This window comes from Tepidiforma flava (assembly GCF_027594505.1).
Classification (GTDB): domain Bacteria; phylum Chloroflexota; class Dehalococcoidia; order Tepidiformales; family Tepidiformaceae; genus Tepidiforma; species Tepidiforma flava.
The window spans coordinates 1,494,718-1,928,672 of sequence record NZ_CP115149.1 but is presented as its reverse complement, the minus strand read 5'-3'; the positions used below and the strand labels follow the sequence as shown (position 1 = coordinate 1,928,672).

Annotated in this window: 457 protein-coding genes, 2 tRNA genes, 42 pseudogenes and 1 riboswitch (2 of these 502 only partly in view); of the genes and pseudogenes, 275 read left to right on the top strand and 226 right to left on the bottom strand. The window is 71.7% G+C overall.

Translation table 11 applies throughout. The features are described 5' to 3' along the window. From O0235_RS10800 to O0235_RS10785, 4 genes and pseudogenes are all read left to right on the top strand, one after another. Positions 1-142, top strand: the end of a protein-coding gene (locus O0235_RS10800; RefSeq protein ID WP_270055798.1) for a nucleoside-diphosphate kinase. 164 nt of this gene lie to the left of the window's left edge; 142 of the gene's 306 nt are visible here — the last part of the coding sequence; its start codon lies off the left edge, out of view; its stop codon occupies positions 140-142. Beyond that, positions 63-380, top strand: a complete 318-nt coding sequence (locus O0235_RS16315) for a hypothetical protein (RefSeq protein WP_308445645.1) — start codon at positions 63-65, stop codon at positions 378-380. The genes O0235_RS10800 and O0235_RS16315 overlap by 80 nt, the downstream gene beginning before the upstream one ends. Further along, positions 299-466 (top strand): annotated as a pseudogene (locus tag O0235_RS16080) (SLOG cluster 4 domain-containing protein); the annotation flags it as partial. The gene O0235_RS16315 and the pseudogene O0235_RS16080, both read left to right, overlap by 82 nt. 180 nt (positions 467-646) lie before the next feature. Further along, entirely contained in the window at positions 647-829 is a 183-nt protein-coding gene (locus O0235_RS10785) for an LOG family protein (RefSeq protein WP_270058064.1), read from the top strand. On the opposite strand, the gene O0235_RS16075 is transcribed toward O0235_RS10785, so the two are convergent. The 5 genes and pseudogenes from O0235_RS16075 to O0235_RS10770 form a co-directional block, all read right to left on the bottom strand. After that, positions 826-1,377: a hypothetical protein gene (locus tag O0235_RS16075; RefSeq protein ID WP_373324444.1), complete on the bottom strand. Its 552-nt coding sequence runs from the start codon at positions 1,375-1,377 to the stop codon at positions 826-828. The two genes, O0235_RS10785 and O0235_RS16075, sit on opposite strands and share 4 nt — an antisense overlap. Before the next feature lie 266 nt (positions 1,378-1,643). After that, positions 1,644-2,216: pseudogene (locus O0235_RS16070) on the bottom strand (M20/M25/M40 family metallo-hydrolase); the annotation flags it as partial. 302 nt (positions 2,217-2,518) lie between these two features. Next, complete coding sequence (locus O0235_RS10775; RefSeq protein WP_373324313.1) at positions 2,519-2,701, bottom strand: DMT family transporter; 183 nt, start codon at positions 2,699-2,701, stop codon at positions 2,519-2,521. A 16-nt stretch (positions 2,702-2,717) separates the two neighbouring features. Further along, a pseudogene (locus O0235_RS16065) lies at positions 2,718-2,987 on the bottom strand (EamA family transporter); the annotation flags it as partial. 61 nt (positions 2,988-3,048) lie between these two features. Next, positions 3,049-3,504 carry a YkgJ family cysteine cluster protein gene (locus tag O0235_RS10770; protein WP_270055795.1) on the bottom strand — a complete coding sequence of 152 codons (456 nt, stop codon included), beginning with the start codon at positions 3,502-3,504 and terminating at the stop codon, positions 3,049-3,051. 252 nt (positions 3,505-3,756) lie between these two features. Here O0235_RS10770 and O0235_RS10765 point away from each other — a divergent pair, with 252 nt between their 5' ends. From O0235_RS10765 to O0235_RS10735, 7 genes are all read left to right on the top strand, one after another. Further along, a complete protein-coding gene (locus O0235_RS10765) occupies positions 3,757-3,948 on the top strand; it encodes a hypothetical protein (RefSeq protein WP_270055794.1) in 192 nt (63 codons plus the stop codon). Between the two features lie 14 nt (positions 3,949-3,962). Beyond that, complete coding sequence (locus tag O0235_RS10760; RefSeq protein WP_270055793.1) at positions 3,963-4,223, top strand: tetratricopeptide repeat protein; 261 nt, start codon at positions 3,963-3,965, stop codon at positions 4,221-4,223. A 33-nt stretch (positions 4,224-4,256) separates the two neighbouring features. Continuing rightward, positions 4,257-4,613 carry a hypothetical protein gene (locus O0235_RS10755; RefSeq protein ID WP_270055792.1) on the top strand — a complete coding sequence of 119 codons (357 nt, stop codon included), beginning with the start codon at positions 4,257-4,259 and terminating at the stop codon, positions 4,611-4,613. Between the two features lie 90 nt (positions 4,614-4,703). Further along, positions 4,704-4,889 carry a hypothetical protein gene (locus O0235_RS10750; protein WP_270055791.1) on the top strand — a complete coding sequence of 62 codons (186 nt, stop codon included), beginning with the start codon at positions 4,704-4,706 and terminating at the stop codon, positions 4,887-4,889. Positions 4,890-4,891: 2 nt separating this feature from the next. Next, complete coding sequence (locus O0235_RS10745) at positions 4,892-5,143, top strand: hypothetical protein (protein ID WP_270055790.1); 252 nt, start codon at positions 4,892-4,894, stop codon at positions 5,141-5,143. 135 nt (positions 5,144-5,278) lie between these two features. Then, positions 5,279-6,220: an acyl-CoA dehydrogenase family protein gene (locus O0235_RS10740; RefSeq protein ID WP_270055789.1), complete on the top strand. Its 942-nt coding sequence runs from the start codon at positions 5,279-5,281 to the stop codon at positions 6,218-6,220. Further along, a complete protein-coding gene (locus O0235_RS10735; RefSeq protein WP_270055788.1) occupies positions 6,220-6,510 on the top strand; it encodes an acyl-CoA dehydrogenase family protein in 291 nt (96 codons plus the stop codon). Before O0235_RS10740 ends, O0235_RS10735 begins: the two co-directional genes overlap by 1 nt. A gap of 588 nt (positions 6,511-7,098) precedes the next feature. Here O0235_RS10735 and O0235_RS16060 read toward each other — a convergent pair. Further along, a pseudogene (locus O0235_RS16060) lies at positions 7,099-7,233 on the bottom strand (hypothetical protein); the annotation flags it as partial. Between the two features lie 455 nt (positions 7,234-7,688). Here O0235_RS16060 and O0235_RS10725 point away from each other — a divergent pair. From O0235_RS10725 to O0235_RS10705, 8 genes and pseudogenes are all read left to right on the top strand, one after another. Beyond that, positions 7,689-7,907 (top strand): QueG-associated DUF1730 domain-containing protein, encoded by a 219-nt coding sequence (locus O0235_RS10725; protein WP_270055786.1) that lies wholly within the window; start codon positions 7,689-7,691, stop codon positions 7,905-7,907. Positions 7,908-7,949: 42 nt separating this feature from the next. Beyond that, a complete protein-coding gene (locus tag O0235_RS10720) occupies positions 7,950-8,255 on the top strand; it encodes a 4Fe-4S double cluster binding domain-containing protein (RefSeq protein WP_270055785.1) in 306 nt (101 codons plus the stop codon). A 6-nt stretch (positions 8,256-8,261) separates the two neighbouring features. Beyond that, complete coding sequence (locus tag O0235_RS10715; protein ID WP_270055784.1) at positions 8,262-8,615, top strand: HEAT repeat domain-containing protein; 354 nt, start codon at positions 8,262-8,264, stop codon at positions 8,613-8,615. Between the two features lie 54 nt (positions 8,616-8,669). Next, positions 8,670-8,957 (top strand): annotated as a pseudogene (locus O0235_RS16055) (dienelactone hydrolase family protein); the annotation flags it as partial. A gap of 34 nt (positions 8,958-8,991) precedes the next feature. After that, a complete protein-coding gene (locus tag O0235_RS10710) occupies positions 8,992-9,261 on the top strand; it encodes a dienelactone hydrolase family protein (RefSeq protein WP_270055783.1) in 270 nt (89 codons plus the stop codon). 25 nt (positions 9,262-9,286) lie between these two features. After that, positions 9,287-9,343 (top strand): annotated as a pseudogene (locus O0235_RS16050) (hypothetical protein); the annotation flags it as partial. A gap of 75 nt (positions 9,344-9,418) precedes the next feature. Further along, positions 9,419-9,751, top strand: a pseudogene (locus tag O0235_RS16045) (SDR family NAD(P)-dependent oxidoreductase); the annotation flags it as partial. Between the two features lie 49 nt (positions 9,752-9,800). Beyond that, the gene (locus O0235_RS10705; RefSeq protein ID WP_270055782.1) at positions 9,801-10,349 is read left to right on the top strand and encodes an SDR family NAD(P)-dependent oxidoreductase; all 549 of its coding nucleotides are present in this window, start codon (positions 9,801-9,803) and stop codon (positions 10,347-10,349) included. A 318-nt stretch (positions 10,350-10,667) separates the two neighbouring features. Here O0235_RS10705 and O0235_RS10700 read toward each other — a convergent pair whose 3' ends face one another. Beyond that, positions 10,668-10,922 carry a hypothetical protein gene (locus tag O0235_RS10700; protein WP_270055781.1) on the bottom strand — a complete coding sequence of 85 codons (255 nt, stop codon included), beginning with the start codon at positions 10,920-10,922 and terminating at the stop codon, positions 10,668-10,670. Between the two features lie 412 nt (positions 10,923-11,334). Beyond that, complete coding sequence (locus O0235_RS10695; RefSeq protein WP_270055780.1) at positions 11,335-11,571, bottom strand: VOC family protein; 237 nt, start codon at positions 11,569-11,571, stop codon at positions 11,335-11,337. A gap of 94 nt (positions 11,572-11,665) precedes the next feature. Between O0235_RS10695 and treS the strand changes: the two are divergent. The 15 genes and pseudogenes from treS to O0235_RS16035 all read left to right on the top strand — a co-directional run. Next, positions 11,666-13,349 (top strand): annotated as a pseudogene (treS, locus tag O0235_RS10685) (maltose alpha-D-glucosyltransferase); the annotation flags it as partial. A gap of 183 nt (positions 13,350-13,532) precedes the next feature. After that, positions 13,533-13,766 carry a hypothetical protein gene (locus O0235_RS10680; protein WP_270055778.1) on the top strand — a complete coding sequence of 78 codons (234 nt, stop codon included), beginning with the start codon at positions 13,533-13,535 and terminating at the stop codon, positions 13,764-13,766. Further along, positions 13,738-14,976 carry a hypothetical protein gene (locus O0235_RS10675; RefSeq protein WP_270055777.1) on the top strand — a complete coding sequence of 413 codons (1,239 nt, stop codon included), beginning with the start codon at positions 13,738-13,740 and terminating at the stop codon, positions 14,974-14,976. Before O0235_RS10680 ends, O0235_RS10675 begins: the two co-directional genes overlap by 29 nt. A gap of 72 nt (positions 14,977-15,048) precedes the next feature. Next, a pseudogene (locus tag O0235_RS16040) lies at positions 15,049-15,297 on the top strand (1,4-alpha-glucan branching enzyme); the annotation flags it as partial. Positions 15,298-15,404: 107 nt separating this feature from the next. Continuing rightward, positions 15,405-15,641, top strand: coding sequence for a hypothetical protein (locus O0235_RS10670; RefSeq protein WP_270055776.1), 237 nt, complete (start codon positions 15,405-15,407; stop codon positions 15,639-15,641). 513 nt (positions 15,642-16,154) lie between these two features. After that, positions 16,155-16,757 carry an alpha-amylase family protein gene (locus O0235_RS10665; RefSeq protein ID WP_270055775.1) on the top strand — a complete coding sequence of 201 codons (603 nt, stop codon included), beginning with the start codon at positions 16,155-16,157 and terminating at the stop codon, positions 16,755-16,757. After that, positions 16,748-16,978, top strand: coding sequence for an alpha amylase C-terminal domain-containing protein (locus O0235_RS10660; protein WP_270055774.1), 231 nt, complete (start codon positions 16,748-16,750; stop codon positions 16,976-16,978). Before O0235_RS10665 ends, O0235_RS10660 begins: the two co-directional genes overlap by 10 nt. 66 nt (positions 16,979-17,044) lie before the next feature. After that, the gene (locus O0235_RS10655; protein ID WP_270055773.1) at positions 17,045-17,482 is read left to right on the top strand and encodes an MFS transporter; all 438 of its coding nucleotides are present in this window, start codon (positions 17,045-17,047) and stop codon (positions 17,480-17,482) included. A gap of 257 nt (positions 17,483-17,739) precedes the next feature. Further along, positions 17,740-18,312, top strand: coding sequence for an MFS transporter (locus tag O0235_RS10650; RefSeq protein WP_270055772.1), 573 nt, complete (start codon positions 17,740-17,742; stop codon positions 18,310-18,312). A gap of 160 nt (positions 18,313-18,472) precedes the next feature. Continuing rightward, positions 18,473-18,673, top strand: coding sequence for a hypothetical protein (locus tag O0235_RS10645; RefSeq protein ID WP_270055771.1), 201 nt, complete (start codon positions 18,473-18,475; stop codon positions 18,671-18,673). Between the two features lie 133 nt (positions 18,674-18,806). Next, the gene (locus tag O0235_RS10640) at positions 18,807-19,847 is read left to right on the top strand and encodes an ABC transporter permease (RefSeq protein WP_270055770.1); all 1,041 of its coding nucleotides are present in this window, start codon (positions 18,807-18,809) and stop codon (positions 19,845-19,847) included. Continuing rightward, a complete protein-coding gene (locus O0235_RS10635; RefSeq protein ID WP_270055769.1) occupies positions 19,811-20,185 on the top strand; it encodes a hypothetical protein in 375 nt (124 codons plus the stop codon). The genes O0235_RS10640 and O0235_RS10635 overlap by 37 nt, the downstream gene beginning before the upstream one ends. Beyond that, entirely contained in the window at positions 20,104-20,571 is a 468-nt protein-coding gene (locus O0235_RS10630; RefSeq protein ID WP_270055768.1) for a hypothetical protein, read from the top strand. The genes O0235_RS10635 and O0235_RS10630 overlap by 82 nt, the downstream gene beginning before the upstream one ends. Next, a pseudogene (locus tag O0235_RS10625) lies at positions 20,568-21,359 on the top strand (ABC transporter substrate-binding protein); the annotation flags it as partial. The gene O0235_RS10630 and the pseudogene O0235_RS10625, both read left to right, overlap by 4 nt. Beyond that, complete coding sequence (locus O0235_RS16035) at positions 21,343-22,146, top strand: ABC transporter substrate-binding protein (RefSeq protein WP_373324443.1); 804 nt, start codon at positions 21,343-21,345, stop codon at positions 22,144-22,146. The pseudogene O0235_RS10625 and the gene O0235_RS16035, both read left to right, overlap by 17 nt. A 47-nt stretch (positions 22,147-22,193) precedes the next feature. Here O0235_RS16035 and O0235_RS16030 read toward each other — a convergent pair whose 3' ends face one another. Then, complete coding sequence (locus O0235_RS16030; protein ID WP_373324441.1) at positions 22,194-22,508, bottom strand: MGMT family protein; 315 nt, start codon at positions 22,506-22,508, stop codon at positions 22,194-22,196. Positions 22,509-23,170: 662 nt separating this feature from the next. After that, positions 23,171-23,893 carry a transglutaminase-like domain-containing protein gene (locus O0235_RS10615; RefSeq protein ID WP_270055765.1) on the bottom strand — a complete coding sequence of 241 codons (723 nt, stop codon included), beginning with the start codon at positions 23,891-23,893 and terminating at the stop codon, positions 23,171-23,173. Between O0235_RS10615 and O0235_RS10610 the strand changes: the two genes are divergently transcribed. From O0235_RS10610 to O0235_RS10600, 3 genes are read left to right on the top strand one after another with little or no spacing between them, the layout of a single operon-like run. Then, entirely contained in the window at positions 23,868-24,278 is a 411-nt protein-coding gene (locus tag O0235_RS10610; protein ID WP_270055764.1) for a hypothetical protein, read from the top strand. The two genes, O0235_RS10615 and O0235_RS10610, sit on opposite strands and share 26 nt — an antisense overlap. Next, positions 24,272-24,748, top strand: coding sequence for a hypothetical protein (locus tag O0235_RS10605; RefSeq protein ID WP_270055763.1), 477 nt, complete (start codon positions 24,272-24,274; stop codon positions 24,746-24,748). The genes O0235_RS10610 and O0235_RS10605 overlap by 7 nt, the downstream gene beginning before the upstream one ends. Positions 24,749-24,759: 11 nt before the next feature. Continuing rightward, on the top strand, positions 24,760-24,942 hold the full coding sequence (locus tag O0235_RS10600; RefSeq protein ID WP_270055762.1) for a hypothetical protein: 183 nt from the start codon (positions 24,760-24,762) through the stop codon (positions 24,940-24,942). A 414-nt stretch (positions 24,943-25,356) separates the two neighbouring features. Here O0235_RS10600 and O0235_RS16215 read toward each other — a convergent pair whose 3' ends face one another. From O0235_RS16215 to O0235_RS16020, 3 genes and pseudogenes are all read right to left on the bottom strand, one after another. Further along, positions 25,357-25,998 carry a DUF58 domain-containing protein gene (locus O0235_RS16215; RefSeq protein WP_444546131.1) on the bottom strand — a complete coding sequence of 214 codons (642 nt, stop codon included), beginning with the start codon at positions 25,996-25,998 and terminating at the stop codon, positions 25,357-25,359. After that, entirely contained in the window at positions 25,992-26,372 is a 381-nt protein-coding gene (locus O0235_RS10590; protein WP_270055760.1) for a hypothetical protein, read from the bottom strand. Before O0235_RS10590 ends, O0235_RS16215 begins: the two co-directional genes overlap by 7 nt. Positions 26,373-26,381: 9 nt before the next feature. Next, a pseudogene (locus O0235_RS16020) lies at positions 26,382-27,346 on the bottom strand (AAA family ATPase). 623 nt (positions 27,347-27,969) lie between these two features. On the opposite strand from O0235_RS16020, the gene O0235_RS10580 reads away from it, so the two are divergent. The 7 genes and pseudogenes from O0235_RS10580 to O0235_RS10550 all read left to right on the top strand — a co-directional run bounded on the left by O0235_RS10580 (position 27,970) and on the right by O0235_RS10550 (position 31,627). Continuing rightward, positions 27,970-28,095, top strand: coding sequence for a hypothetical protein (locus tag O0235_RS10580; RefSeq protein ID WP_270055758.1), 126 nt, complete (start codon positions 27,970-27,972; stop codon positions 28,093-28,095). A 383-nt stretch (positions 28,096-28,478) separates the two neighbouring features. After that, positions 28,479-29,039 carry an MMPL family transporter gene (locus O0235_RS16015; RefSeq protein WP_506005460.1) on the top strand — a complete coding sequence of 187 codons (561 nt, stop codon included), beginning with the start codon at positions 28,479-28,481 and terminating at the stop codon, positions 29,037-29,039. Then, on the top strand, positions 29,039-29,278 hold the full coding sequence (locus O0235_RS10570) for an MMPL family transporter (RefSeq protein WP_270058061.1): 240 nt from the start codon (positions 29,039-29,041) through the stop codon (positions 29,276-29,278). The genes O0235_RS16015 and O0235_RS10570 overlap by 1 nt, the downstream gene beginning before the upstream one ends. A gap of 85 nt (positions 29,279-29,363) precedes the next feature. Beyond that, a complete protein-coding gene (locus tag O0235_RS10565; protein ID WP_270055756.1) occupies positions 29,364-29,573 on the top strand; it encodes a hypothetical protein in 210 nt (69 codons plus the stop codon). A 135-nt stretch (positions 29,574-29,708) separates the two neighbouring features. Beyond that, positions 29,709-30,278: pseudogene (locus O0235_RS10560) on the top strand (MMPL family transporter); the annotation flags it as partial. 152 nt (positions 30,279-30,430) lie between these two features. Beyond that, positions 30,431-31,090 carry an acyl-CoA dehydrogenase family protein gene (locus O0235_RS10555; protein WP_270055755.1) on the top strand — a complete coding sequence of 220 codons (660 nt, stop codon included), beginning with the start codon at positions 30,431-30,433 and terminating at the stop codon, positions 31,088-31,090. 180 nt (positions 31,091-31,270) lie between these two features. Then, positions 31,271-31,627 (top strand): hypothetical protein, encoded by a 357-nt coding sequence (locus O0235_RS10550; RefSeq protein WP_270055754.1) that lies wholly within the window; start codon positions 31,271-31,273, stop codon positions 31,625-31,627. Here O0235_RS10550 and O0235_RS16310 read toward each other — a convergent pair. The 3 genes and pseudogenes from O0235_RS16310 to O0235_RS10535 form a co-directional block, all read right to left on the bottom strand. Further along, positions 31,534-32,499 (bottom strand): LCP family protein, encoded by a 966-nt coding sequence (locus O0235_RS16310; protein ID WP_506005459.1) that lies wholly within the window; start codon positions 32,497-32,499, stop codon positions 31,534-31,536. The two genes, O0235_RS10550 and O0235_RS16310, sit on opposite strands and share 94 nt — an antisense overlap. Before the next feature lie 146 nt (positions 32,500-32,645). Beyond that, positions 32,646-32,795, bottom strand: a pseudogene (locus O0235_RS16305) (LCP family glycopolymer transferase); the annotation flags it as partial. Between the two features lie 306 nt (positions 32,796-33,101). Beyond that, complete coding sequence (locus tag O0235_RS10535; protein ID WP_270055751.1) at positions 33,102-33,536, bottom strand: metallopeptidase family protein; 435 nt, start codon at positions 33,534-33,536, stop codon at positions 33,102-33,104. Positions 33,537-34,668: 1,132 nt separating this feature from the next. Here O0235_RS10535 and O0235_RS10530 point away from each other — a divergent pair. Continuing rightward, complete coding sequence (locus O0235_RS10530; RefSeq protein WP_270055750.1) at positions 34,669-34,965, top strand: hypothetical protein; 297 nt, start codon at positions 34,669-34,671, stop codon at positions 34,963-34,965. A gap of 148 nt (positions 34,966-35,113) precedes the next feature. Here O0235_RS10530 and O0235_RS16000 read toward each other — a convergent pair. Further along, positions 35,114-35,326, bottom strand: a pseudogene (locus tag O0235_RS16000) (dihydrofolate reductase family protein); the annotation flags it as partial. Between the two features lie 180 nt (positions 35,327-35,506). Beyond that, positions 35,507-35,794 (bottom strand): GNAT family protein, encoded by a 288-nt coding sequence (locus tag O0235_RS10520; RefSeq protein ID WP_270055748.1) that lies wholly within the window; start codon positions 35,792-35,794, stop codon positions 35,507-35,509. Between the two features lie 651 nt (positions 35,795-36,445). Here O0235_RS10520 and O0235_RS10515 point away from each other — a divergent pair. The 6 genes and pseudogenes from O0235_RS10515 to O0235_RS15990 all read left to right on the top strand — a co-directional run. Further along, on the top strand, positions 36,446-36,796 hold the full coding sequence (locus O0235_RS10515) for a PilZ domain-containing protein (RefSeq protein WP_270055747.1): 351 nt from the start codon (positions 36,446-36,448) through the stop codon (positions 36,794-36,796). A 1,467-nt stretch (positions 36,797-38,263) separates the two neighbouring features. Further along, positions 38,264-38,710 (top strand): hypothetical protein, encoded by a 447-nt coding sequence (locus O0235_RS10510; RefSeq protein WP_270055746.1) that lies wholly within the window; start codon positions 38,264-38,266, stop codon positions 38,708-38,710. Positions 38,711-38,761: 51 nt separating this feature from the next. After that, positions 38,762-39,267 (top strand): annotated as a pseudogene (locus O0235_RS10500) (MerR family transcriptional regulator). A gap of 66 nt (positions 39,268-39,333) precedes the next feature. Next, positions 39,334-40,344 (top strand): annotated as a pseudogene (gene moaA, locus O0235_RS15995) (GTP 3',8-cyclase MoaA). 236 nt (positions 40,345-40,580) lie between these two features. Beyond that, positions 40,581-41,315 carry a hypothetical protein gene (locus O0235_RS10485; protein ID WP_270055743.1) on the top strand — a complete coding sequence of 245 codons (735 nt, stop codon included), beginning with the start codon at positions 40,581-40,583 and terminating at the stop codon, positions 41,313-41,315. A gap of 631 nt (positions 41,316-41,946) precedes the next feature. Further along, positions 41,947-42,435, top strand: a pseudogene (locus tag O0235_RS15990) (glycosyltransferase); the annotation flags it as partial. Positions 42,436-42,577: 142 nt separating this feature from the next. On the opposite strand, the gene O0235_RS10480 reads toward O0235_RS15990, so the two are convergent. Next, positions 42,578-43,723 (bottom strand): LLM class flavin-dependent oxidoreductase, encoded by a 1,146-nt coding sequence (locus O0235_RS10480; protein WP_506005439.1) that lies wholly within the window; start codon positions 43,721-43,723, stop codon positions 42,578-42,580. Here O0235_RS10480 and O0235_RS10475 point away from each other — a divergent pair. Continuing rightward, positions 43,674-43,940, top strand: a complete 267-nt coding sequence (locus O0235_RS10475; protein ID WP_270055741.1) for a hypothetical protein — start codon at positions 43,674-43,676, stop codon at positions 43,938-43,940. The genes O0235_RS10480 and O0235_RS10475 overlap by 50 nt on opposite strands. A 41-nt stretch (positions 43,941-43,981) precedes the next feature. Here the strand turns inward: O0235_RS10475 and O0235_RS10470 are convergent, their stop codons facing one another. From O0235_RS10470 to O0235_RS10460, 3 genes are all read right to left on the bottom strand, one after another. Continuing rightward, positions 43,982-44,149: a hypothetical protein gene (locus O0235_RS10470; RefSeq protein ID WP_270055740.1), complete on the bottom strand. Its 168-nt coding sequence runs from the start codon at positions 44,147-44,149 to the stop codon at positions 43,982-43,984. 369 nt (positions 44,150-44,518) lie between these two features. Beyond that, positions 44,519-45,592, bottom strand: a complete 1,074-nt coding sequence (locus O0235_RS10465) for a Gfo/Idh/MocA family protein (RefSeq protein WP_270055739.1) — start codon at positions 45,590-45,592, stop codon at positions 44,519-44,521. A gap of 42 nt (positions 45,593-45,634) precedes the next feature. Further along, positions 45,635-46,306: an HAD family hydrolase gene (locus O0235_RS10460; RefSeq protein WP_270055738.1), complete on the bottom strand. Its 672-nt coding sequence runs from the start codon at positions 46,304-46,306 to the stop codon at positions 45,635-45,637. Between the two features lie 135 nt (positions 46,307-46,441). Here O0235_RS10460 and O0235_RS16210 point away from each other — a divergent pair, with 135 nt between their 5' ends. After that, positions 46,442-47,692 carry a cytochrome P450 gene (locus tag O0235_RS16210; protein ID WP_270055737.1) on the top strand — a complete coding sequence of 417 codons (1,251 nt, stop codon included), beginning with the start codon at positions 46,442-46,444 and terminating at the stop codon, positions 47,690-47,692. Here the strand turns inward: O0235_RS16210 and O0235_RS10450 are convergent. From O0235_RS10450 to O0235_RS10440, 3 genes are read right to left on the bottom strand one after another with little or no spacing between them, the layout of a single operon-like run. Next, entirely contained in the window at positions 47,673-48,908 is a 1,236-nt protein-coding gene (locus O0235_RS10450) for a CaiB/BaiF CoA transferase family protein (protein WP_270055736.1), read from the bottom strand. The two genes, O0235_RS16210 and O0235_RS10450, sit on opposite strands and share 20 nt — an antisense overlap. Next, positions 48,890-49,981 carry a CaiB/BaiF CoA transferase family protein gene (locus O0235_RS10445; RefSeq protein WP_270055735.1) on the bottom strand — a complete coding sequence of 364 codons (1,092 nt, stop codon included), beginning with the start codon at positions 49,979-49,981 and terminating at the stop codon, positions 48,890-48,892. The genes O0235_RS10450 and O0235_RS10445 overlap by 19 nt, the downstream gene beginning before the upstream one ends. A 34-nt stretch (positions 49,982-50,015) precedes the next feature. Further along, positions 50,016-50,447: a globin domain-containing protein gene (locus tag O0235_RS10440; RefSeq protein WP_270055734.1), complete on the bottom strand. Its 432-nt coding sequence runs from the start codon at positions 50,445-50,447 to the stop codon at positions 50,016-50,018. A gap of 89 nt (positions 50,448-50,536) precedes the next feature. Here O0235_RS10440 and O0235_RS10435 point away from each other — a divergent pair. Both O0235_RS10435 and O0235_RS10430 read left to right on the top strand, forming a co-directional pair. Beyond that, positions 50,537-50,613, top strand: a tRNA-Arg gene (locus tag O0235_RS10435). Between the two features lie 211 nt (positions 50,614-50,824). Further along, positions 50,825-51,436 (top strand): hypothetical protein, encoded by a 612-nt coding sequence (locus O0235_RS10430; RefSeq protein WP_270055733.1) that lies wholly within the window; start codon positions 50,825-50,827, stop codon positions 51,434-51,436. 13 nt (positions 51,437-51,449) lie between these two features. On the opposite strand, the gene O0235_RS10425 is transcribed toward O0235_RS10430, so the two are convergent. Together O0235_RS10425 and O0235_RS10420 are read right to left on the bottom strand one after the other, a co-directional pair. Continuing rightward, complete coding sequence (locus O0235_RS10425; protein ID WP_270055732.1) at positions 51,450-51,869, bottom strand: pyridoxamine 5'-phosphate oxidase family protein; 420 nt, start codon at positions 51,867-51,869, stop codon at positions 51,450-51,452. A 53-nt stretch (positions 51,870-51,922) separates the two neighbouring features. Then, a complete protein-coding gene (locus O0235_RS10420; RefSeq protein WP_270055731.1) occupies positions 51,923-52,417 on the bottom strand; it encodes a nitroreductase family protein in 495 nt (164 codons plus the stop codon). Positions 52,418-52,542: 125 nt separating this feature from the next. Between O0235_RS10420 and O0235_RS10415 the strand changes: the two genes are divergently transcribed. Together O0235_RS10415 and O0235_RS10410 are read left to right on the top strand one after the other, a co-directional pair. Next, positions 52,543-53,583: a phosphotransferase family protein gene (locus O0235_RS10415; RefSeq protein WP_270055730.1), complete on the top strand. Its 1,041-nt coding sequence runs from the start codon at positions 52,543-52,545 to the stop codon at positions 53,581-53,583. Further along, positions 53,584-54,600: an LLM class F420-dependent oxidoreductase gene (locus tag O0235_RS10410; protein WP_270055729.1), complete on the top strand. Its 1,017-nt coding sequence runs from the start codon at positions 53,584-53,586 to the stop codon at positions 54,598-54,600. A 15-nt stretch (positions 54,601-54,615) separates the two neighbouring features. Here O0235_RS10410 and ychF read toward each other — a convergent pair whose 3' ends face one another. From ychF to O0235_RS10395, 3 genes are read right to left on the bottom strand one after another with little or no spacing between them, the layout of a single operon-like run. After that, positions 54,616-55,713, bottom strand: a complete 1,098-nt coding sequence (gene ychF, locus O0235_RS10405; RefSeq protein WP_270055728.1) for a redox-regulated ATPase YchF — start codon at positions 55,711-55,713, stop codon at positions 54,616-54,618. 4 nt (positions 55,714-55,717) lie between these two features. Then, the gene (locus O0235_RS10400) at positions 55,718-56,329 is read right to left on the bottom strand and encodes a mismatch-specific DNA-glycosylase (protein ID WP_270055727.1); all 612 of its coding nucleotides are present in this window, start codon (positions 56,327-56,329) and stop codon (positions 55,718-55,720) included. After that, positions 56,326-56,871 carry a hypothetical protein gene (locus O0235_RS10395; protein WP_270055726.1) on the bottom strand — a complete coding sequence of 182 codons (546 nt, stop codon included), beginning with the start codon at positions 56,869-56,871 and terminating at the stop codon, positions 56,326-56,328. The genes O0235_RS10400 and O0235_RS10395 overlap by 4 nt, the downstream gene beginning before the upstream one ends. Positions 56,872-56,951: 80 nt before the next feature. Between O0235_RS10395 and O0235_RS10390 the strand changes: the two genes are divergently transcribed. The 9 genes from O0235_RS10390 to O0235_RS10350 all read left to right on the top strand — a co-directional run bounded on the left by O0235_RS10390 (position 56,952) and on the right by O0235_RS10350 (position 65,960). Further along, complete coding sequence (locus tag O0235_RS10390) at positions 56,952-57,431, top strand: pyridoxamine 5'-phosphate oxidase family protein (protein ID WP_270055725.1); 480 nt, start codon at positions 56,952-56,954, stop codon at positions 57,429-57,431. 23 nt (positions 57,432-57,454) lie between these two features. Next, positions 57,455-58,798, top strand: coding sequence for a bifunctional folylpolyglutamate synthase/dihydrofolate synthase (locus tag O0235_RS10385; RefSeq protein ID WP_270055724.1), 1,344 nt, complete (start codon positions 57,455-57,457; stop codon positions 58,796-58,798). A 178-nt stretch (positions 58,799-58,976) separates the two neighbouring features. Further along, positions 58,977-60,698 (top strand): ABC transporter substrate-binding protein, encoded by a 1,722-nt coding sequence (locus O0235_RS10380; RefSeq protein ID WP_270055723.1) that lies wholly within the window; start codon positions 58,977-58,979, stop codon positions 60,696-60,698. Positions 60,699-60,772: 74 nt separating this feature from the next. Further along, on the top strand, positions 60,773-61,714 hold the full coding sequence (locus O0235_RS10375; RefSeq protein ID WP_270055722.1) for an ABC transporter permease: 942 nt from the start codon (positions 60,773-60,775) through the stop codon (positions 61,712-61,714). Between the two features lie 8 nt (positions 61,715-61,722). After that, positions 61,723-62,733, top strand: a complete 1,011-nt coding sequence (locus O0235_RS10370; protein WP_270055721.1) for an ABC transporter permease — start codon at positions 61,723-61,725, stop codon at positions 62,731-62,733. A gap of 41 nt (positions 62,734-62,774) precedes the next feature. Continuing rightward, on the top strand, positions 62,775-63,599 hold the full coding sequence (locus O0235_RS10365; protein ID WP_270055720.1) for a methylenetetrahydrofolate reductase: 825 nt from the start codon (positions 62,775-62,777) through the stop codon (positions 63,597-63,599). Further along, positions 63,596-64,357 carry an endonuclease/exonuclease/phosphatase family protein gene (locus O0235_RS10360; protein WP_270055719.1) on the top strand — a complete coding sequence of 254 codons (762 nt, stop codon included), beginning with the start codon at positions 63,596-63,598 and terminating at the stop codon, positions 64,355-64,357. The genes O0235_RS10365 and O0235_RS10360 overlap by 4 nt, the downstream gene beginning before the upstream one ends. Positions 64,358-64,389: 32 nt before the next feature. After that, complete coding sequence (locus O0235_RS10355) at positions 64,390-65,439, top strand: response regulator transcription factor (RefSeq protein ID WP_270055718.1); 1,050 nt, start codon at positions 64,390-64,392, stop codon at positions 65,437-65,439. A gap of 53 nt (positions 65,440-65,492) precedes the next feature. Continuing rightward, positions 65,493-65,960 carry a hypothetical protein gene (locus tag O0235_RS10350; protein WP_270055717.1) on the top strand — a complete coding sequence of 156 codons (468 nt, stop codon included), beginning with the start codon at positions 65,493-65,495 and terminating at the stop codon, positions 65,958-65,960. On the opposite strand, the gene O0235_RS10345 is transcribed toward O0235_RS10350, so the two are convergent. Next, positions 65,941-66,354 carry a MaoC family dehydratase gene (locus O0235_RS10345; protein WP_270055716.1) on the bottom strand — a complete coding sequence of 138 codons (414 nt, stop codon included), beginning with the start codon at positions 66,352-66,354 and terminating at the stop codon, positions 65,941-65,943. The genes O0235_RS10350 and O0235_RS10345 overlap by 20 nt on opposite strands. Positions 66,355-66,393: 39 nt before the next feature. Then, entirely contained in the window at positions 66,394-67,224 is an 831-nt protein-coding gene (locus O0235_RS10340) for a hypothetical protein (RefSeq protein ID WP_270055715.1), read from the bottom strand. 274 nt (positions 67,225-67,498) lie between these two features. Here O0235_RS10340 and O0235_RS10335 point away from each other — a divergent pair, with 274 nt between their 5' ends. Next, entirely contained in the window at positions 67,499-68,707 is a 1,209-nt protein-coding gene (locus O0235_RS10335; RefSeq protein ID WP_270055714.1) for a cytochrome P450, read from the top strand. 15 nt (positions 68,708-68,722) lie between these two features. On the opposite strand, the gene folK is transcribed toward O0235_RS10335, so the two are convergent. The 4 genes from folK to O0235_RS10315 all read right to left on the bottom strand — a co-directional run bounded on the left by folK (position 68,723) and on the right by O0235_RS10315 (position 71,915). Beyond that, the gene (folK, locus tag O0235_RS10330) at positions 68,723-69,202 is read right to left on the bottom strand and encodes a 2-amino-4-hydroxy-6-hydroxymethyldihydropteridine diphosphokinase (RefSeq protein WP_270055713.1); all 480 of its coding nucleotides are present in this window, start codon (positions 69,200-69,202) and stop codon (positions 68,723-68,725) included. Beyond that, positions 69,199-70,092, bottom strand: coding sequence for a dihydropteroate synthase (folP, locus tag O0235_RS10325; RefSeq protein WP_270055712.1), 894 nt, complete (start codon positions 70,090-70,092; stop codon positions 69,199-69,201). The genes folK and folP (O0235_RS10325) overlap by 4 nt, the downstream gene beginning before the upstream one ends. Before the next feature lie 7 nt (positions 70,093-70,099). Next, on the bottom strand, positions 70,100-70,519 hold the full coding sequence (locus O0235_RS10320; RefSeq protein WP_270055711.1) for a M67 family metallopeptidase: 420 nt from the start codon (positions 70,517-70,519) through the stop codon (positions 70,100-70,102). A 124-nt stretch (positions 70,520-70,643) separates the two neighbouring features. Then, on the bottom strand, positions 70,644-71,915 hold the full coding sequence (locus O0235_RS10315) for a multicopper oxidase family protein (RefSeq protein ID WP_270055710.1): 1,272 nt from the start codon (positions 71,913-71,915) through the stop codon (positions 70,644-70,646). A 215-nt stretch (positions 71,916-72,130) separates the two neighbouring features. Between O0235_RS10315 and O0235_RS10310 the strand changes: the two genes are divergently transcribed. Genes O0235_RS10310 through O0235_RS10300 form a run of 3 tightly spaced genes read left to right on the top strand, consistent with a single transcriptional unit; the run spans position 72,131 to position 74,926 of the window. After that, positions 72,131-72,967, top strand: a complete 837-nt coding sequence (locus tag O0235_RS10310; RefSeq protein WP_270055709.1) for a universal stress protein — start codon at positions 72,131-72,133, stop codon at positions 72,965-72,967. A gap of 14 nt (positions 72,968-72,981) precedes the next feature. Further along, positions 72,982-73,596, top strand: a complete 615-nt coding sequence (locus O0235_RS10305; RefSeq protein WP_270055708.1) for a MarR family winged helix-turn-helix transcriptional regulator — start codon at positions 72,982-72,984, stop codon at positions 73,594-73,596. 55 nt (positions 73,597-73,651) lie between these two features. Next, a complete protein-coding gene (locus tag O0235_RS10300; protein ID WP_270055707.1) occupies positions 73,652-74,926 on the top strand; it encodes a CaiB/BaiF CoA transferase family protein in 1,275 nt (424 codons plus the stop codon). Positions 74,927-74,954: 28 nt separating this feature from the next. Here the strand turns inward: O0235_RS10300 and O0235_RS10295 are convergent, their stop codons facing one another. From O0235_RS10295 to O0235_RS10260, 8 genes are all read right to left on the bottom strand, one after another. Further along, positions 74,955-75,872 (bottom strand): NAD-dependent epimerase/dehydratase family protein, encoded by a 918-nt coding sequence (locus O0235_RS10295; protein WP_270055706.1) that lies wholly within the window; start codon positions 75,870-75,872, stop codon positions 74,955-74,957. Positions 75,873-75,916: 44 nt separating this feature from the next. Further along, positions 75,917-76,402, bottom strand: coding sequence for a hypothetical protein (locus O0235_RS10290; RefSeq protein WP_270055705.1), 486 nt, complete (start codon positions 76,400-76,402; stop codon positions 75,917-75,919). A 4-nt stretch (positions 76,403-76,406) separates the two neighbouring features. After that, positions 76,407-76,964 carry a hypothetical protein gene (locus tag O0235_RS10285; protein WP_270055704.1) on the bottom strand — a complete coding sequence of 186 codons (558 nt, stop codon included), beginning with the start codon at positions 76,962-76,964 and terminating at the stop codon, positions 76,407-76,409. A gap of 118 nt (positions 76,965-77,082) precedes the next feature. Beyond that, positions 77,083-79,236, bottom strand: a complete 2,154-nt coding sequence (locus O0235_RS10280; protein WP_270055703.1) for an IPT/TIG domain-containing protein — start codon at positions 79,234-79,236, stop codon at positions 77,083-77,085. Between the two features lie 10 nt (positions 79,237-79,246). Continuing rightward, positions 79,247-80,029: a hypothetical protein gene (locus O0235_RS10275; protein ID WP_270055702.1), complete on the bottom strand. Its 783-nt coding sequence runs from the start codon at positions 80,027-80,029 to the stop codon at positions 79,247-79,249. A gap of 191 nt (positions 80,030-80,220) precedes the next feature. Further along, complete coding sequence (locus O0235_RS10270; protein ID WP_270055701.1) at positions 80,221-80,880, bottom strand: class F sortase; 660 nt, start codon at positions 80,878-80,880, stop codon at positions 80,221-80,223. 94 nt (positions 80,881-80,974) lie between these two features. Continuing rightward, positions 80,975-81,658 (bottom strand): class F sortase, encoded by a 684-nt coding sequence (locus O0235_RS10265; RefSeq protein WP_270055700.1) that lies wholly within the window; start codon positions 81,656-81,658, stop codon positions 80,975-80,977. A gap of 64 nt (positions 81,659-81,722) precedes the next feature. Next, positions 81,723-82,376 (bottom strand): hypothetical protein, encoded by a 654-nt coding sequence (locus O0235_RS10260; protein WP_270055699.1) that lies wholly within the window; start codon positions 82,374-82,376, stop codon positions 81,723-81,725. A 100-nt stretch (positions 82,377-82,476) separates the two neighbouring features. Here O0235_RS10260 and O0235_RS10255 point away from each other — a divergent pair, with 100 nt between their 5' ends. Both O0235_RS10255 and O0235_RS10250 read left to right on the top strand, forming a co-directional pair. Then, positions 82,477-83,727: a helix-turn-helix domain-containing protein gene (locus O0235_RS10255; RefSeq protein ID WP_270055698.1), complete on the top strand. Its 1,251-nt coding sequence runs from the start codon at positions 82,477-82,479 to the stop codon at positions 83,725-83,727. Positions 83,728-84,020: 293 nt separating this feature from the next. Continuing rightward, positions 84,021-84,959 (top strand): CAP domain-containing protein, encoded by a 939-nt coding sequence (locus O0235_RS10250; protein WP_270055697.1) that lies wholly within the window; start codon positions 84,021-84,023, stop codon positions 84,957-84,959. Between the two features lie 19 nt (positions 84,960-84,978). Here the strand turns inward: O0235_RS10250 and O0235_RS10245 are convergent, their stop codons facing one another. The 3 genes from O0235_RS10245 to O0235_RS10235 form a co-directional block, all read right to left on the bottom strand. Next, positions 84,979-85,728 (bottom strand): hypothetical protein, encoded by a 750-nt coding sequence (locus O0235_RS10245; protein ID WP_270055696.1) that lies wholly within the window; start codon positions 85,726-85,728, stop codon positions 84,979-84,981. 64 nt (positions 85,729-85,792) lie between these two features. Further along, positions 85,793-89,686 (bottom strand): lamin tail domain-containing protein, encoded by a 3,894-nt coding sequence (locus O0235_RS10240; protein ID WP_270055695.1) that lies wholly within the window; start codon positions 89,684-89,686, stop codon positions 85,793-85,795. Positions 89,687-89,915: 229 nt separating this feature from the next. Then, positions 89,916-90,890, bottom strand: a complete 975-nt coding sequence (locus tag O0235_RS10235) for a hypothetical protein (RefSeq protein ID WP_270055694.1) — start codon at positions 90,888-90,890, stop codon at positions 89,916-89,918. A 271-nt stretch (positions 90,891-91,161) separates the two neighbouring features. Between O0235_RS10235 and O0235_RS10230 the strand changes: the two genes are divergently transcribed. From O0235_RS10230 to O0235_RS10185, 10 genes are all read left to right on the top strand, one after another. Continuing rightward, positions 91,162-93,942 carry a DUF2325 domain-containing protein gene (locus O0235_RS10230; RefSeq protein WP_270055693.1) on the top strand — a complete coding sequence of 927 codons (2,781 nt, stop codon included), beginning with the start codon at positions 91,162-91,164 and terminating at the stop codon, positions 93,940-93,942. A gap of 79 nt (positions 93,943-94,021) precedes the next feature. Beyond that, positions 94,022-95,428 carry a 3-isopropylmalate dehydratase large subunit gene (gene leuC / locus O0235_RS10225; RefSeq protein ID WP_270055692.1) on the top strand — a complete coding sequence of 469 codons (1,407 nt, stop codon included), beginning with the start codon at positions 94,022-94,024 and terminating at the stop codon, positions 95,426-95,428. Between the two features lie 2 nt (positions 95,429-95,430). Then, positions 95,431-96,039, top strand: a complete 609-nt coding sequence (gene leuD / locus O0235_RS10220) for a 3-isopropylmalate dehydratase small subunit (RefSeq protein ID WP_270055691.1) — start codon at positions 95,431-95,433, stop codon at positions 96,037-96,039. Positions 96,040-96,172: 133 nt separating this feature from the next. Next, complete coding sequence (locus O0235_RS10215; protein ID WP_270055690.1) at positions 96,173-96,610, top strand: PaaI family thioesterase; 438 nt, start codon at positions 96,173-96,175, stop codon at positions 96,608-96,610. Then, positions 96,607-97,413, top strand: a complete 807-nt coding sequence (gene aat, locus O0235_RS10210) for a leucyl/phenylalanyl-tRNA--protein transferase (RefSeq protein ID WP_270055689.1) — start codon at positions 96,607-96,609, stop codon at positions 97,411-97,413. The genes O0235_RS10215 and aat overlap by 4 nt, the downstream gene beginning before the upstream one ends. A 58-nt stretch (positions 97,414-97,471) precedes the next feature. Further along, positions 97,472-97,864: a cupin domain-containing protein gene (locus O0235_RS10205; RefSeq protein WP_270055688.1), complete on the top strand. Its 393-nt coding sequence runs from the start codon at positions 97,472-97,474 to the stop codon at positions 97,862-97,864. A 53-nt stretch (positions 97,865-97,917) separates the two neighbouring features. Continuing rightward, positions 97,918-99,006, top strand: a complete 1,089-nt coding sequence (gene leuB / locus O0235_RS10200) for a 3-isopropylmalate dehydrogenase (RefSeq protein ID WP_270055687.1) — start codon at positions 97,918-97,920, stop codon at positions 99,004-99,006. Positions 99,007-99,092: 86 nt separating this feature from the next. After that, entirely contained in the window at positions 99,093-100,127 is a 1,035-nt protein-coding gene (locus O0235_RS10195; protein WP_270055686.1) for a zinc-binding dehydrogenase, read from the top strand. After that, positions 100,124-100,345, top strand: coding sequence for a hypothetical protein (locus tag O0235_RS10190; RefSeq protein WP_270055685.1), 222 nt, complete (start codon positions 100,124-100,126; stop codon positions 100,343-100,345). Before O0235_RS10195 ends, O0235_RS10190 begins: the two co-directional genes overlap by 4 nt. Before the next feature lie 30 nt (positions 100,346-100,375). Further along, the gene (locus tag O0235_RS10185; RefSeq protein WP_270055684.1) at positions 100,376-102,259 is read left to right on the top strand and encodes an acetyl/propionyl/methylcrotonyl-CoA carboxylase subunit alpha; all 1,884 of its coding nucleotides are present in this window, start codon (positions 100,376-100,378) and stop codon (positions 102,257-102,259) included. Between the two features lie 113 nt (positions 102,260-102,372). On the opposite strand, the gene O0235_RS10180 is transcribed toward O0235_RS10185, so the two are convergent. Then, positions 102,373-103,971: a hypothetical protein gene (locus O0235_RS10180; protein WP_270055683.1), complete on the bottom strand. Its 1,599-nt coding sequence runs from the start codon at positions 103,969-103,971 to the stop codon at positions 102,373-102,375. A gap of 110 nt (positions 103,972-104,081) precedes the next feature. After that, entirely contained in the window at positions 104,082-105,698 is a 1,617-nt protein-coding gene (locus tag O0235_RS10175) for a carboxyl transferase domain-containing protein (protein ID WP_270055682.1), read from the bottom strand. A gap of 143 nt (positions 105,699-105,841) precedes the next feature. Here O0235_RS10175 and O0235_RS10170 point away from each other — a divergent pair, with 143 nt between their 5' ends. From O0235_RS10170 to dcd, 3 genes are read left to right on the top strand one after another with little or no spacing between them, the layout of a single operon-like run. Next, positions 105,842-106,765 carry an MIP/aquaporin family protein gene (locus O0235_RS10170; protein ID WP_270055681.1) on the top strand — a complete coding sequence of 308 codons (924 nt, stop codon included), beginning with the start codon at positions 105,842-105,844 and terminating at the stop codon, positions 106,763-106,765. A 2-nt stretch (positions 106,766-106,767) separates the two neighbouring features. Beyond that, positions 106,768-107,760, top strand: a complete 993-nt coding sequence (locus O0235_RS10165) for a Ppx/GppA phosphatase family protein (protein WP_270055680.1) — start codon at positions 106,768-106,770, stop codon at positions 107,758-107,760. 32 nt (positions 107,761-107,792) lie between these two features. Then, on the top strand, positions 107,793-108,362 hold the full coding sequence (dcd, locus tag O0235_RS10160) for a dCTP deaminase (protein ID WP_270055679.1): 570 nt from the start codon (positions 107,793-107,795) through the stop codon (positions 108,360-108,362). Between the two features lie 4 nt (positions 108,363-108,366). On the opposite strand, the gene O0235_RS10155 is transcribed toward dcd, so the two are convergent. Then, positions 108,367-109,761 (bottom strand): MBL fold metallo-hydrolase RNA specificity domain-containing protein, encoded by a 1,395-nt coding sequence (locus O0235_RS10155; protein WP_270055678.1) that lies wholly within the window; start codon positions 109,759-109,761, stop codon positions 108,367-108,369. Between the two features lie 4 nt (positions 109,762-109,765). After that, positions 109,766-110,461 carry an MBL fold metallo-hydrolase gene (locus tag O0235_RS10150; RefSeq protein WP_270055677.1) on the bottom strand — a complete coding sequence of 232 codons (696 nt, stop codon included), beginning with the start codon at positions 110,459-110,461 and terminating at the stop codon, positions 109,766-109,768. Positions 110,462-110,530: 69 nt separating this feature from the next. Between O0235_RS10150 and O0235_RS10145 the strand changes: the two genes are divergently transcribed. Together O0235_RS10145 and O0235_RS10140 are read left to right on the top strand one after the other, a co-directional pair. Beyond that, positions 110,531-111,259, top strand: a complete 729-nt coding sequence (locus tag O0235_RS10145) for a sulfite exporter TauE/SafE family protein (protein ID WP_270055676.1) — start codon at positions 110,531-110,533, stop codon at positions 111,257-111,259. Positions 111,260-111,364: 105 nt separating this feature from the next. Further along, positions 111,365-112,564 (top strand): CaiB/BaiF CoA transferase family protein, encoded by a 1,200-nt coding sequence (locus tag O0235_RS10140; RefSeq protein ID WP_270055675.1) that lies wholly within the window; start codon positions 111,365-111,367, stop codon positions 112,562-112,564. Between the two features lie 3 nt (positions 112,565-112,567). On the opposite strand, the gene O0235_RS10135 is transcribed toward O0235_RS10140, so the two are convergent. Further along, positions 112,568-113,797 carry an MFS transporter gene (locus tag O0235_RS10135; protein WP_270055674.1) on the bottom strand — a complete coding sequence of 410 codons (1,230 nt, stop codon included), beginning with the start codon at positions 113,795-113,797 and terminating at the stop codon, positions 112,568-112,570. Positions 113,798-113,874: 77 nt separating this feature from the next. Here O0235_RS10135 and O0235_RS10130 point away from each other — a divergent pair, with 77 nt between their 5' ends. The 4 genes from O0235_RS10130 to secF are packed head-to-tail and all read left to right on the top strand — an operon-like array spanning position 113,875 to position 117,509. Continuing rightward, positions 113,875-114,756, top strand: a complete 882-nt coding sequence (locus tag O0235_RS10130) for an HD domain-containing protein (protein WP_270055673.1) — start codon at positions 113,875-113,877, stop codon at positions 114,754-114,756. A gap of 33 nt (positions 114,757-114,789) precedes the next feature. Then, complete coding sequence (yajC, locus tag O0235_RS10125) at positions 114,790-115,134, top strand: preprotein translocase subunit YajC (protein ID WP_270055672.1); 345 nt, start codon at positions 114,790-114,792, stop codon at positions 115,132-115,134. Continuing rightward, positions 115,127-116,530: a protein translocase subunit SecD gene (gene secD, locus O0235_RS10120; protein ID WP_270055671.1), complete on the top strand. Its 1,404-nt coding sequence runs from the start codon at positions 115,127-115,129 to the stop codon at positions 116,528-116,530. The genes yajC and secD overlap by 8 nt, the downstream gene beginning before the upstream one ends. 4 nt (positions 116,531-116,534) lie before the next feature. Beyond that, positions 116,535-117,509 (top strand): protein translocase subunit SecF, encoded by a 975-nt coding sequence (gene secF / locus O0235_RS10115; RefSeq protein WP_270055670.1) that lies wholly within the window; start codon positions 116,535-116,537, stop codon positions 117,507-117,509. A 7-nt stretch (positions 117,510-117,516) separates the two neighbouring features. Here the strand turns inward: secF and hemW are convergent, their stop codons facing one another. From hemW to O0235_RS10075, 8 genes are all read right to left on the bottom strand, one after another. After that, positions 117,517-118,749 carry a radical SAM family heme chaperone HemW gene (gene hemW / locus O0235_RS10110; RefSeq protein WP_270055669.1) on the bottom strand — a complete coding sequence of 411 codons (1,233 nt, stop codon included), beginning with the start codon at positions 118,747-118,749 and terminating at the stop codon, positions 117,517-117,519. A gap of 2 nt (positions 118,750-118,751) precedes the next feature. Continuing rightward, positions 118,752-119,024 (bottom strand): glycerophosphodiester phosphodiesterase, encoded by a 273-nt coding sequence (locus tag O0235_RS15975; RefSeq protein ID WP_373324439.1) that lies wholly within the window; start codon positions 119,022-119,024, stop codon positions 118,752-118,754. A gap of 417 nt (positions 119,025-119,441) precedes the next feature. Continuing rightward, entirely contained in the window at positions 119,442-120,218 is a 777-nt protein-coding gene (locus O0235_RS10100; RefSeq protein ID WP_270055667.1) for a Crp/Fnr family transcriptional regulator, read from the bottom strand. Further along, positions 120,215-121,051: a SirB1 family protein gene (locus O0235_RS10095; protein WP_270055666.1), complete on the bottom strand. Its 837-nt coding sequence runs from the start codon at positions 121,049-121,051 to the stop codon at positions 120,215-120,217. The genes O0235_RS10100 and O0235_RS10095 overlap by 4 nt, the downstream gene beginning before the upstream one ends. Before the next feature lie 50 nt (positions 121,052-121,101). Continuing rightward, complete coding sequence (locus O0235_RS10090; RefSeq protein ID WP_270055665.1) at positions 121,102-121,854, bottom strand: energy-coupling factor ABC transporter ATP-binding protein; 753 nt, start codon at positions 121,852-121,854, stop codon at positions 121,102-121,104. Beyond that, positions 121,851-122,579, bottom strand: a complete 729-nt coding sequence (gene cbiQ, locus O0235_RS10085; RefSeq protein WP_373324306.1) for a cobalt ECF transporter T component CbiQ — start codon at positions 122,577-122,579, stop codon at positions 121,851-121,853. Before cbiQ ends, O0235_RS10090 begins: the two co-directional genes overlap by 4 nt. A gap of 62 nt (positions 122,580-122,641) precedes the next feature. Next, positions 122,642-122,968 (bottom strand): PDGLE domain-containing protein, encoded by a 327-nt coding sequence (locus tag O0235_RS10080; protein WP_270055663.1) that lies wholly within the window; start codon positions 122,966-122,968, stop codon positions 122,642-122,644. Positions 122,969-122,977: 9 nt separating this feature from the next. Then, positions 122,978-123,646, bottom strand: coding sequence for an energy-coupling factor ABC transporter permease (locus tag O0235_RS10075; RefSeq protein WP_270055662.1), 669 nt, complete (start codon positions 123,644-123,646; stop codon positions 122,978-122,980). Positions 123,647-123,768: 122 nt separating this feature from the next. On the opposite strand from O0235_RS10075, the gene O0235_RS10070 reads away from it, so the two are divergent. From O0235_RS10070 to O0235_RS10060, 3 genes are read left to right on the top strand one after another with little or no spacing between them, the layout of a single operon-like run. Then, positions 123,769-124,632, top strand: a complete 864-nt coding sequence (locus O0235_RS10070; RefSeq protein ID WP_270055661.1) for an MBL fold metallo-hydrolase — start codon at positions 123,769-123,771, stop codon at positions 124,630-124,632. Next, a complete protein-coding gene (locus tag O0235_RS10065; RefSeq protein WP_270055660.1) occupies positions 124,629-125,690 on the top strand; it encodes a hypothetical protein in 1,062 nt (353 codons plus the stop codon). Before O0235_RS10070 ends, O0235_RS10065 begins: the two co-directional genes overlap by 4 nt. Beyond that, positions 125,684-126,226 (top strand): hypothetical protein, encoded by a 543-nt coding sequence (locus tag O0235_RS10060; RefSeq protein WP_270055659.1) that lies wholly within the window; start codon positions 125,684-125,686, stop codon positions 126,224-126,226. Before O0235_RS10065 ends, O0235_RS10060 begins: the two co-directional genes overlap by 7 nt. A 15-nt stretch (positions 126,227-126,241) precedes the next feature. Here O0235_RS10060 and O0235_RS10055 read toward each other — a convergent pair whose 3' ends face one another. The 4 genes from O0235_RS10055 to O0235_RS10040 all read right to left on the bottom strand — a co-directional run bounded on the left by O0235_RS10055 (position 126,242) and on the right by O0235_RS10040 (position 129,312). Beyond that, complete coding sequence (locus O0235_RS10055; protein ID WP_270055658.1) at positions 126,242-127,075, bottom strand: hypothetical protein; 834 nt, start codon at positions 127,073-127,075, stop codon at positions 126,242-126,244. Positions 127,076-127,162: 87 nt separating this feature from the next. Then, entirely contained in the window at positions 127,163-127,891 is a 729-nt protein-coding gene (locus O0235_RS10050) for an SIMPL domain-containing protein (RefSeq protein WP_270055657.1), read from the bottom strand. Beyond that, positions 127,888-128,421 carry a hypothetical protein gene (locus O0235_RS10045; RefSeq protein WP_270055656.1) on the bottom strand — a complete coding sequence of 178 codons (534 nt, stop codon included), beginning with the start codon at positions 128,419-128,421 and terminating at the stop codon, positions 127,888-127,890. Before O0235_RS10045 ends, O0235_RS10050 begins: the two co-directional genes overlap by 4 nt. 273 nt (positions 128,422-128,694) lie before the next feature. Next, the gene (locus tag O0235_RS10040; protein WP_270055655.1) at positions 128,695-129,312 is read right to left on the bottom strand and encodes an RNA polymerase sigma factor; all 618 of its coding nucleotides are present in this window, start codon (positions 129,310-129,312) and stop codon (positions 128,695-128,697) included. A gap of 3,104 nt (positions 129,313-132,416) precedes the next feature. Here O0235_RS10040 and lepB (O0235_RS10035) point away from each other — a divergent pair. Genes lepB (O0235_RS10035) through folP (O0235_RS10020) form a run of 4 tightly spaced genes read left to right on the top strand, consistent with a single transcriptional unit; the run spans position 132,417 to position 136,713 of the window. Beyond that, complete coding sequence (gene lepB / locus O0235_RS10035; protein WP_270055654.1) at positions 132,417-134,306, top strand: signal peptidase I; 1,890 nt, start codon at positions 132,417-132,419, stop codon at positions 134,304-134,306. 59 nt (positions 134,307-134,365) lie between these two features. Further along, positions 134,366-134,944, top strand: a complete 579-nt coding sequence (gene pyrE / locus O0235_RS10030; RefSeq protein WP_270055653.1) for an orotate phosphoribosyltransferase — start codon at positions 134,366-134,368, stop codon at positions 134,942-134,944. A 48-nt stretch (positions 134,945-134,992) separates the two neighbouring features. Then, complete coding sequence (locus O0235_RS10025; protein ID WP_270055652.1) at positions 134,993-135,511, top strand: DinB family protein; 519 nt, start codon at positions 134,993-134,995, stop codon at positions 135,509-135,511. Then, positions 135,508-136,713: a dihydropteroate synthase gene (gene folP / locus O0235_RS10020; protein WP_270055651.1), complete on the top strand. Its 1,206-nt coding sequence runs from the start codon at positions 135,508-135,510 to the stop codon at positions 136,711-136,713. Before O0235_RS10025 ends, folP (O0235_RS10020) begins: the two co-directional genes overlap by 4 nt. A 7-nt stretch (positions 136,714-136,720) precedes the next feature. On the opposite strand, the gene O0235_RS10015 is transcribed toward folP (O0235_RS10020), so the two are convergent. The 4 genes from O0235_RS10015 to O0235_RS10000 form a co-directional block, all read right to left on the bottom strand. Beyond that, complete coding sequence (locus O0235_RS10015; protein ID WP_270055650.1) at positions 136,721-137,413, bottom strand: TolB family protein; 693 nt, start codon at positions 137,411-137,413, stop codon at positions 136,721-136,723. Further along, on the bottom strand, positions 137,410-138,399 hold the full coding sequence (locus tag O0235_RS10010) for a DUF2157 domain-containing protein (RefSeq protein ID WP_270055649.1): 990 nt from the start codon (positions 138,397-138,399) through the stop codon (positions 137,410-137,412). The genes O0235_RS10015 and O0235_RS10010 overlap by 4 nt, the downstream gene beginning before the upstream one ends. Before the next feature lie 98 nt (positions 138,400-138,497). Further along, positions 138,498-139,673, bottom strand: coding sequence for a D-arabinono-1,4-lactone oxidase (locus tag O0235_RS10005; RefSeq protein ID WP_270055648.1), 1,176 nt, complete (start codon positions 139,671-139,673; stop codon positions 138,498-138,500). A 60-nt stretch (positions 139,674-139,733) separates the two neighbouring features. Beyond that, a complete protein-coding gene (locus O0235_RS10000) occupies positions 139,734-139,916 on the bottom strand; it encodes a hypothetical protein (protein WP_270055647.1) in 183 nt (60 codons plus the stop codon). 118 nt (positions 139,917-140,034) lie between these two features. Here O0235_RS10000 and O0235_RS09995 point away from each other — a divergent pair, with 118 nt between their 5' ends. From O0235_RS09995 to O0235_RS09975, 5 genes are all read left to right on the top strand, one after another. Beyond that, the gene (locus O0235_RS09995; RefSeq protein ID WP_270055646.1) at positions 140,035-140,541 is read left to right on the top strand and encodes a 6-pyruvoyl trahydropterin synthase family protein; all 507 of its coding nucleotides are present in this window, start codon (positions 140,035-140,037) and stop codon (positions 140,539-140,541) included. After that, the gene (locus O0235_RS09990) at positions 140,538-142,103 is read left to right on the top strand and encodes a hypothetical protein (RefSeq protein WP_270055645.1); all 1,566 of its coding nucleotides are present in this window, start codon (positions 140,538-140,540) and stop codon (positions 142,101-142,103) included. The genes O0235_RS09995 and O0235_RS09990 overlap by 4 nt, the downstream gene beginning before the upstream one ends. Continuing rightward, positions 142,100-142,708, top strand: a complete 609-nt coding sequence (locus tag O0235_RS09985) for an archaeosortase/exosortase family protein (protein ID WP_270055644.1) — start codon at positions 142,100-142,102, stop codon at positions 142,706-142,708. The genes O0235_RS09990 and O0235_RS09985 overlap by 4 nt, the downstream gene beginning before the upstream one ends. 1 nt (position 142,709) lies before the next feature. Next, positions 142,710-144,056 (top strand): TIGR03111 family XrtG-associated glycosyltransferase, encoded by a 1,347-nt coding sequence (locus tag O0235_RS09980; RefSeq protein WP_270055643.1) that lies wholly within the window; start codon positions 142,710-142,712, stop codon positions 144,054-144,056. 90 nt (positions 144,057-144,146) lie between these two features. Continuing rightward, the gene (locus O0235_RS09975) at positions 144,147-145,376 is read left to right on the top strand and encodes a CaiB/BaiF CoA transferase family protein (protein ID WP_270055642.1); all 1,230 of its coding nucleotides are present in this window, start codon (positions 144,147-144,149) and stop codon (positions 145,374-145,376) included. On the opposite strand, the gene O0235_RS09970 is transcribed toward O0235_RS09975, so the two are convergent. Then, positions 145,369-146,079: a nucleotidyl transferase family protein gene (locus tag O0235_RS09970; RefSeq protein ID WP_270055641.1), complete on the bottom strand. Its 711-nt coding sequence runs from the start codon at positions 146,077-146,079 to the stop codon at positions 145,369-145,371. The two genes, O0235_RS09975 and O0235_RS09970, sit on opposite strands and share 8 nt — an antisense overlap. Positions 146,080-146,098: 19 nt before the next feature. Continuing rightward, positions 146,099-146,296 carry a hypothetical protein gene (locus O0235_RS09965; protein ID WP_270055640.1) on the bottom strand — a complete coding sequence of 66 codons (198 nt, stop codon included), beginning with the start codon at positions 146,294-146,296 and terminating at the stop codon, positions 146,099-146,101. A gap of 203 nt (positions 146,297-146,499) precedes the next feature. Between O0235_RS09965 and O0235_RS09960 the strand changes: the two genes are divergently transcribed. Next, the gene (locus O0235_RS09960; RefSeq protein WP_270055639.1) at positions 146,500-147,867 is read left to right on the top strand and encodes an ABC1 kinase family protein; all 1,368 of its coding nucleotides are present in this window, start codon (positions 146,500-146,502) and stop codon (positions 147,865-147,867) included. 4 nt (positions 147,868-147,871) lie between these two features. Here the strand turns inward: O0235_RS09960 and O0235_RS09955 are convergent, their stop codons facing one another. Both O0235_RS09955 and O0235_RS09950 read right to left on the bottom strand, forming a co-directional pair. Further along, positions 147,872-148,762 carry a glycosyltransferase family 2 protein gene (locus O0235_RS09955; RefSeq protein WP_270055638.1) on the bottom strand — a complete coding sequence of 297 codons (891 nt, stop codon included), beginning with the start codon at positions 148,760-148,762 and terminating at the stop codon, positions 147,872-147,874. Further along, positions 148,759-149,859: a glycosyltransferase family 4 protein gene (locus tag O0235_RS09950; protein WP_270055637.1), complete on the bottom strand. Its 1,101-nt coding sequence runs from the start codon at positions 149,857-149,859 to the stop codon at positions 148,759-148,761. Before O0235_RS09950 ends, O0235_RS09955 begins: the two co-directional genes overlap by 4 nt. 40 nt (positions 149,860-149,899) lie before the next feature. On the opposite strand from O0235_RS09950, the gene O0235_RS09945 reads away from it, so the two are divergent. Both O0235_RS09945 and rfbB read left to right on the top strand, forming a co-directional pair. Further along, a complete protein-coding gene (locus O0235_RS09945) occupies positions 149,900-150,958 on the top strand; it encodes a glucose-1-phosphate thymidylyltransferase (RefSeq protein ID WP_270055636.1) in 1,059 nt (352 codons plus the stop codon). Then, complete coding sequence (gene rfbB, locus O0235_RS09940) at positions 150,955-151,971, top strand: dTDP-glucose 4,6-dehydratase (RefSeq protein ID WP_270055635.1); 1,017 nt, start codon at positions 150,955-150,957, stop codon at positions 151,969-151,971. Before O0235_RS09945 ends, rfbB begins: the two co-directional genes overlap by 4 nt. A 33-nt stretch (positions 151,972-152,004) precedes the next feature. On the opposite strand, the gene O0235_RS09935 is transcribed toward rfbB, so the two are convergent. From O0235_RS09935 to O0235_RS09925, 3 genes are read right to left on the bottom strand one after another with little or no spacing between them, the layout of a single operon-like run. Continuing rightward, positions 152,005-153,288, bottom strand: a complete 1,284-nt coding sequence (locus tag O0235_RS09935) for a molybdopterin molybdotransferase MoeA (RefSeq protein ID WP_270055634.1) — start codon at positions 153,286-153,288, stop codon at positions 152,005-152,007. Between the two features lie 37 nt (positions 153,289-153,325). Then, entirely contained in the window at positions 153,326-153,577 is a 252-nt protein-coding gene (locus O0235_RS09930) for an Lrp/AsnC ligand binding domain-containing protein (RefSeq protein ID WP_270055633.1), read from the bottom strand. A 43-nt stretch (positions 153,578-153,620) separates the two neighbouring features. Beyond that, positions 153,621-155,669: a thioredoxin-like domain-containing protein gene (locus O0235_RS09925; protein ID WP_270055632.1), complete on the bottom strand. Its 2,049-nt coding sequence runs from the start codon at positions 155,667-155,669 to the stop codon at positions 153,621-153,623. A 66-nt stretch (positions 155,670-155,735) separates the two neighbouring features. Here O0235_RS09925 and pheS point away from each other — a divergent pair, with 66 nt between their 5' ends. From pheS to O0235_RS09910, 3 genes are read left to right on the top strand one after another with little or no spacing between them, the layout of a single operon-like run. Further along, positions 155,736-156,794 (top strand): phenylalanine--tRNA ligase subunit alpha, encoded by a 1,059-nt coding sequence (gene pheS, locus O0235_RS09920; protein WP_270055631.1) that lies wholly within the window; start codon positions 155,736-155,738, stop codon positions 156,792-156,794. Positions 156,795-156,807: 13 nt separating this feature from the next. Then, positions 156,808-159,225 (top strand): phenylalanine--tRNA ligase subunit beta, encoded by a 2,418-nt coding sequence (gene pheT / locus O0235_RS09915; RefSeq protein ID WP_270055630.1) that lies wholly within the window; start codon positions 156,808-156,810, stop codon positions 159,223-159,225. A 27-nt stretch (positions 159,226-159,252) separates the two neighbouring features. After that, entirely contained in the window at positions 159,253-159,987 is a 735-nt protein-coding gene (locus O0235_RS09910) for a DUF6081 family protein (protein ID WP_270055629.1), read from the top strand. A gap of 6 nt (positions 159,988-159,993) precedes the next feature. On the opposite strand, the gene O0235_RS09905 is transcribed toward O0235_RS09910, so the two are convergent. Next, the gene (locus O0235_RS09905; protein WP_270055628.1) at positions 159,994-160,374 is read right to left on the bottom strand and encodes a limonene-1,2-epoxide hydrolase family protein; all 381 of its coding nucleotides are present in this window, start codon (positions 160,372-160,374) and stop codon (positions 159,994-159,996) included. Between the two features lie 31 nt (positions 160,375-160,405). Beyond that, a complete protein-coding gene (locus tag O0235_RS09900) occupies positions 160,406-161,134 on the bottom strand; it encodes an alpha/beta fold hydrolase (RefSeq protein WP_270055627.1) in 729 nt (242 codons plus the stop codon). Between O0235_RS09900 and asnB the strand changes: the two genes are divergently transcribed. Beyond that, on the top strand, positions 161,028-163,178 hold the full coding sequence (asnB, locus tag O0235_RS09895; protein ID WP_308445642.1) for an asparagine synthase (glutamine-hydrolyzing): 2,151 nt from the start codon (positions 161,028-161,030) through the stop codon (positions 163,176-163,178). The genes O0235_RS09900 and asnB overlap by 107 nt on opposite strands. A gap of 68 nt (positions 163,179-163,246) precedes the next feature. Further along, the gene (locus O0235_RS09890) at positions 163,247-164,164 is read left to right on the top strand and encodes an SDR family oxidoreductase (protein ID WP_270055625.1); all 918 of its coding nucleotides are present in this window, start codon (positions 163,247-163,249) and stop codon (positions 164,162-164,164) included. A 105-nt stretch (positions 164,165-164,269) separates the two neighbouring features. Here the strand turns inward: O0235_RS09890 and O0235_RS09885 are convergent, their stop codons facing one another. Further along, positions 164,270-165,154 carry a GGDEF domain-containing protein gene (locus tag O0235_RS09885; RefSeq protein ID WP_270055624.1) on the bottom strand — a complete coding sequence of 295 codons (885 nt, stop codon included), beginning with the start codon at positions 165,152-165,154 and terminating at the stop codon, positions 164,270-164,272. A gap of 244 nt (positions 165,155-165,398) precedes the next feature. Then, a riboswitch (TPP riboswitch) is annotated at positions 165,399-165,493 on the top strand. A 130-nt stretch (positions 165,494-165,623) separates the two neighbouring features. Here O0235_RS09885 and O0235_RS09880 point away from each other — a divergent pair. From O0235_RS09880 to O0235_RS09840, 9 genes are all read left to right on the top strand, one after another. Next, positions 165,624-165,926, top strand: coding sequence for a thiamine-binding protein (locus tag O0235_RS09880; protein ID WP_270055623.1), 303 nt, complete (start codon positions 165,624-165,626; stop codon positions 165,924-165,926). After that, positions 165,923-166,726, top strand: a complete 804-nt coding sequence (locus O0235_RS09875; RefSeq protein ID WP_270055622.1) for an ABC transporter permease — start codon at positions 165,923-165,925, stop codon at positions 166,724-166,726. The genes O0235_RS09880 and O0235_RS09875 overlap by 4 nt, the downstream gene beginning before the upstream one ends. Further along, complete coding sequence (locus tag O0235_RS09870; RefSeq protein WP_270055621.1) at positions 166,723-167,736, top strand: ABC transporter substrate-binding protein; 1,014 nt, start codon at positions 166,723-166,725, stop codon at positions 167,734-167,736. The genes O0235_RS09875 and O0235_RS09870 overlap by 4 nt, the downstream gene beginning before the upstream one ends. Before the next feature lie 7 nt (positions 167,737-167,743). Beyond that, a complete protein-coding gene (locus tag O0235_RS09865) occupies positions 167,744-168,550 on the top strand; it encodes an ABC transporter ATP-binding protein (RefSeq protein WP_270055620.1) in 807 nt (268 codons plus the stop codon). A 10-nt stretch (positions 168,551-168,560) separates the two neighbouring features. Next, positions 168,561-169,328: an enoyl-CoA hydratase/isomerase family protein gene (locus O0235_RS09860; protein ID WP_270055619.1), complete on the top strand. Its 768-nt coding sequence runs from the start codon at positions 168,561-168,563 to the stop codon at positions 169,326-169,328. A 5-nt stretch (positions 169,329-169,333) separates the two neighbouring features. Beyond that, complete coding sequence (locus O0235_RS09855) at positions 169,334-170,527, top strand: CaiB/BaiF CoA transferase family protein (RefSeq protein WP_270055618.1); 1,194 nt, start codon at positions 169,334-169,336, stop codon at positions 170,525-170,527. A gap of 101 nt (positions 170,528-170,628) precedes the next feature. Beyond that, complete coding sequence (locus tag O0235_RS09850) at positions 170,629-171,408, top strand: methyltransferase domain-containing protein (protein ID WP_270055617.1); 780 nt, start codon at positions 170,629-170,631, stop codon at positions 171,406-171,408. A gap of 21 nt (positions 171,409-171,429) precedes the next feature. Continuing rightward, positions 171,430-171,561, top strand: coding sequence for a hypothetical protein (locus tag O0235_RS09845; protein WP_270055616.1), 132 nt, complete (start codon positions 171,430-171,432; stop codon positions 171,559-171,561). 38 nt (positions 171,562-171,599) lie between these two features. Continuing rightward, positions 171,600-172,016: a hypothetical protein gene (locus O0235_RS09840; RefSeq protein WP_270055615.1), complete on the top strand. Its 417-nt coding sequence runs from the start codon at positions 171,600-171,602 to the stop codon at positions 172,014-172,016. Here O0235_RS09840 and O0235_RS09835 read toward each other — a convergent pair. After that, entirely contained in the window at positions 172,013-172,627 is a 615-nt protein-coding gene (locus O0235_RS09835) for a TFIIB-type zinc ribbon-containing protein (RefSeq protein ID WP_270055614.1), read from the bottom strand. The genes O0235_RS09840 and O0235_RS09835 overlap by 4 nt on opposite strands. Before the next feature lie 73 nt (positions 172,628-172,700). On the opposite strand from O0235_RS09835, the gene O0235_RS09830 reads away from it, so the two are divergent. The 5 genes from O0235_RS09830 (at position 172,701) to O0235_RS09810 (ending at position 178,204) form a co-directional block, all read left to right on the top strand. Further along, entirely contained in the window at positions 172,701-173,153 is a 453-nt protein-coding gene (locus O0235_RS09830) for a Fur family transcriptional regulator (RefSeq protein WP_270055613.1), read from the top strand. Next, positions 173,137-174,588, top strand: coding sequence for an FAD-binding oxidoreductase (locus O0235_RS09825; RefSeq protein ID WP_270055612.1), 1,452 nt, complete (start codon positions 173,137-173,139; stop codon positions 174,586-174,588). The genes O0235_RS09830 and O0235_RS09825 overlap by 17 nt, the downstream gene beginning before the upstream one ends. Further along, positions 174,581-175,750, top strand: a complete 1,170-nt coding sequence (locus O0235_RS09820; RefSeq protein WP_270055611.1) for an FAD-binding oxidoreductase — start codon at positions 174,581-174,583, stop codon at positions 175,748-175,750. The genes O0235_RS09825 and O0235_RS09820 overlap by 8 nt, the downstream gene beginning before the upstream one ends. Continuing rightward, positions 175,740-177,035 (top strand): (Fe-S)-binding protein, encoded by a 1,296-nt coding sequence (locus O0235_RS09815; protein ID WP_270055610.1) that lies wholly within the window; start codon positions 175,740-175,742, stop codon positions 177,033-177,035. Before O0235_RS09820 ends, O0235_RS09815 begins: the two co-directional genes overlap by 11 nt. Positions 177,036-177,169: 134 nt before the next feature. Beyond that, on the top strand, positions 177,170-178,204 hold the full coding sequence (locus O0235_RS09810) for a GGDEF domain-containing protein (RefSeq protein WP_270055609.1): 1,035 nt from the start codon (positions 177,170-177,172) through the stop codon (positions 178,202-178,204). Position 178,205: 1 nt separating this feature from the next. Here O0235_RS09810 and O0235_RS09805 read toward each other — a convergent pair whose 3' ends face one another. Next, positions 178,206-179,309: a DUF1786 family protein gene (locus O0235_RS09805; RefSeq protein WP_270055608.1), complete on the bottom strand. Its 1,104-nt coding sequence runs from the start codon at positions 179,307-179,309 to the stop codon at positions 178,206-178,208. An 88-nt stretch (positions 179,310-179,397) separates the two neighbouring features. On the opposite strand from O0235_RS09805, the gene O0235_RS09800 reads away from it, so the two are divergent. Further along, entirely contained in the window at positions 179,398-180,717 is a 1,320-nt protein-coding gene (locus O0235_RS09800) for a phosphodiester glycosidase family protein (RefSeq protein ID WP_270055607.1), read from the top strand. On the opposite strand, the gene O0235_RS09795 is transcribed toward O0235_RS09800, so the two are convergent. Beyond that, positions 180,714-181,766, bottom strand: a complete 1,053-nt coding sequence (locus O0235_RS09795; RefSeq protein ID WP_270055606.1) for a matrixin family metalloprotease — start codon at positions 181,764-181,766, stop codon at positions 180,714-180,716. The genes O0235_RS09800 and O0235_RS09795 overlap by 4 nt on opposite strands. Positions 181,767-181,789: 23 nt before the next feature. After that, a complete protein-coding gene (locus tag O0235_RS09790) occupies positions 181,790-183,211 on the bottom strand; it encodes a matrixin family metalloprotease (RefSeq protein ID WP_270055605.1) in 1,422 nt (473 codons plus the stop codon). A 148-nt stretch (positions 183,212-183,359) separates the two neighbouring features. Between O0235_RS09790 and ald the strand changes: the two genes are divergently transcribed. Further along, the gene (gene ald, locus O0235_RS09785; RefSeq protein WP_373324437.1) at positions 183,360-184,478 is read left to right on the top strand and encodes an alanine dehydrogenase; all 1,119 of its coding nucleotides are present in this window, start codon (positions 183,360-183,362) and stop codon (positions 184,476-184,478) included. A gap of 4 nt (positions 184,479-184,482) precedes the next feature. Here the strand turns inward: ald and O0235_RS09780 are convergent, their stop codons facing one another. After that, positions 184,483-185,892, bottom strand: a complete 1,410-nt coding sequence (locus tag O0235_RS09780) for an MFS transporter (RefSeq protein ID WP_270055603.1) — start codon at positions 185,890-185,892, stop codon at positions 184,483-184,485. A gap of 268 nt (positions 185,893-186,160) precedes the next feature. Here O0235_RS09780 and mbhE point away from each other — a divergent pair, with 268 nt between their 5' ends. From mbhE to O0235_RS09735, 9 genes are all read left to right on the top strand, one after another. Further along, positions 186,161-188,446, top strand: coding sequence for a hydrogen gas-evolving membrane-bound hydrogenase subunit E (mbhE, locus tag O0235_RS09775; RefSeq protein WP_270055602.1), 2,286 nt, complete (start codon positions 186,161-186,163; stop codon positions 188,444-188,446). Then, positions 188,443-188,856 carry an MnhB domain-containing protein gene (locus tag O0235_RS09770; RefSeq protein ID WP_270055601.1) on the top strand — a complete coding sequence of 138 codons (414 nt, stop codon included), beginning with the start codon at positions 188,443-188,445 and terminating at the stop codon, positions 188,854-188,856. The genes mbhE and O0235_RS09770 overlap by 4 nt, the downstream gene beginning before the upstream one ends. Position 188,857: 1 nt before the next feature. Next, positions 188,858-189,247 carry a Na+/H+ antiporter subunit C gene (locus O0235_RS09765; RefSeq protein ID WP_270055600.1) on the top strand — a complete coding sequence of 130 codons (390 nt, stop codon included), beginning with the start codon at positions 188,858-188,860 and terminating at the stop codon, positions 189,245-189,247. Further along, the gene (locus O0235_RS09760) at positions 189,244-190,737 is read left to right on the top strand and encodes a Na+/H+ antiporter subunit D (RefSeq protein ID WP_270055599.1); all 1,494 of its coding nucleotides are present in this window, start codon (positions 189,244-189,246) and stop codon (positions 190,735-190,737) included. Before O0235_RS09765 ends, O0235_RS09760 begins: the two co-directional genes overlap by 4 nt. Continuing rightward, entirely contained in the window at positions 190,734-191,201 is a 468-nt protein-coding gene (locus O0235_RS09755) for a Na+/H+ antiporter subunit E (RefSeq protein ID WP_270055598.1), read from the top strand. Before O0235_RS09760 ends, O0235_RS09755 begins: the two co-directional genes overlap by 4 nt. Next, the gene (locus tag O0235_RS09750; protein WP_270055597.1) at positions 191,198-191,497 is read left to right on the top strand and encodes an MrpF/PhaF family protein; all 300 of its coding nucleotides are present in this window, start codon (positions 191,198-191,200) and stop codon (positions 191,495-191,497) included. Before O0235_RS09755 ends, O0235_RS09750 begins: the two co-directional genes overlap by 4 nt. Next, positions 191,490-191,966 (top strand): monovalent cation/H(+) antiporter subunit G, encoded by a 477-nt coding sequence (mnhG, locus tag O0235_RS09745; protein ID WP_270055596.1) that lies wholly within the window; start codon positions 191,490-191,492, stop codon positions 191,964-191,966. Before O0235_RS09750 ends, mnhG begins: the two co-directional genes overlap by 8 nt. Before the next feature lie 81 nt (positions 191,967-192,047). After that, entirely contained in the window at positions 192,048-194,045 is a 1,998-nt protein-coding gene (locus O0235_RS09740; RefSeq protein WP_270055595.1) for a methyl-accepting chemotaxis protein, read from the top strand. Positions 194,046-194,988: 943 nt separating this feature from the next. Beyond that, positions 194,989-195,198 carry a hypothetical protein gene (locus O0235_RS09735; protein WP_270055594.1) on the top strand — a complete coding sequence of 70 codons (210 nt, stop codon included), beginning with the start codon at positions 194,989-194,991 and terminating at the stop codon, positions 195,196-195,198. Between the two features lie 9 nt (positions 195,199-195,207). Here O0235_RS09735 and O0235_RS09730 read toward each other — a convergent pair whose 3' ends face one another. Continuing rightward, positions 195,208-195,765, bottom strand: a complete 558-nt coding sequence (locus tag O0235_RS09730; RefSeq protein ID WP_270055593.1) for a gamma carbonic anhydrase family protein — start codon at positions 195,763-195,765, stop codon at positions 195,208-195,210. 106 nt (positions 195,766-195,871) lie between these two features. Between O0235_RS09730 and O0235_RS09725 the strand changes: the two genes are divergently transcribed. From O0235_RS09725 to plsX, 4 genes are read left to right on the top strand one after another with little or no spacing between them, the layout of a single operon-like run. Next, positions 195,872-196,627 carry an SDR family NAD(P)-dependent oxidoreductase gene (locus O0235_RS09725; protein WP_270055592.1) on the top strand — a complete coding sequence of 252 codons (756 nt, stop codon included), beginning with the start codon at positions 195,872-195,874 and terminating at the stop codon, positions 196,625-196,627. Further along, positions 196,627-197,433 carry an enoyl-CoA hydratase/isomerase family protein gene (locus O0235_RS09720; protein ID WP_270055591.1) on the top strand — a complete coding sequence of 269 codons (807 nt, stop codon included), beginning with the start codon at positions 196,627-196,629 and terminating at the stop codon, positions 197,431-197,433. Before O0235_RS09725 ends, O0235_RS09720 begins: the two co-directional genes overlap by 1 nt. Positions 197,434-197,456: 23 nt before the next feature. Continuing rightward, positions 197,457-198,224, top strand: a complete 768-nt coding sequence (locus O0235_RS09715) for a class I SAM-dependent methyltransferase (RefSeq protein ID WP_270055590.1) — start codon at positions 197,457-197,459, stop codon at positions 198,222-198,224. Further along, complete coding sequence (gene plsX, locus O0235_RS09710; RefSeq protein ID WP_270055589.1) at positions 198,221-199,276, top strand: phosphate acyltransferase PlsX; 1,056 nt, start codon at positions 198,221-198,223, stop codon at positions 199,274-199,276. The genes O0235_RS09715 and plsX overlap by 4 nt, the downstream gene beginning before the upstream one ends. Positions 199,277-199,297: 21 nt before the next feature. On the opposite strand, the gene O0235_RS09705 is transcribed toward plsX, so the two are convergent. The 4 genes from O0235_RS09705 to O0235_RS09690 form a co-directional block, all read right to left on the bottom strand. Next, positions 199,298-199,972 carry a ferric reductase-like transmembrane domain-containing protein gene (locus tag O0235_RS09705; RefSeq protein ID WP_270055588.1) on the bottom strand — a complete coding sequence of 225 codons (675 nt, stop codon included), beginning with the start codon at positions 199,970-199,972 and terminating at the stop codon, positions 199,298-199,300. Between the two features lies 1 nt (position 199,973). Beyond that, positions 199,974-200,693: a hypothetical protein gene (locus O0235_RS09700; RefSeq protein ID WP_270055587.1), complete on the bottom strand. Its 720-nt coding sequence runs from the start codon at positions 200,691-200,693 to the stop codon at positions 199,974-199,976. A gap of 657 nt (positions 200,694-201,350) precedes the next feature. After that, entirely contained in the window at positions 201,351-201,926 is a 576-nt protein-coding gene (locus tag O0235_RS09695) for a hypothetical protein (protein WP_270055586.1), read from the bottom strand. Positions 201,927-202,015: 89 nt separating this feature from the next. Beyond that, on the bottom strand, positions 202,016-202,915 hold the full coding sequence (locus tag O0235_RS09690) for an FAD:protein FMN transferase (RefSeq protein ID WP_270055585.1): 900 nt from the start codon (positions 202,913-202,915) through the stop codon (positions 202,016-202,018). A 14-nt stretch (positions 202,916-202,929) separates the two neighbouring features. On the opposite strand from O0235_RS09690, the gene O0235_RS09685 reads away from it, so the two are divergent. Next, entirely contained in the window at positions 202,930-203,892 is a 963-nt protein-coding gene (locus O0235_RS09685) for a diacylglycerol/lipid kinase family protein (RefSeq protein WP_270055584.1), read from the top strand. Between the two features lie 63 nt (positions 203,893-203,955). Then, positions 203,956-205,140, top strand: coding sequence for a thiolase family protein (locus tag O0235_RS09680; protein ID WP_270055583.1), 1,185 nt, complete (start codon positions 203,956-203,958; stop codon positions 205,138-205,140). Positions 205,141-205,221: 81 nt separating this feature from the next. Here the strand turns inward: O0235_RS09680 and O0235_RS09675 are convergent, their stop codons facing one another. Next, on the bottom strand, positions 205,222-206,853 hold the full coding sequence (locus O0235_RS09675; protein WP_270055582.1) for a flavin-containing monooxygenase: 1,632 nt from the start codon (positions 206,851-206,853) through the stop codon (positions 205,222-205,224). A gap of 96 nt (positions 206,854-206,949) precedes the next feature. Between O0235_RS09675 and O0235_RS09670 the strand changes: the two genes are divergently transcribed. Then, positions 206,950-207,792, top strand: a complete 843-nt coding sequence (locus O0235_RS09670; RefSeq protein ID WP_270055581.1) for a class I SAM-dependent methyltransferase — start codon at positions 206,950-206,952, stop codon at positions 207,790-207,792. On the opposite strand, the gene O0235_RS09665 is transcribed toward O0235_RS09670, so the two are convergent. From O0235_RS09665 to O0235_RS09645, 5 genes are all read right to left on the bottom strand, one after another. Then, positions 207,785-209,158: an alpha/beta fold hydrolase gene (locus tag O0235_RS09665; RefSeq protein ID WP_270055580.1), complete on the bottom strand. Its 1,374-nt coding sequence runs from the start codon at positions 209,156-209,158 to the stop codon at positions 207,785-207,787. The genes O0235_RS09670 and O0235_RS09665 overlap by 8 nt on opposite strands. A 58-nt stretch (positions 209,159-209,216) precedes the next feature. Continuing rightward, a complete protein-coding gene (gene rfbC, locus O0235_RS09660) occupies positions 209,217-209,780 on the bottom strand; it encodes a dTDP-4-dehydrorhamnose 3,5-epimerase (RefSeq protein ID WP_373324436.1) in 564 nt (187 codons plus the stop codon). A gap of 12 nt (positions 209,781-209,792) precedes the next feature. Continuing rightward, complete coding sequence (locus tag O0235_RS09655) at positions 209,793-210,830, bottom strand: NAD-dependent epimerase/dehydratase family protein (protein ID WP_270055578.1); 1,038 nt, start codon at positions 210,828-210,830, stop codon at positions 209,793-209,795. A 62-nt stretch (positions 210,831-210,892) separates the two neighbouring features. Then, positions 210,893-211,750 (bottom strand): dTDP-4-dehydrorhamnose reductase, encoded by an 858-nt coding sequence (rfbD, locus tag O0235_RS09650; RefSeq protein ID WP_270055577.1) that lies wholly within the window; start codon positions 211,748-211,750, stop codon positions 210,893-210,895. Between the two features lie 51 nt (positions 211,751-211,801). Beyond that, the gene (locus O0235_RS09645; RefSeq protein ID WP_270055576.1) at positions 211,802-212,200 is read right to left on the bottom strand and encodes a PPOX class F420-dependent oxidoreductase; all 399 of its coding nucleotides are present in this window, start codon (positions 212,198-212,200) and stop codon (positions 211,802-211,804) included. 112 nt (positions 212,201-212,312) lie between these two features. On the opposite strand from O0235_RS09645, the gene O0235_RS09640 reads away from it, so the two are divergent. Both O0235_RS09640 and O0235_RS09635 read left to right on the top strand, forming a co-directional pair. Further along, complete coding sequence (locus O0235_RS09640) at positions 212,313-212,942, top strand: thiamine diphosphokinase (RefSeq protein ID WP_270055575.1); 630 nt, start codon at positions 212,313-212,315, stop codon at positions 212,940-212,942. Positions 212,943-213,060: 118 nt separating this feature from the next. Continuing rightward, on the top strand, positions 213,061-213,888 hold the full coding sequence (locus tag O0235_RS09635; RefSeq protein WP_270055574.1) for a DUF433 domain-containing protein: 828 nt from the start codon (positions 213,061-213,063) through the stop codon (positions 213,886-213,888). Positions 213,889-213,992: 104 nt separating this feature from the next. On the opposite strand, the gene O0235_RS09630 is transcribed toward O0235_RS09635, so the two are convergent. Continuing rightward, a complete protein-coding gene (locus O0235_RS09630; protein WP_270055573.1) occupies positions 213,993-215,198 on the bottom strand; it encodes a YfiM family lipoprotein in 1,206 nt (401 codons plus the stop codon). 159 nt (positions 215,199-215,357) lie between these two features. Here O0235_RS09630 and dapA point away from each other — a divergent pair, with 159 nt between their 5' ends. Genes dapA through O0235_RS09615 form a run of 3 tightly spaced genes read left to right on the top strand, consistent with a single transcriptional unit; the run spans position 215,358 to position 216,886 of the window. Continuing rightward, the gene (gene dapA, locus O0235_RS09625; protein ID WP_270055572.1) at positions 215,358-216,248 is read left to right on the top strand and encodes a 4-hydroxy-tetrahydrodipicolinate synthase; all 891 of its coding nucleotides are present in this window, start codon (positions 215,358-215,360) and stop codon (positions 216,246-216,248) included. Positions 216,249-216,281: 33 nt separating this feature from the next. Continuing rightward, positions 216,282-216,623 carry a hypothetical protein gene (locus tag O0235_RS09620; protein ID WP_270055571.1) on the top strand — a complete coding sequence of 114 codons (342 nt, stop codon included), beginning with the start codon at positions 216,282-216,284 and terminating at the stop codon, positions 216,621-216,623. After that, the gene (locus O0235_RS09615) at positions 216,620-216,886 is read left to right on the top strand and encodes a DUF433 domain-containing protein (protein WP_270055570.1); all 267 of its coding nucleotides are present in this window, start codon (positions 216,620-216,622) and stop codon (positions 216,884-216,886) included. Before O0235_RS09620 ends, O0235_RS09615 begins: the two co-directional genes overlap by 4 nt. A 10-nt stretch (positions 216,887-216,896) precedes the next feature. Here O0235_RS09615 and O0235_RS09610 read toward each other — a convergent pair whose 3' ends face one another. Both O0235_RS09610 and O0235_RS09605 read right to left on the bottom strand, forming a co-directional pair. Next, positions 216,897-217,754: an anti-sigma factor domain-containing protein gene (locus O0235_RS09610; RefSeq protein ID WP_270055569.1), complete on the bottom strand. Its 858-nt coding sequence runs from the start codon at positions 217,752-217,754 to the stop codon at positions 216,897-216,899. 14 nt (positions 217,755-217,768) lie between these two features. Then, positions 217,769-218,428, bottom strand: a complete 660-nt coding sequence (locus O0235_RS09605; protein WP_270055568.1) for a sigma-70 family RNA polymerase sigma factor — start codon at positions 218,426-218,428, stop codon at positions 217,769-217,771. Positions 218,429-218,580: 152 nt separating this feature from the next. On the opposite strand from O0235_RS09605, the gene O0235_RS09600 reads away from it, so the two are divergent. From O0235_RS09600 to O0235_RS09590, 3 genes are all read left to right on the top strand, one after another. After that, positions 218,581-219,690 (top strand): S1C family serine protease, encoded by a 1,110-nt coding sequence (locus O0235_RS09600; RefSeq protein ID WP_270058058.1) that lies wholly within the window; start codon positions 218,581-218,583, stop codon positions 219,688-219,690. A gap of 89 nt (positions 219,691-219,779) precedes the next feature. Beyond that, positions 219,780-220,502, top strand: a complete 723-nt coding sequence (locus O0235_RS09595; protein WP_373324302.1) for a helical backbone metal receptor — start codon at positions 219,780-219,782, stop codon at positions 220,500-220,502. Continuing rightward, complete coding sequence (locus tag O0235_RS09590; RefSeq protein WP_270055566.1) at positions 220,499-221,449, top strand: alpha/beta fold hydrolase; 951 nt, start codon at positions 220,499-220,501, stop codon at positions 221,447-221,449. Before O0235_RS09595 ends, O0235_RS09590 begins: the two co-directional genes overlap by 4 nt. Here O0235_RS09590 and nagA read toward each other — a convergent pair. Then, positions 221,434-222,585 carry an N-acetylglucosamine-6-phosphate deacetylase gene (gene nagA, locus O0235_RS09585; RefSeq protein WP_270055565.1) on the bottom strand — a complete coding sequence of 384 codons (1,152 nt, stop codon included), beginning with the start codon at positions 222,583-222,585 and terminating at the stop codon, positions 221,434-221,436. The genes O0235_RS09590 and nagA overlap by 16 nt on opposite strands. A gap of 101 nt (positions 222,586-222,686) precedes the next feature. On the opposite strand from nagA, the gene O0235_RS09580 reads away from it, so the two are divergent. Beyond that, positions 222,687-224,006: an LCP family protein gene (locus tag O0235_RS09580; protein ID WP_270055564.1), complete on the top strand. Its 1,320-nt coding sequence runs from the start codon at positions 222,687-222,689 to the stop codon at positions 224,004-224,006. A gap of 4 nt (positions 224,007-224,010) precedes the next feature. Here the strand turns inward: O0235_RS09580 and O0235_RS09575 are convergent, their stop codons facing one another. The 3 genes from O0235_RS09575 to greA form a co-directional block, all read right to left on the bottom strand. Continuing rightward, the gene (locus tag O0235_RS09575) at positions 224,011-224,400 is read right to left on the bottom strand and encodes a cupredoxin domain-containing protein (protein ID WP_270055563.1); all 390 of its coding nucleotides are present in this window, start codon (positions 224,398-224,400) and stop codon (positions 224,011-224,013) included. Positions 224,401-224,902: 502 nt separating this feature from the next. Next, positions 224,903-225,181, bottom strand: a complete 279-nt coding sequence (locus O0235_RS09570; RefSeq protein WP_270055562.1) for a hypothetical protein — start codon at positions 225,179-225,181, stop codon at positions 224,903-224,905. 132 nt (positions 225,182-225,313) lie between these two features. Further along, entirely contained in the window at positions 225,314-226,141 is an 828-nt protein-coding gene (gene greA / locus O0235_RS09565) for a transcription elongation factor GreA (RefSeq protein WP_270055561.1), read from the bottom strand. A gap of 23 nt (positions 226,142-226,164) precedes the next feature. Between greA and O0235_RS09560 the strand changes: the two genes are divergently transcribed. The 3 genes from O0235_RS09560 to O0235_RS09550 all read left to right on the top strand — a co-directional run bounded on the left by O0235_RS09560 (position 226,165) and on the right by O0235_RS09550 (position 228,977). Further along, positions 226,165-226,914 carry a 16S rRNA (guanine(527)-N(7))-methyltransferase RsmG gene (locus tag O0235_RS09560; protein WP_270055560.1) on the top strand — a complete coding sequence of 250 codons (750 nt, stop codon included), beginning with the start codon at positions 226,165-226,167 and terminating at the stop codon, positions 226,912-226,914. 138 nt (positions 226,915-227,052) lie between these two features. Further along, on the top strand, positions 227,053-227,643 hold the full coding sequence (locus tag O0235_RS09555) for a hypothetical protein (RefSeq protein WP_270055559.1): 591 nt from the start codon (positions 227,053-227,055) through the stop codon (positions 227,641-227,643). 113 nt (positions 227,644-227,756) lie between these two features. Continuing rightward, complete coding sequence (locus tag O0235_RS09550; RefSeq protein ID WP_270055558.1) at positions 227,757-228,977, top strand: MFS transporter; 1,221 nt, start codon at positions 227,757-227,759, stop codon at positions 228,975-228,977. A 15-nt stretch (positions 228,978-228,992) separates the two neighbouring features. Here the strand turns inward: O0235_RS09550 and O0235_RS09545 are convergent, their stop codons facing one another. The 3 genes from O0235_RS09545 to O0235_RS09535 all read right to left on the bottom strand — a co-directional run bounded on the left by O0235_RS09545 (position 228,993) and on the right by O0235_RS09535 (position 232,417). After that, the gene (locus O0235_RS09545; RefSeq protein WP_270055557.1) at positions 228,993-229,928 is read right to left on the bottom strand and encodes an alpha/beta hydrolase; all 936 of its coding nucleotides are present in this window, start codon (positions 229,926-229,928) and stop codon (positions 228,993-228,995) included. Positions 229,929-230,108: 180 nt separating this feature from the next. Beyond that, on the bottom strand, positions 230,109-230,942 hold the full coding sequence (locus tag O0235_RS09540) for a hypothetical protein (protein ID WP_270055556.1): 834 nt from the start codon (positions 230,940-230,942) through the stop codon (positions 230,109-230,111). Positions 230,943-230,974: 32 nt separating this feature from the next. Next, positions 230,975-232,417: a cysteine desulfurase family protein gene (locus tag O0235_RS09535; RefSeq protein ID WP_270055555.1), complete on the bottom strand. Its 1,443-nt coding sequence runs from the start codon at positions 232,415-232,417 to the stop codon at positions 230,975-230,977. A gap of 72 nt (positions 232,418-232,489) precedes the next feature. Here O0235_RS09535 and O0235_RS09530 point away from each other — a divergent pair, with 72 nt between their 5' ends. The 12 genes from O0235_RS09530 to O0235_RS09480 all read left to right on the top strand — a co-directional run bounded on the left by O0235_RS09530 (position 232,490) and on the right by O0235_RS09480 (position 238,931). Then, positions 232,490-233,137 (top strand): hotdog family protein, encoded by a 648-nt coding sequence (locus tag O0235_RS09530; RefSeq protein ID WP_270055554.1) that lies wholly within the window; start codon positions 232,490-232,492, stop codon positions 233,135-233,137. Further along, a complete protein-coding gene (locus O0235_RS09525) occupies positions 233,122-233,421 on the top strand; it encodes a hotdog family protein (protein WP_270055553.1) in 300 nt (99 codons plus the stop codon). Before O0235_RS09530 ends, O0235_RS09525 begins: the two co-directional genes overlap by 16 nt. A 452-nt stretch (positions 233,422-233,873) precedes the next feature. Continuing rightward, a complete protein-coding gene (locus O0235_RS09520; protein ID WP_270055552.1) occupies positions 233,874-234,029 on the top strand; it encodes a hypothetical protein in 156 nt (51 codons plus the stop codon). A 252-nt stretch (positions 234,030-234,281) separates the two neighbouring features. Beyond that, positions 234,282-234,443: a hypothetical protein gene (locus O0235_RS09515; protein WP_270055551.1), complete on the top strand. Its 162-nt coding sequence runs from the start codon at positions 234,282-234,284 to the stop codon at positions 234,441-234,443. Next, complete coding sequence (locus O0235_RS09510; protein WP_270055550.1) at positions 234,440-235,132, top strand: fructose-bisphosphatase class II; 693 nt, start codon at positions 234,440-234,442, stop codon at positions 235,130-235,132. Before O0235_RS09515 ends, O0235_RS09510 begins: the two co-directional genes overlap by 4 nt. Further along, positions 235,041-235,232 carry a hypothetical protein gene (locus O0235_RS16300; RefSeq protein WP_506005458.1) on the top strand — a complete coding sequence of 64 codons (192 nt, stop codon included), beginning with the start codon at positions 235,041-235,043 and terminating at the stop codon, positions 235,230-235,232. The genes O0235_RS09510 and O0235_RS16300 overlap by 92 nt, the downstream gene beginning before the upstream one ends. 79 nt (positions 235,233-235,311) lie before the next feature. Next, positions 235,312-235,437 (top strand): hypothetical protein, encoded by a 126-nt coding sequence (locus O0235_RS16295; protein WP_506005438.1) that lies wholly within the window; start codon positions 235,312-235,314, stop codon positions 235,435-235,437. 451 nt (positions 235,438-235,888) lie between these two features. Then, entirely contained in the window at positions 235,889-236,662 is a 774-nt protein-coding gene (locus tag O0235_RS09500; RefSeq protein ID WP_270055549.1) for a hypothetical protein, read from the top strand. Next, the gene (locus O0235_RS09495; RefSeq protein ID WP_270055548.1) at positions 236,554-237,618 is read left to right on the top strand and encodes a hypothetical protein; all 1,065 of its coding nucleotides are present in this window, start codon (positions 236,554-236,556) and stop codon (positions 237,616-237,618) included. The genes O0235_RS09500 and O0235_RS09495 overlap by 109 nt, the downstream gene beginning before the upstream one ends. Continuing rightward, a complete protein-coding gene (locus O0235_RS09490) occupies positions 237,570-237,791 on the top strand; it encodes a hypothetical protein (RefSeq protein ID WP_270055547.1) in 222 nt (73 codons plus the stop codon). The genes O0235_RS09495 and O0235_RS09490 overlap by 49 nt, the downstream gene beginning before the upstream one ends. After that, the gene (locus O0235_RS09485; RefSeq protein ID WP_270055546.1) at positions 237,788-238,351 is read left to right on the top strand and encodes a hypothetical protein; all 564 of its coding nucleotides are present in this window, start codon (positions 237,788-237,790) and stop codon (positions 238,349-238,351) included. The genes O0235_RS09490 and O0235_RS09485 overlap by 4 nt, the downstream gene beginning before the upstream one ends. Before the next feature lie 433 nt (positions 238,352-238,784). Further along, positions 238,785-238,931, top strand: a complete 147-nt coding sequence (locus tag O0235_RS09480; RefSeq protein ID WP_270055545.1) for a hypothetical protein — start codon at positions 238,785-238,787, stop codon at positions 238,929-238,931. Positions 238,932-239,234: 303 nt separating this feature from the next. Here O0235_RS09480 and O0235_RS15970 read toward each other — a convergent pair whose 3' ends face one another. From O0235_RS15970 to O0235_RS09470, 4 genes and pseudogenes are all read right to left on the bottom strand, one after another. Next, on the bottom strand, positions 239,235-239,489 hold the full coding sequence (locus O0235_RS15970) for an ATP-binding cassette domain-containing protein (RefSeq protein WP_373324434.1): 255 nt from the start codon (positions 239,487-239,489) through the stop codon (positions 239,235-239,237). Between the two features lie 22 nt (positions 239,490-239,511). Beyond that, positions 239,512-239,730, bottom strand: a pseudogene (locus tag O0235_RS15965) (ATP-binding cassette domain-containing protein); the annotation flags it as partial. Next, a pseudogene (locus tag O0235_RS09475) lies at positions 239,727-240,137 on the bottom strand (FecCD family ABC transporter permease); the annotation flags it as partial. The pseudogenes O0235_RS09475 and O0235_RS15965, both read right to left, overlap by 4 nt. Further along, positions 240,071-240,772, bottom strand: coding sequence for an iron chelate uptake ABC transporter family permease subunit (locus tag O0235_RS09470; RefSeq protein WP_270055544.1), 702 nt, complete (start codon positions 240,770-240,772; stop codon positions 240,071-240,073). The gene O0235_RS09470 and the pseudogene O0235_RS09475, both read right to left, overlap by 67 nt. Here O0235_RS09470 and O0235_RS09465 point away from each other — a divergent pair. Further along, the gene (locus tag O0235_RS09465; protein WP_270055543.1) at positions 240,771-241,337 is read left to right on the top strand and encodes a hypothetical protein; all 567 of its coding nucleotides are present in this window, start codon (positions 240,771-240,773) and stop codon (positions 241,335-241,337) included. The two genes, O0235_RS09470 and O0235_RS09465, sit on opposite strands and share 2 nt — an antisense overlap. A 416-nt stretch (positions 241,338-241,753) precedes the next feature. On the opposite strand, the pseudogene O0235_RS15960 reads toward O0235_RS09465, so the two are convergent. Further along, positions 241,754-241,813: pseudogene (locus tag O0235_RS15960) on the bottom strand (hypothetical protein); the annotation flags it as partial. Positions 241,814-241,975: 162 nt separating this feature from the next. Between O0235_RS15960 and O0235_RS09460 the strand changes: the two are divergent. Beyond that, complete coding sequence (locus tag O0235_RS09460) at positions 241,976-242,203, top strand: flavin reductase family protein (RefSeq protein WP_270055542.1); 228 nt, start codon at positions 241,976-241,978, stop codon at positions 242,201-242,203. 160 nt (positions 242,204-242,363) lie between these two features. Continuing rightward, positions 242,364-242,456, top strand: a pseudogene (locus O0235_RS15955) (hypothetical protein); the annotation flags it as partial. 217 nt (positions 242,457-242,673) lie between these two features. On the opposite strand, the pseudogene O0235_RS15950 reads toward O0235_RS15955, so the two are convergent. From O0235_RS15950 to O0235_RS09450, 4 genes and pseudogenes are all read right to left on the bottom strand, one after another. After that, positions 242,674-243,189 (bottom strand): annotated as a pseudogene (locus O0235_RS15950) (Uma2 family endonuclease); the annotation flags it as partial. Then, a complete protein-coding gene (locus tag O0235_RS09455) occupies positions 243,186-243,674 on the bottom strand; it encodes an acyl-CoA dehydrogenase family protein (RefSeq protein ID WP_270055541.1) in 489 nt (162 codons plus the stop codon). The pseudogene O0235_RS15950 and the gene O0235_RS09455, both read right to left, overlap by 4 nt. A 241-nt stretch (positions 243,675-243,915) precedes the next feature. Continuing rightward, a pseudogene (locus O0235_RS15945) lies at positions 243,916-244,479 on the bottom strand (acyl-CoA dehydrogenase family protein); the annotation flags it as partial. Further along, positions 244,409-244,702: a hypothetical protein gene (locus O0235_RS09450; RefSeq protein ID WP_270055540.1), complete on the bottom strand. Its 294-nt coding sequence runs from the start codon at positions 244,700-244,702 to the stop codon at positions 244,409-244,411. The pseudogene O0235_RS15945 and the gene O0235_RS09450, both read right to left, overlap by 71 nt. A 147-nt stretch (positions 244,703-244,849) precedes the next feature. Between O0235_RS09450 and O0235_RS09445 the strand changes: the two genes are divergently transcribed. The 4 genes from O0235_RS09445 to O0235_RS09430 all read left to right on the top strand — a co-directional run bounded on the left by O0235_RS09445 (position 244,850) and on the right by O0235_RS09430 (position 246,893). Beyond that, the gene (locus O0235_RS09445; protein WP_270055539.1) at positions 244,850-245,443 is read left to right on the top strand and encodes a FitA-like ribbon-helix-helix domain-containing protein; all 594 of its coding nucleotides are present in this window, start codon (positions 244,850-244,852) and stop codon (positions 245,441-245,443) included. Positions 245,444-245,833: 390 nt separating this feature from the next. Further along, the gene (locus tag O0235_RS09440) at positions 245,834-245,977 is read left to right on the top strand and encodes a PIN domain-containing protein (RefSeq protein ID WP_270055538.1); all 144 of its coding nucleotides are present in this window, start codon (positions 245,834-245,836) and stop codon (positions 245,975-245,977) included. Between the two features lie 99 nt (positions 245,978-246,076). After that, positions 246,077-246,274, top strand: a complete 198-nt coding sequence (locus O0235_RS09435) for a hypothetical protein (protein ID WP_270055537.1) — start codon at positions 246,077-246,079, stop codon at positions 246,272-246,274. An 85-nt stretch (positions 246,275-246,359) separates the two neighbouring features. Next, positions 246,360-246,893 carry an enoyl-CoA hydratase/isomerase family protein gene (locus O0235_RS09430; protein ID WP_270055536.1) on the top strand — a complete coding sequence of 178 codons (534 nt, stop codon included), beginning with the start codon at positions 246,360-246,362 and terminating at the stop codon, positions 246,891-246,893. Positions 246,894-247,457: 564 nt separating this feature from the next. Here the strand turns inward: O0235_RS09430 and O0235_RS15940 are convergent. From O0235_RS15940 to O0235_RS09390, 6 genes and pseudogenes are all read right to left on the bottom strand, one after another. Further along, a pseudogene (locus O0235_RS15940) lies at positions 247,458-247,634 on the bottom strand (flagellin N-terminal helical domain-containing protein); the annotation flags it as partial. A 191-nt stretch (positions 247,635-247,825) separates the two neighbouring features. Continuing rightward, positions 247,826-248,206 (bottom strand): flagellar basal body rod C-terminal domain-containing protein, encoded by a 381-nt coding sequence (locus O0235_RS09420; RefSeq protein WP_270055534.1) that lies wholly within the window; start codon positions 248,204-248,206, stop codon positions 247,826-247,828. Further along, positions 248,203-250,078: pseudogene (gene flgN / locus O0235_RS15935) on the bottom strand (flagellar export chaperone FlgN). The gene O0235_RS09420 and the pseudogene flgN overlap by 4 nt, the downstream one beginning before the upstream one ends. Beyond that, complete coding sequence (flgM, locus tag O0235_RS09400; protein WP_270055530.1) at positions 250,075-250,395, bottom strand: flagellar biosynthesis anti-sigma factor FlgM; 321 nt, start codon at positions 250,393-250,395, stop codon at positions 250,075-250,077. Before flgM ends, flgN begins: the two are co-directional and overlap by 4 nt. A gap of 20 nt (positions 250,396-250,415) precedes the next feature. Then, positions 250,416-251,465: a flagellar hook-basal body protein gene (locus tag O0235_RS16290; RefSeq protein WP_506005457.1), complete on the bottom strand. Its 1,050-nt coding sequence runs from the start codon at positions 251,463-251,465 to the stop codon at positions 250,416-250,418. Beyond that, complete coding sequence (locus O0235_RS09390) at positions 251,404-251,730, bottom strand: flagellar hook-basal body protein (protein ID WP_270055528.1); 327 nt, start codon at positions 251,728-251,730, stop codon at positions 251,404-251,406. Before O0235_RS09390 ends, O0235_RS16290 begins: the two co-directional genes overlap by 62 nt. Before the next feature lie 155 nt (positions 251,731-251,885). Between O0235_RS09390 and O0235_RS09385 the strand changes: the two genes are divergently transcribed. Then, positions 251,886-252,440, top strand: a complete 555-nt coding sequence (locus O0235_RS09385; protein ID WP_270055527.1) for a hypothetical protein — start codon at positions 251,886-251,888, stop codon at positions 252,438-252,440. On the opposite strand, the gene O0235_RS09380 is transcribed toward O0235_RS09385, so the two are convergent. The 3 genes from O0235_RS09380 to O0235_RS09370 are packed head-to-tail and all read right to left on the bottom strand — an operon-like array spanning position 252,421 to position 254,233. After that, positions 252,421-252,963: a hypothetical protein gene (locus tag O0235_RS09380; RefSeq protein WP_270055526.1), complete on the bottom strand. Its 543-nt coding sequence runs from the start codon at positions 252,961-252,963 to the stop codon at positions 252,421-252,423. The two genes, O0235_RS09385 and O0235_RS09380, sit on opposite strands and share 20 nt — an antisense overlap. A 20-nt stretch (positions 252,964-252,983) precedes the next feature. Beyond that, positions 252,984-253,100, bottom strand: coding sequence for a sigma factor-like helix-turn-helix DNA-binding protein (locus O0235_RS09375; RefSeq protein ID WP_270055525.1), 117 nt, complete (start codon positions 253,098-253,100; stop codon positions 252,984-252,986). Next, positions 253,097-254,233, bottom strand: a complete 1,137-nt coding sequence (locus tag O0235_RS09370; RefSeq protein ID WP_270058056.1) for a sigma-70 family RNA polymerase sigma factor — start codon at positions 254,231-254,233, stop codon at positions 253,097-253,099. Before O0235_RS09370 ends, O0235_RS09375 begins: the two co-directional genes overlap by 4 nt. Here O0235_RS09370 and O0235_RS09365 point away from each other — a divergent pair. Beyond that, positions 254,153-254,488, top strand: a complete 336-nt coding sequence (locus tag O0235_RS09365) for a hypothetical protein (protein WP_270058098.1) — start codon at positions 254,153-254,155, stop codon at positions 254,486-254,488. The genes O0235_RS09370 and O0235_RS09365 overlap by 81 nt on opposite strands. Positions 254,489-254,514: 26 nt before the next feature. Here O0235_RS09365 and O0235_RS15925 read toward each other — a convergent pair. Continuing rightward, positions 254,515-254,670 (bottom strand): annotated as a pseudogene (locus O0235_RS15925) (flagellar brake domain-containing protein); the annotation flags it as partial. 197 nt (positions 254,671-254,867) lie between these two features. Next, on the bottom strand, positions 254,868-257,195 hold the full coding sequence (locus tag O0235_RS09360) for an FHIPEP family type III secretion protein (protein WP_270058055.1): 2,328 nt from the start codon (positions 257,193-257,195) through the stop codon (positions 254,868-254,870). Between the two features lie 86 nt (positions 257,196-257,281). On the opposite strand from O0235_RS09360, the gene O0235_RS16285 reads away from it, so the two are divergent. Continuing rightward, positions 257,282-257,452, top strand: coding sequence for a hypothetical protein (locus O0235_RS16285; protein WP_506005437.1), 171 nt, complete (start codon positions 257,282-257,284; stop codon positions 257,450-257,452). 4 nt (positions 257,453-257,456) lie between these two features. Here the strand turns inward: O0235_RS16285 and O0235_RS16280 are convergent, their stop codons facing one another. From O0235_RS16280 to fliP, 9 genes and pseudogenes are all read right to left on the bottom strand, one after another. Continuing rightward, entirely contained in the window at positions 257,457-257,684 is a 228-nt protein-coding gene (locus tag O0235_RS16280; protein WP_506005456.1) for an FHIPEP family type III secretion protein, read from the bottom strand. A gap of 553 nt (positions 257,685-258,237) precedes the next feature. Next, positions 258,238-258,348, bottom strand: a pseudogene (locus O0235_RS15915) (EscU/YscU/HrcU family type III secretion system export apparatus switch protein); the annotation flags it as partial. A 73-nt stretch (positions 258,349-258,421) separates the two neighbouring features. Continuing rightward, positions 258,422-258,505, bottom strand: a pseudogene (locus tag O0235_RS15910) (hypothetical protein); the annotation flags it as partial. Continuing rightward, a complete protein-coding gene (locus O0235_RS09350) occupies positions 258,502-258,867 on the bottom strand; it encodes an EscU/YscU/HrcU family type III secretion system export apparatus switch protein (RefSeq protein WP_270058054.1) in 366 nt (121 codons plus the stop codon). The gene O0235_RS09350 and the pseudogene O0235_RS15910, both read right to left, overlap by 4 nt. 44 nt (positions 258,868-258,911) lie before the next feature. After that, the gene (locus O0235_RS09345; RefSeq protein ID WP_270055523.1) at positions 258,912-259,217 is read right to left on the bottom strand and encodes an EscU/YscU/HrcU family type III secretion system export apparatus switch protein; all 306 of its coding nucleotides are present in this window, start codon (positions 259,215-259,217) and stop codon (positions 258,912-258,914) included. A gap of 46 nt (positions 259,218-259,263) precedes the next feature. After that, positions 259,264-259,419, bottom strand: a complete 156-nt coding sequence (locus tag O0235_RS09340) for a hypothetical protein (RefSeq protein ID WP_270055522.1) — start codon at positions 259,417-259,419, stop codon at positions 259,264-259,266. After that, positions 259,407-260,012: pseudogene (locus O0235_RS09335) on the bottom strand (flagellar biosynthetic protein FliR); the annotation flags it as partial. The pseudogene O0235_RS09335 and the gene O0235_RS09340, both read right to left, overlap by 13 nt. 44 nt (positions 260,013-260,056) lie before the next feature. Then, positions 260,057-260,332 carry a flagellar biosynthesis protein FliQ gene (gene fliQ, locus O0235_RS09330; RefSeq protein ID WP_270055520.1) on the bottom strand — a complete coding sequence of 92 codons (276 nt, stop codon included), beginning with the start codon at positions 260,330-260,332 and terminating at the stop codon, positions 260,057-260,059. Positions 260,333-260,341: 9 nt separating this feature from the next. Continuing rightward, positions 260,342-260,966 (bottom strand): annotated as a pseudogene (gene fliP / locus O0235_RS15905) (flagellar type III secretion system pore protein FliP). A 351-nt stretch (positions 260,967-261,317) separates the two neighbouring features. Between fliP and O0235_RS09315 the strand changes: the two are divergent. Continuing rightward, a complete protein-coding gene (locus O0235_RS09315) occupies positions 261,318-261,533 on the top strand; it encodes a hypothetical protein (RefSeq protein WP_270055517.1) in 216 nt (71 codons plus the stop codon). Positions 261,534-261,996: 463 nt separating this feature from the next. Here O0235_RS09315 and O0235_RS15050 read toward each other — a convergent pair. The 4 genes and pseudogenes from O0235_RS15050 to O0235_RS15900 all read right to left on the bottom strand — a co-directional run. Beyond that, a pseudogene (locus O0235_RS15050) lies at positions 261,997-262,134 on the bottom strand (FliM/FliN family flagellar motor switch protein); the annotation flags it as partial. A 246-nt stretch (positions 262,135-262,380) separates the two neighbouring features. Continuing rightward, positions 262,381-262,989: a hypothetical protein gene (locus O0235_RS09305; protein ID WP_270055515.1), complete on the bottom strand. Its 609-nt coding sequence runs from the start codon at positions 262,987-262,989 to the stop codon at positions 262,381-262,383. An 11-nt stretch (positions 262,990-263,000) separates the two neighbouring features. Next, entirely contained in the window at positions 263,001-263,336 is a 336-nt protein-coding gene (locus O0235_RS09300) for a flagellar basal body-associated FliL family protein (RefSeq protein WP_270058053.1), read from the bottom strand. Positions 263,337-263,696: 360 nt separating this feature from the next. Next, positions 263,697-263,861, bottom strand: a complete 165-nt coding sequence (locus tag O0235_RS15900; protein ID WP_373324433.1) for an OmpA/MotB family protein — start codon at positions 263,859-263,861, stop codon at positions 263,697-263,699. Between O0235_RS15900 and O0235_RS09295 the strand changes: the two genes are divergently transcribed. Beyond that, positions 263,833-264,213: a hypothetical protein gene (locus O0235_RS09295; RefSeq protein ID WP_270055514.1), complete on the top strand. Its 381-nt coding sequence runs from the start codon at positions 263,833-263,835 to the stop codon at positions 264,211-264,213. The genes O0235_RS15900 and O0235_RS09295 overlap by 29 nt on opposite strands. Positions 264,214-264,236: 23 nt before the next feature. Here O0235_RS09295 and O0235_RS15895 read toward each other — a convergent pair. From O0235_RS15895 to O0235_RS15885, 4 genes and pseudogenes are all read right to left on the bottom strand, one after another. Then, positions 264,237-264,320, bottom strand: a pseudogene (locus O0235_RS15895) (flagellar motor protein MotB); the annotation flags it as partial. Next, on the bottom strand, positions 264,317-264,610 hold the full coding sequence (locus O0235_RS15890; RefSeq protein WP_373324301.1) for a MotA/TolQ/ExbB proton channel family protein: 294 nt from the start codon (positions 264,608-264,610) through the stop codon (positions 264,317-264,319). The pseudogene O0235_RS15895 and the gene O0235_RS15890, both read right to left, overlap by 4 nt. Then, positions 264,594-264,779: pseudogene (locus O0235_RS09285) on the bottom strand (MotA/TolQ/ExbB proton channel family protein); the annotation flags it as partial. The pseudogene O0235_RS09285 and the gene O0235_RS15890, both read right to left, overlap by 17 nt. Further along, entirely contained in the window at positions 264,770-265,264 is a 495-nt protein-coding gene (locus tag O0235_RS15885; RefSeq protein ID WP_373324300.1) for a flagellar FlbD family protein, read from the bottom strand. The gene O0235_RS15885 and the pseudogene O0235_RS09285, both read right to left, overlap by 10 nt. A gap of 612 nt (positions 265,265-265,876) precedes the next feature. Here O0235_RS15885 and O0235_RS09275 point away from each other — a divergent pair. Further along, on the top strand, positions 265,877-266,017 hold the full coding sequence (locus tag O0235_RS09275; RefSeq protein WP_308445641.1) for a hypothetical protein: 141 nt from the start codon (positions 265,877-265,879) through the stop codon (positions 266,015-266,017). 91 nt (positions 266,018-266,108) lie between these two features. Beyond that, on the top strand, positions 266,109-266,399 hold the full coding sequence (locus O0235_RS09270; protein ID WP_270055511.1) for a hypothetical protein: 291 nt from the start codon (positions 266,109-266,111) through the stop codon (positions 266,397-266,399). Here the strand turns inward: O0235_RS09270 and O0235_RS15880 are convergent. Then, positions 266,319-267,065 carry a PAC2 family protein gene (locus tag O0235_RS15880; protein WP_373324299.1) on the bottom strand — a complete coding sequence of 249 codons (747 nt, stop codon included), beginning with the start codon at positions 267,063-267,065 and terminating at the stop codon, positions 266,319-266,321. The two genes, O0235_RS09270 and O0235_RS15880, sit on opposite strands and share 81 nt — an antisense overlap. On the opposite strand from O0235_RS15880, the pseudogene O0235_RS15875 reads away from it, so the two are divergent. Next, positions 267,000-267,992: pseudogene (locus tag O0235_RS15875) on the top strand (GNAT family N-acetyltransferase); the annotation flags it as partial. The gene O0235_RS15880 and the pseudogene O0235_RS15875 sit on opposite strands and share 66 nt — an antisense overlap. Positions 267,993-268,092: 100 nt before the next feature. Continuing rightward, positions 268,093-269,037, top strand: coding sequence for a sterol carrier protein domain-containing protein (locus O0235_RS09265; RefSeq protein ID WP_270055510.1), 945 nt, complete (start codon positions 268,093-268,095; stop codon positions 269,035-269,037). A 135-nt stretch (positions 269,038-269,172) separates the two neighbouring features. Here O0235_RS09265 and O0235_RS15870 read toward each other — a convergent pair. The 3 genes and pseudogenes from O0235_RS15870 to O0235_RS09255 form a co-directional block, all read right to left on the bottom strand. Continuing rightward, positions 269,173-269,328: pseudogene (locus tag O0235_RS15870) on the bottom strand (insulinase family protein); the annotation flags it as partial. Between the two features lie 97 nt (positions 269,329-269,425). Further along, positions 269,426-269,584: pseudogene (locus O0235_RS15865) on the bottom strand (insulinase family protein); the annotation flags it as partial. Between the two features lie 169 nt (positions 269,585-269,753). Continuing rightward, positions 269,754-270,092 carry an insulinase family protein gene (locus O0235_RS09255; protein ID WP_270055508.1) on the bottom strand — a complete coding sequence of 113 codons (339 nt, stop codon included), beginning with the start codon at positions 270,090-270,092 and terminating at the stop codon, positions 269,754-269,756. Between the two features lie 580 nt (positions 270,093-270,672). Here O0235_RS09255 and O0235_RS09250 point away from each other — a divergent pair. The 5 genes from O0235_RS09250 to O0235_RS09230 all read left to right on the top strand — a co-directional run bounded on the left by O0235_RS09250 (position 270,673) and on the right by O0235_RS09230 (position 273,141). Beyond that, complete coding sequence (locus tag O0235_RS09250) at positions 270,673-271,083, top strand: hypothetical protein (protein ID WP_270055507.1); 411 nt, start codon at positions 270,673-270,675, stop codon at positions 271,081-271,083. A 230-nt stretch (positions 271,084-271,313) separates the two neighbouring features. Next, positions 271,314-271,547, top strand: coding sequence for a hypothetical protein (locus O0235_RS09245; protein ID WP_270055506.1), 234 nt, complete (start codon positions 271,314-271,316; stop codon positions 271,545-271,547). Between the two features lie 29 nt (positions 271,548-271,576). Then, the gene (ccsA, locus tag O0235_RS16275) at positions 271,577-272,056 is read left to right on the top strand and encodes a cytochrome c biogenesis protein CcsA (protein WP_506005455.1); all 480 of its coding nucleotides are present in this window, start codon (positions 271,577-271,579) and stop codon (positions 272,054-272,056) included. Further along, a complete protein-coding gene (gene ccsA / locus O0235_RS16270; RefSeq protein ID WP_506005454.1) occupies positions 271,960-272,871 on the top strand; it encodes a cytochrome c biogenesis protein CcsA in 912 nt (303 codons plus the stop codon). Before ccsA (O0235_RS16275) ends, ccsA (O0235_RS16270) begins: the two co-directional genes overlap by 97 nt. Positions 272,872-272,985: 114 nt before the next feature. Beyond that, on the top strand, positions 272,986-273,141 hold the full coding sequence (locus O0235_RS09230; protein WP_270055504.1) for a hypothetical protein: 156 nt from the start codon (positions 272,986-272,988) through the stop codon (positions 273,139-273,141). Between the two features lie 30 nt (positions 273,142-273,171). Here O0235_RS09230 and O0235_RS09225 read toward each other — a convergent pair whose 3' ends face one another. From O0235_RS09225 to O0235_RS15845, 3 genes and pseudogenes are all read right to left on the bottom strand, one after another. Continuing rightward, entirely contained in the window at positions 273,172-273,894 is a 723-nt protein-coding gene (locus O0235_RS09225) for a hypothetical protein (RefSeq protein ID WP_270055503.1), read from the bottom strand. Between the two features lie 85 nt (positions 273,895-273,979). Beyond that, positions 273,980-274,150, bottom strand: a pseudogene (locus tag O0235_RS15850) (sigma factor-like helix-turn-helix DNA-binding protein); the annotation flags it as partial. A 97-nt stretch (positions 274,151-274,247) separates the two neighbouring features. Further along, positions 274,248-274,451 (bottom strand): annotated as a pseudogene (locus tag O0235_RS15845) (RNA polymerase sigma factor); the annotation flags it as partial. Positions 274,452-274,800: 349 nt separating this feature from the next. Between O0235_RS15845 and O0235_RS09215 the strand changes: the two are divergent. Further along, complete coding sequence (locus O0235_RS09215; RefSeq protein WP_270055501.1) at positions 274,801-275,475, top strand: DUF4397 domain-containing protein; 675 nt, start codon at positions 274,801-274,803, stop codon at positions 275,473-275,475. A gap of 66 nt (positions 275,476-275,541) precedes the next feature. On the opposite strand, the gene O0235_RS16265 is transcribed toward O0235_RS09215, so the two are convergent. Further along, entirely contained in the window at positions 275,542-276,729 is a 1,188-nt protein-coding gene (locus tag O0235_RS16265; protein WP_506005436.1) for a DNA replication/repair protein RecF, read from the bottom strand. 190 nt (positions 276,730-276,919) lie between these two features. On the opposite strand from O0235_RS16265, the pseudogene O0235_RS15835 reads away from it, so the two are divergent. Continuing rightward, positions 276,920-277,933: pseudogene (locus O0235_RS15835) on the top strand (HpcH/HpaI aldolase/citrate lyase family protein). Between the two features lie 31 nt (positions 277,934-277,964). Here the strand turns inward: O0235_RS15835 and O0235_RS09190 are convergent. After that, on the bottom strand, positions 277,965-278,255 hold the full coding sequence (locus O0235_RS09190) for a hypothetical protein (RefSeq protein WP_270055496.1): 291 nt from the start codon (positions 278,253-278,255) through the stop codon (positions 277,965-277,967). Positions 278,256-278,625: 370 nt separating this feature from the next. Here O0235_RS09190 and O0235_RS09185 point away from each other — a divergent pair, with 370 nt between their 5' ends. The 5 genes and pseudogenes from O0235_RS09185 to O0235_RS16205 form a co-directional block, all read left to right on the top strand. After that, a complete protein-coding gene (locus O0235_RS09185) occupies positions 278,626-278,919 on the top strand; it encodes a hypothetical protein (protein ID WP_270055495.1) in 294 nt (97 codons plus the stop codon). 60 nt (positions 278,920-278,979) lie between these two features. After that, positions 278,980-279,357: a diguanylate cyclase domain-containing protein gene (locus O0235_RS15830; RefSeq protein WP_373324297.1), complete on the top strand. Its 378-nt coding sequence runs from the start codon at positions 278,980-278,982 to the stop codon at positions 279,355-279,357. 31 nt (positions 279,358-279,388) lie between these two features. After that, positions 279,389-279,787, top strand: a complete 399-nt coding sequence (locus O0235_RS09180; RefSeq protein WP_270055494.1) for an EAL domain-containing protein — start codon at positions 279,389-279,391, stop codon at positions 279,785-279,787. 2 nt (positions 279,788-279,789) lie between these two features. Beyond that, positions 279,790-280,023, top strand: coding sequence for an EAL domain-containing protein (locus tag O0235_RS09175; RefSeq protein WP_270055493.1), 234 nt, complete (start codon positions 279,790-279,792; stop codon positions 280,021-280,023). A 16-nt stretch (positions 280,024-280,039) separates the two neighbouring features. Further along, positions 280,040-280,237 (top strand): annotated as a pseudogene (locus tag O0235_RS16205) (EAL domain-containing protein); the annotation flags it as partial. Between the two features lie 90 nt (positions 280,238-280,327). Here O0235_RS16205 and O0235_RS16200 read toward each other — a convergent pair. Continuing rightward, positions 280,328-281,764, bottom strand: coding sequence for an EamA family transporter (locus O0235_RS16200; protein ID WP_270055492.1), 1,437 nt, complete (start codon positions 281,762-281,764; stop codon positions 280,328-280,330). Between the two features lie 27 nt (positions 281,765-281,791). After that, a complete protein-coding gene (locus tag O0235_RS09165) occupies positions 281,792-282,313 on the bottom strand; it encodes a hypothetical protein (RefSeq protein ID WP_270055491.1) in 522 nt (173 codons plus the stop codon). 669 nt (positions 282,314-282,982) lie between these two features. On the opposite strand from O0235_RS09165, the gene O0235_RS09160 reads away from it, so the two are divergent. The 3 genes from O0235_RS09160 (at position 282,983) to O0235_RS09150 (ending at position 285,474) form a co-directional block, all read left to right on the top strand. Further along, the gene (locus O0235_RS09160; RefSeq protein ID WP_270055490.1) at positions 282,983-284,068 is read left to right on the top strand and encodes a site-2 protease family protein; all 1,086 of its coding nucleotides are present in this window, start codon (positions 282,983-282,985) and stop codon (positions 284,066-284,068) included. Positions 284,069-284,170: 102 nt separating this feature from the next. Continuing rightward, complete coding sequence (locus tag O0235_RS09155) at positions 284,171-284,902, top strand: Mur ligase family protein (RefSeq protein WP_270055489.1); 732 nt, start codon at positions 284,171-284,173, stop codon at positions 284,900-284,902. After that, positions 284,893-285,474 (top strand): DUF1727 domain-containing protein, encoded by a 582-nt coding sequence (locus tag O0235_RS09150; protein WP_270055488.1) that lies wholly within the window; start codon positions 284,893-284,895, stop codon positions 285,472-285,474. Before O0235_RS09155 ends, O0235_RS09150 begins: the two co-directional genes overlap by 10 nt. Here the strand turns inward: O0235_RS09150 and O0235_RS09145 are convergent. Next, a complete protein-coding gene (locus O0235_RS09145) occupies positions 285,435-286,256 on the bottom strand; it encodes an XdhC family protein (RefSeq protein ID WP_270055487.1) in 822 nt (273 codons plus the stop codon). The two genes, O0235_RS09150 and O0235_RS09145, sit on opposite strands and share 40 nt — an antisense overlap. Positions 286,257-286,412: 156 nt before the next feature. After that, positions 286,413-287,014: pseudogene (locus tag O0235_RS15810) on the bottom strand (enoyl-CoA hydratase-related protein); the annotation flags it as partial. Positions 287,015-287,702: 688 nt separating this feature from the next. Between O0235_RS15810 and O0235_RS09135 the strand changes: the two are divergent. Next, positions 287,703-288,332: a helicase-related protein gene (locus tag O0235_RS09135; protein WP_270055485.1), complete on the top strand. Its 630-nt coding sequence runs from the start codon at positions 287,703-287,705 to the stop codon at positions 288,330-288,332. A 45-nt stretch (positions 288,333-288,377) separates the two neighbouring features. Further along, positions 288,378-288,590 carry a hypothetical protein gene (locus tag O0235_RS09130; RefSeq protein WP_270055484.1) on the top strand — a complete coding sequence of 71 codons (213 nt, stop codon included), beginning with the start codon at positions 288,378-288,380 and terminating at the stop codon, positions 288,588-288,590. Between the two features lie 18 nt (positions 288,591-288,608). On the opposite strand, the gene O0235_RS09125 is transcribed toward O0235_RS09130, so the two are convergent. Next, on the bottom strand, positions 288,609-291,107 hold the full coding sequence (locus O0235_RS09125; protein WP_270055483.1) for a PEP/pyruvate-binding domain-containing protein: 2,499 nt from the start codon (positions 291,105-291,107) through the stop codon (positions 288,609-288,611). A 116-nt stretch (positions 291,108-291,223) separates the two neighbouring features. On the opposite strand from O0235_RS09125, the gene O0235_RS09120 reads away from it, so the two are divergent. The 9 genes from O0235_RS09120 (at position 291,224) to otsB (ending at position 299,732) form a co-directional block, all read left to right on the top strand. Beyond that, positions 291,224-291,778 (top strand): Y-family DNA polymerase, encoded by a 555-nt coding sequence (locus tag O0235_RS09120; protein WP_270055482.1) that lies wholly within the window; start codon positions 291,224-291,226, stop codon positions 291,776-291,778. Between the two features lie 40 nt (positions 291,779-291,818). Beyond that, positions 291,819-292,112 carry a hypothetical protein gene (locus tag O0235_RS09115; protein WP_270055481.1) on the top strand — a complete coding sequence of 98 codons (294 nt, stop codon included), beginning with the start codon at positions 291,819-291,821 and terminating at the stop codon, positions 292,110-292,112. 102 nt (positions 292,113-292,214) lie between these two features. Next, the gene (locus O0235_RS09110) at positions 292,215-294,923 is read left to right on the top strand and encodes a valine--tRNA ligase (protein ID WP_270055480.1); all 2,709 of its coding nucleotides are present in this window, start codon (positions 292,215-292,217) and stop codon (positions 294,921-294,923) included. Between the two features lie 331 nt (positions 294,924-295,254). Beyond that, positions 295,255-295,425, top strand: a complete 171-nt coding sequence (locus O0235_RS09105; protein ID WP_270055479.1) for a hypothetical protein — start codon at positions 295,255-295,257, stop codon at positions 295,423-295,425. Between the two features lie 63 nt (positions 295,426-295,488). Next, positions 295,489-296,148, top strand: coding sequence for a hypothetical protein (locus tag O0235_RS09100; protein WP_270055478.1), 660 nt, complete (start codon positions 295,489-295,491; stop codon positions 296,146-296,148). A gap of 87 nt (positions 296,149-296,235) precedes the next feature. Further along, on the top strand, positions 296,236-296,469 hold the full coding sequence (locus O0235_RS09095; protein WP_270055477.1) for a response regulator transcription factor: 234 nt from the start codon (positions 296,236-296,238) through the stop codon (positions 296,467-296,469). Between the two features lie 48 nt (positions 296,470-296,517). After that, positions 296,518-297,396: a MaoC family dehydratase gene (locus O0235_RS09090; RefSeq protein WP_270055476.1), complete on the top strand. Its 879-nt coding sequence runs from the start codon at positions 296,518-296,520 to the stop codon at positions 297,394-297,396. Positions 297,397-297,480: 84 nt separating this feature from the next. Beyond that, positions 297,481-298,950: a trehalose-6-phosphate synthase gene (locus O0235_RS09085; protein WP_270055475.1), complete on the top strand. Its 1,470-nt coding sequence runs from the start codon at positions 297,481-297,483 to the stop codon at positions 298,948-298,950. After that, positions 298,944-299,732 carry a trehalose-phosphatase gene (gene otsB, locus O0235_RS09080; RefSeq protein ID WP_270055474.1) on the top strand — a complete coding sequence of 263 codons (789 nt, stop codon included), beginning with the start codon at positions 298,944-298,946 and terminating at the stop codon, positions 299,730-299,732. Before O0235_RS09085 ends, otsB begins: the two co-directional genes overlap by 7 nt. Positions 299,733-299,829: 97 nt before the next feature. On the opposite strand, the gene O0235_RS09075 is transcribed toward otsB, so the two are convergent. Then, complete coding sequence (locus O0235_RS09075; RefSeq protein ID WP_270055473.1) at positions 299,830-300,849, bottom strand: LLM class flavin-dependent oxidoreductase; 1,020 nt, start codon at positions 300,847-300,849, stop codon at positions 299,830-299,832. 113 nt (positions 300,850-300,962) lie between these two features. Here O0235_RS09075 and O0235_RS09070 point away from each other — a divergent pair, with 113 nt between their 5' ends. Then, entirely contained in the window at positions 300,963-301,682 is a 720-nt protein-coding gene (locus O0235_RS09070) for an RsmE family RNA methyltransferase (RefSeq protein WP_270055472.1), read from the top strand. A gap of 32 nt (positions 301,683-301,714) precedes the next feature. Continuing rightward, complete coding sequence (locus tag O0235_RS09065; RefSeq protein WP_270055471.1) at positions 301,715-302,101, top strand: hypothetical protein; 387 nt, start codon at positions 301,715-301,717, stop codon at positions 302,099-302,101. Between the two features lie 13 nt (positions 302,102-302,114). On the opposite strand, the gene O0235_RS09060 is transcribed toward O0235_RS09065, so the two are convergent. Genes O0235_RS09060 through O0235_RS09050 form a run of 3 tightly spaced genes read right to left on the bottom strand, consistent with a single transcriptional unit; the run spans position 302,115 to position 305,668 of the window. Further along, positions 302,115-303,008: an ABC transporter permease gene (locus tag O0235_RS09060; RefSeq protein ID WP_270055470.1), complete on the bottom strand. Its 894-nt coding sequence runs from the start codon at positions 303,006-303,008 to the stop codon at positions 302,115-302,117. Next, positions 303,008-303,958 carry an ABC transporter permease gene (locus O0235_RS09055; protein ID WP_270055469.1) on the bottom strand — a complete coding sequence of 317 codons (951 nt, stop codon included), beginning with the start codon at positions 303,956-303,958 and terminating at the stop codon, positions 303,008-303,010. Before O0235_RS09055 ends, O0235_RS09060 begins: the two co-directional genes overlap by 1 nt. Positions 303,959-303,973: 15 nt before the next feature. Further along, a complete protein-coding gene (locus O0235_RS09050) occupies positions 303,974-305,668 on the bottom strand; it encodes an ABC transporter substrate-binding protein (protein ID WP_270055468.1) in 1,695 nt (564 codons plus the stop codon). Between the two features lie 329 nt (positions 305,669-305,997). Between O0235_RS09050 and O0235_RS09045 the strand changes: the two genes are divergently transcribed. After that, complete coding sequence (locus tag O0235_RS09045) at positions 305,998-306,714, top strand: TetR/AcrR family transcriptional regulator (RefSeq protein WP_270055467.1); 717 nt, start codon at positions 305,998-306,000, stop codon at positions 306,712-306,714. Here O0235_RS09045 and O0235_RS09040 read toward each other — a convergent pair whose 3' ends face one another. Genes O0235_RS09040 through O0235_RS09030 form a run of 3 tightly spaced genes read right to left on the bottom strand, consistent with a single transcriptional unit; the run spans position 306,715 to position 308,966 of the window. Beyond that, complete coding sequence (locus O0235_RS09040) at positions 306,715-307,152, bottom strand: hypothetical protein (RefSeq protein WP_270055466.1); 438 nt, start codon at positions 307,150-307,152, stop codon at positions 306,715-306,717. 36 nt (positions 307,153-307,188) lie between these two features. Beyond that, positions 307,189-308,418, bottom strand: a complete 1,230-nt coding sequence (locus O0235_RS09035; RefSeq protein WP_270055465.1) for an MFS transporter — start codon at positions 308,416-308,418, stop codon at positions 307,189-307,191. After that, complete coding sequence (locus tag O0235_RS09030) at positions 308,415-308,966, bottom strand: CvpA family protein (RefSeq protein ID WP_270055464.1); 552 nt, start codon at positions 308,964-308,966, stop codon at positions 308,415-308,417. Before O0235_RS09030 ends, O0235_RS09035 begins: the two co-directional genes overlap by 4 nt. A 72-nt stretch (positions 308,967-309,038) precedes the next feature. Here O0235_RS09030 and O0235_RS09025 point away from each other — a divergent pair, with 72 nt between their 5' ends. Then, the gene (locus O0235_RS09025) at positions 309,039-309,227 is read left to right on the top strand and encodes a methytransferase partner Trm112 (RefSeq protein WP_270055463.1); all 189 of its coding nucleotides are present in this window, start codon (positions 309,039-309,041) and stop codon (positions 309,225-309,227) included. A 4-nt stretch (positions 309,228-309,231) separates the two neighbouring features. Continuing rightward, positions 309,232-309,501 carry a hypothetical protein gene (locus O0235_RS09020; RefSeq protein WP_270055462.1) on the top strand — a complete coding sequence of 90 codons (270 nt, stop codon included), beginning with the start codon at positions 309,232-309,234 and terminating at the stop codon, positions 309,499-309,501. Between the two features lie 96 nt (positions 309,502-309,597). Here O0235_RS09020 and O0235_RS09015 read toward each other — a convergent pair whose 3' ends face one another. Beyond that, on the bottom strand, positions 309,598-310,092 hold the full coding sequence (locus tag O0235_RS09015; RefSeq protein WP_270055461.1) for an Hsp20/alpha crystallin family protein: 495 nt from the start codon (positions 310,090-310,092) through the stop codon (positions 309,598-309,600). A gap of 140 nt (positions 310,093-310,232) precedes the next feature. Here O0235_RS09015 and O0235_RS09010 point away from each other — a divergent pair, with 140 nt between their 5' ends. From O0235_RS09010 to O0235_RS08995, 4 genes are all read left to right on the top strand, one after another. After that, entirely contained in the window at positions 310,233-311,246 is a 1,014-nt protein-coding gene (locus O0235_RS09010; RefSeq protein WP_270055460.1) for a DnaJ C-terminal domain-containing protein, read from the top strand. Between the two features lie 16 nt (positions 311,247-311,262). Beyond that, positions 311,263-311,637: a heat shock protein transcriptional repressor HspR gene (locus O0235_RS09005; RefSeq protein ID WP_270055459.1), complete on the top strand. Its 375-nt coding sequence runs from the start codon at positions 311,263-311,265 to the stop codon at positions 311,635-311,637. A gap of 96 nt (positions 311,638-311,733) precedes the next feature. Then, positions 311,734-314,229: an ATP-dependent Clp protease ATP-binding subunit gene (locus O0235_RS09000; protein WP_373324431.1), complete on the top strand. Its 2,496-nt coding sequence runs from the start codon at positions 311,734-311,736 to the stop codon at positions 314,227-314,229. Positions 314,230-314,342: 113 nt separating this feature from the next. Beyond that, entirely contained in the window at positions 314,343-314,882 is a 540-nt protein-coding gene (locus O0235_RS08995) for an MOSC domain-containing protein (RefSeq protein WP_270055457.1), read from the top strand. Positions 314,883-314,958: 76 nt separating this feature from the next. Here O0235_RS08995 and O0235_RS08990 read toward each other — a convergent pair whose 3' ends face one another. Then, positions 314,959-315,687, bottom strand: coding sequence for a hypothetical protein (locus O0235_RS08990; RefSeq protein ID WP_270055456.1), 729 nt, complete (start codon positions 315,685-315,687; stop codon positions 314,959-314,961). Positions 315,688-315,867: 180 nt separating this feature from the next. On the opposite strand from O0235_RS08990, the gene O0235_RS08985 reads away from it, so the two are divergent. Next, positions 315,868-317,049, top strand: a complete 1,182-nt coding sequence (locus O0235_RS08985; protein WP_270055455.1) for a serine hydrolase domain-containing protein — start codon at positions 315,868-315,870, stop codon at positions 317,047-317,049. 37 nt (positions 317,050-317,086) lie between these two features. Beyond that, a complete protein-coding gene (locus O0235_RS08980) occupies positions 317,087-317,539 on the top strand; it encodes a pyridoxamine 5'-phosphate oxidase family protein (protein ID WP_270055454.1) in 453 nt (150 codons plus the stop codon). 12 nt (positions 317,540-317,551) lie between these two features. Here O0235_RS08980 and O0235_RS08975 read toward each other — a convergent pair whose 3' ends face one another. Both O0235_RS08975 and O0235_RS08970 read right to left on the bottom strand, forming a co-directional pair. Then, entirely contained in the window at positions 317,552-318,592 is a 1,041-nt protein-coding gene (locus O0235_RS08975; protein ID WP_270055453.1) for an MBL fold metallo-hydrolase, read from the bottom strand. A gap of 93 nt (positions 318,593-318,685) precedes the next feature. Beyond that, positions 318,686-319,126: a phage holin family protein gene (locus tag O0235_RS08970; RefSeq protein WP_270055452.1), complete on the bottom strand. Its 441-nt coding sequence runs from the start codon at positions 319,124-319,126 to the stop codon at positions 318,686-318,688. Positions 319,127-319,255: 129 nt separating this feature from the next. Here O0235_RS08970 and O0235_RS08965 point away from each other — a divergent pair, with 129 nt between their 5' ends. Together O0235_RS08965 and O0235_RS08960 are read left to right on the top strand one after the other, a co-directional pair. After that, positions 319,256-320,074 carry a hypothetical protein gene (locus O0235_RS08965; RefSeq protein WP_270055451.1) on the top strand — a complete coding sequence of 273 codons (819 nt, stop codon included), beginning with the start codon at positions 319,256-319,258 and terminating at the stop codon, positions 320,072-320,074. After that, positions 320,075-320,713 (top strand): RNA polymerase sigma factor, encoded by a 639-nt coding sequence (locus tag O0235_RS08960; protein WP_270055450.1) that lies wholly within the window; start codon positions 320,075-320,077, stop codon positions 320,711-320,713. 24 nt (positions 320,714-320,737) lie between these two features. On the opposite strand, the gene O0235_RS08955 is transcribed toward O0235_RS08960, so the two are convergent. The 5 genes from O0235_RS08955 to O0235_RS08935 are packed head-to-tail and all read right to left on the bottom strand — an operon-like array spanning position 320,738 to position 324,755. Then, complete coding sequence (locus O0235_RS08955) at positions 320,738-321,541, bottom strand: DUF4388 domain-containing protein (RefSeq protein WP_270055449.1); 804 nt, start codon at positions 321,539-321,541, stop codon at positions 320,738-320,740. A gap of 33 nt (positions 321,542-321,574) precedes the next feature. Beyond that, the gene (locus O0235_RS08950; protein WP_270055448.1) at positions 321,575-322,024 is read right to left on the bottom strand and encodes a hypothetical protein; all 450 of its coding nucleotides are present in this window, start codon (positions 322,022-322,024) and stop codon (positions 321,575-321,577) included. A 24-nt stretch (positions 322,025-322,048) separates the two neighbouring features. Next, positions 322,049-323,068, bottom strand: a complete 1,020-nt coding sequence (locus O0235_RS08945) for a hypothetical protein (protein ID WP_270055447.1) — start codon at positions 323,066-323,068, stop codon at positions 322,049-322,051. Positions 323,069-323,073: 5 nt separating this feature from the next. After that, positions 323,074-323,478, bottom strand: coding sequence for a roadblock/LC7 domain-containing protein (locus O0235_RS08940; protein ID WP_270055446.1), 405 nt, complete (start codon positions 323,476-323,478; stop codon positions 323,074-323,076). Between the two features lie 32 nt (positions 323,479-323,510). Then, complete coding sequence (locus tag O0235_RS08935; RefSeq protein WP_270055445.1) at positions 323,511-324,755, bottom strand: HAMP domain-containing protein; 1,245 nt, start codon at positions 324,753-324,755, stop codon at positions 323,511-323,513. Positions 324,756-325,031: 276 nt separating this feature from the next. On the opposite strand from O0235_RS08935, the gene O0235_RS08930 reads away from it, so the two are divergent. The 3 genes from O0235_RS08930 to O0235_RS08920 all read left to right on the top strand — a co-directional run bounded on the left by O0235_RS08930 (position 325,032) and on the right by O0235_RS08920 (position 328,777). Then, entirely contained in the window at positions 325,032-326,210 is a 1,179-nt protein-coding gene (locus O0235_RS08930) for an acyl-CoA dehydrogenase family protein (protein WP_270055444.1), read from the top strand. A 237-nt stretch (positions 326,211-326,447) separates the two neighbouring features. Further along, positions 326,448-327,965, top strand: coding sequence for an alpha/beta fold hydrolase (locus tag O0235_RS08925; RefSeq protein ID WP_270055443.1), 1,518 nt, complete (start codon positions 326,448-326,450; stop codon positions 327,963-327,965). A gap of 59 nt (positions 327,966-328,024) precedes the next feature. After that, the gene (locus O0235_RS08920) at positions 328,025-328,777 is read left to right on the top strand and encodes a tyrosine-protein phosphatase (RefSeq protein WP_270055442.1); all 753 of its coding nucleotides are present in this window, start codon (positions 328,025-328,027) and stop codon (positions 328,775-328,777) included. Positions 328,778-328,792: 15 nt separating this feature from the next. Here the strand turns inward: O0235_RS08920 and lepB (O0235_RS08915) are convergent, their stop codons facing one another. The 3 genes from lepB (O0235_RS08915) to O0235_RS08905 form a co-directional block, all read right to left on the bottom strand. After that, positions 328,793-329,728, bottom strand: a complete 936-nt coding sequence (gene lepB, locus O0235_RS08915) for a signal peptidase I (RefSeq protein ID WP_270055441.1) — start codon at positions 329,726-329,728, stop codon at positions 328,793-328,795. A 139-nt stretch (positions 329,729-329,867) separates the two neighbouring features. After that, positions 329,868-330,719: an enoyl-CoA hydratase/isomerase family protein gene (locus O0235_RS08910; RefSeq protein WP_270055440.1), complete on the bottom strand. Its 852-nt coding sequence runs from the start codon at positions 330,717-330,719 to the stop codon at positions 329,868-329,870. Between the two features lie 343 nt (positions 330,720-331,062). Beyond that, the gene (locus O0235_RS08905; RefSeq protein WP_270055439.1) at positions 331,063-331,293 is read right to left on the bottom strand and encodes a hypothetical protein; all 231 of its coding nucleotides are present in this window, start codon (positions 331,291-331,293) and stop codon (positions 331,063-331,065) included. Here O0235_RS08905 and O0235_RS08900 point away from each other — a divergent pair. The 4 genes from O0235_RS08900 to O0235_RS08885 all read left to right on the top strand — a co-directional run bounded on the left by O0235_RS08900 (position 331,287) and on the right by O0235_RS08885 (position 334,916). After that, positions 331,287-331,913 (top strand): histidine phosphatase family protein, encoded by a 627-nt coding sequence (locus O0235_RS08900; RefSeq protein ID WP_270055438.1) that lies wholly within the window; start codon positions 331,287-331,289, stop codon positions 331,911-331,913. The genes O0235_RS08905 and O0235_RS08900 overlap by 7 nt on opposite strands. Continuing rightward, complete coding sequence (locus O0235_RS08895; RefSeq protein WP_270055437.1) at positions 331,910-332,692, top strand: rhomboid family intramembrane serine protease; 783 nt, start codon at positions 331,910-331,912, stop codon at positions 332,690-332,692. Before O0235_RS08900 ends, O0235_RS08895 begins: the two co-directional genes overlap by 4 nt. A gap of 81 nt (positions 332,693-332,773) precedes the next feature. Beyond that, entirely contained in the window at positions 332,774-333,937 is a 1,164-nt protein-coding gene (locus tag O0235_RS08890; protein ID WP_270055436.1) for a Fic family protein, read from the top strand. 220 nt (positions 333,938-334,157) lie between these two features. After that, positions 334,158-334,916 (top strand): CAP domain-containing protein, encoded by a 759-nt coding sequence (locus O0235_RS08885; protein WP_270055435.1) that lies wholly within the window; start codon positions 334,158-334,160, stop codon positions 334,914-334,916. 533 nt (positions 334,917-335,449) lie between these two features. Here the strand turns inward: O0235_RS08885 and O0235_RS08880 are convergent. Then, complete coding sequence (locus O0235_RS08880; protein ID WP_270055434.1) at positions 335,450-336,277, bottom strand: SDR family NAD(P)-dependent oxidoreductase; 828 nt, start codon at positions 336,275-336,277, stop codon at positions 335,450-335,452. A gap of 79 nt (positions 336,278-336,356) precedes the next feature. Between O0235_RS08880 and O0235_RS08875 the strand changes: the two genes are divergently transcribed. Then, the gene (locus tag O0235_RS08875) at positions 336,357-336,794 is read left to right on the top strand and encodes a DUF488 domain-containing protein (RefSeq protein ID WP_270055433.1); all 438 of its coding nucleotides are present in this window, start codon (positions 336,357-336,359) and stop codon (positions 336,792-336,794) included. Positions 336,795-336,812: 18 nt separating this feature from the next. On the opposite strand, the gene O0235_RS08870 is transcribed toward O0235_RS08875, so the two are convergent. Further along, positions 336,813-337,643: an enoyl-CoA hydratase/isomerase family protein gene (locus tag O0235_RS08870; protein WP_270055432.1), complete on the bottom strand. Its 831-nt coding sequence runs from the start codon at positions 337,641-337,643 to the stop codon at positions 336,813-336,815. A 97-nt stretch (positions 337,644-337,740) separates the two neighbouring features. Between O0235_RS08870 and O0235_RS08865 the strand changes: the two genes are divergently transcribed. Together O0235_RS08865 and O0235_RS08860 are read left to right on the top strand one after the other, a co-directional pair. Next, positions 337,741-338,085 (top strand): ArsR/SmtB family transcription factor, encoded by a 345-nt coding sequence (locus O0235_RS08865; protein WP_270055431.1) that lies wholly within the window; start codon positions 337,741-337,743, stop codon positions 338,083-338,085. Beyond that, positions 338,082-339,422, top strand: coding sequence for an MBL fold metallo-hydrolase (locus O0235_RS08860; protein WP_270055430.1), 1,341 nt, complete (start codon positions 338,082-338,084; stop codon positions 339,420-339,422). The genes O0235_RS08865 and O0235_RS08860 overlap by 4 nt, the downstream gene beginning before the upstream one ends. Before the next feature lie 30 nt (positions 339,423-339,452). Here O0235_RS08860 and O0235_RS08855 read toward each other — a convergent pair whose 3' ends face one another. Then, positions 339,453-340,541: a baeRF10 domain-containing protein gene (locus tag O0235_RS08855; protein ID WP_270055429.1), complete on the bottom strand. Its 1,089-nt coding sequence runs from the start codon at positions 340,539-340,541 to the stop codon at positions 339,453-339,455. A 41-nt stretch (positions 340,542-340,582) separates the two neighbouring features. On the opposite strand from O0235_RS08855, the gene O0235_RS08850 reads away from it, so the two are divergent. From O0235_RS08850 to O0235_RS08840, 3 genes are all read left to right on the top strand, one after another. Further along, complete coding sequence (locus O0235_RS08850) at positions 340,583-341,929, top strand: glutamate-5-semialdehyde dehydrogenase (protein WP_270058051.1); 1,347 nt, start codon at positions 340,583-340,585, stop codon at positions 341,927-341,929. Next, positions 341,926-342,243 (top strand): hypothetical protein, encoded by a 318-nt coding sequence (locus O0235_RS08845; protein ID WP_270055428.1) that lies wholly within the window; start codon positions 341,926-341,928, stop codon positions 342,241-342,243. The genes O0235_RS08850 and O0235_RS08845 overlap by 4 nt, the downstream gene beginning before the upstream one ends. A 131-nt stretch (positions 342,244-342,374) precedes the next feature. After that, positions 342,375-342,462 (top strand) — tRNA-Ser (locus tag O0235_RS08840). A 74-nt stretch (positions 342,463-342,536) separates the two neighbouring features. Here O0235_RS08840 and O0235_RS08835 read toward each other — a convergent pair. Together O0235_RS08835 and O0235_RS08830 are read right to left on the bottom strand one after the other, a co-directional pair. Then, positions 342,537-344,435 carry a vWA domain-containing protein gene (locus O0235_RS08835; protein WP_270055427.1) on the bottom strand — a complete coding sequence of 633 codons (1,899 nt, stop codon included), beginning with the start codon at positions 344,433-344,435 and terminating at the stop codon, positions 342,537-342,539. Continuing rightward, positions 344,425-345,498 carry an AAA family ATPase gene (locus tag O0235_RS08830; RefSeq protein WP_270055426.1) on the bottom strand — a complete coding sequence of 358 codons (1,074 nt, stop codon included), beginning with the start codon at positions 345,496-345,498 and terminating at the stop codon, positions 344,425-344,427. The genes O0235_RS08835 and O0235_RS08830 overlap by 11 nt, the downstream gene beginning before the upstream one ends. 535 nt (positions 345,499-346,033) lie before the next feature. Here O0235_RS08830 and O0235_RS08825 point away from each other — a divergent pair. Further along, entirely contained in the window at positions 346,034-347,395 is a 1,362-nt protein-coding gene (locus O0235_RS08825; protein WP_270055425.1) for a hemolysin family protein, read from the top strand. Then, a complete protein-coding gene (locus O0235_RS08820) occupies positions 347,392-348,516 on the top strand; it encodes an EAL domain-containing protein (RefSeq protein WP_270055424.1) in 1,125 nt (374 codons plus the stop codon). The genes O0235_RS08825 and O0235_RS08820 overlap by 4 nt, the downstream gene beginning before the upstream one ends. A 75-nt stretch (positions 348,517-348,591) precedes the next feature. On the opposite strand, the gene O0235_RS08815 is transcribed toward O0235_RS08820, so the two are convergent. The 4 genes from O0235_RS08815 to O0235_RS08800 all read right to left on the bottom strand — a co-directional run bounded on the left by O0235_RS08815 (position 348,592) and on the right by O0235_RS08800 (position 353,268). Continuing rightward, positions 348,592-348,768 carry a DUF1059 domain-containing protein gene (locus O0235_RS08815; protein ID WP_270055423.1) on the bottom strand — a complete coding sequence of 59 codons (177 nt, stop codon included), beginning with the start codon at positions 348,766-348,768 and terminating at the stop codon, positions 348,592-348,594. 83 nt (positions 348,769-348,851) lie between these two features. Beyond that, complete coding sequence (locus O0235_RS08810) at positions 348,852-350,831, bottom strand: ABC transporter ATP-binding protein (RefSeq protein WP_270055422.1); 1,980 nt, start codon at positions 350,829-350,831, stop codon at positions 348,852-348,854. After that, positions 350,831-352,765 (bottom strand): ABC transporter ATP-binding protein, encoded by a 1,935-nt coding sequence (locus tag O0235_RS08805; RefSeq protein ID WP_270055421.1) that lies wholly within the window; start codon positions 352,763-352,765, stop codon positions 350,831-350,833. The genes O0235_RS08810 and O0235_RS08805 overlap by 1 nt, the downstream gene beginning before the upstream one ends. 29 nt (positions 352,766-352,794) lie before the next feature. Continuing rightward, on the bottom strand, positions 352,795-353,268 hold the full coding sequence (locus O0235_RS08800; RefSeq protein ID WP_270055420.1) for a hypothetical protein: 474 nt from the start codon (positions 353,266-353,268) through the stop codon (positions 352,795-352,797). A gap of 154 nt (positions 353,269-353,422) precedes the next feature. On the opposite strand from O0235_RS08800, the gene O0235_RS08795 reads away from it, so the two are divergent. After that, positions 353,423-354,301 carry a crotonase/enoyl-CoA hydratase family protein gene (locus O0235_RS08795; protein ID WP_270055419.1) on the top strand — a complete coding sequence of 293 codons (879 nt, stop codon included), beginning with the start codon at positions 353,423-353,425 and terminating at the stop codon, positions 354,299-354,301. A 15-nt stretch (positions 354,302-354,316) separates the two neighbouring features. Here the strand turns inward: O0235_RS08795 and rsfS are convergent, their stop codons facing one another. Next, a complete protein-coding gene (rsfS, locus tag O0235_RS08790) occupies positions 354,317-354,709 on the bottom strand; it encodes a ribosome silencing factor (protein WP_270055418.1) in 393 nt (130 codons plus the stop codon). Here rsfS and mnmA point away from each other — a divergent pair. The 5 genes from mnmA to O0235_RS08765 all read left to right on the top strand — a co-directional run bounded on the left by mnmA (position 354,700) and on the right by O0235_RS08765 (position 358,822). After that, positions 354,700-355,806: a tRNA 2-thiouridine(34) synthase MnmA gene (gene mnmA / locus O0235_RS08785; protein WP_373324294.1), complete on the top strand. Its 1,107-nt coding sequence runs from the start codon at positions 354,700-354,702 to the stop codon at positions 355,804-355,806. The genes rsfS and mnmA overlap by 10 nt on opposite strands. 232 nt (positions 355,807-356,038) lie before the next feature. Then, complete coding sequence (locus O0235_RS08780) at positions 356,039-356,698, top strand: hypothetical protein (protein WP_270055416.1); 660 nt, start codon at positions 356,039-356,041, stop codon at positions 356,696-356,698. 68 nt (positions 356,699-356,766) lie between these two features. Beyond that, a complete protein-coding gene (locus O0235_RS08775) occupies positions 356,767-357,522 on the top strand; it encodes a type 1 glutamine amidotransferase (protein WP_270055415.1) in 756 nt (251 codons plus the stop codon). 72 nt (positions 357,523-357,594) lie between these two features. Further along, positions 357,595-358,551: a prolipoprotein diacylglyceryl transferase gene (gene lgt / locus O0235_RS08770; protein ID WP_270055414.1), complete on the top strand. Its 957-nt coding sequence runs from the start codon at positions 357,595-357,597 to the stop codon at positions 358,549-358,551. Between the two features lie 19 nt (positions 358,552-358,570). Next, positions 358,571-358,822, top strand: coding sequence for a glutaredoxin family protein (locus O0235_RS08765; RefSeq protein ID WP_270055413.1), 252 nt, complete (start codon positions 358,571-358,573; stop codon positions 358,820-358,822). Between the two features lie 70 nt (positions 358,823-358,892). On the opposite strand, the gene O0235_RS08760 is transcribed toward O0235_RS08765, so the two are convergent. From O0235_RS08760 to O0235_RS08750, 3 genes are read right to left on the bottom strand one after another with little or no spacing between them, the layout of a single operon-like run. Continuing rightward, a complete protein-coding gene (locus O0235_RS08760; protein ID WP_270055412.1) occupies positions 358,893-359,165 on the bottom strand; it encodes a YgaP family membrane protein in 273 nt (90 codons plus the stop codon). A 28-nt stretch (positions 359,166-359,193) separates the two neighbouring features. Then, a complete protein-coding gene (locus O0235_RS08755) occupies positions 359,194-361,317 on the bottom strand; it encodes an MMPL family transporter (protein ID WP_270055411.1) in 2,124 nt (707 codons plus the stop codon). A 40-nt stretch (positions 361,318-361,357) separates the two neighbouring features. Further along, positions 361,358-361,693: an ArsR/SmtB family transcription factor gene (locus tag O0235_RS08750; protein ID WP_270055410.1), complete on the bottom strand. Its 336-nt coding sequence runs from the start codon at positions 361,691-361,693 to the stop codon at positions 361,358-361,360. Positions 361,694-361,792: 99 nt separating this feature from the next. Here O0235_RS08750 and O0235_RS08745 point away from each other — a divergent pair, with 99 nt between their 5' ends. Together O0235_RS08745 and O0235_RS08740 are read left to right on the top strand one after the other, a co-directional pair. Continuing rightward, entirely contained in the window at positions 361,793-362,536 is a 744-nt protein-coding gene (locus tag O0235_RS08745; RefSeq protein WP_270055409.1) for a hypothetical protein, read from the top strand. A gap of 76 nt (positions 362,537-362,612) precedes the next feature. After that, positions 362,613-363,368, top strand: a complete 756-nt coding sequence (locus tag O0235_RS08740; protein ID WP_270055408.1) for a class I SAM-dependent methyltransferase — start codon at positions 362,613-362,615, stop codon at positions 363,366-363,368. A gap of 10 nt (positions 363,369-363,378) precedes the next feature. On the opposite strand, the gene mgtE is transcribed toward O0235_RS08740, so the two are convergent. The 3 genes from mgtE to O0235_RS08725 all read right to left on the bottom strand — a co-directional run bounded on the left by mgtE (position 363,379) and on the right by O0235_RS08725 (position 366,192). Further along, positions 363,379-364,722, bottom strand: coding sequence for a magnesium transporter (gene mgtE / locus O0235_RS08735; RefSeq protein ID WP_270055407.1), 1,344 nt, complete (start codon positions 364,720-364,722; stop codon positions 363,379-363,381). Between the two features lie 235 nt (positions 364,723-364,957). Further along, the gene (locus O0235_RS08730) at positions 364,958-365,704 is read right to left on the bottom strand and encodes a GNAT family N-acetyltransferase (protein WP_270055406.1); all 747 of its coding nucleotides are present in this window, start codon (positions 365,702-365,704) and stop codon (positions 364,958-364,960) included. A 269-nt stretch (positions 365,705-365,973) separates the two neighbouring features. Beyond that, on the bottom strand, positions 365,974-366,192 hold the full coding sequence (locus tag O0235_RS08725) for a hypothetical protein (protein WP_270055405.1): 219 nt from the start codon (positions 366,190-366,192) through the stop codon (positions 365,974-365,976). A gap of 161 nt (positions 366,193-366,353) precedes the next feature. Here O0235_RS08725 and O0235_RS08720 point away from each other — a divergent pair, with 161 nt between their 5' ends. Further along, entirely contained in the window at positions 366,354-367,181 is an 828-nt protein-coding gene (locus O0235_RS08720) for a hypothetical protein (protein ID WP_270055404.1), read from the top strand. Between the two features lie 90 nt (positions 367,182-367,271). On the opposite strand, the gene O0235_RS08715 is transcribed toward O0235_RS08720, so the two are convergent. Beyond that, entirely contained in the window at positions 367,272-369,095 is a 1,824-nt protein-coding gene (locus O0235_RS08715; protein WP_270055403.1) for an ABC transporter substrate-binding protein, read from the bottom strand. Between the two features lie 115 nt (positions 369,096-369,210). Next, entirely contained in the window at positions 369,211-369,864 is a 654-nt protein-coding gene (locus O0235_RS08710) for a M23 family metallopeptidase (RefSeq protein WP_270055402.1), read from the bottom strand. Between the two features lie 134 nt (positions 369,865-369,998). On the opposite strand from O0235_RS08710, the gene O0235_RS08705 reads away from it, so the two are divergent. Beyond that, positions 369,999-378,284: an ATP-binding protein gene (locus O0235_RS08705; RefSeq protein WP_270055401.1), complete on the top strand. Its 8,286-nt coding sequence runs from the start codon at positions 369,999-370,001 to the stop codon at positions 378,282-378,284. On the opposite strand, the gene O0235_RS08700 is transcribed toward O0235_RS08705, so the two are convergent. Beyond that, complete coding sequence (locus tag O0235_RS08700; RefSeq protein ID WP_270055400.1) at positions 378,263-379,090, bottom strand: Fpg/Nei family DNA glycosylase; 828 nt, start codon at positions 379,088-379,090, stop codon at positions 378,263-378,265. The two genes, O0235_RS08705 and O0235_RS08700, sit on opposite strands and share 22 nt — an antisense overlap. 1,010 nt (positions 379,091-380,100) lie before the next feature. Then, a complete protein-coding gene (locus tag O0235_RS08695; protein WP_270055399.1) occupies positions 380,101-381,387 on the bottom strand; it encodes an alkyl sulfatase dimerization domain-containing protein in 1,287 nt (428 codons plus the stop codon). Positions 381,388-381,505: 118 nt separating this feature from the next. Here O0235_RS08695 and O0235_RS08690 point away from each other — a divergent pair, with 118 nt between their 5' ends. The 6 genes from O0235_RS08690 (at position 381,506) to O0235_RS08665 (ending at position 387,037) form a co-directional block, all read left to right on the top strand. Beyond that, the gene (locus O0235_RS08690) at positions 381,506-381,994 is read left to right on the top strand and encodes a hypothetical protein (protein ID WP_270055398.1); all 489 of its coding nucleotides are present in this window, start codon (positions 381,506-381,508) and stop codon (positions 381,992-381,994) included. Positions 381,995-382,075: 81 nt separating this feature from the next. After that, entirely contained in the window at positions 382,076-383,365 is a 1,290-nt protein-coding gene (locus O0235_RS08685; protein WP_308445678.1) for an MFS transporter, read from the top strand. A 310-nt stretch (positions 383,366-383,675) separates the two neighbouring features. Beyond that, positions 383,676-384,158 carry a VOC family protein gene (locus O0235_RS08680; RefSeq protein ID WP_373324293.1) on the top strand — a complete coding sequence of 161 codons (483 nt, stop codon included), beginning with the start codon at positions 383,676-383,678 and terminating at the stop codon, positions 384,156-384,158. Positions 384,159-384,203: 45 nt separating this feature from the next. Further along, positions 384,204-385,433 carry an MFS transporter gene (locus tag O0235_RS08675; RefSeq protein WP_270055396.1) on the top strand — a complete coding sequence of 410 codons (1,230 nt, stop codon included), beginning with the start codon at positions 384,204-384,206 and terminating at the stop codon, positions 385,431-385,433. Between the two features lie 52 nt (positions 385,434-385,485). Then, positions 385,486-386,595 carry a glutamate 5-kinase gene (proB, locus tag O0235_RS08670; RefSeq protein ID WP_270055395.1) on the top strand — a complete coding sequence of 370 codons (1,110 nt, stop codon included), beginning with the start codon at positions 385,486-385,488 and terminating at the stop codon, positions 386,593-386,595. Positions 386,596-386,641: 46 nt separating this feature from the next. Beyond that, a complete protein-coding gene (locus O0235_RS08665) occupies positions 386,642-387,037 on the top strand; it encodes a hypothetical protein (protein ID WP_270055394.1) in 396 nt (131 codons plus the stop codon). Between the two features lie 15 nt (positions 387,038-387,052). Here O0235_RS08665 and O0235_RS08660 read toward each other — a convergent pair whose 3' ends face one another. The 3 genes from O0235_RS08660 to O0235_RS08650 form a co-directional block, all read right to left on the bottom strand. Beyond that, positions 387,053-387,634, bottom strand: a complete 582-nt coding sequence (locus O0235_RS08660) for a hypothetical protein (RefSeq protein WP_270055393.1) — start codon at positions 387,632-387,634, stop codon at positions 387,053-387,055. A 24-nt stretch (positions 387,635-387,658) separates the two neighbouring features. Beyond that, on the bottom strand, positions 387,659-388,912 hold the full coding sequence (locus O0235_RS08655; protein WP_270055392.1) for an MFS transporter: 1,254 nt from the start codon (positions 388,910-388,912) through the stop codon (positions 387,659-387,661). An 80-nt stretch (positions 388,913-388,992) separates the two neighbouring features. Next, entirely contained in the window at positions 388,993-390,543 is a 1,551-nt protein-coding gene (locus O0235_RS08650) for a 2-isopropylmalate synthase (RefSeq protein WP_270055391.1), read from the bottom strand. Positions 390,544-390,912: 369 nt separating this feature from the next. On the opposite strand from O0235_RS08650, the gene O0235_RS08645 reads away from it, so the two are divergent. The 5 genes from O0235_RS08645 to O0235_RS08625 are packed head-to-tail and all read left to right on the top strand — an operon-like array spanning position 390,913 to position 396,573. Continuing rightward, complete coding sequence (locus O0235_RS08645) at positions 390,913-391,965, top strand: ferritin-like domain-containing protein (protein WP_270055390.1); 1,053 nt, start codon at positions 390,913-390,915, stop codon at positions 391,963-391,965. A 37-nt stretch (positions 391,966-392,002) separates the two neighbouring features. Further along, the gene (locus tag O0235_RS08640) at positions 392,003-393,211 is read left to right on the top strand and encodes a hypothetical protein (RefSeq protein ID WP_270055389.1); all 1,209 of its coding nucleotides are present in this window, start codon (positions 392,003-392,005) and stop codon (positions 393,209-393,211) included. A gap of 47 nt (positions 393,212-393,258) precedes the next feature. Further along, a complete protein-coding gene (locus O0235_RS08635; RefSeq protein WP_270055388.1) occupies positions 393,259-394,758 on the top strand; it encodes an alkaline phosphatase family protein in 1,500 nt (499 codons plus the stop codon). Next, a complete protein-coding gene (locus tag O0235_RS08630; protein WP_270055387.1) occupies positions 394,751-395,608 on the top strand; it encodes a Gfo/Idh/MocA family protein in 858 nt (285 codons plus the stop codon). Before O0235_RS08635 ends, O0235_RS08630 begins: the two co-directional genes overlap by 8 nt. Next, positions 395,605-396,573 (top strand): glycosyltransferase family 2 protein, encoded by a 969-nt coding sequence (locus tag O0235_RS08625; protein WP_270055386.1) that lies wholly within the window; start codon positions 395,605-395,607, stop codon positions 396,571-396,573. The genes O0235_RS08630 and O0235_RS08625 overlap by 4 nt, the downstream gene beginning before the upstream one ends. A 14-nt stretch (positions 396,574-396,587) precedes the next feature. On the opposite strand, the gene O0235_RS08620 is transcribed toward O0235_RS08625, so the two are convergent. After that, entirely contained in the window at positions 396,588-397,061 is a 474-nt protein-coding gene (locus O0235_RS08620) for a DUF2269 family protein (protein ID WP_270055385.1), read from the bottom strand. Between the two features lie 84 nt (positions 397,062-397,145). Here O0235_RS08620 and O0235_RS08615 point away from each other — a divergent pair, with 84 nt between their 5' ends. Then, positions 397,146-397,973, top strand: coding sequence for an MBL fold metallo-hydrolase (locus O0235_RS08615; RefSeq protein WP_270055384.1), 828 nt, complete (start codon positions 397,146-397,148; stop codon positions 397,971-397,973). On the opposite strand, the gene O0235_RS08610 is transcribed toward O0235_RS08615, so the two are convergent. From O0235_RS08610 to O0235_RS08570, 9 genes are all read right to left on the bottom strand, one after another. Continuing rightward, entirely contained in the window at positions 397,970-398,485 is a 516-nt protein-coding gene (locus tag O0235_RS08610; RefSeq protein ID WP_270055383.1) for a nitroreductase family protein, read from the bottom strand. The two genes, O0235_RS08615 and O0235_RS08610, sit on opposite strands and share 4 nt — an antisense overlap. Before the next feature lie 77 nt (positions 398,486-398,562). After that, positions 398,563-399,132 carry a hypothetical protein gene (locus O0235_RS08605; protein ID WP_270055382.1) on the bottom strand — a complete coding sequence of 190 codons (570 nt, stop codon included), beginning with the start codon at positions 399,130-399,132 and terminating at the stop codon, positions 398,563-398,565. Positions 399,133-399,137: 5 nt separating this feature from the next. Further along, positions 399,138-399,818 (bottom strand): enoyl-CoA hydratase/isomerase family protein, encoded by a 681-nt coding sequence (locus tag O0235_RS08600; protein WP_270055381.1) that lies wholly within the window; start codon positions 399,816-399,818, stop codon positions 399,138-399,140. A gap of 17 nt (positions 399,819-399,835) precedes the next feature. Continuing rightward, positions 399,836-400,078: a hypothetical protein gene (locus O0235_RS08595; RefSeq protein ID WP_270055380.1), complete on the bottom strand. Its 243-nt coding sequence runs from the start codon at positions 400,076-400,078 to the stop codon at positions 399,836-399,838. 4 nt (positions 400,079-400,082) lie between these two features. Next, on the bottom strand, positions 400,083-400,334 hold the full coding sequence (locus O0235_RS08590; protein WP_270055379.1) for a hypothetical protein: 252 nt from the start codon (positions 400,332-400,334) through the stop codon (positions 400,083-400,085). Positions 400,335-400,337: 3 nt separating this feature from the next. Next, positions 400,338-400,970: an enoyl-CoA hydratase-related protein gene (locus tag O0235_RS08585; protein ID WP_270055378.1), complete on the bottom strand. Its 633-nt coding sequence runs from the start codon at positions 400,968-400,970 to the stop codon at positions 400,338-400,340. Positions 400,971-401,108: 138 nt separating this feature from the next. After that, on the bottom strand, positions 401,109-401,663 hold the full coding sequence (locus O0235_RS08580; protein WP_270055377.1) for a hypothetical protein: 555 nt from the start codon (positions 401,661-401,663) through the stop codon (positions 401,109-401,111). 83 nt (positions 401,664-401,746) lie between these two features. Continuing rightward, complete coding sequence (locus tag O0235_RS08575; protein ID WP_270055376.1) at positions 401,747-402,715, bottom strand: DUF5667 domain-containing protein; 969 nt, start codon at positions 402,713-402,715, stop codon at positions 401,747-401,749. After that, positions 402,712-403,281, bottom strand: coding sequence for a sigma-70 family RNA polymerase sigma factor (locus O0235_RS08570; RefSeq protein ID WP_270055375.1), 570 nt, complete (start codon positions 403,279-403,281; stop codon positions 402,712-402,714). The genes O0235_RS08575 and O0235_RS08570 overlap by 4 nt, the downstream gene beginning before the upstream one ends. Before the next feature lie 165 nt (positions 403,282-403,446). Here O0235_RS08570 and O0235_RS08565 point away from each other — a divergent pair, with 165 nt between their 5' ends. The 5 genes from O0235_RS08565 (at position 403,447) to O0235_RS08545 (ending at position 407,970) form a co-directional block, all read left to right on the top strand. After that, positions 403,447-403,650 carry a hypothetical protein gene (locus tag O0235_RS08565; protein WP_270055374.1) on the top strand — a complete coding sequence of 68 codons (204 nt, stop codon included), beginning with the start codon at positions 403,447-403,449 and terminating at the stop codon, positions 403,648-403,650. 33 nt (positions 403,651-403,683) lie between these two features. Further along, entirely contained in the window at positions 403,684-404,619 is a 936-nt protein-coding gene (locus O0235_RS08560; protein ID WP_270055373.1) for a magnesium transporter CorA family protein, read from the top strand. A gap of 28 nt (positions 404,620-404,647) precedes the next feature. Then, positions 404,648-405,901: an MgtC/SapB family protein gene (locus O0235_RS08555; protein WP_270058049.1), complete on the top strand. Its 1,254-nt coding sequence runs from the start codon at positions 404,648-404,650 to the stop codon at positions 405,899-405,901. A 319-nt stretch (positions 405,902-406,220) separates the two neighbouring features. Beyond that, positions 406,221-407,063, top strand: coding sequence for a thermonuclease family protein (locus tag O0235_RS08550; RefSeq protein WP_270055372.1), 843 nt, complete (start codon positions 406,221-406,223; stop codon positions 407,061-407,063). A 64-nt stretch (positions 407,064-407,127) separates the two neighbouring features. Beyond that, a complete protein-coding gene (locus tag O0235_RS08545) occupies positions 407,128-407,970 on the top strand; it encodes a class I SAM-dependent methyltransferase (RefSeq protein WP_270055371.1) in 843 nt (280 codons plus the stop codon). 36 nt (positions 407,971-408,006) lie between these two features. Here O0235_RS08545 and gyrB read toward each other — a convergent pair whose 3' ends face one another. From gyrB to O0235_RS08530, 3 genes are all read right to left on the bottom strand, one after another. Next, on the bottom strand, positions 408,007-409,953 hold the full coding sequence (gyrB, locus tag O0235_RS08540; protein ID WP_270055370.1) for a DNA topoisomerase (ATP-hydrolyzing) subunit B: 1,947 nt from the start codon (positions 409,951-409,953) through the stop codon (positions 408,007-408,009). Between the two features lie 74 nt (positions 409,954-410,027). Continuing rightward, the gene (locus O0235_RS08535; RefSeq protein ID WP_270055369.1) at positions 410,028-410,810 is read right to left on the bottom strand and encodes a hypothetical protein; all 783 of its coding nucleotides are present in this window, start codon (positions 410,808-410,810) and stop codon (positions 410,028-410,030) included. Between the two features lie 83 nt (positions 410,811-410,893). Then, positions 410,894-411,328, bottom strand: coding sequence for a PaaI family thioesterase (locus tag O0235_RS08530; RefSeq protein ID WP_270055368.1), 435 nt, complete (start codon positions 411,326-411,328; stop codon positions 410,894-410,896). Positions 411,329-411,455: 127 nt separating this feature from the next. Between O0235_RS08530 and O0235_RS08525 the strand changes: the two genes are divergently transcribed. Together O0235_RS08525 and O0235_RS08520 are read left to right on the top strand one after the other, a co-directional pair. Next, positions 411,456-412,760 carry a M20/M25/M40 family metallo-hydrolase gene (locus O0235_RS08525; RefSeq protein ID WP_270055367.1) on the top strand — a complete coding sequence of 435 codons (1,305 nt, stop codon included), beginning with the start codon at positions 411,456-411,458 and terminating at the stop codon, positions 412,758-412,760. A gap of 28 nt (positions 412,761-412,788) precedes the next feature. Continuing rightward, entirely contained in the window at positions 412,789-413,940 is a 1,152-nt protein-coding gene (locus O0235_RS08520; RefSeq protein ID WP_270055366.1) for a beta-galactosidase, read from the top strand. Between the two features lie 10 nt (positions 413,941-413,950). On the opposite strand, the gene O0235_RS08515 is transcribed toward O0235_RS08520, so the two are convergent. After that, a complete protein-coding gene (locus O0235_RS08515) occupies positions 413,951-414,325 on the bottom strand; it encodes a hypothetical protein (protein WP_270055365.1) in 375 nt (124 codons plus the stop codon). Between the two features lie 194 nt (positions 414,326-414,519). Here O0235_RS08515 and O0235_RS08510 point away from each other — a divergent pair, with 194 nt between their 5' ends. Next, positions 414,520-415,632: a GAF domain-containing sensor histidine kinase gene (locus O0235_RS08510; protein ID WP_270055364.1), complete on the top strand. Its 1,113-nt coding sequence runs from the start codon at positions 414,520-414,522 to the stop codon at positions 415,630-415,632. Continuing rightward, positions 415,629-416,303, top strand: a complete 675-nt coding sequence (locus tag O0235_RS08505; protein WP_270055363.1) for a response regulator — start codon at positions 415,629-415,631, stop codon at positions 416,301-416,303. The genes O0235_RS08510 and O0235_RS08505 overlap by 4 nt, the downstream gene beginning before the upstream one ends. 24 nt (positions 416,304-416,327) lie before the next feature. Here O0235_RS08505 and O0235_RS08500 read toward each other — a convergent pair whose 3' ends face one another. Further along, positions 416,328-416,792: a pyridoxamine 5'-phosphate oxidase family protein gene (locus tag O0235_RS08500; RefSeq protein ID WP_270055362.1), complete on the bottom strand. Its 465-nt coding sequence runs from the start codon at positions 416,790-416,792 to the stop codon at positions 416,328-416,330. A gap of 79 nt (positions 416,793-416,871) precedes the next feature. Between O0235_RS08500 and O0235_RS08495 the strand changes: the two genes are divergently transcribed. Both O0235_RS08495 and O0235_RS08490 read left to right on the top strand, forming a co-directional pair. Further along, a complete protein-coding gene (locus O0235_RS08495) occupies positions 416,872-417,495 on the top strand; it encodes a pyridoxamine 5'-phosphate oxidase family protein (protein ID WP_270055361.1) in 624 nt (207 codons plus the stop codon). Between the two features lie 8 nt (positions 417,496-417,503). Further along, entirely contained in the window at positions 417,504-418,328 is an 825-nt protein-coding gene (locus tag O0235_RS08490) for a polyphosphate kinase 2 family protein (RefSeq protein WP_270055360.1), read from the top strand. A gap of 13 nt (positions 418,329-418,341) precedes the next feature. Here the strand turns inward: O0235_RS08490 and thrC are convergent, their stop codons facing one another. The 10 genes and pseudogenes from thrC to O0235_RS08440 form a co-directional block, all read right to left on the bottom strand. Continuing rightward, positions 418,342-419,409, bottom strand: a complete 1,068-nt coding sequence (gene thrC, locus O0235_RS08485; protein WP_270055359.1) for a threonine synthase — start codon at positions 419,407-419,409, stop codon at positions 418,342-418,344. Then, positions 419,406-420,413: a coiled-coil domain-containing protein gene (locus O0235_RS08480; RefSeq protein WP_270055358.1), complete on the bottom strand. Its 1,008-nt coding sequence runs from the start codon at positions 420,411-420,413 to the stop codon at positions 419,406-419,408. The genes thrC and O0235_RS08480 overlap by 4 nt, the downstream gene beginning before the upstream one ends. Before the next feature lies 1 nt (position 420,414). Then, positions 420,415-421,767 (bottom strand): homoserine dehydrogenase, encoded by a 1,353-nt coding sequence (locus tag O0235_RS08475; RefSeq protein WP_270055357.1) that lies wholly within the window; start codon positions 421,765-421,767, stop codon positions 420,415-420,417. Beyond that, on the bottom strand, positions 421,757-422,767 hold the full coding sequence (locus tag O0235_RS08470) for a peptidylprolyl isomerase (protein WP_270055356.1): 1,011 nt from the start codon (positions 422,765-422,767) through the stop codon (positions 421,757-421,759). The genes O0235_RS08475 and O0235_RS08470 overlap by 11 nt, the downstream gene beginning before the upstream one ends. A 54-nt stretch (positions 422,768-422,821) precedes the next feature. Continuing rightward, positions 422,822-423,124, bottom strand: a pseudogene (gene rpsR / locus O0235_RS08465) (30S ribosomal protein S18); the annotation flags it as partial. A 99-nt stretch (positions 423,125-423,223) separates the two neighbouring features. Continuing rightward, the gene (locus tag O0235_RS08460) at positions 423,224-423,712 is read right to left on the bottom strand and encodes a single-stranded DNA-binding protein (RefSeq protein ID WP_270055355.1); all 489 of its coding nucleotides are present in this window, start codon (positions 423,710-423,712) and stop codon (positions 423,224-423,226) included. 15 nt (positions 423,713-423,727) lie between these two features. Beyond that, on the bottom strand, positions 423,728-424,213 hold the full coding sequence (gene rpsF, locus O0235_RS08455; protein WP_270055354.1) for a 30S ribosomal protein S6: 486 nt from the start codon (positions 424,211-424,213) through the stop codon (positions 423,728-423,730). A gap of 86 nt (positions 424,214-424,299) precedes the next feature. After that, positions 424,300-425,568 (bottom strand): serine hydroxymethyltransferase, encoded by a 1,269-nt coding sequence (gene glyA, locus O0235_RS08450; protein WP_270055353.1) that lies wholly within the window; start codon positions 425,566-425,568, stop codon positions 424,300-424,302. Positions 425,569-425,985: 417 nt separating this feature from the next. Next, entirely contained in the window at positions 425,986-426,732 is a 747-nt protein-coding gene (locus O0235_RS08445) for an SGNH/GDSL hydrolase family protein (RefSeq protein ID WP_270055352.1), read from the bottom strand. 37 nt (positions 426,733-426,769) lie between these two features. Beyond that, positions 426,770-427,462 (bottom strand): class I SAM-dependent methyltransferase, encoded by a 693-nt coding sequence (locus O0235_RS08440; RefSeq protein ID WP_270055351.1) that lies wholly within the window; start codon positions 427,460-427,462, stop codon positions 426,770-426,772. Between the two features lie 66 nt (positions 427,463-427,528). On the opposite strand from O0235_RS08440, the gene O0235_RS08435 reads away from it, so the two are divergent. Beyond that, on the top strand, positions 427,529-427,900 hold the full coding sequence (locus O0235_RS08435) for a PIN domain-containing protein (protein ID WP_270055350.1): 372 nt from the start codon (positions 427,529-427,531) through the stop codon (positions 427,898-427,900). Between the two features lie 11 nt (positions 427,901-427,911). Here O0235_RS08435 and O0235_RS08430 read toward each other — a convergent pair whose 3' ends face one another. Next, positions 427,912-428,604 (bottom strand): GNAT family N-acetyltransferase, encoded by a 693-nt coding sequence (locus O0235_RS08430; RefSeq protein WP_270055349.1) that lies wholly within the window; start codon positions 428,602-428,604, stop codon positions 427,912-427,914. A gap of 84 nt (positions 428,605-428,688) precedes the next feature. On the opposite strand from O0235_RS08430, the gene O0235_RS08425 reads away from it, so the two are divergent. Next, entirely contained in the window at positions 428,689-429,474 is a 786-nt protein-coding gene (locus O0235_RS08425; protein WP_270055348.1) for a crotonase/enoyl-CoA hydratase family protein, read from the top strand. 9 nt (positions 429,475-429,483) lie between these two features. On the opposite strand, the gene O0235_RS08420 is transcribed toward O0235_RS08425, so the two are convergent. Beyond that, entirely contained in the window at positions 429,484-430,029 is a 546-nt protein-coding gene (locus tag O0235_RS08420) for a YceI family protein (protein WP_270055347.1), read from the bottom strand. 124 nt (positions 430,030-430,153) lie between these two features. Here O0235_RS08420 and O0235_RS08415 point away from each other — a divergent pair, with 124 nt between their 5' ends. Beyond that, positions 430,154-430,507: a hypothetical protein gene (locus tag O0235_RS08415; protein ID WP_270055346.1), complete on the top strand. Its 354-nt coding sequence runs from the start codon at positions 430,154-430,156 to the stop codon at positions 430,505-430,507. A gap of 90 nt (positions 430,508-430,597) precedes the next feature. Here the strand turns inward: O0235_RS08415 and O0235_RS08410 are convergent, their stop codons facing one another. Continuing rightward, positions 430,598-432,064 carry a carotenoid oxygenase family protein gene (locus O0235_RS08410; RefSeq protein WP_270055345.1) on the bottom strand — a complete coding sequence of 489 codons (1,467 nt, stop codon included), beginning with the start codon at positions 432,062-432,064 and terminating at the stop codon, positions 430,598-430,600. A gap of 156 nt (positions 432,065-432,220) precedes the next feature. Here O0235_RS08410 and O0235_RS08405 point away from each other — a divergent pair, with 156 nt between their 5' ends. Continuing rightward, positions 432,221-433,000 carry an SDR family NAD(P)-dependent oxidoreductase gene (locus O0235_RS08405; protein ID WP_270055344.1) on the top strand — a complete coding sequence of 260 codons (780 nt, stop codon included), beginning with the start codon at positions 432,221-432,223 and terminating at the stop codon, positions 432,998-433,000. A gap of 15 nt (positions 433,001-433,015) precedes the next feature. After that, on the top strand, positions 433,016-433,567 hold the full coding sequence (locus tag O0235_RS08400) for a class II aldolase/adducin family protein (protein WP_270055343.1): 552 nt from the start codon (positions 433,016-433,018) through the stop codon (positions 433,565-433,567). Positions 433,568-433,731: 164 nt separating this feature from the next. Here the strand turns inward: O0235_RS08400 and O0235_RS08395 are convergent, their stop codons facing one another. Further along, positions 433,732-433,955, bottom strand: partial view of a hypothetical protein gene (locus O0235_RS08395; protein WP_270055342.1) — the 3' portion only. The gene runs 16 nt beyond the window's last position; only the last 224 of its 240 coding nucleotides appear in the window; the start codon falls outside the window, past its right edge; the stop codon is at positions 433,732-433,734.

Genomic DNA, 433,955 nt, shown 5'->3' with positions numbered 1-433,955 from the left:
CGAGTTCATCACGAGCGCGCCGGTGATCGGCGATCGCGTGGGAAGGCAAGGACGCGATCCGGGTGGTGCGGGCGACCATCGGGGCGACGAACCCGGTCGAGGCGGCGCCCGGCACGGTGCGGGCCGACTTCGGGCTCGATAAGGGGCGAAACCTGCGTCCACGCGAGCGACGGCCCGGAGAGCGCGGCGCGGGAGCTTGCGCTCTTCTTCGAACCGGGGGAGCTCGTGACGCTGGGACCGGGATGCCGACCGGTGGGTCGCTGATGGTAGCGGCGGCGCGCCCGCCGTCGCGGTCTTCTGCGGTTCGCGTTCGGGCGCGCGCCGGCGCTACCTCGAGGCGGCGCGGGCGGCCGGGCGGCTGCTCGCCGCGCGCGGCGTGACGGTGGTCTACGGCGGGGCAACGGTCGGGCTGATGGGAGCGCTGGCAGACGCGTGCCTGGCAGCGGGCGGGCGCGTCATCGGCGTGATGCCCGCGGCTGCTGGTCGACCTCGAGCTGGCCCACACCGGGGTCACCGAACTCCACGTCGTGGAGACCATGGCGGAGCGGAAGGCGCTGATGGCCGGGCTGGCGCAGGGGTTCCTCGCGCTGCCGGGAGCGTACGGCACGCTGGACGAGCGCGTTCGAGATGGTCGACCTGGCGGCAGCTGGGGCTGCACGCCGGGCCGCTGGTGTTTGCGAACGTGGGCGGCTACTTCGACGGGCTGCGGGCGTTCCTCGACCGGGCGGAGGAGGACGGGCTGCTGAGCCGGGAGAACCGCGCGCTCGCGGTGTTCGAACCGGGGGTCGAAGCAGCGGTAGAGCGGCTGCTGGCGGAGATGACGGCCTAGCGCCAGAGGAAGCGCGTCGACGACCCGGGCGGCGAATTCGACGCCGAGCGGGAGGGCGTCTTCGTCGATGACGAAGCCGGGGTCGTGGTGGCGGCCGGCGATGCCCTTCCGTTCGTTGCGGGCGCCGAGCCAGAAGTAGCAGCCGGGGCGGGCTTCGAGGAAGACGGACATATCTTCGGCGCCCATGGTGGGCACGCCGATGACGCGGCCCGGTCCGAAGTAGATCCCGCGCGAGGTCGAGCACCTCGGCCGTGACGGCAGGGTCGTTGACGAGCGGCGGGCGAGGAGGTCTCGTGGCGGAGTTCGAAGGCGGCGCCGAAGGCCGCGCAGACGCCGGCGAGGATCTCTTCGGTGCGGCGGAGCATGAGGTCGCGGACGGCATTCGAATAGGAGCGGATCGTCCCGGACATGACGGCGGATTCGGCGATGACGTTGCCGCGGAAGCCGCCCTGGACCTTGCCGATGGTGAGGACCGCCTGTTCGGAGGGCGGCAGGGAGCGGCTAACGACTGTCTGGAGGGCGGTGACGGCGTGGGCGGCGACGACGATGGCGTCGACGGCCTGGTGAGGTGCGGCGGCGTGCCCGCCGCCGGCCCGTGATTTCGATGCGGAGCGCGGTGGGCGCGGCGAAGAAGGGGCCGGGGGCGAGGTTGATGGCCCCGATGGGGATGTCGGCGCTGATGTGCCGAGGCCGAGCGCAACATCGACGCGGGGGTTTTCGAGGACGCCGTCGGCGCATGCAGGCGGCTGCGCCGCCCGCGGCTTCTTCGGCGGGCTGGAAGACGAAGCGGATGGCGCCCGTGGAGGTCGGCGCGGTGCTGCCGGGCCCAGGCGGCGAGGCCGAGGGCGATGGCCATGTGGGTATCGTGGCCGCAGGCGTGCATGACGCCCTCGTTGACGGAAGCGAAGGGGAGGCCGCTCTTTTCCGGGACCGGGAGGGCGTCGATGTCGGCGCGCCAGAGGACGCAGGGGCCGGGGCGGGCGCCTTCGACGAGGGCGGTGGCGCCCGTCCGGGCGATGGGGCGGACGTCGGCGAGGCCGAGCTCGGCGATGGCGCTGGAGCAGGTAGCGCTGGGTTTCGTGCTCCTGCCAGGAGAGTTCGGGGTGCTGGTGGAGGTGGCGGCGGTCGGCGATGAGCTGGCTGGCGAGGGCGCGGATGGCGGGGCGGACGGGCGGGAGCTCGGGGCTGGCCATGGCGGGAGCTTAGCAGGAAGCTGCGGCTCAGCGGCCGGCCGCGGCCGAGCCCTCGGGGGCGGGGGAGCGGGAGAGCGGAAGCCGAGATGACGCCCTGGACCAGGAGGACGCCGGCGAGGACGACGGCGAGGCCGGCGAGGAGGTTCCACCCGAGCGGTTCGCCGAGGAGCGCCCAGCCGAGCAGGACGCCCCATCGGCGGGATGAGGTAGGTGACGAGCGTCGAGCGGACGGCGCCGATCTGCTGGATGAGGCCCATGTAGAGCACGACGGCGGCGCCCGCCAGCCGAGCACGCCGAGGGTCCGCAGCGGCGCCGAGGACGCCGGGACCCCAATCGGCGCCGGCGAAGGCGCCAGTGCCGAGAGCGAGCGGCGCAAGGACGGCGGCGGCAGCGGCGACTTGCCCGAACGCGACCAGCGCCGGGGGGAGACCGCCGAGGGTGCGCCGGATGACGATCGCCGAGGAGGAGTAGCTGAGGGTGGAGAGGAGCATGAGGCTCACGGCCGAGCGCTTCGCCGGAAAGGTGCCCGACCGAGGCGGGGCCGGCGAGGAGAGACGATGCCGGTGAAGCCGAGGGCGAGGCCGAGGGATTTCTGGAGCGTGAGCGGCTCGTCGCGGAGGAAGGCGACGGCAAGGACGGCCGCCCAGAGCGGCGCGGTGGCGTTGGCGATGGAAGCCATGCCGGCTCGAGATGTGGTGCTCAGCGACGGCGACGAGCGTCCACGGGAGGGCGAAGTTGGTCAGCCCGAGCGCGGCGAGGAGGGCGGCCTGCCGGGGCGTGGGCCGGGCCGCGCGGGCGAGCGGCGACGGGACGAACGGGGCGAGCGCTGCCGCGCCGAGGAGGGTGCGGAGGCTGGCGACGCCGAGGGGTTCCAGACCGGCATCGAGCTGGACCTTGATGAAGAGGAAGGAGGCTCCCCACGTCACGGAGAGCAGGAAGAGGATGAACAGGTGGCGGCTGGACATGGATGCGGCGGGCTCACCTTCGAGGGTAGGGCACAGCGGCGGGACGAGGACAGTGCCGGGTTCAGGCGAGGTTGCGCTGGAGGTGGTCGGTTTCTTCGAGGAGCGCGAGCCAGTCGTCATCCGTGAGCGGCGCGCCGGTAAAGCCGGGACACTGTTCGTGACCGAGGAGCAGGGGCACGACGGGGCCCGCGGCGGCGGCGTCGGCGAGCGGCGGCGGGTCGGCGTAGACGGGCCGGGCGGTTTCGAGGTTCCAGTAGACGACGAAGTGGGGATAGAGGCGGCAGGCAGTCGGACGGGCCTCGTAGGCGCCGCAGCGGTGGCGCGGCTGGAGGAAGCGGCAGCGGCCGTCCATCGCGCGCGAGCAGGTAGGGCTGCGCGAGCGGGAGGCGGATCGGTTCGCCGTTTTCGAGCTCGAGGAACTGGACGGGCTGGAGGCCGGAGACGCGCGCGAAGCGGTCGACGTCGCGGTCGTGCATGGCGACGGAGAAGACGCGGCAGCAGGCGGCTTCGCAGTCATCGACCTTGCAGACGAAGGCGGGGGCGCCGGGGAGGATGAGGTGGTAGGCGCCGAAGCGCGGGGCTGCCTCGGCCCAGGCGCGGGCCATGCGGTCGGCGAGGGCGCCGGGGTCGACGGATGCGAGGGAGCCGGGCAGGGCCATGGCATGATGGTACGGCGGCGGCCGACGGGGCGCTGCGGATTGCTCGAGCGGGGCGCCGGCCGTATCCTTTCCGCTGTCGCTGGGCGGCCGCTGGCAGAAAGCGACGGAAGATGACGAACGAAACGAACCTCGACGAGATGACGCCCGAGGAGCGGGCGAAGCTGAAGAAGCAACTGACGGAGCAGGCGGTCAAGCTGGCGGTCAACTGGCCGCTGGCAGGAAGCCGTGCAGGTGAACCGGGAGTACACGCGGCTCTTCGCGAACGAAGCGGAAGGGTACAACCGGCTGGGGAAGGCCGCTGAGCGAGCTGGGGCAGGTGCAGGAGGCGCTGGACGCCTACCAGAAGGCGCTCGACCTCGACCCGACGAACCAGATCGCGCGGCGCAACATCGATCGGCTGGCGGCCCTGCGCGATGCGCCGGTGAGCAGCGCCGCCGACGCAGGTGGATACGCGGCGTGTTCGTCGAGGAGACGGGCAGCGCGGCGGTGGCGGCGCTGCAGGCGGTCGACTCGAAGGTGGCGGCAGTGCTCGACGCGGGCGACATCGTGCAGCTCGAAGTGCAGGGCAACGCGGTGAACGTGCTCACGGTCCGGGGCGACGTTCAAGCACGTGGGGATGATCGAACCGCGGATCGGGCTGCGGCTGGCGCGGATGATGAAGGCGGGGAACCGGTACAGCGCGGCGATGGTGAGCACGGGCGAGCAGCCGAAGGTGATCCTGCGGGAGACGTTCAAGCACCCGTCGATGATCGACAAGGTGAGCTTCCCGCAGTCGCGGCTGTCGGAGATCCGCGCCGTGGTACACGCGGCGGGGGCTGCTCCGGCGGGACGAGGACGAGGAGTGGGGCTACGACGAGGACGAGGAGCTGGAAGAGGAGACGGAAGAGGGCTGGAGCGAGACCGGCATGAGGACATCGATTCGACGCCGGACGTGGACGTCGAGGCGGAGGACGAAAGCTACGAGTAGTGGATCCCCGCGACCGGGGCGAACCGGCCGTTGCGGCGCGGGCCGGGGGGCCGCACGCTACGCGCGACCTTTTCATGAGGAGATGACCGCATGATTTCGAAACAGGAGCTGGCCGAGGGCATCCGGTTCGCCGGCCGGCGCGCAGCTGCGGCCGCGGAGCGGACGAAGGACTGGGATTACCAGCTGGGCCACCAGTGGACGAGCGGGGATGCCTTCCGGCACATCGCGGCGGTGGCCGGCGCGGCGCCGCGGCTCTACCCGCTGCTCGGCGCGTAGGCGTGCTGGACAGCGTCACGGCGGCGGCTGCGGCGCAGAACAACGCGGCGGCGATCGCATCGCTGAAGGAGAAGAGCCGCGAGGAGGTCATCCAGGCGATCCTCGAGGGGCAGGAGGCCTCGGCGAAGTTCGTCGAGGGGCTCGACGAGGCGGACCTTGCGACCGTCGCTGAAGCTGGGCGGCTACGAGATGGAGAAGGCCGAGCTGGTGGCCCAGATCTGGATCCACCATCCGATTGTCGCACGCACCTATGAGGCGAGCGCGCGCTGGCCGATCACCTGACGGTCCGGCCGGGACCACGCGACGCTGCAGGGCGCGCCGAACGGACGGCGCGCCCTGTTCGTTTCGGCGTAGACTTCGCCCATCGCACATCGATGGAGGACGCACCCATGCAGGTTTCGCCGGTGCCGACGCTGGACCCGGAGACCAACCAGATCCGGGAGGCGACGGCGAACATCGTCAACCGGTACATCATCCCGAACGAGGACCGGCTGGGGGACTACCGGAACCCGGAGACCCAGCGGCTGCGCCATGAGATCCAGGAGCACGTGAAGGCGGCCGGGCTGTGGGCGCCGCACCTGCCGAAGGACGGTACGGCGGGATGGGGATCGGGTTGCATGAAGCACGCCTACATGAACGAGATCCTCGCGTGGAGCCCGTATTCGAACCCGCTGTTCGGGGTGGTGGCGCCGGATTCGGGGAACCAGACCATCCTGCTGAAGTACGGGACGGAGGAGCAGAAGAAGAAGTGGCTGGAGCCGCTCATCCGGGGCGAGATCCGCTCGTGCTTCTCGATGACGGAGCCGGACGCGCCGGGTTCGGACCCGTACGCCATCCAGACGCGGGCGGTGCGGGACGGCGATGAGTGGGTGATCAACGGCCGGAAGTGGTTCACGACGGGCGCAGACGGGGCGGCGTTCGCGATCGTGATGTGCCGGACGGAGGAGCCGGACGGGGCCGGCGGCCAGAAGGAGAAGATGACCCAGATCATCGTGCCGACGGACACCCCGGGCTTCCGGATCGTCCGGAAGATCAAGGTCTGGGGCATCGAATCGAACCACTGCGAGGTGGAGTACGCGGAACGTCCGGGTGCCGGTGACGAACCAGCTCGGCCGGACGGGGAGCGGCCACCAGGCGGCGCAGGACCGGCTGGGCGCGGGGCGCGTGTTCCACTGCATGAACAGACCGTGGGGCAGATGTGGCGGGCGTTCGACCTCATGGTGCGGCGCTCGATGGACCGCGAGGTGCGCGAGCGGGAAGCTGGAGACGAAGCAGTTCATCCAGGGGTTCATCGCGGATTCGTACATCGACATCGTGCACGGCGCGGCTGATGACGATTCACACGGCGGAGGTGATCGACAGCGGGCTGGACCCGCGGACGCTGCGGATCTCGGCGCTGAAGGTGTACGTGCCGGCAGCGCACGAGCGCGTGGTGGACCGCGCCATCCAGGTGCACGGCGCGATGGGCGTCTCGGGCGATACGCCGCTGGCGGGGATGTACACGGGGGCGCGGACGCTGCGGATCGCGGACGGGCCGGACGAGGTGCACCGGATCCTGATCGCGAAGAACGTGCTCAAGGTGTACCACGACGGCGCGAGCTGGGACTTCGGCGTGGCCTGAGGCCCGGCCCGGCACGTTGCGATGCATGGGCCCCGGCGGCGCGCGCCGGGGCCCCGGTCTGCCGGTCAGCCGTCGCCGGGCTCGACGGACGGTTCGAGGATGTAGGTGCAGCGCGGGTCGCCGTGCGGCCGGTAGGCATCCCGTTCGAGGCGGGCGCCCGGGAAGGCGGCGGCGAGGCAGCGGGCTTCGGCCTCGCAGAGGAGTTCGCGCCGGCGGGGGGCATCGGCGATCGGGCAGTGGTGGAGGGTGATGGCGATGCCGGCGGGGGTTTCGCGGACTTCGGGGAGGTAGCCGGCCTCCTCGAAGACAGCAACGGCGCCGCGGAGCGGGGAGCCGCGGCCGTGGGTTTCGAAGGCGGGCCGGTAGCGGCTGATGGTGCCCTCGACGGAGGCGGCGCAGGAGGCGCTCGCGGACGTCGGGGGGTTCCTGTTCGACGGCTTCGAGGAGGGTATCGAGCGCTTCGTGGTCGAGCCTGGGGAAGAGGGCCTCGCCCGCCGGGGTGAGGAGGTAGCGGTGGCGGGGCCGGCCGGGGCCGCGGCGCAGGGGTTCGTGGGCGACGATGCCTTGCGCCTCGAGCGATTGGAGATGCTGGCGGGCGGCGCCGACGGAGAGGAAGCAGTGGGAGGCGACCTCTTCGGCGGTCGCGCCGCCGAGGCGGCGGAGGGCGACGAGGAGCGCGCGGCGGGTCGGGTCGAGAAGGTCGAGGCAGGTCGTCGGGGGCATGGATGCGGAAGTGTGCGGGAAGTTGAAGCGATCGTTGAAGCGTCAACGGCAGCTTAGCGGGTGCTCAGGGCATTTTGGTGCGGGAATGGCCGCGGAAGCGAGGGGCTGACAGCAGTTATGGGATGTTGTCGCGGCAAGCATCTTCGACATCACGGCAGAATGTTGAGACGGCGGCGGGGCCGGGGGGACGCGCGAGAATGGACGCACTGGCCGGGGAGCTGGAAGCGCGGGTGAAGGCGGTCTGCCGGGAGGCGGGCTTCCCGCTTGTCGGCATTGCGCGGGCGGAGCCGGCGGCGCGGGGCGCGGAGGGCTGCGCTGGGCGCACTGGACGCGGGGCTGTTCGGCGAGATGCGGTGGATGGACGCGGACTGTGGTGGAGCGGGCAACGGACCCGGGGCGGTTCCTCGCGGGGGCGTCGGAGCCTCGTAGTGGGATGGCGCTGCCGGCGCGGGGGCGTGACCCGGCGCCGCCCGGGGACGGGCGAGGCCCGGGGCGTCGTCGCGCGGTACGCGCGGGGGCGCGATTACCACCGGGTGTTCGAGTCGCGGCTGAGGAAGGCGGCTGCTGGCGGCTGCGGGAGGAGTTCGGCTGCTGCGGCGCGGGCGACGGTGGACTACGGGCCGCTGCTGGAGCGGCCGTACGCGGCGGCGGCGGGGCTGGGCTGGCTGGGGTAAGTCGACGATGCTGCTGGCGCCGGGGTTCGGGCCGATGGGTGCGTGCTGGGGGTCATCGCGACGACGCTGGAGCTGGACCCGGACCCGCCGCTGAAGAAGACGTGCGAGCGCCTGCCGGCGGTGCATCGCCGCCTGCCCGACCGGGGCGATTGCGGAGGACGGGGGCCGGTGGTGGATGCGCGGCGGTGCATCAGCTACCTGACGATCGAGCTGCGGGGGCCGGTGCCGCGCGACCTCCGGGCTGCGATGGGGATGCGGGTGTTCGGTTGCGACGATTGCCTCGACGCGTGTCCGGTGGGGGCGGGGCGGTGGCGAGGCCGACCCGGAACTGGCGGCTGCGGACGTTGACCGGGCGTGGCCGCTGCTGCGGCAGTTCATCGAGATGGACGAGGCTGGCGTTCGCCGACGCGCTACCGGGGCACGGCGCTGATGCGGGCGAAGCGGGAAGGCATGGCGCGGAACGCGTGCATCGCGCTGGGGAACGGGGGCAGCGCAGGGGACCTGCCGGTGCTGGCGCTGGCGCTGGAGGACGCGTCGGCGCTGGTGCGGGGGCACGCGGCGTGGGCGCTGGGGCGGCTTGGCGCGCGGACGGGCGCGCCCGTGCGCCATGTCCTCGAAGCACGCTTGCGGGTCGAAGCGGATGCGCGAGTGCGGGAGGAGATTGGGCTGGCGCTGGAGGAGGCTGACGCGGAAACGGGGAGCGGGTAGGCTATCGGCGCGAAGTTTCGGCCCCGCGGCTGCGGGGGAAAGGAGTCGAGACCGATGGGAGAGATGGTGACCTTCGGTCCGCCAACGGCGGGTACGTGCAGCGGCTACCTTGCGAAGCCGGCCTCCGGGTCCGGCAAGGGCGTCATCGTGATCCAGGAGTGGTGGGGGCTCAACGACAACATCAAAGGCATCGCGGACCGGTTCGCGAACGAGGGGTTCGTCGCGCTGGCGCCGGACCTGTACCACGGGGTGGTCACGAAGGAGCCGGACGAGGCCGGGAAGCTGCTGATGGCGCTGAACATCCAGCGGGCGGAGGCGGACCTGAAGGGGGCGGTGGCCTACCTGAAGGAGCTGACCGGCGGCCCGGTCTGGGACGGTGGGGTTCTGCATGGGCGGGGCGCTGTCGCTGTTCGCGGCGTGCAACAGCGACGGGGATGTGGGCGCGTGCGTGGACTTCTACGGCGGGCACCCGATGGTGAAGTACAACTGGGACGGGCTAACGGCGCCGGTGCTGGGCATTTGGGCGGAGCACGACGACTTCGTGAACCCGAACATCCCGACGTACAAGGCGGAGCTGGAGAAGCGGGGCATCACGCACGAGTTCATCACCTACCCGGGGACGCAGGCACGCGTTCTTCAACGATGAGCACCCGGAGCCGCAGTACAACCCGGCGGCGGCGAAGGATGCGTGGGAGAAGACGCTCGCCTGGTTCCGGAAGTACCTCTAGGCGGCGGATTCGAAGGCAGGCGGCCCCGGCGGATGCGCCGGGGCCGTTTCGTGAGCAGCGCAGGAGGTTCGGACGATGGGTTCGCTGGAGGGCAGGGTCGCGATCGTCACGGGGGGAGCCTCGGGCATCGGCAAGGCGATCGTGGAGGCGTTCGTGCGCGAGGGAGCGCGGGTCATCGTGGGGGATGTGGACCCGGCGGGAATCGCCCGGCTGATCGGGGAGCTGGGCCACAACCAGGTGGACGGGGCGGAGGTCGACGTCCGGGACGAGGCAGCGGTGGCGCGGATGGTGGCGCAGGCGGTGCGGAGGTTCGGGCGGCTGGACATCGCGGTGAACAACGCGGGCGTGGGCGGCTTCTCGCCGATCCAGGCGTACCCGCTGGCCGACTGGGAGCGGGTGATCGGGATTTCGCTGACGGGGACGTTCCTGTGCATCAAGCACGAGGCGGCGCAGATGATTGCGCAGGGGCAGGAGCGGCAGCATCATCAACATCGCGAGCCTGAACGCGATTCAGCCGACGGAGGGGTTCGCGGCCTACTGCTCGGCGAAGGCGGGGGTGGCGATGCTGACGAAGGTGGCGGCGCTGGAGCTGGGCCGGCACGGGATCCGCGTGAACGCGATCGGGCCGGGGCTCATCCACACGCCGGCGACGGCGCCGATGACGGCCGTGCCGGGGCTGGAGGCGGCGTTCATCGCGGAGACGGCGCTGGGGCGGGCGGGCGAGCCCGAGGATGTGGCGGGGCTGGCGCTCTACCTGGCCTCGGACGTGTCGTCGCTGATGACCGGGCAGACGCTGTACATCGACGGCGGCGCGAGCCTGAAGAAGTACCCCGAGCTGTTCTCGTTCTTCGGCGCGGCGGGTCAGGCGGGGGCTGAGCCGGGGCCCGCTGCGCCGGGTTCGGCGGCATCGCCGGGCTTGCGGAAGACGCGGTCGACGATCTCCATCCACTGCTGGTGGGCGACTTCCCAGGGGAAGTCGGGGTCGTCGGTGTGGGGCGGGTCGTAGCGGACCTGGTCCCAGCTAGCCGTCGCCGTGGGGGAAGGGTCGGGCAAAACGGGCGGCGAGCTCGCGGGCTTCGGGGGAGATATCGACCGTATCGGCGGCGTCGGCGGTGGAGAGGCGGGTGGCGCACGACGGGCGAGCCGTATGCCAGGGTGGAACGGGCGGTAGGCGGCGGCGCCGAGGAGTCCGGAGACCGGTCGCGTGTCCATCGAATGCTCCCGCCCCCGCGCGGAGCGGAGGGGCTTCGATCAGGTTTTCGCCCTAGGGGGAAACCCCTACGGGTGCATCTCGGGGGAAGGGAGGTTGCAGCGCGGGGACGTTTCAGCCGGCGTATTCGAGGAGCTGCATGGCGACGCCGCCGAGTTCGGCCGCGGGGATGGTCGTCCGGCGGGTGCCGGGGATGACGCCGGGCGATGGGGGCGGGCAGGAGAAGCCGCGCTCGCGGGCGAGGGCGGCCGCGGCGTCGAGCGGGCCGGCTACCATCCCAGGCGCAGCGACGGGCAGGAGCGCTGCAGGCCGGCCGGCGAGCGGGCTGGCATCGCCGACGGGCGGCGAGGTCGAGTTCGATGACGGCATCGCCGCAGCGGAGCTGGCGGATGACCATGCCGGGCGCAGCGATTTCGCCGGCGACGGCGAGCCCCAGGAGCGTCGACCCAGGTGCGGGTCGCGGCGTCGAGGTCGGGGGCGAGGACGGCGAGGTGGTCGAGCCGCGCGAGCGGGAACCGGTGGTCGAAGCGGCCGAGGCTGCGGGAGCGTTCGAAGCGGGCGTCGAGGCCGCCGGGGTAATCGACGAGGAGGATGGGGAAGGGGATGGCGGGGATGCCGGCGGCGAGGGCGGCGTCGACGACGAGACTGGCCGTCGTCGGCAGCGGACCGGCCGAGCGGTCGATGGCGCTGCGCCGGCGGCCGCGAGCGGCGGGAGGGCCGCATCGAGGGGGCGGTCGGCGGTGAAGGCGATCGCGGCGAGGCCGCCGCTGGTGCCGCGACGTCAGCGTACCGGGCGCGGCGTGAGGGCGGGAGCTGCGCTGGGGTACGCCTCGACGGCGAGGAGCTCGAGGTAGACGAAATCGGCGGCAGAGCGGCCGACAAAGGCGGCGCGGTTGGCGGTGCCGCGCCCGGCGTGGACCGTGCGCGGCGTGAGGGCGAGGCCGAGGCGCCCGTACGCTTCGGCGGCAGCATCGAGGGAGGGGACGGGCGCGACGAGGTGGTCGATCCGCTGGAGCATTTGGGCAGTTTACCGGCGGAGTTGGTCCGGGGCGCGGGCGTCGGGGAAACTGGAAGGGCCGGCCGCGCGTTCCGTGACCGGCGCAGGAGGTGCGATGACCCGGGCTACGGCTTCGCGCGCGGAACGTTCCGCGGTGCTCACGGGCGACCCGCTCTGGTACAAGGACGCGGTCATCTACGAGCTGCATGTGCGGGCGTTCCACGACGGGAACGGCGACGGCATCGGGGATTTCGCCGGCCTGACGGCGAAGCTGGACTACCTGCAGGAGCTGGGCGTGACGGCGGTGTGGCTGCTGCCGTTCTACGAATCGCCGCTGCGGGACGACGGGTACGACATCGCCGATTACCGGAAGATTCACCCGGCCTACGGGACGCTGGCGGAGTTCAAGACGTTCCTGCGGGAGGCGCACGCGCGGGGGCTGCGGGTGATCACGGAGCTGCCGTGATCAACCACACGAGCGACCAGCACCCGTGGTTCCAGCGGGACGCGGCGGGCGCCGAAGGGGAGCGCGTACCGGAATTATTATGTCTGGAGCGACACCGCGACGGAGTACGGTGACGCCCGGATCATCTTCAAGGATTTCGAGCGGTCGAACTGGACGTGGGACCCGGTAGCGGGCCAGTACTACTGGCACCGCTATTTATTCGCACCAGCCGGATTTGAACTTCGAGAACCCGCGGGTCCGGCGGGAGATCATGGAGGTGGCGGATTTCTGGCTGGAGATGGGCGTGGACGGGTTCCGGCTGGACGCGGTGCCGTACCTGTTCGAGGCGGAGGGAACGACCTGTGAGAACCTGCCGCGGACGCACGCCTTCCTGAAGGAGCTGCGGGCGCACGTCGACGCGAAGTTCCCGGGGCGCATGCTGCTGGCGGAGGCGAACCAGTGGCCGGAGGATGCGGTGGCGTACTTCGGCGATCCCGGGGACGAGTGCCACATGGCGTTCCACTTCCCGCTGATGCCGCGGCTCTTCATGTCGGTGCGGATGGAGGACCGGTTCCCAACGACGGAGATCCTGGAGCAGACGCCGCCGATCCCGGAGACGTGCCAGTGGGCGCTGTTCCTGCGGAACCACGACGAGCTGACGCTGGAGATGGTGACGGACGAGGAGCGGGACTACATGTACCGGGTGTACGCGGCGGAGGACCGGGCGCGGGTGAACGAGCTCGGCATCCGGCGGCGGCTGGCGCCGCTCCTCGCGAACAACCGGCGGCTCATCGAGCTCCTCAATGCGCTGCTGTTCTCGCTGAACGGGACGCCGGTGATCTACTACGGCGACGAGATCGGGATGGGGGACAACATCTACCTCGGCGACCGGGACAGCGTGCGGACGCCGATGCAGTGGAGCGCGGACCGGAACGCGGGGTTTTCGCGGGCGAACCCGCAGAAACTGTACCTGCCGGTGATCATCGACCCGGAGTACCACTACGAGTCGGTGAACGTGGATGCGCAGCAGGCGAACCCGTCGTCGCTGCTGTGGTGGATGCGGCGGCTCATCGGGCTGCGGCGGCGGCATCCGGCCTTCGCGCGGGGGAGCCTGCAGTTCGTGGAGTGCGACAACCACCGGGTGCTGGCGTTCGTGCGGGAGTACGCGGGGCGAGCGGCTGCTGGTGGTGGCGAACCTGTCGCGGTTCGCGCAGGCGGCGCACCTCGCGCTGGGGGCGTACGCCGGGCGCGGAGCCGGTGGAGCTGTTCGGGCACGGGCGGTTCCCGCGGGTGGCGAGTGCGGAGCCGTACTTCCTCTCGCTGCGGGCCGCACTCGTTCTACTGGTTCGAACTGGCGGCGCCGGGCGCGGACGTGGTTCGGCGGGCGGAGCCCATCTTGCCGGAGATCACGGGTCGATGCGAGTCCGGAGGAGGTCTTCGACGGGCTGGCGCCGCCGACCTCGACGCGGTGCTGCTGGCGGAGTACGTGCCGGCGCGGCGGACTGGTTCGGCGGGCTGACGCGGCGGCCGCCGGCGGGTGCGGGTCGCGGACCGGGTGCCGCTGCGGGCGCGGGGGCTGCCGCCGACGGTGTTCGCGGTGGTGCTGGTGGAGTACGAGCAGGGGGAGCCGGACCAGTTCGGGCTGCTCCTCTCGGTGGTGCCGGAGGGGCGCAGGGCGCGGACGTGGAGGCGGCGGCCGGGTGGGCGGTGGCGGCGGAAGTGCGCAACGCTGCCGGGGAGCGGTGGCTGCTGGTGGACGGGCTGGCGCTGAGCCGGAGGTGTGCAGCGCGCTGCCGGGGCTGTTTACCCGGGCGCGGACGCGGCTCGCGGGCGAGCGCGGCGGGCTGGTGTTCGTGCCGGAGCCGGGCGTGCGGTTCAACGGGCTCGAAGCTGCGCCCATCCTGAGCCGGGCGGAGCAAAGCCGAACACGTCGAGTGCATTACCCGGGGCAGTACGTCTTCAAAGCGATCCGGCGGCTGGAGCCGGGGGTGCATCCGCAGGTGGAGCGTGGGCGAACTGCTGGCGAAGACGCCGGCCGCGGGCATGGGATGCCGCGGCTGGCCGGGTACGTGGAGTACGTGCGGGAGGGGATGCGGCCGGCGGTCGCCGGGGTGATCGAGGCGGCCGTGCCGCACCAGTACGATGCGTGGACTCGAGTTCGCGACGGAGCAGCTGGAGCGGATGCTGGAGGAGGTCGCGGCGGCGCGACTGGAAGCGCCGAAGGTGAGCGAGGCGGACCATCCGCTGGGGGTCGGGCCGGCGCCGGAGGGGCTGGCGGGGTTCGCGGGGGGATGGCTCGACGTTCGCGGCAGACGCTGGGGCGGCGGACGGCGGAGCTGCACGCGGCGCTCGCGGGCATCGCGCACCCGGATTTCGCGCCGGAGCGGTACACGCCGTTCTACCAGCGGGCGCTGGCGCAGGGGTTCCGGGTGCAGGCGCGACGCTCGCTGCGGGCGCTGCGGCGGTGCCTGCCGTCGCTGAGCGCGGAGGCGGTGGCGCTGGCGGGGCTGGTGCTGGAGAAGGAGCCGGCGCTGCTGGAGCGGCTGCAGCAGGTGGCCCGGCGGAAGCTGCGAGAGCCTGCGCATCCGGTGCCACGGCGACCTGCATCTCGGGCAGGTGCTGGTGAACGGGCGGGAGCCGGTGTTCATCGACTTCGAAGGCGAGCCGGCGCGGTCGCTGGGCGAGCGGCGGCTGCGGCGCTCGCCGCTGCGCGTACGTGGCCGGGATGGTCGCGGTCGTTCCACTATGCGGACAGCCGGGCGGGGCTGCGGCAGGTGGTCGAGGGGCACGCCGCGGGGACCGGGACAGACCTCGAACGGTGGGCGCTGGGCTGGTACCTCTGGACGACCGCCGGGCGTACCTCGACGGGTACTTCGCCGTGGCGCGGGCGAGCGGACTGCCGGGCGGCAGCGACGCAGGAGCACCGGTTCCTGCTGGATACGTTCGTGCTCGACAAGGCGTTTCTACGAGCTGGGGTATGAGCTGGACCACCGCCCGGACTGGGCGGAGATCCCGCTGCGGGGCCTGCTGCTCGCGGCGGCGCAGGAGGGACTGTGAGCAGGAGCGAGGGTGAAACGGCATTCGGGGAGCAGGACCTGTACCTGTTCAACGAGGGGAACCACGCGCGGCCTGTACCGGCTGATGGGGGCGCACCCGTGCGCACCTGGGGCGGGGTCGAAGGCGTCCGGTTCGCGGTCTGGGCGCCGAACGCGCGGGAAGTGGCGGTCGCCGGCGACTTCAACGGCTGGCAGCCGGCGGCCAACCCGCTGCGCTGTCTCGGCCCCTCCGGGGTCTGGGAGGGGTTCGCGCCTGGGGCGAAGCCGGGCGACCGGTACAAGTTCTGGCTGAAGAACCGGGACGACCGGGCGAGGAGCTGTGGAAGGCGGACCCGTTCGCATTCCAGGCGGAGGTGCCGCCGGCGACGGCCTCGGTGGTGGCAGAGCTGGAACTACACCTGGGGCGACGGCGACTGGATGCGGCGGCGGGGCGAGGTGAACCGGCACGACCGGCCGAGCTGGCGATCTACGAAGTGCACCTCGGGTCGTGGCGGCGGGGCCCGGGCGGGGAGATGCTGACGTACCGGGAGCTGGCGCCGCAGCTGGCGGAGGATACGCGGTTGCCCACGGGTTCACGCATGTCGAGCTGATGCCGGTGATGGAGCACCCCTTCTGACGGGTCGTGGGGATACCAGGTCGACGGGGTACTTCGCGCCGAGCAGCCGGTGGGGTTCGCCGCAGGAATTCATGTTCCTGGTGGATACGCTGCACCAGGCTGGCATCGGGGTCATCGCTCGACTGGGTGCCGTCGCACTTCCCGGATGACGCGTTTGCGCTGGCGCGGTTCGACGGGACACACCTCTTCGAGCACGCGGACCCGCGGCGGGGCTACCACCCGGACTGGGGCAGCCTGGTGTTCAACTACGGGCGGCACGAGGTGCGCTCGTTCCTGCTGAGCAGCGCGATGTTCTGGCTGAGACGGTGTACCACGCGGACGGGCTGCGGGTGGATGCGGTGGCTTCGATGCTGTACCTCGACTATTCGCGGAAGCCGACGGCGAGTGGGAGCCGAACGTCTTCGGCGGGCGGGAGGACCTCGACGCGATCTGGTTCCTGCGGCGGCTGAACGAGACGGTCTACCTGCTGGCGCCGGGGACGCAGACGGTGGCGGAGGAATCGACGGCGTGGCCGATGGTGTCGCGGCCGACGTCGATGGGGGGACTGGGGTTCGGGTTCAAGTGGGACATGGGGTGGATGCACGACACGCTGCTGTACTTCGGGCACGACCCGGTGCACCGGAAGTGGCACCACAACCTGCTGACGTTCCGGGCGCTGTACGGGTTCACGGAGAACTTCGTGCTGGCGCTTTCGCACGATGAGGTGGTGCACGGGAAGGGGTCGCTGCTGGGGAAGATGCCGGGCGAGCGACTGGCAGAAGTGTCGCGAACCTGCGGCTGCTGTTCGCCTACCAGTGGCACGCTGCCGGGGAAGAAGCTGCTCTTCATGGGGCAGGAGTTCGGGCAGTGGTCGGAGTGGAACCACGAGCAGGAGCTGGAGTGGCACCTCGCGGGGTACGAGCGGCACGCCGGGCTGGCGCGGCTGGTGGGGGACCTGAACCGGCTTTACCGCGAGCTGCCGGCGCTGCACAGCGACGGACCACGACCCGGCGGGGTTCGAGTGGATCGACTGCAACGACGCGGAGCAGAGCACGCTGAGCTTCCTGCGGACGGTCGCCGGACGGTCGGCGGGAGGTGGCGGTGGCGCTGAACTTTACGCCGGTGCCGCGGGTGAGCCACGTCATCGGCGTGCCGCACGGGGGCACATGGCGCGAGTGTGCTGAACACCGACGCCAAGGAGTACTGGGGGAGCGGTATGGGGAACCTCGGCGGGGTGGAGGCGGACGCGGGAAGCCGGCGCACGGGCGGCCGTATTCGCTGCGCATCGTGCTGCCGCCGCTGGGGGCGGTGGTGTTCGCCCACGACGCGTGAGCTTCGGACCGGTGGCGGCGCGGCCGAGCGTCTTCATCCAGGACGTTAACGTAGACTGGCGGGCCGATGGCCCGGGAAGCAGCCGCAGCAGGGGAAGTCACGGCGGCGGGGATTTCGCGGAACCCGTTCACGGTGGCGAAGTACCGGGCGTGGTGGTTCGCATCGGTCGCGGCAGGGATGGGCGTCGGCATCCAGGCCGTGACGGTCCCGCTGTTCATCCGGGACCGGGTGGCGGAGGACCAGCGGGCGGCGGCGATTGCGGCGGCGCTCATCTGCCAGACACTGCCGGGGGCGGCGCTGGCGCTGCTGGGCGGGGTGGTGGCGGACCGGGTGGAGCGGCGGCGGGTGCTGGTGCGGACGTACCAGATCGTGGCGGCGGCCGTGTCGCTGGTCTACGTGGCGCTGGCGGGACGCTGGAGGTGCGCGCGGTGTGGCCGGTGTTCCTGCTTGCGGCCGTCGTCGGGTCGGCAGGGGCGTTCACGAACCCGGCGCGGCAGGCGATGATGAACCGCAGATCCTGGCGCAGCCGCAGATCCAGAACGGAGCGATTTTCGGGACGCTGGCGTTCATGGCGACGCTGCAGTTCGGCGGGCCGACCTTCGGCGGGCTGGCGGCGGATTTCCTCGGGCTCACCGCGGCATTCGGCGCGGAAGTGGTGCTGCTGGCGCTGGCTGCGCTGTTGTTCTGGCGGATTGCGACGGACCGGCCGGTGCCGACGGGCCGGAGCGTGCGCGTCGGACCTCGCCGAGGGGCTGCGGTACGTGCGGCGGGAGCCGACCCTGCTGGGGATCCTGGCGCTGGGGACAGTGCCGGGCGTGCTCATCATGGGGCCGTTCGCGGTGACGATTGTCCTGATGGTGGAAGACGAGTTCCGGGCGGCGGACCGGTGGGTGGGGCTGCTGTGGGGAGCGTTCGGGGCGGGGATCGTTGCCGGGTCGCTGCTGCTGAGCGCGGTGCGGGTCGCGGCGGCGCGGACTGCTGCTGGCGAGCTCGCTGGTGTTGACGGGCCGGCGTTCACGCTGGCTTACGGGCTGGCGCCGAACCTGGGCGTCGCGATGGCGTGCCTGTTCGCGGCTGGCATCACGGGGCCGGCCGTCTTCATCAATTTCGCGGTGGCGCTGCTCCAGGAGCAGGCGGACCGGGCGATGATGGGCCGGGTGATGAGCATGTACGGGCTGGCGTTTACGGCGAGCGTGCCGGCGGGGTATCTGCAGGCTGGCATCCAGGCGAGCGCGTGGGGGCCGCGGGCGACGGTGGTTTCGAGCGTGGCGGTGTGCATCGTGATCGGTCTGCTGTCGATGGCGTTCCTGCGGCCGGTGACGCGGCTGCGGTGAGCGGCACACGTCAGGTGAAGTGAGCGGCGTTCGGCGGTTAGACTTGCCGAAACTATCGGTTCGATAGACCTTGACGATTGATCCGGGGATTTCCAGAATGCCGCAATCCCCGGGCCAGCCGGTGGGCCGGCTCCTACCGGGCGAGACGAGGCAGAGGGGCATGGGTCAGTACCTCGCGAAGCGCGTGCTGCTCGATAAGCCGCTCGTCGTCCTGTTCGTCATCAGCATCGTGGTCTTCACGGCGGTGCGGATGATCCCGGGGGACGTGTGCAAGATCGTGCTGAACACGGAGATCCGGACGTGGACGAGGCGCAGTGCCAGGCGATCCGGGAGGACCTGGGGCTCGATAAGCCGCTCGTGACCCAGTACCTCGTGTACATGGGCGGCGTGCTCACGGGGGACTGGGGCACCACGATCATCAGCAAGCGGGATCGTGTGGACGGAGCATCCGGACGCGGATTCCGCTGACGCTGGAGCTGACCATCCTGAGCACGGTGTTCGCGCTCATCGTGGCGATCCCGATCGGGGTAATCAGCGCGGTGCGGCAGGATTCGGCGCTCGATTACGTGCTGCGCGTGCTGTCGATCGGGCTGGCGCTGAGCATCCCGGGTTTCTGGCTGGGGACGATGCTGATCGTCTTCCCGGCGAAGTGGTGGGGGTACGCGCCGCCGGTCGGGTACGTCGACATCTGGGAGGACCCGCTGAAGAACCTCGAGCAGCTGTACCTGCCGGCGATTTCGCTCGGGCTGGCGCTGAGCGCGAGCCTGGCGCGGGTGACGCGGAGCTCGATGCTGGAGGTGTTCCGGCAGGACTACATCCGGACGGCGCGGGCGAAGGGGCTGCGGGAGCGGATGGTCGTGTTCCGGCACGCGCTGCAGAACGCGATGATCCCGGTGGTCACGCTGTTCGGGCTGCAGTTCGGGGTGCTACTGGGCGGGACGGTGGTGCTGGAAAACATCTACAGCCTGCCGGGGCTGGGGCTGCTGACCTTCACGTCGGTGACGATCAAGGACTACCCGCAGGTGCAGGGGCTGGTCCTGTTCTTCGCGGCTGTGCTGGTGACGATCAACCTGCTGGTCGACCTGAGCTACGCGTGGTTCGACCCGCGGATCAGGTACGTCGTGATGAGCGCGGAAGCGGTTTCGGCGGCGCCGGCGATCACGGGCGCGCTTCCGCGGCGGCCGGGGCGGCTGGCCCGGCTGTGGCGGATTGCGCGGCAGAAGCCGCTGGGGGCGGCGGCGGGGGTGGTGTGCATCCTGCTCATTCTCGTGATTGCCCTGGGCAGCGGATGTGCTGGCGCCGCAGGCGGCGGATGCGGTCGACCCGGTGAAGAACCCGCGGCTGCAGCCGCCGAGCCTGAGCCACCCGTTCGGGACCGACAACCTGTTCCGGGACATCTTCAGCCGGGTGATCATCGGGAGCCGGATTTCGCTGGGCATCGGGTTCGCGGCGGTGGCGATCGGGACGCTGCTGGTGGACGCTGCTGGGGATGGTGGCCATGGGGTTCTTCCGGGGGTGGGTGGACATGCTGGTGAGCCGGGCGATCGAGGTGGTGCTGGGGTTCCCGCCGCTGGTGCTGGCGATCTTCTTCCTGTCGATTTTCAACCCGGAGCGAGGCTACAGCCTGCGGCTCGTGCTCCTGATGGTGAGCCTCGCCATCGGGATCATCATCACCCCGACGACGGCGCGGATCGTGCTCGGGGGGGCGGTGCTGAGCATCCGGAACCTGCAGTACGTGGAGGCGGCGGAGTCGAGCTGGGGAACGGCCCCGTGCGGATCATGTGGCGGCACGTGCTCCCGAACGTCGCGGCGCCGATCATCGTCATCGCGAGCATCCAGGTGGGGAACGCCATCCTCGCGGAGGCGGCGCTGAGCTTCCTCGCGCTGGGCATCGCGGACGCGGCGCACCCGAGCTGGGGCGGGATGCTGCAGGAGATGCGGCAGGTGTGGCTGGAGGCGTGGTGGACGGCGGTGGTGCCGGGGGCGGCGATCAGCATCGCGGTGCTGGCGTTCAACCTGTTCGGAGACGCGCTGCCAGGGACGTGCTCGATCCAAGATTGCGTCAATCGTCGTAATAGAAATGGGGAATCGCAGCGCCCGCTGCTTCCAAACCAGGGGAAAGGACAGAACCATGGAGAAACGGGACAACTACTGGCTTCGGCGAAAGCTGAGCCGCCGGACCGCGCTGCGCGGGACGGCACTGGCCGGGGCGGGGGCCGCGACGATGGCGCTGGTGGGGTGCGGCGGCGGGGACGATGACGACAGCGGCAATGGCGGGAGCGGGCCGGGCCTGCTGCCGACGGCGGCGGCGACGCCGCACGCCGGCGAAGCAGCCGAAGCCGGGCGGGAGCCTGACGTTCCAGATCTCCTCCCAGCCGCCGAGCCTCGACCCCTACACGCAGACGTCGTTCGTTGCGGCGTACAACCACGGGCTGAGCTACTCGAAGCTGTTCCGGTTCAAGGCGGGCACGCCGGACGTGGCGCCGGCGGACAACTCGATGGAGCCGGACCTGGCGCAGGCGATGCCGGAGCAGCCGGACCAGCTGACCTTCGTCGTGAAGCTGAAGCCGAACGCGAAGTTCCACAACGTGGCGCCGGTGAACGGGCGGGCGGTCACCTCGAAGGACATCGCGTACGCCTTCGACCGGTACAAGAACTACGAGAAGTCGGTGCACAAGACGGGGCTGGCGTTCATCGACAAGGTGGAGACGCCGGACGACCAGACGGTGCGGATCACGACGAAGCAGCCGTACGCGGACTTCGTGTTCTACCTCGGCGGCAACCTCGGGGCGTGGATCTGCCCGCAGGAGTGGGCGGAATCGCAGGAGGTGGCCACGAAGATGATCGGTTCGGGGCCGTTCCTGCACACGGAGTTCAAGACGGGCGTGAGCCTGAGCTACAAGAAGAACCCGGACTACTTCGACAAGCCGTACCCGTACTTCGACGAGGTGACGGCGCTCATCGTCACGGACCAGGCGAAGCGGGTGGCGGACTTCTCGTCGAAGCAGGTGAACCTGACGATGGCTCTTCCTGCCGACGGAGCGCGACCAGCTGAAAGCGGCGCGGCCGGACGCAAAGTTCGAGGAGACGCAGGGCATCGGCGGGTACATCTACCTGCGGACGGACAAGCCGCCGTTCAACGACAAGCGGGTGCGGCAGGCCATTTCGATGGCGCTGAACCGGAAGGCGATCCGGGACGCGATCTCGAAGGGCGAGGGCGTACCGGAGCAGCTGTACCACGTGGGCTACCCGTGGGCGCGGCAGGTGAAGGACCTCCCGCAGGCGAAATACTGGGAGTACAACCTCGCGGAGGCGAAGAAGCTGCTCGCAGCGGCCATCGGCGAGGGGAAGACGATTGACACGACGTGGGAGCACGCGGACGCGGCGATCTACACGCAGGCGTACGTGGACACGGCGACGCTGGCGCAGGCGCAGCTGAAGCAGCTGGGCATCAACATCACGGACGTGACGAAGCCGTACGCGCAGTACATCTCGACGACCTACCAGCAGCGCGGGCAGTACGTAGGGGATGGGCCACAGCCCGCGGGCGGTGGCGTACTGGCTGGACTTCGTGACGGAACGGTTCACGATGAAGCCGCAGCGCGGCCGGATCAACCTCTCGTACGTGAACGACCCGAAGCTGGAAGAGCTGATGGACAAGCAGCGCGGGCAGTTCGTCTGGGAGGAGCGGCTGCAGACGGTGCGGCAGATCGAGGAGCACGTCGCGGAGGAGCAGTACGAGATTTACTTCTCGACGGACACGCTGGACGTACTTCTGGGATGCGAACATCGAGAACTACCGCCCGACGGCGTGGTTCCCGTACACGCACCTGATGAAGGCCTGGCGGGACGCCTGAGCCATGGCGACGGCCAGCGAGCCGTCACCACGCAGGGGAAGGGGGCGCCGGTGCCCCGGCGCCCCTTTTCGTGCGCCTGGCGCGGACCGGGCAAGCGACGCCGCTCAGGGGATCTGCGGGGCGGGGAGGGCGCCTTCGAGTTCGAGGAGCCGGCGCTTCATGGCGAGGCCGCCGGCGAAACCGTGGAGGGAGCCGTCGCGAGGCGACGACGCGGTGGCAGGGAAGCCAGAGGGGCACGGGGTTGGCGCCGATGATCGCCCCGGCCGCGCGGGCGTTGGCGCGGCCGAGCCCGGCGGCTTCGGCGAGCCACGCGTAGCTGCGGACTTCGCCGGCGGGAATGCTGCGGAGGGCGAGGAGGACGCGGCGGGACGTGCCGAGGAAGGTCCGGCGGGAGGTCCACGGGGAGGGCGGCGAGGGCGGCCGGGTCGCCGGCGGCGTAGGCGGCGAGGCGCTCGAGCGCGGCGGCGAGCACGGGCGGGCAGTCGGCCGGCGCAGCTTCGGCGGCGCCGAAGGCGGCGGAGCTCGCCGAGGCAGGCGTCGCGGGTGCGGTGGAAGAGGGTGGCTGCGGCGGATGCCGGCGGGGGTGACGGCGACACCGGCCCAGCCGAGGGGCGTCTCGATTGCGGCGGCGGGAAGGGCCGGCTCCGCTCACGGCGCGGGCTTTTTGCGGCCGAGGAGGCGGGCCGAGGAGCGCTGAGCGGAGGGTGCGGTAGGAGGCTGCGGCCTCGGCAGTCGTCGACGCGGTGCTGGTCCGGGCGGGCGTAGCGGGATTCTTCGTACGCCTGGCTGAGGCGGATGGCTGGCTCTTCGCGCTGGATGGTGCGCCCGAGGCGGCGGGACCATTCGCGCGGGGTCTCGGGGGCGCGCGGGCCGAGGCCTGCCCAGCCGGCGAGCCGCTGGGTGTGGGCCCAGAGGCGGGCGCGCTCATCGAGCCCGGCGAGGCCCCAGTTCCAGGCGACGCGGAGACCGACGGCCGCGGCGCGCGAGCAGGGCGAGCATGCTCAGCGGGATGATGACGAGGAGCCAGTTGAAGCGCTGGTTGATGACGGGGTCCTCGGCGAGGGCTTCCTGGACCGGGCCGGCGCCGCCCCTGGGGTCGAGGTAATCGGGGCCGAAGAGCTCTTCGAGCGAGGGCTCGACGAAGGGGTCGGAGGGAACGAGGGGCTGGCTGAGGCCGCCCGCGCCGCCTTCGCGGCCGGTCGGAGGTGGGATTGAATTCGACCCAGCCGTAGGAGGGAGAAGAAGACTTCGACCCAGGAGTAGGCGTCGCTCTTCCGGACGGTGTAGAGGGTCTCTTCGCCGGAGCCGGGGGTGAGGACGTAGCCGACGGCGACGCGGCAGGGGATGCCGGCGGTGCGGAGCATGACGCACATCGCGGAGGACTGGTAATCGAAGTAGCCGCGCTTGAGGTCGAAGAGGAGGAATTCGACGGCGTCGCGGCCGGGCGGCGGCGCCGGGACGCGCGCGAGGTCCCAGTAGGGGAAGGTGCGGAGGTAGGCTTCGAGCTGGCCTTCGCCTGCTGTGTAGGGGGTGCGGGCGCCGGATTCGGCGATGATGCGGCGGGTTTCATCGCGGACGGACTGGGGAAGGGAGCCGGGGAGCTGAAGGTAGCGCTCGAGGACCCAGTCGGGGTAGGTGGTGCCGGCGGCGTCGAGCTGGGCGGCGGTGGCGGTGGAGACGGACCCGAAGCTGTTGTAGGTGTCGTCCGGTGCCGAGGGCGACACGGCTGCGCATGCGCTCGATATCGCCGGCCTGGCCGGGGGCGGTGTCGACGCGGGTGTCGAGATTCGCCGCGAGGGGAACGCCGGGGGTGAGGATGGTGCTTTCGGAGGAGAGCAGCTTGACGCGGAGGATGGCGGTGGTGCGGGCTTCGTAGGTGGCGGAGCGGGCGTCGACGGCGAGTTCGCGGGCATCGACGCGGGCGGAGTCGCGGTCGCCGGCTTTCCAGCCGTTGCCGGTGTAGACCTCGTAGCTGGTGGCGCGGAGGAGGCCCGCCTGGGCGCTGTTTACTTCGAAGAGGCGTTTCGAGCCGAGGGTGACGTCGCCCTGGATGGGGAGGGTATTGCCGAAGGTGTGGAGGTTGAGCGCCGCGGCGCGAATCGATGTTGAGCTGGAAGAGGCGGAGCGAGCTGGTCGGACTGCGAGGTGAACGGGCGGACGAGGGTATCGAAGACGGATTCGGCGGCTTTGGCCTGGTTGCCGAGCGGGAGCCACCAGGCGAGCACGACGAGGGCGGCGGCGACCGCGACGGTGAGCTGGATGAGGCTGAGGGAGATGAACTCGGGGTAGTCGACGCCTTCGGCGCGCCAGCGGGCGAGGTGCTTCTGGAGGCTGGACGCGGCGAGATGAGGATGATGGCGCCGAAAAGGAAGATGACGAAGTCACCGGTGGGCTGGCCATCGAGGAAGGAGATGTTGGTGAGGAGGATGAAGCCGCCGGGGAGGAGGGCGAGCCACGCGTTGTGCCAGCGGAAGAGGCACCAGGCGGCGAGCGTAGGCGGCGAGCCAGGTGGTGCCCTGCACGAGGGTGACGAAGGGGAGGTTGTCGTTGGAGATGTCGCCGGCGCGGACGACGTGTGAACCATTCGACCATGCGGACGCGGAAGTCGGCGAGGACGGTCGGCGAGGGTGGGGCCGTCGGCGTAGGTCTGGGCGACGAGGACGACGACGGCGGCGCCGGCAAGGAGGCCGACGGGATGGATGGCGAGCGCGTGGAGGCGCGTGCGGGCCGTGAGCATGCCGATGGCGAGGCCGGCGACGGACGGTGGGGATGAAGGGAGGCATGCCGTCGACCCAGTTCGCCTGGTCGAGGGAGTGGCCGATGGCGGCGAAGGTAACGACGGCGGCGGCGAAGGTGAGCCAGTCCTCCCAGCTCATGACGATGCGCGGGAGGTTGAGGGCGACGGACCCGGCGCTGCGGACGGGGCCGCGCTCGATGGTCGGGTTCAGGCCTGCCATGCGCCACCTCCTGCGCCGGCCGGGCCGAGCGCGACGGAGAGACTTCATCGCCGCGGCGGACGACGTAGGTGAGGATATCGGATGCGGTGAGCTGCCCGTAGAGGAGGAGCGGCGAGCGATGCGCTGCGCGAAGGTGGAGGGGTCGACGAGGACGACGGCGGCGCGGACGCCGCGCTGGGTGAGCGACTGGATGGCCGTGAGCCAGTGGTCGTCCGTTGAAGCGGTAACGATCACCAGGGTGGTGTGGCGGCCGAAGCGGCGCTGCTCTTCGAGCAGGAGGGCGCCGAGGGGGGCATCGCCGACGGCGCTGGCGGTGGCGAGGGTCTCGAGGATGCGGGTGAGCTGGTTCTGGCCGCGCTCGGGCTCGAGGATGCGGAGGTCTCGGCCGAACTGCATGAGGCCCGCGGGGCGGTTGGCGACGATGTAGTGACGGGCGACGCTGGCGGCGATGCGGACGGCGTACTCCTCGGTGGAATCGTCGCCGGAGCCGGCGTGGACGGCGGCGTTCGAGGTCGAGGAGTGACCCAAATGTCTGAGGCGGGGTCGAGCTCGAACGTTTTGACCATGAGTTCGCCGGTGCGGGCGGTGGAGCGCCAATGGATGCGGTTGAAGGCATCGCCGGGGGCGTATTCACGGACGCCGGCGGCGTTCGGCGTGACGTAGTGGGTGCGGCGGCGGAAGCGGCCTTCGCCGGGGAGGTTGGCCGGGGGCGCCTGGAAGTGGGGGAGCTCGACGACGGGCGGGTAGACGAGGATTTGCTGGGCTTCGCCGAAGGTGCGGGTGCGGCGGAAGATGCCGAAGGGGTCGACGGCGGTGACGGTGAGCGGGCCCCATTCGTACAGGCCGCGGCGCAGGAGGGGCGTGGTCACCATCCAGTTGCGGGAGCGGCGCGGCGGGATGGTGACGATGCGGCGGGAGCCAGGTGGCCGGGCAGTCCGGAGGGGTCTTCGACTTCGAGCCAGACTTTCGGGAGGAAGGAGGTGTTGCGGATTTCGATGACTTCGAGGGCCTCCTGGCCGACCTGGGCGCGGGCCGTGCGGCGGTCGGCGGCGGCCTCCAGGTTGCGGGTGTTCCACCAGGTGTAGAGCCAGGCGAGCGGGAGGACGAGGGCGATGATGTAGACGAGGCGGAAGAGGAGCCAGAAGCCGGTGGCGAAGGCGACGAAGACGGAGACGGCGAGGATGGCGAGAACGAGGGCGAGGGTGCGCCGTTCGGGGGCGATGGCCGCGCCGATGAGCCGCCGCACGGTGCCGCCTCAGGCGCGGGCGCGAGCCCCGGGGACGGGGACGCGCTGGGCTAGACACTGGGCGATGACGTCGGCCTGCGATGACGCCTTTGACTTTGGCGCCGGGGCTCACGATGACGCGGTGAGCGAGGGTGAAGACGGCGAGGTCTTTGACGTCGTCGGGGATGACGAAGTCGACGCGGCCTTCGAGGAGGGCTTTGGCCTGGGCGGTGCGGAAGAGCGCGAGGGAGCCGCGGGGGCTGGCGCCGAGGTAGACGGCTTCGTGTTCGCGGGTCGCGTTGGCGAGCTGGACGATGTACTGCTTGATGAGGGGGTCGACGTAGATTTCGCGGAAGCCGGCGCGCTGGAGCTGGAGGATTTCGTTGGCGTCGGTGACCTGCTGGAGGGCTTCGATGGGGTGGCGGGTCTGCTGGTTATCGAGGACGAGCACCTCATCGGTGGGGGAGGGGTAGCCGAGGTACATGCGGATGAGGAGAGCGGTCGAGCTGGGCCTCGGGGAGGGGGAAAGTGCCCTCGTATTCGATCGGGTTCTGGGTGGCGAGGACCATGAAGGGCTGGGGCATGCGGTAGGTGACGCCGTCGACGGTGACCTGGCGCTCCTCCATGGCCTCGAGGAGGGCGGACTGGGTCTTCGGTGTGGCGCGGTTGACTTCGTCGGCGAGGACGACCTGGGCGAGGATGGGGCCGGGGCGGAACTCGAAGTCGCCGGTTTTCTGGTTGTAGATGGAGACGCCTGTGACGTCGGAGGGGAGGAGGTCCGGGGTGAACTGGATGCGGCGGAAGGTGCAGCCGGTGGAGACGGCGATCGGCGCGGGCGAGCATGGTCTTGCCGACGCCGGGGACGTCTTCGGATGAGCATGTGGCGCGCCGCAGATGAGGGCGGTGACGGCGAGGCGGATTTCGCGGGATTTGCCGACGATGACGTGTTCGACGTTCTGGATGATCCGCTCGGCGACGATCCTGGGGTCTTCCACGAGGCAGGCTCCGGAGAGGGCGACGTGGCGGGGCGGGGCGGCCCGCGGCGGTTGACGGGATTATAGCGCCGGGGAATAGGGGGCCGGTTAAGTCCCTTTCGCAGCGGGCCCGGGCGGCAGCCCGGCGCCGGGCGCGAGGAGGGCGCGGAGGACGAGGTCGACGAGGCTGCGCCGGAAGCGGTGCGGGAGGGGGCCAGGGCCGACGGCGAGGATGAGGAGAGGGTCGGCGGCGCCGGCGACGAAGAGGCGGGCCGCTTCCGGGTCGAGGTCGGGGCGGAAGACGCCGCGTTGGATGCGTCGCGTTCGATGGCGCGCTGGAGACGGGGCTCAGCGAACCAGCTGAGGACCTGGCTGCGGATGGTTTCGAAGGCGGGAGCGGCCATGAGGTCCATGGCAAGGGGGGCGGTGCGGGCGAAGGTCTCGGCGAGGACTTCGACGTACCGTGCGACGACTTCCACCGGGTCGTCGAGAGCGAGGACGTCGTCGAGGGCGGCGGAGGTTTCGTTGAGGATGTCGGCGGCGACGGCGGAGACGAGGTCGGATTTGGCGGGGAAGTTGCGGTAGACGGTGCCGATGCCGACGCCGGCGCGCTCGGCGAGCTGCCGCATCTCGACGGCGGTGCCGTGCTCGAGGAAGAGGACGCGGGCGGCATCGATGATGCGCTCGCGGTTCTGGCGGGCGTCGGAACGCTCGGCGCGGGACATGCGATAGAGATCTCCAAGGGTGAGGATAGCGGATTGGCCTCTTGATCGGAACCGGAGTTCCGTTTCACACTCGATTCTGTCCAATTCGCCGGGCGGCCGCGCCTTCGCGGCGCTGACCGGCGGCGATTTGCCGGCTGACCCCGGCAGGAGGGTGTGGCGATGTCTGGCCTGGAACGATGGGCAGCGGCTGACGTACCGGCGGCGGTGGTGGGTGCTGGGGGTATGGGTTCTCATCCTCGCGGTGATGGGCGGGCTGGCGCGCGGCATCGGCGGGGAGTTCCAAACGGAGTTCACGCTGCCGGGTTCGGAATCGCAGCGGGCAAACGACCTGCTCAAGGCGCGGTTCCCGGCGCAGGCGGGCGGCGAGGCGGACCTCGTGTTCGAGGTGCCGACCGGCATCGAGGGGGCGCGGGACCGACATCGAGGCGGTGCTGGCGCGGGTGCGGACCGAGATCCCGGACGCTGGCGGCCATCGAATCGCCGTTCGAGCGGCCGGGGCACATCTCGCCGGACGGGACGATTGCGCGGGCGGTGGTGCGGTTCCAGTTCGATGCCGACAAGGTGCCGCACGAGACGGCGGTGGCGCTCATCCGGCTCGCGGAGTCGGAGACCGGGCCGGGGTTCACGGTGGAGATCCGGGCGGCCGGGTGGTGCAGTTCAACGAGCAGACGGAGTTCGGTTCGGAGATTTACGGCCTCATCGCGGCGGTGTTCATCCTGCTCATCGCGTTCGGGTCGGTAGTGGCGATGGGCGTGCCGATCGGGGCGGCGCTGTTCGGGCTGGGGACGGGGCTGGCGATCATCACGGTGGCGGCGCGCTGGGTCGGCTTCCCCGGCTTCTCGTCGCAGTTCGCGGCGATGATCGGTGATCGGGGTCGGCATCGACTACAGCCTGCTGGTGGTGACGCGGTTCCGGGAGGCGATTCACGGCGGGCGGTCGGTGGAGGAGGGGGTCGTCGAGGCGGTGGTGACGTCGGTGCCGGTCGGTGATGTTCGCCGGCCGGTGGTGGTGGCGATCTGCGTTCCTCGGGCTGTTCGTGATGGGGCTGCCGTTCGTTGCGACGCTGGCGACGGCGGGGGCAGTGGTGGTGCTGGTGGCGGTGGCGATTGCGGTCTCGCTGACGCCGGCGCTGCTGGCGGTCTTCGGGAAGCGGGTCGATCGGCGCTGCGGGTGCCCTTCCTGCACCAGTCGGAGGGCATCGACCCGCGGAGCCCGTGGTTCCGGCTGAGCCGGGTCATCCAGCGGCACCCGTGGCCGTTCGCGATCGTGTACGGGCGGGCTGCGTCGTGGCGGCGGCATTGCCGATCTTCTCGATGCAGCTCGGGTTCACGGATGCGGGGAACCGGTCGCCGAGTTCGCATGCGCGGAGGGCGTACGACCTCATCGCGAAGGGGTTCGGGCCGGGGACGAACGGGCCGCTGCTCATCGTGGCGGACGTGCGGAACGGGAACGGCGGGCTGAGCCGGGCGGTGGAGCTGCTGCGGGAGACCCCGGGGGTTGCGGCCGTGACGGACGGCCGGTGATCAACCCGGCCGGCGATACGGCGGTGATTACGGTCATCCCGACGACGAAGCCGCAGGACCACGCGACGACGGACCTCGTGCACCGGCTGCGCGGCGACGTGCTGAAGCGGGCCGAGGACGAACGGCGACCGGTACTACGTGACCGGGGTGACGGCCGGGCAGATCGACGCGAGCGACCGGATTTCGTCGCGGATGCCGTACCTGTTCATCGGCGTCATCGGGTTGAGCTTCATCCTGCTGACGGCGATGTTCCGGTCGGTGGTCGTGGCGGCGAAGGCGGCGGTGATGAACCTGCTGTCGATCGGGGCGGCGTACGGGGTGGTCGTGGCGGTGTTCCAGTGGGGCTGGTTCGGCGAGCTGATCGGGGTGGGGGAAGGCCCGATCGAGGTCTTCCTCCCGATGATGATGTTCGCCATCCTGTTCGGGCTTTCGATGGACTATGTGAAGGTGTTCCTCATCAGCCGCATCCGGGAGGAGTACCTGCGGACAGGGGACACGGCGGAGGCGGTGGCGAACGGGCTGACGGCGACGGCGCGCGTCATCACCGCGGCGGCGGCGATCATGGTGACGGTGTTCCTGGCGTTCGTGCTCGGGCCGGAGCGGGTGATCAAGGAGTTCGGGCTGGGGCTGGCGACGGCGATCTTCGTCGACGCGACGCTGGTGCGGATATTCCTCGTGCCCTCGACGATGGAGCTGCTGGGCCGCTGGAACTGGTGGATGCCGGGCTGGCTGGACCGGCTGCTGCCGAACCTGCACCTCGAGGGGCCGCCGAGCGGGCGCGGGCGACCTCGCCGGTTCGCCGGCCCACGGGGGCCGCTGACCGGCGCGGGCAGCGCTCCACGGGTAGACTCGTCGGCATGGAGCCGGACCGGGATTGGGTCGCGCGGGCGCGCGAGCTGGCGGCGCGGTTCGCTGAGCGGGCGGCGGCGCACGACCGGGAGGGCTCGTTCCCGTTCGAGAACTTCGCGGAGCTGCGGGCGGCCGGGTTCTACGGGCTGACGGTGCCGGCGCGGTACGGCGGGGCGGAGGCGTCGCTGGCGACGTACCTCGGGGTGCTGGAGGCGCTGGCCCGGGGCGACGGGTCGACGGCGCTGGCGTTCATGATGCACCTGAAAACGTTCGGGCAGGAGCGGGAGGCGCCGAGCTACCCGGAGGTGTGGTTCGAGCGGTTCTGCCGGGGCGCGGTGGAGCGGGGCGAGCTGGTGAACACAGTCGCGACGGAGGAGGGACTGGGGAGCCCCTCGGGGGGCGGGCTGCCGGACACGGTCGCGCGGCGGGAGGGCGGCGGCTGGGTGCTGGAGGGGAGGAAGACGTTCACCACGCTGGCCCCGGTGCTGCACCACTTCATCGTGCTGGCGCGGGTCGAGGATGGCGGCAGCGGGCCGCGCGCGGGTGGGGAACTTCCTGGTGCTGCGGGGCGAACCGGGCCTGCGGGTGGTGGAGACGTGGGATGCGCTGGGGATGCGGGCGACGGGGAGCCACGACGTGGTGCTGGAGGGCGTGCGGCTGCCGGGTGACCGGCTGCTGAACGCGCGGGAGGCGGGTTCGCCGGACCCGCGGGCGGGCGCGGCGGATGGCGTGGTTGCCGGGCTGGGGCTGTGCGCGGTGACGATCGGGGTGGCGACGGCGGCGCGCGATTACGCGGTGGCCTTCGCGCGGGAGCGGACGGACCGAACAGCCAGCGGCCGATCCGGGAGATGCCGGGCGTCCGGATGCGGGTGGCGCGGATGGACCTGCTGCGTGCAGCGGAGCCGGCCGCGCTGATGTGGGATGCAGCGCGCGCGTGGACCGAGCAGCCGGTCGAAGGGATGCCTGCCATCGACCGGGTGGCGGCGGCGAAAGTGGAGACGCTGAACGCGTGCATCGAGGCGGCTGGAGCTGGCGATGCGGGTGGTTGGCGGGGTCTCCCTGCAGCGGGCAGCGGCCGCTGGAGCGGTACTTCCGGGACGTGCGGGCGCCGCTACACAACCCCCCGCTGGAGGACGCGGGCGCTGGAGCAGCTCGCGCGGCGGGCGCTCGACGGCGGGTTCGAGGCGCCAAAGGCCGCGGAGTAACCGGCGCGGCGAGCGGCGGCGTCAGGTGCCGGGGACTTTGAAGTCGCGGCCGATGGTGATGACGACGTCGGGCAGGGCGGTGTCGGTGGAGGGGACGACGACGATCTCGGACGGTCGGGATGCCGAGCCACTTTGCGATGTCCTCGGCGAGGACACGCCGGTCGACGTGGTAGAGCGTGATGGTGGTGCGGGGCTGCTGGGGCGCATCCGGGCCGTAATAGACGGTGGGGAGGCCTTTGACGTAGGCGAGGTAGCGGCCGAGGGCGGCGGCGCGGGCGGCGCCTTCGGGGCCGTAGCCGTTTTGGATTTCGACGTTGCTTTCGCTGTAGGCGGCCTTGGTGAAGACCTGGCTGAGCCAGTACTGGACGTTGTTCGGGGTTCCAGGCGAGGACGGCGGCGCCCCCGGCGGTGGTGAAGCCGGTGACGGTGGGGACACCATTGACGGGGTCGCCGAGGGAGTAGGTCTTCAGGCGGCCGTTGGTCGAGCGGAGGAGGTCGAGGTAGCCGGGGAACTTGGCGTAGGGGATATCGGTTTTGACGGTGGAGGCGTAGGCGTTCCAGAGACCGGCGGGGTCGCGGAGCATGTCGAGCTGGAACGCCTTGTTGAGGGCGGCCTGGAGGACGAGCTGCTGGCGTTTGACGCGCTTGAGGTCGGAGTCGTATTCGCGGTGGCGGCCGAAGGCGACGGCGTGGTAGCCGTCGAGGTGGTTGAGGGCACCGGGCGGGAATTCGACCCAGACGGCGTGGATGTCGTCGTTCGAGTAGTACCACGGGGGGACGGCGAGGTCCGGGGGGATATCGACGTCGACGCCGCCGAGGGCATCGACGAGGAGTTCGACACCTTCGAAATCGAGGATGACGTAGTGATCGATTTCGATGCCGAAGTTGAGCTTGAGGTCGGCTTTGAGTTCTTCGATGCCGCCTTTGATGGAGCCGGTGGCGCGGACGCCGTCGGGCCGAAGGACTGGTTGATGCGGCGCTGGCTCTCGGGGGCGCGGGGATTGGCGACGTCGATCCAGAGGTCGCGGGGGAAGCTGAGGACCGCGGACGTCTTCGCGACCGGGTCGATGGTGGCGACCATGATGGTGTCGGTGAGGTAGCCGCTGTTGGCGTTGTCTTCGAACTGGTAGCCGGGGCGCTTGTCGACGCCGAGGACGAGGAGGTTGATGCGCTTGCGGAGGACGCTGTCCTGGCCGGGGCTGGTGATGGCGACCAGGGGGGTGTTGAGGCTGGCGAGGGGGCGGATGATGCCGAGGTCGGTGAGGGAGCGGCCCGGGAAGAGGGCCGGGGTGACGCGCGCGAGCGAGGGCGAGCGCTGGAGTAGAACGAGGCGAGCGCGAAGGTGAACAGGGCGAGGGTGAAGAGCAGCCGCTGGGAGGGGGAGAGGAGGGTGCGCGCCGCTCGCGGGGGCCGGGCGACGGCGCGCGCGGGCTGGTAGGGAGAGCGCTCGACGCGGCCTGTCACGGGTTTCAAGCTACGCGCGGTCTGCGGGGAGGGTGCAAACCGGGGCTTTACCGGGGCCTTGCGCGGCGTCAGCCCATGCCGAGTGGTCATGGAGGCGGTCGTCGTCGATGCCGAAGTAGTGGCCGAGTTCGTGGAGGACGGTCTTGCGAACCTGTTCGCGGATTTCGTCGTCGGTCTCGCAGATGGCTTCGATGTGGTCCTGGTAGATGGAGATTTTGTCAGGGACGACGAGGTTGTAGTTGTCGCCGCGGCGGGTGAGGGGGATGCCGTGGTAGAGGCCGAGGAGGAGGTCGTTGGGGCCGATGCCGGCGGAAGAGCTTGCGGTCGCGGGCGGTGGGGCGGGATTCGATGACGATATCGACGTTGTGGACGCGGGCGAGCAGCTCCGGGGGGAGGCGCGCTGGCAGGCGCGTTCGAGGGCGACGAGCTCGGCGAGGGTGGCCACGGCTTCGCGGACGGAGCTGGCGGAAGGTCTTGCGATCGATGCGGCTCACCGGGGTGACGGGGAAGCGCTCCAGAGGGTGCGGAAGGAGGCGGCCGCCGAGGATGGCTTCGCGCTGGCAGGCGCGTTCGAGGGCGACGAGCTCGGCGAGGGCGGCTTCGGCATCGCGGACGGCGCCGGGGTGGCCGGAGGCGGCGAGGCGGGCGCGGGCGGCATCCCAGGCGCCGGTGCGGCCGAAGGAGGCGGCGAAGCGGGGCCAGAACACGGAGATGAGCTTGCGGGGTTCGCCGAGGCGCGGGCGGAGGCCGCGGAGGATGCTGGTAGCGGGCCTCGATCGATGGGAGGGGTTCGACGACGCGGACGAGCGGGGGGAGTCGACGGGGGTGGCGCGGAAGTCGAACAGGAGGCGCCGCGGGCACGGTCACGAACCGGGCGATGACGACATCGTGGCTGCGGAGAGGCGGCGATGATGTCATCGAGGTCAACGTTGAAGTCGTTGTCCACGTCCCGTGATTGTAGGGGGAGCGGAAGGGGCTGGCGAGTGACGGAGGGGTGACAGTCGGCGGGCAGGAGGGAGCGCGGGGGCGCCGGCTGCCGACGATCGGAGTGATGCTGCGGCGATGGCGAACCTGGGGAACGCGGACCGGCGGGTGGAGGAGCTGATCCGGGGCGGAGTCGGCGTTTCGGAGCGGACGTGGCGCGCTTCGCCCGGGCCGGGTGCGGCCGGGCTGGCGGCGGAGGTGGCGGCCTGGGCGCGGGAGGAGATGGCAGGGATGCGGCGGCCGTTCGGGGTGGACCAGGTGGCGCTGGCGCTGGCGTGGCGGGACGGACGCGGCCGGGTCTTCTGCAGCGCGAGCCTGGGGGTGATGCGCCCGGGCGCGTTCTACGACGGGACGGCGGCAGCAGCGGCTGGCGGAGGCGTTCGCAGGTGCGCTGGGGCTCGCGGGGGAGGAGGAGAGCGGAGGTGCTGGCGGCGCTGGTGCGGCTCGGCGACCTGGCGTTCGAGCTGCAGGGAGCGGCGCGGGCGGCCTAGGCAGCTTGCCGGTGGCGCGGGAGCGGGTACACTCGCGGTGATGATGAAGGTGGCCAACCCCGCACGGGCGAAAGAGCGCGATCCAGCGGCAGATCGACAAGATTGGGCGGCTGCGAGGCAGCGGCCCGAACCCGTTCGATCTACGACCTGTGGGACGACCGAACGGTCGAGATCCTGGCGGCCATCTACGGGGAAGAGCTCGTGCAGGAGCTGCAGCGGTACTACGAGGCGGCGGGCAAGCGGGGCCGGCTGCCGGGCGTCCGCGGACAGGCGGAGAACATGACGCTGAACATCCACGGGCCGTGGGGCATCCACGCGCGGCTGGAGCGGGCCGAGCGGGTGCTGAAGGAGCTCGTGCAGGAGCTGGAGCGGGCGGACGGCGCGGCTCAGGCGCGCTGAACGTCGTACGATCAGTTCGACGAAGGCATCGGTGACCTGGCGGACGCTGCGGAGCCGGAGCGGCGGCCGCGGTGATCGCGCGCGGGAGGAGGGGCGCGCCGCCGCCGAGCGTGACCGGGGCGACGGTGACGATGATTTCGTCGAGGAGGCCGGCATCCCAGAACTGTCCGACGAGGTCGCCGCCGCCGACGAGCCAGATGTCGCGGCCGGCCGCGGCGGCGGCCATCCCGGCGTGGACGGGGCGAACGTCGCCCTGGACGAAGCGGATATCGCCGCCGGGCGGAACGGGGAAGGTGCGGTGGGTGAAGACCCAGGTGGGCTGGCGGTAGGGCCAGGGCTTCGGGGCGGCGCCGGGGCGCATGATGTCGTTGTCCAGGACCCACCGGTAGGTGGTCGCGCCCATGGCGATGGCGCCGAGGCGGGCTTCGAAGGCTGCCCATTCGGCCGGTGTCGGGGTCGCCGAACTGGAAGAGCCAGTCGAGGGCGTTGTCGGCATCGGCGATGAAGCCGTCGAGGCTGACGGCGGTGTAGTAGACGGTCTTCACGGGGGAGTCCTTCCTGGGCGGAGGCCGGTCAGGCGGGCTGGACGGCGTCGAGGTGGCGGGCAGTGTAGCCGGCAGGGAACCGGAGCTGCGAGGTCGGCGCGGAGCCGTTCGAGCCGCTCGCGGTAGGGTGGGGAATCGAGCCGCTCGGTCGTCATGATGATGGCATCTTCGTGGTTGTCGGCGTAGTAGCGCTTGCGGATGCCGACCTCGTAAAAGCCGTAGCGGCGGTAGAGGGCGCGCGCGGCTTCGTTGGAGACGCGGACTTCGAGGGTGACGGACTCCATCGGCCGGCGGTCGCCGGCGGCGAGTTAGCCGACGAGGCCGTTGGAGGACGAGGCGGCCGAAACCGCGCCGCTGGCATTCGGGGCGAACGGCGATGGTGACGATGTGGGCCTGGTCGACCATGAGCCAGAGGCCGCCGAAGGTTCGAGCGACGGGCGGGGCGCCTGGCAGGCCGTCGCGGGCGACGAGGTAGCGGGCGAGGGCGTTGGCGGTGAGTTCGCGTTCGAAGGCGGTGGTGGGCCAGCTCGCTGGTGTAGGCGGCGCGCTCGATGGCGATGACCGCGGGGATATCGGCGGGGGTCATCGGTTCGAGCGACGGGAGGTGCATGGAGTGATGGTAGCGGGTTCGTGTGACAGCGGTGTGGAAGTGATGAATGGTTGTCGATAACCGGGGTGGGATGACGAGCTTTCCGGTGCCGGGAACGCCGGTGACGGTGGTGCTTCGCTCGGCGCAGCCGGCGCAGTGGCCGGGGGAGGTGGCTGCGGTGCGGGAAGGCGGCGACTGGCCGTGCGGATTGCGGGGGCGATGCCGGAGTGGGACCCGCGCGGCACGTACGTGCTGGTCGCACTCGATGGCAGCACGGGCGGGTGTCGCAGCCGGCGGCGTATATGGGCCATTCGGAGCGTGCGGTCGCGTTCCGGGCGCTGGGCCCGTGCAGCAGCCGGTCTGGACCGGCGGGCACACCCGCGAGTTCGCGGCGAACTACCGGGCGGAGGTGCGGTCGGTGCTGGGGAACTCGCGGCAGGACGGGCGGCTGGTGGACATTTCGATGGGGGGCATGGCGGTGCGGGTCGGGAGCCGGCCGGGCGGCCGGCAGGTGCAGGTGCGGGTCTGGGCCGGGCCGTTCAGCAGCGAGCTCCTCTGCATGGTGGTCGGGGCAGAGGAGGACGAGAGCGGGGTGGTGCTGCGGCTGCAGTACACCGACCTGCTGCCGGCGCAGCGGGCGTTCGTCCGGCAGGTGGTGGAGGGGCTGGCGGGTCCGGGGGCGGCGCAGGCGTCGTAGGAGGGACCCGGCTGGCACGGGGGCGGTCCAGCGCGGAGAATGCCCGCCATGGGGCTCGATGCGCGGGCGATCGCGGGATGGGAGGTTGCCGCTGAGGGCGGCGACGGCGCGCTGGCCGCGGCGCTGGAGCTGCGAGGCCGGAGCGGATGGCCGCCGGGCTGCAAAGCGGGACGGAGGGACAGGTGGCGTTCCGCGAGGACGCTGCGGTGCAGGCCGGCAGTTGCACGGTCGAGGCGGCGCCGTTCGCCGGGCGGGTCGTCATGCGCGGGCCGGGGCCTCCGCGAGCTGATGGACGGGGCGGCGTGGCTGGAGCGCGCGGCTGGGGGTGCTGGCGCCGCGGCCGGGGCTGGTCCGGCCGCCGGGCAGGCCCCGGGCGAGCTGTCCGAAGGCCGGTACGACGTGTTCAGCCGGCGTTCGCCGAGCGGGGCGTCGTGCTCGGCTGCGATGCGGCTGCACGCGGCGTGGCGCGACTTCGGCTGCCGTTCGCGCGCCGGAACGGGCTGACGACGGTGTTCTTCGCATGACACGCCGCCGAGCCGCTGGGAGGCGCGGGAGGGGGACGGCGCCGGGCAGCTGTTCGGCCTGTGGGACCGGGAGGGTACCGCAGATCGCGGCGGAGGCGCGGCGGCTGGGGTTGCGGCTGGAGTTCGGCGGGCACCATCTTTCGACGCTGCTGCCGCGGGAGGCGTTCGAACGGCACCCGGAGTGGTTCCCGCTGCGCGGCGGGGAGCGGCGGCGGCACAACCTGTGCGTTTCGGATGCGGGGGCGCGCGCGGCGCTGCAGGAGGGGGCAGCGCGGTTCTTCGCGCGGTTCCCCGGGTTCGCGGTGTACCACCTGTGGGCCGATGACCTGCGGGCGGGCGGCTGGTGCTGCGTGCAGCGGCTGTGCGGGGATGACGCCTTCGGACCAGGACGCTGGAGGCCGACGGAACCTGGAGCCTGCCGAGGTGCTGGAGCAGCTGGAGCCGGGCGCACGGGTGGCGCACCTCGCCTACCACGACACGCTGGACGGCGCCGGCAGCGCGTGCGCCCGCGGGAGAACGTGGACGCGCTCTGGGCGCCGCGGAACCTGGCTGCGTACGCGCATGCGCTGGACGACCCCGGATGCCGGCGGAACCTGGAGCACCTCGCGGGGCTGGAGCGGCTGGCGGCGTGGTTCGGCGCGCCCGAACGCGTGCGGGTGTTCGAGTACTACAGCGACGGCATCCTGTTCAAATGGATGGCGCCGCCGCTGCTGGAGGTGATTCCCCGGGACCTGGCGGCGTACGCGCGCCTGGGAGTCGGCGGGGTCTTCGACCTCGCGGTGGCGCCGCGCCCGTGGACGGGGCCGACGTGGCATGCGTGGTGGTTCGCGCGGTGCGCGTGGGATGGCGGCGGCGACCCGGCTGGCCGGGCTGGCAAGGAATTCACGCGGGGGTGTTTCGGCGAGCTCGCGGGGGCGTTCGGCGGCGATGTACCGGCGGCTGGATGCGGCCTGCGGGCTGCGTGCTGGAGCGGGGCGAGCTGGAGCCGGGGCCGCGGTTCGACGTGCTGGACTACGGGGACAGCCCGCTGGGCGGCAGCTGCGAGGAGGCGCTGGCCGGGCGGGCAAGGGAGGCGCTGGCCGGGTTCGCGGCGGCGGCCCAGGCGCTGCCGGTGGCGGTGGGCGCTGGGCTGCCGCTGGAGGCGGTCGACGAGCTGGCGGCGACGGCGGCGGCAGGAATGCACGTCGCGGAGCGGGTCATCGCGTGGGACGCGGCGCTGGACGGCCGGTGCGAGGAGGCGATGGCGCACCTGCGGATGGCCGACGTTCATCTCCGTGCGCTGGGGGACTGGTACCATGCACATGCGCGGCCGGCGCGGGAGACGCTGGGCGAGCCGATGCTGCGCGGCGCGCGCTGGCATACGGACCGGGTGCGGGCGCTGTGCGGCTGACCGAAACCTGAACGTTGACGTTCGCGTCAATGTGGTAGACTGGGGGCTGACATGACGGATTCGACCAGCCAGGAACGGTTCTTGCAGATTGGCGAGGCGGCGGAGCGCGCGCAGCTGACGCAGCGGACGCTGCGCTACTACGAAGAGAAGGAGGCTGCTCGCGCCGCCGACGCGGATGGCAGGGCGGGTTCCGGCTGTACTCGCCGGAAGACATGGAGCGGATCGAGCGAATCCGGCAGCTGAAGGAGCTGCTCGGGTTCTCGCTTGCCGAGATCAAGGAGATGCTGGACGCGGAAGACGTGCGGCTGCAGATCCGGGCGGGATGGCGGGCTGACGCGGATGCCGCGGAGAAGGCGGAGAAGCTGCGCCGGGCGCGCGAAGTGACGCTGCACCAGATCCAGCTCATCGACCAGAAGATGGCGAAGATGCGCGAGCATGCGGGACGAGCTGGCGGAGCGGACCTTCGGAAGTACGACGAGTGGCTCCTGAAGCACAGCGAGGCGGCGGCGGCCGGCGAAACCGCCCAGGGCGAAGGGACGGCGGCGGCGAGCTCCTGAGCGTTGATGCCGGCGCCAGCACGACGGCGCCGGATCGGCTACGCTGTGGGGCGATGACGCTCGAGGATCCGGCTGGGACGTCCGCTGCGGGACCTGCGGATTTCGGTCACGGACCGGTGCAACTTCCGGTGCGTCTACTGCATGCCGCGGGAGGTGTTCGGGCCGGACTACCAGTTCCTGCGGCGGGATGAGCTGCTGACGTACGAGGAGATTGCGCGGGTCGCGCGGGTGCTGGTGGGGCTGGGGGTGGAGAAGATCCGGATCACGGGCGGGGAGCGACGCTGGTCCGGCGGGACCTGGACGAGCTCATCCGGGGGCTGCGGGGGATCGAGGGGCTGCGGGACCTGACGCTGACGACGAACGGGAGCCTGCTGCGGGCGCAGGCGCGGCGGCTGGCCGAGGCGGGGCTGCAGCGCATCACGGTGTCGCTCGATTCGCTGGACGACGCGGTGTTCACGGGCGTATGAACGACGACCGGCGTCGGGGTGGACCACAGTGCTGGACGGCATCGCCGCGGCGCGGGAGGACCGGGCTCTGGCCGATCAAGGTGAACGCCGTGGTGAACGCGCGGGGTGAACGACCACAGCGGTGGTCGACCTGGCGCGGTACTTCCGGGGGACCGGGATCATCGTGCGGTTCATCGAGTTCATGGACGTGGGCGCGACGAACGGCTGGCTGGCTGGACCACGTGGTGACGGGCCGGGAGATCATCGAGCGGATCGGGCGGGAGTTCCCGCTGGAGCCGGCGGAGGCGAACTACCGGGGCGAAGTGGCGCAGCGGTGGCGGTACGTCGACGGCGCGGGGGAGATCGGCGTGATTACGTCGATTTCGCAGCCGTTCTGCGGCGACTGCACGCGGCTGCGGCTCTCGCCGGAGGGGGAGCTCTACACGTGCCTGTTCGGCGCGAAGGGGCACGACCTGCGGGCGGTGCTGCGGGGCGGGGCGCAGCGACGCCGAGCTGGCAGGAGTTCGTGGCACAGGTGTGGCGGGCGCGCGACGACCGGTACTCGGAGCTGCGGACGGAGGCGAACACGTCGGGGCTGCCGAAAGTCGAGATGTCGCACATCGGCGGGTGAGGGTTCGCTGGCGAACTCGATTCGAATAGCGTAGGCTGCCGCGCATCTTCGAAACGGAGGCGCGGTCATGACGATTCGGGAGGAGTTCGCGGCGACGGTCGCGGACGGGGTGATGGTGGGGCCGCTGCGGCGACGTCGGTGAACAACTCGGCGCAGGCGAAGGGGTCGATCCACGACGACGCGACGGCGACGAAGCTGGGGTTCCGCGGCGGGACGGTCGCGGGGTCGGCATTCACATGGAGCTGTTCCCGCCGCTGCTGCGGGCGGCGTGGGGGCGGCGGTGGTTCGAGCGGGGAACGCTCTCGATGTACTTCCTGAACGCGACGACGGACCGGGAGGCGGTGCGGGCGCACTTGCGGGTGCCGCCGGAGGGCGCAGCCGATGCGCAGGTGGACGCATGGGTGCTGCGGGAGGACGGCATGCAGGTGGCGCAGGGGACGGCGTCGGTGGGCGAGCCGGGGGTGCCGACGGCGCTGCTGGCGCGGCCGCTGGAGCGGTTCGAGCCGGGCGAGCTCCGCATCCTGGCGAGCGTCCAGAAGGGGCACCGGTTCGAGCCGGTGACGGTGCGCTGCGCGCCGGAGGAGCAGGAGCGGCGGCTGGCGGTGACGACGGAGCCGATGGACTGGTACCGGGGCGAGGGGTCACCGTGGGGCGGCGCCGCCGGTGATGATCGCGCCGCTCGTGCAGATGCTCTACGCGAAGAGCGTGGACGCAGGTGGCGGAGCGGCTTCGGGGCGGTCGGGCTGTTCGGCGCGATCGAAATCCGGAACGTGAACGGGCCGGCGCTCGTGGGCGAGGAGTACACGTGCACAGGCGAGGTCATCGCCGTGGGGCAGAGCCCGAAGACGGAGTACCTCTGGTTCGAGACGGGGCTGGACGACGCTGCAGGGAAGCGGGTGGCGGAGATGCGGATGCTGCTGCGGTTCATGAAGGCGTCGAGCAGCCTGTACCCGGAGCTGCAGCAGGGCTGACGACGGGGGAAAGGAACGGCCCCGGCCGGCGGAAGGAGGAACACCGGCCGCGGGCCCAGCCACGCCGAGGGGTTCGGCAGGCGTACCGTACCATTTCTGAGATGAGATATCAATAGGGTGATGCGCATCCTTCAGCTGGTTCCCTGGGAGCCGGGGGGAAAGCCAACGAGCATGTCGCGGTACGCGCAGCGGATGGCGGCGCTCTACCCGCCCTCCTGGTTCTCGGGCCGGGTAGCGGGCACCTATTTCAACATCCCTGCCGCACTCCGCCGGCGCATCCCGGGGCAGCGGAGCTACGAGCGGTTGCCCCGCCGACGCTCCTGGGGGGATTCGACCTCGTGCATTGCACCGACGGGTGGCAGGCTGTTCACAGGAGGCGGTTCCGCCGGCGTGCCGTTCGTCGTCACCGTCCACGACACCATTCCCCTGGAAGGGTACGCAGGCCGGGAGTGGCCCGGTGCGTGGATGTTCCGGTGCGCGCTGCGAGAAGCCGAGCGGTCGACGCTCGTGATTACGCCGTCAGTTCGCGGCGCGCGAGGCACTAACGCGACGGGCAGGTCGGTCGATCCAGGTCGGCCTGCGCGTCGTGCCGGTACCGTTACCCTGGGAGTTCGTCCCGGGGGCGGGCGCCATGGAGCGGCCGGGTTGGCTGCCGCCCGGGAAGGCCGTGCTCAGCGTCTGGCACCATCAGCGCCTACAAGAACCTGCCGCTGCTCATCGAGGCGATGGGTCGGCCGGAACTTCGCCATGCGCGGCTCATCCGAGTCGGCCAGCGATTCGACCAGGACCTCTCGGAATCTCGCCCGCCGACGCAGGGGTCGCCGACCGCGTCATCGAGCTCGGGAACGCGGATGAGGCGATGCTCCTCGACGCCTATCGCCATTGCGATGCGCTCGCGCAGCCGAGCTTCAACGAGGGCTTCGGGATGCCGGTGGCGGAAGCGCTGGGATGCGGGCTGCCGGTCGTGCTGAGCGACGGGGGAGCGCTCCCGGAAGTGGCCGGCGACGCGGGCGTCGTCGTCCCTCTCAGGCGGCGAACAGCCGGGACGTGCGACGCCGGGGATGTCGAGGCGTTCGCCGGAGCGCTCGCAACCGTCCTGGATGATGCTTCGGCACGCGCTCGAACCGCGACTCTTGGCCCGCAGGCGCGTCGCGCGCTTTCGGCCTGCGGCCGTCTGGGAGACGCTGCTCGGGGCATGACCGGGACGCGGAACGGCTGGGTCCCTGCTGCTGAAATGAGCGGTGCCCCGGTGCCGGGGCGGGCTACTGGCCGGCGACCGGCGAGGGAAGGGGGGCGCGGAGCGGGCGGACCGGCTCGTCGATGGGGACGGCGCGGCGCTCCGGCGGGAGCGGCTCTCGGATACCAGCGGTCTTCGAAGTCGTTGAACTTGTCGCTTGGAGGTTGGGCATGACCTTCTCGGCGAACATCTGTGTGTTGTAGACGGCGACGTCGCGGGGCATGGAGCCCATCTGGAGGAGGAGCATGAGGTGGCCGACGCGGAGGTTGTCGGCGAGCTCGTTGAGCTTCTCGGTGACGTAATCGGGGCCGCCGGCGATGACGTAGCCCTGTTCGACGAGGCCTTCCCAGCTGAGGCGGGCCTTGGCGTTCTGCTGGGCCTGTTCGAACTGGGATTTGATGCCGGCTTTCACGGTGCGGAGGGTGCGGTAGCCGGGGGCGTCGGCGAAGCCGGGGTAGACGTGGAGGCAGCGGTTGTAGAAGTAGTCGATGTGGGGCCAGTAGAGCTCCTTGGCCTCGGCGGCGTTGTCGGCGACGCAGACGACCTGGGCGAAGCCGGCGTGGTAGGGGTTGGGTTCAGACGCCCTTGTCGCGCATGCGGGCCCAGAAGCCGTCCATGATGGCCTGGGCGCGCTTGTAGCCGGAGTAGGAGAGGTAGGAGTAGAGGTAGCCCATATCGGCGCACCACTCCCAGGTTTCGATGGAGCCGCCGCCGGGGATCCAGATGGGCGGGTTGGGCTTCTGGAGGGGCGACGGGGCCAGGGGTTCATGTAGCGAATCTGGGTGTACTTGCCGTTGAAGTGGGTGACGCCCTCGTTGTGCCACGCCTGCATGATGAGGTCGTGGGCTTCGTAGTAGCGCTCCCGGAGCTGAGCGCCGGGGACCCCGTAGGCGAAGTTGGTGTCCATGCTGGTGCCGACGGGGAAGCCGGCGACGAGGCGGCCGCCGGAGAGGATATCGAGCATTTCGGCGAACTCTTCGGCGACGCGGAGGGGCGGGTTGTAGAGAGCGATGGAGTTGCCCATGACGACGATGGCGGCGCGGTTGGTGCGGCGGGTGAGGGTGGCCGCCATGATGTCGTCGGGCTGGGCATGAGGCCGTAGGCGTTGGCTGTGGTGTTCGTTGACGGCAGATGCCGTCGAAGCCGACTTTTTCGGCGAACTCGAGTTCATCGAGGTATTCGTGGTAGACGCCGTTCGCCTTTTCGGCGTCGAAGAGGCCGTAGTCGACATCGACCCAGACGGAGCGGTGCTTTTTCTGGAAGTCGTCCGGCAGGTAGGGCCAGGGCATGAGGTGGAACCAGTGGAACTTCACGGCAGGGGCCTCCTCGCGGGTGGACTGGACGGGCGGCCGGCATTTCGCCAGTCCCGAACGGTTCGGGGAGTATAGCAGGATGGGGGCGACGAAACGGCAAGGGTCGGAGCGGACCGTCAGGGGAGGGCGACGTTGATGACGACCAGCTGGGGCTGGCTGCCGACGGTGTAGCCGGAGGGGAAGTACTGGCCATCGACGAGAACGCCGATGACGGCGCCGATGCGGTTGGCGCAGTCTTCGCCGGCCGCATAGAAGTCGATGCCGAAGCCGCCGTCCGTATTCAAGCGCGASGGMSCGSSRMCRSMSTSRMMSSYGRYSRARMCKYCGRGSSTSCCGGCGGGARCRGGCGSWSSGCSKCGGGKKMGSGSSYSGGSKMSGSGMGCSGTSGGGWGGASGCYGGGGCCGASGGRGCYGGGCGKSSRGKWRRSGSKSGCGGYSGSCGKCGCGGMSGKSGKSGGCGTCGCGGTCACGCCGGGGGAGGCCGGCGGCGGGGCCGGGTCGCCGCCGCGGATGAGGAGCCAGGCGCCGACGGCGGCGAAAATGACGCCGAGGATGCCGAGGGCGGTCCAGCCGAGGGCCTGGCGTGCAGGGGTCGCGAAGAGGGACTGGAGCCAGCTCATCCGGCTACAGGGTACGGGAGCGAGGGCGCGGCGTCAGGGGGCGGCGGGCGATTCGGCCGCGAGCCAGTGGTCGATGGCGCGCGGGGCGGCGCTCGGGAAGGGAAGGGACACCCACGCGCCCCCGCGGCGGGCAGATTCGTAGGCGGCGCAGATGATTTCGAGGACGCGGAGGGCGTCGCGGCCGGGGAAGCGCGGTTCGGCGCGGCCGGCGGCGGCCTCGGCGAAGTGCTCGAGCTCCTGCGGGAAGCCGAACTGCCAGGCTTCTTCGTACATGACCCGCTGCCAGCCGGGGAGCTGGCCGGGCTCGGCGGACTCGGGTTCGCGGTAGAGGTCGATGGCGGGCGCATCGTCGAGGTTGGCGGTGAGGCGGCCGCGGGCGCCGACGATTTCGAGGAGGTCGGCGCCGCCGGGGAGGGCCCAGGAGGCTTCGACGGTTGCGAGGGCGCCGCCGGGGAAGCGGAGGTGGACGATGGCGTGGTCCTCGGCGGGCGTCCGGGCGGCGTGACGAAAGCGGCCGAGGACGGCAGCGACGGCCTCGGGCCACGCGTCGAGCTGGCGGCAGGCGAGGGCGATGCCGTGGCAGCCGATATCGATGAGGGCGCCGCCGCCAGCCCGGCTGACGTCCCAGAACCAGTCGGCATAGGGGCCGGCGTGGCCCTGCTGCTGGCGGAGGAGGTAGGGCTGGCCGATTTCGCCGCGGCGGACGAGGGCGCGGACGCGCTCGTACATCGGGGCGAAGAGCAGGTTTTCGGCGCAGAGGAGCAGGACGCCGGCGCGGCCGCAGGCCTCGACCATCTCGGCGGCGGCCGGGAGGCCGGGGGCGAGGGGTTTCTCGCAGAGGACGTGCTTGCCAGCGGCCGCCGCGGCGAGGGTGATGGGGAGGTGGAGGTCGTTGGGCGCAGCGATGACGACGGCATCGACCGGGGCATCGGCGATGAGGCGGCGCCAATCGTCGTACGCGGCCGGGATGCCCCAGCGGCCGGCGAAGGCGCGGGCAGAGCGGGGCGAGGCGACGGCGGCGATTTCGACCGCAGGCACGCGGCGGGCGGCGTGGGCGTACACGCCGGCGATGAAGCCGGCGCCGACGAGGCCGAGCCTGAGCGGCATGGGGGAATCGTGCCGCGGGCAGGTCCGGCTGTCGACGGGGCGTCAGGGGAGGATCGCGGCGAGGGCGCGGTCGAGGTCGGCGAACCCGGGGAGGACGGCGTCGGCGCCGGCGGCGCGGAGGTCGTGCGCGGTGTAGCGGCCGGTGGCGACGGCGACCGCGCGGGCGCCGGCGGCCCTCGCAGCGGCGACATCGAGCGGCGTATCGCCAATGACGACGGCAGAAGCGGGGTCCGGTGCTGCGCCGAGCGCGGCGGCGAGGGCGGCGATGCCGGCGCGGACGAGGTCGGCGCGGTCGGTGTGGTCGTCGCCGAAGCCGCCGGCGGCGAAGCGGTGCCAGAGGCCGAAGTGGCCGAGCTTGGCGCGGGCGCCAGCGCGGAGGTTGCCGGTGGCGAGACCGATGCCCGGCAGCTCGCGGGCGAGGGCATCGAGGAGCGGTTCGACGCCGGGGAGGATTTCGCCGCCCTTCTCGCGGAGGGCGCCGGGCAGCTCCGCGAGGTAGGCGTCGCGGACGTCCGGAAAGCGGGCCGCGGGGCTGCCGCAGCGCTGGAGGACTTCGGCGATGATGGCGCGGTCGGTGCGGCCGTCGAAGCGTACGCCGCCGGTGGCGGACGGGACGCCGACGACGCGTTCGAAGGCGCGGTCGAGAGCGAGGCGGCCGGCGCCGCTGGTGGCGATGAGCGTGAGGTCGATGTCGAAGAGGAGGAGCGGGGCCACGGGAGCAGTCTACGGAATGGCGGGCCGGGCGGCGGTGAGGCGGCGCGGCGCCGGGTGAATTTGCGGCAGCGGGGCTTTCGAACGCGGTTCGACTTTGTTAGCATGCGGCGAAGCAGCCGATGGAGGGACAGCGCCATGACGGATACGACGACGAATGAGGTGCCGCTCGGCATCGCCCTGACGCCCCTGAACCCGGAGTACCAGCGCGACCCGTTCAGCCTGCTCGACCGGGTGCGGGAGGCGGACCGTGTGGTGTGGGATGAGCAGTTCGGGCGGTGGCTGGTCGCGCGATTCGAGGACGTGCACGCCATCCTGAACGACCGGGACCTGCTGGTGGACCCGCGGAAGGCGAACGAGAAGTCGTTCAACGCGATGTTCCGGCAGCGGCTGCTGGGGGAGGACCGGGAGCCGAGCATGCTCTTCCAGGACCCGCCGGTGCATACCCGGCTGCGGGGGCTGGTTTCGAAGGCGTTCACGCCGCGGGCGATCGAGCGGATGCGCGGGCGGATCGAGGAGATTGCGAACGAGCTGTGCGACCGGGTGGAGGGTCAGGAGCGGTTCGACCTGATGGCGGCGTTCTGCCAGCCCTACCCGACGATCGTGATCGCGGAGATGCTCGGGGTGGACCCGAAGGACCAGGCGGATTTCAAGCGGTGGACGGACGACAGCGTTGCTGCCGGGTTCGACCCGTTCGCGAGCGAAGAGACGCGGCAGAAGGCGATGAAGGCGGGCGAGGAGCTGCAGGCGTACCTCCGGCGGGTCATCGCGGAGCGGCGGGCGGAGCCGCGGGACGACCTGATTACGGCGATGCTGAAGGCGGAGGACAACGGGGACTTCCTGAACGACGAGGAAGTGCTCTCGATGATCGGGCTGCTGCTGGCGGCGGGGAACGTGACGACGACGGACCTGCTCGGGAACGGGATGAAGAACCTGCTGCAGCACCCGGACCAGCGCGCAGCTGCTGCGGGAGCGGCCAGAACTGATCGAGAACGCGGTGGAGGAGATGCTCCGCTACGAGGGGCCGGTGACGTTCAGCGGGCGGATTCTGCCGGACGACCGGGTGGTGGCGGGCTGCCCGATGCACAAGGGCGATTCGATCACGGTGGCGCTGGGCGGAGCGAACTACGACCCGCGGCTGCACAAGGACCCGCACAAGTTCGACGTGACGCGGGAGGACATCGACCACGTAGCCTTCGGCGGCGGGCGGCGGTACTGCCTGGGCGCGCCGCTGGCGCGGCTCGAGGCGCAGATCGGGGTGCGGGTGCTGCTGAACCGGTTCCCGACGATGCGGCTGGCGCCGCAGGAGCTGAAGTGGAAGCGGGTGCCGGGCTTCCGCGGGCTCGAGGAGCTGTGGGTCGAGGTGTAGTCAGCCGACGCCGGGGTTGACCGGGGCGTCACCGATGACGCCCTCGCGGCGGAGTTCTTCGATTCGGTCATCATCGAGGCCGAGCAGGCCGCGGAGGATTTCGCTGTTGTGTTCGCCGAAGAGGGGCGCATGGCGGCGCGGCCAGGGGTCGGCCTCGCGCAGGCGCCACGCGGTGCGCGGCTGCTTCCACGGGTGCATGCGCGGGTGCGGGAGTTGGACCCAGAACCGCCGGGCGGCGAGGTGGGGGTCGTCGTGGATGGCGACGGTATCGAGGACGCGGCCCGCGGGGATGCCGGCGCGGGCGAGGAGTTCGAAGGCCTCCTGCGGGTCACGGCCGGCGAGCGCTTCGGCGAGGCGGGCGTCGATGACGTCGTGGTCGGATGGGCCGCCGGGGAGCGCCGGGTCGATGCCGAGGAGCGCGGCGGCGCGCTCCCATTCTTCGCGGGTGCGGAGGGTGATAGCGAGCCACTGCTCATCGCCGGCGCAGCGGTAGACGCCCTGGGCGAAGGCGCGCGGGTCGCGGTTGCCGCGGTGGACCGGAGTTTCGCCGCGGAGGGAGGCGGCGGCGAATGCTTCGCCGATGAGCGAGGAGAGGACTTCGCGCTGGGCGAGGTCGATGAAGCAGCCGCGGCCGGTGCGGCGGCGCTGGACGAGGGCGAGGGCGACGGCGGCAGCCGCGGCTTTGCCGGCGACGGGGTCGCCGTAGGAGATGCCGGTCTTGAAGGGGACGCCGTCGTCGCCGTAGCCGGTCATGGAAGCGAGGCCGCTCATCTGCTCGATGATCGGGCCGAAGCCGACGTGGCGGCGTTCGGGGCCGGTCTTCCCGTAGCCCGCCATCGAGACGAGGATGATGTCGGGCCGCGCCTCGCGGAGCACGCCGTAGCCGAGCCGGAGGTTATCGAGGACGTCGGCGCGGTAGTTTTCGATGACGACGTCGCAGTGCGGGACGAGCTGGAGGAAGGTTTCGCGGCCGAGGGGATGGGCGAGGTCGAGGGTGAGGGATTTCTTGTCGCGGTTGTAGTCGTTGAAGTAGTAGGAGGAGTTCCACGGCTCGTCGACGCCGGGCTGGGGGATGAGGGTGCGGATGTTGTCCCAGGCGCGGGGGGATTCGATCTTGATGACCTCGGCGCCCATCTCGGCGAGGATGCGGGTGGCGTAGGGGCCGGCCCACATCATGGTGAGGTCGGCGATGCGGATGCCTTCGAGGGGGAGGCGCTTCACGGGCGGGTGCTCCACGCGGCGAGGATGTCGGCGGCGGGGACCGGTTCGCTCAGCCGGCCGGGGCGCCAGGGGAGGCCGAGGAAGGGGCGGCCGGGGACGAGCGCGGTCCCGGCCGGGGTTTCGACGGCATCGAAGAAGCCGCGCTCGCGGAGGGAGGGGTTTTCGAGGAGTTCGAGCGGGGTGACGACGGCGCCGATGGGGACGCGGTGGCGGACGCCGAGCTCGAGGAGTTCGGCCTTCGTGCGCTCGCCGAACCAGGCGTAGAGCTTTGCCTGGAGTTCGTCGTCGTGGTTGGGGCGTTCGAGGGGGTCGCGGAAGCGCGGCTCCTCGAGCTCGGGGTCGCCGAGGAGGGCGAAGAGGGCAGGCACCTGCCGCTCGAGGGCGCAAACGCCGGCGTAGCCGTCGGCGCAGGGGTAGAGGCCCCAGACGGCGCGGACGTGGTTGCCGGAGCGGATGCTGACGGCGCCCTCATAGGCGCCGCGGGGGCCGTAGAGCTCGAGCATGCCGGCCATGGATTCCTGGAGCGAGATATCGACCCAGTCGCCTTCGCCGTGGAGGAGGGCGCCGAGATACGCGGTGATGGCGGCGCCGGCGGCATCGAGGCCGCCGAGGTAGAGCGCCTGCGAGCCGCCGGTGACGAGCGGTTCGCGCTGGTGCATGCCGGTGAGCGACATGATGCCGCCCATGGCGAAGGCGGTGATGTTCGTCGCCGGGAAGGGGGCGTATGGGCCGTCCTGGCCGTACGGGGTGATGGAGACGATGACGAGTTCCGGTCGGCCGGCGCGGAGACGGGCCGGGTCGAGGCCGCGCGCGGCGAGTGCGCCGGGCGGGCCGTCATCGATGATGATGTCGGCGGCCCGGGCGAGCGTGAGGAGGTCGCCGGCTGAGGCGCCGCGGACCCGGCGCTTGCCGGGGAGGAGGTAGACGGCCTCGTCGGGGGTGAGCATCTCGGGCTCGGGGTCGATGCGGACGACGTCGGCGCCGAAACCGGCGAGCCAGCGGGCGGCGAACGCGGCGGAGATGCCGCCGCCGATTTCGAGGACGCGGACGGATTCGAGGGGAAGGGGGTCGGCTGTCGGTGCTTCCATCGCCGGCGGATTCTACCGGGATGGACAGCGCGGGTCAGTCGAGGTAGACGTCGCCGAGGGGCTCGCGAGGGACGTCGTCGTTGGCGTTGATCATGTGGCGGGCGAGGACGGCGAGACGTTCGAAGATGGGGTCCTGGATGTCGCGGGGAACGCCGGCCTCGGTCCAGGCTTCGCGCATGAGGCGGAGCCAGCGGCCGGCTGCGCGTTCATCGATGACGAAGGGGAAGTGGCGGCGGCGGAGGCGGGGGTGGCCGTAGCGGTCGCTGTAGCTCGTGGGGCCGCCAAGCCACTGTTCGAAGAACCAGGCGAGCTTTTTCTTGCCGGGCTCGAGGTCGTCGGGGTAGAGGGGGCGGAGGATGTCGTCGGTTTCGACGCGGGCGTAGAAGGCCTCGACGATGCGCACGACGGTTTGGGCGCCGCCGACCTGCTGGTAGGGGGTCGCGGCGGAGGCTTCGGAGGGGTTCATGGGTTCGATGATAGCGGGGATGCAGGGCGGGGGAGCGGCCGAGGGGGTAAGATGGTGAGCGCCGGGCGGACGGCGAAGGTCATGGGCGCGCCCTCGTAGCTCAATCGGATAGAGCAGCTGACTTCGGATCAGCAGGTTGTGGGTTCGAGTCCTGCCGAGGGCGCCATCGCTGCTGCGGACCGGGGGCGGCCGCCGCATCGCGGCGCAGAGAAGAGCCGGTTTTCCCGAACGTGACGCATCTTCTCCACAGCGTCAGCGACGACGCGAAACTTCAGCGCGACAGATTGGCGACAACAGTATCGCAACTGCTGCGCGATGTTCTCCGCCGCAACAGGCGCGTATACTCCCGCGCATTCTTCGCGGGGAGGGCGAACGAGATGTCGCAGCAGGGCAGCCACTGGCCGCTGACATTGACGGTGTTGAGCGCGCTGGTCGTGCTCGGTTCGGTGGGGCCGTGGGCCTCGGTGCTGTTCGTCACGGTCAACGGCACGGAAGGGGACGGCGCATTCACGGCGGTTTTTGGCGGCGTGGGCATCCTGCTCGCTGCCTTGAGCTTCAAGAACCAGAGCCGGTTGAAGTACGGCGCGATTGCCGGGCTGGGCGGCATCTCGGCGGTGATTGGCGTCATCGACTGGGCGGACATCGCGAGCGAGCCGGAGGGCGAGCTGGGGATCGGCGTCCAGGTGGAATGGGGGCTCGTGCTGATGACGCTGGCAGCGATGGCGAAGACGGTCGCCGGCGGGGCGGCGTTCTGGGGTCTGCAGCGCAGCGCGGCCGCCGCAGCGCCGGGACTCGCCGGGGGACTCGACCGGACGGCGGGGTTCTCCGCCGTGATCGGCGGAGGGTCCGCCGGGGAACCCGCAGCGGAGCGGTCAACGCTGCAAAGCGGCGAGCATGGGGCCGATGACCGGTGGGAGCCGGAGACGCTCCCGGCACCGGAAGCGCCGGTGGCGAAGCCGGAGCGGCGGGACCCTTTCCGGCGCGCGTGACGGGCCGGGCAAGTCAGTCGCGGGACATGATGACCTGGCCGGCCTGGACGACGCGGTCGACGCGGATGAGGACCGCGATGCCGCGGCGCTCGGGGTCGCGGTCGAGTTCGGCCTGGATGGTGCGGTCCATGACTTGCTGGCGGAGGGGGCCATCGCGGTGGAGCTCAGCGGCGCCGAAGAACTTCCACGCGAGGCGGGTCTTCGCGTTGCGGTAGAGGAGGCAGACGCGGGGGTTGGCCTCGAGGTTGCGGAGGGTCTGGCCGTGGGCGCGCTCCCAGAAGGCGAGGTGCTCGGCATCGAAGACCATGGCGCTGCCTTTGAAGGCGATGTCGGGTTCCCCGATCGCGGGGTCGGCGGTCGCGACGATGACGGGGGCGCCATCGGCGAGGGCGGTTTCGAACGCCCGGCGCATGTCGTCGGTGAGGGCGATCATGGGCGGCTCCGGGGAAGGGGTGTGCGGGGGAGGCTAGCGGGCCGGGCCGGGGCTCACCAGCGCTCGTAGTGGACCAGCTCCTCGAGCGGGAGGCGCTTGCGGGCGACGGCCGGGGGCGGGCCGGCACGCTCGGGGTCGAGGTAGCCGAAGCCGATGACGCGGTTGATGGAGACGTCGGCGGGGATGCCGAGGAGGCCGCGCAGCGCTTCTTCGGGCAGGTGCGCGGGGCAGGAGCCGATGCCGTCGTTCCAGGCGGCGAGCATCATGTTCTGGGCGCAGCGGCCGGCATCGAAGGGGTGTTCGCGGACCTGGGTGATGACGATGACGACGGCGGCGTCGGCGAGCCAGCGGGCCATCGGGCTGAGGCCGGCGAGGGCCTGCTTGCCTTCGGGGGACTGGACGACGATGAAGCGGTTCGGCTCGGAGTTCTTCGAGGACGGGGTCATCCGGCCGGCCTGGAGGATGCGGCGGAGGGATTCAGCCGGGATGGGCTGGGGCAGGAAGGCGCGGCGGTCGCGCTTGGAGATGGTTCCGCGGTACAGGTCCATGGGCGGGATTGTACGCGAGGGCCGCGGGCCGCTGGTTGACGGACGGACGCAGGGCGGCAAGACTCTCGGGGCCCCTCATGCTGGCACCGGTGTGCCCGGGGGAGTTCGAGCGCGGGGAAGGAGCCATGGCGGAGACACCCCTCGGGGAGCTGATCGACCTGCCGGCGCTGGAGCGGTTCGTCAACGAGCACGTGCCGGGCGAGCCGGGCCCGATTTCGGTGGAGAAGCACGTCGCGGGCTTCTCGAACGAGACGTTTTATGTCACGCGCGGTTCGGAGCAGTGGGTGATGCGGCGGCCGCCGCGGGGGCCGCTGCTGCCCACGGCGCACGACGTCATCCGGGAGTACCGGTATATCGCGGCGCTGCACGGGAAGGCGCGGGTGCCGCGGCCGGTGGCGGTCTGCGAGGACCCGTCTGTCATCGGGGCGCCGTTCTACCTGATGGAGCGGCTGGATGGGACGGTGATCCGTTCGGAGGTGCCGGCGGCGTACGACACGCCGGAGGGACGGCGGCGGGTGGCGGAGGAGCTGGTCGACGCGCTCGTGGAGCTGCACGCGGTGGACTGGCAGGCGGCAGGGCTGACCGGCAAGGGGGAGACGTACCTGCCGCGGCAGGTGGAGCGGTGGGCGAAGCAGTGGGAGCTGACGCGGCCGCGGACGCGGGAGCTGCCGGGACTCGATGAGGCGACGGACTGGCTGCGGGCGCGCATCCCGGCGGAGGCGGACGTCGCGGTGGTGCACGGGGACTACAAGCTGGACAACGTGATCTTCGCGAACGGGGAACCGCGGCTGCTGGGCATCCTCGACTGGGAGATGGCGACGATGGGCGACCCGCTGGCGGACCTCGGCTGGCTGCTTTCGACGTGGGGCGACCAGGGGGACCCGCCGGGGACGCGGCAGCTGAACAACCGCTCGACCCTGACCGAGATGGAAGGCTTCCCGACGCGGGAGGAGATGGCGGCGCGGTACGAGGCGAAGAGCGGGCGCTCGATGAAGCATTTCGGGTTTTACCGCGTGCTCGCGGCATACAAGATGGCGGTCATCCTCGAGGGCCTGTACATGCATTACCTCGAGAAGACGGCCTCGAACCCTGGCGCTGCGGAGTTCGAGTGGTACGTCCCGGTCCTGATCGACCGGATGCATCGATTGATGGGGGAATCGAGCTAAATGGCTGAGAAGCGACTGTCACTCTCCGTGCCGCTGGACGGCGTGGGCCTGCGGGAGCACCCGGAGATCTGCCAGGAGGCGGAGCGGCTGGGCTACACGGACGCGTGGTCGTACGAGGTGGACGCGATCGACGCGTTCACGCCGCTGGCGGTGATCGGGCTGCATACGAACCTGCGGCTGGGCACGGCGATCGCGAACGTGTACACGCGCGGGCCGGCGACGCTGGCGGAGACGGCCGCCGGGGTGGCGGAGGTGGCGCCGGGGAGGTTCAACCTGGGCATCGGCTCAGGCTCGCAGCCGATCGTGGAGCTGTGGAACAGCGGGAAGTTCCGGAAGCCGGCGACGCGGGTGCGGGAGATGGCGCTCTTCCTGCGGCGGGCGTTCGCCGGGGAGCGGGTGGTGTTCGAAGGCGAGACGTTTCGGGTGGACGGCTTCCGGATGAGCAAGCCGCCGAGCCAGCCGATCCCGATTCACATCGCGGCGCTGCGGGAGGGGATGCTGCGGGTGGCAGGGGAAGTGGGCGACGGGGCCATCATCAACTGGCTCTCGGCGGAGGACGTGAAAAAGAGCGTCGGCGTGGTGCGGGAGGCAGCGCGGGCGGCGGGCCGGAACCCGGATGAGGTGGAGATCACGGCCCGGCTGATGGTGTGCATCGACCCGCTGACGCCGGAGGTGGGGCAGCTCCAGCGGCGGCACCTGAACGCCTACCTGAACGTGCCGGTATACAAGGAGTTCCACCGCTGGCTGGGGCGGGAGCGGCTGCTCGCGGCCATGTGGAGCGCGTGGGAGAGCGGCGACCGGAAGGGCGCGCTGGCGGCGGTGCCGGACGTGGTGGTGCAGGACCTGTTCGTGGCCGGGACGGCCGCCGAGCGGAACGCCCATGTGAAGCGGTACCTGGAGGCCGGCGTGGATACGGCGTTCCTGCAGTTCATCTCGTTCGACCCGGACCCGGCGGTGCGGCGGGAGCGGGTGCTGCAGGCGATGCGGGAGATGTCGCCGAAAGCGGCCGGGCTCTAGGGGACGGGCGCGGCCTCAGACGTTGAAGAGGATGTGCAGGACGTCGCCGTCCTGCACGACGTACTGCTTGCCTTCGGTGCGGAGAAGGCCGCGCTTCTTTGCTTCGGCTTCGCTGCCGGCGGCGAGGAGGTCTTCGCAGCGGATGACCTCGGCGCGGATGAATCCGCGCTGGAGGTCGGAGTGGATTTTGCCGGCGGCTTCGGGGGCGGTGGCGCCGGCGGGGATGGTCCACGCGCGGCACTCGTCGGGCCCGGCGGTGAGGAAGGAGATGAGGCCGAGGAGGCGGTAGCTGGCGCGGATGGCGCTGGCCATGCCGCTTTCGCTGACGCCGGCGGCGGCGCGGAATTCGGCGGCCTCTTCTTCGGAGAGTTCGTTGAGGTCCATTTCGAACTTGCCGGCCATGACGGCGACGTCGCGGCCGGGGCCGGAATACTTCGCGCGGAAGGCGGCTTCGAGCTCTTCGCGGCGGGGGAGGTCCTCTTCGCCGATGTTGATGAGGAGGAGGATGGACTTGGCGGTGAGGAACTGGGTGCCTTCGAGGAGCTGGCGGTCCTCGTCGGAGAGCTCCTGGGCGCGGATGGGGGTGTCGGCTTCGAGGCCCGTCTTGAGGCGTTCGAGGAGCGCCTTGAGGCGGAGGGGACGCTCGCGCTCGCCGGCCTTCATGGAGCGGATTTCGGTCTCGAGGCGCTGGAGGCGGCGTTCGATGATGGCGAGGTCGGCGAAGGCGAGTTCGAGGTCCATGACCTGGATGTCGCGGTCGGGGTCGACGGAGCCCTCCGGGTGGGGAACGGCGTCGTCGCGGAAGGCGCGGACGACGTGGATGAGGGCATCCATGCGGGCGAGGTCGTTGATGAACTTGCCGGCGGGGCCTTCGCCCTTGCCGAAGGATTCGCCCGCGGCGGGAAAATCGACGTACTGGATGGTCGCGTAGGTGACTTTTTTCGGCTTGAAGAGGCGGGCGAGCGCATCGACGCGGTCGTCGGGGACGCTGACGACGCCGATGTTGGGCTGGCTGGAGGAGGAGTAGGCGCCGACCTGGGCGGAGCCGCGGGTAACGGCGTTGAAGACGGTGGTCTTGCCCGAGCGGGCGAGTCCGATGATGCCGAGCTGCATGGGATTAGCGTGGGGCGGGATCGGCCAAGGGGGAAGGGGCGCGCGGCGCGGGGAGGCCGAGGGCGTCGAGCGCCTCGCGGAGGCGGTGGAGCCATTCGAGGCGCTCGCGGTGCCAGCGGGAGGCGAGGCCGCTGGAGCTGGGGATGACCCACGGGATGGTGGCGCCGATGCGCTCCGGCTGTTCGCCGTACGGCCGGCGCGCGAGCTCGCGCGGGGAGAGGCCGAGGGCGTGGCGGGCGAAGTGCTGGTAGATGCCGCGGCCGCTGAAGCAGACGATGGCCGGCTGGAATTGGCGCAGCTCGCGGTGGAGGCGGAGAGCGCCGGCGCGGATCTCCTCGGCGGTGAGGTGCTCGGCGCGGACGGTGGGCCGGCAGCAGAGGTCGGTGAAGCCGATGCCCGCTTCCGCCGGGAGGCGGCGGTCGTCCCCGGGGCTCACGGGGCGGCCGGCGATGCCGGACTGGCTGAGGTGGACCCAGAAGCGGTTGCCGGGGCGGGCGTAGTAGTGGCCGGCCTCGGCGGAGTAGATGGCGGGGTTGTAGCCGATGAAGACGAGCCGGAGTCCGGGCTGGAGGAGGTGGTCGAGGGAGCCGGGGTAGTCGCAGGGGACGCTCGTCATTCGAGGGCGAAGCGGACGCGGGGGTTGGCGAGGTGGAGGGCTTCGAGGCGGAGCGGGCGGGTGTCGGATTCCGGGCGCTCGACGACGAAGCGGAGCTCGACGGTGGAGGTTTTGCCGAGGGGCGGCGCGAAGCCGGGCTCGCCGTCGGTGGCGGCGCTGGCGGCTGGGAGCCAGTTTTCGATGCCGGCCACTTCGAGGGTCCAGTCGGCGAGGGTGGCGTCCCACGTTTTGTTGTTCGTGATGCGGAGGCGGATAGCGACGTCGCTGCGCTGCATGCCGGGCGAGGCCTCGCCGAGGGGCTCGGAGGCGATGCCGACGGCTTCGACGGTGATGACGCGGCCGTCGCCCTCGAAGGTTTCGCCGGCGGCGACCTTCGTTTCGCCGTAGATGCTCCGGAGGATGGGCGGGAGGGCGTAGAGGCCGACCATCATGCCGACGAGGACGCCGATGACGGCGCCGGCGGCGATGCAGCCGGCGCGCCCCTGTTTGTCGGGCGAGGGCTGCTCGAGGAGGACGCGGCGGCCGGGTTCCGATGCTGACACCTGCGACAACCGTACGGCGGCGGCGCGCATGCGTTCAACGGCGGTGCGCGTGGGAGGGGGCGCTCGTAGAATGCGGGGCCGTGACGGGCACGCTGAGCCGGGAGGAGATCCTCGCGCAGGCGTACGCCCTGGGGCTGGACCAGCCCGGGGGCACGCTGGCGACGACCCATGCGGAGGACGGGACGCCGTACGTGACGTTCGTGCTGTTTCACCTGCGGCCGAATGGGGAGGTGCTGTTCGGGAGCGGGACGCGGCCGCAGCACACCCGGAACATCCGGGCGACGCCGGAGGTGTCGTTCCTCATCGACAACCGTGAGGTGATCCGGTCGGACTGGACGGCGTTCCACCGCGCGGTGATCGAGGGGCGCGCGGAGGAGGTAGCGAAGGAGTCGGCGGATTACACGCCGCTGCTGCAGGAGTTGGAGACGAAAAACAAGATGGCGGCGGTGTTCACGGACCGGGGGATCCTGTTCCGGATTCGGCCGCGGCGGCTGATTCTGATGCGGGGCTTCGAGGCGGCGCGGCATATCGTGGATTTCGGGGCGGAGGACGCGGGCTGAGCCGGCGGGGCTAGAATCGGGGCGTGGATTACCGGGAAGCGATCGACTACCTGCTCTCGCTGAGCGATATGGAGCGGGGCTATCAGGCCTCGCCGAACCCGACGATGAGCCTCGCCTCGGTGCGCTCGCTGCTGGCGCGGCTGAACGACCCGCACCTCGGGCGGCCGACGGTGCACATCACGGGGTCGAAGGGCAAGGGGACGACGTCGGCGATGATTGCGGGCATCCTGCGGGAGGCCGGGTACGCGACGGCGCTCTACACGAGCCCGCACCTCCATTCGTTCACGGAGCGGATTGCCATCGGCGGCGAGCCGGTGAGCCCCGAGGAGTTCGCGGCCGGGATGACGGCGATCCTGCCGGCGGTGGAGGCGGAGCGGGAGAGCGTGCACGGGGACGTCTCGACGTTCGGGGTGCTGACGGCGCTGTTCTTCTGGCTGGTGCGGGCGCAGGTGCCGCGGGTCGACTGGCAGGTCGTGGAGGTCGGCCTCGGGGGGACGTTCGACGCGACGAACGTGTTCGAAGCGACGGAGGTGGCGGTCATCACCCCGATTTCGCTCGAGCACACGCAAATCCTCGGGAAGACGACGGTGGAGATTGCGCGGGACAAGTCGGGCATCATCAAACCGGGGACGACGGCGGTGGTGGCGAAGCAGCGGGACCCGGCGGTGCTGGACGTCATCCGGGAGCGGTGCGTGGAGGTCGGGGCCTCGATGGTCGACGTTGGGGGGTCGTACGCGGTCGAGGTGACGGAGAAGCACCCGTGGGGGCAGCGGCTGGAGGTGCGGCGGTCATCGGGCGAGGTCATCGCGCTGCGGACGCCGATGCTCGGGCGGCACCAGGCGGAGAATGCGATGACAGCGGTGGCGGTGGCGGATGCGATCCGGGCGCGGGGTTTCGCACTTTCGGACCATGCGATTGCGGAGGGGCTGGCGCGCGTGCGGGTGCCGGGCCGGCTGGAGGTGATGGGGCAGAAGCCGCTGATCGTGGCGGACGGGGCGCATAACGGCGAAAGCGCGGCGGCGCTGGCAGCCGCGCTGCGGGAGTACTTCACCTGGAAGCGGTGTTTTCTCGTCATCGGGGTGACGCGGGACAAGGACCTGCGGGCGATGGGGTTCGAGCTGGCGCGCCTCGCGGAGCTGATCGTGTGCGTCGGCTTCCGGAATCCGCGGTCGATGGACCCGTACGAGATGATTCAGCAGATCGGGTTCCTCGGGCCGGCGGCGGTAGCGGAGGAGACGGTGGCGGGGGGGATCGAAACGGCGCTGGCGCACGCGACCGCGGACGACCTGGTCTGCATCACGGGCTCGCTGTACGTGGTGGCGGAGGCGCGGGAGGCGGTGCTGGGGGAGAGCGTGGTGCGGGGATAGGGCGGGCAGGGCCGCGCGGAGAGCTGGCGGGCCATCCAGCCAGCGGGCGGCGGCGTATGGAAAGGTGACGGGCCCGTACCCATTGATCGCAGTGGCGTCTATCGGCAGGATAGGCAGGCCCCTGTTGATTGACTGCTCAACGCGGGCCCCGAAATTTCTGGAGGGGTACAGGAATCCCATGAGCTCCTACTGGGACAACTACTGGCGCCGGCGGAAGCTGAGCCGGCGCGGCGTCCTCGCCGGCGGCTCGGCGGCGACGCTCGGCATCGCGACGATGGCCATCGCGGGCTGCGGCGGCGGCGACGATGACGACAGCGGCAGCAACGGCGGCGGGACGCAGCTGACGCCGGTGGCGCCGACGCAGGACGCGACCGAGAAGCCGGTCGCGGGCGGGACGCTCCGCTTCATGGGCGGGCCGATCGGCTCGGTGATTGACATCCACCGGACGAACACGCCGTGGGAGTCGTCGTTCCTGTGGCACTGGTGCGGGAACTTCCTGATGCGCTTCCAGAAGACGGCGCCGTTCCTGCCGGAGCCGGATCTCGCGGCGGCGCAGCCGGAAATCGTCGATGGCGGCACGACGCTGATCTTCAAGCTGCGGCCTGAGGCGAAGTGGCAGAACAAGCCGCCGGTGAACGGCCGGCAGGTGACGGCTGAGGACGTGAAGGCGAGCTTCGACCGGATCAAGGCGCTCGGGCCGCTGTCGCCGCGGTCGGGCAACTACGCGATCGTCGATTCGATCGAGGCGGTCGACGCCACGACGGTGCGGTTCAAGCTGAAGGCGCCGAAGGCCGACCTGCTGAACGCGATGTCGGACCAGTACGACCTGGTCATCCCGAAGGAGATCGCGGACCGCGGCCAGGACGCGATTACCAAGCCCGAGGACGTGATCGGTTCGGGGCCGTACGAGATTGCGGCGTTCGAAGCCGGGCAGCGCATCGCGGTGAAGAAGCGGCCGGACGGTTACTGGAAGCCGAACACGGCATGGCTGGACGGCGCGGAGGTGGTGAACCAGACGGACAACCAGGCGCTGGTGAACGCCATCCGGGCGAACCAGGCGGACTCGGTCGGGCTGCCGGCCGACCTCGCGCGGCAGTTCGAGAACGACCAGAACTTCTACATCACGCGGGCGCCGAACCCGACGCGCGAGTGCCTGCTCATCAACCACACGAAGGAGCGGTACAAGGACGTCCGGGTGCGGCAGGCGCTGTGGCGGGCCGTGGACCGGAAGCAGGTCTACGACAACGTCTACGCCGGCGGCGGCGTGGCCGGCGGCGCGATGACGCCGGCGGCGGCCGGCTGGGTTCTCCCGGACGCGGAACTCGCCAAGCTGCCGGGCTTCGGCAAGCGGGAAGACGAGATCAAGGAGGCGAAGGCGCTGCTGGCGGCGGCCGGCTACCCGGACGGCTTCGACGAGACGATCATGACGGCCACCGCGTTCAACGCGAACCAGGTGACGGACGTCATCGTGTCGAACCTCCGCGAGGTCGGCATCCGGCTGACGATCGACAACGTCGGCACGGACTTCGCGACGATGCTGCGGCGGCAGGTCGCGGGCGACTACAACCTCGCGGGCACGCTGTTCCTTTCCGGGCCGTACCCGGATGCGCAGCTGCTCATCTACCACCACAGCGACCCGGCGAAGGGCTCGCGGAACTACGGGAAGTTCGCCGACCCGGAGATCGACCGGCTGCTGGACCAGCAGTCGGTGGAGTTCGACTACGAGAAGCGGAAGGCGATCGTCTTCGAGATCCAGCGGAAGCTGGCGGAGAACCCGGGGCCGGTGTGGATCGGGTCGCGGGTGCTGTTCAGCGTCATCAACAAGCGCGTGCGGAACGTGGTGGCGACGCCGTTCCTTGCCGGGTACGACGACGCCGAGGACGTGTGGATCAAGGCCTAATCGGCCGGGTCTCCTTCTGGTAGGATTCGGGGCCCCGGGGAGCACCTCCCCGGGGCCTTCTTGGGGGTTCGACGATGCAACAGATCATCGTTCGGCGGCTCCTGCTGTCGATTCCGACGCTGCTCATCGTGTCGTTCCTTATCTTCGGGATTTTGCGGCTGGACCCGGATGCTGCGGTGGCGGCGCGGCTGGGCGAGGGGTACACGCCGGCGGCAGCTGAGCAGCTCAAGGAGGAGCTGGGCCTGAACAACCCGATCGCGACGGAGTACGTGAAGTGGCTGGGCAACCTGCTCCGGGGCGACTGGGGGACGTCGATGTACAGCTACCGCCCGGTGCTGGAGGAGATCGGGCCGAAGATCGGCGTGACGCTGGAGCTGGCGCTGGTGGCGGTGGTGTTCGCGGTCATCATCGGGATTCCCATCGGCGTGGTCTCGGCGATGCGGCAGGACACGTGGCTGGACTACCTGCTGCGCGGTTTTTCGATCCTCGGGCTTTCGGTGCCGGGGTTCGTGATCGCGACGTTCGTCCTGGCGTTCCTGGCGATCCAGTTCAAGTGGATCCCGCCGACGCAGTACGCGGCGCCGTGGGAGGACCCGCTGAAGAACTTCCAGCAGTTCGCGCTGGCGGGCTTCATCCTCTCGCTCTCGACGGCGGCCTCGGTGATGCGGTACGCGCGGACGATGATGCTGGACGTGCTGCGGCAGGACTACATCCGGACGGCGTGGGCGAAGGGGCTCCGGGAGCGGGTGATCATCATGCGGCACGCGCTGAAGAACGTGCTGCTGCCGGTGGTGACGGTGATCGGCCTGACGATGGCGACGCTGGTGGGCGGGACGGTGATTTTCGAGACGCTGTTCACGCTGAACGGGGTGGGCCGGCTGCTCATCCGGGGCGTGTACGAGCGGGACTACCCGCTGGTGCAGGGGATCACGCTGCTGTTCGCCATCGCGGTGGTGGTGATCAACCTGGTGGTGGACATTTCGTATTCGCTGCTCGATCCGCGGGCGCGGGGGTGAGGTGACGCATGGCTGACGCTGCTGCGCAGGTGACGATTTCCGAGCCGCTGAGCCGGCCGGCGCCGAACGCGTTCGGGCGGACGGTCGGGTTCTTCCGGACGCTGATGCGGACGAAGCCGCTCGGCTTCATTTCACTCCTGATCATCATCGCGCTGGGCATCCTGGCGATTGCGCCGGGGGTGTTCGCGACGCACGAGCCGGCGGATACGCGGGCGGGGGTGCGGCTGCAGAAGTACTGCCTCGGGCCGCAGGACACGTTCCTCTGCCCGACGGTGGTCGAGCGGTCGGCGACGTTCGGGGACCGGACGGTGCCGGGGAAGCTTTCGAACCCGTTCGGGACGGACCAGCTGGGCCGGGACAACTACAGCCGGATCGTGTACGGGGCGCGGAACGCGTTCTACGTGGGCGTGGGCGCGGTGATCATCTCGTCGGCGCTGGCGCTGCTCATCGGGGTGACGTCCGGGTATTTCGGCGGCAAGTACGACGCGGTGGTCCAGCGGTTCGTGGACGCGGTGATGGCGCTGCCGGTGCTGGTGGTGCTGCTGGCGGCGACGACGATGCTGGGCGGGGCGAGCTTTGGGAAGCTGATCGTGCTGCTCGGGCTGCTCGGGGGCTTTGCGGGCTCGCGGGTGATCCGCTCGGCGGTCATCTCGGTGCGGTCGGCACAGTTCCTCGACGCGGCGCGGGTGCTGGGTGCGACGGACGCGCGGATCATGGTGCGGCACGTCATCCCGAACATTTTCGGGCCGCTGATGGTGCAGGCGACGATCGGGATCGGCGGCATCATCCTCGCGGAGGCGGCGCTGAGCTTCCTCGGCTTCGGGGTGGTGAACCCGGACCAGCCGACGTGGGGGCAGATGCTGCAGATTTCGCAGCAGATTGCGAGCATCCGGCCGGACCAGCTGGTGTGGCCGGGGCTGTTCATCGCGCTGGCGGTGTTCAGCTTCAACATGCTGGGGGATGCGCTGCGCGACCTGCTGGACCCGCGGCTGCGGGGGGCGCGAGGGAGCTTCGGCTGAGCGGGCTGGACGCTTCGCGGGAGGCGTCGGAATCTCTCGGTATGCGGTTTCTCGAACGGCTGGCGGCGAGTGAGTTCGCCGTCGCGCTCGAAATCACGCCGCCGCAGCGGCACCTGCCGAAGGTGCTGCTGCGGCGGGCGCGTTTGCTGGGGGATGCGGCCGATGCGGTGAACGTCATCCAGCGGCCGGACCGGCAATCGAGCCTCGAGGCGTCGCTGGAGCTGCTGGCGGCGGGCATCGACCCGGTGTGGCACCTCGCGGCGCGCGGCGAGACGCGCGAGTCGGTGGCCGCGGCCGCGGCGCGGGCGCGGGATGGGGGGATCGTGCAGGTGCTGTGCGTGGCGGGGGACCATGCCCCGGCCGGGGAGGGGCCTTCGCTGACGGTGCGGGAAGCGATCGCTGCGGTGCGGGCGGCGCACCCGGGGATGACGATTGGGGCGACGCTGAACCAGTACGCGCGCGACCCGGCGGCGGCGCGCCGCAACCTGCTGCCGAAGCTCCGGGCGGGGGCGAGCTACGTGCAAACGCAGCCGACGTTCGACGTGGGGGCGCTGGAGCGTGAACTGGCGGCGGTGCGGGCGCAAGCGCCCGTGGCGGCGGCGATTGCGATGGCGATGCCGCTGCTGACGGCCGAAGCCGGCGAGCGGATCTCGCGGCGGCTCGGGCTGGAGCTGCCGCCGCGGCTGCGGGATGTGCTGGCGGCCGGGGATGAGGAGGCAGCCTGGGCGTACTTCGCGGGGACGCTGGCGCGGCTGCGCGAATCGCCGGCGTTCCAGGGCGTTGCGATCATGACCTTCGAAATGGACCCGCTCCCGGCGGCCGGGGCGCGCATCGTGCAGGCGCTGGAGGCCGCAGGCATCCGGTGAACGGTGACGGGCTCCGCCTGCGCGCCGCGACGTGGAACATCCGGAACGTGGCGGACCGGTGGGCGGAGCGGAAACCGCTGCTCACGGCGGCCTTCCGGGAGCTGGCGCCGGACCTGTGCGGGCTGCAGGAGGTCGCGCTGACGGGCGATCGGCAGGACGACCTGCTGGCGGGGGTGCTGGGCGGCCACGTTCGGACGCTGGCAGCGGAGAGCCCGCGGTTCCCCGGGTTCGGGACGGCGATCATCGTTGCGCGGGGCGAGGTGCTCGCGCATGAGGTGCTGGACCTCGGGCAGGGACGGACGGCGCAGCGCGCGCTGGTCGCGCTGCCGGGCGGGCTGACGCTGTGGTTCGCGACCACGCACCTGCACCACCGGCCGGGCGAGGACGGGGTGCGGCAGGCGCAGGCAGAGCGGCTGGCGGCGTGGATGGACGACGCGCCGCGGGCAGATGCTGAGGTGGTCGCCGGGGACTTCAATGCGCGGCCGGGCGAGCCCGCCTGCCGGGTGATGGAGCGGGCCGGGTTCCGCTCCGCGCACCGGGAGGCGAACGGCGCGGAGCCGGGGCGGACGTGGCCTTCGGGAATCGTCGCGCCGGGGATGGATACCGAAGGGGAGCCGGGCTGCCTGGACTACCTGTGGCTTCGCGGCAGCGTCGCGGTCGAGCGGGCGTGGCTGGCGGGGACGGCGCCCGCAGCGGGCGACCCGGGGCTTTACCCGAGCGATCATTTCGCGGTGGCGGCCGACCTGCGGCTGGGGTGAGGGCGCGCGTCGGCCGCGCCGATGATGGTGGCATGGAACGGTGCGCCTGCTGCGAAGAGCGGCCCGCCGGCTGGGCCATTGCGGCGCAGCCGCTGCGGCGGTACCGGGGCTGGCGGCCGGTTGGCCCCGGGGAGCGCACCGGGGTGTGCGGCTGGTGCGCCCGGTGGCTGGCGCAGCTGGCGGCAGATGCGCGGAGCGGCGAGGGACGGCTGTTCGGTCAGCCGGGCGCGAACGGGCGGCATCTCGTGTTCGATGACCAGTGCGCGGTGTGCTGCGAATCGCCGGCGGAGCGGGCTGAGCGGACGGCCTGGCTGCGCGGCGGGCAGGCGGCCGGCGAACTGTTCCTGTGCGTGCCCTGCGCGCGGTGGCTGCTGGGCCTGGCGGGTTCCGGGCGGACGCTCCAGGGCTCGCGGGAGCGGCACCTGGACGGCGGCTACGGGGCCTGGCCGCATCCGCGGCTGCGGGGGATGCGCACCTGGAGCAGCGTGCGGGACCGGGGCGCGGCCGAGGTGATTGGCGCCGCTGCGGCAGCGATGGGGCTCGTCGAGGCGGGCTCAGCGGAGGAAGCGGACGCGGTGCTCATCGAGGCGGGGGCTGCCGCCGACCTCTGCCGGGAGCTCGGGCCGGGGGCGGGGCGCGTGATCGTGCTGGCGGGGCCAGGCGCGCAGGTCGAGACGGCGCGGGCGCTGGAGGCAGGGGCGTTCGGCTGGGTGACGGCGCCGTCGACGCCGCAGCAGCTCACGGCGATGCTGGCGCGGCTGGCGCGGGGCGAGCGGCGCGGGGGATGGGACCCGGCCACGTGCCTGCCGCTGCTGGAGCCGGGGCGCGGCGGCCGACCGTGGCTGTGGGTGGAGGTGCCGGGACCGGGGGAGGCCTGGGCCACGGCGTGGCTGGTGCGGCGGTTTTCGCGCGGGTACGACGCGATCGGCGCGGTCGACGGGGGCATCGGTGTCGTGCCGCTCGTGCCGCCGGGAGCGGTCGGGCGGGTCGCGGCGCGGCTGCGGCAGGCGGCCGCCGGCGCGCGGGTGGAAGTCCGCGGGGCGGAGGACCCTCCGCGGCGGCGGTTCGAGGCTGCGGGGTGAGCGGCCGGCTGCATCAGGGAGTGCCCTGAGCGCGGCGACGCGATGTTTGTGGCATGCTGCGGGGCATGTACACGGTCCGGGTGACGCCGGAGGGGCGCCTCGTCGCGGAGGTCAGCGGCCGGCTTTCGACAGAGGAAGCGCTGCGGCTCATTTCGCAGGGGTTTGCGCTGGCGGAAGCAGGCGCGATTACGGACCTGCTGGTCGACGTGCGCGGGGTCGAGCGGGGGCCCGGGCAGTGGCTGGTGCTGGGGGCGCTGCTGGCGAGCCGGATGGCCGACCCGATGCGGCTCGCGGTGGTGGCGGGGACGGCGCAGGAGCCCGCGGCGCGGCGGATTCTGCGGTATTCGGGCCTGCGGAACCGGGCGACGGTGGTCATGGACGAGCCGGCGGCGGCGCGGTGGTTCGCCGAGCGGTTCCGCGAGGGTGCGCGGGAGGGCAGCCGGGCGCGCCGGCGGGCGGCAGTCGAGCGGGAGCGCGCCGGGGAGGCCGCGGCGGAGGAGTTCAGGCCGAAGGCGGGATGACGACGGCTTCGCCTTCGACGACGGTCTTGCCGTCCTGGTTCGTCACGGTGGTCCGGAACTTCACCCACTTGCGCGGCTCGAGCTTTTCGATCGCTTCGACGCGGGCGGTGAGGGTATCGCCGAAGAAGACAGGGGCGCGGAAGTTGAGCGACTGGCTGACGTAGATCGTGCCCGGGCCGGGGAGCTTCATCGCGAGGACGGTGGAGATGAAGGAGCCGGTGAGCATGCCGTGGGCGATGCGCTGCTTGAACAAGCCCTGGGCGGCGGCGACAGCGTCGACGTGGGCGGGGTTGAGGTCGCCGGTGATGCCGGCGAAGAGGTAGACGTCGGATTCGGAGATGGTCTTGGTGAAGGCGGCGGAATCGCCGAGCTGGATGTCGTCGTACGTGGCCATGGGGGAAGGATGGGGCCGGGCGGCGTTGCGGGGAAGAGGTCAGGGGATGGGAAGGAAGAGCTGGTATTTGCCGGCGACGGGGGTGCCGCCGGCGAGGGGGGCATCGATGACGAGGGTGACCGGGCCGAGGTATTCGGTGAGGGTATTGCGGGCCGCCCCGACGAGGGTGACGTTGCGGCCCTGGCCCGAGCCGAGGACGAGTTCGGAGCGTGCGCCGAGGGTCGCGACGGCGGGGTACGACTGGCCGGCGGCGGCGATCACGGCGGTGCGGAGGTTGAGCTGACCGAACAGTTTCGAGCCGTTGGCCACCCAGAGGTCGATGAGGACGACATGGGTCATGCCGGCGGTTTCCTGTTTGCGGAGGGCGGTGGCGAGCTGGAGGGATTCGCTGCCGCCCGCGGCAACGAGGATGCACGTGAAGTAGTCGATGGGGTAGACGGCGGCGCGCGTGGCGCGGACGGAGATGCCGCTGATGGCCTGTTCGACGGAGAGGGCGACGGCGGTCTCGCGGAGGGTGCCGCACTGGGTGGGCTGGTCGAGGAGGGCGGGGTCGACCGTCGGCGACGACGCCGGGGTGGAGCGGGCGCCGGCGACGGCGGTTTCGGGCGCGGCCTCTGGGGTCGCGGGGGCGGGCGGTTCGGGGGTGGGGCTCGGCGGCGGAGTCGCGGGCGACGGCGTCGGCGAAGGCCGGACGGCTTCGACGCGGACATCGCTGCCGGCGCTCGTCTGGTGCGGGCCGGGCTGGACGACGACGGCGAGGAGTAGCGCGCCGATGACGACGGCCGCGGGGAGGAGGTAACCGGGCCGCAGGAGGCGGCCCAGGTAGGCGTTGGGGTCGAACACGGGGGCGGGACGATTGCGCGGTTCCACCGATGCCACGGTATGGCGGAAGGCCCGGGGGCCGGGATCCGGAAATCCCTTATTCCGCGGGCGGCGTACTTGGATTTGGAGGGAACGCCGCTCCAGGGGTGGTGGCGGGGCAGGCCGCGCGGGCCTCGGCGCGGCCATCGCACCCGTCCACAGCCGCGCGGGCCGTTTCCGGGGGAGCGAACCCGGGACGCCCGCGCGGCGTCATGTGGCGACAGTCCGTTCCTGGCCAACCGTTCACTATTGATCAACTGTTGCGCAGCGCTACACTTGCGCCGTGGTGTTCTTTCGGCCGGAGCGGCCGGGCTACGGCGATGACCCGTACCCGGAACTGGAGCGGCTGCGCGCGGCGGAGCCGGTGCACTGGAGCGCGAACCTCGGCGCGTGGGTGGTGACGGGATACGACGCGTGCGAGCAGGCGCTGCTGGACGCGGAGCGGTTCGGGGCGGACCCGGCGCTGGAGGCGGGGGCGGCGGGCGAACGGGTGGCGGCGCACCGCCGGCAGATGCCGTTCGGCGAGGCGCCGGTGCTGGGGCACATCGACGGCGCCGAGCACGCGCGGCTGCGGGGCGCGGTGGCCCGGGCGTTCGGCGCGCGGGCGATCGCGGGGCGGGAGGCGGACATCCGCGGGCTGATTGGGGAGCTGACGGGGCGCGCCGGCCCGGGAGCACCGTTCGAACTGATGGGCGGGCTGGCGCGGCCGCTGGCGGCGATGACGGCGCTGCGGCATTTCGGCATCGACCCGGCGCACTGGGAAGGCTTCCACGGCGCGGCGCTGGCGGTGATGCGGGCGCGGGTGGATGGGCTGGGCGACCCGGCGGCGGGCCCCGCAGCTGCGGCCGCCGGCGGCTTCATCCTCGAGGCGCTGGCCGCGGCCGCGGAGGACGGGGCGGAGGGCACGGTGGCGGCGGAGCTGGCCGGCGCGATCGACCGGGGGGAGGTGAGCGCGGCCGAGGCGATCATGCTGCTGGTGCACATCGGGCTGGCGGGCAACGGGCCGACGGCGATGGCGCTGGGGACGGCAGCATGGGCGCTGGCGCGCCACCCGGAAGCGATGGCGCGGTTCCTCGACGGCGAGGTGACGGCGGCGGACGTGCTGGAGGAGGCGCTGCGGTGGGACAGCCCTGCGCATTCGGTGCCGCGGTTCGCGCGGGAGGATGCGGAGCTGGGCGGGCGGCGCATCCGGCGCGGGCAGCGGCTGCTGGTGATGGTGGCGGCGGCGAACCGCGACCCGTCGCGGTTCGAGGAGCCGGACCGGTTCATCCCGGGCCGCGTGGGGCCGCGGCACCTGAGCTTCGGGGTCGGGCCGCACTACTGCCTCGGGGCGCCGCTGGCGCGGGCGGAGCTGGCGATCGCGCTGGAGGAGCTGGCGCGGCGGTTCGGCGCGTTCCGGGCGGCGGAGGGCCAGCGCGGGGGCACGCTGCAGGTGCGGGGGTTCGAGCGGCTGGTGATCGTGCCGGGCAGCCGGGAGGAGCTGGAAGGATAAGGATACACGCGTGACTCAGATCGGGCCGACCCGGCGGGCGCCCTGCAGGCCGATGCGGCCGAGCAGCGCGAGGGCCGTTTCGCCAAGCACCGGCAGGGGGCCATCCCAGACCTCGCTGAGCGGGGCGAGGACGAAGGCGCGCTCGGCGATGCGGGGGTGGGGGATGGTAAGGTCGGGGGTGTCGAGGCGGAGGCTGTCGTAGAAGAGGATGTCGAGGTCGATGGGGCGGGGGCCCCAGCGGCGGGCGGGCCGCCTGCCGAGCGCGCGCTCGATCTGTTTCAGGGCGGCGAGGAGTTCGGCGGGCGGGAGGCCGGTGGCGCCTGCGGCGGCGGCATTGAGGAAGGGCGGCTGGTCGGCGGGGACCGGCGGCGTCTCCCAGGCGAACGAGGTGCGTTGGACGGTGATGCCGGCATCTTCGAGCGCGGCCAGGGCGGCGCGGAGGTTCGCGCGGCGGTCGCCGAGGTTGGAGCCGAGGGCGAGGAGGACGGCGCTCATGCCGGGGGATGGTAGCGCCAGTTCGCGCGGACGACGGCATCGGCGACCCGTGCGACGCGGCGCATGGCGGCGACGTCGTGGACGCGGACGATATCGGCGCCGGCGGCGATGGCGAGGGCGACGGTGGCGGCGGTGCCTTCGAGCCGCTGGTCGACGGGGGCATCGAGGATGTAGCCGATGGTGGACTTGCGGGAGGTGCCGACGAGGAGCGGGAGTTCGAAGCGCCAGAATTCGGGCAGGCGGCGGAGCATCTCGAGGTTCTGCTCGGGGGTCCAGCCGAAGCCGAAGCCGGGGTCGAGGATGATGCGGTCGGCGGGGATGCCGGCGGCGGCGGCGATCTCGAGGGTGGCGTCGAAGCCGGCGGCGATATCGCCGGCGACGTCGCGGAACGTCCTGCCGCGCTGGTTGTGCATGGCGATGAGGTGCCCGCGGGCGCGGGCGACGACGGCGGCCATCTCCGGGTCGCGGCGGAGGCCCCAGATGTCGTTGACGGCATCTGCGCCGGCGTCGAGGGCGGCAGCGGCGACGGCGGCATGATAGGTATCGACGGAGATGGGGAGGGCCGTGGCTTCGCGGACGGCGCGGAGGGAGGGGAGGAGGCGGCGGAGCTCCTCGGCGGGATCGAGCTCTTCGGCGCCGGGGCGGGAGGATTCGGCGCCGATATCGAGGATGTCGGCGCCTTCGGCTTCGAAGCGGCGGGCGAGGGCGGCGGCGGCGGCCGGGTCGGGGTCGGCGCCGAGGCCGTCGCCGCTGAAGGAATCGGGGGTGACGTTGATGATGCCCATGACGAAGGTGCGTTCGCCCCAGCGGAATTCGCGGCCGCGGATGACGGCGGCAGGGGCGCGGAAGGCGCGCTGGGGCGGCCAGGGCATGCCGGGGTGTCGGGTCATCGGCGTTTCAGGGGAGGAGTTCGAATTCCTGCTCGACAGGCTGGCCGTCCTGGATGTACCAGACGCGGACTTCGGGGTTGGCGCGGTCGGCGACGCCGATGACGAAGTGGACGAAGGGCGGGCCGAAGAAGGGGCCCATCATCCGGATGTCCGTCGGGCTGGGGATGGCGGGTGAGCCGGTGTGGGAGTGGTAGAAGCCGGCGAGTTCGGCGCCAGCGGCGTCGATGGCCTCTTCGTGGCGGCGCGTTTCGAGGGGGTCGATGCTGAAGCGGTAGGGGCTCTGCTCGGCGTTGCGGGCGCGGCGGATTTCGGTGACGACGCCGCCGCGGGCGGCGATGAGGCCGCACGCTTCGATGGGGGCGTCTTCGAGGGCGTGGGCGACCATCTGGTCGAGCTGCGCCCGGGTGAGGCGGATGGCGATGGCCACGGCGTCTCCGTCGGTGGTGGGTGTGGCTCCATTGTAGGGAGGGTTCGGCGGAGAAGCGCGGAAGGGGCGCCGTGCGGGGGCGCCCCTTCCAGCCAGGGAGGGAGGACGGCTCAAGCGGCCGGGGTCAGGCGTTCTGCTCGCACCAGAGGGTGAAGACGCCCTTTTCCGCGTCGGGGACGGCCTGGCGGTTGGTGGAGAGGCTGACGCGGAGGTCGGGCGACGGTTCGTTGACGGGGACGGCGACAGACTTGAGGAGGTCGGCGACTTTGAAGTTGTCGTCTTCGACGACGAGGACGGTGACGAGGCCGAAGAAGCCGGCGGCGCTTTCGGCATGGCTGAGGACGTGGCAGTGGAAGGCCCAGAGGCCGGGTTCGAAGGCTTCGATGATGGTGTCGAAGCGGTTCCCGGGGGGCACGTCGATGGTGTCGCACTTCCACGGGTTGGCGAGCTTGTAGCCGTCGATAGCGACGACTTCCATGGCGAGGCCGTGGAGGTGCATGGGGTGGTACATCATGCCCTCGTTCATCCAGCGGACGAGGATGCGCTCGCCCTTGCGGGCGACGAGGGCGTCGGTGGCAGGGAAGCCTTTGCCGTTGAGGGTGTAGCCGAGGAGGGAGTCGTTGAGGATGAGGATGTATTCGCGGTCGTACTGGACGAACTCTTTGGGGTCGGCGGGGTCGACGATGAAGGCGCCGAGGAGGCCGCGGTTGACCTGGTCGGCGGAGTCGTGGTGGGAGTGGTACATGTGGGAGCCGGCGTTTTTGAGCGTGAACTCGTAGGTGAAGGTCTGGCCGGGCTCGATGGGGTCCTGGGTGAGGAAAGGGACGCCGTCCATGGTGTAGGGGAGGTGGATGCCGTGCCAGTGGACGGCGGTGCTTTCGGTGAGGTTGTTCTTGACGTTGATGCGGACGCGGTCGCCGACTTTGCCGCGGAGGATGGGGCCGGGGATCATGCCGTTGTAGCCGCGGGCTTTTTCGACCTGGCCGGGGGCGACTTCCCAGTCGACCTCGTCGACGGTGATGTCCCAGACCTTGACGCCGTTCTCGATGCGGGGTTCGAGGGGGACGTTGCCGCGGCCTTTGGTGATGGGGGCTTTCTGGTTGCGGAGGAAGTCGACGATGCCCTGCTTGTGGTCGGCGTCGATCTTGCGCCAGCGCTCCTGGCTGGCGGGGGCGCCGCCGGAGGCGGGGGTGGGCCCGGGTTTGACGTTGCCGGCGCCGACGCCCGGGGGTTCGGCCTTGCTGCCGGTCGGGTCTTCGTAGCAGGCGCTGGCGATGGCGCCCGCGGCGACGGGGATGGCGGCGCCGACGATGCCGGCCTTGCGGAGGAAGCGGCGGCGGTCGAGGCGGGCTGCGGTTTGCGCCAGGTGGTCGATGTGGACCGAGGGATCCGTCATGGGGCGATGCCTCCGTGCGACGATTCGCAGGGGTATCGTCGGTGCAGGCAGGGAAAACCGAGACGGCCGGGAGGTCCGAAAAGGGCGGGCCGGTGGATCATTCGTGAAAGAATTCGCAAGGGAGCGGCCGGGGCCGAAGATGGGGGCAGAAGGGCCCTCGCGCACTCGGCGCCGATGGTTCATGCTTGGGCAACCAGCGAGAAGGTGGTGCAACGATGGCAGAGAACGGACCGATCCTGATTCCGCTCGATGGTTCGAGCCTCGCAGAGCACGCGCTCGTGGACGCGGCGTGGCTGAAGCGGGTGACGGGGCTGCCGGTGCGGCTCATCCACGTGGTGGAGCACGACGGGTCACCAGAGCAGCGGCAGGAGACGGCGGAGCGGTTCCGGAAGTACGCGACGGAGCAGGCGGAGAAGCACGGGCTGGGCGAGCCGGTGTGCGATGTGGTGTACGGCTCGCCGGCGAAGGAGATTTTGCAGGCGGCGGAGACGGCTTCGTACGTCGTGATTGCGACCCACGGGCGGGGCGGGTTCCGGGCGATGGTGCTCGGGAGCGTGGCCGACAAGGTGATCCGCGGTTCGAAGGTGCCGGTGCTGGCGGAGCCGGGGACGGAGGCGCCGGAGCCGCCGGGGAACGGCCGGCCGGTGCTGGTGGCGGTCGACGGCTCGGAGGAGGCGGAGCGGGGCCTGGCGGTCGCGCGGGATCTTGCCGCCAAGGCAGGGCTGCCGATCGTGCTGCTGCGGGCGTACAGCGTGCCGCCGCCGGCGGGCATCGAATTTTCGTACTACCCGGCTGACCTTTCGGCGACGCTGGAGGCGGCCGCGAAGGAGTACCTGCAGGCGACGGCGAAGCCGGGCGAGCGCACGATCCTCGTGCAGGGGGATGCGGCCACGGCGATCCTCGAGTGCGCGGAGCAGGAGAACGCGAGCCTCATCGTCGTGACCTCGACGGGGAAGGGGTTCGCCAAGCGCCTGGCGCTGGGCAGCACGACGGACCGGGTGGTGCACGGCACGCACCGGGCGGTGCTCGTGGTGCCGACGCATCACGACTGACATCGGCTGAGCACATGGGCGCGGGGCGCGGGGAGACGCGGGACGGAGACCGGGTATACCCGCCGACGCGGCTCGAGCGGCGCGCCGCCGCGTGGGTCGAGGAAGGCGGGCTCGACGAGGCGACGTTCTTCGCGGCCTACGACCTGAACTCGGCGGGGCAGCTGCTCGGGAGCGCGCTGAACCAGGCGATGCAGCGCGCACTGGGGCTGACGTACGAGGCGTGGCGGATTTTGTGGCTGCTGCAGCTGGTGCCGAGCAGCGAGCCCCGGCGGCTGGCGCACACACTCTGGCTGAGCCGGCCGGCAGTGACGGCGGCGCTCCACCGGCTGGAGGAGGCGGGGTACGTGACGCGCCAGCGGGCGGCGAACGACCGCCGGCTGGTCGTGGTGGAGGCGACGGAAGCGGGACGGGCGGCGGCGGAGCGGGGGCGCGAGGCGTACGTCGACCTCATCCGGGCGCTGTTCGCGGGGTTCGGGGAGGAGGAGAAGGCGGCGCTTTCGCGGATGGCGCGGGCGTTCTGGTGGGCGAACTACGAGACGGCGCGGCGGGCCGGGATGGAGCCGAAGGTGCGGCCGGGGGTGACGGCGCTGCCGGCGGCGGATGACCCGGGCGAGCGCCGCGACGGGTAGGGCGGCTGGCGTACGTTCACGCAAAGGTTAGAATAGGCGCTCTGGAGGGACAGGTATGCCAACGGGACCGCTGCAGGGCGTAAAGGTGCTGGAGTTTTCGCAAATCATCGCGGGACCGTTCTGCGGGATGCATCTCGCGGACATGGGCGCGGAGGTCACGAAGTTCGAGCCGCTCGAGGGAGAGCCGTGGCGGGTGTTCGTGGAGCTGCTGCCGAAGGAGTCGCGGACGTTCGCGAGCCTGAACCGGGGGAAGCGCGGGGTAGCGATCGACCTCGCGCGGCCGGAGGCGCGCGAGGTGGTGCACCGGCTCGCGAAGAACGCCGACGTGGTGGTCATCAACTACCGGCCGGGCGTGGCGGAGGAGCTGGGAATCGACTACGAGACGCTCAGGGCGATCAACCCGCGGCTGATCTACTGCGAGAACACGGCCTACGGGCGGTACGGGCCGCTGGCGACGCGGGGCGGGTACGACCTCGTGGTGCAGGCGATGACGGGGCTGATGGCGGGCGAGGGAAAGATGCAGGGGGACGTGCCGACGTACATCTACCCTGCGGTTGCGGACTACGCGACGGGCATCCAGATGGCGAATGCGATTTGCGCGGCGCTCTACTACCGGGAGCGGACGGGCAAGGGACAGCGCATCGACTGCACGCTGATGGGGACGGCGATCGCGATGCAGACGAGCCAGTTCACGTGGATCCGGGCGTTCGATGAGCAGGTAATCCCGCCGATGCTGGAGGAGCTGAAGCAGGCGCGGGCAGAGATGCGGAGCTTCAGCGAGCAGGTGGCGGTGCACAACAAGTACCGCCCGGCTGCCGTGGGGAACATCTACTACCGGGTCTATCAGACGAAGGACGGGTTCATCGCGGTGGGCGCGCTGAGCCAGTCGCTGCGGCTGAAGGTGCTGGCGGCGACGGGGCTGCGGGACCCCCGGTTCAAGGAGGACGGGAGCTTCGAGGTGAACCCGCCGGGGTGGGCGGAGGAGGGCCCGAAGCTGGTGGCGGAGGCGGAGGCGCTCTTCCGGACGAAGACGACGGAGGAGTGGGCGCAGGTGCTGGAGCAGCACGGGGTGCCGGCAGGGCCGCTGTATTTCATCGAAGAGCTGTTCGATCACCCGCAGACGCTGGCGAACGGCCTGCAGGTAGAGCTCGACCACCCGCTGCTGGGACCGTACAAGATGGTCGGGCCGCCGTTCCAGATGTCGGAGGCGCCGCTGGCGGCGCAGGGGCCGAGCCCGATGCTGGGCGAACACACGGACGCAGTGCTCGCGGAGGCGGGGCTGAGCCCGGACGAGATCGAGCGCCTGCGCGCGGCGGGGGTGGTGCGGTAGGGCGGCGGCCGTTCGGACGCCCGGTCGGTCAGCCGGCGCGGAAGGCGTCGACGGTGCGGCGGATGCCCTCTTCGAACGTAACGAGCGGCTGCCAGCCGAGCGCGTCGCGCGCGCGGGTGCAATCGAGCCAGAAGTTGCGCACGTCGCCGGGGCGCGGGGGGCCGTGGCGCGGGGGGATCGTGTTGCCGGTGGCGTCGGAGAGGGTGCGCCAGATTTCGTTGACGGTGGTGCCGATGCCGGTGCCGATGTTGGCGACGAGGCCGTCGCCCGCTTCGAGGGCGAGGAGGTTGGCGCGGGCGATGTCGCCGACGTAGAGGTAGTCCTTGCGCTGTTCGCCGTCGCCGTCGATGGTGCAGGGCTGGCCGGCGAGCATGAGGCCGGTGAAGATGGCGACGACGCCGGCTTCGCCGTGGGGGTCCTGGCGGGGGCCGTAGGCGTTGCCGTAGCGGAAGGTGGTGAATTGGAGGCCGCCGGTGCGGCGGGCGAGTTCGACGTAGAGTTCGCCGACGTACTTGGAGGTGCCGTAGTTCGAGCGCGGCGCGATGGGGTGGTCTTCGGTGACGGGGAGGCGTTCGGGTTCGCCGTAGACGGTGCCGCCGGACGAGGCGTAGATGACCTTGCGGACGCCGTACTGGAGGGCGAGGGCGCAGACGCGAGCCGTGCCGCCGCCGTTGACTTCGAGGTCGTGGACGGGGTCGGCCTGGCCGACTTTCACGCTCGCCTGGGCGGCGTGGTGGTTGATCACTTCGGGGCGGAAGTCGGCGACGATGCGCTCGAACTCGCGGGCGTGGATATCGACTTCGTAGAGGCGGGCGTCGCGGTTGACGTTGCTGCGGCGGCCGGTCGAGAGGTTGTCGACGACGGCGACCTCATGGCCAGCTTCGAGGTAGGCGTCGACGATGTGGGAGCCGATGAAGCCGGCGCCGCCGGTGACGAGGATGCGCATAGGGCCCAGTGTGCGGGGAGGGTGCCAATGCGCAACGGGGCGGTTCAGGCGGGCTGACGGAGGCGGGCGATGCCCCAGGCGATGGCCGCGCAGGTGGCGCCGGCGACGACGCCGCCGATGAGGATGGGCGCGAGGAAGTCGGAGATGGGGGCGCCGGAGGCGACCTGGGCCCACTTGGCGATGCCGGCGTTGAGGGCGAAGCCGGCGGCGAAGCCCCATGCGGCCCAGTGGCGTTCGCGCGGGGTGCGGCCGAGCTCGAGTTCGGCGAGGACGCCGGCGAGGGGGCTGGCCTGGTCGAGCTTCGCGGCTTCGGCTTCGAGGGCGGCGACGAGTTCGTCGATGAGAGCGTCCGGGACCGTGTCGACGAGGTCGTCCGCGGGGGGCGGGGGAGCGGGGACGGGGGGCGCAGCGCGGCGCGCGGCGGCAGGGCGGGCGCACGGCTCGCAGAGCGGGCGGCCGCGGGTCCAGTCGGCGAAGGGGAGGGCCCGGCCGCAGGCGCTGCAGCGGGTGCGGTGAGCGGTCGCGGCCATCGCGCTATCCCTCCGTGGGCGGGGGCGTGGGGTTGCCGCCGCTGCCGCCGCCTTCCGTGGGCGGGCGCGGGGTCGGGGTGGGCGTGGGCGTGAGGGTCGGCGTCGGCGTGGCGGTCGGCGTCGGGGTCGCCGTGGGCGAGGGCGACGGGGTGGGAGTCGCCGTCGCGCCTTCGCCGGGCCGGGGGGTGGGCGTGGGAGAGCCGGGGCGCGGGGTCGGCGTCGGGGTGCCGGGGCGGGGCGTGGCGGTCGGGGTGGGGGTGGTGCGGTCGCCGGCGACGGTAGCGGTCACGGTCGGCGTCGCCGACGGGGCGGCCTTGCCGGGTTCGGCGTCCTGCGCGGCAAGAACTTCGTTCTGGGGGTGTTCGGAGAAGACTTCCATCCCGGCACCGGCGCCCTGGAGCTGGCTGAGCAGCTGGGGCAGGCGGGAGCCGCCGGACTGGCCGGGAGGGGCGGGCGTGGCGACCGTCCCTTCGGGCGCGTAGGCGAGGCAGCCGGCCGAGAGGAGGCCGGCGAGCGCCAGCAGGGAGGCGACGGAGGCCGTGCGGCGGAGGCCGGGCAGCATGGTTCGAAGGTAGGCGGCGGGGACGGCGCGGGGCATCGGGGGAGCGCCGATTCTGCCGGCGCGGGGGCCGTAGGTGCGAACCCGAAGGCGGCGGAAGGTCGGAGCGTGCATCGCGGGCCTACCTGATGGCGATGGTGGCGGTGGCGGCGCTGCGGTACTCATTCCCGCCGGCAGTGGCGAACGCTTCGATGGTGACCGTGGTATCGACGAAGCTGCGCCGGGCGACGCCGGTTATCGCCAGCTGCCAGGCCGTTCCGCCGGCGGAGGTCATGACGTTCTGGACGGGGTCGGTTTGCCAGGCCGCGGCCGCCGCGTTCCAGTACTTGTTGTCCCAACTCCGGCGGATGGTCAGTCGGACCTCGGCCGGGTTCAGCGTGCCGGAGTCGACCGCGAAGGTGAGGCGGCTGCGGGGGACGGGGCCGGTGACGGCGGGGAAGGCAAGCTGGCTGGTCGAGGCCGGCGGCGCCGCCGTGACATCGAAGGGTGCGCTCGTCGCGGAGGTGAGCGGCGGCGAGGAGGTGGCGAGCAGGGTGTAGCCGGTGCCGGCAGGCGTGACGGTGCAGCCGGAGAAGGCGGCGACCCCGGCTGAGACGGTCTTCGAAAGGCCGCCGGTGCAGGTGAGCGTCGCGCCGCCGGAGACGGAGAGGGTGACGACCGTGGCGTTGTCGGTGGTGACGGTGGCGCCGGCGGCCGTCTGGACGGCGACGACGGGCTGGACGGCGAGCGGGCTTCCGGCGGTGCCGTTGCCGGGCTGGGTGGTGAAGGCGAGCTTCGCCGCGGGCGCGGTGATGGTGAACGTTTGCGGGGCGGACGTCCCGCCGCCGGGGGCCGGGTTGTGGACGGTCACGGAGGCGGAGCCGGGCGCGGCGAGGAGGCCGGCGGGGACGGTGGCGGTGAGCGATGTGGAGGAGACGTAGGTCACGGCGGCGAGCGGCGAGCCGTTCCAGCGGACTTCGCTGGCGGCGATGAAGTTCGAGCCCGTGAGGGTGATCGTGAGCGCGCCGGAGCCGGCGGCGGCGGAGGCCGGCGAGATGGCGGCCAGGGTCGGCACGGGGTTCGACCCGCCGGGGACGTCGATGGTCAGCACGTTGGTGCCGCCGGTGTTGTAGCGGGCAGTGACGGTGTACGTGCCCGGCGCGGCGGGCGTGAAGGTGACGCCGGACTGGTTCGCGCCGCAGCCGGAGGCGGCCGCGGCGGTGACGCTGCCGCCGGGGCCGGTGACGGTGAAGTCGCTGAGCTGCAGGACGGCCTGGGCGGAGTTCGTGCCCTTCATGCGGGTGAGGTCGTTCGGCTGGGCGGCGCCGGCGGCGGCCGTGTTGGCGACATCAGCGGCGACGGCGGCGGTGCAGACAGTGACCGGGGAGCCGACGGCCGGGGCGCCCGAAGTGCGCTGGAGGCCGACCTCGTGGACGGTGATGCCCGGGAGCGGGACATCGACCCCGAGGGCGGCGGCGACGAGGCGGGGCGCGACGTCGTCGCCGCTGGCGGTGTCCTGGGGCAGGAGGTCGGCGGTGATGGTCAGGGTCTCTGTATCCGCCAGGTTCGCGCCGGCGCAGTTCGCCTGGGCGAAGCCGGCCGGCCCCGGAGTCCCGGACGAGCAGCTGATGGACTGGACGACCGCGCCGGGGAGCTGGAGGGATGCGTCGAAGGCGCCGGTGGCCGCGCCTGAGCTGTTGGTGAGCGTCGCGGTGTAGGTGACGGCGGCGCGCTCGAAAGTGGCGGCCGGGGAGGGCGTTCCGTTCGCCGTGAACATGGAGCCGGCGAAGACGGTGAGGGTGCCGGCCCCGGTGAAGCTGTCGTCACCGTCGGCGGCGGAGTCCGGGGCCCCGTCGGAGACGCCGGCCCGCATCACCGCCTGGGCTGCGGCGGTCGTCGCGGTGGACTGGATGGAGAAGGTCAGCGTCACGGGTGAGCGCGGGCCGGTGCCGACGACGCCGTAGTCACAGCGGACGATGCCGGGCGCGGGGACGTCGTTCGTGCAGGTGACGCCGGGGGGCGAGGAGCTGCCGGAGAGGAAGGTGAGGCCGGGCGGGTAATCGAAATCGAGCAGGAGCGGGACGACGCCGAGGCTGGCGTTCACGGTGGCCGTGACGGTGAACGTGACGTGGGACCCGACCTGGACGGTGGCGGGGGCTGCCGGGGACTGGGCCACGGCGAAGGCCACGTCCGTCTCGGCGAGGGCGCGCGCCGGGCGGGAGGTTCCGATGAGGAGGATGAGCAGGAAGGCGGCAGCAGCGAAGGCGGGGACAGGGAAACGGCGCCGGGCGAGCATGAGCCGGCTCCTAGTAGGTGTAGCTGATGGTGACGCCGCGAAGCTTCGACGCGGTGCCGCCGGTGAGGTCGACGACGAGGAAGTAGACGTTGGCGCCGTTATCGACCTGGTGGGCGTAGGCGGAGGCGGTTTGCGGCGACGGGCCGGCGCTGGAGCGAACTTCGGCGAGGATGTAGACCGCGCCGGGGGTGTCGCCGTTGGTGATCGGGGTGTAGTCGAGGCGGATTTTCACGGTGTCGCCGGTGCCTTCGAAGGCGGCGGTCATGGTTGTAATGGTCGCGCCGTGGGGCAGATGGACGGGGGCAAAGTAGCGCTGGGAAGCCGGGTCGGTGTTGAGCGGGTAGAGCTGGTTGAAGCTCTTTTCGTAGACGGCGAGATCGCTGGCGGGAACGAAGGTGCTGGCGGCGATGCTGAGTTTGCCCGAGCCGCCGGCGGGGACGGAGCCGGAGGGCGGTGCTCCGGTGTTGAATTCGCGGCCACTGCCGGTGTAGTGGACCCAGATGGCATCGCCGGGGTTGATCGTGGTGAGCGTGTTGACGAAGCCGGGGACACCGGGCGCGTAGAGCTGGTAGGCCTGGGTGGCCGGGTCCCAGCGGTAGACGGCGGTGTATTCCCCGGTAAGCGGGGCGAGGGCCTGCGCAGGGGGCGCGGCCTGGCCGAAGTAGGCGATGTTGTTCCAGCCGCGGAGGAGCTGGGCGGCGCTGGCCGCCCGGTCGCGGCCGAGGAAGGCGCCGGCGAGGAGGGCGAGGACGAGCGCGGGGATGAGGAGTGCGGCGAGGAGCCGGGTGCGCATGGCTGGACCTCCGGGAGCGGCTGCTCGGTACGGAGGTCATGGTAGGAAGGGCGCGGGGGTTCCCTTGATGGGCAAAGGCCCGATGGCGGGGAGGGGGCATGCCGCGTTCCCGGCGGTGAAAACCCTGATCCGGGGCGGCGGCGCGCCGGGGAGGGAGCGCGGGACTCCCGGAGGGGTTCGTGAGGGCGCGGCTACTCCCAGATGCGCTTCGCGACGACGACGTCGCGGCTGAGGTACTCGAGGCCGGTGGCGTCGAGTTCGCCGCCGCAGGTGATCAGAGTGATCCACTCGTCGTAGTCGGCCTTCTCGGGCGCCTCGATGATTTCGCCCATGGGGATGGTGTCGCGGTGGTAGCGCTTGTTCGAGAAGACCTCGTACTTGTAGGTGGTGCCGTCCTCCATCACGACGAGGACGATGTCGCCCGGCTGGCTCTTCGCGAGGTTGACGAAGGGCGCGGGTTTCGAGTGGTAGTAGACATGGGCGGAGAAGATTGCATTGCCGCCCCAGCCGGGCCGGTCGTAGATGGAATACCAGCCGACGGCGGTGTTCTCGGCCTTCGGGGTTTCGAGGGTGTTGGTCGAATCGACGCCGAGCTCTTCGATGGGGGCATCGACGCCGAAGCGGGGAATCTGGAGGCGGGCGACCTTGCCGGCGAAGGGGGTGGGGGTAGCGGTCGGGGTGGGCCGCGGCGTGGGCGTGGAGGTCGCCGCGAGCGTGGGCTCGGCGGAGGGCGACGGCGCGGCCGGCGCGGTGTCATCGCTGGCGCCGCTGGAGCTGCAGGCGGCGCCGACGACGAGGAGGGCGAGTCCGAGCAGGAAGACGGCAACGGCAGCGTTGCGGGCAAGCTTCACGGAGCGCTCCGGGATGGGCGGGGTTGCACGGGATACCGTATCGCAGGCGAGCGAAACGGGCTCGGCTGAGGAAACGCGCGGTTAGGGGGAGGAGTTACTGGACCCGGCGGGCGACGACGACGTCGCGGTCGAGGTATTCGCCGAGGCCGTTGGGCTGGGTGGCGACGAAGCGGCCGCCGCAGGTGATGAGGGTGATCCACTCTTCATCCTTCGGGCGGGCGCGGCCGCCGACGACGCCGGAGATGAGGTCGCCCATGGGGATGGAGTTGACGTCGTAGCGCTGGAAGTAGAAGACCTCGTAGACGTAGGCGGGGCCGTCGGCCATCTGGATGGTGATGCGGTCGCCGGGTTTGGCTTTGTAGAGGTTGACGAAGGGGCCGGGCTTGAAGTTGTAGTTGACGTGGGCGGCGAAGACGGCGTTCCCGCCGAAGCCGGGCTTGTCGTAGATGTAGTACCAGCCGACGTTGTTGACGCCGTCGTGCGGGGTATCGAGCTGGTTGTTGGGGAGGATGCCGATCTCTTCGATGGCGTGGTCGATGCCGAGGGATGGGGCGATCATGCGGGCGAGTTTGCCGTCGAAGGGGGTCGGGGTTGGCGTCGGGGAGGGGACCGCGGTGGGGCTGGCGGTTGGGGTCGGCGTCTCGGTGGGGCGGATGTCGAAGCCGACGACGGCGGGGGGAGCGGCCGGCGCCTCGGCGGGGGCGTAGTACCAGCCGACGGCGAGGAGGCTGACGCCAGCGACGAAGGTGAAGATGGCGAGGTAGGGCAGGATGCGCATGCGGCCGTACGGGGGCGCTATCGGCCCCTTTCGCTATGGTATACGACGGGCTGAGAAGGGCGGGTTAGTCCCCCGCCGGGCGCTTTCGGCGGAGGCGCAGCGCGGCGAGGCCGGCCGCGGCAGCGATGGCGGCGGCGGGGATGAGGAGCCACGGCCAGAAGGCGCCATCGGCGGGGGGCTGCGGCTGCTGCGATGGGCCGGCGGCGCTCCCGCCCGGGCCGCCGGGCTGGAGGCTGCCCGGCGGGGTCACGTCGTCGGTGGGCGGGGTGCCGGTGCGGAGCGGCGGAGGGGTCGGGGTCGCGGCACCGCCGGGCGGGGTCGGGGTGCTGGTGGGGAGGGGGATGGTGGTCGGCGAGCCGAGGCTCAGGTCGAGGCGGATGGGGCCGGGCTCCCAGGGGACGGACTGGAGGGCGGGGCGGCCGTCGATCGTGAAGGTGATGACGGCATCGCTGCGGCCGCAGCCGGGGCGCTGGGATTCGTGGAGGACGGTCACCACGTAGGCGGTGGCGGGGCCGTCGCGGAAGGCGGGGCGCTCGCCGGGAGCGGCCTGGGTGCAGTCGACCGGGCCGATGAAGGCGCGCACTTCGGTGCCTGTTGGCGCTGGCTGGCCGTCGATGGTGACGGAGCCGTAGACGGTCGCGGGGATTTGCGGCTGGGCCGCGGCGGCTGCGCTGCCGAGCGCGGCGAGCGCCGCTGCGGCGAGATGGACGGCACGCACAGGGGGATGGTACCGGCCGGGCCGGCGGCGACCAACCGGCGCGATTCGCCCGTTTGACAGTTGTCGCGTACTTTATGTTTCCCCCAGGGGAGGCACCGGAATGGCACGCATCGGGGATACGCTGCGGGAGGCGCGGGAGCGCCGGGGATTGAGCATCGAGCAGGCGGCGCAGGAGACGCGGATTTCGCCGCGCTTCCTGGAGGCGCTCGAGGCCGAGGAGTTCGATGTGCTGCCGGCGCCGGTGTACGTCCGGGGCTTCCTCCGGTCGTACGCGAACTATCTGAAGCTGGACCCGCAGCCGCTGCTCGACCAGCTCGTGGGCGGGGAGGTCGGCGGGCCGGCGGCGCCGCCGGCGGGGTACGTGGGCGGGCCGCGGGCGGCCGGGACGTCGCGGGCACCGCGCGAGCGCTCGGACCCGTTTCGGCGGCCGGGCGCGGGGGCGGCCGGGGGCGCGGGGGCGGCCGGCGGCGGATGGACCACGCCGGCCGAGGAGGCCGACGGCTGGGCGCCCGAGCCGCCGGGGCCGGCGGAGACGGTCCCCGGACGGGCGCCGATCGAGCCGCCCTCCTATTACGAGGAGGCGAACCCGGACCCGTACGGGTACGAGCGCGGGCCGGCACCGTACCGGCGGGCGGCCGGGGGCGTGCTGTTCGAACGGCCGGAGCGGCCGGGACAGGGCGGGGCGCCGCGCGGCATGCTGATCGCGCTGGCGGCGGGGTTCGTGTTCGTCGCGGCACTGGCGGCGGCGGTGCTGGTGCGGTCGGGCGGCGACGGCGGCAGCGGCACACCGGGCGCGCCCGGCGGAGAGCCGACGCGGGCGCTGACGCCGGCGGCGGTGGTGCCGGTGGGTTCGCCGACGCCGCGGCCGACAGGCGCCACGGAGACACCAGCGGGAACGCCCGGCGCGAGCCCGACGGCGGAGGGGACGGGAACGCCGGGCGCGACCGGAACGCCGGGGACGGCGACGCCGACGCCGCGGCCGGGTGCGACGCCGACGCCCACGGCAGGGGCGGCGCCGACGGCGACGCCGGTGCCGCCGACGGCCACGCCGACACCGTTCGTGCCGACGCCGACGCCGGTCCCGCTGCCGCCCATTCCTCTCGGGTTCGAGGAATGCGCCCCTGGCGAGACGGGGCCGGACTGCGGGAGCGGGCCAGTGCGGGTGGTTTGCGTGCCCCCATTCCCGGGTGACCCCGCCCAACGAGGTATCTACACCGGCTGGTTCGTCGACCTGCCGCCGTATTACCCCATTCAGCCCGGGTGGCGCGAAACGACCGTCTACCCCGGGTCGGGTTCGACATTGGCCAGCGCGATCCTCGCCGCGGGACGGATGGGCTGCGTCGGGAACTAAGACTTCAGCGTGGCAGGCGGTTGGGCAGCGCGGGTGTGAGTGAACGGGCAGTAGCGGGCGGGCGCNAGCGCGGGTGTGAGTGAACGGGCAGTAGCGGGCGGGCGCGCCGGGTAACGGCGCGGACACCCTTAGGGGTCGGGAGAATCCCTTAGGGGACGGGCGGGTGACAGCGTCCCAAGGCGTCACCGGGATGCCCTCTGCGTGTCCATGCGGTCCACCGGGGGGAGGGTCGAACCCCGATTTGAGACCCGGCGGGCAACCGCCGCAGGCATGGGTCTCCAGCGGGGTTCCCGATGGCAGGATTCGAGCTGGCCCGCCCGCGCGCGGTGGGCGTACGGGTTCGGGAGTGGCGGCCGGGGCGGTTCGCGCCGCTGTACGCGGCGGCGCTGCTGGCGGGCGCGGGGCTGGGCATCGGCTTCAACGTCATCGCGGGCGATGCCGAGCGGGCGGCGACGCGGCCGCTCGAGCTTGCGCCTGCGTGGAGCCCGGCCGATGGGGTGCTGGCGCCGCCGGTGGTGTTCGAAGCGCCGGCCGCGATTCCGGTGGAGCCGGCGGCGGGTTCGGCGGCCGACCCGGGCCCGGGAGCGCTGCCGCTGGAGTTCGAGCTGGCGCTGGGCCACTTCGGGGCGTGGGCGCGGGCATCGGAAGCGCCGCAGGCCGCGGCTGGCGGCGCGGATTCGGCCCCGGCAGCCCCTTCGGCCCCCGCGGCGCCCGCGCGGCCAGTCCCGCAGGCGGCGCCGGCACAGCCGCCGGCGCAGGCCGCCGCGCCGGCCGCGCCTGCTGCCCCGGCGAAGCCGAACTTCTACGTGCCGGCGGTGCCGGGCGGGCCGGCGACTGCGCTCGAGCTGCAGCTGTTCGAGCTGATCAACGCGGAGCGGGCGAAGGCGGGGCTGGCGCCGTACGTGCTCGACGCAGGGCTGACGAAGATCGCGCGGACGCGGTCGCAGCAGCTCATCGACCAGGGGTATTTCGGGCACGTGGACCCGTACGGGTATTCGATGTACGTGGAGCTGCTGGCGTATTTCGGCTACCGGAGCTACGCGTGGGCGGGCGAGAACCTGGCGATGAACAACTACCCGGCCGAGCAGGCGGCGGCGGTGGCGCTGGAGGGGCTGATGAACAGCCCGACGCACCGGGCGAACCTGCTGGCGGGGGACTTCAGCCGCATCGGCATCGGCGAAATCACTGACGCGCAGGGGCGGCACTACTTCACGATGATTTTCCTCGGCTGAGGCCGCCCGCGGGCCGCGGCTATTCGAGGCCGCCGGGCGGGGGCAGGTCGTCAGTATCGGACTGGCGGTTGCGGGCGAGGATGTAGCCCGCGCCGCCGCCGATGGCGGCGATGGCGCCGAGGACGAGGACGATGACGCCCCAGACGGGGAAACCGCCGCCATCGCCGCCGCTGCTGTTCTGCTGGCCGGGTGTGGCGCTGGTGACGCCGCCGCCGGTGACCGGGGAGCCGGCGCCGGGCGAGCCGGCGGGGATGGTGGCGACGGCGCCGCCCTGGCCGGGCGTGCCGTTGGCGCCGGGCGTGGACTGGCCGGGAGCGGGGGTGGCGTTTGGCTCAGGCGTGCGGGTGGGCGTGGGGGTGAAGGTGGGGATGGGCGCCGGGGTGGCGCTGCCGAAGGTGACATCCAGCTGGACGGGGCCGGCCTGCCAGCGGGCGACCTGGGGCGCGAAGCGGTCCCCGATCTTGATGCGGACCTCAGCGCCGGCGCGGCCGCAGCCGCGGATTTGGGAATCGGCGACGACGTCGACGACGTAGACGGTGACGCGGGCGGGGCCGTCGCCGGTGTACTCGGTCTTGCCGTCTTTGCCGCAGAGGGTATCGCCGATGTAGGCCTCGACGGGGAGGCCTTCGGGCACGGGGCCGGCCGAATCCGTCACCGACCCGAAGATGGTCGAGGGCGGGTCGAACTGGGCGGCGGCGGGCTGGACAGCGATGGCGGCGAAAGCGCCGGCAACGATGGCGGCGAGGAGCGCGCCCCGGGAGAAGCTCATGGTCACATCCTGGGAAGGGACTGACGGCCGCCACCGAGGGTACGGCAGGCGGCCGACAGGGTCATCAGCGGGGGAGGGTCAACGTAAACGGCTCGTTGACGTAGATCCAGACGGGGCGGCCGCCGCCGAGCTCGGTAAGGGTGTTGACCGCGCCGGGGGCACCGGGGATGTAGCGGAGCCACTCCTGGTTCGCAGCGTCCCAGGCGTAGATGACGGCGACTTTGGCGGCGTTGTCGCCGAGGGCGCTTTCGACGGCGACCACGCCCTGGCCGGTCGGCACGAGGTTCCACCCGGCGGCCAGGGGCACATCGAGCTCTTCGCCCCACGGGATGATGACGTCGACGACGAGTTCGCCTTCGGGGTCGGGCGGGAGAGGCGAGGGGATGAAGGGCTCCACGATTTGGCCGGTGCTGCAGAACGCGGTGGCGAGCGGAATGTCGTCCCAGGTGAGGGCGACGTAGTCGCCGGGGCCGAGGATGCGGTCGCCGGTGTTGCCGATCCAGCCGCGGGAGGAGGCGCCGGGACCGCCGAAGAAGGTCTTGCTCTGGCCGGGCTCGAGGATGCCGGAGAGGTCGAGGTGCTCGGCGATGCCGACCTGGCCGCCGGGGCTCTTGAGGCCGAAGCCGGCGAGGTTGACGGTGGAGCTGCCGCGGTTGGTGACGGTGATGGACTCCTGCCCGGTGCAGCTGAAGGCGGTGATGGTGACGTCACCGGGGATGGGCGCCGGCATGGCCGGGAACGTGACCATCACGTTCGTCGGCTTCATGAGCGAGTTGGTGACTTTGATCCAGGCCTGGCATTCGTCGTCCTCGAGGACGGGCTTCGCGATGTCGGTATTGATCGGGTTGCCGCGGGCGTCGCGGGTGTCGAATGTCGTCGCGGTGGCGAAGCGGCGGGTGCCGTTGATATCGACGGGGCGGTCGGCGGCTTCGAGGATGATGCCGGAGCCGGCATCGATGTCGAACCGGATGGGGATGCCGAGGACGTTGTTGAAGTTGGCGGCGTCGCAGAAGCCGTCGCGGTCCTTGAGGTGGGCGACGACGTACTTGAACTGGGGCGATTCGCCGTTGACGACGGTGACGCGCTTGTAGCCGGCCCAGCGCCAGGTGGTCTCGCCGATGTTGGAGGCGATGGCGGGGTGCTTGCCGCGGGTGGTGGGCTCAGGGTACTCGGCGACGGCGAAGTAGCGGCTGCGGCCGACGACCTGCTCCGGCTCGCAGTGGGGGTTGCCAGTGATGCGGTTCGCGGGGCATTCCTCGAAGGTGAGGTTGAAGTCGCCGTAGGTGGCGATGGTGGCCTGGCCCTGCCCGTCGGAGGGCTGGGAGTACATGCGGGGCTTCGCGAGGGAGCCGAGGACGGTCGGCACCTTCGTGTGGGGGTTCACGTTGGGGGAGAAGTCGGTCGGGTCATCCGGGACGAAGAAGCCGGAGGAGCCGTTCGTGACGCGCGGGTTGTAGGAGTTTCGGACGGGCTCGTTCTGCATCATGAAGGTGACGATGGCGGCAGGCATCTCGGGCGGGTCGGTGCGGAAGTCGGGGTCACCGCGGAGCCGCGACCAGTCGTCGGGGAGGACCCAGCGGTCGGCCGGGACGGTGCGGCCGTCAGGCTTGGTCTCGGCGGGGCGGCCGGAGGGGTTGGAGCCGACGAAGTAGCCGCGGAGGTTGGCAGTGACGCCGCCGAGGGTGGAGACGAACTGGTCGGGGGTGGCGTCGACGGTGATGTCTTCGAAGACGAGGTAGTAGATGACGTAGGCGATCTTGGTCCACGGGCGCCCGTCGATGAAGACTTCGATGTCGACCTCGCCGGGGACTTCGCTTTCGTAGCGGATGGTGGCGGAGCAGTTTGCGCCGAAGTCGGTGGATGCTGAGCCGGGGCCGTCGATGGTGATGCCGGGGGCCGGCAGGAAGGTGCCGGGCTGGCCGGAAGGGCGGGTGAAGCGGACCGTCTGGCCGGCGCAGGAGACGTTGGAAGCAAAGGCGTAGGTGATGGTCACGATCTGACCGGCCCAGGCGACGCGGATATCCTTCTGGCCGGGGAAGAACACGTACCGGATGGTGACGTGTTCGGTGACGCTGGCGGGCGTGGTTTGGCCGGGGTAGAAGACGTCGATTTCGAGGCGGGTGGTGGCGCTCGGGCCGCAGTTGGGGGCGTTGGTGGTGGAGATGCGGATGTCGTCGGGGTTGGCGTCAGTGTCGCCGAAGGCGGGCGCGAAGGGGTCCTGGCTGCCGTCGTTCAGTTCGAACCGGCCGCCGATTGAGATGCCGGTGACGACGGTCGGCTTGAGGAGCGTGTTGGGGACCTGGAAGTAGCCGCAGCCGATGATGCGCATCTCGAGGCGGGCGCCGTCGACGAGGAGGTTCGTGGTCTGCGGCGTGCCGGAGTTGAAGGAGCCGATGACCCATTCGGTGAGGTTCGCGCTGGCGAGGAAGGTGCCGTCGGCGACGTTGAAGCGGAGGGGGAGCTCGATCGTGCCGAAGGTCACGACGCCGGAGGTGGGCGTGCCGCCGGTGGTGATTTCGGTGCGATCGATGCGGACCCAGCGGGTGATGAGGGGACTCGCGGGGCCGGGCTGGACGATGCCATTGCCGTCGCCGTCGGTGTCGAAGAAGGCCGCGGTGAGGGCGCCGCCGTTGTTCGAGTCATTGAAGTAGGCGGCGACGGCGTGCTGGCCGGGTGCGTTCGAGGTGTAGGAGAAGCAGAGGGTGCCGTTGGGCACGGAGGAGCTGATGCCGGGCTCGTTCGCGGCGGACTTGTGGAAGACGGTGATGCCGGTGACGCCGGGCACGTCGGGGCCGCCGATGGGCGTGAAGACGATGTTGGAGGCGAGGAGGGAGTCAGCGGCGACGGTGCCGATGAGGCAGATGTAGTGCGTGGCGCCGATGACCATCGGGGAGGAGAGGGGGCGCGGCGGGGTGCGCCCATCGAGGGTCACGTGGCGCAGTTCGACGACGCGCTTGATTTCGACGAGGCGATTGGCGGGGAGCTGGAGGCTGGCCGGCTGGTCGTCGGCGTCTTTGTCGATGGTGACGACAGGGTTGCCGATATCGGCGCGGTTGTAGACGGCGTGGAAGTTGAACTGGACCTGGATGTTCGAGGAGTTGTTGGGCGCATCGATGCCGGCGCACCACTCGGGCCCGACCTGGCGGACGTAGGCGACAGTCGGCGTGGCGCCGGCGAAGGAGACGATCGAGAAGTCGGTGGTGGCAACGGCGTTGAGCGGGTCGGGCGGGTCCGTGAGCCCGTTGGGGATGAGCGGGCTGTTGACGCCGGAGACGGGGTTGGAGGAGGCGCCGGTGAGGAAGGTGCTGTCCCAGCCGGTGGTGCACACCTCGGCGGGGCCGCCGACGATGCCGTCGCCGATCTTGTCGAGGGTGACGGTGACGATGGCGATGTCGGGGAGGACGATGGGGTTCGGGACCGAGGCGGTGCCCTCCCAGTGCCAGGCGATGGAGAGGGTCTGGTAGCCGGGCGGTGCGTAGGCGACGACGCAGTAGACATCGTCGGAGGTATCGGCCGGGGTGCCGCCGTCGTAGTAGTCGGCGCCGGCCGCGGGGCCGACCGCGCCGTAGGCGTAGGTGCCGCTCGTTGGGACGGGGACGTTGACGGCGGGCGGGTCGGCGGGGTTGATGGGATTGGCGGCGGTGATGACGAAGCCGAGGGTGCCGATCGCGGCCGCGGTCACGCCGGGGACGTTGACATCGAGGCAGTAGCCGTTGCGGGTCTGGGCGTTGGCCGGGAGGCCGTGGGAGTTGGTGCCGGCGAGGAGCTTCGGCGGCTGGAAGACGGGGGCCGGGCTGCTCGACGTGTCGAAGGAGGAGAGAGGGTCCCACGCGGGGCCGGAGGGGTCGTAGGCGGCGCGCGCCGGGGTTTCGGACAAGCGGAGCTGGCCGACCGAGACGACGGCTGCGAGGAGGGCGAGGGCGGCAAAAACGAAAAACCGCCGTAAGGAACGCACCATGAAGTCCCCCTGGGACTCGTGGGCGCACCCCGCCGGCGCCGAGGGATTGGGCGGCAGCGGCACCGGCGTCTCGACCCACCGGTGGCTGCCGTGAGCTTGAAAAGTTATGGCCGAAGGCCGGCGTTAGCGTCAAGCCTCCGTCCGTAAAATCTGAACGTCCGAAGGGGGAAATAGTTACCCCGGGTGCGCCGGCCAACTGGCGCACCCGGGGTGCCTCCTGACCGAAGGCTCACACCAGGGGGCGGGACCGGCGGCGGGCGAGGAGGAGGAGTCCGCTGCCGGAGAGGAGGAGCAGGGAACCCGCGGCGAGGAGCGCCGGGAGCGGGGAGGGCGCGGCTGCCGCCGGGCTGTTGCCCGCGGCCGGCGGGAGCAGGCCGGGGCCGGGCTGGCGGACGCCGGCGACTTCGCTGAAGGGCGGCTCGGCGGGGGCGGGGACGGCATCGCCGATGATGCCGCTGCCCGCGCCGGGCACGATGGTATCGACCGGGATGATGACTTCGAGGCCCGCCGGGAGGTCGGGGCAGGGGACGATGGTGAAGCGGACGGTGACCGTGCTGGCGCCGAGGGTGACGGCGGCGACCGCGCCGGCCGGCTGGCTGACGGCGTAGAAGGCGCCGGGTGCGCAGGCGAGGGCGGTATCGGCGCCGAGCACCTGGCGGACGGCGTAGGCGCCGGCGGGCAGGCCTTCGGCGACGGCCGCGCCGAGCGGCGCGTCGCCGCTGGTGCTGGTCTGGAGCTCGGCAACGACCGCGCCCGCGGGGTCGATGACCTGGTAGCGCCAGGTGCGGGCGGCCGCATCGGGGCCGGCATCCAGGAGGGTTTCGACGCGGATGGCGCCGGCGGAGGCCGCGAAGGTGACGTTCGCGGACGCGAGGACCTGGCCGGCGAACGAGACCGAGAGGGTCGCGGTGCCGGGGGTGTCGCGGCGGACGAAGACGGTGCCTTCGGCGACGTTGGCGGCGACGGGAGTGGGCGCGAGCACGCCGACGAGGGTGCCGCCCTGCACGTCGTAGATGAAGCCCGGAAGCGCGGCGACCTGGCCCTCGACACGGACCGTGACGGCAGCCTGCTGGCCGGGCTGGACCGGCGCGGGAGCGACCGCGGAGACGGTGTATGGAACCTGGGCGGCGGCCGGCAGGGCGGCGAAGGCAGCGAACGCGGCCGCTGCGGCAGCGAGGAGAGCGACGATGCGGCGGGGCGTCATGGCGAACTTCCCTGCGGGCTGGCGGGCGGGACCGGGCTCGCTCCCCAACGAACCCGGGGGCTCCCGTGGGCCACCCGTTCGAACCGTGCTGTCCACCGCTCGACCACTTCAGTGAACGCATCGTGAAGATACCGCAGCGTGTCAAGGCGGGGCCATTAGAGCGGCGTTAGAAGTCCACCGTTCGGCCACCGGATGTGGCCCTGGCGGCAACCGGGCGAGGCGGGCGGGTGATACGCGGGGCCTGCTTTCGGCGTGCTAGAGTTGCGGCGCGATGATCAGGGTGCGGGCGGATGAGAACCGGCTGGTGGCGGAGGCTGCGAGCGCGGCCGACCGTGTCGTGCTGCGCTACTTTCCCGGGGCGCGGTGGCTGCCGCCGCGCCGGAGTTTTTCGCTGCCGCGGCAGATGGCGACGTACCGGCTGCTGGACCACCTGTTCGGGCCGGAGGGCTGGCAGCCGTCGGCTGACCTCGCGGAGGAGGTGGCGGCCGCGCGGGCGCTGCAGCAGGACCCGCCGATGGGGGAAGCTCACCTCGAAGTGCTGGAGCAGGAGTTCTCGGTGCAGTGTTCGTTCGCGGACCGGGAGCTGGTGAAGCGGGTGCCGGGATACCGGTGGATGCCGCAAGAGAAGCGCTGGCGGCTGCCGCGGGTGCCGGAGACGCTGCGGATTCTCGAGGATGGCTTCGGCGAGCTGCTGGTGCTGCCCGACGGCGGGGAGGTGCAACGGTGGCGGGAAGCGGAGGAGGCGCGCATCGCGGAGGAGCGCCGCCGGGCGGTGGCGCAGGACGCGGCGGAGGCGCAGAAGGCCGCAGAGACGGTGCGCGAGGAAGCAGCGACCGGCGACGCGGCGCCGACGGCGGACGGGGAAGGGACGGGGACTGCCGCGGCGGCTGACGCGCCGGCGGCGGCCGGGGGCCGCGTCCCGGCGGGATTCGAGGGACTGTATGAGCGGCTGGACCGGCTGGCCGCGGCGCTCGAGCGGCTCGTGGAGACCCTGCAGACCGGCGAATCGCGGGTCCGGGAGGTGACGTCCACGCCGGGAGGTGCGGACCAGACGGAAGAACCGGCGGCGCCGGACGGGGCCGCCTCGGTCTTCGACTGGGAATCGGAGCTGGAACGGCTGCGGAGCGAGCACGACGACGCGGCGCGGCAGGCGCTCGAGGCCCGGCTGGAGCGGGCGCGGGACGGCGAGCAGGCCGCCCTGCAGATGCTGCTGGGATACTGGTTCTTCCATAACCGGCGCTGGGCCGAGGCGCTGACGTGGTTCCGGCGGGCGCTGGCCGGCGACGCCGGGGCTGACGCAGACCTCGCGGCGGAAGCGGAGCGCGGGCTGAAGGCCGCGGGGTGGAAGGAGTTCGAGGCCGCGCTCGGGCTGAAGGGCGACCGGTTCGCCGATGCGTACGCGGCGCTCTGGCAGGAGGTCACCAACCGCGGCAGCGGCATCGCCGAGGACCGGTGGGAAGCCGGGAGGGAAGCGATCGCCGGGCTCGCGGAGGACCGGGAGATTGCGCGGCGGGAGCCGAGCCTCCACGGGCTGGTCCGGCTGGCGCAGTTCCTCGGGGCGATGCGGCGCGGGCAGCAGGTTTCCGAGCAGCGGCTGAGCGAGTTCGTGCGCGACGAGGCGGTCGCGGCGGACACGCGGGTGCTCGGGCTCGTGCTGCTCGCGAGCGTCCTGTACGAGGGCGAGGCAGTGGCGGACTGGGCGAGCGCATGGCCGAAGAAGACGACCGTCGCGGGAGATTTTTCGTGGGCGGCGCAGCTGGCCGTGGAGTTGCTGAAGGCTGCCGAGGAGCGCCACCCGGAGGTGGTGCCGGTCGGGGCGGTGTCGGCGCTGGCGATCGTTGCGCGCGGGCCGCGGGAGTGGGCATCGCGCGAGGTGCGCCGGCAGCTGCTGCGGCTCATCGGGAGCGAGGAACGGCTGCGGCGGTATGCCGAGTTCCTCGCCGCGTACCGGCTGGCGGCTGAGGGCGACGGAAAGGGGCTGGTGAAGGACTTCAAGGGGTATTTCGAGTACCTGAAGCAGGTGCGGCTGGACGACAGCTGGGAGCACCTGTCGGAGGTGCTGGCGCAGGACAGCGGCTACGTGACGGACGCGGTGATCGACGAGGTGCTGCCGGCTGCGCTGGAGGCGCGGGGCATCGGCAATGTGCAGAACCTGCTGGACGCGGCGGAGTTCGCGGCGGCGACGCAGCGGGGGGACAACACGCTGAACCGGATCGCGGACGGGGTGGAGGACGGGACGATCGCGGGGGCGGACGCGCTGGACGGTGAGCAGCGGCTCAAGCTGTTCCGGCTGGCGCTGGATGCTGCGCGGAAGAAGACGCACGACCAGGACGCGGAGCAGGCGTTCGTGCGGCTGGTGCGGGAGCTGCTGCGGCAGGGGAAGGACGACGAGGTGCCGAACCTCTGCGAGGAGTTCTCATCCCGGGAGGTGTTCGCCTCACTCCGCGAACGGGCGCTGCTGGCGGGGCTGGAGTGGGCGCTGGAGCGGGCGCTTCCGGTGGAGGGGCTCGTCCAGCGCGCCATCGAAGGCTTTCGCAAAGAATCGAGCCGCGTCGAGGATTTCCGGCTCATCGCGGCTTCATTTCCGGAGCTGCGCGACGCGGGCGGCGAGGAGCTCAAGCGACTGCTCGGTGAGCCCGTCGGCGTGCCGACGGACCCTGAACGGCTGCGGGGAAAGTCCGTGCTCATCGTGGGCGGTCATCCCAGTCTTCAGACCAAAGCCCAGCCGGAGCTGGAAGCTTTTGGCCTGAAGGTGGACTGGCTGGACCCGGAGTCGGCGAAGCAGGGCGGGCGCGCTGTGGACCGTGCTTCGGGTTCGGTCGACCTCGTGGTCGTGAACACGGGATACATCGGGCACGCCGCTTCGGGGCGAGTGACGAAGGCCGCGGACTCTGCCGGGAACCGGGTGGTGGCCCGGGCGTTTGCAGGTCCGAAGATGCTGATAGAGACGATCCGCCTGTGCCTCCTCAGCGAGGCGACGAGTGCCGGCGCCCTCCCGGCGCCGGGCAGTCCTCCGCGACCGGGCACCGGCGGCCGGGGCGTGCGGCGCTGAGCTCCGGCCGGTAGCCGCGGGGCTGGTACACTTTTCGGCACAACCCGCCAAGAACGAGACCGACCGCGGCAGGAGCCCTGTGAGCACACCGAAGACCATCATCCAGAAGATCTGGGAGCAGCACGTCGTGGCGAGCGAGCCGGGGAAGCCCGACCTGCTCTTCATCGACCTCCATCTCGTGCACGAAGTGACGTCGCCGCAGGCGTTCGAAGGGCTGCGGCTGGCCGGCCGGCGGGTGCGGCACCCGGAGCTGACGCTGGCGACGGTCGACCACAACGTGCCGACCATCGACCGGGACAAGCCGTGGTCGGACCCGCTTTCGGTGCAGCAGGTGGAGGCGCTGCGGAAGAACTGCGAGGAGTTCGGCATCCCGCTGTTTGGGGTGGGGGACATCCGGCAGGGGATCGTGCACGTGATCGGGCCGGAGCAGGGGCTGACGCAGCCGGGGATGACGATCGTCTGCGGGGACAGCCACACCTCGACGCACGGGGCGTTCGGCGCGCTCGCCTTCGGCATCGGCACGAGCGAGGTGGAGCACGTGCTCGCGACGCAGACGCTGCCGCAGGCGAAGCCGAAGACGATGTCGGTGGAGGTGACCGGCGAGCTGCACCCGGGTGTGACGGCGAAGGACGTGATCCTCGGGATCATCGCCAAGATCGGCGTCTCGGGCGGCGTCGGGCACGTCATCGAATACCGGGGCGAGGTCATCCGGAACCTTTCGATGGAAGGGCGGATGACCATTTGCAACATGTCGATCGAAGGCGGGGCGCGGGCCGGGCTGATCGCGCCCGATGACACGACGTTTGCCTACATGGAAGGGCGGCGGTTCGCGCCGAAGGGGGCTGACTGGGAGCGGGCGCTGGACTACTGGCGGTCGCTGCCGACCGACGAAGGGGCAGAATTCGACACGTACGTGACGCTCGACGGTGCGGAGATCGTGCCGACGGTGACGTGGGGGACGACGCCGGCGCAGAGCGTGCCGGTGACGGGCCGGGTGCCGGACCCCTCGGAGGCCCCGACGCCGCAGGCGCGGGAGCTGGCGGAGCGCGCGCTGCACTACATGGGGCTGGAGCCGGGCACGCCGATCCAGGAGATCCGGCTGGACCGGGTGTTCATCGGGTCGTGCACGAACAGCCGGATCGAAGACCTGCGGGCTGCGGCGGAGGTGGTGCGGGGCCGGAAGGTCGCGCCGCACGTGCGGGCGATGGTGGTGCCGGGCTCCGGGCTGGTGAAGCACCAGGCGGAGGAGGAGGGGCTCGACCGCATCTTCAAAGAGGCGGGGTTCGAGTGGCGGGAGGCCGGCTGCTCGATGTGCCTCGGGATGAACCCGGACATCCTGATGCCGGGCGAGCGCTGCGCGAGCACCTCGAACCGGAACTTCGAGGGCCGGCAGGGCCGCGGGGGCCGGACGCACCTCGTGAGCCCGCAGATGGCGGCCGCGGCGGCGATCGCAGGGCATTTCGTCGACATCCGGGAGTGGAAGTAGCGATGAAGAAGTTCGAGACGGTGCGCGGGCGGGTCATCCCGCTGAACCGGGCCGATGTGGACACGGACCAGATCATTTCGAAGGAGTTCCTGAAGCGGATCGAGCGGACGGGATTCGGGCCGTACGCGTTCGACGAATGGCGGAAGGACCCGGAGTTCGTACTGAACCGGCCGGTCTACCAGGGCGCGCCGATCATGGTGACGGGGCCGAACTTCGGCTGCGGGTCATCGCGCGAGCACGCGGTCTGGGCGCTGGACGACATGGGGCTGCGGGTGATCATCGCGCCGTCGTTCGCGGACATCTTCCGGAACAACTCGTCGAAGGTGGGGCTCTTGACGATCACGCTGCCGCAGGAGGACTGCGACTGGCTGGTGGCGCGGGCGGAGGAGCTGCCGGAGGCGGAGCTGGTGGTCGACCTGGAATCGCAGACGGTGGCGACGGCGGACGGGACGTGGGTCCGGCGGTTCGAGATTGACCCGTTCGTGAAGTATTGCCTGCTGAACGGGCTGGACGATATCGGGCTGACGCTGCAGCTGGAGGACCGGATTGCGGCGTATGAACAGGCCCGGCCGGCGTGGCTGCCGAAGACGGAGGCGCTGCTGGCGGGTTAGGCCGGCGGGCCGAGCCGGCGCTCGATGATAGCGGCGGCGCGGGCGGCAGCGGGAAGCGGCGGGGCGAGCGACAGGGCCTCGCGCGCTACGGTGCCCGTGGAGCGCGGCTGCGGCGCGGGGTAGGCTTTCGCGCATGGACGACGGCGACCTGACGGCCCGGCTGCAGGCGTGGGCCCGGGGGCGGTACTGGGAGCTGGTGGGGATCGAGACGGTCTCGGCGGCCCCGGGCCGGGTGGTGAACCGGGTGCGGCTGCGCGAGGAGCACCTGAATTACAACGACGTGGTGCACGGGGGCGTGATCTCGAGCCTGATCGATTCGTGCGCGGGCGGCGCCGTGCGGACGCTGCGGCAGGAGGCGGAGATCCGGGCGCGGCCGCACGCGACGAGCGACCTGCACGTTTCGTACCTCGCGCCGGCGCGGGGCACGGAGCTGGTGGCCGAGGCGCGGGTGGTGAAGATGGGTCGGACGGCGGCGTTCACGCAGGTAGAGGTGCGGGACGATGCGGGCCGGGTCGTGGCCCTCGGGCTGGTGACGTTCGTCATCGGGGGGCGGCGGGAGCCGGCGGGGTGAGCGGTGAGCGTGGTTCGGACCTCGCCGCGGTCGCGGTGCGGGACAGCGCGGGGCGGCCGTGCCCCATCCCGCTCGAGCTGCGCACGCGGGGGCCGGCGCTGCCGCTGCCCCGTGCGCGGTATTCGGTCCCCGGGCCGGAGGCGCTGGCCCGGGGGGATGAGACGGTCTACGTGCAGGGCGGCGAATTCACGCCGGAGATGATCGTGGCGGGCTACCGGCTGGGGTACTTCCCGTGGCCGCGGGGTGAGGAGGACGAGCTCTGGTGGTGCTCGCCGAACCCGCGGGCGATCCTGCCGGTGGAGACGTTCACCGTGCCGCGGCGGCTGGGGCGAACGATCCGGTCCGGGCGGTTCCGGGTGACGGTGGACGCAGCGTTCCACGAGGTCATCGTCTGCTGCAGCGAGCGGCGGGAGGGGACGTGGCTGACGCCGAATTTGATGGCGGCGTACCGGGAGCTGCATCGGCTCGGGTGGGCGCACAGCTTCGAGGTGTGGCTGGGTGAGACGCTGGCGGGCGGGCTGTACGGGCTGGCGGTGGGCGCGATGTTCGGGGCGGAATCGATGTTCACGCTGTACACGGATGCTTCGAAGGTTGCGGTGGCGGCGATGGTGCAGCACTGCCGGGCGCTCGGGGTGGAGCTGATCGACATCCAGGTGCTGAACCCGCACACGGCGCGGATCGGCGGGGTCGAGGTGCCGCGGCGGGAGTACCTGGCGCGGCTGGAGCGGGCGCTGCACCGGGAGGTGCGCTGGTTCAAAGGGGGAAGCGCGGGCCTTCCGGACGCGGCGCAGGGACACGGTTGACCCGCGACGCGGGGCAGGAATCGGCGCACACTGGAGGAGAAGACCGACAAGGAGGCGGATGATGACCGCGACCCGTCCCGTCCCGGTAGGACTGTACCACCTGCTGACCGACTACGAATGCCCGGCGGCGAGCGTCCGGGTGATCCGGATGAGCGGCGAGGGCGACGCCGTCGGCTCGCACGTGCACCGGCGGTCGATGCAGATGTACGTCGCGCTGGAGGGCAGCGTCGTGGTGGAGGTCGACGGGGTTGAGACGGTGCTGAAGCCGTACGAGGTGCTGGCGGTGTGGCCGGGGAGCGTGCACCGGGCGAGCCCTCTCGACGGGGAGGCCGTGGTGGCGAACATTTCGATTCCGCCGCTCGGCGCCGACGACCAGGTGCCGGTGACGGGTGCGGCGGAGCCGGCGGACCTGCGCCTGCCGCGCGGGGCAGACGCCGACATGGAGGACTGAGGGCCGGCGGACCTGATCGACGGTGAGGCCCCGGGCCGGGAGAATACGGGGCCATGGCTACGTTTCGCATCCTGGTGACGCCGGGCGACGGGATCGGCCCGGAGGTGATGGAAGAGGCGCTGAAGGTGCTGGGCCGCGTCGAGCGGCGCTTCGGGCACGAGTTCGTCTACGAGGAGGAGACGATCGGGGGCGCTGCGATCGACCGGTACGGCGTCGCGCTGCGGCCGGAGACGGTGGCGAAGGCGAAAGCCTCGCACGCGGTGCTGTTCGGGGCCGTCGGCGGGCCGAAGTGGGATGACCCGCGGGCGGCGGTGCGGCCCGAGGATGCGATCCTCGGGATGCGGAAGCAGCTGGGGCTGTTCGCGAACCTGCGGCCGGTGAAGATCGCGCCGGAGATGGTCGGGGAGAGCACGCTCAAGCCGGAGGTGCTCGAGGGCGTCGACATGGTCGTGATCCGGGAGCTGACCGGCGGGCTGTACTTCGGCAGGCCGAAGCGGCGGTGGGAGAGCGCGGAGGGCCGGCAGGCGGTGGATACGCTGCGGTACAGCGAGCGGGAGGTGGCGCGCGTGTGCCACGTCGCGTTCCAGCTCGCGCGGCAGCGGCGGAAGAAGGTCACGAGCGTGGACAAGGCGAACGTGCTGCGGACGGGTCAGCTGTGGCGGGAGGTGGCGACGGAGGTGGGGAAGCAGTACCCGGACGTGGAGCTGGAGCACATCCTCGTGGATGCGTGCGCGATGTACCTCGTGCGGCGGCCGGCGAGCTTCGACGTCATCGTGACGGAGAACATGTTCGGCGACATCCTGACGGACGAGGCGGCGATGCTGGCGGGTTCGATGGGGATGATGCCCTCGGCGAGCCTCGGGCGGCGGCGGAAGGACGGGACGGGCGTCGGGCTGTACGAGCCGATTCACGGGAGTGCGCCGGACATCGCGGGGCAGGGGAAGGCGAACCCGCTGGCGATGATCCTGAGCGCGGCGATGATGCTGCGGCTCTCGCTCGGGCTGGAGGCGGAGGCGCGGGCGGTGGAAGAGGCGGTGGATGCGGTCATCCGGGAGGGGCTGCGGACGCCGGACATCGCCGGGCCGGGGGCGAAGGTGGTGGATACGCGGACGATGGGGAGCGCGGTCGCCGAGCGGGTGTAGCAGCGCTCCCGGCCAGCAGTTCTCGATGACCCGGTAGGATTCAGGAGCCGGGCCGGGAGCGGCCCGCGGAGAAGGAGGAGCTGACGATGCCGGTTTCGAACACGTGCGTGAAGACGGGCGAGGGGCAGGTGGCGATGGCGCAGATCCCGTACCCGGATACGCCGGGGCCGGGACAGGCGCTCATCCGCACGCGGCTTTCGACGATTTGCGGGAGCGACATCCACGTGGTGGACCACCTGCCGGTGCCGGCGGGCGTGCCGATGGGGCACGAGGCGGTGGGGACGGTGGAGGCCGTCGGCGCAGGGGTGACGGCGTTCCGGCCGGGCGACCGGGTGGTGGTGAGCTGCCTGCTCTGCTGCGGCACCTGCCGGCGGTGCATGGAAGGCGAGCACCAAGTGTGCGAGACGTTCGGCGCGCCGGCGAACCTGCTCTTCGGGGCGCAGGGCGAGTTCTTCCTCGTGAACGGGGCGCAGACCTCGATGGCGAGGGTGCCGGACAGCCTCGAGGACGAGCAGGTGCTGTTCGTGACGGACATCATGTCGACGGGGTTCGCGGCGATCGAGCGGGCGGAGCTGAAGCCGGGGGACACGGTGGCGATTTTCGCGCAGGGGCCGGTGGGCCTGTGCGCGACGGCCGGGGCGCGGACGTACGGCGCGGGCCTCATCATCGCGGTCGAGGGCATCCCGGAGCGGGCGGCGATGGCGAAGCGGTTCGGCGCCGACGTGGTGGTGGACCCGGCGAATGCGGTGGCGGAGATCATGCGGCTGACGGGGAACCGCGGGGTGGACGTGGCGGTGGAGGCGCTGGGGCATGAGGTGACGTTCCAGAACGCGTGCGCGGTGGTGCGGAACGGCGGGACGGTCAGCTCGGTGGGCGTGTACGGCGGGTACAGCGAGCTGCGGCTGCCGACGGGCGGGTCGTTCATGCACCGGAAGGTGGTGACGACGCTCTGCCCGGTGGGGACGGCGCGGATGGAGCGGCTGATGGCGCTGGTGAAGGGCGGGAAGGTGGACCTCCGGCCGCTGCTGACGCACTCGCTGAAGCTGAGCGAGACGCCGGCGGGGTACGACCTCTTCCGGAAGCGGGAAGGCGGCGTCCTGAAGATCGCGCTCCGGCCGTGAGCGGCGCGGCGCCGCGGCGGCTGGTGTTCGTGTGCCGGCCGCCGCGGGAGTTCGTGGCGTGGGAGCTGGCGGCGTGGGCCGCGGAGGAGCTCGGCGACCTCAGCGGGGTCGTGGAGGTGGCGGTGCGGCATCCCGACCCGGAGATGGACGGCTCGTGCCGGTGGTGCGGGGCGCGCCGGGGCGAGGTGGTGCGGCTGGTGGACGGGCGGCTCGCGTAGCCCGGCCGGGCTGTGGTTGAATGCGCGGCGATGTTCGCAGCGGTGCTCGTGGCGAACCGGGGCGAGATCGCGGTCCGCATCATCCGCACGCTGCGGCGGCTGGGGGTGCGGGCCGTGCTCGCGGCGTCGCCGGCGGACCGGCTCTCGCTGGCGGCGCGGGAGGCGGATGCGGTGGCGCTGCTGCGGGGTTCGAGCGCGGCGGAGAGCTACCTCGACGGGGAGCAGCTCATCGCGGCGGCGCGGGCGCACGGCTGCGAGGCGGTGCACCCGGGCTACGGGTTCCTTGCGGAGTCGGCGGCGTTCGCGCGGGCGTGCGCGGCGGCGGGGCTGGTGTTCATCGGGCCGCCGCCGGGCGCGATGGAGCTGCTGGGGGACAAGGCGCGGGCGCGGCAGTTCGCGCAGGGGCTGGGCATCCCGGTTGTGCCGGGGTATGACGGGCCGGACGATGACGAGCAGCTGCTCGGGGCGGCGCCGGAAGTCGGGTTCCCGCTGCTGGTGAAGGCGCGGGCCGGGGGCGGCGGCCGGGGCATGCGGGCGGCGGCGTCGCTCGCGGAGCTGCGCGCGCTCATCCCCGGGGCGCGGCGCGAGGCGGAGGCGGCGTTCGGCGACGGCAGCCTGCTGCTCGAGCGGCTGGTGGAGCGGCCGCGCCACATCGAGGTGCAGGTGCTGGCGGACGGGCACGGCGCGGCGGTCCACCTCGGCGAGCGGGAGTGCTCGCTGCAGCGCCGCCGGCAGAAGCTGGTGGAGGAGGCACCGAGCCCGGCGGTGGACGCGGCGCTGCGGGCGGAGCTGACGGCGGCGGCGGTGCGGCTGGCGCAGGCGGCGGGGTACGTGAACGCCGGGACGGTCGAGTTCCTCGTGGGGGAGCCAGGCGCGAGCGGGCGGCGGCCGTGGTACTTCCTGGAGGTGAACCCGCGGCTGCAGGTGGAGCACCCGGTGACGGAGGTAGTGACGGGGCTCGACCTCGTCGAGCTGCAGGTGCGGATTGCGGCCGCCGAGCGGCTGCCGTTCGGGCAGGACGAAGTGCGGTTCGCGGGGCACGCCATCGAGTTCCGGGTGAATGCCGAGGACCCGGCGGCCGACTTCCAGCCGACCGGCGGCGAGGTGCGGTGGTGGCCGGGTGCGGGGGCTGCGGGCTGGCGGGTGGACGCGGGATACGGCGACGGCGACCGGGTGCCCGGGTTCTACGACTCGCTGCTGGCGAAGGTGGTGGTGCGCGGGCGGACGCGGGAGGAGGCGGTGTCGCTGCTGCGGGGGATTCCGCCGGGGCTCGTCGAGACGCCGCGGACGACGGCGCCGCTGGCGCAGGCGCTCGCCGATGACCCCGAGTTCATCCGCGGCGAGGTGCACACGGGGTGGCTGGAGGAGCGGCTGCCGGCGCTGCTGGAGCGGTCGGGCGCGCCGGCCGGCGCGTGGGCTGCGGCCGCAGCGGCGGCGGCGCAGCTTGCTGCAGGGGCGGGGGCGTTCGCCGGGCCTGCGTGGATCGGCGCGGGCACGCCGGCGCTCTGGCTGGACGATGGGCGGCGCACGGCGGATGCGCTGGCGTTCGGCGAGCCGGCGCCCGGGCTTCGGGCGCGGGCGGAGGCGGGGCGGCTCGTGGTGGAGGATGGCTCCGGGCGCTGCTGGACATTCCGCACAGCGCTGCCACCGGCGCCGCGACGCCGGGCTGCGGCCGACGAGGGCGGCGGAGGTGCGGCGGCGCTGGCGCCGCTGGCGGGGACGGTCGCAGCGGTGCCGGTCTCGGCAGGGCAAACGGTTCAGCCGGGGGACGTGCTGTGCGTGGTGCACGCGATGAAGATGGAGCACCCGGTGCGGGCGGACGCTGCGGGCGTCGTCACGGAGGTTTGCGTCGCACCGGGCGCGGCGGTGGCGGCGGGGGAGGTGCTGGTGCGCCTCGAACCGCGGGCCGGCTGACGCCGGGAGCGGCAGGACAACCGCCGCGGCGGTGGATGGAGCAGGGCAAACTGGAAACGGGGGAGCCGGCAGATGCGGCTCCCCCGTTCGCGCGCGGAACCGGGAAGCTGGCGTCAGTTCCCCTTATCGGGGGCGTCGGGCGCGGGGCGGGGCGGGACCGCGCCGCCGCCGGGCTGCTTCTCGAGCTTCTCGATGTCGAGGGCGGGGTCGAGGCTCTTCGCGACGGCGATCAGGTCGTCGCGGGAGACGGCGGGATTGATGCCCTTCGAGTAGGCGTTGACGTTGTAGCTGGTGCCGTCGGCGGTGACCCAGCCGATGCCGTAGTCGCTGATCCAGCCGAAGAATTCGCCGGAGGCGGAGGCACCGGGGCTGGCGTAGATGGCGACGTCGATGACGTCGGCGCCTTTTTCGAGCGTCCACGAGAGGCTGTAGCTGGCGGCGAACCCTTGCGGCCGCTGGCAGCCGGGGTCGATGTCCATGGCGAAGCTGGCCGACCGGGTCACGGTGTAGCCGGCGGGCGGGACGGGCGCGCGGAAGCCGAGCCGCTGGATGTCGGCCTCGGTGAGGGTGCGCTGGCGGACGAAGCAGGCGTCACTGAACGAGGGGTCGAGGGCTTTCGCGACGGCCCGGATGACGTCGGCGCTGCCGCTGCCGTCCTTCCCGCCGTACCAGACGGAGAACTGGAGACCGCGGGAGGCCCAGCTGGCGCTGTACTGGTCGATGTAGCCGGGGAAGGAGGCATCGGCGCCGGCGGGCAGGCCGGTCACGGAGACGCCGAAGATGTCGCCCTGGTCGGAGTTCCAGTAGGCGTAGAGGCCGAAGCCTTCGGTCGGCTTGACGGAGGTATCGCAGCCGGCCGCGGGCTCGCGGAAGGCGGTGATGTGGACTTCGGAGAGGGCGAGGCCGGAGGGGATGGCCGGGCGGGGGTCGCCGACGCTGAAGGCGGCGAGGGCCGACCAGTCGGCATCGGTAACGGTCCAGAAGCACTGCTGGTCGAAGCCGGGCGCGACCTTGCTGATGAGTTCGCGCAGGACTTCCGGCGCGCGCGGGTCGGGGCCGGAGGGGTAGGGCTTCGCGGTGTCGTAGGGGCGGACGGGGTAGCTGTTGACGTAGATGGAGAAGTGGTAGCCGAGGGCGGCGAAGACAGCCCCGTCGGAGCGAAGGACGGGGGCGAGGGGCTCGGACGAGGCTACCTGGGAGAGGTAGGCCTCGAGGCCGGTCGCGGTGTGGCGCCAGGACGTAGAGAGCATCGGCCGGGGGGTGCCGGTCGGCTGGCCCTGGTCGTCGCAGTCAGCAACAGCAGCGAGGCTGACGGCGATGAGTTCGAAGCCGTCGCGGGGGACGCGGGGCTGGATGCCGGCGGCCTCGAGGTCGACGGCGGAGATGCCGAGGGCCGAGGCCGGGAGCGGCGCCTGGCACTGGTACGGCATGCCATAGCCGAGCTTGGAGGAGGCGGCGTCCTCGCCGCCGGCGCCGCCGATGCCGGGGGAGCCCGCGGCGGCGGGGATGGCCGGGCGGCCGAACGGCGTGCGGGCCGGGAACGGGGCGGAGATGCCGGGCGAGGCGCCGCCGGCAGCGGGCGGGGCATCGCCGCCGCCATCGAAGAAGGCGCGGGCGGTGAGGGCGCCGGCGGCGAAGACGGCCGCGGCCGCGACGCCGGCGATAGCCCAGCCGAGCGGGCCGGAGAGCCGGATGGGCGGGTTCGAAGGCATGGTTCCTCCTGCGGGGGTGTTCCCCTTCGATGCAGGGAACGACGGCGGCGGACGAAATGTTCCCGCCGGTTCGCGCGTGTCTTACTGAATGATTCGGCTGGCGGGGGCGCCTACATGCGGAAAGTGCCGAACCTGGTCGGCTGGAGCGGCGCGCAGGCGGCGGCCTGGAGGCCGATGGCGAGGACGCGGCGGGTGTCGCGGGGGTCGATGACGCCGTCGTCCCAGAGGCGTGCGGTGGAGAAGTAGGGGGAGCCTTCGGCTTCGTAGCGGGCGATGGTGGGGGCTTTGAAGGCTTCCTGCTCCTCCGGGGTGAGGGTTTCGCCGCGGTCGAGGCGGACCTGGAGGAGAACGGAGGCGGCCTGTTCGCCGCCCATGACGGAGATGCGGGCGGAGGGCCACATCCAGAGCTGGCGGGGGCCGTAGGCGCGGCCGCACATGGCGTAGTTCCCGGCGCCGAAGCTGCCGCCGATGATGACGGTGAACTTCGGGACCTCGGCGCAGGCGACGGCGGTGACCATCTTGGCGCCGTCCTTTGCGATGCCGGCGTTTTCGTACTGGCGGCCGACCATGAAGCCGGTGATGTTCTGGAGGAAGACGAGCGGGATGCCGCGGGCGGCGCAAAGTTCGATGAAGTGGGCACCTTTGAGCGCGGACTCGGAGAAGAGGATGCCGTTGTTGGCGACGATGCCGACGGGGTGGCCTTCGATGCGGGCGAAGCCGCAGACGAGGGTGGTGCCGTAGCGGGCCTTGAATTCGTGGAAGCGGGAGCCGTCGACGACCCGGGCGATGACTTCGCGGACGTCGAAGGCGTGGCGGAGGTCGGCGGGCACGATGCCGAGGAGGTCGTCGGCGGGATAGGCCGGGGGTTCCGGCTCGGCGACGGGCCAGGGCGGCGGCGGAGGCGGCGGGAGGGTGGCGACGATCTCCCGGATGATGCGGAGGGCGTGGTGGTCGTCCTCGGCGAGGTGGTCGGCGACGCCGGAGATGCGGGTGTGGACATCGGCGCCGCCGAGCTCTTCGGGGGTGGTGATTTCGCCGGTGGCCGCGCGGACGAGGGGCGGGCCGCCGAGGAAGATGGTGCCGGTGCCGCGGACGATGACGGTTTCGTCACTCATGGCGGGGACGTAGGCGCCGCCGGCGGTGCAGGAGCCCATGACGGCGGCGACCTGGGCGATGCCGAGGGCGCTCATGCGGGCCTGGTTGTAGAAGATGCGGCCGAAGTGGTGCTTATCGGGGAAGACGTCGTGCTGGAGCGGGAGGAAGGCGCCGCCGGAATCGACGAGGTAGATGCAGGGGAGGCGGTTCTCTTCGGCGATTTCCTGGGCGCGGAGGTGCTTTTTGACGGTGAGAGGGTAATAGGTTCCGCCTTTGACGGTGGCGTCGTTGGCGATGACGACACAGGGGCGGCCGGCGACGACGCCGATGCCGGTGACGATGCCGGCAGAGGGGACATCGTCGTCGTAGACACCGTCGGCGGCCAGGGGGCTGAACTCGAGGAAGGCCGTCGCGGGGTCGATGAGGAGCTGGATGCGCTCGCGGGCGAGGAGCTTGCCGCGGGCGCGGTGGCGTTCGATGGCGGCGGGTTCGGCGGCGGATGCGACGCGGTCGAGGCGGGCGCGGAGGTCGGCGATGAGCGCGCGGTTGTGGGCGGCGTTCGCGCGGAAGGCCTCAGAGGCGGGGTCGATGCGGGATTCGAGGCGGGGGAGCTGGTGGGCGAAGGGGTCCATCGCGGGCTCCGGCGGGGTGATGGCGGCAGCTTACCGCGGGGCGCGGGAGGCGGGCAGGGGAGCCGCCCGGGGGCGAGACGTTGATCGGGGTGGGCAGCGGTGCTAGGTTGCGGGGCCATCCAACGCGTGAGGTGCCTGGAGCGATGACGACCACAGACGAGGCGCGGGCGAGCGAAGTCCGGCAGCGGGCCGAGCGGGTGGCGAATGCGGGCGACGCGGTGGCGCGGGCGCTGGGATACCCGACGGGGTTCCTCGCGGAGCGGTTCGCGTTCATGGACGACGCGCACGAGTGGCGGCGGCTGTTCGCGGAGGTGCTGGGGACGTTCTTCCTCGTGTTCGTGGCGGCGGGCGCGACGATGGTGGACGCGCGGTTCGGCGGCAACGTGGTGAGCCCGGCAACGCAGGTGACGGTGCCGGGGCTGATGGTGGCGGCGATCATCCTGTCGATGGGTTCGGTCTCCGGCGCGCATCTGAATCCCGTAGTGACGCTGGCATTTGCGCTGCGGTCGGATTTCCCGTGGCGGCGGGTGCCGCTGTACCTCGTGGCGCAGGCGGTGGGTGCGACGGCAGCGGCGGGGGCGCTCGCGGCGCTCGTCGGGGAGCAGGGGACGGCCGGGCTGACGCTGCCGGGCGAGGGGGTGAGCGCGCTGCGGGCGATGTGGTGGGAGGTGGTGCTGACGTTCGGGCTGGTGACGGTGATCCTGGGGACGGCCTCGGGAGCGCAGAACGTGGGGCCGCTGGGAGCGGGCGGGGTGGGCGGCTACATCGCGCTGGCGGGCCTCATCGGGTGGCCGATGAGCGGGGCGTCGATGAACCCGTTCCGGTCGCTGGGGCCGGCGCTGGTGCTGTGGGAGTGGAAGGACTGGTGGGTGTACCTTGCGGGGCCGCTGGCCGGGGCCCTGCTGGCGGTCGGGGCGGCGTGGGCGCTGCGCGGGCCGGGCGGCGGATTCTACGGCCGGAAGGCGGCGCAGGGCGGGCTGGGATGGCTGTGGCACCCGGGCCCGGTGACGTACCGCATCCCGGATGCGCCGGATGACCCGCCGCCGCCCCGGGGCGGGGCGCGGTAGCGATGCCCGGCAGGGGACGGCGGGAGCGGCGGGCGGTCATCGATATCGGCTCGGACACGGTCCACCTGATCATCGGGCGGCTGGTGCCGGGGCCGGGCGGCGAGCCGACGGTGGAGACGCTGGAGTCGCATTCGGAGCTGCTGGAGCTGGGGCTGGAGGTGGCGCGGTACGGGCGGATCGACCCGCGCGACCTGCGCGACCTGGAGGCGGTGGTCACGCGTTTCGCGGCGAAGGCGCGGCGGGAGGCGGGCCACCTCGTCATCGGGGCGACGGAGGCGAGCCGGCGGGCGGAGAACGGCGGGGAGGTGCTGGCGGAGCTGGCGCGGCGGGTGGGGGAACCGATCCGGCTGCTCTCCGGCGTGCGCGAGGCGCAGCTCGGCGTGCTCGGGGTGAGCATGCGCCTGGACGAACGGGGGGAGCAGCTGGTGGTCGACTCGGGGGGAGCCTCGACCGAGCTCTCGCTGACGTCGGGACGGGAGGTACGGGCCGCGGCGTCGCTGGGGGCCGGGGCGGCCGCGCTGCGGGGAGCGATGCCGGGCGACCCGCCAGGGCCGCTGACGTGGGCGCTCGCGGCGACGGCGGTGGGGGCGGCGCTGGCAGGGGCGCCGCCGGGCCGGCCGGCGAAAGCGTGGGCGACGGGCGGGACGGCGCACCACCTGGTGCGCCTCGAGCGGAAGACGCGGAACCGGAAGCCGGCAGGGCTGACGCTGGCGGAGATGGAGCGCTTGAGCGGGGAGCTGCTGCGGAAGCCGGCGGAGAAGCTGGGGCGGCAGCGGAAGCAGGACCCGCGGCGGGTGGCGCTGCTCGCGCCCGGGGTGCTCATCGTGGCGGCAGTGCTGCGGCGCTACGGGCTGGAGCGGTGCACGGTGCTGCCGGAAGGGGTGCGGGAAGGGATGCTGCTGGCGAGCGCGCTGGAGGGCGAGACGTGGTGGCAGGACCGGGCCGCGGAGGGCCGGGGCGGCGGCGAGGAGGAACGGAAGGCGGGAGGGGCCTAGACTGGGGCGAAATCCAGCCGGGGTGCAGGGCGATGGTCCTGAGCGATCGAACGATTCGGCGCGAACTGGAGGCGGGGAACATCGAAATCGACCCGCTGGGGCCGGATGCGATTCAGCCGGCGAGCGTGGACCTGCGGCTGGGGCACCTGTTCCGGGTGTTCCGGAATTCGCGGGTGCCGTTCATCGATGTGAAGCAGGAGTACCCGGACCTGACGGAGCTGGTGGAAGCGACGGCAGAGCAGCCGTTCATCCTCCACCCGGGGGAGTTCGCGCTGGCCGTGACGCTGGAGCGGGTGCGGCTGCCGGACTTCATCGTGGGGCGGCTGGAGGGGAAGTCGTCGCTGGGGCGGCTGGGGCTGCTGGTGCATTCGACCGCGGGGTACGTGGACCCGGGCTGGAACGGGGCGCTGACGCTGGAGCTTTCGAACGTGGCGAACCTGCCGATTGCGCTCTACCCGGGGATGAAGGTGTCGCAGATTTCGTTCCTCCGGCTGACGGAGCCGGCGGAGCACCCGTACGGGTCGAAAGAGGCGGGGAGCAAGTACCAGGGGCAGGAGGGGCCGACGCCGAGCAAGTACTACCTGAATTTCCGCGACCGGTAGGCCGTCACTCGAGAGGGAACGCCTCGCCCAGGGCGGGGATGCGGATGTCGGAGGGGACGCGGCCGCGGAGGGCGCCGGCAAGGGCCTCGGCGGCGGGCGGCTCGCCGTGGACGAGGAAGATGCGCTTCGGCGGTTCGGGCGCGGATTCGACCCAGCGCAGGAGTTCGTCGCGGTCGGCATGGGCGGAGAGGCCGTGGAGGCAGGTGACGCGGGCGCGGACGTCGACGTCGATGCCGAAGACGCGCACCGCGGGCGCGCCTTCGAGGAGGGCGCGGCCGCGGGTGCCGGCGGCCTGGTAGCCGACGAGGCAGATGAGGTTGCGCGGGTCGGGGGCGAGACGCTGGAGGTGGTGGAGGACCCGGCCGCCGGTGAGCATGCCACTGGCGGCGATGATGATGCGCGGCCCGGGGAGGTTGTTGAGCCTTTTGGAGTCCTCGATGGTCCGGTGGAAGCGGACGTTGCGCGGGAAGAGGGCGCCGGGCGCCGTGTGGGGGATATCGCGGTCGAGGTATTCGCTTTCGAGGTAGCGGGAGTAGAGGCCGGTGACGTCGTTCGCCATCGGGGAGTCGATGTGGATGGGGACGTCGGGGAAGCGGCCGGTTTCGATGGCGACGCGGAGGTGGTGGGTGACGAGCTGGGCGCGGGCGACGGCGAAGGCCGGGATGAGGACGGTGCCGCCGCGTTCGAGGGTGGGGAGGAGCTCGTCGCGGAGCTGGCTGACGATGGGCTCGTGGCTGTGGGCGCGGTCGCCGTAGGTGGATTCGAGCACGAGGGTGTCGCAGGCGGGGAGGGGGACGGGGTCGGTGTGGAGGGGCTGGCGGTAGCGGCCGAGGTCGCCGCTGAAGACGATGCGGTGGGCGCGGTCGTCGGCGAGGGGGACTTCGAGCTGGACGAAGGAGGAGCCGAGGATGTGGCCGGCGTTGCGGAAGGTGACGCGGAAGGTGCCGGCTTCGAAGCGTTCGCCGTAGGGCCGGGTACGGAGGTATTCGAGGGCGCGGAGGGCATCTTTGACGGTGTAGAGGGGCAGGGCGGGGTGGTGCTTGCTGAAGCCCTTCCGGTTGGCGAAGGCGGCGTCTTCTTCCTGGATTTCGGCGGCGTCGATGAGGAGGATGCGGGTCATCTCGGCGGTGGCCGGGGTGGCGTAGACGGGGCCGCGGTAGCCGAGGCGGACGAGGCGGGGGAGGTAGCCGGTGTGGTCGATGTGGGCGTGGGTGAGGACGATGGCGCGGGGCGCCTGGGGGTCGAAGCCGGGGCGCTGCCAGTTCTGGAGCCGGAGCTCTTTCAGGCCCTGGAAGAGGCCGCAATCGACGAGGACGGCATCCCGTCCGGCGGTGACGAGGAAGCGGGAGCCGGTGACGGTGCCGGCGCCGCCGTGGAAGGCGATGGAGGCAGCGGGCACGGGCTTACTGCCGGAGCCAGCTGGCGGCCGGGTCCTGGCCGCGGCGGAGCCATTCGAGGACGAAGGGGTTGTGCTGCTTTTCGAAGCCGATGGTGGTCTCCTGCATGTGGCCGGGGAGGACGATGGTCTCTTCGGGCAGGACGAGGAGGCGTTCGCAGATGGAGCGCATCTCCTGGTCGAAGTTGCCGCCGGGGAGGTCGGTCCGGCCGATGGAGCCGCGGAACAGGGTATCGCCGCTGAAGAGGAGGCCTTCTTCGGCGTAGTAGGAGACGGAGCCGGGGGTGTGGCCGGGGGTGGCGATGGTGCGGAGGCGGAGGCCGGCGACTTCGACGATGTCGCCGTGGGCGACGAAGGCGTCGGGGTCCGGGGGGCCTTTTTCGATGGGGATGCCGAAGCGGGCGGCGATGGACTTCCAGCCGTGGCGGAGGAGGTCGAGGTCGGCCTCGTGGAGGAGGAATTTTGCGCCGGTGGCGGCGTGGACGCCGGCGACGCCCATGACGTGGTCGACGTGGGCGTGGGAGTTGGCGATGTATTTGATGGTGACGCCCATGTCGCGGGCGAGGGCGAGGATCTCCTCGGGCTCGTCGCCGGGGTCGATGCAGATGGCTTCGCCGGTGCGGCGGTTCCCGATGACCCAGCAGTTCTCCTGGAACACGCCGACGACGATGCCGCGGACCATGAGTTCGTTGGCAACTTCCATGCGCGTAGGGTAGCGCGGCGGGGCGCGGCGCGCGTTGGCCGAAGGGGCGGCGCGTGCGATAAGGGGGCGATGGACCCGGTGACGGTGGGCATCGTGATGGCGCTGGCGGCGGTCGCGTCGATGATCCAGGCGCTTTCGGGGTTCGGGTTTTCGCTCTTCATCGTGCCGTTCCTGGCGATGGTGGTGGGGCCGAAGGAGACGGTGGCGCTGGCGAACCTGCTCGGGACGGCGGTGAACCTCACGCAGCTGCGGTCGGTGGGACGGGCGGCGGAGCGGGGGATGACGGCGCGGATGATCGCGGGCTGCTACGCGGGGATGCCGCTCGGGCTGGCGGTGCTGCTGGCGGCGGAGCCGCGGGCGCTGCAGGCGGGGATCGCGGTGTGTGTGCTGGCGTTCACGGGGGTGCTGGCGCGGGGGTGGCAGCTGCGGGGCCGGGGGCCGGCGTGGGATGTCGGGACGGGGTTCGCGAGCGGGATTTTGAATACGTCGACGAGCATGTCGGGGCCGCCGGTGGTGCTCTACCTGCAGGGGCGGCGGCTGGCGCCGCTGGCGTTCCGCGGGACGACGACGGTGTACTTCCTCGCGACCTCGGGCGGAGCGGCGGCGATGCTGCTCGCCTCGGGGGCGCTGACGGGCCGGGCGGCGGCGCTGGCGGCGGCGGCGTTCCCGGCGAGCCAGGCGGGCCGGCTGGCCGGCAACCGGCTGTTCCGGCGGTTCGATGAGCGGCGGTTCCGGCTGCTGGTGTTCGCGATTCTGCTGGCGAGCGCCTGTTCGGCGCTGGCGAACGCCCTGCTGTAGCGCAGGGGCGAACGGAACGGCGGCTGGCGCCGGCGGCAGCCGGGGCGCGAAGTGCGGCGGCTGGTATGATGCGCGCCGCGAAACTGCGCAGGGAGGGAGCGCGCGATGGCAGGTCCGCTGGAAGGCATCCGGGTGGTGGAGATGGGGGTGTGGGTGGCAGGGCCCTCGTGCGCGGCGATTCTCGCGGACTGGGGGGCTGATGTCGTGAAGCTGGAGCCGCCGGAGGGCGACCCCTTCCGGGGGCTGGGGGCGGCGTTCGGCGCGGTGATGAACCCGCCGTTCGAGCTGGACAACCGGGGCAAGCGGAGCGTGGCGGTGAATCTCGAAACGGCGGAGGGGCGCGCCATCGCGGAGGCGCTCATCGACCGGGCGGACGTGTTCGTGACGAACATGCGGCCCCGGGCGCTGGCGCGGCTGGGGATGGACTACGAGCGGCTGGCGGCGCGGAACCCGGGCCTCATCTACTGCCAGGTGACGGGGTACGGGCCGGATTCGCCGGAGGCGAACCGGGCGGCGTACGACGTGGGCGCGTTCTGGTCGCGGGCAGGCGTGGTGGCAGGGCTGACGCCGGCGGGGGCAGAGCCGCCGCTGCAGCGGGGCGGGATGGGCGACCACATGACGGGGGCGAACGCGGCGGGCGCGGTGGCGGCGGCGCTGTTCGCGCGGACGCGGACAGGGAAGGGGCAGCGGGTGAGCGTCTCGCTGACGCGCATCGGGGTCTACATGATGGGATGGGACACGAACACGCAGCTGCGGGCGAAGCTGCCGCCGACCCCGCCGCACGACCGGCGGCACGCGCCGAACCCGCTCATCAACCCGTACCGGGATGCGGAGGGGCGGTGGTTCTACCTGCTGCTGCTGCAGGGCGACCGGCACTGGCCGGACCTGCTGCGGGCGCTCGGGAATCCGCCGGAGCTGGCGGAGGACCCGCGGTTCGCGGACATCCCGGGACGGCGGGACAACGCGCCCGCGCTGGTCGAGGTGCTGGACCGCATCCTCGCGACGAAGACCCTGGCGGAGTGGGGGCCGATTTTCGACGCGAACGACGTCTGGTGGGCGCCGATCCTGAGCGTGGCGGAGGTGGTGCAGGACCCGGTGGTCCGGGCTGCGGGGGCGTTCGTGGAGCTGGAGTCGCCGGACGGGCCGGTGGAGCAGGTGAACACGCCGGCGGACTTCTTCGGCACCCCGGCGGAGCCGCGGGGCTGGGCGCCGGAGCTGGGGCAGCACACGGAGGAGGTGCTGCTGGAGCTGGGGTTCGACTGGGAGCGGATCGCGGAGCTGAAGGAGGCGGGGGCGATCCTGTAAGGCTCAGGCGCCGGGGGCCGTGCCCGGCGCCGTGGCGGCGGCGCGGTGGCGGCGGAGCGGTTCGGGCACGAGGAAGGCGAGCACGGCCGCGCCAGCGAGGCCGATGCCGCCGGTCACCACGGAGGCGGCAGCGAGCGAGCCGACGCCGATGATGGCGCTGACGAGGAGGGGGCCGCCGGCGGTTCCGAGGTCCGTGACGAGGCGCCAGGCGCCGAGGAATTCGCCGCGGCCGGCGGCGGGGGAGAAATCGGAGCCGAGGGTCATGTTGATGCCGCTGCCGAGGCCGTTGCCGAAGGAGACGAGGAGGCTCGCCAGCAGGAGCGTGAGGTAGGAGCCGGAGAGCGGCACGAGGAGCATGCCGAGGGCCATGAAGAGGAGGCAGGGGACGCCGGCGAACTTGCGGCCCCAGCGGTCCATGACGATGCCGACAGGGTAGAAGAGCGTCATATCGAGCGCGGAGGAGAGGCCGAAGATGACGGAGACCTGGGCGGCATCGAGGCCGATGCGGTCGCCCCAGAGGGGGATGACGGCCTGGCGGCTGGAGCGGAGGACCTGGATGGCGAGGGAGGCGAGGCCGGCGGTGGCGAAGATGCCGGCGTGGTCGCGGAGGACACCGAGGACGGGGTGGGCGGTAGCGGCGGGGGCGGTTTCGGCGCCGGTTTCGCGGACGACGGCGAAGATGAGAAGCGCGGCGGCGAGGGCGAGGAGCGCCTGCAGGTAGAAGGCGGCGTCGGTGCCGATGACGGCAGCAAGGGCGGCGCCGAGGAACGGGCCGGCGAAGTTGCCGATGCGGTTCGAGCCGCCGATGAGGGAGAGGACGCGGCCGCGCTGGTCGAGCGGCGAGACGTCGGTGGCGTAGGAGAGGCGGGCGAGCATCCAGATCGCCCAGGTGCAGCCCATGACGAAGACGAGCGGGGCGAGGACGAGGGGGTGCGGCGCGAGGGCGATGCCGACGGCGACGATGAAGAGGACGGCGGTGGCGATGAGCATCGTCCAGCGTTCGCCGAGGCGGGAAACCATGATGCCGGCGGGAATATCGAAGGCCATGGTGCCGATGCCGCGGAGGGCGACGAGGAAGCCGGCAAAGGCGGGCGAGGCGCCGAGCTCGATGGCGTAAAGCGGCATGACGGGAATGACGGCGCCCTGCCCGACGGCGAAGAGGAAGGTAGGAAGGTAGACGGAGACGGTGAGCGAACGGATGCGGAAGGGCTCCGGGCTGACGTTTCCGTTCACGTGAGCATCGTAGGGGCGGAGCGCCGGGCGGGCGAGCCGACGGCGGCCGGCGCGGCGGATGGCGTAGGCTTGAGGGCATGGAGTGGGCCGGGCTGCGGGAGGCGCTCCTGGCGCGGGACGCGGGAGCGCGGCTCCGGGAGCTGGACGCCGCGGGACGACTGACGGCGGCGCTGCCGGAGCTGGAGGCGGGGCGCGGGTTCGCGCAGCCGGAGCTGCACGCGTACGACGTGCTCGGGCACAGCCTGGCGGCGGTGGATGCGGTGGACGCGGTGTTCGCGGACGGCGCGGCGGGCCGGGAGTTCCGGGAGGCGATCGGGTGGGTCGATTTCGACCGCTGGCTGACGCGGGAGGTCGGCGGCGAGCCGCTGGCGGCGCTGGTGCGGCTCGGCGCGCTGCTCCACGATGTGGCGAAGCCGGCGACGGCGACCGTCGCCGACGGGCGGCTGCGGTTTCCGCGGCATGGACCGGCCGGCGCGGAGATGATGGCCGGGCGGCTGGCGGCGCTGGGGCTGAGCGCGGGGGCGGCAGCGCTCGTGACGCGGCTCATCCGGCACCACCTGCGGCCGCAGGAGCTGGTGCGGAACTGGCCGGCGACGGACCGGGCGGTGCGGCGGTTCGTGCGGGACCTGGACGGCGAGGTGCTGGCGCTGATGGTCGTGAACCTGGCGGACGGCTGGGCGACGCAGGGGCCGCGGTACACGCGGGAGCACTTCCGTCGGCATTGCGGGTTCGTGAATTACGTGCTGGCGCGGGCGTGGGCGGCATCGGAAGACGATGGCCCGGCGCCGCTGGTCACGGGGGATGACCTCATTACCGAGCTGGGCCTATCCGGTGGACGCTTGTTAGGGGCTGTCCTAACATCGGTTCGCCACGCCCAGCTCGAGGGGCACGTCCGGACGCGGGAGGAGGCTCTCGCACTGGCGCGGGACGTGCTGGGGCGCCCCGGGATGAACGCTTAGCAGGGCCGGGGCTGCCCGGGAGGAGTTTCCACCATGGCCGCTATGTGGAGCGTGATTTTCTACACCGGGCTGGCGGTTGCTGCCTTCTACTTCATCCTGCTGCAGCCGGTGCTGAAGGAGAAGAAAGAGCAGCGGAAGGCGGTCCAGCAGCTGAAAATCGGGGACGAGGTCATCACGACGGGCGGGCTCATCGGGGAAGTGAAGGACGTGGTGGTGCCGGCGGCGGGCCCGACGGAGATCATCCTCGAGCTTGCGCCGGGCGTCCGGGTGCGGGCGGTGACGGACGCGATTGCGCGGCGGCTGAGCACGCTGGAGACGAACGAATCGCAGCCCGCGGCCGAGGGGTCGACGGGCGAGGTGACACACTCGGGTGCGTAGTACTTCGACGGTTCTGCTGTTCCTGTTCGTGGTGGCGCTGACGACGTTCAGCATCATCGTCGTTTGGCCGAGCACGCCTTCGCGCTACCTGCCGGGGGATTTCTGGCCTGCGGGCCGGGGGATCAAGATCGGCAACTGGGAGCGGGAGACGATGCGGCTGGGGCTCGACCTGCGCGGGGGGGCCTACCTCGTGCTCGAAGCGGACCCACCGCCGGATTACCAGGGCGACATCGACCAGGCGCTGGAGAGCGCGAAGCAGGTGGTCGAGCGGCGCGTGAACGCGTTCGGCGTGAGCGAGGCGGAGATCACGCGGGCGAGCGGGAACCGGCTGAGCGTGCAGGTGCCCGGGATTTCGCTGACGGAGGCGCAGGACCTCATCGGCAAGACGGCGGCGCTCGAGTTCATGGTTTATGACGACCAGTACAACCTGGTGCCGGCGACGGGCGTGGTGAACGGGCAGACGCTGCAGATGACGGGCGCCTACCTGAAGAACAACACGTACCCGTCGCGGCTGGGCACGACGTTCGCGGTGAACTTCGAGACGACGGGCGTCGGCGCGCAGCTGATGGAGCAGATCACGACGCGGGCGCTGCAGTATCCGCCGGGCGACCCGCGGCGGCTGCTGGTCGTGATGCTGGACGGGCAGGTGCTGAGCGAGGCGGAGGTGCAGGCGGTCATCCGGGACGCGGGCCAGATCACGGGGCAGCCGACGTTCAGCGCGGCGAGCACGCTTTCGAAGCAGCTGAACTCGGGCGCGCTGCCGATCCCGCTGCGGACGGTGCAGGCGAGCGAGGTGAGCGCGACGCTGGGCGAGGATTCGGTGCTGGCGTCGGTGAAGGCGGGCCTCGTCGGGATGGCGGCCGTGATGATTTTCATGGTCCTGTACTACCGGCTGCCGGGGGTGCTGGCATCGGCTGCGCTGGTGGTCTACACGTCCGTCGTCCTGATGATTTTCAAGCTGGTGCCGGTGACGCTGACGCTCTCGGGCATCGCAGCGTTCGTGCTCTCGGTGGGCATGGCGGTCGACGCGAACGTGCTCATCTTCGAACGGCTGAAAGAAGAGCTGCGGCGGGGGCGGACGCTGAACGCGGCGATCGATATCGGGTTCCGCCGGGCGTGGCTTTCGATCCGCGACTCGAACGTCTCGACGCTGATTACCTGCGTAATCCTGTACTGGTTCGGCGACCAGTTCGGGGCGGCGCTGGTGAAGGGGTTCGCGCTGACGCTGGCGATCGGCGTGCTCGTGAGCATGTTCTCGGCGATCACGGTGACGCGGACGTTCCTGAAGATGATCCTCGGGACGCCGATGGCGAAGAGCGCGTTCCTGTTCAACGCGTCGGAGCGGCCGGCGCAGGAGCGGCCGCGGCGGCGGATGGCCGAGGCGGCGGGGGAGTAAGCCGATGCTGGACTTCGCTGGCAAGCGCTGGTGGTACCTCGGGTTCTCGGGCGTCTTCTTCGTCGCGGCGCTGGCCGCGCTCGCCATCTGGGGCCTGAAGCCGGGGATCGAGTTCACTTCGGGGTCGACCTTCACGGTCCAGTTCCTCGAGCGCCCCGTTTCGCAGGCGGAGCTGCGGCAAGCGATGCGGGAGCTGGGGCACCCGGAGGCGCGGGTGCAGGCCTCGGGCGACAACACGTACATCGTGCGGACGAGCGAACTGGAGAACGCGCCGAGCCTGACGGCGGGGGCCGGGCCGGTGCCGCCGGGCGAGATCGACGACATCGAGCGGGGGCTGCAGGAGCGGTTCGGCGCGCTGCAGCGGAAAGACTTTGCGACGGTGTCGGGTGCGGTCTCGGCGGAGATTGCGCGGTACGCAACGCTCGCGGTCATCGCAGCGGCGGCGGCGATTCTCGTCTACATCTGGCTGGCGTTCCGGCAGCTGCCGAAGCCGTGGCGGTACGGCGCGTGCGCGGTCATCGCGCTCGTGCACGATGCGGTGATCGTGATGGGGCTGTTCGCCATCCTCGGCGAGTTCCGCGGGGTGGAAGTGGACACGGCGTTCATCACGGCGATCCTGACGGTCATCGGATTCTCGGTGCACGACACGATCGTGGTGTTCGACCGGATTCGCGAGATGGTGACGCACGACCCGTACGTGCCGTTCGAAGAGGCGGTGAACGCGAGCCTGACGGAGACGCTGGCGCGGTCGATCAACACGTCGCTGGTGGTCGTGCTGACGATCGTGGCGATGCTGCTCATCGGCGGCGAGACGATCCGGAACTTCCTGCTGGTGCTGCTCGTCGGCATCGTGGCGGGGACGTATTCGAGCATCGGCGTGGCGTCGCAGGTGCTGGTGGCGTGGGAGAACCGGGACCTGGCGCGGTTCTGGCGGAAGATCCGCGGGCAGCAGGAGCTGGCGGCCGCCGAAGCGGCCTGAGGGACCGTCATTTCGGCGCTGCGTATGGCGGGGCCGGCGGCGCGGCGCGGGCGGCGAGACGAGGCAGCCGGGGCGCGGTTTGCTCGAGGCAGACCAGGAGGCGGGCGGCGATTTCGCCGTGGAGGAGCCTGCCGCGGGCGGTGAGGCGGACGCGCGGCGCGAGTTCGAGGAGGCCGGCTTCGGCAAGTTCCCGGAGGACGGAACCGGCAGCGGCTTCGAGCGGGACGGCCCAGCGGCGCTCGAACTCGGCGGGGGCGAAGCCTTCCAGCAGGCGGAGGCGGAGGGCGAGCCAATCGGCCACCTGCGCCGGGAGCGCGGGCGTGGTGACCCGGGCGAGCGCGGGGCGCGGCTGGCCGGGCGGGGCCGCCTCGACGGCGGCGATGTACGCGCGGGGGTGGGCGATGTTTTCGTACCGTTCGCCGGCGAGGTAGCCGTGCGCGCCTGCGCCGAGGGCGAGGTAGTCGCGGTCGGTCCAGTAGGCTCGGTTATGTCGTGATTCGTGGCCGGGGCGGGCCCAGTTCGAGAGTTCGTACTGCCGGAAGCCGGCTGCGTCGAGGAGCGCTGAGGCGGCTTCGTACATGTCGGCGGCGAGGTCCGGGTCGGGCGGCTCGACGTCGCCCCGCGCGATGCGGGCGGCGAGGGGGGTGCCGTCTTCGACGGTGAGGGCGTAGCAGGAGACGTGGTCGGGCTCGAGGCGCAGGGCGGCGCGGATGCTTTCGAGCCAGGCGCCGAGCGGCTGGCCGGGGAGGCCGTAGATGAGGTCGAGGCTGACGCTTTCGAACCCGGCATCGCGGGCGGCGGCGACGGCGGCGGCGGTCGCCTCCGGGGAGTGGATGCGGTCGAGGAAGGCGAGCTCGGCGGCGCGGAAGGACTGTGCGCCGATGGAGAGCCGGGTCACGCCGGCGGCGCGGAGGCCGCGGAGGTAGGGCGGTGACGAGGTGCCGGGGTTGACTTCGAGGGTGACCTCGGCGCCGGGCTCGAAGGGGGCGAGGTCACGCAGGCGCTCGAGGAGGGCGGCGATGTGCTGTGCCGGGAATTCGCCGGGGGTACCGCCGCCGAAGCCGACGGAGGCGATGGCGCGGCCGGCGAGGAGCGGACGGGCGGCGTCGGCTTCGCGGAGCAGGGCGCGGGCGTAGGCATCCTTCAGGGCATCCATGCCGGCGTAGGCGTTGAAGTCGCAGTAGCCGCACTTGATGGTGCAGAAGGGGATGTGGACGTAGACGGCGAGCGGTTCGGCCATGGTCAGTGGCGGAGGGCTTCGCGGAGCTCGGCGACGCGGTGGGTGGTGATGCCGTCGACGCCCCAGTCGGCGAGCTCCTGGGCGCGGTCGAGGTCGTCGACGGTCCAGGCGACGACGGCGAGGCCGCGGCGGCGGAGCTCCTCGACGATGGGGCGGGTGAGGAGGGTGTGGCGGCAGGAGATGCCGCGCGGGAGGGGGTCGCGCTCGGCGACGCTGAGGAAGAGGTCGAGCTTGGCGCGGACGTCGATGGAGTAGAGGAGGTCGATTGCCGGCAGGCGGTCGTGGAGGGCGCGGAGGATGGACCAGGACTGGGAGGAGGCGACGACCGGGGGGTGGTGCTCGAGCGCGGTGAGGAGGTCGCGGATGGCCTCGGCGGTGCCGTGGCCGCCGTCTTTGAGGTCGAGGAGGATGCCGGCGCCGGAGCCGGCGGCGAGGTCGAGCAGCTCTTCGAGGCCAAAGTGGGCGGAGGGGAGCCGTTTGAGGTACCAGTGTTTCGACGAGGAAAGGGAAGAAGCGGATGCGGCGCTCGTGGCGGGCTTCGAAGCGGCCGCGGTGGAGCCAGAGGTCGACTTCGAGGAGGTCGGCGCGGGCCTCGAGGGCGGCGGCGGCAGCGGCGGGGTGGTTGCCGCCGCCGTGGGCGATGAGGAGCGGGCGCGGGTGCTCCGGGGAGAGCGGGCTGGCTGCCGCGGAGGTCACCCTGCCATGGTACTGGCCGGCGCGTTCACGGGGTGGCGCGGGGAGACGGGGATTTCGCCGGCGGCGATGTCATCGAGGAGGTCTTCGTCTTCGATGCGGTAGCCATCGGGGATGGGGGAGATGGCGCCGAGGGTGACGAAGCGGGAGAGGAGGGCGGTGACAGTTTCGCGGCTGGTGCCGATCGTCTGGGCAAGCTCCTGGTGGGTGAGGCCGAGGCGGATGATGCCGTCTTCGCTGCGGGCGAGGAGGGTATCGGCGAGCCGGGCGGAGACGGGCTTGGAGACGATGTTCATGAAGGTGCGCTGCATGCCGGCGAGGCGGCGGGCCATGAGCTCCATCATGGCGAAGCCGAGGCGGGGGGACTGCTGGAGGAGGTGGGAGAAGTCTTCCCAGGTGATGGAGACGGCCATGGTCTCTTCGATGGCCTGCGCGGTGGCGGTGCGCTCGCCGTCTTCGACGATGGCCATATCGCCGACGACGTCCCCCTTGCCGACGACGTCGAGGATGATTTCTTTGCCGTTATCGGCGACCTGGAAGATTTTCACGCGGCCTTTGAGGATGAGGTAGACGCGCTCTGCGGGGTCGCCGGCGGCGAAGATGATTTGGCGCGGCTTGAAGCGGCGTTCGGTGAGGTGGGGGATGAGGCGCTCGAGCTCTTCGTCGGTGAGGACGTTGAGCACGCGGGAGAGCTGGCGCAGGTACCAGGCGATGGAGCGCTGGAGCGCCTGGCGGCCGCGGGGCTGGGCGTGGCGGGCTGGCGTTTCGATGGTCATCGCGATTCCCCCATGTTGCGATAGCGGATTCGGAGCTGGTCGAGCAGGCGGATGGCGCCGGGACTGGCGTCTTTTTCGGTGACGGAGACGTAGGTTTCGAGGTCGGGCAGGGCTTCGTCGAGGCGGCCGAGGCGGTAGCGGAGCATGCCGCGTTCGCCGATGAGGGCGACGTTCCACGGCGCGAGGCGGAGCTGGAGCTCGATGGTGTCGTGCCAGCGCTGGATATCGCGGCGGGTGCGGAAGATGACGTGGAGGTTGTTCAGCATGCGCTGGAGGATTTGGCGGCGGGTGACGGCGGCGAGGAAGGTCTCGGGGCGGGCGCCGCCGAGGTCGAGGCCGCGGAGCATGGCGAGGAGCTCGGTTTCATCGAGCCGGGCGCCCTGCTGGAAGGGGTCGACGTAGGCGTAGCTGCCGGGCCGGCCGTAGCGGACGATGAAGTGGCCGGGGAACCCGACGCCGTCGGCAGGGAGGCCAACGCGGCTGGCGACTTCGAGGTAGACGAGGGAGAGGGTGATGGGGATGCCGACCCGCCGTTCGAGCACGCGGTCGAGGTAAGAGTTTTCGGGGTCGTCGTAGTTTTCGAAGCTGCCGCGGAAGCCGCGGACCGCGAAGAGCTGGTTATCGATGGCGTGGGCGAGCGCCTCGTGGGAGGGGCGTTCGCCGGCCTCAGCGAGGACGTCTTCGGCGATGAGGTCGAGCGCGCGGGCGGCCGCGTGCGGGTCGACCGGGTGGCCGCCGAGCCGTGCGATGACCATGGCGGCGGAGAAAAGGTCAACCTCGTCGGGGTGACCGGCAACGGCGGCCTCGAAGGCGTCGAAGTCGGCGGTGTTCACTCCGATCCAGTATACGAGCGGGAGGCGAAATCCCGTCACCGCGGGCGGGCTCAGGGCATTTCGAGTCCGTGACGTTCGAGAAGGGCAGCGTCGGCGAGGAGGTCCGGGGTGGGGCCATCGGCGACGATGCGGCCCTCATCGAGGATGACGGTGCGCGGGAAGACCTCGGCGACGAGGCGCATGTCGTGGGTGGAGACGAGGAGGGTCTGGTCGAGGCTGCGGAGGAGGTTGATGAGCTCGCGGCGTCCGCGGGGGTCGAGGCCGGCGGAGGGTTCATCGAGGACGAGCAGTTGGGGAGACATGGAGAGGACGGTGGCGAGGGCGGCGCGCTTGCGCTGGCCGAGGGAGAGGTGGAAGGGCTGGCGGCGTTCGAGGCCGGCGAGGCCGACGGCTTCGAGGGCGCGGGCGACGCGCGCTTCGACCTCGTCTCTGGCGAGGCCCATGTGGATGGGGCCGAAGGCGACGTCGTCGTAGACGGTGGGGCTGAAGAGCTGGTCGTCCGGGTCCTGGAAGACAAGGCCGACGAGGGCGCGGATGCGGCCGAGGTTCTGGCGGGTGACGGGGATGCCGGCGATTGCGACCGACCCCTCGGCCGGGAGGTGGATGCCGTTGAGGTGGAGCATGAGGGTGCTCTTGCCGGCGCCGTTGGGGCCGATGAGGGCGAGCTTCTCGCCAGGGTCGATGCGGAGGTCGATGCCGTGGAGGGCCTGGTGGCCGTTGGGGTAGCGGAAGATGAGGCGCTCGACGAGGACGAGCGGCGCGGCGGCGGGTGCGCGGTCGCGGGCGGGGGCTTCGAGGGTCATCGGCGGGGCACCCAGGTGTGGGCGCTGAGTTCGAAAGCGGCGAGGCCCGCGAGGGCGAGGAGGAGGAGGGCGAGCTGGGGCCGGGGGAAGGGGCGGTCGTGGAGGTGGCGGAGGTGGCCGGCGTAGCCGCGGGACTGCATGGCGAGGTAGACGCGCTCGGAGCGTTCGTAGGCGCGGATGAAGAGAGCGCCGACCATGTTGCCGACGACGCGGCCCTGCCAGGTCCAGTGCGGCGGCTTGCGGCCGGGGGGCACGGCCGCGCGGGAGGCGCGGGCGCGCATCATGCGGGTGGCTTCGCCGGTAAGCACAGCGAGGTAACGGTACATGAGGGCGATGATGGCGACCATGAGCCGGGGAAGGCGGAGGCGTTCGAGGCCTTCGAGGAGGTCGTGGAAGGGCGTGGTGAAGACGAGGAGGGCGGCGGCCTGCACGGAGACCCAGCTCTTCAGGAGGATGGTTGCGAAGGCGATGAGGCCTTCGCCGCTCAGGGTGAGGGTGAAGAGGCCCAGGTCGACGTCGGCGATGGGGCGGCCGGGGCGGGTGAAGATGAGCGGGAAGGCGGCGATGGCGAAGGGGAGCGCGATGAAGGCGCCGCGGAGCATGGGGAGGGGGCCGATGCGGGCGAGGAGGGAGACGGCCGCGAGGGTGAGCCAGGCGGCAGCGAGGGCGAGGAAGGCGCCTTCGGGGAGGAGGCTGACTGCGAGGATGAAGGCGATGACGAGCACGAACTTCAGGCGCGCATCCGCCCGGTGGAGCGGGCTCTCGCGGGGGAGGTAGCGGTCGAGGTTCAGGTGCGGGCCCTCCGGGAGGCGCGGACCGCGGCGCCAAGGGCGAGGGTGGCGCCGAAGACGATGCCGACGCCGATGAGGCCGGCGAGGACGACGCTGAGCCATTCGTTATCGACGCCGGGGATGGTGTAGTCGGGCAGCCATTCGTAGGCAGGGTCCTTCCCTTTCTCGACGAACTCCTTGTCTTCGGCGACGCGGTCGAGGCCGTCGGGGTCGGACGAGGCGGCGGGCGCGAGGAAGACGACGACGAGGGCGGCGATGAGGAGGCCGGCGAGAACCCAGCCGTAGCGCTTCAGGAAGGAGCGGGAGTTCGGCGCGGTGGACATGGTCAGCTCCTAGGAGGAAGCGGGGGCGTCGCGGAGGGTGAGGAGGTCGGCGCGGGAGGCCTGAATGAAGGCGAGGGCGCCGACGGTAATGATGGCCTCGCCGATGCCGATGATGACGTGCCAGCCGACCATGGCGACGAGGGCGGCTTCGAGCGACGTGGTGCCGGAGACGGCGAGCTGGAAGGAGCAGACGACGGCGGCAGCGACGACGGAGAGCCAGGCGGCGACGGCAGCGGCCGGGAGGCGGCCCTTCGCTTCACCGCCGAGCGCGGCAGCGACCGCGCGGTAGACCGCGTAGCCGCCGAAGGTGCCGATGAGCCCCATGTTGAAGATGTTCACGCCGAGGACGACGAGGCCGCCGTCCTGGAAGACGATGGCCTGCACGGCGATGACACAGGCCATCACGATGGCGGCCGCGTAGGGGCCGAGGAGGACGGCCGCGAGGACGCCCCCGAGCAGGTGGCCGGAGGTGCCGCCGGGAATCTGGAAGTTGAACATCTGCCCGGCGAAGATGAAGGCGGCCATGACGCCCATGAGGGGGATGGCGCGGTCATCGAGCCGGGCGCTCACCTGCCGAAGCGAGACGGCGAGGGCGGCGGCGGTGATGACCCAGAAGACGATGCTGACGGGGACGGAGAAGAACCCGTCGGCGGCGTGGAGGAGGAAGATGGGGGTCATGGGTTCTCCCGGGTGCCTGCGTTCCGAACAGCAGTTTACCTGCAAACGGTTGCAGCTACGAGGGGCCGGCAACGGCAGCCGGCGGTAGCGGTCCGGGCGGGCTGGCCGGTATCGTTCGAGGCATGGACGAGCCGGTGCGCTACCGGGTGGGCGACCTCGATATTGCGGTCATCTGCGACGGGTACATCAAGCTGGACGCGGGCGCGGTGATGGGGCTCGTACCGCGGGTGATGTGGGAGCCGATCATCGGGCCGGAGAACATCGACCGCGAGCACCGGATGAAGCTTTCGCTGAACTGCATCGTGGTGCGGAGCGGCGACGAGATCCTGCTGGTGGATACGGGGATGGGCGACAAGGTGCAGGGCACGCCGCGGGAGCGGGGCTTCCCGGGGGAGTACGGCCGGCTGCTGGAGGGACTGCGGGCGCTGGGGCTCGGCCCGGAGGACATCACCGTCGTGGCGAACACCCACCTCCACGCGGACCACTGCGGCTGGAACACGCGGCGGACCGAGGACGGGAGGCTGGTGCCGACGTTCCCGCGGGCGCGGTATATCATCCAGGCGGGGGAGTTCGAAGCGGCGATGCACCCGAACGAGCGGACGCGGGGCACGTATTTCGAGGAGAACTTTGCCCCGCTGCAGGGGACCGGGCAGCTGGAGCTGGTGGAGGGGGAAACGGAGCTCATCCCGGGGGTGAAATTCTGGCCGACGCCGGGGCACACGGCGGACCACGCGTCGATCGTGCTGAGCTCGGGCGGGGAGACGGCGATCTACACGGGCGACCTCGTGCACCACGCGGTGCAGGTGGAGCGGCCGGCGTGGATCGCGGCATTCGATATCCTTCCGCTGATGTCGCTCGAATCGAAGAAGAAGCTGGCAGAGCGGGCGCTGCGGGAGCATGCGCTGCTCATCTGCGTGCACAATCCGTTCCCCGGGACGGGGCGGCTGACGGAGCGGGACGGCCGGCGGACGTTCGTGCCCGCATGAGCGAGACGGTGATGCGGCTGGCGCTTCGCGATGCGCACGCGGCGTTCGGGGCCGTCTTCGGGTTGCAGCGGGGCTGGGAGGTGCCGCTCCATTACGGCGAGCCGGCGGCTGAATACGGAGCGCTGCGGGGGAGCGCGGCAGCGTTCGACCTGAGCTTCCGGAGCCGGTTCATGGTGACAGGGCCGGATGCGGGGGAGGTGGTCGCATCGGCGCTCGCGGGCCATGCGGGGGAGCTGGAGGAAGGGCGCGCGGGGCGGTTCGCGCTGCTGGATGCGGAAGGGAACATCGCGGACCTCGTGCTGGCGGCGCGGACGGGCGGCGCGGCGTACCTGCTGAGCGGCGAGCCGGAGCGGCGGGAGGCGCTGGGCGCGGCGCTGGCGGCGGCTGTCGGTGAGGGATTCGAGGTGCGAATCGACGACCGGACGGCGACGACCTGCGCGGTGGGGCTGGCGGGGCCGGCCGCCGCGCCGGCGATGGCGCGGCACGTCGCGGAGGCGCTGCCCGGGCGGCTGGGGCCGCTGCACTGCGCGGCGTTCGAATTCCACGGCTTCCGGGCGCTGGCCGTGCGGGCGAGCGGCACCGGGGAGGACGGGTTCGAGCTGGTGCTGGCGCCGGCGGTCGCGAGCCACCTGCTGGGGACGCTGCGCGCGGCGGGGATCGCGCTGGCGGGGTGGGAGGCGATGGAGACAGCGCGGGTGGAGGCGTGCATCCCGGCGTGGGCGCCGGACGTGGAGCCGGGGCTTTCGCCGGCGGAGGCGGACCTCGACGTGCTGCTCGGCATCCCGGGCGGGCGCGAGGGGCGCATCCTCGCGGCGTTCTTGCTCGAAGGCGACCCCGTGCCGCCGGGGACGGCGGTGGTCGACGGCGAGGGCCGCCCGGTCGGGGAGGTGCGGTCGTGTCTGCGCGCGGGAGGATTGAAGGCCACGGCCGGGCTCGCGATCATTGAGGCGGCGGCGGCATACCCGGGGGCCGCGCTGCGGGCGGGCGGGGCGCAGCTGCTGGTCGTCGCGAAGCCGCTCTATCGACGAAGAACGGAGGGGAGTTCGCAGCGATGGTAGACCTCTCGGCGCTGGCCGCGTACGAACCCCGGTGGCCGGGGGTGGTAGAGCTGAACCTGCAGGACCAGTGGCGCGCCCGCTGGGTCGATGAGCAGGTGCTGCCGGCGAACGCGCCGGTGAACTACGCCTATGCGGTGGTGGTGGCGGGCGAGCGTGGCTACGTGCTCCGGCGGCCGGGCGAAGCGGCGTGGGGCATGGTGGAAGGGCCGACGGGCGACCGGCAGGCGCAGGTGTTCGTTGAGGAGGAGGTGCGGGCGCGGATGGGCATCGAGCCGGGGCTCGTCGAGCTCATCGGCTTCTTCGAGTGCAAGGCGACGCGGCACAACCGGGAGTACCCGCAGGGGACGCTGACGGTGCGGCCGCTCTACCTGGTGGTGGCGAAGGAGGTGGGCGATACGCCGGCGGGCTGGGAGCGGCGGCGGCTGCCGCTGAACGAGTTCATGGTGGCGCTGCGGTCGCGGTACCCGGAGCTCGACGAGTACCTGGGCAAGGCGGCGCTGCGGCACGCGGTGCTGCGGAAGGAAGGGAAGGGGTAGGGCCGGCGGCCCCGGCTATTCGCCGTAGATGCGGGCGAGCAGGTCGTAAAGCTGGGGGTCGTAGGAGCGGAGCCAGGCGCGGTCGCGGCGGCCGGCGAGGTCGGCGTGGAGGAAGTAGGCCTGGGTGCCCTCGGCGAAGTACTCGTTGGCGTTGGTGGCGGCGTAATCGCCGCGGTATTTGCCGGCGGCCATGGCGTCGGCGTAGTACTGGCGGACGTCGAAGTAGTCGGCCGGGGGAAGGGCCCAGCCCATGACGAGGTGGCCGAGTTCGTGGTAGAGGATGTTGAGGCCGCCGCACGGGCCTGAGCGCCGGCCGAGGAGGTCGTCTTCGTTCACGGTAACGACGGGGTAGTCGGCGGAGTCGGCGACGCCGCAGACGTGGTCGAAGAAGTCGCGCGCCTCCCGGTCATCGAGGCAGCGGAATTCGGGGAGATCGAGGACGCCCTGGCCGCTGGCGGCGACGATGACGTAGGCGCCGTCGGCGGCGAGGTTGGTTTCCAGGTCGTTGTTCGCGAAGAAGCGCTCGACGGTCTTCTTGGCGGCCTCGATGGCGCGGGGCGACACGCGCTCGTTGGCGACGATGGCGATGCCGGCGGCTTCGGCGATTTGCGTGTATTCGGGGGAGAAGCGGCGGGGCTGGCCGGGGTCGGGCATGCGGGCGACGCCCTGGCACACGTCGCCGGCGGCGGCGAGCGGCGTCGGGGTGGCCCGGGGGAGGGGCGTCTCGGCTGCGGGACGTGCCGGCGCGGGTGCGGCGTCGGAGGCCAAGCGCAGGACGACGCCGGCCGTCCCCGCGAGGGCGAGGATGGCGAGGAGGGTCGCGCCAGCGAGGGCTGCGGCAGTTTTCACGATGACAGCGTAGGGCGAGAGCGGCCGGGGCCGGAAGTGCGGCTTGACCCGGGGTTTCCGCTGGACGGGCCGGGGCTGCGCCGCGGCTTACCGTTCGAGGGCGAAGCGGACGGTGACGCTGACGGTCATGGTGGATTCGCCGGGCTCGATGGGGGTGCCCTCACCGGTCGCGGCGGCGCGCGGGACGGCGAGGGGCATCGGACTGCTGACGGCGGTTTCGCTGATGGCGATGACGCCGCCGAGGCGGACGCCGGCGGCCGCTGCGTAGGTCTCGGCGCGCTTTCGGGCATCGGCGACGGCGTTCTTCCGGGCGGTTTCGAGGAGAGCTTCGCGGTCGCTGACGCCGAACTGGAGGCCGTTGACCCGGACAGTGTCGCCGGCGGCGGCGATCGCGTCGTCGATGACACGGCTGAGGCGGTCGAGGTCGCGGACGCGGACGGTGAGGATGTTCGAGACGGTATAGCCGGTGATGACGGGCTGGCCGGGGCGGGAGTAGTCGTAGACGGGGTTGACGCCGACCTGCCGGGTCTGGATGTCGCGGTCGGCGACGCCGTTGGCCTTGACGCTGGCGATGAGGCTGGAGGCGGCGCGGGCCGCGCGGTCGCGCGCTTCGGCGACGGTGGGAGCGAAGGTTTCGATGCCGAGGTCGATGGTGGCCATATCGGGGGCGGCGGATGCTTCGCCGGTGCCGGAGACGGTGATGCCGGTTTCCATGGGGGCCTCCCCGGTGACGATGGTGGTGTCGCCGCCCGAGCAGGCGGCGGCGAGGGCGGCTGCGAGGAGGAGCATCGCTGCGAGCGGGAGCGTTCGAGTCATGGCTGGCGCCTCCGGGCGATTTCGAGGGCGGCAAGGCTGGCGAGGGCGAGCGCGGCGGCGGCGCCGGCGGCGCTGAAGAGCCAGCCGGGCGGGCCGGAGCGGCCGGGTTCGCGGGATTCGGCACCTGCGGCGGCGGGGGCGGCCTTGCCGGCTGGGGCGTCGTCCGCTGCGGCGGTCGTGCGGACCTCGCCGCCGGCGTCGCCGGCGGACGCGCCGGGCTCTGCTGCCGGGGCGGCGGGCTCGGGCGCGGGCTCCGGGCCGGGGGAGCGGTCGGAGCTCGAAGCGCCGGCGCCGCCGGTCGGCGGCGGCGCCAGCCCCGGCGTGGATTCCGGGGTGGCGGCGAAGGGCGCCATGGTGGCTGCGCCGCCGGCGATGTCGCCGCCGGGCGGCACGGCCATCGGCGCGGCGGCGTCTTCGGCGCGCTCGCGGGAGGCGAGCGAGGCGGAGTCGTCGCTGCCGGGAGCGGCCACCGTGAGGACGGCGAGGACCGCGAAGGCGGCGACCGCAGCGGCGGCGAGGCCAGCGCGCACCGAGCAGGAGCGGGCGGGGCACAGCTGCCCGGGGCGCCGTCCGCGGCCCCTCGAGCATGGCGGGGGTCAGGCGGAGGGAGCGGGAAGGCTGGCGCAGGGGCAGCGATTCGAGGGCGGCGCGGAGGGCCCGCTCCTCTCCGAGGCGGGCGCGGCAGGCTGCGCAGCGCGCGGCGTGGACCTCCAGACGGCGGAGGCTGGCGTCATCGGCGCGGCCGCTCACGGCGTCGGTGATGAGCGCATGCCAGGCGCGGTGGCGGCGGAGGAATCGGTCGATCATGCGTCCCCTCGGTCGTGAAGACGTCCTGAGCGCGGGAAAAGTTCCGGGTGGCGAGCGAGGATCTGGCGGAGGCGCTCGCGGCCGCGCGAGAGGCGGGATTTGACGGTGCCGATGGAGACGCCGGTGGCGGCGACGATTTCGTCGTACTGGAGGCCGTGGACGTCAGCGAGGAGGACGACTGCGCGCTGGTCTGCGGGGAGCTGCGCCAGGGCGCGTTCGAGGGCGTCGCTGAGGCTGCGGGCGTCGAGCGCGGCAGCGGGGTCGGCGGCGGGATCCGGGGGGTCGATGGCGGGTTCGCCGGGGTCGCTGGCTTCGAACGGGCGGGAGGGGACGCGGCGCATGCGGCGGCGGAGTTCGTCGCGGGACTGGTTGAGGGCGATGCGGAGGAGCCAGCTGCGGAAGCTGCCGCCCTTGAACTGGTCGAGGGCGCGGTAGGCGGCGAGGAAGGCTTCCTGGGCAGCGTCTTCGGCCGCGGTTCGTTCGCCGAGCTGGCGGTAGCAGACGGAGAACACGAGGGACTGGTAACGGTCGACGAGGCTGTTGAAGGCGTCGAGATTGCCGTCTTTTGACAGAGAGACCAGGTGCTCGTCCGGGGGTTCGAGCGTGTCGGTCATGTGGGCCGAGGGTAGGTCAATCGGCTGTAAAGGGCGAAGCGAAGGCCGCGCCCGGAGCAGCGGGGAGGCTATGGTACGCTGATGACGATGGACAATGGCGAGGGCCGCCCCCTCGATGAACTGGAATCTGGCCAGAAAGACCCGCAGGACTGGTACTTCGACCTGCCGAGCGATGCGTGGAAGCGGCAGGAGGAGAAGAACCGGCAGCTCCGCGAACGGGTGCGGAGCGGGGAGCAGGAACCGGAGGAGCGCCCGCGGCGCGACCCGTGGGTGTTGAACCGGCCGGCGCCGGAACCGCCGAAGAAGCGCGGTCTCTTCGGGCTCGGACGAAAGAAGCGGGAGAGCGATGCGGAGGAGCGCCGGCCGGCGCAGCAGCCGGCGTTCCGGGGGTGGCCGGCCGAGGCCGGCGACAGCGATGACGATGGCGAGTGGTCGACGGAGCGGCTCGATGCCGGGATGGCGTCAGCGCCGCTGCAGCTGAGACCGCGGGGCGGGCCGCCCGCGGGCGAGCCGGGCGACCCGGCGCGGGAGCCCGCAGGGATGGTCGAACCGCCGCCGCTGCGGCTCCGGCCGCGGCGCGAGCCGGGGGAAGGCTCGCGCCTCAACTGGGATTTCGGGCCGGGCGCATGGCCGGGACCTGAGCCGGCGGAGCCTGCCGGGGGACCGGCGGGGGAAACCCGGGACGACAGCGAAAGCTTCGTCTCGCAGATGCGCGCATGGGCGGAGCGCGGGCGCGACGAAGGACACCGCCAGTTCGGCGCCGGGTTCGAGGCCGCGCGGGACGACAGCGGCGAGCCTGCGCCCCGGCATGGGGATGCAGCAGGATTTCCGCCCGAACCGGCGGACGCGGCGCCGGCTGGAGGGATGGCCGCGGAAGACCGGGCTGCATTCGGAGGCGAGGCGCCGGAACCTTCGGCCGGGTGGCATGAGGAGCGCCGCGCGGCGGAAACGGCTGCGCCGCCGGGGCTGCCGCTCATCCGGCGGAGGCAGCCGGAGGAGAGCGAACCCGCCCGGGAGCCCGGCAAGAGCAGCAAGTGGGACGAGTTCTTCGGCCTGAACCGCGACGGCAGCGATGAGACGGGCGGCGCCGGCTTCTCCGAGGGGCTGGCCGCGATGCGCGAGTGGGCGAAGAAGAAGCCGCTCGGCGAGGACGTCCGCGACCTGAGCCAGGTGCCGGAGGAGTTCCTGAAGCCGTTCGACTGGGAGCTGGAGGAGCAGCAGCGGGCAGAGACAGCCGCAGCGCCGGCCGGGAGCCGGATGGACGGCGTGAACGGCCCGGCCGACGTCACGAAGGAAGCGGCAGACGAAAGCGAGCCGGGCGCGGCCGAGTTCGCGGCCGCGTGGTCCGACGCCAGCGACGAGCACGCGAATCCGTTCGCGGCGTTCGAAGCGGAGCCGGCGGCCCCCGGGTACGACGCGGCATTCGACAGCGCAGCTTCGCGGCCGATGACGTCGGACGCGGACCTGGCAGACGCATTCGCGGCGTTCACGCCGCAGGAGAGCGACGCCGGTGCGCCCGGCGGCGTATCCGACGCTGCCGCCGAATGGCGGGACCTCGAGGAGGGGGACCAGGCAGCGCCGCTCACAGCCTTCGCCGCGCACGAGCCAGGCACCGACCCGGCTCGCGAGCAGTTCGACACCCCGGCGGCCTGGCAGGAAACCGGCGACGGCAGGGGCGAGCCGTTCGCGGGGCGCGGCGGCGACGACGCGGGGGACGACGACCCGCTGGCCGGGCTGTTCCCGGTGCGCGAGCTGCCGGGCGCCGCGGGCCACGCGGCGGAACCGGCGAAGGAGAAACGCGGCCTCTTCGGCCGGCTCTTCGGGCGGAAGCGGCAGGAGGAGCCGGCCGACGTGGCCGGGCCGGGCACGGACTGGCGGGCCGCGTGGCAGTTCGATCAGGACAGCGCGGACGATGCCGGCCCGGGCGCATCCTTCGAGCCCGCGGGCACGCCGGGGGTCTTCGAGGGCAGCCGCCTGGTTGCAGATGCGGCACCGGTGAGCACGCCCGAGGGGTGGGGCGCCAACGCGGGCGAGGCGCTCGCGGACGACGTCGAGGCGGTGAGCGACTTCGCGGCGCAGGTGCAGTCGCTCGCGTGGCAGCTCGATGAGGGGGGCCGGGAGCCGGCCGCCGAGGCAGGCCTGACCCCGGCGGAGGAGTCGGCCGGGGCCGCTGACAGCGAGGGATGGGCGCCGGAGTTCCCGGCGGCGTTCGCGCCGGCGCAACCGGATGTCGCGGGCCAGCTGGACGCAGCAGACGCGGTCGACGACGAGTGNTCGCGCCGGCGCAACCGGATGTCGCGGGCCAGCTGGACGCAGCAGACGCGGTCGACGACGAGTGGTCGCCGGAGCCGGTGGAGCTGGGCGCGGGTGTCTTCGAGCCGGCGGAGTTCCTGCGGAGCTGGTCACGCGGAGCCCGCGCGGGGCGAGGCCGCGGCTGACAGGCGGTGACCAGGGCTGGGCTCCGGAGCCGGTCGAGCTGAGCCGCGTCGGCGTTCGAGGCGCCGCGGTGCAGGCGGCGCTGTGGGGCGACGGCGGGACCGGTCGAAGAGGCGGTCGCGAGCGCCACCGAGCCGGCCAGCCCCGCGGTCGAGCCGGCTGCCGAGGAGCCGCGGCCGTGGTGGGAGGCCAGCGAGGCCAAGGAAACGGTCGACGAGGCGGTCGCGAGCATCGCCGAGCCGGCGAGCCCCGCCGTCGAGCCGGCCGCCGAGGAGCCGCGGCCGTGGTGGGAAGCGAGCGAGGCCGAGGACGCGATCGAAGAAGCGGTCGCGAGTGCCGCTGAGCCGGCGAGCCCCGCGGTCGAGCCGGTAGACGAGGAGCCGCGGCCGTGGTGGGAGGCCAGCGAAGCCGAGGAGACGGTCGAAGAAGCGGTCGCGAAGATCAGCGAGCCGGCGAGCCCGGCGGTCGAGCCGGACGCCGCGAGCGAGGAGCCGCGGCCGTGGTGGGAGGCCAGCGAAGCCGAGGAGACGGTCGAAGAAGCGGTCGCGAGCGTCACCGAGCCGGCGAGCCCCGCCGTCGAGCCGGCTGCCGAGGAGCCGCGGCCGTGGTGGGAGGCCAGCGAAGCCGAGGACACGATCGAAGAGGCGGTCGCGAGCGCTGTCGAGCCGGTGAGCCCGGCGGTCGAGCCGGACGCCGCGAGCGAGGAGCCGCGGCCGTGGTGGGAGGCCAGCGAAGCCGAGGAGACGGTCGAAGAAGCGGTCGCGAGCGCCACCGAGCCGGCGAGCCCGGCGGTCGAGCCGCCTGCCGAGGAGCCGCGGCCGTGGTGGGAGACCAGCGAGGCCGAGGAAACCGTCGAAGAAGCGGTCGCGAGCATCAGCGAGCCGGCGAGCCCCGCCGTCGAGCCGCCTGCCGAGGAGCCGCGGCCGTGGTGGGAGGCCAGCGAAGCCGAGGAGACGGTCGAAGAAGCGGTCGCGAGCGCCGCCGAGCCGGCGAGCCCCGCGGTCGAGCCCGCGAGCGAGGAGCCGCGGCCGTGGTGGGAGGCCAGCGAAGCCGCGGAGACGGTCGAAGAAGCGGTCGCGAGCGCCGCTGAGCCCGTGAGCCCCGCGGTCGAGCCCGCGAGCGAGGAGCCGCGGCCGTGGTGGGAGGCCAGCGAAGCCGAGGAGACGGTCGAAGAAGCGGTCGCGAGTGCCGCTGAGCCGGCGAGCCCCGCCGTCGAGCCGGTAGACGAGGAGCCGCGGCCGTGGTGGGAGCGGCTCGGCGAACAGCCCGTGCCGGCGAACGATGAAGCCGCCGTTCCGGGCGGCACGCCCGCGGAGGCCCGCTTCGGCGGCGCGGAGGACCTGGCAGGCGATGACGAGGACATGTGGGGCGACATCGCCGAGACGGCGGAACTCGCCGTTTCGCTGCCCGGCGGCGAGGACGACCTCGACCTGGCGGCGAGCCTCGAGGCGCAGATGGATGCCGCCGACGAGCCGCCGTGGGCGCAGCCGTCGCCGGTCTACGACGATGAGGAGCCGGAGTTCGTTTCGACCGAGGACGAGGGCGACGTCATCCTGAAGGCGTTCGAGGCGCACGCGTCGACGCCGGAGCCTGAGCCGGCATCGCCGGAGGTGGACGCCGAGACGGCGGCGGCGCTAGAGGCGCTGTTCGGTTCGCAGGGCACGCAGATCGTGGAGGAGACCGGCGAGGAGCCGGCCGAGCGGCCGTTCATCCGGATGGCGGCCTGGGCGCCGCAGCGGAGCGCGCCGGCGGACGACGGGTGGGCGCCGGCCGAGGAGGTCGCGGCGGAGTTCGAGCGGCGGAACGCGCCGATCGGGTTCGAGCTCGACCCGCTGGCGGCAGCGCCGCCGTGGGCCTCGGAGCCGGCGGAAACGGACGGCCGCGCCGCCGAGCGGGCGCGGGGCGACGGCCGGCTGAAGGCGTGGATCCGCGAGGTGGTCGAAACGGTCATGCTCGCCGCGCTCGTGTTCCTCTCGGTGCGGGCGAGCTTCGGGAACTTCAAGGTCGACGGGAACTCGATGTACCCGACGCTGGAGAACGGGCAGTTCCTGATCGTGAACAAGCTGGTCTACTCGGAGGTCGACCTCGAGAAGCTGTCGACGTTCCTCCCGTTCATCAACCCGGGCGACGACCCGACGCGATACGTGTTCCACGGGCCGGAACGCGGCGACATCGTGGTGCTGCGCGACCCGCGCGACCCGAGCACAGACCTGATCAAGCGGGTCATCGGGCTGCCGGGTGAGACGATCGAGATCGTGAACGGCAAGGTGTACATCAACGACCGGCTGCTGGAAGAGCCGTACATCACGACGCCGTGGAATGACACGCTGCCGAAGATCCTGATCCCGCCGGATGAGTACTTCGTGATGGGCGACAACCGGAACAACAGCCTGGACAGCCGGAGCGCGCAGGTGGGGCTGGTGTCGAAGGACCTGATCATCGGGAAGGCGACGCTGAGCTACCTGCCGCTGAACCGGTTCGGGCTGGCGCCGAATCAGAAGGGCGTGCTGACCGACCAGAAGCCGGTGCTCACGACGAAGCGGCTCGGCGAGGACTGAGGGGGCTCCAGCGGGGCGAGACCCGCGACCGGAAGGCGGCGAGCGGGTACGCTCGCGGCATGACCGAACGGCACCTGACGCGCGACGAGGCGTGGGCGCTGCTCGAGGAGCGCGGGGCGCTGCTCCGCGGGCATTTCCAGTACGCGAGCGGGCGCCACGGCGAACTGTACATCGAGAAGTTCCGCATCCTGCAGTGGCCGGACGTGACGGAGCCGCTCTGCCGGCAGATCGCGGAGCGGTTCCGGGGCACGGCGACGGTGGTGGCGGGGCCGACTACGGGCGGGGTGATTCTCGCCTACGAGACGGCGCGGCAGCTCGGGCTGCGGGCGATCATCGCGGAGCGGAAGGAGGAGGGGAGCGAGGAGCGCGAGTTCCGGCGGGGGTTCGAACTCGGGCCGGGCGAGCGGGTGCTGGTGGTGGATGACGTGCTGACGACCGGGGGAAGCATCCGCGAGGTGCTGAAGGCGGTGGCCGCGCGGGGGGCGGAGGTCGCCGGCGTCGGCGTGCTGGTCGACCGGACGGCCGGGAAGGTGGGGTTCGGGGTGCCGTTCTTCGCCTGCCTCGACGTGCCGGCGGCATCGTGGGACCCGGCGGACTGCCGGCTGTGCCGGGAGGGTGTGCCGCTCGTCGTGACGTAGGCGCGGCCGTTACCGCGCGGGGCGGGCGCAGGGGCTAGAATCGGGGGCGTGCGTTACGTACCGGCGACGGCGGGGAGCGACCCTTCGTTCCTGCTGAAGGCGCTCGGCGAGGCGGCCGGGGAGCTGGCGCGGGCGTTCGGCAGTGTGCGCGAGCGGGATTTGCTGCGGCCGGCGGGCTGGCCCGATGAGGGGTGGTGCCTGCTGGCGGTGCCGTTCCACCTCGTGCAGGTGGAGCGCGGGGTGCAGGAACAGGCGGCGATCATCGCGATGCACCGGGGCCGGGAGGTGCCCGACATCCCGCACGTGGACTTCGACGACATCCCGTTCGAGGCCGACTACGCGGAGGCGGACCTCGAGCTGCTGCTGGACGAACTGCACTACCTGCGGCGGCGGACGAGCTATCTCCTGTGGGACCTTTCGGAGCGGGACTGGGAGCGGAAAGGGCTGCACCCGTACCGGGGCGAGGTGTCGATCGCGGAGATTGCGCGGGAGACGTACCAGCACGACCTCGAGCACCTGTGGCAGGTGCGGCGGATGGTCGATGCGCTGCAGGGGCGGCGCGGGTGAGGCCGTCGCTGCGGGTCGTGCCGCCCGGGTTCGGGATGACGGCGGCGGAGCCGGAGGCGCCGTTCGCGGCGCACTTCGCGGGCGACCGGGAGCGGCTGCAGGTGGCGACGAGCCAGCTCGGGCTGGGCATCGACCTGCGGGAGCCGGGCGAGGCGGTGGTGTGGGCGTCTCGCGCGATGCTCGGGCGGCTGGCGGAGGCGCTCGAAGGGCTGGGGTCGCCGCACGCGGCGCGGCTGCGGGCGCTGCTCGCGCCCGTGCGGGCGTGGCGGCTGCGGACGCGGGAGCTGCCGCTGGAGCGGCCGGTCGTCATGGGCATCCTGAACCTGACGGAGGATTCGTTCTCGGGCGACGGCGTGGGGCGGGATATCGGCGCGGCGCTGGCGGCCGCAGAGCGGCTGCGGGCGGCGGGGGCGGACATCATCGACGTCGGGGCGGAGAGCGCGCGGGCCGACCGGCCGGTGCTCGCTGCCGAGGAGGAGGCGGAGGTGGTCGGGGCGGCGGTGGCGGCGCTGGCGCGGGAGGGGCACATCGTCTCGAGCGATACGTACAAGCCGCTGGTGGCGCGGGCGGCGCTGGCGGCCGGCGCGGAGCTGGTGAACGACATCAGCGGGCTCACGCTGGGGACGGGCGCGGCGGAGGAGGCAGCGGCCGCGGGCGCCGGGTACGTGCTGAACTACAGCTACTCGGTGCCGAAGCGGCGGCCGGATGCGCCGCCGGTGTACGCGGACGTGGTGACGGAAACGGTGGCGTGGATGGAGCGGCGGCTGGAGGAACTGCTGGCGGCCGGTCTCGCCCGGGAGCAGGTGGCCGTCGACCCCGGGATTGCGTTCGGGAAGAGCCACGACGAGGACCTGCAGGTGCTGCGGCGGATTGGGGAGCTGGGCACGTTCGGGCTGCCGGTGCTGCTGGCCCACTCGCGGAAGAACTTCATCGGCAGCGTGGGCGGGCTGCCGCCGGCGGAGCGGGACCTCGAGACGCACGTGGTGAGCGCGCTGGCGTTCGCGCAGGGGGTGCGGATCTTCCGGGTGCACGACGTCGCGGGGGCGCGGCGGGCGCTGGAGATGGCGGAGGCGCTCGCGGCGCGGGGACCGGGCGCGTTTGCGCCGGGCGATGGGAGCTGGCCGTGGCGGGCCGGGGCTTCGGCGGCGCACATGACGCGGGCGGAGCCGGCGGTGCCGCCGCCGCCGGGCCAGCGGTGGTAGGAGGCGGTCAGTCGATTGGCGGCGGGGGCCAGGCGCGGCCGTCGGGGAAGCGCCAGGCGACGGCGCCGCCGACGACACCGGTCGCGAGGGTGCCGCGGACCCGGCCGTCGCGGGAGACGAGCCAGAGTTCGGCGCCGCGGCCGCGGGGCGGGTAGTAGGCGAAAGCGAGCCACTGGCTGTCGGGTGACCAGCCGACGAGGTTGGGCGGCCAATCGAGGCCGTCGAACGCGATGGTGCCGGTGACCTGGCCGTCGCGGATGAGGTCGAGGCGGGCGCCGTCGCGCTGGAAGATGCGGGTGCCGTCAGGCGCCGTGAAGTCGAGCATGGTGCGGGACTGGTCGATGGTGCGGCGCTCGAGTTCGCGGCCGGATTCGAGGTCGACGATGACGAGGTTGTTCGGGTAGGGGTTGGGCACGAGGTAGGCGATGCGGCGGTCGTCGAGGAAGTAGAGGAGCTGGGGGATGACGCCGGTGCAGTGGACCTGGCCGCGGGCTTCGCCGGAGGCGCGGGCGAGGACGATGCAGCTGGCTTCGTCGACGTAGAGGATATCGCCGGGGATGGCCGGGTTGGGGTTCTTCTCGAGCGAGGTCGGCGACGGGTCGGAGACGCCGATGCCGAGGAGGACGACGGCGGTCACGATGACGGCCGCGACGCCGCCGATGACGGCGATGGCGAACCAGCGGGCGGATGGCGAGGTCACGCGGCGCTCCCGCGGCGGAGGGACGGAGCGAGGCGGGCGAGGAGGAGGACGGCGCCGATGAGGAGGGCGCCGCTGATGATGAGGGCGACGGGGGCGCCGACCTGGTCGGAGAAGTTCTGGAAGATGGCGCGGACGAGGGCGACGAAGAGCAGGCCGACGCCGCACAGGACGTAGCCGAAGGAGCCGCGGTAGACGCCGAAGCCGAGGAGCGCGGCGGCGGCGACGAACGCGGGGATCTCCCACGGGGTGCCGCCATCGGAGAAGCCGGGCTGGTAGCTGCCGAGGGCGAGGAGGAGGCCGAAGGTGAGGCGGCTGGAATCGCGGGGGGCCATGAGGCCGACTTCGGCCAGGGCGATGCCGGCGAGGCCGAAGATGACGAGCGCACCGCCGGCAAGGCGGGCGGAGTACTGGTCGGGCCAGTTGCCGATAGCCTGGCCGAGGAAGAAGAGGCTGGCGCCGAGGGCGAGGACCTGGAAGGTCATCGGGTTGAGCGCCCAGAGGAGGAGGGCGAGCGCCGCGGCGGCGACGCCGACGATGAGCATCGCGGCCTGGTCGTCGTCGCGGGAGATGCCGAGGGGCTCGTACTCGTGGAGGACGACGGCGACGGTACCGGCGGCGAGGCCGACGGCCGCAGCCCAGGAGAACTGCGCGCCGCGCCGGTAGCCGGCTTCGCCGAGCGATTTGAGGAGACCGCCGGTGAGGAGGGCGAAGGCCGCCGGCACGCCAACGGCGAGCACGCGCGGGAAGGAGGCGAGGTTATCCCAGGCCTGGGCGATGAGGGCGAAGACGCCAACGGAGAGGACGGCGATCCCGAGGTAGAGGAGCACTTCGATGAGGCCGGGACGCTCCCCTGGCGGGACCTCGCCGGGCGCCCCGCGGGCCTGCTGGCGGCGGGCGGCTTCGAACTGGCGGATGCGCTCCGCGGTGGCTTCGTCGATGAGGCCGGCTTCCGCCCAGCGCCGGAGCGCCTCTTCCGCTTCCGTCATGGGCGAACGCTACGAAGGAACGGGGAAGTTGTAAAGCGTTGGGAGTTGGGAGTCGGGAGACGGGGAGCGGAGGCGGGAGGGGGGAGGCGGCAGGCAGGTCAGGCGAAGAGGGGGGCGAGGTAGGGGGAGAGGAAGCGCCCGGCGGGGTCGAGCTGGCGGCGGAGGGCGCAGAACGCTTCGAAGCGGGGGTACATGGCGGCGAGGTCGGCGCGCGCGCAGGTGTGGAACTTGCCCCAGTGGGGGCGGCCGCCGAAGTCGCGGAAGATGGGCTCGAGGTCGGTGAAGAACTCACGGTAGGGGCGCTCGGCGGCCTGGTGGACGGAGATGGTGACGGTGGGGCGGCCGAAGGCGGGGCTGAGCCAGGCGTCGTCGGCGGCGAGGGTGCGGTATTCGACGGGCCAGCCGACCTTCGGGTGGCGCTCGACCATGCGCTGGCGGACCGCTGCGAAGCAGGCAGGGCCTGCCTCTGCGGGGACGGCGTATTCCATCTCGTTGAAGCGGAGGTCGCGGGCGGAGGGATAGATGCGGTGGGACCAGCCGGTGCGCTCGCCGGGGCCGTCGAGCGGGGGCGGCTCTTCGCGCTCGGGGATTTCGTCGACCGGGTTGAGCGATTTGGATTCGGCGATGCCGGAGCGCGGGAACCAGAAGAACTCGTAGTGGTCGTTGGCGGCGATGTTCGCGGCGAGTTCTTCGAGACAGGCGTCGATGGGGTGCTGCCAGACGCGTTCGCGGAGGGCGTACCGCGGGACGCAGGCGAGGGTGATGCGGGTGAAGATGCCGAGGAGGCCGAGGGAAACCCGGAAGGCCGGGAGCAACGCCGGGTCGTCGACATCGAGCAGGGCGCCGTCGGCGGTGACGACGCGGGCGGCTGCGAGGCGGGTGGAGATGGAGCCGTAGGCGGGGCCGGTGCCGTGGGTGCCGGTGGCGATGGCGCCGGCGAGCGCCTGGGTATCGACGTCGCCCTGGTTGGGGAGGGCGAGGCCGCGCTCCCAGAGCAGGCGCGTGGCGTCGCGGAGTTTCGTGCCGGCGAAGAGGGTGGCGCGGCCGGAGGCGGGGTCGGCATCGAGCAGGCCGGCGAGAGCGTCGAGCGAGAGGATGACGTCATCGGCGGGGACGACGGGGACGAAGGAGTGGCCGGAGCCGGCGGCGCGGACCGAGCGGCCCGAGGCGGCCGCTTCGCGGACGATGGCGGCGACCTCTTCTTCGGACGCTGGGGAGCACAGCTGGCGCGGTGTCGCGGTGACGGAGCCTGACCAGTTGGTCCAGGTGGGCACGGCAGTTCCCCCGGCGGATGTCCCCGGAGGGTAGCGCACAGGCCGGGGCGGGGCGAGCGTTCAGGCGGCGCGGGGCTGGCCTGCGCGGCTGCGGATGGCGAGGAGCTCGGCGCGGATGCGGAGGAGGATGGGGGCGCTGAGGCTGCCGGCGCCCGGCCCGCGGAGGGCGTCGATGAGGCGGATGGCGTCGTCGATGCCGGCTTCGTAACCGGCCTGCCAGGAAGACCAGTCGGTGGCGGGCATGGTCGGCTCCTCGGGGTTCATACCGGGGTTATCGGACGAAGCGGGAAACGGCGCAGGTTCGCAGCCGGGGAAACCGAACATTCACTGAATCGTTCCGCGGCCGTTGCCGACAACCGCGGTGAGAGACGTCGAGGTGACGGAGATGGCTGCAGCGAACGGCGCACCGGGGACACCCCTGCGGGCGCTCCCGACTGAACACCCGGAGACCGCGGCGGTCGTCCAGGGGGCGATCGCGGCGGGCCTGCGGTACCGGCTGGCGATCGATTCGTTTTTCGGGGCGACGCACGCAATCCGGCCGAACGGGGCGAAGCACACGCACTCGTACCGCGTGCAGGCGGTGTTCGTGACGGAAGGGGTCGACGAGCAGGGGATGGTGGTGGGCTTCCGGGAAGTGGCGAACCTGCTGGAGGCCGAGGCGAAGCGGTTCGCGAACCGGTTCCTGAATGAGCTGCACCCGTTCACGGTCGTGCAGCCGACGGGGGAAAACCTTGCGGCGGTGATCTTCCGGAATCTCGAGGCGCGGCTCATCGAAGAGATGCCGGGCGGGCCGGAGCTGGTGAGCGTGACGCTGTGGGAGAACCCGACCGTCTCGGTGACGGTCGAAGCGCGGAGGGACGCGGCATGAAGCGGCTGGCGATGCTGGCAGCGGTGCTCACTGCGATAGCGGCGGGCCTTGGGGCGGGAGCCGGGGAGGCGCAGGTGCCGCCGGGGACGGCGACGCTCACGTTCCTCGCGGCGAGCTGCAGCGGGGACAGCGCGATCTACCAGGCGCGGGCGGGCGGGCTGGACCCGAAGGCGAGCGACAACGGCACGCCGCAGGCGGTGCCCTCGGACATCGCGGCGTACGGGTGCACGCCGGCGCTGGCGAAGGGGCTGTTCCTGCTCGGCGGCTCGACGGCGAACTCGCTGTTCCTCGACCCGCTCCTGCTCGTGCCGGTCGTGGCGTCCGGGTCGGGGAGCGGGTATACGCCAGGCGCGACGATCATCGCCACGGGGCAGACGGTGTACCTGAAGGGCGGCGCGGCGGCGACCCGGCGGTTTTCGGTGATTGACTTCCCGACGACGGTGGTGACAGCGGCGCCGCTGCCGTTCATCGACCTGCAGTGCTACACGGACGGGGTGAACAACGACAACGCAGACGGCGCTGGCTGGGATGCGCTGGCGATCCCGGCCGGGACGCAGGCGTACTGCATCCTGTACACGTGGGACGGTTCGAAGCCGACACCGAAGCCCACCCCGACGCCGACGGCCGCGCCGACGAAGACGCCGACACCAACGCCGACCCCGACGACGGGCGCTGCGACGGCCTCGCCGGGCGCTTCCCCGACGCCGACGAACACGCCGAGCCCGACAGCCACGCCGACCAACACACCGTCGGCCTCGGCGACGGCGGACCCGGTGAAGCCGGCGGCCTCGCTGGTGGTGCACAAGTTCGTGCCGGGCGAGAAGGGCGGCTGGCAGGCGGCGACGCCGCCGGGGCAGTGGGTCTTCCTGCTGGCGGATGCGAACAACACGGGGCTGCAGAAATTCGTCGATGAAGAGGTCGTGCCGCTGCTGCCGGGCGACTACCTCGTGACGGAGCTGGACCCGGCGACGGGCGGGCCGAACCCGCTGCTGTTCGACCTGGTGGCGTCGCCGAAAGGGCCGCAGGGGTGCCCGAAGGAGCCGAAGGGCGGGAACCTGGCGGCGAAGGTGTCGGTCCCGGACACCCCGACGTCCGCCGGGATGGTGTTCCACCTCTGCGCGTACAACAAGAAGCCGGGCGAGCTGCCAAAGGTGTCGGTGAAGAAGAGCTTCGTGAAGGAGGAGGCCGGCGTCGTGACCTGGCGGCTCGAGCCGACGGCTGCCGCGGACCTGCTGGTGTGGGACGCGAACGCGGCGAGCTGCCAGGAGTTCAACGGCGCGGCCTGCGGCGACATCGCGAACGGCGGCTACGGGAAGTTCTATGCGACGGCGCCGGGCCAGTACTTCCTCATCGAGCAGAAGTTCGAGCCGAAAGGGGAGGAGTGCGAGGTCAGCAACACGGTGGAGTGGGGGCTGGACCCGAACGGGCCGCGGGAGTCGCTGACGGTGACGTACCGGTGCTCGGGCGCGCCGACGATGGGCTGGCTGCTGCTGGGGCTGTTCGGGACATTCGCGGTCGGGGCCGCCTGGTGGGTGAACCGGAAGGCCGGGAAGGCGGCATGACGGCGCTCGCGTGGTTCGTGCCGGCGGTCATCGCCTGGGCGCTCGCGGTGCGGTTCTTCTGGAAAGCGGGGGCCTGGCTCCCGTATTTCCTCCTCGGGGCGGCGGGCGGCGCGGTGCTGGCAGTGGTGGCCGCGCGGGAGCTGCTGCCGGGCGAGCTGGCCATCCGGGTGGCAACGGCGCACGCGGTGCACGCGGTCTCGTGGCTGCTGGGCATCCGGACGGAGCTGTTCGATGACCGGGCGGGCGAGCTGCTGGTGATCGGGGTGCCGCACCACCAGGAGTGGACGCGGCTGAGCATCGGGATCGAGTGCTCCGGGCTGCTGGAGCTGGCGGCGCTGATGGGGCTGGTGGTGTTCTACCCGGCGCTGCCGAAGGGGAGGCGGCTGCTCGTGCTGCTGGCGGCGCTCGGGCTGACCTTCATCGCGAACGTGGTCCGGATGCTGGTGATCGTGGGCGCGGTGGCGTACGGCGGGCAGGACTGGCTGGACATCGCGCATGTGGTGTTCGGACGGGCGGTGTTCTTCGGCCTGGCGATCGGGATTTACTGGTTCGCGATTACGCGGCCGACGCTGCGCGTGGTGTACGCGCGGCTGCGGGAGGGGTGAGATGACGACCGACTGGTGGCTGCCGGCGCTGGGGTTCTGGGGGGTGTGGCTGTTCGTGCCGATCCTGGTGGACGGGTACCAGGCGTTCAACTACCTCGCGGCGACGATTCTCGGGCGGGCGAAGCGGCTGCCGATCCGGCCGGTGACCGAGGCGCCGCGCGGGAAGTGGCCGCGGGTGACGGTGATCGTGCCGGTGTACAACAGCCAGGAGCAGCTGGGGGCCTGCCTGCAATCGATCAAGCGGCAGAGCTACCCGCACGACCTGATCGAAGTGCTGGCGATCGACAACGGGAGCAAGGACGACTCGTACCGGGTGTTCTGCGAGGAGCAGCAGGCGGACTGGCCGGGGCAGATTCACTGGATGTCGACGTTCCACCAGGGGAAGACGTGGGCGCTGAACGCGGGCATCCACTATGCGCGCGGCGATTACATCATCAACGTGGACTCGGACGTGGTGCTGCACGAGGACGCGGTGGCGAACATGGTGGCGGCGTTCGAGCACGACGAGGACCTGGTCGCGGCGACGGGCGCGGTCGAGATCCGGCCGGAGGCGGGCGACAGGGGGTGGATGCGGCTGCTGCATGAGTGTGAATTCCAGGAGTACTACTTCAGCTTCAACGTGGGGCGGCGGTTCGAGACGATGTCGCGGCGGCTGTTCACGCTGGCGGGGGCGTTCAGCGCGTTCCGCCGGGAGGCGCTGCTGGCGACGCACCTGTACGACGCGAGCACGGTGGGCGAAGACACGTTCATGACGTTCGAGCTGCAGGAGCGGTTCCCGGGGAAGAAGGTGGGGGTGGTGCCGAGCGCGGTGTGCTACACGGACCCGATCCCGAGCCTGAAGGCGCTGTATTCGCAGCGGGTGCGCTGGCAGCGGGGGGAGATCGAGGTGATCGCGGCGCACCCGAAGCTGGCGAACCGGGGGCTGTTCTACAAGGGGTTCGCGCCCGTGCGGACGCTGCTGGTGGACCATACGCTGGCGTTCCCGCGGGTGGCGTGGACGTTCCTCCTGCCGGGGCTGGTGTTCTTCGGCTACTCGTGGTCGACGGTGTTCTGGGCGGGAGTGGCGCTCTACCTGGCGTACCTGGTGATCGAGGCGGCGACCTGGACGACGAGCGCGCTGCTGGTGGTGCACCCGAGCGCGCGGCGGCTCTGGCGCGGCTGGTGGGTGATCCCGTTCATGCCGGCGTACCGGTATCTCCTGTTCTGGATGCGCTTCGCGGGGACGCTGACGGTGATCACCGAGGCGCACCAGTGGCGGACGAAGGACCCGGTGACGGCCACCCGGGAGTACGCGCTGACGGTGGTGAAGGGGAAGGCGGTGCCGGCAGAGCGGGCGAAGGCGGCCTGACCGCCGAACGGGCCGGCGGCGGCGGGGCTTCGACCGGGAGCCGCCGGCGCGGCAGAATCGGGGGATGATGCTGCAAGGGAGCAGACGGTGATGGGCCGGCCGCTGGAGGGCGTGCGGGTGCTGGACCTGACGTGGGTGCTGGCGGGCCCGTTCGGCTCGATGATCCTGTGCGACCTCGGGGCGGAGGTGGTGAAGATCGAGCGGCCGCCGTACGGGGACATTTCGCGGACGACGGGGCCGTACCAGAACGGATGGAGCGGCTACTTCTTCTCGGTGAACCGGGGGAAGCGGAGCCTGGCGATCGACCTGAAGCGGCCGGAGGGGCGGGAGCTGTTCCTGCGGCTGGTGGAGCAGGCGGACGTGGTGATGGAGAACTTTACGCCCGGGACGCTGGAGAAGCTGGGGATCGACTACCCGGTGCTCTCGGCGCGGAATCCGCGGATCATCCTGGCGAGCATCAGCGGGTTCGGGCAGACGGGGCCGTACCGCGACCGGGCGGCGCTGGACATCGTGGTGCAGGCGATGGGCGGCGTGCTCTCGATCACGGGGGAGCCGGGCGGGCCGCCGATCCGGCCGGGGGTGTCGTACGGGGACGTGGTGGCGGGGATGTTCGCGGTCATCGGCATCCTGGCGGCGCTGCGGGAGCGCGACCGGAGCGGGCTCGGGCAGGCGATCGACATCAGCATGCTGGATTGCCAGGTGACGGTGATGGAGAACGCGATCATGCGGTACTTCGTCACCGGGGAGGTGCCGGGGCCGCTGGGGACGCGGCACCCGAGCGCCACGCCGTTCCAGGCGTTCCCGACGGCGGACGGGTGGATCGTCATTGCGCTCGGTTTCGGCGAGGAGAACCAGTGGAACCTGCTCTGCGCAATCCTCGGGGTGCCGGAACTGATTGATGACGAGCGCTTCCTGACGGGGCCGAAGCGGACGAAGAACCATGCGGAGCTGGAACCGCTGCTGGCGGCGGCGTTCCGGCAGCGGACGACGGCAGCGTGGCTCGAGGAGCTGCTGGCGGCGGGCATCCCGGCGGGGCCGGTGAACACGGTGCCGGACGTGGTGGCCGACCCTCAGGTGCAGGCGCGGGGAATGATCCGCGAGGTGAGCCACCCGGTGGCGGGGACGATCCCGATCGCGAACACGCCGGTGCGGATGTCGCGGAGCGAGACGGGCATCGCGGGGCCGCCGCCGGACCTCGGCGGGGATACAGCGGAGGTGCTGGGCGGCTGGCTGGGGCTGGGCGAAGAGGAGGTGCAGGCGCTGGCGGCGCAGGGCGTGCTGGCGCTGGAGAGCGCGCTGGACATCTCGGAAATTACGTGAGGCCGCTGCGGGGCGCGTAGTAGCCGCGCTCCGCGAGGATGGCGCGGACGGAGGGCGGGACGAGGTCGGGCAGGCGGCCGGCAGCGGCGAGGTCGCGGGCGAGCGTGGAGGACATGGCGGCGTGCTCGGCGTCGAGTTCGACGAGGATGACGCGGGCGGCGTAGTTGCGGGCGTTCTGGTGGAGCCACTCGGCGACAGCTTCGAGGGCGTGCGGGCCGCGGTTGGCGGCGATGATGCGGCGGCGTTCGAAGAAGGGGTCGAGCTCGGCGGCCATGTCGGTGTAGTAGCGGGGGTCGAAGAGCCGGACGAGCGTATCGAACCCGACGACGGGCGTGGGGTCGGCGGCGGGGAAGGCGGCTTCGAGGGCCGCGACCTGGTCGATGATGCGGGCGGCGTTGGCGGCGAGGACGGCGACCTCGTGGCCGTCGCGGCGGGCGGCGAGGAGCATTTCGACGCGGGCGGGGAGCGGCGCGCCGGTCACGGCTTTGTCGACGTTGCGGGTGGTGAGGACGGCGGCCGGGAGGGCTGCAGCGGCCTCGGCTGCGCACTGGAGGAGGCGGAGGTGGGCGAGCGTGGGCGGGTTGAAGGCGGCCGGGAGGAATGCGACAGGCCCGGCGAGCGGCTCGGGGCTGTCGAAGCGGCGGGCGAGGGGGTGCGGGGCGGCATCGAGGGCCGCGAGCGCCTCGGCGAGCTGGTCGGTCACAGGACCGATGGTAGCGCGCTCAGGCGGACAGGGGGTGCCGCTCGATGCGCCAGTCGACCTTCCAGAGTTCGTCCGGGCTGAGCCACTCGCTCATGATGCGGCGGCAGTGATGGACGCTGGCGTGGACGTTGTGGGTGACGAGCGTCCATGCCGGGTCGGGGTGGCCGGTCACGGCGTGGAGGCGGCGGGTGCGGGGGTCGTAGAAGATGCCAGCCATAGGTGTGCGCCTCGTACCACAAGTATCGGCTATGCATCGATAGTCTGAATAGATGGAAACCCGGAGATTTTCCCGGATCTTTGCGGCGGGAAGGGCAGCGTGAGCGGGACGGTTGCGGGACGGGCCGCCAGGCCGCGACGCTAGGAAGCGCCAGCGCAGGGCGGTTCGGCCGGGCGCGGGCGGGTGAGGCCCGGTTGGAGAGGATGGAGCAGCGACCCCGCACTTCGGCGATGCGGACGGGGCGGCTGGCGCGGACGGCAGTGCCGGCGCGGCTGGCGGGCGCGGCTGCGCTGCGCTGGCTGGGGACGTTCCGATACCGGGGCGCGCGCCGGGAAGAGAAGCGGAAGGAGGCGGTGCTGCGGACGGCGGAGGACGTGACGCGGGCGATGGGGGAGATGAAGGGCGCGGCGATGAAGGTGGGGCAGGTGCTCTCGATGCTGAGCGGGGTGGTGCCGCCGGAAATGGCGGAGGGGCTGGCGAGCCTGCAGTCGAATGCGCCGCCCATGGCGTACGGGCTGGTGGAGGAGGCGCTGGAGGCGGCGTACGGCCAGCCCGCTTCGCGGGTGTTCCGACGGTTCGAACGCGAGCCGTTCGCGGCAGCGTCCATCGGGCAGGTGCACCGCGCGGAGCTGCGGGACGGCGCGAACGTGGCGGTGAAGGTGCAGTACCCGGGGGTGCGGGAGGCGATCGAGCGGGACCTTGCGAACGTGGCGATCGTGCTGGGGCTGGGCGGGCTGGTGGCGAAGGGGCTCGACATCGAGACGCTGGTGCGCGACCTCGGGGAGGGCATCCGGGGCGAGCTGGATTACCGGCGGGAGGCGGCGTGGCAGCAGCGGTTCTTCGACGCGTTCGAGGGGCACGGGTTCGTTCGGGTGCCGCGGGTCTACCACGAGCTGACGACGGATACGGTGCTCGTGCAGGAGTGGCTGCCCGGGCGGCCGTTCCGCGAGGCGGTGAAGCTGCCGCAGGCGGAGCGAAACCGGCTTGGCGAGATGCTTTACCGGTTCTGCTTCGGGAGCATCTACCGGCACGGGCTGTTCAACGGGGACCCGCACCCGGGGAACTACCTGCTGCTCGAGGACGGGACGGTGGGGTTCGTGGATTACGGCTGCGTGGCGGAGTTCGACGAAGCGGTCATCGAGGGGTTCAAGCGGCTCATCCGGGCGCTGGACCGGGGCGACCGGGAGGGCTGGCGGGCAGCGACGGAGGCGATCGGGATCCTCCTGCCGAATGCGCCGTTCACCACGGACGAGCTGTACGAGCACATGCACTGGTACTGGGCGCCGATCCTCGAGGACGAGGTGGAGTTCACGCCGGAGCTGGCGGCGGAGATGGTGCGGCGGAATACGATGACGACGGGGCTCGGGGGACAGATCAACCGGCACTGCAACGTGCCGGAGGGGATGGTGTTCCTGACGCGGATCAACTTCGGGCTTGCGGGGCTGTTCGCGAGCCTGCGGGCGCGGGGACCGTGGCGGGCGATCGTGCGGGAGTACGTGGACGGGACGCCGCCGAGCACGGAGCTGGGACGGCTTTCGGCGGCGACGACGCGGGAGGGCGCGCCGATTTAGCAAGTCAGGGGGTTTCGCGGCCGAGGAGCCGCGCGCGGCCGGCGCGCAGGGCGTAGGAGACGGCGTGGAGGGCGAAGCGCAGGCCGATGCCGGCCGCAGTGACGGCGTGGAGGAGCGGGTTGCCGCGGAAGTGCTTCCGGTAGTAGCGCCACATGCCGCGGTGGTGCCCGGCCATGGCGCGGTAGACCGCCTTGCGGGAGCTGCCGCCGACGCGGTGGCGGACGGACGCCCCGGGGAAGTATTCGACGCGGAGACCGGCATCGTGGACGCGGCGGCAGAAGTCGACGTCTTCGATGCTGAAGAAGTAGCCGGGGTCGAAGGGGCCGACAGCCTCGAGCGCGCGGCGGTGGATGAGCATGAAGGCGCCGGAGACCCAGTCGACGGGGCGGATGTCGTCGTGGCTCCAGTCGGTCATGAGGTACTGGCGGGACCAGCGGTTGCGGGGGAAGAGCTTCGTGAGGAGGGAGTGGCGGTTGAAGAGGGCGTTCTTGTGCGACGGAAAGGCGCGGGCGGAGGGCTGGATGGAGCCGTCCGGATTGAGGATGCGGCCGCCGAGGACGCCGACGTCCGGGTGGGCCTCGAGGTAGTCGGCGGCTGCGAAGATGCCGTCGTCGAGGAGCTCGGCGTCGGGGTTGAGGAGGCAGACGACGTCGGCGCTCGGCAGGGCTTCGATGCCGCGGTTGACGGCGGCGGCGAAGCCGAGGTTGCGGCGGTGTTCGATGACGGTGACGGCGGGGAAGGCCGCACGGACGGCCTCGATGGTGCCGTCGAACGAGGCATTGTCGACGACGACGGTCGTCGGCAGGAGCGCCGGAGTGCGCGCTTCGAGCGAGCGGAGGGCGGCGAGGGCGAGCTCGCGGCAGCGGAAGGTGACGATGACGACGCCGATGGTCACGGGACGAGCTCGCGGTAGACGGATTCGGTGAGGTCGGCGGCGTTTGCCCAGGAGAAGCGGGCGGCGTGCTGCAGGGACTGGTGGGCGAGGTCGGCGCGGAAGGCGGGGTCGGCGAGGAGGCGGGAAACCGCGGCGGCGATGGCCTCCGGGGCGCGGAGCGGGACGAAGAGGGCGGCGCCGGCGAGGACTTCGGACATGGCCGGGGCGTCGGCGGCGATGACGGGGGTGCCGCAGGCCATCGCTTCGAGCGGCGGGAGCCCGAAGCCCTCGAAGAGCGAGGGGAAGACGAGGGCGACCGCGCCGGTCAGGAGGGCGGGGAGGTCGGCGTCGGGGACGTAGCCGAGCCAGCGGACGGCATCGGCGACGCCGAGGCGTGCGGCCTCGCGCTGGAGCGGGCCGAGGAGCGGGCCGGGGTTTCCGGCGAGCGCGAGGAGGACGCCGGGGTGGCGCTCGCGGATGGCGGGCAGGGCGCGGACGGCATCGACAGCGCGCTTGCCGGGCTCGGCGGTGCCGAGGCAGAGGAGGTAGGGGGCATCGCCGAGGGCGTACTTCGCGCGGGCGGCGGCGACGCGGGCAGGGTCGGCGGCGCGGAGACCGGCGCGCGGCGCCTCGGGGATCACGCGGATGCGCTCGGCCGGGAGGCCGAGGTAGCGGACCGCGTCCTGCGCAACCGCTGAGGAAGGCACGATGACGCGGTCGGCGAAGCGGGCAGTGTGGGCGATGAGGCGGTAGTACCAGCGGCGGGAGGGCGGGTAGCGGCGGGGGATGCGGAAGAAGGTGAGGTCGTGGAAGGTCGTGACGGCAGGAACGGGGAGGCGGCGGGGGGTGTAGAAGTGGAGGCCGTGGAGGAGATGCGCGCCGGAGCCGGCGACGGCGGGGCCGAGGGAGCGAAGCTGCCAGGCGAAGCGGCGGGCCGGGGAGCCGGCCGGGACGGGGCGATGGCAGCAGCCCGGGAGGGGGCGGGGCGCGAAGGCCGTGACCTCGAGCGAGGGGCGCGCGGCGAGCGCGGCGGCGAGTTCGAGCATGTAGACGCCGGCGCCGGCGGGGCGGGCGGGCAGGGCGGAGGCATCGAGGGCCACACGAAGCACGTTCGGCACCGGGCGATCTTAGGGTGATGGCTCCCTATAATCCGCGGGGATGAAGGGGATCGTGCTGGCGGGCGGCAAGGGGAGCCGGCTCCGACCGTTCACGTACTCGGGCGCGAAGCAGCTGGTGCCGATTGCGAACACGCCGGTGCTGCACTTCCCGGTGCGCCAGCTGGCGGAGGCGGGGGTGCGGGAGATCGCCCTGGTGGTGGGCGAGACGGAGGCGCAGGTCCGGGAGGCGATGGGCGACGGGAGCGCCTTCGGCGTGCGGTTCACGTACGTGCGGCAGGAAGCGCCGCTGGGCATCGCGCACGGCGCACTGGTCTGCCGGGAGTTCGTCGGCGACGAGCCGTTCGTGCTCTACCTCGGGGACAACGTGCTGATGGGCGGCATCGCCGGGTTCGTCGAGCGGTTCGCGCGGACCGGGGCCGACGGGGCAGTCATCCTCCGGGAAGTGGCGGACCCGCGCGCGTTCGGCGTCGCGCGGATGGACGGGGAGCGGCTGGCCGAGGTGGTCGAGAAGCCGGCGGAGCCGCCGTCGAACCTCGCGGTGATCGGGGTGTACGCGTTTCGGCCGGTGGTGTTCGATGTCATAGCCGGTCAGCGGCCGAGCGCGCGGGGAGAACTCGAAATTGCGGATGCGATCAACGGGCTTTTGGCGCGCGGGTGCCGGGTGGAGGTGGAGGTGACGCCGCGGGAGTGGATCGACACGGGGAAGATGGAGGACATCCTCGCGGCGAACCGGCTGCTGCTGGGCACGGTGGAGCGGCAGATTGCCCCGGGCGCCGCCGTGACCGGGAGCCGGGTGGAGGGCGCGGTGGTCATCGAAGCGGGGGCGCGGGTCGAGCGGAGCGAGCTCATCGGGCCGGCCGTCATCGGGGCCGGGGCGGAGATTGTCGAGAGCAGGGTGGGGCCGTACGCGGCCATCGGCGAACGGACGCGGGTGGTGCGGAGCCGGGTGGAGGACGCAATCGTGATGAGCGACAGCGAGGTGGAGGACTGCCCGGGGGTGGCGCATTCGATGCTGGGGCGGCACGTGCGGGTGGCGGGGGCGCCCGCCGGCGCGCGGCTGACGCTGGGAGACCATTCGCGGGTGGAGCGGGACGGGTGAGGGCGCTGGTCACCGGCGGGTGCGGGTTCATCGGGAGCCATGTCGTGCGGGGGCTGCTGGCGGACGGCTGGGAGGTGACGAACCTCGACAAGCTCACGTACGCAGCGAACCCGGCGAACCTGGCCGAGGCGGAGGGCCACCCGCGCTACCGGTTCGTGCAGGGGGATATCTGCGACCTGGCGCTGGTGCGGGAGCTGATGGACGGGGCGGACCTCGTGCTGAACTTCGCGGCGGAGACGCACGTGGACCGGTCGCTGCTGGAGCCGGGGGTGTTCGTGCGGACGGACGTGGAGGGGGTGGTGACGCTGCTGGAGGCGGCGCGGGCGCGGCCGGGGACGGCGCTGGTGCACATGTCGACCGACGAGGTGTTCGGGAGCATCCCGGCGCCGGGCGAGGCTGCCGAGGACGCGCCGTTCGCGCCGAGTTCGCCGTACGCGGCGAGCAAGGCGGCTGCGGAGCTGATGGTGCGGGCGTATGCGGAGACGTACGGGATGGCGGTGACGGTGCTGCGGTGCTGCAACGTCTATGGGCCGAACCAGCACGTGGAGAAGTTCATCCCGCTGTTCACGATGCGGGCGCTGGCGGGCGAGCCGATGCCGCTCTACGGGGACGGCATGCAGGAGCGGGAGTGGCTCTACGCGGGGGACTTCGTGGAGGCGCTGCGGGTGGTGCTTCGGGAGCTGCCGGCGGAGCCGGGGGTGCACGCGGTGCACATCGGGAGCGGCGAGCGGGTGCGGAACCGGGAGACGGCGGAGCTGATCTGCGAGCTGCTGGAACGGCCGCGCGAGCTGATCACGCCGGTGGCGGACCGCCCGGGCCACGACCGGCGGTATGCGCTCGACAGCTCGCGGCTGCGGGCGCGCGGGTGGCGGCCGCGGGTGCCGTTCCGGGAGGGTCTGGCAGCGACGGTGGCGTGGTACCGGGACCACGGCGCGGCCTGGGCGCAGACGGCGAGCGGGGAGTTCGCGCGGTACTTCGAGCGGCAGTACGGGGAGCGGCTGGCGCGGCGGTAGGTCCGGACAGCCGGGGATTGCCGCGCACCGCCGCTAGGGGGCGTGCTCCCAGTCGAGCATGATGCATTCGATTTCGTCGCCGGGGTTGGCGGCGGGGACGTCCTCGGGGATGACGGCGAGGGCGTTGGCGGCGCTCATCGAGGTGAGCATGCCGGAGCCCTGCGGGCCGGTGAGGTCGGCGTACCAGCGGCCGTCATCACCGCGGGAGACGATGCAGCGGGCGTAGAAGCGGCGGCCGTCGGGGTTCTTCACGTATTCGCGGGCGATGGCGCGGATGGTCGGGCGCTCCCAGTCGGCCCGGCCGAGCATGGTGAAGATGGCGGGGCGGCCGAACAGCTCGAACGAGACCATTGAGCTGACCGGGTTGCCGGGGAGGCCGAGATGCGGGACGCTGCGGCCGTCCGGGGCGGTGAAGGCGCCGAAGGCGAGCGGCTTGCCGGGGCGCATGCGGACGGTCCAGAAGTCGATGTTGCCTTCGCGGGCGAGGACGTCTTTGACGACGTCGAAGTCGCCGCGGGAGACGCCGGCCGAGGTGACGAGCATGTCGGCGTCGAGGCCCTGGCGGATTTTGGCGGTCAGGTCTTCGACGGTGTCGCGGGCGATGCCGAGGATGCGGGGGATGCCGCCGTACTTCCGGACGAGGGCGGCGATGCTGTAGGCGTTGGCGTCGTAGATGCGGCCGGGCTTGAGCGGTTCGCCGGGCGGGGTGATTTCGTCGCCGGTGGAGAGGATGGCGACGACGGGCCGGCGGATGACGGTGACGTGGGTGAGGCCGATAGAGGCGAGCACGCCGACTTCCGAGGGGCGGATGACGCGGCCGGCGGGGATGACGGCGGTGCCGCTGCGGACGTCTTCGCCGCGGCAGCGGATGTTGGCGCCGGGGCTGGCGGCTTTGAGGACGCCGACGAGGCCGGGTTTGCGGGCTGCCTCGTTGATGCCGCGAAGGGCTTCGTCGGTTTCTTCGAAGGGGACGATGGCGTCGGCGCCGGGAGGGATGGGCGCGCCGGTCATGATGCGGACGGCTTCGCCGGGGCCCACGGGGGTTTCGAGGACGTAGCCCGCGGCGAGGTCGGCGATGACGCGGAGCTCGACGGGGGAGGCTTCGCTGGCGCCGGCGGTATCGGCGGCGCGGACGGCGTAGCCGTCCATGGCGGTGTTATCGAGCGGGGGGATATCGAAGGGCGCGACGACATCCTCGGCGAGGACCTGGCCGAGGGCATCGAGGAGGGGTTTCCGTTCGGGTTCGAGGCGGGAGAAGTAGCTGAGGATGCGCTCGCGCGCTTCTTCGACGGGGATCATGCTGGTGACGGGGAGCATGGCCCAAGTGTAGCGAAGCGGCGCGAGCGCCGGGGCTTCAGGCGAGGCGCACGGCGAGGCAGGTGGTGGTGCGCTGGACGCCGTTCACCTTCTGGATGGCTTCGGTGATGGCGTTGCCGAGGGAGTCGAGGTCGTCGGCTTCGACCTGGGCGATGACGTCGAAGGGGCCGGTGACGGTGTCGACGTTGACGAGGCGGGCGCCGGGGTAGTTGAAGCCCTGGATGGCGGCGCTGACGGACTTGGCCTTGCCGACTTCGGTTTCGATGAGGATGTAGCCGCGGACGGCCATGGGCAGTCTCCTCCGGGAGGGATGCGGGGATGATACGCGATGGTCAGCGCTCGGGGAGCGGGAGGCTGAGGCGGGGTTCTGCAGCGGCGGCGCCGGGTTCGATGCGGACGGGGAGGCGGAATTCGATGCGGGCGATGAAGCAGAGGGCTTCCTGGCCCTCGCGGCAGTAGTAGGCGGAGAGGGCGGCGGTGAGGACGGCTTCGCCGGGGCGGAGGATGACCGGGACGGGGAAGGCGACGGCCGGCTCGTCGGATTGCCACTGGAGGCGGTGTTCGCCGAGTTCGAGGACGGCGGGGTTGCTGGACGCGAGCTCGAGCGTCGAGCGGCCGAGGGCGTTGAGGTGGTAGCCGGGCGGGGCGGCGACCTCGATGCGGAGGTTGGCAGCGCCGGGGGCGACGGTTTGGGCGGGGAGGTCGCGCGTTTCGAGAGCGCCGGCGGCGGGCGGCCGGAGGAGGGCGATGTTCGTGAGCGTGAGGGTGGCGACCTGGCCGGTTGCAGGGTCGAAGGTGCGGATGAGGTGGTTGGCGGTGTCGGCGATGTAGAGGAGGCCGTCGGCGAAGGCGAGGCCGGAGGGTTCGGCGAAGCGGGCCTCGCCGGCGACGCCGTCGGTCCAGCCGCGGGTGGAGCCGGCGGCGGTGCCGAGCTGGCGCGTGCGCGGGTCGAGGATGCGGATGCGATGGTTGTAGGTGTCGGCGATGTAGAGGAGGCCATCGGCGAGGGCGATGCCCTGGGCGTGCTGCAGCTGGCCCTGGCGGCCGATGCCGTCGCGGTCGCCGTAGTCGAAGAGGCCGGTGCCGACGAGGGTCGTCACCTCGCCGTCGCCGTCGAGGGGGACGGTGCGGACGGAGGAGCTTTCGGGGTCGACCCCGTAGAGGCTGGCGCTGTCGGCGGTGATGCCGGAGGGCTGAGCGAGGGTCGCCATTTCGCGCCGGGGGCCGTCGTCGATGCCTTCGCGGGAGGTGCCGGCGAAGACCTCGATGGTTCCGGCGCGCAGGTCGAGCACCCAGAGCTGGTGCACGCCCGCCATGGTGACGAAGAGGCGGGAACCGGCTTCGACGAGGCCCCAGGGGGAGGCGAGGTCGGTGGCGCGGGCGGGCTGGGGGCCGATGGGCAGGCGGGTGAGCTGGCGGCCGGTGCCGGCGATGGTGCGGGTTTCGCCGCTGGCGAGGTCGATGGCGCGGACGGCGTGGTTGCGGGTGTCGGCGACGTAGAGGGTGGCGCGGTCGGCGGAGAGGGCGAGGCCCTGGGGGTCGCGGAAGGCGGCTTCGCCGGGGGCGCCGTCGGCGAAGCCGGGCTGGCCGGTGCCGAAGACGCGGAGGACTTCGCCGCTGCGGGAGGTTTCGACGATGCGGTGGTTGCCGGCATCGGCGATGTAGAGGCGGTCGAGGCCGGGCGCGGCGGCGACGGCGGAGGGGTAGGCGAGGGCGGCGGCGGCGGCCGGCGCGCCGGGCGCGAGGACGGGCAGCGGGTCGTCGCGGAGGAGGCCGCGTTCGCCGAATTCGGCGGCGAGCGCGGTGAGGATGGGCTGGAAGAGGGGGTAGACGCCTTCGCCTTCGTGGTAGCCGACGAGGTTGCCGGCGGGGTCGATGAGGATGAGGGTGGGCCAGGCGCGGGCGCCGTAGGTAGTCCAGGTGCGGAAGTCGGCGTCGTTGATGACGGGGTGGGTGATACCGAGGCGGCGGATGGCCTCGAGGATGGTCTCGTCTTCGTGTTCTTCGGCGTATTTGCCGGAGTGGACGCCGATGACGACGAGGCGGTTGCCGAACTCGGCTTCGAGGCGGAGGAGGTCGGGGACGATGTGCTGGCAGTTGATGCAGCCGGCGGTCCAGAAGTCGAGGAGGACGATGCGGCCGCGGAGGTCCTCGAGGGTGAGGGGGCGCTGGACGTTGAACCAGGTGAGGCCGGGCGGGAAGGGGGGCGCCGGTTCGGAGCCGGCCCAGGATTTGCGGGCAGGCTGGTCAGCCACGTTCGACTCCCGGGTGAGCGGCGGTTCGCTGCGGCCGCCGGAGCAGGCTGCCGCAAAGAGCAGCAGGAACGGCAGGAGCAGGAGCCATGGGGGGATGATACGGGGTGGCGCGGCCGGCCGGGGCACGGGGCGATTGTAGGGGCCGGCAGGGGCACGGACGGTAAGGCGGCGGCTCCCTATACTTGGAGGCCCATGACGACCGAAACGGGGAGCCTCGCAGGCCTCGAAGCGGAGGCGCTGGCGGCGCTGGAGGCAGCGGCCGACGACGCGGCGCTGGACCGCTGGCGGGCCGAGTGGCTGGGCCGCCAGGACGGGCGCGTGACGGTGCTGCTGCGGGGCATCCGCGAGGTGGCGCCGGATGAGCGGGCCGCGTACGGCGCGGCGGTGAACGCGCTGAAGCAGGCGCTCGAGGCGCGGCTGGAGGCGCGGCGGCAGGCGCTGAAGCGGGCGGAGCTGGAGCGGCTGGCGCGCGAGGGCGCGATCGACGTGACGCTGCCGGGGCGGCCGCAGCCGCTGGGCCGGCTGCACCCGATCACGCGGACGCTGCGGGACTGCCTCGATGCGTTCCGGGCGATGGGGTTCCGGGTGGCGGAAGGGCCGGAGGTGGAGTGGGACCGGTACAACTTCGACGCGGCGCGCATCCCGGAGGACCACCCGGCCCGCGATATGTGGGACACCATCTGGGTGAACACGCTCATCGACGGGAAGCGGCGGATGCTGCTGCGGACACACACGACGCCGAACCAGATCCGGGTGATGGAGCGGACGCCGCAGCCGCCGGTGCGGGTGGTGGTGCCCGGGAAGTGCTACCGGCAGGAGGCGACAGACGCGACCCACGAGTGGATGCTGACCCAGATCGAGGGGCTGGCGGTGGACGAGGGCGTGCGGATGAGCGACCTGAAGGGAGTGCTCTACGAGTGGGCGCGGGCGATGTTCGGGACGGACCGGCGGATTATCTTCCACCATTCGTACTTCCCGTTCGTCGAGCCGGGGGTGGAGATGGCGATCGACTGCTTCATCTGCCGGGGGGACGGGCGGCAGTGCCACACCTGCCACGGGACGGGCTGGATCGAAATCCTCGGCGCGGGGATGGTGCACCCGGAGATCATCGACAACGCGGGGTATGACGCATCGCGGGTGACGGGGTTCGCCTTCGGCATCGGCGTGGAGCGGGTGGCGATGCTGCGCTGGGGGATCGAGGACATCCGGCACTTCTACAGCAACGACCTGCGGTTCCTGGGCCAGTTCTGAGCGAGGTGAGGGGATGAAGATTTCGCTGAACTGGCTGCGGGAGTACGTGGACGTGCGGCTGCCGATCGACGAGCTGGCGCGGCGCGTCACCGACGCGGTGGCGGAGGTGGAGGGGTGGCGCGTCATCGGCGAGATGTGGGACCCGGCGCTGGTGCGGGTGGCGAAGGTGGTGGCGGTCGACCCGCACCCGAACGCGGACCGGCTGCGGCTGGCGACGGTGGACACCGGCGAACGGACGGTGCAGGTCGTCTGCGGGGCGCCGAACCTGGCGGTGGGGCAGACGGTGGCGTTCGCGAGCGAGGGGGCGCGGCTGTTCGACGGGCACACGGGCGAGCCGACGACGTTGAAGCTGCGGCCGATCCGCGGGGTGGAGTCGGCCGGCATGGTGCTGAGCGAGCGGGAGCTGGGGCTGAGCGACGAACACGAGGGCATCCTCGTCCTGCCGGAGGGGACGCCGGTCGGCGTGCCGCTGGCGGACGTGCTCGGCGACGTGATTCTCGAGGTTTCGACGTGGGCGAACCGGGCGGACCTGCTGGGGATGGTCGGCTTCGCGCGGGAGGTGGCGGCGTTGACGGGCGGGGTGCTGCGGGAGCCATCGCGGGAGTTCACGGCGAGCGGGCCGGCGGTCGACGGGCTCGTTTCGGTGAGCATCGAGGCGCCGGACCTGTGCCGGCGGTTCACCGCGTCGGTCATCGAGGGGATCACGGTCGGCCCGTCGCCGGCGTGGATGCAGGAGCGGCTGCGGAAGGCGGGGATGCGGCCGATCAACAACGTCGTGGATATCACGAATTATGTCATGCTCGAGACGGGGCAGCCGCTGCACGCGTTCGACTACGACCTCGTGCGGGGGAAGCGGATCGTGGCGCGGCGGGCGAGGCCCGGGGAGCGGCTGGTGACGCTCGACGGGGTGGAGCGGGAGTTCGACGGGGAGATGCTGCTCATCTGCGACGGCGAGGGGCCGGTCGGCGTGGCGGGCGTGATGGGGGGCGGCAACAGCGAAGTGAACGAGGGGACGACGCGGGTGCTGCTGGAGGTGGCGAACTTCCGGGCGGGCTCGATTCGGCGGACCTCGACGCTGCTGAAGCTGCGGACGGAGGCGTCGCTGCGGTTCGAAAAGGGGCTGGGACCGGAGATGGCGATGTACGCGCAGCAGCGGGCGCTGCACCTGTTCGAGACGGTGTGCGGCGGGCGGATCGCGTCGGGCATCGTGGACGTCTACCCCGGGAAGGAGCCGCCACGGACGATCGTGCTGGAGGCGGCGCGGATTGCGCAGGTGCTGGGCATCGACGTGCCGGTGGAGGACGTGCGGCGGATCCTGGGGGACCTCGGGTTCCTGGTGCACCACGTGCCGCCGGCGAAGTACAGCGTGCAGGTGCCCTCGTGGCGGCCGGACGTGGAGATCCCGGACGACCTCGTGGAAGAGATCGGGCGCATCTACGGCTACGACCGGCTGCCGGCGACGATGCTGCGGGGCACGCTGCCTGCGCCGGAAGCGAACCCGGTGATGAGCCTGCGGGAGCGGCTGCGGGACCTCGCGGTGGCGCTCGGCTTCCAGGAAGTGATCAACTACACGCTCACGACGCGGGAGAAGCTGGCGCTGGTGACGGACCCGCTGGACACGGTCCGGCGGAATCCGCTGGGGGTGGTGAACCCGGTAGCGGCCCAGCACGCCTACCTGCGGACGAGCCTGCGGGCGTCGGTGCTGGAATCGTACGCGGCGAACCGGCGGCAGGCGGAAGGGCCGCTGCGGCTGTTCGAGATCGGTTTCGAATACCTGCCGGTGGAGGGCGACCTGCCGATCGAGCGGCCGGTGCTGTGCGCCGTGCTGGGGGGCAGCCGGGAGGGGCGGTGGCACGTGGGCGGCGGCGACGCGCTGGACTTCTTCGATGCGAAGGGCGCCGTGGAGGCAATGCTGGGGGCGCTGGGCGTCCGGGGGACGTTCACCGCGGCGGAGGAGCACGGGCTTTTGCCGGGCCACACGGCGAAGTTCGGGGTCGGGAGCGAGATGGCGGGCATCGTGGGGCAGGTGCACCCGGAGACGGCGGCGGCGTTCGACATCGAGGAGCCGGTGTTCCTGTTCGAGGTGTGGGTGGAGGACCTGGTGCGGCACCTGCCGGAGCGGCCGCCGTACCAGGCGCTCTCGCGGTACCCGGCGGTGCGGATGGACCTCGCGGTCGTGGTGGATGCCTCGGTGCCGGCCGGCGCGGTGCTCGAGCTGGCGCGCTCGCACCGGAGCCAGGGCGTGACGACGCGGGCGGAGCTGTTCGACGAGTACCGCGGGCCGGGCGTGCCGGAGGGGAAGAAGTCGCTGGCGCTGCGGCTGTGGTTCCGGGCGGATGACCGGACGCTGACGGATGAGGAGGCGCTGAAGGTGCGGCAGGGACTGCTGGCGCGGCTCGGGCGCGAGTTCGGCGCGGAGCTGCGCGGCTGAGGCCGCCGGCGCGAAAGGAGCCGCAGGATGGCGGAGCGCATCATCGGGGAGTTCCACCGGATCCTGGAGCCGGATTCGGCGTGGGAGATCGGAAGCTTCGCGCTGCCGGACGGGTCGCGCTGGGAGTACCGCGAGCCGAACGCGGTGGTGCTGGTGCGGAACGGCTGGCTGCAGGTCGCGGCGGTGCCGTACACGCGGAAGCACGACCGGGTGCAGATTCTCGACAACGCGAAGCACATGTATTTTTCGAAGGAGCGGTTCCTCGTGCCGGAGGGCGGGCGGATCACGTTCGAGATCCAGGTGGCGGCGCGGACCATCGGGACGCGACCAGGCGACCTCTACGACGGCTACGTGTCGTGGAACCTGCTGGATTTGGAGACCGGGTGGGCGTTCGACTTCTTCACGGGCGGCGACACGGTGGCGACGGTGTACGGGCGGCTGCCGTTCCCGGGGGCGCGGCTGCCGGAGACGGGGGAGGCGCGGGCGTTCTGCATTTTCCATGAGCTGCGCGACCTGCCGACCGCGCAGGGGCAGGTGCATGCCTACCGGATCACGTACGACCAGGGGGCTGGGACGGTGGAGTTCGAAGCGGACGGCCGGGTGGTGGACCGGTACGAGCGGGTGCCGGACCGGATTAGCGGCTTCACGGCGGCGCTAGGGCTGATGTCGGAGATCGACATCGAAGACGGGCGCTCGGTGAGCTGCCACGGGCAGGGGGTCATCGGGCGGTGGAGCCCGATGCGGGTGGTCACGGAGCCGTAGGGCCGGTCAGCTGCCGGCGAGGGCTTTGAGCCAGGTGTTCATATCGAAGTAGTCGCGCCACGCGCGGATGCGGTCGCCCCGGACTTCGAACGAGCCGGCGACGGGGAGTTCGACGATGCGTTCGCCGACGGCGAAGCGGTCGATGCGCTCGTTCATGACGAGGTTGCCGTCGGCGACCTGGCGGATGATCTCCCAGCCGGCGGGCCTGACCTGGGCGAGGAAGCCCTGGAAGACGGCGGCGATGGCCTGGGGGCCGGCGACGGGGGCGGCGGGGATGTTGTGGTAGACGGCGTCTTCGGTGAAGTAGGAGGCGAGGCGGGCGGGGTCGGGGTTCGGGTTTTGCCATTCGGCAATGAAGGCGGTGACGACTTCGGCCGGGGTGCGCATCGGGGCCTCCCTTGGGGCAGGTGCTGTCGGGTTAGAGCATACCGTGTTCTTCGCGGCCGCCTTCGAGGGGAGCGCCGGCGAGCGCGGGCGGCAGCCATTCGGCGAGGAGGCGGTCGATGTCGTCGCGGGCCTGGACGAGGGAGTGGCCGGCGTCAGCGTAGAGGGCGATGCGCTTGGGTTCGCGGGCGCGGCGGTAGATGTCCTCGCTGGCTTCGTGGGAGAGGACGGTATCGGCCATGCCGTGGATGAGGAGGAGGGGCCGGCCGAGGGTTTCGACGTCGGCGGTGCCGTAGAGCTGGGGCGACATGGCGACGACGCCGCGGACGGCGGGGTGGAGCTCGGCGGCTTTGATGACGACGGCGCCGCCGAAGCTGTGGCCGACGAGCGCGAGTTCTTCGGCGCCGATGCCGCGGAGGAAGGAGCAGCCGGCCAGGACATCGAGGACGCATTCTTCGAAGACGTTGGGCTGGCGGTAGTCGAGGCGGAGGACGGTGACGCGGGCAGTCTCGAGGACGGCGGGCAGGCGGGCGTAGAGGCGGTCGGCGGGGCCGTCCAGGCCGCCCATGGCGCCGCCGACGCAGACGAGGGCGGCGGTTCCGCCTTCGACGGGGTGGAGGAGGCCGTCGATGGTGCCGCGGGTGGTTTCGAGGCGAATGCGGAGGGTGCCGGGCTGGCTTTCGAGCGGCGCGGCGGCGACGCGGAGGATGCGGAGGTCGAGATCCTCGGGCTCTTCGGCGTCGTCCCACATGTTCCCGGGCATCGGATGGAGTATACGCTGTCGAAGGGTGCCGCGGATTTCATTCATGGGCCGCGAACTTCACCTAAAAGTAAAGGCTGCTACCATTCGGCCAAACGGAGTGCGCCGGGTGCGGGGAACGGCGCGATGGAGGCCGCCCGGGATGTGCGGGATTGCCGGCATGCTGGTTGCCCGCGGAGGCGAGGTGCCGCGCGAGGAGGTGCTCGCGATGGCGGCGACGCTGCGCCACCGGGGGCCGGACGGTGAGGGGAGCTATTTCGGCCCGGGGATCGGGTTTGGGCATACGCGGCTGGCGATCATCGACCTGAGCCATGCCTCGGACCAGCCGTTCGCGGACGAGGCGGCGGGGCTGGTGCTGGTCTTCAACGGGGAGATTTACAACTACGTGGAGCTGCGGCGGGAGCTGGAGGGGCTGGGCCACCGGTTCCGTTCGCAGGGGGACACGGAGGTGCTGCTGCGGGCGTTCGCGGAGTGGCGGACGGGGACGTTCGCGCGGCTGAACGGGATGTTCGCGTGCGCGATCTGGGACGAGCGGCGGCGGGAGCTGGTCCTGGCGCGGGACCGGTTCGGAGAGAAGCCGCTCTACCTGGCGCGGAACGGGCGGGAGCTGCTGTTCGCGAGCGAGATGAAGGCGATCCTCGCGGCGCGGCCGGGGCTGCGCGAGCCGAACCTGAAGGCGGTGTACCGGTACATCGCGCGGGGGGACCTCGACCAGGACGCGGAGAGCTTCTACGCGGGGATCGAGAGCCTGCCGGCGGGCCATTTCCTGGTGCTGGACGCGGAAGGGCGGGGGACGCCGAAACGGTACTGGCGCCCGCGCGCTGCGGAGACGCCGCGGCGGCACGAGGAGGCGGTCGAGGCGTTCCGGGCGCTGTTTTTCGATGCGGTGCGGCTGCGGCTGCGGAGCGATGTGCCGGTGGGAAGTTCGCTGAGCGGGGGCATCGACTCGTCGAGCATCGTGTGCGCGATCCATGCGCAGAGGGAGGCGGCGGGGCTGGGGGAGCAGCACACGTTCAGCGCGCGGTTTGCTTCTTCGGCGCACGATGAGGGGCGGTTCATCGACCTGGTGACGGCGCGGTGCGAGGCGCGGCGTCACGATACGTGGGTTGCGCCGGAAGCGTTCGAGGCGGAGTTCGCGGCGCTGCAGTACCACCAGGAGGAGCCGATCGCGAGCACGAGCCCGTTCGCGCAGTGGATGGTGATGCGGCTGGCGCGGGAGCACGGGACGACGGTGCTGCTGGACGGGCAGGGGGCGGACGAGCTGCTGGGGGGGTATACGCAGGCGCTGGGGATGTTCTTCGCGCACTGGCTGCGAACGGGGCGGGTGGACCGGGCGGGGCGGCTGCTGTGGAGCTCGTGGCGGCGGTACGGGTCGCTGCGGGAGCCGGCGCTGTTCGGGGCGTACTACCTGCTGCCGGCGCCGGTGCGCGACCGGCTGGCGGAGCGGTACTTCGGTTCGGGGGCGATCCTCGCGCGGGAGGTGCACGACCGGTATGCGCCGGCGCACGCGGCGACGATTGCCCCGTTCCGGGACCGGCTGCGGAACGAGCTGGTGCGGTGGCAGCTGACGACGCAGCTGCCGGAGTTCCTGCGGTATGCGGACCGGAACAGCATGGCCTTCAGCCGGGAGGTGCGGCTGCCGTTCCTCGACCACCGGCTGGCGGAGTTTTGCGCCGGGCTGCGGCCGGAATGGCTGCTGGAGGGGGCGACGACGAAGGCGATCCTGCGGCGCGCGATGGAGGGGATCGTGCCGGACCCGGTGCTGAAGCGGCGGGACAAGCTGGCGTATGCGCCGCCGCAGCGGAGCTGGGCGCGGGGGCCGCTCCGGGGCTGGATCCGGCAGCACCTCGAGGCGGCGGCGAAGCGGCGGGACGTGTTCGATGCCGAGGCGGTGCGGGCGGTGGCCGAGGCCTTCGAGGCGGGTGGGGACGACGTGCTGGCGTGGCGGGTGGCGAGCACCGAAGCATGGTTCGCGCAGATGGTGGACCGGGCGCCAGCCCTGCCGGCCGGGTACGAAGGACCGAATGCTGGTAACCTGCGCGGTTGAGACGGGCCGGGGCTGCCCCTGCTGCTTGCCGCTGCGCCCGAAAACCTGCATGAACTGAGAGGATTCCGATGGCAATTTCGTTCGAAGGTCAGGTCGCGGTCGTGACCGGCGCGGGCGCCGGGCTCGGCCGGGCGTATGCGCTGGACCTCGCGCGGCGCGGCGCGAAAGTGGTGGTGAACGACCTGGGCGGCGACCCGCACGGCCAGGGCGCGGATGCGGCGCCGGCGCGGAAGGTGTGCGATGAGATCATCGCGGCGGGCGGCCAGGCGGTGCCGAACTTCGACAGCGTGGCGACCTACGAAGGCGGCTACAACATCGTGAAGACGGCGCTGGACAACTTCGGCCGCCTGGACATCGTGATCTGCAACGCGGGCATCCTGCGGGATGTGGCGTTCCACAACATGAGCGAGGACGACTGGGACAAGGTCTTCGCGGTGCACGTGAAGGGGTCGTTCTCCGTGCTGCGGCATGCGTGGCCGGTGTTCCGCCAGCAGGCGTACGGCCGGGTGGTGCTCACGACGTCGTCGTCGGGCATCTACGGCCAGTTCGGCCAGGCGAACTACGGCGCGGCGAAGACGGCGATGCTGGGCCTGATGAACGTGCTGAAGCAGGAAGGCGCGAAGTACAACGTGATGGTGAACACGATCGCGCCGGTGGCGGGCACGCGGCTGACGCAGACGGTGATGCCGCCGGAGATGGTGGAGCGGCTGAAGCCGGAGTACGTGGTGCCGGCGGTCGTCTACATGGTCTCGAAGGAGTGCCAGGACAGCGGCCTGATCATCGAGGCGGGCGCGGGCAACTTCAACCGGGCGGCCATCGTGAAGGGGCCGGGCATCCAGCCGGGCCTGGGCGAGCTGAAGGACGCCGAGTGGGTCCAGGCGAACTGGGAGAAGATCTGCAGCCTCGAGGGCGCGGAGCCGATGTGGCGGACGGGCCAGACGCTGAAGGCGTACCTCGCGGAGAAGGCGGCGCAGAAGCAGGGCTGACGCCCGCGCGCAGCGCCGTTCGGGTGAACGGGCATGGGGGAGCCGGCCGGCTCCCCCGTGTTGCTGGCGTCGATGAGGCGCGGGCGGGGTGCGCGGCGGCCTGCTTCAGCCGGCGTGGCGGCTGCGGGAGCGGGCCTCGCGGTAGGCCTCGGCGAAGTCTTTCACGTCGCCGTCGGGGTAGTAGTCGCGGACGAGCTGCTGGCGCATGGCGCGGGGGTCGTGGGCGAGGGCGGAGCGCTGGGCGCGCGGCGGGCGGACGGCCTGGAGGATGAGGTCGCCGCCGGCCTGGGAGAGGAATTCGAGGGGGCCGCGGAAGCGCGCGGCGTCGTATTCGAGGGCGGTGACTTCGACGCCGACGTAGAGGGGCACCTTGAGGTGGGCGCTCGAGCGGACGGGGCGGTTGGAGACGGCGAGGGTGACGCGGTCGGTGTAGGCGGCGGCCTGGGCGCCGGTGCACTGGAGGAGGATGACGGCGAAGCGGGTTTCATCGAGGCGGGCGACGAAGTCGCTGGCGCGGGTGATGCGGACGAGCGTCTCGGCGACGTGTTCGACGGCCTGGCGGGCGGTGCCGGCGCCCCACGCGGTGCGGATGTCCTCGTACTGGGCGATGCGGACGACGGCGAGGGTGACGGGGTGGCGGTAGCGCTCGGCTCGGGCGATGTCGCGGGCGAGGGTATCGATGAGCTGCTGGCGGTTGGGGAGGCGGGTTTCGGGGTCGACGAGGTGGCGGTGGGCGTCGGGGTCTTCGGCCTGGACCGAGGCGGTCGCGAGGGCCTGGAGCCCGCGGTAGACGAAGGCGGCGAGGCCGGCGGTGGAGGCGATGAGGATGGCGCCGACGGTGCCGGAGTATTGCAGCGCGACGGCGAATTCGGCGACGAGGAGGATGAGGCCGAGGGCGATGGCGGCGCGGCGGGCGGCAGTCACGCGGCGGGGTTCGCCGGGGGGTGCAGCGAGGCGGGGGCGAATCCAGCGGCGCCAGATGCGGTTCAACGGAGGCCTTTCGTTCGCCGGTGCGGCGAATGGTTGTCGGTTGGATTATCGGCGGTGAACAGGCGGGCGGCGGTCGACAGGGGGTAGCTCCCGGGAACGGGCGGGTGACAGGTATGGAACAGGGGCGGCGGGGCCGGGGGTTGCGGGGGCGGCGGGGCCGGGGGTTGCGGGGGCGGCGGGGCCGGGGGTTGCGGGGGCGGCGGGGCCGGGCTAGGCTTGAGGGGACAATTCAAGACGCGCTGTTCGTGTTCGCTGGGGGTGCCCGGGAACGGGCTGAGATCAGACCCCTTGAACCTGACCACGTTCGGACGTGCGTAGGGAAAGCGAAACGGAGGCCGAGCGCCGCGCGGATGCGCAGGAGGCACGGAGTCCGGCTTTCCCGGGCTCCGTTTTCGTTTGCGGTGCAGCAGGGGAAGCGGGGCCGGGAGCGGGCACCCTTTCGGACCGGGCAGCGGAGAGGAGCCGCTGCATGATCGTCGAAATCGAATGCCTGCCGCGTCCCGCGGGGGAGCCGGGGGCGCCGTACTCGTTCGTGGAGGCGGCGATCCGGGTGATCCAGGCCTCCGGCCTGAACTACGAGGTCTCGGCGCTGGGGACGACGTTCGAGGGCGAGCCGGATGAGGTGTGGCGGGTGGTGCGGGAGGCGCACGAGGCCTGCCTCGCAGCCGGGGCGGAGAGCGTGCTCACGTTCGTGAAATTTTCGCAGAGCCGGCTGCCGAATCCGCCGACGATGGCCTCGCTGACGGCGAAGTTCCGGGACGGCGGGTCGTGAAGCTGGCGCTGGGGAGCGCAGCCGGCGCGCGGCGGCTGGCCGCGGCCTACGGGCCGTCGGCGGTGCTGCTGGCGCTGCTCGTGGCGGGGTGGGAGGCCTGGGTGCGGGTGTTCGACACCCGGCCGTACATCCTGCCGGCGCCCTCGCGCATCTGGCAGGGCTTCTGGGAGACGAAGCACCTGCTGCCGGAGCACATCCGGACGACGCTGGCGGAGGCGGTGCTGGGGCTGGGGTTTGGCGCGGCGGCCGGGGTGACGATCGCGGTCCTGGTGGCGGGGATTCCGCTGGTGCGGCGGGTGCTGATGCCGCTGCTGGTGGTGTCGCAAACCATCCCGATGGTGGTGCTGGCGCCGCTTCTCATCGTGTGGTTCGGCTTCGGGATGACGCCGAAGGTGGTGGTGGTGGCGCTCTGGGGCTTCTTCCCGGTGGCGGTTGCGACGGCCGACGGGCTGATGCACGCGGACCGGGAGATGGTGGGGCTGGTGCGGTCGATGGGCGCGAACCGGCTGCAGGTGCTGCGGTACATCGCGGTGCCGGCGGCGCTGCCCGCGTTCTTTTCGGGGCTGAAGATCGCCGCCGCCTACGCGGTGGGCGGGGCGGTGGTGGGGGAGTGGATTGGCGCGAGCTCCGGGCTGGGGCTCTACATCACCCGGGCGCAGACGTCGTTCCGGGTGGACCGGGTGTTCGTCGCGGTGGTGCTGATCGCGCTGCTGAGCATGCTGCTGTTCGCGGCGGTGCACGTGCTGGCGCGGCTGGCGACGCCGTGGATGTACGTCAGAACAGAGGAGGAAACGAGATGAAACGCTGGCTGCTGCTTGCGGCGGGGCTCGCCGCGGCGCTGTTCGCGGGCGCGCTGATGAGCGCCTGCGGCGGGGACGACGATGATGACGGGGGCGGCGGGCTGACGCCCGTGACGTTCATGCTGAACTGGACGCCGAACACGTACCACAGCGGGGTGTACATCGCGCTGGAGCGCGGCTGGTACCGGGAGGCAGGGCTCGATGTGAAGATCATCGAGCCGGCCGCGGGCGGCACCGCGCAGGTGCTGGCCGCCGGGAAAGCGGATTTCGGGGTGATGGCGCAGGAGGAGATCATCCCGGCGCGCGCGGAGGGGGTGCCAGTGGTGGCGCTGGCGGCGCTGATCCAGCACAACGACTCGTCGCTGTACTTCCTGAAGAGCGAAGGGATTACGCGGCCGCGCGACCTCGAGGGGAAGACCTACGGGGGCTTCGGCGGCGTGCTGGAGCGCCAGCTGATTTCGGAGCTGGTGAAATGTGACGGCGGCGACCCCTCCAAGGTGAAGTTCGTGGAGGTCGGGAACGTCGACTACCTGGCGGGGATGGAGTCGAACCGGTTCGATTTCGTCTGGGTGTTCGAGTTTTGGGACGTGCTGCGGGCGCGGGAGGTGGAGAAGAAGGACGTCGGGAGCCTGAAGTTCATCGACTACACGCACTGCATCCCGGACTGGTACACGCCGCTCATCGTGACGAGCGAGCAGCTCATCAAGGAGAAGCCGGACGTCGTGCGGAAGTTCATGGAGGCGACGGTGCGCGGCTACGAGGTGGCGATGCAGGACCCGCAGGCGGCGGCGGACGCGATCATGAAAGGCGCGCCGGAATCCGACCGGCGGCTGCTGGAGGTGAGCGCGGAGTATCTCTCGACGCGGTACGTGGACCCGGGCCGGCCGTGGGGGCTGCAGGACCGCGAGGTGTGGGTGACGTTCACGGAGTACCTGCGCCGGGCCGGTCTCATCGACAAGGAGATCGACGTGGACGCGGCGTTCACGAACGACTTCCTGCCGAAACGGTAATCGGGCGATGAGCGCGCCGGCGATCCGGGTCGAGGGGCTGGAGCACACCTTCCGCCAGAAGGGGCGGGAGGTGCGGGCAGTCGATGGGGTCGACCTGGAGGTCGGCGAGGGGGAGTTCGTTGCGCTGGTGGGGCCGAGCGGCTGCGGCAAGAGCACCCTGCTGCGGGTGCTGGCCGGGCTGCTCGTCCCCACCGGGGGAACCGCGGAGGTGGGCGGGGTGTCGGCGGTCGGGCGGCCGGGGCTCGTGGCGTTCATGCCGCAGAAGGATTTGCTGCTGCCGTGGCGGCGGGCGCTGGCGAACGCGGCGCTCGGCCTGGAGGTGCACGGCGTGCCGCGGAAGGAGGCGCGGGCGCGCGCGCGGGCGCTCTTCGGGGTGTTCGGGCTGGAGGGGTTCGAACAGGCGTGGCCGGCGCAGATGAGCGGCGGGATGCGGCAGCGGCTCGCGCTGCTGCGGACGTTCCTCGTGCCGTCGCGGGTGCTGCTGCTGGATGAGCCGTTCGGGGCGCTGGATGCGATTACGCGGCGGGGGATGCACGCGTGGCTGCAGGAGGTGCTGGCGATCGAGCCGCGGACGGTGCTGCTGGTGACGCACGACGTCGAGGAAGCGCTGGTGCTGGCGGACCGGGTGGTCGTGATGTCGCCGCGGCCCGGCCGCATCGTGGATGCCATCGCAGCGCCGTTTGCGCGGCCGCGGGAGCCGGGGATCGTCACGGAGGCGGCCTTCGTTGCGGCAAAGGCGCGCGTGCTGGCGGCGCTGGGCGAGGGCGATGACCCGGTGAGCGCGGGGGAGGAACGGACGGCGCCGGGGGCGTAGGATCGGCGCCATGCCGGTCCGCACCGAACGCCGCCAGCGCACCCTCCTGATCACGCTCGACCGCCCCGAGGCGATGAACAGCATCGACCCGGAGATGTACCGCCAGCTGGGCGAAGCGTGGGACGAGTTCGAGCGGGACGACGAGCTGCTGGTGGCGGTGGTGACGGGCGCGGGGGAGAGGGCGTTCTGCGCGGGGCGGGACCTCGTGAAGAGCGCGGAGGATGAGGCGAACGACTGGAGCCAGCAGCGGGGCGGCGGGCGGCTCACGCCGGAGGGCATCTGGAAACCGGTCATCGCGGCGATCAATGGGCATTGCCTCGCGGCGGGGCTGGCGCTGGCGCTGGGCTGCGACGTGCGGGTGGCGAGTCCGAACGCGACGTTCGGGACGATGGCGGCGAAGCGGGGCATCGTGGCGGGCGGCGGGCAGACGCAGCGGCTGGCGCGGTACATCCCGTTCGGGATTGCGATGGAGATGATCCTGTTCGCGGAGCGGATCAGTGCGGAGGACGCGCTGCGGTACGGGCTGGTGAACCGGGTCGTTCCGCAGGGCGAGCTGCTGGAGTTTGCGATGGGCTGGGCGGCGAAGCTGTGCGAGAACGCGCCGCTGGCGCTGCAGGCGATGAAGCGGGCAGCGTACGAAGGCGGCTGGGAGCTGCCGTTCCGCGAGGGGATGCGGCTGGAAGCGCGGCTGTACGCCGAGATCATGCAGACGCGGGACGCCGCGGAAGGCGGGCGTGCGTTCGCGGAGAAGCGGCCGCCGCGGTTCGAAGGGAGGTGAGCAGCGTGCGGGGCCCGCTGGAAGGCATCCGGGTGCTGGATTTCACGTGGGCGCTGGCAGGGCCGTTCGCGACGATGCAGCTCGCGGACATGGGGGCGGAGGTGGTGATGGTGGAGCATCCGCAGACGCACGAGAAGGAGCGGGGGTTCGGGCCGTACTACGAGGGCATCTCGACGTTCTTCTTCAGCCCGAACCGCGGGAAGAAGGGCATCGCGGTCGACCTGAAGACGGAGGCGGGGAAGGAGGTCATCCGCCGGCTGGCGGGGCAGGCGGATGTGCTGGTGGAGAACTTCCGGCCGGGGACGATGGACCGGCTGGGGCTGGGGTACGCGGCGCTGCGGGAGGTGAACCCGCGCCTCATCTACGCGGCGCTGAGCGGGTTCGGGCAAACGGGGCCGTACAGCCATCTGCCGGCGGTGGACGCGGTGGCGCAGGCGATGGGCGGCACGATGAGCCTGAACGGCTACCGCGACGGGCCGCCGCTGCGGGTGGGGGTGAGTATCGGCGACATGGTGGGCGGGCTGTACCTCGCGCTGGGCATCCTCGCGGCGCTGCGGGCGCGGGACGTGACGGGGGAGGGGCAGCTGCTGGACGTGGCACTGATGGAGGCGCAGATGGCGCTCTGCGAGAACGCCATCGTGCGGCACTCGGCGTTCGGGGAGGCGCCGACGCGGCAGGGGAGCCGGCACCCGCTGGTGGCGCCGTTCGGGCCGTTCGAGACGAAGGACGGCTGGATCGTCATCGCGAACGTGAAGGAGTGGGAGCTGTTCTGCGCGCTCATCGGGCGGGATGACCTCGCGGTCGACGAGCGGTTCGCGACGAACCGGGGGCGGCTGGAGCACGTGGAAGAGCTGGAGCGGGAGCTGAACGCGGCGCTCCGGGAGAAGACGACGGACGAGTGGTTCGCCGTGCTGGAGCCGGCGAACGTCTGCTCGATCGGGAAGGTGAACAGCATCGCGGACCTGTTCGACGACCCGCACGTGGCGGCGCGGGGGATGCTGGTGGACATCCCGCTGCCGTACGGGCTGCCGGGGTCGCTGAAGCTGCCGAATTCGCCAATCCACCTTTCGAAGACGCCGACGGTGGTGGGGAATCCGATGCCGGAGCACGGCGGAGACACGGATGACGTGCTGGCGCGGTGGATTGGGCTGAGCGCTGACGAGATTGGGGAGCTGCGGGCGGCCGGCGTCATCAAGTAGGGCCGGGTAGACTGGAGGAGCGCCCCGGGCCCAACGGCCCGGCGAGGGAGTCGCGGGGCGCGCTCCGGGCGGAAAGGGCACACCGCGCGCAGAGGTGCCCCGTGAGCGCTGACTGGAACCCGGACCGGTACGAACGATTCCGGAACGAGCGGAGCCAGCCGTTCTTCGACCTGCTGGAGCTGACGCGGCCGGTGCCCGGCGGCCGCGTCATCGACCTCGGCTGCGGGACGGGCGAGCTGACGCGGGCGCTGCACGAGCGGTCGCGGGCGGCGGAAACGCTGGGCATCGACAGCTCGCCGGCGATGCTGGCGCGGGCGGCGGGGTTCGCGGGGGGCGGGCTCCGGTTCGAGCTGGCGGATATCGCGGCGTTCGCGCCGGCGGGGCCGTTCGACCTCGTGTTATCGAACGCGGCGCTGCAGTGGCTGCCCGACCACGAGCGGCTGCTGGCCCGCATCGCGCGGTGGATCGCGCCGGGCGGGCAGCTGGCGTTCCAGGTGCCGGCGAATGCGGACCACCCGTCGCACACGGTCGCGCACGAGGTTGCGCGCGAGGAGCCGTTCGCCACGGCGATGAGCGGCTACGTGCGGGAGTGGCCGGTGCTGCCCCCGGAGCGGTACGCGGAGCTGCTGGATGGGCTGGGGTTCGAGCGGGTGCACGTGCGGCTGCAGGTGTACGCGCACCGCCTTGCCTCCACGGGGGACACCGTGGAGTGGGTGCGCGGGACGCTGCTGACCGACTACGAGCGGCGGCTCGGTCCCGAGCTGTACGGGGCGTACCTCGAACGGTACCGGGAGCGGCTGCTGGCCGAACTCGGGGATGGGGCGCCCTACCTGTACACGTTCAAGCGCATCCTCGCGGCCGGGACGCGAGCCGGGACATAGCGGGCTGCTATGATGGCAGCGATGGACGTGACGCGGGCCACGGTCGAGGAGTTCCTCGAGCTGCTCCGGAAGGACCCGGAGCTGCGGGAGCGTGCCCGCGAGATCATCGTGGCGGCGGAATGGGAGCGGGTGGACCGGGCGATTTGGAGCTGAGGGCGGGACCGTCGGTGTGGGATTCCGCTGAGTGGCTCATGAAAGGCCGTCTTTGGGACGACCCCGGAAAATACCTGGGAACGCGGTACCGCAAGGCGCGCAAAGTGCTCGTCTACGACTCGCCGGAGGTCGACGCGGCGATCGAGGCGGGAGTGCTGAGCGAAGAGGAGTACCAGGACGTGCTGCGGGCAGACGTGGTGGTGCGGGCGACGCCGCGCCGCGGGGAGGCGAGCGAGCGGGTCGTCGTCGTCGAGGCGTCGAAGGTCGTCGACCGGGGAGACGTGGAGCGGGCCGCGCGGCGGGCCGCGCTGCTCGGGCGCGTGTGGCCAGGAGCCGAGGGGGCGGTGTTCGGGTATGCGATAACGGCAGGGGCGCGGGAGCTGGGAGAAGCGAGCGGCGTCCGCGTGCTGGTCGAGCGCACCGCTGAGGAGGCTGCCGGGGAGGGCGCAGCCTAGCGGCCGCGGAGCGAGCGGAGCCCGGCCGGCAGGAGCAGGGTCATCGCGAGGTCGAGCGCGATCTGCCATGCGGCGGCGGGCGCGTTTGCGGCGTCGACATCACCGCCGGGCGGGCCGGGCGGCGCGGACTGGATGCCGAACACGCGGGCGAGTTCGCCGGTATCGAACCAGGTCGCGCGGCAGCCGGGACAGCGGTCGAGCGCGGCCGGGCCTGCCGGGAGCGGCTCCATGGGGCGGGTGCAGGAGGGGCAGGGGCGGCTTGCGGGGATGTCGGCGGCGGGCAGGGGGCCAGCTTCGCGGCCGGGCGCGCCGGCGGGAAGCTCGGCGAGGTCGAGGCCGGCGGCGAGAGCGGCATCGGGCACCCAGGCGCCGTGACACGCATCGCAGCACTGGATGGGCGGGGCCGCCGGGCTCCCGGCACGGCGGTAGGGGGTGAGCGGCGGGCGGCCGGGGCAGGACGGGCAGGCCGGGGCGCCCGCGGGGCGCGCTGCGCGCGGCGCTTCAGCGAGGGCGGCGAAGACCTCGCCCGGGGCGCGCTCCCAGGCGCCGGCAGCGGCCCGCTGCCGGGCCGCTGCCACCCAGGCAGCGTCGAGGTCTTCGAGCGACGGCATGGGGGAAAGTTCGACAGCTGAGCCCGGTTTCGGCAGGCATGCGCGGGGGCGGGGTCGGCCGTAGACTGCGGACGTGAGCTGTGAGAACGACATCGCGGAGACGCTCCGGCGGGCGGGGTATCGGCTGACGCCGCAGCGGCTGCTCATCGTGCAGGCGCTCCGGCACGGCGGCCGGCACATGAGCGCGGCCGAGATCGCGGAGGAGGTGCACAAGGTGCACCCCTACGTGGACTTGAGCACCGTGTACCGGACGCTGGACGTGCTGAAGCGGATGCGGCTGGTGACGTCGACCGACATGGGGTCGGGCGATGTGCTGTTCGAATGGGCGCCGGAGGCGCCGCACCACCACCTGATCTGCTCGGCCTGCGGCAACGTGGACGAGATCGGGCCGGAGTACTTCCGGCCGCTGGAGGAGCGGCTGCTGCGGGAGCTGGGGTTCGAGGCCGACATGCACCATTTCGCGGTGTTCGGGCTGTGCCGCGCATGCCGCGCATCAGCTGAGGCCGGCGATGACGACGAGGCGTGAGCTGCTGGCGGCCCTGCGGCGGGCCGTCGGCGACGGGGCCGTGGTGTGGCGGCCGGAGGACCTCGCGGCGTACGAGTTCGACGGGACGGTGGAGCGGGCAGTGCCGCACGCGGTGGTGCTGCCCTCGACGGCGGAGGAGGTGCGGGCTGCGGTGCGGGCGTGTCTCGACCTCGGGGTGCCGATCACGCCGCGCGGCGCAGGGACGGGGCTGAGCGGCGGCGCGGTGCCGCTGCGGCGGGGCGTCGTCATCTCGACGGCGCGTATGCGGCGCATCATCGAGATCGACCCGGCCGACCGGGTGGCCGTCGTGGAGCCGGGGGTGGCGAACCTGGAGCTTTCGCGGCAGGCGGCGCGGTACGGGCTGTTCTACCCGCCGGACCCAAGTTCGCAGGCCGCCTGCACCATCGGCGGGAACGTGGCGGAGAACGCCGGCGGGCCGCACTGCCTCGCGCTGGGGGTGACGCAAAACTTCGTGCTCGGCATCGAGGTCGTGACGGCGGGGGGCGATATCCGCTGGCTGGGCGGCCGGTCGCCGGACCCGTTCGGGTTCGACCTGCGCGGGGCGTTCATCGGGAGCGAGGGGACGCTGGGGATCGCGACGAAGGTGGCGGTGCGGCTGCTGCCGGTGCCGCCGGCAGTGGTCACGCTGCTCGCGGCGTTCCCGGAGGTGGCGCAGGCGTGCGAGGCGGTGTCGAGCATCATCGCGCGGGGCATCATCCCGTCGGCGATGGAGATGATGGACCGCCTGTGCATCGAAGCCGTGGAGGCGGGCTTCCGGGTGGGCTACCCGGAGGGAGCGGGCGCGGTGCTGCTGGTCGAGCTCGATGGCCTGGAGGGCGAAGTCCAGGCCGAGTCGGCGCGCGTGCGGGCCGAGTGCCTCGAGCGGGGCGCAACGGAGGTGCGGGTGGCGGCGAGCGAGGAGGAGCGGGCGCTGCTCTGGAAGGGGCGGAAGGGGGCCATCCCGGCGCTGGGGCGGCTGGCGCCGAACTACTACATCGTCGACGGCGTGGTGCCGCGGTCGCGGCTGGCAGCGGTGATGGAGCGGGTGGCGGCGGTTTCCGCGCGGTCGGGGCTGCGGATTGCGAACGTGTTCCACGCGGGGGATGGGAACCTGCACCCGCTCATCCTGTTCGACGAGCGGGAGCCGGGCGCGGGGGAACGGGTGCTGGCGACGGCGGCGGAGGTCATGCGGGTGTGCGTGGAGGAAGGCGGGACGCTGAGCGGCGAGCACGGCATCGGAGCGGAGAAACGGGAGTTCATGCCGTGGCTGTTCGGCAAGGAAGACCTCGCGACGATGGCGCGGCTGCGGGAGGTGTTCGGCGCCGACGGCGGGCTGTTCAACCCGTGCAAGGTGTTCCCGGGCGGCACCGGATGCGGGGAGATGGGTTCGCGCGCGGCAGCGGTGCGCGCGGCTGGGCCGGATGCGTATGTCTGAGGCGGGCGTGGTGGTGGCCGGGGCAGCGCCGGTCAGCGTGGAGCGGCCGGGAAGCCTCGCGGAGCTGGCGGCGCTCGTCCGGGGGAGCCGGGAGACGCTGGTGCCCGTCGGCGGGGGGACGGTGCTCGGCCTCGGGTATGCGCCGGCGGGGCCGTTCCGGCTGGTGGACGTGCGCGACGCGCTGGGCGGGGCCGTGGAGCACCAGCCGGACGACCTGACGGCGACGGTGCCGGCCGGCATGACGGTCGACGCGGCGAACGCCGTGCTGCGAGCGCGGGGCCAGGAGCTGAAGCTGGACCCGCCGCTCCCGTCGCGGGCGACCGTCGGCGGGACGCTGGCGGCGGCGATGGCCGGGCCGCAGCGGGGCCGGTACGGCGCGCCGCGGGACCAGGTGCTGGGGCTCACCTTCATCCGGGCGGACGGCGACGTCGTGCGGGCGGGCGGCCGCGTGGTGAAGAACGTCGCGGGGTTCGACCTCTCGCGGCTGCTGTGCGGGTCGTTCGGGAGCCTCGGCATCATCGTGGCGGCGACGCTCCGGACTTGGCCGGTCCGCGAGGCGGTCGATGTGGAATGGCAGGTCGGCGACATCGGGACGGGGCTCGACCTCGCGGCGCGGCTGACGGCTGCGGGGGCCCGGCCTGAGGTGCTGGACATCGTCGAGGACGGGCATGGGACCTGGCTGGCGGCGCGGCTCAGCCCGGCGGCGCTGCCGGCGGCGGAGCAGGTGCTCGGCGGCAGGGAGGCCCGGCCGTGGCCGCCGGGCCGGTTCGAGCAGCTGCGCGACGGCGGATTCCGGGACGACGACGTGCTCTCGGTGCGGGTGACGGCGCCGTGGTCGCTGCTCGCCCGCACGGCGGAGGTGCTGGAGCGGGCGCGGCCGGGGCTGCTGGTCGTGCGGCCGCTGGCGGGGATGGCCCGGGCGGCGGCGCGGCGGCAGGAGGGGGTCGCCTCGCGCGAGCTGCGGGGCATCGTGGAGGAGGTGCGCCGGCTGGTGCGCCCGGCCGGCGGATTCGCGGTCGCGGAGCGGATGCCGGACCGGTACCGGGCCGACGTCGACCCGTGGGGCGAGCCGCCGGAGAGCTTCGACCTGCTGCGGGCGGCGAAGGCGGCGTTCGACCCGGAGGGCCGGTTCAGCCGGGGGAGGTTCATCGGTGGCATCTGAGACGACTGCAGGGGCGCGCTGGCCGGACCCTGCGGAGGCGCCAGCGCCGGCCGACCTCGCGCGGTGCGTGCACTGCGGGCTCTGCCTGACGGCGTGCCCGACGTACCTCGTGACGGGGCTGGAGACGGAATCGCCGCGGGGGCGCATCCAGATGGCGCGGCTGATCGCGGATGGACGGGCGGACCTGACGCCGGCGATCCAGGCGCACTGGTCGCTCTGCCTGCAGTGCCGGGCGTGCGAGGCGGTCTGCCCGAGCGGGGTGCCGTACGGGCGGATCCAGGAGCATGCGCGGGCGCAGGTGCAGGCGCGGCCGGCAGCGGGGCGGTTGGCGCTCCGGCTGCGGCGGCTCGCGCTGCGGCAGGTGGCCGCCCGGCCGCGGGTGCTGGGCGCGGCGCTGGCGCCGGTTCGGCGGTTCGCGGGGTGGCGGCTGCGGGGCATCGCCGAGCGGCTGCTGCCGGGTCGGCTGCGGACGCTGGCGCGGCAGCTGCCTTCGAACCAGGGGGCGCCGCTGCGGCTGGAGGCGGCAGCCGCCGGCCCGGCGGAGGGCGAGCCGGTGCAGCTGTTCGCCGGGTGCGTGATGCGGGAGCTGTTTGGGGAGACGCACCGGGCGACGGTGCGGGTGCTGGCGCGGGCAGGTGCCCGGGTCGAAGCGCCGCCGGCGCAGGGGTGCTGCGGGGCGCTCCACGCGCACGAGGGCGACCTGGCGTTCGCGCGGCGGCTGGCGAAGGCGAACATCGCGGCGTTCGAAGGCGCGGAAGGCGCGATCGTCGTGAACTCGGCGGGCTGCGGCGCGGCGATGAAGGAGTACCCGCAGCTGCTGGCGGGCGAGCCGGGCTGGGCGGAGCGGGCAGCGGCCTTCGCGGCGCGGGTGCGGGACCTTTCGGAGTGGCTCGCCGCGCGGCCAGGGCTGCCGCGCGGGGCGTGGCGCGTGCGGGCGGCGTACCAGGACGCCTGCCACCTCGCGCACGTGCAGGGAATCCGGCGGGAGCCGCGGGCGCTGCTGGCAGCAGCCGGCTGCGACCTCATCGAGACCGAGGGCGCGGACACCTGCTGCGGGGCGGCCGGGCTCTACGGGCTGGTGCAGCCGGGGATGTCGGCCGAGCTGCGGCGGCGGAAGGCGGACGCCTTCGCGGCAGCACGGCCGGAGGTCATCGTGACGGGGAACCCGGGCTGCCACCTCCAGTACCTGGCGGCCGTCCGTGAGGCGGGGCTGGGCGCCGAGGTGCTGCACCTGGCGGAGGCGCTGGACCGGGCGTGGAGCGACAGCAGGGCGCCGCGACGCTGACGCGAGCGTCAGATTATCGGCGCGGATGCGCGGTGCTGGAGGGTTCGTTCCCGGGGCGTCACGGATTCGCCACTCACGGCGGTGACAGCCTGCGCCGAACTTCCCGGTAGAAGGTGAAACGGGAAGAGCGTCTCATGGGTTCGACCGACCCGGCGCTCCCGCAGGTGCCTGCTGAAGAGCGGGCGCGGCAGGACATGCACGTGATGGCGCTGCAGGGCGTCATCGCGGGCTTCTTCGTTGCGGGGGAGCTGCTGGGGTGGTTCGGGGACGACTCGGCGGCGAGCCGGGCAGCGGTGGCGTGGATTGCGGCCTACCACATCTTGCGGGTGGCCTACGTGGTGCGGCGGCGGGCGACGCACCGGCCGATCGCGGCCGTCGAGGCGCTCATCCCGCTGCTCGATGTGAGCTGCGTGTCGTCGGCGTGGGTGATTTTGAACGACCCGGGCTCGCCGTTCTGGGCGGTCTACCTGTACGCGCTGGTGGGGTACGCGCGGCGGATGCACGGGTGGGAGTACGCGCGCACAGCGGCCTTCATCCTCGCGAACATGGGCGCGGCGCAGGGCATCGTCAGCTGGCGGCACGGCGAGGGCTTCTTCACGGTCGACCAGGCGACCATGCTGCTGATCGCGGCAACGATGGCGTCGCTGGCGCACAAGGTCGGGGCGGGCTGGCGGGAAGCAGAGCGGCAGGCGCGGGTGCAGGCCGAGACGGACCCGCTGACGGGGCTGCCGAACCGGCGGCACTTCCTCGCGCAGCTGGAGCAGCGGGCGGCGGGCGATTTCCGGTACGCGCTGCTGATGATGGACATCGACGACTTCAAGCGGCTGAACGACGAGCACGGGCACCTGCACGGCGACGCGGTGCTGGAGCGCGTGGCGCGGGTGCTGCGGGCGAACATCCGCGAGGGGGACCTGCTCGCGCGGTACGGCGGCGAGGAGTTCGTGGTGGCGATGCCGGGAGCGGACCTCGAGCAGGCGCTGCAGGTGGCCGAGCGGCTGCGGCGGGCGGTCGAGCGGGATACGCCGTCGTCAGTCTCCATCGGGTGCGCGGTGCGGGAGCCGGGCGAATCGCTGGACGACGTGCTGCGGCGGGCGGACGACCTGCTGCTGTTCGCGAAGCGGACCGGGAAGAACGTCGTGCGGTGGGACGGGCTGCGGCGCTCCGCCTGAATCAGGCGGCGATGGGGCCGAGGCGGGCTTCGACGGCATCGCGGGCCCAGGGATGGACCTCGGCGAAGGCGCGGAGGAGGCCGAAGCAGCCGGCGATCATCATGTCGCCGAAGGGCGCGACGAACGTCGGGCGGAGGGGCGAGCCGGCGAGGCGGCCGCGCTGCGGGCCGGTGACCGCGACAACCGGCGGGAGGCCGGGCGCGACGAGGGAGCGGTCGAGGTGGAGCGCGCCGTGGCCCTTCGAGCCGAAGATTTCATCGTTGGTGAGGGAGCCGTCGGCGAGGCGGCGGGCGAAGGTTTCGACCTGCGCGTCGGTGACTTCGCCGGTGTGGTGTTCGAAGAGGGATGCGATGGTGCGGCCGCGGAGGTGGAAGCCGAGGAGGTGCATGTTGCCGAGGTTGAGGACGAGGCGCTCGGGGCTGGCGGCGACGCGCTCATCGTGGAGGGCGCCGAGGGCGGCAGCCGGGCCGGTATCCATGAAGGCGGCGGGGGCATCCGCCTGCGCGGCAGCGGCGATGGCGCGGGCGCGGGTGAGGTAGGGCGGGAGGCCCTCGGGGGCCATGGCGAAGGCGAGGAGGTCGTTGCGGCCGCGGACGACGCGGGCGAGGTGGTCGAAGCGGAAGATCCGGTCCGAGGTGCCGGGCGGCGCTTCGCCGTGATCGAGGCAGCCGACAGCGATGCCGTCGAAGTCGGCCGGGACTTCGAACGCGGCGAGAGCCGTGCGGATGGCGTCGAGGTCGAGGTCGCGGAGGATGACGCGGTCGGCATCGAGGCGGACGGCTTCGTCGTCGCTGACGAGAGTGACGCCGAGGGCGCGGACGCGGTCGAGGTCGTCGTCGAAGGTACGGGCGGCATCGGGCGTGGCGAAGGCGGGGAGGCCGGCCCGGAGATGGTCTTCGAGGGCCCATGCGCAGGGGCCGCCGCCGGCGATGGAGCCGGTGATGAGGAGCGGCCGGCAGGCGGCGGTGGCGCGGCGGATGCGGGCGGCGGCGATGGCGGTCGGCGACGGGAGGACGAGCTTGGGCGAGTTTTCAACCGGGCCGGCGCTGTCGAAGAGGAGGATGTCCTGCGTGCCGGTGCCGACGTCGATCGCGAGGATGCGCATGGGGCCAGTGTAGGGCTTTAGGGGAACCTTTGGCCGGGGATGTGCGTTTTCGATTGCGGTGATGGAGGCGCGTGCTAGACTCGCGGCCGTGCTGGGGAGCATGCCGTTCCGGCGGGGGGCGAAGCAGACTGCGGCGGAGCCGGGGCCGGATGAGGCGCCGGCGGATGAGGCTGCCCCCGGGCCCGGCGAGGCGGCTCCGCGCCGCCGGCTGACGTGGCGGCGGGCGCTCGGCGCTGGGCTGCTGCTCATGGCCGCGGCGGCCGGCGCGGCGTATCTCGAGAAGGACCGGATTGCGCCGGAGGTGGCCGACGGGCTGCGGGCGACGATCGGCGATGAGCGGACAGCGCGGGTGGAAAGCTGGTTCTTCGCGCTCGAGGACCGGGTGCAGAAGGTGAAGTACCGGCTGCTCGGCGGGGAGACGACGCCGTTCGCGACGGAGGAGGTGCGGGTCGCGTATGTCGCGAAGGAGCCGCCGCGGACGGTGGTGGTGTGGGCCGGGAAGCGGGGGCTGGATTCGGCGCCGAACCCGGACGCGTTCCTGCCGGTGCCGATGACGTTCCCGGCGACGCGGCAGCTGCGGCCGAACCCGGAGCCCGGCGAGGGGGCATGGACGACGGCGGGGCTGCCGCGCACGTCGCCGACGGACCCGCTGATGGCGAAGACCTTCTTCCGGCCGGACCCGTCCCGGCCGTACGCGCTCGTCGGGGTGCTGCTGGTGGATTCGCGGCGGGTGCGGCTGCACATGGTCGCGGGGACGGTGGACCCGGGCGGGAGCCGCGGGGTGAAGGGGCCGGGCGTGATCCCGAAGGAGGACATCGGGAAGCTGGTGGCAGCCTGGAACGGGGGCTTCAAGGGCGACCACGGGAATTTCGGGATGGTGGCGCACGGGCTGGAGTTCCAGCGGCTGCGGAACGGGCTCGCGACGGTGTGCACGAAGAAGGACGGGACGTTCGTGATGGGGGAGTACGGCCGGGACCTGGCGTGGGACCCGGCGACGATGGACGCCTGCCGGCAGAACGCGGTGCTGCTGGTGGACCGGGGCGAGGTGAGCAAGCGGACGGCGGAGGGGAACGATACGTGGGGCTACGTGCAGGTGAACTCGGCGGAGTTCATCACCTGGCGGTCGGCGATCGGCGTGACGAAGGAGGGGCACCTGCTGGTGGCGGCGGGGAATTCGCTGAGCGCGGAGACGCTGGCGAAGGCGCTCTGGGCAGCGGGCGCGGAGTACGCGATGCAGCTCGACATCAACAGCCCGTACGTGCTGACGGCGCTCTTCTTCCCGCAGCCGGACGGGACGGTGAAGCCCGAGCGGTTCATGGAGGCGATGCCGGATTCGCCGGGGCGCTTCCTGCGGGTGCAGGAGCGGGACTTCATGTACCTCGTGCTGGATGAGTCGCGGTACCGCTAGGGGAGCGGCAGGCCGGCGGAGCAAGACGAAGCGGCGTAGAGCCAGGCCGGCCGCTCGGGGGGAAAGACGGTGAGTGTGACGAGCGGTGGCGGCAGGGCGCGGGCCCAGCGGCGCCATGACGGGCCCTCGAAGACGTAGGCGGCCTCGAGGCAGGGGAGATCGGCGGCCGCGGCGGCGGGCTCGAGGCCGGGCAGGACGAGGAAGTTCCAGCCGGGTTCCAGGGCAACGCGGACGGGGCCGGCAGGCGGGGCGGCGGGGGCAGCCGGGTAGAGGGCGCGGATGCCGGCCCGGTCATCGGGGGCGAGGGCGCGGTTGATGCCCGTGTACTGGAAGTACATGACGGCGGCGATTTCTTCCGGGGTGCAGGGTCCCCAGGGTGCGGGACAGGAGTGTTCGAGGCCGGCCATGTGGCCGAGTTCGTGGAGGATAACGGTGCGCCAGTCGAGGACGGCATCGAGGCCGAGTTCGCGGAGGGCGTTGGGGTTGCTGTTGAGGAGCATGTCGACTTCGCGGGCCTCTTCCTTGCTGGTGAGGCCGAGGACGCAGCCGCGGTCGCAGGGGAGGTGGACCCACGAGATGACGTTTTCGCCATCGGGGCCGGCCTCGAGGATGGAGGCGGTGCGGTCGGTGATGCCGGCGTAGCGGAAACGGAAGCGGGAGCCTTCGACCGACGACCACGCATCGAGGCCGGCGATGACGGCCTGGGGCCCGGCTGCGGGCGGCGCGCCGGTGGGGTTGTAGGCGACGGGGACGGGCAGCTCGGCATCGGACCAGGCCCAGCCCCAGGGGCGCCATGCGGCGGAGGCGGCGGGCTCGCGCGGGGCGACGGGGAGCGCAGCGAGGGCTGCCGCGACGGCGCGCTCCGCCTCGGCGGGCGAACGGGCGGCGACGAGGAACTGGAGGAGGACGGGCGGCCCGCCGGGGCGGTCGGCCACGATGTCGAGGGTGAACGGCGCGGGCGCGGCGGCGCTGCGCTCGACGCTCGCCGGCAGCGCGAGCGCGAGGAGGGCGGCGAGGGCAGCGAGGATGCCGGGCAGGCGGCGGGCCATCGGGCGACTCCGGGGGCGCGGCGTCAGGGCTCGATGGCGATCGTGGCCGGGCCGCTGGCGAGGAACCAGTAGACGGCGCCCTTGCGGAGGATGGGGAGGTTGTTCAGGTAGGCCGGGGCGCCGGCGACGTACCGCCGCCACTGGCCCGTCCAGGGGTCGAATTCGTAGACGGCGCGGATGGCGGGCGCGCCCGCGAGGGCGACGGCAGGCGGGAGCTCGGCGCCGGGCCAGGCGAGGAGGTTCGCGCCGGGCACGATGGGGAGGGAGGGCGGCGGCACCGGGGTGGCGGAGGGGCGCGGGGTGGGGGTGCGCGTCGGGGTCGGCGTGAAGGTGGGCGTGGGGGTCGCGGAGGGGCTGCCCGCGACAGGCGGCGTCGGCGTGCGGGTGGGCGTCGGCGTGGCCGTCGGCGGCATGGTGGGCGGCGGGGTGGAGCTGCCGCCGCCGGGCGGCGCCGGGGGGGTCGGGGTGGGCGTGCTCGTGGGCGTGGGGGACGGGCTCGGGGATGGCGACGGGGACGGGGAAGCGGAGGGTGTGGGCGTCGGGGTGGGGGTGTTCGTCGGGGTGCTGGTCGGGGTGGGGCTCGGGCCGCCGACCTGGCCGTAGATCGCGTAGAGGCCGTCGAGGTCGTCCTGGGTGAGGGTGCGCTTCATCGAGCCCGACGCGTAGGAGGCGTACATGACGGCGGAGAAGTCGCTGGAGTGGTTGAGGCCGAGGGCGTGGCCGAATTCGTGAAGGGCGACGCTCTGGAGGTCGACCGAGACGGGCGAGCCGGTGGTCCAGTTCCAGTCGGGGTCGAACTGCATGTCGAATTCGACAGCGGCGCGGTACGGGCTGCCGGTGGTGGAGAACCAGGAGCAGGTGACGGCGAGGACGGAGCCGCTCTGGGGTGCCCAGCCGACGGTGTTCTGGCCGTCCATGCCGCCCCCGCCGCAGGCGCCGGTGCCGGCGGTGGTGGCGCCGCCGCCGGTGAACTGGAAGTTCGCGCCGGCGGAGGACCAGGTCTGGGCGGCGGCCTGCATCACGGACTGGGCCTGGACAGCGACGCCGGGATGGGCGCCGTCGCCGTTGTAGGCCCAGCTGGCGGAGCCCGACATCCACTTGAAGCCGCTCGTGACGTAGGCGGCGGAGGCCGAGCCGGGCGGGATTTCGTAGGCGCCGGGGAAGCGGGCGAGCATTTCGCGGCGGGCAGTATCGGCGGCCTGGGCGAAGCTGCCGGAGCCGTCGTCGTACATGAAGAAGCTGATTTTGACGGTGTACCACTGGCCGGCGTGGGGCACGAGGAAGACGGTTTCGACGTCGCGGAACCGGGGGGTGACCTCGGCGCGGGCGCCGGTGGAGCCGGCGAGGATGGCGGCCGCGAGGCCCCAGGCGAGGGCGGCGAGGGCGAGGAGTCCGACGGCGGTGCGCCAGGGGGCGCGCGTTCGAGGGGTTCGCTGCGCGTTCATGAGGCGGTCTCCGCGGGGCGACGAAGGTTCGCCATGGGCATCGGCATGCGAGGCGGCGGCGCGGAGTGGCAAACGGGGCGGGAAAACCCGGAAATCGGGGTGACGGACGGCAGGACGTGGCAGGATATGGGCGCAGGAGGTGATGCCGATGCGTGTCGGGACGGTCCGCGAACGGAAGGACGGCGAGCTGCGGGTCGGGCTGACGCCGGAAGGGGCGCACGCCCTCGTGCTGCGCGGGCACGACGTGCTGGTGGAGACGGGCGCCGGGGCGGGCTCCGGGCACAGCGACGCGGCGTATGCGGCCTCCGGGGCGCGGGTCGTGCCGACGGCGGAGGAGGTGTGGGGGAGCTGCGACCTCGTGGTGAAGGTGAAGGAGCCGGTGCCGAGCGAGTACGGCTACCTGCGGCCGGGGCTGACGCTGTTCACCTACCTCCACCTCGCGGCGGACCGGGCGCTGACGGAGCGGCTGGCGGCTTCGGGGACGACGGCGCTGGCGTACGAGCTGGTGCGGAAGGCGGACGGGAGCCTGCCGCTGCTGGCGCCGATGTCACAGGTGGCCGGGCGGATGGCTGCGGAGATTGGCGCGCACCTGTTGAAGCACCCCGGGCCGGGGCGCGGGAAGCTGCTGGGCGGCGTGGCGGGGGTGCCGCCGGGGCGGGTGGTCATCGTGGGGTCGGGGCAGGTGGCGACGGCCGCGGCGCGGGTGATGATGGGGCTCGATGCGCGGGTGATGGTGATGTCGCGCGACCTTTCGCGGCTGGCGTACCTGCAGGAGAACTTCGGCGGGCGGATTGGCACGCGGGTGTCGTCGCCGCAGGCGGTGGCGGAGGAGCTGGCGGGGGCCGACCTCGCGATCCTCGCGGTGCTGGTGCCTGGGCATGCGGCGCCGAAGGTGGTGACGCGGCAGATGGTGCGCTCGATGGGGGAGGGGGCGGTGCTGGTGGACGTGTCGATCGACCAGGGCGGGGCATCGGAGACGAGCCGGCCGACCTCGCACAGCGCGCCGACGTACGTGGAGGAGGGGGTGGTGCACTACTGCGTGACGAACATGCCGGGGGCGGTGCCGCAGACGAGCACGCAGGCGCTGACGAGCGCGACGCTGCCGTATGTGGAGGCGCTGGCGGATTACGGCATCGAGGGGGCGCTGCGGCGGGACCGGGCGCTGGCGGAGGCGCTGAGCACATACGGCGGCGCGCTCATCGCGGGGCCGGTGGCGGAGGATTTCGGGATGGCTGCGGTGCCGAACCCGTTCCTGCCGGGGTCGTAGGAGCTCAGGCCCGGCCGGCGGCCTCGGCGGCGCGGCGCTGGTAATCGGCGAGGAAGTCGGCCATGGTGCGCTGGGCATCCTCGGCGCAGGTGCGGCTGGCCTGGTAGGCGAGCCAGGTGCCGAGCGCCATCACGGCCGTGGTGGCGGAGAGCATCGCCCAGCGGAGGGCTTCGCCTTCGGCCATGCCGGCGCTGGCCTGGAGGAGTTCGGAAATCGCGCCGACGATGAGGGGCGCGGCCGCGGCGCCGAAGACGGCGAGGGCGAGACCGAAGGCAGAGAACGCCTGGGAGCGGATGCGCGGGGGCGAGACGGCGGCGACGATGGAGATGAGGCCGGGGGTGCCGAGCGAGGCGACGAGCGCGCCGAGGCAGAGGAAGAGGAGGCAGAGAGCAGCGTTCGGCATGAGGAAGGCGACCGACCAGGTGATGGTGAGGATGATGGTGGCGACGACGCCGACCCGGCCGAGGTAGCGGAAGCCGCGGGCGACGTTGCGGTCGGCGAAGGGACCGCCGTACCAGGTGCCGACGAACGCGGCGAGGGCGAGCGCCGCGAGTGCGCCGCCGGCGGCGGTGGTGGAGAAGCCGAACTCGCGCTCGAAGAGGGCGGGGATCCAGAAGGTGACGCCGAAGAGGGAGAAGCCGAAGGCGGCGTTGGTGAAGATGAGAAGGCGGAGGGAGCGGATGCGGAAGATTTTGCCGAGGCTCTGCCGGAAGCCGAGCTTGTCGGGCGGGTCCTGGAGGAAGGCGGCGAAGAGGGGGTCCTGCTTCGCGGCGGCGACGAGGTCGGCTTCGCCGCGGCGCGGTTCGCGGAGGCGGAGGGCGTAGATGCCGAGGAGGAGGCCGGGGAGGGCGGCGGCGGCGAAGCCCCAGCGCCACCCGACGGCGGCGACGATGGCGCCGCCGATGATGGCGCCGAGCACCTGGCCGAGGGGGTTGGCGGAGCGGTGGTAGCCGAGGGCGCGGCCCCGGACGCTCACGGGGTAGTAGTCGGAGAGGAGGCTGGCGTGGGTGGGGACGATGGTGCCCTGGCCGAATCCGAGGAGGGCGCGGGTGAGGAAGAGCTGGACGAAATTTTGCGAGGCAGCGGCGAGGAGGCCGGCGCCGCCCCAGATGACGGCGCCGCCGGAGAGGATGGAGACGCGGCGCCAGCGGTCGGCCCAGTTGCCGGCGGGGAGGGAGATGACGCCGGTGATGAAGACGACGGCGAGCGGGAGGAGGCCGACGGCCCAGTCGGCGAGGTCGAAGTCGCGGCGGATGTCTTCCATCGCGACGGCGAGGACGGCGCGGTCGAGCTCGTCGACGGCGTTGAGGATGAAGAGGATGACGAGCGGGGCGAGGCCGAAGTCGCGCAGGCGGGGCCGGGTGCCGGTCGGGGGGTCAGCCGGGGAGGTGGTAGCGGGTGAGCTCGCAGCCACGGCGGGGCTCCGGGGATGGAATAGGGGACAGGCTGAACCTGATTCGTGAATTCTGGGACATTCTGGATCTTGGAGCGAACGTCAACGGTCGGATAAGGTAGAAATGGCAGGATGGCAGCGGAGGCGGGTGCCCAAGAGCGCCTCCGCCAGGCCCGACGAGCGGGCCGCGCTCCCATATCCGCGCCCCGGCACCGGGCGACGGCGAGATGGACAACCGACGGCCGGCGAGGTTCGCCGGCCGCTCAGTTCGCTTGCGGGGAGGGCCATTTTGGGCCTGGTCGTAGCGATAGCTGCGGTCTTCCTTGCGGTGCCCCTGGCGCTGCTGCTGCCGGCGCGGCGCTGGCGGGGCCTGCTGCTGGCAGCGGTGCCCGCAGGCGTGTTCGCGTACTTCGTCAGCCTGCTGGACCGGGCGGCGGAGGGCCGGCCGCTGGCGTGGTCGGCGGAGTGGTTCCCGTCACTGGGGGTCGAGCTGGCCTTCCGGGCGGACGGGCTGGCGCTGCTGTTCGGCCTGCTCATCGCGGGCATCGGGGCGTTCATCCTCGTCTACGCCGAGGCGTACATGGCGGGGAAGCCGGGCGCCGGGCGGCTCGAGGCGACGCTGCTGGCGTTCATGGGCGCGATGCTCGGCGTGGTCCTGGCGGACGACGTCATCACGCTGTTCGTGGCGTGGGAGCTGACGAGCGTGACGTCGTTCCTGCTGATTTCGTTCGAGCAGGAGAAGCTGAAGGCGCGGAAGGCGGCGGTGCAGGCGCTGCTGGTGACGGGCGCGGGCGGGCTGGCGCTGCTGGCGGGGCTGGTCGTGCTGGGTCAGGCGGCGGGGACGTACCGGGTGTCGGCGATGAGCGCGGAGGCGGTGGCGGGGAGCTCGCTCGCGACGGGAGCACTGGTGCTCGTGCTGCTCGGCGCGTTCACGAAGTCGGCACAGGTGCCGTTCCATTTCTGGCTGCCGGGGGCGATGGCGGCGCCGACGCCGGTGAGCGCGTACCTCCACTCGGCGACGATGGTGAAGGCGGGGGTGTACCTGCTGGCGCGGCTGCACCCGGTGCTCGGCGACCTCGAGGGGTGGCGGCCGGCGGTGGTCTCGGCCGGAGCGGCGACGCTGGCCGTCGGGGCGTTCGTGGCGGTGCACGAGCGGGACCTCAAGCGGATTCTCGCCTTCACGACGGTGGGCGCGCTGGGGTTCCTGACGATGCTGCTGGGGCTCGGGACGGAGCTGGCGATCAAGGCGGCGATGGTGTTCGTCGCCGGGCATGCGCTGTACAAGGGTGCGCTGTTCATGGCGGCGGGGGCGATCGACCACGGGACGGGGACGCGGATGGTGGACGAGCTGGGCGGCCTGCGCCGGGCGATGCCGTGGACGTTCGCGGCGGTGGCAGCCGGCAGTATCGGCCTCGCGGGCTTCGGGCCGGTGCTGGCGTTCATCGGGAAGGAGGCGGCGCTGGAGGCGGGGCTGGAGGACGGGGGCGCAGCCGGGGGCTGGGCGCTGGCGGCGATCGTCTTCTCGGGGGCGCTGTTCACGGCAGCGGCGGTGGTGCTGCTGCGGCCGTTCTTCGGCGCTGAGCGGGCGCCGGGGCACCCGCACGAGGGGAGCGCCGGGCTGCTGGCGGGGCCGCTGGCGCTGGGGGCGCTTTCGTTCGGGCTGGCGCTCGCGCCGGGGGTGATCGAAGGGCGGCTGATCGCGCCGGCGGCGGCAGCGGTCGCGGGCGAGCCGGTGAAGGTGTCGCTGAAGCTGTGGCACGGGTTCAACACGGCGCTCGGGCTGAGCGCGCTGTCGGTCGGCGGCGGCGTGCTGCTGGGGTTCGCCGTACCGCGGGCGACGGCGCTCACGGGCCGGCTGATGGGGGCGCGGTGGTTCCCGTCGGGGCCGAAGGTGTACGACTGGCTGTACTACGGGATGCAGCGGCTGGCGCGGTTCCACACGGTGTGGATGCAGCGCGGCTATCTGCGGGGCTACATCGCGGTGGTGCTGCTGACGTTCGTGGGGCTGGCGTGGGCGGCGCTGGTGCGGTGGGGCGGGAGCATCGAGCGGGACTGGCTGACGCCGGCGTTCTACGAGGCGGCGGTGGCAGCGACGATCGTCGCGGGAGCGACGACGGCGATCGTCCACATGTCGCGGCTCGCTGCGGTGACGGCGCTGGGCGCGGTCGGGTTTGGGGTAGCGATCGTGTATGCGCTGTTCGGCGCTCCGGACCTCGCGCTGACGCAGATCGTGATGGAGACGCTGACGGTGATGCTGTTCGTGCTGGTGTTCTACCGGCTGCCGAAGCTGGTGGACCGGGGGCCGATGCGGCGCCGGCTGCGGGACGGGGCGATCGCCCTGGCGGTGGGCGTGACGATGACGGTGCTGGTGCTGGCATCGCTGGGGCACCAGCAGGGGCAGCCGATCTCGTCGTACTTCGGGGAGACGGCGTACCTCGAGGCGTTCGGGAAGAACGTGGTGAACGTCATCCTGGTGGACTTCCGGTCGCTGGATACGCTGGGCGAGATCGTGGTGCTGGGGACGGCGGCGTTCGGGGTGTTCGCGCTCCTGCGGGTGCGGAGGTGGTCGCGGTGAACTCGTCGATCCTGCGGACGATGGCGCGGCTGCTGGCGTCGCTGCTGCTGCTGGCCTCGCTCTACCTGCTCTGGCGCGGGCACAACGCGCCGGGCGGGGGGTTCAGCGGGGGGATCATGGCGGCGGCGGCGTTCGTGCTGATGGCGGTGGCGTTCGAGCCGATGGCGGGGTGGCGGGCGACGCGCGTTTCGCCGCTGGTGCTGATCCCACTGGGGCTGGGCATCGCGCTGGCGAGCGGGTTCGCCGGCGTGCTGGCGGGGGACGGGTTCATGGCGGGGCAGTGGGTGACGGTGGCGGTTGGCGACGGCGTGAAGCTCGGGACGCCGCTGCTGTTCGACATCGGCGTGTACCTGGTGGTCATCGGGGTCGCGCTGGCGGTGATCATCCCGCTGATGGGGGAGGAGGAGTAGGGTGGAGCTGCTGCTGGCGGTGACGGTCGGCTGGCTGTACGCGTGCGGGCTCTACCTGCTGCTGCGGCGGACGCTGGCGCAGGTGGTCATCGGGCTGGCGCTGCTGACGAACGGGACGAACCTGCTGATCTTCGTCGCGGCGGGGCTGGTGCGCGGGGAGCCGCCGCTCATCGGCGAGGGGCAGGAGGTGCTGGCGGCGGGGACGGCCGACCCGCTGCCGCAGGCGCTCATCCTGACGGCGATCGTGATCGGGTTCGCCATCCAGGCGTTCGCGATGGCGCTGGCGTACCGGGTGTACCGGTCGGTGGGCAGCGACGACATCGACGCGCTGACGACGACGGAGCCGCCGCCTCCGCCGGTTGCGGTGCAGACGGCGGAGGGCGAGCCGTGACGCTGCTGACCGCGCTGCCGGTGATCCTGCCGCTGGCGACGGCGGTGGCGGGGCTGCTGCTGCTCTCGCGGCCGCGGTGGCAGGCGCCGATCGGGCTCGCGGGGGCGCTGGCGCTGCTGGCGGCGGCGGCCGCGCTGCTCGTCCGCACGTGGCGGGACGGCATCCAGGTCATCGAGGTCGGCGGCTGGCCGGCGCCGTTCGGCATCGTGCTGGTCTCGGACATGCTCTCGGCGGTGATGGTGACGGTGGCGGCGGCGGTCGGGCTGGCGGCGACGGTGTACTCGTTCCGGGTGGTGGATGCCGGGCGGATCAGCGCCGGGTACTACGCGCTCATCCACGTGCTGCTGATGGGGGTGTGCGGGGCGTTCCTCTCGGGGGACATCTTCAACCTGTACGTGTGGTTCGAAGTGATGCTGATGGCCTCGTTCGTCCTGCTCGTGATCGGGGGCGAGCGGCCGCAGTTCGAGGCCGGGCTGAAGTACGTGGCGCTGAACCTGCTGGGGTCGGTCGGGTTCCTCTCGGGCGTGGGGCTGCTGTACGGGGCGGCGGGGACGCTGAACATGGCGGACCTCGCCGTGCGGGTCGGGGAGGCAGACGCGGATGCGCGCTACTACACGGTGGTGGCGATGCTGTTCCTCGTCGCGTTCGGGCTGAAGGCGGCCGTATTCCCGCTCTACTTCTGGCTGCCGGCCTCGTACCACACGGCGCCGGCGCCGGTGGCGGCGCTCTTCGCGGGCCTGCTGACGAAGGTCGGGGTGTATTCGCTGCTGCGGGTGTTCACGCTGATTTTCACGCAGGACACGGGGTACACGCGGGAGCTGCTGCTCTGGATTTCGGCGGCGACGATGGTGAGCGGGGTCCTGGGAGCGGCGGCGCACCAGGACATGAAGCGGATCCTCTCGTTCCACATCATCAGCCAGATCGGCTACATGACGATGGGGCTGGCGCTGGCGACGCCGCTGGCGCTCGGCGGGGCGCTCTTCTACATGGTGCACAACATCATCGCGAAGACGAACCTGTTCTTCGTGGCGGGAGTGGTGCGGCGGCTGCGGGGGAGCTACGAGCTGAAGGACCTCGGCGGGCTGGCGCGGGCGCACCCGTGGCTGGCGGCAGCGTTCTTCGTGTCGGCGTTCAGCCTCGCAGGGGTCCCGCCGCTTTCGGGGTTCTTCGCGAAGTTCATCATGGTGCGGGCGGCCATCGAGACGCGGGAGTACGCGGTAGCCGGGGTGATGCTCGGCGTGGGCCTTTTGACGCTCTTCTCGATGGTGAAGATCTGGACGGAGGCGTTCCTGAAGCCGAGCCCCGGCGGGGCGGTGAGCGAAGGGGCGGTTGGGGCGGCATCGTGGGTGCCGGTGATTGCGTTCGCGCTGCTGGCGATCGCGATGGGGGTGGGGGCGGAATGGTGGTGGCGGCCGATGGAGCTGGCCGGTCAGCAGCTGTTCGACCGCACGGGGTATATCGAAGCCGTGCTGGGAGGTGGCGCGCGATGAAGGGGCTGCTCTGGATCCTGCTGCTGGCGGGCGCGTGGGCCGCGCTGAGCGGGGCGGTCTCGGGGGTGCAGCTGGCGGTCGGGATGGCGCTCGGGCTCGGGGTGCTGATCTTCCTCGGCGGCGCGGGCACGGACTACCTGCGGAAGGCGCGGGTAGTGGCTTCGTTCGCAGTGTTCTTCGTGGTCGAGCTGGTGAAGGCGAACCTGCGGGTGACGCGGGACGTGCTCTCGCCGAAGCCGCCGATCGCGCCGGGGGTGGTGGGCATCCCGCTGGACCTCGAGGGCGACGGGCCGATTGCGCTGTTCGCCATCGTGATGACGCTGACGCCGGGGACGCTGGCGCTCGACGTTTCGGAGGACCGGAAGACGCTGTACGTCCACGGCATGTGGGTGCGGGACGCGGAAGCGTTCCGGAAGGAGCAGAAGGCCGGGTTCGAACGGCGGGTGAAGGAGCTGGTCGAATGACGGGGCTGCTGGCCGGCAACCCGGCAGAGATTTTCGCGGTCGCGCTGCTGTGCGCCGGGGTGGCGATGGCGGGCTACCGGCTGGTGCGGGGGCCGAGCCTGCCGGACCGGGTGGTGGCGCTGGACCTGCTGACGATCCAGGGGCTGGGGCTGCTGACCGTCTACGCGATTGCGGCGGGGCGGTCGGCGTACCTCGACGTCGGCATCGTGCTGACGCTGGTGACGTTCCTCGCGACGACGGCGTTCGCGTACTACATCGAGAAGGGGAGCCACCCGGAGGAGCGGCGGGATGGGTGACATCATCGTGGCCGTACTGCTGGTGGTCGGGTCGTCGCTGATGTTCGTGGCGGCGCTGGGGATTTTGCGGATGCCGGACCTGTTCACGCGGATGCAGGCGACGACGAAGGCGGCGACGCTGGGGGTGGGGCTGCTGCTGGCGGCGGCGGCGGTGGAGTTCGGGAACCTCGCGGTGACGACGCGCGTGATCGCGGCGGCGGTGTTCATCGCGATGACGGCGCCGGTGGCGGCGCACCTGCTGGGCCGGGCGGCGTACTTCCTCGGGGTGCCGCTCTGGGAGGGGTCGGTGCGGGATGAGCTGCGGGGCCGGTACAACGAGCGGGCGCACGCGCTGGCGTCGCTGGAGGAGGAGCTGGGGGAGGAGCGGTTGGCGCCGGGCCGGGCAACACGGAGAGGGATCGTTTCTGATGACTTTTCCGAAAGACCGAAACCGGGGGATTCTGCGGGCGCACCCGAGGGGACTTCCTGATACGCATCCCCGTCATTGCGGCTGAGATTCGAAAGGACGGGACGCGGCGGCAGACCGCGACCCCGGCCAGGGAGTCTCACGATGGGTTGGTTCACGAATTTGAAGGTGCAGGCGAAGCTGCTGGTTGCGTTCGGGGTGGTGCTGGCCCTGAACGCGGCGGTCGCCGTCATGGGGGTCCTCGAGCTGCAGCGGGCGGCCGACCGCTCGGCCTCGATGTACCGGGAGAACGTGCTGGGCGTGCAGTACGCGCTGCTGACGAACTACAACATGGCCGCGAGCGCGCGGGAGGAGAAGCGGGCGTTCCTCGAGCCGGACGCGGCGAAGCGGATCCCGCTCATCGAGCAGGGCCGGAAGGAGCTGGCGGCGGCCGAGCAGGCGATGGCGGATTACCACCAGACGTTCGCCTCGGAGGCGGACGCGCAGCAGTGGGCGGACGTCGAAGCGCTGGTGAAGCCGGTCATCGCCGAGCGGCGGAAGATCTTCGACCTGCTCGAGGCGGGGAAGGACAGCGAAGCGGCGCAGGCCGCGGCAGGGCTGAACGCCCGGATTGGGCCGATGAACGCGGCGCTCGAAGAATCGGGGCGGTTCAACGCGGCGATCGCGTCGGACTCAAAAGACGCTGCAGCCAGCGCGGCGTCCCGGGCGCGGCTGCTGCTGACCGGGCTGACGGTCGGCGCGGTGCTGGCGGGGCTGGGGCTGGCGACGTGGCTGGCGCGGTCGATGGCGCGGACGGCGCGGGAGGTGCGCGACGCGGCGCGCTCGATCGCGCGGGGCGACGTGAACGTCGCGGTTGCGGTGCGGTCGAAGGATGAGCTCGGCGAGGCAGCAGAGGCGTTCGGCGAAATGACCGTGTACCTGAAGGAGATGGCGGCAGCGGCAGCCGCCGTGGCGAACGGCGACCTGGCGGTCCGCGTGCAGCCGCGCGGCCACGACGATGCGCTGGGGAATGCGCTCCAGCGGATGGTGAGCAGCCTGCGCGAGCTGATCGGGCAGGTGCGGCAGCAGGCGGAGGGGATCCTCTCGGCGGCGGGCCAGCTCGGCGATGCGAGCGACCAGATGGCGGCGGCGACGGGCCAGATCGCGACGGCGATCAACGAGGTCACGCGCTCGGCCGTTGCGCTGAGCGGGCTTTCGCAGGAGAGCGCGCGGGAGGTGGAGCGGGTGGCGAGCGGCTCGCAGCAGGTGGCGGCGGGCGCGCAGGAGTCGGCGGCCTCGGCGGGGCAGTCGCGCGAGGAGGCGGAGCGGATGGGCCAGCGGATTCAGCTGGTGGCGCAGGCCTCGGGCGAGGTAGCCGAGGCGGCGGAGGAGTCGAAGCGGGCGGCGCTGCAGGGGCAGGAGGCGGTCGCGCAGGCGGTGGCCTCGATGGCGTCGATCGCAGCGGCGGTGGAGCGCGCCTCGAAGACGGTCGACATGCTGGGCGAATACGGGCAGCAGATTGGCGACATCGTGAAGGCGATCGACGAGATCGCGGCGCAGACGAACCTGCTCGCGCTGAACGCGGCGATCGAGGCCGCGCGCGCGGGCGAGCAGGGGCGCGGCTTCGCCGTCGTGGCCGAGAACGTGCGGTCGCTGGCCGAGCGGTCGAGCGCCTCGACGAAGGAGATCGCGGACCTCATCGCGAAGGTGCAGCAGGGCACGCAGGAGGCGGTCGAGGCGATGGCGGCCGGCGTGCGCGACGTCGAGGAAGGGCAGCGGATTACCGGCGAGGCCGGGGAGGCGCTGCAGGCGATCATCGCGACGGTGGCGCGCTCGGCGGACCGGATGAAGGAGATTGCGCGGGACGTGCAGGGGCTGGCGGCCGGCGCGGAGCGGATCGTGGCCTCGGCGGAGCAGATCGCGGCGCTGGCGAGCGAATCGGCGCAGGGCGCGAGCGAGATGGCGGCCGGCACGTCGAAGGTGACCGAGGCGATCCTGCAGGTCTCGGCGACGAGCGAGGAGACGAGCGCGTCGGCGGAGGAGGTGTCGGCCTCGACGGAGGAGCTTTCGGCACAGGCGCAGGAGCTGGCGGCGACGGCGAACCAGATGCGGGAGATGGCGAACGCGCTGGCGGCCGCGGCGGGGAGGTTCCGCCTGGCGTAGCCGGGAGCCGGGGGCTGGGGGCTGATCTGCGGCGGGGGCGGAAGGTTGCGCCCCCGCCGTTCGTTTCGGGCGGAAGAGTGGCACGGCTGGCGCCGCGCAGGATGGCTGGACGCCTTCGGCGTCGGCGCCGCCGGATGCCGCCGATCCGCGGCGGCGGAGGGGGGAGGCGGCACCGGGAGGTGGGAGTTGGGAGGTGGGAGGTGGGAGTGAGGCTACGGCGCGTCCGGGCGCCGTCAACCTCCAACCTCCAACCTCCAACCTCCAACCTCTAACCTTCAACCTCCGTCCGTAGCCGCGGGGCTCCGTCCCCGCGGGGCGCCATGCGCCCAACGGATGTCGCGGGAACCGGGAACCGGGAGGCGGGAGCCGGGAGGCGAGGCAGGGTGAATTCGAGCGGCCGGGGTGGGCCTCACCCGCCCTCCGCGGGCACGGAGGCCCGCGACGACGGGGTTGGGAGGCGGGAGTTGGGAGGTGGGAGCGAGGCTACGGCGCGTCCGGCGCGTTAACCTCCAACCTTCAACCTTCAACCTTCAACCTTCAACCTCCAACCTCCAACCTCCAACCTCCAACCTCCAACCTTCAACCTCCGACCGTAGCCGCGGGGCTCCGTCCCCGCGCGGCGCCATGCGCCCAACGGATGTCGCGGGAACCGGGAACCGGGAGACGGGAACCGGGAGGCGAGGCAGGGTGAATTCGAGCGGCCGGGTGGGCCTCCCGGCCCTCCGCGGGCACGGAGGCCCGCGACTACGGAACCGGGAGTTGGGAGGTGGGAGGTGGGAGCGAGCGTGTGGATGCGCCGGGCGGCGGCGACTCCCTGCTCCCTGCTCCCTCCTCCCTCCTCCCTCCTCCCTCTTCCCTTCTCCCGGTTCGCGCCGAGAGGGAGACGGGAGGCGGGGAGAGCGGGTAGGCTCGGAGACCGAGAGATTTCGCGCCGGGGAGTGGCATGAAGACGTCGTTCTACGAGGCGGACCCCTTCAGCGGGAGCAAGGGCGAGCACTACTGCACGATCGAGTCGGACTACCGCTGGGAGAAAGGGGACGAGGTGTGGATCGAGACGGGCGGGAAGCGGCTGAAGCTGCGCATCACGTGGGTGCACGTCACGGTGCATGCGGACGGGTCGGTGACGCGGGAGCTGCTGGGGCTGAAGCTGTAGGCGGGCGCGTCAGGCGTCGCCGGGCGGGGGAACGTCGGCGCGGGGGATTTCGCGGACGCCGGCGCGGTGGAGCGCGGTGAGCATGGCGTACCGCTCGGGGCCGGTGCGGACCCATTCCTCGGCGGCGGTGCCGGCGAGGGGGCGTTTGACCTCAGCGGGGACGCCGACGGCGAGCATGCCGCCCGGGATTTCGGTGCCGGGCGCGACGACGGCGCCGGCGGCGACGAGGGCGCCTTCGCCGACGACCGCGCCGTCGAGGACGATGGCGCCGTTCGCGATGAGGGCGCGGGCGCCGATGGTGGCGCCGTGGACGACGCACCCGTGGGCGATGGAGACCTCATCGCCGATGAGGGCCGGGTTGCCGGCGCGGCTGTGGACGACGGCGCCGTCCTGCACGTTCGCGCCGCGGCCGATGACGACGTAGCTGGTATCGCCGCGGACGACGGCGCCGTACCAGATCGAGGCGCCGGCGTGGATGGTGACGTCGCCGACGACGGAGGCGGTGGGGGCGATGAAGGCGGTGGGATGGATGCGCGGGACTTTGTCGCCGACGGCGTAGATGGGCACGAGGGGGATTCTCGGGCAGGCGGCGGGCAGTGTCGATGTGGCGGAGCGGGGCGGGTCGCCTACAATGCCGTGTCGGGCGCGCACCTGGCGGCCCGGGGAGGTTCGCATGGAGATCGCCGGGAAGGTCGCAGTGGTGAGCGGCGGGGGTTCGGGCATCGGCCGGGCGACGGTGCTCGAGCTGGCGCGGCGCGGGGCGCGGGTGATTGTCGCGGACATCGACGAAGCCGGGGCGCGGCAGACGGCGGACCTCGCGGCGGCTGCGGGCGGCATGGCGATCGCCCGGCGGTGCGATGTGACGCGGACGGAGGACCTCGCCGGGGCGATGGCGTGCGCGTTCGAGCACTGGGGCGCGCTCGACATCGTGTTCAACAACGCGGGCATCGGCGGGGAAGACCTGTTCGCGGACGACCCGGGGCCGTGGGAGCGGATCATCGAGATCAACCTGGTTGCGGTGATCGATGCGACGCGGATTGCGGTGCGGGAGATGCGGCGGAGCGGCAAGGGCGGCGTGATCATCAACACGGCGTCGATGGGCGGGCTGCTGCCGATGCCGGATTCGCCGGTGTACGCGGCCTCGAAGGCGGGCGTGGTGAACTTCACGCGGTCGCTGGCGCACCTCGCGGCGCAGGACCGCATCCGGGTGAACGCCATCTGTCCCTCGTTCACGGATACGCCGCTGGTGCGGCGGAGCGGCGACGCGCGGGTCGAAGAAGTGGCAAAGCTGGTGGGCGGCATTCTGCAGCCGGAGGACGTGGCGGCCGGGGTCATCGAGCTCATCGAGGACGATTCGCGGGCGGGGGCGATCATGCGGGTGACGGTGCGCGGGGGCCGGGACTTCGCCCGCGAGGTGCGGCCCTACTGATGGCGGAATACGAAACGCTGCTGGTGGAGCGGGACGCGGAGCTGCCGGGGCTCGTGACCGTGACGCTCCACCGGCCGGAGAAGCTGAACGCGATCAGCGGGCGGATGCACCGGGAGCTGCAGGAGGTCTGCCGGGAGCTGGCGGACGACGCGGAGGCGCGGGTGGTCATCCTGACGGGCGCGGGCCGGGCGTTTTCGGCGGGAGCGGACCTCGGGGGAAGCGCCTCGGACCCGAACCGGCTGCCGCTGGCGACGCTGCAGGCGGAGCGATCGCCGCTGCGGGAGCGGCTGCGGGCGAGCCAGGGGAACCGGACGGCTGCGGCGCTGGAGGGGCTGCCGCAGGTGACCATCGGGGCGGTGAACGGGCTGGCGATCGGGGGCGCGGTGGTGCTGCTGGCCTGCCTCGACCTGCGAATAGCGGCAGCGACGGCGTGGTTTTCGGTCCCGGAGGTGGACCTCGATATCCCCCTGACGTGGAACGCGCTGCCGCGGCTGATGCGGGAGCTGGGGCCGGCGCGGACGCGGGAGCTGGTGATGACCTGCGAGCGGTTCACGGCGGAGCAGGCGCTGGCGTGGGGATTCGTGAACCGGGTCGCGCCGGAGGGCGAGGCGCTGGCGGCGGCGCGGGAGCTGGCGGGCCAGCTGCTCGCGAAGGACCCGATGGCGCTGGCGCTGACCAAGAGCACGTGCGCGGCGCTGGCGGAGGCGATGGTGCCGGCCCATGTGACGCACAGCGACCCGGACTACCTCGTGCTGGCGCGGCTGCTGGCGCAGGAGCGGGGCGGCCGGGGTTCGACACGGGCGTAGGCTGCGGGGGAGAATTCGGGACGGTGCATCACGACCCCTACGCGGCCGATGCGGCGTTCTACGACGCCATCCACGACGGCTTCCGGGACGACATCGACCTCTGGCTCGCCTATGCGGGGCGGACGGACCGGCCGGTGCTGGAGGTCGGCTGCGGCACGGGGCGGATCGCCGTGGAGCTGGCGGCGCACGGCCACGAGGTGACGGGCATCGACCCGTCGCCAGCGATGCTGGCGCGGGCGCGGCGGCGCGCGGACGAGCGGGGGCTCGACGTGCGGTTCATCGAGGGGCGGGTGCTGGACCTCGCGCTCGAGCCGGGGCGCTACGGGTTTATCGTGGTGCCGCTCGATGTGTTCCTGTACTGCAAGGACGGCGAGGAGCAGCGGGCCACGCTGGAGCGGCTGGCGGAGGCGCTGACCTTCGACGGGACGCTGGCGCTGGACCTGCCGGGGCCGGGAAGCTGGCTGGACCCGGCGACGAACGGGCAGCCGGTGCTGGCGTTTTCGGGGGAGACGGACGACGGCGAGGGATTCGAGTGCTGGCATGTGCACGAGGACGACCTCGCGGAGCAGGTGCGGACGCTGCGGGTGGCGTATGAGACGGTCGGGGAGGATGGCACCGTCCGGCGGCGGGTGAGCGTGCACCGGCTGCGGTACGTGGGCCGGTGGGAGCTGGAGTACCTGCTGGAGGCGGCAGGGCTCGACCTCGTGGACCTGTTCGGGGATTACGACCTTTCGCCGCTGGAGGGCGGGAGCAGCCGGATGGTGGCAATCGCGCGGAGGAGGCCGGGATGACGACACCGCGAATCGTGCTGGATGCGATGGGGGGCGACAACGCGCCGGGCGAGCCGGTAGCCGGGGCGCTCATGGCGGCCGGGGTGCTCGGCGTGGAGCTCATCCTCGTCGGGCGGCGGGAGGCGATCGAGGCGGAGCTGCGGGGGACGGGCACCATCCGCGACGTGCGGGTGGTGGAGGCGCCGGACGTCATCGAAATGGAGGAGCACCCGACGGAGGCGGTGCGTTCGAAGCCGAAGAGCTCCATCGTGGTCGGCCTCGAGATGGTGAAGCGGGGGGAAGCGGACGCGTTCGTGACCGCCGGGAACACGGGGGCGACGATGGCGGCGGCGCTGCTGACGCTGGGGCGGGTGCGCGGCATCGGGCGGCCGGCGCTGGCGACGATTTTCCCGGCGGCGGACGGGAAGCTGACGATGCTGCTGGACGTGGGCGCGAACGCGGACTGCCGGCCCGTGCACCTGTTCCAGTTCGCGCATATGGGCGCGGCGTATATGGAGCGGATGTTCGGGGTGGCGCGGCCGCGGGTCGGGCTGCTGTCGATCGGCGAGGAGGAAAGCAAAGGGAACCAGCTGACGCTCGAGGTGCACCAGCTGCTGCGCGGGAGCCGGCTGAACTTCATCGGGAACGTCGAGGGGAAGGACCTGCCGAAGGGGATGGCGGACGTGGTGGTGATGGACGGGTTCACCGGGAACGTGGTGCTGAAGACGGCGGAGGGCATCGCAGAGCTGCTTTTCGGCGAGCTGCGGAAAGCGGTGGAGCTGACCCCGTGGAACAAGGCCGCCGGGCTGATCCTGATGTCGGAGCTGCGGAAGGTGAAGCGGCGGCTGGATTATGCCGAGTACGGCGGGGCGCAGCTCGTAGGGGTGGACGGGATCGTGGTCATCGGGCACGGGCGTTCGAACGCGCGGGCGATTTACAACGCGCTGAAGGCGGCGCGGGATGCGGTGCACAACGGCGTGCTGGAGACGATGCGCGCGGTGGGGAAGGAGATCCCGGCGCGGGGTCAGGGAGGTGCCGGGGAGGGCGCCGCCGGGGACAACGGGGAGGATTGACGGCGGCGCCCTCCGCCGGCGCTAGCCCGCCGGCTCGGCGGCGGCCCGGGACGGAGGGCGGGCCGGCGCCTGCCGGCGCGGGCGCACATACACGAGGCGCACGGTCAGCGCGCCGATGAGGAGCGACGAGGTGAGGAGGTAGAGCACCGCGACCGGAAGCGCGCCGGTATCGGTGCCGATGCGGATGCCGTGCCAGAGCGCGGCGAGATAGGCGACGAACGAGGCGCGGTGCACCCAGCGCCAGGTGGCGGGGCCGATGGCGCCCCGGAACCAGAAGCTGAAGGTGACGATGGCGAAGAGATAGAGGGCGATGGTGCCGAGGGCGGCATCGGCGCGCTCGTAATAGGATGCGAAGGGGATGAAGAGGTCGGCGGGGCCGAAATCGGTCCAGCCGTCGGGAATGAGGACGAGGGCGTGGACGAGGCCGAGCGCGAGGCCGGCGATGGCGAAGGCCTGGTGGGCGGCGAGGAGGCGCGCACGGTTGACCAGCCCATCGAACCAGGCGGATGACATGAGCAGGCCGCCTGCGAGGGAGAGCCAGAGGAAGAGGTAGGCGGAAATCCCGGCGGCGCGGGAGGCGTACCAGGCGCCGTGGCCTTCATCCGGGGGGAGCAAGGGGGCGAGGTAGCCCCGGCCCGCTGCCCCCGCGAGCAGCCCCGCCGCAGCGGCCCATGCGATGACGGTGTGGTAGCGCATCTCAGGACCCCTTGGATTTCTTTGGCGCGGTTGTGGGGGCGGGCTTCGGCGGGCTGGCCGGGGCTGCTGGTGCAGCGGCCGCGACGGGCGGCGCGGGTGAAGGGGGCGGCGCGGGCGCCGGCGCAGGCGGAGGGGCGGCCGGGAGTTCCGCGGGGGCCGGCGCGGGTATCGGGAGGGAGCCCGTTCCCGCGGCCGGCGCCGGCTGCCCGGCTGCCGGCGCGGGTAAGGCAGCCTGCGGCGATGGGGTCGGCGCGGCAGGTGACGGTGCGCCGGACCCCGCGCCGGCCGGCGCGGGAGCGGCCTGGACGATGTAGTAGATGGGCTGACGCTGGATGATGACCACCGGCCGGGCTGCCGAATCGGCGGCGGCCGCGGGGGCGAACTCGCCCGGGGCTTCCCCGTTTGCGGCGGAAGCCTGGTCAGGCTCAGCTGCGGCGCCGGGGAGCGAGACGGCAGCTGCCGCTTCGGCAGCGTCCTGGCGATGTTCGGCGATGGCGATGGCGTTCCAGGTGCTGACGAGCGTGGCGGCGGCTGAAGCGCCGATGCCCAGTCGCGTGAGGGCGAAGCGAACGGCGCCGCCTGGCTTAGTCGTCATCGTCGTCCTCGTGATCGTCGTCGTGGTGGCGGTCGTGGTCATCGTCATCGTGGCGGCGATCGTCATCATCGTCGTCGTGGTGGTGGCGGTCGTCGTCGTCGTGGTGGTGGCGGTCGTCGTCGTCATCGTCGCGACCGTACGACGGCGCTGGCGCGGGCGCTGGCGAGGACGGAGCCGGAGCGGTGACAGACGGAGCCGGCGTTGGGGTCGATGCGGGCCGGGCGGTCGGCGTGGCAGCCGGGGTCGAGGTCGATGGCGATGCCGGCGGGGACGATGGCGACGAGGCAGCGGAAGGCCGTGGCTCCTGGCCAGCGGGCGTGCTCGCGGGCTGGGGCACCGGGCTGCCGGAATCGGCGGGTGCCTGTTGGGCCTGCTGGTAGACGACGACGGGGGTTGCGTCCTGGTAGATGACGATGGGGTTTTCGGCTGCGATTGCGGCGGGCAGAGCGGGAGCCTGCTGGGCGGGGGCCTGCTCGGCGAGCGGGGCAGGTGCGGCGGGCTCGGCGCTGCCACCGAAATCGAACAGGCCCTGCGAGGCGGCGGTTGCGCCGACTGCGGCAGCCGAGAGGCCGGTGGTGATAGCTGCGGTGAGCAGCGAGGCAAGGCGATTCATGGCCGAAAACCTCCCGATGCGGTGTTCCGCGGAGTACATCGGGAGGTCCGGCCAGAAGGTGTCACGGGTCGGGGAGATCTTTACGCATCGTTTCCCTCGACCCTGCTCGAGCGGGGCGGCGGGGTCAGCGAGACGGAGCTTCCCGGCGCCAGCGGATGGTGGCGGGCGCGCTAGTCGTCGTCATCGTCGCGGGGGTCGTGGTCATCGTCCCGGTCATCGTCGCGGTCGTCGTGGTCATCGCCCCGGTCGTCGTCGCGGCCGTCGTTGCGGTCATCCCGGCCGTCCCGGTCGTCGTCGCGGCCATTGCGGTCGTCGCTGCGATCATCCCGGTTGCCGCGATCATCCCGGTTGTCCCGGTCGTCGTCGCGGCCGCTGGACGAAGAAGCCGACGGGCGCCGGTCGTCATCGTCGCGGCTGGCGGACGGGGCAGGTGAAGGGCCCCTGCCGACGCGGTCATCGTCGCGGGCAGCGGAGGGGCTGGCGGGCGACGGTCCGCGGTCGTCCCGGTCATCGCCGCTGCGCTGGCCGGGAGCGGGCGACGAGGCATCGAGGGTCACGATGCCGACGCCGGGGAGCTCGAGGGAAGGGACGGGGGAAGCGGCACCTGCGACGGCCGAGGCGGGGGCGGGCGCGGCGGTCCCGGACTCGCCGCCGAAGGCGCCCTGGCTGGAGGCGGCGGCGCCGACGGCTGCAACCGAGAGGCCGGTGGTTGCCGCGGCGGTGAGGATGGATGCGAGGCGGTTCATGGCTGGGTACCTCCCGAAGCTGAATTCGCGAGGTACATCGTGGCCGCGGGGAGAAAGGTGTCAGCCGGGGCCCGAAAATGTCGTCGTCTTTACCAGGGCCAGGCCGGGGAAGCTGCAGGACGGCCGGCATCGTCGAAGGCGAGTGCTGCGAGACCGCGGGCCGCAGCGAGCTCGAGGCCAGCCGGGCCGGCGATGAGGATGGCCTTGGCCCAGGTCTCGGCCTCGCGGCAGGCGGCGGCGAGGACGGAGACCTGGACGAACGGCGAGCGGGCGGGGAGCCCGGTGCGCGGGTCGATGAGGTGGTGGGCCTCGCCGCCGGCGGCGGTGCGCCAGCGGCGCTTGCGGGTGGTGGAGGTGGCAAGCGCGCCGGCGACGACGCCCGACCAGGCCGGCTCGCCGCCGGGGCCGTCGATGGCGAGCTGCCAGCCGCCGAGGCCGGGGGCCTCCTCGCCGACGCAGCGGATATCGCCGCCGGCGTTGACCATCGCGGGGGCGCCGGCAGCGGCGGCGAGGTGTTCGGCCGCGAGGTCGGCGGTCCAGCCTTTGACGATGCCGCCGAGGTCGAGCTGACCTTCGCGGAGGCGCCAGCCGGCGGGCAAGCGTTCGAGGGCGGCGCGGGGGTCGGGCGGCGGCAGGGGGCGGGGCTCGCCGCCGGCGACGTGTTCGAAGGAGCGGTCGTAGCCCGCGGCGGCGAGGGCCGGGAGGATGAGGGGATTGAAGAGGCCGCCGGTTGCTTCGAAGGCGGCGAGGGCGAGCGGGAGGATGGCATCGAGCCAGGGGTCGGCGACGATGTCGCCGCGGTTGAGGCGGCTGACGAGGCTGCCCGGGCGGAAGCGGGAGAAGCGGGCCTCCTGCTGTTCGAAGAGCAGGCGGGTTTCGAGGAAGGGGAGCGCAGGGCGTTCAGGGGCGACGACGAGGAGGTCGACCGTGGTGTTCATGGCGCGGAAGGATTCACTGTGCTCCACGTCTTCTCCCTTGGCGCTGAGCATAGGACGATCCCGGCATGGGCACGAACGACACGCCGCCGCTGGACCGACCGTTTTTCATCGTGAACCCGGCTTCGGGGGGAGGGAGGACGCGGAACCGCGTGGGCGCGCTGATCGACGCGATCGAGCGGGCGGGGCTCGAGGCGGATTGCGCCTTCACGACCCGGCCGGGCGAAGGCATCGACATCGCGCGGGAGGCAATTGGAGCGGGGCGGACCTTCCTCGTGGCCTGCGGCGGCGATGGAACGGTGAACGAGGTGGTGAACGGCGTCATGGCGGAAGGCGCGGCGGAGCGGGTGAAGGTGGGGACGATCGGGATGGGGACGGGGAAGGACATCGCGAAGTGCCTCGGCATCGGGCGGGGCGCGCGGGCGCTGCGGGCGATCGCGCAGGGGGAGGAGCGGCGGGTCGACATCGGCAAGGTGACGGCGATCGGCGAGGACGGGCAGGAGCAGGTGCGGTACTTCCTGCTGGAGGCGTCGGCCGGGTGGGTGCCGGAGATTTCACAATCGACGCCGCGGTGGCTGAAGCGGCTGGGGGATACCGCGCCGTACGTCATCATGACGGTGGTGAAGATGCTGGGGCCGATGGGGCGGAGCTTCACGCTGCGGATCGACGGGCGGGAGTTCGACGGGCGGTACAACACGATCAGTGTGCACAACATGGAGCTCTGGGGCGGCGACCTCGTGGCGGCGCCCGGGGCGGCGCCGGATGACGGGCTGTTCGACGTGATCCGGTGGGGGGACCTCGGGCGGCGCGAGGTGCTGCGGGCGGTCGACGGGCAGCGGAAGGGCGGCGTGCACCTCGAGATGGAGGGGGTCGACCGGCACCCGGCGCGGGTGGTGGAGCTGTCGTCGCCGAAGCCGACGCGGCTGGACCTCGATGGGGAGATGGGGGGCTACCTGCCGGCGCGGATCGAGATGCTCGCGGGGGCGATCCGGTTCGCGGCGCCGCCGGGCGGGCATGCGGGCGAACGGTAGCACCCTGCACGGGGTGGGCCTACACTGCGTAGCGAAAGTTCGTTCGAAACGAAAGGGCCCCTCATGCGTGAAGTCGTCATCGTCGATGCGGTTCGGACTCCGCTTGGCCGCCGGGGCGGCGTGCTGAGCAAGAACCACCCGGTGGAGACGTCGGCGCTGCTGCTGCAGGCGCTGGCGAAGCGGAACAACATGGACCCGGAGATCGTGGACGACGTGATCTACGGGTGCGTCTCGGAAGTCGGCGCGCAGTCGACGAACCTGGCGCGGAACATCGTGCTGACGGCGCGGTGGCCGTACACGATCCCGGGTGTGACGCTGGACCGGCAGTGCAGCTCGAGCCAGCAGGCGGTGCACTTCGCGGCGAACCAGATTGCGGCGGGCGTGCACGACGTGGTGGTGGCCGGCGGCACGGAGTGGATGTCGCAGATCCCGCTGGGCGCGAACATCGGCCAGGGGCTGGGCTTCCCGTTCACGGATGCGATGCGGGAGCAGTACGACCTGAGCAGCCAGGGCATCGCCGCGGAGCGGATTGCCGAGAAGTGGGGCATCAGCCGCGAGGAGGCGGACGAGTTCGCGGTGGAGAGCCAGGCGAAGGCGGCGAAGGCGCAGGCCGAGGGCCGCTTCAAGAACGAGATGGTGCCGGTGCCGGGCAAGAAGAAGATCAAGAAGGCGGACGGCACGGAGGAATGGGAGGACGCCATCATCGACTTCGATGAGGGCATCCGGCCGGGGACGACGGTGGAAGTACTGGCGCAGCTGAAGCCGAGCTTCAAGGAGAACGGCGTCCACCATGCGGGCAACTCGAGCCAGATCACGGACGGCTCGGCGGCGGTGCTGCTGACCCACCCGGAGAAGGCGAAGGAGATGGGCTGGAAGCCGCGGGCGCGGATCGTCTCGCAGGCGGTCGTGGGGTCGGACCCGGAGCTGATGCTGACGGGGCCGATCACGGCGACGCCGCTGGCGCTCCAGCGCGCGGGCCTGACGATGCGGGATATCGACCTGTTCGAGATCAACGAGGCGTTCGCGAGCGTCGTGCTTGCGTGGAAGCGCGAGCTGAACCCGGACATGTCGAAGGTGAACGTGAACGGCGGCGCGATCGCGCTGGGGCACCCGACGGGCTGCACCGGGGCGCGGCTGTTCGCGACGCTGATCAACGAGCTGGAGCGCACGGGCGGCCGCTACGGGCTGATCACGATGTGCGTCGGCGGCGGCATCGGCACGGCGACGGTGGTCGAGCGGCTGGACTAATCCCGGTCCCGGTTTCGCGATGACGCTGCGGGGCGGCCCGGATGGGCCGCCCCGCTTGTTCGCGTCAGTCCGTGCAGCGCGTCAGCGGGAGAGGGCGGGCTCGGGGCTGAGGAGGAAGCCTTCGTAGCCGTTGGCGGCGACTTCGGCGCATTTCTGGGCGTAGAGGCCAACGCCGCCGATGTACGGCATGAAGACGCGCGGTTTGCCGGGGACGTTGGCGCCGATGTACCAGGAGTTGGCGCGGGGGTAGAGGGTGAGGTCGGCGACCTGGTTGACGTGGTCGACCCAGGCGTCCTCGGCGGCGGGTGCGGCTTCGATGACGGCGAGGTCGCGCTCGCGGAGGTATTCGAGGCAGTCGGTGACCCAGTCCACGTGCTGCTCGATGGAGACGATCATGTTGCTGAGGACGGAGGGGCTGCCGGGGCCGGTGATGGTGAACATGTTGGGGAAGCCGGCGACCTGGAGGCCGAGGTAGGTGCGGGGGCCGTGCTCCCACTTGTCGCGGAGGGCGAGCCCGTTGCGGCCGCGGATGTCGATGCGGAGGAGGGCGCCGGTCATGGCATCGAAACCGGTCGCGTAGACGATGGCGTCGAATTCGTATTCGGTGCCGTCCTGGAGGCGGAGGCCCTTCGGGGTGATCTCGGCGATCGGGTTGTCGCGGATGGAGACGAGTTTGACGTTGGGGCGGTTGAAGGTCTCGTAGTAGCTGATGTCGACGCAGAGGCGCTTGGTGCCGAAGGGGTAGTCGCGCGGGCAGAGGGCTTCCGCGGTTTCGGGGTCGTTGACGATTTCGCGGATTTTGCTGCGGACGAATTCGGCGGCGGTTTCGTTGGCGTCGAGGTTGATGGCGATATCGTTGAAGGCGCCGCCGATGGCGAAGCCGCCGATGGCCCAGCGGCGCTCGAATTCGCGCCGGCGCTCTTCTTCGCTGACGGCGAGGGCGGAGACGTCATTGAGGGGAATGCCGAGGATGCCGGCGGAGGTGGTGCGGGCCTCGGCGCGGAGCTCGGCGATGCGGGCGGCGACCTCCTGCCACTGGGATTCGTCGAGCAGGGAGTTGTGGGCGGGGACGGAGAAGTTGGGGGTGCGCTGGAAGACGGTGAGGTGTTCGGCCTGGCGGGCGATGATGGGAATGGACTGGATGGCGGAGGAGCCGGTGCCGATGACGGCGACGCGCTTGCCGGTAAAGTCGACGCCGTCGTGGGGCCAGGCGCCGGTGTGGTAGGACTCGCCTTCGAAGGCGTCGATGCCGGGGACTTCGGGCGTCTTGGGGACGGAGAGGCAGCCGGTGGCCATGATAAGCCAGCGGCAGGTGAAGGCGTCGCCGCGGTCGGTGTGGACGGTCCAGCGGGCGGAGGCGTCGTCGTAGTGGGCGGCGGTGACGCGGGTGGAGAACTGGATGTCGCGGCGGAGGTCGTAGCGGTCGGCGACGAATTCGATGTAGCGGAGGATTTCGGGCTGGGTGGCGTAGCGCTCGGTCCAGCGCCATTCGCGGGCGAGGTCGGGGTCGAAGCCGTACTGGTACTGGAGCGATTCGATGTCGCAGCGGGCGCCGGGGTAGCGGTTCCAGTACCAGGTGCCGCCGACGTTGTCGCCGGCTTCGATGACGCGGGCGGAGAAGCCGGCGCGGCGGAGCCGGAGGAGCTGGTAGAGCCCGGCGAAGCCGGCTCCGACGATGATGCTGTCGAATTCGAGGGAGTGGTTCGAGGTCACGCTTCGGCCTCCGAGCAGGGGTGGGGGGATTCTTGCACCGGGGCAAAGGACTGTCCACGGGTGCGGGAAGCGGGGAGGTTTGGGAGGATCGGCGGGATGGCAGGGAAACCAGCGGGGCAGGTGACGCGGGGAAAGACGGCGCCGAACCGGCTGCGCCTCGTCGATACGTGGCTGCTGGTGGCGGAGCGGGCGCGGCTGCGGGCGCTCGCCGGCCCGGTGGTCGACCTCGGGTTCGGGGAGACGCCGGTGACGACGGCGGAGCTGTGGGCGCGGGTGCGCGCGGCGAACCCGCGGGCGGAGGTGGTGGGGGTGGAGATCGACCCGGAGCGGGCGGAGCGGGCGCGGGCGTGGGAGCGGGAGGGGCTGCGGTTCGCGCGGGGCGGGTTCAACCTGCCGCTGGCGGAGGGCGAGCGGGCCGGGCTGGTGCGGGCGTTCAACGTGCTGCGGCAGTACAGCGAGGCGGAGGTGCGGGCGGCGCTGGAGACGGTCGCGCTCAGGATGGCGCCCGGGGCGCTGCTCATCGAGGGGACGTGCGACCCGTGGGGGCGGCTGGCCTGCTGGTGGGCGTGGGAGCGGACGGGTGCGCAGCCGCGGCCGGGCGGGAGGTGGGAGGAGGCGCCGCTGCTGCGGCGGCGGCTGGTGTTCGGGCAGCGGCTGCGGTTCTTCGCCGAGGGGCCGCGGGCGTTCCAGCCGTACCTGCCGAAGGAGCTGATCCACCACGCGGAGCCGGGCGGCCCGCTCGACGGGTTCTTCGCGGCGTGGGAGCGGGCGTGGCTGGCGGCTGCAGGGCGGCCGCCGGCGGAGCGCTGGCGCGCTTCGGTGCTGGCGATGGCGGAAATCTGCCCGGCCGACCGGCGGCGGCGGGTGATCGACCGGGGGCTGGCGGCGTTCGGCTGCGACGCGGGGCCGATTGCGGAGGCGCTGGCCGCGGTCAGTTGACGCCGCCCGGGTCGCCGGGGCGGATGGGGTTGGTGAACTGGCGGCCGATGTCGGTGAGGTCGCCGGAGAGGTCGTCGCCGGCAGGCCGGACGCCGTCGCGGACCCAGCGGACGAGGTCGTCGAAGGCGGTGAGCAGCTCCTGGCTGGAAAACTGGCAGTGGCCGCCTGCGCGGATGGCGCGCTGGACGAGGAGGTCGGATTTGCCGGCGGCGCGGACCTTCTGGAGGTAGGACTGTTCGAGCGAGATGGGGACGAAGAGGTCGCCGGTGTTGTGGAGGGTGAGGAGCGGGGCGGAGAGGTTGCCGGTGGTGGGAACGGCGTCGGGGTGGGCATCGGCGTTGCGGGCGACAGGGTCGGGAGCGAAGCGGCGCACGCCGGCGTTCAGCTGGTCGGCGGTGAGGCCGAGGCCCGGGTCGATGGCGTAGACGTGGTCCTCGTTCGTCGCCGCGCGGGTGACGAGCAGCTGGCGCTCGGGGTCGACCATGGCGAGGCCGAAGTTGACGAGGTATTGCTCTGCGAAGCCCTCGGCGAAGAAGGGGCGGGGGCCGCCGGTGAGGTATTTGACGGCGGAGGCGAACCGGCGGCCGGCTTCGGTGGGGCGCTGGGGGGTGCCGAGGAGGACAGGGAGCCGGGTGAGGAAGATGCCGGTGAGGTCGGCGCCAGGTTCGCCGATGGGGAAGCGGAGGCCCGAGAGGTACTCGGCGAGGGCGACCCAGGAGACGAGGTAATCGATCTGCTCGATGCCGCCGAGGGCGCCGCAGAGGGCGAGGCCGCCATCGTATTCGCCGGCGTGGTGTTCGAGGGCGAGAGCGACGACGTTGCCGCCCATGGAGGCGCCGACGAGGTAGGTGCGGGCCGGGGCGCCGAATTCGGCTTCGAACTGGCGCTTGAGGGCGAGCGTGTCGTCGGCGCCGATGCCGGGGACGTAGCCGTTTTCGCTGTAGGAGCTGGCGGCCCAGGCGTAGCCGCGGTCGATGAGCGCCTGGCGGAGCTCGCGCGGCGGGTTCTGGACGCTGACTTCGGTGCCGAAGCCAGCGAAGCCGTGGGCGTAGAGGACGAGGTCGCCGTTCCATGCGTCGGGGATTTCGATGCGGTAGGCGGCGCGGCCGAGGATGCCGTAGCTGGCGCGGGCGCCGGGGAGGGGGTCGAAGGCGGGGTCGGCGGCGGTGGTGGGGATGCCGGCGCTGGTGCCGAGCGGCCGGTACTGGCGGGCGCCGGGGTCAGACGCCGGCGCGGGCGTCGGCGATGCAGCGGCCGCGGGAGAGGGGGACGGGGCCGGTGCCGGCGGGGCGGGGGCGGCGCTGGAGCAGGCGGCGATGATCCCTGCCAGCAGCGGGAGGAGGCCGAGGCGGAGGAGGCGGGACATGGCGGAAGGATACCGCTGCGCGCGGCCGGGGCGGGTCAAGCGGCGGGAAGGGCGCAGGTCAGCTTTCGCCGTAGCGGAAGGCGGGCTTCTCGAGGTACTGGCGGAGGCTCATGCCGTTCTGGTCGCGCTGGGACAGGACAGGCGTTTTGATCGGCCAGTCGACGCCGACGTCGGGGTCGTTCCAGGCGACGGTGCCTTCGGAAGGCGGGGAATAGAGGCCGGTGCACTTGTACTGGACTTCGGCGGCGTCGCTGAGGGTGAGGAAGGCGTGGCCGAAGCCGGGCGGCACCCAGAGCTGGCGCATGTTGTCGGCGGTGAGTTCGATGGCGAAGTACTTGCCGAAGGTGGGCGAGCCGACGCGGAGGTCGAGGGCGACATCGAGGATGGCGCCGAAGGTGCAGCGGACGAGCTTGCCCATGGGGGCCGTCATGTCCTGGTAGTGGAAGCCGCGGAGGACGGCCTTGCCGGAGCGGGAGTGGTTGTCCTGGACGAAGTTGGTGGGGAGGCCGTGCTCGCGGAAGCGCTGTTCGTGGTAGACCTCGATGAAGAAGCCGCGCTCATCGCGGAAGAAGTCGGTATCGATGATGAGGACGCCTTCGAGCGGGGTGGTCGAGACGCGGATATCCACGGTTGGTTACTCCTCGAAGGGTTCGAAGATGCGGTTGGAGGCCTGGTAGGCGGGGCGGACCTGCTCGAGGAGCTGCATCCAGGCGATGTTGTAGTACTTCGGGTGGCCGAGCTGTTCGACGGGGACGCTGCGGAAGGTTTCGACGAGTTCGGCGACGGCGTCGGCGGCGGTGGTCGGGAGCTGGAGGTTGAGGCGCTGCTTGAGTTTTTCGCCGGAGCAGCGGTAGTTGCGGACGAGGTTGGGGAGGGGGCCATCGACGAGGGCGACGGGCTGGCCGAGCTTGACGAGGGCGGCGGCGACGACTTCGGCGAGGTCGCGGATCTGGTAGTTGTCGCCGACGACGTTGAAGGTTTCGCCGGCGACGAGTTCGGAGGGGGCTTCGAGGACGGCGACGTGGGCGTCGGCGAGGTCCTGGACGCTGACGAGGGGGCGCCACATGCGGCCGCCGCCGTGGAGGATGAGGCGCTGGCGGACGAGGGCGTCTTTGACGAAGGTGTTGAGGACGAGGTCGAAGCGCATCCGGGGGCTGAGGCCGAAGACGGTGGCCTGGCGGAGGATGACGGGTTCGAAATCGGGGCCGGCGTGGGCGAGGAGGGCCTGTTCGGAGTAGTGCTTGGAGGTGGCGTAGGCGCCGCGGGGCGCGAGGGGGGAGGATTCGTCGAGGAGGGTTTCGACGTCAGGCGCGCCATCGTAAAGGGAGCAGGAGGAGCCGAAGACGAGGCGGCGGACGCCGGCGGCGATGCACTGGCGGGCGATGGTGTCGGTGGCGGATGCGTTCATCTGCCAGTTGGCTTCGGGGCTGAACTCGGCGGTCGGGTCGTTGGAGAAGCCGGCGAGGTGGTCGACGGCGTCGATGCCGTCGAAGACGCCCTCGGGTAGGCGGCGGATATCGGCGTTGACGAGTTCGACGCCGGGCTCATCGGCGTAGTGGGGGAGCCCCCAGAACATGCGGTCGACGACGCGGACCTGGTGGCCGCGGGCGAGGAGCTTGGGGACGAGGACGCTGCCGATGTAGCCGGCGCCGCCGGTGACGAGGATGCGCATGAGGCCTCCGACCGGGCCATGCCTGGCCCGCATGGTAGCGGATGGTACGGAAGATGGCGGATTCAGGACAGGGCGCCGTGCTTCTCGCGGAGGTAGCGTTCGAGGCCCTCGCGCCAGTGCCGGAGGCGGGGGACGCGGGCCGAGCCGAGGACGCTGTAGAGGGGACGGCGGACGGGACCGCCGAACTCGGCGGTGGTGGTCGGGGTGCACTCCGGCGCGAGGCCGCGGAGCTCGAAGATGGCGCGGGCGAAGGTGTACCAGGAGGTTTCGCCGCCGGCGGCGAGGTGGATGGTGCCGCGGAGGCCGTCGCGGAGGAGCGGGAGGAGGCCCTCGGCGATTTCCGCGGTGTTGGTGGGAGCGGTGACCTGGTCGGCGACGACGCGGATGGGCTGGCCTTCGCGGGCGAGGCGGAGCATCGTCTCCACGAAGTTGCCGCCTTTGCCGGCGGAGCCGGCGAGGCCGTAGAGCCCGGAAACGCGGACGATGAGGTGGTCCGGGTTGGCGATGCGGACGGCGTCTTCGGCGGCGATCTTGGCGGCGCCGTAGATGTTGAGGGCGCGGCGGGCGTCGGTTTCGAGGTAGGGGGTGCGCTTTTCGCCGTCGAAGACGTAGTCGGTGGAGAACTGGACGACGGCGGCGCCGGCCTCTCGTGCGGCGGCGGCGACGTTCCAGCCGCCGGCGACGTTGACGGTCATCGCGGTGACCGGGTCCTGTTCGCAGAGGGGGAGGTTGTGGAAGGCGGTGGTGTTGATGACGAGGCCGGGCCGGGTGCGTTCGACGAGGGCGCGGACGGCGGCGAGGTCGGTGACGTCGGCGTCGGCGCGGGTGGCCGGAACGAGTTCGATCCCGGGCTGGCCGGGCCAGAGGCGGGCGATATCGGAGCCGAGCTGGCCGTTGGCTCCGAGGAGGAGGATGCGCATGGCTCCCGATGCTAGCGCGGGGCGGCACCGGGAGCCAGCGCGCGGGGAGGTTCAGCCGCTGACCTGGACGTGCTCGGGCTGGATGCGGTAGATGACGCGCTGTTCGCCGGGCTGGCGGAAGGGGTAGCGGTCCTGGCCGAGGTACTTCTTCGCGAGTTTGTCGATATGAGCGTCGGCGCCCTCGTGCGTTCGGCTGACGACGCGGCCGCGGACCTGGATGTAGCGGTAAGGGTTCTGATGGTCGGCGACGGAGATGGCGACGCGGCCGTCGCGGTCGAGGTTGCGGGTTTTGACGCGGCCTTCGGCGGTGTTGAAGAGGATGGTGTCGCCTTCGATGTCGACCCAGACTGGGGTGACCTGCGGGGAGCCGTCGGGCATGAGGGTCGCGAGGTGGCCGAAGTTGGGCTTTTCGAAGAGGTCGCGGTGGGATGCGGGGATGGAGGCGGGCATGCGCGTTTCTCCTTACGATTCGTGAGCGGCTGAAGGTACGGTAGCACGGGGGAACCGCACCTGCCAGCGGCGCGGGCTCGCGCGGTGGGCCGGCGGAGGGTTGAATGAAGGCATGCGGGCGCTGGTCATCGCGCACGGGGAGCCGCCCTCGGCAGGGCTGCTGCGGGAGCTGGCGGCCGGGGCGGGGCTGGTGGTGGCGGCGGACGGCGGCGCGCTGGTGGCGCTGGATGCGGGGGTGATGCCGGACTGGGTGGTCGGCGACCTCGACACGATGGACCAGTTCCCGGCGGCGCCGATCCCGCGGGAGCGGTTCGTGCGGGACGCGGACCCGGAGACGACGGACCTGGAGAAGGCGATCCGGTTCGCGCTGGCGCGGGGGGCGGCAGGGGTGGACGTGGCGGCGGCGGGCGGCGGGCGGGGGGACCACGCGCTGGCGAACCTCTCGGTGCTGGTGCTGTTCGCGGAGCACGACGTCGTCCTCCACGACGACCTGTTCGCGGTGTGGCTGGTGCGGGGGCGGACGGAGGTGGCGGGCGAGCCGGGGACGGTGGTGTCGCTGATTGCGCCGGGCGGGTGCCGGGGGGTGACGACGCGGGGGCTGCGGTGGGAGCTGCGGGACGACGACCTGCCGTTCAGCCCGCGGGGGGTGCACAACGAGCTGGTGGGGGCGCGCGCGGAGGTCGAGGTGCGGGAAGGGGCGCTGCTGGTGTTCCGGGGGCGGTGGGTGGAGCGGCACCGGTAAAGGCGGCCTGACCGGCAGCGGAGCCGGCGCGTCACCCCCGGGCGGGGCGGCGCCATAGCAATGGTGAGCGGCGGGACGACCGCTGCATCATCCCCTCACCAGAGGAGCAGAAAGAGCCATGAAGTTCTCGATTCGAGACAGCCGGCTGGTTTCGGTGGGCGTGGCGAGCGTGATCGCGGTCAGCGTGATCGGCTTCGGCAGCGCGGCCTTCGCCCAGGACAGCGGCACCACGCCGACGCCTTCGGCGCAGACCGACGGCACGGCGCCGAAGGATTGCGACGGGCATGGGCACGGCATCGGCATCCGCGGGCTGCTGAAGAACACCGGGCTGACGGCGCAGGAGATCGCCGACGGGAAGGCCGCGGGGCTGACCTGGGGGCAGATCCTCGACCAGTACGGCGACGTGACGGCGGCACAGGCGAAGCAGCAGGCGCTGGACACGCTGAAGTCGAAGCTCGACCAGGCGGTGGCGAACGGCACGCTCACGCAGGAGCAGGCAGACCAGCGGCTGGCCGACGCCGGGGCGAAGATCGATGAGTTCCTGAACTCGAAGCCGGGCGACCATGCCGAGGGCAAGGGGCTCGGCCGAGGCTTCAAGGGCTTCGGCAGCCTGGAGACGGTTGCCGGGGTGCTGGGCATCGACGAGGCGACGCTCCGGCAGCGGCTGGCGGCCGGCGAGACGCTGGCGCAGATCGCGGGCGACAAGACGCAGGCCGTGATCGATGCGCTGACGGCCGAGGTAAACGCGAAGATCGACGAGGCCGTCGCGAACGGCAAGCTGACGGCCGATGAGGCGGCGGCGAAGAAGGCCGAGGCCGCGCAGCGGATCACGACGTGGGTGAACGAGGGCGGCCCGCTCAAGGGCCTGGGCAAGGGCTTCGGCCGCGGCCCGAAGGGCGCGGGCGCCCCGATGACGCCCTCGAGCACGCTGACCCCGGCCCAGTAGGAAGGCTGGTTCTCTCCCCCTGGAGTGCGCTCCCGCGCACGAAGCGGCCCCGGCATCACCGCCGGGGCCGCTTCGCGGTTCGAGGGCCGGGGCCAGGCCGCGCGTCAGTTCGGGATGGTGACGCCGGGGTCGGGATAGGTCTTCTGGTCGGCGTTGCCGGGGAAGGCGACGGTGGGCATGGTGGGCGCGATGTACTGGTCGAGGCAGACGTTCTGGTAGGTGACGCCGTAGCGGGTGGTGGTGCCGGAGCAGCGCGGGTCGCTGTGGCCCGAGACGATTTCGCCGAACTGGGTGGCGACGAAGGCGCCGCGGACGGGGTTGCGGAAGGCGTACCAGGCGGCTTCGAGGCGGCGGGTGTTGCCGGTTTCGCCGGTGGGGACCCAGGTGCTCATGTCGTAGGCGGTGGCGTTTTCGCCGGGGGTGTAGAGGGTGGTGGCGCCGCAGATGGTCCAGCCGAAGTCCCACGACCAGTCCGGTTCGCCGGGGGCGGAGTACCACTGTTCGCAGCCGATGCCCTGGGCGATGGAGGTGGCGTCGCAAACGGCGACGATGGGGCGCTGATCCTCAGCCGGCGTGGCGATGATGCGGCGCGGGACGCGGGAGCCGCCTTCGGAGGCGGGGCGGGGGTCGCCGGAGTTGTACCAGCCCTGCCAGAAGGAGACGTTGCCGGACGGGTCGCGGGCCCAGACCTGGTAGGAGTGGTAGCGGGCCATGCGGTCGAGCGGGTTGGAGGCGGCGTGGACGCGGAAGTAGATGTCGACGCCGTTGAGGCGGGTGGCGAAGCCCTTCATGGCGGCGTGCTTCTCCACGTTTTCGGAGGGTGAGGTGTTGAAGGGCCCGGAGAAGGAGACGGTGTAGCCGGCGGCGGCGATCCAGGCGGGCGGCTCATCGCCGTGTTCGTGGCCGGTGTAGCAGGGGCGGCCATCGGGGCCGGTGACGACGGGCGGGTGCCAGCGGTCCATCGGTTCGCCGCAGCGGCCGACGGCGCCGGCGGAAGGCGGCGGGGTGGCCGTGCGGCTCGGCGTCGGGGTGGCCGTCGGGGTGCGGGTGGGGGTCGCGGTCGCGGAGCGGGTCGGGGTTGGCGTCGCCGTCGGCCCGGTGCAGTCGAGGCGGAGTTCGCGGCTGGAGAGGCGGGTGGCGGTGAGGCGGGTTCCGCCTTCGCAGCGGACGGTGAGGCTGTCGCCGGGAGCGAGCGTGGCGGTGCTCGAACCGGCGAAGGCGAAGGAGAGGCCGAGCGACGAGGCGACGAGGGCCAGCGCGAGGATGGTGACCTTCCATGCGCTGGCGAAGGGGCGAACGAGGCGTGTCATCGGGTTCCTCCGTGGGGCGCATGTTCAGGTTCGACGGCGGTGCGTTGCGGTTCGACCGCGGGCGGGTAAATTCCCGGTGAAGCGGCGGGAAACTCCGTGACGGGAGGCCGGGACGCAGCGGGGGCGTAGAATGGAGGGACGCTCGAAGGAGGTGGCAGGATGGCCGAACCGGGACGTTTGCTGACGGCGATGGTGACGCCGTACGGGGAGGATGGGGCGGTGGACCTCGCGGGGGCGCGGCGGCTGGCGCGCCTGCTGGTGGAGAACGGGAATGACGGCGTCGTGGTGACGGGGACGACGGGAGAGGCGCCGCTCCTGAGCGATGACGAGAAGTACGCGCTCTGGGCGGAGGTGAAGCAGGAGCTGGGCGGAGCGACGGTGGTGGCCGGTGCCGGCACGAACGACACCCGCCATTCGGTGCACCTGGCGAAGCTGGCCGAGCGGGCCGGCGCGGACGCCATCCTGGCCGTGGTGCCGTACTACCTGAAGCCGTCGCAGGAGGGGATCTACCGGCACTTCAAGGCGATCGCCGAGAGCACGAGCCTGCCGGTCATCCTGTACAACGTGCCGGGCCGGGTGGGGACGGGGATGACGGTGGAGACGATTTTGCGGTGCGCGGAGCTGCCGAACGTCATCGGCAACAAAGAGGCGAACGGCGACCTGCGGCACACGGCGGCGGTGATGGAGGCGGCGCCGGGATTCAAAATCTGGAGCGGCAACGACAACGACAATTTCCACCTGTGGTGCATGGGGGCGTGGGGGGCGATCAGCGTGACGGCGCACATCGTGGCGCGGCAGCAGCGGGCGATGCTGGAGGCGGTGCTGGCCGGGCGGCTGCAGGAGGCGGCGGCGATTCACCTTGCGCTCTGCCGGGTGACGGATGCCTGCTTCCTCAACGGGAGCCCGAGCACGATCCGGTACGTGCTGCGGCAGCTGGGCTTCGCCATCGGGGCGCCGCGGCTCCCGGTGGTCGAACCGGACGAGGCGACCGGCGCGAAGGTGATGGCGGAGCTGCGGCGGCACCGGCTGGACGTGCCGGTGCCGGCCTGAGGCGGGACGGCGTTGTCCGGTGGGCCGTGGGCAGTGGCCTGGCGCGGGGCGACGGAGGTGGATGCGGAGCTGACCGCCGGACTCCTGCGCGCTGCCGGCATCGAGGCGCTGGTGGAGGGTTCGCAGACGCCCTACCGGGCGATGACGTTCCCGCTGGGCGGCACGTGGCTGGTGCGCGTGCGCGCGGAGCAGCTCGCGGCGGCGCAGGCGGTGCTGGAGGATGCGGGCGAAGGCGCGAACCTGGAGCGGGGGGAGCCGGAGGAGGGGGGCTTGCTGACCCGGGACCAGCGCGCGACGCTGAAGGCTGCCGGGCTGGGGCTGGCGGTGCTGGCCATCGTCGTCCTGGCACTTTTGCTTCGGGAGGCTGCGGGATGAGCAGGCTGGACTGGCGGGAGTATGTGGTTTCGGACGCTGCCGTGCTGGGCGGGCGGCCGGTGGTGAAGGGCACGCGGATCGCGGCGCAGGAGGTGCTGGACGCGGTGGACCGCGGCGAGGAGGTCGAGGCGATCCTGGCGACGTACCCGCAGCTGACGCGGGAGTCGGTGCTGGCAGTCATCCAGTTCCGGCTGGCGCAGCAGTACGCGCGGGACCGGAAGCACATGCAGCGGCGGGGGCCGATGGCGCCGGGGCCGGGCTGAGCCGGGCGGCTCAGTTGCGGGTCAGGCGGGAGAGGTCGGTGACGAAGAAGACGGCGGGGCCTTCGCGCACGGGGCTGCCGCCGGCGCGTTCGATCGTGACGACGGCGGTGTCGTAGCTGGTGATGCCTTCGGGGAGGCGGGTTTCGTAGCGGGCGAAGCCGGCATCATCGGGGGCGAAGGTGCCGAGGGAGTAGTAGCGGCCGCCGGAGTTGACCCAGAGCTGGTAGGTTTCGCCCGGGGGCAGCTGGCGGAGCTGGCTGGCGACGAACCAGACGCGCTTCTGGTCGTCATCCCAGACGAGGCGGCCGATGGAGCCGCGGCTAGGGTCGACGGAAACGACGGCGGCGACCTGGCTGCTGGGCGAGATTAGCGCGATGAAGAGCTCGGAGTCGGACTTCAGGGTTTCGCGGAGCTCGGCGGCGACGGCTTCCTGGTCTTCGAGTTTCTGGGTGAGGGCGGCGAGGGCGACTTTCTGGGAGAGCGCCTCGTCGATCTGGCGCTGGAGGTCGGCGTTCTGGGAGCGGAGGGCGTTGACCTGGGTGCGGAGGCCGAGCATGCCGGAGAAGGCGCCGGCGGCGACGATGATAGCGGCGAGGCCGGCGGCGGCCCGGCCGATGGTGAAGGCGCGCCAGGCGGGGCCGGGCTTGCGGATGCCGGCGGCGGTGAGGACGCGCTGGCGGAGGCGGGGGGAGGCGCGGCGGACAGGCTGGCTGACGGCGAGGAGGGCAGCGAGCCGCTCGGCGTCGCGGACGATGTCGCGGCAGGCGGGACACTCGGCGAGGTGGAGGGCGATGGCGCGCTCGAGCTCCGGTTCGAGGGAGCCGATGGCGTATTCGTCTGCCTGTTCCTCGGGTGAGATGTTCGCCAAGCATGGGGGGCGCTCTAGCGATGGCGTTCGAGGCCGCGGCGGAGCTTCTGCATGCCGAGGCGGATGCGCGTCTTGATGGTGCCGAGCGGCTCGTGGAGGTAGGCCGCGATCTCCTGCTGGGTGAGGCCGCCGAAGTAGGCGAGTTCGAGCGCGCGGCGCTGGTCGGCGGGGAGGGATTCGAGGGCGCGGCGGACGGCGGCGCGCTCTTCGGCGAGCTCAGCGGAGGCGGAGGGGTCGGGGTCGCCGGGGTGGAAGACGGGTTCGGCGGATTCGACGGGGTCGCCGAGGGGGCCGCCTTCGCGCTTCCAGCGGCGGCCGCGGGCGCGGAGCTCATCGAGCGCGCGGTGGCGGGTGACGCTCATGAGCCAGCTGATGAAGCGGCCGCGCTCGGCGATGAAGGTTTCGGGGCGGCGCCAGAGGCGGACGAAGACGTCCTGCACGGTGTCTTCGGCGAGGCCGGCGTCGCCGAGGATGCGGTACGCGGCGGAGTAGACGAGGTCGACGTAGCGGTCGTAGAGGACGGCGAAGGCGTGCTGGTCGCGTTCGAGGATGGCGAGCATGAGGGCCTCGTCGGTCCATTCGGTGCGGCCGGCGAGTTCGGCGCCAGCGGGGCGCGGGAATTCGACGGCTCGATCGAAGTTACGTATACCGGCGGGGGTTGGATTCCCATCCATCGCGGGGCGATGTCCCTTCGGGGAGGGATGATACACGGTTGCGTGATGGGGGCGAGGAGCTTAACCAGTGCAATCGAAAGGGCCCTTTGATCTTTACCGTGGGCTCCGGGGACGGCGGGGAGACTGGTGACAGTACCTGTGGGGTGACTCGGATGAACGTGAAGATGGTGCTGGCGGCGGGGGTGGCAGGACTCGCGCTGCTCGGCGGGGCGGCCTGTTCGGACGCGACGCCGGCGGGCCAGCAGGCCGCGACGGCGGGGAACGGGTCGGCGGCGACGGCGACGGTGACGCGGTCGCAGCCGACGTCGCTGCCGGCGGGCCAGATGACGACGGCGGAGCTGGTGCAGTATGCGGAGCCGGCGATCGTGCGGATCCAGACGAATTCGGGCGTGGGGTCGGGCTTCGTGGTCGACCCGGACGGCTACATCATCACGAACGCGCACGTGGTGACGGGGTCGACGGGGCGGCTGGCGAGCACGATCACGGTGACGACGAGCGACGGGGCCCAGTACCCGGCGCGCGTGGTCGGGGCCGATACGCGGGCGGATATCGCGCTGCTGAAGATCGATGCAAGCGGGCTGAAGGCGCTGCAGTTCGCGAACCTCGCGGACGTGCAGGTGGGGCAGGACGTGGTGGCGATGGGGTTCGCGCTGGATCTGCAGGGCGGCGAAGGCGGCAGCTTCAGCGTGACGCGGGGCATCATCAGCCAGAAGAACCGGGTCATCAACGAAGGGACGAACGCGGCAATCTTCGGTTCGGTGCAGACGGACGCGGCGATCAACCACGGGAACAGCGGCGGGCCGCTGCTGGACCTGACGGGGAAGGTCGTGGGGGTGAACACGGCGATTGCGCCGGACCCGACGACGGGCGAGCAGGCGCCGGGCATCGGGTTCGCGGTGGGTTCGGACATCGTGAAGGCGATTTATGAGCAGCTGAAGGCGCAGGGCCGGGTCAACCGCGGCTACCTCGGCATCCAGGGATTCGAGGCGCTGCGGCCGGCGGTGGCGCGGCAGCTGGGCATCCCGGAGAACGAGGGCGGCGTCGTCATCCGGACAGTGGTGCCCGGCGGGCCGGTGGCGCAGGCCGGGCTGCAGGCGCAGGACGTCATCGTGAAGATCGGGGGCATCGACGTGAACAACGAGGCGGACCTCGCCGTGGCGCTCATCAAGAACCAGGCGGGCCAGAAGGTGACGGTAGAGTTCTACCGCGACGGGAAGAAGATGAGCGCGGAGGTCACGCTGGGCGCGCCGCCGACGAGCTGAGCGACAACGCGGCGGCACCGTGACCCGGGAGGGGGCTGGCGTGGGCTGGCCCCCTCCGCGGCGTCTGCCGCTGGGCGATAATGGCGGGGATGCGCGTGGTGAGCCTCGTACCGAGCCTGACGGAGCTGGCCTGGGCGCTGGAGCCGGGAGCGCTCGCGGGGCGGACCCGGTTCTGCACGGAACCGCCGGAGATGGCGGCGCGGGTGCCGGCGTTCGGGGGAACGAAGGACCCGGATGTCGCGGCGATTGCAGCGCTGCGGCCAGACCTCGTGATTGCGAACCGGGAGGAGAACCGGCGGGAGGACGTCGAAGCGCTCGAGGCCTGCGGCCTGCGTGTGATGGTCACTGTGATCGATTCGGTGGAGGAGGCGCTGGCGGCGATCGCGGAAATCGGGCGGGCGCTCGGCCGCGAGGCGGAGGCGGCGGCGCTGGCGGCCGGGGTGCGGGAGGTGCTGGCGGAGCCGCTGCCCGTGGGGCCGGTGCGGGTCTTCGTGCCGATCTGGCGGACACCGCTGCTCGGGCTGGGCGGCAGGACGTACGGGAGTTCGATGCTGGAGGCGGCAGGCGCGGTGAACGTGCTCGCCGGGCGGGAGCGGTACCCGCAGGTGACGCTGGAGGAGGTCGCCGCGCTGCGGCCGGAGCTGGTGCTGCTGCCGGATGAGCCGTATCGGTTCCGGGAGGAGCACGCGGCGGAGTTTGCGAGCATCGCGCCGGCGCGGCTGGTGGATGGAAAGCTGCTCTGGTGGTACGGGCCGCGGATGGCGGCGAGCCTGCGGGAGCTGCGGCGGCTGCTGGCGGGGGCTCGGGCATGAGGGCGCGGCGGCTGTTCGGCCGGGCGCTGCTGGCCGGGGCGGCCGGCGGGGGAGCGCTGGCGGGGCTGGCGGCGGCCGACCGGCGGCGGTGGCGGCCGCCTGCGCCGCGCGGGTTCGTGCGGGAGGTGGATGGGGCGCGGCTGCACTACCTCGACGAGGGGAGCGGGCCGGCGCTGGTGCTCGTGCACGGCTTCGCCGGGAGCACGTTCAGCTGGCGGGCCGCGGTGCCGGAGCTGGCGAAGGAGTTCCGGGTCATCGCGGTCGACCTGCCGGGCTTCGGGCTGAGCGACCGGCGCCGGGGCATCGGCTACGGGCATGAGCGGCACGCGGCGCGGCTGCTGGCGCTGCTCGACCTGCTGGGCATCGAGCGGGCGGCGTTCGCGGGGCATTCGATGGGCGGCGCGGTGGTTCAGCGGCTGGCGGCCCGGGCGCCGGAACGGGCGGAGCGGCTGCTGCTCGTGGGCTCCGTTAGCGCGGGAGAGGACCTCGACATCCGCCGCCGGAGGCGGGCGAGCCGGGCTGTTTTCGGGCTCATCGGGCTGGCGGCGACCTCGCCGACGGTGATGTATGCGCTCGGCCGGCGCGGGCTGCGGCAGATGGTCGCAGACCCGGCGTTCGTGACGGACGAGGTGGTGCGGGGGTACATCGACCCGCTGCTCATCCCGGGCACGGTGCGGGCGGTGGGCGAGATGGCGCGCGAGCACGAGCAGGAGCCGCTGGTCGACCTTGCGGGGGTGGCGGCCCCGGCGCTGGTGGTCACGGGGGCGCAGGACGTGGTGGTGCCGCCGGCGCGGGCAGAGGCGCTCGCCGCGAGCCTGCCGGGGGCTCAGGATGCGGTGGTCATCGAACGGGCAGGGCACCTGCTGGCGGAGGAGCGGCCGGATGCGTTCCTGCGCGCAGTGCTGCCGTTTTTGCGGGCCGGGGCGGGCGCTCAGCCGCGGCGGTAGGCGATGACGCCGCGGCAGACCGTCGCCGCGACGGCGAGGTCGCGGTCGAGCAGGACGATGTCGGCATCGAAGCCGGGTTCGAGCTGGCCTTTGCGGTCCCCGGCGCCGGCGATGCGGGCGGGGTTGGTGCTGGCGAGGCGGAAGGCGGTCGGGAGGTCGATGCCGAGGTAATCGACGGCGTTGCGGAGATGCACATCGAAGGTGGCGACGCTGCCGACGATGGTGCCGTCGGGGCGCTGGGCGCGGGCGCCGCGGACGATGATGCGCTCGCCGGCGAACTGGTCGCCGGGGGCGGCGGTTCCGGCGAGGTGGAGGTTGTCGGTGACCATGACGGTGCGGTGCGGGCCGAGGAGGCGCCACGCGAGACGGAGGACGTCGGGCTCGACGTGAGCGCCGTCGAAGATGAGCTCGCAGGTGGCGGAGGGCTCTTCGAGGGCGGCGACGATGGGGCCGCCTTCGCGCTGGTGGAAGGGGCGCATGGCGTTGAAGAGGTGGGTGACGTGGCGGATGCCGGCTTCGAAGCCCTGGCGGCACTCGGTGATGGTGGCGTCGGTATGGCCCATGGCCGGGATGGCGCCGAGGCGGGCGATGGTGTGGATGAGGGGGAGCGCGCCGGGAAGCTCGGGGGCGATGGTGACCTGGCGGATGCGGCCGGCGGCGGCGGCGTGGAGGGCTTCGAATTCGGCGATGGAGGGCCGGCGGAGGTAATCGGGGGGGAAGGCGCCCCGGCGGGCCGGGCTGAGCCAGGGGCCTTCGAGGTGGTAGCCGAGGGGCTCGGCTGCGCCGGGCGGGGTTTCGAAGCCGGGCAAAAGGGCCGCGAGCCGGGCGGCGAGGGCGGCGTGGGAGGGGGCCGCGGTGGAGACGAGGAAGGCAGTGACGCCGCGGGCAGGCGCCCATGCGGCGTAGGCGCGCACGGCTTCCGGGGCGTCGGTGAAGAAGGAATGGCCGCCGCCGCCGTGGACGTGGACGTCGATGAAGCCGGGCCCGGCGGTGAGGCCGTCGGCATCGAGGAGGTCGGCGCCGGGCGCGTCGAGGTCGCGGCCGATGGCGACGATGCGGCCGCCGCGGCAGAGGATATCGGCGCGATGGGGGCCCGCCGGGTCGGCGAGAATGGCGTTGCGGATGAGGAGGGACATGGCGGCTTTACCCCGGGATGATGCTGACTTGACTGAGCGGTAGGGGGCGGAGAAGGTGAGGGGCAACCTCCCTGGAGGCTGGCGGGGGATTGAGCAGGCTGGTGACGCGGCGCCGGGGCGCCGTTGCCGGGATTGTGATCGGGTTCTGCGTGGCGGTCTACGCTGCCGTCTTCGTGCTGGGGCGGGTGGACCAGTACCTGTTCCCGGCGAACGAAGTCGCGGTGCCGGCAGTGCCGGCGTTCGTGCCGGGGACGGACATCGGGGTGAACGTGTCGCTCCCGGGGGTTTCGGCGCCCGGCCCGAAACCGTGGACGCCCGACGCGCGGCTGAACATCCTCGTGCTGGGCATCGACAAGCGGCCGGGGCAGCCGGAGGACGGGAGCTACCGGAGCGATACGATGTTCGTGGCGAGCATCGACAAGCACGCGGGGCGGCTGGAGCTGCTGGCGATCCCGCGGGACTACTGGGCGGAGATCCCGTACGGCAATACGCCGGGCGTGTGGGCGGAGAACAAGATCAACGCGGCGTATTCGTACGGGCAGTTCTACAAGTACCCGGGCGGGGGGCCGGCGGCGGCGGTGGCGGCGGTGCAGCATAACCTGAACATCACCATTCATCATTATGTCGTCATCGACTGGGAAGGGTTCGTCCGGCTGATCGATGCGCTGGGGGGCATCGACATCGAGGTGCCGGAGACGATTTCGGACTTCGGGACGGACGTGCTGGAGGTGTTCCCGAACAACACGGTGCAGGCGGGGCGGCAGCACATGGACGGGAAGCAGGCGCTGGGCTACTCGCGGGTGCGGGTGGACGGCGACCTGAAGCGGATCGAGCGGCAGCAGCTGGTAATCCGGGCGGTGGCGGACAAGGCGGTGAGCCTGGGCTACATCACGCGGATCCCGGAGCTGTGGAGCGCATACCGGGATGCGTTCCGGACGGACATCGACAATGCGCTCATCCCGGGGTATGCGCTGATGGCGCGGAGCATCGACCTCGGGAACATCCAGACGTTCTCACTCGGCAAGGCGATGTACGGCGGCGTCTCGGAGGACGGGCAGCTGATCCTGCTGCCGAACCGTGACCAGATGTACGCGATCATCGACGAGTTCCTGGCCGACCCGCAGGCGCGGGACGAGGCGCCGAAGGTGGCGTTGGTGGTGCCGCCGGGCGGGCAGGCGGCGGGGATGGCGGCGGTCGCACATCTCGAGACGTACGGCATCCCGCCGGCGTGGGTGACGGTGGTCGCGGGCGATGGCACGGGCGCGCCGGGGATTTATGACGTGACCGGGAAGCCGTACACGGCGGGGAAGCTGGCGGGGCTGTTCGACCTGAGGATGCAGAACCCGGACGGCAGCGAGCCGCCCGGGTTCGACGTGGTGATCCGGCTGGGCGAGGGCACGGCGCTCAGGACGCCGGGCTGACGCCCTAGGACGGGTCGACGGTGATGGTCGCCTTCATCTGGGGGTGGTAGTCGCAGGTGATCCGGTAGTTGCCGGGCTCCTGGAAAACCCAGGTGAAGACGTCGTTCTTCTTCATGTTGCCGGAGACGTTCTTGCCATCGACGTTGACGGTATGGAGGGCGGTTTCGCTGTTCTTGAAGTAGACGGTTTCGCCGACCTTGACGCGCAGCGTTTCGGGGATGAAGCGGAGCCTGTCCTGGTCGATGAACGGTGCGCCGGCGGGGATGCGGCTGTCGGAGCCGTCGGCGACGCCGGTGCTGCCGCTACTCGATGACGACCCGCCGCAGGCAGCGAGGGCGAGGGCGGCGATGCCGATGGCCGCGGCGAGGAGGCCGAGGCGCAGCGAACGGTGCATGGGTGGTTCCTCCTTCCCGGGGGTGCGTTGCAGGCCCGGGCCCTGTCGATTCCAGTGTGCCGCATCGGGATGCGGGCCAGCGGCCGGGGCGGCGTTCGTTTCGACAGGTTCGATGGTGCCATCGACGGCGCTTATGGTCGGGGCCGGGCGGGCCGGCGCGCGGGGGCCGAACGCCCGTGCGCCAGCGGGAGCGGCAAGGAGCGGGAAAGGGTGAGGCCCCGTTCACGGCGGGGCCTCGAAACGCGGGAGGCGGGGTGTGCGACCCGGGGTTCAGCGGTGTTCGCCCGTCATCGTGCGGTGAAATGCTGAAGCGGTCAAGCGGTTTCGCCGTTGCTTTCCCGTAGGCGCCGGGGGTGCTGAGATCGGCGGGATGGCGACGACAGGACTCCCGGTGCAGGTGTGCCCGCGGTGCGGCTCGGCGATGCTGGACATCAAAGGGTCGCGGCTGGCGGTGTGCCGGCGGTGCGGGTACAAGGACGACTGCTGCTAGCGCGGCAGCGCGTCAGGCGGCGCGGCCACGCTTCGGGCGGGGCGCATCGAACGCGGCGAGCTGGTCGCGCATGCGCTGGATGCGGCGGAGGCGGTAGGAGCTGGCGACGGGCATGGCGTCATCGAGATACACCGGCCCCTGGCAGCGGCCGCAGCGGATGTGCTCGGCGGGGTCGCGGCCGGGCGGGAGGGGGCGGAGGCCGGCGGCGGTGAGGGGCGCGCCCTTGGGCCCGACCCAGCGGCCGCTGCTGTGGCCGCAGTGGAGGCATTTGAGGTCGCCGATGACGAGCATGTGGATTCTCCCCCGTGTGGTGGGGGAAGTATTCGGCGGAGCGTGCGGCGGGGAGATTGGGGAAACCCCGAGTGAGCCGGGCCGCGAGCCCGGATGGGCGCGTGCGGAATCCCGCGATTCGAAGGCCGGGGCCTAAAGGTCGTGGATGATGGCGTCGATGCGGTAGCGCATGATGCCCTGCGGGGCTTCGACTTCGACCTCTTCGCCGACGCGGCGGCCGAGGAGGACGCGGCCGACGGGGGATTCGACGCTGATTTTCTTCTCGGCGGGGTTGGCCTCGCGCGGGCCGACGAGCTGGTAGGTGACCTGGATGTTGCGCTCGAGGAACGTGACCGTGACGCCGGAGCCGATGGCGGCGACGTCGTCATCGAGGTCGGAGCGGTCGGCGACGACGGCGCGCTTGAGGGATTCTTCGAGCTGGCGGCGGCGGTTCTCGGCGAAGGCGAGCGCTTCGCGGGCTGCGTGGTAGGGCGCGTTTTCGCGGAGGTCGCCGTCGGAGCGGGCGGTTTCGACGGCGCGGACGAGTTCGGGGATGCGGCGTTCGAGGTCGGCGAGTTCGCGCTTGAGGGCTTCGATGCCCTCGGCAGTCATTTCGATGGGGGCTTCGACGACGCGGGTGGCGGCGCCGGCGGTGCGGCCGTTCGACTTGGGCAGGCGGAGGCCGGTGCCGAGGTTCTTCTCGGTGTAGCTGCGGGTCTTGAGGAATTTGAACCAGGCCTTGAGGGCTTCGAGGCGGCGCTGGCCGTTCGGGTCGGTGGCGCGGAGGTTGCGCTCGCCGTACTGTTCGACGATGGCCGGGGTGAGGTCGGAGGTGAGCCGCTCGGGGCCGACGTCGTTGCAGAACTTTTCGACGTAGTTGGCGTAGTCGTTGGTGGAAGGTTTGAGGGTGGCGGAGAATTCGCGGAGGGCTTCGCGAAGGGGGATGGACCTGGGAGGAGCGCCCGCAGGCGTTTGCGTCATGATTCGAGTGTACCACCGGATGCGTGATCGTGCCGGGCGGGAGCGGCGGCATGAACGCGTGGGATGAGCTGGCGGAACTCTTCGCGGACGACGCAGGGGCGGTGGCGGCAGTCCCGCGGCTGGCGCGCCACTGGGAGCTCGCGCAGGGGAGCCCGGAGGCGGGGCGGCTGACGGCGGTCGAGGGCGCGGCAGCGGTGCGCCGCCAGTATGCGGAGTCGCTGGAGCTGCTGCGGCTGGCAGAGGGGTTCCTTGCGGAGGGGCACGCCGCAGTGCGGTACGCGGATATCGGGAGCGGCGGCGGCTGGCCGGGGCTCGTCGTCGCCTGCGCGCGGCCGGGGTGGGAGGTGCACCTGGTGGAGCCGCTGCAGAAGCGGGCGCGGTTCCTCGACACAGCGGCGCGGGAGCTGGGCTGCGGGAACGTGACGGTGCACGCGGCCCGGGCGGAAGAGGCGGGGCGGGGGCCGCTGCGGGAGACGTGTGCGCTGGTGACGGCGCGCGCGGTGGCCGAGCTGCGCGTGGTGCTGGAGTACACGGCGCCGCTCGCGGCCGTGGGCGGCATCATCGCGCTGCCGAAGGGAAGCCGGCTGGAGGACGAGCTGGCGGCGGCCGGGGCCGCGATGGCGGCGCTCGGGTGCGAGCTGGCAGGGGTGGCCCCGATGCGGCCCGCCGTCAGCGAGACGGTGCGGGTGGCTGTGTTCCGGAAGGCGGCGCCGTGCCCGGCGGCGTATCCGCGGCGCCCGGGGGTGCCGGAGCGGCGGCCGCTGGGGAGCTGAGAGCGGAATATTCGCGACATTCGCGAAGATAGGTGATCATTTCGTTCGCGTGTTGTCACAGGCGTGCTATAGTGCGCGCCAACTGCCGGAGGTGAGCTTCCTTACCTTCGTCAGAACGGCAGGCATGCAGGAGGCAGCATGGACCCGAACGTTATGGTGAATCACGTCCTGCGGCTGGTGCGGTTCGACACCAGCGTCTTCGATGAAGTGCGGGACAACGTCAACGAGCTGGTGCCGGCGCTGGTCGTGGCGGCGGTTGCGTCGCTGCTGGCGGGGCTGGGGGCGACGCTCTTCTGGGAGTTCAACTTCGACTTCGGCCCGGACAACCCGTGGCTGAACATGTTCATCCTCGGCGGCATTTTCACGGCGGCGCTGTACGCGGTGTGGGTGCTCATCGTGTACGTGATGCTGGCGCAGGTGTACAAGGCTTCGGCGGACGTGCAGTCGCTGTTCCGGACGATGGGATACGCGGCCTGGCCGCTGGCGCTCAGCCTGCTGATGTTCATCCCGGTGCTGTACCCGGTGTTCGCCATCGGGTCGATCGTGCTGCTGTTCGTGATGGCGATTTACGCGGCGCAATCGGTGACGAACGCGGATTCGACGCAGGTGGTGATGGCGAACCTGGCGGGGCTGGCGGTGTTCGTGCTGGTGCTGAGCATCATCGCGTTCTCGAGCGACACGACGATCATCGGCGCGGGGCTCTTCGCGATCCTGCAGCAGATTCCGTAACGGCCGACGCGGACGAAGGGTGCGGCGGCGCGGCGGGCTCCCAGCGGGCCTTCGCCGCGCCGTCGGCGTTTTCCGAAGGACGGGAGGCGGCGGGGGTGGGATGATAGCCGGTCATGACTCCCGAGCAGGCGGCGCGGCGGAACACGCGGCTGTACTACGGCTTCGTCTTCTTCAACGATTTCGGGCTCTGGTTCGGGATCTGGATCAAGTACCTGGTGGTCGAGCGGGGGCTGGAGCTGAAGTACATCCTGCTGATGGATGTGCCGTTCTGGCTGGCGGTGGCGAGCCTGGAGGCGCCGTTCGGTGCGCTGGCAGACCGGATCGGGCACAGCAAGGTGCTGGCGATCGGGGCGGGGGTGTATTCGCTGACGATCCTGGGCTTCGGGCTGACGACGAACTACTGGATGCTGTTTGCGGACTACATGCTGTGGGCGGTGGCGCAGGCGTGCCGGAGCGGCGCGGACCAGGCAATCGTGTTCGATTCGCTGAAGGCCGCGGGGCGCGAGGGCGAGTTTTCGCGCATCGCCGGGCGCGGGTTCGCGCTGACGATGTCGGCGGGGCTGGCGGGCATCGTGCTGGGCGGGTTCGTTGCGGCCTGGGCGGGGATGGCATTTACGGTGCAGGTGAGCGCGGTGACGCCGCTGGCGGCGATGGCGGTGGCGCTGCTGATGCGGGAGCCGAAGCTGGCGCACGAGCGGCGGGGCTACCTGGAGCAGGTGCGAAGCGGGTTTTCGTACGCGTGGTCGCACCGGCCGGTGCGGGCGTCGATGCTGCTGCTGACGGCGCTGATGATGGTGACGTTCGCGCCGGTGGTGCTGATGCAGCCGTTCCTGATCGTGCACGAGGTGCCGACGGGGTGGTTCGGGGTGTTCCAGGCGCCGGTCCGGCTGGCGGGGGTGGCGGCGGCGCTGCTGGCGTGGCGGGTGATTGGCCGCGCGGGCAGGGAGCGGGTGCTCGGGGCGGCCTCGCTGAGCGTGGTGGCGGCATTCGCCGGGCTGGCGGTGTGGGATTCGGTGGCGGCGTTTTCGCTGTTCGCGGTGCCCGCCGTGGTGCAGGGGCTCGTGCGCCCGGCGCTGGATTCGTTCATCAATGAGCAGACGCCGAGCGATCGCAGGGCGACGGTGCTGAGCGTGGTTTCGCTGGCGTTCAGCCTGCAGGTGGGCATCCTCGAGGCGACGCTCGGCTTCATCACGGACGACGTGGGCATCCGCGCAGCGTTCGGGTTCACGGCGGCGGTGTTCGCGGTGCTGCTGCCGGCGGTCTATCTGCCGTGGCGGCGGGCGTACCGGCAAACGAAGGCGGCCGGCGCGGCGGCGCCGGCCGCTGCAGGCTGAGCAGGGCGGGGCGGCTCAGGTGAGGGCCGCGCGGAGGGCTTCGCAGGCCTCGGCCATGCCCTTCTTGCCGCCGTCGAGCATGGCGGTGAGCTGCAGGAAGATGTGGGGCTGGTCCTGGTAGATGCTGAGCTTTGCGGGGACGCCGGCCTTCTGGAGGGCTTCGGCGTAGAGCTTCGAGTCATCGAGCAGAGGATCGAGCGTTCCGACGATGAGGTGGGCGGGCGGCAGGCCGGCGAGGTTGCCGTGGATGGGGAAGATGTAGGGGTCCTTCGGGTCGGCGCCGCCGGAGAGGTAGTGGCGGTAGAACCAGTCCATCGCCTGGCGGGTGAGGATTTTGCCCTCGGCGTTCTCGTGGACGGAGGGGAGGTCGTTGTTGCCGGTGAAGGCGCCGTAGAGGAGGAGCTGGAGGCGTGCCCGGGGGCCGCCTTCGTCGCGGAGGCGGAGGGCGGCGCAGGCGGCCAGGTTGCCGCCCGCGCTGTCGCCGGCGAGGGCGAAGCGGGAACCGTCGGCGTTCAGCTCGGCGGCGTGGTCGACCGCCCAGCGGACCGCGGCGACGCAATCATCGAGCTGCGCCGGCGGGGTGTGCTCGGGCGCGAGGCGGTAGTGGACGCTGACGACGACGGCGCCGGCGCCCTCGGCGAGTTCGGCGCAGAGTTTGGTGTGGGTGGCTGGCGAGCCGATGACCCAGCCGCCGCCGTGGAAGTAGACGACGAGGGGGAAGGGGCCGCTGCCGGCGGGGGTGAAGATTTTGACGGGGATGTCGCCCGCGGGGCCGGGGATGGCGCGGTCGGCGATGGCGACGGACTGGGGGAGCGGCTGGTTGAAGGCCTGGAAGGAGACCTCGGCGTTGGCGCGGGCGACGTGGGGTTCGAGTTCCCACAGGGGCGGGACGCCGGCCGCTTCGGCCTGGGCGGCCATCATCTGGAGCAGGGCTTCGACCTGGGGGTCCATCCGCACGGTCCTCCTCGGGAGAGCTGTCGGGGGGACTCTACGGGGACCGGGGAAGGGGGGCAAGGGGAACCGGGAGGCGGGAAGCGGGAGGCGGGAGGCGGGAAGCGGGAGGCGGGAAGCGGGAGGCGGGAACCGGAAGACGGGAGACGGGAGACGGGAGACGGGAGGCGGTAGGAGGAGTCAGGTGGGGCGGGCGGTGAGGAACATGAGGCCCTTGGCGAGGACTTCACCGACGAAGACGGCGCCCATGGCGATGTAGAGGAGGCCGGTGGCGCTCTGCATGGCGCGGATGCGCGTGGTCCGGTAGGCGAGGTAGGCGAGGATGATCGGGAAGATGAGGCCGACGCCGATGCGGAGGTAGAGGACCGGGTTCTGGAAGAGGCCGACCTCGACGGGGTTGGCGGGAAGCGGGACTTCGCGGACCGGCACGGCCAGGTTCACCGCCAGGACGACGACCTGCAGGGCGTGGGCGCCGAGGAGGATGAGGCAGAGGTCGCGCAGGGGCCAGGCAGGGAGGGCGCCTTCGGTGAGATACCAGTGCCCCCATGTCATGGCGACGGAGACGGCGCCGAGGGCGAGCGTGCCGGCGAAGAGCCCGAGGAAGATCGCCGGGTAACCCCAGGTCGGCGGGGCGAACATGATGGAGAGCAGGACGACGGCGGCGAGGCCGGCGAGGGAGCCGAGGATGCCGGCGATGCGCCCGACCGGGTCCCAGCCCATGAAGACGGCGAACATATAGACGGCGGCGGTGATCGTCACGATGAGCAGGGCAGTCCGGAAGCGGGGGAAGGGGCCAGGGTCGATGGGGTAGCCATCGACCTCGGGGCCGATGGCGAGCGAGGAGGCGGTCCAGAGGGCGAGGACGCCGGCGATGGCGATGCAGAGCGCCATGGTGAGGACGAAGCCGCGGGTGACGCCGCCGCGGAGGTCGCTCGCGAGGGTGACCCAGAGGCTGCCGATGGTGAGCTCGGTGAGGATGATGAGGAGGGTGTAGGGCAGGGCCTCGACGTTCACCGGTTCGAGTGTAGGGTGCGGCCTGCCAAGGGTCAGGTGCGGGCGCCGGCGAACTGCCGGCGGGCGACGTCGACCGCGCCGGGGAGGAGCGCGAGGACGGCGTCGATCTCGGCCCCGGTGGTGGCTTCGCCGAGGGAGAAGCGGATGCTGCCGACGGCGCGGCGGATAGGGACGCCCATCGCCATGAGGACGTGGCTGGGTTCCCAGGTGGAGCTGCTGCAGGCGCTGCCGGAACTGACAGCGACGCCGCGCTCATCGAGGGCGGCAACGAGGGCGTCGCTTTCGAGGCCGCCGAAGGCGACGTTGAGGATGCTGGGGAGGCAGTCGACCTGGCAGCCGTTGACCTGGACATCGGGGACGGCGGCCAGGATGCCGTCGCGGAGGCGGTTGCGGAGGGCGAGGACGCGGGCGGAGCGCTCGCGGGTGCCCGAGGCGGCGGCTTCCAGCGCGGCGGCGGCGCCGACGATGCCGGCGACGTTTTCGGTGCCGGCGCGCTTGTGCATCTCCTGGCCGCCGCCGAGGAGGAGGGGATGGAAGGGGGTGGCGCGCCGCAGGTAGAGGATGCCGGTGCCCTTGGGGCCGCCGAACTTGTGGGCGGAGAGGGAGAGGGCATCGACGCCGAGCGCTTCGACGTCGATGGGGAGCCAGGCCGGGGCCTGGACGGCGTCGGTATGGAGGACGATCCGGTGGCCGCCGGGGGCAGCGCGGCGGCGAAGGAGGTCGGCGATCTCGGCGATGGGCTGGATGGTGCCGACTTCGTTGTTGGCGAGCATGACGCTGACGAGGATGGTGCCGGGGCGGATGGCGCGTTCGAGCTCGCCGAGGGAGACGCGGCCGGCGGCGTCGCAGCCGATGGTGGTGACATCGAAGCCGAGCTCTTCGAGGAAAGCGGCGGCGTGGAGGCCGGCGTGGTGCTCGATGGCGCTCGTGATGATGTGGCTGCCGGCGCCGGCGCGGCGGAGCGCGTAGCTGATGCCGAAGAGGGCGGTGTTGATGCTTTCGGTGGCGCCGCTGGTGAAGATGATTTCGGAGGGGCGGGCGCCGAGGCAGGCGGCGACGGCGGCGCGGGCGTCATCGAGCGCCTGCTGGGCATCGCGGCCGATGGCGTAGAGGCCGCTGGGATTGCCGAAGCGGACATCGAGGAAGGGGGCCATCGCCTCGCGGGCGGCGGGCCGCAGCGGGCTGGTCGCGGCGTAGTCGAGGTAGATCATGCGGCGGCTTCCAGNGTAGCTGATGCCGAAGAGGGCGGTGTTGATGCTTTCGGTGGCGCCGCTGGTGAAGATGATTTCGGAGGGGCGGGCGCCGAGGCAGGCGGCGACGGCGGCGCGGGCGTCATCGACGCGCCTCGGCTGGGCATCGCGGCCGATGGCGTAGAGGCCGCTGGGATTGCCGAAGCGGACATCGAGGAAGGGGGCCATCGCCTCGCGGGCGGCGGGCCGCAGCGGGCTGGTCGCGGCGTAGTCGAGGTAGATCATGCGGCGGCTTCCAGCGTAGCAGAGGGCGGGGGCGATTGACGGGCGGGCGCGTGCGCGTGCAGGCTTTCGGCGATGCCGGAGGAATCGCTGCTGACGGATGCGGTGCGGGCGCTGGTGGGCCGGGAGACGCGGCTCGGCCGGGTGCAGGTGACGGCGCGGGCGTTCCGGCGGGCGCACGAGGTGTACGCGGGCGGGCCGCCGGCGCGGGTGCCGGCTCGGAGGGCGAGCCGGATGCCGGGGTATGTGATTACAGGGCTGGAGTCGGAATCGGAAGCACCGGCGTTCCCGGACCTGCTGCCGAATTCGCTGCTCATCGCGAACGAGTGGAGCTTCGAGCGCCCGCTGCGGATGGGCGAGTGGCTGGAGATGGTGCACCGGGTGACGGACGTGCGGGAGCGGTTCGGCGCGGCGGTTCGGGCCTACAGCATCGACGTGCTCTCGGAGACGGCGTTCTACGATGCCGCGGGGCGGCTGGCGGCTCGGAGCGGCCGGACGATGACGCAGTACTCGGCCGCAGAGGCGGTGCGGGAGGGGGCGAGGAGTGAGCGGGGAGCAGTTCGTCCGGGAGGGCGAGGAGCTGGGGCCCGTCGAGCTGCGGCCGGACCAGGGGCAGGTCATCCGGTACTGCGCGCTGGCAGTGGGCGTTCCCGCCGTTCTTCTATGACGAGGCGGCGGCGCGGGCGCACGGCATGCCGGGGACGATCGTGCCCGGGCCGCTGAAGGTGGGGCTGCTCTACCGGGCCGTCGAGGACTGGCTCGGAGCCGGGCGGGGGTGGGTGCGGCAGGTGCGGGCGGCGCACCGGCGGCCGGACCTCGTGGGGCGGCCGGTGGTCATCGCGGGCAGGGTCGTGCGGGTGTACGAGGAGAACGGCGCGCAGCGGGCCGACCTCGAGCTGGCAATCATCAACGAAGAGGGACAGCCGAGCGGTGCGCGGGTTCGCGGTGGTCGAGCGGGTGACGAGGGAGAAGGGAGAAGGGATGAGGGAGAAGGGAGAAGGGAGTGACCGGTGAGCGAATGGCGGAGCCGGGCCGGGCGGCGGAAGAGGGGCGGCGGCGGGTGAGGGAGGCGCTGGCGGGGTTCGCAAGATGTGGAGGAGCGGCTGAGCCACGGCGAGGCGGCGTGGTTCGTGCGGGGCGGGCGGCAGCTGGCGATGTGTCGCTGACCGGCACCACGACGACCGGGTCGCGGTGTGGATTGCGGCCGCTCCCGGGGCGCAGGAAGCGCTGACGGCCGGGCAGCCGGGACGATACTTCCGGCCGCCCTACGTGGGGCACCGGGGCTGGGTGGGGGCCTACGCTCGACGCGGATTGCGACTGGGAGGCGATCGGCGGGCTGCTGGCGCTGGCGGTGGAGCTGGCGCGGGGCAGGGGCCGCCGGCGCGCGTAGCGGGACCGTTTGGTCCGTTGGCGCGGTGATGGCGATAATGCCCGCGAAGTTCACGCCGGGGGGCGCCGGATGCACCGGGAAGACGCCTGGCAGATTTTGACCGAGTACGCGCAGGAGGAGCGGACCCGCAAGCACGGCATCGCCGTCGAGGCGGTGATGCAGGCCTACGCGCGGCTCCTGCACGAGGATGAGGAGAAGTGGGGCATCGTCGGGCTCGCTGCATGACTTCGACTGGGAGATCCACCCGACGGAGGAGCGTGCACCGCGATGGAGGGCTCGAAGCTGCTGGCGGCGCGGGCGTCGGGGTGCCGGAGGACATCCGGTACGCCATCCTGTGCCACGCGCCGTTCCTCGGGCTGGCGTACCGTTCGACGATGGACCGGGCGATTTACGCCTGCGACGAGCTGAGCGGGTTCGTCATCGCGTGCGCGCTGGTGAAGCCGGGGAAGTCGCTTTCGGAGGTGGGACCCGGCGTCGGTGCGGAAGAAGATGAAGGACAAGGCGTTCGCGCGGAGCGTGCGGCGCGAAGACCTCATCAACGAGGGCGCGATCGACCTCGGCGTCGAGCTGGACGAGCACATCCGGTTCGTGACGGAAGCGTTGAAACCGGTGGCACACAAGCTGGGGGTGAATCCATGAGGGCTGAACAGATCCCGGACCGGAACATCGGGATGGAGATGGTGCGCGTCACGGAGGCGGCGGCGCTGGCGGCGGCGCGCTGGATGGGGCGCGGCGACAAGAACGGCGCGGACAAGGCGGCGGTGGACGCGATGCGGCTGATGCTGGACACGGTGGCGATGGACGGCGTGATCGTCATGCGGTGGAAGGGCGAGAAGGACCATGCGCCGATGCTGTACAACGGCGAGCGGGTGGGGAACGGGAAAGGGCCGCAGATGGACGTGGCGGTGGACCCGCTGGAGGGGACGCGGCTGACGGCGATGGGGCGGCCGGGCGCGGTGAGCGTGATTGCCTGCGCGCCGCGGGGGACGCTCTACAGCCCGAAGGACATCTTCTATATGGAGAAGATCGCCGTCGGGCCAGAGGCGAAGGGGTGCATCGACCTTTCGGCGCCCGTGCAGTGGAACCTCGAGCAGGTGGCGAAGGCGAAGGGGATGCCGGTCGAGGAGCTGACGGTGATCATCCTGGACCGGGACCGGAACACGGAGATCGCGGACCAGGTGCGGGCCGCGGGCGACGCGGATCAAGTTCATCACGGACGGCGACGCGCCGGCGGCGATTTCGACGGGCATCGCGGGCTCGGGCGTGGACGTGATGCTGGGCATCGGCGGCTCGCCGGAGGGCGTGACGTCGCGGCGGATCGGCGCTGAAGTGCCTCGAGGGCGATTTCCAGGGCCGGCTGTGGGCGCGCGACGACGAGGACCTGCAAGCTGGCGAAGGAGCTGGGACTCGACCTCGACCGGGTGCTGACGATCGACGACCTCGTGCAGAGCGACGACGGTGTTCTTCGCGGCGACCGGCGTGACGCGGCGGGGAGCTGCTCGCGGGGGTGGAGTTCACGCCGCGGGGGGCCGTGAGCGAGTCGCTGGTGATGCGGTCGCGGTCGGGGACGATCCGGCGGATCCGCGCGGAGCACCACTGGCGGAAGCTGCAGGGGATGGGGAACGGCCGCTGAGGCCGGGCAACTCCGGGGCGGCGGAGAATTTTGCTGCCGCGGCGCCGAATGCGACAGCAGGTGACGCAGCGGGGGCGGAGACTGCGGCAGGTTTCGCCGGGGCCGGGCCGCGGCTGCGGCGGGCGCGGGGGAAGAACTGTTGAGGTGCTTACCCGATTCTTCCCCGCGTTAGCCGGTTTCGTGCGAGACTAGCCGCGTGAACGGGACGAAGCTCGTGCTGGTGATGGTCGGCGGCGCATGCGGCCATCGTGCTGGTCTTCCAGGCGCTCAACCAGTGGGGTTGAGGCGCGGGGAAGCCGCCGGCAAAAGTTACAGACCGTTTACACGGGGCCGGCCGGATAGCGCCGGAGAATTCGTTGACCCTATTTCTGCGCGATTCCTACATCTGCCGGGAGATGAGGAGATGCCATATGGAGCGTAGATCCCTTCGACGCATGGCGCCGTCGGGCTGGTGCTCGGGGCGCTGACGATCATCCCGGCGGCCTCGGCTTCGGCCGGGAGCATGCCGGGGCAGGGCCAGCAGGCAGTGGAGGGCCGCGGGTTCGACCACGTGGCGGTGCTGCCGGCGCTGCTGCCGAACAGCAAGGAGAACACCAGCACAGATCGCGCAGAACAACGGAACCGCCCGACGGCGACGATCGTGATGGACATCTACACGCCGGGCGGGGTGCTCATCCCGTCGGCGACGGTCGCCTACACGGGCAACGTGCCGCCGGGCGGCACGCGGGTGTTCGCGCAGGCGATCAACACGGGCCTGACGCCGGGCTTCCGCGGCGTGGGCGTGATTTCGAGCGACCAGCCGATCAACGCGCTGCTGGTGCGCGACATCGAGTCGAACGTCAACTACGCGAAGTCGTACTCGATTCACAACGCGTACGCGACGGGCGGCACGAAGGTGACGCTGCCGTACGTGGCGAATGCGCTGAACGGGCTGTACAACACGCGCTTCGCGATTGCGAACACGGGCAACGCGGAGGCGTGCGTCGGACGATTACGTATGCGTTCCCGGGGACGGCGCAGCCGCCGGTGGTGGATAGCGGCTCGGGCTCGCTGGCGTGCTCGGGCGGCGGCTACCGGATCCCGGTGGGCGGCCAGATTGCTTTCGCGCCGAACAGCGTGGACGGCGCCATCCCGTATGCCGGCTTCGACGCAGAACCGGCTGATGGCGGCGACGCTCCAGACCTCGAGCTCGACGAGTCACGGTGGCTGGTCGACGCCTACCTGAGCGGCGGGCTGCGGAAGCTGGCCTCGTACGACGGCTTCATCGTGGAGCCGGCGAGCGCGAGCGACCTGGGCACGCAGATTTCGATGCCGCTGGCGATCAAGCTGGACGGCTTCTACACGCCAGTACCTGCTTTCGAACCCAAGAACCCGACGGCGGCGACGGCGACGATCACGTACGTCGGCAACACGGGCACGTACACGGTGAACCTGAACATCCCGGCGAACGGGACGGCGAGCCACAGCGTCTACGAGACGGTGGGCGGCATCCCGGAGGGCTTCGTCGGCGCGGCGACGATCACGTCGAGCCAGCCGATCGCAGCGGTGCTGTTCCGCTCGAAGATGACGGCGCCCGGCAGCTTCGTGGATGAGGACCTGTACACGGCAGTGAACGGCATCCCGGTCAACAAGGCGACGACGACCGCGAAGCTGCCGCTCATCTTCCGCCGGGCGTACAAGACCGGGAGCTTCAGCGGCTACAACACGTGGGTGAGCGTGAGCGTGGCCGACGGCGGCACGGCGAACGTGACGATCACGGCCATCAACGACACCTCGAACACCGCGCCGGGCTGCAACGCCCCGGGCACCTACACCACGACGAAGACGATCACCGGGTCGTTCATCTTCTACCAGAACGCGGAGACGGATACGGGGCTCGGCCCGACGTCCGCCGGCCTGCTTCTGGGGCGGCATGACGATCACGTCGGACCGGCCGATCGTGGTCATCGCGAACGCTGGACGAACGACCTGAACCAGGGCGACAACGGACGGCCTGTACAACGCTTTCAGCAACTAGCCCCGGCTGAACCAGTGCCGATGACGCCGGCGCCCGCAGTGATGCGGGCGCCGGTTCGTTTTGGGGAACGGCGCGGGTTCGCCGGAGGCACGGGGCGGCCGTACCATGGGGTGCGGTGTCGATTGCGTTCGGCGGCATCGTTGCGCTGTTCTTCCGCGGGCTGAACCTGGTGGTGGCGCTGGGGCTGGTCGCGCTCTGCTCGTACGAGCTGGAGAAGGGCGACTACGGACGGTTCGTGCTGGGCCTGACGTTCGTGGGCATCGTGAACGCGGCGACGGGCGGGCTGACGGCGGCGACGGCGTACCAGGTGGCGAACCGCGCGGCGGCGGCCGGGTGAGGCGGCTGGCGAACGGCGGGGTGCTGGGCGGGGGGCTGGGGCTGCTGGCCATCGGCGGCGGGCTCGTCGCCGGGAGCTGGTTCGCCGGGGAGGCGCGGCAGGAAGCGCTGGCGGTGGGGACGGCCTGCGCGGCGGTGGTGGTGAACAGCGCGCTGGTGGCGGGGGTGTTCCTCGGGCGGGAGGCGTTCGTGCGGTACAACCTGGCGCTGGTCTTCCCGCCGCTGTTCGCGCTGGCGGCGATCGCGGCGGCGTTTTTCGTGTTCGGGCAGCGGACACCTTCGGCGGCGCTGTGGCGCGTACGCTGGCGGCTGGTGCTGGCGGCGATCGCGGTCTTGCTGCTCTCAGGCGGGGCGAGCGGGCTGTGGGGCGCGCGGCGGTCGAGGCGGCGATGGCGGCCGCGATCGGGCGTGTTCTGCGCTGCTGGCCGGGGTGGCGAGCGGGATTTCGTACCTGAACTACCGCGCGGACCTGTTCGTGGGCTGCGGCACTTCGGTAGGGCGAAGAGGGCGTGGCGGTGTACTCGCTCGCGGTGTACCTGGCGGAGTCGGTGTGGCAGGTGAGCGGGTCGCTGGCGCTGGCGACGTACGTCGCGGGTGGGGTCGCTTTCGCGGCCATGGCGTTTGCGTTCATGCTGGTGCCGCGGATGGGGGTGGACGCGGCGGCGCTGACGAGCGCGGGTGATGCGGCACACGGTGGTGCTGCTGGGGGTGATCTGCGGGGGGCTGTTCGCAGCGTCGTGGACGATCGAGGCGGTGGTGTTCCCGAAGTACGACGGGATGGCATCGGACCGCTGCGGTTCATCCTGCCGGGGGTGCTGCTGTACGGGCTGGCGCAGTCGTTCTCGGGGTTCTACACGTACCAGCGGGGGCTGCCGTGGGTGTCGGCGGTGGTGTGCGGGTGCCGGGCTGGCGCTGGACATGGCGTTTGCGTTCATGCTGGTGCCGCGGATGGGGGTGGACGGGGCGGCGCTGGCGAGCGCGCTGGCCTACAGCCGTGGCGATTCTCGGCGGGCTGGCCGTATTCATGCGGCAGGAGCGGATTGGGCCGGCGGGGGTGTTCGGGTTCGGCCGGGCCGAGCTCGAGGACTACCGCGCGCTGTTCAGCCGGATCCGCGGGGGGCTGGCGCGGGCGCAGGGGTAACGGCGGGGCAGAGGGCCGGGTCCGGCCGCGGGATGGGGATGGGGAGGCCGGTATCGGGGTCGGGCAGGACGAGCATGGGAACGCCGAAGGACGCGCTCGAGCGCTTCCGGGTCGAGGACGGCGGACGGGGGACCATTCGAAGGCGACCTGGCCGTCGCGGATGACGCGATGATGCGGCTGGTGAAGCGGCCGGCGAGGGCGAGGTCGTGGAGGACGGCGACGATGGTGATGCCGCGGGCGTTGAGCCGGCGGAGGAGGTGCATGACCTCGACCTGGTGCGCGACGTCGAGGAAGGTGGTCGGCTCATCGAGGAGGAGGATGACGGGGCTCCTGGGCGAGGGCCATGGCGATCCACGCGCGCTGGCGTTCGCCGCCGGAGAGGGCCGCGAGGGGGCGGTCGGCGAGGGCGAGGGCGTCGGTGGCTTCGAGGGCCCATTCGACGGCGTCGATATCGTGCCGGGTGACGCGCTGGAGGAAGCCCTGGTGGGGGTAGCGGCCGCGGAAGGCGAGTTCGCGGACGGTGAGGTCGAGGCCGGAGGACGGGGCCTGCGGGAGGATGGCGAGGACGGCGGGCGACGTGGCGGGAGTTCATCGCGCGGATGTCGCGGCCGTCGAGGAGGACGCGGCCGACTGCGCGGGGGGTGGAGGCGGGCCATGCCGCGGAGCCGAGGGTGCTCTTGCCGCTCCCGTTCGGGCCGAGGATGGCGACCATCTCGCCGGCGGCGATGTCGAAGGAGACGTCGCGGACGACATCGCGGCGGCCGTGGGCGAGGGTGAGGCGTTCGACGGCGAGGTTCATCGGAAGCGGACCAGGTAGAGGAGGAACGAGGGCGCCGATGTTGCGGCGGTGATGATGCCCATCGGCACTTCGGCGGGCTGGATGATGAGGCGGGCGCCGAGGTCGGCGAGGACGACGAGGATGGCGCCGTAGAGGGCGCTGAAGGGGATGACGAGGCGGTTGTCGTGGCCGATGGTGTAGCGGGCGATGTGCGGGCAAACGAGGCCGACGAAGCTGACGAGACCGGCGACGGAGACGGCGGCGGCGGTGAGGATGCCGACGCAGGCGAGGACGAGGAGGCGGGTCCGGTCGGTGAGGAGGCCGAGGCCGGCCGCGACGTCATCGCCGAGGGCGAGGATGTTCAGGCGGCCGGCGAGCGCCACGGCGCCGAGGATGCCGACGGCGAACCAGCAGGCAGGGCGGCCGCAGAGATCGCGCCATTCGGAGCCGTAAAGGCCGCCGGCGAGAAAGCCGAGCGCTCGTCTGCAGGAAGGTGCGGGAGCTGGCGAGGAGGCCGACGATGGCGGCGCCGAAGAAGGCGGAGCAGGGCGACGTTCCGGCCAGCGTCAGGCGGAGGGGCGAGACGGCGCCGCGCCAGGCGATCACGTAGAGAATGCACTGCACCGGCGAGGCCGCCGACGACGCAGGCGATGGCGATCGCCCACTGGGGCGACTGCGGGTCGTAGACGATGAGGCTGGCGCTGGCGAGGCCGCAGGCAGCGGTGACGCCGAGGATGGTGGGGTCGGCGAGGGGGTTGCGGGTGACGCCCTGGAGGAGCGCGCCGGCCACGGCGAGACCCGCCCCGACGATCATGGCATCGAGGAGGCGGGGGTAGCGGATCTGCCAGACGACGTTACGGGCGAATACGTCATCGGCGGAGGTGAGGCCGGACCAGACGTCGCCGGGGCTGAGGCGCACCGCGCCGAACATGAGGCTGGCATAGCCGGCAGCCGCGAGGACGAGGAGGCGCGACGGCGAGGATGGCGAGCGGGCGCCACGCCGTGCCCGGGAGCGCCCGCGGCGGAGGCGCTTCCCGGCGGAGCTTGCGGTGGGGGCGGCCATGTTCGCCATCGTACGGCGGCCGGGAGGCTGGCGCCCGCGGCGGCTACTGGCCCGAGACGGCCTTCGCGACGGCTTCGAAGGCGAGCTTCACGCGCGGCCCGGGCGCCTGGACGAAGAGTTCGACGTCGGAATCGACGACGTGGTTGCTGGTGACCGCCTTGAGGCCGCGGAAGGGCGGGATGGTCGGAATGAGGTTGGCGAGCCGCGGCGCGGGCGGCGGCGCGGGGGTGATGGCGAAGATGTAATCGGGGTTGAATTCGACGTAGCTTTTCGGGCCGGCGATGGTGGCGTAGCCGGGGAAGGGGCCAGCATCCGGCAGCGCGTCGGCGGGGTTGGTGATGCCGAGCTCTTTGAGGATGTCGCCGGTGTAGCTGGTGCTCTTGGCGGCGTAGAGGGTCTGGTCGCGGTCGGAGAGGATGGCGACGGCAGAGACGTTCTTGCCTTCGAGCGCTTTGCGGGCATCGGCGAGGGACTTTTCGTCATGTCGGCGATGACCTTGTCGGTGGTCGCGGTCGCGTTGAGGGCCGTGCCGACGAGGCGGAGGGCATCGAGCACCTGTTTGTAGCTGTTGGCGCCGGCGAAGATGACCGGCACGGGAAGGCCTTCGAGCGGCGTGGCGGGAGCGCCGGCTGGGCGTGAATGACGGAGTCGGCGATGACGAGGTCGGGCTTGAGGGCGAGGATGGCTTCGAGGTTGGGCTGGTAGGGCGGTGCCGACGGCCTGGGCGGACTGCGCCTCGGGCGGGTAGTTCGCGGTCGAGGGCCGGCCGGCGACGGTCTTGCCGGCGGCGTAGACGAGTTCGACGGCGGTCGGGCTCACGGCGACGATGGTCTTCGGTTCGGCCTTGATTTCGACCTTGCGGCCGAGCATGTCGGTCACGGTGACGGGGTAGGCCGCTGCCGGGGAGGGCGATGCGGGGGCGGCGGTCGCCGTTTCGCCCGCGGCGGGCGTGGCGGTGGCGGCGGTATCGTCATCGTCGCCGCCGCAGGCCGCGGCAAGCAGGGCGGTGGCGGCCAGGGATGCGGCGGCGCCGAGGAGCAGGAGGCGGTCGGAGGGAACCTTTCATTTCTTCAAGACCTTCCTCATTCGCTTGGCGTCGAAGAACTTTGAACCAGTATACCGAGCGTTGGCGTCCCGTCACGGGGCGGGAAAGGCGGAGCAGCGGAGCTGACGTGCGCGATGCGGGGGCGTGTGCGACGATGGATGCGATTTTCGAAGCTGGAGCTGTTCGTCGTGTCGCATCCGCCGCTGCCATCGTTGCCGGGTTCACCGAAGGAGCTTGAGGGCGTCGAGAAGGCGCTGCTGGCCGAGCTGTCGTACGGGGTTCACGTGATCGGGTCGCGGGCGGCGGACGGGACGCTGAACGCGATGCTGGCGGACTGGGTGATGCAGGTGTCGTTCCGGCCGCGGCTGCTCGCGGTCTTCGATTGAAAACGACGCGCGAACGGCTGCGGTTCATCCGGGAGACGGGCGCGTTCACGGTGAACCTGCTGCACGAGAAGGACGGGATTCACATCGCGCGGAAGGTCGTGATGCCGTCGGAGGCGAAGAAGGTGCGCGGGCGGCCGGAGGAGATGGCGAAGGCCAGGTCATCGATAAGCTCGCCGATATCCCGTACGGGCTGCACGAGAACGTCGCTGCCCGGCTGCTGGACCAGGCGCTCGGGTGGATCGCCTGCAACGCGGTGGAGTTCTTCCCGGTGGGCGACCACACGCTGGTCATCGGCGAGTGCGTGGACGGGGAGCGGCTGCGGCCGGGGGAGATGCTGATCGAGCGGGACCTTGGCTGGGAGTACGCCGGCTGAGCGCGCGGCGCATCGTCAGGGACCTGTCTCTGCGAAGAGGTCGGCGAGGGGGAGTTCGGAAGCCGGGGACGGGGAAGGCCGCGTCCTCGGACGTGAGCGTATCGCGGGCGCTGTAGGTGTGGGCGTCGCCGCCCGGCCGGTGCACGGTGACGCGTGCGGTTCCGGGGCCGGACAATCCAGACGCGCTCGGCGCCGCCATCGAGGTAGAGCTCGATTTTCCGCGCGAGACGTCCGCTTCCCGGTCCTCCGGCGACATGATCTCGATGGCGAGCCGTGGGCAGCGCCCTCGACGTAGCGGTCGGAAAGCGGGGCGTTCACGCGCTCGGGGGCGCGCCACGCGACATCGGGAGGGCGAGGACGGTATCCGGGCGAGGACGAGACGCGGAAGCCGGTTTCTACGTCGATGCGGCCGAGCCCGCGCGGTTTCACGAAGTTGCCGGATGACGCTGACGAGTTCGGCGGCGATGGCGCCGTGCCGCTCTCCGACAGGCATGTGCTCGACGACCCTCCCTTCGACCAGTTCGAGACGGCCGCCGTGGGGCGGGTCGGGAAGCTGCCAGAATTCGTCGGCCGTGTAGCAGGGCCGGCGCCGGGCCGGGCTGAGCCAGCTCATGCCGCGATGATACCAGCGGCTGACTCAGTCGCGCGGGAGGCCGAGGTCCGCGCTGGGCGATGATGTTCCGCGTGGATTTCGCTGGAGCCGCTGTAGATGGTCGGCGCGACGTTGACGAGGTGCCCTTTTTCGAACACGCCGTTGGCGACGGCGTACTTCGAATCGGGCTCGAGGGCGCCGGCGGGGCCGAAGATGTTGACGCCGAAGTTGGTGATGCGCTGCGCGAGCTCGGTGGCGAAGACCTTGATGACGGACGCCTCGTAGTTCGGAATGCGGCCGGCTTCCTGCATCCAGGCGATGCGGTAAGCGAGGAGGCGGCCGGTTTCGTTGGCGACCCAGAGGTCGGCGAGGCGGTGGCTGGAGGACGTCGCGGTAGGCTTCGCCGGTGCGGCGCTCGCGCCAGAGCTGGATGAGCAGTTCGAGCTGGCGCTGGTTGGCGGCGATGGAAGTCGACGTTCGAGTCGCTCGAAATCGAGGAGCGTCATCGCGACATACCAGCCGCGGTTCTCCTCGCCGACGCGGTTGCGGACGGGGNTCGGTGGCGAAGACCTTGATGACGGACGCCTCGTAGTTCGGAATGCGGCCGGCTTCCTGCATCCAGGCGATGCGGTAAGCGAGGAGGCGGCCGGTTTCGTTGGCGACCCAGAGGTCGGCGAGGCGGTGGCGGAGGACGTCGCGGTAGGCTTCGCCGGTGCGGCGCTCGCGCCAGAGCTGGATGAGCAGTTCGAGCTGGCGCTGGTTGGCGGCGATGGAAGCGACGTTCGAGCGCTCGAAATCGAGGAGCGTCATCGCGACATACCAGCCGCGGTTCTCCTCGCCGGTGACGCGGTTGCGGACGGGGACGCGGACGTCTTCGAAGAAGACTTCGTTGAATTCGTGGTAGCCGGCCATGTTGACGAGGGGGCGGACGGTGATGCCCGGCGTCTTCATGTCGACGAGGAGGAAGGAAATGCCCTTGTGCTTGGGGGCGTCGGGGTCGGTGCGGACGAGGAGGAAGCACCAGTCGGCGTGGGCCTGGGCGCCGGTGGTCCAGATTTTCTGGCCGTTGACGACGTAGTCGTCACCGTCGCGCACGGCGCGGGTCTGGAGGGAGGCGAGGTCGGAGCCGGCGCCGGGCTCGGAGTAGCCCTGGCACCAGATGACCTCGGCGTTGGTGATGCGCGGGAGGTGTTCGGCCTTCTGCTCGAAGGGGTGCCGTGGACGATGAGGGTGGGGCCGATCATGCCGACGTTGAAGACGCGGCCGGCATCGGGGGCGCCGGCGTAGCGAGAGCTCTTCGCTGAAGATCATCTGGTTGATGTGGCTCCAGCCGAGGCCGCCGTACTCCTTCGGTCCAGGCGGGTGCGATCCAGCCCTTCTTGGCGAGTTTCTTGCTGAAGGCGAGCTGTTCTTCCCAGTTCTCCTGCGAGGTCGGGCGGACGGGCCCGGTGCCGCGGTTGGGGAGGGCCTCGGCGAGGAAGTCGCGGACTTCCTTCCGAAGGGCTTCGTGCTCGGCGGTGAACTTAAATTCCATGGCGGCCTCCTCGCAGGCGAAGGGTTGCGGCCTTCAGATTACCGCAGGGTAGGGACTGGCGCAGGTGAGCGAATGGCGTAGGATTCGGCGGCGAATCGCGCGGAGGGCCTGGGCGAGTGAGCAACGCGGCGCGAGCGGCGCCTGAACGTGTTTTTCGACGTAGACAACACCATCATCACCTGGGACGTGAAGCTGCGGCCGGGGGTGCGGGAGGTGTTCGCGGCGCTGCGGGAGGACGGGCACACGGTCTACCTGTGGAGCGGGATGGGGCCGCGGTGGGAAGTGGTGCGGCGGTTTTCGCTGCACGAGCACATCGCGGATTGCTTCTGGAAACCGCTGACGGACCACCACAACCGGCTGCGGGAGCTCGGCGATCCCGACGTGTGGCCGGACTTCGTCATCGACGACCACCGGGAGGTGGTGGAGGCGTTCACGGGGGTGCAGGTGCCGGAGCCGCTGCTGCCGCTGGAGCGCGACCGGGAGATGTGGCGGGCTGCTGGAGGCGGTGCGGGCGTTCGCTGCCGGCGCGTGAGGCGCAGCATTTTGCCAGCGCTGCACCTGCGAAGTGCAGGCGCACTGCCAGCACGACGGTGGCATACTGACAGCATGGCAACGTTGACGATTCGGAACGTCCCCGACGAGCTGTATGCGGCGCTGAAGGAGCGCGCCCGGCGGAACCGGCGGAGCCTGAACCAGGAGGTGCTTGCGCTGACTGGAGGGCGAGTGCGGCGAGCCCGGTGAGCGCCGGCCGACGCGGGACGAGCTGCTGGCGAGTAGAGGTCGATGCGCTGCGGGCGCGGTGGGCAGCGAAACGGGCCGCAGGGCCACTCCCAACGGAGGAGGAGATTCGGGAGTGGATCCGGGCGCGGGCGAAGGTAGCCGCGGCGTGATCGTCGCTGACGCCTCGCTGCTGGTGTACCTGATGCTCCACCACCGCGGACCCCCGCCTGAACGAAGAGGCCCGCGAAGTGGCGCCAGCGCGATTCCGACTGGTGGGCTCCTCCGATCTGGCCGCTGGAGTTCCTGAATGCCGGCGCAGCGCTACCTGAGGCGCGGGCTGCTCTCGGGTGACGGAGCTCGAGGACCTCTTTCGGCGGGCTGCCGCGGCGGTAAGAGTCCACCAGCCCGACTATGCTCGCGTGGCCCGGGAACTCGAAGCGACGCGCTGCGACCGCCTACGACCTCGCGTACGTGGCGGCGGCGCGGGAGCTTGGGGTGCCGCTCGTGACGGGCGACCGGCAGGTGCTCGTCGGAGTTCACCGGGCGTGGCGGTGACGCCGGGCACCTGGCTGGAGGGCGCGGGCTGAGCGGCAGGAGACCGGAGGGGCCGTCACCCGTAGAATGCGGGCCACACCCTGCGCCGGAGCTGCACCGATGGAGTACACGTCGATCCTGTACGAGGTCGAGGACCGGGTCGCGACGATCACGCTGAACAAGCCGGAGCGGCTGAACGCCTTCGACGACGAGATGCTGGCGGAGTGGGCGCAGATGCCATCCGGCGGGCGGACCAGGACCGCGCCGTTGGCGCGATCATCATCACCGGGGCGGGGCGGGGCTTCTGCAGCGGGATGAACGTGGCGGCCGAGGCAGGCGGCCAGGGCGTGCTCCGGACGCAATCGACCGTGGCAGACCGGCGGCACAGCCTGCGTGCGACCGCGTGCACCCGATCCCGCTTCGCGCGCTGATCCAGCTGGAGAAACCGTACATCGCGGCCATCAACGGGGCAGCCGCGGGCGCGGGGATGGACATGGCGACGATGGCGGATATCCGGTTCGCGGCCTCGACGGCCCGGATGGGGATGACCTACGTGCGGATGGGGCTCATCCCGGGCGACGGCGGGGCCTACACGCTGCCGCGCATCGTCGGGGTGCAGCGGGCGCTCGACCTCATCTGGACGGGGCGGATGATCACGAGCGCATGGAGGCGCTGGATGATCGGCTACGTGCTGGCGGTGTACGAACCGGAGGAGCTCTTGCCGCGGGTGAAGGAGTACGCCCGGCAGATTGCGAAGGGGCCGGGGGTGGCGGTGCAGCTCTCGAAGAAGCTGGTCTACCGCTCCGCGAATATCTCCTTCGACGAGCACCTGGACATGGCGCAGATGGCGATGTTCATCGCGCAGTCGACGGAGGATGCGCGGGAGGGTCCGCGGGCGTTCGTGGAGAAGCGGGAGCCGCAGTTCAAGGGCTACTAGCGGCGGGGGCCGGCGGCTGCGCCGGCGGCTGCTCACCGGAGGTAGTTGAGCAGCGAGAGGTTCGACGTGCGGCCGATGCGCGCCGAGGGCAGCTTCGAGCGCGTTCTGGGCGGCGGTGAAGCGGACGATCGTCTCGGCGATGTCGATGTCTTCGACGCCGGCGCGGAGCTCCTGGAGGTTGGTATCGGTTTCGAGCGAACGGTAGTTCGTGGCTTCGAAACGGTTGGCAGGCGGGCGCCGACTTCGGCGCGGGCGCTCGAGGACGCGCTCGAGGCCGGCATCGATGTCGGCGATGAAGGGGCGGACCTGGGCGCCGGGTGCGCCGGACTGGAGCGCATCGCGGAGCTGGATGAGCTCCTGGAAGATCGAACCGAAGACGCGGTCGCCGATGACGTTGACGGGCACGACATCGCGGGCGGAGACGCGGCGGAGACGCTCGCCATAGTCGCCCTGCCAGGTGATGGCGGCAGGGGGGCTGCCGCCGACGGCGTAGGCGGGCGTGTTCGTCTGGTGGCCGCTGAAGATGTAGACGCCGCCGAAGCTGGTGTTGGCGACCTGGGCGAGCTGCTCGATGAGCTGGTTGACTTCGGCCGCGACGCCCTGCCGCTCGGCGGGGCCGAGGGTATCGTTGGCGGCCTGGACGGTGAGCTCGCGGGCGCGCTGGAGGAGGTCGGTGGCGCTGCTGAGCGCGGCCTCGGTGACGTTGAGGAAGGCAGTGCCGTTTTCGAGGTTGCGGCGCATCTGGGCTTGCCGAAGGCGATGGACTTGCGGTAATCCATGGCGAGCGCAGCGCCGGAGGGGTCATCGCTGGCGCGGTCGATGCGGCGGTTGGTGGCGAGCTGGCGCTGGACGCGGTCCATGCGCTCGGCGGCGGAGGTGAGGTAGGCAACCTGGTTCTGGACGCGGGACTGTTCGCTGAGTCGCATGTCGGGCTACCTCGTGACGCCGGTGCGGTTGATGAGGGTATCGAGCATGTCGTCGATGACGGTGATGACGCGGGCGGCGGCGTTGTAGGCGTGCTGGGCGGCCTGGAGGTTCGTCACTTCTTCATCGATGTTCACGCCGTGGGTGGCCTGGCGCATGGTGTCGAGGTGATCGACGAGGAGACCCTGGCGGACTGCTCCATGCCGAGCGCACGGTTGACGTCGGCGCCGAGGACGGCGACCAGGTTGGCGTAGAAGCAGTGCCGGGGGCGACGCATCGACGCGGATGGTGTCGTTGCCGGGGGCGGTGAGGTCGGCAACCTGCTGGGCGGCGGAGTAGGAGCCCGTCACGGCGACGTGGAGGGTGGCGACGACGTTCGAGCCGTTCATGAAGGTAATCGTCCCGCCGGGGCTGGAGATGGCGGCGGCGGTGTACGTGCCGATGGGGTTGGATCCGTTGTACTGGATGCTCGAGGGTGCGCGGAGGCGGGCGGGTTCTCGACGATGGTGTAGTTGCCGGGCTGAAGGGAGCCGGCGACGGTGAGGCCGGTGAGCGTGACGCCCGCTGAGAGCGTCTCGCCGGTGACGAGGTTGGCGGCAGGGATGCCCGCGGCCATGTTGGGCTGGAGTTCGAGGCCGGCGATGCGGAGGGCGATGCTGGCATCGCCGGGGGCGTTCGGGTTGGCGGCCGTGGCGATCTGGTGGGGGTTGGCGGCGAGGACGGGGTTGAGCTGGATATCGCCGGCGCCGTCGTGCCCTGGAGGAAATCGAGGCCGGTGGATGTTATCGAGGCCGTAGCCCTGGCGGTGGATGGTGTTGACGCCGTTGATGATGCCCGGGATGGCGAAGGCGTCGAGCTTGCGCATGAGGTCGGGCAGGGCCTGGTCGCGCGCATCGAGGACGCCCTTGAGCTTGCCGCCGTTGGACGACGCGGACGTCGAAGCCGTCGACCTGCCAGGTGAGCTTCGTCATGGTGGTGTCGGCCGGGTCGGGGCCGGCGACGATGGTGCGGGCCGTGGTGCCGAAGACGAGTTCGTGGGAGCCGAGGTAGACGGAAACTTCGCCGGTCTGGGATTCGCTGTACTGGATGCTGGCGACCTCGCTGAGCTTGTCGAGGAGGAGGTCGCGGCGGTCGCGGAGGTCATTGGCGCGTTCGCCGTTGAGTTCGACCTGCTTGATCTGGAGGTTGAGGCCGGCGATTTCGCGGGCGTAGGCGTTGATTTCGTCCGCGAGGGCGGTCACCTGCTGGTTGAGGTTGCGGCGCATGGAGGTCGATCTCGGCGTGGGCGGCCTGGACGCGGAGCGTGAACGTCTGGGCGGCGTGGACGAGAGGCGGTCGCGGGCGGCGGAGGATTCAGGCTCGTTGGCGACGTCGTGCCAGGCAGCCCAGAAGCGGGCGAGGAGGGGACGGAGAGGCCGTCGGTTCGGAGGGGTCGTTGAAGACCGCCTCGGCGTTGCGGAGCGGGGTGGAGAAGGCGGAGTGCTGGCCGCGGGCGGAGAGGGCCTGCCGCGCCTGGTAGTCCGATGAAGGCATCGCGGATGCGGTGGACGTCGCGGGCGTCGACGCCGAAGCCGGCGCGGCCGAGGAGACTGTCGCGGCTGGACCATGCGGAGCCTTCGAGGCCGATGGGGCGAAGGAGGACGCGCTGGCGGGAGAGGAGCCGGGCGTCTGGGCGTTGGCGATGTTGTGGGCAGCGACCGTTGTCGACGGCGAGCTGGTGCGCCCGGAGGGCTTTGACAGCGGTATCGAGGCCGATGGAGAGGGCCATGGCAGTGCCTCAGGCGGTCTTCGAGACGAAGCCGGGGCCCCCCTGACGTCGTGGCGGCCTGGCCGGTCGGGCTGTAGGTCGGGGAGGTGTGGCCGGCGAGGATGGCGGCCCAGCGATCGCGGACGCGCATGGCGTTCAGCACGAGACGGGCGTTGGCTTCCTGGACCTCGCGGAGTTCGAGGGCCCGGGCGGCGAGGCGCTCGCGGAGGTCGGCGAACCCGTCCACACCGAGGTTCTCGGCATGCGCGGCGAGGTCATCGAGGGTGTGGAAGGCGAGGCCAACGGTTCTGAGCAAATTCAAACGATCGGATTCGCGGGCCTCGATGCGGCGGACGGCCTCGAGCATCTGCTGGCTGACGGCTTCGACGCGGGTGCGGTAATCGGCGGCGATGAGGGCCCGCTGCTCTTCGCGCGCGAGGCCGACGAGCGCAGCGAGGAGCTGCTCTTCGTCGCGCAGGATGGCGAGCGCCTCGCGCAGGAGGGCGGCACTCATCCGAGGTCCCCGGCGATGCCGTTCGCGAGGAGGCGGGCGGCGATGTCGCGGGCGTTGGAGGTGTAGGTGCCGTTGGCGATGGCGGCCTTGAGGGCGGCGACCTTCTCAGCGCGGACGTCGCGGGCCTCGGAAACGGCGCGGGCGGCCTCGGCGATGACGCGGACGCGGGGGGAGAGGCTGAGGACGTCGTGGCTGCCGCGGGCGCCCGCCGCCTGGCCGGCCTCGAGCCAGTTCCGTTCGGCTGGCCTGCGGCGCCCGGGCCGCCGGCGGGATTGAGGTGCGCGCCGCCGAGGTTGAGCTCCGTCGATGCGTGCCATGGGGTGCCTCCTGGCGGGTGCTAGCGGGTGATGCGGGTGGCGAGCTCGAGCATGGCGTCGCCGACGGCGAAGGTCCTGGCGCAGGCGCTGTAGGCGCGCTGGGCGACGATCATGCTGACGAACTCCTGGGCCACATCGACATTGGAGCTTTCGAGCGTGCCGGGCCGCAATGGGGCGAATCCCTGATCGCCGGGGGTGCCGTACTCGGGTTCGCCGCTGTTGAGGGTGGGGCGGTAGAGGCCGCCGCCGAGGAGTTCGAGGCCCTCGGGGTTGGCGAAGCGGGCGAGCGGAAGGCGGGCGACCTCCCGGGGCTCGCCGTTCTCGTCGAGGGCGATGAGGGAGCCGGTGGGGTCGAGGAAGGGGGAGGTGAAGCCCTCCGGGAGACGGATGGGGTCGCCGTTGACGTCGGGAACGATGCGGCCGGCATAGTCCACGAGGGTGCCCTCGCCGTCGAGCAGGAAGCCGCCGTAGCGGGTGAAGAGAGCCTCGCCGCCGTCGCCGCGGATGATGAAGAAGGCGCCGTCCTGGAGGGCGGCGTGGAGCGGGGAGTCGCTCGCCGGAGGAGGGCGCCGGGCTGGAAGAGGAGGTCGCGGGTGGTGGCGGCGACGCCGAGCCGCGACGTCTCGGGGGCCGGTTCGGGGTCGGGGAGGACCCTGGTGGAGGGCGCGGAACGCTTTGAAGGCGCTGGTGTTGGCGTTGGCGAGGTTGTGGGACGACGGTATCGAGGACGTTCTGGTTGTGGATGAGGCCGATCTGGCGGACGGCGCCGAGGATGGTGGGCACGGGCGGGAACCTCCGGGTGGGGCTAGAGGCGGCCGAGTTCGCCGGCGGCCTGCTCGAGGGTGGTGTCGAGGCGGGCAAGAACGGCCTGTGCTGGCCTGGTAGACACGCTGGACGGCGAGGAGGGAGGTGAGTTCCTCGACGAGGTTGGCGTTCGAGGATTCGAGGAAGCCCTGGCGGAGACCGGGCCCGCCAACGGGCGGCTGGCCTTCGCCCGGCTGACCGAGGTCATCGGCGGAGGGCGCGGAAGTAGGCTTCGCCGGCGCGTTCGAGCTGGAGCGGCGCGAAATCGCGGATGCGGAGGGCGGCGATTGCGTTGCCGTTCGCGTCCTGGATGACGCCGTCGGGGGTGATGGTGACGGGGTCGAGCGGGAGGGTGATGGGCTGGCCGTCTTCGCCGAGGACGAAATAGCCGGCGGAGGTGACGAGGTTGCCGGCGGCGTCGCGCTGGAAGCGGCCGTCGCGGGTGTAGAAGACGTTGCCCTGGTCGTCGCGGATGGTGAAGAAGCCGGCGGAGAGGGCGAGGTCGAGTTCGAGGCCGGTCTGGCGGAGCATGCCCTGCTGGAAGTCGGTGACGAACTCGGCGACGAACTTGCCGGTGCCGATCTGGCCGACGACGGCCTGGATGCGGGCGGGGAGCGGCGCGGGGACGGGCGCCTGCTGGGAGAGGAGGACCTCCGGGAGCGGGCTGAGCGAGGCGATTTCGCTGCTTGAAGCCGATGGTGTTGGCGTTGGCGATGTTGTTGAGCGAGGACGTCCTGGTAGCGCCAGGCGGCTTCCATGCCGGTGAACGCGGAATAGAGCCCTTTGATCATGCGGAGTTCCTCCGGGCGAAGGATGAAGCGGAGCGCGACGAAGGCGAGGCCGCCGACGGCGAGCATGGTGAAGGCGGTGCGGGCGATGCGGGTGGTGAGGGATTCGGCGGGGCGTTCGCCGGTGTCGGGGAGGGGCTGCCGGGGCGGACGTCGCCGCGGGCGGCTGCTGCCGTCGTCGGCGATGACTTCGAAGCGGCCGGCGATGGCGAGATCGTGGCCGCGGAGCTGGCGTTTTCGGGCGCGGAGGCGGGCCGCGCGGACGACGACGAAGATGCGGTAGTCGTAGGAGGTGAGGCCCTGGATGGCGGGCATGTCGAGGACGCCGATGCCGTCGGGGCCGGTGGGGATGACGCCGACGCGGAAGGGGGCGGCCGCGCCGCCGGTGAGCCAGCCTTCGTAGACGTAGCCCTCGACGGGCGGCAGGATTGCTTCACATCGACGCGGGCGTAGGCTTCGGAGAAGGAGAATTCGAGGACGCCCTCGGCATCGCGGGGGCCGAAGTTGGAGATGCCCTCGAGGTAGGTGAGCTTGACGAGCTGGGGGACGCCGTTGGCGCGGGCGGGCTGGCCGGCGAAGAGCGCGGCGGCGAGCGCGATGCCGGCGAGGAGCACGCTGGCGAACGCAGCGCGGTTGTCCCGGTCGATGAGGCGATCCCCTGGCGGCGCAGGAGGAGGCGGACCTCTTCTTCGCTGCGGTGCATGCGGCGGGCGAGCTCGGCGACATCGACGCGGCCCTGGTCGGAGGGCGTCGGCGGGGTACGCGCGGAGCGGCCGTGTAGGCCGCCGCTGGCGGCGCGGCGGGCGGCTGCGCCCCGGACGGGGATGCCGGGCGCGGGGGCTTCGTCGGCGGGTTCGACGGCGGCGGACCGGGCGGGTCCCGGCGCGGAGCTGAACTGGACCTGGAGGTAGAGGTAGAAGAGCGCGCCGAGGGTGACGAGCTGGGAGATGGCGAGCAGGGCGATGACGTCGGTCATGGCGGGCCTCCGGGGTGCGGTCAGGGGTTGCGCTCGCGGGCGAGGCGGGCGCGAAGACGGCCGAGTGCGCGGCCGTGGAGCTGGCAGACGCGGGATTCGGAGATATCGAGGATCTGGGCGATTTCCTTCATGGTCATTTCAGTCGCGGTAGTAGAGGCTGATCGATGAGCCACTCGCGTTCGGGGAGGGTCTTGATGGCGGCGGTGAGGGCATCGAGGAGCTGGCGCTTTTCGAGGCGCTCGGTGAAGTCCTCTTCGTTGGGGTCGGCGGGGAGCTCGGTGGGCGCGGTGCCGTCTTCGTTGTTGTCGCGGTCGAGGAGGCCGTCGAGGGAGACGGTGACCCAGCTGGCATCGATGAGGGCCTGGTTGTACTGCTCGGGGGTGAGACCCATGAGCCGGGCGGCTTCTTCGTCGGTGGGTTCGCGGCCGTGCTCGCGCTCGAATTCGACGTGGATTTGCTCGAGGCGGCGGGCCTTCTGGCGGACGGAGCGGGGCAGGCGGTCGAGGGAGCGGAGGGCGTCGATGATGGCGCCGCGGATGCGGGAGATGGCGTAGGTTTCGAACTTGACGCCCTTGGAGCCGTCGAAGCGGTCGAGGGCTTCGATGAGGCCGATGGTGCCGTAGGAGAGGATGTCCTCGTAATCGAGGATGGCGGGGAGGCCGATGGCGAGGCGGCCGACGACGTATTTGACGAGGGGCGCGTACTGGCGGATGGCGGCTTCGCGGTCTTCGAAGAGGGGGGCGCTGGCGGCGACGTGCGGTGGCCATTGGTGCGGCTCCTCAGGGGTTACTCGTCGGGCTGGTCGGTGTCGTCCGGCTGGCGGTCGGCGGGAGGCGGCGGCTGGGGCCGGGGCGGGCTGGTGAGGACGATCGCCTCGGCGCCGAAGGCGACGGCCGTGACGAGGACGAAGGTGAAGATGGCCGGCGCATGAGGGCCTGGTCGAAGGGGTAGCCGGCGCGGGTGCCGAGCCATGCGGCGGCGACGGCCATGGCGTAGGGCGGCGTAAACGCCGTAGCGGGCGATGGTGTAGGGCGGGAGGGCGTTCACAGCTGGCCCCTCCGGCGCATTTCGATCTGGCGGCGCATGAGGTAGCGGGCGATGAGGTCGCGCTGGGCGCGGGGTCATCTCGAGGAATTCGCAGTGGAGGCGGCGCATGCGGTAGCCGCGCTCGGGTTCGCGGACGGAGACGATGCGGGCGCGGACGGCGATCGTCGCCGGCTTCGGGCAGGACGGCTTCGATGCCGAGGCGCTCGCCGGCAACGGCGAACACCTTGGAGGCGATGCAGCAGCCGCTTTCGGAGAGGTCGACGATGGTGCCGTCGAACTCCTGCTCGGCGGTCTCGTCGCCTTCGACGACGAGCCGGTAGATCGGCGGGAGGGTTTGCATGGCGACCTGGAGGCGGTAGTTGCGCCGGCGCTCGTGGCAGTCGATGAAGGGCGGGAGGCGAAGGTATTCGATGGCGCCGTCCGGAAGCTGTGGCCGATGACGGTCTCGGTGACGAAGCGCCAGCGCTTCTGGCGGTAGATGTAGACGGAGCGGACGAGGGTGCCGGCGGCGAGGGGGCGGGGCTTGAGGCCGCGCATGGGGACGAGGATGGCGACCCGCTCGGCGTCGACGTCTTCGATGCGGGTGGCGTAGGACTCGGTGCCCTCGCGGGTGGAGACTTCGATGCGGAGGGCGGTGCCGGGGAGGAGACCCTGGGCCATGAAGGGATTGTTAGGCCGCGGGGCCGGGGCGCCCGAATTCGACATCTCCCGTGATGGGGTCGATGGAGAGCCCTGATGCGCGCGTGAAGGCGGGAATGGCGGCGGTCACGGCTCTGCTCCTGCTTCGAAGGTAGGCCCGCGGCGCCCGGCACCGGGTGGCAGGGCGGTGACAGGGGGGCTGCGGGCGGGCGATGGTTCTATGGTTGCGGGGCGGGGATGCGGCACCCATCGGCGGGCTCTGGCCTGCCGGGGGCAGGGGAATCCCCTGATCGCGAGGCAGCGGGAGGCGCCGAGGCCGGCTCAGGCGGTCGCCGCGAGGCGAGGCGAGGCGGCGGGGAAGAGGCCGGCGGCGAGTGGCGGCCGGGTCGGCGACGGATGATGCCGGCGGCGATGTCGCGGCCGGCAGAGAGGAAGGCGAGGCCGAGGCCGGTCTCGGCGACGGAGTTCGAGGCCGGCGGCAAGAGAGGGAGCGAGGTCGGTCCCGGTGAGGACGGCGCCGGCGAAGCGGGCGAGGGGGAGGCCCTGGACGGCGGCGCGGGCGGCGCCCGGCTGCCAGTGGGCCGGGATGGCCAGATAGGCGAAGTGGGCCGCGCTGGGGATGGGCGGCGGCGCCCACGGGCCGGCGCGGCGTATCGACGAAGAGGCAGGCGCCGCGGGATCGGGCCCGGGTCGGCGGCGCGGACGAGTTCGCCGGGGCGTGAAGGCCTCGGCGAAGGGGAGGCCGAGAGCGTCGGCGCAGGCGCGGATGGCCGATCGCGTGCGCCGGCGCGGACGGGTGATATCGGCGGCGACGAGGAGGGCAGGCCGGCCGGCATCGGCGCAGTCGAGCGCCATCTTGAGGAGGGCGGTGGTGCGGCCGGAGCCCTCGGCGCCCTGGATGGTGACGAGAGCCGTCTGGCCATCCGGGGGGTAGGAGGCGACGGCGAGGCTGCGAGCCAGCGCTCGAGGGCGGCAGCGGGGGTGCGCTGCCCCGGGGGCCGCGTCGATGACAGCGCGGGCGGCGGCAGCATCCCAGCCGAGGCCGGCGAGCGCTTCGAGGATGCCGTCCTCCGGGCCGGGGAGGGGACCGGGAGCGGCGGGGCGGAGAGCGGGGCTCGAGGACAGGGGGCGGGGCCGGCTCCTCGGCGTGCGGCGAGCTCTTCGAGGTCCGCGACGGTGATGCCGGGGGCGGTTTCGACGCGGCGGAGCGCTTCTTCGAGGACGGCCTGCTGGAGGTGGAGCGGGAGCGATTCGGCAGGTTCGGCGGCGGGCGCGGCGATGATTTCGACGAGCGGCGGGGCGCCGTCGCGGTGGAGCGAGCGGGTGGAGAGGATGACGGCATCGGGCCCGAGGAGCTTCGCGGCGGATGCGGGCGAAGAGGCGCGTGGTGTCGTTACCGATGAAGCGCTTCGTTTCCAACGTTCACCTCGATGTTGCCGATGGCTTCGACGTGGGTTTGGGGGGTGATCTCGGCGAAGGAGAGGACGCACGACGTTCGGGAGGCGGCGCTCGAGGAGGCGCCGGAGGGCGAGGCGGATGCGGGAGGAGCAGAGGATGACCGAGGTCGCGGCCCGACGCGGCGACACGCTCGACTTCGGCAGCGACGACGCCGACGAGGCGCTGCACCTGCCAGGGGGCCATGGCGACCTGGCTGCCGCGGTCGGTCTGCTGAATGCTGGCGGCGATCTCCTCTGGTCGGTGCGGGGGCCGACGGTGATGACGCGGATGGTCCCGGTTTCGTCGGCGTACTGGCGGCTGATCTGGCGGGCGAGGGCGGCGCGGGCGTATTCGGTGAGGAGGTCGATATCGCGGGTGAGGCGGGCCTGGGTGGCGAGGGTTTCGCAGATGGTGACGAGGTCGCGGATGGAGACGCGCTCGGCGAGGAGGTTCTGGAGGACTTCCTGGACTTCGCCGACGGTGAGGGTGGAGGGGATGAGGTCGTCGACGAGGGCGGGGTACTCCTTGCGGAGGTTTTCGAGGAGGTCCTGGGTGTCCTGGCGGGAGAGGAGGTCGGGAGCGAAGCGGCGGACGAGTTCGGTGAGGTGGGTGGCGAGGACGGATTCGGCATCGACGACGGTATAGCCGAGGAGTTCGGCGCGTTCGCGGTAGGCAGGGGTGATCCAGCGGGCGGGCAGGCCGAAGGCGGGCTCGACGGTTTCGATGCCGGGGATGTCGCCTTCGGCGGTGCCGGGGTCCATGGCGAGGTAGTGGCCGGGCTGGAGGGTGCCGCGGGCGATTTCGACGCCGCGGAGCTTGACGACGTAGGCGTTCGGGGCGAGGCCGAGATTGTCACGGACGCGGACGGTGGGGAGGACGATGCCGAGTTCGAGGGCGAGCTGGCGGCGGATCTGGGTGATGCGGCGGAGGAGGGTGCCGCCGGCCTGTTCGTCGACGATGGGGATGAGGCCGTAGCCGACCTCGATTTCGAGGGGGTCGACGGTCATCATCTGGATGACCTGCTGGGGGCCGAGCTGTTCAGGCTCGGGGACCGGGTCGGGGCGGGCGGCGATGGCGGCGAGTTCGGCCTGGCGCTTCGAGCGGTCGATGAGGTAGCCGCCGGCGCCGACGGTGGCGAGCCACGAGGAGGAAGGGGAGGCGGGGGAGGCCGGGGAGGGCGGCGAAGAGGGCGAGCATGGCGGCGGCGACGTACATCGGCCGCGACTGCATGGTGATCTGGGAGAAGACCTGGGAGCCGAGGTTCGTCTCGCCGGCAGCGCGGGTGACGATGATGCCGGTGGCGGTGGAGATGAGGAGCGCGGGGAGCTGGGAGACGAGGCCGTCGCCGACGGTGAGCTTCGCGTAGAGGTTCAGGGCTTCGGCGGGGCCGACGCCCTGCTGGAGGATGCCGATGGAGAGGCCGCCGATGATGTTGACGAGGATGATGACGATGCCGGCGATGGCATCGCCTTTGACGAACTTGGAGGCGCCGTCCATGGCGCCGTAGAAATCGGAACTTCCTGGCCGATGGCTTTGCGGCGCTCGCGGGCTTCGGCCTCGTTGATGAGGCCGGCGTTGAGGTCGGCGTCGATCGCCATCTGCTTGCGCGGGCATGGCATCGAGGGTGAAGCGGGCGGCGACTTCGGCGACGCGGCCGGCGCCGTTGGTGATGACGACGAACTGGATGACGACGAGGATGAGGAAGACGACGAGGCCGACGACGAGGTTGCCGCCGACGACGAAGCTGCCGAACGAGTGGACGACTTCGCCGGCGTCTGGCCGTGGAGGAGGATGAGGCGGGAGGTGGAGACGTTGAGCGCGAGGCGGTAGAGGGTGGTGATGAGGAGGAGGGAGGGGAAGACGGAGAACTTGAGCGGCTCTTCGGTGTAGATGGCGACGAGGAGGATGACGACGCTGACGGCGAGGTTGACGGTGAGGAAGGGGACATCGAGGAGTGGCGCCGGCAGCGGGATGATCATCATCCCGACGATGGTGATGATGCCGGCGGCGAGGAGGATGTCGGTCTGGCCGAGGAGGCGGGTGAGGGAGGCGGACGCGGGGCGGGGCTGGGCCTGGACGGTCACCTGGCGGCTCCTGGGGCGGTGGTGCGGCGGCCGGCGCGGGCCGGCGCAGGGCGTAGACCCACGCGAGGACTTCGGCGACGGCGTGGAAGAGGCTGGCCGGGATGTACTGGCCGACCTGGACGCTGGCATGGAGGGCGCGGGCGAGCGGCGGCTCTTCGAGAACGGGGACGCCGGCTTCGCGGGCGACTCTCGCGGATGCGGAGGGCGAGGTAGTCCTGCCCCTTGGCGACGACCATGGGTGCGGGCATGGAGACGGCGTCGTATTTGAGGCGCGACGGCGTAGTGGGTCGGGTTGGTGACGACGCAACGTCGGCGGTTTTGACGGCGGCGATCATGCGGATTGAGGAGCTGCTGGCGCCGGCGGCTGGATGGCGGCTTTGATGTGGGGGTCGCCGTCGGTTTCCTTGAGCTCCTGCTTCACTTCGTGCTTCGTCATGCGGAGGCGCTTGAGGTGCTGGCGGCGCTGCCAGGCGTAATCGGCGAGGGCGAGGAGGAAGAGGACGCCGGCGGCGCGGAAGGCGATATCGAAGCCGAGGGAGGCAAGGCGGGCGGTGACCGCGGCGCCGATGCTGAGGGCGCCGAGGCCGGCGAGGTCGGCGAACTGGGCGCGGAGGGTGAGGCCGACGACGAGCGGCGATGCCATGACGAACTTGAGAAGGGATTTGGCGAGGCGGAAGAGGCCGTCAACGGAGACGATCCGCTTGAGGCCGGCGCCGGGGTTGACCCGCGAGAGCTGGGGCTTCAGCCGGCCTGGCCGGTGAACAGGGGGCCGACCTGGGCGACGTTGAGGGCGACGGCGGAGACGGCGGCGAGGCCGAGGAGGGGAAGGAGGGCGCGGACGGTCTGCCAGGCGGTCTCGCGGGCGAGCTGCTGGGCGGATTCGCGGGTGAGTTCGGGCACGGGCTGGCCGAGGCCCTGCGCGAGGATGGCGGCGAGGCTCGCCCAGAGGGCGGGGCCGAGCAGCTTCATGGCAAGCACCGCGAGGAGGAGGGCGCCGATGGAGACGACCTCATCGCTGCGGGCGACAGTCGCCTTTCTGGCGGGCATCGCGGAGGCGTTTTGGGGTTGGCGCTTCGGTGCGTTCGCCCGCCATCTAGGGAGCCCCTCCGCCGAGGAGGATGCGGCTCGAGCCGGCGAGGGAGGCGCCGAAGACGCCGTTCATCAGCTGCATGGTGACCGGGAGGGCGGCGCCGAGGACGAGGATGCCGACGCCGATCTTGACCGGGGCGCCGACGATCAGAATCTGCACCTGGGGGACGGTGCGAAGGCGACGATGCCCATGCCGACGTCGGTGAGGAGCAGGGCGGCCATGACGGGCATGGCGATGCGGACGGCGGTGACGGTGAGGCCGGCGACGAGGGAAGTGATGCCGGACGGCGCCAGGCTGAAGGGGTCGAACGTGCCGGGCGGGACGGCCTGGAGGGTTTCGGCGAGCGACTGGATGACGAGGTGGTGGCCGTTGATGGCGAAGAAAACGAGGGTGACGAGGAGGGCGTAGAACTGGTCGAAGACGCCGAATTCGGTGCCGGTGATGGGGTCGAAGACGGCGCCGAGCCCGAAACCGACCTGGAGGCCGATGACGCGGGAGGCCATCTGGAGGCCGATGAAGACGATGTTCATGGCGAGGGCCGAGGAGATACCGAGGCCGAAAAGGGTCTCGCGGAGGACGTCGTCGACGAGGCGGCCGAACGTCTCAGGCGGCTGGCCGCCGGGGAGCCTGGTGATTGGAGTGAGCACGAGGGCCGTGAAGACGGCGAAGCCGATTTTCGCCTGGGCGGGGATGCCGCGGTGGGAGAGGAGCGGCGAAGAGACGAGCATGGCGGAGGTGCGGATGAGGATGAGGAGGAAGGTGTAGGTCGTGACGGGGGAGAGGTCGAGGGCCATGGTCAGCGCCCGTACGCGGCCATGTTCGCGAAGATGCCGGCGGAGAAATCGAGGAGGGTGGACATCATCCAGAGGGCCATGCCGAAGAGGAGCATCGCGACGAAGACGGCGATGAGCTTGGGAACGAAGGTGAGGGTGGCTTCGTTGACCTGGGTGGCCGCCTGGATGATGGAGACGACCATGCCGACGACGAGGGTGGTGCCGAGGATGGGCGCGCCGACGAGCATGCCGACGGTGAGGGCTTCGCGCATGAGGCCGAGGATGACGCCTTCGTTCACGGGATGCTCCTAGGCAAAGCTCCCGACGAGGGAGCCGACGATGAGATACCAGCCATCGCACGAGGACGAAGAGGAGGATTTTGAAGGGGAGGGAGACGATGACGGGGGGCAGCATCATCATGCCCATGCTGAGGAGGGCGGAGGAGATGACGAGGTCGATAGATGAGGAAGGGGACGAACATGACGAAGCCCATCTGGAGCAGGCCGTCTTCAGTTCGCTGATGGGCTGAAGGCGGGGACGAGGACGTAGGTGGGGACGTCGTCGGGGCTGTTGGCGGCTTGGGGCTGCGCGGAGAGCTTGAGGAAGAGCGGCGAGGTCCTGCTCGCGGGTTTGCTTGAGCATGAACTGGCGGAGGGGGGCTTCGCCGCGCTCGAAGGCTTCCTGCTGGGAGATGGTGCCGGCGAGGTAGGGCTGGATGGCCTCGTCGTTGATGGTCTTCGACCTGCGGGGCCATGACGAAGGCGGTGAGGAAGAGGGCCATGCCGATGAGGACCTGGTTGGGCGGCAGCTGGGGCCGATGCCGATTGCGTTCCGGACGAGGGAGAGGACGACGATGATGCGGGTGAAGGAGGTGACCATCACGAGGATGGCAGGGGCGAGGGAGAGGACGGTGATGAGGACGAGGAGCTGGATGGCGGCGGAGACGTTGCGGGGGTCCTGGGCGAGCGCCGCCGGGTCCTGCGGAGCGGCCGGCTGACCGGGGGCGGCCGTCTGCTGGACGGCAGCCGGTGAGGAGGACGAGCGCGAGGCCGAGAAGAGCGAGGGCGGAGGAGGATGCGCCGTCGGCGGCGGGGTTTCTGGCGGTGCGCCACGCTGGCCCCCGGTGGGAAAGCCAGGTGAGGCGCCAGCGTATCGGCGGAAGGGGGCGGGCCTGAATCCGGAGAACCCCAGCGGGGCGGGGGCGGTTCCCTCACGGGCTGGGGGCGGGGAACCCTGATCCGGGGCCGGGGAGGCGCCTATGGCTGGCGGCGTGGCTCGGCGCCGATGACGGGTTCGCGGGCGGCGCGCTGCTCGGTGCGGCGGAGGGAGTCGACGGAGCTGGGCAGCGAAGTCGCCGAGGGGGAGCGGGTCGTTCTTCGCGTCGGCGGCGGCGAGCACGCGCGCGGCCTCCTCGGGAGTGAGGGCTTCGAGCATGGTGATCTGCTGGGGGGTGGCGCCGATGGCGATGACGCGGTCGCCAAGCGCCAGGAGGTGGCATAGTGCGGCCGCTGCTGATGGGGAGGGTGTCGACGACGCGGAGGAAGCCGGTGGTGCTGGCGGGCTGCGGCCATGCGGCGGGCCCACCAGCGGAGCCCGACGATGGAGCCGGCGATGATGAGGGCGACGAGGCCGAGCCGCCAGCCGAGGGAAACGAGGTCGCCTGGGGCCGGCAGGGAGAAGCCTGCTTCCGGGGCCGCCGCCGGGGCCGCGGAGTCGGCAGCCGCCCCGGGGTCGGCGGGGACGCAGCGTGGGGGAGGCCGGGCGGGGGGAGGGCGCCGCGAGGGAGACGAAGAGGATGGCGACGAGGAGCGCGCCGCAGATGGCGACGAGCCAGGTGAGGCGCTTCCGGGCCGCCGGGTCGCTCATGCGACGGGCTCGGGCTCTTCGACTTCGTGGCCGCGGCCTGGACGACCTCGACGACGCGGACGCCGAAGTTTTCATCGACGACGACGACTTCGCCGCGGGCGACGAGGCGGTCGTTGACGAGGATGTCGACGGGTTCGCCGGCGATGCGGTCGAGTTCGATGACGGAGCCGGGGCCGAGGCTGAGGACTTCGGCGACGGTGAGGCGGGTCCGGCCGAGTTCGACGGTGACGTTCATTTCGAGGCCGGCGAGGAGTTCGATGCCGGAGGTGTGCTCGGCCGGGCCGGGGTCGGGCAGCGGGGTGAAGCGCGCGCGCTGGGCGGTGACCGGCGGCTGCTCTTTCGGCGGGGGCGCGGCGCGGCGGGGGGCGGCAGGCTGCGGACGTCGGGCTGCTGCGGGACGGCCATGGGTTCCTCGATGCGCTGGAGTTCGACATCGAGGAGTTCGGCAGCTTCGAGGTCTTCCTGAGTGATCAGCGGGGTTTCAGCTGCGGCCGAGCTCGGCGAAAGCGCTGGCCATGGAGCCGGCGACGATATCGAGGAAGGTGCCGGGGAGGACGAGCGCAATGGGCAGCGCCTGCGCGGCGGAGAGGTTCGCGGTGAGGTAGAGGCAGGCGTCATCGAGGCCGCCGAGGGTGGCGGGCATCGTGTTGGCGGTGACGTCGTCGAAGGAGAGGATGAGGCCGAATTGGAGGAGCGGGCAAAGACGTCCTGGTTGAGGGCCTGGATGACCTGGCTCGAGGATGGTGGAGGCGACGACGAGCGTCTGCTGCTCCTGGTCTTCGGGGTTGTCGGCTTCGGTCTGGAGGTAGGCAGCGGCGGGGGCGGTGGGGAGGACGAGGTAGGCCGTCGCCGCCTGGTCGTTGTCGGTGGAGAGCTCGACGGGGACGGCGAGGTGGGGGTCGCCGAAGTCGCCCTGGATTTCGTCGGGCATGACGAGGCGGGCCTCGCCGAGCGACACTGCGGGCGCCTGGCCCTGGATGACCTGGAGCGCGCGGGCCGCGGCTTCCCAGGCGCGGCGGCCGACGGCATCGAGGGTGGCGGCCTGCTGAGGGGAGAGGAGCTGGGCGAGGACGTCGACGGGGTCGGCCATGGGGTGCGCTCCTACTGGACGATGAAGGTTTCGAAGTAGATTTTTTCGACTTTTTCGCCGTGGAGGTGGTGGTTGATGGCTTCAATGAGCTCTTCTTTGAGCTTTTCTTTGCCCTCGACGGTAGCGACTTCTTCGGCGGTATGGGAGCCGATGACGTTGGCGATGGCGTCGAGGATCTTGATGCATTTCGGGCTCGAGGTGATGGGGACGAACTCGGCGTTCTTGGCGGCGATCTGGTCGGTGGTGAGGCCGACCCAGAGGAGGTTGTCGGCGGGGCCGAATTCGAGCGCCATGATGACTTTGACGTAGCGCTGGGTGGTGCCGGAGGGCTTGAGGTTGAGGACGATGCCGTCGGGTGGCGTTGGTGGCCTTGCCGCCGTGGCCGCCGGCGGAGGCCTTGCCGATGAAGAGGGTGGGACGGGGCGCGTTGGCGATCTGCTCCGCGGTGTAGACGGGCGGGGGCTTGGGGTCCATGTAGTTGGGCTTGATGTAGAACCAGAAGGCGGCCACGAAGAGGACGGCGCCGCCGGCGAGGATTTTCTTGTCCTTGAACATGGGCGTTACCTCCGCTGGGCCCCGGAGAGGGCCTTCTGCAGGTCTTCGATGGTGGGGTAGAGGATGACGATGTCGGCCCGGCGGTTGAGGGCGCGGCCTTCCGGGGTGGCGTTGCTGGCGAGCGGGCGGGTATCGGCGTAGCCGGCGGCGCCTTAGAGCTTCGCCGGGTCGAGGCCGCCCTGTTCGACGAGGACGCGCAGCACGCGGGTGGCGCGGGCGGTGGAGAGCTCGTCCAGTTCGTGCGGGTAGTCGCGGCTGTTGGGCGGGATGTCGTCGGTGTGGCCTTCGATGCGGAGCTGGTTGGGGAGGCCCTTCAGGGCATCGGCGACCTGGAGGAGGACATCGACGCTGCCGGGGCGCAGGTCGGCGGAGCCGGAGGTCGAAGAGGAGGTTATCGGCGAGGGAGATGGTGATGGAGGTGGCGTCGGAGCGGAGCTGGATTTTGCCCTCGAGGCCGTTGGCGGCGGCGAATTCGGAGAGGGTGTCGTTCAGGCCCTGGAAGGTGTTGGAGCGGATTTCGCTGAGGGAGGGGGTGAGGCCGCCGCCCTGGTTGAGGACGGCGGAGGAGCCGTTGGAGCCCTGGAGGACGCTTCGATGGAGAGGATGCCTGTTCGATGGAGACGCGGACGGATCTGGAGCTTCTGGGGGTTGGCGTCGCTGGTGGCGTAGAGGGCGACGACGAAGAGGGCGAAGAGGAGCGTCACCATGTCGGCGTAGGAGACGATCCATCGTTCGTGGTTTTCGGGCTTTTCGGCTTCGGGGGCGCGCTTGCTCATGCGGCCTCCCGGCGGGCCTCGGCGTGGTCGTCCTTCTTGCCGCGGGCGGAGGGCGTGGAGGAAGCCTTCGAGCTTTTCGCGGACGATGCGGGGGTTATCGCCGGCCTGGATGGACATGAGGCCTTCGATGACGACGTCGAGGGCGTGGAGTTCGTGCTTGGAGTTGTTCTTGAGCTTGTTGGCGAGGGGGAGCCAGAGGTAACGTTGGCGGTGAAGACACCGTAGAACGTGGCGACGAAGGCGGTGGCGATGCCGGGGCCGATGTGGTCCGGCTCATCGAGGTGGGACATCGACGCCCATGAGGCCCATGACGGCGCCGAGGACGCCGATGGTGGGGGCGATGCCGCCCATGAATTCGAGGGCGGCGAAGTTGCCCTCGTGGCGGTGCTTCATGGATTCCCGCTCGATCTCCATGATTTCGCGGAGGAGTTCGGGGTCGGTGCCGTCGATCATGAGCTGCTGACCCCTTTGCGGGTGAAGGCTGGTCGTGGATTTTTTCGACGTCGGCTGTCGAGGGCGAGGAGGCCTTCGCGGCGGGCCTTGTCAGCCATCTGGACGAAGAGCTCGACGGTCTCGGCGGAGTTGTGCTGGGCGCCGCCGAAGAAGGCTTTGAGGATGAACTTGGGGAGCTGCCGATCATGACGGAGAGCGGCTGGGAGATCATGACGGCGCCGAGGGAGCCGAGGACGACGATGAAGAAGCCCGGGAGGTTGATGAGCTTCATGGGGTCGCCGCCCTCGAGGATGTTGCCGCCGATGATGCCGATGATGGCGACGCACGAGGCCGATGACGGTCGCCAGGTCCATCAGGCGGACCTCCGGATGGCGCCGATGCTCAGGCGGCGGAATTCGGCGATGCTGGTCGATGATGGTCTCAGGGGATTCCTGGCAGACGTAGCGGTGGCCGTTGGTGAGGGTGATGTGGGTATCGTGGGAGGCTTCCATGACCTCGAAGAGGTCCGGGTTGAGGTAGAACTCGGTGCCATCGATGCGGGTCAGCTTGATCGATGGCGATGCCCCGAGGCGTGGGTGCCTCCAGCGTAGGGGGCGGGTGTGGTGCGGCGGACGTGGGGAACTCCCTGAGGGACGGGGCGCGGGGTGCTGAGGTTGGGCGGGGGAATCCCTGATGGAGGTTGGAGGCTGGGGCGGATGCCGCGGCTGACGCCGCGGCGGCAGATGGCTGGCCGCCAGCGGCGGCGCCGCGGGATGTCGCCGCGGCGCGGCGACGCTGGAGTGGAGCACCGGAAGACCGACGAAGGAAGCGAACGAGCGGGGAGGGGGAGATTCAGGAGTCAGGAGCTTGCAGTCGGGAGGTGGGAGCTGGGCGCTGCGGAGGGGGAGGGTGGGGCGCGGTGGGGTATGCTTGGGGTATGGCGATGCGGAACCCGCGGAAGACGAAGGCGGATTTGGTCTACGAGGCGCTCCAGGCGGCGATCCTCTCCGGGAATTTGAAGGAGGGAGAGCACCTGCGGCAGGAGGAGATCGCGGCGCGCTGGGGGGTGAGCGTGGCAGACGCCGGTTCGGGAGGCGTTCCGCCGGCTGGAGAGCGAGGGGCTGGTGGAGCATGCGCCGAACCGCGGCGTGATCGTCCGCGGGCTGCCGTGGACGCCGCCGCCGGCGCCGCTGGATGTGATCCGGCGGCGGTGGGAGGAGCTGGTGCGCGACCCGGAGAGCATCCCGGGGAGCGACTTCCCGTAGGGCGGCGGCGTTGCCGCGGGATGCCGCCGCTCTGCGCGCGGCGCGGGGGCCAAACTCGACGCCGGCGAGCTGTGCGCCGGTAAGGACGGGGGTGGAACCCCGAACGGGGCCGTTGCGGGGGCCGACGCGGCCCGGGCTACCGGTCGCCGGTGCCGCGGAGGAAGTCTTCGACGTCCTTGAGGATGTCGTCGGCGGAGGGGAGTTCGCTGTCGCCGAAGGCTCCTCGTCGCTGGTGCCTTCGTCGTCGGTGTCGTCTTCGTACTGGGCGTTCGAGGGTGCGGACGTAGGGATGCCGACCTGGTCATCGCCGCGGGAGGCTTCGTTGACGCGGTCGATGAAGGCGGCGGCGCGGTCTTCGAGGTCGCCCTCGGGGACGGGGTAGCCGAGGACGGGTTCGAGGGCGCGGATGAGCGCGAGGGTGGCAGGCGGGTTTTCGTCGATGCTGAGGTAGTGGGGCACGCCGGCGGCGAGGCTGGGATGAGGTCGAGGCCGCGGGCGCGGAGGACGTCGTGGATGACGCCGATGATGCCGGTGGGGCCCTGGTAGAGGGAGCGGCCGAGGCCGTAGCGGGCGGCGAGGCGCGGGTCGGCGCTGGAGCCGGTGACCGGGATGGGCCGGGTGTGAGGGGTGGCCGCCGGGACGGGCGACGAGGGTGCAGACGAGCGGCGGGCTGGAGGGGAACGATCGCCTCGGCGAGGCGGGCGGCGAAGGTGCGCCAGCGGAGGTTCGGCTCGACGCCCCGGACGACGACGAGGTCGTGGCTGCCGAGGCCGGTGCGGACGGCGTAGGCGTGGTTTTCGGGCCAGTGGAGGCGGCGGACGCCGGATTCGTCGATGGAGACGGTGGGCCGGGTCTCGGTGAAGACGTAGTACTCCTCGGGGTCGACCTCGAGGAAGCGGTCCCCGCCGAAGGTTTCGACGAGGTGGGTGGCGGCGTCGGCGGTGACGGTGCCGGTATCTTGCTCCAGCCGGTGAAGGCCAGGATGACGATGGGGGAGCGGAGGGGCGGGTCGAGCGGGGGCCAGGGAAAAACGCGTCCACGACGCCATTGTACCGGCCCGGCGGCTACGGGCTTTCGGCGAGAGCGGGCGGCGCCGGCGCCGACGTGCACGGCAACGGGGACGCCGCCCGCGGGCAGGAAGGTGACGACCCAGCCGGGGGTGACCGCCTGGGCACAGGCGGCGGACCAGCGGGCGCGAGGCCGAGGCAGGCGGATGGCCAGGTTTCGGGGCGGGCGGAGAGGAGGTCGGCGCCGGCGAGGGCAGGGTGGGCGCCGCGGGCGAGGGCTTCGACCCCGTCGGGCAAGGGCGGCGGGGCCGTGCGCGGCAGCGAGCGCCGACGGCCGGGGCGGCCCCCGGCGGCGCGGCGGCGGGCTGATGGAGAGACGCCCGGGCCATGGCAGGTTCCGCTCGGCCCCACGCCAGCACGATGACGGGGAGGGTGCACCCGGCGAGCAGGCTGGCGAGACGCGCGAACCCGGGCGGATCCTGCACGGGAAGACGCCCGCAGCCGCGCGGAAGGTTCCCCGGGGCGCGGCTGACGGGGAGGAAGAGGAGCGGGTAGGCTGGGGCTTTCGGCGCGAGGAGGGCGACGCGATGACGTTCGAGGTGCGGGTCCCGGAGCAGGGGGAGCTGGAGGCGTTTTTCGGGGTGAACTCCATCGCCTTCGGGCGGCAGCTGAACCGCGGAGCGGGTAGAGGACGGGATGCGGTGCGCCGAGCGGGAGCGGCTGCTGGCCGCGTTCGAAAACGGCCGGTGCATCGGGTCGGTCCGGACGCGTTCCGGTTCGAGCTTTCGGTGCCGGGCGGTTCGCTGCCGTGCGCGGGGGTAACGTGGGTGGGGGTGCTGCCGACGGACCGGCTGGCGCGGCGTGCTGACGGCGCTGATGACGGAGCAGCTGCGGCGCGGTGCGGGAGTGGGGCTGAGCCGATCGCGGCGCTCTGGGCTTCTGAGGCGCCGATCTACGGGCTCGGGTTCGGCTACGGGCTGGCGACGGAGCATTTCGATGAGGTGCGGCTGGAGCGGGTCCACGGCCGCCTGCGCGGCCACCCGGCAGCGCGGGGGAAGGCCGCGGCTGGTGACGCGCCACGAGGCGCTGGCGGCATGGCCGGCGGTGTGGGACGCCGTGCGCGGGCAGCGCGCGGGGCTGCACACCCGCTCGGCGGCGTGGTGCGTGGAGGAGCGCGGCGTGCCGGCGCAGGAGCGGGAGGAAGCGGGCTGGAGCAAGGACTTCCTCGTGAGCCTCGAAGAGGACGGAGCGACCATCGGGTACGCGCGCTACCGCGTGCGGGGGGAGTGGGAGCACGGGCTGCCGGCGGGCGAGGTGGCGGTCCACGAGCTGCCCGGCATCGACGGCGGCGCCGAGGCGGCGCTCTGGGAGTACGTCCTCGGCGTGGACCTCGTCGACCGGGTGACGGCGCACCGGCGGCCGCTGGACGACACGCTGCTGCACCTCCTCGAGGACCCGCGGCGGGCGGTCCGGAGGCCTTCGGACGCGCTCTTCTGCCGGGTGCTGGACCCGGCGGCGGCGCTGGAAGGGCGGCGGTATGCCGGGGAGGGCCGGCTGGTGCTGGAGGCGGCGGACGACTTCGGCGGCTACGCGGCGGGGCGGTTCGCACTGGAGGCTGGGCCGGCCGGGGCGCGCTGCCGGGTGACGGGCGAATCCGCCGACCTCGAGCTCGGCGCGGAAGAGCTGGGCAGCCTGCTCTTTGGGCAGGTGAGCGCGCTCGACGCTCTGGCGGGCGATGGCCGCATCGTGGGGCAGCGAGGCCGGATCGGCCCGGGCGGCCGATGCGCTCTTCCGCTGGCGGCCGGAGCCGTGGGCCCCGGAGGTTTGGTAAGGACGGTCAGCCGAGGGCGGCTTCGATCTCGGCGTCGTCGACTCGCGCGAGGGGCCGACGACGGCGGCGTGGAGCTTCGCGCGGTCGAAGATGCGCCGGGCGACCCGCTGGATATCGTCGGCGGTGACGGCTTCGATGGCGGCGACGACCTCGTCGATGGCTTTCGACGCGGCCTTTCGTGAGGAGCAGCTCGCCGTTGCCTGCTGGCCGATGGAGAAGGCGGTCTCGAGGGAGAGGCGGAAGCGGCCGATGTTGTGGTCCTTGGCTTTGCGCAGCTCATCGGGCGGGACAGGCTCGGCGATGAGCTTCTCGGCCTCGGCGAGGCAGACTTCGATGGTTTCGCGGAGGCGGTCGCGGTTGACGCCGGCGGAGATGGTGAAGACGCCGGCATCGGAGAGGTAGCCGTAGCCGGAGGAGACGGAGTAGGCGAGGCCGCGGCGCTCGCGGACTTCGCGGAAGAGGCGGGAAGACATGCCGGCGCCGAGGACATCGTTGAGGATGACGGAGGATGTAGCGATCCGGGTCGTCGCGGCCGAAGATGACGGGGAGGCCGAGGTAGAGCGTGCACTGGTCGATGGGGCGGCTTTCGGTGACGACGCGCGGGCCGGTGATGGCGGGGTCGTAGGGCTGGACGGGGGGGATGGGGCCGGGCTCCATGCCGCCGAGGAGGGGGATGGCGAATTCGAGGACGCGCTCGTGGGTGACGTTGCCGGCGACGGAGAGGACGATGTTGCCGGGCTTATACGCACTCGCGGATGTGGCCGACGAAGTCGTCGCGCTTCCAGGTGGCGACGAGTTCGACGGTGCCGCCGACGTCCCAGCCGGCGGGCTGGGGGCCGTAGACGGCCTGGCCGATGAGGCGGCGCGGCCCAGGCGGCGGGGTTATCGTGGTTGCGCTTCAGCTCCTGCTGGACGACCGGGGTCTCGCGCTCGATCTCCTCCTGTTCGAGCTTCGAGTTGAGGAGCATGGATCGGCGGCGACGTCGATGGCGGTGGGGAAGCGGTCGAAGGGGACGATGTTCCAGTAGCAGGTGAACTCTTTGTTGGTGTAGGCGTTGAGGGTGCCGCCGGCGCCTTCGATTTCCTGGGCGATGAGGATGGCGTTGGGGCGCTTCTCGGTGCCCTTGAAGACCATGTGCTCGAGGAGAAGTGGGTGATGCTCGTTGAGGTGCTGCGGCTCGGAGCGGGAGCCGACGCCGACGAAGAGGTTGACCGAGACGGCCTGGGTGGACGGCATGGAGCGCCGTGATGACGCGGAGGCCGTTCGGGAGCGTAGTGACCTGGTACTCGAGACATTGCCGCCCTCCGTGCGGGTGAAGCCGCATTGTACGGTCCAGCGCCGAAGGCAAAAGGGGGCGGGCGGACGGCTCCGCGGGTGCGCCGCCGGTAGACTGGAGGGGATGGGACAGCGCATCGAAGGGCTCGGAGCTGGCGCCGAACTGGACGAGCGCGGCGGGGGCGCTGGAAGGCGTGCTCCGGCACGCGGGGATCGACCTGCCGCGGCACGCCGTGATGGGGCTGACGGGGCACGCGTTCCATTTCTGCCTCGGGGTGAAGGGCGGAGTGGCGGCGCTGCCGAGCGGGCTCCGGCGAGCTTCGACCGGGCGGCGATGGTGGCGCGGTACGCGCGACACGGGGCTCGAGCGGTTCGAGCGGTTCGCCGGCCCCGCAGGGCAACGCGGCGGGACAAGGCGGCGGAAGGGCGGCGTGGGCGATGGAGCGGCTGGACGCCGGCGTCCCGGTCATCGGCTGGGACCTGCACCTGCACGAGTTCGGCATCATCGACGGGTACGACCGGGAGCGGGGCGGCTTACTTCGTGCAGGACATCATCACGGAGGAGGTGGGGCCGTTCGTGGCGTGGGAGAACTGGGCCCCGCTGGGCGAAGTCGAGCTGTGGGCGCCGGTGGAGGCGGTGGAGGCGGGCCCTGAGGTCGTCACGGAGGCGCTGCGGACCGCGGCGGCGCTCCTGCGGGGGGAGGAGGACCCGGGCGACGGCCAGCCGCGGGGGACGGCGGGGCTGGAGGCGTGGGCGGCGTGCGCTGGAGGGGGATACGGAGGTGGACCGGGCGGGAAACGCCTACACGCTGGCGGTGCTGCAGGCTGCCCGGGCGGATGGCGCGCTCTTCCTGCGGGACGCATGGCGGCGGCGCTGCCGGCGGCCGGGGAAGCGCTCAGGAGGGCGCTGCGCGGGCGCTGGAGGAAGAGACGAAGGCGCTCTCGCCGCTGATCACGCTCTTTCCGTTCCCGGCGGGCGGGCACGGGAACGTGCAGGTGTACCGGGCCTGCGGCGGGCGGCGGCGATGGCGCTCCGGCGGGCGGCGGCGTGGGAGCGGGAGTGCCTCGCCGGCGCTCGAGGCGGCGCTCGAACGGCTCGACCGGGCGGGGTAAAGCCGGGGGCAACGCGGCCTGACCGGGCGGCGGAACGACGGTATGATTCGTGAAACAGGGACACGAACGGTGGCTGAGCTCGCGCTGTACCTGTACTGGACTGCGGTGGTGACGGCGCCGATTGCGGCGCTGCTGTACTGGGCGTACCTCGCGAGCGCCTCGCTGGCAGTGCCGCCGCGGTGGCGGCCCAGACGACCGCCGGGACCGATGAGCGTCAGCGTGCCGGCGGCGGGGCCGAACGCCGGGCTCGGGCGGCTGGCCACGACGTTCACGGTGCTGACGACGGTGTTCCTCGCGGGGTGAGTTCGCGGCGCGGTGGGCGGCGCGCGGCTATGCGCCGCTTTCGAACCTGTACGAGTTCACGACGGCGTTCGCGTTCGGGACGTGCGCGGCCTACCTCGCCTTCGAGGCGGTGTACCGGAACCGGCGGTACGGGGCGCTGGCGCTCCCGATCGTGGCTGGCGATGCTGGGCATCGCGGCGAACCCGTTCCCGAAGGAGATCGTGCCGCTCATCCCGGCGCTGCAGAACGGACCGCTCCTGACCATCCACGTCTCGGTGATGATGCTTTCCTACGCGGTGCTGACGGTGGCCTTCTGCGGGGCGGTGGTGTACCTGGCGCAGGGCGGCGAAGGGAAGCGGCGGTTCGCGGCCCTGCCCTCGGCCGATGCGGCAGGCGACCTCGCCCACAAGGCGGTGATGGTCGAGGCTTCCCGCTGCTGGGGCTGGGGATTGCGCTCGGCGCGTGGTGGGCGAACAGCGCGTGGGGGCGGTACTGGGGCTGGGACCCGAAGGAGACGAGCGCGCTGGTGACGTGGCTGAGCCTCGTGGCGTACTTCCACGCCCGGGCGGGGAGCGGGTCGGTGGCGGGGGCGCCGGGCATCCGGCGGCTGGTGCCGGACGCGGCTGCGGCGGGGCTGGCGGCCGGACCCGATGTGGTGGCTGGTGGTGATGTGGGGGCTCGTGATGTTCACCTATTTCGGTGTGAACCTCTGGATCAGCGGGCTGCACAGCTACGCCGGGGTGTGACCTCCCGGCGCGGGCGGCGGCGAGCGGCGGCCGTTCGAAGCCCCCGCAGCGGCGGGTTTCAGGCGCGGCGGCAGCTGTGCGACGGCGGCGACCGCTGCGGCGCCGATGGGGCCCTGTTCGTCGTAGAGGCGGCACTGCCCCATGGCGATGCCGTCGCTGGCGCCGTGGTCGGTCGATTCGAACCCGATCCATTCGCCGCACGGGTAGCGGTGGAGGTAGAGCGTGATATCGACGTTGATGTAGGCGAGGCCGGCGCTGCCGGAGTTGGCGAGAGGGCTGGCGAAATCGCAGGCGACGGCGACGCGCTGGAAGGGGGTGAGGGGCTGGCCGGCGATGAGGGGGCGGACTTCGCGCATCCAGGTGCGCTTCTGGGCGACGGCGCCGAAGGCGCGGCCCTGCGAGCGGCTCTCCCACATCGGCTGCCAGCCTTCGTTGGCGATCGGCGGGCGGGGGTCGGGGGCGAGCGCCGAGGGCGGCGGGAAGTCCCACGGGGGCGGCGCCCAGACCTCGCCGGCCGGCGTGTTCGCTTTCGCGGAGGAGGACGACGCTGGCGGCGGCCGATGCCGACTGGCCGGCAGCGAACGCCTCGGCGTCGATGATGCGGATGCGGCCTCCTTCGCGCTGGACGCGCGTCTCGACGGCGATGGGGGTGAAATCGGGGAGCCGCCAGAGGTCGACGGTCATGCGGGCGACGGCGGAGGCGCGGCTCGCCGGTGGCGGCGTTCGACTTCGGCGCCGAGGAGGCGTCGGCGACGACCTCGGCGGCGTGGAGGGAGTTCGGGCTCCAGGGGCCGCGGCAGATGGGCTGGGGGACGAAGGTGTCACCCTCGGGGATGAAGAAGGCGTCGGTGGTCATGGTGGGGCCATGATGACCGGCAGGGGGCGATGGTGCCAGCGGGTCAGCGGGGCGAGGTCATGACTTCGGGGCCCTGGGGGCGGTCGCCGGCGGCGCCGTCGGGCTCGAGGGTGACGAACATGCGGGTCATATCGCGGGGGAGCGAAGGCAGCCGGACGATGAGCTCGCCGCTTGCGCCTTCGAAGTCGGCGGCGGAGCGGGCGCCGTAGGGGCCTTCGCTCCAGATCTGGTAGTGGTGGCCTTCCGGGCGCCTCGGGGAGACCGACGATGCGGAGGATGGCGAAGGAGAAGTCGGAGGAGACGTAGACGGCGCCGCGGGCGCCGTCGACCGCTGAGCGGGAGTTCGATGGCGCGGCTGGCGAGCTGGGCGCGGAGGCTGTCGGCGTCGTCGCGCGCATCGAGGTAGGCGATGACGGCGGCAGCGAGGCCGACGGCGAGGACGAGGACAGCGCGCAGCCAGAGGCGAGGGCGATGGCGCGCCACGGGGTCCGGGCCGCCGGGGCAGGCGCGGGGAAGGGGATGGGGGCCGGCGGCTGGAGCCGGGCGCGGTGACGCCGGCGGCGATGCGGTCGGCGGCGCCGGCGGGGCAGGGGCGGACGTCGTCGTAGCCGTGGGCGAGGGCCTCCGCGGCCTGGAGGAAGGGCTGGAGTTCGGCGCGGAGGGCCGGGTCGGCGGCGAGGAGCCGTTCGACTTCGGCGGCCTCGGCGGGCTCGAGGAGGCCGAGGGCGTATTCGGGGAGCAGTTCGAGGGCCTGTTCTCGGTTCATGGTTCGAGGGCCTCTGCGGACGGGCGCGAGGGTATCGCGCAGTTTTGCCAGGGCGAGCCGGAGACGGCTGCAGGACGGTGCCTTCGGGAAGGCCGAGTTCTCGGGCGATATCGACAGGGCGCTGGCCCTGGTAGTAGGCGCGCACGATGACGTCCTGCTGTTCGGCTGGCAGTTCCTCCAGTGCCTGCCGCAGGCGCTCCCCGGTGAGGCTGGCGAGGACGGTCTGCCAGGTGATCGTCCGGGTCTCGCACTGCATATACGGCGGGGGCGTCGTCGATCGATCGTTCGAGGGCGCGGGCGCGCTTACGGAGGAGGTCGATGGCGGCGTTGCGGGCGCGATGGCGACGGATCCAGGAGCGTTCGCTGCCGCGGGACGGGTCGAACTGGCGGCCGCGCTGCCAGAGGCGGACGAAGGCGTCCTGGACGGCTTCCTCGGCGAGGGCGGGGTCGCGCAGGACCTGGACGGCGGCAGCGAAGGCGGGGCCGGTGTATTCGGCGACGATGGCATCGAAGGCGGCGGCATCGCCGGCGCGGAAGCGTTCGAAGTGGGTGGTCATGGGGCGCGGCCGGCGACGCTGGGCGGAGGTGTGATCGAAGTGTTGTCGAGGGTGCGTACATGGGGTGTACGCGGTTGACCGGCCGGCAGCCGCGCAGGAATCAACCCGGAGGAACGTTGGATGAACCTGGCACGGGCAGTCATGACCCGGTCGATGCTCCGACGTCGTGGCCGCGGCGCTGACGGCAGCGCTGGCTGCGGGGGTGATGCTGGCGCCGCAGGGCGCCGAGGCTGCAGGCGACGGGGCGCGTTCGCATCATGCACGCGAGCCCCGACACGCCGCCGGTGAGACATTTTTGTCGATGGACAGAAAGCTGTCACGGCGCTGGCCTTCCCGAACACCACGGGGTATGTGGCGCTGCCGGCTGGCGGCCGACAACGTGAAGGTGTTCGGCTTCTCGCCCTCGGACGGGACGGGGACGCCGGCGCTGCAGGCGACGCTGGAGATCGTGGCGGGGAAGGACATCACGGTGCTCGCGACGGGGCGCGTGGGCGACGGCTCGCTGGCGCTGACGCTGTTCGAAGATGACAACCGGACGCCGAGCGGGAACAACGCGCACATCCGCCTGATCCATGCCTCGCCGGACGCGCCGCCGGTGGACGAGATCGCGGTGGCCGGGACGGATACGAACGTGTTCCGCGGCGTGGCCTTCCGGAACGTGAGCCCCTACGTGCCGGTGCCGGCGGGGACGTACAGCCTCGACGTGAAGGTGAACGAGACGGGCGCGACGGTGCTGACCATCCCGAACCTTCAGCTGCAGGCGCGGACGGTGTACACGGCGGTGGCCGTGGGCCTGGCGGGCAACGGGACGCTGCGGGTGGTGCCGCTGGTGGATGCGCCGGCCCCGGCGCCGGCGCCGACGCCTGCGCCGCCGCGGACGGGCGAGACGGCGGCGGCGGCGAGCGGCGGCACGTGCGCTGTGGCTGCTGCTGGGGCCGCGGGCAGCGGCCCTGGTGACGGCCTCGGCCGGGCTGGCGGCGGTGAGCCGGCGGAGCCGGTAGACCGCGCGCAGGTTCGCCGATGAGTGAGGGGCGGCCCCGGTTCGGGAGGCCGCCCCTCTGCTGTCGTTCGGGGCCGGGCCCGGGAGCGGCTACTCGCCCTCGAAGCGGGTGATGCGTGCCGGCGTTGACGACGAAGCGGCCGGCGGCGCGGGTGTAGATGTCGCGGAGACGGTCGGGATGTCGGCGGTGGTGACGAGGGTCTGCTGGAAGGTATCGATGTATTCGAGGAGGGCGCGCCGGCGGCGGGCGTCGAGTTCGCTGAGGACGTCGTCGAGGGCCAGGACGACGGGGTCGTCGCCGAGAGCGCGGCGGAGGTAGCTGGCCTCGGCGAGCCGCATGGCGAGGGCGGCGGTGCGCTGCTGGGCGCGGGAGGCGAAGGCGTCGGCGGGCATCCCGTCGATGAGGACTTCGACGTCATCGCGGTGGGGACCGACGAGCGTGGCGCCGGCGGCGATTTCGCGCTGGCGGACGGCCTGGAGGGCCTTCAGCATGCGGCCGGTCCACTCGGCGTCGTCGATGGGGGCATCGTACTGGTCGAGGCCGCCGATGGAGGGGCGGTAGATGAGGGTGAGGGATTCGAGACCGTCGCTGAGCCGCTCCATCTGCTGTTCGGCCTGGATGGCGAGGTGGCCGAGGGCATCGGCGCGGGCCCAGTAGATGGTGCCGCCGTGCGTGGGCGAGCTCCTGGTCCCAGAAGGCGAGCTCGTGGGCCTGGGCTTCGCGCCGGCCTGGATGCGCTTGAGGAGGCTGTTCCGCTGCTGGAGGACGCGGGCGTACTTCTGCATCCGGCGCGGAGGTAGCCGCGGTCGACCTGCGAAATCATCATGTCGAGGTAGCGGCGGCGCATGAGAGGCGGGCCGGCGACGATGTCGATATCGAGGGTGGTGAAGAGGACGGCGCAGAGCTGGCCGACGGCGTCGGAGGCTTTGCGGGGGACGCCGTTGAGCGCGCGCACGCGCTTGCCGGCGCGGTGGGCCGGGTCGACGGTGCGGCCGACGATGGCGAGCTCGAGGGCGAGGTTGCCGGCGGAGCGTTCGAGCCCTGGCAGGCGAGGCGGGCGACGGGGAAGTCGGAGGGGAGGATATCCCGCCGGACGAGGTCGGAGTCCTGGCTGGCGCGGGAGGAGCGGAGCTGGTGGAGAGGAGGTAGATTGCCTCGAGGAGGTTGCTCTTGCCCTGGGCGTTATCGCCCACGAAGAGGTTGAGGCCGCGGTCGAGGCGGATGTGAGCGCGGACGTAGTTCCGGAAGTTGACGAGCTCGAGGTCGAAGATAAACACGGTGCATGCCTAGTATAGCCCGGTTTCGTTAGCTTTGGGCTTATTTTTTCCCGGTTCTTGACGGCGGGAGCGGCAGCGGCGCGGCTTCACCGGGTGGCCGCGGCGGAGGGCATACTTGGGAGACGTGCCCGGACGCGCGCCCCCTGCCGCGCCGGCCCTGCCGACATTCCACGTACGAACGGAACCGCCGATGCCACGTCACCCGAATGAAGTCCTTTTCGAAGGGGAGAAGCCGTTCCCCATCATCCCGACCTGATCGAGCCGATTTCGCGGGCGACGGAGGAGCGGATTGCGAAGGCGCTCGAGCTGCAGAACAAGATGGGCGGCGTCTTCGACATCACCATGGACTGCGAGGACGGCGCGCCGACCGGCCGCGAGCGGGAGCACGCGGAGATGGTGGTGCGGATGCAGAACAGCCCGCTGAACCAGCACAACATGGCGGGCGTGCGGATTCACGACTACACGCACGAGCACTGGAAGGCGGACGTCGACGATCATCGTGCCGGCCGCCGGTGAGCGCATCGCCTACATCACGATCCCGAAGACGGTGCGCGCGCGCGAGCGTGGCGGAGATGATCGACTACATCCGGAACACGGCGGCGCGCGCCGGCATTCGGCGGGAAATCCCGATCCACGCGCTCATCGAGACGCACGGGGCGCTGCGGGAGGTGTGGGAAATCGCGACGCTGCCGAACGTGCAGGTGCTGGACTTCGGGCTGATGGACTTCGTGAGCGCCCACCGACGGCGCGATCCCGTCGTATGCGATCGCGGTCGCCGCACCAGTTCGACCATGCGCTGCTGCGGCGGGCGAAGTCGGAGATGGTGGCGGCGGCCTTGGCAAACGGGGTGGTGCCGGCGCACAACGTGACGCTGGAGCTGAAGGACCAGGAGTTCATCTACAACGACGCTGCGGCGGGCGCGGATGGAGTTCGGCTTCCTGCGGCAATGGAGCATCTACCCGGCGCAGATCGAGCCGATTACGCGAGGCGATAGGCGCCCTCGCACGATGAGGTGGAGGAGGCGCAGGCGATTTTGCTGAAGGCGTACGCGGCCGACTGGGGGCCGATTCAGCACGAGGGGAACCTGCACGACCGGGCGACCTACCGGTACTACTGGGAGACGCTGCAGCGGGCGCGCATCCAGAACGTGCCGCTGAGCCCGGAGGTGATGCAGGCGTTCTTCCCGGAGGCCGTGACGGCCTAGGCCGGGCAGCGGCGCGGGGCCAGCAGGGGGCTCAGGCGCCGGGCTTCCACACCATGAGGAACCGGCGATGCCGACCGTGGTGAGCGGCCGAGGGCTGCACCGGTGAGCTGCGACGCGCCGGGCTGCGGCAGCGGTAGGCGCTGGGGAGGGCGCTGCCGTCGGGAACGCCTTCGAGCGTGCCGAGGGCGGCATTCACATTGGCGCGCTGGACGACGCTCGCGGTGAAAAATGCCGCGAGATACCAGATGATCGCGACTGCGAGCCACGCCGGCAGGTGGTCGCTGTAGCCGGTGCGGTCGTTGAAGATGAGGGCCAGCCCCATCAGAAAGATGATGCACCGCGCCGGGCAGGACGAGGCGGGTCTCGATGAGGTGCATGGTTCGGAGCACGAATCGGGTGGCTGGCACGCCCTGCCGTTCGGCTGCTGCATGAAGCAGCGGGAACGAAAAGGTGGCGCCGAGGGCAACGATGACGGCGGCGACGTGGACGAACAGCTCGATGCGATAGGCGGACACTGGCGGCTCCCTGACGCCCGATTGACGTCCGGCGGATGGTACGCGCGTGGGCGCGGCCTGTACAGGCGTGCGCCAGCGGGCTCTTCAGCGGGCGGCCGGTGCTGCCGACGTTACAGGTATCGTGGCCAGGTCCTTCGCACCCGCCGGGCGGCCGCCATGGCCGGGGGAGCGGACGCGGTGAGCCGTCCGCTGGGACTCCGGGGCCGTGTGCCGATGTGCGCGCTCTGGACGGGGCTGTTCGGGATGGCGGCGCTGGCGGGTCCGGCGACGGGCGCGATGCTGTTCGGCGGAGGCGCGCTCGAGGTGGCGGCGGAGCTGGGGGCGGCGGCAGCGGCGGGTGCGGGCGCGGCGCTGCTTGCCGACCGGGCTGTCCGGCGCCCGATCGGGTCGGTTCGCCAGCTGCTCCGGGAGGCGCGGGCGGGCGAGTTCGAGGCGCGGGCGCCGGGGGCGGTGGTGCGTGAGCTGCGATGAGCTGGAGGCTGACCTGAACCGCTTTCGCTCGCGGCGCTGCAGACGTCGACGGAGACGCTGATGTACCGGGCGTTCCACGACCCGCTGACGGAGCTGCCGAACCGGGCGATGTTCCTCGCGGCCTGTTCGCGCGCGCTGGCCGGGGAGCGGCGGCCGGACCGGGTGGCGGTGCTGTTCATGGACGTGGTACCGGTTCAAGTACCTGAACGACACGCTGGGCCACGGGGTGGGCGACCAGCTGCTCTCGGTGTTCTGCGCAGCGGCTGGTCGGGGCGGCAGAGGGTGCAGATGGTGGCGCGGCTGGGCGGCGATGGAGTTCACGGTGCTCATCTGCGGGCTGAGCGGGCGGGTTCGCTGGCGGTGCGGACGGCCCAGCGTGTGCTGCGAGGCGCTACCTGCGGCGGCCGTTTTCGATTGCGGGGCGGGAGATGTTCGTGAGCGTGAGCATCGGGATCGCGGTCAACGGGCCGTGAGGACCGGAGCACGACGGAGCTGCTGCGGAAGGCCGACGTGGCGCTCTACCGGGCGAAGGCGGAGGGCCGGGCGCGGTTCGTGGTCTTCTCGCCGGAGCTGGACGTCGGACCCGGCGGAACGGTTCGACCTCGACAATGCGCTGCGGCGGGCGGTCGAGCGGCAGGAGCTGGAGCTGCTGTACCAGCCGGTGGTGGACCTCGAGACGGGAGCGCTGGTCGGGATGGAGGCGCTCCTGCGCTGGAACCACCCGCACCGCGGCGTGCTTTCGCCCGCGACGTTCATTTCGATCGCGGAGGAGTCGGGCGAGATCGTGCGGATCGGGCAGTGGGTGCTGGAGCGAGGCGTGCCGGGAGGCGGCAGCGGGCGCAGAACCTGCGGCCGGGCGGCCGGCTGACGGTGAGCGTGAACGTCTCGGCGGCGGAGTTCCAGCAGCCGGACCTGACCGGCCAGCATCCGGAGCGGGTGCTCGAAGCGGCGGGGCTGGACCCGGCTGCGCTGCAGCTGGAGCTGACGGAGAGCGTGCTGATGCGCGACGTGCCGGCGGCGCTGGAGGTGCTGCAGGAGCTGACGCAGGCTCGGCGTGCGGCTCGTTCGCTGGTGACGACTTCGGCACCGGGTACTCGTCGCTGAGCTACCTGCAGCGGCGATGCCGATCGACACGCTGAAGGTGGACCAGGCGTTCGTGGGGCGGCTCGGGGTCGATGCCTCGTCCGGGCCGCTGGTGCGCGCCATCGTGGAGATGGGGGCTGCGCTGGGGATGGAGGTGGTCGCTGAGGGGATCGAGACGGAGTGGCAGCTGGCCTACCTGCGGGAGGTCGGGTGCGCGCGCGGGCAGGGGCACTACTTCGCGGGGCCGCTGACGGCGGAGCAGTTGCCGGCGGCTTGCAGGGTCGCGGCGCCCGGCGATGGCATGGGGGCCGCTGTTGGCGGCGGGCTAGGGCTCGGGTCCCTCGAGCAGGCCGGGCGGGAAGATGAGCCCGGGCCGCCGGAGGCCGAGGCCGTGCGCTTCGAACCAGCCGGCATTCACTTCGAGGACGTACCGGTACGGGTGCGATGGGCTCAGCACCGTCTCATCGAGCGGGGTGCCGCGGCGGACTTCGAGCACGGCGAAGTCGGACGCTGATGTAGGCGATATCGAGCGGGATATAGGTATTCCGCATCCAGAAGCCGGAGCGGCTGTCGGACGGGAAGATGAAGAGCATGCCGGCATCGGGGTCGAGCGCGGCGGCGGTACATGAGGCCCTGGGCGCGCTGGCCGGGGGTGACGGCGAGCTCGACGGTGACGGTGGCGCGGGCTTCGCCCTGTTCGATGGTGATGACGGGGCGGGCGGGGCCTTCCGCGTCGCGCGCGCACGCGACGATGAAGATGACGAAGACGAAGGGGAGGGCGATGCTGCGCAGGGGCTCGGCTCCGGGGCGTTTCGCGGCGTTCACAGGACGACGAGCGACGATACCAGTGACGCAGAGCAAGGTTCCAGCAAGGATGGCGCCGGGTGAGCCGCTCGCCGAGGAAGACGATGGAGAGGGGCAGGGCGCAGGAGCGGCGACGTGGGCAGGAGAGGATGGCCGTGCGGGCGGCGCCGGCGGTGACGACGGCGTAGACGTAGAGGAGGCTGCCGATGGTGGTGCCGACGAGGCCGGCGAGTGCGGCGATGGCGCCGAGGTGGGCCCTGCTGCGGAAGGGCGCGAGGAGCGCGGGCCGCTGGAAGGCGAAGGCGAAGCCGAGGAGGGCGACGGCGCCGGCGGGGGTGCGGATGGTGCCGGCGGCGATGGCGCCGAGGTCGCCGCTGGCGGCGGCGAGCCAGAGGGTGGCGGCCGCCCAGGTGACGCCGACGCCGCCGAGGAGGGCGTAGCCGGCGAGGCCGGGGGGCGGGAGGCGGACGGGCGGGGCGAGGGCGACCGGGCCGGCGTCCGGCGAGGGCGGCGGCGCGGGTTCGTTCGGCGGCGCGGGCGCGATGATGAACCAGGTGCCGGCGCCGATGAGGAGCGCGCCGATGGGGAGCCCCCAGGTGCTAACGGCTCGCCGAGGAGGAGGACGCCGAAGACGACGGTGAGGCCGATGTAGAGGGCCATCGAGACGGGGAAGGTGACGCTGCATGCCGAGCCGGTTGAGGGCGGCGATATAGAGGGTATCGCCGAGGCCGTAGCCGAGGGCGCCGGAGGCGACGACCTGGATGAGGGTGGCGGCCGGGGCCTGTCCGATGGTGCCGGTCTCGCCGCTGGCGAGGAGGATGAGGGGCATGGCGAGGGCGCCGAAGCCGAGACGGAGGCCGCTGAGGACGACCGGGGAGGTGCGGGCGGAGAGGGAGGTGAGGGCGACGCTGGTGGCGGACCAGGTGAGGGCGGCGAGGAGGGCGGCGAGTTCACCCATGGGGCCGGATGGTACGGGGCGGGGAGATTACGTTCTGCGCGAAACGAACGGGCCCCCGCGGGCCTGGCGGGGGCCCGGCAGGGGGACGCGGCGGGAGGAAGCTAGTTGCAGGTCTTCGCCGGGGGCGTCGAGGAGGGTGACCTGCTGGTTCGGGGCGCCGGGGCGCATTACCAGCACGACGCCGGAGAAGCCGGGGATGGTGGAGATGCCGCCGACGGCGGTGTTGTTCAGGTATTCAGGGTAATTGCCGGGGTTGCCGGGGCGGGTGTTGAAGTAGTGGAGCCACTTCTGGTTCGGGCCGTCCCAGATGTAGATGCCGATCCAGTCGGCAGCGGGAAGGCACTGGGTGAAGGTGGCGGGGCTGACGGGGGTCGGCTTGATGGTGCCGACGTAGTGGATGTTGCAGCCGGCGCTGCCGTTGCTGCAGACGCCGCCGACGGTGCTGGTGTGCTTGGCGAGGGCGATGCCGAGGGTGGCGCCGAGGATGGTGGCGACGCCGGCGCCGATGGCAACGACGAGCGATGCCGCTTTCCGGTGAATCCAGCTCATGGAACCTCCAGCAAGCAGCCCGGGAGGGCGGCGCTCCTGCGTGTTACCGTAGCAATCCGGGAAGGTACACGCACCGGAGGAAACGCGCGCCGGGCGCGGGGAGTTGCCAGCCGGCTGTAAAACGTTCGTAAAACCCGCCGCGGGCGGACCGTGGCGGCCGTGGGCGGCCCTTTTTCTAACGAAATTCTTCGGCTGCTGGACGCGGAGGCCGATCCGCCGATGGACGGCTGGTAGGATGCCGGGCGGAGGCGTCGATCATGTTGCCGTTGGGTCATTCAGCTGGGGAGCGTTCCTCGTCTACGTCTTCGCGCTGATGTTCATGACGGTGGGGGGCATCTGGGGGCTGGTGGAGAGCCGGCACCCGGCGTTCCTCATCCCGATCCTGATGGGGCTGTTCTACTCGTCTACCTCTGCTGGGAGGCGGTGGTGGAGGGCGAGGATGAGCAGGGGCCGCCCCCGCCGCCTTCGAAGAGCCAGGTGCTGACGGGGCTGACGGCGGGCTTACCGCGGAAGGCGTAGGGTAGAGCCATGCGGCTGCGACCGTTCCGCGCCGGGACGCTGCTCGGGATTCCGCTGATGGTGAACCCGCAGCTGGTTCTTGCTCGCGGGGCTGACGACGTGGTTCCTCGCGACGCAGTTCTACCCGGCGGCGTTCGAAGGAGCGCCGTGGTGGACGGCCACCTGGGGATGGCGGCGGCGAGCGTGGCCGCGTTCTTCGCCTCGATCGTGCTGCACGAGCTGGCGCACAGCCTGGTGGCGCGGCGGTTCCGCATCCCGGTGAAGAGCATCACGCTGTTCGTGTTCGGGGGCGTGGCCCAGATCACGCGGGAGGCGGCGCGGCCGCTGCAGGAGCTGCTGATGGCGCTGGCGGGGCCGCTCACGAGCATCGCGCTGGGCGCTGCCTTCGCGGGGCTCTGGCGGCTGCTGGGGGCGCAGGCCGATCGGCCGATCGACTACGTGCTGGTGTGGTTGGCAATCATGAACGCGGCGCTGGGCGTCTTCAACCTGCTGCCGGCGTTCCCGATGGACGGCGGACGGGTGTTCCGGGCGCTGGCGTGGATGGTGACGCGGGCTCCGGCACGGGCTGGCGACAGCGCTGGCGGCCTGGACCGGGCGGGCGTTCGCGTGGGGGCTGGCGCCGGCGCTGGGGCGTGCTGGCGATGCTCGGGCGGGACATGGTGCTCGCGAATTCGCTGGCAGGCGGCGCCTGGCTGGTGCTCATTGGGCTGTTCCTCGAGAACGCGGCGCCGGCAATCGCTGCTGCAAAACCGGCTGGTGCAGGAGCTTGCGCGCTACCGGGCGGAGGACGTGATGCTCGCCGATATCGGCCGGATGGTCGATGCGGAGCAGCCGGTGGGGCCGCTGGCGCGCGGGACGCTCGAGCTGAACCCGCGGGCGGTGTTCCTCGTGAGCGACGGCGACCGGCTGGCGGGTGTGCTTTCCGGCTACGACTTGCTCGACGTGCCGGTAGCGGCTGTGGGACGTGACGCCGGCTGGCTCGGTGATGGTGCCGCGGGAGATGCGCTGCGGGCGACGAGCGCGGACGACCGGCTGGTCTCGGACGTGCTGCTGGAGATGGAGATGGAGGACCTGCTCCACATGCCGGTGGTGGAGGCATGGGCGGGTCATCGGGGTGGTCGCGCGGGACCGGATCGTGGCGGCTGCTGCGGCAGGCGGGGCTGCTCGGCCCGGCCCGGGCGTAGCGGCGGGCGCTTCCGGTGCGCGGCGCGGCGACGGCTGATGATGAGGGCGTGAGGCGCGCGAGGACGGCCGCTGCGGTGGCGGCAGGGGCAAGCTGACGGATGGGCGGCGACGCGCGCGCTCCGGCAGGGCGGGGGGACGGCGCTGCCGGGGCTGGTGGCGCTGCGCTTCGACCCGGGAGTGGTGGCGGCGCTGGGGCGGCAGCTGGGCGGCGGCCGGGTGCTGGTGACCGGGACGAACGGGAAGACGACGGCGAGCCGGCTGCTCGCGGGGATGCTGGAAGCGGCGGGGCGGCCGCACCTGCACAACCGCGAAGGGAGCAACATGGTGCGCGGGTTCGCCAGCCTGCTGGTGCGGCGGGCAGACCTGCTCGGCCGGATCCCCGGCGCGGCGGACATGGCAGGGGTGTTCGAAACCGACGAGGCGACGTTCCCGGCGGCGGTCCGGGCGCTCGACCCGGACGTGATGGTGGTGACGAACCTGTTCCGCGACCAGCTGGACCTGGTACGGCGAAGTGGATACCGTGGCGGGGCTCTGGCGGGAGGGGCTGAGCTGCCGCGCGGCGCGATGCGGTGCTCGGTGCTGAACGCCGACGACCCTTCGGTGGCGGCGCTGGCGGACGGCTGGCCGGGCCGGGTGCACTGGTTCGGCATCGACGACCCGGCCTTCGCGCGTGAGGGGACCGGGGCGGCGGATGCGCGCTGGTGCGCCTGCGGCGGCGACTACGTCTATGAGCGGCGCTATTTCGCGCACGTCGGCTGGTGGCGGTGCGCGGCGTGCGGGCGTTCGCGGCCGGCGACAGATACGACGGCGCGGGCGATCCGGCTCGGGCTGGAGGGGGCGAGCTGGGAGATGCCGACGGCGCGGGGCGCGCCGAGATGCGGCTGACGGGGCTGTACAACGTGGCGAACGCGCTCGCAGCAGCGGGGGCGGCGCGGGTCCTTGGCATCGCCGAGGAGGCGGTCCGGCGCGGGCTCCGCGAGACGTCAGCGGCGTTCGGGCGGCAGGAGGTGGTGCGGCTGGAGGGGCGGGAGCTGTGGCTGCTGCTGGCGAAGAACCCGGCCGGGGCGAACCAGGTGCTGCTGCTGCTCGAGCAGGCGGGCGGGCCGGGGATGGCCGTCGCCGGCCTGCTGAACGACCGGTTCGCCGACGGGCAGGACGTCAGCTGGATTTGGGACGTGGAGTATGAGCTGCTGGCGGGGCGGGTGGCGCGCTGCTGGGCGGGCGGCGACCGGGCGGAGGACCTCGCGCTGCGGCTGGACTATGCCGGCTGGCCGCGGCCGCTCGCGGCGGCAGCAGAGCCCGGCGGCGCTGCTGGACGCGGTGCTGGCCGGGACATCGCCGGGCGAGCGGGTCTTCGTCATCCCGACGTATACGGCGATGCTGGACCTGCGGGCGGAGCTGGCGCGGCGGGGTGCGGTCAGGAGCGCGCTGGAGTAGCGCTGCGCCGGGCGCGGTAGTAGAGGGGCGCACCGGTGCCGCCGCGGCGGAGGAGGATCACCTCGGCGATGATGCTGATGGCGATCTCTTCCGGGGTTTCGGCGCCGATATCGAGGCCGATGGGCGTGCGGACGCGGTCGAGTTCGGCTTCGGGGAAGCCCTCGGCGCGGAGATGGTCGAGGACTGCCGTGGTGCGGCGGCGGGAGCCGATCATGCCGAGGTAGGCGGGCGCCGCGGCCGAGGCATGTGCGGAGCGAGAGCTCGTCCTGCTTGTGGCCGCGGGTGACGAGGACGATGGTGGTATCGGGCCCGATGGGAAAGCGCGCGAGTTCGGCTTCGAAGTCATGCCGCAGATGACCTCGTCGGCTTCGGGGATGAGCTGGGGGTCGGCGTAATCGGGGCGGTCATCGAGGACGGCGACGCGGTAGCCGAGGAAGCTGGCGACGGCGGGCGAGGGCGCGGCCGATGTGGCCGGCGCCGACGACGAGGAAGGTGGGCTGCGCGGCGACGACCTCGAGGTAGACGGCAGGGACGCCCTCGGCGGAGCGTTCGCGGAGCGCGCCCTCGACGAGGTAGCGCGTGTGCGCGGCCGGCCGGCGGGCGAAGAAGTCGGCGGCGACCGGCCCGCGGCGGCAGCGTCGAGGGCGGGCTCGCCGAGGGTGCCGAGGGTGCTGCCGCCGGGTTCGATGAGGAGGCGGGCGCCGGGCTGGAGGGGGAGGGCGCCGGGGTCGACGAGGACGGCGAGGAGGACGGGCTCGCCGCCTTCGGCGGCGGCGGCGAGGCGTTGTGTCAGCTCGAGCATAGCGAAAGTGTAGTCGAGAAGGGAGGAGGGAGGAGGGAGAAAGGGAGAAAGGGAGAAAGTGGAGAAAGGGAGAGAGGGAGAGAGGGAGAGAGGGAGAAAGGGAGAAAGGGAGCGGCCGGGGTGGGGTCGTTCCCGGCCGCGGCGGTTTTCGCAGGGCTATTCGAATTCGGGCGTCTTGTAGAAGGGGAAGAGGTCGGGCAGGTCCTTCGACACGGACATGGTGAAGTTGGGGCGGCGCTTCTCGAGGAGTTAGGAGGCGACGCCCTCTTTCACGTCGGGGCTGGCGCCCATGATGAGGATGCCGCGGGAATCCGCCATGTGGGCCTTCATCGGGTGGTCGGCGACGAGGCCGCGCCACATGAGCTGGCGGCTGAGGGCGACGGAGACGGCGGAGGTGTTGTCGGCGATTTCGCGGGCGAGCGCGTAGGCGGCGGGGAGGAGCTCCTCCGGGGGATGGACGGAGCGGACGAGGCGGCCGCGGAGGGCCTCCTGGGCATCGAAGACGCGGCCGGTGGCGACCCACTCCATGGCCTGCGTGGATGCCGACGGCGCGGGGGAGGAACCAGGAGCTGGCGGCCTCGGGGACGATGCCGCGGCGGGCGAAGACGAAGCCGAAGCGGGCGGTTTCGCTGGCGAGGCGGACATCCATGGCGAGGGTCATGGTGACGCCGACGCCGACCGCGGGGCCGTTGATGGCGGCGATGATGCGGCTTCTTCAGCTCGAAGATGCGGAGSSTGMSSMYGMSGCCRCCGTCGCGGYRSYSGCGSMKGTCGGYSGSGCGGCMGCGGGMGSCGSCRKCGRMRRYGGMRGSRSCGSCGGRGMGGYMGRYSCCSRCGYMSRRCRSSCGGCMGCSGSCRRKSRSSMSSMKGMSRMRGMSSSSMTCKYKGWYGYSKKCCKSRWSSWRGGCGKSGAYSAGMYSGSRCTGSAKGSKRKCGSYGMRSKCGKKKWSMYGKWSSSGRCGSYCRWSSRKSRKGRKGASGMTGCCGWMGSWGWKYKCSGKSGMGATGWSYTCGTMGGGCATGGCGSRRWYGTGGGACGGSGRMGGCRCGCTGKCGWWCGKSMWKSCGYKCKMSMSKRGSWTYRMSYCRKSTTSRMGRSRGSYSSMSGMGRWYGTSCYGGKRSSRRCSMGGGMSSYGGMSWWKYWGSYSSRYKWSGWKRYGRMSMRSCYSSCGSYTYYYYRSSRCKKKKMRGMYTGGGCGCYGRCGGKSRRGARCMGGACGTGAAGACKGACMWSSAYYKKCKRGASSRYKGSGYGMMSKTKSYGGTTSGGACGSCCGGCSSGGWGRYCGRCMWCRYCAASCKSRSSMCRYYSWCGMYGRCSRYSRYSSSRYYCGYSGYGCYGGMCGAAGCGRACCRGMWGCYGSMCMKCGGSKKCSSGCRGCGRCAKSSRCKMSMYSSYCSRGCMSGCKCSGAAGGAGCGGCAGACGGCGCTCTTCAGCGCGACGATGCCGGAGAGCATCGGCCGGCTGGTGTGGCGGTACATGCGGCGGGCCGAGCGGGTGGAGGTCGACCCGGAGCAGCGGACGGCGGAGGGCGTCGAGCAGTACTACTGCGAGGTGGCGGAGCGGGACAAGCTGCGGGCGCTGCAGTACCTCTACGAGATGCGGGGGCTGGGCCGGACGCTCATCTTCTGCAATACGAAGGTGATGGTGGACCGGCTGACGGCCCAGCTGAACGCGGCCGGCGTGCCGGCGCAGGCGATCCACGGCGACCTGCGGCAGTCGCAGCGCGACCGGGTGATGGCGGATTTCCGGGCCGGGCGGCTGGAGTTCCTCGTCGCGACGAACGTGGCGGCGCGGGGGCTGGACATCCCGGACATCGAAGACGTGGTGAACTACGACGTGCCGCAGAACCCGGAGGAGTACATCCACCGGATCGGGCGGACGGCGCGCGCGGGGCGGCGCGGCTGCTCGTACACGTTCGTGAGCGAGTGGGACGTGCCGGCGTGGGACGCGGTCGTGCGCGAGGTCGGCGAAGGCACGGTGCAGTACCTGCGCGTGCCGGCGCGGTGGGACATCGAAGAGCCGGAACCGGAGCCGGTGGCGGCCGGCGAGGCGGCGGGCGGCGGCCAGTAGCGGCGGCGGCTTGCGGGGCAGGCAGCGGCGCGGCAGGATGCGGGCGTGTACCGGGCGCTGTTCGAACGGTTCGGAGCGGAGTGCGTCGCGAAGATCTGGCGGGGCGAGCTCCTGACCGATGCGGAGCTGGCGGCGTTCCGGATGCTGCTCGATGCGCGGGAGGCCTCCGGGCGGCGGCTGCTCGGGAAGTACGCCGGGCCGGACCCGTGCATCGATACGGTGACCGGGCGCTGCGGGGTGCGGCCGCTGTTCCGCTGAGGCGCAGGGGCAGGGCCGTCAGGCGGCGGGCGGCTCTTCGAGGATGGTGACGGTGCCGGCGATGCCGTCGACGGCGACGAGGTCGCCGGTGCGGATGCGGGCGGTGCCCTGGCGGACGTTGACGACGGCGGGGAGGCCGTATTCGCGGGCGACGGTGCTGCCGTGGCTGAGGGCGCTGCCCATATCGACGACGAGGCCGGCGGCAAGGGCGAAGAGCGGCGTCCAGCCGGCATCGGTGACGGGCGCGACGAGGATTTCGCCGGGCTGCAGGGGACCGTCGGTCTTCGGGTCGAGGATGACGCGCGCGCGGCCGGTGACGCGGCCGGGGCTGACGGGCGTGCCTTTCAGGACATCGCCGGCGTGGCCGGCTTCGGCGGGCTGGAGCGGGACGGGCCGGCCGCGGAAGCGCTCGGGAAGGATGACGTGGCGGTTGCGCTCGAATTCGCGGCGGCGGGCGGTGACGCTGGCCGAGAGGTCGAGCCGGAGGCCGTTGCCGAGGACGCGGGAGACCTCTTCGTGGGAGAGAAAGAAGATGTCGTCCGGTTCGCGGATGACGCCGAGTTCGACGAGGCGGGCCTGGACGGCGGCGAGATGCCAGTCGCCGAGGCGGGCGGCGCGGACGAGGATGGATTTCGTGCGCTCGCGCAGCGCGACCCAGCCCTGGGCGCGGGGGAGGAGCCAGCGGAAGATGCGGCGCTGCGGCCACTTGAGGCGGGCGTCGATCTCGCGGGTGAGGGCGAGGCGTTCGGCCTCCTGGCGGGCGAGGACGGCGGGCGGCGCGTGCTCCGGGTCGATATCGAGGTACGAGGCGACCATCTCGACCACGGGAGCGGGGTCCCAGCGCCACGTTTTTGCGGCGGTCTCCATCTCGTTGAGGCCGCGGTGGCCGTGGCGTTCGATGAAGGCGGCGAAGCGCTCCTGCCACCGGGCGGGGAGGGCGGGGTCGCGGGGGTCGAAGCCGGGCTCGCGGAGGCGTTCGGCGATGCCGGTTTCGATGGCCGTGCGGGAGAGCTCCCAGAGGTCGAGGCTGATGCGTGCGCTTTCGACGCCGGGCAGGCCGGTGAAGAGCGTGGGCACGCGGCCTTCGGCTTCGTCGCCGAGGACGGGGCGGACGAGGGCGAGGATGGTGTCGTAGCCGGAGCCGGCGACGCCGGTGACGCGGAGGTGGACGCGGGAGATGCGGGCGGCGAAATCGAGGATGCGCTCGCGGTAGCGCTGGAGCTCGGCGGAGGAGAGGGTGAAGGGGTCGACGGCGCGGACCTTCTGCTCGGCATCGAAGACGGCGCGCTCGGCGCGGTCGGCCTGCTTCGAGAGCGTGGCCATGAGGCGGAGCATGCGGGGCGCGGTGAGGATGCGGTGGCGCCAGGTTTTGAGCCGCGGGAGCGGCGTGCGCCAGCCGTCTTCGATGGGGCCGCCGAGGTACTGCTGTTCGAGGGCGCCTTCGCGGAATCCGAGCACGCGGGAGGCGATGAGGCGGGTGGCTTCCATGTTGAGGAAGGCGCGGTTGTAGAAGCAGCCCATGAAGACGGGGTTCTCGTCAGCCGAGAGAAGGCCGAGTTCGTGGTAGTCCTCGGTGTAGGCGCGGGGGACGGTCTGGTTGAAGGTGGTGATGGTGAGCGGCGTGAGGAGGCCGGGGAGGATCTCCTGGACGTTGGCGGAGGTCCAGAGGTCGGCGTCGGAGGTGGGGGTATCGAACTCGGAGAACCAGCCGCCGAGGCCGTCGGGGCGCGGTGCAGATGCGGCGACGGAGGTAACCGGCCGCGACTGGAGGAGCCAGAGCTTGCCGCGGTCATCGGCGGCGAATTCGATGTCCTGCGGGCTGCCGAAGAGGTCTTCGGCGCGGAGGGCGGCGCGGACGACCGAAATGACGAGGTCGTCGGAGAGGACGGGGGCGGCGTGGGGGCGTTCGAGGATGGCGAGCGACTGGCGGTGGATGACGAAGCGCTGGCCTTCGGCCTGGCCGGAGACGAGGGCATCGCCGAGGCCGGCGACCGCCTCGACGACGACATGGTCGCGGCTGCCGGTGACGGGGTCGATGGAGAAGGCGACGCCGGCGGCGACGGCGGGGACCATGCGCTGGACGACGAGGGCCATGGCGGCTTCGGCGTCGGCGCCGACCGACTGGCGGTAGGCGCGGGCGGATTCGGCGTCGGCGGAGGCGAGGCAGCGGGCGACGGCGTCGATGAAGGCATCGCCGCCGGTGACGCCGAGGACCGTTTCGTGTTGGCCGGCGAAGGAGGCGGCGGCGCCGTCCTCATCGGCGGCGGAAGAGCGGACGGCGACCGGTTCGTAGGCGGGCACGAGGGCGGCGAGGCGGGCAAGCAGTTCGCGGCGGAGGTCGGCGGGCCAGGCGGCGGGTTCGCCGCGGAGGCGGGCGGCGACGTCGACGGGGATGATGAAGCCGTCGGGGACTTCGAAGCTGGCGCGGGCGAGGGCGGCGAGCGAGGCGCCTTTGCCGCCGTAGCGGGCGCGGTTGGCGGGGTCGGCCTCGCGGAGGGAGGGGAGGTGGGCTGTCATGGCCGGGATCGTAGCGTTAACGAGCGGGAGGTTCAGCAAGGCGGGCCGGGCTCGTTGCAGAGTTAGAACATTTGTTCTATCTTTCGAAGGACTCCGGTGACAGAGGAGGGTTGGCGATGCGGGTGCTGGTGCTGGCGATGCCGCGGCTTTCGGTGCAGCTGGCGCGGCGGGAGGCGCCGGGGCTGCGCGGGCGGCCGCTCGCGACGGTGCAGCCGCGGGGCTGCGGCCTGGTCGTCGCGTCCGCTTCGGCGGAGGCGTCGGCTGCCGGCGTGGCGCCCGGGATGGCGCTCGAGGCAGCGCGCGCCCGGTGCCCTGCGCTGGCGGCGGTCCCGGCGAAGCCCGCAGCGGAGCTGGACGAGCTCGAGCGGCTGACGGGAGTGTTGCGCGTGAAAGCGACACCGCATGTCGCGGCCGCGACGCGGGAGGCCGTGGCGGTCGACCTGGCCGGGCTGGAGGGTCGGTTCGCGCACGAGCTCGCGGCGGCGGAGGCGCTGGCGGGGCTGGCGCGGGCGTGGACGGGGCTCGATGTGCGGGCGGCAGTCGCCGACACATGGGAGGAGGCTGAGGCGGCGGCGCGCGCGGCGCGGCGGGCGGTGGTCTGCCCGGCGCGGGGCGCGCGCGGGCGCTGCCGCGGCGGGAGGGGCTGGCCGTGCGGGTGGCGGGGCCGGTGACGGGGAGCGGCTCGCGGCAGCGCTGGAGCGGCTGGGGCTGGTGCTCGCGGCGCACGGGGCGAGCTGCCGCGGGCTGGAGGTGGAAGTGACCGCGGCGGGCGGCGGGGTGCGGTGCTGGCGGCTTCGCGCGGCCGGGCCGCTGCACCGCGGGCACGAGCTGGCGGCGCTGGTGCGGCCGCTGGTCCCGGCGCTCGAGGGGGCGGCGGCGGCGGCGGCGCGGGTGCTCGGGGCGGGGCCGTCGGTGGAGGTGCCGGGAGGGCGGACGGCAGCGGCGCGCCAGCCTGCGAACACGCCGGCAGCGGCTCCAGCCCGGCAGCTGCCGCTGGCGAGCTGACGGCGCGTGGCCCGTGCGGGAGGCCGGAAGGGGCGGCCCTGCTACACTTGAGGGCCAGGCGCGCCGCGCCGCACCACTCTTTCGCCGCCAGGGTTTGCTTCGATGACGACTGAGACGCCGGGGCCCGTTTTGCCGCCTGCCTACGAACCGGCGAACGTCGAGGAACGCATCTACCGGATGTGGGAGGAGGCGGGCTACTTCAAGCCGCGCATCGACCCCGGGCGGGAGCCGTACTGCATCATCATGCCGCCGCCGAACGTGACCGGGGAGCTCCACCTCGGCCACGGGCTGGAGGATGCGATCACTGACGCGCTGGTGCGCTGGCACCGCATGCAGGGGGACCCGACGCTCTGGCTGCCCGGCGAGGACCACGCGGGCATCGCGACCCAGAACGTCATCGAGAAGGAGCTGGCGAAGGAAGGGCTGACCCGGCACGACCTCGGGCGGGAGGCGTTCATCGAGCGGACGTGGCAGTGGGTGCGGAAATACCGGAGCCGGATTGCCGACCAGCACCGGAAGCTCGGCGCGAGCGCGGACTGGACGCGGGACGTCTTCACGCTCGACCCGCAGATCGTGAAGGCGGTGCGCACCACCTTCGTGAACCTGTACCGGGACGGGCTGATCTACCGCGGGCTGCGGATGATCAACTGGTGTCCGCGCTGCGAAACGGCGCTAAGCGACCTCGAGGTGGACTACCTCGAAGTGGCCTCGAAGCTGTGGTACATCCGCTACCCGGTGGTCGGCGAAGGCGGGATGCCGCTCCCGGATTATGTCGTGGTCGCGACGACGCGGCCGGAGACGATGGTGGGCGACACGGGCGTGGCGGTGAACCCGGCGGACGAGCGGTACGAGGAGAAGATCGGGCGGATGCTGCTGCTGCCCCTCATCGGCCGGGAGATCCCGGTGGTGGCGGACGAGCACGTAAAGATGGAGTTCGGCACCGGCGCGGTGAAGGTGACGCCGGGCCACGACCCGAACGACTGGGAGATCGGGCAGCGGCACGACCTGCCGGTAGTGGTGGCGATCGACCTGAAGGGGCGGATGAACGAGGAGGCGGGGCCGTACGCGGGGATGACGGTCGACGAGGCGCGCGCGGCGATCCTGCGGGACCTCGAGGACGAGGGATTCCTCGACCGCGTGGAGGAGTACACGCACAGCGTGGGCCACTGCAGCCGGTGCAAGACGCCGGTGCAGCCGCTGCCGAGCGAGCAGTGGTTCGTGGCGGTGACGAAGGAGTATGCGCCGGGGCATTCGCTGGCGGGGGACGCCATCGCAGCGGTGACCGAGGGGCGGATCCGGATGGTGCCGCAGCGGTTCGAGAAGGTGTACCTGAACTGGATGGAGAACATCCGGGACTGGTGCATCAGCCGGCAGCTGTGGTGGGGCCACCAGATCCCGGTGTGGTACTGCGAGAACGGCCACACCATCTGCCAGGTGGAGGACCCGGCGGCCTGCCCGGAGTGCGGCGGTTCGCTCCGGCAGGACGAGGACGTGCTCGATACGTGGTTCAGCTCGGCGCTGGCGCCGCACGCGGACCTCGGCTGGCCGGACGACACGGAGGACCTGCGCTACTTCTACCCGACGACCGACATGCAGATGGGCTATGACATCATGTTCTTCTGGTGCGCCCGGATGATCATGTTCGGTCTCTACAACATGCGGCACCGGGGGCCGGAGGGCGCGGTGCCGTTCCGGACGGTGCTGTTCCACGGGCTGATCCGGGACCAGCATGGCGAGAAGATGACGAAGTCGCGCGGGAACGTGGTGGACCCGCTGGTGGCGGCGAAGACGTACGGGGCGGACGCGTTCCGGTTCGCGATCGTGACGGGGGCGACGCTGGGGCAGGACCAGCGGTACAGCGACGAGCGCATGGCGGCGGCGCGGAACTTCGCGAACAAGCTGTGGAACTCGGCGCGCTTCGTCCTGATGCGGGTGGGCGAGCGGAAGCTGAAGCGGCCGCATCCGCTGGACCGGGAGACGCTGGCGCTGGAGGACCGGTGGATCCTGTCGCGGCTGGAGCGGCTGGAGCGGGATGTGGATTCGCTGCTGCGGGCGTACCAGCTGGGCGAATGCGCGCGGCAGATCGAGGACTTCCTCTGGGGCGAGTTCTGCGACTGGTACATCGAGATGGTGAAGCCGCGGCTGCAGGCGGGCGATGAGCGGCCGCTGAAGGTGCTCGTGCACGTGCTGGACCACGGGCTGCGGCTGCTCCACCCGTTCATGCCGTTCGTGACGGAGGAGCTGTGGCAGGCGCTGCGGAGCCGGGTGGATGACGAGATGGCGCCGCAGCTGATCGTTGCCTGGTATCCGAAGAGCGGCGGGAACTGGGCCGACGACGCAGCGGAGGCGGCGATGGCGCACGTCATCGAGGTGAACCGGACCATCCGGAACATCCGGGCGGAGAAGCGGCTGGAGGCGAGCGCGCGGCCGCAGGCCGTCGTTCGCGCAGGGAGCTACGCGGCGGCGCTGCGGGAGACGGCGGCGGCGACGAACTTCACCTCGCGGGTGGAGCTGACGGTGCTGGGCGAGGGCGATGCGCTGCCGCCGGGCGAATGGGCGTTCGGCCGGGTGGCAGATACGGAGGTGGCGGTGGCGCTCCCGCAGGTGGACGTGGCAGCGGAGCGCGCGCGGCTGGAGAAGGAGCTGGCCGAGGCGCGGGCGCACCTCGAGCGGCTGGAGAAGCAGCTGGCGAACCCGGCGTTCCGGGCGAAGGCGCCGCAGCATGTGGTGCAGGGGATGGAGGCGGCGGCAGCGGAGACGCGGGAGCGGGCGGCGGGGCTCGAGGAGCGGCTGCGGGCGCTCGGGGCTTAACCAAATCTTTCCGGTACGCCGGCTTTTTCGTCCTGCCTATCCCCCGATGGGGGATACCGCCGGCGGTGCGGGGCGTGTAGGGTAGGGGCGCCCCGGAAGGAGGTGAGGAACGATGCCCCGGGCGGCGGTCCTGCTGGCCGCGTGGGTTGTTCTTGCCGGCGGGCTGGTCCTGGCGAGCGACGGGCCGCGAGCGGCACGCGCCGGGACGGGCTTCTGGAGTGACGGATGGCCCGCGTGCACGTGGTGGGGAGCGACGTGGTTCAGCTCGCCGACCGTTGGGTGGGCCCGGACTGAAGGGCCTTCGAGCTGCGTGGACCGCGCCGCCGTTCGTTTGCAGTGGTACGACGGGCGGACGTGGCAGGATACGCTGCTGCAGTACAGCGCCTGGGGCGTGAGCTGGATTCAGTACGGCGGGTCACCGGCGACACTGCTGGTGGGAACCCATCAGGTCTACGTGGCGGGCTGGGGGTATTCCCAGTGGGGCGGCACACAGGAGCCGTGAGCCGACGGCGCGGCGGGCGGCCAGGCCCGGGGTGTGGGCGGCTCGCGATGCAGGAGGAACACGATGATGCAACGAACGATGGTCGCCGTCAGTGTCCTGGCAGCGGCGGTTCTCGCTGCCGCCGGGTTTGCAACGTGGCGGGCGGCCTCCGGGTCGGCTGAGACGGGCACGCCATTGACGGACGCTGCCGTGCGGGCGGAGCCGGGGCGGGGCGGCGAGCCTGGCGGCGCAGCCGCACGGGAGGTGCCGGCGCCGGTGCTCGACCGGCTGCGCGCCTCGGCCGATGCGACGGTGCTGGCGATACTCGCCGACGGGGTCGTGACACGGGATGAGGTGGCGGGCGCGTTCGCTGCGGCCGATGCCTGCACGAGGTCGGCCGCCGCGGAGGTCGGTGGGGTCACCATCGGACCGGCCACCTTCACCGACCCCGACGGGGTGATCAGTTTCGGCGGCGCGTCGTCGGCGTCGAAGGAGGCGCTGGACCGTGTCGGGTCGGCGCACCTCGCCTGCGTCGAGCGGCTGTTCAGCCCGGTGCTGGAGGCCTGGCAGGCGGGGCCGGCGTACGCCGCGCACCAGGCAGCCTGGGACCGGATGGCCGAGTGCCTGGCGGCGAAGGGGTATGCGACCCGGCCGGGCATGGACCTGCGGCAGATGGCGGAGGCCGTCGGGCCGGGAGCGCCGGCCGGCGATGTTGCGGCCTGCCAGGCGGCGGCGCGGCAGTGAGGACAGATCCGGGAGCGATTCGGCCGGGCCGGCGGGAAGCGGCGGGCACGCCGCCGGCCCGGGGACAGCCAGGCCGGGGCGGCGGCGATGGCGGGCTGCAGGCTTTCAGCGCGTGAAGCGGAGGTGCTCGGGCTGGTCGCGGAGGGCCGGACCAACGCGGAGGTCGCGGCCATGCTCGGCATTTCGCCCGAAACGGTGAAGACGCACGTGAGCCGCATCCTTGCGAAGCTGGGCGTGCAGAGCCGGCACCAGGCTGCTGCCTGGTGGATGAAGCGGAGGCCCCGGGAGCCGGGCGGCGGGTCGCCGGCGGCGGGCAGTTGACGGCCGCGGCGGGGTCGGTGGTAGGGTGCGCGGGCGGAGGGATGCGCGATGGCCGAATGGGATGATGACAGCTACGTCGGAAAGTACCTCGGGCGGCACGAGTACCTCGCCGATGCGGCGATGGTGGCGCAGTACACGCGGGCGACGGGCGATGCGAACCCGTGGTACACGGGGCCGTCGCCGCTGGGCGGGCCGGTGGCGCCGGCACTCCTGCTGCACAGCGAGCAGTACGCCTTCCGGCTCCGGGACTGGTATCTGCCGAAGCTGTACGGGAACCTCCACATCAAGCAGGAGTGGGAGCTGTTCCGCGCGGTGCCCGTCGGCACCCGGCTCTGGACGCACGGGATGATCGTGGACCGGTATCTGCGGAAGGACCGGGACGTGGTGGTGCTGGAGTTTTGCGTGTTCGACGAGGGGGACGTGATGGTGTCGCGCGGGCGGTGCCACCAGTCGTTCCTGCGCGATGGGGCGGAAGGGGCGGAGGTGGTGGGGAAGGAGCAGGCGGCGCGGAAGGCCGCGCGGCCGGAGGAGCCGGCAGGCGAGCCGCTGGAGGTGCTCGAGCCGGTGCGGCGGGTGGCGGACCTCGACCTGTGCATGGCGTTCAGCGGGCCGAAGCGGAACTACCACAACGACCGCGAGGAGGCGCGGAAGCTGGGGTTCCCGGATGTGGTCGTGCAGGGGACGCTGAGCACGGTGTTCATCTCGGAGATGCTGACGAACCGGTTCGGGCTGGGCTGGCTGGCCGGCGGCCGGATGTCGCTGAACCTGATCAACGTGCTCTGGGGCGGCGAGGCGGTGACGGCGCGCGGCGCGGTGCGGGCGATCACGCCGGAGGGCCGGCGGCGGCGGGCGCACCTCGACGTGTGGACGGAGAAGGACGACGGGACGAAGACGATCGCGGGGACGGCGAGTGCGCTGCTCGCCTGAGCGGGGTTGCGGCTGCATCGCAATCTGCGGTGGCGGCAGATTTGGGAGTTGATCGGGCCGGCAGTCATGCGGCCTACTGAAAGGGTGACGGCCCGCGCCCAGCTCATCCTCGCCAACCGCGCGTTCCTCGACCACGAGGCGCCGCGGTGGGCAGATTCGCCGTCGACGGCGTCGAGCGGGGGGCTGCTCGCGGCGGTCCGCCCCGTCATCGCGCCGTGGGACGGGCATTCGGGCACGACGTGGATCGGCGTCGGGATGGGGCGGTTCGACCGCGAATGGGTGGACCCGCGGGGGTACGAGATTCTCGAGACGCCTCGGGGGCCGCTGCGGCACCGGCGGCTGTTCTTCGGGTCGGCGACGTGGCAGGGGCACTACGGCGAGGTAGCGAACAGCTTCACGTGGCCGCTGTTCCACCTCGTGCGGGTCGACCTGCCGCGGGCGACGCCGTACTACCCGGAGCCGCAGCCGCCTTCGGCGGCGGGCTGGCAATCGTTCGTTGTCGTGAACCGGGCGTTCGCGGAGGCAGCCTGCGAGGAGGACGGGGCGCAGAGCTGCTGGGTGCACGATTACCAGCTGGCGCTGGTCCCGGCGATGCTGCGGGAGCGGGAGTTCCGGGGGCCGATCGGCTTCTTCCTGCACATCCCGTTCCCGTCGCTGGCGGTCATTCGGCCGTACCTTTCGGGGGAGGTGCGGCAGCGGCTGGCGGAGATCGTGCGGGGGATGCTCGGCGCGGACCTTGCGGGCTTCCAGACGCCGGGCGACGCTGAGCGGTTTGCCGAGGCGGCGTGTGAGCTGGCGGGGGCGCGCCCGGCGGCGGGCGGGCTGGAGGTGGACGGGCGGCTGGTGCGGGTCGGGGCGTACCCGGTCGGCATCGACCCGGAGGAGGTGCTGGCGGCGGCGCGGCGGGCGAAGCCGGTGACGCGGGTGCGGGCAGCGCGGGAGCTGGGGCTGCCGGTAGTGGTCGGGCTGGAGCGCGGCGATTTCACGAAAGGCATCCCGGAGCGGCTGCGGGCGATCGCGGAGGCGTACCGGCAGGGGAAGCGGTTCGCCTACATCGGCATCGCCTCGCCGACGCGGGAGGGGGTGGAGGTGTACGGCGCGCTGGAAGCCGCCATCGAGCGGGAGGCGGCGCGGGCGCGGGAGGCGGCCTACTGGGTCGGCTGCCCGTTCACGCAGGTGCGGGCTGCAGTCGGCTGGGACGACGTGGTGGCGCTGCAGCGGGACGCGGACGTGGTGTTCACGTCGTCGCTGGCGGACGGGATGAACCTCGTGCCGCTGCAGGCGGCGATCGCGCAGTCGCTCCGGCCGACGGAGGAGCGGGCGGTGGTGCTGGCGGGGGTCGATGCCGGGGTGACGAAGGTGTACGGCGGGGACGGCAGGGACGGTCTGCGGGCGGTGGACCCGCTGGACCAGCAGTCGCTGCTGGAAGGGCTGACGGAGGGGCTGGAGGGACGGCCGGCGCGCATCAGCGACCGGTTCATCGCGCTGGTGCGGGAGCGGGACGCCCGCTCCTGGGGGGAGCGATTCCTCGACGACCTGGAGGGGACATGCTGACGATCGAGACCATCGAGCGCATCAAGGCGCTGGCCGCGGCGCGGGGGCCGCTGCTGGTCGCCTCGGACCTGGACGGGACGCTGGCGCCGATCGTGGCGAACGCCTCGGAGGCGCGCGTGCCGCCGGGGACGCTCGCGGTGCTGGACCGGCTGGCGCAGCGGGCGAAGGTGGCGGTGATCACGGGGCGCGACCTGAACACGGCGCGGCGGATGGTGCCGGTGGAGGGGGTGGATGTCGTCGGGAGCCACGGGCTGGAGGCGTCGTTCGATGACCCGCTCATCCCGGGGGTGAACCGGGTGGCGCTCAGCGCGGCGCTGGAGCAGGTGGAGCAGCAGGTGATCACGGCGGTGCCGAGTTCGTTCCTGCACATCGAGCGGAAGGCGGTCTCGACAGCGTTCCATTTCCGCAAGGCGCCGGACCTGGAGGCGCCGCTGCGGGCCGCGCTGGCGACGCTGCCCGAGGGGCTGCGGCTGCGCGAGGGGCGGATGGTGCTCGAGGTGCTGCCGAACGCGAACGCGGGGAAGGGGGTGGCGCTGACGGCGCTCATCCGGCGCTACCGGGCGAAGTCGCTCCTGGCGATGGGGGACGATGCGACGGACGTGGCGATGTTCAAGGCGGCGCTCGAGGCGGCGCGGGGGCAGGGGCTGCACGTGCTGCTGGTCGGCGTCTCGGGCGGGAAGGAGACGCCGCCGCAGATCCCGGAGCTGGCGGACGTCGTCGTGGGGTCGCCGGCGGAGGCGCTGGAGGTGCTGGAGACGCTCGCGCGGGCCATGGGCGTGTAGGAGTAAGGAGTTCGGAGCTGGGAGTTGGGAGGACAGAACAGGAACACGGCGGGGAAGGCTTCCCCGCCGTGTCGCGTGATGGGGTGCGGCGCCCCGACTAGGAGACGAGGGTGCCGAGGATGCGCTCGACCTCGTTGAGGCTGCCCTGGGGCATGGTAATGACGGGCAGGTCGACGCCGAGCTGGCGGCGCTCTTCGACGCCGGCGGCGACCGTTTCGATGTCGCCGAAGACGGCGGTTTCTTCGAGCATGCGGTCGCCCATGGCGGCCATGATTTCGGGCGTGGTGCCGAACGGCATCGGCTTGCTGGTCTCGGCGGCCTTGCGCATCGCGGCGACTTCTTCAGCGAAGCCGTTGCGGGCGAGCATCTCGTGGTAGAAGTCGCCCATGTTGGTGACGTACCAGGAGATGGGGCCGGCGGCCTGGACTTTCGCCTTTTCGATGTCGGGGTTGATGACGACGGTGAGCTGGGCGACGCATTCGACGGCGTCGGCGGGGCGGCCGGCGGCGACGGCGGCGCGGCTGATGAACTCCCTCGCCTCCTGGTACTTCGACTTGGGCCAGTAAATGGGCATCCAGCCGTCGGCGCAGGTGGCGAGCGATTCCATCGATTTCGGCGAGATGGAGGCGACGAAGATGGGGATGTGCTTGCGCGGGGGTTCGAAGAGGAGCTTGAAGCCGCGCTGGAGTTTGAAGATTTCGCCGTCGTAGAAGACTTTTTCGCCGCTGATGATCATGTTGATGATCTCGACGTATTCCTTCGTGCGGCGGATGGGCTTGGAGAACTTCTCGCCGTGCCAGTGTTCGATGACGCGGGAGCCGGAGGTGCCGAGGCCGATGATGACGCGGCCGCCGGAGAGCTCATCGAGCGTGGCGAAGGTCATGGCGAGGACGGCGGGGGAGCGGCCGTAGACGGGCGCGATGCCGGTGCCGATTTTGATCTTGCTGGTGTTGAGGGCGATCTGGGTGAGGAGGGAGAACTGGTCGCGGCCCCAGGTCTCGGCGGTGAAGACCGCTTCGACGCCGACTTCTTCGGCGACCTTGATTTTCTCGATGGTCTGGCGGTTTTGTTCGGGGCTGCCGGTGAAGCCGACACCGACGGCCAGGCGCCTTGGCATGGTAACCTCGTAGGGGGTGGCGTGTCCGTTGCGAAAAAGGACCGACGGCCAGTATGGCAAACGGGGGTGGGGGCGGCAATGCGGCCCGGCGGCGGGGGTGTAGGCTAGCGGGGATGGGGCACATCCCGCGGGTCTACGTGGCGGCGAAGCTGGGGCCGGGGCCGGTGGCGCTGACGGGGGAGACCGCGAGCCGGCTGGCGACGGTGCTGCGGGCGCGGCCGGGCGACGAGCTGCGGCTGTTCGGCGGCGAGGGGCACGAGTGGCAGGCGGTGGTGCGGGCGGCCGAGCGGGGGCGGGTGCTCGCCGAGGTGACGGGGATGGCGCGGCAGGAGCCGCCGCCGGAGCCGGTGGTGGAGGCGTGGCTGCCGATCATCCGGGCGCAGCGGCTGGAGTGGGCGGTGGAGAAGTGCACCGAGGCTGGCGCCGACATCATCCGGCTCGCGGCGATGGAGTTCGGGCAGCGGGGCGCGGAGCCCTCGGAGGCGAAGCTGGAGCGGCTCGAGCGGATCGCCATCGAAGCGAGCGAGCAGTGCGAGCGGCTCTACCTGCCGGTCATCGAACCGGGCGGGAGCCTCGAGCGGCTGCTCGGCGGATTCCGGGGCGCGGTGGTGGCGATGGAGCGGGAGGGGATGGGGCCGGCGGAGCTCGCGCCGCTGCTGCCGGCGCAGGGCCGGGTGGCGGTGGTGTGCGGCCCGGAGGGCGGCTTTTCGCAGCGGGAGCTCGATCTGCTCCGGCGGAAGGGGGCGCTGTTCCTGCGGGCCGGGCCGAACATCCTGCGCGCAGAGACGGCGGCCGTGGCCGGGGTGGTGCTGGTGCGCGCGCTGGCAGGGTGAGGCCGCCGGGGCGCGGTGGTATCGTGGAGGCGATGCCGAAATCCGTGATGGGGATCGGGCTGACCGGGCTCGGGTTCGCCGGGGCGTTCGCGCTCCACGTGGCCGCGGGGGCGCTCGGCTGGGCGTGGCTGTTCGGCGTTGCGGTGGCGCTCATCTATTTCTTCGCAGCGGGGTTCCCGGCGATTGCGCTCTGGCTGGGCGGGATGCGCTACCGGGAGAGCCGGGAGGCGCGGCTGACGTATACGGCGGGGACGGTGATCGGGATGGGGCTGACGCTGGGCGCGCTCTGGGCGGCGAACGGGCGGTCGTTCGGGACGTGGACGTTCGTCCTGACGCCGGTGCTCGTGTCGGTGGTGAGCGCGCTGCTGCTGACCATCCGGGCGTGGCAGGAGGGGGAGTTCCGGCGCGCGCGGGCCTGAGGCGCGGGAGCGGTCAGCGGCGGAGGCGCGGGTCCCAGATGTCGCGGAGGGAATCGCCGAGGAGGTTCGCGCCGAGGACGACGAGGCTGATGGCGATGCCGGGGAAGACGACGACGTGCCAGTAGCCGGTGCGGGCGATGGAAAGGTTCTGGCCGCTCATGTCGCGGCCCCATGAGACGACATCGGGGCCGAGGCCGAGGAAGGAGAGGGCGGATTCGGCGAGGATGGCGCCGCCGAGGGCGCCGCTCATGATGACGATGACGAGCGGGAGGACGTTGGGAACGACGTGGCGAATGAAGATGCGCCATTCGGAGCAGCCGATGGCGCGGGCGGCTTCGACGTAGGTTTGGCGGGCTTCGATGATGGTGGCGGAGCGGAGGACGCGGTTGCCGCCGAAGAGGGCGCCGATGGCGATGGCGGCGATGATGGCTTCGATGCCGGGGCCGAGCGCGGCGCGGAGCATGAAGTAGAGGACGAGCGAGGGGAAGGCGGCGAAGGCCTCGCCGGAGCGCTGGATGATGTAGTCGAGCCAGCGGCCGTAGTAGCCGCCGAGGATACCGAGGAAGGCGCCGGAGGCGGCGCCGATGAAGATGGCGGCGGAGGAGATGATGAGAGAGACGCGGGCGCCCGCGATGACGCGGCTGAACATGTCCTGGCCGTTCTGGTTGAGGCCGAAGGGGTGCTGGAGGGAGGGGCCTTCGAGCGGGCGGCCCACGCTCAGGGCGTCCGGGTCGTAGGGAGCGAGGGCGGGGCCGAAAATCCCGGTGAAGACGAACAGGACGAGAACGATGAACCCGAAAACGCCGGCGGGGTGCTGGCGGGCGGTGCGGCCCAGGCGGCGGAGGGGCCCCGGGCGGCGGTAGGCGGGCGCGAAATCGAGGCGGGAGGCGGCGGTGGTGGCGGCCATCAGGTGTACTTCACCCGGGGGTCAATGAGAGCGTAGGAGATATCGACGAGGAGGTTCATGCCCATGACGACGATGGCGGTGTAGAGGACGAGAGTCTGGATGACAGGGAAGTCGCCGGTGACGGAGGAGACGAGGAAGAACTGGCCGAGGCCGTTGATGGAGAAGACCTGTTCGAGGATGAGGGAGCCGAAGAAGAGCGCGGTGATCTGGCCGCCGATGAGGGTGACGATGGGGATGAGGGTGTTGCGGAGGCCGTGCTGGAGGACGACGGCCCGCCCGGGGAGGCCCTTGGCGCGGGCGGTGCGCATGTAGTCCTGGCGGAAGACTTCGAGGAGGGAGCTGCGCGTGAGGCGCATCATCGCGGCGGCGCCGCCGACGCCGAGCAGGATGGTGGGCGGGAGGTAGAGGCGGAGGTTTTCGAGCGGGTCCTGCGTGAAGGGGATGTGGCCGCCGACCGGCGGCGAGTAGTTCCACCAGATGGATGGCAGGACGATGAGGAGGATGAGGAGGAAGAAATCGGGGATGGACTGGCCGAAGACGGCGAAGAAGCGGAAGAGGTAGTCGATCGGCGTATTTTGCTTGACGGCGGTGATGACGCCGAAGGTGACGCCGAAGAGGGTGGAGAAGAAGATGGAGAGGATCAGGATTTCGAGCGTGACGGGAAGGCGGCGGGCGATTTCCTGCCAGACGGGCTGGCGGGAGCGGAAGGTTTCGCCGAGGTCGCCGCGCGCGACCTGGCCGAGCCAGATGAAGAACTGCTGGAGCGGCGGCTTATCGAGGCCGAGCTCGCGGCGGATCTCCTGTTCCTGTTCGAGCGTGGTGTTCTGGTTGACGTAGAGGGTGACGGGGTCGATCGCCCACGGCATCCGGAGGGTGAAGAAGGCGAGGACGGAGACGATCGCCATGATGAGCGGCACGTAGACGAGCCGCCGGAGGATGTACTGGCGCATGCCGCTCTCCCGGGGTTACTTGTCGATCCAGACCTTTCCGTTGAAGAGGCCGTAGCTGCCGCGGCCGACGACGCGGCCTTTGACGTAGGCCCAGGTGGCGGTGTTGGTGATGGCGATGAAGGTCGGGATGAAGGGCGCGCCGCGCTCCCAGGCTTTGCGCTGGATGTCCTGGACGGCGGCTTTGCGCTGGGCGTCGTCGAGGATGGTCTTCTGCTTTTGGACGAGCTGGTCCATCTCGTCGTTGCTGTAGCCGGCCCAGTTGGGGCGCCCGCCGATCTGCTTGGCGTAGCCGCCGATGTAGGAGGAAGGGTCGTCGTAGGCGAGGGAGGCGTAGACCATGAAGCCGTCGTACTGGGAGCCGTAGAGGGATTGCTGGAGCCAGCGGCCGAGGTCTTCGCCGACGAGTTTGATTTTGAGGCCGAGGTTCTTTTCGAGCTGGGAGCGGACGATCTGAGCGAACTGCTGGTTCCGGTCGCCGGGGGTGATGTACTTGATGCTGTATTCCTTCGAGGTATCGAAGGCGGTAGCGGCGAGGAGCTTTTTCGCCTCGGCGGGGTCGTACTTGCCCCAGGTGGCCTTGAGGTCGGCCTCGGGGAGGGCTTCGCCGAAGGCTGGCGGGACGGGGCCGCTGACCTTGCCTTCGCCGAAGTTCATGAGGTTGATGAGCTCCTGGCGGTCGATGGACATGGAGATGGCCTGGATGACGCGGGGGTCGGCCCACTGGCCGTCGCCGCGGGGGAGGACCGTCCAGACGGAGCGGGAGTCTTCGGCGTCGATGACGATTTTGTCGCCGTGGCGCTTGACGAGGTCATCGCGTTCGAGCTTGTTGTTGAGGGCGACCTGGTGGATTTCCTCGGCGGAGAAGGCGGCGAGGGCGGCCGCCTGTTCCTGGATGAGGCGGTATTCCTGGGCGGCGAGGTAGGGTTCGCCGGCGATCCGCCACTTGTCGAACCGCTTGAGCTTGAAGTTGGCGCCGTTTTCGTGGGAGACGAATTCGAAGCGGCCGGAGCCGATGAGGTCTTTGTCCATGAAGGAGGGGTCTTTGGCGATCTCCTCGGGGAGGATGGAGGAGCCGATCGGGCTGCCGCCGTTGGTGGACGAGAAGGTCCAGGCGTCGACCTGCTTGAGGGTGAAGTTGATGGTCGAGTCGTCGACGGCGACGACGTTGTCGAGGACCTGGGTCCACCAGGAGGAGTTGGAGATGCGGGTCTGCTGGCGGGCGGCCATGTAGGAGGCGGCGACGTCCTGGGCTTTGACGCGGCGGCCGTTGATGGGGGGTTTGTTGTGGAAGTAGGCCTCGCCGATCTTGACGGTGAAGTGGAGCGGGTCCGGCTGTTCGATGGAGGTGGCGAGGAAGTTTTCGCGGATGCCGGTATCGAGCGGGGTGTACCAGAGGTGGTCGAAGATGGTGAAGCCCCAGAGGAGGCCGCTGTCGAGGCCGCCGTAGGGGTTGATGGTGGCGAAGATGGCGCCCTGGCGGAGCTTGAGGGTGCCGTCTTTCTTGACGACTTCGCCGGGGGTGGTGGGCGTCGGCGCGGTGGGGGTGCCGGGGCGGACGCCGGCGGGGGTGGGTGTCGGCCCGGAGCCGCTGTCGCTGTCGCCGCCGCAGCCGGCGAGAGCCCACGCGGCGGCGCCGAGGCCGGCCGCGGCGCCGCCGGTGAGGAGGCGGCGGCGGCGGAAGCGGGTGGTCCAGTAGTTCTCGCGGTTCATGATGTCCCTTCCCCCATGTTTCGCGTGGCGCCGAAGGTTAGTTCGGCGCGAATGTGTGCCTTCTACTGCCCTGCATAGGCGCTGTCAATAGCGCCGATTTGCCGTTGGTACGTTTTCGGGGGTGTCGCGGATTGCGGTCCGCTCGCCCGCCGGGGGTATGGGAGGTTCGGATGGCTCCGGGGGGTGTGCAGGCGCCCCTACAAAGCCTGCACACCGCTCCCGGGCCCGCTTCGGACCACGCGCCCAACCCGACAGCAAAGATTAGACGCGTGTGTTTATCCGAAGGCGCTCAACCTACCGCGGGAGTGGTAGAGTTGTCAACGGCCTGCGTGCGAGAATTTTCGGCGGGCGAGGGAACGATGGGCGACGAGTTCGGTCTGCGAGGCTACCGGGTGCAGGACCCGGCGCGTGCGGAGGCCCGCCGGCGGGAGATCATGCGGGCGATGGCGGAGGTGGTGCTGGAGAAGGGGCTGCCCGATGCGACGCTGGAGGACGTGGCGGCGAAGATGGGCACGAGCCGGGCGGTGATCTACTACCAGTTCCGGAGCAAGGAGGACCTCTGGGTGGAGGTGGCGGTGGAAGCGGTGCGCACGGCGGAGCGGCGGCTGCGGGCGATCATCGCGGCGGCGCCGGGCCCGGAGGCAGCGCTCTTCAACGCGCTGCGGGACCTGCTCATCATGGGCGAGCACCATACGATCGTGCGGGCGAGCTACGTGGGCGGGCGCTCGCGGAACCTGTCGCCGGAAGGGCGGGAGCGGGTGCGGGAGGCGGACCGGGACTACGAGCATGCGCTGATGGACGTGGTGAAGTGGGGGGTCGACGCGGGGGTGTTCATCCCGCGCGATGCGCGGCTGGTGGCGTACACGCTGATGTTCGCGACGAACAACAACTTCTCGTGGCGGCGACCGGGCGGGCCGCTGACGTTCGAGTACATCCTGGCGGAGTTGCCGGCGATGCTGCTGAACTCGGTGCTGCTGGAGCCGCGGGTGTTCGAGCCGCACGGGCCGCACCCGCTGCCGCCGGTGATCGACCCGGGCGAGGTGTAGTCAGCGGCCGCGGTCGGCCTCTTCGAAGAGGAGAAGGCGGCCGCGAACCTTTTCCTGGAGCCGGTCGAAATCGTCGCGGCCGAGGGCGAGGGCGGTCTCGCGGGCGGCGAGCCGTTCGAGGCGGGCGTACTGGGCGTCGCTCATGGCGTGCTCGGCCTCCCAGGCGCGCCAGTTCGAGCCGCGGATGCGCACCCAGTCGTCGAGGAGCGGCCTGAGGCCGGCGAGGGCGTCGACGTAGCGGGCGCGGGCGTTGCGGGCGCCTTCGAGGACCTGCGGGTCGCCCGGGGCGGCGAAGGCGGCATCGATGGCGGCGAGGAGGTCGCGCATGAGCGGCATGAGCAGGGCGGCGGTGGTTTCGAAGTACTCGAGTTCGCGGTCGTAGGCGTCGAGGAGGGCGTCGATTTCGCGGGCGATGGCGTCGCTGGCGGGGTCGGACATGGCGGCAGTATGGCAGAGCGGCGGGCGGGCCGCGGGTCAGCCGGCGCGGACCCGGGGTTCGATGCGGTAGCGGCGGAGGCCGGGGAGGCGGGCGGCGACGATGGCGACGACGGCGAGCGTGCCGATGCCGCCGGAAACGACGGCGAAGGTGGCGTTTACCAGGCCGGCGACGAGGCCGGATTCGACAGCGCCGAGCTGGTTGGAGGCGCCGATGAAGAGCATGTTGACGCTCGAGACGCGGCCGCGGAGGTCGTCGGGTGTGGCGAGCTGGATGATGGTCTGGCGGAGGACGACCGAGACCTGGTCGGCCATGCCGATGGCGGCGTACGTGGCGACGGAGAGGTAGAAGTTGCGGGAGAGGCCGAAGAGGATGGTGCCGAGGCCGAAGAGGGCGACGGTGATGAGGAGGACGCGGCCGGCGGGCCGGATGGGCGGGAGGAAGATGAGGATGACGGACATGAGGAGGGCGCCGGCTTCGAGGGAGGCGGCGAGGATGCCGTAGCCGACGCCGCCGACGCCGAGGATGTCGGTAGCGTAGATGGGAAGGAGGGCCTGGGCGCCGCCGAAGATGACGGCGAACATGTCGAGCGTCATGGCGCCGACGATCGGCTGGCGGCGGATGACGAACTGAAGGCCTTCGCGGATGGCGGCGAGGGAGACGGCGCGGCGGGGGCCGGCGATGGGGCGGGGGCGCAGGAGCGCGGTGAGCCCGATGGTGAGCAGGACGAGCGCGGCGTGGACGGCGTAGGCGGCTTCGACGCCGGCGAGGGCGATGCAGAGGCCGGCGAGCGCCGGGCCGGTGACGAAACCGAGCGACTGGATGGTGGAGCTGACGACGATGGCGTTGGGGAAGGTCTCGGGCGTGACGAGCTGGGGCAGGAGGGCCTGGCGGGCGGGGTTTTCGAACGCGGCGGCGACGGCAACGGCGAGGACGAGGCCGTAGATGAGCGGCGCGCTCACGGTGCCGCCGGCCGTGGCGGCGAAGAGCGCTGCGGAGGCCGCCGCCGGGACGCAGAGCGCGGCCATGACGATGACCTTGCGGTTGCGGGCATCGGCGACGGCGCCGCCGACGAGCGTGAGGCCGAGCGAAGGCAGGAACCGCGCGAGGCCGATGAAGGCGAGCTGGAAGGCGGAGCCGGTGAGCTGGTAGACGTGGTAGAGGATGGCGGCGTTGAGCAGCGTCATCGCCACGGCGGAGGCGAGCCGGGCGGCGGCATAGGCCGCGAACGAGGGCTGCCGGAGCGCGGCGAGGGGGTCGTGGGTCACGGGGCGGGGGTCGGCGCGGGGCCGGCCGCCTCGTCGATGGCGTCCGCGGCCTTGCGGAAGAGCTCGACCCCGGTTTCGAAGGTCTGGGGGAGGAAGGCAAGGGTGAGGGGCGCCGCGTCGAGCAGGATACGGGCCGTGCGGGAGCCCTGGATGTCGTCGCGGAGGTCGGGGCTGGGGTAGCGGACGATGACGATGAGGATGGCCTGGGCGACGAGGGCGGCTTTGAGGATGCCGAAGAGGCCCCCGGCGAGGCGGTCGAGCCCGCCGAGGTTGAGCATCTCGGCGGTGCGCTTGAGGAGGTGGGCGGCGACGTTCCCGCCGATGATGACGCCGGCCATGATGGCGAGGAAGGAGATGACGGCGGAGAGGTCTTCGTTGTCGATGATGGGGTCGACCTTGGGGAACATCCGGGCGTAGAGGGCGCCGGCGATGGGAATGGCGAGGATGACGGAGACGAGGATGACGAGCTCGCGGATGAAGCCGTTGGCGTAGCCGCGCCAGGCGGAGAGCCCGATGGCCGCGATGAGGAGGAGGTCGAGCCAGTTCACGCCAGCGTATGGTCGGCGACCGGGGCGGAATGCGCCAAGGCGCACAGGCGGGCGGCGGGGTAGGATGTGGGCATGGAACGGCTGCTGCTGGAGATCTTGTGCTGCCCCGTCTGCCGGGGCGAGCTGGAGCTGCGCGACGCGGAGGAGGCGGAGGGGGAGATTATGTCGGGGACGCTGGTCTGCCTCGGGTGCGGGGAGCGCTACCCGATCACCGACGGCATTCCGAACATGCTGCCGCCGGACCAGCGGAATGGCGGCTGAGGGGATGGGCGGGGCACCCGGGGCTGACGCCTGCGGCCACGAGGAGGCGCGGGAGCCGCTGCTGACGGTGGGCGATGGGCCGCTGCTCTGGCGCGGCGCGGCGCTGGGCGGTCTGGCGGCGGTGCTGGGCGCGGGCGCGGTGAAGCTGGCGAAGGCGTCGGTGCTGCTGGCCCCTGGGGCGGCGGTGCTGGGGCTGGGGGCGGTGCTGGCCGGCTGGGCGGCGCTCGTGCACCTGACCGGCGGGGAGCGGTTCGACGACGGCGGCTGCGACTGAGCCGCACGCGCGCGTCGGCAAGCCCGGTTCGCGGGCGAACGAAGACGGCCCCGGTCGGTGACCGGGGCCGCGGTGCTGGTTCCCCTCAGCGGGTGATCAGTTGGTGTTGGAGACGGCCTGGCCTTCGACGACGCCCTGCGGCGTGATCTTGATCGAGCGGGCGCGGGCCTCGGGCTTCTTCGGAAGGACGAGGCGGAGCATGCCGTGCTCGAAGCTGGCGCTGGCCTTCTCGGCGTCGACGGTGGGCGGGAGGCGGAGCTGCCGCTGGAAGCTGCCGTAGCGGATTTCGCGGCGGAGGTAGTTCTCCTCGTTCGCCTCTTCCTTGTGGCTGAATTCGCCCTTGATGGTGAGGACGTCGTCTTCGACGGAGATATCGACGTCCTTCGGGTCGACGCCGGGCACGGCGGCCTTGATCACGAAGGAATCGGGCTGCTCGATGACGTCGAGGGCGAGGCTGATGGGGCCGAGGTCTTCACTGCCGTTGCGGAAGGCCGGGAAGCGGCCGAAGGACTGCTCGAAGAGGCGGTCCATGAGGTTCCGCATGGCGGTGATTTCCGCGGCGGGGTCCCAGCGAGTGAGCGCATTGGCCATCGGTGCACCTCCTTGGCTGTCGTGGTTTCGACCCTATTCTGCAAAGCACGCATCACGCTGTCAAGAGGTTTGAGCCATGCGTTATCAGGCTTTTCGTCAAAATCTTGCAAAGCCCGGCGGGAGGCGGTATGCTCAGGGGCATGGCAAAGGACTTCTATGAGGTGCTCGGCGTCAGCCGGACCGCCACCGAGAAGGAGATCAAGGCGGCCTACCGGAAGCTCGCCCGGAAGTACCACCCGGATGTGAACCCGGGAGACAAGGCGGCCGAAGCGCGCTTCAAGGAGATCAACCAGGCCTTCGAGGTGCTTTCGGACCCGGAGAAGCGGAAGAAGTACGACCGCTGGGGCGACCAGTGGGAGCTGGCCGACCAGTTCGAGGCGGCCGGCGCCCGGCCCGGCGGCGGCACTCCGTTCGGACGGGCCGGCGGCGCGCCCTTCGGGCGGGAGAACGGCGGCGACCCGTTCGGCGACTTCGGTTCGATCTTCGAGACGCTGTTCCGGCGGGAGCGCGGCGGGCCGCGGGGCATGGGCGCGAACCGCCGCGGCCAGGACGTCGAAACGCCGGTGGAGATCAGCCTCGAGGAGGCGTTCCACGGGACGACGCGGACGCTGAACCTGCAGACGCCGGAGGTGTGCCGGACCTGCGGCGGGACCGGGGAGATTGCGGGGGCGCTCTGCCACGCGTGCGAAGGGATGGGCACGGCGATGAAGCTGCGGCGGCTCGAAGTGCGCATCCCGCCGGGCGTGAAGACGGGCTCGCGGGTGCGGATCGCGGGCGAAGGCCGGCCGGGGACGGGCACGGGCGCGCCGGGCGACCTCTACCTGCTGGTGACGGTGCTGCCGCACGCGCGCTTCGAGCGGAAGGGCGACGACCTCTACGAGGAGGTCGACGTCCCGGTCATCGATGCGGTGCTCGGCGGCGAGGTGACGGTGCCGACGATCGACGGGCGGGTCGCGCTGCGCATCCCGGAGCTGACGCAGAACGGCAAGCAGTTCCGCCTCTCGGGCAAGGGGATGCCGGTGCTCGGCCAGGCGGGCAAACGGGGCGACCTGTACGTGAAGGTGCGGGCCGTGCTGCCGGACCGGCTGAGCGCGGAAGAGCGGAAGCACTGGGAGGCGCTGCGGGAGCTGCGCGGCGCCGGGGTTCGACCCTGAGGGAAGGAGGTGACCGATGGCGCAGGACGAAAAGAACGGCACGGGCCTCCCGGTCGACGATGACGAGCCGATGTACGTCATCTCCATCGCGGCGCGGCTGGTGGGGATGCACCAGCAGACGCTGCGGTACTACGAGAAGGTTGGCCTCATCCGCCCGAAGCGGACGGGCGGGAACATCCGGATGTATTCGAACGCGGACATCCAGCGGATCCGGACGGCGCAGCGGCTGATCGATGAGCTGGGCGTGAATCTCGCGGGGGTGGACATCATCCTGCGGATGAACGAGCAGATTCGGCGGCTGCAGGCCGAGCTGGAGGCGACGCGGGCGGAGCTGGACCGGCTGCGGGCGACGCGGCTGCCGGCGCCGTACCGGAACGGGCCCGCCTCCTAGGCGGAGCAGCGAAGTGGCGGGCGTGGGGCCAGGGGAACACGACGAGCGGCGCCCGGAACCCTGGGCATTCGAGCGAACGAGGAGACAGAAACGATGATGCGACAGGACAGGTTCACGGAGCAGGCGCAGGAGGTGCTGGCGGCCTCGCAGGAGCTGGTGCGGCAGAAGCGCAACAGCCAGTGGTCGGTGCCCCACGTCCTCTGGGCGCTGGTGAACCACAAGGGCGGGCTGGCGGAGCAGGTGCTGCAGAAGCTGAACGTGGATACCCGGCGGCTGAAGGACCGGGTGGCCCGGGCAGTCGATGCGCTGCCGACGCTGGCCTACGACGTGGTGCAGATCTACACGACGCCGGAAGTCGTGCGGATGCTGGAGGTGGCGAACGCCGAGGCGGAGCGGCTGAAGGATGAGTACGTGGGCGTGGAGCACCTGCTCATCGCCATCGCGGACAACGAAGAGAGCGGCGCGACCCGGCTGCTGGCGGAGTTCGGCGTCACCAAGGAAGGCATCTACCGGGCGCTGCAGGACATCCGCGGCAGGCAGCGGGTGACGAGCCAGACGGCGGAGAGCCGCTACCAGTCGCTGGAGAAGTATTCGACGGACCTGACGGAGCTGGCCCGGCAGGGGAAGCTCGACCCGGTCATCGGCCGCGAGGCGGAGATTCGCCGGGTGATGCAGATTTTGAACCGGCGGACGAAGAACAACCCGGTGATCATCGGCGAGGCGGGCGTCGGCAAGACGGCGATCGTCGAAGGGCTGGCGCAGCGGATCGTCGCCGGCGACGTGCCGGAGAACCTGCAGGGCAAGCGGCTGCTGGCGCTGGACATGGGCGCGCTGGTGGCGGGCTCGAAGTTCCGCGGCGAGTTCGAGGAGCGGCTGAAGGCCGTGATGGACGAGGTGAAGCAGGCCGAGGGGCAGGTGATCCTGTTCATCGATGAGCTGCACACGGTCATGGGCGCCGGCGGGGCGGAGGGCGCGATCGACGCCTCGAACCTGATGAAGCCGGCGCTGGCCCGCGGCGAGCTGCACGTCATCGGCGCGACGACGCTGGACGAGTACCGGGAGCGGATCGAGAAGGACCCGGCGCTGGAGCGGCGGTTCGCGCCCGTGTACGTGGAGGAGCCGAGCATCGACGACACGGTCGCGATCCTGAAGGGGCTGCGGCCGAAGTACGAGGCGCACCACAAGGTGGAGATCACGGACGACGCCATCGAGGCGGCGGCGCGGCTCTCGGCGCGGTACATCACCGAGCGGCGGCTGCCGGACAAGGCGATCGACCTGATCGACGAGGCGGCGAGCAAGCACGTCATCGAAGCGCAGTCGCTGCCGGATGAGCTGCGCGACCTCCAGGAGGAGCTGGAGGAGCTGGCGCTGGAGACGGAGGCGGCCGTCCAGCGGGAGGACTACGAAGCGGCGGCCCGGATCAAGCAGCGCATCCTGCAGCTCCAGGACGAGTACCAGCGGCGGAAGGCCGCATGGGAAGCGGAGCACCCGGAGATGGACCGCCGGGTGACGGCCGAGGACATCGCGAAGCTCGTGGCGGAGATGACGGGCATCCCGGTCTCGAAGCTGGAGGAAACGGAGCAGGAGAAGCTGCTCCACATGGAGGAGTTCCTGCACCAGCGGGTCATCGGGCAGGACCGGGCGATCAAAGCGGTCTCGGATGCGATCCGCCGGGCGCGGGCCGGGCTGAAGGACCCGAAGCGGCCGATCGGCTCGTTCATCTTCCTCGGGCCGACGGGCGTCGGGAAGACAGAGCTGGCGAAGGCGCTGGCCGAGTACCTGTTCGACACCGAGGACGCGATGGTGCGGATCGACATGTCGGAGTACCAGGAGCGGCACTCGGTGAGCCGGCTGATCGGTGCGCCGCCGGGCTACGTCGGCTATGAGGAGGGCGGCGCGCTCACGGAGGCGGTCCGGCGGCGGCCGTACCGGGTCATCCTGTTCGACGAGATCGAGAAGGCGCACCCGGACGTGTTCAACACGCTGCTGCAGGTGCTGGACGACGGCCGGCTGACGGACGGCCAGGGCCGGACGGTGGACTTCCGGAACACGGTCATCATCATGACGAGCAACCTGGGCACGAGCGCGCAGGAGCGGGCGACGTTCGGCTTCACGGTGCGGTCGGATGAGATGAGCGAGCAGGAGATCCTGCAGGGCTCGGTGGAGAAGGCGCTGCGGGAGTTCTTCCGGCCGGAGTTCCTGAACCGGATCGACGAGATCATCGTGTTCGAACCGCTGACGCAGGAGCAGCTGACGCAGATCGTGGACCTGCTGGCGAACGAGGTGCGGAAGCGTCTGTCGGAGCGGCGGATCGACTTCGAGCTGACGCCGGCCGCGAAGGCTGAGCTGGTGCGCGAGGGGTACGACCCGGTGTACGGCGCGCGGCCGCTGCGGCGGACGGTCCAGCGGCGGCTGGAGAACGAGCTGGCGCGCCGGATCCTCGCCGGCGAGTTCCGCGAGGGCCAGAAGGTGGTCGTCGACTTCGCCGACGGCGAATTCCGGTTCACGGCGGTCGACGCGGAGCCGGCGGGCCCGGCCGGCCGGGACAGCGACGGCGACGTCGTCGAAGGCGAGGTCATCGAAGCCGTCTGAGGCCGCCCGAGGTTCGAGAGAGCGCCGCCCCGGTAACCCCGGGGCGGCACGCTTTCGCGCCGGGCGCAGCGGGTGCGTTGAGCGCACGGAGCCCCTGCCGGTATAGTGGCGGTATGGGCGTGCTCGTCGCCTTCTGCCGGAGCCCCGGGCACGACTTTTCGAAACGCCCAATGCCGGAGGGCCGGCTCGTCGCCGGCATCGGGCTCGAGGGGGATGCCCACGCGGGCGCAACGGTGCAGCACCGTTCGCGCGTGATGCGGGACCCGCGGCAACCGAACCTCCGGCAGGTTCACCTGATCGCAGAGGAGCTGCTGGCGGACCTCCGGGCGCGGGGTTTCCGCGTGAAAGCGGGCAGCCTCGGGGAGAATTTCACGACTCGGGGCGTCAACCTGCTTGCGCTGCCGGCGGGAACGCTGCTGCGCATCGGCTGTGGGGCGGCGGTCCGGGTCACGGGGCTGCGGAACCCGTGCCGCCAGCTGGACGACTTCGCGCCGGGCCTCATGGCGGCGCTGCTGGAGCACCGGCCGGGCGGCGCGCTGCAGCGGCTCGCGGGCGTGATGGGTGTGGTGGAAGCTGGGGGCACTGTCCGCCCGGGTGACAGGGTGACGGTCGAGCTGCCGCCACTCCCGTGGCGCACGCTGGAGCCGGTCTGAGGAGCAAGCGAACAGAAGGGGCTCCCCGCCCGGGGAGCCCCCGTTCTTGCGGCGAACGTGCGGAACAGCCGGGCGGCTACTGGACGGGGAAGGGCGGCTCGAAGAGTTTGCTGTCGACGCTCTTCGAGAATGTCTTCAGCTCCATCTTGAGGCCGTCGCCCTCGACGAGGGTGACGACGGGGTCGCTCTTGGCGACGCAGAGGGTGGTGGTGCCGGGCTGGCTCTTGAGCGACGTCTCCCAGCAGCGGGAATCGATGCCGTTCACCTTGCGGTCGGCGACTTTCTTGTAGGTAGCCTGGAGGTCGACGTCACTGGCGATGTCGCCGGGGTCGAGGAGGTTGCCGCCCGTGCTGGACTTCGTGCAGGTGCCAGTCCCGCCGACCTTGAAGCAGGTGTAGGAATCCTTGCCGTCGAAGATGAAGACGAACTCGTTGCCTTCGATGGAGCCGGCGGCGTACTGCTTCGGCGGGTCCTGGACCATCTTGAGTTCGGTCTGCTGGCCGTCGGCCGTCATGGCGTAGGTAGCGGAGTACTTGAGCTTCTGCATCTGCTCAGAGACTTTCTTGAGCTCGGCGGGGAGGTCGTCGCTGCCGCCGCCGGAATCGGCGGCTTTCGTGGGGGTGGCGCCGGCGGCCTTCGTGGGGCTGGAGCCGGCTGGCGCGGTCGCGTCGCCGCTGCCGCCGGCGGGGGTGGTGGCGGATGCGCCGCCGCTGTCGTCTTTGCCGCTGCAGGCGGCGGCGAGGAGGGCGGCTGCGAGGCCGATGCTGAAGAAGGCGAGCGACGGCTTTTTGAGGGTTTCGAACATCGAGGCTCCTTGGCGGCGGGATGCCGCACAGGCATTGTCGACCGGGCTGTGCAATGGGAAAGTCCCCGCGATGCAATCTTTCCGTTTCGGCGGCGGTAAGCAGCGGGCCGGGAGTTTCGAAGCCGGTTCGGGAGGCGTAGAGTGCGCGGCACACGACTTCCATTGCATGGGGGAACCGCGATGGTGAACGAAGCGCTGAACGAGAAGGTGCACGCGCTGCTGCTCGAGCAGATTGCGCGGGGGACGCAGCTGGGGACGCAGGTGTGCGCGTACCTGGCCGGTGAGAAGATCGTCGACACGTGGGCAGGGCAGATGGGGCCGCGCGACCCGCGGCCGGTGGGGCCGGATACGCTCTTCAGCAGCTTTTCGACGACGAAGGGCGTGGCGGCGACGGCGCTCCATATCCTGGCCGACCGCGGCGTCATCGAGTACGAGCAGCCGGTGGCGCGGTACTGGGAGGCGTTCGGGCAGCAGGGGAAGGAGCGGGTGACAGTGGCGCAGGCGATGAGCCACCAGGCGGGGCTGCACGCGATGCCGATGACGCCGGAGGGCGCGGCGCCGCTGCTGGAATGGGAGAACGGGCTCCGGTACATCGAGGAAGGGGTGCCGGCGTGGACGCCGGGGACGGCGACGGGCTACCACGCCATCACCTACGGCTGGATTGCCGGCGGGATCATCCAGCACGCCGACGGGCGGCACATCCAGCAGGTGCTGGCGGACGAGATTGCGCGCCCGCTCGGGCTCGAAGGCGAGATGTACATCGGCATCCCGGAGGGGGTGGAGGAGCGGCTGGCGACGCTGCTGACGGCGGAGGAGCAGGCGGCGGCCGGCAGCCAGGGCCAGCAGCAGCAGGGCCGGGCGGCGATGTTCCAGCTGCCGCCGGACCACGACTTCTTCAAGGCGATGCCGCCGCGGCTGGGGTGGAACTTCAACGACATGCGGGTGCGGCGCGCCTGCCTGCCCGCGGCGAACGGGCACTTCACGGCCAGGGCGCTGGCGAAGATGTACGGCGCGCTGGCGAACGGCGGCGTCGTCGATGGGGTCCGGCTCGTCTCGAAGGAGCGCATCGGCCTGATGAGCGCCATCCAGACCGAGGAGCCGGACCGGGTGATCATGATGCCGCTGCCGAAGAGCATCGGCTTCTTCAACGGCGGCAAGGTGGCGGGCCAGCACGGGGCGACGGGGCCGCGCAAGACGGCGTTCGGGCACCCGGGCGCCGGCGGGTCGATCGCGTTCGCGGACCCGGAGGTGGGGCTGGCCGTGGCGGTCACGATCAACAAGATGCAGTCGACGCTGCAGGCGGAGGGGCCGACGTTCGAGATTTGCGAGCTGATCCGGCAGGAGCTGGGCCTGAACGGCTGACTGGCCCGCGGGGCCGCGGGACGGCAGGATCGGGGGCATGGGGACGCGGCCGCTGACGCCGGCTGAGGTGGAGCTCGTGCTCGCGAAGGAGCGCGTGGTGCGCGTGGCGTTCTTCGGCGCCGACGGGCACTTCCTCGTGCCGATGTTCTACGCCTGGGCGGAGGGCGCGCTCTGCGGGCTGACGACGCCGGGGCGCAAGGTGGAGATGGGGCGGGCGAACGGCCGCGTGGCGTTTCAGGTCGACAGCACGGCGACGACGGGGCCGTGGGAGTGGGCCTCCGTCTCGGGGCACGGGCAGTGGGTGGAGGTGGCGGACCCGCTGGAGTTCGGGGAGTTCGCGGCGGCGTTCTACCGGCGGCTGGCGGATGCGCCGGCGTGGGCGGTGAGCGCGCTGGAGGAGCGGTTCGGCCAGCGCGGCATCGTCGGCTGGCGGATCATCCCGGAGGCGCTGTCCGGCCGGGCGCACGGCCCGGAGGAGGACGACGGGTAGGCGGGGCTGCGGCTACACCGGCAGCCAGTAGAGCTGTTTGCCGCGCATCACCTTGGCGAGCCGGCCGAGCTCGAAGAGGTATTCGAGGTGGGCGAGGGTCTCGCCGACGGCGGCGCGCTGCATCCACGGTTCGAACTCTTCGAGCCTGCCGGTGGCCCACTTCACGCGGCCGGCGACTTCCCAGGCGGTGGAGCCGCCGCGGTCGACGCAGGCGAGCATCTCGTCGAGCCGGATCTCGTGGTGGTCTTTGATTTCCCGGATGCGCTTTTTGAGGTCCGTGATTTCGAACTCGTGGGCGGGCAGGACGAGCTGCACGTCGAGGTCGACGAGCGCTTCGAGGGAGCGCATGTAGTCGCCGAGGGGGCTGCCGTGCGTCTGGGCGTGGATGGAGACGTTGGGGGTGATGGTGGGGAGGATGTGGTCGCCGGTGAGGAGGATTTTGCGGTTCGGTTCGTAGAGGCAGATGTGGCCCGGGGAGTGGCCGGGAGTCCAGATGACTTCGAAGTCGAAGCTGCCCACCTTGAAGGTTTCGCCGCCTTTGAGCTGGGTATCGGGCGGGACGGCGGCGACGGCGCCGAGCATGCCCATGGAGCCCTGGGCCATCTGGGGCGTGGCCATGGGCGGGACGCCGTTCAGCTCCATGAAGCGGGCCATCTCGTCGGTGAGGGCGCGGGGGGCGAAGTAGCGGGTGGCGATGACGTCGGCGTCTTTTTCGTGGACGGCGACGTCGCAGGAGGAGAGCTGCTTGAGGCGGCCGGCCATGCCGTAGTGGTCGGGGTGGATGTGGGTGATGACGAGGCGCTGGATTTCGGCGGGGTGGCTGCCGTGCTCGCGCATGCCCTCTTCGAGAGCCTGGTAGGCGGAGTCGGTGTTCCAGCCGCAATCGACGAGGACGACGTCGCCGCCGTCCTTGAGGAGGTAGGGGAGCACGTAGGGGAGGCCCTTCGTGACGCGGGGGTGCTCCTGGAGCTGGCGGCGGAGGGCTTTCGCGTCGTCGATGGTGAACTGCGGGAACGGGGTAAGGAGCTGGTAGATGCCGTCGATGATGCGCATGCGGGTGCCCCGTGGGTGCTCGCCGCCCGGCGGGTCGGCGGCGAGGTCATCCTACGCAGGTGATTCGCGCGAGGCAAAAGGATGGGGGCGGGGTCACTCGAAACGGCGCGCGACCCGGCCGGGGTTGATGAAGCGGGTGAGGAGGAAGCTGACGATGCTGATGAGGATGGCGCCGAAGAAGGCGCTCCAGAAGCCGTCGATGGCGAAGCGGATGCTGTCGAATTTGCCGGCGATCCAGGCGGTGAGGGCGAGGAGGGCAGTGTTGATGAGGATGAGGACGAGGCCAAGGGAGAGGACGATGCCGGGGAGCGCGCTGATGACGAGGAGCGGCTTCAGGTAGGCGTTGAGGAGGCCGAGGATGAGCGCGACGGCGAGGGTGCTGCCGAGGCCGTCGAGGTGGATGCCGGGGACGAGGGCGGCGGCGACCCAGACGGCCGCGGCCGTGACGAGCCAGCGGACGATGAAGGCGGCGATGCGGCCGGCGGTGGAAGGTTCGCGGCTGGAGCTGCCGACGACGATGAAGGTGGTTGGCATGCGGGTAGTAGAGCACAGGCGGGGAGTTTTTGGGAGCGGCTGACACCTTTCGGCCGGCGGGGCCGATGTATCCTGTGGGACCGGTGACCCATCGGTTCCGCAATTTGCCGATGGTGGCCGTGTGACAGGATGGCAGACGATACCGGGGACCGCATCGAAGCAGCGCTCAGCGGGAGCGCCCCGCCGGACCGCGAGGCAGCGGAGCTGGCGGCGCTGGCGCGCGCCGTGAGCGGGCTGCGCGTGCCCGGCCCGGACCGGGACGCGATGGACCGGATGTGGGCGCGGTTCGAAGACCGGACGCGGCGCCGGCGCGGGGCGGCGGCGTGGCTGCTGGGCTGGGCAGGCATCGGGAGCGAGCGGCGGCCGCTGGTGCAGCGGCTGGCCGCCGGCGCGGTGCTGTTCGCGGCGGCAGTGGGCGGGGCGACGGCGGCCGGGGTGGATACCACGGCGGCGCTGCGCGGGGCGGGCGAATTCGTGGTGAACGCCGTCCGGAACCTGGCGCCCGGGGGGAGCGGGGAGACGGGCGGGGATGCCGCGGCACCGACGCCGACGCCGACCGGGGCGCCGGCGACGCCGACGGCCGGTCCGACGGGGACGCCCGGGACTGGGGCGGGCGCAGGGACGACGCCGACGCCGGCGGCGACAGCGGGCCAGGGCAGCGGCCCGGCGCCCGGGCAGACGGCGCCGGCGAATCCGAGCCCGGTGCCGGCGGCCCCAACCCCGGCAGCGACTGCGACCGCCACTTCGACGCCGGCGCCAGCCGCGACGCCGACGGCGGCTCCCACCCCGGCGCCCACGGCGCCGCCGACCCCGGCGCCCACGCTGCCGCCGACCCCGGCAGTGACGCCGCCGCCGACGCCGGGTCCGACGATCGCGCCGACACCGCCGCCGCCGTCGCCGACGCCGGACGACGATGACGACGACGATGACGACGATGAGGACGACTGAATGACCGCCGTCGTCCTGCGCTGGGGCGGCCTGGCGGCGGCGCTCGCCTCCGCGCCCCGGCGGGCACCGGGGGAGGAGGCGGCTGCGGGCGCGGCGGGAACGGCCCGCACGGAGGCCGGGCTGATCGAACGGCTGCGGCGGCGGGAGCCGGGGGCGTGGCGGGTGCTGTTCGAGCAGGAGATGCCGGCCATCTACCGCTATGCGTATTCGCGGGTGCCGTCGGCGGAAGACGCGGAGGACCTGGCGTCGCTGGTCTTCGAGCAGGCGTGGAAGAGCGCGGAGCACCTGCAGGACCGCGGGCTGCCGCCGCGGGCGTGGCTGTTCGGGATCGCGCGGCACGTGGTGACGGAGCACCGGCGGCGGCTGTTCCGGGCGCCGCCGGCGGTAGCGCTGGAGGCGTTCGATACGCCGCATGCAGGGCTCGAAGGCCATGCCGAGCAGATGGCGCTGGCGAAGGCGGTGGCGCAGCTGCCGCGGGCGGACGCGGAGGTGGTGACGCTCCGCTTTCTGCACGGGCTGTCGCTGGCGGAGACGGCGGAGGCGATGCGGGTGACGGTGGACGCGGTGAAGGCCCGCCAGGGGCGGGCCCTCAAGAAGCTGCGGGAGCTGCTGGGCGAGGAGTTCGCGCAGGGGCTTTGAGGCGCCGCCGGCCCGCGGCTCGGCTCAGGCGGCCTGGCCGCGGAGCATGGCGAGCATCGTCTGCTGGAACTTCACGCGCTTTTCGGGGTCGGTGATCTCGGCGCTGATCGCCTCGGCGAGGCGGGCGATGCCGTCGCGGGGGAAGTCCTGCCGGGTGTGCCCCATGGCGTCGAGGCAGTCGTCGATGATGATCTCGGCGAGGGGGCCGACGGCGGCGGCGACGGCGGTATGGAGGGCCTGGAAGAACTGGGGGCCGGCGAGGGCCCGCGCGGCCGGCGCGAGCTGCTGGGGCTTTTCGAGGTCGACGAGGCCGGCGAGCTTGAGGCGGTAGAGGCGGCGCATCGCTTCGAAGTCGTCGACGCCGAGGGCGGCGGCGAGGCCGGCGGCGGTGCGGGCGCCGTCGAGGAGGGCGATGACCTCCCAGTCGGCGGCGTCGATGGTGACGGTGGGGCCCGGCGCTTTGCGGGCGAGGCGCGGCACGACATCCATGGAGGGGACGACGCGGCGGATCGCCTCGCGTTCGCTGGCGACGCGGGCAGCCTCGGCGAGGAGCTGCTCGAGGGTGCGGGTGATGGTGCGCTCGGGGGCTTCTTCGCCGGGGATGAAGCGGAACTGGCCGTTGGGCCAGGTGACCAGCCGGGCGAAGGCGGGCTCGCCCCACTCGCCGGCGGCCTCGGCATGGACGAGCTGGCCGCGGTGGAGGTAGATATCGCCGAGGTCGAGGCCGGAGGAGAGCTCGAGGCGGCCGGTCTGACCCCCGGCGGCGAGCATCTTGAGGAGGTCGACGAGGGGAAGCTGGGCGAGGCTGCCGGTGAGTCCTTCTGGCATGGGTGTCCTCCCTGGGGCGCGGGCTGCGGCAGGCTACTGGCTGCGCTGGGCGATGACGTTCCAGCTGAGCCAGGAGCCCGGGTCGAGGGCGGTGCGGTTGACGAGCTGGGCGCGCTCGGAGCGGTGTTTCTGGAGCCGCTTCTGGGCGGCCGGGTCTTTCTTCCAGGCGGCGGTGACGACGTCGGCGGTCATGCGGACGATGGCCATGTCGACAGCGGGCTGGGCGATGACGAAGAGGACGGCGTCGCCGATATCCTGCGCGAGGAGGCGCCAGGAGTCGTAGGTGAGGTCGATGCGGCTGGCCTGGAAGCCGGCAGCCTGGAGGGCGACGAAGGCGCGGCCGATTTCACGGCCGATGGTGTTCATGGTGACGGTGGCGAGGACCGCGGGGTCGGAGCTGACGATGACGTCGCCGCGGTTATCGCAGAGGAAGGCGCCTTCGACGGCGGGAAGTGCGGTGAGTTGCTCGATCTCGCGCTCCATGGCTGGACTCCCTGGCGGGCCTGGTCAGGCGACGAACTCCTGGAACTCCTCCCGGAGACCGAACCGGTCGATGACGGCGGCGTGCCGTTCGCTGATGCCTTCGAGCGCGGCGCGGACGCGGGTTTCGAGGTCGGCGCGCTTGAGCTGGAAGGCGAGGCGGGAGACGGTATCGCCGAGGCAGTCTCCGAGGGCTTTGCTGAAATCTTCGGGCAGCGGGCCATGGAACTCGATGGTCCCGCCGGTGTATGCGAATTCGGCAGCGAAGGGATCGAGGAACGGGTAGGTGGCGGCGCGGTTGACGAGGGTCTCTTTGAAGGCGAGGGCGAAGCGGCCCGGCTTCGAGATGCCGTCGACGTACTGCTCGACGCGCTGGAGGACGTCGCCCCAGAAGGCGAGGAGGTCATGCCGGTAGGATTCGGCCTGGGGCGCCTGGCGGGGGAGGCCGATGGCAGCAGGGGCGCTCGCTTCGATGAAGACGTTGAAGGTGCCGCCGGCGGCGTTGACGGCGGCGACGATGGCGTTGAGCGCGTCCTGGCCGGACATGAGCGGGACGCGCGGGGCGGAGAAGACGGATTCGATCGGTTCGCCGTCCTGGAGGTAGATGACGCCGACGCCGGCATCGCCGGTGACGTGGACTTCGACGTAGCCGGTGACGGCATCGGTGCGGAGCTTGGCGATCAGGCGGTCGAGGCTGGTGAAGGCGCTGGTGAGGTCCTTGTAGAGGGGCCGGCTGTCCATCAGCCGGTTGATGAGGAGGACGACATCCGGGAAGGCCGTGGAGACGGTGATGGTCCCGTCGCGGCCGGTGGCGCGCTCGGCGATGCTGCGGATGGCGGCGGGGCCGGTGATGAGGTCGGGACCGGCGGAGACGACGCCGTTGAGGATTTCGCCTTCGGAGAGGATGAGGGTGCCGGTGTAGCCGGGGAAGGCGACTTCGACGTAGCCGGTGAGTTTGCGGCTGCGGCAGTCTTCGAGGAGGGCATCGAAGGCGGTGAAGGCGGTGTTGAGGTTGCTGTAAACGACGCGGTCGCGCGGGAACATCATGGCGGTCAACTCCTGGCGGACGGGGTAGCGCCGAAACGGCGGATGATGGGCTGGAGCGCGGCGGCGATGGCCTGGCCGCGGCCGGGCGCGTGGGTGATGCAGAGGTAGGCGCCCTGGAGGGGGAGGATGGCGGCCTCGGCGGGGCCGCCGGAGATGGCGGCCTGGAGGAAGCGGCTGCCGGCGAGCTGGCGGCCCATGCCGCGGAGGTCGCCGTCGGTGGGGAGGGCCTCGGCGCGGAGGGCGACGAAGCTGGCGAGCGCTGCGGCGCGGGCCGGGTCGGGCTCGTTGACGGCGGCGAGGGGCTGGCCTTCGGGGCCGCAGACGGTGACGCTGCGGACGCCTTCGACGTGGCGGACGGCCTGGGCGATGCGGCTGGCGGTTTCGCGGCTGAGCGGTTCGGCGGGCTGCATGGCCGGTCACCTCCCTCGTTGCGCTGGTGCGGTTAGGCGGCCTGCTGGCGGCGCTGGCGGAGCCGCTCGATAGCGGCACGGAGGCTCGTCTGCATGCGGCGGAGCGATTCGGCGAGACGGCCGATTTCGTTGTCGGATTCGACGTCGATGCGGGCATCGAGTTCGCCGAGGGAGATGCGGTCGGCGACCTCGGCGAGGTGCCGGACCGGCCGGGTGATGCTCATGGAGATGACGACGGCGAGGAGGAGCGCGAGGGCGACGCCGGCGACGGCAGCGCCGCCGAACATGTAGAACTGCTGGCGGGCATCGGCGGCGCGCTGGTCGAACTGGCGGTTGAGGGTTTCCTGGGCGGCGGCGAGGAGCTGGTTCGAGGTATCGATGGCGCTGCCGCCCATGTAGAAGAAGCCCTCGGCGGCGGTGTTGGAGAGGTTGCCGCTGATGAGCACCTGATTGCGCGTCATATCGAAGAAGGTCGAGCGGGCGGTGCCGGCGCGGCGGACGGCCGGGTCGAGGGTGTCGTTGAAGGTGCGGTTCTCGCTCATCGCCACCTGGAGCTGGCGGTCGAGGCTTTCGGCGTATTCCGTGGCGATGGCCAGCTGGGCGGAGAGGAACATCTTCTGGGCATCGGTGGCGGTGAGGTTCGCGCGGGTGAGCAGCGTTTCGGTGCCGGTCGCGCGGATGAGGGAGAGCGATTCCGTGAGCCGCGGGAGCGATTCGGTGAGGGCGGCGATGACGGCGCGGGTATCGAGGTCGGGGTCGAGGACGAGTTCGGAGCGGGTGGCGACGGTGGAGAGGAGGGGGAAGATGCCCTCCTGGATGAGGCGGGTGTGGGCGGCGTTGGCGGTCTCGGCCGAGCTGGTGGACGCTTTGACGGTCGCCCACTCCTGGTTGAGGAAGGCGACGAGGTCCTTCGTGCCGAACCGCGCGCCGTAGCGGGAGTCCATCTCGTTGATGGCGGCGAGGGCGTTCTCGGCGGCCCGCTCGGACTGCTTCATGGTTTCGACGGAGTTGACGTCGCCGGCGAGGACGCGGAGGGCGAGGCCGCGGTGGAGCTGGACTTCGCGGAGGAAGGGGATGACGGTGGAGATGTACTCGAGGCCGTCGCGCTCTTTCGCAGCCTGCTGCTGGGTCTCGCGCTGGGCGAAGAACTGGACGGCGAGCAGGGCGATGATGGGGATCGCCATGACGGCCACGATCAGGCCGAGTTTGTTGGCGATGTTCATGTTGCTGATGGCCGAGAAGCCGGGCAGGTGCGGACGACGCATGGTGCTCTCCATCGAGTCCCCAATCCTGGGGGCGTGATCGGGAATGCGATCGGGGAGGCGGCCGCTCACGGGGATGCGGCGATCCCTTCTCGTTTCCAAGTTCGACTCGGTTCTTCCACGCAAAAGGGGATCCCGGGTAGCTGATGGTTGCGGGCGGGCGCGGAGGGGGACAGGAGGGGAACGGCGCGGTGACGCGCGCCCGGGGAGCGCCGGGCGGGGGAGCGATGGGCGGTGCTGGGGTACACTCGGGAGTCGCCGGGGCGGGGCGCAGACCGCGAGGAGGCAACGATGGATTTCCGGCTTTCCCCCGAGACCGAGGCCTGGCGGGCCGAGCTGCGGGCGTTCCTGAAGGCGGAGCTGCCGCCGGAGTTCGAGGGCGACGACGACTTCTTCGACAACGAGGAGCAGATTGCGTTCGCGCGGGAGTTCACGAAGAAGCTCGGGGCGCGGCGCTGGTTCGCCCCGGCGTGGCCGGAGCAGTACGGCGGGATGGGGAAGACGGCGATCGAGCAGTTCATCCTGAACGAGGAGCTGGCCTACCACCGGGCGCCCTCGGGCGGGCGGCTGTTCACTATCGGCATCACCGGGCCGACGATGCTCGTGCACGGGACGGAGGAGCAGAAGGCCCGCTACCTGCCGAAGATGGCTTCGGGCGAGGAGTGGTACTGCCAGGGCTTCAGCGAGCCGGGCAGCGGGTCGGACCTGGCGAGCATGCAGACGCGGGCGGTGCGCGACGGCGACGACTACATCATCAACGGGCAGAAGATCTGGACCTCGAACGGGCACGTGGCGGACCGGATGCTGCTCTTGGCGCGGACGGACCCGGACCAGCCGAAGCACAAGGGGATCAGCGCCTTCATCGTGGATATGAAGACGCCGGGCATCACGGTCCAGGGCATCGACAACATCGCCTACCGGCACGATTTCAACCAGGTGTTCTTCGAAGACGTGCGGGTGCCGGCGCGCGACCTCCTGGGCGGGGAGAACAACGGCTGGTACGTGGCGACCACGACGCTGGATTTCGAACGCTCGAACATCGCCGCGATCTCCGGGGCGCGGCGGACGATCCACGACCTGGTGCGCTGGGCGAAGGAGCGGCACCCGGGCGGCCGGCCATGGGACAAACCGGAGGTGCGGGTGAAGCTGGCGGACCTGGCGGTGAAGGCGGAGGTGGGCCGGCTGGTCGCGTTCCGGACGGCCTGGCTGCAGGCGAAGGGGGAGGTGCCGAACTACGAGGCGAGCATCGGCAAGGTCTGGATGGCGATGCTCGGCATCGAAGTCGCGAACACGGGCGTGAACCTGCTCGGCGCGTACGGCGCGCTCCAGCCGGGTTCGAAGTGGGCGCAGCTCCGGGGCCGGGTATTGACGAGCTACTTGCTCGCGATGTCCGGGCCGATCGGCGGCGGGACGAGCGAGATCCAGAAGAACATCATCGCGCAGCGGGGGCTCGGGCTGCCGCGCGGGTGAGGGGGCGCGCGGCGGCTGGCCGCCTTCGGCGGCGGTGGCGCGGCTGGCGCCGCGGGGATGGCTGGCCGCCTTCGGCGGCGCCGCGGGATGCCGCCGCTCCGCGGCGGCGGTGGAGCAGGGAGGAGGGAGTTGGGAGCCGGGAGGGAGGACAACTCCCAACTCCCAACTCCCAACTCCCGGTTCCCGCCTCCCGGCCGGAGGCTTGCCCGGGGTGCGGGTTCCGCCTAGAGTCGGGGCATGCCGCTCTTCGGGGAGCCGGGCCAGCGCATCGCGTACGAGCGGTACCCGCACCCGGGAGGCGGCCCGCCGCTTTACCTGGTGCATGGCTTCACGGCGAGTGCGGCATCGTTCGCGGCAAACCTGGCGGCGCTGCGGGAGCACTTCACGGTCGTCACGGTCGAGCTGCTGGGGCACGGGGGTTCGGACGCCCCGGCGGACCCGGCGGCGTACGCGCCGGCGAAGGCGGTGGAGCGCATCCTCGGGCTGATGGACGCCCTGGGCGATGCGCGGGCGCTCCTCTGCGGGCATTCGCTCGGCGGCGCCGTGGCGGTGCAGTGCGCGCTGGCGGCGCCGGGACGGTTCGCGGGGCTGGTCATCATCAATTCGGCGTCGGCGGCGGGCACGCCGGCGTGGGCGGCGGCGGCGCGGGAGGGGATGCTGGCGCTGGCGGCGCGGGTGCGGGCCGAGGGGACGGCGTTCCTGAAGGCGACGCGGCTCTACCCGGCGCATGGCAGGCGGCTGGACGAGACGTCGCGGGCGCTGCTGGTGCGGGACTTCGACCGGCTGACGCCGGAGGGGCTGGCGGGCACGGCGGAGGGGCTCATCCCGGCGGTGAACGCATTCGAGCGGCTGCCGGAGCTGCGGGTGCCCGTGCTGGTCATCGCCGGGGAGCGCGACCGGGACTTCATGGAGGTGCTGCCGGGCTTTCTCGCGCAGCTGCCGCACGGGCTGGCGCGCGTCGTGCGGCTGCCGGGCGCGGGGCACGCGGCGAACCTGGAAGCTCCGCGGGAGTTCGAAGCCGCGGTCATCAATTTCGCGCGGGAGCTCGGAGTGCTCGCGCCGCCGGCCGCCGGGACGCGCGGGCCGGCGGGAACGAACGCCCTGAGCGTCGCCGGCGGGGTGCTGATCGCGGCGGGTCTCGGGATGCTGGCGGCGGCGCTGCTGGTCGGCAGCCTCGGCCGGGACAGCGGCGGACAGGTCTTCGTGGCGGAGCCGGAGCCGAGCCCGGCGGCGGGCTTCACGCCGGTGACCGCCGTGGCTGGCACGCGTACAGCGGTGCCCGTCGCGCCGGGGGCCGCCTCGACGCCGGCGAACCCGGGCGGGGGCGCGGCCACCCCCGGGGCGCCCGGGGCTTCGCCTACGCCTTCGCCAACCGCGACCGCGACACCAACCCGGGCGGCGGCCGCGCCCGCTGCGACCGCGACGGCGACGCCGACCGTTCCGCCGACGCCGACTCCGTCGAACACGCCCGTGCCGACGGCGACACCGACCCCGGCGGGGCCGTACGCGGCGATTGCCGGGCCGGTCCGGGTGGAGGCAGGGGCGAGCGCGACCTACTACGACGTCTCGAACCCGACGCCGCTGCGGGTGACGTGGATGACGCCCTCCGGGACGTTCCGGGACGTGCACGGGGTGACGGTGACCTTCGCGGCAGCGGGCTGCTACGGCATCACGATGGAAGCGATTTTCGCGGACGGGGTGACGCGCACGGCGGTGCTGAACGTTGCGGCCGGCGAGGCGAGCTGCGGCAGCTGACCTCGTTCGATGAACGGTTCGTGAACGCCCGGCTCGCGGCGATGGCGTAGCATGGGGGTATGCACGATACGACCCTCCCCCGCGACCTCGAAGGCGTCCACAATTTCCGGCCGGTCGGGCCGTACCGGGTGGCCGGGGGCCGGGTGCTCCAGCCGGGGAGGGTGTTCCGTTCGGGAGCGCTGGAGCCGATGACGGCGGCGGACCGGGAGGTGCTGGAGCGGGCGATCGGGGTGCGGACGATCCTCGACCTGCGGCACCCTGACGAGCTGGCGCTGGCGCAGGGGCCGCACCCGCTCAGCGACCGGGTGGTTCGGCTCTCGATCTTCCGCGAGGAGTGGCGGCAGGAGGAGCTGATCGCGGAGCTGAACGGCCTGTACGGGCCGGGGCCGTCGCCGCGGCGCTACCTGCACTACCTCGACATCGGGGGCGACCGGCTGGCGCGGGCCTTCGAACTGTTCGCCGAGGAGGGGCGCTACCCGTTCCTCGTGCACTGCACGGCGGGGAAGGACCGGACGGGCGTGCTCATCGGGATGATCATGGACGTGCTGGGGGCGGACCCGGCGGACATCGCGCACGAGTACGGGCTGAGCGACGCGAGCATCGACCGGCTGCTGGCCTACCTGCGGGCGAGCGGGCGGCAGCTGGAAGGGACGGAGGAGGAGATCCGGGCGCGGCTGGCGACGCCGCCGGAGCGGATGGCCGGGTTCATCGAGCTGCTGCACGAGCACCACGGCGGGGCAGAGGCGTTCTTCCGGAAGCAGGGCGTGAGCGCGGCGACGATCGACCGCGTGCGGGAGCTGCTCACGGCCTGAGCGGGCCGGCGGGCGTCACTCCGGCGCCGGCGCTTCGGCGGCGGCGAAGCGGGGCGTCTCGTTCGGCGCCGGGCCGAAGCGGTCGCGCGGCCACCAGGTGATGAGCGCCTTGCCGACGATGCGGTCGGCGGGAATGGGGCCAAGCACGCGGCTGTCCTGGCTGTGGTTCCGGTTGTCGCCCATCACGAAGTAGGCATCGGCAGGGATGCGAACCGGGGCCATGTCACCGACGGCGGGCTCGCCGCCCGCGAGGTAAGGCTCGACGAGGGCGCGGCCGTCGATGTAGACGGTGCCCTGGCGGATTTCGACCGTTTCGCCGGGGAGGCCGATGACGCGCTTGACGAGATCGCGGTGGACGCCAGAGGGGTGGTGGAAGACGACGATATCGCCGCGCTGGGGGCCGCCGAAGAGGTACCGCTCGGCGGGCGGGCCGGGCTCCCAGCCGGGGACCCAGCGGGCGAGGGCGGCGACATCGACGCGGCTGTAGGCGAGCGAGTTGACGAGCAGGAATTCGCCGTCTTCGAGCGTGGGCGCCATGGAGCTGCCGTCGACCCGGTAGTGCTGGATGCTGGCGCGGACGGCGAGGAAGACGAGCAGGGCGAGGAGGACGGTTTCGAGGATTTCGCGCGCCACGGCGCCAAGCCGGGCGCGGCGGCCCGCCGCTTCGGGCGCGGCGGCGGGCGGGCCGGCCGGCTCTGCGGGCCGGGGAAGCGGGAGCGGGGCCGGTGCGGGAGGGGGCTCGCGGCCGGCGGGGCCGTGCTGGGGCGCCCAGCGGCGCGGGTCGCGGAAGAGCCAGTCGAAGGAGGGGGGCGCCTCGCTGCCGGCCGGTTCGCGCTGGGCGGCGCCGGCGCGCCAGGTGCCTTCGGGGTCGGCCGCGTCCGGGACGCTGTCGTGGTCCGGGCTGAGGGCCGGCCAGGAGAGGCGCCGCTGGGGCTGCGGGGCTTCGCCCATGGTGAGATTACGCCACATCCGGGTGCCGGGGGCCACTGCCGGGGTCCAACCCCGGGCGGCCTGTCCTTTCACCCGGAGGTTCGGCCGGCGACGCGCCGCCGGACAGGTCGTTCAAACCTGAATGATCGAACCGGAGCCGTCAGCGGCCTTCGAGCCAGGCGTTGAAGCGGGGCGGGCGGCGTTCGCGGAAGGCGGCCACGCCCTCCGCCGCGTCGGGGTGGTGATCGCTGATGGCGGTGCGGGCAGCGATGTCTTCGAGGGCCTGGGCCCAGGTGCTCTCCGCGGCGAGGTAGAGGGAGCGCTTCAGGAGGCGCATGGCGACCTGCGGGCCGTCGGCGAGTTCGCGGGCGAGGGCCATGGCGCGGTCCATGAGGTCGGCCGGTTCGCAGACCTCGTGGACGAGGCCGAGCTCGAGGGCTTCGGCGGCGGAGACGATCCGTTTCCGCATGAGGAAGTCCATCGTCTTTGCGAGGCCGATGAGCTGGACGAGGAGGGCGTGACCGCCTTCATCGGGCAGGAGGCCGAAGCGGAGCGTGGCGCTGCCGAGGCGGGCATCGCTGGAGGCGATGCGGAAATCGCAGGCGAGGGCGAGGGAGAGGCCGGACTGAATGGCGACGCCGTTGATGGCAGCGATGCAGAGCTTATCGAGGCTGCGGACGGCGGTGTTGAGGGCCTGGGAGAGGACGCGGAGGCCGTTGTAGGTGCCGATCTCCTCGCGGTGGCCGGGGAAAATGTCAGGGACGAGGGCGGGGCCGCCGGGGAGCGGCCGGCCGGTGATGTCGTCGCCGGCGCAGAAGGCGCGGCCGCTGCCGGTGAAGACGAGCACGCGGACGCGGTCGTCCATCTGGGCCTGGGTGAGGACTTCGATGAGGTCGCGCTTGATGGGCTGGGCGAGGCCGTTGAGGCGGTCGGGCTGGTTGAAGGTGATGACCGCGATGCCGGGGGGTTCGAGCCGGATATCGAAGCCGCGGAAGGTGCCGGTGGGGAACATGGACGCCTCGAGAGCTGGGAGTTGGGAGTTGGGAGTTGGGAGAGTGTAGCGGGGTGGCGCGGCTGGCGCCGCGGGGGATGGCTGGCCGCCTTCGGCGGCGGCGCCGCGGGATGGCGCCGCTCCGCGGCGTCGGGGGGAGGGGAGTTGGGAGCTGGGAGTTGGGAGCTGGGAGGAGGGAGTTAGGAGCAGGGAGCTGGGAGACGGGAGGGAGGCTGACTTCTAGCCGTAGCCGCGGGGCTCCGTCCCCGCGGAGGGCCGGGAGGCCCACCCCGGTCGCCGAATCCTCCCGCCTCCCGGAGCATCCGTTGGGCGCATGGCGCCCCGCGGGGACGGAGCCCCGCGACTACGGAGTTGGAAGTTGGGAGTCGAGAGTTGGGAGGGAGCGTGATGCTGCCGGGGATGCCGTCAACCTCCAACCTCCAACCTCCCCGGCCAGCGCCGGCGCGGAGCGCCGGCATCCCGCGGCGATGCCGCCGGCAGGCGGCGAGCCATCCCGCGCCGCGGGCGGCCAGCCCGCGGCATCCCGCCGCTCCCCTCTCGGGCCGCCGCGCTCTACCCTGTAGGGCCATGACACGACAGCGGACGCGCATCCTGCTCACCCGGCACGGGCAAACCGTGGCAAACGTCGAGGGCCGCTTCTGCGGCCACAGCGAAACGCGCCTGACGCCGCTCGGCGAAGCCCAGGCGCGGGCCCTCGGCGCACGGCTGGCCGCGGTGGCCATCGACGCCTGCTACACGTCGGACCTCTCCCGGGCGGTCGAAACGGCCCGGCTGGCGCTCGGCGAGCGTGCCATCGCACCCGTCCGCCGGGCCGACCTCCGCGAGCGCCACTACGGCCAGTGGGAGATGGAGCGCGAGGACGACGTCCGCCGGCGCGACCCGGTTCGCTTCGCGCAGATGGAGGCCGAAGACCCGGCCTGGCAGCCGCCAGGCGGCGAATCGACCGCCGGCGTGCGGGCGCGGACGTTCGCAGCCCTGCAGGACATCGCCGCGGCGCACGCCGGCGAGACGGTCCTCGTCGTCGGGCACGGGACCGCGCTCAACTGCATGCTCTCGATGGTGCTCGGCATGCCGGAGACGCACGTCTTCCGGTTCGACGTGCGGCATTGCGCCCTGTTCGAAGTCGAGGCCGGGGACGGCCCGCTGACGGTGGTGCGGATGAACGATGCCGCCCACCTGGACGGGCTCGCGTGATCCCCGTCGGCGACAGCACGCGGCGGCATTCGACCCCCTGGGTCACGTACGCCATCCTGCTCGCGAACGTGGCCGTCTTCATCGCCATGCTGGGGATGGACGCGACGGTGCCGCGGGCGACGAGCTCGGCGACGCAGCGGTTCGCCGAGCAGACGGCAGGGGTGTGCTACGGCTTCCGCGCGCCGCCGAACGACCTGAACGAGTTCATCTGCCGGTGGGGCTTCCAGCCGAAGGAGTTCTTCGACACGCTGCGGGGGCAATCCGGGCTGACGGGCGCCGCCCGCTGGGAGGCGCTCCTCGCCATCGTCACGGCGCTGTTCATCCACGGCGGCTGGCTCCACATCCTCGGCAACATGCTGTTCCTCTGGGTGTTCGCGGACAATATCGAGGACCGGCTGGGGCATGCGGGGTTCCTCGTCTTCTACCTCGCCTCGGGCATCGCCGCCTCGCTCGTGCAGGGGCTGATGGACCCGCCGAGCGTGGTGCCGGTTGTCGGCGCGAGCGGCGCGGTGGCCGGCGTGCTGGGCGCGTACCTCGTCTGGTTCCCGCGCTCGACGGTGCACGTCGTCATCCCGTTCTTCATTCTCATCTTCATCCCGCTGCCGGTGCCGGCGTTCCTGATGATCGGGCTGTGGTTCCTGCAGAACCTGTTCGCGGGCTACGCGACGATCGTCGACACGGCCTCCACGGGCGGGGGCGTCGCGTGGTTCGCGCACATCGGCGGGTTCGTCTTCGGGGCGCTGCTGGCGATGACCGGCATCGGACGGCGGCGGCGCTAGCCCGGTATTTGCAGAAACGGGCCGAACTGCGAATAGTGAAGGCGGCTGTTTGCAGGAATGCAAACAGCGGAGGAGGCAGGCGTGCGGCGAACGACCGGCAGGTACGAACCGATTTCGTGGCGCGGGAAAGTCTTTCGCGGGTTCGTCCCCGACCCGTTGCCCCCCAACCCGCCTGTCGACCTCTCGGGTTCGCTGCATCAGCAGCTCGAGCGGGCGCTCCTCGCGCTCGGCCGCCTCGACGCGATCAGCGCCTTGCTCCCGAACCCGGAGCTCTTCCTCTACGGGTATGTGCGCAGGGAAGCGCTGCTTTCCAGCCAAATCGAAGGGACGCAGTCATCCTTCTCAGACCTGCTCCTTTTCGAAATCGATGAGGCGCCCGGGGTTCCCTTCGACGATGTGGTGGAGGTGTCGAGCTACGTCGCAGCGCTGGACTACGGGCTCGGCCAGCTCGCAGCCGGCTTCCCGCTCTCGAATCGCCTCGTTCGCGAGATTCACCGCATCCTCCTTTCGCGGGGACGCGGTGCGAACAAGCGCCCGGGCGAGTTCCGGGAGGAACCGGTCTGGATTGGGGGCCTGAGCCCTGAAACGGCCGAGTTCGTGCCCCCGGGTCCTGCCTTCGTCGAACCCTGCATGGCGGAGCTGGAGCGCTTCCTCCATTCCGAGGTCCCGGGCGGCGTGCTGATAAGGGCGGGGCTCGCACACGCGCAGTTCGAAGCGATCCACCCGTTCCTCGACGGCAACGGCCGAGCAGGCCGTCTGCTGATCTCGCTCATCCTCGCTGAGGCCGGGGTGCTCCGGCAGCCGCTCCTCTACCTGTCGCTCTACTTCAAGACCTACCGGTCGCAGTATTACCGGCTCCTCAACGCGACCCGGGAGGGCGGCGACTGGGAGGATTGGCTCGCGTTCTTCCTCGAAGGCGTGACCCAGACCGCGGGCTCGGCTGTCGAGACGGCGCATCGGCTCGTCGGCCTGTTCGAGCGGGACGCTGCCGCCGTCCGGGGCGTCGGCCGCCAGGCTGGCACGGCGCTGCGGGTGCTGGAAGCGTTTCGCCGGCGGCCGCTGCTGACGGTGAAGCGCGTCGCCAGCGACGCCGGGATGAGTTATGCCTCCGCCGACCGCGGGGTCCAGAAGCTGGTCGAACTCGGCATCGTGCGGGAAATCACGCAGCGGCGCCGTGACCGCCTTTTCGTCTACCGCGACTACCTCGACATCCTGAACGAGGGGGCCGAGCCCCTTTCCCGCTAGCCCCGGTTATTTGCAGAAACGGCCGGAACTGCGAATAGTGTAGGCGGCTGTTTGCAGGAATGCAAACAGCGGAGGAGGCAGGCCGCACCCCGGCGCACCTGTAAATTGTTGGTAAAGCGTTAGAACCTCGGCGGCCTGCGGGTTCCGCGTTCGCGGGGCGGGCGCTAGGGTGGAGGCGACACCGCGATGGCGCCGGCTTCCCCGCCGGCCGGGGGTGAGCATGCGACGACTCGTACTTGCGGCGGCCGGGCCGCTGCTCCTCGCCGGCGCCGTGCTCGGCTGGGGCCCCGGCGGCGGTTCGACACCGGCGCTCGCGCTGACGAACTGCTCGACGTCGACGCAGGCGCTCGATGCGGCGGAGCAGGAGCTGCTGCGGCTCATCAATGAGTTCCGGGCGCAGAACGGCGTCGCGCCGCTGAAGCCCTCGCCGAACCTCTCGCGGGCGGCGGCGTGGATGTCGGAGGACATGGCCGCGAAAGGGTACTTCGACCACACCGACAGCCTCGGGCGCAGCCCCTTCCAGCGCGTGCGCGATTGCGGCTATGCGAGTTCCGGCGCGGGCGAGAACCTCGCCATCGCCAGCAGCGCCCCGCAGGCGTTCAACCTCTTCGTCAACTCGCCGTACGGGCACCGCGAGAACATGCTGCGGACGATGTGGGTGGTCGCCGGCATCGGGCGCGCCGGCCCGTACTGGTCCGTGGTCTTCGGGAACGTGGACGATTCCGGGCAGGCGTGGGATACGCAGCCGCCGCCGCAGCCCACGGCGACGCCGACGCCGACGCCAACCGCGCCGCCAGCGAGCCCGTCGGCGCCGCCCGGGGGTTCGCCTCCTGCGCCGCCGGGTGCGGGCGGGGCCCAGCCGACGCCGACGATGGCGCCGACCGCAACCCCGACGCCGGCCGGCAGCGGCGCGCAGCCCTCGTCGAACCCGTTCCTCCCCCGGCGGGCGATTGCGCCGAACGTGACGGCGGAGGGGTAGGGGGAGGCGGCTGGCGCCGCCGGGGGATGGCTGGCCGCCTTCGGCGGCGGCGCCGCGGGATGCCGCCGCTCCGCGGCGGCGGTGGGGGCGGGAGCTGGGAGTTGGGAGTTGGGAGTTGGGAGTTGGGAGGAAGGATAACCCTCGACCTTCAACCTTCAACCTTCAACCTTCAACCTTCAACCTTCAACCTCCAACCTTCAACCTCTCATCGTAGTCGCGGGGCTCCGTCCCCGCGGGGCGCCATGCGCCCAACGGATGTTCCGGGAGCCGGGAACCGGGGGCGGGAACCGGGAAGCGGGTGGATGCGAACGGCCGGGCGGGCCTCGCCGGCCCTCCGCGGGGACGGAGCCCCGCGACTACGGAGTTGGGAGCAGGGAGTTGGGAGCAGGGAGGGAGAATAACCTCCAACCTCCAACCTCCAACCTCCAACCTCCAACCTCCAACCTCCAACCTCCAACCTCCAACCTCCAACCTCCAACCTCCGCCGGCGGTCGCTGCCTCCCGCTTCCCGCTTCCCGTCTCCCGCTTCCCCGCTAGCGGAGCGTGATGCCGCCGTCGACGGCGATCGCCTGGCCGGTGATGTTGCGCGCCGCGGGGCTGGCGAGAAAGGCGGCGAGTTCGCCGATATCCTCGGGCGTCTGTTCGCGGCCGAGGGGCACGCCGCTCTTCACCACCTCGAGGAAGATGTCGCGCGGCGATTTGCCGGCGAACTGGGGCACGGTGCGCTGCATCATCGCCGCCATGCCCTCCCACGCGCGCGTCCAGAGGAAGCCGGGGCAGATGGCGTTCACCCGGATATCGAACGGCGCGTATTCGAGCGCGCAGCTCTTCGTGAGGGAGATGACGCCGGCCTTGGCGGCGGCGTAGGCGGGGAGCGTGGGGGCGGCCTGCAGGCCGGCGATGCTGGCGATGTTGACGATGGCGCCGCCGCCCCGCTGCTTCAGGTAGGGCAGCGCGGCCTTCGTGCCCAGGAAGGTGCTGCGGAGGTTCTGGGCGAGCTGCTCGTCCCAGGCCTCGGGCGGCATGTGCTCGACCCGGCCGCCGGCGGCGGGCACCGAACCGATGGCCGCGAGGTCGACCGGGCCGCGGCCGGCGCCGGCGTTGTTGACCATGATGTCGAGCCCGCCGAACGCCTCGGCGACGCGGCGGACGGCATCCTGCAGCTCCGGCTCGACGATGACATCGCAGGCGAGGCCGAGGCCGGGGGTCGGGAGGGCGGCGGCGGTCGCGGCGGCCTGCTCGCCGTCGAGGTCGAGGATGGCGACGCGGGCGCCCTGGCGGGCCATGACGGCGGCGATGCCGGCGCCGATGCCGCGGGCGCCGCCGGTGACGATGGCGGTCTTGCCTTCGAGGGGCAGCATGGGGTGGTCCTTTCGTAGGGGGCGAAAGATTCAGCGGGGGAACTGTAGCAGAGGGGAGGGGGAGTACACTCCTGCCGCGATGCGCGTCGCCACCATCGGGTTCACGAAGAAATCGGCGCGGGAGTTCTTCGGCCTGCTCCAGCAGAGCGGAGCGCAGCGGCTCGTCGACGTCCGGCTGCACAACGTCTCCCAGCTGGCCGGGTTCGCCAAGCGGGACGACCTCGCCTACTTCCTCCAGGCGGTCTGCGGGATGGCGTACGCGGAGGAGCCGCTGCTCGCGCCGACGCCGGAGCTGCTGGACGGCTACCGGAAGGGCAAGCGCGGCTGGCCGTGGTACGAGCGCGAGTACCTCGCCCTGCTCGCGGCCCGGCGGGTGGAGGAGCGGGTGCCGCGCGAGCTCATCGACGGGGCGGTGCTGCTCTGCAGCGAAGCGACGCCGGAGCGCTGCCACCGCCGGCTGGCGGCCGAATACCTCGCCCGGGAGTGGGGCGGGCTGGACATCGTCCACCTGGTGTGAGCCCGCCCGGGGGACCGCTCAGCGGCCGGCGAAGCGGGGCTCGCGCTTCTCGAGGAAGGCGGCGACCGCCTCGCGGGAATCCGCGGAGAAGCCGGCGATGCGCATGTGGAGCGCCTCCTGGTCGAGCAGCTGTTCGAGGGTGGCCGTCTCGGCGAAGGCGAGATTCTCCTTCATCCGCGCGTAGGCGGCCGTCGGGCCCGCGGCGAGGCGGGCGCAGAAGGCGAGCCCTTCGGTCAGCAGCTCCTCATGGGGGAGCACGCGGTTGACGATGCGGAGGTCGAGCGCGCGAGCGGCATCGATGACCTCCGCCGTGAAGTAGAGCTCGCGGGCGATGCCGGCGCCGCAGAGCCGCTGGAGGAAGTACGAGCCGCCGAAATCGCCCGGGAGGCCGACGTTCCGGAAGGCGGCGCCGAAGCGGGCGCGGTCCGAGGCGAGCCGGATGTCGCAGGCGAGCGCGATGCTGAAGCCGGCGCCGACGGCCGGGCCGTTGACGAGCGCGACGACCGGCTTCGGCATGCGGTGGATGCGCAGCGTGATGGCGCGGTGGCGGTCGCGCAGCTCGGCCACGAGCCGGTCGAGCTCGGCGATGACGGCGCCGGGGCCCTCGCTCGCGGCGGCCGCCGCCATCCGGTCGTTCCGCTCCTGCATGCCGCGGATATCGCCGCCGGCGCAGAAGGCGCGGCCGGCGCCGGTGATGGCAATGCAGCGGACGGCGGGGTCGGCTTCGCACTCGGCGAGCGCCTCCGCAAGGCGCGGCACCAGCTCCCCGCCCATCGCGTTCAGCGTCTCGGGCCGGTTGAGGGTGACGAGGGCGACGCCGTCGCGGCGTTCGAGCAGGACATCGGACACGGCAGCACTCCGGAGATGGGGGTTGGGCGATCGTGGGGGAGCTCGGGCGCGGCCGCAATGCTTGCATCCATGAGTACATGGTTATAGAGTTACAGACATGCACGACCTGCCCGACGCGCTGCTCGACGAAGCCGCGACGCGCTTCCGCCTGCTGGGCGATGCGACGCGGCTGCGCATCCTCCGCTTCCTCGCCCGTGAGGGCGAAGCGCCGGTGGGCGAAATCGCGGCGGCGGCGGGCTGTTCGCAGGCGAACGTCAGCAAGCATTTGCGGCTCCTCCACGACGCGCGCATCGTGCGCCGCCGGGCGGAGGGGACGATGGCCTACTACCGGGTCATCGACCCGAGCGTGGCCGAGCTGTGCGGCATCGTCTGCGGCGGCATTCGGCAGCAGGTTGCGCGCGAAGCTGCGCTGATGGGCGTGACCCCGGGAGGGCAAGCATGAAGACGATCCAGTTCGTGGCCGAGGCGCTCGGCGATGCCTCCTACCTCGTGGTGTCGGGGCAGGAGGCTGCGGTCATCGACCCGCAGCGGGACATCCGGCCGTTCGTGAAGGCGGCGCGGGAGCACGGGGCGGAGATCCGGTACGTGGTGGAGACGCACGTCCACAACGACTATGTCTCGGGCGGCCGGGAGCTGGCGGCGCTCGGTGCGGAGGTCATCGCCCCGGCCGCGGGCAAGCTCGAATTCCCCCACCGGCCGGTCGGCGACGGCGACGTCATCAGCCTCGGCGATGCAAAGCTGCTGGTGACGGCCGCGCCGGGCCACACCTACGAACACCTCGCCTACCTCGGCGTCACGCCCTCGGGCGAGGTCCGCGGCGCCTTCACGGGCGGCGCGCTGCTGATGGCCGCGGCCGGGCGGACGGACCTGCTCGGGCCGGACCATACCGAAGCGCTCACCCGGCTCCAGTGGGAGACGGCGCAGAAGCTGCGGCGGCTGGTGCCGCCGAGCGCCGACGTGCTGCCCACCCACGGCGCCGGCTCGTTTTGCAGCGCGACCGGCACCGACCTCGGGCGCTGCGGGCCGATGGCGGCCGAGCTGCTGCGGAACCCGGCGCTCGCTTCGAAGAGCTACGAGGAGTTCCGGGCGCTCCACCTCGCATCCGAGATGCCGATCCCGGGCTACTACAAGTACATGGCCCCCATCAACCGGAAGGGGCCGAAGGTGTACGGCGAACCGCCCCGGCCGCGGCTGCTGAGCGAGGGCGAGCTGCTCGGCCTCGGCGCCGGCACGTGGGTCGTCGACGTCCGCCGCCGGGAGGACTACGCGGCCGGCCACCTGCCCGGTTCGCTCGAGATCGAAGAGAGCACCTCGATGCTCGCCTACGTCGGCTGGCTCATCCCGTTCGATGCGCCGATCGCGCTCGTCACCTACGACCGGCTGCAGGCGGAGCGGGTGACGGTCGCCCTCTTCCGCATCGGCTACGAGCACGTCGCCGGGTATGCGCCGGCGGCGGAGCTGCCGCTGACCGCCCGGACCGAGACCGCCAGCGCCGAGGAGATCGCGGAGGCGCTCCGGAGCGGCCGGGTGCCGGTGCTCGACGTCCGCTACGCGCAGGAGCTGCGGGACGAGCCGGTGCCGGGCGCGCGGCCGCTGCCGTTCGATGCCATGCCGGAGTGGGCGAGCGACGTCGAAGGCCCGGTGCTGGTGAGCTGCGCCAGCGGCCAGCGGGCGGCGATGGCGGCGAGCTACCTGGAGCGCCGGGGCATCGCCGCGCGGCCGTTCATCGCCGGGGGCGCCGCCGACGTGCGCCGGGCGCTGGGCGTGCCGGTGCGCTGAGGGACCCGGCCGCCGGGGCGCAGCCCCGCGCTAGCCCGCGAACCGGTAGCGCAGGATGGCGCCGACGCCGCCGTGGGCGCGCAGGCCGGCGTGCTCGCGGACGACTTCGACGCGGGCCCCGGTGCGGGCAGCCAGCTGCGCCAGTTCGTCGCGCGCCTCCGCCGGTTCGAACGCATCATCGATGACCACGACATCCGCGGCCCCGGCTTCGAGCGCGGCGCGGGTGCGCTCCAGCCCGCCGACGCCGAGGTCGCCCTCTTCAATTTCGCCGACGAGGATGTCGGCCGTCTCCTGCGACTGGTCGTCTTCCGTCTGGAGGAGGAACTCCTCGACGACCCGGCGGACGTGCTCGGCGCCGGCGCGGATGTCGATGTGGAAGCGGCCCTCGGCCACGCGCGCCGTGAGCTGGTGGGGCAGGGCCTGCTGGAGCAGGTGGAGCGCCGTCTCGTCGCCGGCGATCACGAGGCGGGTCGCGCCTTCGCGGTCGCAGAGCTGCTCGATGAGCTTCGCCGCCTCCTCGGCGAACTCGCGCCGGTGCTGTTCGACGTGCCGGCGGAAGCGGTGCTCGTTCATGCCGGAGGTCGAGCGCATCTGGTAGTTGTAGGGGTCCTCGTCCTTGCCCGGGACTTCGCGGATGCGTTCGCCGCGGACGACGAAGAGGCGCAGGGTGTTCGTATCGGCGACGGCGACGACTGCGGTCTCGTACTCATCGAGGAACCGCGCGAGCTGGTAGAGGCGCGGGTAGCGGTCGTAGACGACCTGGTTTTCGAAGGCGGCCGGCGCGGTCACGAGTTCGAACAGGCCGGCCGCGGAGCAGGCGAAGACGGCGACGCCCTGGGCGGCAGGGTCGAGCTCCGCGAGCGCGGCGTGGACGCGGTCGGCATCGGCGCGGAAGGATTCGAGCGCCGGGCCGCGCACCCCGAGGCTGGCTTCGATTTCGCGGAAGCGGTCCTTCAGGTGGATTTCGCCGGAGCGGACGCCCGGGCGCTCGCCTGTGGCCTGGGGCCGCCAGTCGAGGTAGGCGGAGAGGATGCCGGTGCCGGGCGGCGCTTCCCAGCGGGCGACGCGGCGGAGAGTTTCGGCGAGATGGGTTTCGAACGACGGCGCTTCGTTGGTCATGCTTCCAGTGTATGCCGCCGCGGCCCTCGCGCGCCGGGCGGATGGCGCACCGGCACAGGGTCGAACGGCTGCTGGCGCTGCGGGAACCGTGCCGCGGGGCTGCTACACTGTCGGCCATGACTTCGACAGTTTCACTTTTGCGGGAACGGGCGACGGCGGCCCGGCAGGCCTCCCGGGTGCTGGCGCGGATCTCGACGGCCGAGAAGAACGCTGCGCTGGAGCGGATCGCGGCTCTCCTTGAACAGGAGCAGGAGGCGGTGCTGGCGGCGAACGCGCAGGACCTCGCGGCGGCCCGGGAGGCGAACCTCGAAGATGCCTTCGTCGAGCGGCTCACCCTCACGCCCGAGCGGCTGCGCGGCATCGCCGCCGATACGCGCAGCGTCATGCAGCTGCCCGACCCGGTGGGCGAGGTGTTCGATTCGCGGACGCTGCCGAACGGCCTCTGGATCGGCCGGCGGCGGGTGCCGCTCGGCGTCGTGGCCTGCATCTACGAATCGCGGCCGAACGTCACGATCGACATCGCGGCGCTCGCTCTGAAAAGCGGCAACGCCGCCATCCTCCGCGGCGGCAAAGAGGCGCGGCACTCCAACGCGGCCCTCGGCGAGCTCATCCAGCGCGCGCTCGCCGGCTCCGCCGTCCCCGCCGCCGCCGTGCAGGTCATCAGCGACCCGGACCGCGCCCACGTGGATGAGCTTCTCGAGATGAACGACCTCGTCGACGTCATCGTCCCCCGCGGCGGGCCGCAGCTCATCGACTACGTCCGGCGGAAGGCGACGATGCCGGTCATCGCCCACGGCGACGCCGTCGTCCAAATTTATGTCGATGAGTTCACCGACCTCGACCTCGCCGAGACGGTCGTGAACAACGCGAAGACGCGCCGCTACAGCATCTGCAACGCCGTCGATACGCTCCTCGTCCACCGGGCCATCGCGGAGCCGTTCCTGCAGCGGATGGCGGCCCGCTGGGCGGGCAAGGTGACGTTCATCGCCGATGAGCGGGCCTACCCGGTGCTCGAAGCCGCGGGCGCGCCGGTCGAACGGGCGACGGAGGACACGTGGCGCACGGAGCACCTCGCCCTGCGCGTCGGGGTGCGGGTCGTCGATACGATGGAAGAGGCGACGGACCACATCGAGCGGTACGGGAGCCACCACAGCGACGCGATCCTGACGGAGAACTACACCCGCGCGCTGGAATTCCTCGATGTCGTGGATTCGGCGGCGGTGTACGTGAACGCGAGCACGCAGTTCACCGACGGCGCGCAGTTCGGGCTCGGCGCGGAGGTCGGGATTTCGACCCAGAAGATGCACGCCCGCGGGCCGATGGGCCTGCGGGAGCTGACGAGCTACAAGTGGACCATCATCGGCAGAGGGCAGGTGCGACCGCTGTGATTACGTTCGAACGCGAATGCCGGACTCCCCACTCGGAGTCGTACACCATCTTCGAAGACGGCAGCATCGTGGGGCGGGTAGACCTGCACTACCAGGGCACGAACGTCTATGCGACGCTCTGCACGACGGCCGACGCCAACGAGGACCGCATCCAGCAGCTCATCGATGCGACGGACGAGCAGCTGGTGATGACGGCGGACCCGTACCGGGAGGACTTCGTGGTCACGGTGTGGCGGGGCTCGCCGGCCGGCGTCTACAGCGACAACGAGCTGGACGACGACGAAGACGACGAGGACACGTTCCGGCTGAACTGAGGCGGGCCGGCGCGGGGCGCCCGCGCCGGGATTGCGGGGGAGCGAGTTCAGGCGCGCGTCCCGGGCCGGCCGCCGTCGGCGGTGACAGCGGCGGATACCTCGAAGCGGCGGGGCTTGGTAGACTTGGCGGTGGAGAGGTGTCCGAGTGGTTTATGGTGCCGCTCTCGAAAAGCGGTGTGGGGCAACCCACCGGGAGTTCGAATCTCCCCCTCTCCGCCAGGACGCACAGGTGATGCCGGCCCGGGGAGGGTTCCCCGGGCCGGCGAACGTCGCCGGGCAGGCGCGGGCGGGCGTCAGCGGCAGATGACCTCGCCTCCCTGGGCCATGCCGGTGGGCCGGGGGAACGGGGGCTCCGCCCACCCCGGCAAGGGCCGGCGGTACGGGGGCGTGAGCACGGGGCCGGGGCGCGCGGCCCGCTCCCGCGGGTCCAGGGGGATGGGGACAGCGCGCGCCCAGTCCGGGACGCCGTTGGCCTGGTAAGGGTGGACGTGGCCTTCGCCGACGACGCCGACGATCAGCGGGACGGGCGTCGGCTTCTCGGGCCAGGGCGTGAAGCCGTCGGTCAGGACGATGATGACGTTGGGACGGGGATTGGCGGCGAGGGCCGCCTCGATGCCGACGCGCATGTCGGTGCCGCCGCCGCCGCGCGGCGTGATGTTCGTGCCGGTGCGGGTGCGGATGGTGCCGTGAAGGGCGGCATCGACGAGGTGGACGTTGGCGCCGCGGCCGCCGTTGGCGCGGACGATGGCGCGGGTTTCGGCGAGGGCCTGGCCGAGCAGGTCCTCGCCCATGCTGCCGGACGTATCGATGACGATGCTGACTTCCGGCGCGGGGCTGCAGAGGCCGGGGAGGATGACGGGAGCGACAGCGGCTGCGCGGCGGGACGCCCGCCCGTAGGTGTAATCGGCCATGCCGGGGAGCCGGTCGAGGGCGCCGCGGACGGCGCGGGCGAGCTCCTGGCGCCAGTCGCGCCGGCTGGCGCGCAGCCGCTCGAAATGGCGGATCCAGCCGCGGGGGATGCTGCCCGGCGGCATGTCGCGCCGCCGCCAGTAGTAGGGCATGCGGTACTCGGCGGAGTGGTCGAGCGCGTCGGCGGCGGCCTGCGCCGCGATGTGCTCGATATCTAGGCGGCTGAGGCCGGGGTCGCCGCCGGTCTCGGGGGTGCCCGCGTCATCCCGGGGTGCGCCGCAGCCGGAGCCGCAGGGACGCCAGCCGGCGCCGCGCGCGATGTCGAGGTTCTTCCCGGCGCGGGCGCTGAGCCGCCGGTAGTACTCCTCGGCGGTGCGGCCGCGGGGCAGGCCGAACACGTCGGGCGCGATGGCGCCGGGCGGCAGGGCGAACTCGGCCGGGATGTCGTCGTTGATTTCGAGGTCGGCGGCGATGTTCCAGAGGTCGCCGGCGGCCCCGGCGCGCTCGGCGCGGTCGAAGTGGCGCCGCAGGAGATGGGCCATTTCGTGGTAGACGGCGCCGGCGGCTTCGGCCCGCGTGAGCGCCTCGAACCAGGCCGGGTTGGTCCGGAGCCGGCCGCGGATGTCGATGGCGGCGGTGGGGACCTCCGGGTCGGCGGTATGGCGGATGTGGTAGGCGAGGTAGGCGAAGAAGGGCAGCCGCTCGACGAGGTCGGCGCGGGCGCGCTCGAAGCGGTCGCCGCGGGGCGGCAGCTCCTGCAGGCCGGGGTCGATGCGTTCGAGGAAGCGGTTGACGTCGGCTGCGAGCTGCGGAGGCGCCGAGATGCCGCGGGCCCGGAGGTACTCCGCGACCAGTTCGAGGTCGGGGTCGCCGGGGACGACTTCTTCCGCGAGGAGGCGCTCGAGGGCGCGGCTGACCCGGACCCCCGCCCGGAGCCGGCGCATGGCGCCGAAGAGGGCATCGAACGGCTCGCCGGGGCGTTCGAAGACGCGGTTGATGACGACGACGACCGGGCCGATGACGTAGAGCCAGCGGGAGAATTCGCCGCGGAACGTGCAGGTGACCGTCCGTTCGAGGGACATGCGGATGGCAACCACGCTGCCCAGGCGGACCCACGGCCGGGTGAGCGGCGCCGTCCCCCGGGTGGCAGGATACGGCCGCGTGCGGCTCCACCCGGCGAGCGGGTCGGTATGTTTGGTGGTGAAGCCGTTCTGGATCAGCACGACGACGGGCATGACGGCGAACTCGGGCGCGTCGCGGAGGCGGGAGAGGTCAGGACGCATAGATCGCCTCCAGCAGCGGGCGGGCTTCGGCGGGGACGAGGAAGGCCTCGCTGCCGGCTTCGTGGAGGGCGATGGCGTGGGGCACGACGGCATCGACCCCCGCGGCGCTGGCCGCTTTGGCGAGGATCTGCCACGAGCGCTCCCACGCCTCTTCATCGGCCTTCGCGGCGAAGCGGGCGATGACGGCGCGGAGGAAGCCATCGAGGGCGTCCGGGGTCTCGGGGATGCGGACGGCATCGGGGCGCTTGAAGGCGGTGTCGAGGTCCCAGGCGGCGCCCCTCCGGAGGAGGGTGAAGTAATCGCGGGCAGCGGCGTTGCCGACGGCGCCGGCGAGCAGCAGCTCGACGACCTCGGCCGGCGCTTCGATGGCGCGCGCGGCAGTGAGGAGGCGCGCCGCCATCTCCCAGGTGCGCGGCGAGGGCCAGGCGCGGGAGGCGGCTTCAGCGTCGGCCGGCACGTTCAGGAGCGCGTCGGGGCGCTGGCGGATGTAGCCGGCGATTGTTTCGCGCGCAGCCGGGAGCCCGTCGGCCCAGCCGGCCGGGAGTTCCGGGACGTCGAGCTCCGCCCAGGAGGTGAGGAAACCGTCGGACCAGGCGAGGCCGTTGACCTGCCAGTCGAGGTGGAGGAAGCGGTTGGCGAGGGGCGCGCTCAGGTCCCAGCCGCCGGCAGCCTGCGCTGCCGGGTTCGCGGCGGCGACGATGGCCACGCCGGGCGGGAGCTCGATATCGCCGACGGTGCGTTCGAGGACGACGCGGAGGAGGGCGGCCTGGACGGCCGGGGGCGCGGTGGAGATTTCATCGAGGAAGAGGAGGCCGCTGCCGTGGTCGGCGAGGCGGACGGCCCAGTCGGGCGGGGCGAAGCGGACGCGGCCGTCGGTGACGACGGGGAGGCCGGCGAAGTCGGAGGGTTCGCGGATGGAGGCGATGACGGTCTCGACGGGGAGACCGAGCCGGCCGCCGAGCTGGCGGATGACCGAGGATTTGCCGGTGCCGGGCGCGCCCCAGAGGAGGACGGGGATGCGGGCCTGGATGGCGAGCGCGAGGGCGGTGAGGGTCGGGGACATGGGAACCTCCTGGGGAAACGGGTGGCCGGGCCGCTGCCGGGGGCAGCGGCGAGGGGGCGGTGCAGGTTCCGGGGCCGGGGCGGACCCGGCCGGGGCGGGAGGGGACTCTCGAGGGTGGGCTGACGGCGCGCGGGATCCTGCGCGCACCGCCGCGGGCGGCCGTGCACGGGCTGGCAGAAATGGGGTGGAACGGGGATGCGGGGCTGGAGCGGGCTTGGTGCGACCTCTCCTCAGGATGGGTGCGCGGGCGTGGTTTCGAAGCTGGCCGGGCGGCCGATCGGCGCTGCTCCGGCGGATGTGGGACTGCCCTGCGACATGACCAATTTTAGCAGGGTTTGACCGGGAGTGGGAGGGAATTTTCGCGACAGATCGTGACGAGTTTTGCCCGGATCGGGGGCCGGCCGGCGGCTCGCGCGAGGGCGACGGGAGCGGCGTTCCCGGGGCTCTGGAAGGCTGGCGCGGTCCGGTCCAGGGGCTCGCGGGCGACGCTGCCGGTCGCGCCGGGGCGGCCCGGCGGGCCGTCTACAATGCGCGCATGGAAGACGCGTGGCTGGTCGTGCTGGGGCTCGCGGGGCTCCTCGTGCTCATCGCGCTGAATGCGCTGTTCGTGGCGGCGGAGTTTGCTTTCGTCGGCGTCCGGCGGACGCGGGTGGAGCAGCTGGCGGCTTCGGGGCAGGCGCGGGCGCGCCTGCTGCTGGGGGCGCTGCGGCAGCTGGATGCGACGATCGCGGCGACGCAGCTCGGGATCACGATGTGCGGCCTGGCGCTCGGCTGGCTCGGCGAGCCGGTGCTGGCCGGGCTGCTGGAGCCGGCGCTGGCGGGGGCGCTCGCCTGGGCGCCGGCGCGGACGGCGGGCATCGCGGCGACGGCGATCGCCTTCCTGCTGGTGACGGCGCTCGTGATCATCTTCGCGGAGCTGGCGCCGAAGTCGGTGGCGCTGGCGCGGACGGAGCGGGTGGGGCTGTTCGTCGCGCCGCCGGTGCTGGTGTTTGCGAAGGTGTTCCGGCCGTTCGTCTGGTTCCTCCACCGGTCGGGCGCGCTGGTGGTGCGCGCGCTGGGCATCCGGGAGCGCTCCGAGGCAGAGCAATCGCTGGACCCGGAGGAGCTGGAGCTGGTGATCGAAGCCTCGGCGCGGGCGGGGCTGCTGTCGACGAGCGAGCTGATGCTGGCGCGGCGGGCGCTGGAGTTCAGCGCCATCCAGGCGGACCAGATCATGGTCCCGCGGACGGAGGTGGTGGCGGTGGAGGCGGGGGCATCGCTGGACGAGATCCTGGAGCTCGTGGAGCGTTACCACCATTCGCGCTACCCGGTCTACGAGGAGAGCCTCGACCATATCGTGGGCATCCTCGAGGTGAAGGACCTCGTGGCGCTGGTGCGGCGGGGGGAGTCGGCGTGGCGGCACCTCGTGCGGCCGGCGGTGGCGATCCCGGAGTCGGTGAGCGTGGAGGTGGCGGTGCAGGCGATGCGGGCGAAGCAGGTGCAGATCGTGGTGCTGGTGGACGAGCACGGCGGCACGAGCGGCATCCTGACGGCCGATGAGGTGCTGTACCGGCTGCTGGGGCGGTGGCTGGGCGGCCGGGCGCAGGGGGGCGATACGCTGCGGGCGCTGCCTTCCGGGAACTTCCTCGTCTCGGGGCTGGCGCTGATTGCGGACCTGGAGGATGCGACGGGGGCCGAGCTGGCGGACGAGGATTACGACACGGTGGGCGGCTTCATCATGGCGCGGCTCGGGCGCATCCCGCGGGTGGGCGACCGGGTGGAGGTGCCGGGCTACCAGTTCCGGGTGATGGCGATGGACGGCCGGCGGGTGGACCGGGTGCTCGTGGTGAAGCTGCAGGAGCCGGCGGGCAGCAGGGCTGAAGAGGCAGGAGCGGAGCGCCGAAACTCCCGGGTGTGAGCAGCGAGCCGGTCTCGGATGCCGCCTGGCAACAGGCGCTGACGCGCGTGCTGCGGGAGCCGGCGCACATCGCCCTCCACCGCCAGCCGATCGTGGACCTGGCGCGGGGCGTGCCGGCCGGGTTCGAGCTGCTGGCGCGATTCTCGGACCCGCTCGTGGCCGCGCCGCCGCATCACTGGTTCGGGGCTGCCTACCGGCTGGGGCTGGGGCCGGCGCTGGAGGCGGCGGTGATCCGGCAGGCGCTCCGGCTGCGGAGCGAGGCGCCGATGAACACGTTCCTGACGGTGAACCTGGACCCCTCGGCGCTGGAGCACGAGGAGGTGGCCCGCCAGCTGCTGGGCGAGCAGCACCTCGGCGGCTTCATCATCGAGCTGACGGAGCATACGCCGATTGCGGACCTCGGGCGGCTGAACGGGCTGCTCGAACGGCTCCGCGAACGGGGGGCGCTCATCGCCGTGGACGATACGGGCACGGGGTACGCGGACCTGAAGCGGCTGATCGACGTGCGGCCGGAGTTCGTGAAGGTGGACCAGGGGTTCGTGACGGGCATCGGCGGCGACCCGGTGAAGCAGGCGCTGCTGGAGCTGGTGGGGCACTTCGCTTCGCGGCTGGATGCGTGGGTGATCGCGGAGGGGATCGAGACGGAAGGCGACCTGCGGGAGGTGCTGCAGCTGGGGGTGCCGCTGGGGCAGGGGTTTTTCCTCAACCGGCCGGCGCCGGCGTTCGAACCGACGCCGCCGCCGGTGCGGGAGGCGATCGCGCGGCTGCGGCCGGGCGGCGGCGGGGAGCTGCGGGCGGCGGAGTTCGCCGAGCCGGTGGAGACGGCGCCGCTCGCAAGCGCGTTCGAGGTGCCCGGGGAGGGCACGCTCGTGCTGCTCGATGCCTGGGGGCGGCCGGCCCGGATGTGGCACCACGGGCGACGCTCCGAGCCGCTGCGCATCACTTCGAGCTGCGGCGCCGAAGACGTGCTCCGCCGGGCGCTGACGCGCCCGGCGCCGGAGCGGTTCGACCCGGTGGTGGTCACGGACGAGGACGGGCGCCCGCTCGGCCAGGTCCGGGTGGAGCGGCTGGTGCAGGCGCTGCTCGGGCGGGGGAAGACGGGCGGGCTGGCGGCCGCCTGACGCCGCGGGGCCGCGAGCACGGCGAACCGGGCCGGCGGGAGGCCGGCCCGGCGGGTGCCTGCGCTGGCGCGGGCCTCAGGCGGCGGGCTGGATTTTCTCCTTGACCTGGGCGATGAGCTGGGGCGGAATCTCGGTGAGGCCGTGGTCTTTGCGGGCGTGCTGGCCGACGGCTTCGAGGATCTTCTCCTCGCTTTCGAACCGGAAGCGGACGCTGCAGCCGGGGACGACGTCGCCGCAGTTGAACTGTTTCATGGTGACTTGCTCCTTCGTTCGAGGCTGAACGAAGTATCGGCAGGGCGCGCCGCGGCTTGAGGGGGAGCGGGCCGGACTGGCGGCTACTGGCCGGCGGCGGGCTGGGCGGCGCCGGCTCCGAAGACTTCGCCGCGGCGGCGGGAGGCGAACGCCTCGTCCTCGGAGACGCTGGCGGCGGCCTGGCGGGCCTGCTCCTGCTCGTAGGTCATCCGGTAGAGGTTGGCGTAGATGCCGCCGCGGGCGAGGAGCTCGTCGTGGGTGCCCATCTCGGCGATCTGGCCTTTTTCGAGGACGACGATGCGGCTGGCTTCGCGGATGGTGGAGAGCCGGTGAGCGATGACGAAGGAGGTGCGGTTCTTGAGGAGTTCGCGGAGGGCCTGCTGGATGATGACTTCGGTCTGCGTATCGACGTAGGCGGTGGCCTCATCGAGGATGAGGATGCGGGGGGCGGCGAGGATGGCGCGCGCGAAGCTGATGAGCTGCCGCTGGCCGACGGAGAGGTTTTGGCCGCGCTGCTGGAGGACGGTGTCGTAGCCCTTTTCGAGCCGCACGATGAAGTCGTGGGCGCCGACGGCCTTCGCGGCGCGCTCGATCTCCTCCTGGGTGGCATCGGGCCGGCCGTAGGCGATGTTCTCGCGGACGGTGCCGGAGAAGAGGTAGGGGTTCTGGAGGACGACGCCCATGTGGCGGGTGAGGGAGCGGCGGGTGACATCGCGGATGTCGTGGCCGTCGATCTTGATGACGCCGCTGGTGACGTCATAGCCGCGCATGAGGAGGGAGGTGATGGTCGTCTTGCCGGCGCCGGTGGCGCCGACGAGGGCGATGGTTTCGCCGGGTTCGACGTGGAGGGTGATGCCGCGGAGGATGGGGACGCCTTCGACGTAGTGGAAGTGGACGTCTTCGAAATCGACGCGGCCTTCGATGTCGTCGAGGTCGATGGCGCCGGGGCGGTCTTTGACGCGCGGTTCGGTATCGAGGACCTGGAAGATGCGTTCGCCGCCGGCCATGGCGCGCTGGAGCATGGTGTACTGGAGGACGAGGTCGCGGATCGGGTCGAAGAAGCGGCCGACGTAGAGGGTGAAGGAGGTGAGGACGAAGAAGAAGTGGGCGACATCGACGTCGGCGGCGTGGAGGGCGCGGATGCCGCCGACGATGACGACGGAGGCGGTGGCGATGGCGACGGAGAGTTCGATGACGGGCATGATGGCGGCGCTGAGCATGCCGGCCCAGATGTTGGCCCGACGGTTGTCCTGGTTGAGGCGGTCGAAGCGGCGGGCGTTTTCATCTTCGCGGGCCATGGACTGGACGGCTTTGACGCCGGAGACGTTCTCGGCGAGGGTGCCGTAGAGGGTGGAGACTTTGATGCGGACGTTGATGAAGGCTTTCCGGGCGTGGCGGGCCCAGAAGATCATGACGAGGACGAGCGGGGGGACGATGGCGAAGGTGACGAGGGCGAGGGTGAGGTCGATGTTGAGGAGGACGATGACGATGATGGTGAGGCCGATGATGTCGGCGAAGAAGGTGAGGGAGCCGGAGGTGAGGAGCTCCTGCATGACGGTGACGTCGCTGGTGAGGCGGGAGATCATGCGGCCGACTTCCATCTCGTCGTAGAAGCTGAGCGAGAGCCCCTGCATGTGGTCGTACATCTGGGTGCGCAGCTTCATGAGGATGCGGTTGCCCATCCAGGCGGTGGTGCGCTGCTGGCCGTAGGCAGCGAGCCACTGGACGACGGCGAGGCCGAGCATGACGCCGAGGAGGGTGAGGATGCGGCGGCTGTCGTGGTTGATGCCGGCCTGGACGGTGAGGCCGATGAGGAGGGGCTGGAAGAAGCTGGCGAGGGCGGAGAGGACCATGCAGGCGAGGGCGATGAAGGCCTGCAGCTTGTATTCGGCGAGGTAGGGGAGGATGCGGCGGACGACCCTGGCGTCGTAGACCTTGCCGAGGACTTCGTCGTCCCAGCCGTCGGCGCCGCGGCCCATCATGGCGCGGCCCATGGGGCCGCCGGGCTGCCCGCCGATGCCCGAGCTCCAGCCGCCTGCGCCGGCGCCGCCCCACATGCCCATCAGGCGCCTCCCCCGGCCTGGCCTTCGGCGAGGAGGCGGGCGCGGACGCGTTCGACGAGCTGCGGAGGGAGGCCGTCGGTATCGCCGCTGCGCACGCGCTCGCGGATGCGCTCGGCGAGGGCCGGGTCGGCGCCGGCAGGCGCGCGGGGGGTGGCGGCGCGGCCGAGCGCTTCTTCCTGGTCTTTGAGTTCGAGCTCGAAGATGCGGCGGTAGAGGCCTTCCTGCTGGAGGAGCTCCTGGTGGGTGCCGCGCTGGATGATGCGGCCCTGGTCGAGCACGATGATCTGGTCGGCGCGCATCACAGTGCGGAGGCGCTGGGCGATGACGAAGGTGGTGCGGCCCTTCATGAGCTCCTGGAGCGCCTGCTGGATGAGGAATTCGGTCTGGGTATCCACGCTGGCGGTGGAGTCATCGAAGATGAGGATCTTCGGGTCGAGCAGGAGGGTGCGGGCGATGGCGATGCGCTGTTTCTGGCCGCCGGAGAGGGTGACGCCGCGCTCGCCGACCCATTCGTCGTAGCCGTAGGGGAGGGAGACGATGAAGTCGTGGATGCGGGCGGCTTTTGCGGCGCGCTCGATCTCCTCCTGCGTGGCATCGGGCTTCCCGTAGGCGATGTTGTCGCGGATGGTGCCGATGAAGAGGAAGACGTCCTGCTGGACGATGCCGATGTTCTTGCGGAGCGATTCGATGGTGACGTCGCGGATGTCGACGCCGTCGATGAGGATGCGCCCTTCGGTGACGTCGTAGAAGCGGGGGATGAGGTTGACGATGGTGGACTTGCCGGAGCCGGTGGGGCCGAGGAGGGCGATGACCTGGCCGGGCTTCGCATCGATATCGACGCCGGAGAGGACGGGGCTGAGGTTGTCGTAGCTGAAGCTGACGTTCTCGAAGACGACGTGGCCTTTGACGTCGGTGAGGGGCAGTGCGCCGGGCTTCTCCTGCACGGCGGACTGGGCATCGATGAGTTCGAAGACGCGTTCGGCGGAGCTGATGGCGCGGGCGATGATGTTGATCATGAAGCCGATAGTGCGGATGGGGAGCTGGAGGAGGTTGAGCCAGAGGGTGAAGGTGAGGACGTCCTGCGCCTGGAGCGAGCCGCGGGAGACGAACCAGGCGCCGACGCCGACGGTGAGGCCGATCTGGGCGGCGGAGATGCCCTGGAGGAGCGGCTGGTTGTTCGCCTGGATCATCGCGGCCTGGTAGGAGAGGTCGGCCTGCTTCTTCGCGGCGTCGGCAAATTTCTTGCTCTCGAAGTCTTCGCGGGAGAAGGCTTTGACGACGCGGATGCCGGTGAGGGCTTCCTCGGCGACCTGCGTCATCTCCGCCTGGTTCTGCTGAATCTGGAGCCACATCGGGCGGAGACGGCGGCTGGTGACGATGGAACGCCAGGCGAGAATCGGGAGCGAGATGAACGAGACGAGGGCGAGCTGCCAGTTGATGATGAGCATCCCGACGATGGAGATGACGATCATCAGGATGATGTAGGAGAACCGCAGCAGGCCCATGGCGAAGAAGATGCGGATGTTCTCCACATCCTGGGTGGCGCGGCTCATGATCTGGCCGGTCTGCACCTTGTCGTGGTAGGCGAAGCTGAGCCGCTGGAGGTTGTCGTAGATCCGGTTGCGGATGTCGTAGGCGACGTTCTGGCCGATGGTTTCGCCGAGGTACTGCTGGCCGAATGCAGCGAGGCCGCGGGCGATGGCGAAGGCGACGATGGCAGCCGAGCCGAGGATGAGGAGCCGCTCGTTGCCTTCGAGGCCGGTGAGGCGCCCGTCGGCATCGCGGACGGGCTGGAGGCCGAACTCGATGGCGAACTTGATGAGGAGCGGGCTGACCATGACGAAAGCGCCCGCGAGGATGACGCACACCCAGGCGACGATGAACTGGCCGCGGTATTTGTTGACGTAGGGGATGAGGCGCAACAGCCAGCGCACGGGCGCGTCCCTCCTCGGATGGGACGCTATCATACGTTGACGCGAACGTCAAAGTAGGCTGGCTGACTGGTCAGGGGCGGCGGGCCGGCTTCGCCGGCGGTGGCGCGGCTGGCGCCGCCGGGGATGGCGGGCCGCCTTCGGCGGCGCGGCGGCGCGGCTAGCGCCGCGGGGATGGCTGGCCGCCTTCGGCGGCGGCGCCGCGGGATGCCGCCGCTCCGCGGCGGCGCGGGGCGGGGAGTTGGGAGTTGGGAGTTGGGAGCTGGGAGCTGGGAGCTGGGAGCTGGGAGCTGGGAGTTGGGAGCTGGGAGTTGGGAGTTGGGAGTTGGGAGTTGGGAGCTGGGAGTTGGGAGCTGGGAGTTGGGAGTTGGGAGTTGGAGCTGGAGCTGGAGCTGGAGCTGGGAGGGGGATAACCTCCAACCTCCAACCTCCAACCTCCAACCTCCAACCTCCAACCTCCAACCGTAGCCGCGGGGCTCCGTCCCCGCGGGGCGCCATGCGCCCAACGGATGCCCCCGGGAGGCGGGAGGAGGGAGACGGGAACCGGGAGGCGGGAGAAGGGAGGGCCGGGGTCTTCTCCCCCTCTCCCTTTCTCCCTTTCTCCCTTTCTCCCTTTCTCCCTTTCTCCCTACTCCCTTCTCCCTCGCTATACTCCGCGCGATGGCCGAGCCGGTGCTCTACGAGGAGCGGGACGGGATCGCGGTGGTGACGCTGAACCGCCCGGAGAAGCTGAACACGCTGAACGAGGCGGTCATCCAGGGCATCGCGGACGCGGTGGAGCGGGCGGCGGCCTCGGCGGCCGTCTCGGCGATCGTGCTGCGCGGCGCGGGGCGGGTGTTCACGGCGGGGTACGACCTGAACCCCGGCGCCGAGGGGGTGCCCTGGCCGCGCCGGTTCGATGCGCCGCACCCGGAGCCGCGGCCCGGCGCCTGGGACCCGGTGCGCGACCTCCAGTTCATGGGCCACAACATGCGGCGGTTCATGACGCTGTGGGAGTGCCCCAAACCGGTCATCGCGCAGGTCCACGGCTATGCGCTGGGCGGCGGGACGGACCTGCTCCTCTGCGCGGACCTGATCTTCATGGCGGAGGACGCGATCATCGGCTACCCGCCCTCGCGGATTTACGGCACGCCGACGACGATGCTGTGGGTCTACCGGCTGGGGCTGGAGCACGCGAAGCAGTTCCTGCTTTCGGGGGACCAGATCGACGCGGCGACAGCCTACCGGATCGGGCTGGTCTCGCACGTGTACCCGGCGGAGGAGCTGGCGGAGCGGACGGAGGCGTACGCGCGGCGGTTCCGGAATATCCCGGCGAACCAGCTGGCGCTGAACAAGCTGCTCATCAACCAGGCGTTCGAGAACATGGGCCTGCGCACGACGCAGCTGCTGGGGACGCTGTTCGACGGCATCACGCGGCATACGGAGGAGGCGCTCCGCTGGGTGGAGAGCTTCCGCGAGCTGGGCTTCCGGGAGACGATCCGGCGGCGGGATGCGCCGTTCGGCGACTACGGCGAGCGGCCGCGGGGCGAGCGGAGCTGAGGGCGGGCCGGCGGGTCAGTCGGCGAAGCGGACGACCGGGGAGGTTCGGCCCCAGAGCTCTTCGAGCCGGTAGTAGGCGCGCTGGTCGGCGGTGAACAGGTGGACGATGATGTCGCCGAAATCGAGGAGCACCCAGCCGCTCTCGGGCGAGCCTTCGCGGTGGCGGAGCGGGATGCCCTGCGGGCCGAGGTCGCGCTCGAGGTACTCCACGAGGGCGTCGAACTGGAGTGGCGACTGGGCGGTGGCGATGACAAAGTAGTTGGTGAAGGTCGCGGTCCGCGAGATGTCGATGAGGGCGATATCGAGCGCTTTATGCTCGGAAAGCACATCGACGGCGCGCTGCGCGAGGGTCTCGGGACTCAGACGCGAACTCCTGCCCGCCGCTGCGGGCGAAAGGTATGGTAGCACAGGTGACGCGACGCCCCCGGGTGGTGGTCGGGATGTCCGGCGGAGTGGACAGCTCCGTCGCGGCGGCGCTGCTCCTCGAGCAGGGCTACGAGGTGGTGGGCGTGACGATGCGGCTGTGGACGGAGGAGCGGCCGGAAGAGTACCGCGGGCATCAGCAGTGCTGCAGCATCGAGGACATCGACGATGCGCGGCGGGTCGCGGGGCAGCTGGGCATCCGGCACTACGTGATGAACTTCGAGCGGGAGTTCCGCGAGCACGTGGTGGAGCGGTTCGTGGCCGAGTACGCGGCGGGGCGGACGCCGAACCCGTGCGTGCGCTGCAACGAGCACATCAAATACCGGGCGCTGCTGGAGCGGCTGCCGGCGCTGGAGGCGGAGTACATCGCGACGGGGCACTATGCGCGGGTGGTGTTCGACGATGCCGCCGGGCAGTACCGGCTGCTGCGGGGCATCGACCCGGCGAAGGACCAGTCGTACGTGCTCTACATGCTGGGGCAGGAGCAGCTGCGCCGGCTGCTCCTCCCGGTTGGCGGGCTGACGAAGGAGGAGGTGCGGGCCCACGCGGCGCGGCTGGGGCTGGACGTGGCGGCGAAGCCGGACAGCGTGGAGATCTGCTTCGTGCCGGGGAATGACTACCGTGCATTCGTGGAGGCGCGGGTGCCGCAGGCCCCCGGGGAGCTGCGCGACGAGACGGGGCGGGTCATCGGGGAGCACCGGGGGATCGCGGCGTACACGATCGGGCAGCGGCGGGGGCTGGGCGTCGCGGCGGGCGAGCCGCGGTACGTGACGGGCATCGACGCCGCGCGGAACATCGTGACCATCGGGCCGGAGGAGGCGCTGTTCGCGGACACGGTGGAGGCAGGGGAGGTGACGTGGGTCGCCGGGGAGGCGCCGCCGCCGGGGACGCGGCTGGAGGCGAAGGCGCGCTACCGGGCGGAGCCGGCGGCGGCCGTGCTCGCGGAGGCCGGGCCGGGGCGGGCCGTGGTGCGGTTCGAGAAGCGGCAGCGGGCGCTCACGCCGGGGCAGGCGATCGCCTTTTACCGCGGGGAGGAGGTGCTGGGCGGGGGGACGATCGAGGGAGCAGGGAGTAGGGATTAGGGAGGAGGGAGAAAGGGAGAAAGGGAGAAAGGGAGAAGGGGAGAAGGGGAGAAGGGGAGAAAGGGAGAAAGGGAGAACGGGAGAAAGGGAGGAGGGAGGAGGGAGCAGGGAGCAACAATAACCTCCAGCCTCCGACCTCCTGTGGCGCGCGGCGCGGGCGGGCGCGAACGCCGTCTTGAAATTTTCATATCGCTGCGATACGGTCCGCGCATTCTGAACCGGGAGGCGCGCCGTGGATGAGCACGACATCGGCAGGCGGGTGAAAGAGGGCATCATCGGGGTCATCCGCGGGACGGGGGAGATCACCTCGGCGGCGGTGGAGACGGTTGCCGATACGGTCCAGACGATCGTCCGGGAGACGGGCGAGACCGGCGGGGCGGTTGCCAGCCTCGCCATCAACGCGACGAAGGGCGCCATCGACGCGGTCGGCGAGGTGGTCGGCAAGGCGGTGACGACGGCCTCGAAGACGCTTTCGACGACGGTCGAGGCGGCGAGTGTGACGGCGGCCTCGGTGGGACATGCGGCCAAAGCGGCCGTCATCGGGACGGTCCGGGGGACGTCGGAAGCCGGGACGGAGACGGTTTCGGCGATTTCGCTTTCGGCGCGGAGCGCGGTGAGCGAGGCGTCGAAAGTCGGGGCCGACGTAACGGCGGCGGCCGTGGGCGCTGTGGAAGGAGCCATCGAAGCTGCGAAGAGCGCGACGATCACGGCCGAGGAGGCGGCGAGCGCGGCGGCCACCGGCGCCGTCGAAGCGGCCGGCGAAATCAGCGAAGCGGCGGCAGTCCGCGTCCGGCGGGCGGTGGAAGGGACGATCCAGGGCGTGAAAGTCGTCGTGAAGACAGCTGTCGGCCGCGACAACGGCTCGAAGCCGGAGGGTGGCCAGCAGCAGTAGCAGGGCAGTGGAAGGGAAGAGTCCTTCCTCCTCCCTGCTCCCCGCTCCCGCCTGATACGCTGAGGGCTATGGAGCTGCGGGTGGCGCACCTCTACCCGGAGGTGATGAACCTGTACGGCGACCGCGGGAACGCGATCGCGATCCGGGCGCGGTGCGCGCGGCGGGGCATCCGCTGCGAGGTGCTGCCGGTGAACATCGGTGACCCGTTCGACCCGATGGAAGCGGACCTCGTCCTCATCGGCGGAGGGCAGGACCGGGAGCAGCGGCGGGTGGCGCCGGATTTGCTGGAGCGGGGGCCGGCGCTCCGCGAGGCCGTGGAGGGCGGGCTGCCGGTGCTGGCGGTTTGCGGGGGCTTCCAGCTCTTCGGGCACCGGTACATCGACCACGACGGGGGCGTCATCCCGGGCATCGGCGTGTTCGATGCGGAGACGCGGCACCCGGGGCCGGTGGCGGACCGGTGCATCGGCGACATCGTGGTGGAGACGCCCTTCGGTGAGGTGGCGGGGTTTGAGAACCACGGCGGGCGGACGTACCTCGCGCCGGGGCAGGCGCCGTTCGGGCGGGTCCGGCTCGGCTTCGGGAACAACGCGGAGGACGGCACGGAGGGAGCCATCCGGGGCAACGCGGTCGGCACCTACCTGCACGGGAGCCTGCTGCCGAAGAACCCGGCGCTGGCGGATGCGCTCATCCTCGCGGCCCTGCGGCGGCGGTACGGACCGGGCGCGGAGCTGCCGGCGCTCGATGACGCCGCCGAGGAGCGGGCGCACGCGGCAGCCGTCCGCGCGGCGGAGCGGCGGGCGCGGCGGCCGGCGCGCCAGGCCTGAACGCGGCCTTTCCGGGGAGCAGCCGGGCGGAACTATCGCGTGGGGGCGGCCGGCGCTACCCTGTGCGCAGCTATGGGCGCCATCTTCCTCCCGTTCCTCGCGATCGTCATCGACATCAATCCTGTGATGGCCGAGTTCGGGCCGTTCACGCTGACCTGGCACGGGCTGTTCACGGCGATCGGCATCCTCGCCGGGGTCACGCTCTCGGTCTGGCTGGCGAAGCGGGACGGCATCCCGGTGGAGGTGGCGCAGGAGATCGCGCTGGTGGGCGTCCCCTGCGCCATCGTCGGCGCGCGGCTGTTCTACGTGGTCGAGCACTGGGACCGCTTCCAGAACGACCTGCCGAGCATCGTGTTCGGCATCACGGAGGGCGGCATCACCCTCTACGGCGGGCTGGTGGGCGGCGTGCTCGGGGGGCTCATCTACGCCATCTGGCACAAATGGCCGATCGGCATCGGGCTGGATGCGGCGGCGCCGGGGATGATCCTCGGGCAGGGCATCGGCCGCATCGGCGACCTGATCAACGGCGAACACATCGCGAAGCGGACGGACCTGCCGTGGGGGGTGAAGTACCTCCACCCGGACAGCCCGCAGTACCAGTACAACCTGCTGAACCAGGACCCGAACAATCCGCTGCGGCCGCTCGATACGTATGCGGTGCACCCGGTGGCGGGCGGCTACGAGCTCATCGGGGATTTCATCATCCTCGGCATCCTGCTGTTCGTCTGCTACCGGGTGATCAAGGTGCCGGGCTGGGTGTTCTGCTCGTACGTGGCGATGTACGGCATCATGCGCTTCTTCCTTTCGTACTTCCGGGTGGACGAGCAGGTGATCGGCGGGGTGCCGGTGCCGCAGATCACGGCGGCGATTACGCTCGGCATCGCGGTCATCGCGGCGGGCATCCTCTACAAGAAGCCGGGGCCGATTACGCCGGAGTATGCGATGCGGGTCTGGGGCCGCCTGCCGGAGGACATCGCGCCGAAGGACGAGGGGCAGACCGGGGCCGGCGCCGAGGCCACCCGCGCCTGATCGGCCGGCAATGCTGCAGGTGACGCTCTACCGCGGCCGGGCGTGCGGCCTCTGCGACCGGGCCGAGGCGATGCTGGCGCGCATCGGGCAGCGGCTGCCGCTGGCGGTGGCGACGGTGGACATCGCGAGCGACCCGGAGCTGGAGGCGACGTACTTCCTCGACATCCCGGTCATCGAAGCGGAGGGGCGGGTGATCGCGCGGGGGCGCATCGCAGAGCCGGCGCTGGCGGCGGAGCTGGAGGCGCTGCTGGCGGAGCGCGGCGGGCCCTGAACGGCGAAGGGCGCCGGGACAGCGACTGGCCCGGCGCCCTTCGGGAATGCCGCACGCAGCAGGCGGCGGGTCAGCGCTTCGGCGGGCGGGCGGCGCAGGAGTTCGCGCCGAAGAAGTGGCCGCCCCAGAGCGGCGCCAGCGGGCAGAGGTTGAGCGCGCCGGTCAGGATGGGGACGAGGCCGAAGACTGCGAGGGCGATGCCCGCCGGGCCGCCGACCGCGAAGAGGCCGGCGCCGACGAGGGTTGCGCCGAGCGCGGCGCGGAGGAGGCGGCCCGGCTTCGAGGCGACGAGGCGGGGGAAGCGGCCGGGCCGGGGTTCGCTGACGGGTGCGGTGCGCTGCATGGCGGGGCTCCTTTCGCGGGTGCGGCGGTCAGTGGGCGAAGCGGACGTCGGGCAGGACGCGGTCGGCCCAGCGGGGCAGCCACCAGGCGCGGCGCCCGACCATGGACATGACGGCAGGGACGAGGACGAGCCGGACGATGAAGGCATCGACGAGGACGGCGGTGCCGAGGATGAGGCCCATCTCCTTCATCGGGAGGGTGCCGGCGAGGGCGAAGGTGTAGAAGACGGCGATCATGACGCCGGCGGCGGCGACGATGGGGCGGCCGGTGTGGGCGAGGGAGCCTTCGATCGCCTCGTCCGGGTCGTTCGAGCGCTCGAAGTGTTCGCGGGCCGAGGCGAGGAGGAAGACGGTGTAGTCCATCGAGATCGCGAACACGAGCGCGAAGAAGAAGAGCGGGGCCCAGGATGTCAGGTAGCCCTGGCTTTCGAAGCCGAGCGGGCCGGCGAGCCAGCCGTGCTGGAAGGCGAGGGCGCCGACGCCGAAGGCCGCGCCGACGGAGAGCAGGTTGAAGACGACGCCGGCGAAGGCGATGAAGACGGCCTGGAGGGCGAGGAGGAGGAGCAGGAAGCCGAGGACGAGGACGATGCCGATGACGAGCGGGGCCGTGGAGCGGAGCGCCTGGTCGAGGTCGTAGTTCTCGGCGACGGGGCCGCCGACGAGGACCTGCGAGGGCAGGCGGTCGCGCAGGGAGGCGACGACGCCCATGATCGCCTCGCTGGAGGGGTCGAAGGCGGTGACGGCGGTGATGAGGTGGGAGCCGCCGGCGCCGGGCTGGGGCGGGTAGGTCATGGCGACGCCGGGGGTGGCGGCGACGGCCTCCGCCACTGCGGCGGGGTCGCCGTCGGCGGGGACGATGACCTGGATCGGGCCGGGCGCGCCGGGGCCCATGCGGGTCGCAAGCGCTTCGTAGCCTTCGCGGGCCTGCTCATCCTTCGGGAGGACGGAGATGGAGGGCATGCCGGTTTCGAGCCGGAGCAGCGGCGCGGAGAGCCCGAGGAGGAGGGCGACGGAGGCGAGGGCGAGGACGCCGCGGCGGCGCTGGACGCGGCGGGCGAAGGCGGCCCACCACGGGCTGCGGTGCTCGCCGACGGAGTGCCAGGGCAGGGCGAGGCGGTTGATCCAGGGGCCGATGGCGGCGGGCAGCAGCGTGAGCGCGGCCAGCAGGACGAAGGCGACGGCGAGCATCATGCCCGCGGCCATCGAGCGGAAGGCCGGGATCGGCACGAGGAGGATGGCGGAGAGGCTGATGAGCACCGTCAGGCCGGAGAAGAGGACGGCCTTGCCGGCGGTATCCATCGTGACGGCGACGGCGAGGAGGCGGTCGTCCGGGGTCGCGTGGATAGCGCCGCGGAAGCGGGAGACGATGAAGAGCGCGTAATCGATGCCCAGGGCGAGGGCGAACATGATGGCGAAGTTGAGCGTCCAGATGGAGAGGTCGGTGACGCGGGTGATGCCGTAGAGGACGCCCATAGCGGAGATGAGGCCGGCGGCGGTGAGCATGAGCGGCAGGCCGGCGGCGGCGAGGGAGCCGAAGGCGACGACGAGGATCAGGGCCGTGACCGGCCAGGTGAGCATCTCGGCCTTCATCATCCCTTCGCGGTTGACGGCGTTGAAATCGGCCCAGAACGCGGGGGAGCCGGTGAGGGCGACGTGGACGTCCGGGTCATCGAGAGCGCCGATGTCGTCGGCGATGCGCTCGGCGGCGCGGACGGCCTCGGTGGGGCTGACGGCGGCCCCGGCCTGGATCATCACGGTGCGGCCGTCGGGGCCGGGCTGAGGGGGGAGGGCCTGCCCGAGGGCTGGTTCGCCGGCGAGGACGGCCTGGGCGGCGGCGATTTTCGCGGTGAAGGCCGGGTCATCGGCAGCCGCGGTATCGGACCAGATGACGACGACGGCGGACTGGGAGGAGAGGCCGCCGAATTCGCGCTCGATGACCTGGCGGGCGGCGAGGGAGTCGGAGCCTTCGACCTCCCACATGGCGCCGGAGAGGGCGTGCTCGAGCTTCGGGGCGAAGGCGCCGAGGGCTCCGGCGAGGAGGATCCAGGCGAGGATGACGGGGAGGCGGCGGGCGGCCATCCAGCGGCCGACCCGGCCGAGGGGGCCGGGCCGCCAGTGTACCGGTTCATGACGATGCAGCGATGGTTCGGGCAAGGGGATGCTCCTCCGCGGGCGGTGTGATGGGGGTTACGGGTCAGCGGGTCGTCGAGAAGGCCCGGGCCTCAGCTTCGGCCTGTTCGCGCAGGCGTCCGCAGACGAGGTCGCAGAGGGTGGTGAGCGTCGGGTCCGTGACGCGGTAGAAGGCGGCCGTTCCTTCAGCGCGGCGGGCGACGATGCCGGCATCAGCGAGGATTTTGAGGTGCTTGCTGATGTTGGCCTGGCTCATGTCGAGGCGTTCGACGAGCTGGGAAACGTTGAGTTCGCCTTCGAGCATGAGGGTCCGCAGGATGGCGAGGCGGGTGGCATCGCCGAGGATGCGGAAGCGTTCTGCGACGGGTTCGAGGAGGTGGGGCGGGACCATCTCGGCCATGCGTCAAACTCTATCGCCATAGAGCGATGAAGCGCAAGGGGGCGGGCGGCTGTCGAGGCAGTAATTGGTGGCCGAAACATCATGTGACGGAGGAGAACGATGCAGATGCTGCAGCCGGTGTTTAGCTACGGGAAGCGTGGGCTTGCGAAGTTCTGGTCGTGGCCATGGAAGGTCAAAGGGCCGGTGCTGGGGTTTGGGACGCTGTTCCTGCTGGTCGCGGCCACTTCGGGCGGTGCGCAGGAGCGGCAGTCAAACGCCGCGGCGGGCGGCCCGGCAGCCGCTGCGCCGGCTTCCCCTGACCCACTGGCTGACACCGCGTCGCCGGCGGCGATGACGGCGCCTTCGCCTTCGCCGACGGCCGCCCAGTCCACGCCGACGCCAACCCCAACCGCGACGTCGCTGCCGCCGACCCAGACGCCAACGCCAACCGCGACGCCGACAGCCACGGCACCCGCGACGCCGACTCGAGCTGCGGCCGCCACACCACCCCCGACAGCAACGCCGACCCGCCCGGCGCCGACGAACACCCCGGTCCCGGCGCCCGCGATGAGTTGCACCCTTTCGGCATCGGTGAGCGACCCGACTCCGCCGCAAAACGGGGACGTCACGCTGACGGCGGTCCTATCCTGCACGGGCGGGTCGCCCGCCGGTGCGACGGTCACCTCGAAGTGGCGGTTCAAGTCGACGACCTCCAGCTGCGATACGACGGCCGGACCCGACGGCATTGCCACGTGCACGCGGAGCATCGGGGCGGCGACGAAGGGCTACACCGTCGTGATTGATGTGACAGCCACGAAGAACGGCATGTCCTGGAAGGCTACTACCTCGTTCACGCCGCGCTGAGCCGGTCCCCCGGCGCATCGACAGGGCGGGGCGGGCGTGCCACGATGGCGGCATCCTGCGCGGGGAGGTGCGCGCCATGGCGGGCGACGTCCGTGAGCAGTTCGGGCAGGCGGCGGCCGCCTATGCGACGTTCTCCTACCACGCGAGCGGGCCGGACCTACCGGTCATCATCGAGGCGGCCGGGCTGACGGGCGCGGAGACGGTGCTCGACCTGGGGACCGGCGCGGGCCACACGGCGATGGCCTGCGCGCGGCACGCGGCCCGGGTGGTTGCGGTGGACGTCACGCCGGAGATGCTCGCGGCGGCGGCCGACCTCGCGGCGAGCCGGCGGATCGGGAACATCGAGTTCCAGGAGGCGGACGCGGCGCACCTGCCGTTCGAGGACGGGGTGTTCGATGCCGTGACCTGCCGGGTCGCGGCCCACCACTTCGCGGATGTCCGGCGCGTGATCGATGAGGTGCGGCGGGTGCTGCGGCCGGGCGGGCGTTTCGTCCTCGCCGATACGGTCGCGCCGGAGGATGCGAAGGCGGATACGTTCCTGAATACGATCGAGTACCTGCGCGACCCGTCGCACGTGCGGGACTACCGCGGCTCGGAGTGGCTGCGGATGCTGCGGGCAGCCGGCTTCGAGGCGGAGATGGTGTACCGCATGGTGCTGGCGCTGGACGGGGCGGACTGGGCGGCGCGGCAGCGGACGCCGCCGGAGAAGGTCGCGATGATTCGCCACCTGTTTGCCGAAGCGCCGCCGGCGCTGCGGGCCGCGTTCGAACTCCGGGATGCGCCGTGGGGGTTTTCGCAGCCGATCGCGGTCATCCGGGCGGTGCGCGCCTAGCGGCGCGGCGTCAGACGCCGAGGATGACGGCTGCCGTGGTGAAGTAGATGGCGAGGCCGGCGACGTCGGCAACGGTGGTGATGAGGGGGCTGGAGGCGACGGCCGGGTCGAGCCGGAGCCGGCTGAGCAGGAAGGGGAGGACGGCGCCGACGAGGTTCGCCGTGAGGACGATGAGGCACATGGCGATGCCGACGACGAGGCCGATCTCGGGCCCGCCGCGGAAGATGCCGAGAACGGAGGCAGCCGCGGCCATGCTGGCGCCGAGGGCGAGGCCGACGGCGAGTTCGCGGGCGAAGGCGCGAAGCCAGCCGCCGCGGTCGAATTCGCCGGTGGCGAGCGCGCGGACCACGAGCGTGGCGGATTGCGCGCCGGTGTTGCCGCCGCTGTCGATGAGCAGGGGGATGAAGAAGGCGAGGGCGATGGTGCTCGCGAGCACGTCTTCGTAGGCGGCGATGACGGTGGAGGAGGCGAGGTTGAGCACGACCAGGCCGACGAGCCAGGGCACCCGCTTCCGGTAGAGCTGGAGAAGGCTGGCATCGCGGTAGCGGGTATCGAGGGGAGCGACGCCGCCGACCTTGTGGAAGTCTTCGGTGGCTTCTTCGCTGGCGATATCGAGGACGTCGTCGATGGTGACGATGCCGACGAGGGTGTTGTCGGAATCGACGACGGGAAGCGCGTGCAGGTCGGACTGGCGCATCAGGCGGACGGCTTCTTCGCGGTCGGCGAAGGCAGAGATGGCGGCGTACTGGCCGTCCATGAGGTCGGCGACGCGCTGCTCGGGGCGGGCGGTGATGAAGCGGGCGAGTTCGAGCGCATCGAGCAGGCGCCACGACCGGTCGACGACGTAGATGACGTTGACGGTCTCGGCGCGGCGGGCCATGGCGCGGATGTGGGCGAGCGCTTCTTCGACGGTCCACTCGGGGCGGACGGCGACGTAATCGGGCGTCATGACGCGGCCGATGCTCTCCTCGGGGTAGCCGAGGAGGGCGCGGGCCTCGGCGAGGTCCTCGGCGGGGAGGAGATTGAGCAGGTGCTGGGTGAGGGGGCCGGGGAGCTCTTCGAGGAGCGCCGTGCGGTCATCCGGGCGGAGCGAGGCGAGGAGACGGCGGGTATCGCGGTCTTCGAGGCCTTCGATGAGGCGGCGGGCGCGGTGGACGCCGACCTGCGCGATGACGTTGGAGGCGCGGTCGCGGGGGAGGAGGCGGACGACGAGGGCCTGCTCGCGGGGGTCGAGTTCGTCGAGGAGGTCGGCGAGTTCGCCGGGGTTCCATCTTTCGAGCTCGGCGCGGAGGCCGAACCAGTCGCGGCGGTCGATCAGCCGGCGGACGTCGTCGATGGCGATGGCCTGGGTCATGGGGTTCCTCCTTGGGGGCTGGGGCGGCCGCGGACGGGGCCAGCTTCTCCCCGCGGAGGGAACCGGGCGTTATCGCCGGCGGGCGGAAAGGAGGCGGGCGGCCGCGGCAGCGCGGGCGGGACCGGTCAGCGCGGGACTGCCGTCGGGACTCATCGCGGGGCCTCCTTTCCGGGGGTTTCGCTTCCTGTGTTCGACGGTAGCGGCACGGGGGGAAACGGTCGACCCCTGCGGGAGGTTACCGGCCGGCCCGGTCCTCGAGGCGGAGGCGGAGGAGCTGGCGGGGCTGGCCGCCGAGCCGGCGCTTGTACTCCTCGTCGCCGCGGAGGAAATCGAACCGGCGGACGCCGCGCTCGATGGCGTCGCGGATGGCCCACGCTTTGCTGATGAGGCCGGGCGCGAGGTGGGCGAGGGCCGGGTCGTAGCCGCTGTTGTACAGGAAGACGGTGCCGCCGAATTCGAAGGTGAGGGTGACGCCGGCGGGCCGGCCGTCGAGGGTGGTGAGCCCGAGGGCGAGCTGGCCGCGCGGGGCGAATTCGCGGGCGAGCGCGCGGAAGAAGGTCTCCATCGCGGGGGTGAGGAAGGCGGCCTTGGCCGGGCTGCTGGCGCGCATCAGCTCGAACAGCAGACCGAGCCGGGCGGCGACGGCGTCGCCGGTGAGGCGTTCGAAGGCGGCGGCGCCGGCAGCCTCGAAGTTGCGCAGCTTGCGGCGGAGTTCGTGGCGGTCGTGCTTCGGGAGGCTGGCGATGAATGCTTCGAACGATGCCGGGAGGTCGACCCCCGGGCAGACGGCTTCCGGTTCGGCGGCGAAGCTCCAGCCCCAGCGTGCGGCGGCGGCTTCGAACGCGGCCGGCCACGGGCCGCCGGCGGGGATGCCCCAGGCGTCGAGGGCGCGGGTGAAGTCTTCGCGCAGCCATTCGAGGATGCCGGCGGCGACGGCCGGCGCTTCTCCGGGGATGGCGAGCGGCCCGGCGAGGTCGCGCACGTTGGGATCGCCGAGGTCGCGCAGCGCCGGCGGGCTGGAGGTCGAGCGCGGCGACGCCGATGAGCGTTTCGCCGCGGCGGATGGCGAGGACGACGGGTTCGGCCCCGGCGCCGAAGACGCTGAGCCAGGCGCGGTGCCAGGCCGGGAGGTGGAAGGGCGCGGCGCCGGGGACGGCGGCGGCGAGGGCCTCCCATTCGGGGGCGAGCGCGTCGAACTCCTCGGCGGTGATGAGGGGAAGGGGTTCGAAGCCGGGGGCGCCGTCCATCGGGTCAGCCGCGGAGGCCGTAGGTGCCGGAGCGGGGGCGCTCTTCCCAGAGGCCGCAGGCGGTTTCGGTGTCTTCGAGGAAGGGGCCGACGCATTCGCGGCCGTCGCGGATGATGTGGCGGCAGAGGTTGAGGAGGCCCCGGCCCTGGCGGAAGTCGCCCATGGTGACCTGGAGGTAGAGGCAGCGGGCGGCGAGGCGGAGCGGTTCGTGGCTTTCCGTCATCGCGTAAGACTTTACCGCCCGCGGCGGGGAGCGGGGAACGGCGGGGCTGGACCGGGACGCAGGGGCCGGGCGCCGCGTGTTGGGGAGGTTCCGGATGTCCTTGACGGGCGCGACTGCCGTTCGCTAGGGATAAGAGGGAAGTTCAGCAGGGAGGGAGGCCGATGGCGGACCCGGAACTGTTGACGCAGGAGATTGCGGGGCTGCGGGAGACGATCCGCGCGCACGACGGCTCGAACGTGGCGACGTGGGCCTTCGCGCGGAAGGTGGACCAGCTGATCAGCGATTTCTACGACGACATCGATGAGCTGACGGCGCTGCGGCTGGGCGACATCCTGGACCTGTTCCTGATCAAGGCGCTGTACGTGAACCGGCGGAGCCGGGACGCGGAGACGCTGACCTACCTGGGGCGGCTGCTGGAGCGGTATCTGCAGGCCTCGGAGCTTTCGCTGGGGCCCGGCCGGGGGTACATGCCGTACCTGGCGGACCTGGTGGAGGAGACGGCAAACCCGAGCGGGGCGTACCAGAACGCCTTCGAGGCGTACCGGAAGTACGGGGACAACGCGCTGTTCATCTCGGGGGTGTTCCCGGCGAGCCTGGGGCGAAAGCGGGCGGCCGGGCGGATGGGGGGCGCGCCGCACGTGGACCGGCAGTACTTCATCACGCTCGGGCGGCGGTACTACGAGATGGCGGCGCGGCACGACATGGCGGAGTGGGTGCGGCTCCGGTCGACGCTGGAGCGGCTGGCGCGCTTCTTCGAGGTGTACGTGGAGGCGCTGAACGAGATCTCGGACCGGTACGTGATGGGCATCGATATGCAGCTGATCGCGGACAAGATGCTGGATGCCTTCAACCGCTACCGGGTGACGAAGGACGAGCGGCACCTGGCGCTGGCGCGGAAGTACGCCGCGCTGCTCCGGCTGGATGCGCGGAACTGGCCGGCGCTGGCGCAGCTGGAGACGCGGGCGGACCCAGGCCCGGCCTATTACTGAGGCCGGGGATGCCGGGCGGGACGGCGAACGACGGGAGGGGCTGCCGCGATGGCAGCCCCTCCGCGCTGACGGCCGGGTGCGGGCCGGGGCCTAGGCCGGGCGGCCCTGCCAGGTCGGGTCGGTCTGGTCGAACCAGGCTTCGGTGACGGCCTGGTGGCTGGTGACGAAGGGGACGATCTCGCCGGTCTTGAAGTAGTTCCAGCGCATGATGCGGGAGACGCCGACGAGGGTGTAGGGGACGCCCGCGCCGTAGTTCTTGATGAGTTCGCGGACGACCTCCTTGTTCATCTCCTGGCGCTTGGCGATGTCGAACTCCTGCATGAGGGCGTCGGTGAGCTGGTCGACCTTGTCGATCTTGACGCCGAACTGCTGGAACTGCGGGTTCTTGGAGTTGTAGCTCAGGTAGTTGAGGAGGGATGGCTCGGGGTCGGTGATCTCGGTGATCCAGCCGTACCAGATGTTGTTCTTCCCGTTGCCGTACTCCTGCTTGACGATCTTGGTGGTGATGGTGGAGTAGGGCTCGATCTTGGCGGAGAACTTGTTGCCGAGGACCTTCTGGAGCTGGTTGGTGATGAGGGCCGCGCCGCCGGAGTAGAGGCCCTCCCAGATGTCCGGGATGTCGACGATGATTTCGCCGAGGGCCGGGCCGCCGCCGGCTTCCCACATCTTCTTGGCCTCGGCTTCTTCCTTGGCGCGGTCCTCGAGGTAGCCGGGGAAGGTGATGAGCTCCTTCTCGGTGATGGTGAAGGCGGCCTGCGTGGGCGGGACGTTGCCGGAGAGGACGGCGTTGCCCTGGAGGAGCGACTGGACGAGGGCGCGGCGGTCGAAGGCGCGGAAGATGGCGCCGATGAGGTTCGGGTTGTTCCACGGGGCGGCGCCGCCGTAGTAGGTGCCGGCCTGCGGGTTCGCCGAGAACTGCTTGTACTCGGTGATCTTGCCCTGGTAGCGCTTCAGGAGGTCATCGGCGACGGCGTTCTGGGTGGGCGTGAAGGAGTCGAGCTGCTTCTGTTCGAAGGCGGCGAGCTGGGCGGTCTGGTCGGTGAAGAGGTTCATGTACTTCACGCCGTCCCAGTTCACCTGCTTGTAGAACTTTTCGTTGCGGACGAGTTCGAGTTCGCCTTCGGACTTGAAGGACTTGAGGATGAAGCCGCCGGTGCCGATGACGAGTTCGGGCTTGAGGTTGGCGTAGTCCTTTTCGAAGGCGTCGATGGCCTCGGGGGCCTGGACCTTGGCGTAGGCGCCGGCGAGGGTGTTGAGGAAGAACGGGTTTGGGCTCTTGAGGGTGACCCGGACGGTCTTCTCGTCGACGACTTCGACCTTGTCGACGACCTGGAAGGCGGACTTGCGGTAGAAGTTCGGGTCGTCGGTGCCGTCGCGGAGCTTGCCGGCGACGTTGCGCTGGATGAACTTGGCGATGTCCTCGGCCTTGGCGGCGCGGCCGTTGACGGGCGGCTTGTCGTGCCAGAAGACGTTGGGCCGGAGGGTGAAGACGATGGTCTGCTTGTCGGGCTGTTCCCACTTCTCGGCGAGCGCGCCGCCGATTTCGCCCTTCGTGTAGCTGTCCCACTGGACGACGCCGAGGTTGGTCCAGCCGAAGAGCGTGGAGACCGGGGTGAAGCGGGAGCGGTCGATATCGAAGGTGTCCCAGGTGTTGCCGGCGGAGGTGAACTTGGCGACGCCGCCCTTCTGCTTGGCGACCTGCGTCGGGGAGGCGGCTGCGGTGGGCGAGGCGCCGCCGGCCGGGCGGGTGGCGGTGGGCTGGCCGCCGGTGTCGTCGTCATCGCCGCCGCCGCAGCCGACGAGGCCGAGCGCGGCAGCGCCGACGCCGGTCACGGCGGCGCTGCCGAGCAGGCGGCGCCGCGTGATGCCCTGGCGGGCGAGTCTGCGGGTCCAGTAGTTGTTGCTGTCAGGCACGTTGAGCAATCCCCCTCGTTCGTTCGGCGGGTTCTATAGCTGCCATAGAACCCGCCGTCGCGGAGTATACGCGCCATCGGGGTTTTGTCGATGCACCTGCTTAGCGCCTCCTTAATCATTCCGCTTCCCGGGCGAGCCAGCGCGCGAGGAACGGGTTGGCGGCGCGCTGGATGTCGAGGATGAGGCGGGCGGGCGAGCCGGGCGGGTAGATGGCGAGGTCATCTTCGGCGCGGCTGGCGAAGAGGGCGCCGGCGGCCTGGAGCCCGGCGTAGATGGCCGCGGCGGCGGCGCGGAGGAGGCGGGCGTCGTCGAGGAGCAGCGGGGCCGGCGAGACGACGGCGAGGGGGTCGGCGAGGCCGGGGCCGCGGACGGCCGGGCTGTGGCCGCGGGCGAGGCCCCAGTGGAGGTGCGGGCCGGTGCTGAGGCCGGTGGAGCCGCAGAGGCCGAGGCCGTCGCCGGCACGGACGGGCTGGCCGGGCAGGACGTCGACGCGGCTGAGGTGGGCGTAGAGGGTCCGCCAGCCGCCGGGGTGCCGGAGTTCGACGGCGTTGCCGAAGACGGGGTCGCCGCTGCGGGTTTCGAGCACGACGCCGGGGGCCGGCGCGCGGACCGGGGTGCCGGCGGGGGCGGCGATGTCGGCGCCGGTGTGGCCGCCGGCGTGCTCGGGGATGGTGCGGCTGCCGAATGTTGCCGTGATGGTCCCGGTCATCGGCAATCCGATATAGTTGGCGCGGTCGATGAGGGCTGGCCCGAAGGTGATCGTGTCCATGGCGGGAAGGCTGGCGGCCGGGAGGCGGACCGCGAAGGGGCCGCTGACACTGCGGTCTGATTGGGGAATTCCCTCATAGGCCCGGGCATGGGAGCATCCGACACTTCAGGGATGGGGGAGAGGGCGAACACGCGATGACGGGCCGAGGCCTCACATCCCGCGACCGGGCGGTCGTGCAGGAGCTCGCGGTGATCGCGGCGGGCGGCGGGCCGCTCCCGGAGCGGTTCGCGCGGTTTGCGGCGGTGCTGGGCGAGGCGGCCGGGTGCGCCCTCGCGACGCTGTTCGTGAGCGAGGGAAGCGGCGAGGCCGTGCGGGTGGCCGGGTCGTGGCCGGTGGAGCACGAGCCGGCGGTCATCGGCCGGGTGCTGCCGGCGGAGAGCGTGGGGCTGGACCTCGCGGGGCAGCTGGCGGCGGGGGCTGCGTTCGCCGCGGGTGAGGCGGCGGACCACCCGGCGGCGGTTTCGCTGGGGCGGCTGGGGTACGGCTCCGGCTGGGTGAGCCCGCTGTTCGAGCGGGGCGAGCCGGTGGGGCTGCTGGTCGCCGGCTGGCGGACGGCGGAGCTGCCGGGAGAGCGGGCGTGCGCGCTCCTCCGCGAGGCGGCGGCGCTGCTGGGCGCGGCAGCCGCGCGGGAGCGGGAGCTGCGGGCCGCAAACGCCGCGGCGGCGCGCGCCCGGGCTGCCGCGGAGCTGGGCGCGGCCCTCGCGCGCGGGGAATCGTTCGAGACGCTGTTTTCTTCGCTGGCCGGGCTGCTGCCGGAGGCGCTCCCGGTCGACTACACGGGGCTCGTCCTGCGCGGGCCGGGCGGCTTCGCGCTCGCCGGGGAGCACCCGCCGGGCGTGCACGCCGGCCTGCCGCCGACGGACGAGGGGAACGCGTATATCGAAGCGCTGGGCCGGCGCGGCGATGTCCTGCAGTTCCGGCCGGAGGCGGGGGCGAGCCCGGATGACGGGCTGGCGCTGGCCGGGTACGGCCGGGCGGCCGTCGGCATCCTGCGCGAGGGGAGCGAGACGGCCGGGCTGCTCATCGTGGCGCGGCGGGCGCACCGGCGGTTCGACGAGCAGGAGCTCGGCTTCATCGGGCTGCTGCGGGCGCTGCTGTCGCAGGCGCTGACCGCCGATGCGCGGCGGCGGCGGGAGGCGGTGGAGGCTTCGCGGGCGCGGGCGCTGAACGAGCTGGCGGCGCACCTCTCGGTCGGCACGCCGCTGGAGCAGGTGTTCGATGACCTGTGCGCGGTGCTGCCGCAGGCGCTGCGGTACGACTGGGTCGCGCTGGCGGCGGCCGAACCGGATGGCGAGCAGCTCCGCGTGGTCGGGACGCGGCCGGAGGGGCGGCTGCGGGCGGGGATGACGTTCCCGCGGGCGACGGCGCCGAGCATCCGGCTGCCGTTCGATGCCGACGGCATCTACCAGTACCGGACGGCCGAATCGCTGACGGAGTTCGGCCGGATGGTGGCGGCTGCCGGCTACCGGCGCGGGCTGGCGGCGCTGCTGCAGGACGGCGGGGAGCTGGTCGGAACCCTGCACCTTGCGCGGACCGCGGACGAGCCGTTCGACGCGCCGGACCGGGCGTTCGTGGCGACCCTGTGCCGGCTGCTGGCGGTGGGCGTGGGAAACCGGCGGCGGCTGCTCGATACGGCGCGCGCCTACGAGCGGGCGCGCATCCTGAACGAGCTGGCGCTGCTGCTGAACCGGGGCGAGGGCCCGGAGGCCTTCTTCGAGGCGCTCTCGACGCGGCTGCAGGCGACCGTCGATTTCGACGGCCTCGCGCTCTGGGTGACGGCCGGGCCGCGGCACCTGCGCGTGGTGGACAGCCTGCGGCGGCGGTCGACGCGGCCGGGGTATACGGCGCCGCGGGAGAGCTTCGGGGCGCTGCTGGAGCGGCTGCGGGAAACCCGCGTCATCGAGGCCCCCATCGAGGAGTTCGAAGGCCCAATCGCGGAGCGGAACCGGGCCGCGGGGGTGAAGCGCGTGGCGGCGGTGGCGCTGCGGCACGAGGGGGAGGAGGAGGGGCTGCTGCTGATGTCGCGGCTGACCGACCGGCCGCTGGACCCCGAGGCGATAGGGCACCTGGAGGCCGTGGCGGCGCTGCTCGGGCAGGCGCTGGCGAACCACCGGAAGGTGCGCGAGCGGGTCGGCGAGGCGGTGCGCCGGCAGGCGCTTTCCGAACTGACGGCGCTGCTGCAGGGCGGGCAGGACCTGCGGGAACAGTTCGAGGCGCTCTCGCGCATCCTGCTGCAGGGCGTGGGGTTCGACTGGCTGTCGATCACGTACCGCGACCCGCTGACCGGCGAGTACCGGCCGATCCGGTCGAAGCCGATGGACATCGATGCGGAGCCGAACTTCCGCGAGGCGAGCATCGGGGAGACGGCGCAGGCGGGCGGCATCGTGCAGTACCAGACGCGGAAGAACCCGAACCGGACGCCGCAGGCGCTGATGCGGGCGGGCTACCGTCGGGCAGCGACGGCGGTGATGACGTCGAACGAGGGGCCGGAGGGACTGCTGACGATCGGCCGGCTGGAGAACGAACGGTTCGACGAGCGGGAGCTGGAGTTCATCCAGCTGGTGGCGGCGCTCGTGGGGCAGGCCGCCGCGAACCACCGGGCGCAGCTGCGGCAGCAGCGGCGGACGCAGCAGGAGCACATCCTGAACGAGCTGGCGCTGTTCGTGAACGACGGGGCACCGATCGAGGCGCATTTCGCGCGGCTGAGCCGGCTGCTGCTGGCGGTGGAGGGCATCGACCTCGTGTCCATCGCGGCGCGGGAGCCGCTGGGGGAGCGCTACCGGCTGCTGCGGTCGAGCGATCCCGCGGGCGCGGCGCCGGTGTTCGTGGACGACGGCCGGGTCCGCCGGATGCTGGAGGCCGGGGTCCGGAGCGCGCAGCTGACCGCCGAAGAGGCGGCGCATGAGCCGGTCGTGCCGGCGGAGCTGTTCGAGGGGGGCATCGGGCGGATCGCGTGCGTGCTGCTGGAGGCGGGCGGCGAGCCGGAGGGGGTGCTGACGATCGGCAGGCGGGGGACGCAGCCGTTCGATGCCGACGAGCTGCGGTTCGCGGAGCTGGCGGGGGCGCTGCTGGCGTATGCGATTGCGAACCGGCGGCGGGTGGAGCAGAGCGCGGCGGAGGCGGAGGAGCAGCGGATCATCGCGCAGGCTGCGGCGGCGGTCGCGCGGGAGCAGGAGCCGCGGCGGCTGGCGGATGCGCTGACGGAGGCGGTCGGCGGGTTCATCCCCGGGCCGCTCGTGCGGATCGCGTTCCTGCGGGGCAGCGAGATGGAGGTGGTGCGGGAGCGGGACGACACGGTGCGCATCCCGATCGGCCCCGCGACGGCGCGGGCGCTCGAGACCGGGGAGCCGGCCGTGCTGGGGCCGGATGCGCCGGTGCTGTTCGAGGTCTCGCGGTCGGAGATGGAGAACTCGGGGATTGCGACGCGCATCGTGGCGCCGGCGCGGGCGGGCGGCGAGACGGCGGGGCTGCTGCTGGTGTTCAGCCGGGACGCGGCGTTCCGGGCGGGGGAGCGGGAGGCGCGGCTGGTGCGGCTCATCGCCGATATCGTGGGGCCCGCGCTGGCGAACCTGCTGGCGGAGGAGCGGCAGCGGCGGGAGGCGGAGGAGCAGCGGATCATCGGCGAGGCGGCCGCGGCGGTCGCGCGGGAGGTCGACGCGTACGGCATCATGCGGGGGCTGCAGCAGGTCGCGCGGGCGTTCCTGCCGAAGCCGTTCGCGGCGTTCGGGTTCACGCGGGAGGACCACATCTGGTTCCCCGGCGGGCCGCTGGGCGAGGTGCGGCTGCCGATCGGGCCGGCGTTCGCGCGGGCGCTGGCGGGCGAGACGCTGGTCCTCGCCGGCGGGCCGGCCGGGACGCCGGAGGCCGCGGCGCAGCTCGAACGGTTCGGGCTGCGGGCGCATGTCGTCGCGCCGGCGTATTCGCGCGGCGAAATCACCGGGCTACTGCTCCTCGGCACGCGGGACGCGGCGTTCACACCGGGGGAGCGGGAGGCCCGGCTGGCGCGGCTCATCGCCGACATCGTGGGGCCGGCGATGGCGAACGCGATGGCGGTGGAGCGGGAGCGGCAGGAGGCGGAGGACCAGGCGGTGGTGGCAGCGGCGGCAGCGGCCGTCGCGCGGGAGCTGGACCCGCTGGCGATCGCGCACGCCCTGCAGGCTGTGGCGCGGCGGTTCGTGCCGCAGCCGTACGTGGCGTTCGGCTTCCTCGACGGGGCGCAGGTGCAGTTCCCGAACCGGGCCGGGGGCGCGACGGCGGTCCAGCTCGGGCCGAACTTCCGGCAGGCGCTGGACGACGGTGCGGCGGTGGTGCCGCCGGCGGACCGGCGGACATCCCCGGCGGGGGCGCTGCCGGAGCTGGACTCGCTCGGCATCCAGGCGCACATCATCGCGGCGGCGAGCTCGGGCGGGGTGCCGGTCGGCCTGCTGGTCGTGGGCTCGCGCGACCCGGAGTTCGCGCCGGGGGAGCGGGAGCTGCGGCTGGCGCGGCTCATCGCCGACATCGTCGGGCCGGCGATGGCGAACGCGCGGGCGGCTGAGCGGGAGCGGCAGGACGCGGAGGACCAGCGGCTGCTGGCGGAGATCGCAGCGGTGGCGGCAAGGGAAGGCAGCCCGGACGCGATGGTGGTGGCGCTGCAGCGGCCGATGCGGCGGCTGGTGCCGCTGCCGATCGTGGCGTTTGGCCTGAAGGAGGGCGACCGCATTCTCTACCCGCTTGGCGACGGGACGGTGTTCGAGACGGCGCCGGACCAGTACGCCCGGCTGGCGGAGGAGGAGGGCCAGACCCACGCGGACCGGCTGCCGGGGGACCTCGACCCGCGGAGCCCGCTCTGGACGATGGGGGCGCGAGCAGCTTCGACGACGGCCGCGCGGGCCGGCGGGCGGACGATCGGCTATCTCGTGGTGGCCTCTCGGGACCCGGACTATACGTTCGGCGAGCGCGAGCTGCGGCTGCTGCGGCTCATCGCGCAGATCGTCGGGCCGGCGATGGAGAATGCGCGCGCTGCCCAGCGGGCGCGCGAGGATGCGGAGGAGCAGCGCTTCCTCGCGGACATCGCCGCGGTGGCGACCCGGGCGGCGACGGAGCAGGAGCTGGTGCAGCAGCTCGGGCGGGAGTTCCGCTGGCTGGTGCCGGCGGCGCGGCTGGACCTGCTGATTTTCGACGAGACCGGCGGCCTGGTGAGTTCCGTGAACCCGGAGGTGCGGCTGCCGGTGGGATTCGACTATGCGGATGCGCACGCGCTGGAGCCGGTGGTGCGGACCCCGGCGGAGGCGGTGACGGAGGCATCGCGGCAGCGGCAGCGGGAACTCGGCATCGTGCGGAGCGTGAACGCGCGGCTCGCCCCGGGCGGGGTGAGCATGGGGGTGCTCTGGCTGGGCACGAGCGACCCGGAGTTCCGGTTCACGGCGCGCCACCTGCGCGTGATCAAGCTGGCGGCGGACATCCTCGGGCCGGCGATGGCGAACCTGCGCGAGCGGCGGCGCCGCATCGAGGAGGCGGAGGAGCAGCGGTTCCTCGCCGATGCGGCCGCGGCGGCGGCGCGGGCGACGACCGACCGGGAGTTCGTCGAAGGGCTGGCCGCAACGTTCCGGCGGCTGGTGCCGCGGGCGATGGCGGGCTTCTTCTACGTCGAGGGCGAGCAGCTGCGGGATGCCGCGAGCGGGGAGGCGTGGCCGCTCGGGCCGGGCGTCCGGCGAGCGATCGAGGCCCGCCAGGCGGTCGATACGCTCGACTCGCCGGACATCCTGCCGGAGAACCGCGAGCGGATTGCGGCCGGGGGCCTGCGGCGGTGGGTGACGACGGCGGCCGCCTCGGAGGGCGAAGTCATCGGGGTGCTCATCGTCGGTACGGCCGACGAGGCCTACGCGTTCACGGAGCGCGACCTGCGCCTCTGCCGGCTGGTGGCAGACATCGCCGGGCCGGCGATGGCGAACTTCCGCGAGCGGCGCCGCCGGCTGGAGGAGGCCGAAGACGAGCGGATCGTCGCGAGCGTGGCCGCTGCTGCCGCCGCCGCTCGGACGGTCGGCGAGGTGGTCAACCACCTGCCGGCGGTCCTCGGGGAGCGCGTGCCGGGGGCGTATGCGATGTACGGCTTCGTCCGGGGCGATGCGATTGCCTACCAGGTCACGGACCCGGAGGGCCGGCGGGTCATCGGGCGGGACGAGCTCGTGATGCGGTTTTCGCCGGTCGGACGGGAGGCGCTGGCGGCGGGGCAGGGGGTAGGCAACCTGGAGCCGTACCGGGCGACGTTCTACGGCGAACTCGGGCTGTGCGCGTATGCGCTGACTTCGTACCACGCGGCCGGGGGCGTCTCGGGGATGCTGATGGTGGCGAGCCGCGACCCGGCGTTCCGGTTCGGACCGCGGGAGCTGGCGCTGCTGCGGCGGGTCACGGCGGTGGTGGGGCCGGTGGTGGAGACGGTGACGGCGCAGGCGGAACGGGACCGGCAGGCCGAGGAGCAGCGGATTCTCGCGGAGGTGAGCGCAACGGCGGCGACGGCGCAGGGGCCGACAGCAATCCTGCTGGGGATTACGCCGGCGCTGGAGCGGTTCGTGCCGAAGGCGTTCGCGGCGTACGGGCGGTTCGACGGCGACGAGCTGGCGTGGCCGCACCTGCTCGGCGGGGAGCTGCGGCTGCCGATGCTGCCGCACGAGTTCGAAGCGCGGTCGGTGGGGCAGGTGGTGGTGCCGGGCGAGGCGGTGCCAGCGTCGCACTTCGGGCCGAATTTCGGATTCACCTCGGTGAGCTACACGGCGACGTATTCGGCGGGCGCGGCGACGGGGCTGCTGCTGGTGGCGAGCCGGGAGCCGGGCTTCGCCTTCTCGGAGCGCGACCTCGCGCTCATCCGGCGGGTGGCGCAGGTGGTCGGCCCGGCGATCGAAGCGAGCATCGCGACACAGGAGCGGGAGCGGCAGGCGGCCGTCTACGGCCTCATCCTGCGGTCGCTCTCGGAGGCGGTCATCCTCTCGGACCGGACGGGGCGGCCGATCTTCGCGAACGCGCTGGGGCAGGAGATCGTGCAGGCGATCGACCCGGACAAGACGGCGAACGACATCGATGCCATCGCAGCGCGGCTGCCGGAGGGGCTGCGGGAGCCGTTCCGGCGGGCGTTCGAAGACGGCGTCGGCGCCCGCGGCCGGGCGGAACTGGCGATCGACGGCGAGAGCCGGCATTTCGACTACGAGTTCGTGCCGCTGGACGACCCGCAGATGCGGGTGCTGACGGTGGCGGCGGACGTGACGGACGAGGTGCGGCGGGAGGCGGAGGAGGCGGCGAACCGGGCGCGGATGGAGCGGGCGTCGCGGCTGGCGGCGCTCGGCGAGCTCATCGGCGGGGTGGCGCACGAGCTGAACAACCCGCTCACGGCGATCCTCGGGTTCGCGGAGGTGCTGGCGCTCTCCGATACGACGGGCCAGATGGGCGAGGAGCTGGCCATCATCCAGAAGGAGGCGCTGCGGGCGCGGAACATCGTGCGCGACCTGCTGTTCATCGCGCGGCCGGGGGCGGCGGAGCACGGCCGGGTGGCGGTCGCGGATGTGGTAGGCCATGTGCAGCGGCTGCGGGAGCGGCTCTGGCAGCAGGCCGGCATCGAGGTGCAGGTCCGGCTGGCGGACGGGCTCGCGGCGTGGGGCAACGAGCACCAGCTGACGCAGGTGCTGCTGAATCTCGTCACGAATGCGGAGCACGCGCTGGAGGGGCGGCCGGTGCGGCGGATCGTGATCGAGGGCGAGACGGACGAAGCGGGAAACGTGCGCATCGCGGTGAGCGATACGGGGACCGGGATGGACGAGGCAACGCGGGCGCGGATTTTCGAGCCGTTTTTCACGACGAAGCAGGGTGTGGGGACGGGCCTCGGCCTGCCGCTCAGCTACTCGATCATCCAGTCGCACCGGGGGACGATCGACTGCATTTCGACCCCGGGCACGGGGACGACGTTCGTGATAACGCTGCCGGCGCCGTCGGAGGGCGGCGCTGCGGATGCGGCGGTCGAGGCGCCGCCCCCCGCGCGGCAGGCGACGGTGCTGGTCATCGACGATGAGCCGAGCCTGCGGAAGGTGTGCCGGCGGCTGGTGGAGAGCCTCGGCCACCGGTGCCTCGATGCGGAGAACAGCGGGCGGGCGCTCGAGCTGGCGGCGGAGTTCGACCCGGACGTCATCCTCTGCGACTACCGGCTGGCGACCGAGACGGCCGACGCGGTATTCGAAGGGCTCGAGGCGCGCATGCCGCACCTCATCCCGCGGGCAATCATCGCGACGGGGGCGACGACGGACGCGGGGGTGACGGCGCTGGTGGAGCGGTACGGGCTGGAGCTGCTGGCGAAGCCGTACGGGGTGGAGGATATCGCGCGGGTCATCCGGGAGCGGGTGACCGGGGCGGAGGAGTCAGCCGGCGGGGCCGGTCAGGCCGGCAGTTCGGGCTGACACTGGCGGCAGAAGCTGGTGACGCGCTGGTTGGCGGTGATTTCGGTGATCGGCGTGCCGCAGCGGGGGCAGGGCTGGCCGCCGCGCCGGTGGACGCGGAGGAAGTCGCGCCGCTCTTCGTAGTCGAGGGTGCCGTCCTTCACCATGGCGGCGCGGGCGAGCGGTTCGGCCCAGGCCATGACGTCGCGGGCGGCGCGGAAGAGACGGCGGAGGTCGTCCTCGCTGAGCTTCGTGCGCGGGGTGTAGGGGTTGATGCGGGCTTCCCAGAGGATTTCGTCGCTGTAGGCGTTGCCGATGCCCTGGACGAAGGCGGCGTTGACGAGGATGTTCTTGATGCCGCCGCGGTACTTCGCGATGCGCTGGAGCCAGCCTTCCTCCGTAAGGGCGGGGTCGAGGAGGTCGGGACCGCCGTCGGTCCAGCCGGGGATGGCCCCGAGGCGGTCGCCGGGGAGGAGGTAGAGCTTCCCCATGAGGCGCTCGTCGGCGTAGCGGAGGGAGCGGCCGCCGTCGATGTCGAGGATGAGGCAGGTCTTCGCCGGGGGTTTGGCGGCGGGGTCGACGTACTGGAAGCGGCCGGTGAGCATGGGATTGACGGCGAGGACGCGGCCGGAGGCGAGGTCGAGGAGGAGGAATTTGCCGCGGCGGCGGAAGCCGGAGAAGCGGTCGCCGGGGAGCGTTTCGCGGAATTCGCTGGCGGGGGTGCGGAAGACGACGGGGATGCGGACGGCGGCGGCGGCGATGGCGCGGCCGGGGAGCTGCTCCTGGAAGAAGCCGCGGATGGCCTCGAGCTCGGGGATTTCGGGCACGGAGGGAGTATAGGCGGTGGGTGGCGCGGGAGGGCGGTGGGAGCGCGGTGGCGCGGCTGGCGCCGCGGGGGATGGCTGGCCGGCTTCGCCGGCGCGGTGGCGCGGCTGGCGCCGCGGGGGATGGCTGGCCGCCTTCGCCGGCGGCGCCGCGGGATGCCGCCGCTCCGCGCCGGCGGTGGAGGCGGGAGTGGGGAGGAGGGAGTTGGGAGCTGGGAGTCGGGAGCTGGGAGTCGGGAGTCGGGAGTCGGGAGCCGGGAGCCGGGAGCTGGGAGGTGGGAGCTGGGAGCTGGGAGCTGGGAGCTGGGAGCTGGGAGCTGGGAGCTGGGAGCTGGGAGGGAGGATAACCTCCAACCTCCAACCTCCAACCGTAGCCGCGGGGCTCCGTCCCCGCGGGGCGCCATGCGCCCAACGGATGTTCCGGGAGACGGGAGACGGGAACCGGGAGGCGGGAGGGCGCGCGGACGCGAACTCCCGGGTGGGCCTCACCGGCCCTCCGCGGGGACGGAGCCCCGCGGCGGAGGAGTTGGGAGATGGGAGTTGGGAGCTGGGAGTTCGGAGTTGGGAGTTGGGAGTCGGCGGGAACCGGTGGATGCGAGCGTGCGGGCGGGCCTCGCCGGCCCTCCGCGGGGACGGAGCCCCGCGGCGGAGGAGTTGGGAGTTGGGAGACGGGAGTTGGGAGTTGCGAGTCGGCGGGAACCGGTGGATGCGAACGTTCGGGCGGGCCTCGCCGGCCCTCCGCGGGGACGGAGCCCCGCGGCGGAGGAGTTGGGAGGTGGGAGTTCGGAGTTGGGAGGCGGCGGGAACCGGTGGATGCGAACGTTCGGGCGGGCCTCCCGGCCCTCCGCGGGGACGGAGCCCCGCGGCGGAGGAGTTGGGAGATGGGAGTTGGGAGTTGGGAGGGGCCTCGGGAGGAGAGTTCTCCCTTTCTCCCTTTCTCCCTTTCTCCCTTTCTCCCTTTCTCCCTTTCTCCCTTTCTCCCTTTCTCCCTTTCTCCCTTTCTCCCTTTCTCCCTAAAAGTCGCCGGCGAGGTCGCGTTTGCCCTGGCGGGAGGCGAGAGCGGCGTGGTTGAGGATGTTGCGGGCCATGGAGGAGGGCTGGAGCGCGGCGCGGGCGGCGTAGATCTCGGCGCGGAGGTCGTGGGCGGCGCGCGAGCCGGGTTCGGCGATGACGGCGTATTCGACGAGGTGGCAGGCGAGGCGGAGGTTGCCCTCGGCACGGAGGGCGGCGGCACGCTCGAGGACGCGGTCGAGGCCGCCGGCGAGGGCGACCCATTCGCGGGCCTGCTCGGCGCGGGGGGCGGGCAGGAGGTTATCGGGCTCGCCGTCGTACCAGCCGCCGTAGAGCCGCCAGACGTTGCGGACGAGGAACTGGGGGTCGTCGTAGACGGGCCGGAGGTAGGGCTTGTCGAGGAGGCGGGCGGGCACCTGAACTTCGTGGAGGATGCGGTCGAGGGTGCAGCCGGTGTTCATGAGGGCGAGGACCTGGTCCTCGATGGATTCGAGGAGTTCGGCGGCATCGAGGAGGGCCTGGCGGATGCGGTCGGCGCCGAAAATGGGGAGGCCGTGGCCGGGGAGGAGGAGTTCGGCGCCGAGGCTGGCCATTTCGCGGAGGCCGGCGGCCCATTCGCCGCAGTAGCGCTGGACTTTCTGGGGGTTGCCGGCGTTGGGGACGGCCCAGATGAAGAGGTCGCCGGGGGCGAGGAGTTTGCGCTCGGGAATCCAGGTCCAGGTGGCGTCTTCGGTCTCGCCGCGGGTGTGGCGGAGTTCGAAGGTGAGGCTGCCCTGGCGGAAGGTGAGCCGCCGGGTGTAGGTGACATCGGGCAGGCGGTACTGCCGGGGCCAGCTGAAGCCGGGGGCATCGATGGCGAACTGGCGGCGGTTGATGGCGGTGTTCCAGCCGAGGGTGCGCTGGTAGCGGGCGAAGTGCGATTCGAGCAGTTCGTGGCCGTAGACGATGGGCCGGGGCCAGCGGCGTTCGTCGGCCTCCTGTTCGAAGGGGCCGACGCCGAAGATGTGGTCGACGTGGTGGTGGGAGAAGACGGCGGCGCGGAGGGGCGCTTCGGGGCGCCAGCGGCGCACCTGCTCGTGGAGGGGGCGGGTATCGTTGACGGCGCCGGTATCGAGCATGACGAGGCCGTCGCCGGTATCGATGGTGTTGGCGCTGGCGATGCCTTTGTAGAAGAGCACGCCCTCGGCGATCTCTTCGGCTTCGGGGTGGCGCCAGCCGACGGGGTGGTAGTCGGCGGTGGTGATGTCGCCGTTCCAGAGGCGGTCGGCGAGGTCGCGGATGGTGGGCACGGGGCGTCTCCGGGGCGGGAAGGTCCGAGGAGTGTACGGAAGGCGGGGTAAAGGAGCGACGGGGCGGCGATTGACTCGAGAGGGGAGGGGGGTATCCTGCCGGGCAACGGAGGTGCACATGCGCAGGCTTCTGTTCGCGGGTGCCGCGGCCGTCCTCGGGGTTGCCGCGGCGGCGTGCGGGGGTTCGAACCCGGTGACGGTGACGGGCGGGCACGGGCCGGGCGACGGGCACATGTCGGCGATGGCCGCGCCGCCGGAGGGGGCGATCCGGGTGGGGCTGCGGAACTGGTCGGTGGACCCGGCGGTGACGAGTGCCCGCGCGGGGAAGGTGGTCTTCTGGGCGGTGCACGAGATGGACCACGCGCACGGGCACGATGAAGGCGGGCAGGTACACGACCTGCAGGTGCTGAAGAAGACGGGCGACGGGTCGTGGGAGCTCGCGGGGCAGGTGCGGAACCTCGGCATGGGGGAGGCGGCGCTGCTGGAGCTGAACCTCGAGCCGGGCGAGTACGAGCTCGCGTGCACGGTGGTGGAGGAGACGACGAGCGGAGTGGTTTCGCACTACGCGAAGGGTATGCGGACGCCGTTCACGGTGACGGGTTCGTAGCCGGCGGGCCGGCGGGTGGGCCGGGCGCGGATGATGTGGTAGGGTTGAACTCTCCGCAAACCTTGACGTGAGGGTAAAGCCCTGGCCGGGTGGTTCCGCCGGACGTTCTATGCGCTGGAGAACGGGCAGTTTCGGCTGCTGTGGATCGGCACGCTGTTTTCGTTCCTCGGCATGCAGATGCAGATCGTGGCGCGGGGCTACCTGGCGTTCGAGCTGACGGGGAAGAACACGGCGCTCGGCGGGGTGATGATCGCGTTCGGGGTGCCGCAGCTGCTGCTGGGGCTCTGGGGCGGCGTGCTGGCCGACCGGCTGCCGAAGCGGAACCTGCTCATCGCCTGCCAGGGGATCATCGCGCTGAACTCGCTGTGGGTCGCGACGATGATCAAGACCGGGCACATCGAGTACTGGATGCTGATCGCGGCGGGCGTGGTGCAGGGCGCCGGGTTCGCGTTCATCGGGCCGGCGCGGCAGGCGTTCATCGGCGACCTCGTGGGGCGGGACAGCATCGGGAATGCGGTGGTGCTGCAGCAGCTGAGCATGAACAGCACGCGGGTCATCGGGCCGTCGCTGGCGGGCGCGTTCATCGCGGTGGCGGTGATTGGGACGGGCGGGGTGTACCTGATGACGACGCTGGGCTTCTTCATCGCGATGGCGACGATGTTCCGGCTGCCGCCGGGGAACCCGAAGCCGCGGGCGACGCAGGTTTCGCCGCTGCGGGACCTCGCCGACGGGGTGCGGTACGTGCGGCGGCGGCCGTCGCTGGCGCTGCTCATCCTGACGAGCTTCGCGGTGATCATGGTCGGCTTCCCGTACCAGTCGTTCCTGCCGTCGGTGGCGGTCGACGTCTACCGTGCGGGGTCGGGCGGGCTGGGGCTGCTGCAGTCGTTCGGCGCGGTGGGCGCGGTCGCGGCGACGGTGCTGGTTGCGACGTTCGCGGAGAGCCGGCGGGCCTGGTTCTGGCAGCCGGTGCTGGCGATGGCGTTCGGGGCGTCGCTGATCCTGCTGGGGGCGACGACGAGTCTTTTGGTGGGGCTGGCGGCGATGGTGGCGGTGGGGGCGCTGGCGAGCGGGTTCCAGGGGCTGAACAACGCGCTGACGATGTCGAACACGGACCACGAGTACCACGGGCGGGTGCAGTCGATTTCGATGCTGAGCTGGAGCCTGTTCGGGCTGTTTGCGCTGCCCATCGGCATCGTGGCGGACCACATCGGGATCCGGGAGACGCTGATGCTGATGGGCGCGGTGGTGATCGGCTGTGTGGCGCTCCTGCAGCTGATGAGCCGCTCGGAGCGGGTGGCGGAGGACCGGCGGCGGGCGCTGGCCGCGCTGGAGGTGCGGCAGGAAGCGCGGGCGGCCGCCGGCGGGCAGTAGCGGGAGTTGGGAGTTGGGAGTTGGGAGTTGGGAGTTGGGAGTTGGGAGTGGGGAGTGGGGAGTTGGGAGTGGGGAGTTGGGAGGCGGGAGGCGGGAGACGGGAGCTTGACCTTCGAGCGTTCGGGTGGGCCTCGCCGGCCCTCCGCGGGGACGGAGCCCCGCGGCGACGGAGTTGGGAGTTGGGAGTTGGGAGTTGGGAGTTGGGAGAGCCTTCTCCCTTCTCCCTTCTCCCTTCTCCCTTCTCCCGCCTCCCGGTTCCCGTCTCCCGTCTCCCGCTATACTTGCCGAACGTTCCCGGGGGGTGGATGCGATGGCGCGGGTGAGCCGGCTGAACCATGCGGTGCTGTTCGTGCGCGATGCGGAGCGGGCGGCGGCGTTCTACCAGGAAGCGTTCGGCTTCGAGGTGGTGCAGAACGTGGGCGGGCGGGCCGTCTTCCTGCGGGCGGCGGGCTCGGCGAACCACCACGACCTGGGGCTGTTCGCGCTCGGCCCCGCTGCGCAGGGGCCGTTCACCGGGCAGGCGGTGGGGCTCTACCACCTCGCCTGGCAGGTGGACACCATCGAGGAGCTGGCGGAGATGCGGGTGACGCTGGCGAACCTCGGCGCGCTGACCGGGCAATCGGACCACGGCGCGACGAAGTCGCTCTACGGCCGCGACCCGGACGGGAACGAGTTCGAGGTGATGTGGCTCGTGCCGCGGGAGGCGTGGGGGCCGTACGACCGGGAAGCGGTGACGCGCCCGCTGGACCTGGAGCGGGAGCTGGCGCGGTTCGGGAGCGGCCGGGGGAGCTGAGCGCAGGCTCGCGGGATTGTTAACGGCCGCGTAGAGTTCCGGCCGATGGCCGCGAACGCTCTCGAGTCGCGCGATTTCCGGCTGCTGTTCGCCGGGTCGGTGCTGGTGAGCTTCGTGATGCCGATGCAGTTCCTGACGCAGGTCTTCTGGGTTCAGGAGCGCCACCCGGAGCGCGAGGTGCTGTTCGTCGGGCTACTGGGGGCGGCGCGGGGCTCGGCGATGATCGCCTTCGGGCTCATCGGGGGCGCGCTGGCGGACCGGCTGGAGCGGCGGCGGCTGCTCATCGGCTGCCAGGTGGCGGCGCTGGCGATCAACGGGGGCGTGGCGGCGCTGATGCTGGCAGAGCCGTTCGGCGCGGCGAACGTGGCAGTGCTGCTGGGGCTGACGTTCGCAGCGGCGGCGAACATGGCCGTCGACCAGCCGGCGCGGCAGGCGGCGACGCCGGCCATCGTGGGGATGGCAGCGCTCCCCTCGGCGATCACGCTGCAGATGGTGGCGCAGCAGGTGACGTTCCCGCTGGCGCTGCCGCTGGTCGGCTTCCTGAACAGCCGGATGGAGCCCGGCGAGGTGTACGCGCTGACGCTGCTGGCGTGGGCGGGGGTGCTGCCGCTGCTGTTCGCGCTGCGGTTCCGGTCGCGCGGGCAGGGCGGCGCGGGGGCCGGGGTGGTGCGGAACGCCTGGGCCGGGCTGCGGTACACGCGGGGCGAGCCGACGATTTTCGCGGTCATCGTGCTGGTGCTGGCGATTCAGCTGCTGGGGATGCCGGGGCCGGCTTCGCTGGGGCCGTCGTGGATGCGGAACGTGCTGGGGCTTTCGGAGACGCAGTTCGGCTTCATGGCGATGACGTGGGGGCTCGGCACGATGGCGGCCTCGGTGTTCTACTTCGTGCGGAACGACCTGCCGGGGCGGGGGCTGACGCTCTGGGGCGCGGGGGTCGGGTTCGGGCTGTGCGCGCTGGTGTTCGCCTATTCGCGGAGCGTGCCGCTGACGGCCGTTGCGAACTTCGGGCTGGGCTTCGCGCTGGTGAGCACGATGGTGTCGTCGTCGACGATTGCGCAGCAGCGGGTGGAGGAGGCGATGCGGGGGCGGGTGATGGGGCTCTTCCCGCTGGCGATGGGGCTCGCGATGCTGGCCGCCTTCCCGGTCGGGGCGGCGGCGCAGGCAGCGAGCATGGAGGCCGTCTTCCCGGTGATGGCGTGGGCGACGCTGGCGGCGGTGGCGGGGAGCATGGCACTCCAGCCGGGGCTGCGGCGGGTGGCGCCGCGCACGGCGTAACCGGGGCGGTGCGGCGCTTTCGCGTTCGCGGCCGGCGCGGTCTACTTACGGCGTGCGCTACCGGCGAATCGTGGCGAAGTTCGGCACGAGCCTGCTGACAGCCGGGTCGGACCGGCTGGACCTGGAGGCGATGTCGCGGCTCGTCGGGCAGGTCGTGCGGCTGCGGCAGGCGGGCTGCCAGGTGGCGGTGGTCTCGTCGGGGGCGCAGGCGGCGGGGCGGCACCGGCTGCGCGGCCGGGCGGAGACGGTGCGGGCGCTGAGCCGGCAGGCGATCGCCTCGGTGGGCCAGAGCCACCTGATGCAGAGCTGGGACGAGCTGTTCGACTGGCACGATACGGTGGTGGCGCAGGTGCTGCTCACGCGGCGCGACCTCGCGGACCGGCTGGCGTACCTGAATGCGCGCAATACGCTGCGCGACCTGCTGGATGCCGGGACGGTGCCCATCATCAACGAGAACGATGCCGTGGCGCTCGACCAGGTGCTGGCCACGCGCATCGGGGAGAACGACAGCCTCTCCGCCTATGTGGCGAACCTGATCGATGCGGACCTGCTGGTCATCCTGACGGATGTGGCCGGGCTGTACGATGCGGACCCGCGTTCGAACCCGGGCGCGCAGCTGATCCGGCGGGTGGAGCGGATCGACGCCCGGGTGGAGGCGCTGGGCGGCGGGGCGCACGGCCCCGGCACGGGCGGGATGGCGACGAAGCTGCGGGCGGCGCACATCGCGACACAGGCGGGGGTGGACGTGGTGATCTGCTCGGGGCGGGAGCCGGAGGCGCTGCTCGCGGCGGCGCGCGGCGACACGACGGGGACGTACTTCCCCGCGGCGGGCGACCGGCTGGAGAGCCGGAAGCGGTGGATCCTCGGGAGCATCACGCGCGGGGGGTGGATCACGGTGGATGCGGGGGCGGCGGAGGCGCTGCGGGCGCGGGGCCGGAGCCTGCTGCCGGCGGGGGTCGCCGGGGTGACGGGCACGTTCCAGCGCGGGGATTCGGTGGAGATTCGCGACCCGGAGGGGCACCGGGTGGCGGCCGGGCTGGTGAACTACGCGGCGGAGGAGCTGGAGAAGATCCGGGGGCTGCGGTCGGACCGGATCGCGGAGGCGCTGGGCTACAGCTACGGCGACGAGGTGGTGCACCGGGACAACCTGGTGCTGCTGTGACAGGGGTCTGCAGGGCCGGAGCGGGAGCGCGTGCTACGCTCGGGGCATGTCCAGCAAGAACCGCCACCTGCTCCCCTTCCGGTCGCCCGCGGTGCTCATCCTGTGGGCTGATGCGCTGTTCGAGGCCGTCCTCGCGGCGGCGTGCTTCGCGCTCGCTTCGAACCTGGCAGGGTGGTTCGGGCTGCCGCGCGAGACGTTCTGGGTGCTCGGCGGTGCGTTCGCGCTGGCGAGCGCCGGCCTGGGGTGGATGGCGTGGCAGCGGGCGATCGGCTGGCTGCCGGGCGTTGCGACGGCGAACGCGGCGACGGGCGCGGCGCTGTGGGGGCTGGCGCCGTTCGCGTGGGGCGGGTTCAGCCCGGAAGGGCGGTGGCTGGCATCGGCGGTGGCGAACGCCTGCCTGCTCATCGGGGTGACGCAGTGGCTGGCCTGGCGGCGGCCGTAGCGGTTCGGCGGCGGGTCAGGATCCCTTCGGGCAGGCGAGCGCGTCGCGGTAGACGGGGCTGTTGGGCGCCGGCGTTGCGCCTTCGAGCCGGGGCGGGTTGCCGGTGACGCGCGCTTCGCGGGCGGCGATGACCTCGCCGGCGAATTCGCGGAAGGCCACCACAGCGCGGTGGTCGCCCTGGCCGAGGGGGACGGCTTCGCCGTCGCGGGCGAGTTCGAGCTGGAAGCAGACGGTGCCGACGTAGCTGGTGGTGGCGCCGGCGGACCAGCGGGCGACGACGGCGCCGGTTTCATCGAGCAGCCAGAATTCGAAGCCGGCGCCGGGGTGGGTGCGGACCTGGAGGACGACCTGGATGCTGGGCTGGTCGTTTTCGAGGTGGGAGAAGGTGGCGAGGGAGAAGTGGAGCTCCCAGCCGGCGGGCGGGTCCTTTGGGGCGGGCGGAGTTTCGCCGGTGCGGAAGGCGACGTTGCCGATGGTGGTGCCGATGAGGGCGCGGAGCGAGGGCGAGGTGGCGTAGGACTTGTCTTTGATGCCGCAGGCAGTGAGGACGAGGACGGAAAGGAAGGCGAGCGCGGCGAGGCTGGTGAGACGCTTCACGAGTTCATTGTGCCGCGGCGGGGGCTAGCGCGCTGCGGGCGCGGCGGCAGGGCGGGGGACTGGCGCGGGGTCGCGGAGGATGAGCGTGCAGAGGACGGCGACGCCGTTGAGGGCGATGCCGAGCATGATCGGGAGGTCGTAGCTTTCGCGGGCGTCGTAGAGCGCGCCGGCGAGCGTGGGGCCGGCGAGGGCGCCGACGGCGGCGCTGGTGTAGATGAGGCCGAGGATGGCGCCGAAGCTGCGGCCGGCGAAGTAGTCGGCGGCGAGGGCCGGGATGAGCGCGACGAAGCCGCCGTAGGCGGCGCCGAAGGCGAGGGCGAAGAGGATGAGCGCCCACGCCTGCACGGCAGTGAGCCACCAGGCGAGGCAGAGGCCCATCGCGACGAAGGTGCCGGCCAGCGAGCGGCGGCGGCCGAGACGGTCGGCGGAGCTGCCGAGGAGGAGGCGGCCGGCGATGGATCCGATGCCGATGAAGCCGATGAGGAGGGCGCCGAAGGCATCGGAGTAGCCCTGGTCGCGGGCGTACGGGGTGAGGTGGGCGAAGGGGATGAAGATGCCGAGGCTGGTGGAGAGGCCCGCGCCGAAGAGGAGCCAGAAGGGAGCGGAGCGGATGGCCTGGCGCACCGCCGGGCCGCCGGCGGGGCCGAGCGCGGGCGGCGGCTGGCGGTCGCCGTCGGGGTAGAGGCCGCGGTCGGCGGGGTTCGGGACGATGGTGAGCACGGCGGGGATGCCGATGACGAGCGCGACGGCGGCGAGGATGACCCAGGAGGGCCGCCAGCCGAGGGCGTCGATGGAAGCGGCGGCGAGGAGCGGCATGACGAGGGTGCCGGCGCCGATGCCGGCGACGGCGAAGCCGGAAGCCATGCCGCGGCGGCGGATGAACCAGCGCTGGACGACGCCGACAGCCGGGACATAGACGAGCCCGACGCCCACGCCGACGCCGAGGGAGTAGGTGAGGTAGACCTGCCAGACGGCCTGCGCGAGCGAGGCGGCCGCCATGCCGGCGGCGATGCAGACGATGCCGGCGGCGATGACCCGCCGCGGCCCGAGCCGGTCGGCGAGGAGGCCGGTGACAGCGCCGAGGCCGAAGTAGAGGAAGCCGCTGAGGGCGAAGACGAGCGAGATATCGCTGCGGGTGGCGCCGAACTCGTCGCGGAGGGCGTTGAAGAAGGCGGCGAAGCTGTACGCCGCGCCGAAGGCGACGAAGAGCGCGCCGAAGACGGCGCCGACGACGACCCAGCCGTAGAAGAACCGCGCCCGGGGCGCTTCAGCCGGCATGGCCGGTGATTCTACGCCCCGGGCGCGGGCGACGGCGGGATCGGCCCGGGCTGGCAGCGGAAGGCTGCTCCCGGGGAACGCTAGGGGTTGGCGCGGGCCTCGGCGGGCCGGGCGCCGGTGAGGAGCATCCGGTTGAGGGCGTTCATGTAGGCCTTGGCGCTCGCGACGATGATGTCCGTATCGGCGGCGCGGCCGGTGTAGGTGCGGCCTTTCTCGTCCTCGATCCGGATGGTGACGTCGCCCTGGGCGTCGATGCCTTCGGTGACGCTCTTGACGGAGAACTCGGTGAGCTTCGGCGCGAGGCCGGTGATGCGGTTCATGGCGCGGTAGACGGCATCGACAGGGCCGGTGCCGACGGCGGCATCGACGCGGATGTTGCCCTCGGGGTCGATGAGGCGGAGGGTGGCCGTCGGGGCGGCGTGGTCGCCCGCGGAGACCTGGACGAGGTCGAGCCGCCAGCCGGCGGTTTCCATGGAGCGGAGGTTTTCGTTGACGAGGGCTTCGAGGTCGCGGTCGTCGACTTCGATTTTCTTGTCGGCGAGCTCTTTGAAGGCGGCGAAGACGCGGTTGAGCTCTTCGTCGGTGAGTTCGTAGCCGAGCTCGAGCATGTGCTCTTTGAAGGCGTGGCGGCCGGAGAGCTTGCCGAGGACGAGCTGGGTGCCCTGGGGGATGCCGATTTCGGCGGGGTCCATGATCTCCCAGGTTTCGCGGAGCTTGAGGATGCCGTCCTGGTGGATGCCGGAGCCGTGGCGGAAGGCGTTCTTGCCGACGATGGCCTTGTTCCACTGGACTGGCATGCCGGAATAGGTCTCCACCATCTTGGAGGTGCGGTAGATCTCGCGGGTGTTGATGTCGGTGTAGAAGGGGAGGAAGTCCTTGCGGGTCTTGATGGCCATGACGACTTCCTCGAGGGAGGTGTTGCCGGCGCGTTCGCCGATGCCGTTGATGGTGACTTCGACCTGACGGGCGCCGTTCTGGATGGCGGTGAGGGTGTTGGCGGTGCAGAGGCCGAGGTCGTTCTGGCCGTGGAAGGAGACGCGGGCCTTGTGGATGTTGGGGACGTTTTCGAAGAGGGCGCGGAAGAAGGCGCCGAGCTCTTCGGGGATGGCGTAGCCGACGGAGTCGGGGATGTTGATGGTGGTGGCGCCGGCATCGATGCAGCGGCGGACGATTTCGAAGACGAAGCGGGGGTCGGCCCGGGTGGCGTCCATCGGGCTGAACTCGACGTTGCTGGTGTACTTTGCGGCGTGCTTCACCATCTCCTCGGCCTGGGTGAGCACCTGCTCGCGGTCCTTCCGGAGCTGGTGGGCCATCTGGATGTCGCTGGAGTTGATGAAGACGTGGATGCGGGGTTCAGCGGCCTCCTTGACGGCCTCCCAGGCGGTATCGATATCGGCCGGCACGGCGCGGGCGAGGGCGCAGATGACGGGGCCGCGGACGCTGCGGGCGATAGCCTGCACGGCTTCGAGGTCGCCGGGGGTGGAGCAGGGGAAGCCGGCTTCGATGATATCGACGCCGAGTTTTTCGAGCTGGCGGGCGATTTCGAGCTTTTCGCCGGGGGTGAAGGCGACGCCGGCGGACTGCTCGCCATCGCGGAGGGTGGTATCGAAGATGTAGATCTTTTCGGGCATCGGGTCGTCTCCTCGTGCGGGGTGATGGGACGGGCGGCCGGCGCGGGTGCGCCGGGGCGAGTTTCTTACGGAATTCTTATGGGGAGTTTCGGCGAGAGGCGGGCGGGAGACCAGCATGCGCGCCGGTCGGGAGGACAACGCTGCGGTGCAGGTTCGAACGGGCCGCGTTCCGCCGCCGCGGCGCTAAAGGACGCGCCCCGGTGAGTCCGGGGCGTTCACGACCTCGCGTGGCAGTGCGTCGGGATGGCGCATCGAGGGAAAGGCTAGCAAATCGGAACAGGGGACGCCAGCGGGCGGCGTTTCGCTTGCGGCGAACGTTCTATTGGTGCGATATACTGCGCCAATCACGCACACCCCGGAGGTGCCCCTATGACGTCGCCTGCATTCGTGGACGTCCCCGGGCTGAATTTCGACTGGCTGAACCTGGATACGGAGCAGGGGATGCGCATCCAGGCGGGACGGAAGGGCCTGACGCTGGAGCAGATCAACGCGCTGACGTACGGGAACGCGGAGATCGACGCATCGGGGGCGCCGGTGTTCAAGCCGCGCGGCGCCTGGGCGGACCCGCGGTCGCCGCGGCACGCGCGGCAGTACCGTTCGAAGGCGGACGTCTGGTCGGAGAGCGCGATGCTGCTCTACGAGGAGGCGAATCAGCGGCAGTGGTCGAGCGCGGTGGACATCCCGTGGGAGACGATCCAGCCGCTGCCGGACGACCTGGAGTGGGCGATGTGCACGCTGTGCACGTTCCTCACGCAGGTGGAGTTCATCGCGGGGGACCTGCCGGGGCGGTTCATGGAGCAGGTGCACCCGGACCATTTCGAATCGCAGCTGTTCTTGGGCACGCAGATCATGGATGAAAGCCGGCACCTCGACGTGTTCCGGAAGCGGGCGCTGGTGAACGGCGGGGGGATGGTGGATGCGGGGTTCGGGGCGATCAACCTGCTCTCGGTGGACGATTTCACAGAGATGACGGCGCTGCTGCACCTGGTGGGCGAGGGGTTCGTGCAGACGCTCTTCCGGATGGGCGAGCTCATCGCGCAGAACGAAGCAGAGAAGAAGATCTTCCGCCTGGCGGCGCAGGATGAAAGCCGCCACCTGGCGTTCGGCGTCACGCACATGAAATACGTGATGGATACGGAGCCGTGGCGGAAGGAGGAGATGCACCACTACCTGGACATCCAGGAGGGGGCGCTGGCGCAAAGCCAGCAGGCGAGCCTGACGACGAACCCGACGACGGGCGAGGCGCTCGCCATCCTCGCCGGCGGCGGCATCGAGCATATCGACGAGGGCTACGCGAAGCTGATGCTGATGCGGAAGCGGCAGGTGAACGAGTACATGCACCGGCTCGAAGTGATCGGGCTGGGCGACCGGCGGGAGCGGATGGCGCCGGGCCTGCGCGAATTCCTCGACCCGGTGAACTGAGCCGGCCAGCCACCCCGAGCACACGAAGGACGGAACGATGCAGCTGAGCACCGCGACGAAGATCCGCGCCCGCGACCTGGGCTGGAGCGAGGAGACCATCGCCCGCATCGAGGCCTCGCCGCTGAAGGACGCGACGGTGGCGAACATCACGATGATGCGCATCCCGGAGGAGCGGATGCGGGGGTTCCTCGACCTCGTCGACCGGGACCCGGAGCGCATCCCGAACCTGACGTTCAACTTCATCCGGACGCGTTCGGAGCGGGGCGTCCGCGCGCAGCCCGGCGAGCGGGGCCTGCTGCTGAAGGACATCAACATCGGCACCTACGGACAGGTGCCGGATCACTGGCCGTACGAGAACGACACGCCGCGCGGCTCGCACCCCTCGCCGGACAACTACGCCCCGGGCAGCTACTACATCTATGACAAAGTCGAGGTCTGGGCGGAGGGGGTGGATGAGCTGTACGAGGACGCGATCCGGGACCGGTGGGTCCCGGCGACGGACCTCGACTGGACGAACGGGCTGAGCGAGCTGCCGGCGGAGATCGAGCGGGCCGTGTGCCAGCTGGCGACGCTGTACAGCGGGCACGGGCTGGTGGAGCAGAAGATCATCGCGAAGTGGCTGGAGCCGATCAGCTACGGCTTCCACGACGTGAAGCTGTTCCTCGGGACGCAGATTTACGACGCGGGGCACAAGGTGGAGGCGCTGCGGAAGCGGGCGCTTGCGAACGGCGGCGGGCTGGGGCAGGCGCCACTGGGCGCGCTCTACCGGGCGTGGTACGGGGCGCTGAAGTTCACCGAGATGATCACGGCGCTGGACGTGGTCTACAAGTCGTACGAACTGACGCTGTTCGAGGCATACGCGGACTTTGCGAAGACTGACGTGGAGCGGACGCTGTTCGGCAACCTTGCGCGGGATTCGCGGCGGCACCTGGAGTACGGGAAGCGCCACCTGCTCTGGTACATCCAGCACCACCCGCGGGGCCGGGAGAACGCGAAGTTCTGGCTGGGCCGTGCGGAGGCGGCGCTGAGCATCGAGCTGCGCTACAGCCACCCCGAGCGGGAGGCGCTGGCGCTGCTCTTCGCGGGCGACGTGGAGCGGATCCAGGCAGGCATCGAACGGCTCCGGAAGCTGCGCGAGAAGCAGCTGATGGACTACATCGGGCTGCTGGGCGAGGTGGGGATCGACCGCCTGCCGGACGTGAGCAAGCACCTGATGCAGATCGCGGAGGACCCGCTCGCGGTGTAGGCTTGGAGCGGTCGCTGCGGGGCGGCCGCGGGGGCTGACACCGGGAGATGACAGGTTCGAACCGGCTCGTGCTCGTCGCGCTGGACGCGATGGAGGTCTCGTGGCTGGAGCGGCGGGCGGCGGGCGGCGACCTCCCGAACCTGGCGGCGTTCATGCGGGAGAGCGCGGGGTTCCGCGTCCGCGGGCCCTGGGAGCTGCTCCACGGAAGCGTGTGGCCGACGTTCGCCTCCGGGGTCAACCCCGGCAGACACGGCCGGTATGCGTGGCTGCAGTGGCTGGGAGAAGAGGGGCGGTACGTGCGGGCTTCGCACCCGGCGCTGGCGTTCGAGCCGTTCTGGCGGGGGCTCGCCGCCGCCGGCGTGCGGTCGACGGTGGTCGACGTGCCGTATGTGCCGCTGGTCCGGGAGCCGGCCGCGGAGCAGGTCATCGGGTGGGGGACGGAGGACGAGGTTGAGCGGGAGAGCTGGCCGCCGGGGCTCCTGCGGGACATCCGGAGGGAGTTCGGGCGGCACCCGCTGGGGCTGGACACGCTCGAGTCGCTGTCGGGACAGGAGCGGGCTGCGATGGCGCGCGAACTTGCGCGCGGCGTGGCGATGCGGGCGCGGCTGCTCGAGCGGCTGGCCGGGGACCCAGCGCGCAGGTTCGCGGTCGTGCTGTTCGGCGAAACGCACAAGGCGGGGCACTACCTCGCGGAGGCGTGCGAGGTCGTGCCGGGGGTGACGAATCTCGACCTGGTCGCCCGGGTGCTCCGTCCGCTCGACGAGGCTTGGCCGCGGGTGCTCCAGGCTGCTGGCGAGGGGACGACTGTGGCGCTGTTCGCGCTGCACGGGATGCGGCACCAGGTGGATTTCAGCGAACTCGGGGTGCAGGTGCTCGCGCTGGCGCTGGGGAAGGAGCCGGCTGCAGCGGTGCCGCGGGCCGACCTGCTTCGCCGGCTGCGCGACGCCATCCCGGACCGGGTCCACAGGTTCGCCTGGAACCGGCTGCCGGCGCGGGTGCGGGCTGCGCGGCAGGCACAGCTCGATGGACGGGTCAGCGCGGCAGGCAGGGAGCCGGTCTTCCGGGTGACCCACGACATCGACCTGGCGCTGCGGCTGAACCTCGCGGGCCGTGAGCGCGACGGCAGCATCTCCCCGGCCGAAGGGGAGGCGCTGCTCGCGCGCGTCGAGGCAGCGGCAGCCGGCGTTCGCACCGGAGCGGGCGAGCCGGTGTACCGGGAGCTCTGGCGGACGGCCGAGCACTTCAGCGGGCCGCGCGCGCACCGGCTGCCGGATGCGCTGCTGGTGGGGAGCCCGGAGCTGGTGCGGGTGACGGAAGCGTTCGATGCGGCGGGGCGGCGGCTGGTGAACCCGATGCAGGAGCGGCGGAACGGGGTGCATACGGGGCGGGGCTTTTGCTACGTGCGGCCCGGTACCGGCGTTGGACTGGACGGGCGGGCGGAGATCGACGCGCGGGACTTCGCGCCGACGGCGTATGCGGTGCTCGGGGTGCCCGCGCCGCCGGGATTCGAAGGGAAGCCGTTCGCGGGGTGCGCGGCAGGTGGCTGAAGGCCGCATTCGCATCGGCGTCGCGGGCGCGGGGCGCGCCTTCGAACGGCTCTACCGGCCGGCGCTGCGGATGGTGCCGGCGCTGGAGCTCGCGGCCGTCGCAGACCCCCGGCCGGTGGAGGTCGATGGCGTCCGGCGGTGGCCGTCGCTGGAGGCGATGCTCGCGGCGGAGCCGCTGCAGGGCGTGCTGGTGCTGACGCCGCCGGCCTTCAACGGGGCTTTGGTTGCGGGGTCGCTGACGGCCGGGCTGCACGTGCTGTGCGAGAAGCCGGCAGCGGTGCGCCCGGCGGAGCTGGCGGACTGGCCGGCGGAGGGGCTGCACCGGTTTTCCGGGGCGTACACGCGGCGGGCGTGGCCGGCGCACCTGCGCGCGCGGCGGCGGGGCGGGAGGGCGTGGACCTTCGAACTCGAGACGAACGCCGCGGCGTGGGGCGCGGCGACGTGCGAAACGGTCTCACGCGACCTGCTGCCGCACGCGATCGACCTCGCGGAATGGGTGACGGGCGGGCGCATCGCGAGGGTGCGCGGGGTACGGGGTGACGGGCGGGCGCTCAGCGGCGTCTTCGAGCTGGAGGACGGCGCGGAGTTCCGGTGGCGGGTGGCCCATGGGGACCGCTATCGCGAACGGCTGGCCTGCGCGGGGCGGACCGCGGCCCGCCGGCCCGGCCGGCTGCACTGGCTGGAACGGTTCCAAACGCCGCGCGACGTCGCCGGGGTGCGGGAGGTGCTGCGGGCCTGGGCGCGCTTCGTCGCGGGGGGCGAACGGCCGGCGCTGCTGGCGGATGCGGCGACGGTGCGGCGGCACGCGGCGATCCTCGAAACGGTCGAACGGGAAGCGCACGGGGCATGAGCGCACGGACGGTCAGCGTCATCGTTCCGGTGAAGGACGACCCGCGGATTGCGGCGTGCCTCGCTTCATTGCGGGCGGACCGGCCGCCGGGGCTTGAGGTGGAGGTCATCGTCATCGACAACGGGTCCGCGCCGGGGTTCTCGGCCTGGCTCGAGGGCGCTGCCCGGGGCGATGGAGTGACGCTGCTGCGGGTTCCGGAGCCGGGCGTGTACGCGGCGCGGAACCGGGGAGTCGAGGCGGCGCGCGGCGACGCGGTGTTCTTCACCGACGCGGACTGCGTGGTGCGGCCGGGCTGGTTCGCGGCCGGGCTGGCGATGCTGGAGCGCGGGTTCGACCTCGCGCAGGGGTTTTCCGGGGCGCTGACGGGCGGGCGGACGGCGCAGCTGATCCAGGCGCGGTACGCGGCGCGGTTCCGGCGGCTGCGGGCCGGTTCGCCGACGGAGACGGACACACGGAACCTCGCGGTGCGGCGCGCGGTATTCGACCGGCTGCGCTTCAACGAAGCGTACCGGCGGGTGGGGGATACGGAGTTCGGGCTGCGGGCCGAGGCGGCGGGCTTCCGGGTGGGGTATGCGCCGGCGATGCGGGTGGAGCACGCGCACGACGAGGACCTGCGGGTGTTCGCGGCGAAGCAGTTCTGCCACGGCTGGGGCGCGCAGCGGCTGATGACGGAGACGCCGGGGCTGCCGTGGCGAGGGGCGCAGCTGCGGCGGTGGGAGCGGCACGGCGGGCGGATTCGCCGGCTGCCGGGGCGGCGGGCGCTCAGCCGGGGGCTGGCGCGGGGCGCGCTGCTGGCCGCAGGGGCGCTGGACCGGGCCGGCGAACGGCTGCCGTGGCCGGCGGCGTATGCGGCGGCAGCGGCGATCGACAAGGCGGCGCTGCTGGCCGGGCACCTGGCCTTCGAGCCGGGCGACCCGGAGCCGTCGCCGTCGGGGGTGCTGGGGCGGCGGCTGGCGCGCGATTAGCGGGCCGGGGCGGTTCAGGCGCCGGGCTTGGCGATCATCAGCCAGAGGAAGACGAGCCACAGCAGGGTGAGCGCGATGCCCGCGAGGCGGGCGCCGCCGTCGTTCAGCTTATCGCGGAGCTCAGCGGTGACGGGGCCGTTGCCGAGCGTGACGGCGACGTCGCGGGCAGCTTTGACCTTGCGGAGGTAGAAGCCGTGGTCGAGCGCGAGGGCGAGGATGATGAGGGTGTAGGCGGTGGAGATCCAGGCGTCGCCGAAGGAGTAGCCGGCTTCGTTCACGAGGAGCGAGCCGAAGACGATGGCGAGGATCGCCCCGATGGAGGTGACGATGCGCTCGGAGCGGAGCTGGAGGTCGAGCAGGGTGACGACGGTGTTGGCGGCAGTCGCGCGCCCGGCTGCGATGGCTGCGCCGGTGGTGAGGCCGGTGGCGGCGAGCAGGAAGAAGACACCGAGCAGGTGACCGAAGAGATACCACTCCTGGGTGGACACGCGTTCCTCCTCGAGGGATTCCGGGGCGAACGGTACCCTGCCGGGGGGATGGTTGTCACGATCGCAGGGCGGTAGGCTTGGGGCGTGCGCATCCAGTTCCTCGGCAGCGGGGCGGGCACGGACACGCCGCACCGGGCAGGGTCGTCGATCCTGCTGACGGGCGGGGGCGAATCGGTGCTGCTGGATTGCGGGCCGCGGGCGTACGACCGGCTGGTGATGGCGGGGGTTTCGCCGGCGAGCATTTCGCGCATCTTCCTGAGCCACCTCCACCCGGACCACGTGCTGGGGCTGGCGAGCTTCGTGCAGGCGATGACCTTCCCGTACGGGCACCTGCCGCTGGAAATCCAAGGGCCGCCCGGGACGGCGGCCTACGCGCGCCAGGCGGTCGGGACGGCGGCGCTGGTGACGGGGATGCCGGGCCGGGGCTGGGGCGAGCCGCTGGAGGTGCCGGTCGTCGAAATCCCGCCGGGCGACGTGCGGGAGGCGGGGCCGTTCACGGTGCGGACCGAGCAGGTGCCCCATGCGCCGAACCTCGTCTGCGAGGCGCGGCGGTTCGAAGCCGAGGGGAAGGCGGTGGTCTACAGCGGCGATACGACGGAGGCAGCGGAGGTGATGGTGCCGCTGGCGGAGGGCGCGGCGGCGCTCATCCACGAGTGCTATTCGCTGGCGGGCATCGCGCGGTGGACGGCGGCGTTCGACGAGCGGCGGGCCGCGGCGGTCCGGCGGGCGTTCGAACAGACGCACGCGGAAGTGGCGTACGTGGCGCGGGTGGCGAAGGAGGCGGGCGCGAAGCTGCTGGTGCTGACGCACCTGAACCCGGGCGAACGGGCGGACGAGCTGCTGGACACGGCGCGGGCGCATTACAGCGGGCCGGTGGTGATTGCGAGCGACGGGCTGAGCCTGGCGGTCTAAGCGGTCTCGGGGCGGTGGGCGCCCCACTGCTCCCAGGAGACGAGTTCATCGAGGGGGAGCCGCTGGCGGCCCTGGCTGAGCGGGTGCTTGAGATCGGGGTAGCCCATGGCGAGGACGGTGGCGACGGTGCAGTCGGCGGGAACGCCGAGGACGGCTCGGGCGCACTCCTGGCGGTGCATGGAGACGGGGCAGCTGGCGATGCCCTCGGCCCAGGCGGCGACCATGAGGTTCTGGGCGGCGCGGCCGGCATCGAAGGGGCCGCCGCCGGGGAGGAGGACGACCGCGATGGCGAGGGGGGCGGCCTTGAGGTGGTCGGCGTAGTCGCCGCAGCCGGCGAGGGCGGCGCGCCGCTCGGGCGCCTGGACGACGATCATGCGGACGGGCTGGGAGTTCTTGGAGCTGCCGGCCATCCGGCCGGCCTGCAGGACGCGGGTGAGCACATCCGGCGGCACGGGGTCGGGGAGGTAGTGGCGGGTGTCGCGCTTGGTGATGATGGCGCGGTAGGCGTCCATGGCGGGCCTCCGGGCGGAGGAGCTGAGGCGTGGGGGAATCCTACCGGATTGGGCGGAGGGCCGCAGTGCGACCGGGATCAGCACTCCCGCGGGACGGCGGTGCGGGCGCCCTCGCGGCTGGAGCACTGGCGCTCGCTGACGTTGACGATGAGGTAGCCGGCAGGGTCGATGGACGTCGGGTAGCGGTCGAGGTTCGGGCCGTCGGCGTCGAGGCGGACGCCGGTGAAGTCGTAGAGGGCGCCGTTGCAATCTTCGCGGAAGAGGAGGGTGGAGCCGCGGGCGGCGCTGCTCATGCGCTCTTTGTAGCGGTCGACGAGGCCGGGGAGGGCGGGGTCGGCGGAGGGGACAGGGTGGACGCGGCAGCGGCGGGCGGGGTTGGCGCGGTTGGCGGCATCGAGGTCGGCGAGGGCGAGGAAGCTGCCGTCGAGCAGGCGGGCGACGTAGAGGTTGCGCTGGCTGACGTACTGGACGGTGCCGGGGGCGTAGGCCTCGGCGAGTTCGAGGCGGATATCGCCGGTATCGGCGCCGGACTCCCAGTAGACGACGAGGCAGGAGCCGATGCCGAAGAGGAAGACGAGGACGGCGAGCGCGGTGAAGCAGCCGAGGAAGACGGGCGGCCGCGGCGAGGGGAGGTCGTCGTGCTCCATTGCGATCAGGGTAGCGGCGCCGGCGATTCGCCGGTGTCGGCGGCGCCGAGGAGGCGCAGTCGGCGGGCACGGGCAGCCGCCGGGTCGGCGAGGGCGCGTTCGATGGCGGCCTCCACGGCGGCGTCGAGGCCGGCGGGCGGGACGACAGCATCGACGATGCCCCAGCGGAGGGCATCGGCCGCGCCGATCGGTTCGCCGGTGAGGATCAGGTGGGCGGCGACGGCCGGCGGGGCGATGCGGGGGAGCATCTGGGTGCCGCCGGCGCTGGGGATGTAGGCGAGGGTGACCTCGGGGAGGGCGAGGCGGGCGTCGCCGCTGGCGATGCGGAGGTCGCAGAAGAGGGGGAGTTCGAGGCCGGCGCCGTAGCAGTAGCCGTGCATGCGGGCGATAGTGACGCAGGGGTGCGTGAGGAGCTGCCACCAGATGTCGCGGTCGTGGCGGGCGCGGCGGGCGGCCATGATGGACGGGGCAGTGCCGAACTCGGAGATGTCGGCGCCGGCGCTGAAGCAGGGACCTTCGCCGCGGAAGAGGATGACGCGGACCTCCGGGATGGCGGCGGCGGCGCCGAGGTACTCCCAGAGGAGGTCGCGCATCTGGAGATTGATGGCGTTGCGGCGCTCGGGGCGGTCGAGGGTGATGACGGCGACGCCGCGGTCATCGACGGCGAAGCGGACGGGTTCGGCCACGGCGGGCGCCCCGGGGGCTATTCGAGCCAGTCGGGCTTTCGGATTTGGCTGCGCTGGCGGCGGGCCATCTGCTGGGCGAAGTCTTCGTTGACCTTCTGGACGAGCTCGAGCATGTCGTCGCGGCCGGGGCGCATCTGCTTCGATCGCCAGTTCTTGAGCATGGCGCGGTCCTTGTCGGAGAGGCCGGCTTCGTCGGCGATGCGGTTGACGATGACGGTGAGGAGCTCGTTGACCTCTTCTTCGTTGAATTTGATGTCCACGGGGCTACCTCCGCACCGTTTCGTACCAGCCCTTGCTCTTGACGCGGCGGGTGAACTGGGCGTCGAGGTGGGCGTTGAGGGCTTTGTTGAGGGCCTCGGTGAGGTCGGCGAGGAGGGGGGAGCCTTCGCCGCGCTCGGAGCGCCAGCGGCGGATGGCTTCCTTGCCCTCGTCGGAGAGGTCGGCGTTATCGACCGCGACGGCGCTGATGAGCATCATGAGGGACCAGGCTTCGGGCTCGTCGAGCAACACGATCATCGGTCATTCACCTGTGAAGCTGGGGGTCCGTTTTTCGAGGAAGGCGCGGACACCTTCGGCCCGATCTTTGGTGGTTTGGAGGAGCATGGTCAAATCGGTCTCGAACCGCAAGGCCTGCTCGATCGGCTGCGGGAGGCCGCGCCAGACGGCTTCTTTGGCGAGTTCGAGGGCGATGGGGCCGCGGGCGAGGAGGACGCCGGCGAGACGGCGGGCCTCGGCTTCGGCGGCGCCTGGGGCCCGGAGGGCGGTGACGAGGCCAGCGTCGAAAAGTTCCTGCGCTGCGAGCCGCTCGCCGGCGGCGAGGCGGGGCGCAAGCGCCGGGGCGAGGAGGGCGGCGCGCTCGGACCACCCGGCTGGACCCCGGAAGGCCGCGCTTTCGGCGGCGACGCGGATGTCGGCGGCGAGGGCGAGGTCGAGCGCTGCGCCGGCGAGGTCGCGTTCGAACCAGGCGATGACGGGCAGGCGCCCGAGGACGAGGCGGCGGAGCGCGGCCGCGGGAGGGCAGGGCGCGCCGGCGAAGCGGTCGGCGGCGATGATGACGACGCGCGTGTCCCCGGGGAGGCGGTCGAGGGCGTCATCGAGCCAGGCGGCATCGGCGCCGGGCGGGGGCGGGGGGAGGTCGGCGAATGCGGGCATGGGAATTCGGAGTATAGCGGGAAGCGGGAAGCGGGAAATGCGAGGAGGGAGGAGGGAGAAGACAGGAGGGAAGGTGGTGGCGACCTTCAACCTTCAACCTCCAACCTTTAACCTCCGGGGCGGCCCGGGAGGGGCGGCTTACTGGAAGGCGATGCCGGTGAGGGTGTGGAGCCACTGCTCCTGGGGGATGCTGGTTGAGGCGAGGGCAGGGTAGCCCGAGTCATCGAGGTAGACGACGGTGCCGGCGGCGATATCGGCGGCGGGGTAGCGGATGACGCCGTAGCGGAGGTTGTCCATCCGGGTGCCCTGGATGGTGACGACCGCGCCGTCGGGTGCGGAGGCGCGCTTCGCGAGTTCGGCGAGGGGGACGCCGGTGTACTGCTTGCCGCCGACCGAGATGGTCGCGGTGGGGAGGGCGCGGAACTCCTCGCGGGTGGGGGTGAACTGGTTCGACCCGGCGACGACCTGGAGGACGGGGACGTCATCGGGGAGCGGGGTCGGGGTGGGGAGCGGCCGGTCCGGGGGCACGGGCTGCTCGAGGCCCTGGGCGACTTCGGTGCGGCGGGCGTCGGCTTCGCTGACGGTGGGGGTCGGGGAGGCGTCGGCGGAGTTCGCGTCATCCTTGCCGCCGCAGGCGGCGATGGCGGCAGGGGCGAGGAGGAGCAGGGCTGCGGCGAGGCGCAGTCGAAGCATGGGGTTTCTCCGTGGCGTCCTGGGGGTGAGATGGAGGGTAGGGAGGGGAGCCCGGAGGGGCAATCGGGAGGTCAAGCGCGGGTTCAGGGCCGCGGTGAGGGGGACGGTTCCGGGGTGGCGGTGTCCGCTTCTGCGGGCTGCGTCGTCGCCGCCGGCGCCGGGGTGGCGGTCTCGGCAGGCGGGGCCGTGGGCGAGGGCTCGGCCGTCGCCGTGGCGGAGGGCGAGGGCTCGGCGGTCGGCGTGGGCGACGGGACTGGCGCTGCGGTCGGTTCGGGCGTGGCGAGCGGGGTCACCGGGCCGAGCGCGGCGGTGACGGCGTCGTCGATGGCGGCCGCTGCAGCGGCGACCTTCTCGGGGTCGACATCGGGCCGGCTGCGGGCCTGCGAGATGACGGTGCTGCTTTGCTCGGCGAGGCTCTTGACGCGCGCCTTCTGGACGTCGGTGAGGCCGCCCTGCTTCTCGGCGAGGTCGGCGATGGCGCGGAGTTCGCGCTGGAGGCTTTCGAGGGAGGCGACGAGGTTGTCGTTGCGGGCGGCGAGCTGCTGGAGCTCGTAGACGCGGGCTTCGGCCTGCCGGAGCTGGACATCGATGCGGCCGTCGCCGCGGGAGAGGGTGTATTCGAGCCGTTCGTTGGCGAGCTTGAAGGCGTAGTTCCAGTCGCCGGGAACGGCGTCGCCGGCGGTGACGAAGCCGAGGGCGAGGACGCCGACGGCGGCCGCGCCGGAGAGGACGGCGATGCTGGCGGCCGCGGTGCGGACGGGCGAGTAGCCGGGCACGGGGAGGAAGAGCGGCTCGGCCGGGGTAGTGGGTTCGGCGGCGCGGGCGAGGAATTTCGCCTTGAGGGAGGCTTCGAAGTAGTAGCTGGCGGGTTCGGCGGCGTAGGCGTCGGTGATGGCGGCGGTCACGCGGAGCATGCCGGCGAGCCAGTCGGCGTCGTCGGGGAAGAGGGAGAGGACGAAATCCGGCTCGAGCCCGTCATCGATGAGGGCCTGGGCTTCGGCGAGGATTTCGGCCTGGGAGCCAGCCTTGCGTTCGAACAGGCGGCGGATCATTGCGGGGGCACCATGGTCTGGAGTTTGGCGATGGCTTTGTGCTGGAGGACTTTCACGTTGTTTTCGGTTTTGCCGAGGACCCGGGCGGTTTCGGCGACGGAGAGGCCGGCACCGAAGCGGAGTTCGATGACCTGCCGCTGGGCTTCGGGGAGCTTTGCGGCGGCGGCCCGGACGACTTCGAGGGCGAGGGCGGTGTGCACTTCCTCGGTGTGGTCGGGGGCCGGGTCGGGAATCGATTCCGTGAGCGGCGCTACCTGGGAGCGGACTTTGCGGCGGCGGACGAAGGTGACGACTTCGTTCCGTGCGATGCGGAAGACCCACGCGCCGAAGGGAAGGCCCCGGAAGGTGAAGGTGCGGAGGTTTTCGATGACCCGGAGGAAGATTTCCGTGGTCACGTCCTCGGCGTCTTCGGTGGTGGGGAGGCGGCTGGCGACGTAGCGGTAGACGCGGGGAAAGTAGTGGTCGTAGATGAGCGACAGGGCTTCCCGGTCTCCCTGCTGGGCCGCTTCGACGACTGCCTGTTCGTCGAATTCGGGTGCCAGTTCGTCGATCGCCGTCTCTGCCATCCAGCCCCCTGGGCCGCGCCGGGTACGGGCTACCGAGCGTCCTCCTTTCGAGCATACTCAGGCCGTTCGCCTGTGCACTAGAGATAACGCGGTGGGCCCGGGAAGGTTAATGGCGCGGGGCACGGGCGAGGTGACGCGAGCGGGCGGCTGCGCGACACTGGCAGCATGGTGAATCCGCGGCTGATCACGGCGCTGGCGATGCCGCTGTTCATGGTCGCGGGGGCGCTCGCCGTCTGGCTTTCGCGCGGCCAGGACGAGGATTCGCGCCCGAAGTGGCGGGACGATTCGCTCGACGACTGGTACCGGGAGCGGGAGGCGAAGGCGGAGGAGGAGCGCCGCCGGCGGCAGGAACGGGGCGACGACGAGTAACGCGCAGCGCGCGCGGTTTCGTACCATGCGCGCGTGCGAACGTGGACGTGCGTCGATGGCGCGTGGCGCGAGGGCGAGCTGGAGGGCGGCCCGCGCTGGTACGACCTGACGGGGGCGGACCGGGAGGCGCTGCTGGAGCTGGCTGAGCGGTACGGACTCCATCCGCTGGCAGTCGAGGATTGCCTTTCGCCGTACCTGCATACGCCGAAGATCGACGACTTCGGAAGCTACCTGTTCGTGGTGGCGCTGGCGATGAAGCCGGGGACGGTCGAGCCGGTGCTGGAGGAGCTCGACGTCTTCCTCGGGCGGGAGTTCCTGATCACCTACCGGGATGACCCGGCGACGGCGCCCGAGGTCGACGGGGTGGCGCGGGCGATTGCGCAAGGGCTCGCGCTGCGCCCGGGGACGGACGGGCTGTTCTACGAGGTGCTGGACCGGGTGGTGGACAGCTACCTGCCGCGGGTGTCGGCGATGAGCGAGGAGCTGGATGCGCTGGCGGACCTCATCCTCGAAGGGGACCGGAACGGGGGCATCAGCCAGCGGGTGCTGGAGGCGCGGCGGGCGGCGGGGACGGTGCGGCGGACGATGGCGCCGCTGCTGGCGGTCGTCCTGCGGTTCGGCCGGGGAGAGTTCGAGCTGGTGCAGCAGGGGAACGTGATCTACTTCCGGGACGTGTATGACCACCTGCTGCGGGTGGACCTCGCGCTCGAGGAGCTGCGGGAGGACGCGGAAGTGGCGCTGAGCACCTACCTGAGCACGCTGAACAACAAGATGAACGAGGTGATGAAGGTGCTGGCGGTGGTCGGCGCGCTGGCGCTGCCGGCGACGGTGATCACCGGGATTTTCGGCACGAACTTCGATTCGATCCCGGGGCTGCACAGCAACTACGGCTTTGCGGTGATGATGGCGGCGATGGCGGCGATGGCGGGTTCGATGGCGCTCTTTTTCCACCGGCGCGGCTGGTTCTGATGGCCGGGCTGGAGCGCGGCGCGTGACCATGGACGGCTTCGCGTTCGACCGGGAGGGGCTGCGGCTGGCCATCGCGCTGGGCATCGGGCTGCTGCTCGGGGCGGAGCGGGAGCGGCACAAGGGGGAAGGGCCGACGCGGGGGGCGGCGGGCATCCGGACCTTCGCGCTGGTGGCGCTGGCGGGCGGCATCGCGATGGCGGTGGGCGGCGGCGTGGTGCTCGCGGCGGCGCTCGGGTTCGTGGCCCTGGCGGTGCTGGCAGCGTACGTGCTGGGCGACCGGACAGACCCGGGGCTGACCACGGAGGTGGCGGTCGTGGTGGCCTTCCTGCTCGGGGCGCTGGCGCAGCGCGAGCCGCAGCTGGCGGCCGGGCTCGCCGTGGTGGTGACGATTCTGCTGGCGGCGCGGGAGCGGCTCCACCAGCTGGTGTCGCGGGCGCTGACGGAGCAGGAGGTGCACGACGGGCTGCTGTTCGCCGGGGCGGCGCTGGTGGTGCTGCCGCTCGTGCCGGATGAGCGCATCGGGCCGTACGGGGTGTTCAACCCGTTCGCCATCTGGCGGCTGGTCGTGATCGTGATGGCGATCGGGGGCGCGGGCTACGTCGCAGTGCGGCTCCTGGGGGCGCGGGTCGGGCTGCCGCTCTCCGGGCTGGCGGCGGGCTTCGTTTCGAGCTCGGCCACGATCGCGGCGATGGGGGCGAAGGCGCGGGCAACGCCGGGCCTGCGCACCCCGGCGGTCGCGGCGGCGGTCTTTTCGACGGTGGCGACCGTGGTGCAGATGGTGGTGGTGGTCGGCGCGACGGACCGGCGGACGCTGGGGGAGCTGTGGCCGGCGATGGCGCTGGCAGGGGTGGCGGCGGTGGCCTACGGCGCGGTCTTCGGGCTGCGGGCGCTGCGCGACGAGGCGGCAGACCACCACGAGCCGGGCGGCCGGGCGTTCGAACCGAAGACGGCGGTGGTGTTCGCGTCAACGGTGACGGTCATCCTGTTCGTCTCGGCGGCGCTGAACGACTGGCTGGGGAGCCGCGGCGTGCTGATCTCGGCGGCGGTGGCCGGCTTCGCGGATACGCACTCGGCGGCGATCGCGGTGGCGGGGCTGGCGGCGGCGGGCCGGCTCGAGCCGGCGGATGCGGTGGTGCCGATCCTCTCGGCGTTCTCGACGAATTCGGTGACGAAGATGGTGCTGGCGGCGGCGACGGGCGGGAAGGGGTTCGCGGCGGAGGTTTGGCCGGGCGTCATCGCGACGGCGGCCCTCGCGTGGGCGGGGTGGGGGCTCGGGGGGTAGGAGTTGGGAGATGGGAGATGGGAGTTGGGAGTTTGGAGTTTGGAGGCGGGAGACGGGAGGCGAGAAGCGGGAAGCGGGAGCCGGGGTGTGCTTCGACGTCGGCCCGTCAATGTCTCTCGTCTCCCATCTCGGGTCTCCCGTCTCCCTTCTCCCTCCTCCCTTATCCCCGACGACGGGTGACGCGGGGATGTGATAGGAAATGGGGCATGAAGCGGAAGCTGCTCTTCGGGGCGGCGGGACTGGTCGCGGCGTTGGGGCTGCTGGCGGGTTGCCGGGCGGCGGCGCAGCAGGGGGCACAGCGCCCCGGGCGTACGCGCCGATGCTGGCGGCCGATTCGGCGCCGACGCAGGCCGCGCCGGCGAACCTGGTCTCCTGCGTCGTCACGAACGTCGTTGATGGCGACACCATCGACGTGGGGAGCTGCGCGGATGCGGGCCGGGTGCGCTTCATCCTCGTCGATGCGCCGGAACTCTCCGGCGGGGCCCGCTGCTTCAGCAAGGAGGCGACGGACTACGTGGCGGCGCGGCTGCTCGGCCGGGTGGTCGGGCTGGAGCGGGACGTTTCGAACGTTGACCGGTTCGGCCGCTACCTGCGGTACGCATGGATCGACGGCGAGCTGTTCAACGAGCGGATGGTGCGCGACGGGTACGCGGCACTGGCCGTCTACCCGCCGGACGTGAAGTACCGGGACCGTATCGCGGCGGCCGAGGCGGAGGCGAAGGCGGCGAACCGCGGCCTCTGGGGCGCCTGCGGCGGGCTGAACGCGCCGGCGACGCCGACGCTCTCCAGCGGCGTCCCGACGGCAACGCCGACCCGCACGCCGACGCCCCCGGCGACGCCGACCCCGGGCGGGAGCTGCGCGGCGGCGACGGCACGGATCGTGTCGCTGAACAAGGCGGCCGAGGTGGTGGTCATCGAGGGGAGCGGCAACCTGACCGGCTGGTATCTCATCAGCGAGCGCGGAAACCAGCGGTTCGATTTCCCGCAGGGGTTCGTGCTGAACGGCCGCGTGGAGGTGTGGAGCGGCGTGCCGCAGTTCGCGAACACGGCGACGCGGCTCTGGTGGAGCGACCAGAACCTCTGGAACAACACGCAGGACGATGACGCGCTGCTGTACGACTGCACGGGTCGGCTGGTGCAGCGGTTCGACGACGGCGACTGAGGCGATTGAAACGACGTCTCATCCCGGCTAGGGTAGGAGGGACGTTGTCCGCTGGAGGTCCGGGATGCCGATGAACGTGCTGCGTCCGACCGAGGAGGAGGCGCTGGCCGCGTGGGCGGCGCTGGTGGCGGCTGATGCCGCGCAGGTTGCGCGGGTGCGGGAGCCGGAGCCGCCGGCGGACCACTACGGGGCGATTGCGCACCGCTTCCGGCCGGGGGCGCTGGAATCGCTGGAATGGCCGGTGCTGGACGCGCTCATCGCGCCGGGGGAGACGGTGCTGGACATCGGGGCGGGCGGCGGCCGGTTCGCGGTGCCGCTGGCGAAGAAAGGCTGCCGGGTCGTCGCCATCGAACCGAGCGAGGCGATGCGGCGGACGCTCGCAGGGGCGGCAGACGAGGCCGGGGTGGAGGTCGAGGTGCACAGCGTGCGCTGGCCGGCGGCCGACTGGCGCATCGATGCGGACGTCAGCCTCGCGGCGCACGCCTGCTACGACATCGCGGAGATCGGGCCGTTCCTCGATGCGATGGAGCGGCACACGCGGCGGCTGTGCATCGGGGTGTTCGCGCAGTTCGGGCGGGGCGCAGCGCTGGCGCCGCTGTTCGAAGCGGTGCACGGCGAGCCGATGCAGACGCTGCCGGCGCTGAAGGAGTTCACGGCGCTGCTGGGGGCGCGCAACCGGCGCTTCGAAGTGCGGACGGTGAGCAAGGGGGTGGAGGAGGAGCTGACGGACCGGGAGGAGGCGTTCGAGCTGGCGCGGCGGATGCTGTGGCTGGCGCCGGGCGGCGCGAAGGAGCAGCGGATGCGGGAGCTGATGGAGGCGTGGTGGGGCCGGCCGGAGGGGATCGCGCTGCCGGCGCAGCGGCGGTTCATCGGCATCGTGAGCTGGGAGCCGCCGCGGCGGGACTGAGCGCGGCGCGCGCCCGCGACCGGCTGCGCGGCAGCGTCAGATGTCGAGGTTGCGGACCTGGCTGGCGTTCGCCTGGATGAACCTGCGGCGGTGGGAGACGTCGTCGCCCATGAGTTCGTAAAAGAGGGCGTCGGCCGTGGCCGCGTCGTGGATGGTGACCTGCAGCAGGGTGCGGTTGGCGGGGTTCATGGTGGTTTCCCAGAGCTGTTCGGCGTTCATTTCGCCGAGGCCCTTGAACCGCTGGACGTTGAGGTTCGCCCGCCGGTTCTGCTTCCGGTACTCCTCGAGCTGCTGGTCGGTGTAGAAGTAGCGGACCTCTTTGCCGTGCTGGGCGCGGTAGAGCGGGGGCTGGGCGATGTAGAGGTGGCCGTTCTCGATGAGCTCGGGCATGTTGCGGAAGAAGAAGGTGAGGAGGAGGGTGCGGATGTGGGCGCCGTCGACGTCGGCGTCCGTCATGATGATGATCTTGTGGTAGCGGAGCTTCGCGAGGTCGAAGGTTTCGCGGATGCCGGTGCCGAGGGCGGAGATGATGAGGCGGATGGCCTCGTGGCCGAGCATCTTATCGGGCCGGGCTTTTTCGACGTTGAGGATCTTGCCGAAGAGGGGGAGGATGGCCTGGTAGCGGCGGTCGCGGCCCTGCTTGGCTGAGCCGCCGGCGGAGTCGCCCTCGACGATGAAGAGCTCGGACTCTTCGGGGTCGCGGGAGGAGCAGTCGGCGAGCTTGCCGGGGAGGGCGCCGCTTTCGAGGGCGCTCTTGCGCTGGACGAGGTCGCGCGCTTTTCGGGCGGCTTCGCGGGCGCGGCTGGCGATGAGGCACTTTTCGATGATGCGGCGGCCCTCGGAGGGGTGCTCTTCGAGGTAGACGGCGAGGGCTTCGCCGACGACAGCCTGCACCTGGCCGGCGACTTCCTGGTTGCCGAGGCGCGTCTTGGTCTGGCCTTCGAACTGGGGTTCGGGGAGTTTGACGGAGATGACGGCGACGAGGCCTTCGCGGACGTCGTCGCCGGTGAGGTTGGGGTCGTTTTCCTTGAGGATTTTCTGCTTGCGGGCGTAGTCGTTGAGGACGCGGGTGAGCGCCTGGCGGAAGCCGGTGAGGTGGGAGCCGCCGTCGATGGTGTTGATGGAGTTGGCGAAGGTGTAGACGGTTTCGTTGAAGCCGTCGTTGTACTGGATGGCGCACTCGATGAGGTTGCCGTCGACGTCGCGCTCGACGTAGATGGGGTCGGGGTTGAGGGCTTCGCGGTCGCGGTTGACGTAGCGGACGAAGCTCTTGATGCCGCCTTCGAAGTAGTAGTTGACCTCCTGGTCGGTGCGCTCGTCGAGGAGGCGGAACCAGACCTTCTTGGTGAGGAAGGCGTACATGCGGAGGCGTTCGGCTTCGATGCGGAATTCGAAGTCGACGCTTTCGAAGATGGCGGGGTCGGGCTTGAAGGAGACGGTGGTGCCGTGGCCGCGGGCGGGGTCTTCGAGGGGCCGCGGGGTGAGTTCGGTCAGGGGGCGGCCGCGCTGGTACTCCTGGCGGTAGACGCGGCCGGCCTTGTCGGGGCCCTGGGCGGCCGGGTCGGGGACGACTTCGACCCACATGGCTTCGCTGAGGGCGTTGACGACGGAGGCGCCGACGCCGTGGAGGCCGCCGGAGACTTTGTAGCCGCCGCCGCCGAATTTGCCGCCGGCGTGGAGGACGGTCATGACGGTTTCGACGGCGGACTTGCCGGTCTGTTTCTGGATGTCGACGGGAATGCCGCGGCCGTTGTCTTTGACGGTGCACCAGCCGTCGGCGTGGAAGATGACTTCGATACGGTCGCAGTAGCCGGCCATGGCTTCGTCGACGGCGTTGTCGACGAGCTCTTTGACGAGGTGGTGGAGGCCGGCCTTATCGGTGGTGCCGATGTACATGCCGGGCCGCTTGCGGACGGCTTCGAGGCCTTCGAGGACCTGGATGTTTTCAGCGGTATAGGTCGAGGTAGTCGCCTGGGTAGCCATCAGCGGGGGAAAGCCTCGCGGGGTGCGAGCCGGCGGGGGCGGCGGCCCGAAATTCGTTCGCTCACCTGCACATTTTAGCAGGGTTGCGGCTTCGGGGCGAGTTCAGGCGTGTCGGGTGACGGCGCTGCGCTCCGCTTCGATGACCTCGATGAGAAAGGCGGCGTGGCGCTCGACGGACTCGGCTTCGTAGCTGCCGCCGAAGTGGAAGCCGTCGGGCGCCAGCTCCGGCGTTTCGCCGCTGAGGTAGAGGGGCGCGCCGGCCCGGCGTAGGCGAAGTGGAGGTCGCGCGCGAGCCGTTCGAGGGCGGCGACGACGGCGGCCTGGCGGCGCTGCTCGGCGGCTGCCTGCGCGCGGGTGACGGACCAGCGGGAGCGGCCGAACGGGCCCCAGACGGCGAGGACGACGCCTTCCTGTCGGAGGATGCGGCGGATGGAGGCTTCGATGCGTGGGAGGACTTCCTCGGGCTCGAAGTGGTAATCGCCGCCGACGGTCCGGAGCAGGAGGTTGCGGGCAAGCCGGAACGGGCGGGACGGGCCGATGACGGGGTTGGCGGCGGCATCGAGGCCGAGCCGGGCGAGGCGGTCGCCGAGCGGGCCGAGCTTCCGGCGGAGGCGGAGCGGGACGCTCGGGTAGTTGAACCAGAAGGGGTTGATGCCGAGCCAGACGATGTCGGGGCGCTCTTCGTCGAGCCATTTGCCGACGATGGCGGGCATCCGATCGTTCGGCCAGGCGGTCTTGACGACCATTTCGACCGGTTCGCCGAAGCGGGCTTCGAGGACGCTGGCGATGAGGGCGGGGCGGCTGGTCGTTGCGCCCGGCGTCACATCGTTGCTGTTGGTGATGCGCAGGACCTTCAACTGGCCGCGGCTCCTGGCGAGAGATTCGCCAGCCAACCGGGGCTGCCTGGCGCCCGTATCGTAGGCGGGGCGGGTGGTGCGGGCTAGGCGCGGGGCCAGAGGACGGCCTGGGTGCAGCGGAAGACGGCGATGGTGCGGCCGGTTTCGAGGTGGGTGACGTCGGCATCCCAGACCTGGGTGGTGCGGCCGCCGTGGAGCATGCTCGCGCGGGCGGCGATGACGCCGTCGGTGGCGGTGCCGAGGAAGTTGGCCTTCAGTTCGATGGTGGTGAAGCCGGCGGCGCCTTCGGGCAGGTTGGCGGAGCAGCCGTAGCCGCAGAGCGTATCGGCGAGGGCGATGACGGTCGCGGCGTGGAGGAAGCCGTTGGGCGCGAGGAGGTCCGGGCGCACCGGAAGGCGCCCTTCGGCGAAGCGCTCGCCGATGGCCGTCACCTCGAGGCCGACGAGGCCGGGAAGCCGGCCCTGCGAGCGGGCGTTCCAGTCGGCGGCGCTGGCGCGGTCGCGGGCGGCATCGGGCATCGGACGGTCCCTCCCGGGAAGGCGGTGGCGCGTATGATGCCGAAGTTCGTTGCATGATGCAACTCAGTTGCCGCCGGGCGGGCCCCCGGGGGAGAATCCGGCTCCACCCCGGGGCTGGAGGAGCAAGATGGCAATCGACTGGCCGGCCGTGCACCGCGAGGCGCTCGACATCTTCGCGCGCTACCTGCAGATCGACACGACGAATCCGCCGGGCAACGAGAAACCGGCCGCGCGCTTCCTCGGGGCGATTTGCGAGGCCGAGGGCATCCCGGTCGAGTACATCGAGACGGCGCCGAACCGGGAGGTGCTGGTGGCGCGCCTGCGGGGCGACGGTTCGAAGCGGCCGATCATGCTCTGCAACCACACGGACGTGGTGCCGGTCGAGGAGCAGTACTGGTCGGTGCCGGCGTTCGCGGGGCTGGTGCAGGACGGGCGGGTGTACGGCCGGGGGGCGGTCGACATGAAGGGCTGCGGGGTGATGCAGCTGATGGCGCTCCTCCTGCTGAAACGCGAGGGGGTGCCGCTGCGGCGGGACGTCGTCTTCTGCGCAGTGCCGGACGAGGAGGCGGGGAGCGACTACGGGATGGCGTGGCTTTGCGAGCACCGGCCGGACGTGGTGGATGTGGAGTACGAGCTGAGCGAGGGGGCGGCGGGAACGACGCGGTTCGGGCGGCAGGAGACGCGGCTCTTCAGCGTGGCGACGAACGAGAAGGACATCTGCTGGCTGAAGCTGACCGCCGTCGGGCGGCCGGGCCACGGCAGCGTGCCGCACGCGGACAACTCGGCGGTCTACCTCGTCCGGGCGCTGCAGCGGCTGACGGACTGGGAGCGGCCGCTCATCTTCACGCCCGACACGGAGGCGTACCTCGACCGGCTGGCCGAGGCCGGATTGATGCCGCCGCGCTCGGACCGGAAGGCGGTGGAGGAGCGGATTCGCCGTTCGCCGGAGCTGCTGGCGATGTTCCAGAACACGCTCAACCTGACGATGCTGAACGCGGGCATCAAGGCGAACGTCATCCCGGCGCGGAGCGAGGCGGTGATCGACTGCCGCCTCCTGCCGGGGCAGTCGAAGCGGGAGTGGATTCGGCAGGTGCGCGAGCGGATCGGCGACGAGCGGGTGGAGGTGGAGCTGCTCTCGCCCGACCACGGCGAACCGGCGGCGGTGCCATGGGATACCGAGCTGTTTCGGACGATCACGTCGGTGGTGAAAGAAGCGATGGAGGATGCGGTGGTGGTGCCGGGGATGACGATCGGCGGGACGGACAACCGGTTCCTGCGGGAGCGGGGCATCCCGGCGTACGGGTTCATCCCGTGCCTCCTTTCGCCGGAGGAGCGGCGCGGCTTCCACGGGAACGACGAGTTCCTGACCGTGGAGAACCTGAACCTCGGCTGCGAGCTGATGTACGAGATCGTGCGGCGGATGGTGAGCTAACGGCGGAGCCGGGCGAGAATGGAAGGCGATGGGGCACCGGCGGCGCTGGCAGGCGGCAGGCATCGCCGGGGGAGCGTTGGCGGCGCTCGCCCTGCTCATCGGCCAGCTCTGGCTCACGCTCCATCTGCAATGGTCGAACCGGGAGCCGCCGGCAAACTCCGCCATCGGCTTCAACTTCAGCTGCGACCAGGCGGAGTACCTGCTGCTGGAGGAGCCCGGCGCCGGCCCGGACGGCCACGCTGACGACGGGCGGCCGGGCCGGGCGGCATGGTGCGGGGCGGTGCTGGCGCGGCTCATCGACCTGACGGGCGCGCGGCTCGTCCGCCTCAGCGTCAACTGGGACGAGGTGGAGCCGCGGGAGGGGGAGTTCGACTTCTCGGTCATCGAGGCGCAGCTGGATGCCGTGCGGGCGGCCGGCGCGACGGCGAACGTCTCGGTCGGGATGAAGGCGCAGCGGCACCCGGAGTTCTACATCCCGGCGTGGGCGCTCGAAGGCGTGGCGCTGCGCGACGGGATGGTGCTCTCGGACGAGCCGGCGCTGCGGGCGCGCGCGCTTCGGATGGTCGCTGCGGTGACGGCGCGGCTGGCCGGGCGGCCGGAGATCGATTCGTGGACGGCGGAGAACGAGGGGTACATCGCCTCGCACCGGGCGCGGAACTGGTCGCTTGGGCGCGACTACGTGGCGGAGGTGGCCGCGGCCATCCGCGCGAACGACCCGCTGGGGCGGCCGGTGGCGATCAACCATGCGCAGCACTACGTGATGGACCGGCGGTGGAAGGCGGCGCTCGCCGATGCGGACGTGCTGGCGCAGAGCCTCTATCCGCGGCGGAACTACGTCCTCGCGGGCCGGCATGTCGTCATCGACATCCTGCAGATCGGCTGGCTGATGCCGAACTACGCCTACCAGGCGCGCACAGCCCGGGCGGCGGGCAAGCAGTTCTGGGTGACGGAGCTGCAGGCGGAGCCGTGGACGGACGGCGACGCGCGCCTCATCAGCCCGGCGAACCCGTCGAAGAACCTCTCGCCCGCGACGATGCTGAAGAACGTGGACTACGCGCGGCGGACGGGGGCGGAGCGGGTCTACCTCTGGGGCGCGGAATGGTGGCTCTACCAGCTGGAGCGGTTCGGCGACGGGCGGTGGTTCGACGCGGCGCGGGAGGCCGTCGCCGGCGGCGGCTGAGCGGGGCGCGTCAGGCGGAGCGGCAGCGGTGGTCCGGGACGCGGGCGCGGGCGAGGCTCTGGCCGATGGCCCGGACGAGGTCGATGCCGTCGATGAGCATCGGGATATAGGCGGCAGCCCCGGCGCGTTCATACCGCTCGCGCTCCTCGGGCCGGGGGATGGCGGCGAGGATGATGACGGCGGCGCCGGCGCGGGTGAGTTCGTGGGCGCGCTCCGGGGGACAGTCGGCCGGGGTGGAGACGACGACGTCGCCGGGCTGGATGTTGGCGAAATCGAGGTCGCCCGCGGCGTGTTCGCGGAGCTCGGGGGCGCGTTCGAGGCGGGCGACGAGGGCGCGGCGCAGGGCGCCGTCCGCCGAGACGACGTGGATAGGGGTGCCCTCCATAGGGTCAGTTTCGAAAAGGGCCGGCGGGGCGGGTCAGGGCCGTTCGGGCCAACGGGCCGGGCCAAGCGGCCCGAAGCGCGAACCGGAGGGCGGCAGAGGTTGCGGGGGTAAGGAATGCGTTACCATTCGGCCTAATGGGGACTGCAGCGAATGGGCCGGCCACAGGGCCCGGGAGCTTCGAGCGCCTTTCGGAGATGGCCGTCACGAGCGAACTCCTCGCCTCGAGCGAGGACCTCTCGGACATCCTGCACCGGCTGGCGGAGCGGGCGCGGGAAGTGACGGGCGCGGAGTACGCGGCGATCTCGACGTTCGATGAGGAGGGCGTCCTGACCCGGTTCATCTATGCGGGGATCAGCGACGAGCAGGCGCGGCGGCTGGGCGACCCGCCGAAAGGGCGGGGGCTCCTCGGACACCTGGCGACGTGCGAGCGGCCGCTGCGGCTCGATGACCTGCGGGCGAGCCCGCACTTCACGGGCTGGCCGGCGGGCCACCCGGATATGACGCGCTTCCTCGGGGTGCCGATCCGGGCCGGCGGACGGACGATCGGGTCGCTGTACATGGCGCGGGGCGCCGATGCGCCGCCATTCACGGCGGAGGACGAGGTGGCGGCGGCGGTGCTGTCGCTGCAGGCGGCGGTGAGCGTTGCGTACGCGCTGGCGCGGGAGCGGCGGGGCCGGATTTTCCTGCTGGAGGAGCGGGAGCGGATCGCGCACGACCTGCACGACGGGACGATCCAGGCGCTCTATGCGCTGGGGCTCGAGTGCGATGCGATGGCGAACCAGGCAGATTACCCCGCCGAGGCGCGGGAGGCGCTGGCGAACGCGGTGAGCCGGATCAACGAGATCATCGCGGACATCCGGAGCTACATCACGATGCTCGAGGCGGGCACGCCGGTCGAGCAGCCGGAGCTGACGCGCGACCTGGCGTTCGTCATCCGCCAGCTGGTTCCTTCGAGCATCGCGACGGTGGTCAACATCTCGGCGGCGGCGCTGCAGGAGCTGACGACGCGCGAATCGGAGGACCTGCTCTACATCGCGCGGGAGGCCCTTTCGAACGCCGTGCGGCACGGGGCGCCGACGAAGATCGCGGTCGACCTGCGGCAGACGAACGACGCGACGGTGCTGACCATCCAGGACAACGGCGTCGGCTTCGACGAGGCGACCACGCGACGGGGGCTGGGCACGATCACGATGCGGACGCGCGCCGAGCGGCTGGGCGCGGAGCTGACCATCATCCCCATCCCCGGGATGGGGACCACGGTGCGGGTCGCGATCCCGCGGCACCGCGGCGACGAGGAGGAGCTATGACGGCGACGGCAGACGGCACGATCCACGTCCTGCTGGCGGACGACCACGACCTGGTCCGGCAGGGGCTGAAGGCGGCGCTGCGGGGGTATCCCGAGTTCTCGGTGGTCGGGGAGGCGCGCAACGGGATGGAGGCGGTGCGGGAGGCGAAGAAGACGAACCCGGACCTGGTGGTGATGGACGTGCGGATGCCGAAGCTGAACGGCATCGAGGCCTGCCGGGAGATCCGCTCGGCGGTGCCGGGAGCGAACGTGCTGATGCTCACTTCCTACAGCGATGAGGAGGCGGTGATGCAGGCGATCGTCGCCGGGGCGAGCGGCTTCCTGCTCAAGGACGTGCAGACGAACGACCTGATCGCGGCGATGCGGGTCGTCGGCCGGGGCGGGAAGACGCTCGACCCGGCGAGCTCGGCGGCGGTGATCGAGCAGATCCGGCGGGGGAACATCGTCACCGAGGAGGACCGGCTGGCCGCCCAGCTGACCGAGCGGGAGCTGAAGATCCTCGACCTCATCGCGGAGGGGCTGACGAACCGGGAGATCGGCGAGCAGCTGTACCTCTCGGAAAAGACGGTGAAGCACCACGTGAGCGACATCCTGAGCAAGCTCGGGATGACGCGGCGGGTCGAGGCGGCAGGCTTCGCCATCCGGCGGGCAGCGCGGCGGCCGCAGCAGTAGGCGGGCGGCGCGCCCGGGAGCGGCCTAGTAGCGGCCGCCGAGCTTCGCGTGGTCCCAGGAGTAGATGTCGACGGGGCGGACGCGCACGGTGACGCGCTTGGAGGCGACTTTGAGGGCGGCCTCCGGCGTCTCCATCGGCGCGGGGATGCCGTTGTACTTCTCGCCGACGAGGCCCATCACGCGGGCGGTGAAGGGCGTGTCTTCGATAATCTCGGCTTCGCCTTCGATGACGAGGCCCTTGAGCTCGTGGTAGAGCTTCCCGGATTCGAGCATGACGGTGATTTTCGGGTTGCGGCGGAGGTTGAGGACCTTCTGGCTCTTGGCGAAGGTGGTGAAGTGGATGAGCCCGTCGATGACGACGTACCACATGGCGACGAGGTGGGGGTAGCCCTTCGGGCCGATGGAGGCGACCTGGAGGGTCCAGCCTTCGTTGAGGAACTGCTCCTGCTCTTCGGGGGTGAGGGCGATTTCGGCGCGGCGGCTGGGCATCGGGGCGTGCCTCCGGGGGTGTAGAGTGTGCGCGGCCCAGTAGACCGCAGGAGGCGGCCATGGGGCAAGGAGGAGGGCGATGCCGTTCACGCATGGCGAGGGCGCCCGCGAGGTGCAGGACCGGTTCGATACCCGCCGGCTGGCGGACGCGATCACCGCGACGACGGTGCGGGATCAGCTCGGCGAGAACGACCGGGCGTTCATCGAACGGATGGACATGTTCTTCATCGCGACGCAGGGGGCGGACGGCCGTCTGGACTGTTCGTACAAGGGCGGCGAGCCGGGCTTCGTGCGGGTGCTGGATGAGCGGACGGTGGCGTTCCCGAGCTACGACGGGAACGGCCAGTTCATGACGGCGGGGAACATCGTCGAGACGGGGCGCGTCGGCATGCTGTTCATCGACTTCGCGAACCAGCGGCGGATGCGGCTGAACGGGACGGCCTCGATCGACTGGGCGGACCCGCTGACGGCGGAGTGGCCGGGTGCGCAGTTCACGGTGCGGGTGGCGGTGGAGGAGGTGTTCCCGAACTGCCCGCGCTACATCCACAAGATGCAGCTGGTGGAGCGGTCGGGATTCGTGCCGAGGGCGGGCTGCGAGGCGCCGGAGCCGGAATGGAAGGACCACTTCGAAGCAGCGCTGCCGGCAGAGCAGCGGGCGCGGCGAGCGGCCCGGCGTGCAGGGGGCCGGCCTGCGGGCGGATAATCGCCGGCATGAGCAACAGCCACGCCAGCGGTCATCACCAGCCCATCGTGTTTCCCCCGCATGCGCGGGTCGACTTGCGGAAGTTCGACCCGGCGGCGACGAACGGGGTCGAGAAGGAGGCGGCGGAGGCGGAACTGATCGGCCTCCGGGTGCGGCTGAACGAGCTGCAGAACCTGCTCTACGCGGATGCGCGGTACGCGATGCTGGTCGTGCTGCAAGGGATCGATACCGCCGGGAAGGACGGGACGATCAACTCGGTGTTCGAGCAGGTGGGGCCGATCGGCTGTTCGGTGGAGAGCTTCAAGGTGCCGACGCCGGAGGAGCTGGCGCACGATTACCTGTGGCGCTACCACAAGAAGATGCCGGAGCGGGGGCACATCACGATCTTCAACCGGTCGTACTACGAGGCCGTGCTGGTGGAGCGGGTGAAAGGGATCGTCCCAAAGGAGACCTGGGAGCAGCGGTATGAGGACATCAACCAGATGGAGGCGTACCTGCAGCGGAACGGGACGATCGTGATGAAGTTCTTCCTCGCGATTTCGAAGGACGAGCAGCGGGCCCGGCTGCAGGAGCGGATCGACAACCCGAAGAAGCAGTGGAAGTTCCGGCTGAGCGACCTCGAGGAGCGGAAGTACTGGGACGAGTACCTCGACGCGTTCGAGGATGCGCTGGAGCGGTGCAACACGAAGCATGCGCCATGGCACGTGGTGCCGGCAGACCGAAAGTGGTACCGGGACTACGTCGTGGCGCGTGCGCTGGTGGAGAAGCTGGAGTCGCTCAACCTGCGGTATCCGCCGGCGGCGCCGGAGGTGCTGGGGCTGAAGGTGGAGTAGCTGCCGGCCGGGGCTACCAGCCGAGGGCGGCTTCGATGCCCTCGACGGTGGCGGGGGCGCGGACGATGTCGGGCTGGCAGGCGGAGAGGGCGGTATCCGGGTCTTTGAGGCCGTGGCCGGTGAGGATGGCGACGGCGCGGCCGCCGCGGAGGCGCCCGGCGCGGCCGAGCTTCAGCAGGCCGGCGACGGAGGCGGCGCTGGCGGGTTCGACGAAGAGGCCCTCCCGGCGGGCGAGGAGGCGGTAGGCTTCGAGGATGTCGTCGTCGGTGACGGCTTCGATGAGGCCGCCGGATTCGTCGCGGGCGGCGATGGCGGTTTGCCAGCTGGCGGGGTTGCCGATGCGGATGGCAGTGGCGATGGTCTGAGGGTTGGCGACGGGCTGGCCGGAGACGAGCGGGGCGGCGCCGGCGGCCTGGAAGCCGCACATGCGGGGGTGGCGGCTGGCGAGGCCGCGCTCGGCGCATTCGGTGAAGCCGCGCCAGTAGGCGGTGATGTTGCCGGCGTTGCCGACGGGAATGGCGAGGACTTCAGGGGCATCGCCGAGGACGTCGCAGATTTCGTAGGCGGCGGTCTTCTGGCCTTCGATGCGGTGAGGATTGACGGAGTTGACGAGCGCGATGGGGTGGCGCTCGGTGAGGACACGCGCGGCGCGGAGGGCGTCGTCGAAGTTGCCGTCGATTTCGATGATGCGGGCGCCGTAGGCGGCCGCCTGCGCCATCTTGCCGGCGGCGACTTTGCCGCCGGGGACGAGGACGAGGCAGTCGATGCCGGTGTGGGCGGCGTAGGCGGCGGCGCTGGCGCTGGTGTTGCCGGTGGAGGCGCAGAGGATGGCGCGGGCGCCGGCTTCGAGGGCCTTGGCGACAGCGACGACCATGCCGCGGTCTTTGAAGGAGCCGGTGGGGTTGCAGGCTTCGAGCTTGAACCAGAGCTCGTCGAGGCCGCATTCGGCGGCGAGGGCGGCGGCGCGGACGAGGGGGGTTTCTCCTTCACCGAGGGAGATGCGGGGGGTCTGGTCGGTGAGGGGGAGCACCTCGGCCCAGCGGTAGAGGACGCCCCGGGGGCGGACGGTGGCGGCGGTCACGGTTCCTCCGGCGGCCGGAAGGCGTGGAATTTCATTTCGCGGAGCTCCTGCTCGAGGACCTGGATCTGCTTCCGGCGCTGTTTTTCGTACATGGCGTTGAACTTGGCGAACTCTTCGCGGACGTGGTCGACGACTTCGGCGATGTCGCGGCGCATGGTGGCGACGCGTTCGCCGAGGCCGGAGTGGCGCCCTTCGAGGAGGGTGATTTCGCCCTGGAGTTTATCGATGACGCCGACGAGGCGATCGGTGACCTCTTCGAGCTGGTTGAGGCGATTGTCGATGCGATGGTGCTCTTCGCGCCAGAGGGCGATCTCGTCGATGAGCTCCTGGCGGTAGTCGCGCTCGTGGGCGACGGTGCTGATGAGCTCTTCGTTGCGGCGGACCATTTCGCCGACGACCTGGAGGCGTTCGAAGACGACGTCGAAGCGGTCGTCGAGGTCGCCGAGGAGGACCTGCTTGATGCGCTCTTCGAGGTCGCGGTTGACTTCGATGGAGCGGTCGAGGCGGAGGCCGAACTGGTGGACCTGCTGTTCGACCTCGCGCTGGCGTTCGAGGAGGGCCTGGAGCTGCTGGGCGACCTGGGAGGTTTGCTGCTGGACCTGGGCGACGTCGGCGAGGACGAGGCCGAGCTGGTGGGCGGCGGAATCGACGCGGCGGATGACTTCGGAGCGCTCCTGGCGGTCGTATTCGGATTCGGCGCGGAGGAGGCGGAACTGGTTGTCGGCCTCGGCGCGGGTGGTGCTGACGGCCTGGCGGAGGTCTTCCATGGCCTGGTCGATGCTGTTGAGCTTTTCGGGGAGGCCGCGGAAGGGAAGGAAGCGCGGCTCGAATTCGCGCAGCTGGCGTTCGGCGGCGTCGAGCTGTTCGGAGAGGTCGTGGACTTCGCGGCGGAGCTGGTCGAGGTAGGCGATGTGGCGGGCCTGCTCTTCGCGGGTGGCGCGGAGCTGCTGTTCGAGCCAGGTGAGGAGCTCGGTGATGGCCTGGGCCTGGGGTTCGCCGGGCACGTCAGCCCTCCACGCGGAGGAAGCTGGAGACCTGGACGACGACGGGGAGGGTGGCGATGTCGCGGAGAGCGGCCTGGACGGCGCCTTCGCGGGCGCGGTGGGTCATGATGACGAGGTCGGCCGTCTGGGCGTCGGTGTCGGTTTCTTTCTGGCTGACGGCGGCGATGCTGACCTCGTGGTCGCCGAGGGTGCGGGCGATCTGGGCGAGGACGCCGGGCTTATCGGTGACCTTCACGCGGAGATAGTAGCGGGTTTCGAGGTGTTCGAGGCCGAGGACGGGGATATCGCCTTCGGGGCCCCAGTATTTGCGTTCGCGGGCGCCGAGGACGATGGCGTGGGCGAGGTCGAGGAGATCGGCGACGACGGCGGAGGCGGTGGGTTCAGAGCCGGCGCCGCGGCCCTGGAAGAGGACGGTGCCGGTGAGGTCGCCGTGGATTTGGACGGCGTTGTAGACGCCGTCGACGCGGGCGAGCGGCTCGTGGAGCGGGATGAAGGCGGGGGCGACGCGGGCGATGATGCCGCCGCTGGTGCGCTCGGCGATGGCGAGGAGTTTGATGGCGTAGCCGAGTTCGCGGGCGGCTTCGAAGTCGCTGGCGGAGAGGCGGGTGATGCCTTCGGTGTGGACCTGGGAGGGATGGACGCGGGTGCGGAAGCCGAGGGTGGCCATGATGGCGAGCTTGTAGGCGGCGTCGTACCCCTCGACGTCGTTAGTGGGGTCGGGCTCGGCGTAGCCGAGCTCCTGGGCGGCGCGGAGGGCTTCGGCGTACCCGCCGGGCGGGGGCTCGAGGCCCTGCCGGTGGAGGGCCTCGGCAACGGCGGCGTTGTTCGCCATGCTGGTGAGGATGTAGTTGGTGGTGCCGTTGATGATGGCGCGGATGGAGGTGATTTTGTTGGCGAGGAGGTCGCGCCGGAGGGGGGCGATGAGGGGGATGCCGCCGCCGACGCTGGCTTCGAACATGATGTCGAGGCCGCGGCGGTGGGCCTCGGCGAGGAGGGCGGGGCCGGACTTGGCGATCAGCTCTTTGTTGGCGGTGACGACGTGTTTGCCGGCCTCGATGGCGCGGCGGATGTAGGCGCCGGCCGGCTCTTCGCCGCCGATGACTTCGACGACGATGTCGATGTCCGGGTCGCCGAGGATGGCGTCGACGTCGGCCGTGATGGTGCCGGGGGGGAGGTCGACGGCGCGGGGCTTGGCGGTATCGCGGACGGCGGCGCGCCGGACGACGAGTTCGGCGCCGACCTGGCGGGCGAAGTAATCGCGGCGCTCGAGGAGGGCGCGGGCGACGCCGGAGCCGACGACGCCGAGGCCGATGAGGCCGACGCCGATCTGGTGGCGGCCGTCTTTAGTTGGCATGCTCCTCCGCCCAGCGGAAATCGCTGCTGGTGATGTTGCGCCGGATGGTGATGGCGGCGCGCTTCTCTTTGATGAGCTCGTCGATGCGGAGGTCGGCGAGCTGAGATTTCTGGGTGTCGGAGGGCGTGGCGTTGGGGTCGCGCTTTTCGATGCGGAGGATCCACCAGTCGCCGTTGGCGAGCTGAACGGGACCGATGACCTCGCTGCCGGCGGGCTTGCCTTCGATGGCGGCCTGGACGGCGGCCGGGAGGAGGGCGGGCGGCTCGGGGTCCATGATGCCGTCTTTCTGGCGGGAGTTGAGGTCCTTCGAGGCGGTCTGGGCGACGGTGCCCATGTCCTCGCCGGCCTGGATGCGGGCGAGCGCAGCCTTCGCCTCGTCTTCGGTGGTGGTGATGATGGTGCGAAGGGTGACCATCTCGGTGGTGTCGCCGATGTCGGCGAGGATGGCGTCCTTGAGCTTCTTGCGGTAGACCTGCGCTTCGACCCAGCGGCGGTAGTTGGCGTCGCTCATGGTGAGCGACTGGAGCCGCTGGCGGTAGAGGGTATCGAAGGTGGTGCCGGCGCCGCCGGCGGGGACGCCGAGCTGGCTGGCGATCTCGCTGGTGACGTCTTCAGGGGTGACGGTGATGCCGCGCTCGCGGGCGATGGCGTTGACGATGGCCTCGTTTTCGAGCTCGGTGAGGAGCTGCTGTTCGGCGAGGCTGAGGTTGATGCCGGAGCTGGCAACGGACTGGGCGTAGGGGAAGAGGCGGTCGGCGTAGTAGCTGAGCTTGAAGCGCTCATCACCGACCTGGAGGATGACTTTTTCGGGGACGCGGAAGTTCTGGTCGTACCACCGCCAGCCGAGGAGGCCGAGGACGATGACGAGGAGGAGGGAGGCGCCGCCGAGGATGAGGAGGCGAAGGGTCTCCTCGGTGGTAAGGAAGAAGCCGCGGGCGCCTGGCCGGGCTTCGCGGGGCCGCTGGCGGGGGAGGGCGGTGGTGCGTTCGCGTCGAGCCATGGCGTGCTCCGGTGGGGTCCGCGGGGTGCGGGGTTAGCCGCGGATGGGGAAGATGCCGGTCTTGCGGATGTGCTCGAGCGTGTAGGGCAGGAGCGCGAGGTGCCGGGCGCGCTTGATGGCGGTGGCGACGAGGCGCTGGTGCTTGAGGCAGGTGCCCGTCTTGCGCCGGGGCTCGATCTTGCCGCGGTCGGAGATGTACATGCGGAGGCGGGCGATGTCCTTGTAATCGACGCCGTCCATCTTTTCGACGCAGAAGCGGCAGACCTTGCGGCGGTTGGTGTAGCGGGGGCGCTGCTGGCGGGCGGGGCGCTCGCCTTCGGCGGCGGGTGCGGGGGTGGTGCGTTCTTCAGAGGTCATGGTCGTTCATCCTTCCCGATGGGTTCGTCTCCGCGGTGCGGGGACCGGGGTTTCGCGGCGAACCGGCCGCGGGCGGGCTGGCGATGCCAGCGGGCTGGGTCATTCGAAGGGGAGGTCGTCGACGTCGACGTCCTCGCGGGGGATGCTGCCGCCGCGCGGGCGGCCGAAGCCGGGCTCATCGACATCGCCGCGGGCGGCGAAGCGGGAGCGGCTGGAGCCGCCGGTCCCCCAGTCGTCGCCGGCGGGCTGGTCGCGGGGGCCGCCGAGGAGCTGGAGGGTCTGGGCGATGACTTCGGTGCGGTAGTGTTTTTGGCCCTGGTCATCTTCCCACGAGCGGGTCTGGACGCGCCCTTCGATGAAGAGCTGCTTGCCCTTGGTGATGTACTGGGAGACGCGCTCGGCGGTATCGCCCCAGACGACGATGTTGAACCATTCGGTCTGGTCTTCCCATTCGCCGGTCTGCTGGTTCTTGCGGCGGTTGTTGACGGCGAGGCTGAACTGGCACTGGGGGGTGCCGGTGGAGAGGTAGCGCAGCTCGGCATCGCGGCCGGCGTTGCCGATGAGGAGGATTTTGTTCAGTCCCGCCATGTGGGGGCCTCCGGGCTAGGATTCGGCCGATTCGCCGGCGGGCTCGTCGGCCGCGGCCGGAGTGTCGCTGGATTCGGCGACAGGGGCTGTCGCTTCGGGGGCGGGCGCCGCTTCAGCCGCAGGCGCGGGAGCGGGCGAAGGCGCTGCGGCGGGCGCGGGCGCAGCCTCGGCGCGAGGCTCGCGCGGTTCGCGCGGAGGCGGCGGGGCCGGCAGCTCGTCGGCGCGGACGATGAGGTGGCGGTAGACCTTCTCATCGATGCGGAGGGCGGTTTCGATGCCGCTGACGGCGGAGGGCTCGGCTTCGATGCGGCTGACGATGTAGTCGGCATCGATGGCATGGCGGATGGGGTAGGCCATGCGCCGCCGGCCCCAGTGGTCGAGCTTGAGGAGTTTGCCGCCGCGGGATTCGACGAGCTGCTTGAGGCGCTCTTCGCTGGCAGCGGGGCCGCCCGCTTCCTGGACGGCGAGGTCGTAGACGACCGTGAGTTCGTATTCCCTCATGGAACCTCAGCCCGGGCGATGGGATTGTCCTCCGCGGGGGAGAACCGGAACCCCGGGTCAACGGTCGAGGGTAGCACGGGCCTGCGCTAGGCGGTAGCCGCGGCCGGTGCGGCGTCGGTGATGCCGGGGACGGGATAGGCGCGGGCGAACTCGGCGACCTCGGCGCGGACGGCGTCGCGGACGCCTTCGCCGTCGGGGTCTTTGAGGACGCGGACGATCCAGCTGGCGACGCGGCGCATTTCGTCCTCCTTCATGCCGCGGCTGGTGAGGGCGGGGGTGCCGAGGCGGAGGCCGCTGGTGACGTAGGCGGAGCGCTGGTCGTAGGGGATGGTGTTGCGGTTGGTGACGATGCCGGCGCCCTGGAGGGCGTTCTGGGCCTTGAGGCCGCTGATGCCGACGGAGCCGCAATCGACGAGGATGAGGTGGTTATCGGTGCCGCCGGAGACGAGGCGGAGGCCGGCACGCTGGAGCTCTTCGGCGAGGACGGCGGCGTTGCGGACGACCTGGGCGGCGTAATCGCGGAATTCGGGCCGGAGGGCCTCGGCGAAGGCGACGGCCTTGGCGGCGATGCTGTGGAGGTGGGGGCCGCCCTGGGTGCCGGGGAAGACGCCGCGGTCGAGGGCGTCGGCGTGCTCGGCTTTGCAGAGGGCGAGGGCGCCGCGCGGCCCGCGGAGCGTCTTGTGGGTGGTGGTCGTCACGAGGTCGGCGTGGGGGACGGGGCTGGGGTGGGCGCCACCAGCGACGAGCCCGGCGATGTGGGACATATCGACCATGAGGAGGGCGCCGGTTTCGCGCGCGATCTCGGCGAAGGCGGCGAAGTCGATGCGGCGGGGGTAGGCCGTGGCGCCGGCGACGATGATGCGGGGCTTCGTTTCGCGGGCGAGGCGGCGGACTTCGGCCATGTCGATGGTTTCGGTTTCGCGGTCGACGGTGTAGGGGACGAAGCGGTAGAAGCGGCCGGAGAAGTTGACGGGGGAGCCGTGGGTGAGGTGGCCGCCCTGGGAGAGCTCCATGCCCATGATGGTGTCGCCGGGGTTCGCGAAGGCGAGGTAGGCGGCCATGTTGGCTTCGGCGCCGCTGGTGGGCTGGACGTTGGCGTGGTCGGCGCCGAAGAGCTGCTTCGCGCGGTCGATGGCGAGCTGTTCGAGGCGGTCGGAATGCTGGTTGCCGGCGTAGTAGCGCTTGCCAGGGTAGCCCTCGGCGTATTTGTTGGTGAAGACGGAGCCGGTGGCTTCGAGGACGGCGGCGGAGGCGTAGTTTTCGCTCGCGATCATCTCGAGCGATTCGACCTGGCGGGTGCGCTCAGCCTCGATGATGGCAGCGACTTCAGGGTCGGCGTGGCGGAGGACGGACATGGCGGCTCCCTGCGGCGTGGTGGGGGTGCGGTGGCTTCAAGGGTAGCAGGAGAAGGGGTTGGGAGGAGGGAGGAGGGAGAAAGGGAGAAAGGGAGAAAGGGAGAAAGGGAGAAAGGGAGAAAGGGAGAAGGGGAGAAGGGGAGAAGGGGAGGAAGGGAGAGGAGCGGATGGCGGGGTGAGATGCCATCGCCGCGGGGCACCGCCCCCGCGGGGCGCTTTGCGCCCAACGGATGTCCCGGGAAGCGGGAGGCGGGAAGCGGGAGCGCGCGGACGCGAACGTCCGGGTGGGCCTCACCGGCCCTCCGCGGGGACGGAGCCCCGCGGCTACGGGGTTGGGAGTTGGGAGTTGGGAGCAGGGAGCCGGGAGGCGGGAGTTGGGATAACCTCGAACCCTTCAACCTCCAACCTCCAACCTCCTTACTTCCCGGCGGGGCCGCGGACGGCTTCGAGGGCGCGGAGCATGAGCCGGTATTCGTGCCCGGCGCGGCGGGCGTGGCCGCGGGCGTTGACGTGGGTGAGGTCCGCCTGGAGTTCATCGCGGGACGGCGGCTCGCCGGGGCCGGGCGGCTGGTAGGCGACATAGAGGCGGCCGCAGATGTCGCTGACCCGGCGCTCGAAGTCGGCCAGGCGGGCGCGGGACTCGGCAGCGATCCGCGGCGGCAACGGGAGGCCGAGCGCCATCGGCCCGCGGACGCCGAGGGCGACCTCTTCGCGCCGGATGATGCGGCGGACGGCTTCTTCGACGCGCGCGGCGCACGCGGCGGGCTCGAAATGGTAGGCGCAGCCGACGGTGCCGAGGGCGGCTCTGCGGAGGGCGCGGAACGCGGCGTTGTGGGCGACGGCTGGGTGCCCCGCGGCCTGCAGGCCGAGCCTGCCGACAAGCGGCAGCCCGGTGAGCCGGGAGCGCTGGAGCCGCAAGGGCACGGACGGGAACGAGACCCAGAACGAGGCGACGGCGAGGAAGACGGCGTCCGGCTGCTCGCGTTCGACCCAGCGCTCGATGACGTCGGGGTAGGCATCGTTCGGCCAGGCGGATTTCAGGACGGTTTCGACCGGCTCGCCGAAGGCGGCAGCGAGCCGCTCCTGCACGATGTGCCAGGAGCGTTCTTCGTCGCGCAGGGGGCCGAAGACGTCGTCGGAGATGCCGATGCGGAGGAGCTTCACCCCCGAGACTCTACCGGGGCGGCAGGAACGGACAACGTCAGGCGCGGCGGAAGACGAAGAGCGCGTGGCCCTGTTCGCCGCGCTCATAGGCCTGGACGAGGTAGGCGACGAGGTCGAGCTGGCGGAGGTAGGTGCGGGTGCCGTAGCGCTCTTCGAAGTAGGGGCGGCGGCGGACGAGTTCGGCTTCGGCGGTGCGCCAGGTGTGGGCGGCCTCGGCTGAGAGAGGGCGGTGGGCGGCGAGCAGCCATCCGGCCTGCTCCCAGTCGTCGATGAAGGCATCGAGGCCGCCGCGAGCGTCGGAGGGGGCTTCGCAGCAGAGGCAGAGAGTGGCGCCGGGGGCGGCGATGCGGTTGAACTCGTGGTAGGCGACCTCGGTGTCGAGCGCCCAGATGCTGTCGATGGCGGCGTCGCGGAAGGGGAGGCGGCGGCTGTCGGCGGCGACCCACTGGACGGCGCGGCCGCCCGGGAGTTCGCGGCCGGCGGCGAGGAACTCGGGGTTCAGGTCGGCCGCGATGGCGCGGCAGCCGGTCTCGGCGGCGGCGAGGCGGGCGGCGGCGCCGACGAACGCGCCGGCATCGAGCATGACTTTGCCGGGCGCGAGCCCGGCGCGCTGGAGGAGCCAGCGGGTGGTTTCGAGGCCGCCGACGTGGTTGTGCTCGCCGAGGAGGTCGATCCACCAGGCGGCGTACGCATCGGCGAGGCGCTGGAGAGCGGGATGGGGGGCGGGCACGGTTCGAGGATATCGGAGGGGCCGGCTGGAGGGGAGGGAAGGCGGGCGATGGTGTAGGCTGGAGGCATGGCCGAGCAGTACGCAGCGCGGGATACGCGGACGGGGCTGGAGGTGGCGGTGACGGGCGAGTTCCCGCCCCACCCGGACGACCGGATCCGGATTGCGCGGACGACGACGCTGTTCACGCGGCTGATGTCGACGATCCTCTCGACGCCGAACGAATCGGAGCGGCGGGAGCGGTTCGTGGCGATCGAGACGCAGCTGGAGCTGGCCGATGCGCTCATCCGGCAGGACATGGAGGAAGTGCAGCGGCTGATGCGGCAGACGCTGGAGCGGATGGGGATCACGCCGGAGCAGATGGACGAGATGGCGCGGAAGATCCTCGAGCAGCTGCGGGAGCGGGGCGATTTCGATTTCCCGCCGCAGCTGGATCCGTAGCCGGCGCCGGCTCAGGGGAGGATGGCGGGGTCGTCCCAGCCGGGCGGGGCATCGGGCGTCCAGCTGATGCCGAGGAGGGAATCGCCGCGGGTGCGGTCGACGGGCCGGAAGAGCTCCCATTCTTCCGGGGCGGCTTCGATGTCGATGACGGGCCAGCCGATGGGCGCGCCGGTGCCGCGGCAGACGAACGTTTCGGGGTCGAAGTCGCGCGTGCCGTAGGCGGCGGCGATGGCGGCGCCGACGGCCTGCTGCCACGGGGTGGGGCGCATGCCGCGGCGGGGCACGACGGTCGGGTTGGCGGACATGGTGCGGAAGCTGGCGGGGTGGGCCATGCGGCCGGCGGAGAGCCAGCGGGGGGCGGCCGGGAGCTCGCGGGCGGAGAGGACGGCGTGCTCGAGGCGCCGGAAGAGGCCCTGGCGGCGGAAGGCGGGGTCGACGCAGCAGAGCCCGGCGAGCCGGACGGGCTGGGCGGGCAGCCGGGGGAGGTCGATGACGCGGGGCTCGCCGAGGGCGAAGCCGGCGGGGCGCCCCTCCGGGTCGCGGGCGATGGCGGCGAAGGCGAGCACATGGAGGGACTTCTCGAGGTAGGCGGCGTTCGCGTCGCGGTAGTTCTGGCGGAAGAGCGCGAGGATGGCATCGCGGTCGGCCGGCCCGAGGTCGGCAGTCGGCGCGACGGCGATGGAGAGGTCGGGGGGAGCGGTCATCGCGGCGGCGAGCGTAGAGCGGCGGCGGGGGCTCCGCAAGGGCGCGGGCCGGCGGTAGGATCGCCGGCTGGAGGTGTTCGAAGGATGACCGTGCGCTACGAGACCGAGGGGCCCATCGCCATCGTGACGATCGACCGGCCGGAGGTGCGGAACGCGGTGGACCGGGCGACGGCGGCAGCGCTGGCCGCGGCGTTTCGGCAGTTCGACGCCGATGACGCGCTGGCAGTCGCGGTATTGACCGGCGCGGGCGGGACGTTTTGCGCTGGGGCGGACCTGAAGGCGGTCGCGACCGGGCAGGGGAACGTCGTGCGTGAGGATGGCGACGGGCCGATGGGGCCGACGCGGATGCGGCTGTCGAAGCCCGTGATCGCGGCGGTGGAGGGGCACGCGGTGGCGGGCGGGCTGGAGCTGGCGCTCTGGTGCGACCTGCGGGTGGCGGCGCGCGATGCGGTGTTCGGGGTGTACTGCCGGCGCTGGGGCGTGCCGCTCATCGACGGGGGCACGGTGCGGCTGCCGCGGCTCATCGGGGAGAGCCACGCGATGGACCTCATCCTGACGGGGCGGGGCGTGAGCGGGGAGGAGGCGCGGATGATGGGGCTGGCGAACCGGCTGACGGAGCCGGGGGAGGCGCTGGCGGCGGCGAAGGAGCTGGCGCGGCAGCTGGCGGCGTTCCCCCAGGGCTGCCTGCGGAGCGACCGGCAATCGGCGCGGGAGCAGTGGGACCTGCCGTTCGAGGAGGCGATGCGGAACGAGACGCGGCTGGGGATGGCCGTCATCGCTTCCGGGGAGACGCAGGCCGGCGCCGCCCGGTTCGCTGGGGGCGCCGGGCGGCACGGCTCGTTTGCGGAGTTCGGCGGAGCGAGCGGCTGAGGCGCAGCCTCAGTCCTGCTTCACGAGTTCGAAGTCGGCGCTGATGCGGACCTCATCGCCGACGAGCCAGCCGCCGGCCTCGAGGGGCGCGTTCCAGGTGAGGCCGAAGTCCTTCCGGTTAATCTTGCCGGAAGCGCTGACGGCGACGACGGTCTTGCCGAAGGGGTTCTTCGCCGGGCCGTGGACCTCGGCGTCGAAGGTCACGGGGCGGACGGTGCCGCGGATGGCGAGGTCGCCGGTGATGCGGAACGCGCCGCGGCCGGCGGGCTCGATGGCGGTGGTGGTGAAGGTGAGGTAGGGGTGGTTCTCGGCGTCGAAGAAGTCAGCCGAGCGGAGGTGGTTGTCGCGGTCGGGCTGGCGGGTTTCGACGCTGGCGGCGTGGATGCGGACGGTGGCGCGGGAGCGGGCGAGGTCGGCCTCGTCGATGTCGAGGTCAGCCTCGAAGCGGGTGAAGGTGCCGCGCACGGTGGCGATGACCATGTGCTTGACGGCGAATTCGATGGAGGAGTGGGCCGGGTCGATGGCCCAGGCGGCGGCAGCGGGTGCGGAGGACATGTGCGGCTCCTCGAGCTTCAGGATGTGGTTGCGATCGCAACTATCATCCTAGCCAACCGGCCGCAAGCTGGCAACTATTCGTAAGCTCTTCGCGGCGGCGGGCGGAGGTGCCACAATGATCCGGATGACGACGCGGATTCACCCGCCGGACTTCTTCCGCGAGCCCTGGCCGTTCACCCCGCTGGCAGAGGAGTGCGACATCCACCTCGTGCCGATCGCGAGCGCGGCGGGCTGCGGGTACTGCCTCCGGTTCCTGGCGGGGGCGCCGCCGGGGCATGCGCTGCCGGAGGGGGTGCGGCTGGAGGAGCTGGAGCAGTGGCTGACGGCCCGGCGGTCGATGCCGGAGGAGCTGCTCTACCGGCGGATCGAGGAGCTGGTGGGCCGGCGAATCAGCCTGTCCGAGCTGGAGCACCCGGACGAGCTGCTGCAGGAGGCGCGGCTGCCGCGCAGGCGCGGCGGCCCATGGGCCGACTGGTAGCGGGCGCGGTGCGGCCCGGCTGCGCCGCGGGGGGCGAACCGCCGCGGGGCAGGCCGGGCCGGGGGAGGGGGCTGCCGGGCAGCCGGACAGCTACTTCTGGTTCTGGATGCGCTCTTCGCTGATCCAGGCGCCGTGGAAGCCGTAGGGCACGCGCTGGGGCAGGGGCACGCGCGCCACCGGCGGGGCCTCCATGTCCTGCGCGTTGATGATGACGAACTCGGAGCCGCCGGTGTTCCGGTCGTAGACGTAGGTGACCACGTAGCCGTCGTCCTCGGCGGTCGCGCCGGGGCGGGGGACGAAGACGCCTTCACCGCCGTAGCGGCCCTTGCCGTGGTAGTGGACCCAGTGGCGGCCGGTGTGGAGGTCGTACTTGATGATGGCGTCGGACTCGGGCATGCCGTTGCCGGCCTCGAAGCGGGCGGTGTAGCCGTAGCGGGCCTGGTAGGCGACGAGCGCGTCGTTGACGCGGGGGAAGTCGCTCACCTGGTCGTCGAGCGGCTCTTCTTTGACGGCGCCAGTCTTGAGGTTGAAGCGCCAGCGGTAGAGGACCTGGTTGGCGTCCTCGCGGATGAGGCGGCGGTCCTCCGGGGTGGGGGCGATTGAGGAGTCGAGGGAGCCGAGGTCGACGTCCTCCATGCGGCAGGCATCGAGGACGATCTCGTCGCCGTCTTCGAAGGCGTTGAGGGTGTGGAAGACATAGCAGGGCGGGGTTTCGAACCAGCGGATCTGGTCGCCGCCGGCGTGGCGGGGGAGGATGCCGAAGCGGGCGGGGAGGTCTTTGTTGAAGTAGAGGGGGGATTCGCCGGACATCGCCCGCTGCATATCGAAGACGAGCGGGAGGTCCATGAAGATGGAGTAGTGCTCCGAGACGGCGAAGTCGTGCATCATGACGCCGCGGGGGAGGTCGATGGGGGTGGTGAGGACGATTTCGCCCTCGGGGCTGACGACGGAGTACTGGAGGTAGGGCACCTTCGCGCCCTGCTTCGCCATATCGAAGCCCATCATGTTGTAGCCGAAGAAGAGCATTTCGCCGGTCTTTTCATCGACCTTGGGATGGGCGGTGAAGGCGTGGAGGAGGCGGCCGTTGTAGGTGTAGGTGCCGAGGGTTTCGAGGCCGGGGAGCTTGATGTGGTGGGGGTCGCCGGCTTCCCAGAGGGCGAAGAGGCGGCCGTCGTGCCAGACGAGGGCGGTGTTGCCGGTGTTGCCGCGGGAGGGGCCGTTCGGGTTATCGAATTCGGGCTGGCCGAGGCCGCTGCCCCAGAGCGCGCGGCCGGCCGCTTTTTCGCGCCGGTAGGCTTCGGTCTGGACGTAGCGGTTGCGGTAGGAGACGCGGCCGTCCTTGATGCGGACGCCGTGGAGCATGCCGTCGCCGCCGAACCAGTGGTAGTTCTTGATGACGTCGAACTGGGGGTTGGGACCGTTGCGGACGAACATGCCCTCGAGGCCATCGGGGAGTTCGCCGATGACGGGGAGGTTCTCGGCGGTGACTTCTTCGCGGACGGGGGCGAAGTTTCCTTCGAGGAAGGGGCTGGTGACGCGTTCTTCGGCCATGACCATGGGGTGAGCACCTCGCTGCCGGGCGGAATCCTATTCAAATGTTTGAACAGGCTGGCCGGAGTATACGGCACGGTGTCAAGGGCGGGGGGAAGAGCGCCGAGGGCAGGGTGCCCGTAGAATCGGCGGCACATTCGGCAACGGACAGGAGACTCGGACATGGGACTGGAAGGACGGGTTGCGCTCGTGACGGGCGGCGGCCGCGGCATCGGGCGGGCGATTTCGCTGGCGCTGGCGGCCGACGGGGCGGCGGTGGCGGTGAACTACCGGCGGGATGAGGAGGCGGCCCGGGAGACGGTGGCGGAGATCGAGCGGATGGGCGGCCGGGCGAAGATGTACATGGCCTCGGTGGACGATTTCGAGCAGGACCGAGCGATGGTGGAGCAGGTCATCGCCGATTTCGGGTACATCGACATCCTCGTGAACAACGCGGGCATCGCGAGCCGGGGGCTGAGCGTGGCGGATACGGACCCGGCGGAGATGGAGCGGGTAGTGCGGACGCACGCGTTCGGGCCGCACTACCTTTCGAAGCTGGTGCTGCCGAGCATGCGGACGCGGCCGCGGGGCGACATCATCATGATTTCGAGCGTGGCGGCGCGGATGCTGGGGCCGAACGGCGCGCCGTACAACATGGGCAAGGCGGCGATGGAGGCGCTCGCGATGACGCTTTACAAGGAGGAGCGGCGGTACAACATCCGGGTGAACATCGTGGCGCCGGGGCTGACGGAGACGGAGATGGGGAGCCGGCTGGCGCGGGCGACGCAGGGCGTCCAGAACCTGCGGGAGATCGACCAGCGGTCGCCGTTCGGCCGGGTGTGCCAGCCGGAGGACGTGGCGAAGGTGGTGCGGTTCCTCGTGAGCGACGATGCGTTCTACCTGACGGGGCAGCGGATCGAGGTGGACGGCGGGGGCACGGCGGCGCTGCCGAACCTGTTCTGACGAGGGGGCCGGGCGATGGCGGGCGTGCCGGAGCGGGTCCTCGCGACGATGCAGGAGGTGGGGGAGGACCTCTACCGGCTCGGGCTGGTCTCGAGCCACGGCGGCAACCTGAGCATCCGCGACGGCGCGGGGATGTGGATCACGGGCACGGGCACGATGCTCGGCCGGCTGCGCGAGCGGCACATCGCCTTCGTCCGGGCCGACGGGACCCACACGGGCCCGCCGCCTTCGAGCGATACGGTGCTCCACTCGACCATCTACGCGATGACGGGTGCGGGGGCCGCCGCTCATGCCCATCCGCGGTATGCGGTGGCGCTCAGCTTCGAGACGGAGCGGTTCGTACCGATCGATTTCGAGGGGCAGCACTTCCTGAAGGCGGTGCCGGTCATCCCGCAGGGGCCGAACCAGGCGGCGCAGCTGGCGGCGGCGCTGCAGGAGGCGGTGGTGGTGCTGCTGCGCGGCCACGGGGCGTATGCCCGCGGCGCGACGCTCTGGGAGGCGCTGCACTGGCTGACGGCGCTGGAGGAGAGCGCGCAGATCGCGTGGCTGGCGGGGCGGCGGGGGTAGGGGGCGGCGCGGTGGCGCGGCTGGCGCCGCGGGGATGGCTGGCCGGCTTCGCCGGCGGCGCCGCGGGATGCCGGCGCTCCGCGCCGGCGGTGGGGGCGGGGGAGGGAGTTGGGAGCTGGGAGCTGGGAGTTGGGAGTTGGGAGCCGGGAGTTGGGAGTTGGGAGTTAGGAGCCGGGAGCTGGAGCTGGGAGCCGGGAGCCGGGAGCCGGGAGCCGGGAGCCGGGAGCTGGGAGCCGGGAGCCGGGAGCCGGGAGCCGGGAGCCGGGAGCCGGGAGCCGGGAGCCGGGAGGGAGGATAACCTCCAACCTCCAACCTCCAACCTCCAACCTCCAACCTCCAACCTCCAACCTCCAACCTCCAACCGTAGCCGCGGGGCTCCGTCCCGCGG

What these genes read in the sequence shown, in the direction of transcription:
- O0235_RS10775 (WP_373324313.1), bottom strand. Translation starts at nt 2,701, where the DNA reads ATGGCTTCCATCGCCAACGCCACCGCGCCGCTCTGGGCGGCCGTCCTT.
- O0235_RS10770 (WP_270055795.1), bottom strand. Translation starts at nt 3,504, where the DNA reads ATGACTGCGAAGCCGCCTGCTGCCGCGTCTTCTCCGTCGCCATGCACG.
- O0235_RS10765 (WP_270055794.1), top strand. Translation starts at nt 3,757, where the DNA reads ATGACGAACGAAACGAACCTCGACGAGATGACGCCCGAGGAGCGGGCG.
- O0235_RS10750 (WP_270055791.1), top strand. Translation starts at nt 4,704, where the DNA reads ATGATTTCGAAACAGGAGCTGGCCGAGGGCATCCGGTTCGCCGGCCGG.
- O0235_RS10740 (WP_270055789.1), top strand. Translation starts at nt 5,279, where the DNA reads ATGCAGGTTTCGCCGGTGCCGACGCTGGACCCGGAGACCAACCAGATC.
- O0235_RS10735 (WP_270055788.1), top strand. Translation starts at nt 6,220, where the DNA reads ATGACGATTCACACGGCGGAGGTGATCGACAGCGGGCTGGACCCGCGG.
- O0235_RS10700 (WP_270055781.1), bottom strand. Translation starts at nt 10,922, where the DNA reads ATGCCGTCATCGAACTCGACCTCGCCGCCCGTCGGCGATGCCAGCCCG.
- O0235_RS10695 (WP_270055780.1), bottom strand. Translation starts at nt 11,571, where the DNA reads ATGCTCCAGCGGATCGACCACCTCGTCGCGCCCGTCCCCTCCCTCGAT.
- O0235_RS10655 (WP_270055773.1), top strand. Translation starts at nt 17,045, where the DNA reads ATGGCCCGGGAAGCAGCCGCAGCAGGGGAAGTCACGGCGGCGGGGATT.
- O0235_RS10645 (WP_270055771.1), top strand. Translation starts at nt 18,473, where the DNA reads ATGGGTCAGTACCTCGCGAAGCGCGTGCTGCTCGATAAGCCGCTCGTC.
- O0235_RS10635 (WP_270055769.1), top strand. Translation starts at nt 19,811, where the DNA reads ATGGGGTTCTTCCGGGGGTGGGTGGACATGCTGGTGAGCCGGGCGATC.
- O0235_RS10605 (WP_270055763.1), top strand. Translation starts at nt 24,272, where the DNA reads ATGTTGAGCTGGAAGAGGCGGAGCGAGCTGGTCGGACTGCGAGGTGAA.
- O0235_RS10600 (WP_270055762.1), top strand. Translation starts at nt 24,760, where the DNA reads ATGCGGACGCGGAAGTCGGCGAGGACGGTCGGCGAGGGTGGGGCCGTC.
- O0235_RS16215 (WP_444546131.1), bottom strand. Translation starts at nt 25,998, where the DNA reads ATGGTGACCACGCCCCTCCTGCGCCGCGGCCTGTACGAATGGGGCCCG.
- O0235_RS10570 (WP_270058061.1), top strand. Translation starts at nt 29,039, where the DNA reads ATGTTCGCCGGCCGGTGGTGGTGGCGATCTGCGTTCCTCGGGCTGTTC.
- O0235_RS10565 (WP_270055756.1), top strand. Translation starts at nt 29,364, where the DNA reads ATGCAGCTCGGGTTCACGGATGCGGGGAACCGGTCGCCGAGTTCGCAT.
- O0235_RS10555 (WP_270055755.1), top strand. Translation starts at nt 30,431, where the DNA reads ATGGAGCCGGACCGGGATTGGGTCGCGCGGGCGCGCGAGCTGGCGGCG.
- O0235_RS10550 (WP_270055754.1), top strand. Translation starts at nt 31,271, where the DNA reads ATGCCGGGCGTCCGGATGCGGGTGGCGCGGATGGACCTGCTGCGTGCA.
- O0235_RS10520 (WP_270055748.1), bottom strand. Translation starts at nt 35,794, where the DNA reads ATGGAGTCCGTCACCCTCGAAGTCCGCGTCTCCAACGAAGCCGCGCGC.
- O0235_RS10510 (WP_270055746.1), top strand. Translation starts at nt 38,264, where the DNA reads ATGCGGCCTGCGGGCTGCGTGCTGGAGCGGGGCGAGCTGGAGCCGGGG.
- O0235_RS10485 (WP_270055743.1), top strand. Translation starts at nt 40,581, where the DNA reads ATGGAGCTGTTCCCGCCGCTGCTGCGGGCGGCGTGGGGGCGGCGGTGG.
- O0235_RS10480 (WP_506005439.1), bottom strand. Translation starts at nt 43,723, where the DNA reads ATGAACTCGAGTTCGCCGAAAAAGTCGGCTTCGACGGCATCTGCCGTC.
- O0235_RS10465 (WP_270055739.1), bottom strand. Translation starts at nt 45,592, where the DNA reads ATGCCGCTCAGGCTCGGCCTCGTCGGCGCCGGCTTCATCGCCGGCGTG.
- O0235_RS16210 (WP_270055737.1), top strand. Translation starts at nt 46,442, where the DNA reads ATGACGGATACGACGACGAATGAGGTGCCGCTCGGCATCGCCCTGACG.
- O0235_RS10445 (WP_270055735.1), bottom strand. Translation starts at nt 49,981, where the DNA reads ATGGAAGCACCGACAGCCGACCCCCTTCCCCTCGAATCCGTCCGCGTC.
- O0235_RS10440 (WP_270055734.1), bottom strand. Translation starts at nt 50,447, where the DNA reads ATGAACCCCTCCGAAGCCTCCGCCGCGACCCCCTACCAGCAGGTCGGC.
- O0235_RS10430 (WP_270055733.1), top strand. Translation starts at nt 50,825, where the DNA reads ATGTCGCAGCAGGGCAGCCACTGGCCGCTGACATTGACGGTGTTGAGC.
- O0235_RS10425 (WP_270055732.1), bottom strand. Translation starts at nt 51,869, where the DNA reads ATGATCGCCCTCACCGACGACATGCGCCGGGCGTTCGAAACCGCCCTC.
- O0235_RS10420 (WP_270055731.1), bottom strand. Translation starts at nt 52,417, where the DNA reads ATGGACCTGTACCGCGGAACCATCTCCAAGCGCGACCGCCGCGCCTTC.
- O0235_RS10415 (WP_270055730.1), top strand. Translation starts at nt 52,543, where the DNA reads ATGGCGGAGACACCCCTCGGGGAGCTGATCGACCTGCCGGCGCTGGAG.
- O0235_RS10410 (WP_270055729.1), top strand. Translation starts at nt 53,584, where the DNA reads ATGGCTGAGAAGCGACTGTCACTCTCCGTGCCGCTGGACGGCGTGGGC.
- ychF (WP_270055728.1), bottom strand. Translation starts at nt 55,713, where the DNA reads ATGCAGCTCGGCATCATCGGACTCGCCCGCTCGGGCAAGACCACCGTC.
- O0235_RS10400 (WP_270055727.1), bottom strand. Translation starts at nt 56,329, where the DNA reads ATGACGAGCGTCCCCTGCGACTACCCCGGCTCCCTCGACCACCTCCTC.
- O0235_RS10380 (WP_270055723.1), top strand. Translation starts at nt 58,977, where the DNA reads ATGAGCTCCTACTGGGACAACTACTGGCGCCGGCGGAAGCTGAGCCGG.
- O0235_RS10375 (WP_270055722.1), top strand. Translation starts at nt 60,773, where the DNA reads ATGCAACAGATCATCGTTCGGCGGCTCCTGCTGTCGATTCCGACGCTG.
- O0235_RS10370 (WP_270055721.1), top strand. Translation starts at nt 61,723, where the DNA reads ATGGCTGACGCTGCTGCGCAGGTGACGATTTCCGAGCCGCTGAGCCGG.
- O0235_RS10365 (WP_270055720.1), top strand. Translation starts at nt 62,775, where the DNA reads ATGCGGTTTCTCGAACGGCTGGCGGCGAGTGAGTTCGCCGTCGCGCTC.
- O0235_RS10355 (WP_270055718.1), top strand. Translation starts at nt 64,390, where the DNA reads ATGGAACGGTGCGCCTGCTGCGAAGAGCGGCCCGCCGGCTGGGCCATT.
- O0235_RS10350 (WP_270055717.1), top strand. Translation starts at nt 65,493, where the DNA reads ATGCTGCGGGGCATGTACACGGTCCGGGTGACGCCGGAGGGGCGCCTC.
- O0235_RS10345 (WP_270055716.1), bottom strand. Translation starts at nt 66,354, where the DNA reads ATGGCCACGTACGACGACATCCAGCTCGGCGATTCCGCCGCCTTCACC.
- folK (WP_270055713.1), bottom strand. Translation starts at nt 69,202, where the DNA reads ATGAGCGCCGTCCTCCTCGCCCTCGGCTCCAACCTCGGCGACCGCCGC.
- folP (WP_270055712.1), bottom strand. Translation starts at nt 70,092, where the DNA reads ATGACCCGACACCCCGGCATGCCCTGGCCGCCCCAGCGCGCCTTCCGC.
- O0235_RS10315 (WP_270055710.1), bottom strand. Translation starts at nt 71,915, where the DNA reads ATGACGGATCCCTCGGTCCACATCGACCACCTGGCGCAAACCGCAGCC.
- O0235_RS10310 (WP_270055709.1), top strand. Translation starts at nt 72,131, where the DNA reads ATGGCAGAGAACGGACCGATCCTGATTCCGCTCGATGGTTCGAGCCTC.
- O0235_RS10305 (WP_270055708.1), top strand. Translation starts at nt 72,982, where the DNA reads ATGGGCGCGGGGCGCGGGGAGACGCGGGACGGAGACCGGGTATACCCG.
- O0235_RS10300 (WP_270055707.1), top strand. Translation starts at nt 73,652, where the DNA reads ATGCCAACGGGACCGCTGCAGGGCGTAAAGGTGCTGGAGTTTTCGCAA.
- O0235_RS10295 (WP_270055706.1), bottom strand. Translation starts at nt 75,872, where the DNA reads ATGCGCATCCTCGTCACCGGCGGCGCCGGCTTCATCGGCTCCCACATC.
- O0235_RS10290 (WP_270055705.1), bottom strand. Translation starts at nt 76,402, where the DNA reads ATGGCCGCGACCGCTCACCGCACCCGCTGCAGCGCCTGCGGCCGGGCC.
- O0235_RS10285 (WP_270055704.1), bottom strand. Translation starts at nt 76,964, where the DNA reads ATGCTGCCCGGCCTCCGCCGCACGGCCTCCGTCGCCTCCCTGCTGGCG.
- O0235_RS10280 (WP_270055703.1), bottom strand. Translation starts at nt 79,236, where the DNA reads ATGCTCGCCCGGCGCCGTTTCCCTGTCCCCGCCTTCGCTGCTGCCGCC.
- O0235_RS10275 (WP_270055702.1), bottom strand. Translation starts at nt 80,029, where the DNA reads ATGCGCACCCGGCTCCTCGCCGCACTCCTCATCCCCGCGCTCGTCCTC.
- O0235_RS10265 (WP_270055700.1), bottom strand. Translation starts at nt 81,658, where the DNA reads ATGCGCATCCTGCCCTACCTCGCCATCTTCACCTTCGTCGCTGGCGTC.
- O0235_RS10255 (WP_270055698.1), top strand. Translation starts at nt 82,477, where the DNA reads ATGGCACGCATCGGGGATACGCTGCGGGAGGCGCGGGAGCGCCGGGGA.
- O0235_RS10250 (WP_270055697.1), top strand. Translation starts at nt 84,021, where the DNA reads ATGGCAGGATTCGAGCTGGCCCGCCCGCGCGCGGTGGGCGTACGGGTT.
- O0235_RS10245 (WP_270055696.1), bottom strand. Translation starts at nt 85,728, where the DNA reads ATGAGCTTCTCCCGGGGCGCGCTCCTCGCCGCCATCGTTGCCGGCGCT.
- O0235_RS10240 (WP_270055695.1), bottom strand. Translation starts at nt 89,686, where the DNA reads ATGGTGCGTTCCTTACGGCGGTTTTTCGTTTTTGCCGCCCTCGCCCTC.
- O0235_RS10235 (WP_270055694.1), bottom strand. Translation starts at nt 90,890, where the DNA reads ATGACGCCCCGCCGCATCGTCGCTCTCCTCGCTGCCGCAGCGGCCGCG.
- O0235_RS10230 (WP_270055693.1), top strand. Translation starts at nt 91,162, where the DNA reads ATGATCAGGGTGCGGGCGGATGAGAACCGGCTGGTGGCGGAGGCTGCG.
- leuD (WP_270055691.1), top strand. Translation starts at nt 95,431, where the DNA reads ATGAAGAAGTTCGAGACGGTGCGCGGGCGGGTCATCCCGCTGAACCGG.
- O0235_RS10215 (WP_270055690.1), top strand. Translation starts at nt 96,173, where the DNA reads ATGGACGACGGCGACCTGACGGCCCGGCTGCAGGCGTGGGCCCGGGGG.
- O0235_RS10205 (WP_270055688.1), top strand. Translation starts at nt 97,472, where the DNA reads ATGATGACCGCGACCCGTCCCGTCCCGGTAGGACTGTACCACCTGCTG.
- leuB (WP_270055687.1), top strand. Translation starts at nt 97,918, where the DNA reads ATGGCTACGTTTCGCATCCTGGTGACGCCGGGCGACGGGATCGGCCCG.
- O0235_RS10195 (WP_270055686.1), top strand. Translation starts at nt 99,093, where the DNA reads ATGCCGGTTTCGAACACGTGCGTGAAGACGGGCGAGGGGCAGGTGGCG.
- O0235_RS10185 (WP_270055684.1), top strand. Translation starts at nt 100,376, where the DNA reads ATGTTCGCAGCGGTGCTCGTGGCGAACCGGGGCGAGATCGCGGTCCGC.
- O0235_RS10180 (WP_270055683.1), bottom strand. Translation starts at nt 103,971, where the DNA reads ATGCCTTCGAACCCGCCCATCCGGCTCTCCGGCCCGCTCGGCTGGGCT.
- O0235_RS10175 (WP_270055682.1), bottom strand. Translation starts at nt 105,698, where the DNA reads ATGGACCCCTTCGCCCACCAGCTCCCCCGCCTCGAATCCCGCATCGAC.
- O0235_RS10170 (WP_270055681.1), top strand. Translation starts at nt 105,842, where the DNA reads ATGACGACCACAGACGAGGCGCGGGCGAGCGAAGTCCGGCAGCGGGCC.
- O0235_RS10165 (WP_270055680.1), top strand. Translation starts at nt 106,768, where the DNA reads ATGCCCGGCAGGGGACGGCGGGAGCGGCGGGCGGTCATCGATATCGGC.
- dcd (WP_270055679.1), top strand. Translation starts at nt 107,793, where the DNA reads ATGGTCCTGAGCGATCGAACGATTCGGCGCGAACTGGAGGCGGGGAAC.
- O0235_RS10150 (WP_270055677.1), bottom strand. Translation starts at nt 110,461, where the DNA reads ATGGAAGTTGCCAACGAACTCATGGTCCGCGGCATCGTCGTCGGCGTG.
- O0235_RS10145 (WP_270055676.1), top strand. Translation starts at nt 110,531, where the DNA reads ATGGACCCGGTGACGGTGGGCATCGTGATGGCGCTGGCGGCGGTCGCG.
- O0235_RS10140 (WP_270055675.1), top strand. Translation starts at nt 111,365, where the DNA reads ATGGCAGGTCCGCTGGAAGGCATCCGGGTGGTGGAGATGGGGGTGTGG.
- O0235_RS10130 (WP_270055673.1), top strand. Translation starts at nt 113,875, where the DNA reads ATGGAGTGGGCCGGGCTGCGGGAGGCGCTCCTGGCGCGGGACGCGGGA.
- yajC (WP_270055672.1), top strand. Translation starts at nt 114,790, where the DNA reads ATGGCCGCTATGTGGAGCGTGATTTTCTACACCGGGCTGGCGGTTGCT.
- secF (WP_270055670.1), top strand. Translation starts at nt 116,535, where the DNA reads ATGCTGGACTTCGCTGGCAAGCGCTGGTGGTACCTCGGGTTCTCGGGC.
- hemW (WP_270055669.1), bottom strand. Translation starts at nt 118,749, where the DNA reads ATGGCCGAACCGCTCGCCGTCTACGTCCACATCCCCTTCTGCACCATC.
- O0235_RS10100 (WP_270055667.1), bottom strand. Translation starts at nt 120,218, where the DNA reads ATGACCATCGAAACGCCAGCCCGCCACGCCCAGCCCCGCGGCCGCCAG.
- O0235_RS10090 (WP_270055665.1), bottom strand. Translation starts at nt 121,854, where the DNA reads ATGACCCTCGAAGCCCCCGCCCGCGACCGCGCACCCGCCGCCGCGCCG.
- O0235_RS10080 (WP_270055663.1), bottom strand. Translation starts at nt 122,968, where the DNA reads ATGTCCACCGCGCCGAACTCCCGCTCCTTCCTGAAGCGCTACGGCTGG.
- O0235_RS10075 (WP_270055662.1), bottom strand. Translation starts at nt 123,646, where the DNA reads ATGACCCCCATCTTCCTCCTCCACGCCGCCGACGGGTTCTTCTCCGTC.
- O0235_RS10070 (WP_270055661.1), top strand. Translation starts at nt 123,769, where the DNA reads ATGGACGAGCCGGTGCGCTACCGGGTGGGCGACCTCGATATTGCGGTC.
- O0235_RS10065 (WP_270055660.1), top strand. Translation starts at nt 124,629, where the DNA reads ATGAGCGAGACGGTGATGCGGCTGGCGCTTCGCGATGCGCACGCGGCG.
- O0235_RS10060 (WP_270055659.1), top strand. Translation starts at nt 125,684, where the DNA reads ATGGTAGACCTCTCGGCGCTGGCCGCGTACGAACCCCGGTGGCCGGGG.
- O0235_RS10050 (WP_270055657.1), bottom strand. Translation starts at nt 127,891, where the DNA reads ATGACTCGAACGCTCCCGCTCGCAGCGATGCTCCTCCTCGCAGCCGCC.
- O0235_RS10040 (WP_270055655.1), bottom strand. Translation starts at nt 129,312, where the DNA reads ATGACCGACACGCTCGAACCCCCGGACGAGCACCTGGTCTCTCTGTCA.
- pyrE (WP_270055653.1), top strand. Translation starts at nt 134,366, where the DNA reads ATGACCGAACGGCACCTGACGCGCGACGAGGCGTGGGCGCTGCTCGAG.
- O0235_RS10010 (WP_270055649.1), bottom strand. Translation starts at nt 138,399, where the DNA reads ATGACGGAAGCGGAAGAGGCGCTCCGGCGCTGGGCGGAAGCCGGCCTC.
- O0235_RS10000 (WP_270055647.1), bottom strand. Translation starts at nt 139,916, where the DNA reads ATGCCCGCCACCGACTGGTCTTCCTGGCAGGCCGGTTACGAAGCCGGC.
- O0235_RS09990 (WP_270055645.1), top strand. Translation starts at nt 140,538, where the DNA reads ATGAAGCGGCTGGCGATGCTGGCAGCGGTGCTCACTGCGATAGCGGCG.
- O0235_RS09985 (WP_270055644.1), top strand. Translation starts at nt 142,100, where the DNA reads ATGACGGCGCTCGCGTGGTTCGTGCCGGCGGTCATCGCCTGGGCGCTC.
- O0235_RS09980 (WP_270055643.1), top strand. Translation starts at nt 142,710, where the DNA reads ATGACGACCGACTGGTGGCTGCCGGCGCTGGGGTTCTGGGGGGTGTGG.
- O0235_RS09975 (WP_270055642.1), top strand. Translation starts at nt 144,147, where the DNA reads ATGGGCCGGCCGCTGGAGGGCGTGCGGGTGCTGGACCTGACGTGGGTG.
- O0235_RS09965 (WP_270055640.1), bottom strand. Translation starts at nt 146,296, where the DNA reads ATGGCTGGCATCTTCTACGACCCCCGCACCCGCCGCCTCCACGCCGTG.
- O0235_RS09960 (WP_270055639.1), top strand. Translation starts at nt 146,500, where the DNA reads ATGGAGCAGCGACCCCGCACTTCGGCGATGCGGACGGGGCGGCTGGCG.
- O0235_RS09945 (WP_270055636.1), top strand. Translation starts at nt 149,900, where the DNA reads ATGAAGGGGATCGTGCTGGCGGGCGGCAAGGGGAGCCGGCTCCGACCG.
- O0235_RS09935 (WP_270055634.1), bottom strand. Translation starts at nt 153,288, where the DNA reads ATGCTCCCCGTCACCAGCATGATCCCCGTCGAAGAAGCGCGCGAGCGC.
- O0235_RS09930 (WP_270055633.1), bottom strand. Translation starts at nt 153,577, where the DNA reads ATGGCCGTCCGCGGCTACATCCTCATCGAAACCGAAGTCGGCAAGGCC.
- pheS (WP_270055631.1), top strand. Translation starts at nt 155,736, where the DNA reads ATGACGACCGAAACGGGGAGCCTCGCAGGCCTCGAAGCGGAGGCGCTG.
- pheT (WP_270055630.1), top strand. Translation starts at nt 156,808, where the DNA reads ATGAAGATTTCGCTGAACTGGCTGCGGGAGTACGTGGACGTGCGGCTG.
- O0235_RS09910 (WP_270055629.1), top strand. Translation starts at nt 159,253, where the DNA reads ATGGCGGAGCGCATCATCGGGGAGTTCCACCGGATCCTGGAGCCGGAT.
- O0235_RS09905 (WP_270055628.1), bottom strand. Translation starts at nt 160,374, where the DNA reads ATGCGCACCCCGGCCGAAGTCGTCACCGCCTTCATTGCCGAATGGCAA.
- asnB (WP_308445642.1), top strand. Translation starts at nt 161,028, where the DNA reads ATGCGGAGGGTGCCGGGCTGGCTTTCGAGCGGCGCGGCGGCGACGCGG.
- O0235_RS09900 (WP_270055627.1), bottom strand. Translation starts at nt 161,134, where the DNA reads ATGCCCGGGAACATGTGGGACGACGCCGAAGAGCCCGAGGATCTCGAC.
- O0235_RS09890 (WP_270055625.1), top strand. Translation starts at nt 163,247, where the DNA reads ATGGCAATTTCGTTCGAAGGTCAGGTCGCGGTCGTGACCGGCGCGGGC.
- O0235_RS09880 (WP_270055623.1), top strand. Translation starts at nt 165,624, where the DNA reads ATGATCGTCGAAATCGAATGCCTGCCGCGTCCCGCGGGGGAGCCGGGG.
- O0235_RS09870 (WP_270055621.1), top strand. Translation starts at nt 166,723, where the DNA reads ATGAAACGCTGGCTGCTGCTTGCGGCGGGGCTCGCCGCGGCGCTGTTC.
- O0235_RS09865 (WP_270055620.1), top strand. Translation starts at nt 167,744, where the DNA reads ATGAGCGCGCCGGCGATCCGGGTCGAGGGGCTGGAGCACACCTTCCGC.
- O0235_RS09860 (WP_270055619.1), top strand. Translation starts at nt 168,561, where the DNA reads ATGCCGGTCCGCACCGAACGCCGCCAGCGCACCCTCCTGATCACGCTC.
- O0235_RS09845 (WP_270055616.1), top strand. Translation starts at nt 171,430, where the DNA reads ATGGACGTGACGCGGGCCACGGTCGAGGAGTTCCTCGAGCTGCTCCGG.
- O0235_RS09840 (WP_270055615.1), top strand. Translation starts at nt 171,600, where the DNA reads ATGAAAGGCCGTCTTTGGGACGACCCCGGAAAATACCTGGGAACGCGG.
- O0235_RS09835 (WP_270055614.1), bottom strand. Translation starts at nt 172,627, where the DNA reads ATGCCGTCGCTCGAAGACCTCGACGCTGCCTGGGTGGCAGCGGCCCGG.
- O0235_RS09825 (WP_270055612.1), top strand. Translation starts at nt 173,137, where the DNA reads ATGACGACGAGGCGTGAGCTGCTGGCGGCCCTGCGGCGGGCCGTCGGC.
- O0235_RS09820 (WP_270055611.1), top strand. Translation starts at nt 174,581, where the DNA reads ATGTCTGAGGCGGGCGTGGTGGTGGCCGGGGCAGCGCCGGTCAGCGTG.
- O0235_RS09810 (WP_270055609.1), top strand. Translation starts at nt 177,170, where the DNA reads ATGGGTTCGACCGACCCGGCGCTCCCGCAGGTGCCTGCTGAAGAGCGG.
- O0235_RS09805 (WP_270055608.1), bottom strand. Translation starts at nt 179,309, where the DNA reads ATGCGCATCCTCGCGATCGACGTCGGCACCGGCACGCAGGACATCCTC.
- O0235_RS09795 (WP_270055606.1), bottom strand. Translation starts at nt 181,766, where the DNA reads ATGGCCCGCCGCCTGCCCGGCATCCTCGCTGCCCTCGCCGCCCTCCTC.
- O0235_RS09790 (WP_270055605.1), bottom strand. Translation starts at nt 183,211, where the DNA reads ATGAACGCGCAGCGAACCCCTCGAACGCGCGCCCCCTGGCGCACCGCC.
- ald (WP_373324437.1), top strand. Translation starts at nt 183,360, where the DNA reads ATGCGTGTCGGGACGGTCCGCGAACGGAAGGACGGCGAGCTGCGGGTC.
- O0235_RS09755 (WP_270055598.1), top strand. Translation starts at nt 190,734, where the DNA reads ATGAAGGGGCTGCTCTGGATCCTGCTGCTGGCGGGCGCGTGGGCCGCG.
- O0235_RS09750 (WP_270055597.1), top strand. Translation starts at nt 191,198, where the DNA reads ATGACGGGGCTGCTGGCCGGCAACCCGGCAGAGATTTTCGCGGTCGCG.
- mnhG (WP_270055596.1), top strand. Translation starts at nt 191,490, where the DNA reads ATGGGTGACATCATCGTGGCCGTACTGCTGGTGGTCGGGTCGTCGCTG.
- O0235_RS09740 (WP_270055595.1), top strand. Translation starts at nt 192,048, where the DNA reads ATGGGTTGGTTCACGAATTTGAAGGTGCAGGCGAAGCTGCTGGTTGCG.
- O0235_RS09735 (WP_270055594.1), top strand. Translation starts at nt 194,989, where the DNA reads ATGAAGACGTCGTTCTACGAGGCGGACCCCTTCAGCGGGAGCAAGGGC.
- O0235_RS09725 (WP_270055592.1), top strand. Translation starts at nt 195,872, where the DNA reads ATGGAGATCGCCGGGAAGGTCGCAGTGGTGAGCGGCGGGGGTTCGGGC.
- O0235_RS09720 (WP_270055591.1), top strand. Translation starts at nt 196,627, where the DNA reads ATGGCGGAATACGAAACGCTGCTGGTGGAGCGGGACGCGGAGCTGCCG.
- plsX (WP_270055589.1), top strand. Translation starts at nt 198,221, where the DNA reads ATGACGACACCGCGAATCGTGCTGGATGCGATGGGGGGCGACAACGCG.
- O0235_RS09705 (WP_270055588.1), bottom strand. Translation starts at nt 199,972, where the DNA reads ATGCGCTACCACACCGTCATCGCATGGGCCGCTGCGGCGGGGCTGCTC.
- O0235_RS09700 (WP_270055587.1), bottom strand. Translation starts at nt 200,693, where the DNA reads ATGACGACGACGACCGCCACCACCACGACGACGACGACCGCCACCACC.
- O0235_RS09695 (WP_270055586.1), bottom strand. Translation starts at nt 201,926, where the DNA reads ATGAACCGCCTCGCATCCATCCTCACCGCCGCGGCAACCACCGGCCTC.
- O0235_RS09690 (WP_270055585.1), bottom strand. Translation starts at nt 202,915, where the DNA reads ATGCTCAGCGCCAAGGGAGAAGACGTGGAGCACAGTGAATCCTTCCGC.
- O0235_RS09685 (WP_270055584.1), top strand. Translation starts at nt 202,930, where the DNA reads ATGGGCACGAACGACACGCCGCCGCTGGACCGACCGTTTTTCATCGTG.
- O0235_RS09680 (WP_270055583.1), top strand. Translation starts at nt 203,956, where the DNA reads ATGCGTGAAGTCGTCATCGTCGATGCGGTTCGGACTCCGCTTGGCCGC.
- O0235_RS09670 (WP_270055581.1), top strand. Translation starts at nt 206,950, where the DNA reads ATGGCAGGGAAACCAGCGGGGCAGGTGACGCGGGGAAAGACGGCGCCG.
- O0235_RS09665 (WP_270055580.1), bottom strand. Translation starts at nt 209,158, where the DNA reads ATGTCCCGCCTCCTCCGCCTCGGCCTCCTCCCGCTGCTGGCAGGGATC.
- O0235_RS09655 (WP_270055578.1), bottom strand. Translation starts at nt 210,830, where the DNA reads ATGCGCATCCTCGTCACCGGCGGCGCCGGCTACATCGGCAGCGTCCTC.
- rfbD (WP_270055577.1), bottom strand. Translation starts at nt 211,750, where the DNA reads ATGCGCATCCTCCTCCTCGGAGCCAACGGCCAGCTCGGCTCCGATATC.
- O0235_RS09645 (WP_270055576.1), bottom strand. Translation starts at nt 212,200, where the DNA reads ATGCCCGCCTCCATCCCCGCATCCCACCGCGACCTCTTCGAAAAGCCC.
- O0235_RS09640 (WP_270055575.1), top strand. Translation starts at nt 212,313, where the DNA reads ATGCGGGCGCTGGTCATCGCGCACGGGGAGCCGCCCTCGGCAGGGCTG.
- O0235_RS09635 (WP_270055574.1), top strand. Translation starts at nt 213,061, where the DNA reads ATGAAGTTCTCGATTCGAGACAGCCGGCTGGTTTCGGTGGGCGTGGCG.
- O0235_RS09630 (WP_270055573.1), bottom strand. Translation starts at nt 215,198, where the DNA reads ATGACACGCCTCGTTCGCCCCTTCGCCAGCGCATGGAAGGTCACCATC.
- dapA (WP_270055572.1), top strand. Translation starts at nt 215,358, where the DNA reads ATGGCCGAACCGGGACGTTTGCTGACGGCGATGGTGACGCCGTACGGG.
- O0235_RS09615 (WP_270055570.1), top strand. Translation starts at nt 216,620, where the DNA reads ATGAGCAGGCTGGACTGGCGGGAGTATGTGGTTTCGGACGCTGCCGTG.
- O0235_RS09605 (WP_270055568.1), bottom strand. Translation starts at nt 218,428, where the DNA reads ATGGATGGGAATCCAACCCCCGCCGGTATACGTAACTTCGATCGAGCC.
- O0235_RS09600 (WP_270058058.1), top strand. Translation starts at nt 218,581, where the DNA reads ATGAACGTGAAGATGGTGCTGGCGGCGGGGGTGGCAGGACTCGCGCTG.
- O0235_RS09595 (WP_373324302.1), top strand. Translation starts at nt 219,780, where the DNA reads ATGCGCGTGGTGAGCCTCGTACCGAGCCTGACGGAGCTGGCCTGGGCG.
- O0235_RS09590 (WP_270055566.1), top strand. Translation starts at nt 220,499, where the DNA reads ATGAGGGCGCGGCGGCTGTTCGGCCGGGCGCTGCTGGCCGGGGCGGCC.
- nagA (WP_270055565.1), bottom strand. Translation starts at nt 222,585, where the DNA reads ATGTCCCTCCTCATCCGCAACGCCATTCTCGCCGACCCGGCGGGCCCC.
- O0235_RS09575 (WP_270055563.1), bottom strand. Translation starts at nt 224,400, where the DNA reads ATGCACCGTTCGCTGCGCCTCGGCCTCCTCGCCGCGGCCATCGGCATC.
- O0235_RS09570 (WP_270055562.1), bottom strand. Translation starts at nt 225,181, where the DNA reads ATGCTCGTCATCGGCGACCTCAAATGCCTCCACTGCGGCCACAGCAGC.
- greA (WP_270055561.1), bottom strand. Translation starts at nt 226,141, where the DNA reads ATGACGCAAACGCCTGCGGGCGCTCCTCCCAGGTCCATCCCCCTTCGC.
- O0235_RS09555 (WP_270055559.1), top strand. Translation starts at nt 227,053, where the DNA reads ATGGACCCGAACGTTATGGTGAATCACGTCCTGCGGCTGGTGCGGTTC.
- O0235_RS09550 (WP_270055558.1), top strand. Translation starts at nt 227,757, where the DNA reads ATGACTCCCGAGCAGGCGGCGCGGCGGAACACGCGGCTGTACTACGGC.
- O0235_RS09545 (WP_270055557.1), bottom strand. Translation starts at nt 229,928, where the DNA reads ATGGACCCCCAGGTCGAAGCCCTGCTCCAGATGATGGCCGCCCAGGCC.
- O0235_RS09530 (WP_270055554.1), top strand. Translation starts at nt 232,490, where the DNA reads ATGCCGGAGGAATCGCTGCTGACGGATGCGGTGCGGGCGCTGGTGGGC.
- O0235_RS09520 (WP_270055552.1), top strand. Translation starts at nt 233,874, where the DNA reads ATGCACCGGGAAGACGCCTGGCAGATTTTGACCGAGTACGCGCAGGAG.
- O0235_RS09510 (WP_270055550.1), top strand. Translation starts at nt 234,440, where the DNA reads ATGAGGGCTGAACAGATCCCGGACCGGAACATCGGGATGGAGATGGTG.
- O0235_RS09465 (WP_270055543.1), top strand. Translation starts at nt 240,771, where the DNA reads ATGTTCGCCATCGTACGGCGGCCGGGAGGCTGGCGCCCGCGGCGGCTA.
- O0235_RS09470 (WP_270055544.1), bottom strand. Translation starts at nt 240,772, where the DNA reads ATGGCCGCCCCCACCGCAAGCTCCGCCGGGAAGCGCCTCCGCCGCGGG.
- O0235_RS09460 (WP_270055542.1), top strand. Translation starts at nt 241,976, where the DNA reads ATGCGATTTTCGAAGCTGGAGCTGTTCGTCGTGTCGCATCCGCCGCTG.
- O0235_RS09455 (WP_270055541.1), bottom strand. Translation starts at nt 243,674, where the DNA reads ATGACGCTCCTCGATTTCGAGCGACTCGAACGTCGACTTCCATCGCCG.
- O0235_RS09450 (WP_270055540.1), bottom strand. Translation starts at nt 244,702, where the DNA reads ATGGAATTTAAGTTCACCGCCGAGCACGAAGCCCTTCGGAAGGAAGTC.
- O0235_RS09440 (WP_270055538.1), top strand. Translation starts at nt 245,834, where the DNA reads ATGCTCGCGTGGCCCGGGAACTCGAAGCGACGCGCTGCGACCGCCTAC.
- O0235_RS09435 (WP_270055537.1), top strand. Translation starts at nt 246,077, where the DNA reads ATGGAGTACACGTCGATCCTGTACGAGGTCGAGGACCGGGTCGCGACG.
- O0235_RS09420 (WP_270055534.1), bottom strand. Translation starts at nt 248,206, where the DNA reads ATGAACGGCTCGAACGTCGTCGCCACCCTCCACGTCGCCGTGACGGGC.
- flgM (WP_270055530.1), bottom strand. Translation starts at nt 250,395, where the DNA reads ATGGCACGCATCGACGGAGCTCAACCTCGGCGGCGCGCACCTCAATCC.
- O0235_RS09390 (WP_270055528.1), bottom strand. Translation starts at nt 251,730, where the DNA reads ATGCTCCGCCAGACCGGCCTCGAACTCGACCTCGCCCTCTCCGCCGGC.
- O0235_RS09380 (WP_270055526.1), bottom strand. Translation starts at nt 252,963, where the DNA reads ATGACCGACGTCATCGCCCTGCTCGCCATCTCCCAGCTCGTCACCCTC.
- O0235_RS09375 (WP_270055525.1), bottom strand. Translation starts at nt 253,100, where the DNA reads ATGACCATGAAGGAAATCGCCCAGATCCTCGATATCTCCGAATCCCGC.
- O0235_RS09365 (WP_270058098.1), top strand. Translation starts at nt 254,153, where the DNA reads ATGCGGGCGCGGACGGCGATCGTCGCCGGCTTCGGGCAGGACGGCTTC.
- O0235_RS16285 (WP_506005437.1), top strand. Translation starts at nt 257,282, where the DNA reads ATGGCGGCGGCGACGTACATCGGCCGCGACTGCATGGTGATCTGGGAG.
- O0235_RS16280 (WP_506005456.1), bottom strand. Translation starts at nt 257,684, where the DNA reads ATGGCGATCGACGCCGACCTCAACGCCGGCCTCATCAACGAGGCCGAA.
- O0235_RS09345 (WP_270055523.1), bottom strand. Translation starts at nt 259,217, where the DNA reads ATGCCCGCCAGAAAGGCGACTGTCGCCCGCAGCGATGAGGTCGTCTCC.
- O0235_RS09315 (WP_270055517.1), top strand. Translation starts at nt 261,318, where the DNA reads ATGACGGGTTCGCGGGCGGCGCGCTGCTCGGTGCGGCGGAGGGAGTCG.
- O0235_RS09305 (WP_270055515.1), bottom strand. Translation starts at nt 262,989, where the DNA reads ATGGCCGACCCCGTCGACGTCCTCGCCCAGCTCCTCTCCCCTCAGCAG.
- O0235_RS09295 (WP_270055514.1), top strand. Translation starts at nt 263,833, where the DNA reads ATGCGGAGCTGGTTGGGGAGGCCCTTCAGGGCATCGGCGACCTGGAGG.
- O0235_RS15890 (WP_373324301.1), bottom strand. Translation starts at nt 264,610, where the DNA reads ATGTCCCACCTCGATGAGCCGGACCACATCGGCCCCGGCATCGCCACC.
- O0235_RS15885 (WP_373324300.1), bottom strand. Translation starts at nt 265,264, where the DNA reads ATGGAAGCCTCCCACGATACCCACATCACCCTCACCAACGGCCACCGC.
- O0235_RS15880 (WP_373324299.1), bottom strand. Translation starts at nt 267,065, where the DNA reads ATGGCGTCGTGGACGCGTTTTTCCCTGGCCCCCGCTCGACCCGCCCCT.
- O0235_RS09255 (WP_270055508.1), bottom strand. Translation starts at nt 270,092, where the DNA reads ATGCCGTCCACCCAGGCCGTCTCGGTCAACCTCTTCGTCGGCGTCGGC.
- ccsA (WP_506005455.1), top strand. Translation starts at nt 271,577, where the DNA reads ATGCGCCGCTTTCGAACCTGTACGAGTTCACGACGGCGTTCGCGTTCG.
- O0235_RS09225 (WP_270055503.1), bottom strand. Translation starts at nt 273,894, where the DNA reads ATGAACCGAGAACAGGCCCTCGAACTGCTCCCCGAATACGCCCTCGGC.
- O0235_RS09215 (WP_270055501.1), top strand. Translation starts at nt 274,801, where the DNA reads ATGTGGCGCTGCCGGCTGGCGGCCGACAACGTGAAGGTGTTCGGCTTC.
- O0235_RS09190 (WP_270055496.1), bottom strand. Translation starts at nt 278,255, where the DNA reads ATGGGGCTGGCCCTCATCTTCAACGACCGCACCGGCTACAGCGACCAC.
- O0235_RS15830 (WP_373324297.1), top strand. Translation starts at nt 278,980, where the DNA reads ATGTACCGGGCGTTCCACGACCCGCTGACGGAGCTGCCGAACCGGGCG.
- O0235_RS16200 (WP_270055492.1), bottom strand. Translation starts at nt 281,764, where the DNA reads ATGGGTGAACTCGCCGCCCTCCTCGCCGCCCTCACCTGGTCCGCCACC.
- O0235_RS09165 (WP_270055491.1), bottom strand. Translation starts at nt 282,313, where the DNA reads ATGAGCTGGATTCACCGGAAAGCGGCATCGCTCGTCGTTGCCATCGGC.
- O0235_RS09150 (WP_270055488.1), top strand. Translation starts at nt 284,893, where the DNA reads ATGCGGCTGACGGGGCTGTACAACGTGGCGAACGCGCTCGCAGCAGCG.
- O0235_RS09145 (WP_270055487.1), bottom strand. Translation starts at nt 286,256, where the DNA reads ATGCTCGAGCTGACACAACGCCTCGCCGCCGCCGCCGAAGGCGGCGAG.
- O0235_RS09135 (WP_270055485.1), top strand. Translation starts at nt 287,703, where the DNA reads ATGCCGGAGAGCATCGGCCGGCTGGTGTGGCGGTACATGCGGCGGGCC.
- O0235_RS09125 (WP_270055483.1), bottom strand. Translation starts at nt 291,107, where the DNA reads ATGACAGCCCACCTCCCCTCCCTCCGCGAGGCCGACCCCGCCAACCGC.
- O0235_RS09120 (WP_270055482.1), top strand. Translation starts at nt 291,224, where the DNA reads ATGCGGGTGCTGGTGCTGGCGATGCCGCGGCTTTCGGTGCAGCTGGCG.
- O0235_RS09110 (WP_270055480.1), top strand. Translation starts at nt 292,215, where the DNA reads ATGACGACTGAGACGCCGGGGCCCGTTTTGCCGCCTGCCTACGAACCG.
- O0235_RS09100 (WP_270055478.1), top strand. Translation starts at nt 295,489, where the DNA reads ATGATGCAACGAACGATGGTCGCCGTCAGTGTCCTGGCAGCGGCGGTT.
- O0235_RS09095 (WP_270055477.1), top strand. Translation starts at nt 296,236, where the DNA reads ATGGCGGGCTGCAGGCTTTCAGCGCGTGAAGCGGAGGTGCTCGGGCTG.
- O0235_RS09090 (WP_270055476.1), top strand. Translation starts at nt 296,518, where the DNA reads ATGGCCGAATGGGATGATGACAGCTACGTCGGAAAGTACCTCGGGCGG.
- otsB (WP_270055474.1), top strand. Translation starts at nt 298,944, where the DNA reads ATGCTGACGATCGAGACCATCGAGCGCATCAAGGCGCTGGCCGCGGCG.
- O0235_RS09075 (WP_270055473.1), bottom strand. Translation starts at nt 300,849, where the DNA reads ATGCCAAGGCGCCTGGCCGTCGGTGTCGGCTTCACCGGCAGCCCCGAA.
- O0235_RS09070 (WP_270055472.1), top strand. Translation starts at nt 300,963, where the DNA reads ATGGGGCACATCCCGCGGGTCTACGTGGCGGCGAAGCTGGGGCCGGGG.
- O0235_RS09065 (WP_270055471.1), top strand. Translation starts at nt 301,715, where the DNA reads ATGCCGAAATCCGTGATGGGGATCGGGCTGACCGGGCTCGGGTTCGCC.
- O0235_RS09060 (WP_270055470.1), bottom strand. Translation starts at nt 303,008, where the DNA reads ATGGCCGCCACCACCGCCGCCTCCCGCCTCGATTTCGCGCCCGCCTAC.
- O0235_RS09055 (WP_270055469.1), bottom strand. Translation starts at nt 303,958, where the DNA reads ATGCGCCAGTACATCCTCCGGCGGCTCGTCTACGTGCCGCTCATCATG.
- O0235_RS09050 (WP_270055468.1), bottom strand. Translation starts at nt 305,668, where the DNA reads ATGAACCGCGAGAACTACTGGACCACCCGCTTCCGCCGCCGCCGCCTC.
- O0235_RS09040 (WP_270055466.1), bottom strand. Translation starts at nt 307,152, where the DNA reads ATGTCCGACCCCGCCAGCGACGCCATCGCCCGCGAAATCGACGCCCTC.
- O0235_RS09025 (WP_270055463.1), top strand. Translation starts at nt 309,039, where the DNA reads ATGGAACGGCTGCTGCTGGAGATCTTGTGCTGCCCCGTCTGCCGGGGC.
- O0235_RS09020 (WP_270055462.1), top strand. Translation starts at nt 309,232, where the DNA reads ATGGGCGGGGCACCCGGGGCTGACGCCTGCGGCCACGAGGAGGCGCGG.
- O0235_RS09015 (WP_270055461.1), bottom strand. Translation starts at nt 310,092, where the DNA reads ATGGCCAATGCGCTCACTCGCTGGGACCCCGCCGCGGAAATCACCGCC.
- O0235_RS09010 (WP_270055460.1), top strand. Translation starts at nt 310,233, where the DNA reads ATGGCAAAGGACTTCTATGAGGTGCTCGGCGTCAGCCGGACCGCCACC.
- O0235_RS09005 (WP_270055459.1), top strand. Translation starts at nt 311,263, where the DNA reads ATGGCGCAGGACGAAAAGAACGGCACGGGCCTCCCGGTCGACGATGAC.
- O0235_RS09000 (WP_373324431.1), top strand. Translation starts at nt 311,734, where the DNA reads ATGCGACAGGACAGGTTCACGGAGCAGGCGCAGGAGGTGCTGGCGGCC.
- O0235_RS08995 (WP_270055457.1), top strand. Translation starts at nt 314,343, where the DNA reads ATGGGCGTGCTCGTCGCCTTCTGCCGGAGCCCCGGGCACGACTTTTCG.
- O0235_RS08990 (WP_270055456.1), bottom strand. Translation starts at nt 315,687, where the DNA reads ATGTTCGAAACCCTCAAAAAGCCGTCGCTCGCCTTCTTCAGCATCGGC.
- O0235_RS08985 (WP_270055455.1), top strand. Translation starts at nt 315,868, where the DNA reads ATGGTGAACGAAGCGCTGAACGAGAAGGTGCACGCGCTGCTGCTCGAG.
- O0235_RS08980 (WP_270055454.1), top strand. Translation starts at nt 317,087, where the DNA reads ATGGGGACGCGGCCGCTGACGCCGGCTGAGGTGGAGCTCGTGCTCGCG.
- O0235_RS08975 (WP_270055453.1), bottom strand. Translation starts at nt 318,592, where the DNA reads ATGCGCATCATCGACGGCATCTACCAGCTCCTTACCCCGTTCCCGCAG.
- O0235_RS08970 (WP_270055452.1), bottom strand. Translation starts at nt 319,126, where the DNA reads ATGCCAACCACCTTCATCGTCGTCGGCAGCTCCAGCCGCGAACCTTCC.
- O0235_RS08965 (WP_270055451.1), top strand. Translation starts at nt 319,256, where the DNA reads ATGGCAGACGATACCGGGGACCGCATCGAAGCAGCGCTCAGCGGGAGC.
- O0235_RS08960 (WP_270055450.1), top strand. Translation starts at nt 320,075, where the DNA reads ATGACCGCCGTCGTCCTGCGCTGGGGCGGCCTGGCGGCGGCGCTCGCC.
- O0235_RS08955 (WP_270055449.1), bottom strand. Translation starts at nt 321,541, where the DNA reads ATGCCAGAAGGACTCACCGGCAGCCTCGCCCAGCTTCCCCTCGTCGAC.
- O0235_RS08950 (WP_270055448.1), bottom strand. Translation starts at nt 322,024, where the DNA reads ATGGAGCGCGAGATCGAGCAACTCACCGCACTTCCCGCCGTCGAAGGC.
- O0235_RS08945 (WP_270055447.1), bottom strand. Translation starts at nt 323,068, where the DNA reads ATGATGTTCCCGCGCGACCGCGTCGTTTACAGCAACCTCAACACCGCC.
- O0235_RS08940 (WP_270055446.1), bottom strand. Translation starts at nt 323,478, where the DNA reads ATGCAGCCCGCCGAACCGCTCAGCCGCGAAACCGCCAGCCGCATCGCC.
- O0235_RS08935 (WP_270055445.1), bottom strand. Translation starts at nt 324,755, where the DNA reads ATGGAGAGCACCATGCGTCGTCCGCACCTGCCCGGCTTCTCGGCCATC.
- O0235_RS08930 (WP_270055444.1), top strand. Translation starts at nt 325,032, where the DNA reads ATGGATTTCCGGCTTTCCCCCGAGACCGAGGCCTGGCGGGCCGAGCTG.
- O0235_RS08925 (WP_270055443.1), top strand. Translation starts at nt 326,448, where the DNA reads ATGCCGCTCTTCGGGGAGCCGGGCCAGCGCATCGCGTACGAGCGGTAC.
- O0235_RS08920 (WP_270055442.1), top strand. Translation starts at nt 328,025, where the DNA reads ATGCACGATACGACCCTCCCCCGCGACCTCGAAGGCGTCCACAATTTC.
- lepB (WP_270055441.1), bottom strand. Translation starts at nt 329,728, where the DNA reads ATGGGCGAAGCCCCGCAGCCCCAGCGGCGCCTCTCCTGGCCGGCCCTC.
- O0235_RS08910 (WP_270055440.1), bottom strand. Translation starts at nt 330,719, where the DNA reads ATGTTCCCCACCGGCACCTTCCGCGGCTTCGATATCCGGCTCGAACCC.
- O0235_RS08900 (WP_270055438.1), top strand. Translation starts at nt 331,287, where the DNA reads ATGACACGACAGCGGACGCGCATCCTGCTCACCCGGCACGGGCAAACC.
- O0235_RS08885 (WP_270055435.1), top strand. Translation starts at nt 334,158, where the DNA reads ATGCGACGACTCGTACTTGCGGCGGCCGGGCCGCTGCTCCTCGCCGGC.
- O0235_RS08880 (WP_270055434.1), bottom strand. Translation starts at nt 336,277, where the DNA reads ATGCTGCCCCTCGAAGGCAAGACCGCCATCGTCACCGGCGGCGCCCGC.
- O0235_RS08875 (WP_270055433.1), top strand. Translation starts at nt 336,357, where the DNA reads ATGCGCGTCGCCACCATCGGGTTCACGAAGAAATCGGCGCGGGAGTTC.
- O0235_RS08865 (WP_270055431.1), top strand. Translation starts at nt 337,741, where the DNA reads ATGCACGACCTGCCCGACGCGCTGCTCGACGAAGCCGCGACGCGCTTC.
- O0235_RS08860 (WP_270055430.1), top strand. Translation starts at nt 338,082, where the DNA reads ATGAAGACGATCCAGTTCGTGGCCGAGGCGCTCGGCGATGCCTCCTAC.
- O0235_RS08855 (WP_270055429.1), bottom strand. Translation starts at nt 340,541, where the DNA reads ATGACCAACGAAGCGCCGTCGTTCGAAACCCATCTCGCCGAAACTCTC.
- O0235_RS08850 (WP_270058051.1), top strand. Translation starts at nt 340,583, where the DNA reads ATGGCGCACCGGCACAGGGTCGAACGGCTGCTGGCGCTGCGGGAACCG.
- O0235_RS08835 (WP_270055427.1), bottom strand. Translation starts at nt 344,435, where the DNA reads ATGCGTCCTGACCTCTCCCGCCTCCGCGACGCGCCCGAGTTCGCCGTC.
- O0235_RS08830 (WP_270055426.1), bottom strand. Translation starts at nt 345,498, where the DNA reads ATGTCCCCGACCCTCACCGCCCTCGCGCTCGCCATCCAGGCCCGCATC.
- O0235_RS08825 (WP_270055425.1), top strand. Translation starts at nt 346,034, where the DNA reads ATGGAAGACGCGTGGCTGGTCGTGCTGGGGCTCGCGGGGCTCCTCGTG.
- O0235_RS08815 (WP_270055423.1), bottom strand. Translation starts at nt 348,768, where the DNA reads ATGAAACAGTTCAACTGCGGCGACGTCGTCCCCGGCTGCAGCGTCCGC.
- O0235_RS08810 (WP_270055422.1), bottom strand. Translation starts at nt 350,831, where the DNA reads ATGGGCATGTGGGGCGGCGCCGGCGCAGGCGGCTGGAGCTCGGGCATC.
- O0235_RS08795 (WP_270055419.1), top strand. Translation starts at nt 353,423, where the DNA reads ATGGCCGAGCCGGTGCTCTACGAGGAGCGGGACGGGATCGCGGTGGTG.
- mnmA (WP_373324294.1), top strand. Translation starts at nt 354,700, where the DNA reads ATGGTAGCACAGGTGACGCGACGCCCCCGGGTGGTGGTCGGGATGTCC.
- O0235_RS08775 (WP_270055415.1), top strand. Translation starts at nt 356,767, where the DNA reads ATGGAGCTGCGGGTGGCGCACCTCTACCCGGAGGTGATGAACCTGTAC.
- lgt (WP_270055414.1), top strand. Translation starts at nt 357,595, where the DNA reads ATGGGCGCCATCTTCCTCCCGTTCCTCGCGATCGTCATCGACATCAAT.
- O0235_RS08760 (WP_270055412.1), bottom strand. Translation starts at nt 359,165, where the DNA reads ATGCAGCGCACCGCACCCGTCAGCGAACCCCGGCCCGGCCGCTTCCCC.
- O0235_RS08750 (WP_270055410.1), bottom strand. Translation starts at nt 361,693, where the DNA reads ATGGCCGAGATGGTCCCGCCCCACCTCCTCGAACCCGTCGCAGAACGC.
- O0235_RS08745 (WP_270055409.1), top strand. Translation starts at nt 361,793, where the DNA reads ATGCAGATGCTGCAGCCGGTGTTTAGCTACGGGAAGCGTGGGCTTGCG.
- O0235_RS08740 (WP_270055408.1), top strand. Translation starts at nt 362,613, where the DNA reads ATGGCGGGCGACGTCCGTGAGCAGTTCGGGCAGGCGGCGGCCGCCTAT.
- mgtE (WP_270055407.1), bottom strand. Translation starts at nt 364,722, where the DNA reads ATGACCCAGGCCATCGCCATCGACGACGTCCGCCGGCTGATCGACCGC.
- O0235_RS08725 (WP_270055405.1), bottom strand. Translation starts at nt 366,192, where the DNA reads ATGACGGAAAGCCACGAACCGCTCCGCCTCGCCGCCCGCTGCCTCTAC.
- O0235_RS08720 (WP_270055404.1), top strand. Translation starts at nt 366,354, where the DNA reads ATGGCGGACCCGGAACTGTTGACGCAGGAGATTGCGGGGCTGCGGGAG.
- O0235_RS08710 (WP_270055402.1), bottom strand. Translation starts at nt 369,864, where the DNA reads ATGGACACGATCACCTTCGGGCCAGCCCTCATCGACCGCGCCAACTAT.
- O0235_RS08705 (WP_270055401.1), top strand. Translation starts at nt 369,999, where the DNA reads ATGACGGGCCGAGGCCTCACATCCCGCGACCGGGCGGTCGTGCAGGAG.
- O0235_RS08690 (WP_270055398.1), top strand. Translation starts at nt 381,506, where the DNA reads ATGCGCAGGCTTCTGTTCGCGGGTGCCGCGGCCGTCCTCGGGGTTGCC.
- O0235_RS08680 (WP_373324293.1), top strand. Translation starts at nt 383,676, where the DNA reads ATGGCGCGGGTGAGCCGGCTGAACCATGCGGTGCTGTTCGTGCGCGAT.
- O0235_RS08675 (WP_270055396.1), top strand. Translation starts at nt 384,204, where the DNA reads ATGGCCGCGAACGCTCTCGAGTCGCGCGATTTCCGGCTGCTGTTCGCC.
- O0235_RS08665 (WP_270055394.1), top strand. Translation starts at nt 386,642, where the DNA reads ATGTCCAGCAAGAACCGCCACCTGCTCCCCTTCCGGTCGCCCGCGGTG.
- O0235_RS08655 (WP_270055392.1), bottom strand. Translation starts at nt 388,912, where the DNA reads ATGCCGGCTGAAGCGCCCCGGGCGCGGTTCTTCTACGGCTGGGTCGTC.
- O0235_RS08650 (WP_270055391.1), bottom strand. Translation starts at nt 390,543, where the DNA reads ATGCCCGAAAAGATCTACATCTTCGATACCACCCTCCGCGATGGCGAG.
- O0235_RS08645 (WP_270055390.1), top strand. Translation starts at nt 390,913, where the DNA reads ATGACGTCGCCTGCATTCGTGGACGTCCCCGGGCTGAATTTCGACTGG.
- O0235_RS08640 (WP_270055389.1), top strand. Translation starts at nt 392,003, where the DNA reads ATGCAGCTGAGCACCGCGACGAAGATCCGCGCCCGCGACCTGGGCTGG.
- O0235_RS08635 (WP_270055388.1), top strand. Translation starts at nt 393,259, where the DNA reads ATGACAGGTTCGAACCGGCTCGTGCTCGTCGCGCTGGACGCGATGGAG.
- O0235_RS08625 (WP_270055386.1), top strand. Translation starts at nt 395,605, where the DNA reads ATGAGCGCACGGACGGTCAGCGTCATCGTTCCGGTGAAGGACGACCCG.
- O0235_RS08610 (WP_270055383.1), bottom strand. Translation starts at nt 398,485, where the DNA reads ATGGACGCCTACCGCGCCATCATCACCAAGCGCGACACCCGCCACTAC.
- O0235_RS08605 (WP_270055382.1), bottom strand. Translation starts at nt 399,132, where the DNA reads ATGGAGCACGACGACCTCCCCTCGCCGCGGCCGCCCGTCTTCCTCGGC.
- O0235_RS08590 (WP_270055379.1), bottom strand. Translation starts at nt 400,334, where the DNA reads ATGATCGTGTTGCTCGACGAGCCCGAAGCCTGGTCCCTCATGATGCTC.
- O0235_RS08585 (WP_270055378.1), bottom strand. Translation starts at nt 400,970, where the DNA reads ATGCCCGCATTCGCCGACCTCCCCCCGCCCCCGCCCGGCGCCGATGCC.
- O0235_RS08580 (WP_270055377.1), bottom strand. Translation starts at nt 401,663, where the DNA reads ATGCTTCGACTGCGCCTCGCCGCAGCCCTGCTCCTCCTCGCCCCTGCC.
- O0235_RS08575 (WP_270055376.1), bottom strand. Translation starts at nt 402,715, where the DNA reads ATGATCCGCCGCCTGTTCGAACGCAAGGCTGGCTCCCAGGCCGAAATC.
- O0235_RS08570 (WP_270055375.1), bottom strand. Translation starts at nt 403,281, where the DNA reads ATGGCAGAGACGGCGATCGACGAACTGGCACCCGAATTCGACGAACAG.
- O0235_RS08565 (WP_270055374.1), top strand. Translation starts at nt 403,447, where the DNA reads ATGGTGAATCCGCGGCTGATCACGGCGCTGGCGATGCCGCTGTTCATG.
- O0235_RS08555 (WP_270058049.1), top strand. Translation starts at nt 404,648, where the DNA reads ATGGACGGCTTCGCGTTCGACCGGGAGGGGCTGCGGCTGGCCATCGCG.
- O0235_RS08550 (WP_270055372.1), top strand. Translation starts at nt 406,221, where the DNA reads ATGCTGGCGGCCGATTCGGCGCCGACGCAGGCCGCGCCGGCGAACCTG.
- O0235_RS08545 (WP_270055371.1), top strand. Translation starts at nt 407,128, where the DNA reads ATGCCGATGAACGTGCTGCGTCCGACCGAGGAGGAGGCGCTGGCCGCG.
- gyrB (WP_270055370.1), bottom strand. Translation starts at nt 409,953, where the DNA reads ATGGCTACCCAGGCGACTACCTCGACCTATACCGCTGAAAACATCCAG.
- O0235_RS08530 (WP_270055368.1), bottom strand. Translation starts at nt 411,328, where the DNA reads ATGCCCGATGCCGCCCGCGACCGCGCCAGCGCCGCCGACTGGAACGCC.
- O0235_RS08525 (WP_270055367.1), top strand. Translation starts at nt 411,456, where the DNA reads ATGGCAATCGACTGGCCGGCCGTGCACCGCGAGGCGCTCGACATCTTC.
- O0235_RS08520 (WP_270055366.1), top strand. Translation starts at nt 412,789, where the DNA reads ATGGGGCACCGGCGGCGCTGGCAGGCGGCAGGCATCGCCGGGGGAGCG.
- O0235_RS08515 (WP_270055365.1), bottom strand. Translation starts at nt 414,325, where the DNA reads ATGGAGGGCACCCCTATCCACGTCGTCTCGGCGGACGGCGCCCTGCGC.
- O0235_RS08510 (WP_270055364.1), top strand. Translation starts at nt 414,520, where the DNA reads ATGGCCGTCACGAGCGAACTCCTCGCCTCGAGCGAGGACCTCTCGGAC.
- O0235_RS08505 (WP_270055363.1), top strand. Translation starts at nt 415,629, where the DNA reads ATGACGGCGACGGCAGACGGCACGATCCACGTCCTGCTGGCGGACGAC.
- O0235_RS08500 (WP_270055362.1), bottom strand. Translation starts at nt 416,792, where the DNA reads ATGCCCAGCCGCCGCGCCGAAATCGCCCTCACCCCCGAAGAGCAGGAG.
- O0235_RS08495 (WP_270055361.1), top strand. Translation starts at nt 416,872, where the DNA reads ATGCCGTTCACGCATGGCGAGGGCGCCCGCGAGGTGCAGGACCGGTTC.
- O0235_RS08490 (WP_270055360.1), top strand. Translation starts at nt 417,504, where the DNA reads ATGAGCAACAGCCACGCCAGCGGTCATCACCAGCCCATCGTGTTTCCC.
- O0235_RS08475 (WP_270055357.1), bottom strand. Translation starts at nt 421,767, where the DNA reads ATGCCAACTAAAGACGGCCGCCACCAGATCGGCGTCGGCCTCATCGGC.
- O0235_RS08470 (WP_270055356.1), bottom strand. Translation starts at nt 422,767, where the DNA reads ATGGCTCGACGCGAACGCACCACCGCCCTCCCCCGCCAGCGGCCCCGC.
- O0235_RS08460 (WP_270055355.1), bottom strand. Translation starts at nt 423,712, where the DNA reads ATGGCGGGACTGAACAAAATCCTCCTCATCGGCAACGCCGGCCGCGAT.
- rpsF (WP_270055354.1), bottom strand. Translation starts at nt 424,213, where the DNA reads ATGAGGGAATACGAACTCACGGTCGTCTACGACCTCGCCGTCCAGGAA.
- glyA (WP_270055353.1), bottom strand. Translation starts at nt 425,568, where the DNA reads ATGTCCGTCCTCCGCCACGCCGACCCTGAAGTCGCTGCCATCATCGAG.
- O0235_RS08435 (WP_270055350.1), top strand. Translation starts at nt 427,529, where the DNA reads ATGGCCGAGCAGTACGCAGCGCGGGATACGCGGACGGGGCTGGAGGTG.
- O0235_RS08430 (WP_270055349.1), bottom strand. Translation starts at nt 428,604, where the DNA reads ATGACCGCTCCCCCCGACCTCTCCATCGCCGTCGCGCCGACTGCCGAC.
- O0235_RS08425 (WP_270055348.1), top strand. Translation starts at nt 428,689, where the DNA reads ATGACCGTGCGCTACGAGACCGAGGGGCCCATCGCCATCGTGACGATC.
- O0235_RS08420 (WP_270055347.1), bottom strand. Translation starts at nt 430,029, where the DNA reads ATGTCCTCCGCACCCGCTGCCGCCGCCTGGGCCATCGACCCGGCCCAC.
- O0235_RS08415 (WP_270055346.1), top strand. Translation starts at nt 430,154, where the DNA reads ATGACGACGCGGATTCACCCGCCGGACTTCTTCCGCGAGCCCTGGCCG.
- O0235_RS08410 (WP_270055345.1), bottom strand. Translation starts at nt 432,064, where the DNA reads ATGGTCATGGCCGAAGAACGCGTCACCAGCCCCTTCCTCGAAGGAAAC.
- O0235_RS08405 (WP_270055344.1), top strand. Translation starts at nt 432,221, where the DNA reads ATGGGACTGGAAGGACGGGTTGCGCTCGTGACGGGCGGCGGCCGCGGC.
- O0235_RS08400 (WP_270055343.1), top strand. Translation starts at nt 433,016, where the DNA reads ATGGCGGGCGTGCCGGAGCGGGTCCTCGCGACGATGCAGGAGGTGGGG.